General features: G+C 64.2%; 337 protein-coding genes, 2 tRNA genes, 2 other RNA genes, 2 pseudogenes and 1 riboswitch (1 of these 344 cut by a window edge). Of the genes and pseudogenes, 132 read left to right on the plus strand and 211 right to left on the minus strand.

Annotated elements, in window-relative coordinates; genetic code table 11:
- The 4 genes in view from CK230_RS01870 to CK230_RS01885 are tightly spaced (each overlapping or abutting the next) and all read left to right on the plus strand, a layout consistent with a single transcriptional unit that may run on beyond the window.
- Positions 1 to 42, plus strand: partial view of an FAD-dependent oxidoreductase gene (locus CK230_RS01870; RefSeq protein WP_095815487.1) — the 3' portion only. The gene continues 2412 nt to the left of window position 1, outside the view; 42 of the gene's 2454 nt are visible here — the last part of the coding sequence; the start codon falls outside the window, past its left edge; the stop codon is at positions 40 to 42.
- The gene (locus tag CK230_RS01875) at positions 39 to 938 is read left to right on the plus strand and encodes a homocysteine S-methyltransferase family protein (RefSeq protein WP_095815488.1); all 900 of its coding nucleotides are present in this window, start codon (positions 39 to 41) and stop codon (positions 936 to 938) included. Before CK230_RS01870 ends, CK230_RS01875 begins: the two co-directional genes overlap by 4 nt.
- Positions 938 to 2119 (plus strand): pyridoxal phosphate-dependent aminotransferase, encoded by a 1182-nt coding sequence (locus CK230_RS01880; RefSeq protein ID WP_095815489.1) that lies wholly within the window; start codon positions 938 to 940, stop codon positions 2117 to 2119. Before CK230_RS01875 ends, CK230_RS01880 begins: the two co-directional genes overlap by 1 nt.
- A complete protein-coding gene (locus tag CK230_RS01885; RefSeq protein ID WP_095815490.1) occupies positions 2116 to 4557 on the plus strand; it encodes an FAD-dependent oxidoreductase in 2442 nt (813 codons plus the stop codon). Before CK230_RS01880 ends, CK230_RS01885 begins: the two co-directional genes overlap by 4 nt.
- A 56-nt stretch (positions 4558 to 4613) precedes the next feature.
- Here CK230_RS01885 and CK230_RS01890 read toward each other — a convergent pair whose 3' ends face one another.
- From CK230_RS01890 to CK230_RS01930, 9 genes are all read right to left on the minus strand, one after another.
- Positions 4614 to 4922: a type II toxin-antitoxin system RelE/ParE family toxin gene (locus CK230_RS01890; protein WP_245429792.1), complete on the minus strand. Its 309-nt coding sequence runs from the start codon at positions 4920 to 4922 to the stop codon at positions 4614 to 4616.
- Entirely contained in the window at positions 4901 to 5134 is a 234-nt protein-coding gene (locus CK230_RS01895) for a hypothetical protein (RefSeq protein ID WP_095815492.1), read from the minus strand. Before CK230_RS01895 ends, CK230_RS01890 begins: the two co-directional genes overlap by 22 nt.
- Positions 5135 to 5212: 78 nt before the next feature.
- The gene (locus CK230_RS01900) at positions 5213 to 5800 is read right to left on the minus strand and encodes an NAD(P)H-dependent oxidoreductase (protein ID WP_095815493.1); all 588 of its coding nucleotides are present in this window, start codon (positions 5798 to 5800) and stop codon (positions 5213 to 5215) included.
- Positions 5800 to 6381, minus strand: coding sequence for an NAD(P)H-dependent oxidoreductase (locus tag CK230_RS01905; protein ID WP_176479982.1), 582 nt, complete (start codon positions 6379 to 6381; stop codon positions 5800 to 5802). The genes CK230_RS01900 and CK230_RS01905 overlap by 1 nt, the downstream gene beginning before the upstream one ends.
- Positions 6381 to 7778 carry an FAD-binding oxidoreductase gene (locus CK230_RS01910; RefSeq protein WP_095815495.1) on the minus strand — a complete coding sequence of 466 codons (1398 nt, stop codon included), beginning with the start codon at positions 7776 to 7778 and terminating at the stop codon, positions 6381 to 6383. The genes CK230_RS01905 and CK230_RS01910 overlap by 1 nt, the downstream gene beginning before the upstream one ends.
- On the minus strand, positions 7778 to 9079 hold the full coding sequence (locus CK230_RS01915) for a cytosine deaminase (RefSeq protein WP_095815496.1): 1302 nt from the start codon (positions 9077 to 9079) through the stop codon (positions 7778 to 7780). The genes CK230_RS01910 and CK230_RS01915 overlap by 1 nt, the downstream gene beginning before the upstream one ends.
- A 438-nt stretch (positions 9080 to 9517) precedes the next feature.
- On the minus strand, positions 9518 to 10369 hold the full coding sequence (locus CK230_RS01920; RefSeq protein WP_095815497.1) for an ABC transporter permease: 852 nt from the start codon (positions 10367 to 10369) through the stop codon (positions 9518 to 9520).
- A complete protein-coding gene (locus CK230_RS01925) occupies positions 10356 to 11174 on the minus strand; it encodes an ABC transporter ATP-binding protein (protein WP_095815498.1) in 819 nt (272 codons plus the stop codon). Before CK230_RS01925 ends, CK230_RS01920 begins: the two co-directional genes overlap by 14 nt.
- Positions 11175 to 11189: 15 nt before the next feature.
- A complete protein-coding gene (locus CK230_RS01930) occupies positions 11190 to 12194 on the minus strand; it encodes an ABC transporter substrate-binding protein (RefSeq protein ID WP_095815499.1) in 1005 nt (334 codons plus the stop codon).
- Positions 12195 to 12446: 252 nt separating this feature from the next.
- Here CK230_RS01930 and CK230_RS01935 point away from each other — a divergent pair, with 252 nt between their 5' ends.
- Together CK230_RS01935 and CK230_RS01940 are read left to right on the plus strand one after the other, a co-directional pair.
- Positions 12447 to 12830 (plus strand): RidA family protein, encoded by a 384-nt coding sequence (locus CK230_RS01935; RefSeq protein ID WP_095815500.1) that lies wholly within the window; start codon positions 12447 to 12449, stop codon positions 12828 to 12830.
- A 68-nt stretch (positions 12831 to 12898) separates the two neighbouring features.
- A complete protein-coding gene (locus tag CK230_RS01940; RefSeq protein WP_176479983.1) occupies positions 12899 to 13696 on the plus strand; it encodes a creatininase family protein in 798 nt (265 codons plus the stop codon).
- 18 nt (positions 13697 to 13714) lie between these two features.
- On the opposite strand, the gene CK230_RS01945 is transcribed toward CK230_RS01940, so the two are convergent.
- Complete coding sequence (locus tag CK230_RS01945; protein WP_095815502.1) at positions 13715 to 14224, minus strand: tyrosine phosphatase family protein; 510 nt, start codon at positions 14222 to 14224, stop codon at positions 13715 to 13717.
- Positions 14221 to 15276 (minus strand): threonine-phosphate decarboxylase CobD, encoded by a 1056-nt coding sequence (cobD, locus tag CK230_RS01950; RefSeq protein ID WP_095815503.1) that lies wholly within the window; start codon positions 15274 to 15276, stop codon positions 14221 to 14223. Before cobD ends, CK230_RS01945 begins: the two co-directional genes overlap by 4 nt.
- On the opposite strand from cobD, the gene cbiB reads away from it, so the two are divergent.
- Complete coding sequence (cbiB, locus tag CK230_RS01955) at positions 15275 to 16282, plus strand: adenosylcobinamide-phosphate synthase CbiB (RefSeq protein ID WP_095815504.1); 1008 nt, start codon at positions 15275 to 15277, stop codon at positions 16280 to 16282. The genes cobD and cbiB overlap by 2 nt on opposite strands.
- 143 nt (positions 16283 to 16425) lie before the next feature.
- Here cbiB and cobO read toward each other — a convergent pair whose 3' ends face one another.
- The 3 genes from cobO to CK230_RS01970 form a co-directional block, all read right to left on the minus strand.
- On the minus strand, positions 16426 to 17055 hold the full coding sequence (cobO, locus tag CK230_RS01960; protein ID WP_095815505.1) for a cob(I)yrinic acid a,c-diamide adenosyltransferase: 630 nt from the start codon (positions 17053 to 17055) through the stop codon (positions 16426 to 16428).
- A 1-nt stretch (position 17056) separates the two neighbouring features.
- Complete coding sequence (cobU, locus tag CK230_RS01965) at positions 17057 to 17602, minus strand: bifunctional adenosylcobinamide kinase/adenosylcobinamide-phosphate guanylyltransferase (RefSeq protein WP_095815506.1); 546 nt, start codon at positions 17600 to 17602, stop codon at positions 17057 to 17059.
- A 133-nt stretch (positions 17603 to 17735) separates the two neighbouring features.
- The gene (locus tag CK230_RS01970; protein WP_095815831.1) at positions 17736 to 18422 is read right to left on the minus strand and encodes a gamma-glutamylcyclotransferase; all 687 of its coding nucleotides are present in this window, start codon (positions 18420 to 18422) and stop codon (positions 17736 to 17738) included.
- 102 nt (positions 18423 to 18524) lie between these two features.
- Here CK230_RS01970 and CK230_RS01975 point away from each other — a divergent pair, with 102 nt between their 5' ends.
- Positions 18525 to 19715, plus strand: coding sequence for an aromatic ring-hydroxylating dioxygenase subunit alpha (locus CK230_RS01975; protein ID WP_095815507.1), 1191 nt, complete (start codon positions 18525 to 18527; stop codon positions 19713 to 19715).
- Here CK230_RS01975 and CK230_RS01980 read toward each other — a convergent pair.
- Complete coding sequence (locus tag CK230_RS01980; RefSeq protein ID WP_095815508.1) at positions 19684 to 20883, minus strand: MFS transporter; 1200 nt, start codon at positions 20881 to 20883, stop codon at positions 19684 to 19686. The genes CK230_RS01975 and CK230_RS01980 overlap by 32 nt on opposite strands.
- A 229-nt stretch (positions 20884 to 21112) precedes the next feature.
- Here CK230_RS01980 and CK230_RS01985 point away from each other — a divergent pair, with 229 nt between their 5' ends.
- Together CK230_RS01985 and CK230_RS01990 are read left to right on the plus strand one after the other, a co-directional pair.
- Complete coding sequence (locus tag CK230_RS01985) at positions 21113 to 22114, plus strand: DUF1624 domain-containing protein (RefSeq protein ID WP_095815509.1); 1002 nt, start codon at positions 21113 to 21115, stop codon at positions 22112 to 22114.
- The gene (locus CK230_RS01990) at positions 22111 to 22590 is read left to right on the plus strand and encodes an isoprenylcysteine carboxylmethyltransferase family protein (protein ID WP_095815510.1); all 480 of its coding nucleotides are present in this window, start codon (positions 22111 to 22113) and stop codon (positions 22588 to 22590) included. The genes CK230_RS01985 and CK230_RS01990 overlap by 4 nt, the downstream gene beginning before the upstream one ends.
- A 238-nt stretch (positions 22591 to 22828) precedes the next feature.
- Here the strand turns inward: CK230_RS01990 and CK230_RS01995 are convergent, their stop codons facing one another.
- Together CK230_RS01995 and mgtE are read right to left on the minus strand one after the other, a co-directional pair.
- On the minus strand, positions 22829 to 23215 hold the full coding sequence (locus CK230_RS01995) for a MerR family DNA-binding transcriptional regulator (RefSeq protein WP_095815511.1): 387 nt from the start codon (positions 23213 to 23215) through the stop codon (positions 22829 to 22831).
- A 280-nt stretch (positions 23216 to 23495) separates the two neighbouring features.
- Positions 23496 to 24914, minus strand: a complete 1419-nt coding sequence (gene mgtE, locus CK230_RS02000) for a magnesium transporter (RefSeq protein WP_095815512.1) — start codon at positions 24912 to 24914, stop codon at positions 23496 to 23498.
- A gap of 359 nt (positions 24915 to 25273) precedes the next feature.
- Here mgtE and CK230_RS02005 point away from each other — a divergent pair, with 359 nt between their 5' ends.
- The 6 genes from CK230_RS02005 to CK230_RS02030 all read left to right on the plus strand — a co-directional run bounded on the left by CK230_RS02005 (position 25274) and on the right by CK230_RS02030 (position 33182).
- Positions 25274 to 25945 carry a response regulator transcription factor gene (locus CK230_RS02005; protein WP_245429793.1) on the plus strand — a complete coding sequence of 224 codons (672 nt, stop codon included), beginning with the start codon at positions 25274 to 25276 and terminating at the stop codon, positions 25943 to 25945.
- A gap of 134 nt (positions 25946 to 26079) precedes the next feature.
- Entirely contained in the window at positions 26080 to 27270 is a 1191-nt protein-coding gene (locus CK230_RS02010; RefSeq protein ID WP_095815513.1) for an aminotransferase class V-fold PLP-dependent enzyme, read from the plus strand.
- 10 nt (positions 27271 to 27280) lie between these two features.
- Positions 27281 to 28240, plus strand: a complete 960-nt coding sequence (locus CK230_RS02015; RefSeq protein WP_095815514.1) for a CoA ester lyase — start codon at positions 27281 to 27283, stop codon at positions 28238 to 28240.
- 21 nt (positions 28241 to 28261) lie between these two features.
- On the plus strand, positions 28262 to 29449 hold the full coding sequence (locus CK230_RS02020; RefSeq protein ID WP_095815515.1) for a malate--CoA ligase subunit beta: 1188 nt from the start codon (positions 28262 to 28264) through the stop codon (positions 29447 to 29449).
- Positions 29450 to 29462: 13 nt separating this feature from the next.
- Positions 29463 to 30362, plus strand: a complete 900-nt coding sequence (gene sucD, locus CK230_RS02025) for a succinate--CoA ligase subunit alpha (RefSeq protein WP_095815516.1) — start codon at positions 29463 to 29465, stop codon at positions 30360 to 30362.
- Positions 30363 to 30497: 135 nt separating this feature from the next.
- Positions 30498 to 33182 carry a phosphoenolpyruvate carboxylase gene (locus CK230_RS02030; RefSeq protein ID WP_095815517.1) on the plus strand — a complete coding sequence of 895 codons (2685 nt, stop codon included), beginning with the start codon at positions 30498 to 30500 and terminating at the stop codon, positions 33180 to 33182.
- A 158-nt stretch (positions 33183 to 33340) separates the two neighbouring features.
- Here CK230_RS02030 and CK230_RS02035 read toward each other — a convergent pair.
- Positions 33341 to 33425 (minus strand) — tRNA-Leu (locus CK230_RS02035).
- A gap of 236 nt (positions 33426 to 33661) precedes the next feature.
- On the opposite strand from CK230_RS02035, the gene lipB reads away from it, so the two are divergent.
- Positions 33662 to 34405 carry a lipoyl(octanoyl) transferase LipB gene (gene lipB / locus CK230_RS02040; protein ID WP_095815518.1) on the plus strand — a complete coding sequence of 248 codons (744 nt, stop codon included), beginning with the start codon at positions 33662 to 33664 and terminating at the stop codon, positions 34403 to 34405.
- A gap of 6 nt (positions 34406 to 34411) precedes the next feature.
- Here lipB and CK230_RS02045 read toward each other — a convergent pair whose 3' ends face one another.
- The 24 genes from CK230_RS02045 to CK230_RS02165 form a co-directional block, all read right to left on the minus strand.
- Complete coding sequence (locus CK230_RS02045) at positions 34412 to 35662, minus strand: SRPBCC family protein (RefSeq protein ID WP_095815519.1); 1251 nt, start codon at positions 35660 to 35662, stop codon at positions 34412 to 34414.
- Positions 35663 to 36283: 621 nt separating this feature from the next.
- The gene (locus CK230_RS02055; protein ID WP_176479984.1) at positions 36284 to 36967 is read right to left on the minus strand and encodes an ABC transporter ATP-binding protein; all 684 of its coding nucleotides are present in this window, start codon (positions 36965 to 36967) and stop codon (positions 36284 to 36286) included.
- Complete coding sequence (locus tag CK230_RS02060; RefSeq protein WP_095815522.1) at positions 36964 to 38250, minus strand: lipoprotein-releasing ABC transporter permease subunit; 1287 nt, start codon at positions 38248 to 38250, stop codon at positions 36964 to 36966. Before CK230_RS02060 ends, CK230_RS02055 begins: the two co-directional genes overlap by 4 nt.
- The gene (gene proS / locus CK230_RS02065) at positions 38247 to 39575 is read right to left on the minus strand and encodes a proline--tRNA ligase (RefSeq protein WP_095815523.1); all 1329 of its coding nucleotides are present in this window, start codon (positions 39573 to 39575) and stop codon (positions 38247 to 38249) included. The genes CK230_RS02060 and proS overlap by 4 nt, the downstream gene beginning before the upstream one ends.
- Positions 39576 to 40149: 574 nt before the next feature.
- Positions 40150 to 40434, minus strand: coding sequence for a DUF1467 family protein (locus tag CK230_RS02070; RefSeq protein ID WP_095815524.1), 285 nt, complete (start codon positions 40432 to 40434; stop codon positions 40150 to 40152).
- Positions 40431 to 40835, minus strand: a complete 405-nt coding sequence (gene mce, locus CK230_RS02075; RefSeq protein WP_095815525.1) for a methylmalonyl-CoA epimerase — start codon at positions 40833 to 40835, stop codon at positions 40431 to 40433. Before mce ends, CK230_RS02070 begins: the two co-directional genes overlap by 4 nt.
- A gap of 133 nt (positions 40836 to 40968) precedes the next feature.
- Positions 40969 to 42639 carry a ribonuclease J gene (locus CK230_RS02080; RefSeq protein ID WP_095815526.1) on the minus strand — a complete coding sequence of 557 codons (1671 nt, stop codon included), beginning with the start codon at positions 42637 to 42639 and terminating at the stop codon, positions 40969 to 40971.
- 97 nt (positions 42640 to 42736) lie between these two features.
- Positions 42737 to 43558 carry a biotin--[acetyl-CoA-carboxylase] ligase gene (locus CK230_RS02085; RefSeq protein ID WP_095815527.1) on the minus strand — a complete coding sequence of 274 codons (822 nt, stop codon included), beginning with the start codon at positions 43556 to 43558 and terminating at the stop codon, positions 42737 to 42739.
- A gap of 4 nt (positions 43559 to 43562) precedes the next feature.
- On the minus strand, positions 43563 to 44999 hold the full coding sequence (gene nuoN, locus CK230_RS02090; protein WP_095815528.1) for an NADH-quinone oxidoreductase subunit NuoN: 1437 nt from the start codon (positions 44997 to 44999) through the stop codon (positions 43563 to 43565).
- Between the two features lie 14 nt (positions 45000 to 45013).
- Positions 45014 to 46522 (minus strand): NADH-quinone oxidoreductase subunit M, encoded by a 1509-nt coding sequence (locus CK230_RS02095; protein ID WP_095815529.1) that lies wholly within the window; start codon positions 46520 to 46522, stop codon positions 45014 to 45016.
- The gene (gene nuoL, locus CK230_RS02100) at positions 46522 to 48495 is read right to left on the minus strand and encodes an NADH-quinone oxidoreductase subunit L (RefSeq protein WP_095815530.1); all 1974 of its coding nucleotides are present in this window, start codon (positions 48493 to 48495) and stop codon (positions 46522 to 46524) included. The genes CK230_RS02095 and nuoL overlap by 1 nt, the downstream gene beginning before the upstream one ends.
- Positions 48496 to 48506: 11 nt before the next feature.
- Positions 48507 to 48815: an NADH-quinone oxidoreductase subunit NuoK gene (gene nuoK, locus CK230_RS02105; protein ID WP_040982022.1), complete on the minus strand. Its 309-nt coding sequence runs from the start codon at positions 48813 to 48815 to the stop codon at positions 48507 to 48509.
- Position 48816: 1 nt separating this feature from the next.
- The gene (locus CK230_RS02110; RefSeq protein ID WP_095815531.1) at positions 48817 to 49437 is read right to left on the minus strand and encodes an NADH-quinone oxidoreductase subunit J; all 621 of its coding nucleotides are present in this window, start codon (positions 49435 to 49437) and stop codon (positions 48817 to 48819) included.
- Positions 49438 to 49564: 127 nt separating this feature from the next.
- Positions 49565 to 50056, minus strand: a complete 492-nt coding sequence (nuoI, locus tag CK230_RS02115) for an NADH-quinone oxidoreductase subunit NuoI (RefSeq protein ID WP_095815532.1) — start codon at positions 50054 to 50056, stop codon at positions 49565 to 49567.
- Positions 50056 to 51099 (minus strand): NADH-quinone oxidoreductase subunit NuoH, encoded by a 1044-nt coding sequence (nuoH, locus tag CK230_RS02120; protein WP_095815533.1) that lies wholly within the window; start codon positions 51097 to 51099, stop codon positions 50056 to 50058. Before nuoH ends, nuoI begins: the two co-directional genes overlap by 1 nt.
- Positions 51100 to 51101: 2 nt before the next feature.
- Positions 51102 to 53183 carry an NADH-quinone oxidoreductase subunit NuoG gene (gene nuoG, locus CK230_RS02125; RefSeq protein WP_095815534.1) on the minus strand — a complete coding sequence of 694 codons (2082 nt, stop codon included), beginning with the start codon at positions 53181 to 53183 and terminating at the stop codon, positions 51102 to 51104.
- A 72-nt stretch (positions 53184 to 53255) separates the two neighbouring features.
- Complete coding sequence (locus tag CK230_RS02130; protein WP_095815535.1) at positions 53256 to 53936, minus strand: NADH-ubiquinone dehydrogenase; 681 nt, start codon at positions 53934 to 53936, stop codon at positions 53256 to 53258.
- A 75-nt stretch (positions 53937 to 54011) separates the two neighbouring features.
- A complete protein-coding gene (gene nuoF / locus CK230_RS02135) occupies positions 54012 to 55316 on the minus strand; it encodes an NADH-quinone oxidoreductase subunit NuoF (RefSeq protein WP_095815536.1) in 1305 nt (434 codons plus the stop codon).
- Positions 55317 to 55326: 10 nt separating this feature from the next.
- Entirely contained in the window at positions 55327 to 56667 is a 1341-nt protein-coding gene (locus CK230_RS02140) for an NADH-quinone oxidoreductase subunit E (RefSeq protein WP_095815537.1), read from the minus strand.
- A complete protein-coding gene (locus CK230_RS02145) occupies positions 56667 to 57857 on the minus strand; it encodes an NADH-quinone oxidoreductase subunit D (RefSeq protein WP_095815538.1) in 1191 nt (396 codons plus the stop codon). The genes CK230_RS02140 and CK230_RS02145 overlap by 1 nt, the downstream gene beginning before the upstream one ends.
- 66 nt (positions 57858 to 57923) lie before the next feature.
- Entirely contained in the window at positions 57924 to 58301 is a 378-nt protein-coding gene (locus tag CK230_RS02150; protein WP_095815539.1) for a four helix bundle protein, read from the minus strand.
- Positions 58302 to 58335: 34 nt separating this feature from the next.
- On the minus strand, positions 58336 to 58938 hold the full coding sequence (locus CK230_RS02155; RefSeq protein ID WP_095815540.1) for an NADH-quinone oxidoreductase subunit C: 603 nt from the start codon (positions 58936 to 58938) through the stop codon (positions 58336 to 58338).
- 4 nt (positions 58939 to 58942) lie between these two features.
- Positions 58943 to 59524: an NADH-quinone oxidoreductase subunit B gene (locus CK230_RS02160; protein ID WP_015317338.1), complete on the minus strand. Its 582-nt coding sequence runs from the start codon at positions 59522 to 59524 to the stop codon at positions 58943 to 58945.
- Positions 59515 to 59880 (minus strand): NADH-quinone oxidoreductase subunit A, encoded by a 366-nt coding sequence (locus CK230_RS02165; RefSeq protein WP_042643187.1) that lies wholly within the window; start codon positions 59878 to 59880, stop codon positions 59515 to 59517. Before CK230_RS02165 ends, CK230_RS02160 begins: the two co-directional genes overlap by 10 nt.
- A gap of 336 nt (positions 59881 to 60216) precedes the next feature.
- On the opposite strand from CK230_RS02165, the gene CK230_RS02170 reads away from it, so the two are divergent.
- A complete protein-coding gene (locus CK230_RS02170; protein ID WP_095815541.1) occupies positions 60217 to 61416 on the plus strand; it encodes a winged helix-turn-helix domain-containing protein in 1200 nt (399 codons plus the stop codon).
- Between the two features lie 104 nt (positions 61417 to 61520).
- On the opposite strand, the gene CK230_RS02175 is transcribed toward CK230_RS02170, so the two are convergent.
- Complete coding sequence (locus tag CK230_RS02175; RefSeq protein ID WP_095815542.1) at positions 61521 to 61739, minus strand: hypothetical protein; 219 nt, start codon at positions 61737 to 61739, stop codon at positions 61521 to 61523.
- Between the two features lie 214 nt (positions 61740 to 61953).
- Positions 61954 to 62159, plus strand: a riboswitch (cobalamin riboswitch).
- A gap of 39 nt (positions 62160 to 62198) precedes the next feature.
- Between CK230_RS02175 and CK230_RS02180 the strand changes: the two genes are divergently transcribed.
- Genes CK230_RS02180 through CK230_RS02210 form a run of 7 tightly spaced genes read left to right on the plus strand, consistent with a single transcriptional unit; the run spans position 62199 to position 71086 of the window.
- Positions 62199 to 62624 (plus strand): DUF1636 family protein, encoded by a 426-nt coding sequence (locus CK230_RS02180; RefSeq protein ID WP_095815543.1) that lies wholly within the window; start codon positions 62199 to 62201, stop codon positions 62622 to 62624.
- Positions 62625 to 62626: 2 nt separating this feature from the next.
- Entirely contained in the window at positions 62627 to 63664 is a 1038-nt protein-coding gene (gene cobW, locus CK230_RS02185; protein WP_095815544.1) for a cobalamin biosynthesis protein CobW, read from the plus strand.
- An 18-nt stretch (positions 63665 to 63682) separates the two neighbouring features.
- Positions 63683 to 67441: a cobaltochelatase subunit CobN gene (locus tag CK230_RS02190; RefSeq protein WP_095815545.1), complete on the plus strand. Its 3759-nt coding sequence runs from the start codon at positions 63683 to 63685 to the stop codon at positions 67439 to 67441.
- Complete coding sequence (gene cobG, locus CK230_RS02195; RefSeq protein WP_095815546.1) at positions 67438 to 68931, plus strand: precorrin-3B synthase; 1494 nt, start codon at positions 67438 to 67440, stop codon at positions 68929 to 68931. Before CK230_RS02190 ends, cobG begins: the two co-directional genes overlap by 4 nt.
- On the plus strand, positions 68932 to 69564 hold the full coding sequence (locus CK230_RS02200) for a precorrin-8X methylmutase (RefSeq protein WP_095815547.1): 633 nt from the start codon (positions 68932 to 68934) through the stop codon (positions 69562 to 69564).
- Positions 69561 to 70325, plus strand: a complete 765-nt coding sequence (locus CK230_RS02205) for a precorrin-2 C(20)-methyltransferase (RefSeq protein ID WP_095815548.1) — start codon at positions 69561 to 69563, stop codon at positions 70323 to 70325. Before CK230_RS02200 ends, CK230_RS02205 begins: the two co-directional genes overlap by 4 nt.
- Positions 70322 to 71086, plus strand: coding sequence for a precorrin-3B C(17)-methyltransferase (locus CK230_RS02210; RefSeq protein WP_095815549.1), 765 nt, complete (start codon positions 70322 to 70324; stop codon positions 71084 to 71086). The genes CK230_RS02205 and CK230_RS02210 overlap by 4 nt, the downstream gene beginning before the upstream one ends.
- Here the strand turns inward: CK230_RS02210 and CK230_RS02215 are convergent.
- Positions 71050 to 71814, minus strand: a complete 765-nt coding sequence (locus CK230_RS02215) for a cobalt-precorrin-6A reductase (RefSeq protein ID WP_095815550.1) — start codon at positions 71812 to 71814, stop codon at positions 71050 to 71052. The two genes, CK230_RS02210 and CK230_RS02215, sit on opposite strands and share 37 nt — an antisense overlap.
- A 154-nt stretch (positions 71815 to 71968) precedes the next feature.
- On the opposite strand from CK230_RS02215, the gene cbiE reads away from it, so the two are divergent.
- From cbiE to cobT, 7 genes are read left to right on the plus strand one after another with little or no spacing between them, the layout of a single operon-like run.
- Positions 71969 to 73198 (plus strand): precorrin-6y C5,15-methyltransferase (decarboxylating) subunit CbiE, encoded by a 1230-nt coding sequence (gene cbiE / locus CK230_RS02220; RefSeq protein ID WP_095815551.1) that lies wholly within the window; start codon positions 71969 to 71971, stop codon positions 73196 to 73198.
- Entirely contained in the window at positions 73195 to 73704 is a 510-nt protein-coding gene (locus CK230_RS33495) for a cobalamin biosynthesis protein (protein ID WP_245429794.1), read from the plus strand. Before cbiE ends, CK230_RS33495 begins: the two co-directional genes overlap by 4 nt.
- A complete protein-coding gene (gene cobM / locus CK230_RS02235) occupies positions 73701 to 74465 on the plus strand; it encodes a precorrin-4 C(11)-methyltransferase (RefSeq protein WP_095815552.1) in 765 nt (254 codons plus the stop codon). Before CK230_RS33495 ends, cobM begins: the two co-directional genes overlap by 4 nt.
- A 14-nt stretch (positions 74466 to 74479) precedes the next feature.
- On the plus strand, positions 74480 to 75277 hold the full coding sequence (gene cobA, locus CK230_RS02240) for a uroporphyrinogen-III C-methyltransferase (protein WP_095815833.1): 798 nt from the start codon (positions 74480 to 74482) through the stop codon (positions 75275 to 75277).
- A complete protein-coding gene (locus tag CK230_RS02245; RefSeq protein WP_095815553.1) occupies positions 75274 to 76590 on the plus strand; it encodes a cobyrinate a,c-diamide synthase in 1317 nt (438 codons plus the stop codon). Before cobA ends, CK230_RS02245 begins: the two co-directional genes overlap by 4 nt.
- Positions 76587 to 77354, plus strand: coding sequence for an adenosylcobinamide-GDP ribazoletransferase (cobS, locus tag CK230_RS02250; protein ID WP_095815554.1), 768 nt, complete (start codon positions 76587 to 76589; stop codon positions 77352 to 77354). Before CK230_RS02245 ends, cobS begins: the two co-directional genes overlap by 4 nt.
- 24 nt (positions 77355 to 77378) lie before the next feature.
- A complete protein-coding gene (gene cobT, locus CK230_RS02255) occupies positions 77379 to 78404 on the plus strand; it encodes a nicotinate-nucleotide--dimethylbenzimidazole phosphoribosyltransferase (protein ID WP_095815555.1) in 1026 nt (341 codons plus the stop codon).
- A 112-nt stretch (positions 78405 to 78516) separates the two neighbouring features.
- Here cobT and CK230_RS02260 read toward each other — a convergent pair whose 3' ends face one another.
- From CK230_RS02260 to CK230_RS02270, 3 genes are all read right to left on the minus strand, one after another.
- Positions 78517 to 79356, minus strand: coding sequence for a hypothetical protein (locus CK230_RS02260; protein WP_095815556.1), 840 nt, complete (start codon positions 79354 to 79356; stop codon positions 78517 to 78519).
- Between the two features lie 302 nt (positions 79357 to 79658).
- Positions 79659 to 79734, minus strand: a tRNA-Lys gene (locus tag CK230_RS02265).
- A gap of 162 nt (positions 79735 to 79896) precedes the next feature.
- A complete protein-coding gene (locus CK230_RS02270) occupies positions 79897 to 80799 on the minus strand; it encodes a PhzF family phenazine biosynthesis protein (protein WP_095815557.1) in 903 nt (300 codons plus the stop codon).
- A 133-nt stretch (positions 80800 to 80932) separates the two neighbouring features.
- Here CK230_RS02270 and CK230_RS02275 point away from each other — a divergent pair, with 133 nt between their 5' ends.
- From CK230_RS02275 to CK230_RS02290, 4 genes are all read left to right on the plus strand, one after another.
- Positions 80933 to 82216: an efflux RND transporter periplasmic adaptor subunit gene (locus CK230_RS02275; protein WP_095815558.1), complete on the plus strand. Its 1284-nt coding sequence runs from the start codon at positions 80933 to 80935 to the stop codon at positions 82214 to 82216.
- A gap of 4 nt (positions 82217 to 82220) precedes the next feature.
- The gene (locus tag CK230_RS02280) at positions 82221 to 82928 is read left to right on the plus strand and encodes an ABC transporter ATP-binding protein (RefSeq protein WP_095815559.1); all 708 of its coding nucleotides are present in this window, start codon (positions 82221 to 82223) and stop codon (positions 82926 to 82928) included.
- The gene (locus CK230_RS02285) at positions 82925 to 84142 is read left to right on the plus strand and encodes an ABC transporter permease (protein WP_095815560.1); all 1218 of its coding nucleotides are present in this window, start codon (positions 82925 to 82927) and stop codon (positions 84140 to 84142) included. Before CK230_RS02280 ends, CK230_RS02285 begins: the two co-directional genes overlap by 4 nt.
- Before the next feature lie 83 nt (positions 84143 to 84225).
- Positions 84226 to 84468 (plus strand): hypothetical protein, encoded by a 243-nt coding sequence (locus tag CK230_RS02290; RefSeq protein ID WP_095815561.1) that lies wholly within the window; start codon positions 84226 to 84228, stop codon positions 84466 to 84468.
- A gap of 33 nt (positions 84469 to 84501) precedes the next feature.
- Here CK230_RS02290 and CK230_RS02295 read toward each other — a convergent pair.
- Positions 84502 to 84977: pseudogene (locus CK230_RS02295) on the minus strand (Lrp/AsnC ligand binding domain-containing protein).
- 148 nt (positions 84978 to 85125) lie between these two features.
- Between CK230_RS02295 and CK230_RS02300 the strand changes: the two are divergent.
- Complete coding sequence (locus tag CK230_RS02300) at positions 85126 to 86199, plus strand: 1-aminocyclopropane-1-carboxylate deaminase (RefSeq protein ID WP_095815834.1); 1074 nt, start codon at positions 85126 to 85128, stop codon at positions 86197 to 86199.
- 4 nt (positions 86200 to 86203) lie between these two features.
- On the opposite strand, the gene CK230_RS02305 is transcribed toward CK230_RS02300, so the two are convergent.
- Positions 86204 to 86929, minus strand: coding sequence for a hypothetical protein (locus CK230_RS02305; RefSeq protein ID WP_095815562.1), 726 nt, complete (start codon positions 86927 to 86929; stop codon positions 86204 to 86206).
- Between the two features lie 5 nt (positions 86930 to 86934).
- Positions 86935 to 88047 carry an endonuclease/exonuclease/phosphatase family protein gene (locus CK230_RS02310; RefSeq protein ID WP_095815835.1) on the minus strand — a complete coding sequence of 371 codons (1113 nt, stop codon included), beginning with the start codon at positions 88045 to 88047 and terminating at the stop codon, positions 86935 to 86937.
- Positions 88048 to 88214: 167 nt separating this feature from the next.
- Here CK230_RS02310 and CK230_RS02315 point away from each other — a divergent pair, with 167 nt between their 5' ends.
- Together CK230_RS02315 and CK230_RS02320 are read left to right on the plus strand one after the other, a co-directional pair.
- The gene (locus tag CK230_RS02315) at positions 88215 to 88820 is read left to right on the plus strand and encodes a BA14K family protein (protein WP_095815563.1); all 606 of its coding nucleotides are present in this window, start codon (positions 88215 to 88217) and stop codon (positions 88818 to 88820) included.
- A 170-nt stretch (positions 88821 to 88990) separates the two neighbouring features.
- Positions 88991 to 89275 (plus strand): PilZ domain-containing protein, encoded by a 285-nt coding sequence (locus tag CK230_RS02320; protein WP_095815564.1) that lies wholly within the window; start codon positions 88991 to 88993, stop codon positions 89273 to 89275.
- A gap of 18 nt (positions 89276 to 89293) precedes the next feature.
- Here the strand turns inward: CK230_RS02320 and CK230_RS02325 are convergent, their stop codons facing one another.
- From CK230_RS02325 to CK230_RS02340, 4 genes are all read right to left on the minus strand, one after another.
- Positions 89294 to 89566 carry a hypothetical protein gene (locus CK230_RS02325; RefSeq protein WP_095815565.1) on the minus strand — a complete coding sequence of 91 codons (273 nt, stop codon included), beginning with the start codon at positions 89564 to 89566 and terminating at the stop codon, positions 89294 to 89296.
- 233 nt (positions 89567 to 89799) lie between these two features.
- Positions 89800 to 90819 carry a ketol-acid reductoisomerase gene (gene ilvC / locus CK230_RS02330; RefSeq protein ID WP_095815566.1) on the minus strand — a complete coding sequence of 340 codons (1020 nt, stop codon included), beginning with the start codon at positions 90817 to 90819 and terminating at the stop codon, positions 89800 to 89802.
- 25 nt (positions 90820 to 90844) lie between these two features.
- Positions 90845 to 91498, minus strand: coding sequence for a TetR/AcrR family transcriptional regulator (locus tag CK230_RS02335; RefSeq protein ID WP_095815567.1), 654 nt, complete (start codon positions 91496 to 91498; stop codon positions 90845 to 90847).
- Positions 91499 to 91626: 128 nt separating this feature from the next.
- Entirely contained in the window at positions 91627 to 92082 is a 456-nt protein-coding gene (locus tag CK230_RS02340) for a MarR family winged helix-turn-helix transcriptional regulator (protein ID WP_095815568.1), read from the minus strand.
- Between the two features lie 96 nt (positions 92083 to 92178).
- On the opposite strand from CK230_RS02340, the gene CK230_RS02345 reads away from it, so the two are divergent.
- Together CK230_RS02345 and CK230_RS02350 are read left to right on the plus strand one after the other, a co-directional pair.
- On the plus strand, positions 92179 to 92484 hold the full coding sequence (locus CK230_RS02345; RefSeq protein WP_095815569.1) for a Rieske (2Fe-2S) protein: 306 nt from the start codon (positions 92179 to 92181) through the stop codon (positions 92482 to 92484).
- 1 nt (position 92485) lies between these two features.
- Positions 92486 to 93205: a glutathione S-transferase family protein gene (locus CK230_RS02350; RefSeq protein ID WP_176479985.1), complete on the plus strand. Its 720-nt coding sequence runs from the start codon at positions 92486 to 92488 to the stop codon at positions 93203 to 93205.
- Here the strand turns inward: CK230_RS02350 and CK230_RS02355 are convergent.
- Positions 93159 to 94388, minus strand: coding sequence for an NAD(P)/FAD-dependent oxidoreductase (locus tag CK230_RS02355; protein ID WP_095815571.1), 1230 nt, complete (start codon positions 94386 to 94388; stop codon positions 93159 to 93161). The genes CK230_RS02350 and CK230_RS02355 overlap by 47 nt on opposite strands.
- A 73-nt stretch (positions 94389 to 94461) precedes the next feature.
- Complete coding sequence (locus CK230_RS02360) at positions 94462 to 94872, minus strand: helix-turn-helix domain-containing protein (RefSeq protein ID WP_095815572.1); 411 nt, start codon at positions 94870 to 94872, stop codon at positions 94462 to 94464.
- A gap of 273 nt (positions 94873 to 95145) precedes the next feature.
- Between CK230_RS02360 and CK230_RS02365 the strand changes: the two genes are divergently transcribed.
- A complete protein-coding gene (locus CK230_RS02365) occupies positions 95146 to 96039 on the plus strand; it encodes an SDR family oxidoreductase (protein ID WP_095815573.1) in 894 nt (297 codons plus the stop codon).
- A gap of 36 nt (positions 96040 to 96075) precedes the next feature.
- Here the strand turns inward: CK230_RS02365 and CK230_RS02370 are convergent, their stop codons facing one another.
- The 4 genes from CK230_RS02370 to CK230_RS02385 all read right to left on the minus strand — a co-directional run bounded on the left by CK230_RS02370 (position 96076) and on the right by CK230_RS02385 (position 101963).
- Positions 96076 to 97116, minus strand: a complete 1041-nt coding sequence (locus tag CK230_RS02370; protein ID WP_095815574.1) for an aldehyde reductase — start codon at positions 97114 to 97116, stop codon at positions 96076 to 96078.
- Between the two features lie 31 nt (positions 97117 to 97147).
- Positions 97148 to 99070 carry a potassium transporter Kup gene (locus tag CK230_RS02375; RefSeq protein WP_095815575.1) on the minus strand — a complete coding sequence of 641 codons (1923 nt, stop codon included), beginning with the start codon at positions 99068 to 99070 and terminating at the stop codon, positions 97148 to 97150.
- A gap of 152 nt (positions 99071 to 99222) precedes the next feature.
- Positions 99223 to 101136 carry a potassium transporter Kup gene (locus CK230_RS02380; protein WP_095815576.1) on the minus strand — a complete coding sequence of 638 codons (1914 nt, stop codon included), beginning with the start codon at positions 101134 to 101136 and terminating at the stop codon, positions 99223 to 99225.
- An 86-nt stretch (positions 101137 to 101222) separates the two neighbouring features.
- A complete protein-coding gene (locus CK230_RS02385; RefSeq protein WP_095815577.1) occupies positions 101223 to 101963 on the minus strand; it encodes a pyridoxine 5'-phosphate synthase in 741 nt (246 codons plus the stop codon).
- A gap of 108 nt (positions 101964 to 102071) precedes the next feature.
- Between CK230_RS02385 and CK230_RS02390 the strand changes: the two genes are divergently transcribed.
- Positions 102072 to 102467: an STAS/SEC14 domain-containing protein gene (locus CK230_RS02390; RefSeq protein ID WP_095815578.1), complete on the plus strand. Its 396-nt coding sequence runs from the start codon at positions 102072 to 102074 to the stop codon at positions 102465 to 102467.
- Positions 102468 to 102479: 12 nt separating this feature from the next.
- Here CK230_RS02390 and CK230_RS02395 read toward each other — a convergent pair whose 3' ends face one another.
- From CK230_RS02395 to CK230_RS02440, 10 genes and pseudogenes are all read right to left on the minus strand, one after another.
- Positions 102480 to 103607, minus strand: coding sequence for an ATP-dependent RecD-like DNA helicase (locus CK230_RS02395; RefSeq protein WP_095815579.1), 1128 nt, complete (start codon positions 103605 to 103607; stop codon positions 102480 to 102482).
- A 134-nt stretch (positions 103608 to 103741) separates the two neighbouring features.
- Positions 103742 to 104092, minus strand: a complete 351-nt coding sequence (locus tag CK230_RS02400) for a nitrile hydratase accessory protein (RefSeq protein ID WP_095815580.1) — start codon at positions 104090 to 104092, stop codon at positions 103742 to 103744.
- Positions 104079 to 104727, minus strand: a pseudogene (gene nthB / locus CK230_RS02405) (nitrile hydratase subunit beta). Before nthB ends, CK230_RS02400 begins: the two are co-directional and overlap by 14 nt.
- A complete protein-coding gene (gene nthA / locus CK230_RS02410; RefSeq protein ID WP_095815581.1) occupies positions 104724 to 105341 on the minus strand; it encodes a nitrile hydratase subunit alpha in 618 nt (205 codons plus the stop codon). Before nthA ends, nthB begins: the two are co-directional and overlap by 4 nt.
- 147 nt (positions 105342 to 105488) lie before the next feature.
- The gene (locus CK230_RS02415) at positions 105489 to 108638 is read right to left on the minus strand and encodes an efflux RND transporter permease subunit (RefSeq protein ID WP_095815582.1); all 3150 of its coding nucleotides are present in this window, start codon (positions 108636 to 108638) and stop codon (positions 105489 to 105491) included.
- Complete coding sequence (locus CK230_RS02420; protein ID WP_095815583.1) at positions 108635 to 109948, minus strand: efflux RND transporter periplasmic adaptor subunit; 1314 nt, start codon at positions 109946 to 109948, stop codon at positions 108635 to 108637. The genes CK230_RS02415 and CK230_RS02420 overlap by 4 nt, the downstream gene beginning before the upstream one ends.
- 357 nt (positions 109949 to 110305) lie before the next feature.
- On the minus strand, positions 110306 to 110902 hold the full coding sequence (locus CK230_RS02425) for a LysE family translocator (RefSeq protein ID WP_095815584.1): 597 nt from the start codon (positions 110900 to 110902) through the stop codon (positions 110306 to 110308).
- Positions 110903 to 110998: 96 nt separating this feature from the next.
- Positions 110999 to 111652, minus strand: coding sequence for a sel1 repeat family protein (locus CK230_RS02430; RefSeq protein WP_141245973.1), 654 nt, complete (start codon positions 111650 to 111652; stop codon positions 110999 to 111001).
- A 26-nt stretch (positions 111653 to 111678) separates the two neighbouring features.
- The gene (gene ilvN, locus CK230_RS02435) at positions 111679 to 112251 is read right to left on the minus strand and encodes an acetolactate synthase small subunit (RefSeq protein ID WP_095815586.1); all 573 of its coding nucleotides are present in this window, start codon (positions 112249 to 112251) and stop codon (positions 111679 to 111681) included.
- A gap of 137 nt (positions 112252 to 112388) precedes the next feature.
- Entirely contained in the window at positions 112389 to 114170 is a 1782-nt protein-coding gene (locus CK230_RS02440) for an acetolactate synthase 3 large subunit (protein ID WP_095815587.1), read from the minus strand.
- A gap of 380 nt (positions 114171 to 114550) precedes the next feature.
- Here CK230_RS02440 and CK230_RS02445 point away from each other — a divergent pair, with 380 nt between their 5' ends.
- Positions 114551 to 116359 carry an NAD(P)/FAD-dependent oxidoreductase gene (locus tag CK230_RS02445; protein ID WP_095815588.1) on the plus strand — a complete coding sequence of 603 codons (1809 nt, stop codon included), beginning with the start codon at positions 114551 to 114553 and terminating at the stop codon, positions 116357 to 116359.
- 51 nt (positions 116360 to 116410) lie between these two features.
- On the opposite strand, the gene CK230_RS02450 is transcribed toward CK230_RS02445, so the two are convergent.
- Positions 116411 to 117571 carry a PcfJ domain-containing protein gene (locus tag CK230_RS02450; protein ID WP_095815589.1) on the minus strand — a complete coding sequence of 387 codons (1161 nt, stop codon included), beginning with the start codon at positions 117569 to 117571 and terminating at the stop codon, positions 116411 to 116413.
- 394 nt (positions 117572 to 117965) lie between these two features.
- Here CK230_RS02450 and CK230_RS32980 point away from each other — a divergent pair, with 394 nt between their 5' ends.
- The gene (locus CK230_RS32980) at positions 117966 to 118124 is read left to right on the plus strand and encodes a hypothetical protein (RefSeq protein ID WP_176479986.1); all 159 of its coding nucleotides are present in this window, start codon (positions 117966 to 117968) and stop codon (positions 118122 to 118124) included.
- A gap of 162 nt (positions 118125 to 118286) precedes the next feature.
- Here the strand turns inward: CK230_RS32980 and CK230_RS02455 are convergent, their stop codons facing one another.
- On the minus strand, positions 118287 to 118877 hold the full coding sequence (locus CK230_RS02455; RefSeq protein WP_095815590.1) for an HD domain-containing protein: 591 nt from the start codon (positions 118875 to 118877) through the stop codon (positions 118287 to 118289).
- The gene (locus CK230_RS02460) at positions 118874 to 120025 is read right to left on the minus strand and encodes a gamma-butyrobetaine dioxygenase (RefSeq protein ID WP_095815591.1); all 1152 of its coding nucleotides are present in this window, start codon (positions 120023 to 120025) and stop codon (positions 118874 to 118876) included. Before CK230_RS02460 ends, CK230_RS02455 begins: the two co-directional genes overlap by 4 nt.
- 109 nt (positions 120026 to 120134) lie before the next feature.
- Between CK230_RS02460 and CK230_RS02465 the strand changes: the two genes are divergently transcribed.
- Entirely contained in the window at positions 120135 to 121019 is an 885-nt protein-coding gene (locus CK230_RS02465; RefSeq protein ID WP_245429795.1) for a LysR family transcriptional regulator, read from the plus strand.
- Here the strand turns inward: CK230_RS02465 and CK230_RS02470 are convergent.
- The 3 genes from CK230_RS02470 to CK230_RS02480 are packed head-to-tail and all read right to left on the minus strand — an operon-like array spanning position 121011 to position 122487.
- The gene (locus tag CK230_RS02470; RefSeq protein WP_095815837.1) at positions 121011 to 121550 is read right to left on the minus strand and encodes a GNAT family N-acetyltransferase; all 540 of its coding nucleotides are present in this window, start codon (positions 121548 to 121550) and stop codon (positions 121011 to 121013) included. The two genes, CK230_RS02465 and CK230_RS02470, sit on opposite strands and share 9 nt — an antisense overlap.
- Positions 121551 to 121606: 56 nt before the next feature.
- Positions 121607 to 121915, minus strand: coding sequence for a hypothetical protein (locus CK230_RS02475; protein WP_095815592.1), 309 nt, complete (start codon positions 121913 to 121915; stop codon positions 121607 to 121609).
- A gap of 5 nt (positions 121916 to 121920) precedes the next feature.
- Positions 121921 to 122487, minus strand: coding sequence for an XRE family transcriptional regulator (locus tag CK230_RS02480; RefSeq protein ID WP_095815593.1), 567 nt, complete (start codon positions 122485 to 122487; stop codon positions 121921 to 121923).
- A 151-nt stretch (positions 122488 to 122638) separates the two neighbouring features.
- Here CK230_RS02480 and CK230_RS02485 point away from each other — a divergent pair, with 151 nt between their 5' ends.
- The gene (locus CK230_RS02485) at positions 122639 to 124474 is read left to right on the plus strand and encodes an ATP-binding protein (protein ID WP_095815594.1); all 1836 of its coding nucleotides are present in this window, start codon (positions 122639 to 122641) and stop codon (positions 124472 to 124474) included.
- Between the two features lie 182 nt (positions 124475 to 124656).
- Here the strand turns inward: CK230_RS02485 and CK230_RS02490 are convergent, their stop codons facing one another.
- Both CK230_RS02490 and miaA read right to left on the minus strand, forming a co-directional pair.
- The gene (locus CK230_RS02490) at positions 124657 to 125448 is read right to left on the minus strand and encodes a GGDEF domain-containing protein (protein WP_095815595.1); all 792 of its coding nucleotides are present in this window, start codon (positions 125446 to 125448) and stop codon (positions 124657 to 124659) included.
- 125 nt (positions 125449 to 125573) lie between these two features.
- Positions 125574 to 126518: a tRNA (adenosine(37)-N6)-dimethylallyltransferase MiaA gene (gene miaA / locus CK230_RS02495; RefSeq protein WP_095815838.1), complete on the minus strand. Its 945-nt coding sequence runs from the start codon at positions 126516 to 126518 to the stop codon at positions 125574 to 125576.
- Between miaA and serB the strand changes: the two genes are divergently transcribed.
- Positions 126508 to 127395, plus strand: coding sequence for a phosphoserine phosphatase SerB (gene serB / locus CK230_RS02500; protein WP_095815596.1), 888 nt, complete (start codon positions 126508 to 126510; stop codon positions 127393 to 127395). The genes miaA and serB overlap by 11 nt on opposite strands.
- Complete coding sequence (locus CK230_RS02505) at positions 127392 to 127964, plus strand: GNAT family N-acetyltransferase (protein ID WP_095815597.1); 573 nt, start codon at positions 127392 to 127394, stop codon at positions 127962 to 127964. The genes serB and CK230_RS02505 overlap by 4 nt, the downstream gene beginning before the upstream one ends.
- Positions 127965 to 128009: 45 nt before the next feature.
- Here the strand turns inward: CK230_RS02505 and CK230_RS02510 are convergent, their stop codons facing one another.
- From CK230_RS02510 to CK230_RS02535, 6 genes are all read right to left on the minus strand, one after another.
- The gene (locus CK230_RS02510; RefSeq protein ID WP_095815839.1) at positions 128010 to 129527 is read right to left on the minus strand and encodes a DegQ family serine endoprotease; all 1518 of its coding nucleotides are present in this window, start codon (positions 129525 to 129527) and stop codon (positions 128010 to 128012) included.
- A 229-nt stretch (positions 129528 to 129756) separates the two neighbouring features.
- On the minus strand, positions 129757 to 129942 hold the full coding sequence (locus CK230_RS02515; RefSeq protein WP_095815598.1) for a DUF2065 domain-containing protein: 186 nt from the start codon (positions 129940 to 129942) through the stop codon (positions 129757 to 129759).
- A gap of 6 nt (positions 129943 to 129948) precedes the next feature.
- The gene (locus tag CK230_RS02520) at positions 129949 to 130920 is read right to left on the minus strand and encodes a protease modulator HflC (protein WP_095815599.1); all 972 of its coding nucleotides are present in this window, start codon (positions 130918 to 130920) and stop codon (positions 129949 to 129951) included.
- Positions 130920 to 132026, minus strand: a complete 1107-nt coding sequence (gene hflK, locus CK230_RS02525) for an FtsH protease activity modulator HflK (RefSeq protein ID WP_095815600.1) — start codon at positions 132024 to 132026, stop codon at positions 130920 to 130922. The genes CK230_RS02520 and hflK overlap by 1 nt, the downstream gene beginning before the upstream one ends.
- Positions 132027 to 132273: 247 nt before the next feature.
- On the minus strand, positions 132274 to 132792 hold the full coding sequence (locus tag CK230_RS02530; RefSeq protein WP_095815601.1) for a dihydrofolate reductase: 519 nt from the start codon (positions 132790 to 132792) through the stop codon (positions 132274 to 132276).
- Positions 132792 to 133808 carry a DUF4424 domain-containing protein gene (locus CK230_RS02535; RefSeq protein ID WP_095815602.1) on the minus strand — a complete coding sequence of 339 codons (1017 nt, stop codon included), beginning with the start codon at positions 133806 to 133808 and terminating at the stop codon, positions 132792 to 132794. Before CK230_RS02535 ends, CK230_RS02530 begins: the two co-directional genes overlap by 1 nt.
- Positions 133809 to 133949: 141 nt before the next feature.
- On the opposite strand from CK230_RS02535, the gene cobF reads away from it, so the two are divergent.
- Positions 133950 to 134711, plus strand: a complete 762-nt coding sequence (gene cobF, locus CK230_RS02540) for a precorrin-6A synthase (deacetylating) (RefSeq protein ID WP_095815603.1) — start codon at positions 133950 to 133952, stop codon at positions 134709 to 134711.
- A gap of 123 nt (positions 134712 to 134834) precedes the next feature.
- Here the strand turns inward: cobF and CK230_RS02545 are convergent, their stop codons facing one another.
- The 4 genes from CK230_RS02545 to modA all read right to left on the minus strand — a co-directional run bounded on the left by CK230_RS02545 (position 134835) and on the right by modA (position 137892).
- Positions 134835 to 135176: a winged helix-turn-helix domain-containing protein gene (locus CK230_RS02545; protein ID WP_042644082.1), complete on the minus strand. Its 342-nt coding sequence runs from the start codon at positions 135174 to 135176 to the stop codon at positions 134835 to 134837.
- Positions 135177 to 135261: 85 nt separating this feature from the next.
- Positions 135262 to 136374 (minus strand): molybdenum ABC transporter ATP-binding protein, encoded by a 1113-nt coding sequence (gene modC, locus CK230_RS02550; protein ID WP_095815604.1) that lies wholly within the window; start codon positions 136372 to 136374, stop codon positions 135262 to 135264.
- The gene (gene modB / locus CK230_RS02555; protein WP_095815605.1) at positions 136371 to 137075 is read right to left on the minus strand and encodes a molybdate ABC transporter permease subunit; all 705 of its coding nucleotides are present in this window, start codon (positions 137073 to 137075) and stop codon (positions 136371 to 136373) included. Before modB ends, modC begins: the two co-directional genes overlap by 4 nt.
- Before the next feature lie 22 nt (positions 137076 to 137097).
- The gene (gene modA, locus CK230_RS02560) at positions 137098 to 137892 is read right to left on the minus strand and encodes a molybdate ABC transporter substrate-binding protein (RefSeq protein ID WP_095815606.1); all 795 of its coding nucleotides are present in this window, start codon (positions 137890 to 137892) and stop codon (positions 137098 to 137100) included.
- 167 nt (positions 137893 to 138059) lie between these two features.
- Between modA and CK230_RS02565 the strand changes: the two genes are divergently transcribed.
- On the plus strand, positions 138060 to 138233 hold the full coding sequence (locus tag CK230_RS02565; protein WP_095815840.1) for a TOBE domain-containing protein: 174 nt from the start codon (positions 138060 to 138062) through the stop codon (positions 138231 to 138233).
- A gap of 167 nt (positions 138234 to 138400) precedes the next feature.
- Here the strand turns inward: CK230_RS02565 and CK230_RS02570 are convergent, their stop codons facing one another.
- Complete coding sequence (locus CK230_RS02570; RefSeq protein ID WP_095815607.1) at positions 138401 to 139195, minus strand: thymidylate synthase; 795 nt, start codon at positions 139193 to 139195, stop codon at positions 138401 to 138403.
- A gap of 142 nt (positions 139196 to 139337) precedes the next feature.
- A complete protein-coding gene (locus CK230_RS02575) occupies positions 139338 to 139649 on the minus strand; it encodes a DUF2853 family protein (RefSeq protein WP_040982174.1) in 312 nt (103 codons plus the stop codon).
- A gap of 168 nt (positions 139650 to 139817) precedes the next feature.
- Between CK230_RS02575 and ssrA the strand changes: the two genes are divergently transcribed.
- Positions 139818 to 140178, plus strand: a transfer-messenger RNA (tmRNA) gene (gene ssrA / locus CK230_RS02580).
- Positions 140179 to 140372: 194 nt separating this feature from the next.
- Here ssrA and CK230_RS02585 read toward each other — a convergent pair.
- Positions 140373 to 141578: a multidrug effflux MFS transporter gene (locus CK230_RS02585; protein WP_095815608.1), complete on the minus strand. Its 1206-nt coding sequence runs from the start codon at positions 141576 to 141578 to the stop codon at positions 140373 to 140375.
- A gap of 186 nt (positions 141579 to 141764) precedes the next feature.
- Between CK230_RS02585 and CK230_RS02590 the strand changes: the two genes are divergently transcribed.
- The 4 genes from CK230_RS02590 to CK230_RS02605 all read left to right on the plus strand — a co-directional run bounded on the left by CK230_RS02590 (position 141765) and on the right by CK230_RS02605 (position 143539).
- Positions 141765 to 142448, plus strand: coding sequence for a TetR/AcrR family transcriptional regulator (locus CK230_RS02590; protein WP_095815609.1), 684 nt, complete (start codon positions 141765 to 141767; stop codon positions 142446 to 142448).
- 116 nt (positions 142449 to 142564) lie between these two features.
- Positions 142565 to 143095 carry an SspB family protein gene (locus CK230_RS02595; protein ID WP_095815841.1) on the plus strand — a complete coding sequence of 177 codons (531 nt, stop codon included), beginning with the start codon at positions 142565 to 142567 and terminating at the stop codon, positions 143093 to 143095.
- Between the two features lie 9 nt (positions 143096 to 143104).
- Positions 143105 to 143302, plus strand: a complete 198-nt coding sequence (locus tag CK230_RS02600; RefSeq protein ID WP_095815610.1) for a DUF4169 family protein — start codon at positions 143105 to 143107, stop codon at positions 143300 to 143302.
- Between the two features lie 9 nt (positions 143303 to 143311).
- Positions 143312 to 143539 carry a ribbon-helix-helix domain-containing protein gene (locus tag CK230_RS02605; protein WP_095815611.1) on the plus strand — a complete coding sequence of 76 codons (228 nt, stop codon included), beginning with the start codon at positions 143312 to 143314 and terminating at the stop codon, positions 143537 to 143539.
- A gap of 45 nt (positions 143540 to 143584) precedes the next feature.
- Here the strand turns inward: CK230_RS02605 and CK230_RS02610 are convergent, their stop codons facing one another.
- Complete coding sequence (locus tag CK230_RS02610) at positions 143585 to 147514, minus strand: AsmA family protein (protein ID WP_095815612.1); 3930 nt, start codon at positions 147512 to 147514, stop codon at positions 143585 to 143587.
- A 193-nt stretch (positions 147515 to 147707) separates the two neighbouring features.
- On the opposite strand from CK230_RS02610, the gene CK230_RS02615 reads away from it, so the two are divergent.
- Positions 147708 to 148691, plus strand: a complete 984-nt coding sequence (locus CK230_RS02615; RefSeq protein WP_095815613.1) for a Dyp-type peroxidase — start codon at positions 147708 to 147710, stop codon at positions 148689 to 148691.
- A 57-nt stretch (positions 148692 to 148748) separates the two neighbouring features.
- On the opposite strand, the gene CK230_RS02620 is transcribed toward CK230_RS02615, so the two are convergent.
- Positions 148749 to 149192: a hypothetical protein gene (locus tag CK230_RS02620; protein ID WP_095815614.1), complete on the minus strand. Its 444-nt coding sequence runs from the start codon at positions 149190 to 149192 to the stop codon at positions 148749 to 148751.
- A 2-nt stretch (positions 149193 to 149194) separates the two neighbouring features.
- Positions 149195 to 150613: an FAD-linked oxidase C-terminal domain-containing protein gene (locus tag CK230_RS02625; RefSeq protein WP_095815842.1), complete on the minus strand. Its 1419-nt coding sequence runs from the start codon at positions 150611 to 150613 to the stop codon at positions 149195 to 149197.
- A 164-nt stretch (positions 150614 to 150777) separates the two neighbouring features.
- Between CK230_RS02625 and CK230_RS02630 the strand changes: the two genes are divergently transcribed.
- Positions 150778 to 151263: a thioesterase family protein gene (locus tag CK230_RS02630; RefSeq protein ID WP_095815843.1), complete on the plus strand. Its 486-nt coding sequence runs from the start codon at positions 150778 to 150780 to the stop codon at positions 151261 to 151263.
- A gap of 146 nt (positions 151264 to 151409) precedes the next feature.
- Positions 151410 to 151607 (plus strand): hypothetical protein, encoded by a 198-nt coding sequence (locus tag CK230_RS02635; RefSeq protein ID WP_095815615.1) that lies wholly within the window; start codon positions 151410 to 151412, stop codon positions 151605 to 151607.
- Between the two features lie 18 nt (positions 151608 to 151625).
- Here CK230_RS02635 and CK230_RS02640 read toward each other — a convergent pair whose 3' ends face one another.
- On the minus strand, positions 151626 to 152102 hold the full coding sequence (locus CK230_RS02640) for an Lrp/AsnC family transcriptional regulator (protein WP_095815616.1): 477 nt from the start codon (positions 152100 to 152102) through the stop codon (positions 151626 to 151628).
- Between the two features lie 88 nt (positions 152103 to 152190).
- On the opposite strand from CK230_RS02640, the gene CK230_RS02645 reads away from it, so the two are divergent.
- Positions 152191 to 153111 (plus strand): DMT family transporter, encoded by a 921-nt coding sequence (locus CK230_RS02645; RefSeq protein ID WP_095815617.1) that lies wholly within the window; start codon positions 152191 to 152193, stop codon positions 153109 to 153111.
- Positions 153112 to 153176: 65 nt separating this feature from the next.
- Here the strand turns inward: CK230_RS02645 and CK230_RS02650 are convergent, their stop codons facing one another.
- Positions 153177 to 154073, minus strand: coding sequence for a dienelactone hydrolase family protein (locus CK230_RS02650; protein ID WP_095815618.1), 897 nt, complete (start codon positions 154071 to 154073; stop codon positions 153177 to 153179).
- 343 nt (positions 154074 to 154416) lie between these two features.
- On the opposite strand from CK230_RS02650, the gene CK230_RS02655 reads away from it, so the two are divergent.
- Entirely contained in the window at positions 154417 to 154851 is a 435-nt protein-coding gene (locus CK230_RS02655; protein ID WP_095815619.1) for a hypothetical protein, read from the plus strand.
- 9 nt (positions 154852 to 154860) lie between these two features.
- On the opposite strand, the gene CK230_RS02660 is transcribed toward CK230_RS02655, so the two are convergent.
- Positions 154861 to 157176 carry a glucose/quinate/shikimate family membrane-bound PQQ-dependent dehydrogenase gene (locus CK230_RS02660; RefSeq protein WP_095815620.1) on the minus strand — a complete coding sequence of 772 codons (2316 nt, stop codon included), beginning with the start codon at positions 157174 to 157176 and terminating at the stop codon, positions 154861 to 154863.
- Between the two features lie 241 nt (positions 157177 to 157417).
- Between CK230_RS02660 and CK230_RS33425 the strand changes: the two genes are divergently transcribed.
- The 3 genes from CK230_RS33425 to CK230_RS02680 all read left to right on the plus strand — a co-directional run bounded on the left by CK230_RS33425 (position 157418) and on the right by CK230_RS02680 (position 161379).
- Positions 157418 to 160057: a UvrD-helicase domain-containing protein gene (locus tag CK230_RS33425; protein WP_210201463.1), complete on the plus strand. Its 2640-nt coding sequence runs from the start codon at positions 157418 to 157420 to the stop codon at positions 160055 to 160057.
- A gap of 33 nt (positions 160058 to 160090) precedes the next feature.
- Entirely contained in the window at positions 160091 to 160621 is a 531-nt protein-coding gene (locus tag CK230_RS02675; protein ID WP_095815621.1) for a type II toxin-antitoxin system antitoxin SocA domain-containing protein, read from the plus strand.
- A gap of 65 nt (positions 160622 to 160686) precedes the next feature.
- Positions 160687 to 161379 carry a hypothetical protein gene (locus CK230_RS02680; protein WP_095815622.1) on the plus strand — a complete coding sequence of 231 codons (693 nt, stop codon included), beginning with the start codon at positions 160687 to 160689 and terminating at the stop codon, positions 161377 to 161379.
- A 13-nt stretch (positions 161380 to 161392) separates the two neighbouring features.
- Here the strand turns inward: CK230_RS02680 and CK230_RS02685 are convergent, their stop codons facing one another.
- The 5 genes from CK230_RS02685 to CK230_RS02705 all read right to left on the minus strand — a co-directional run bounded on the left by CK230_RS02685 (position 161393) and on the right by CK230_RS02705 (position 166346).
- On the minus strand, positions 161393 to 162439 hold the full coding sequence (locus CK230_RS02685) for an ABC transporter permease (protein WP_095815623.1): 1047 nt from the start codon (positions 162437 to 162439) through the stop codon (positions 161393 to 161395).
- Entirely contained in the window at positions 162439 to 163227 is a 789-nt protein-coding gene (locus tag CK230_RS02690) for an ATP-binding cassette domain-containing protein (RefSeq protein ID WP_095815624.1), read from the minus strand. Before CK230_RS02690 ends, CK230_RS02685 begins: the two co-directional genes overlap by 1 nt.
- Before the next feature lie 88 nt (positions 163228 to 163315).
- The gene (locus CK230_RS02695) at positions 163316 to 164323 is read right to left on the minus strand and encodes a substrate-binding domain-containing protein (RefSeq protein ID WP_095815625.1); all 1008 of its coding nucleotides are present in this window, start codon (positions 164321 to 164323) and stop codon (positions 163316 to 163318) included.
- A gap of 83 nt (positions 164324 to 164406) precedes the next feature.
- A complete protein-coding gene (locus CK230_RS02700; protein ID WP_176479987.1) occupies positions 164407 to 165312 on the minus strand; it encodes a sugar phosphate isomerase/epimerase in 906 nt (301 codons plus the stop codon).
- 2 nt (positions 165313 to 165314) lie between these two features.
- Positions 165315 to 166346 (minus strand): Gfo/Idh/MocA family oxidoreductase, encoded by a 1032-nt coding sequence (locus CK230_RS02705; protein ID WP_095815627.1) that lies wholly within the window; start codon positions 166344 to 166346, stop codon positions 165315 to 165317.
- A 197-nt stretch (positions 166347 to 166543) separates the two neighbouring features.
- Here CK230_RS02705 and CK230_RS02710 point away from each other — a divergent pair, with 197 nt between their 5' ends.
- The 3 genes from CK230_RS02710 (at position 166544) to CK230_RS02720 (ending at position 170890) form a co-directional block, all read left to right on the plus strand.
- Complete coding sequence (locus CK230_RS02710) at positions 166544 to 167569, plus strand: LacI family DNA-binding transcriptional regulator (RefSeq protein ID WP_095815628.1); 1026 nt, start codon at positions 166544 to 166546, stop codon at positions 167567 to 167569.
- 286 nt (positions 167570 to 167855) lie between these two features.
- On the plus strand, positions 167856 to 169328 hold the full coding sequence (locus tag CK230_RS02715) for an esterase-like activity of phytase family protein (RefSeq protein WP_095815629.1): 1473 nt from the start codon (positions 167856 to 167858) through the stop codon (positions 169326 to 169328).
- A 92-nt stretch (positions 169329 to 169420) separates the two neighbouring features.
- The gene (locus CK230_RS02720) at positions 169421 to 170890 is read left to right on the plus strand and encodes an MATE family efflux transporter (protein ID WP_095815630.1); all 1470 of its coding nucleotides are present in this window, start codon (positions 169421 to 169423) and stop codon (positions 170888 to 170890) included.
- 6 nt (positions 170891 to 170896) lie between these two features.
- Here the strand turns inward: CK230_RS02720 and CK230_RS02725 are convergent, their stop codons facing one another.
- Complete coding sequence (locus tag CK230_RS02725) at positions 170897 to 172105, minus strand: MFS transporter (RefSeq protein ID WP_095815631.1); 1209 nt, start codon at positions 172103 to 172105, stop codon at positions 170897 to 170899.
- Positions 172106 to 172241: 136 nt separating this feature from the next.
- Here CK230_RS02725 and CK230_RS02730 point away from each other — a divergent pair, with 136 nt between their 5' ends.
- Positions 172242 to 172817 (plus strand): TMEM175 family protein, encoded by a 576-nt coding sequence (locus CK230_RS02730; RefSeq protein WP_095815632.1) that lies wholly within the window; start codon positions 172242 to 172244, stop codon positions 172815 to 172817.
- A gap of 4 nt (positions 172818 to 172821) precedes the next feature.
- Here the strand turns inward: CK230_RS02730 and CK230_RS02735 are convergent, their stop codons facing one another.
- On the minus strand, positions 172822 to 173103 hold the full coding sequence (locus tag CK230_RS02735) for a hypothetical protein (protein WP_095815633.1): 282 nt from the start codon (positions 173101 to 173103) through the stop codon (positions 172822 to 172824).
- 199 nt (positions 173104 to 173302) lie between these two features.
- Here CK230_RS02735 and CK230_RS02740 point away from each other — a divergent pair, with 199 nt between their 5' ends.
- Complete coding sequence (locus CK230_RS02740) at positions 173303 to 174172, plus strand: SDR family NAD(P)-dependent oxidoreductase (RefSeq protein WP_095815634.1); 870 nt, start codon at positions 173303 to 173305, stop codon at positions 174170 to 174172.
- Between the two features lie 7 nt (positions 174173 to 174179).
- Here CK230_RS02740 and CK230_RS02745 read toward each other — a convergent pair whose 3' ends face one another.
- The 3 genes from CK230_RS02745 to CK230_RS02755 form a co-directional block, all read right to left on the minus strand.
- Positions 174180 to 174608, minus strand: a complete 429-nt coding sequence (locus CK230_RS02745) for a low affinity iron permease family protein (RefSeq protein ID WP_176479988.1) — start codon at positions 174606 to 174608, stop codon at positions 174180 to 174182.
- 325 nt (positions 174609 to 174933) lie between these two features.
- Positions 174934 to 175575 (minus strand): DapH/DapD/GlmU-related protein, encoded by a 642-nt coding sequence (locus CK230_RS02750; RefSeq protein WP_095815635.1) that lies wholly within the window; start codon positions 175573 to 175575, stop codon positions 174934 to 174936.
- Between the two features lie 50 nt (positions 175576 to 175625).
- Positions 175626 to 176054, minus strand: a complete 429-nt coding sequence (locus tag CK230_RS02755; RefSeq protein WP_095815845.1) for a CreA family protein — start codon at positions 176052 to 176054, stop codon at positions 175626 to 175628.
- Between the two features lie 254 nt (positions 176055 to 176308).
- On the opposite strand from CK230_RS02755, the gene CK230_RS02760 reads away from it, so the two are divergent.
- Both CK230_RS02760 and CK230_RS02765 read left to right on the plus strand, forming a co-directional pair.
- Positions 176309 to 176893, plus strand: a complete 585-nt coding sequence (locus tag CK230_RS02760; RefSeq protein WP_095815636.1) for an SCO family protein — start codon at positions 176309 to 176311, stop codon at positions 176891 to 176893.
- On the plus strand, positions 176893 to 177765 hold the full coding sequence (locus CK230_RS02765) for a 50S ribosomal protein L11 methyltransferase (protein WP_095815846.1): 873 nt from the start codon (positions 176893 to 176895) through the stop codon (positions 177763 to 177765). The genes CK230_RS02760 and CK230_RS02765 overlap by 1 nt, the downstream gene beginning before the upstream one ends.
- 9 nt (positions 177766 to 177774) lie before the next feature.
- Here the strand turns inward: CK230_RS02765 and CK230_RS32280 are convergent, their stop codons facing one another.
- Entirely contained in the window at positions 177775 to 177960 is a 186-nt protein-coding gene (locus tag CK230_RS32280; protein ID WP_141245974.1) for a hypothetical protein, read from the minus strand.
- 241 nt (positions 177961 to 178201) lie between these two features.
- Here CK230_RS32280 and CK230_RS02770 point away from each other — a divergent pair, with 241 nt between their 5' ends.
- Complete coding sequence (locus tag CK230_RS02770; RefSeq protein ID WP_095815637.1) at positions 178202 to 180046, plus strand: aminopeptidase P family protein; 1845 nt, start codon at positions 178202 to 178204, stop codon at positions 180044 to 180046.
- 217 nt (positions 180047 to 180263) lie between these two features.
- Here CK230_RS02770 and CK230_RS02780 read toward each other — a convergent pair whose 3' ends face one another.
- From CK230_RS02780 to mraZ, 23 genes are all read right to left on the minus strand, one after another.
- On the minus strand, positions 180264 to 180560 hold the full coding sequence (locus tag CK230_RS02780; protein WP_095815638.1) for an AzlD family protein: 297 nt from the start codon (positions 180558 to 180560) through the stop codon (positions 180264 to 180266).
- Complete coding sequence (locus CK230_RS02785; RefSeq protein WP_095815639.1) at positions 180557 to 181285, minus strand: AzlC family ABC transporter permease; 729 nt, start codon at positions 181283 to 181285, stop codon at positions 180557 to 180559. The genes CK230_RS02780 and CK230_RS02785 overlap by 4 nt, the downstream gene beginning before the upstream one ends.
- A 187-nt stretch (positions 181286 to 181472) precedes the next feature.
- Positions 181473 to 182162 carry a TIGR02453 family protein gene (locus CK230_RS02790; RefSeq protein WP_095815640.1) on the minus strand — a complete coding sequence of 230 codons (690 nt, stop codon included), beginning with the start codon at positions 182160 to 182162 and terminating at the stop codon, positions 181473 to 181475.
- Positions 182162 to 184369, minus strand: a complete 2208-nt coding sequence (gene ligA, locus CK230_RS02795; RefSeq protein WP_095815641.1) for an NAD-dependent DNA ligase LigA — start codon at positions 184367 to 184369, stop codon at positions 182162 to 182164. Before ligA ends, CK230_RS02790 begins: the two co-directional genes overlap by 1 nt.
- Before the next feature lie 230 nt (positions 184370 to 184599).
- Complete coding sequence (recN, locus tag CK230_RS02800) at positions 184600 to 186273, minus strand: DNA repair protein RecN (protein ID WP_095815847.1); 1674 nt, start codon at positions 186271 to 186273, stop codon at positions 184600 to 184602.
- Positions 186274 to 186281: 8 nt separating this feature from the next.
- Positions 186282 to 187151 carry an outer membrane protein assembly factor BamD gene (locus tag CK230_RS02805; protein ID WP_095815848.1) on the minus strand — a complete coding sequence of 290 codons (870 nt, stop codon included), beginning with the start codon at positions 187149 to 187151 and terminating at the stop codon, positions 186282 to 186284.
- A gap of 200 nt (positions 187152 to 187351) precedes the next feature.
- Positions 187352 to 188299, minus strand: a complete 948-nt coding sequence (gene lpxC, locus CK230_RS02810) for a UDP-3-O-acyl-N-acetylglucosamine deacetylase (protein WP_095815642.1) — start codon at positions 188297 to 188299, stop codon at positions 187352 to 187354.
- 353 nt (positions 188300 to 188652) lie between these two features.
- Complete coding sequence (ftsZ, locus tag CK230_RS02815) at positions 188653 to 190320, minus strand: cell division protein FtsZ (RefSeq protein ID WP_095815643.1); 1668 nt, start codon at positions 190318 to 190320, stop codon at positions 188653 to 188655.
- 67 nt (positions 190321 to 190387) lie between these two features.
- A complete protein-coding gene (gene ftsA / locus CK230_RS02820) occupies positions 190388 to 191695 on the minus strand; it encodes a cell division protein FtsA (RefSeq protein ID WP_095815644.1) in 1308 nt (435 codons plus the stop codon).
- The gene (locus CK230_RS02825; protein ID WP_095815645.1) at positions 191692 to 192636 is read right to left on the minus strand and encodes a cell division protein FtsQ/DivIB; all 945 of its coding nucleotides are present in this window, start codon (positions 192634 to 192636) and stop codon (positions 191692 to 191694) included. The genes ftsA and CK230_RS02825 overlap by 4 nt, the downstream gene beginning before the upstream one ends.
- Positions 192624 to 193550 (minus strand): D-alanine--D-alanine ligase, encoded by a 927-nt coding sequence (locus CK230_RS02830; protein WP_095815646.1) that lies wholly within the window; start codon positions 193548 to 193550, stop codon positions 192624 to 192626. Before CK230_RS02830 ends, CK230_RS02825 begins: the two co-directional genes overlap by 13 nt.
- Positions 193551 to 193859: 309 nt before the next feature.
- Entirely contained in the window at positions 193860 to 194825 is a 966-nt protein-coding gene (gene murB, locus CK230_RS02835) for a UDP-N-acetylmuramate dehydrogenase (RefSeq protein ID WP_095815647.1), read from the minus strand.
- The gene (gene murC / locus CK230_RS02840) at positions 194822 to 196228 is read right to left on the minus strand and encodes a UDP-N-acetylmuramate--L-alanine ligase (RefSeq protein WP_095815648.1); all 1407 of its coding nucleotides are present in this window, start codon (positions 196226 to 196228) and stop codon (positions 194822 to 194824) included. Before murC ends, murB begins: the two co-directional genes overlap by 4 nt.
- On the minus strand, positions 196225 to 197349 hold the full coding sequence (murG, locus tag CK230_RS02845; protein ID WP_095815649.1) for an undecaprenyldiphospho-muramoylpentapeptide beta-N-acetylglucosaminyltransferase: 1125 nt from the start codon (positions 197347 to 197349) through the stop codon (positions 196225 to 196227). The genes murC and murG overlap by 4 nt, the downstream gene beginning before the upstream one ends.
- A 6-nt stretch (positions 197350 to 197355) precedes the next feature.
- Positions 197356 to 198507, minus strand: coding sequence for a putative lipid II flippase FtsW (ftsW, locus tag CK230_RS02850; RefSeq protein WP_095815650.1), 1152 nt, complete (start codon positions 198505 to 198507; stop codon positions 197356 to 197358).
- On the minus strand, positions 198507 to 199910 hold the full coding sequence (murD, locus tag CK230_RS02855; RefSeq protein ID WP_095815651.1) for a UDP-N-acetylmuramoyl-L-alanine--D-glutamate ligase: 1404 nt from the start codon (positions 199908 to 199910) through the stop codon (positions 198507 to 198509). The genes ftsW and murD overlap by 1 nt, the downstream gene beginning before the upstream one ends.
- Positions 199911 to 199919: 9 nt before the next feature.
- Positions 199920 to 201002, minus strand: a complete 1083-nt coding sequence (gene mraY, locus CK230_RS02860; protein WP_095815652.1) for a phospho-N-acetylmuramoyl-pentapeptide-transferase — start codon at positions 201000 to 201002, stop codon at positions 199920 to 199922.
- 27 nt (positions 201003 to 201029) lie between these two features.
- Complete coding sequence (locus CK230_RS02865) at positions 201030 to 202463, minus strand: UDP-N-acetylmuramoylalanyl-D-glutamyl-2,6-diaminopimelate--D-alanyl-D-alanine ligase (protein WP_095815653.1); 1434 nt, start codon at positions 202461 to 202463, stop codon at positions 201030 to 201032.
- Positions 202460 to 203914: a UDP-N-acetylmuramoyl-L-alanyl-D-glutamate--2,6-diaminopimelate ligase gene (locus CK230_RS02870; protein ID WP_095815654.1), complete on the minus strand. Its 1455-nt coding sequence runs from the start codon at positions 203912 to 203914 to the stop codon at positions 202460 to 202462. The genes CK230_RS02865 and CK230_RS02870 overlap by 4 nt, the downstream gene beginning before the upstream one ends.
- Positions 203915 to 203968: 54 nt before the next feature.
- On the minus strand, positions 203969 to 205693 hold the full coding sequence (locus CK230_RS02875) for a penicillin-binding protein 2 (RefSeq protein WP_095815655.1): 1725 nt from the start codon (positions 205691 to 205693) through the stop codon (positions 203969 to 203971).
- A complete protein-coding gene (locus CK230_RS02880; protein WP_095815656.1) occupies positions 205690 to 206085 on the minus strand; it encodes a hypothetical protein in 396 nt (131 codons plus the stop codon). The genes CK230_RS02875 and CK230_RS02880 overlap by 4 nt, the downstream gene beginning before the upstream one ends.
- Positions 206086 to 206089: 4 nt before the next feature.
- Positions 206090 to 207106 carry a 16S rRNA (cytosine(1402)-N(4))-methyltransferase RsmH gene (gene rsmH / locus CK230_RS02885; protein ID WP_095815657.1) on the minus strand — a complete coding sequence of 339 codons (1017 nt, stop codon included), beginning with the start codon at positions 207104 to 207106 and terminating at the stop codon, positions 206090 to 206092.
- Positions 207103 to 207561: a division/cell wall cluster transcriptional repressor MraZ gene (mraZ, locus tag CK230_RS02890; protein WP_095815658.1), complete on the minus strand. Its 459-nt coding sequence runs from the start codon at positions 207559 to 207561 to the stop codon at positions 207103 to 207105. Before mraZ ends, rsmH begins: the two co-directional genes overlap by 4 nt.
- A 398-nt stretch (positions 207562 to 207959) precedes the next feature.
- Between mraZ and CK230_RS02895 the strand changes: the two genes are divergently transcribed.
- Positions 207960 to 209075, plus strand: a complete 1116-nt coding sequence (locus tag CK230_RS02895) for a cystathionine gamma-lyase (RefSeq protein WP_095815659.1) — start codon at positions 207960 to 207962, stop codon at positions 209073 to 209075.
- Between the two features lie 4 nt (positions 209076 to 209079).
- Here the strand turns inward: CK230_RS02895 and CK230_RS02900 are convergent, their stop codons facing one another.
- The 7 genes from CK230_RS02900 to CK230_RS02930 form a co-directional block, all read right to left on the minus strand.
- Positions 209080 to 209373: a type II toxin-antitoxin system RelE/ParE family toxin gene (locus CK230_RS02900; RefSeq protein ID WP_095815660.1), complete on the minus strand. Its 294-nt coding sequence runs from the start codon at positions 209371 to 209373 to the stop codon at positions 209080 to 209082.
- Positions 209370 to 209654 (minus strand): type II toxin-antitoxin system ParD family antitoxin, encoded by a 285-nt coding sequence (locus CK230_RS02905; RefSeq protein WP_095815661.1) that lies wholly within the window; start codon positions 209652 to 209654, stop codon positions 209370 to 209372. Before CK230_RS02905 ends, CK230_RS02900 begins: the two co-directional genes overlap by 4 nt.
- 159 nt (positions 209655 to 209813) lie before the next feature.
- Positions 209814 to 210209: RNase P RNA component class A (rnpB, locus tag CK230_RS02910), an RNA gene on the minus strand.
- 127 nt (positions 210210 to 210336) lie between these two features.
- Positions 210337 to 211032: a transglycosylase SLT domain-containing protein gene (locus CK230_RS02915; protein ID WP_095815662.1), complete on the minus strand. Its 696-nt coding sequence runs from the start codon at positions 211030 to 211032 to the stop codon at positions 210337 to 210339.
- Between the two features lie 185 nt (positions 211033 to 211217).
- A complete protein-coding gene (locus tag CK230_RS02920) occupies positions 211218 to 211985 on the minus strand; it encodes an N-acetylmuramoyl-L-alanine amidase (protein WP_095815663.1) in 768 nt (255 codons plus the stop codon).
- Positions 211982 to 212701: a DnaJ family molecular chaperone gene (locus CK230_RS02925; protein WP_095815849.1), complete on the minus strand. Its 720-nt coding sequence runs from the start codon at positions 212699 to 212701 to the stop codon at positions 211982 to 211984. Before CK230_RS02925 ends, CK230_RS02920 begins: the two co-directional genes overlap by 4 nt.
- A 132-nt stretch (positions 212702 to 212833) precedes the next feature.
- A complete protein-coding gene (locus tag CK230_RS02930; protein WP_095815664.1) occupies positions 212834 to 213040 on the minus strand; it encodes a hypothetical protein in 207 nt (68 codons plus the stop codon).
- Positions 213041 to 213216: 176 nt separating this feature from the next.
- Here CK230_RS02930 and CK230_RS02935 point away from each other — a divergent pair, with 176 nt between their 5' ends.
- Entirely contained in the window at positions 213217 to 216849 is a 3633-nt protein-coding gene (locus CK230_RS02935; RefSeq protein ID WP_095815665.1) for a hydantoinase B/oxoprolinase family protein, read from the plus strand.
- Positions 216850 to 216875: 26 nt separating this feature from the next.
- Here the strand turns inward: CK230_RS02935 and CK230_RS02940 are convergent, their stop codons facing one another.
- Entirely contained in the window at positions 216876 to 217976 is a 1101-nt protein-coding gene (locus tag CK230_RS02940; protein ID WP_095815666.1) for an acyltransferase, read from the minus strand.
- A gap of 392 nt (positions 217977 to 218368) precedes the next feature.
- Here CK230_RS02940 and CK230_RS02945 point away from each other — a divergent pair, with 392 nt between their 5' ends.
- Together CK230_RS02945 and CK230_RS02950 are read left to right on the plus strand one after the other, a co-directional pair.
- Positions 218369 to 219667, plus strand: coding sequence for a DUF3419 family protein (locus CK230_RS02945; protein WP_095815667.1), 1299 nt, complete (start codon positions 218369 to 218371; stop codon positions 219665 to 219667).
- Complete coding sequence (locus CK230_RS02950) at positions 219664 to 220329, plus strand: class I SAM-dependent methyltransferase (protein WP_095815668.1); 666 nt, start codon at positions 219664 to 219666, stop codon at positions 220327 to 220329. Before CK230_RS02945 ends, CK230_RS02950 begins: the two co-directional genes overlap by 4 nt.
- A 99-nt stretch (positions 220330 to 220428) precedes the next feature.
- On the opposite strand, the gene CK230_RS02955 is transcribed toward CK230_RS02950, so the two are convergent.
- Positions 220429 to 221811, minus strand: a complete 1383-nt coding sequence (locus tag CK230_RS02955) for a serine hydrolase (protein ID WP_095815669.1) — start codon at positions 221809 to 221811, stop codon at positions 220429 to 220431.
- 233 nt (positions 221812 to 222044) lie between these two features.
- On the opposite strand from CK230_RS02955, the gene CK230_RS02960 reads away from it, so the two are divergent.
- Positions 222045 to 222836, plus strand: a complete 792-nt coding sequence (locus tag CK230_RS02960) for a GH25 family lysozyme (protein WP_095815670.1) — start codon at positions 222045 to 222047, stop codon at positions 222834 to 222836.
- A 184-nt stretch (positions 222837 to 223020) separates the two neighbouring features.
- Positions 223021 to 224199: a lytic murein transglycosylase gene (locus CK230_RS02965; protein WP_095815671.1), complete on the plus strand. Its 1179-nt coding sequence runs from the start codon at positions 223021 to 223023 to the stop codon at positions 224197 to 224199.
- 161 nt (positions 224200 to 224360) lie between these two features.
- On the opposite strand, the gene CK230_RS02970 is transcribed toward CK230_RS02965, so the two are convergent.
- Positions 224361 to 225581, minus strand: coding sequence for an alanine racemase (locus tag CK230_RS02970; protein WP_095815672.1), 1221 nt, complete (start codon positions 225579 to 225581; stop codon positions 224361 to 224363).
- Positions 225582 to 225794: 213 nt separating this feature from the next.
- Here CK230_RS02970 and CK230_RS02975 point away from each other — a divergent pair, with 213 nt between their 5' ends.
- On the plus strand, positions 225795 to 226715 hold the full coding sequence (locus CK230_RS02975; RefSeq protein ID WP_095815673.1) for a DMT family transporter: 921 nt from the start codon (positions 225795 to 225797) through the stop codon (positions 226713 to 226715).
- 388 nt (positions 226716 to 227103) lie between these two features.
- Here the strand turns inward: CK230_RS02975 and metF are convergent, their stop codons facing one another.
- Both metF and CK230_RS02985 read right to left on the minus strand, forming a co-directional pair.
- A complete protein-coding gene (gene metF / locus CK230_RS02980; protein WP_095815674.1) occupies positions 227104 to 228024 on the minus strand; it encodes a methylenetetrahydrofolate reductase [NAD(P)H] in 921 nt (306 codons plus the stop codon).
- Positions 228024 to 229031, minus strand: a complete 1008-nt coding sequence (locus tag CK230_RS02985; protein WP_095815675.1) for a metalloregulator ArsR/SmtB family transcription factor — start codon at positions 229029 to 229031, stop codon at positions 228024 to 228026. The genes metF and CK230_RS02985 overlap by 1 nt, the downstream gene beginning before the upstream one ends.
- A 140-nt stretch (positions 229032 to 229171) precedes the next feature.
- Between CK230_RS02985 and tsaA the strand changes: the two genes are divergently transcribed.
- The 4 genes from tsaA to CK230_RS03005 all read left to right on the plus strand — a co-directional run bounded on the left by tsaA (position 229172) and on the right by CK230_RS03005 (position 232101).
- A complete protein-coding gene (tsaA, locus tag CK230_RS02990) occupies positions 229172 to 229678 on the plus strand; it encodes a tRNA (N6-threonylcarbamoyladenosine(37)-N6)-methyltransferase TrmO (protein ID WP_095815676.1) in 507 nt (168 codons plus the stop codon).
- Positions 229675 to 229989, plus strand: coding sequence for a DUF2293 domain-containing protein (locus CK230_RS02995; protein ID WP_095815677.1), 315 nt, complete (start codon positions 229675 to 229677; stop codon positions 229987 to 229989). Before tsaA ends, CK230_RS02995 begins: the two co-directional genes overlap by 4 nt.
- An 85-nt stretch (positions 229990 to 230074) precedes the next feature.
- The gene (locus CK230_RS03000) at positions 230075 to 231034 is read left to right on the plus strand and encodes a D-amino acid aminotransferase (RefSeq protein WP_095815678.1); all 960 of its coding nucleotides are present in this window, start codon (positions 230075 to 230077) and stop codon (positions 231032 to 231034) included.
- 224 nt (positions 231035 to 231258) lie between these two features.
- Positions 231259 to 232101, plus strand: a complete 843-nt coding sequence (locus CK230_RS03005) for an SDR family oxidoreductase (protein WP_095815679.1) — start codon at positions 231259 to 231261, stop codon at positions 232099 to 232101.
- Between the two features lie 46 nt (positions 232102 to 232147).
- On the opposite strand, the gene CK230_RS03010 is transcribed toward CK230_RS03005, so the two are convergent.
- Entirely contained in the window at positions 232148 to 232774 is a 627-nt protein-coding gene (locus CK230_RS03010) for an MOSC domain-containing protein (RefSeq protein ID WP_095815680.1), read from the minus strand.
- 48 nt (positions 232775 to 232822) lie between these two features.
- Between CK230_RS03010 and CK230_RS03015 the strand changes: the two genes are divergently transcribed.
- Positions 232823 to 233521, plus strand: a complete 699-nt coding sequence (locus CK230_RS03015) for an isoprenylcysteine carboxylmethyltransferase family protein (protein WP_245429797.1) — start codon at positions 232823 to 232825, stop codon at positions 233519 to 233521.
- Between the two features lie 6 nt (positions 233522 to 233527).
- Here CK230_RS03015 and CK230_RS03020 read toward each other — a convergent pair whose 3' ends face one another.
- From CK230_RS03020 to CK230_RS03035, 4 genes are all read right to left on the minus strand, one after another.
- A complete protein-coding gene (locus CK230_RS03020; protein ID WP_095815681.1) occupies positions 233528 to 234649 on the minus strand; it encodes a beta-ketoacyl-ACP synthase III in 1122 nt (373 codons plus the stop codon).
- 208 nt (positions 234650 to 234857) lie between these two features.
- The gene (tam, locus tag CK230_RS03025; protein WP_095815682.1) at positions 234858 to 235625 is read right to left on the minus strand and encodes a trans-aconitate 2-methyltransferase; all 768 of its coding nucleotides are present in this window, start codon (positions 235623 to 235625) and stop codon (positions 234858 to 234860) included.
- 38 nt (positions 235626 to 235663) lie between these two features.
- Positions 235664 to 237313: an energy-dependent translational throttle protein EttA gene (gene ettA, locus CK230_RS03030; protein ID WP_095815683.1), complete on the minus strand. Its 1650-nt coding sequence runs from the start codon at positions 237311 to 237313 to the stop codon at positions 235664 to 235666.
- A 282-nt stretch (positions 237314 to 237595) separates the two neighbouring features.
- Positions 237596 to 238600 (minus strand): ribonuclease, encoded by a 1005-nt coding sequence (locus tag CK230_RS03035; RefSeq protein ID WP_095815684.1) that lies wholly within the window; start codon positions 238598 to 238600, stop codon positions 237596 to 237598.
- A 195-nt stretch (positions 238601 to 238795) separates the two neighbouring features.
- Here CK230_RS03035 and CK230_RS03040 point away from each other — a divergent pair, with 195 nt between their 5' ends.
- The 3 genes from CK230_RS03040 to CK230_RS03050 all read left to right on the plus strand — a co-directional run bounded on the left by CK230_RS03040 (position 238796) and on the right by CK230_RS03050 (position 242623).
- Entirely contained in the window at positions 238796 to 239725 is a 930-nt protein-coding gene (locus tag CK230_RS03040; protein ID WP_095815685.1) for an alpha/beta hydrolase, read from the plus strand.
- Between the two features lie 79 nt (positions 239726 to 239804).
- Positions 239805 to 240977: a CaiB/BaiF CoA-transferase family protein gene (locus CK230_RS03045; RefSeq protein ID WP_095815686.1), complete on the plus strand. Its 1173-nt coding sequence runs from the start codon at positions 239805 to 239807 to the stop codon at positions 240975 to 240977.
- A complete protein-coding gene (locus CK230_RS03050; RefSeq protein ID WP_095815687.1) occupies positions 240974 to 242623 on the plus strand; it encodes a thiamine pyrophosphate-binding protein in 1650 nt (549 codons plus the stop codon). Before CK230_RS03045 ends, CK230_RS03050 begins: the two co-directional genes overlap by 4 nt.
- Positions 242624 to 242851: 228 nt before the next feature.
- Here CK230_RS03050 and CK230_RS03060 read toward each other — a convergent pair whose 3' ends face one another.
- The 5 genes from CK230_RS03060 to CK230_RS03085 form a co-directional block, all read right to left on the minus strand.
- Entirely contained in the window at positions 242852 to 243289 is a 438-nt protein-coding gene (locus CK230_RS03060; RefSeq protein ID WP_095815688.1) for a CHRD domain-containing protein, read from the minus strand.
- A 165-nt stretch (positions 243290 to 243454) separates the two neighbouring features.
- Entirely contained in the window at positions 243455 to 244426 is a 972-nt protein-coding gene (locus tag CK230_RS03065) for an ABC transporter substrate-binding protein (RefSeq protein ID WP_095815689.1), read from the minus strand.
- A gap of 39 nt (positions 244427 to 244465) precedes the next feature.
- Positions 244466 to 245620, minus strand: coding sequence for an ABC transporter permease (locus tag CK230_RS03070; RefSeq protein ID WP_095815690.1), 1155 nt, complete (start codon positions 245618 to 245620; stop codon positions 244466 to 244468).
- A complete protein-coding gene (locus CK230_RS03075; RefSeq protein WP_095815691.1) occupies positions 245617 to 246495 on the minus strand; it encodes an ABC transporter permease in 879 nt (292 codons plus the stop codon). Before CK230_RS03075 ends, CK230_RS03070 begins: the two co-directional genes overlap by 4 nt.
- Before the next feature lie 392 nt (positions 246496 to 246887).
- Positions 246888 to 247679 carry an ABC transporter ATP-binding protein gene (locus tag CK230_RS03085; RefSeq protein ID WP_095815693.1) on the minus strand — a complete coding sequence of 264 codons (792 nt, stop codon included), beginning with the start codon at positions 247677 to 247679 and terminating at the stop codon, positions 246888 to 246890.
- Between the two features lie 113 nt (positions 247680 to 247792).
- On the opposite strand from CK230_RS03085, the gene CK230_RS03090 reads away from it, so the two are divergent.
- Positions 247793 to 248203 (plus strand): cupin domain-containing protein, encoded by a 411-nt coding sequence (locus tag CK230_RS03090; RefSeq protein WP_176479989.1) that lies wholly within the window; start codon positions 247793 to 247795, stop codon positions 248201 to 248203.
- A gap of 23 nt (positions 248204 to 248226) precedes the next feature.
- Here the strand turns inward: CK230_RS03090 and CK230_RS03095 are convergent, their stop codons facing one another.
- The 4 genes from CK230_RS03095 to CK230_RS03110 are packed head-to-tail and all read right to left on the minus strand — an operon-like array spanning position 248227 to position 251536.
- Positions 248227 to 248568, minus strand: a complete 342-nt coding sequence (locus CK230_RS03095; protein ID WP_245429798.1) for a hypothetical protein — start codon at positions 248566 to 248568, stop codon at positions 248227 to 248229.
- A 37-nt stretch (positions 248569 to 248605) separates the two neighbouring features.
- Positions 248606 to 250057: a dihydropyrimidinase gene (gene hydA / locus CK230_RS03100; RefSeq protein WP_095815696.1), complete on the minus strand. Its 1452-nt coding sequence runs from the start codon at positions 250055 to 250057 to the stop codon at positions 248606 to 248608.
- Between the two features lie 13 nt (positions 250058 to 250070).
- Positions 250071 to 250289, minus strand: coding sequence for a hypothetical protein (locus CK230_RS03105; protein WP_095815697.1), 219 nt, complete (start codon positions 250287 to 250289; stop codon positions 250071 to 250073).
- Positions 250286 to 251536 (minus strand): Zn-dependent hydrolase, encoded by a 1251-nt coding sequence (locus tag CK230_RS03110; RefSeq protein WP_095815698.1) that lies wholly within the window; start codon positions 251534 to 251536, stop codon positions 250286 to 250288. The genes CK230_RS03105 and CK230_RS03110 overlap by 4 nt, the downstream gene beginning before the upstream one ends.
- Positions 251537 to 251657: 121 nt before the next feature.
- Between CK230_RS03110 and CK230_RS03115 the strand changes: the two genes are divergently transcribed.
- Positions 251658 to 252296 carry a TetR/AcrR family transcriptional regulator gene (locus CK230_RS03115; protein WP_095815699.1) on the plus strand — a complete coding sequence of 213 codons (639 nt, stop codon included), beginning with the start codon at positions 251658 to 251660 and terminating at the stop codon, positions 252294 to 252296.
- A gap of 95 nt (positions 252297 to 252391) precedes the next feature.
- Here CK230_RS03115 and CK230_RS03120 read toward each other — a convergent pair whose 3' ends face one another.
- Complete coding sequence (locus CK230_RS03120) at positions 252392 to 253720, minus strand: aspartate aminotransferase family protein (RefSeq protein WP_095815700.1); 1329 nt, start codon at positions 253718 to 253720, stop codon at positions 252392 to 252394.
- 235 nt (positions 253721 to 253955) lie between these two features.
- Here CK230_RS03120 and CK230_RS03125 point away from each other — a divergent pair, with 235 nt between their 5' ends.
- Entirely contained in the window at positions 253956 to 254585 is a 630-nt protein-coding gene (locus CK230_RS03125; protein ID WP_095815851.1) for a TetR family transcriptional regulator C-terminal domain-containing protein, read from the plus strand.
- A 322-nt stretch (positions 254586 to 254907) separates the two neighbouring features.
- On the opposite strand, the gene CK230_RS03130 is transcribed toward CK230_RS03125, so the two are convergent.
- On the minus strand, positions 254908 to 255780 hold the full coding sequence (locus CK230_RS03130) for a helix-turn-helix transcriptional regulator (protein ID WP_095815701.1): 873 nt from the start codon (positions 255778 to 255780) through the stop codon (positions 254908 to 254910).
- A gap of 103 nt (positions 255781 to 255883) precedes the next feature.
- Here CK230_RS03130 and CK230_RS03135 point away from each other — a divergent pair, with 103 nt between their 5' ends.
- Both CK230_RS03135 and CK230_RS03140 read left to right on the plus strand, forming a co-directional pair.
- Positions 255884 to 256729 carry an SDR family oxidoreductase gene (locus CK230_RS03135; protein ID WP_095815702.1) on the plus strand — a complete coding sequence of 282 codons (846 nt, stop codon included), beginning with the start codon at positions 255884 to 255886 and terminating at the stop codon, positions 256727 to 256729.
- Positions 256726 to 257448, plus strand: coding sequence for an SDR family oxidoreductase (locus tag CK230_RS03140; RefSeq protein ID WP_095815703.1), 723 nt, complete (start codon positions 256726 to 256728; stop codon positions 257446 to 257448). Before CK230_RS03135 ends, CK230_RS03140 begins: the two co-directional genes overlap by 4 nt.
- Positions 257449 to 257700: 252 nt before the next feature.
- On the opposite strand, the gene CK230_RS03150 is transcribed toward CK230_RS03140, so the two are convergent.
- From CK230_RS03150 to CK230_RS03170, 5 genes are all read right to left on the minus strand, one after another.
- Entirely contained in the window at positions 257701 to 258159 is a 459-nt protein-coding gene (locus tag CK230_RS03150; RefSeq protein ID WP_095815705.1) for a carboxymuconolactone decarboxylase family protein, read from the minus strand.
- Positions 258160 to 258197: 38 nt separating this feature from the next.
- Entirely contained in the window at positions 258198 to 258716 is a 519-nt protein-coding gene (locus tag CK230_RS03155) for an Rrf2 family transcriptional regulator (protein ID WP_095815706.1), read from the minus strand.
- Positions 258717 to 259067: 351 nt separating this feature from the next.
- Positions 259068 to 260381 carry an NAD-dependent dihydropyrimidine dehydrogenase subunit PreA gene (preA, locus tag CK230_RS03160; protein ID WP_095815707.1) on the minus strand — a complete coding sequence of 438 codons (1314 nt, stop codon included), beginning with the start codon at positions 260379 to 260381 and terminating at the stop codon, positions 259068 to 259070.
- 2 nt (positions 260382 to 260383) lie between these two features.
- On the minus strand, positions 260384 to 261748 hold the full coding sequence (locus CK230_RS03165) for an NAD(P)-dependent oxidoreductase (RefSeq protein WP_095815708.1): 1365 nt from the start codon (positions 261746 to 261748) through the stop codon (positions 260384 to 260386).
- A 114-nt stretch (positions 261749 to 261862) separates the two neighbouring features.
- Positions 261863 to 262597: a gamma-glutamylcyclotransferase gene (locus CK230_RS03170; protein ID WP_095815709.1), complete on the minus strand. Its 735-nt coding sequence runs from the start codon at positions 262595 to 262597 to the stop codon at positions 261863 to 261865.
- Positions 262598 to 262773: 176 nt separating this feature from the next.
- On the opposite strand from CK230_RS03170, the gene CK230_RS03175 reads away from it, so the two are divergent.
- Positions 262774 to 263550, plus strand: a complete 777-nt coding sequence (locus tag CK230_RS03175) for a VOC family protein (RefSeq protein ID WP_095815710.1) — start codon at positions 262774 to 262776, stop codon at positions 263548 to 263550.
- A gap of 82 nt (positions 263551 to 263632) precedes the next feature.
- Here the strand turns inward: CK230_RS03175 and CK230_RS03180 are convergent, their stop codons facing one another.
- A complete protein-coding gene (locus CK230_RS03180) occupies positions 263633 to 264121 on the minus strand; it encodes a hypothetical protein (RefSeq protein WP_095815711.1) in 489 nt (162 codons plus the stop codon).
- Positions 264122 to 264318: 197 nt separating this feature from the next.
- Here CK230_RS03180 and CK230_RS03185 point away from each other — a divergent pair, with 197 nt between their 5' ends.
- Positions 264319 to 264717 carry a DoxX family protein gene (locus tag CK230_RS03185; RefSeq protein WP_095815712.1) on the plus strand — a complete coding sequence of 133 codons (399 nt, stop codon included), beginning with the start codon at positions 264319 to 264321 and terminating at the stop codon, positions 264715 to 264717.
- 81 nt (positions 264718 to 264798) lie between these two features.
- Here the strand turns inward: CK230_RS03185 and CK230_RS03190 are convergent, their stop codons facing one another.
- A complete protein-coding gene (locus CK230_RS03190; protein ID WP_095815713.1) occupies positions 264799 to 267225 on the minus strand; it encodes an FAD-dependent oxidoreductase in 2427 nt (808 codons plus the stop codon).
- Positions 267226 to 267302: 77 nt separating this feature from the next.
- Positions 267303 to 268841, minus strand: a complete 1539-nt coding sequence (locus CK230_RS03195; protein WP_095815714.1) for a trimethylamine methyltransferase family protein — start codon at positions 268839 to 268841, stop codon at positions 267303 to 267305.
- Between the two features lie 211 nt (positions 268842 to 269052).
- Here CK230_RS03195 and CK230_RS03200 point away from each other — a divergent pair, with 211 nt between their 5' ends.
- A complete protein-coding gene (locus CK230_RS03200) occupies positions 269053 to 269643 on the plus strand; it encodes a transglycosylase SLT domain-containing protein (RefSeq protein ID WP_041012174.1) in 591 nt (196 codons plus the stop codon).
- Positions 269644 to 269656: 13 nt separating this feature from the next.
- On the opposite strand, the gene CK230_RS03205 is transcribed toward CK230_RS03200, so the two are convergent.
- The 6 genes from CK230_RS03205 to CK230_RS03230 all read right to left on the minus strand — a co-directional run bounded on the left by CK230_RS03205 (position 269657) and on the right by CK230_RS03230 (position 284425).
- On the minus strand, positions 269657 to 271990 hold the full coding sequence (locus CK230_RS03205; RefSeq protein WP_095815715.1) for an ABC transporter ATP-binding protein: 2334 nt from the start codon (positions 271988 to 271990) through the stop codon (positions 269657 to 269659).
- A 100-nt stretch (positions 271991 to 272090) separates the two neighbouring features.
- Positions 272091 to 273248, minus strand: coding sequence for an ABC transporter permease (locus tag CK230_RS03210; protein WP_095815716.1), 1158 nt, complete (start codon positions 273246 to 273248; stop codon positions 272091 to 272093).
- Between the two features lie 12 nt (positions 273249 to 273260).
- Complete coding sequence (locus CK230_RS03215) at positions 273261 to 274295, minus strand: ABC transporter permease (protein ID WP_095815717.1); 1035 nt, start codon at positions 274293 to 274295, stop codon at positions 273261 to 273263.
- Between the two features lie 215 nt (positions 274296 to 274510).
- Positions 274511 to 276163, minus strand: a complete 1653-nt coding sequence (locus CK230_RS03220) for an ABC transporter substrate-binding protein (protein ID WP_095815718.1) — start codon at positions 276161 to 276163, stop codon at positions 274511 to 274513.
- Between the two features lie 277 nt (positions 276164 to 276440).
- Complete coding sequence (locus CK230_RS03225) at positions 276441 to 282494, minus strand: translocation/assembly module TamB domain-containing protein (protein ID WP_095815719.1); 6054 nt, start codon at positions 282492 to 282494, stop codon at positions 276441 to 276443.
- A gap of 2 nt (positions 282495 to 282496) precedes the next feature.
- Positions 282497 to 284425: an autotransporter assembly complex family protein gene (locus tag CK230_RS03230; RefSeq protein ID WP_095815720.1), complete on the minus strand. Its 1929-nt coding sequence runs from the start codon at positions 284423 to 284425 to the stop codon at positions 282497 to 282499.
- A 277-nt stretch (positions 284426 to 284702) separates the two neighbouring features.
- Between CK230_RS03230 and CK230_RS03235 the strand changes: the two genes are divergently transcribed.
- The 11 genes from CK230_RS03235 (at position 284703) to CK230_RS03290 (ending at position 301422) form a co-directional block, all read left to right on the plus strand.
- Positions 284703 to 290183 (plus strand): alpha-2-macroglobulin family protein, encoded by a 5481-nt coding sequence (locus CK230_RS03235; protein ID WP_095815721.1) that lies wholly within the window; start codon positions 284703 to 284705, stop codon positions 290181 to 290183.
- 205 nt (positions 290184 to 290388) lie between these two features.
- On the plus strand, positions 290389 to 292479 hold the full coding sequence (gene pbpC / locus CK230_RS03245) for a penicillin-binding protein 1C (RefSeq protein WP_245429799.1): 2091 nt from the start codon (positions 290389 to 290391) through the stop codon (positions 292477 to 292479).
- Positions 292480 to 292666: 187 nt separating this feature from the next.
- A complete protein-coding gene (locus CK230_RS03250) occupies positions 292667 to 293422 on the plus strand; it encodes a M15 family metallopeptidase (RefSeq protein ID WP_245429800.1) in 756 nt (251 codons plus the stop codon).
- 202 nt (positions 293423 to 293624) lie between these two features.
- Positions 293625 to 294653 carry a sulfate ABC transporter substrate-binding protein gene (locus tag CK230_RS03255; RefSeq protein ID WP_095815723.1) on the plus strand — a complete coding sequence of 343 codons (1029 nt, stop codon included), beginning with the start codon at positions 293625 to 293627 and terminating at the stop codon, positions 294651 to 294653.
- Between the two features lie 65 nt (positions 294654 to 294718).
- Positions 294719 to 295570 carry a sulfate ABC transporter permease subunit CysT gene (gene cysT / locus CK230_RS03260; RefSeq protein WP_095815724.1) on the plus strand — a complete coding sequence of 284 codons (852 nt, stop codon included), beginning with the start codon at positions 294719 to 294721 and terminating at the stop codon, positions 295568 to 295570.
- Positions 295563 to 296447 (plus strand): sulfate ABC transporter permease subunit CysW, encoded by an 885-nt coding sequence (gene cysW, locus CK230_RS03265; protein WP_095815725.1) that lies wholly within the window; start codon positions 295563 to 295565, stop codon positions 296445 to 296447. The genes cysT and cysW overlap by 8 nt, the downstream gene beginning before the upstream one ends.
- Positions 296448 to 296515: 68 nt before the next feature.
- Positions 296516 to 297556 (plus strand): sulfate/molybdate ABC transporter ATP-binding protein, encoded by a 1041-nt coding sequence (locus tag CK230_RS03270; protein ID WP_095815726.1) that lies wholly within the window; start codon positions 296516 to 296518, stop codon positions 297554 to 297556.
- 205 nt (positions 297557 to 297761) lie between these two features.
- The gene (locus CK230_RS03275) at positions 297762 to 298748 is read left to right on the plus strand and encodes a sulfate ABC transporter substrate-binding protein (RefSeq protein ID WP_095815727.1); all 987 of its coding nucleotides are present in this window, start codon (positions 297762 to 297764) and stop codon (positions 298746 to 298748) included.
- Positions 298749 to 298999: 251 nt separating this feature from the next.
- Positions 299000 to 299449 (plus strand): Rrf2 family transcriptional regulator, encoded by a 450-nt coding sequence (locus tag CK230_RS03280; RefSeq protein ID WP_027167615.1) that lies wholly within the window; start codon positions 299000 to 299002, stop codon positions 299447 to 299449.
- A 174-nt stretch (positions 299450 to 299623) separates the two neighbouring features.
- On the plus strand, positions 299624 to 300091 hold the full coding sequence (locus tag CK230_RS03285; protein WP_095815728.1) for a hypothetical protein: 468 nt from the start codon (positions 299624 to 299626) through the stop codon (positions 300089 to 300091).
- A gap of 185 nt (positions 300092 to 300276) precedes the next feature.
- Positions 300277 to 301422: a hypothetical protein gene (locus CK230_RS03290; protein WP_095815729.1), complete on the plus strand. Its 1146-nt coding sequence runs from the start codon at positions 300277 to 300279 to the stop codon at positions 301420 to 301422.
- 5 nt (positions 301423 to 301427) lie between these two features.
- Here the strand turns inward: CK230_RS03290 and CK230_RS03295 are convergent, their stop codons facing one another.
- From CK230_RS03295 to CK230_RS03325, 7 genes are all read right to left on the minus strand, one after another.
- Positions 301428 to 301931 carry a gluconokinase gene (locus CK230_RS03295; protein ID WP_245429801.1) on the minus strand — a complete coding sequence of 168 codons (504 nt, stop codon included), beginning with the start codon at positions 301929 to 301931 and terminating at the stop codon, positions 301428 to 301430.
- 35 nt (positions 301932 to 301966) lie between these two features.
- Positions 301967 to 302953: an ABC transporter permease gene (locus tag CK230_RS03300; RefSeq protein ID WP_095815730.1), complete on the minus strand. Its 987-nt coding sequence runs from the start codon at positions 302951 to 302953 to the stop codon at positions 301967 to 301969.
- A complete protein-coding gene (locus CK230_RS03305; RefSeq protein ID WP_095815731.1) occupies positions 302950 to 303930 on the minus strand; it encodes an ABC transporter permease in 981 nt (326 codons plus the stop codon). The genes CK230_RS03300 and CK230_RS03305 overlap by 4 nt, the downstream gene beginning before the upstream one ends.
- Positions 303927 to 305471, minus strand: coding sequence for a sugar ABC transporter ATP-binding protein (locus CK230_RS03310; RefSeq protein WP_095815732.1), 1545 nt, complete (start codon positions 305469 to 305471; stop codon positions 303927 to 303929). The genes CK230_RS03305 and CK230_RS03310 overlap by 4 nt, the downstream gene beginning before the upstream one ends.
- A 75-nt stretch (positions 305472 to 305546) precedes the next feature.
- On the minus strand, positions 305547 to 306671 hold the full coding sequence (locus tag CK230_RS03315) for a sugar ABC transporter substrate-binding protein (protein ID WP_095815733.1): 1125 nt from the start codon (positions 306669 to 306671) through the stop codon (positions 305547 to 305549).
- Between the two features lie 293 nt (positions 306672 to 306964).
- A complete protein-coding gene (locus CK230_RS03320) occupies positions 306965 to 307993 on the minus strand; it encodes a LacI family DNA-binding transcriptional regulator (RefSeq protein ID WP_095815734.1) in 1029 nt (342 codons plus the stop codon).
- A 167-nt stretch (positions 307994 to 308160) separates the two neighbouring features.
- Complete coding sequence (locus CK230_RS03325; protein ID WP_095815735.1) at positions 308161 to 309387, minus strand: MFS transporter; 1227 nt, start codon at positions 309385 to 309387, stop codon at positions 308161 to 308163.
- Between the two features lie 251 nt (positions 309388 to 309638).
- On the opposite strand from CK230_RS03325, the gene CK230_RS03330 reads away from it, so the two are divergent.
- The gene (locus CK230_RS03330) at positions 309639 to 309926 is read left to right on the plus strand and encodes a DUF3175 domain-containing protein (protein WP_095815736.1); all 288 of its coding nucleotides are present in this window, start codon (positions 309639 to 309641) and stop codon (positions 309924 to 309926) included.
- 20 nt (positions 309927 to 309946) lie between these two features.
- On the opposite strand, the gene CK230_RS03335 is transcribed toward CK230_RS03330, so the two are convergent.
- Both CK230_RS03335 and CK230_RS03340 read right to left on the minus strand, forming a co-directional pair.
- On the minus strand, positions 309947 to 310687 hold the full coding sequence (locus CK230_RS03335; protein ID WP_245429802.1) for a FadR/GntR family transcriptional regulator: 741 nt from the start codon (positions 310685 to 310687) through the stop codon (positions 309947 to 309949).
- Between the two features lie 137 nt (positions 310688 to 310824).
- Positions 310825 to 311721: an NAD(P)-dependent oxidoreductase gene (locus CK230_RS03340; protein WP_095815738.1), complete on the minus strand. Its 897-nt coding sequence runs from the start codon at positions 311719 to 311721 to the stop codon at positions 310825 to 310827.
- Positions 311722 to 311766: 45 nt separating this feature from the next.
- On the opposite strand from CK230_RS03340, the gene CK230_RS03345 reads away from it, so the two are divergent.
- On the plus strand, positions 311767 to 312795 hold the full coding sequence (locus CK230_RS03345) for an NAD(P)-dependent oxidoreductase (RefSeq protein ID WP_280952513.1): 1029 nt from the start codon (positions 311767 to 311769) through the stop codon (positions 312793 to 312795).
- 75 nt (positions 312796 to 312870) lie between these two features.
- Here CK230_RS03345 and CK230_RS03350 read toward each other — a convergent pair whose 3' ends face one another.
- Entirely contained in the window at positions 312871 to 313860 is a 990-nt protein-coding gene (locus tag CK230_RS03350; RefSeq protein WP_095815740.1) for a sugar-binding protein, read from the minus strand.
- Between the two features lie 453 nt (positions 313861 to 314313).
- Between CK230_RS03350 and CK230_RS03355 the strand changes: the two genes are divergently transcribed.
- The 11 genes from CK230_RS03355 to CK230_RS03405 all read left to right on the plus strand — a co-directional run bounded on the left by CK230_RS03355 (position 314314) and on the right by CK230_RS03405 (position 324787).
- The gene (locus CK230_RS03355; RefSeq protein WP_095815741.1) at positions 314314 to 315057 is read left to right on the plus strand and encodes an ATP-binding cassette domain-containing protein; all 744 of its coding nucleotides are present in this window, start codon (positions 314314 to 314316) and stop codon (positions 315055 to 315057) included.
- Positions 315058 to 315102: 45 nt separating this feature from the next.
- Positions 315103 to 316101, plus strand: a complete 999-nt coding sequence (locus tag CK230_RS03360; RefSeq protein ID WP_095815742.1) for an ABC transporter permease — start codon at positions 315103 to 315105, stop codon at positions 316099 to 316101.
- 304 nt (positions 316102 to 316405) lie between these two features.
- Positions 316406 to 317233 carry an AraC family transcriptional regulator gene (locus CK230_RS03365; protein WP_095815743.1) on the plus strand — a complete coding sequence of 276 codons (828 nt, stop codon included), beginning with the start codon at positions 316406 to 316408 and terminating at the stop codon, positions 317231 to 317233.
- A gap of 238 nt (positions 317234 to 317471) precedes the next feature.
- On the plus strand, positions 317472 to 317915 hold the full coding sequence (locus CK230_RS03370) for an SRPBCC family protein (RefSeq protein ID WP_095815744.1): 444 nt from the start codon (positions 317472 to 317474) through the stop codon (positions 317913 to 317915).
- 12 nt (positions 317916 to 317927) lie between these two features.
- Positions 317928 to 318722: an FAD binding domain-containing protein gene (locus tag CK230_RS03375; RefSeq protein WP_095815745.1), complete on the plus strand. Its 795-nt coding sequence runs from the start codon at positions 317928 to 317930 to the stop codon at positions 318720 to 318722.
- Positions 318723 to 318780: 58 nt separating this feature from the next.
- Complete coding sequence (locus tag CK230_RS03380; protein WP_095815746.1) at positions 318781 to 319263, plus strand: (2Fe-2S)-binding protein; 483 nt, start codon at positions 318781 to 318783, stop codon at positions 319261 to 319263.
- An 11-nt stretch (positions 319264 to 319274) separates the two neighbouring features.
- Complete coding sequence (locus CK230_RS33960) at positions 319275 to 320642, plus strand: xanthine dehydrogenase family protein molybdopterin-binding subunit (protein WP_095815747.1); 1368 nt, start codon at positions 319275 to 319277, stop codon at positions 320640 to 320642.
- Between the two features lies 1 nt (position 320643).
- Positions 320644 to 321648, plus strand: coding sequence for a molybdopterin cofactor-binding domain-containing protein (locus CK230_RS33965; RefSeq protein ID WP_095815748.1), 1005 nt, complete (start codon positions 320644 to 320646; stop codon positions 321646 to 321648).
- Positions 321649 to 321655: 7 nt separating this feature from the next.
- Positions 321656 to 322537 carry a MoxR family ATPase gene (locus tag CK230_RS03395; RefSeq protein ID WP_095815749.1) on the plus strand — a complete coding sequence of 294 codons (882 nt, stop codon included), beginning with the start codon at positions 321656 to 321658 and terminating at the stop codon, positions 322535 to 322537.
- A gap of 226 nt (positions 322538 to 322763) precedes the next feature.
- Positions 322764 to 323900: a VWA domain-containing protein gene (locus tag CK230_RS03400; protein ID WP_095815750.1), complete on the plus strand. Its 1137-nt coding sequence runs from the start codon at positions 322764 to 322766 to the stop codon at positions 323898 to 323900.
- Entirely contained in the window at positions 323900 to 324787 is an 888-nt protein-coding gene (locus tag CK230_RS03405; RefSeq protein WP_176479991.1) for an amidohydrolase, read from the plus strand. Before CK230_RS03400 ends, CK230_RS03405 begins: the two co-directional genes overlap by 1 nt.
- A gap of 31 nt (positions 324788 to 324818) precedes the next feature.
- Here the strand turns inward: CK230_RS03405 and CK230_RS03410 are convergent, their stop codons facing one another.
- The 8 genes from CK230_RS03410 to CK230_RS32300 form a co-directional block, all read right to left on the minus strand.
- Complete coding sequence (locus CK230_RS03410; protein ID WP_141245975.1) at positions 324819 to 325076, minus strand: hypothetical protein; 258 nt, start codon at positions 325074 to 325076, stop codon at positions 324819 to 324821.
- A gap of 126 nt (positions 325077 to 325202) precedes the next feature.
- Positions 325203 to 325610, minus strand: a complete 408-nt coding sequence (locus CK230_RS03415) for a carboxymuconolactone decarboxylase family protein (RefSeq protein ID WP_095815854.1) — start codon at positions 325608 to 325610, stop codon at positions 325203 to 325205.
- Between the two features lie 223 nt (positions 325611 to 325833).
- Complete coding sequence (locus tag CK230_RS03420) at positions 325834 to 327330, minus strand: sugar ABC transporter ATP-binding protein (protein WP_095815753.1); 1497 nt, start codon at positions 327328 to 327330, stop codon at positions 325834 to 325836.
- Positions 327330 to 328385, minus strand: coding sequence for a hypothetical protein (locus CK230_RS03425; RefSeq protein WP_095815754.1), 1056 nt, complete (start codon positions 328383 to 328385; stop codon positions 327330 to 327332). Before CK230_RS03425 ends, CK230_RS03420 begins: the two co-directional genes overlap by 1 nt.
- Positions 328382 to 330505 (minus strand): SMP-30/gluconolactonase/LRE family protein, encoded by a 2124-nt coding sequence (locus tag CK230_RS03430; protein ID WP_095815755.1) that lies wholly within the window; start codon positions 330503 to 330505, stop codon positions 328382 to 328384. Before CK230_RS03430 ends, CK230_RS03425 begins: the two co-directional genes overlap by 4 nt.
- Positions 330506 to 330586: 81 nt before the next feature.
- Positions 330587 to 331612 (minus strand): sugar ABC transporter substrate-binding protein, encoded by a 1026-nt coding sequence (locus CK230_RS03435; RefSeq protein ID WP_095815756.1) that lies wholly within the window; start codon positions 331610 to 331612, stop codon positions 330587 to 330589.
- A gap of 88 nt (positions 331613 to 331700) precedes the next feature.
- Positions 331701 to 332687 carry an ABC transporter permease gene (locus CK230_RS03440; RefSeq protein ID WP_095815757.1) on the minus strand — a complete coding sequence of 329 codons (987 nt, stop codon included), beginning with the start codon at positions 332685 to 332687 and terminating at the stop codon, positions 331701 to 331703.
- A complete protein-coding gene (locus tag CK230_RS32300; RefSeq protein ID WP_141245976.1) occupies positions 332650 to 333099 on the minus strand; it encodes a hypothetical protein in 450 nt (149 codons plus the stop codon). The genes CK230_RS03440 and CK230_RS32300 overlap by 38 nt, the downstream gene beginning before the upstream one ends.
- A 92-nt stretch (positions 333100 to 333191) precedes the next feature.
- Here CK230_RS32300 and CK230_RS03450 point away from each other — a divergent pair, with 92 nt between their 5' ends.
- Together CK230_RS03450 and hutH are read left to right on the plus strand one after the other, a co-directional pair.
- Positions 333192 to 334193, plus strand: coding sequence for an ornithine cyclodeaminase family protein (locus tag CK230_RS03450; protein ID WP_095815759.1), 1002 nt, complete (start codon positions 333192 to 333194; stop codon positions 334191 to 334193).
- The gene (hutH, locus tag CK230_RS03455; RefSeq protein ID WP_095815760.1) at positions 334190 to 335671 is read left to right on the plus strand and encodes a histidine ammonia-lyase; all 1482 of its coding nucleotides are present in this window, start codon (positions 334190 to 334192) and stop codon (positions 335669 to 335671) included. Before CK230_RS03450 ends, hutH begins: the two co-directional genes overlap by 4 nt.
- Positions 335672 to 335798: 127 nt before the next feature.
- Here hutH and CK230_RS03460 read toward each other — a convergent pair whose 3' ends face one another.
- From CK230_RS03460 to CK230_RS03520, 13 genes are all read right to left on the minus strand, one after another.
- Positions 335799 to 336602: a 3-methyl-2-oxobutanoate hydroxymethyltransferase gene (locus tag CK230_RS03460; protein ID WP_095815761.1), complete on the minus strand. Its 804-nt coding sequence runs from the start codon at positions 336600 to 336602 to the stop codon at positions 335799 to 335801.
- Positions 336603 to 336630: 28 nt separating this feature from the next.
- On the minus strand, positions 336631 to 336945 hold the full coding sequence (locus tag CK230_RS03465) for a MocE family 2Fe-2S type ferredoxin (protein WP_095815762.1): 315 nt from the start codon (positions 336943 to 336945) through the stop codon (positions 336631 to 336633).
- Positions 336946 to 336972: 27 nt separating this feature from the next.
- Entirely contained in the window at positions 336973 to 338070 is a 1098-nt protein-coding gene (locus CK230_RS03470; RefSeq protein ID WP_176479992.1) for a fatty acid desaturase family protein, read from the minus strand.
- A 13-nt stretch (positions 338071 to 338083) separates the two neighbouring features.
- Positions 338084 to 338998 carry a sugar phosphate isomerase/epimerase gene (locus tag CK230_RS03475; protein ID WP_095815764.1) on the minus strand — a complete coding sequence of 305 codons (915 nt, stop codon included), beginning with the start codon at positions 338996 to 338998 and terminating at the stop codon, positions 338084 to 338086.
- A 51-nt stretch (positions 338999 to 339049) separates the two neighbouring features.
- Positions 339050 to 340138 carry a Gfo/Idh/MocA family oxidoreductase gene (locus CK230_RS03480; RefSeq protein WP_095815765.1) on the minus strand — a complete coding sequence of 363 codons (1089 nt, stop codon included), beginning with the start codon at positions 340136 to 340138 and terminating at the stop codon, positions 339050 to 339052.
- An 83-nt stretch (positions 340139 to 340221) separates the two neighbouring features.
- Positions 340222 to 341289 (minus strand): ABC transporter ATP-binding protein, encoded by a 1068-nt coding sequence (locus CK230_RS03485; protein WP_095815766.1) that lies wholly within the window; start codon positions 341287 to 341289, stop codon positions 340222 to 340224.
- Positions 341289 to 342077, minus strand: a complete 789-nt coding sequence (locus CK230_RS03490; RefSeq protein ID WP_095815767.1) for an ABC transporter permease — start codon at positions 342075 to 342077, stop codon at positions 341289 to 341291. Before CK230_RS03490 ends, CK230_RS03485 begins: the two co-directional genes overlap by 1 nt.
- The gene (locus CK230_RS03495; protein WP_095815768.1) at positions 342077 to 342946 is read right to left on the minus strand and encodes an ABC transporter permease; all 870 of its coding nucleotides are present in this window, start codon (positions 342944 to 342946) and stop codon (positions 342077 to 342079) included. The genes CK230_RS03490 and CK230_RS03495 overlap by 1 nt, the downstream gene beginning before the upstream one ends.
- Before the next feature lie 27 nt (positions 342947 to 342973).
- Positions 342974 to 344038 carry an ABC transporter substrate-binding protein gene (locus CK230_RS03500; RefSeq protein WP_095815769.1) on the minus strand — a complete coding sequence of 355 codons (1065 nt, stop codon included), beginning with the start codon at positions 344036 to 344038 and terminating at the stop codon, positions 342974 to 342976.
- Positions 344039 to 344077: 39 nt separating this feature from the next.
- Positions 344078 to 345052 carry a PfkB family carbohydrate kinase gene (locus CK230_RS03505; protein WP_095815770.1) on the minus strand — a complete coding sequence of 325 codons (975 nt, stop codon included), beginning with the start codon at positions 345050 to 345052 and terminating at the stop codon, positions 344078 to 344080.
- Positions 345049 to 346095 carry an ADP-ribosylglycohydrolase family protein gene (locus tag CK230_RS03510; RefSeq protein ID WP_095815771.1) on the minus strand — a complete coding sequence of 349 codons (1047 nt, stop codon included), beginning with the start codon at positions 346093 to 346095 and terminating at the stop codon, positions 345049 to 345051. Before CK230_RS03510 ends, CK230_RS03505 begins: the two co-directional genes overlap by 4 nt.
- A gap of 2 nt (positions 346096 to 346097) precedes the next feature.
- The gene (locus CK230_RS03515; protein WP_095815772.1) at positions 346098 to 346823 is read right to left on the minus strand and encodes a GntR family transcriptional regulator; all 726 of its coding nucleotides are present in this window, start codon (positions 346821 to 346823) and stop codon (positions 346098 to 346100) included.
- 361 nt (positions 346824 to 347184) lie between these two features.
- Positions 347185 to 347967 (minus strand): IclR family transcriptional regulator C-terminal domain-containing protein, encoded by a 783-nt coding sequence (locus CK230_RS03520; protein WP_095815773.1) that lies wholly within the window; start codon positions 347965 to 347967, stop codon positions 347185 to 347187.
- Between the two features lie 93 nt (positions 347968 to 348060).
- Between CK230_RS03520 and CK230_RS03525 the strand changes: the two genes are divergently transcribed.
- From CK230_RS03525 to pcaF, 3 genes are read left to right on the plus strand one after another with little or no spacing between them, the layout of a single operon-like run.
- On the plus strand, positions 348061 to 348918 hold the full coding sequence (locus CK230_RS03525) for a CoA transferase subunit A (protein WP_095815774.1): 858 nt from the start codon (positions 348061 to 348063) through the stop codon (positions 348916 to 348918).
- On the plus strand, positions 348915 to 349712 hold the full coding sequence (locus CK230_RS03530; protein ID WP_095815775.1) for a CoA-transferase subunit beta: 798 nt from the start codon (positions 348915 to 348917) through the stop codon (positions 349710 to 349712). The genes CK230_RS03525 and CK230_RS03530 overlap by 4 nt, the downstream gene beginning before the upstream one ends.
- Positions 349713 to 350918, plus strand: a complete 1206-nt coding sequence (gene pcaF, locus CK230_RS03535) for a 3-oxoadipyl-CoA thiolase (RefSeq protein ID WP_095815776.1) — start codon at positions 349713 to 349715, stop codon at positions 350916 to 350918.
- A 13-nt stretch (positions 350919 to 350931) separates the two neighbouring features.
- On the opposite strand, the gene pobA is transcribed toward pcaF, so the two are convergent.
- Genes pobA through pcaD form a run of 6 tightly spaced genes read right to left on the minus strand, consistent with a single transcriptional unit; the run spans position 350932 to position 355730 of the window.
- On the minus strand, positions 350932 to 352104 hold the full coding sequence (pobA, locus tag CK230_RS03540; RefSeq protein WP_095815777.1) for a 4-hydroxybenzoate 3-monooxygenase: 1173 nt from the start codon (positions 352102 to 352104) through the stop codon (positions 350932 to 350934).
- Positions 352104 to 353156: a 3-carboxy-cis,cis-muconate cycloisomerase gene (locus CK230_RS03545; RefSeq protein WP_095815778.1), complete on the minus strand. Its 1053-nt coding sequence runs from the start codon at positions 353154 to 353156 to the stop codon at positions 352104 to 352106. The genes pobA and CK230_RS03545 overlap by 1 nt, the downstream gene beginning before the upstream one ends.
- An 11-nt stretch (positions 353157 to 353167) precedes the next feature.
- Complete coding sequence (pcaG, locus tag CK230_RS03550) at positions 353168 to 353782, minus strand: protocatechuate 3,4-dioxygenase subunit alpha (protein ID WP_095815779.1); 615 nt, start codon at positions 353780 to 353782, stop codon at positions 353168 to 353170.
- Positions 353782 to 354534, minus strand: coding sequence for a protocatechuate 3,4-dioxygenase subunit beta (gene pcaH, locus CK230_RS03555; RefSeq protein ID WP_095815855.1), 753 nt, complete (start codon positions 354532 to 354534; stop codon positions 353782 to 353784). Before pcaH ends, pcaG begins: the two co-directional genes overlap by 1 nt.
- A complete protein-coding gene (gene pcaC, locus CK230_RS03560; protein WP_095815780.1) occupies positions 354527 to 354925 on the minus strand; it encodes a 4-carboxymuconolactone decarboxylase in 399 nt (132 codons plus the stop codon). Before pcaC ends, pcaH begins: the two co-directional genes overlap by 8 nt.
- Positions 354918 to 355730, minus strand: coding sequence for a 3-oxoadipate enol-lactonase (pcaD, locus tag CK230_RS03565; RefSeq protein ID WP_095815856.1), 813 nt, complete (start codon positions 355728 to 355730; stop codon positions 354918 to 354920). The genes pcaC and pcaD overlap by 8 nt, the downstream gene beginning before the upstream one ends.
- 92 nt (positions 355731 to 355822) lie before the next feature.
- Between pcaD and pcaQ the strand changes: the two genes are divergently transcribed.
- From pcaQ to CK230_RS03605, 8 genes are all read left to right on the plus strand, one after another.
- Positions 355823 to 356740 carry a pca operon transcription factor PcaQ gene (pcaQ, locus tag CK230_RS03570; RefSeq protein ID WP_095815781.1) on the plus strand — a complete coding sequence of 306 codons (918 nt, stop codon included), beginning with the start codon at positions 355823 to 355825 and terminating at the stop codon, positions 356738 to 356740.
- Positions 356741 to 356921: 181 nt separating this feature from the next.
- Positions 356922 to 358235, plus strand: a complete 1314-nt coding sequence (locus tag CK230_RS03575) for an ABC transporter substrate-binding protein (RefSeq protein ID WP_095815782.1) — start codon at positions 356922 to 356924, stop codon at positions 358233 to 358235.
- A 28-nt stretch (positions 358236 to 358263) separates the two neighbouring features.
- Positions 358264 to 358995 carry an ABC transporter ATP-binding protein gene (locus CK230_RS03580; RefSeq protein WP_095815783.1) on the plus strand — a complete coding sequence of 244 codons (732 nt, stop codon included), beginning with the start codon at positions 358264 to 358266 and terminating at the stop codon, positions 358993 to 358995.
- Positions 358992 to 359720, plus strand: a complete 729-nt coding sequence (locus CK230_RS03585; RefSeq protein ID WP_095815784.1) for an ABC transporter ATP-binding protein — start codon at positions 358992 to 358994, stop codon at positions 359718 to 359720. The genes CK230_RS03580 and CK230_RS03585 overlap by 4 nt, the downstream gene beginning before the upstream one ends.
- The gene (locus CK230_RS03590) at positions 359717 to 360613 is read left to right on the plus strand and encodes a branched-chain amino acid ABC transporter permease (RefSeq protein ID WP_095815785.1); all 897 of its coding nucleotides are present in this window, start codon (positions 359717 to 359719) and stop codon (positions 360611 to 360613) included. Before CK230_RS03585 ends, CK230_RS03590 begins: the two co-directional genes overlap by 4 nt.
- Positions 360610 to 361671 (plus strand): branched-chain amino acid ABC transporter permease, encoded by a 1062-nt coding sequence (locus tag CK230_RS03595; RefSeq protein ID WP_095815786.1) that lies wholly within the window; start codon positions 360610 to 360612, stop codon positions 361669 to 361671. The genes CK230_RS03590 and CK230_RS03595 overlap by 4 nt, the downstream gene beginning before the upstream one ends.
- 2 nt (positions 361672 to 361673) lie before the next feature.
- Positions 361674 to 362459: a coniferyl-alcohol dehydrogenase gene (locus tag CK230_RS03600; protein ID WP_095815787.1), complete on the plus strand. Its 786-nt coding sequence runs from the start codon at positions 361674 to 361676 to the stop codon at positions 362457 to 362459.
- A 36-nt stretch (positions 362460 to 362495) separates the two neighbouring features.
- On the plus strand, positions 362496 to 363941 hold the full coding sequence (locus tag CK230_RS03605; protein ID WP_095815788.1) for an aldehyde dehydrogenase: 1446 nt from the start codon (positions 362496 to 362498) through the stop codon (positions 363939 to 363941).
- Between the two features lie 169 nt (positions 363942 to 364110).
- On the opposite strand, the gene CK230_RS03610 is transcribed toward CK230_RS03605, so the two are convergent.
- On the minus strand, positions 364111 to 364474 hold a 364-nt coding region (locus tag CK230_RS03610; protein WP_141245977.1), incomplete at its 5' end, for a transposase.

A 364474-nucleotide genomic window follows, 5' to 3' on the forward strand; every position in this document is an offset into this window, starting at 1 on the left:
GAACCGCTCTGGGATCCGAAGAACGAGAGGCTGCGCGCATGACCTCCGTCATCCTCACCGATGGCGGCATGGGCCAGGAGCTGGTTCGCCGCAGCAAATCCGAACCGACGCCGCTTTGGTCGGCCAGGGTGCTGATCGACGAGCCGGATCTGGTGCGCGACCTGCATGTCGAATTCATCCAGGCGGGCGCCCGGGTCATCACCATCAACACCTATGCGGCAACACCGGAGCGCCTGGCGCGCGAGGGCGCGGAGGACCTGTTCCAACCGCTGCAGAAGCGCGGTATCGAACTGGCGAGACAGGCCCGCGATGAAGCGGGTGACACAGCCATAGCCGGTTGCCTGTCGCCTCTGTTCGGCAGCTATGCGCCGGCGCTGACCATATCGTTCGAGGACACGCTCGACATCTATCGCCGCATCGTCGCCGAACAGGCCGATGGCATTGACCTGTTTCTCTGCGAGACGATGGCCTCGGCAGAGGAGGCACGCGCGGCCGTCACCGCGGCGTCGGAAAGCGGCAAGCCCGTATGGGTGTCCTGGACGCTTGCCGACCATGGCGCGCCGCGCCTGCGCAGCGGCGAGACCATCGCCCATGCGGTCGGTGCCCTCGGCGACCTGCCGGTCGCGGCCCGACTGCTCAACTGCTGCCGTCCCGAAGCCATCGCCGCCGCCTTGCCGGAGCTCATCGCACTTGGCGGACCGGTTGGCGCCTATGCCAATGGCTTCACCTCTGTCGAGGCGCTGAAGCATGGCGGCACCGTCGAGGTGCTGCATGCCCGCCACGACCTCGATCCGCAAGCCTATGCCGAACAGGCCCTGGGCTGGGTCGACGCCGGTGCCCATATCGTCGGTGGCTGCTGCGAGGTCGGCCCCGCTCATATCGCCGCCTTGCGCGACCGGCTCGAGCAGGCCGGACATCGGATCTCGGGAGTTCAGTGATGCCAAGACCATCGAAGCGGATTACCGCTATCGTTCCTTCGGGCAAGGACGGCTGGGAGGTCCATTCGGAAGCCTGGGCGCGCAAGCAGGCCGGCGAGGACATTATCATGCTGTCGGTCGGCGACCATGACTTCGACACACCTTCGAAGACGATCGAGGCCTGCGTCAACGCCGTGCGTGGCAGCAACCACCATTACACCCCTCTCCCCGGTCTGCCGCGCCTGCGCAAGGCAATGGCGACGGCGTCCACCGCCTGCACCGGCATCGAGACGGAGCCCGACGAGATCATCGCCACGCAAGGCGGCCAGGCGGCGCTTTATGCCGCCGTGCAAACCGTGCTCGATCCCGGCGACCACGCCATCGTGGTCGCGCCCTATTATGCCACCTATCCCAACACCTTCAGCGCCGCTGGCGCCACGTTCACCGTGGTCGAGACGCCGGCGGAGGACGGTTTCCAGCCCCGCGCCGACATGATCCGGGCCGCGCTGAAGCCCAACACCCGCGCCATTCTGATCAACACGCCGAACAATCCGACCGGTGCGGTCTATTCGCGCGAGCGGCTGGAGGAATTGGCCGATATCTGCAAGGAGCACGATCTCTGGCTGCTCTCCGACGAGGTCTACTGGACGCTCGGCGGCGGCGAACACATCTCGCCGCGCTCGCTTCCCGGCATGGCCGAGCGCACGCTGGTCATCAATTCCATGTCGAAAAGCCATGGCATGACCGGATGGCGCATGGGCTGGCTGACCGGCCCGACAAAGATGATCAGGCTGCTCACTGACCTCAACCTGGTGACGACCTACGGCCTGCCGGCCTTCATCTCGATCGCCTGTGCCGAAGCGCTCGAGAACCACTATGGCGTGAAAGAGATCGCCGAGCGCTATGCGGCGCGCCGCGCCCTGATGCTGGAGGCCGTGCGCGGCATGAACGATGTCACCGTGCACGGCTCGGAAGGTGGCATGTACGTCATGCTCGATATCTCCGCCATCGAGCCCGACGACGAGAAATTCGCCTGGGGCCTGCTCGACAAGGAGAAGGTCGGGGTCATGCCGGGATCGAGCTTCGGCGAAGCCGCCGCCGGGCACATCCGCATCAGTCTCTGCCAGCCCGAGCCCATCCTCAAGGAAGCAGCACTTCGTCTGCGCCGCTTTGCTTCCAACTATCGCCGCGAGGCCGCATGACCAAGACTGTTCCCACAAAAGCCCGCGCCGTCATCATCGGCGGCGGCGTCTCCGGCTGCTCGGTCGCCTATCACCTCGCCAAGCTCGGCTGGACCGACATCGTTCTCTTGGAGCGCAAGCAGCTCACCTCGGGCACCACCTGGCACGCGGCCGGCCTGATCGGCCAGCTGCGCGCCTCTCAGAACATGACACGGCTGGCGAAATACTCCGCCGACCTCTACGTCAAGCTCGAGGCCGAGACCGATGTCGGCACCGGCATGCGCCAGGTCGGCTCGATCACCGTGGCGCTGACGGAGGAGCGCAAGCACGAGATCTACCGGCAGGCATCGCTTGCCCGCGCCTTCGATGTCGACGTGCGCGAGATTTCGCCGCGCGAGGTCAAGGAGATGTATCCGCATCTCAACGTCTCGGATGTGGTGGGCGCGGTGCACCTGCCGCTCGACGGCCAGTGCGATCCGGCCAACATCGCCATGGCGCTGGCCAAGGGCGCGCGCCAGCGGGGTGCTGCGATCATCGAGAACGTCAAGGTCACCAAGGTTCACACCAGGAACGGCCGGGTCTTCGGCGTGTCATGGGCGCAGGACGAGGATCAGGGCACGATCGAGACCGACATCGTCGTCAACTGCGCCGGCATGTGGGCGCGCGAGCTTGGCCGACAGAACGGCGTCACCATTCCGCTGCATGCCTGCGAGCATTTCTATCTCGTCACAGAGCCGATCCCCGGCCTCTCTCGCCTGCCGGTGCTGCGCGTGCCGGACGAGTGCGCCTATTACAAGGAGGACGCCGGCAAGATGATGCTCGGCGCCTTCGAGCCGGTGGCGAAACCCTGGGGCATGGACGGCATCCGCGAGGATTTCTGCTTCGATCAGCTGCCTGAGGACATGGATCATTTCGAGCCGATCCTGGAAATGGGCGTCAACCGCATGCCGATGCTGGGCACCGCCGGCATCCATACCTTCTTCAACGGCCCTGAAAGTTTTACGCCTGACGACCGCTACTATCTCGGCGAAGCGCCGGAGCTTGCCGGCTACTGGATGGCGACCGGCTACAATTCGATCGGCATCGTCTCCTCCGGCGGCGCCGGCATGGCGCTGGCGCAGTGGATTAACGACGGCGAGGCGCCCTTCGATCTCTGGGAGGTCGATATCCGCCGCGCCCAGCCGTTCCAGAAGAACCGCCGCTATCTCAAGGAGCGCGTCTCCGAAACGCTCGGCCTGCTCTACGCCGATCATTTCCCCTACCGCCAGATGGCGACCTCGCGCGGCGTGCGCCGCTCGCCCTTGCACGAGCACCTGAAGGCGCGCGGCGCCGTCTTCGGCGAAGTCGCCGGCTGGGAGCGCGCCAACTGGTTCGCTGGGCCCGGCCAGGAACGCGAATACCGCTATTCCTGGAAGCGGCAGAACTGGTTCGACAACCAGCGCGAAGAACACCTCGCCGTGCGCAAGGGCGTCGGCCTCTTCGACATGACCTCCTTCGGCAAGATCCGTGTCGAGGGCCGCGGTGCTTGTGCCTTTCTGCAACGGCTCTGCGCCAACGACATGGACGTGGCTCCCGGAAAAATCGTCTACACGCAGATGCTCAACGCCAAGGGCGGCATCGAGAGCGACCTCACCGTGACGCGGCTTTCGGAAACCGCCTATTTCCTCGTCGTGCCGGGCGCCACCTTGCAACGCGATCTGGCCTGGCTGAGAAAGCATGTCGCCGACGAGTTCGTCGTCATCACCGACGTGACCGCGGCCGAAGCGGTCATCTGCGTGATGGGACCAGAGTCGCGAAAACTGATCCAGAAGGTCAGCCCGAACGACTTCTCCAACGAAGCCAATCCGTTCGGCACTTTTCAGGAGATCGAGATCGGCATGGGTCTCGCCCGGGCGCATCGCGTCACCTATGTCGGCGAGCTCGGCTGGGAGCTTTATGTCTCGACCGAGCAGGCGGCCCATGTCTTCGAGGCGATCGCCGACGCCGATGTCGGCCTGAAGCTCTGCGGCCTGCACACGTTCGATTCCTGCCGCATCGAAAAGGCCTTCCGCCATTTCGGCCACGACATCACCGACGAGGACAATGTGCTGGAAGCAGGCCTCGGCTTCGCCGTTAAGACGGCCAAGGCCGACTTCATCGGTCGCGACGCGGTGCTCAAGAAGAAGGAAGCCGGCCTGTCACGCCGGCTGGTGCAGTTCCGCCTCAAGGACCCTGAGCCGCTGCTCTTCCACAACGAAGCGATCCTGCGCGACGGCAAGATCGTCGGCCCGATCACCTCGGGTAATTACGGCCACCATCTCGGCGGAGCGATCGGGCTGGGTTACGTGCCCTGTGAGGGTGAGAGCGAGGCGGACGTGCTGGGTTCATCCTACGAGGTGGAGATTGCAGGTGAGCGGTTTGCCGCGGAAGCCTCGCTGAAGCCGATGTATGATCCGAAAGCGGAACGGGTGAGGATGTAGCGATTCCTCTGTCGCTTCGGACAGGACTGCCCGCATGAGTGATTATTGGGACCGTGTTACTTGTCCGGCATGGTTGAGGGATCGCGAGCACCATGACGAATACCGACAATCACGATTTCATCGGCGGAAGGCTCGTAGTAGATCAGATAAGGATAAGGCCTCACGACGATCCGGCGCATCGGCCTTTCGTCCGTAGCGACGCCGCTTAGGGGATGTTCAAGCAATAAATTGATGACCGCATGGAGCCTGGCTTGGATTCGCTTCGCTCCTTTGGGTGACTGCAGTGCGATATCGCCGAGAACCTCATCCAACTCGGCTAACGCCGCCAGCGTATAACGAAGCTTCACAGGCCGTGCTTCGCCCAAACAGCACGGACTTCCTCGTCGGTTGCAAATTCACTGCGCGCGGCCTGCGCCCGGGACGTTGCGAGCGAGGCTTTTTCCTCTCGGCCCAGTTGATGAACAGGTTCGTCCCCCTCATCACCCGCGAGGCGCAAGAGGACACGCGCATACTCGTCCTGCAATTCAGGAGGCAAGGTGCGGACACGTTGGACGGCATGTTCGAAGAGCTTGGTCATGCCTTTAATATGCACTTCATTTCCGCATAAAAAAAGGCAAACCCGTTCGGCGCGATCCCGCAGGGAAGCTGAAACCCCCTAAAACCGCTCCAGCGTCCTTCGAACTTTGACCAAGAACGTCGCCCTGCTCTTCGGCGTCGAGGAATCCATCAGATAGTGCGCCAGGAAGAACGTCTTGCAGCGCGTGGCGCAGAGCGCCCGCATGCCGCGCAGGATCGTCTTGCGGCCCGGCTGGCCGACGACCACGCTCCACCAGGTCGGGGCGCCGCAGGTGGTGATGACGCCGACCTTGGTGACATGCCGCATCAGCGACGTGATCCGTCCTTTGCCGGCCGGCAGCTTGAAGGCGATGTCGGTCGCCCAGACCCGGTCGAACCAGCCCTTCAGCATCGCCGGCAGGCCGTACCACCAGGTCGGGTAGATGAAGAGGATCGCCTCTGCCCACATAAGAAGGTCGAAATGCGGCTTGAGCGCCGGATCTTCCGGCGCGCGGTCGTTGTAGAAGCGCCGCTCCTCGCAGCTCATCACCGGATCGAAATTCTCGGCATAGAGGTCGAGCAAACGCACATCCCAGCCTCGTCGTCTCAGCACCTCGATCGCCGTGTCGCAGATCGCCGCGCAATAGCTTTCCGGCACCGGATGGCAATAGACCACCAGGACGCGCATCAGAAGGCGTCCATCGTGGCCGCGACCTTTGCCATGAACGCGTTGCGCGTCTCGTCGGTCGAAAGGTTCATCGAATAATGCGCGAGATAGGAAACGGGGGCGCCGGGCTTGATGGTCGCCCGCAGCATGCGCTTGACTATCTTGCGCGGCGGATCGCCCATCAGCATGGCGCGAAACCGGCTGCCGCCATAGGTGGTTATGGCCGCCATCTTGCGGATATTGTGCAGCGTCGGCTGCACCTTGCCGTCGACCAGCTTGAACGACACGCCGGGCAGGAAGACGCGGTCGAAAAAACCTTTCAGGATCGCTGGATAGCCGTAGTTCCAGACAGGGAAAGACAGCACCAGCGCCTCGGCCTTGCGCAGCCTTTCGACGTAGCCGGCGACTGCGTCTGCAGGACTGCGCTGGTCGTGATAGCCGAGCCGCTCAGTCCGCGTCAGCCGCGGATCGAAATCCTCGGCGTAGAGATCGCAATCGTCGATCATGTGACCCGCCGCGGTCAAGCGCTCGACGATCGTCCGGTGTAGGCCGGCGTTGAAGCTGGTCTCCACCGGATGCGCGTAGAGCACGAGGATGTTCATCAGCCCGCCTTTTGCAGGCCCTTGAACAGGAAGGGCTTGCCCGAGCGATAATCGTAGGCGGGGTTTTCCCAGGCGATCATCTTGCCCGGGTTGAGCAGCCCTTGCGGATCGGTCTGGCGCTTGAAGGCAAGCTGCACATCGTCTGTTCGCTTCATGCCGCCCTCTTCCAGCGTGTAGCGGTGCGGGTTGAAGATCCAGCAGCCATTGTCCTCATGGATACGGATGATCTCGTCGAGCCGCTCTTGCGTTGTGTAGCGCACCAGCGGCAGGCCGGCGGCACCGATCGCGCCGTCGAAGCGGATGAACTCCAGATGCGCCGGCACCTCGTCGCCGAAGCGCTCGACCATCGCCTTGACGTGGGCGAGATGATTCGGCGACGGATAGCGCGTCTGTAGATAGGTGATGGTCGGATCGACCCGGATGGCCCGCAGCGTCGTGTGGTTCCAGGTCAGTTCATAGGCCGGCGGCAACCCTTTGAGATCGGCCTCCTGGTCGGCCCGGAACACGATCTCGCCGCTGGTGCTGCGCACGAAGGCGACAAAGGCATCCATCGCATGCGGCGCGATCATGCACACCACGATGCTCTGCTCGCGCCGGAAGAATTTCTGGTGCCGCTTGAAATAGTCGTAAGGGATCGGCGCGGCGATCGGCGTGATCAGCTTGGCCAATATCCCGTCCTGGACGGCGAGGTCGTTGCCGAGGCCGGCCGCATCCATGAAATCGTCGAAGCCGACGATGACGTCGATCCAGTCATAGGAGGCGGTCAGCGGCATCTCGACCTCAGTGATGATGCCGTTGGTGCCATAGGCGTGCATGACCTTGAGCACCTCTTCGCCGGTCAGCTCCATGACGCGCGGCTCGGCCTCCATCGTCACGGTCCGCAGCCGGATGACGTTTCCGAGGTCGCGCAACCCGCCCCAGCGGATCGAGCCGACGCCGCCCGAGCCGCCGGCGATGAAGCCGCCGATCGACGCGGTGTTGTAGGTCGAGGGCGACATGCGCAATTCCTGGCTGGAATGCGCACGCGTCGCCTTGTCGATCTCGGCCAGCACCGCGCCCGGCCCGGTCACCACGCGCCCCGGCGCGATCGACTTGATCTCGTTCATCTCCGCGAGGTTGAGCACGACGCCACCCGACAGCGGCATGGCCTGCCCGTAGTTGCCGGTGCCGCTGCCTCGCGGCGTCACCGGAACCCCGTGCCGATGGCAGGCCGCAAGCACGCGGATCACCTCGTCCTCGTTCTTCGGCGTGACGATCAGGTCGCCTTTGACATGATCGAGCTGCGCCTTCAGCACCGGGCTGTACCAGTAGAAGTCGCGGCTCTTCTGCAGGACGATGGCGGGATGGTCGTCGATCTTGATCCCGTCGAGATCGCGCTTCAGCGCTGCGATATCCATCATCCCACCATCAATTCGTCGAGTTCGGCATAGTCCGGCAGTTGGCGTTCGATCGCCATGCCCTCGCGCACCACGATGCGATCCGATTCGGGCCGCGACAGCAATTCGGTCCAGCTCCGTCCCTTGAAGACGATGAAGTCGGCGCTGCCGCCGGCGGCAAGCGTGCCGGCGCCGTCGAGACGCATCACCTCGGCCGGCGTCGCCGCTACCGCCTTCGGCCAGTCGCCGACCGGATGGTCGAAATGCAGGATGCGCGTCGCCATGCGGTAGACTTCCAGCATGTCGAGATCGCCATAGGCGTAGAACGGATCGCGCGTGTTGTCGGAGGCGACAGCGACCTTGATGCCGCGCGCCTTCATCTCGTGCAGCAGCGTCACGCCGCGCCAGCGCGGTGTCGTTTGGTTGTTGCGCCGGTCCTGCAGATAGAGATTGCACATCGGCAGCGACACCACGGCAAGCCGCGCCTTTGCCACCTTGTCCAGCGTGTCGAGCACCTCGAGGTCCGGCTGGCGCGCCAGCGAACAGCAATGGCCGACCAGGATGTTGCCCTCAAAGCCGTTCCACAGCGAGGCCTCGGCGATCTTCTTCAGCGAAACGGCCGCGACGTCATCCGTCTCGTCGGCATGGAAGTCGAGATCGAGCCCATGCTTGATGGCTTCAGCGAAAACCTGGTCGAGCAGTTCCTCGAGATCGGGCACCATATAGGTGACGACGCCGAGCACCCCCTTGGCCGCGGCGACGCGCTTGGCCAGCTGCTCGAACCAGGCTTTGTCGCGCACGCCTTCGATGCCGAGCAGGCAGGCCGCTTGCAACTCTATCCGCCCGCGCCATTTCTCGCGCATCGCCTCGAACACCGGCCAGGAGATTTCCTCCTGCGGCGGCACGCTGTCGAGATGCGTGCGCAAGGCCTTGGTGCCATGCGCGTAGGCCGAGCGCAGCGAGAAATCCATGCGGCGCGCGACATCTTCCGCGCTCCAGCGCGCGGTGCGGTCGGCGCCGGTGGCATTGAGCGCGCCCATGAAGGTGCCGTCCGGATTGGGCTTTCGCGGCCAGATATGGCCTTTGTCGATATGGGTGTGACAGTCGACGAAACACGGCAGCACGATGCGACCGGCAAGGTCGATTGCGTTGTCTTCTGGCTTCGACTTGGCTTGGGCGACAATGCTTGTGATCCTGCCATCGGTGACCACCAGATCGGCCAGCGCGAAACCGTCCGAGTCGAACGGTGCTGCAAAGCCCGGCGTCAGCGACCGGTGAAGCCGAACGTTAGCCAGGCGATAAGAACCAGAGATAGGTATCAAGGCCTGCTCCCAGCTGTCCTACGCAACACCGTTCTGTTGGGTCGGAGACACGCCGAACGGCCGTGCGGAGACATCGCGAACAGTTTTGCACCGCCGCTAAGCTCAAAGGGAACGGCATGGATCCTCGGGTCTGCGCGTCCGCTTCGCTCCCGCTCCGCCCGTGGATGACGAAGAGAAAGGATGCCGCCACCAATCGCAAACGTCTGGGATACCGCGGCTCCTACAAATCTCCAGCATCGGCGATTTGCATATGCCGTCCTGTCCTTCGTCATCCACGGGCGCAGCGGGAGCGAAGCGGACGCGTAGACCCGAGGATCCATTCCGTTACGGTCGCCCAAGAGTGCGGCGGTATAAAACTGTTCGCGATGTCTCCGCACGCCTGTTCGCTGTGTCTCTGGCCCAAGCAGGCCGTCACCGTTCTTAATCACGCCAACCACTCTAGCGCTCCTGCTTCAGCGCGCTCTCGTGCCAGCGGCGCAGGATCAGATGCGACACCAGCGACAGCACCAGGAAAATCAGGATGCCGGTGAGCGAGATCAGGATCAGCGCCGCGAACAGCCGCGGCGCGTTGAGCCGGTAACCGGCCTCGATGATGCGCGAGGCAAGGCCAGACGACTGCCCCTGTGCGCCGGCGACGAATTCAGCGACCACGGCGCCGATCAGCGACAGGCCGCCGGCGATCTTCAACCCGCCGAGGAAATAGGGCATCGCCGCCGGCAGGCGCAGATAGCGCAATTGCTGCCAGCGTGTCGCGCCGTTGAGCTTGAACAGGTCGCGTAGGTTCCGGTCGACGGAGTTCAGCCCGAGCGTGGTGTTGGAGAGGATCGGGAAGAAGGCGACGATCCAGGCGCAGAGCAGCAGTTTGACGGTCTGGTTGTTCACATAGATGTTGATCAACGGAAAGATGGCCACGATCGGCGTCACCTGCAGCACGATGGCGAAGGGGAAGAACGACATCTCCACCCATTTCGACTGTGCGAACAGCACCGCCAGCCCGACGCCGCCAATGACGGCAAGCAGCAGGCTGAGAAAGGTGATCCTGAGCGTTACCAGCAGCGAGGAAAACAACAGGCCGGCATCATTGTGCAGCGTCTGCAGCACCACGCCGGGACGCGGCAGGATATATTGCGGGATCTCGTTCCAGACGCAGATGCGATCCCACAGCCAGATCGCCAGCACCATGATCGCCAGCGGCAGCACCCATTTGCCGATCCGCTCCAGCCGCTCCTGGCGGACGCGGCGCGCCTCCTCGGGATCAAGCTTCAGCCCAGTGTCTTCAATGGCCGTCATGATGGGGTCCGGCGGTTGAGTTGATGGCGTCGACCAGCACGTCCGAGGCCTGGCGGCAAAGCGCGGCGTAGTCGGGTGAGGTCCGGAATACCTCGTCGCGCGGATAGGGCGCGCCGATGGGAAGCTCACCGAAAACACGGCCCGGCCGCGCGGCCATGACAACGACGCGGCTGGAGAGGAACACGCTTTCGAAGACGCTGTGGGTAACGAAGACCACGGTGAAACGCTCGTCCTGCCACAGTTCCAGAAGGTCGTTGTTGAGCTTGAAGCGGGTGATCTCGTCCAGCGCCGCGAAGGGCTCGTCCATCAGAAGGATGCGCGGCTTCGTCACCATGGCGCGCGCGATCGAGACACGCATCTTCATGCCGCCGGAAAGCTCGCGCGGCACCGCGTTCTCGAAGCCGGTGAGATGGACGCGCGACAGCATCTCCATCACCGCCGGCGCCGCCTTGGCCCGCGACACGCCCTTCAGCCTCAGCGGCAGCCAGACATTGTCGAAGACGCTTGCCCAAGGCAACAGCGTCGGCTCCTGGAAGACGAAGCCGATGTTCGAGCGGTCGATCGAGCCGCGCCAGTCGAGCTGCCCGGAGGTCGGCGTCGATAGGCCGGCGATCAGCCTGAGCGCGGTCGACTTGCCGCAGCCGGACGGGCCGAGCAGGCTGAGGAAATCGCCCTCGCGGATGGCGAGATCGACCTTGCTCAGCGCCGTCACGCCGTTGGAAAAGACCTTGCCGACGTCGCGCAGCGAAAGCAGCATCGGGCCCTCGCCCGATGCCGCTTTCTGCGCCACTTTCTCCTGGATCATCTCAGGCAGGCCGCCTTACTTCTTCAACTCCAGCCCGACGCCCTTGTTGACGAAGGCCAGCGTGTAGGCCTTCTTGATGTCGATACCCGGCTGCGCGACCTTGGCCTTGACCATCTTGTCGTAGAAGCTCTGGATGCGCGCGTCGGTCATGGCGCCGATGCCGAGCTTTTCCGTATCGCCGGAATCGACGACGCCGAACTTCTTCAACTGCTCGATCGAGAAGGCGATCTGCTCATCCGTCATGTCCGGATTGTCCTTCTTGATCATGTCGTTGGCGGCTTTGTTGTCGCCGTAGAGATAATTATACCAGCCCTTGGCCGAGCCATCGACGAAGCACTGCACGACCTCCGGCCGCTTGTCGATCGTGTCCTGCATGACTTCGACGGTCGTCGCATAGGTATCCCAGCCGTAATCGGCGAGCAGGAACTGGTTCGGAACGAAGCCGCCGGCCTTCTGCACCGCAAACGGCTCGGACGTGACATAGCCCTGCTGGATCGATTTCTTGTTGGCGATGAACGGCGCCGGATTGAAGGTGTAAGGCACGCGCTTCGCCGCATCGAAACCGAGCTCGGTCACCATCCACTGGAAGAAGGTTTGCGCGCCCTCGTCGCCGAGAATGTACTGGTCGGCGTTTTTCAGGTCTTCCCACTTGTCCAGCCCCTGCCCCGGCTGGGACATGATGACCTGCGGGTCTTTCTGGAAATCGGCGGCGACGACACGCATCGGGATGCCCTGCTGCACGGCGTCGAAGGCCGACAGCAAATTGCCGCCCATGTAGAAATCGATCTTGCCGGCAAGCAGCATCGGCCGGCCGCTGACCTGCGGGCCGCCCTGCATGATGGTGACGTCGAGGCCGCACGCGGCATAGGTGCCGTCGGCAACGGCCTGATAGTAGCCGCCATGCTCCGGCTCGGCCAGCCAGTTGGTGCCGAACGTCACCTTCTCGTTTGCGGCAGCAGCCAGCGTGCCCGCCACCAGCAAGGCGATCGAGCCCGCCAGGATCTTCCCATTTCCGATCATAAACTCACCCTCTGTTGGCTCCGGCGCGCAGCGCGCTGGGCTCGACACCATTGGTTCAAGAAGCAAGACACATGCCACCGCCCGGACCGCCCGCTTGCGCGGCAGTCATTGCCGAGACCGGAAGGGTCATGCTGTACGCGAGGCATCGTGCCTATTTTTTGGACGCCTGTCCATAATCGCTCGGGCGGCATGCACCGCATCTTGAAGCTTTCATGAATCGAGCCTTAGTCTGCCGGCGCACAGGAGAATGCCATGCTGAAATACCTCGCCCCAAAGACCATCAAGCCGCCCTTCGCCCGTTACAGCCACGGCGTTGAAATACCTGCCGGAAAGCGGCTTGTGCTATGCTCCGGTCAACTGGGCATCGGGGCTGACGACCAAGTTCCCGAGGACGCCGGCGCGCAGACCGAGCTCTGCTTCAAGAACATCGCTGCGATTCTGAGCGAAGCCGGGCTGACCTTGAACGACACGGTGCGCATCAACGCCTTCGTCACCGGCCGCGAACATCTGCAGGCCTATATGGACGTCCGCAACCGGCTCTTTTCAGACCCGGCGCCCGCCTCCACGCTGATGATTGTTTCGGGCTTTGCTCGCCCGGAATTCAAGGTCGAGGTGGAGGTGCTCGCGGCAGGCTGACGGTTGCCCATCGACGCCGGGCGATTTAGACCCTGCTGGCTGGTTTTCAGAACTTTCGGGAGACGACATTGACGAAAAGACGAGTGTGGTGGGGCGACTACCGGACGACCGAATATGCCTCGATCGATGCCGAGGCGACCATCGCCGTGCTGCCGGTGGCGGCGATCGAGCAGCACGGCCCGCATCTGCCCGTCTCGACCGACACATCGATCATGACCGGCATGCTGGAAACGGTGATCGCGCGCCTGCCCGACGATCTCGACATCCGCATCCTGCCGGTGCAGGCGGTCGGCAAGTCGAACGAGCACCTGCATGCACCCGGCACCCTCACCCTGCCGGCGACCACGCTGGTGGATGCCTGGACCGAGCTTGGCCTGTCGATCGCGCGCGCCGGGGTCAGAAAGCTGATCATCGTCAATTCGCATGGCGGCAATGAAGAGATCATGGGCATCGTTTCCCGCGAATTGCGCGTGCGCGCCAAAATGCTGTCGGTGAAGACGAGCTGGCAGCGCTTCGGCCGGCCGGCCGGCATGTACACCGAGCTCGAGGACCGTCACGGCATCCATGGCGGCGATGTCGAGACCTCGCTGATGCTGCACTTCCGGCCCGACCTCGTCGACATGGGCAAGGCGGACAATTTCGTCTCAAATGTCGGCCGCGCCGAAAAGGAATTCGCCCTGCTCCGCCACACCGGAACGCACGCCTTTGCCTGGATCGCCAGCGACCTAAACCCAAACGGCGTGGTCGGCGATGCCTCGATCGCCACCGCCGAGAAAGGTCGGCTCACCGCCGAGCATCAGGCCGACGGCTTTATCAGCCTGGTCAAGGATGTTCGTAAGGCGAAGCTGACCGACTGGCTGTCGTAGCGGTGCGTCCGCTGTGATCTAAGCTTCGATCCCCAATTCGAAGGGGACTCCTTCGAACGCGTCGGCACCGCGCCCGATCGCCTCGATCGCCGTAATCATGCGGCCGTCGCGCTGAAGCAGCATGTCGGCAACCGCGATCAGCCGTGGATTGGGCGTCGCTGTCGGTGACAGGAAGCGCAGCGTCTTCGCGAGTTCCATCTCGTCGCGCGTCGGCGCCAGCGCCGCGGCGATGATGTAGGCCGACGCCGTCGAGCGGCTGACGCCGGCATAGCAATGCACGACCAGCGGTTTTGCCCGATCCCAACGATAGGCGAAATCGAGCAAGGCCCGCACGTGCTCCTCACCCGGCATCGTCATGCCTTCCTGCGCCACGGCGATATCGTGCATGACGAGATGCAGATGGTTTTCCGCCAGGATCGAGGCCGGGCGGGTCACCTCCGTGCCTGCGGCAAGCAGCGAAAGCAGCCGCTGTGCACCGGTCCTTGCCACGGTTTCGTCGACCTTCGACAGCGAACAGACATGGATCATTGTCCGATCTCCTTCGGCACATCCTTACGCCGTGCGGCCCAGGCGGCAAGCGCGCTTTCAAGGCGCTGCCATTCTGGCTCGCTGCCCGGCAAGCCAACACGCAGCACTCCAGGCCGCTCGGCGAAATGCCGGACCAGCACGCCCTGCTCGCCGAGCACCGAAAACAGGCTTGGAGCCTCGGCAAACGACAAATAGCGGAACAGGCTGGTGCCGCCGGCGACCGGCACATCGAAGCGGCCAAGCAGCAAGTCGAGCCGCATGGCTTCCTCTGCCAGGCGTTGCCGCATGGTGGCCTGCCATCCCGCATCCAACAGGGCGCGGATGCCATATTCGAGCGCCGGACCGGCCACCGCCCAAGGCCCGAGCTGCGCATCCAGCCGTTCGGCCGTCAGTTGATCCGCCAGCGCAAAGCCGAGCCTCACGCCGGCAAGGCCGAAGAACTTGCCGAACGAGCGCAGCACGACAATGCCGCCCGCCCCGACATCCCCCGCCAGGCTTTGCTCGATCGGGCCGACATCCATGAAGGCCTCGTCGACGACGAGCAGCCCGCCCTTGGCGCGAAGCAGCGCCGCGAGCTCAAGCAGGCGCGGCTTTTCGATCACCTGCCCGTCCGGATTGTTGGGATTGACCAGCACCGCGAGATCCGCGTCGGCCAGTGCGTTGAAATCGCTGACCTCCGCCACCGCATGGCCGGCGATGGCCGCGGCGCGGGCGTGTTCGGCATAGGTCGGGCCGAGCACCAGCGCCTTGCCGGGCCGTAGCAGCGAAGCAACGCGCGGCAGCAGAATCTGTGTGCCGGGCGCCGCCGCCACATGCGACGCCGACGGCGCGCCATAGGCCGTGGCCGCAATTTCGGCCAATTCGCGCAGTTGTGCTGCCTCCGGCAATCGGGACAGGGCGGTGGCGGGCAATTCGAAAAGCGGATAGGAGTGTGGGTTGATACCTGTCGAGAGGTCCACGAAAGGTTGTGGCGCATGAGGAAAAAGCGCGCTTGCCCGGCCAAGGCTGCCGCCATGATCAACCGCCGCGATCGCACCGCTTAGAAGCTTCATGTCTGTCCTGATCGCTTTCCTGTCACTCGCCGTCGAACGGGTCCTCGGCTATCCGGACTGGCTGTTCAATGCCATTGGCCATCCGGTCACCTGGATCGGCAGGCTGATATCCTTTCTCGATCGCAGGCTCAACCGCGCCACCGATTCCGACGAAATACGTCGCCGCCAGGGTGTGGGGGCGTTGCTCATTATATTGCTGGTGCCTGGCCTCATCGGCCTTGCGCTGCATGTCATGCTCTGGCTGATCTTCCCGTCGGGTCTGGTCATTGCCGCCATCCTCGGCTCCACGCTGCTGTCGCAGAAAAGCCTCGCCGAGCATGTCGAGGAGGTCGCCGACGCGCTGGAGACCGGCGGCCTGACGCTCGGCCGCATCGCCGTTTCGCGCATTGTCGGCCGCGACCCCGAAAAGCTCGACAAAGCGGGTGTCGCCCGCGCAGCGATCGAAAGCCTGGCTGAGAACTTCTCCGACGGCATCGTCGCGCCCGCTTTCTGGACTGGCGTCGGTGGTCTCGCCGGCGGCGCTGCCTACAAGGCCGCCAACACCGCCGATTCGATGATCGGCCACCGCACGCCGAAACACGAAGCCTTTGGCCGTGCGGCCGCCCGTTTCGACGATCTGATCAACCTGCCCGCATCGCGGCTGACAGGCCTGCTCATCGTGCTGGCGGCCTTTCTGGTCCCGGGCGCCGACCCACACGGCGCCTGGCAGGTGATGCGGCGCGATGCCAGGAAACACCGCTCGCCCAATGCCGGCTGGCCGGAAGCCGCGATGGCCGGTGCGCTGGGGCTTTCCCTCGCCGGACCGCGCAGCTATGGCGGCGAGGTCGTGGAGGACGCCTTCATGGGCGAAGGCGGCCGCCGCGAGGCCGAAAGCACCGACATCCGCCAGGCGCTGAAGCTCTACCGTGTCGCCGACTGGCTGCTGCTTGGCCTGTTCGCGGTGCTGTCGGCGATCGTGATCTATCTGACCATTTCGATCAGCGGCTCAGATTCGATCAGCCGCTAACGATGGTGTGTTGAGATTCAGGTCAGGCCGAGCCGAAAACGGTGGATTCCGAGAACCGGAGCGGAGCGTACTTAAGTACGTGAGCACCGGAAGCGCAGGAAGCCGGCGTTTGCAGGCCGGCCTCACCTGAATATCAGCACACCTTAGAACTCGATCCCCTGCTGCGCCTTCACGCCCGCCGAGAAATGATGCTTCGTCAGCCCCATTTCGGTGACGAGATCGGCCGCCTCGACAAGCAGCGGCTTGGCGTTGCGGCCTGTGACGATGACATGCAGATCGCCCCGCCGCGCCTTCAGCGCCGCCACCACCTGTTTCAGGTCCAGATAATCGTAGCGCAGCGCTATGTTGAGCTCGTCGAGCACCACGAGGCTGATCGACGGATCAGCCATCAGTTCCAGCGCCTTGGCCCAGGCGGCTTCGGCGGCGGCGATGTCGCGCTTCAAATCCTGGGTCTCCCAGGTGAACCCCTCGCCCATCGCATGCCAGACGACGCGGTCGCCGAAGGCTGCAAAGGCGTCCTTTTCGCCGGTATGCCATTTGCCCTTGATGAACTGAACGACGCCGACCCGCTTGCCGTAGCCAAGCATCCTCAGCGCCAGGCCGAAAGCCGCCGTGGTCTTGCCCTTGCCCGGCCCGGTGTTGACGATCAGCAGGCCTTTCTCGATCGTCTTGCCGGCGACCTCGGCATCCTGCACCGCTTTGCGCTTGGCCATCTTGGCGCGATGGCGCTCGGCGTCCCCCTCGCTAATCGTCTGGTCCTCGATTTCAGCCATGTCACTTCACCTTGAGCGGTAGCCCCGCCACCATCATGAGAACGCTGTCGGCAGCGGCCGCGACCTGCTGGTTGAGCCGGCCCGCGGCGTCGCGGAACCGGCGCGCCAGGGCGTTGTCGGGGACTATGCCGAGCCCGACTTCGTTGGAAACCACGAACCACGGCCCGCGCGGCCGCGACAGCACGTCAGCCAGCCGCCGGCATTCGGCCTCGACATCATGTTCGGCCAGCATGTGATTGGTGAGCCACAAAGTCAGGCAATCGATCAGCACCGGTTCGTGATTCGGCAAAGCCTCGACTGCGCCGACCAGGTCGAGCGGCGCATCGACAGTGACCCAACCTTCGCCGCGCCGCGACCGGTGCAGCGCAATGCGCTCGCGCATCTCGTCATCATAGGCCTGCGCCGTGGCGATGTAGGTCCAGGGCGACGGGTTCGCGGTCGTCAGGTTTTCGGCATGCGAACTCTTGCCTGAGCGCGCGCCGCCCAGGATGAAGGTCAGTCTCCGGTCGGAAGCTCTATTGCCGCTCGCGGCTGTCGCGCCGGTCATTCCTGTCTTGGTCCTCGGATGAAATCTTGCGGCAGCCAATGGGCTGACAGGGCGCGACTTTAGGCAGAAGCGCTCAAACCGGCAAACCAAATTCCGCCACCGCTCGGCGCGATTGCGGCACGGCTCACGACCGCTACGAGCCGGCGATCCGGGCGGCGACCAGCTGCTGCAACCGCCACAGATGCGCGTCATGGATGCCGCGCTGCTCCAGGTTTTTCACTGTGTTGTAGAGATAGTCGGCGCCCGAGCCCCAATGGCCGCAGGAGGTCGCCAGCCTTTCGACAACCGCTTCCTCGCTCAACGGGCCGGCATAGGTGGTGCCCTGCCGGTTGATGACGAAGGCCAGCGCCCGTAGCGGACCGGCATCGCTCGTCAGGTTGAGCAGGCGCGGATGGTAGCTGGTCGGCTTCAGCGTCACCTCTCGCCGCAGGATCTTGTCGAGTTGCTCGCGCCTGTTGCCGTCGCCCAGCCGAAAGGCGACGCCCTTGCACTGCCCGCCGCGGTCCAGCGCCATCATCAGGCCCGGACTTTCCTTGGTACCGCGCCAGCGCGTCATCTTCATGCAGAAGGACCTGCGCCAGCCGCGCAGCAGGGCCACCCGCTCCTCGACATGCTCGATCTCGGGCTTCCAGATCAGGGAACCGTAACCAAACAGCCAAAGCGGTTCGTTGGCGGGAAGCTGCGACTCCAGCGTACGCGTCATCGCGTCATAGTCGGCGTCATCCAGATGCTCGGCATCGGGATCGGGCCCGCTATCCTCGACAACGCGAAAGCAGCGGGCGACTAGCTCCTCGGTAAGCGACATGGTTCTTGGCAGCATGCGCGCGACCATAAGGTTCCTGCGCGACTGAAACAATGCGGCCGCCTCGCGATTGACAACTCCTTAGCCCGGGTGTCGGCTATTCGCAGCCAGGAGTAGCCGATGCAGCCCAATCCGAGCGAACGCGATCCTTACAACGGCCTGACCAGCCTCCACCCGACCTTGCCGTCGGCGGCCTATTGGGACGCCGAAGCATACCGGCGCGATCTGGACGCCATCTGGTACCGAAGCTGGCTGATGGTCTGTCGCGAGGCCGATCTCGCCGAGCCGCTTGCCTTCCGAACGGTGCGCATCGGCAGCCAGGAGATCGTCGTGCTGCGCGACGAGACCGGCGCCTTGCGCGCCTTCCACAACACCTGCCGGCATCGCGGCTCTCAGCTTTGCCAGGAAAACGCTGGGCGGCTGAAGGCCAGGTTGCTCACCTGCCCCTACCACGCATGGTCCTATTCGCTGCGCGGCGATCTCGTGCGGGTGCCGTCGAAATCGCTACCCGACGGCTTCGACAAGGCCGACTATCCGCTCTACCGGGTGGCGCTCTCGGTCTGGCGCGGTTTCGTCTTCATCAACCTTGCCGAAGATGCCAGCGGTTCAGCGGAAGCTGCCTTCGACCGGGCTTCCGGCGATCTTTCCAACTGGCCACTGGAAACGCTCGTCACCGGCCATCGGCTGACCAAGGTGATGAACTGCAACTGGAAGATTTTCTGGGAAAACTTCAACGAATGCCTGCACTGCCCGGGCGTGCACAAGGACCTGTCGCGGCTGGTGCCGATCTATGGTCGCGGCCTGATGGCCAGGCATGACGATCCCGAATGGGCTCGCCATGCCGACAATGACGATCCGGAATTCTCGGGTCGCCTGCGCGCCGGGGCCGAAACCTGGTCGCGGGACGGCCACGTCCATGGCCCGGTCTTCCCGAGCCTGACCCCGGCCGAGCGCGCCGCCGGCCAGACCTACGCCACGTCGCTGCCCTCGATGTTCATCGTCGGCCATGTCGATTATATGCGCACGGTGCAGCTCGCCCCGCTCGGTCCCGAGCGGACCGAGCTCACCGCGGAATGGCTGTTCGCTCCGGATGCGCTGGGAAAGACCGATATCGACAACATCGTCGCCTTCGGCAACCAGGTGCTGGAGGAGGACGCCGCGATCTGCGAGGTCAACCAGAAGGGCCTGCGCTCGATGCGCCACGAGGCCGGCGTGCTGATGCCCGAGGAATACGACCTGCACCGTTTTCACGATTGGGTGCGCGAGCGCCACGCGGCGCTCAAAACGCCTTCGGCAGATAGCGCCAGGTGACGAAGCCGCAGAAGGCGGCCAGGATGCCAAGCGTGACGAACACCGATCCCAGGCCGAAGAAGGTGAGCACAACCGAATAGACGAGCGGCGGCGTCAGCTCGGAGAAATCGAGATAGGTGCGGTAGACGGCCGCCATCTGGGCTTTCTCGTAGGAGCGCACCGAGCGCATGAAGGCTGTCGAGCCGAGCGCGTCGAGGGCGATGGTGAAGAGCGCGCCGCAGAGCAGCAGCGCGGCCGTGAGCAGCGGCGCGGCCTCGCCGATGCCGCCGGCCGCAAACAGCATGGCTGCCATGGCGAAATAGGCGAAGGTCATGACCCGGCGCCCGCCGAAGCGCCTGCCTGCCCTGCCCCAGAAGATCGCCACGAACAACAGCGCATTGCCGGCCGGGACCAGCAGGCCGCCGGCAAGCTTGCCCTCGCCGGTGATCACCATGAACAGCGGGCCATAGACGAAGAACGTCGTCCAGAAGCAGGAGCGGCCGAAGGCGATCAGCCAGGCAAGTCTCAGCCTCGGCTGCTTCACGAAGCGGCCGATATTGGCGAGCGGATTGGCCGGACGCGACTTGCCGGGCCGGATCGACTGATTATCGCTCAGCCGGTAGAACCAGAACAGGCAAAGCAGCGCGAAGGCAAACACCACGACCGCGCCATGCGCGGCATAGATGCCGAAATGGGTGTAGAGGAAGATGCCGAGCGTCGGCCCGCCCGTCCAGGCAAACATCGACCACGCCATGCGCAGCGATTCGGCCTGCATGAAGTCGGTCTTGCGGATGTGATCCATGATGTAGAGGTTGAGCGTGATCGACAGCGCGCTCGCCCCCATGACGCGGCACAGCATGCCGGCAATCTGTCCGGGCAGCGTGTGGGTGACGAAGAAGGCGGAGCCGATCGCCAGCAGCACGCACCCGGCCGTGTAGACCCAGCGCCGCGCGAAGCGGCGGATCAGCATCGGCATGAACAGCGTGACCGAAAGGCCCATCAGCGACACGATGGTGTAGAGGATCGAGACGATCCGCTCATTGTGCAGAATCTCGTAGGCCTGGATCGGGATCACGCTGGAGATGGTGGCGCGGGCGAAGGATTCCACCGCATAAAGCGAGGCGAATGTGCGCGCATCGGCCGGCCGCAGGGCCGGAAGCCAGATCGGATGGCGCACATGGGTGGACATCGGCCCTCCGGGACGTGAATCGCTTTGCCAAATCTGGCCGGACCAGCCGCCGGCAAGTAGCAGGAAACCGACCCCCGGGGGCCGAAAAGCGAAGCCTGCCAAAGGCTTTCCGCCGCTGGCCTAAAGCGGAATTTGATGGCTGCCATGAAACGCATTGATGGCCGTCTGCTTCTGTCGTCGGCTTGAACCGTGATAGTCGTTTGGCACGACTGAATCGGATTGTCAGACGATGAGCCTTCAAACGACGAGCGAACCCGTTCGGGGCGCGCCCAAGCAGGGCCGCATCGCCGCCTTCGACATCATGCGCGGCGTCGCGCTGATTGCGATGGCGAGCTATCACTTCACCTGGGACCTCGAAAACTTCGGCTACACCGCGCCCGCTTTGACCGCATTCGGCTGGTGGAAATTCTATGCGCGCTGCATTGCCTCGACCTTCCTGTTCCTGGTCGGCGTCAGCCTCTTCCTCGCCCATGGCCGCCAGATCCGCTGGCCAGGCTTCTGGAAGCGCTTCGCCATGGTCGCCGTGGCGGCGATCGCCATTTCGGCGGTCACCTATCTCGTCACGCCGGATGGTTTCATCTTCTTCGGCATCCTGCATGAGATCGCGCTGGCGAGCCTGCTCGGCCTCGCCTTTCTCAGGCTGCCCTGGCTGCTGACGGCAATCATTGCCGCCGCCGTCATCGCAGCACCCTATTATCTGCGGTCGGAATTCTTCGACCATCCGGCGCTGTGGTGGGTCGGCCTTTCAGCCACCAACCCGCGTTCCAACGACTATGTGCCGCTCTTTCCCTGGTTCGGCGCCGTGCTTGCGGGCATAGCCGCGGTCAAGCTTGCTTCGGCGTCAGGCCTGCTTGCCCGGCTGGCAGCGTGGACACCCGGCCGCTGGTCGAACCCGTTGACCTTCATCGGCCGTCACAGCCTCGCCTTCTACCTCATCCACCAGCCGCTTCTGTTCGGCTCGGTCTGGCTGTTCTCGCAAGTCATGCCCGCCGCCCCTCAGGACAAGGAAGCCGGCTTCCTGCCAGCCTGCCAGGCACAGTGCGAACAGCAGCGGGACAGCAAGTTCTGTACGAGCTATTGTGGCTGCATGCTGGACACGCTGAAGGGCGAAGGGTCTCTCGACAAGCTCTACGCCAACGACCAGTCCAGCGTCTGGAAATCGCATCTGGCCGACCTGGCGGAAACCTGCACCGCCGCGACCGAGGACCAGATGGAGGGAGGGCAGCAATGACAGGCATCGCAAAGCCCAGACACGGGATCATTCCCTGGCCGCCGGTTATCTATGTCGCAGCGATCGCGGCGAGCATCGTGCTCGGCATGCTCTACCCGCTGCCCTGGATCGGCGACATATTCGGCGATCTCATGTTCGGCGTCGGCTGGGTGGCGCTGTTCGGCGTCGCCATGCTCTGGATCACCGCCATCCGCGCCATGTTCAAGGCCAGGACGACGCTCGACCCCAATGCCGAGCCCGACCACCTGGTGACGTCCGGTCCCTTCGGCATCACCCGCAACCCGATGTATCTCGCCAACACGCTGCTTTTGATCGGCGTCGCCTTCATTACCGGCATCGCCTGGTTCCTGATCTTCGCCTTCCTCGCCGCCTTCGGCACGCAGAAGCTGGCGATCGAGAAGGAGGAAAAGATCCTAGCGGCGAAGTTCGGCAAGAAATACCGCGACTATGCCAAGAGGGTGCGGCGCTGGATTTGAGGTTGAGTGGCCTGGCGATTAGCCTGAGCGTTCGGGACGTCGTCATCCTCGGGCTTGACCCGAGGATCCATGCCGTGACATCCGTCATAGAGCGCAACAGCGCAGAATTCTGCAATCGTTGCAACGCCTTAGCGCCACGGCATGGATCCTAGGGTCTGCGCGCGTCGCTGCGCTCCTTGCTCCGCCCTAGGATGACGAAATTCAGGAGGCTCCAGCCAACCGCCACCAGTACTGATGGCTACGTATTCACCCCCAGCTCAGCCAGCCGCTCCACGCAGGACTCCTCGGCCTGGTCGAGCTCGGCCAGTGTTTCCTCCAGGTCGCGCCGCTTCTGGCGCAGGTCCTCGCGCTTTTCCTCGATACGCCGGATCATCAGCTTGAGCTGGCCGACCTCGCCGGGCGGCTCCTTGTACATCTGAATGATCTCGCGGATCTCGTTGATCGAGAAACCGAGCCTTTTTCCCCGCATGATCTGACGGATGAGATGCCGATCGGATGGACGAAACAGCCGCGTGCGGCCGCGCCTGACGGGCTGCACCAGCCCTTCATCCTCATAGAAACGCAACGTCCGTGTCGACACGTCGAACTCGCGTGTCAGCTCGGTGATCGTATAATATTCCCGCATTCCCGCTCCCAAAGTCCGGACACCGCCGCTCGGAGCGTCGCCCTTCCCGCCGATCAGACCCTTCCGTGCCGGAATCGGCACTTAACCCCAGGGCAACCTCGCACGGCATTTACGTAAAAGTCAATTGAGGTGCCTCGCTGGGGACTATCCAGATTCAGGTCAGGCCGAGACGAAAATGGTGGTTTCCGAGAACCGGAGCGGAGCGTACTTGAAGTACGTGAGCACCGGAAGCGCAGGAAACCGCCGTTTGCAGGCCGGCCTCACCTGAATATGGACAGTCCTAGGGCACGCTAAACCACCATGTCGCCAACCCCAGAAAGGCGAAGAAGCCGACGCAGTCGGTGACCGTGGTGACGAAGACGGCGGAAGCCACCGCCGGATCGATCTTAAAACGGTCGAGCACCAACGGGATCAGGATGCCGGCAAGTGCGGCGGCGAACATGTTGATGATCATCGCCGCCGCAATGATGCCGCCCAGATTGGGGTCGCGGAACCAGAAGCCAGCGACCATGCCGATCAGCACCGCGAACACCACACCATTGATGAAGCCGACGCCGAGTTCCCGGCGGATGATGCGGGCGGCGTTGTAGATGTCGAGGTCCCTGGTCGCCAGCGCGCGCACGGTCACGGTCATGGTCTGCGAGCCGGCATTGCCGCCCATGCCGGCCACGATCGGCATCAGCACGGCAAGCGCCACGATATGCTCGATCGTGCGGTCGAACAGGCCGATCACCGAGGCGGCGAGGAAAGCGGTCAACAGATTGACCAGCAGCCAGGGCACGCGCGAGCGCGAGGTGGCGAGCACGCTGTCGGACAGTTCTTCGTCGCCGACGCCGCCCATGCGCAGAAGGTCCTCTTCCGCCTCCTCCTGGATGACGTCGACCACGTCGTCGATGGTCAGCACGCCGACCAGCCGCCCGTTCTCGTCGACCACGGCGGCGGAGAGCAGATTGTATTGCTCGAACTCGCGGGCCGCCTCTTCCTGGTCCATCGTGGCCGGGATCGCGTGCAAAGTTTCATGCATGACCTCCTCGACCTTGACCGCGCGCTTGGTGCGCAGGATCTGGTCGAGGTCGATGGCGCCGAGCAGCTTGAAGCTCGGATCGATGACGAAGATCTGGCTGAAGCGATCGGGAAGGTTCTTGTCCTCGCGCATGTAGTCGATGGTCTGGCCGATCGTCCAGAACGGCGGCACGGCGACAAACTCGGTCTGCATGCGCCGGCCGGCGGTCTCTTCCGGATAGTCCAGCGCGCGCCGCAACCTGATCCGCTCGGTGAACGGCAGCTGCGACAGGATCTCGTCCTGGTCTTCCTTCTCGAGGTCCTCGAGGATGTAGACCGCGTCGTCGGAATCGAGCTCCTGCACCGCCTGCGCGATCTGCGCGTTGGGCAGGTTGTCGACGATGTCGAGTCGGATCGCCTCGTCGACCTCGGTCAGCGCGGAGAAATCGAAATCGGAGCCGAGCAACTCCACCAGCGCGCGGCGCTGTTCGGGATGCAGCGCCTCCAGCACGTCCCCGAGTTCCGACTGGTGCAGGTCGTCGACTTCGCGCTTGAGCGTGATCGTGTCGCGGTCGGCGATCGCCGCGCCGATCTGGGCAAGGAAGGCGGCGCGCACGGCGCCGTCCTCGCCATAGATGTCGGCGTGGTGCTCCTCGGCGGGCGCGGCGCCGGTCGTCTCTCGGTCCTGGACTTCCACCAGCGCCTCCCGCCAACAGGGATTCGGAAAGGGTTCAAAATCAGGTCTAGCGCATGACTCCAAGAACGGGAAACCGCATTCGGAGAAATCCCAGACCTTTGCGGCAGATAGCGCGGCAATAAGATTCGTCTTGGGAAGATGTCACGCTAGAGCCCGGAATAGCCGAAGAAATATTGCGGCGATCTTGCCACGGAGTCGGTGACTTACTCCATGTCGCGGCTGTGACAATCCCTCCAGCCGACGCGACAGCGCATGTCGCTGGGGAAAGAGCACCCCTTCCCCGTTGAGGCAGAATTGTCATGATGCACGATCCAGCAGGATCTGCGCATCCCCTAACCGATCGAGGACAAGCGCTGCCCTTGAACATCAAGTCCGCAAAGACGAACGAGGTGAATACCGAGCGGCGCGTTCGCGTGGTCGTTGCCGAACGCAATCCGCTCGTTGTCTCGGCGCTGCGTGAAATGCTGGAATGCGATGGCCGCTTCGATCTGCTCAGCGCCGTGCACAGCGGCGCGCAATTCCTGGAACTGGCCGCTGCCACGAAATTCGATGTCGGCGTCATCGGCTGGAAGCTCGCCGACATGGATGGCGCCGACGTGCTGACGGAAGTTCAAAGCCGCCAGCTTGGGGTGCGCATCACCGTTTTCTCCAACGACCACGACATCGGCATCCTGAAGCAATGCGTGCGCCTCGGCGCTCAAGGGTATTGCTTCCAGTTCGACGATCCGCCGGTGATCTTCGAGACGATCCTGGCGGTCGCGCATGGCCGCATCTGCATCCCCTATATCGACATCAACAAGGTCAACGACACGCCTTTGTCCCGGCTTACGGTGCGCGAGCGCGAGTTGCTGGCGGTGCTGTCCGACGGCTGGACCAATTTGCAGATCGCCACGCGTACCGGGATTTCCGAGAACACGGTGAAGTACCACCTGAAGAATCTCTACGATAAGCTCGACGTGCGCAACCGCGCCATGGCCGTCGCGCTCTATTCCAGCGAGAAGCGCCGCACCTCCAAATCGCCTGTCGGGTAGGCCTATCGGGTAGGCCGACCGGGTAGGACCATCCCACCCGCACGGGCCAACAACTTACCCGGCAAGGTGTTGTTGGCGAGCCTGTTCAAAACGAGAATTCCTCCACAATCCCAACGATCGGAGGAGTTTCGCGCATGGCTGGGTTCACCCATCTCTTCATCCCGGGGCCTACCAACATCCCGGAAGAGGTCCGGCAGGCCCTGAACCTGCCGATGGAGGATATGCGCGCCTCCACCTTCCCCAACCTGACGCTGCCGCTGTTCGACGACATCAGACGAGTCTTCAAGAACGAAACCGGCCGCGTCTTCATCTATCCCTCTTCCGGTACGGGCGCCTGGGAGGCGGCGATGACGAATGTGCTCAGCCCTGGCGACAAGGTGCTGATGTCGCGCTTCGGCCAGTTCTCGCATCTGTGGGTCGACATGGCCGAACGCCTCGGCTTCGAGGTCGACGTCATCGACTGCGAATGGGGCACCGGCGTTCCGCTCGAGCTCTATGCCGAGAAGCTTCGCGCCGACAAGGCCCACCGCATCAAGGCCGTATTCTGCACCCAGAACGAGACCGCGACCGGCGTCACCAGCGATGTCGCCGGCTGCCGCGCCGCCCTCGATGCGGTAAACCACCCAGCGCTGCTTTTCGTCGACGGCGTCTCCTCGATCGGCTCCATCGATTTCCGGCAGGAGGAATGGGGCGTCGACTGCGCCGTCAGCGGCTCGCAGAAGGGCTTCATGCTGCCGGCCGGTCTCGGCTTCCTGTCGGTCAGCCAGAAGGCGCTGGCAGCCTCGCGGGTCGCCACGCACCGGCACTGCTACTTCTCCTTCGAGGACATGATCCGCACCAACGACGCCGGCTATTTCCCCTACACGCCGGCGACGCAGCTGCTGCGCGGCCTGCGCGCCTCGCTCGACCTGATTGCCGAGGAAGGGCTGGAAAACATCTTCGCCCGTCACCATCGCCTCGCCGAAGGGGTGCGCAAGGCGGTCGACGCCTGGGGTTTGAAGCTTTGCGCCAAGGCGCCGCAATGGCACTCCGATACGGTGAGCGCCATCCTGGTGCCAGAAGGCATCGACAGCGCCAACGTCGTCAAGCGCGCCTACAACGCCTACCAGACGTCGCTGGGCGGCGGGCTGAACAAGGTTGCCGGCAAGGTCTTCCGCATCGGCCATCTCGGCTGGCTGAACGAAGTGATGGTGCTGGCCTCGCTGTCGGCCGCCGAAATGACGCTGCTCGATTGCGGCGTGCGGCTGGCGCCTGGCTCGGGCGTGGCGGCGGCGATCGAGCACTTCCGCCGCACGGCCGACATGCCGGTCGCCAAGGCGGCGTGAGGAGCGGACCATGAGCCACACCATCAACCACCTGAAGAAGCTCAGACTGCAGCGCAGCGAACTCGCCGTGCCCGGCTCCAGCCCGGAGATGATCGACAAGGCCGCGAACAGCGCCGCCGACTTCGTCTTCCTCGACATCGAGGACGCGGTGGCGCCGCCCGACAAGGAGCGCGCCCGCAAGAACATCATCCAGGCGCTGAACGACATCGACTGGCGCGCCAAGGGCAAGACCGTCTCGGTGCGCATCAACGGCCTCGACACCCATTACATGTACCGCGACGTCGTCGACGTCATGGAACAGGCCGGCGACAGGCTGGACACCATCCTGGTGCCGAAGGTCGGCGTGCCGGCCGACCTCTACATGGTCGAAGCCATGGTCAACCAGATCGAGATGGCCAAGGGTTTCAAGACCCGCGTCGGACTGGAAGCGCTGATCGAGACGGCGCTCGGCATGGCCAATGTCGAGGCGATCGCCGCCACGCCCGGCAGACTGGAAGCGATGCATTTCGGCGTTGCCGACTATGCCGCGAGCAACAAGGCGCGCACCGTCAACATCGGCGGGTTGAACCCCGACTATCCTGGCGACCAGTGGCATTTCGCGCTGTCGCGCATGACGGTCGCCTGCCGCGCCTATGGCCTGCGCGCCATCGACGGTCCGTTCGGCGATTTCTCCGATCCGGAAGGCTACAAGGCGGCCGCCAGGCGCGCCGCCGCGCTCGGCATCGAAGGCAAATGGGCGATCCATCCCTCGCAGATCGCGTTGGCCAACGACGTGTTCTCGCCGCCGGAAAAGGAGGTCACCCGCGCCCGCCGCATTCTCGAGGTGCTGAAGGAAGCGGAAGCGGCCGGCAAGGGTGCAGCCGCGCTCGACGGCAAGATGATCGACGCCGCGTCCGAGCGCATGGCGCGCAACGTGCTGGTGGTCAACGAGGCGATCGAGCGCGCCGGCCAGGCTCACGCCGCGCAGTAGAAAAATTACCGGGAGGACAAGATGGACATCCACGAATACCAGGCCAAGGAACTGCTTGCCCGCCACGGCGTGCATGTGCCGCGCGGCGGCCTCGCCTACAGCCCCGAGCAGGCGACGTACCGTGCCAGGGAGATCGGTGGCTCGAAATGGGTGTTGAAGGCGCAGGTCCATTCCGGCGCGCGCGGCAAGGCCGGCGGGATAAAACTCTGCTCGAATGACGAGGAGATCTCCAACGCGGCGGAAGCCATGCTCGGGCGCAAGCTGGTGACCCACCAGACCGGGCCGCGCGGCAAGCTGATCTCGCGGCTTTATCTGGAGGAAGCCGTCGATATCGCGCAGGAGCTCTATCTCGGCTTCGTGCTCGACCGTAAGGAAGAGCGCGTCATGATCGTGGCCTCGGCCGCCGGCGGGATGGAGATCGAAGATATCTCCGAGAAGAAGCCGGATTCGATCATCCGCGCCACCGTCGATCCCGGTGTCGGCATGCAGGGTTTCCAGGCGCGCGAGATCGCCTTCGGCCTCGGGCTCGAGAGCAACCTGATCGGCAAGGCGACCGAAACCATCCTCGGCTGCTACCAGGTGTTCCGCGACTACGACGCCTCCATGCTGGAGATCAATCCGCTGGTGGTGACGCGTGACGGCAGCCTGGTCGCGCTCGACGCGAAAATGTCGTTCGACGAGAACGCGCTGTTCCGCCGCCCGGAAATCTCCGAGCTGCGCGACAAGAGCCAGGAAGACCCGCGCGAGACTTTTGCCAGCGACCGCGGCCTCTCCTATGTCGGCCTGGACGGCAATATCGGCTGCATCATTAACGGCGCCGGTCTGGCCATGGCAACGATGGACATGATCAAGATCGCCGGCGGCGAGCCGGCCAACTTCCTCGACATCGGCGGCGGCGCCTCGCCCGAGCGCGTGGCAAAATCCTTCCGCGCGGTTCTCGGCGACAAGAATGTCGAGACGATCCTCGTCAACATCTTCGCCGGCATCAACCGCTGCGACTGGGTGGCCGAAGGCGTCATCAAGGCGATCCGCGAGGTTGGCGTCGACGTGCCGCTGGTAGTCCGCCTGTCCGGCACCAAGGTGGAGGAAGGTCGCAAGATCCTGGCCGATTCCGGCGAGGCGGTGATCGTTGCCGACACGCTGGCCGAAGCCGCCGAAAAGGCCGTCGCCGCCTGGCGCGAAGCCACCAAGAACAAGAAAGCAGCCTGAGGGAGGTCGAGAAATGGCAATCCTGCTCAACCGCAGCACGCGCGTGATCGTGCAAGGCTTCACCGGCAAGATCGGCAGCTTCCATGCCGAAGATATGAAGCGCTACGGCACCAAGCTGGTAGGCGGCGTCACCCCCGGCAAGGGCGGCCAGACGCATCTCGGCCTGCCGGTCTTCAACACTGTCAAGGGCGCGGTGCGCGAGACCCGCGCCGAGGCGAGCATCGTCTTCGTGCCGCCGCCCTTCGCCGCCGATTCGATCATGGAGGCGGCGGATGCCGGCATCAAGCTGTGCGTCTGCATCACCGACGGCATCCCTTCGCAGGACATGATGCAGGTGAAGCGCTACATGCGCCGCTACCGCTTCGAGGACCGCATGCGCCTGGTCGGGCCGAACTGCGCCGGCGTCATCACGCCTGGACAGGCGCTGATGGGCATCATGCCGGGCAGCATCTATCTGCCGGGACGCGTCGGCATTGTTGGCCGGTCCGGCACGCTGGGCTATGAGGCCGCCTCGCAGATGAAGGCGCTGGGCATCGGTGTGTCGACCAGCGTCGGCATCGGCGGCGACCCGATCAACGGCTCGTCCTTCAAGGACATCCTGCAGCTCTTCGAGCGCGACGACGACACCGACGCCGTGGTGATGATCGGCGAGATCGGCGGCCCGCAGGAGGCCGAAGCCGCGATCTGGGCGCGCGACAACATGCGCAAGCCGCTCATTGCCTACATCGCCGGGCTTTCGGCGCCGAAAGGCCGCCGCATGGGCCACGCCGGCGCCATCATATCCGCCTTCGGCGAGTCGGCTCAGGAAAAGGTCGAGATCCTCAAGGAAGCCGGCGTCGTCATCGTGCCGACTCCCGCCTCCTTCGGCGAAGTGGTGGCGGATACGCTGGCGCGAACGAAGAAGGCGGCGTGACAGTCGGCCAGGCGAAAGTCGCGGAAAGCGGCATGTGAAGCCGGCCGGCGATCTTCGCGATCGCCGGCACCCGAGCGGCTCGCCTTGCGGCAATTCGAGGCAAGCTGCGCAGCAATTTCTATCCGGACAGCGGCTTTGGAACAGAGCAAACGCATAAAATTTCGCGAGGACGAGCGCAGCCTGCTGTTGCGCCTGCTGCTCCAGGTCGCAAGCGCGCGCGAGCCCGAGATCGCCGCGGTCCTGAGCGGACGCAGGTCGCTTGTCTCCCTCGCCCCGGAACAGCGCATCCCGGCGCTTCAGGCGAGCGGCGTCTGGTTCCAGTTGCTGACGATTGCCGATGAACTGATGGCCATGCGGGCGCGGCGCGAACTCGAACAGGGCGCGGGCGTCAACGACGTGCCCGGGTCGTTCGCCAGCGTCATCGCTGAGATGGCGGTCAACGGCCACTCGGCGGCGGAAGCCCAGGCGGCGCTCGACCAGCTTTGCATCGGCCCGACCATGACCGCGCATCCGACCGAAGCCAAGCGCGTCACCGTGCTGGAGATCCATCGCCGCATCTATCGCAAGCTGACCGAGCTCGACCAGCCGCGCTGGGCGCCGCGCGAACGCGACCTCCTGGTCGCCGACCTGGAAAGCGAGATCGAGCTTCTATGGATGACCGGCGAGTTGCGGCTGGAGCGCCCGACGGTCGAGCGCGAGATCGCCTGGGGCCTGCATTTCTTCCGCGAAGTCATCTTCGAGGCAACGCCGCAGCTCTATGGCAAGCTTCAGGACGCCTTCGAACGCCACTATCCGGGCGAGCCGATCAGGATTCCCTCCTTGATGCGCTATGCCTCGTGGATCGGCGGCGACCGCGACGGCAACCCGAATGTGACGGCCGAAGTCACCGCTCACGCCATGGCCGAATACCGCGACACCGCCATCGGCTGGTACCTGGCGCAGGTGCAGCGGCTGGTGTCGGTGCTCAGCGCCAGCTCGAACATCATCGAGCTGCCGGCGAGCTTCAAGCCGGTGCTGCAAACCGCGCTTGAGAAGAGCGGCGATGCGCAAGAGATCGCCGCGCGCAACCCCGACGAACCGCTGCGCCAATTCGCTTCGGCCCTGTTTGCCCGGCTGGTCGCCACGCGCGACGGCAGCAAGGCGGCCTACCTCTCGGCGGATGCGTTTCGCGCCGATCTGAGCGCCCTGTGCTCGGTTCTCGAAGGGATCGGCGGACGCGCCGTGGCCAGGCGCTTCGTCCAGCCACTGCTTTGGCAGGTCGGAAGTTTTGGTTTTCGCACCGTCTCGCTCGACATCCGGCAGAACTCCACGGTCGTCAACCGGGTGCTGGCCGAGGTGTTTGCGCTGACGGATCCGGCCGATCCCGTCGTCCCTGGCACGCCGCAATGGTCGGCGCGCATTCGCGCTGCGCTCACCCAAGGTGAGCGGCTGCAGATCGATGAAGGACGGCTCTCGCCGGAAGCAGCCGAACTGCTTTCGACATTCTCGGTTATCGCCAGGCAAATCTCGGGCTCTGATGCCAACGCGATCGGCTCCTTCGTGCTCAGCATGACCCGCTCGGCCGACGATCTGCTCGCGGTCTACCTGCTGGCGCAATATTGCGGCCTATCGACCGCGCCCGGCAGTGGCGGCACGATCAGGCTGCGGATCGTGCCGTTGTTCGAGACCATCGCCGACCTGCAGGCCGCCCCTGCCATCCTGAGCGGACTGCTCGGCGTTTCGCTGGTGCGGCGCACGGTGCGCGATTTCGGCGCGCGCCAGGAAATCATGCTTGGCTATTCCGATTCCAACAAGGACGGCGGCTTCCTCGCTTCCAATTGGGAACTGGCAAAGGCGCAAAAGCGCCTCGCCGCCATCGGCCGCAAGCACAGCATCAGGATCAGCTTCTTTCACGGTCGCGGCGGCTCCGTCAGCCGTGGCGGGGCGCCGACCGGCCGCGCGATCGCGGCGCAGCCGCAGGGCACTGTCGCCGGAACCATGCGGGTGACCGAGCAGGGCGAGGTCGTGTCGTCGAAATTCGCCAATCGCGGCACCGGCCTCAATCAGCTCGAGGTTCTCGCCGCCGCGGTGCTGGCGCACGGTGTCCGATCGACCGGCGATACTGGGACAAAGGAATCGCCGGAGTTCGACGAAGCGCTGGAAGCGCTGGCCGGCATGTCGCAGGCATCCTATGCCGGGTTGATGGCCGAGCCCGGCTTCCTCGATTATTTCAACCAGGCGAGCCCGGTCGCCGAACTGGCGCTCTTGAAGATGGGCTCCCGGCCGGACCGTCGTTTCGGCGCCAGCGGCATTGCCGACTTGCGCGCCATTCCGTGGGTGTTCGCCTGGAGCCAGAACCGTCACCTGCTGACCGGCTGGTACGGCATCGGCAGTGCGCTCAGCGCCTTCGTCACGGTGCGCGGCGAGGCCGGACGCGAGCTTCTCGCCCGCATGTTCGAGCATTCGCGCTTCTTCCGCCTGATCGTCGACGAGGCCGAAAAGACGCTTTACCAGTCGGACATGGAGATCGCCGGGCTCTATGCCGGCCTGGTGTCTGACAGCGACGCTGCCAGCCGAATCCATGCCCGCATCGCCGCCGAATATGAGCTGACGCGACGCCTGATCGGCGACCTCACCGGAGGTGACCTTTCCGCGCGCTTCCCGATGTTCAAGCGGCGTTTCGACAATCTGCGCCGGCAGATGGACGACATCCACCGCCTGCAGGTCGACCTGCTGGGTGAGGTTCGGGCAAGCAGCGGCCCGGCGGATCGGAAGCGGGCGACCGACGCCTTGCTTGTATCGATCAACTGCATCTCGGCTGGACTGGGCTGGACGGGCTAGGGCTCGGCGCTTTTGATCAGTAACCGACTGGAAAACTTAAAGCAGCGGCGCAGTCCTCAGGACTTGGCGCCGCTTCTGTTTTGGCCCGCAGGACACAGACGACGCGCCGACCGCCCGCTCGCGTGCGAGGTCATCCAAGTAACGTCTTTGGAGGAAAATGGTGCGGTCGAGAAGACTCGAACTTCCACGGGTTGCCCCACAGCGACCTCAACGCTGCGCGTCTACCAATTCCGCCACGACCGCACGTGGTAGGAGCCGGAACCGTCCGGCCCGGGGCCTGTAGCAAATCGTTTCCGGCGAAACAAGTGCGCCATGCGGAATAATCGTCGCTGATTTGCACAACCCTTTGCGGAGCTGGTATCGCACTACCGGAACTGGACGTTTCGGCTGATTGCCGCCATATAAGCGCCAATGCATGCCGCCCAAAAGTGCAACGCGGTTTTTTGGGATTGCGGCATGCATATCGAGATCGAACATCCATGACAGAACGCAGCCAGTTCGCCACGTCGTTCCTGCCTCTTCCCGGTTCGGCGCCGGTCGAATGGGTGATCGAGCCCGGATTGACCGCCTATCCGGATGCGCTTGCCTTCATGGAGGCGCGCGCAGAGGCGATCCGCAGCGGTGCTGCCGGCGAGATGGTCTGGCTGGTCGAGCACCCGCCGCTCTACACCGCCGGAACCAGCGCCCGCAGCGAAGACCTGATCGATCCCGACCGCTTCCCGGTCTTTGCCGCGGGCCGCGGCGGCGAATACACCTATCACGGTCCGGGACAGCGCGTTGCCTATGTCATGCTCGACCTCAAGCGCCGGCGCGAGGATGTGCGCGCCTTCGTCGCGGCACTGGAGCAATGGATCATCGCCACGCTCGCCGCCTTCAATGTGCGCGGCGAGCGGCGCGAGGACCGCGTCGGCGTCTGGGTGGTGCGGCCGGACCGCCCTGCCCTGCCGGACGGCTTAGCCGCCGAGGACAAGATCGCGGCGATAGGCATCCGGCTGCGCCGCTGGGTGAGCTTTCACGGCATCGCCATCAATGTAGAGCCGGACCTCAGCCATTTCGACGGCATCGTGCCTTGCGGCGTCTCGGACCATGGCGTGACCAGCCTGGTCGATCTCGGGCTGCCGGTCACCATGGCCGATCTCGACCTGGCGCTGAAATCAGCCTTTGGGGAGGTGTTTGGTCCCGCAGCCGCACCTGCTGCCGACTTTGCCCGCCAGGCAGGCTAAGCCGCGCTACATCAGCTGGGCTGACGCCCACAGCATACCGTAGCCATGGATGGCAAAGACGGCGAGCAGCGCGCCGGCCATGGCTAGCCGGTCGAAGGTCTTGATAGGCTTCAACTCGTGGCGCGGCTTGACGCCGCTGCCCATGGTGATGAGGCTGAGGATCGAGAACACCGCGCCGGCGATCAACAGGAAGCTCGGCGAGAAACCGGCCCGCCAGCCGAGCGCGAGAAGCGCCGACAAGAGCAGGAAGGACGCCAGCGCGAGCGCTGCCGGGCCGGGGCAGATCTGGCGCAGCACCTGACCGCCGTCGAATTTCCACACCGGCACCAGATTGGCGATGTTGAACAGCGACGCGCAGCCAGCAAGCGTGGCCAAAAGCGCCGCGGCCAGGCGATGTCCTTCGCTGACGGCGAGGCCGCTGGCGGCGATCAGCACCGGCACCAGGAAAGCCGAGAAGCCGGCGCCCATCAGCGCCACGAAGGCCACCTCGAAGCGGCTGTCATAAGGCCTGCCGCCGATGGCAATGCCGCCAAGCAGCGGTATGAAGATCATCCGCGCCCGGCGATGCCCCGTCAGCCGAAAGGCGGCCATATGGCCAAGCTCGTGCAGGGCGACCACCGAGGTCAGGATCGCGGCCAGGGCCAGGCCGCCGATATTGAGGCCGAAGAAGGGCCACAGGATCAGCGCCGAGAGCACGGCGAAGCCGATTTGGCTCAGCGGATGCTCGAACCAGCCGCCCTTGCGATAGGTGCCGGTTGCCGCCCAGACATCGAGCTTGGTGAGCTCGCGGCGCATGGCGAAGAAGCGGAAGACCAGGAAGGCGACGCCGCGATAGCGGTCGGTCTGGGTCAGCGTGACCCGCGTGGCATCGCCCTCTGGTACAAGCGCGACGGTCTCGCGATAGTTCGCCCAGAACGACGGATCGAGCGCCGTATCCTCGATGACGGTCATCGAGAAGCGGGTGCCCTCGCAGACGTCCTCGAACCGCGCCTTGCGTTCGATCGGCCGGCCGTCCCGGCCATCCCAGGACAATCTGATCAGCGCCGTCCCCTCTTGGTCGAGCGGCTCGGCGGAAAGGATTTCGCCGGACCAGCCGGCATCTCTGCCGAACGGCCACAGCGCCTGCCAGAGGCGATTGCGGTCGGCCTTGATGACGCGGCTGACCGTCACCGTGCGCAGCCCGAGCGGCACGGTCATCAAAAGAAAGATCAGTCCGAGATTGCAGGCCACGAGGGTGACCGTGACGATGACCGACACTGAAGCCGCTCCCTAACTTAAGGGAGGAGCCTAACGGTGCGTGGCCAAGAAAGACTTAACAATAATGGGCGGTCCCTTGCCCGTCCCAGTGGCCTCTTGCCCATCCCAGCAGGCCTTTGCCGGTCTCAAACGGGCGGGGTCTTGCTCGGCCCGCAAAGGGCGGGCCCTTGCCCGCCCGAAACAGCGACGGCGAAGCCGCCTGATCACATGGCGCCGATCCAGATCGCCATGGAAACGAGAAAGGTGCTCATGCAAACCAGCGAGACGACATCCTGAACCAGATCAGACATAACTCTCTCCGTTGTTAGTATGTTCGTAATTTGTTCTAATTTTGTTCGAATGTCAACGACCGCCAATGGCCCGCCGGAGCGAATCCGGGCGGCCCGTTCGGGCACGGTTAAGGAAAGGTTAGCGGGCGCGGACATACAGCTGCCAAATACCTGCAGCGGCTAGGCAAATTATCGTTGGCGCAGCGGCCAGGGTGTGCCGAGATTCAGGTCAGGCCGAGTCGAAAACGCAGGTTTTCGAGAACCGGAGCGGAGCGTACTTCAGGTACGTGAGCACCGGAAGCGCAGGAAACCTGCGTTTGCAGGCCGGCCTCACCTGAATACCGGCACAGCCTCAGAGAGGCACGACCTTGCCCTCGGCCAGCGTCACCCGCCGGTCCATGCGCGAGGCCAGCTCGTGGTTGTGCGTGACGATCAGCGCCGCCAGCCCCGATTGCCGGACCAGCGCCTCCAGCGCGTCGAACACATAGGAGGCGGTCGTCGGATCGAGATTGCCGGTCGGCTCGTCGGCCAGGAGCACCAGCGGCGCATTGGCGACCGCGCGGGCGATGGCGACACGCTGCTGCTCGCCGCCGGAAAGCTCGGCCGGCCGGTGCTGCGCGCGCTTGCCGATCTGCATGTAGTCGAGAAGCTGTGCCGCCCGCTCCGACGCCTCCTTGGGAGACAGTCCCTTGATCAGCTGCGGCATCATGATGTTCTCGAGCGCGGAGAATTCCGGCAGCAGATGATGGAATTGGTAGACGAAGCCGATATCGTTGCGCCGGATCGCGGTTCGCTCTTCGTCGGAGAGCCGGCCACAGGCGCGCCCGCCAAGGATCACGTCGCCCGCGTCCGGGCGTTCCAGCAGTCCCGCCGTATGCAGCAAGGTCGACTTGCCGGAACCCGATGGCGCCACCAGCGCCACCATCTCACCGCGCCTGAGCGAAAAATCGGCGCCGTTCAGAATGGTGAGCTTGCGCGGCCCCTGGACATAATGCCGCTCGACGCCCTTCAACTCGATAATGGCCTCGGCCATCACTCGTACCTCAAGGCTTCGACCGGATCGAGCCGGGCGGCCCGCCAGGCCGGAAACACCGTCGCAATGAAGGACAGGCCCAGCGCCATGATGACGACATAGGTCGTCTCGCGCGGGTCCATCTTCGCCGGCAGCTGGCTGAGGAAATAGAGCTCCGGGTTGAACAGGATCCGGCCGGTCATCCAGGAGAAGAACTGGCGGATCGATTCGATGTTGATGCAGATGACTACGCCGAGCAGCACGCCGGCGATCGTGCCGGTGACGCCGATCGCCGCCCCGGTCATCAGAAAGATGCGCAGGATCGCGCCGCGCGAGGCGCCCATCGTGCGCAGGATGGCGATGTCGTGCCCTTTGTCCTTCACCAGCATGATGAGGCCGGAAATGATGTTGAGCGCCGCCACCAGCACGATCAGCGTGAGGATCATGAACATGACGTTGCGCTCGACCTGCAACGCCGAGAAGAAGGTCTCGTTGCGCTGGCGCCAGTCGACGAGGTCGACCGGCCGCTGCGCCGCCTGCTCGACCAGCGGCTTCAGCGCATCGACATTATCCGGATTGTCGACATAGATCTCGATGGTCTGCGCGCGCCCGTCCATGTTGAAATAGAGCTGCGCTTCCGAGAACGGCATGTAGACGATCGAGCTGTCATATTCCGACATGCCGACCTCGAAGATCGCCGCCACCTTGTAGCCCTTCATGCGCGGTGTGGTGCCGAGCGGCGTCACGTCGCCGTCCGGTGAGATCAGCGTGATGGTGTCGCCGAGCACCAGCCCGAGGCTTTCCGCCATGCGCTTGCCGATCGCCACGCCCTCACCGGTGTCGAAACCGTCGAGCGTGCCCTGCTTGATGTTGCTGGAAACGATCGAAATCTTGCTGAGGTCTTCGCCGCGGATGCCGCGCACCAGGGCGCCCGTGCCGCCGCCGACATTGCCTTGCGCCAGCACCTGGCCATCGATCAGCGGAATGGCGTATTTGACACCCGACACACCGTTGATGCGGCTCGCTACCTCAGCGTAATCCTCCAGCGGCGAATCGAGCGGCTGCACGATGAGATGGCCGTTGACGCCGAGGATCCGCGTCAGCAGCTCGGCGCGAAAACCGTTCATCACCGCCATGACGACGATCAGCGTCGCGACGCCGAGCATGATGCCGAGGAAGGAGATCGAGGCGATGACGGAGATCACCGTTTCCTTGCGCCGCGAGCGCAGATAGCGCCAAGCCACCATGCGCTCGAACCCGGAAAAGGCGCCCGCCCCTGACCTGGCCGCTGTCGCCGCCTCGCTCATGCGGCGATACCCAGGCGCTTCTTGGCCTCGGCGATCGGCAGCGTCTCGCGCTCGCCCGACTTGCGGTTCTTGATCTCGACCTCGCCCGCCGCCACGCCGCGCGGACCGACGATCACCTGCCACGGCAGTCCGATCAGGTCGGCGGTGGCGAACTTGCCGCCCGGCCGCTGGTCGGTATCGTCATAGAGCACGTCCTTGCCGGCCGAAGTCAGCGCCCCATAGAGATCGTCGCAGACGCGGTCGCATTCGCCGTCGCCGACCTTCATGTTGATCAGGCCGATGTCGAAGGGCGCCACCGCTTCCGGCCAGATGATGCCGTTCTCGTCATGGCTCGCCTCGATGATCGCCGCGACCAGCCGCGACGGACCGATGCCGTAGGAGCCGCCCGAGGCGTAATGGTCCTTACCGTCGGGCCCGGTCACCTTGGCGTTCATCGGCTTGGAATACTTCTCGCCGAAATGGAAGATGTGGCCGACCTCGATGCCGCGCGCCGAGAGCCGGTCGCCTTCGGCGACTTTCTCCCAGGCTGCCTCGTCATGCATTTCGTCGGTGGCCGCGTAAGGCGTCGTCCATTTCTGCACGATGCCGCCGATCTCGGCATCGTCGGCGAAGTTGGTGTTCGCGCCCGGCACGTCTAGCGAGAGATAGGCGCGGTCGCAGAACACCTGGCTCTCGCCGGTCTCGGCCAGGATGATGAACTCGTGGCTGAGGTCGCCGCCGATCGGGCCGGTGTCGGCGCGCATCGGGATGGCCTGCAGGCCCATGCGTGTGAAGGTTCTGAGATAGGAGACGAACATGCGGTTGTAGGCGGCCTTGGCGCCCTCGAAATCGAGGTCGAAGGAATAAGCGTCCTTCATCAGGAACTCTCTGCTGCGCATGACGCCGAAGCGCGGCCGCACCTCGTCGCGGAACTTCCACTGGATGTGGTAGAGATTGAGCGGCAGGTCCTTGTAGGACTTGACGTAGGCGCGAAAGATCTCGGTGACCATCTCTTCGTTGGTCGGACCGTAGAGCATGTCGCGGTCCTGACGATCCTTGATGCGCAGCATCTCCTTGCCGTAGTCGTTGTAGCGGCCGCTTTCCCGCCACAGATCCGCCGACTGGATGGTCGGCATCAGGATTTCCAGCGCGCCGGCGCGGTTCTGCTCCTCGCGGATGATCTGGCAAACCTTGTCCAGCACGCGCTTGCCCAATGGCAGCCACGAAAAGCTGCCCTGTCCCTGCTGGCGGATCATGCCGGCGCGCAGCATCAGCCGGTGCGAGACGATTTCGGCCTCGCGGGGATTTTCTTTGAGAATGGGCAGGAAATAGCGCGACAAACGCATGGACTGGTCCGTGAATGAAGATGGCGGCGCGGGAATCGGCGCGCCTTAGGCTGCTTGCCCGGGCTTCATAGCCATTTCATGGCCGAATTGAAACCCGAGTGCCTCAAAGTGTCGGGCCTTCTGCGCCCTACCAAAAAAGGGATTTTTGGCGGTAAAGTGCCTCAAATGGCTATTTGATCGATTCACAAGCAAGCCCTGCCGCACTATTGTGCAGTGCAGCACGATATTGCCCGTTTCCGGGCAAAATTCTTCGTGACATTTTCACCTGCCTTGGTCTAGTGTGCGCCGATAACCGAGAGGGCGGAGAAAAATCTGCTCTCCTACGCGGTCAAAGTCTTGGGAGGATGCGATCTAGGCGCGGTAACTCGCTGCCGCCGGACACCGGAAACGGATCGGACGCGTTTAAATTGCAAGGCCTCGTGCCTTGCATTTTTTTTGTGCAATCATCTGCTTAGCACAGCCAGCTGCCAGATAGCGTCAGCCACGGATAATCACCAAAATCGGAAGCCGGCTTCCGATTTCAACCTTCGCGCGCGTATGCTGCTCAATACTTGCGGAGACTGTGTCTTCAGCGTCAGTGATGGGTATTCGGACTAAAGTCCGGCATGATCCGCATGATGTCGTCGAAGCTGAACCCCAGCCCCATCGTCAGGCCGTAGAAAGTGCCCATCACGACCACCGTCACGAGCGTCGCGCGCAGGAAGGCGCGCAGCATATGCGGCCCGCGCGGCGCGCTGGAAACCGTGCCAAGCGTGACATCCTTGTCGTCGTCCTGCGTGCGCAGGCTGAACGGCAGAACGATGAACAGCGCCAGCCACCAGGTGACGAAGAAAAGCGCGACGAGCAGCACCCAGTTCATGCCTGCTCCAGTTCGACGAGCGTGCCGAAGAAATCCTTGGGATGCAGGAACAGCACCGGCTTGCCATGCGCGCCGGTCTTCGGGTTGCCGTCGCCCAGCACGCGCGCGCCGCTCGCCTTCAGATGATCGCGGGCAGCCAGGATATCGTCGACCTCGTAGCAGACATGATGCATGCCGCCTGAAGGATTCTTCTCCAGGAAAGCCGCGATCGGCGAAGCTTCACCCAGCGGCTCCAGCAGCTCGATCTTGGTGTTGCCGACATCGACGAACACCACCGTCACGCCATGCTCCGGCAGCGCCTGCGGCGCGCTCAATCGCGCGCCCAGCGTATCGCGATAGGCGGCTGTCGCCGCGGCGAGATCCGGCACGGCAAGGGCGACATGGTTCAGGCGTCCAAGCATAATGGGCTCCAAAGTGCAGTGAGTAGTGAGTAGTCAGTAGTGAATGGTGAATGGTGAATGGTTGCCTGGCGCACCGAACAGCGGATTTCACTACTCACTACTCACTACTCACTCACTACTCACCACTCACCATTCACCGCGTAACAAACACCGTCACCAGCGGCTTCTTGCCCCAGGCTTCGTTGGCGGCGGCGCGCACGGCGCGACGCACTGCTTCCTGTACCAGGTCGAGGTCTTTTCGGCGCTGGCGCGGAATGGAGTCCACGGCGCCGATTGCCGCATCGAGCATCAGGTCTTCCAGCGTTTCGCCGCTGGCATCCGCCTCGGCCACGCCGATCGCCACCAGGTCGGGGTCGCCGGCAAGCTCATATTTGTCGTCGAGCACGACATTGACCGCGACATGACCGGCGAAGGAGAGCTTTCGGCGGTCGCGTATGCCCATCGCCTGGTCGGTGCCGATCAAGAACCCGTCCTTGTACAGCCGGCCGAACGGCAGCTGGTCGATGATCGTCGCCGGGCCGGGCCAGAGCCTCAGCATGTCGCCGTCGCGCACCTGCGCCACCTGGCCGATGCCCGACATCGACATCAGCGAGCCCTGCGCCACCAGATGCGCCGCCTCGCCATGCACCGGAACGCCGATCTGCGGCCGCACCCATTCATACATCTTGCGCAATTCGCTGCGGCGCGGGTGGCCCGACACATGCACCAGCGCGTCGCCGTCCTCGATGATCTTCATGCCGAGGTCGATCAGCCGGTTCTTGATCTCGAGGATCGCCTTCTCGTTGCCGGGAATGGTGCGCGAGGAAAACACCACCGTGTCGCCGGCCGTCAGCGCCACCGACTTCATCTCGTCGCGCGACATCTTTGCAAGCGCGGCGAGCGGCTCGCCCTGGCTGCCGGTGCAGATGATCACCAGGTTCTCGCGCGGGATATAGCCATAGTCTTCCTCGGCGATGAACTCCGGCAGGCCATCCATATAGCCGAGCTCGCCCGCCACATCGATGACGCGCTTCAGCGAGCGGCCGAGCACCAGGCACTGTCGGCCGGCATCGCGCGCCGCGCGCGCTATCGAGACGATGCGCCCGACATTGGAGGAGAAAGTGGTGACCGCGACGCGGCCCTTGGCCTTCTCGATGACGCCCTTCAGGCCTTCGCCCACCGCCACTTCCGACGGCGACTCCCCTTCCCTCAACGCGTTGGTGGAATCGCAGATCAGCGCCAGCACGCCCTTGTCGCCATAGGTGCGGAACCGCGCCTCGTCGGTCTTCGGACCGATCGTCGGCTCGGGGTCGATCTTCCAGTCGCCGGTATGGATGACGGTGCCGGCCGGCGTGGTGATCGCCAGCGACATCGGCTCGGGAATCGAGTGCGCCACCGGAATGGCCTCGATCTCGAAAGGTCCGATGGTGAATTTCTCGCCGGCCCGGTAGATCGACGCCGGAATCTTCGGAGCGTTCTGCTCGCCCTGCCGCTTGGCTTCCAGCAAGCCTGCGGTGAACGGCGTCATCCAAACCGGCGCTTTGAGCCTCGGCCAAATATCGAGCAGCGCGCCGTAATGGTCCTCATGCGCGTGGGTGATGACGATGCCGCGCAAGCCGTCGATGTTCTCCTCGATGAAGCGCGTATCGGGCAGGATGAGATCGACGCCCGGATGTGCCGAGTCCGGAAAGGTGACGCCGACATCGACGACGATCCATTCGCGCGCATCCGCCGGCCCATAGCCGTAAAGGGCGAAATTCATGCCGATCTCGCCGACGCCGCCCAGCGGCGCGAAAACGAGCTCGGCGTTTTCCTTATTCGCCATGAATCCTTTCCTTCCTGGCCGCTTCGGCCAAGCCGTTAGAACAATTCCGGGAAAAGCGTATCAGGATTTTCCGTCCGGAATTGCGCAAGAACAAAAACTATGCCCTGGCCGAGGCGACCGCGCCGAAATGCACGTCGCCGGCCGCGATCGTCAAAACCGATCCTTCATTGTCGCGGATCACGAAACGGCAGTCCTCGTCAATGGTTTCGAAGACGCCGCGCACCACATTGCCGTCAATTCTGACAGCAACCTCGCCGCCAAGCCCCGCCGCGCGGGCAAGCCAGCGCTTCCGGATGGCATCGAGCCCGCGCCCGTCATCCCAGATCCGGGCATTCTCGCTCCAGGCGTCCGAAAGCGCCAGGAACAGCGTTTCGGCGTCGCAATCGGCGCCGAGCGCGCTCAGCGAGGTCGCTGGATAAGGCAAGTCCTCGGGATAAGCCACGACATTGACGCCGATGCCGATGGCGACGGCGAAACGGCTGCCCTCGAGCATCGCCGATTCCAGCAGGATGCCGGCAAGCTTGGCGCCCGAAGCCAGCACGTCGTTAGGCCATTTCAGCTCGAAGCGGTTGCGACCCTGGCTAGCGCCATCCAAGGCGACCGCGATCCGGCCCTTCGGCACGACGGCATCGAGCGCGTCGGCCAGCGCCAGCCCCGCGACGAAGCCAAGCGTCGCGGCCAGCCGAAGCTCGCCGCCCGGAACCACGAGCAATGTCGCCGCAAGATTGCCTTCCGGCGTCGCCCAGGCGCGGCCACGCCGGCCGCGACCGCTCTCCTGCTTCTTCGACACGACCCAGAGCTTGCCGGGATCGCCGGCGCGCGCGTGTTCCAGCGCCAGCGCGTTGGTGGAGCCGACGCTGTCATGCGCCTCGAGCCGGAACCCCTCCGACGCCGCGGTTGGAGCCAGCCGAAACGCCATCCCGTCAGAAGAACGTCTTGGCGGCAGCTTCGGCATAGCTGCCGATCGGTCCGCCGATCAGCACGTAGAACAGCACGAAGGCGCCGCTGACGCCGAGCACGAGACGCAGCTCGCTGGCCATCGGAACGAAGCCGCCGACAGGCTCGTCGAACCACATGATCTTGATGATGCGCAGGTAATAGTAGGCGCCCACCACCGAGGCCAGCACGCCGATGATCGCCAGCGCGTAGAGATGCGCGTTGATGGCGGCGAGGAACACGTACCACTTCCCCCAGAAGCCCGCGAGCGGCGGAATGCCGGCCAGCGAGAACATCAGGATGGTGAGGATGGTAGCCATGACCGGGTTGGTCGAGGCAAGCCCGGAAAGATCGCTGATCTGCTCGACATTGCCTTCCTTGCGCCGCATGGCGAGAATGAAGGCGAAGGTGCCGAGCGTCATCACCAGGTAGATCAGCATGTAGATGGCGACGCCGCGCACGCCGGCCTGGCTGTTGGCCGCAAGGCCGACCAGCGCGTAGCCCATATGTCCGATCGAGGAATAGGCCATCAGGCGCTTGATGTTGGTCTGCCCGATGGCGGCGAAAGCGCCGAGCGCCATCGAGGCGATCGAAATGAAGACCACGATCTGCTGCCAATCCGAAGCGATCGGCTTGAAGGCGCCCATGGTGACGCGCACGATTAGCGCCATCGCCGCCATCTTCGGAGCCGCCGCCAGGAAGGCGGTGATTGGGGTCGGCGCGCCTTCATAGACGTCCGGCGTCCACATGTGGAACGGGACGGCCGAGATTTTGAAGGCGAGGCCGGCTAGCACGAACACCAGGCCGAAGACAAGGCCGAGCTGGCGCTCGCCGCTGCCCAGAGCCGTCGCAATCTCCTGGAAGCCGGTGTTGCCGGTATACCCATAGACGAGGCTGATGCCGTAGAGCAGCATGCCCGAGGACAGCGCGCCGAGGACGAAATATTTCAGGCCCGCTTCGGTCGAGCGCAGGTTGTCGCGGTTGATCGCCGCCAGCACATAGATCGCCAGCGATTGCAGCTCGAGCCCGAGATAAAGCCCGATCATGCCGTTGGCCGAGATCATCAGAAGCATGCCGAGCGTGCAGAGCAGGATAAGCACCGGGAATTCGAACTTGTCGAAATGCTCCTGACGCGCAAAGCGCATCGACATGACCAGCGTCACCGCCGAGCCGATCAGCGCCAGTATCTTCATGAAAGCGCCGAAGGCATCCTGCACAAAGGCGCCGCCATAGGCAGCGCCCTGTCCGCCGGAGAAGACGAGCCACAGTCCGGCCACCACCAGAACAAGAACGGCCAAGCCGGTCACGGTCATGGTGTTGTTGGATCGCGAATAGGCTCCGATCATCAGGAGCACCAGCGCGCCGACGGCCAGGATCAGTTCCGGCGTCGAGAGCGAAAGACTGGAGATAAGGTCCGGCGTCATGGTCTATTCCCCAGTCAGTTCGCCGCCGCGGTCTGCGCGGAATTGATGGATGCGGTGACGTTGGTGACGAGCGACTTGACCGATTGGGCAGTCGCGTCGAACACCGGCGCCGGGTAGACGCCAAAGAAGATGACCAGCACCACCAGCGGGTAGATGATCGCCTTTTCGCGCGGCGACAGATCGAGCAGGTTTTTCAGGCTGTCCTTGGTCAGCGCGCCGAAGATGACCCGCCGATAGAGCCATAGCGCGTAAGCCGCCGACAGGATGACGCCGGTGGCGGCGAAGAACGCCACCCAGGTGTTGACCTTGAACACGCCAAGCATGGTCAGGAATTCGCCGATGAAGCCGCTGGTGCCGGGAAGGCCGACATTGGCCATGGTGAAGATCATGAACACGGTGGCGTATTTCGGCATGTTGTTGACCAGACCGCCATAAGCGTCGATCTCGCGCGTGTGCATGCGGTCGTAGATGACGCCGACGCACAGGAATAGCGCACCCGAAACGAGGCCATGGCTGAGCATCTGGTAGATCGCGCCCTGCACGCCCTCCTGATTCATAGCGAAGATGCCCATGGTGACGAAACCCATGTGCGCAACCGACGAATAAGCGATCAGCTTCTTCATGTCCTCCTGCATCAGCGCCACCAGCGAGGTGTAGATGATGGCCACGACTGAGAGCGTGAACACCAGCGGCGCGAACATCGCCGACGCTTCCGGGAACATCGGCAGCGAGAAGCGCAGGAAGCCATACCCGCCCATCTTCAGGAGGATGGCGGCCAGGATCACCGAGCCTGCCGTCGGCGCCTCGACGTGAGCGTCGGGCAGCCATGTATGCACCGGCCACATCGGCATCTTCACCGCGAAGGAGGCGAAGAAGGCCAGCCACAGCCAGGTCTGCATGTTGGCCGGGAAGTGATGCGTCAGAAGCGTGGTGATGTCGGTCGTACCGGACTGGAAGAACATCGCCATGATGGCGAGCAGCATCAGCACCGAGCCGGCGAGCGTGTAGAGGAAGAACTTGAACGAGGCATAGACGCGCCGCTTGCCGCCCCAGACGCCGATGATGATGAACATCGGGATCAGGCCGGCCTCGAAGAAGACGTAGAACAAGACGATGTCGAGCGCGCAGAACACGCCGATCATCAGCGTCTCGAGGATCAGGAAGGCGATCATATAGGCCTTGACCCGCTTCTCGATCGCTTCCCAGGAGGCGAGGATGGAAAGCGGCATCAGGAAGGTCGTCAGGATGACGAACAGCATCGAGATGCCGTCGACGCCCATGTGGTAGGAAATGCCCGAATCCAACCAGGCGTATTTCTCGACGAACTGGAAGCCGGCCTGCGAATTGTCGAAGCCTTTCCAGATGAACAGCGACACCAGGAAGGTGAAAGTGGTCGTCGCAAGCGCGATGCCGCGGATGTTGCGGCGCGCGTTTTCGCTGTCGTCGCTGATCGGCAGAATGAAGAGAACACCAACCAGCGGCAGGAAGGTGACCAGCGACAGGAGGTTGGACCAAGCGGTCATCAGAGCATCATCCAGGTGACGAGAGCGGCCACACCGATCAGCATGGCGAAGGCGTAGTGGTACAGATAGCCGGTCTGCAGCTTGACGACGCGGTTGGTGACATCGATGACGCGCGCCGAGATGCCGTCGGGCCCGAGGCCGTCGATAATCGTGCCGTCACCGGTCTTCCACAGGAACCTGCCGAGGCGCTTGGCCGGCTGCACGAACAGGAAGTCGTAGAGCTCGTCGAAATACCACTTGTTGAGCAGGAAGCCGTAGAGCAGGCGGTGGTTGGCGGCGACGCTTCGCGGCAGTTCCGGCGAGCGGATGTAGAACTTCCAGGCAACCGCAAGCCCGATCACCATGGCGACAAACGGCGCCAGTTCCACCCAGAGCGGCAGCTCGTGGATCTCGTGCAGGATGTGGTTGTCCGTCAGCGTGAACAGCGACGCTTTCCAGAATTCGGCATAGCCCTCGCCGATGAAGGCGCCGTGGAAGATGATGCCCGCGAACAGCGCGCCGGCTGCCAGCACATAGAGCGGCACCAGCATCACCGGCGGCGATTCATGGACATGGTGCATGACTTCGTGGCTGGCGCGCGGCTCGCCGTGGAAGGTCATGAAGATCAGGCGCCAGGAGTAGAAGCTGGTGAAGCAGGCAGCGACCACCAGCAGGATGAAGGCGAAGCCGGCGACCGCATTGTGGCTGGCGAAGGAGGTTTCGATGATGGCGTCCTTCGAGAAGAAGCCGGCAGTGCCGATCACCGTCGCTGGGATCCCCACGCCCGTCAGCGCCAGCGTGCCGACGATCATCATCCAGTAGGTGGCGGGGATCAACTTGCGCAGCCCGCCCATCTTGCGCATATCCTGCTCGTCGGACACGGCATGGATGACCGAACCGGAGCCGAGGAACAGCAGCGCCTTGAAGAAGGCATGCGTGAACAGATGGAAGATCGCCGCGCCATAGGCGCCAACGCCGAGCGCCACGAACATGTAGCCGAGCTGCGAGCAGGTCGAATAGGCGATGACGCGCTTGATGTCGTTCTGGACCAGGCCGACGGTCGCCGCGAAGAAGGCGGTGAAGGCGCCGATGAAGGTGACGACGGTCAGCGCCGTGTGCGACAACTCGAACAGCGGCGACAGCCTCGCCAGCATGAACACGCCGGCGGTCACCATGGTCGCGGCATGGATCAGCGCGGAGACCGGTGTCGGGCCTTCCATGGCGTCCGGCAGCCAGGTGTGCAGCGGCACCTGCGCCGACTTGCCCATGGCGCCCATGAAGAGCAGCAGGCAGACGACGGTCAGCGCCGTCTGCTTGTCGAGCGCATAGCCGAGGAAAGTAAGCACGGCGGCGCCGGGAGGCGCGCCTTCGGCCGGCAGGAACGACGCCGCATTGGCAAACACGGTGCTCAGGTTGACCGAGCCGAACAGCACGAACACGCCGAAGATGCCGAGCGCGAAGCCGAAGTCGCCGACGCGGTTGACGACGAAAGCCTTGATCGCCGCGGCATTGGCCGACGGCTTCTTGTACCAGAAGCCGATCAGTAGATAGGAGGCGAGGCCGACGCCTTCCCAGCCGAAGAACATCTGGATGAGGTTGTCGGCGGTCACCAGCATCAGCATGGCGAAGGTGAAAAGCGACAGATAGGCGAAGAAGCGCGGCCGATTCGGATCGTGGTGCATGTAGCCGATCGAATAGATGTGAACCAGCGCCGAAACGGTGTTGACGACGACCAGCATCACCACCGTCAGCGTGTCGACCCTGAGCGCCCAGGAGGCGTCGATGCCGCCCGACTGGATCCAGCGCAGCACCGGCACGGTGAAAACCTCGCCGTGGCCGAAGCCGACGGTGAAGAAGGCGACCCAGGACAGGATAGCCGCGATCACCAGGAAGCCGGAGGTAATGTATTCGGAAGCCTTGGCGCCGAGTGAATTGCCGAACAGGCCGACAATCAGGAAGCCGAGCAGCGGAAGGAAGACGATAGCCTGATACATGATGGTTCCCGTCAACCCTTCATCGCGCTCACGTCTTCGACCGCGATGGAGCCGCGGTTGCGGAAGAAGACGACAAGAATGGCAAGACCGATCGCGGCTTCGGCGGCTGCGACCGTCAGCACGAACAGGGCGAACACCTGTCCGACGAGATCATGCAGCGCCGCCGAGAAAGCGACGAAGTTGATGTTGACCGCAAGCAGGATGAGCTCGACCGACATCAGGATGACGATGATGTTGCGGCGGTTCAGGAAGATGCCGAACACGCCGAGCGTGAACAGGATCGCCGATACGGTCAGGTAATGTGCAATGCCGACGACCATCTCAGATGCCCTCGCCCGTTTTAACCTTGCGGATTTCCATGCCCGTCGCCGGCGTGCGGGCGACCTGCGCGGCGATCGACTGCCGCTTGACGCCTTCCTTGTGGCGCAGCGTCAGCACGATGGCGCCGATCATGGCGACCAAGAGCACCAGGCCGGAAATCTGGAAATAATAGAGGTAGTCCGTATAGAGGATGTCGCCGAGCGCGGCCGTATTGGACCGCGTGGCAAGATCCGGCGTGGCCTTGGCGACCGTCGAGGCAAGCTGCGGCGCAAATGTGTAGCCACCGAGCACGATGATCAGCTCCGCCGCCAGGATCAACCCGACCATCGCGCCGATCGGCGCATATTGCAGCGCGCCCTGCTTCATCTCGGCGAAGTCGACGTCGAGCATCATGACGACGAATAGGAACAGCACCATCACCGCGCCGACATAGACCACGAGCAGGATCATCGCCAGGAACTCGGCGCCGGTCAGCATGAACAGGCCGGCGGCGTTGAAGAAGGTGAGGATCAGGAACAGCACGGAGTGCACGGGGTTGCGCGACGAAATGACCATGAAGGCCGACGCCACGGCGATAAAGGCGAAGAGGTAGAAAAAAGCCGCCTCTAATCCAGTCAGCATGGGATTCCCCGGGTTCCTGTCGGATTGGACATTCGCCCTCTCCGTTGTCTCTGGCTTGGTTCCGCCTCCGGTACCGAAGCCGCGTGTTCCTTAGACGAGGGCCCTCGCCCCGTCCATGCGTCAAATGTCAGCGATACGCCGAGTCCAGCGCGATGTTGCGCGCCAGCTCCCGCTCCCAGCGATCGCCGTTCGCGAGCAGCTTTTCCTTGTTGTAGTAGAGCTCCTCGCGCGTCTCGGTCGCGAATTCGAAATTCGGCCCTTCGACGATGGCGTCGACCGGGCAAGCTTCCTGGCAGAAGCCGCAATAGATGCACTTCACCATGTCGATGTCGTAGCGCACCGTGCGGCGCGTGCCGTCATTGCGGCGCGGGCCGGCCTCGATGGTGATCGCCTGCGCCGGGCAGATCGCTTCGCACAGCTTGCAGGCGATGCAGCGTTCCTCGCCGTTTGGATAGCGGCGCAGCGCATGCTCGCCACGGAAGCGCGGGCTGATCGGCCCCTTCTCGTGCGGATAGTTGATCGTTTCCTTCGGCGCGAAGAACTGACGCATCGACAGGAAGAAGGCGCTGACGAAATCCTTCAGCAGCAGCGATTTTGCGGCCTGGGCCAGAGCGGACATCACGCAAACCCCGTGATCTTGAGGAAGGCCGCGGTGGCCACGACCATGAACAGCGAGATTGGCAGGAACACTTTCCAGCCCAGCCGCATCAGCTGGTCGTAGCGGTAGCGCGGCACAAAAGCCTTCACCATCGAGAACATAAAGAACATCAGGCAGATCTTCAGCACGAACCAGATCACGCCCGGGACCCAGGTGAAGGGCGCGAAATTGAACGGCGGCAGCCAGCCGCCGAGGAACAGAATGGTCGCCAGCGCGCACATCAGGACGACGGCGACATACTCGCCGAGGAAGAAGAGCAGGAAGGGCGTCGACGAATATTCAACCATGTGGCCGGCGACGAGTTCCGATTCCGCCTCCACCAGGTCGAAAGGCGGGCGGTTCGTCTCGGCGAGCGCCGAGATGAAGAACACCACGAACATCGGCAGCAGCGACAGCCAATGCCAGTCGAGGAAGGTGTTGGGTAGGCCGAGCCGCGTGCCGAGACCATCCTGCTGCGACATGACGATGTCGGAGAGATTGAGCGAGCCGACGGTGAGCAGCACGGTGACGATGACGAAGCCGATCGAGACTTCGTAGGACACCATCTGCGCGGCCGAACGCAGCGCGCCGAGGAACGGATATTTGGAATTCGACGCCCAGCCGCCCATGATCACGCCATAGACCTCGAGCGAGGAGATGGCGAAGACATAGAGAATGCCGACATTGATGTTGGCGATCGCCCAGCCCTCATTGACCGGAATGACCGCCCAGGCCGAAATCGCCAGCACCGCCGACACCAGCGGCGCCAGAAGGAACACGCCCTTGTTGGCGCCCGATGGGATCACCGGCTCCTTGAAGACGAATTTCAGAAGGTCGGCGAAGGCCTGCAGCGTTCCCCACGGACCGACGACGTTCGGCCCGCGGCGCAATTGCACCGCTGCCCAGATCTTGCGGTCGGCATAGAGCAGGTAGGCGACGCCGATCAGAAGCACGACGATCAGCACGACCGACTTTAAGAGGATTAGCAGCGCCGGCAGCACGTAAATCGAGAGGAAAGTATCCATGCTTATTCCGCCGCCTGCTTGAAGCCGCTCTTGGCCAGCGCCGAGCATTCAGCCATCACGGCCGACGCCCGCGCGATCGGGTTGGTGAGATAGAAGTCCTTCACCGGCGAGGTGAAGGTTCCCTTGTTCAGCCGGCCACCGAGCTTCGCCACCTTGGCGATGTCGTCACCGCTGCCCGCCTGCACCTGGTCGATGCGGGCGAGATGCGGGAATTCCCCATAGAGCTTGGCGCGCAACTGCGCCAGCGAATCGAAGGGCAGCTTCTTGCCGACCACATCCGAAAGCGCCCGCAGGATCGCCCAGTCCTCGCGCGCCTCGCCGGGAGCGAAACCGGCGCGGTTGGTCTGCTGCACGCGGCCTTCCGTGTTGACATAGGTGCCCGACTTTTCGGTGTAGGCGGCTGCCGGCAGGATGACGTTGGCGCGGTGCGCGCCGGCATCGCCATGCGTGCCGATATAGACGACGAACGCGCCCCCGGTCCTGGCCATGTCGATCTCGTCGGCGCCGAGCAGGAAGAGCACGTCGGTGTCGCCCAGCATGCCGGCGACGTTCTTGCCGCCCTCGCCCGGCACGAAGCCGACATCGAGGCCGCCGACGCGTGCCGCCGCATTGTGCAGCACCGCAAAGCCGTTCCATTCGGCGGTGACCGCGTTGACGGCGGTTGCGAGCTTTGCCGCCTGGCCGAGCACCGCAGTACCATCCGTGCGCGCCAGCGCGCCCTGGCCGACGATGATCAGCGGATGCGTGGCCTTGCTCAGCACCTCGAAGAACTTGCCGTTGCCGTCGGCAAGACTCTTCAAGGATTCCGGACCGGCGCCGATGAGCTCGTAATCGTAGCGTGTGTCGCCGATCTCGCCGATGACGCCGACCGGCAGATTGCCGACGCGCCAGCGCTTGCGGATGCGGGCGTTGAGCACAGAAGCCTCGAAGCGCGGATTGGCGCCGATGATCAGCACCGCATCGGCCTGCTCGATGCCTTCGATGGTCGGGTTGAAGATATAGCTGGCGCGGCCGAGCGACGGATCGAGCGCGGCGCCATCCTGGCGGCAGTCGATGTTCTTGGAGCCGAGCGCGCTCGTCAGAAGCTTCAGCGCATAGATCTCCTCGACCGCGGCGAGATCGCCGGCGATGGCGCCGATCCGCTCCGGCGCCGTCTTGCCGACCTCATCCTTGATCGCCGCGAAGGCTTCCGCCCAGCTTGCCGGAACGAGCTTGCCGTTCTTGCGAACATATGGCCGGTCGAGGCGCTGCGTGCGCAGGCCGTCCCAGATGAAACGGGTCTTGTCGGAGATCCACTCCTCGTTCACCTGTTCGTTGACGCGCGGCAGAATGCGCATCACTTCACGGCCTCGGGAGTCGACGCGGATCGCCGAGCCGACGGCGTCCATGACGTCGATCGATTCCGTCTTGGTCAGCTCCCACGGCCGCGCCTGGAAGGCGAACGGCTTGGAGGTCAGCGCGCCGACCGGGCAAAGGTCGATGACATTGCCCTGCAACTCCGACGTCATCGCCTGTTCGAGATAGGTGGTGATCTCGGCATCCTCGCCACGGCCGATCAGGCCGAGCTCGGAAATGCCGGCGACTTCGGTGGTGAAGCGGACGCAGCGCGTGCAGTGGATGCAGCGGTTCATCACCGTCTTGACCAGCGGGCCGATATATTTGTCTTCGACCGCGCGCTTGTTCTCGTGATAGCGCGAGGAATCGACGCCGAAGGCCATCGCCTGGTCTTGCAGGTCGCACTCGCCGCCCTGGTCGCAGATCGGGCAATCGAGCGGATGATTGATCAGCAGGAACTCCATCACGCCTTCGCGGGCCTTCTTGACCATCGGCGTGTTGGTAAAGATTTCCGGCGGCTCGCCATTCGGGCCGGGGCGCAGGTCGCGCACGCCCATGGCGCAGGACGCCTGCGGCTTGGGCGGGCCGCCTTTCACCTCGATCAGGCACATGCGGCAATTGCCGGCGATCGACAGCCGCTCATGGAAGCAGAAGCGCGGCACTTCCGCGCCGGCGTCCTCGGCCGCCTGCAGCAGCGTGTAATGGTCGGGTACCGTGATCTCTTTCCCGTCGACCTTCAGCTTTGCCATTCGCCTCAAACCTCTGCGGATGTCCGCAATCCATCTTCCGGGCGCGGTTTGCACCGCGCCCGGCTTTTCAAATCACTTCGCGGCGAGCGCCGCCGCCTGCGCAGTCCAGTCGTCGCGGCCTATGCGGCCAGCAAGCGACAGATAATCTTCCACCCAGGCGATCTCTTGCGACGTCCAGGCCGCGATCTGCTCATAGGTCCAGATCCCGAGACCGTTGAGCACCTTCTCAAGTTTCGGTCCGATACCCGAAATCGCCTTCAGGTCCGACGGCTTCGCCGGCTTGTCGACGGCCCTCGGTTGCCTGAAATCCTCGGGCATCAACCCGGTCGCTGCCGGTTGGGCGACAATATCGGCCCCAGTCGCGTCGAGCGCCTTCTCGGTCGCGTTTGCCGTGATGTCGGTCACGTCCCGGGCAAAGGTCTGCGCCTCGGCGATCAGCGTCTCGGTCGCCTTGCGCGCCTTGGACGCGTTGGCGGCCGCTTCGCTCTGCGCCTCGAGATCGTCGAGGAAGGGTTGGAACATGCGCTGCGACGCTTCCAGCGCGCCGGTGAAGGCGCCCATCCACATGCCAACGGCATGGTTGGCAAAACCGATGCCGAGCGCCGACATCGCCGCCGCGCCCGCGACCGGATGCGCCAGAAGGTTGACGGCGCTGGCCATCTCCGTCGGCATCATCTTGGTCAGGTCCTGGTTCATCTTCTCGAGCTGGTCCAAATCAGGCATGAACGGATAGGGTATCGAATACGGCGCCATAGAAATCTCCTGGTCGTTTCTTCGTATGCCCCGCCCCTGCTTTCCGTCTCGGGCTTGCGCCCGTATTTCGAAGTCTTATTCCGCCGCCACCATCACCGGCTCGACCCGGTGCGCGTTGCGCGAAAACTCGTCGATACGGCGTTCCACCTCGCCGCGGAAATGCCGCATCAGGCCCTGGATCGGCCAGGCCGCCGCGTCCCCCAGCGCGCAGATCGTGTGTCCCTCGACCTGTTTGGTGACGTCGAGCAGCATGTCGATCTCGCGCTTCTGCGCTTCGCCGCGCACCAGCCGCTCCATCACCCGCCACATCCAGCCGGTGCCTTCGCGGCACGGCGTGCACTGGCCGCAGCTTTCATGCTTGTAGAAGTAGGAGAGCCTGGCGATCGCCTTCACGACATCGGTCGACTTGTCCATGACGATGACGGCCGCCGTGCCGAGGCCGGATTTGAGGTCGCGCAGCGCGTCGAAATCCATCGGCGCGTCCATGATCTGCTCGGCCGGCACCAGCGGCACCGAAGCGCCACCCGGAATGACCGCGAGCAGATTGTCCCAGCCGCCGCGGATACCGCCGCAATGCGTCTCGATCAGTTCCCGGAACGGGATCGACATCGCTTCTTCGAAGGTGCACGGATTGTTGACGTGGCCGGAGACGCAGAACAGCTTGGTGCCGGCATTGTTCGGCCGGCCGAAGGACGAGAACCAGGCGGCACCCCGACGCAGGATGGTCGGCGCCACAGCGATCGATTCGACGTTGTTGACGGTCGTCGGGCAACCATAAAGGCCGACATTTGCCGGGAATGGCGGCTTCAGCCTGGGCTGGCCCTTCTTGCCTTCCAGGCTTTCGAGCAGCGCCGTCTCCTCGCCGCAGATATAGGCGCCGGCGCCGTGATGCATATAGACGTCGAAATCGTAGCCCGAGGTGTTGCCCTTGCCGATCAGCTTGGCCGCGTAAGCCTCGTCGATGGCGCGCTGCAGCGCCTCGCGCTCGCGGATGAACTCGCCGCGCACATAGATGTAGGCGGCGACCGCGCCCATGGCGAAGCCGGCGACCAGCGCGCCTTCGACCAGCGTGTGCGGGTCGTTGCGCAGTATGTCGCGGTCCTTGCAGGTACCGGGCTCTGATTCGTCGGCATTGATGACCAGATAACTCGGACGGCCGTCGCTCTGCTTGGGCATGAACGACCATTTCAGCCCGGTCGGGAAGCCTGCGCCGCCGCGGCCACGCAGGCCGGACGCCTTCATCTCGTTGACGATCCAGTCACGCCCCTTGGCGATGAGGCCGGGCGTATCGTCCCAAATGCCGCGCGACTGCGCGCCGGCCAGCGACGTGTCGAACAGGCCGTAGATGTTGGTGAAGATGCGGTCTTTGTCCTGAAGCATTTGTCGTCCCTCAGACCGGCTTCTTGCCGAAGACGCGGATGTATTCGGCGACGCCGCCCTTGGCGAGCGCCTTGGCCTGCTTCACCCAGTCGTCACGTTCGATGCGGCCGCGGAAATTGAGATAGCCGTCGACCCATTCACGCTCGGCCTTCTTCCAGGCGGCGACCTGCGCGAAGGTGTAGATGCCCAGCGTATGCAGGGTCGTTTCAATCTTCGGCCCGACGCCGGAGATCAGCTTGAGATCGTCGACCGTCGCCGGGCGCTCGATGCCGGCCGGCCGGTTCTTGTCCTCGAGCGAAGGTTTTGCCGTCTTGGCGACCGGCTGCTTGGTTTCCGGCGCCTTGAAGGCGGCGGCCGGTTCGGCCTTGTTCTTCGGCCCGCTGCGCGGCTTGGAGACCGCCTCGACTTCCGGAGAAGCCTGATTGGCATTGGCCGCCGAATGGCGCGGCGCCCGGACGCTGGCCGCCTTCTCGGTGGCCGGAGCGACCTTGACCGGCGACGGCGTCGCCAAGGCCGGGCTGGTCTCGGACGCATCGGTCTTCGGCTTGCCGGATTTAGACGGCGCAATCGGGCCGGAAGCTGGCGGCGCGGCGGGTGCCGGAGCCGCGGGCGCGGTGGAAACAGGTGCCGCCTGCGAGACGACATTGGCGGCGGCCGCAGCCGGCGCTGCCGCAGCGGCATCCTTGGCCGCCTTCGCGGCAGCCTTGGCTTCCTTGTCGCGCGTCGACTTCAGGATCGCCTTTTCGCTGGTCAGCGTCTTCAAACCGCCGGCCGGCTCGGAGCCGTGGCGGCCGTTCTGCGGACCGGGCTTCACCTCGGCGCCCTTGCCGACATCGTAGAGATCGATGATCTCGGCCAGGCGCTCCGGCGTCAGGTCTTCAAACGTGTCCTTGAAGATCATGACCATTGGCGCGTTAACGCAGGCGCCGAGGCATTCGACCTCCTCCCACGACAGCGTGCCCTTGTCGTTGGTGTGGAACTGGTCGTGATGGATTTTTGACCGGCACACATCCATCAGCGCTTCCGAACCGCGCAGCATGCAGGGCGTGGTGCCGCAGACCTGGATATGGGCGCGCGTGCCGACCGGATTGAGCTGGTACTGCGTGTAGAAGGTCGCGACCTCGAGGCCGCGGATGCGCGGCATGCCGAGCATGTCGGAGATCGTCTCGATCGCCGCCTTGGTGACCCAGCCTTCCTGCTCCTGCGCGATCATCAGCAACGGGATGATGGCCGACTGTTCGCGTCCCTTTGGGTATTTGGCGATCCACTGCTGAACCGCAGCCTCATTCGCCTTGCTGAAGGCGAAGGAAGCTGGCTGGACGCTGGCATCTGCGAGGCGGCGGACTGACATTAGCGATCGACCTCACCAAACACGATGTCGAGGGAGCCAAGCACGGCGGTGACGTCGGCCAACATGTGGCCGCGGCACAGGAAGTCCATGGCTTGCAGATGCGCGAAACCGGGCGCGCGCAGCTTGCAGCGGTAGGGTTTGTTGGTGCCGTCGGAGACCAGATAGACGCCGAACTCGCCCTTCGGCGCCTCGACGGCCACATAGACCTCGCCGGCCGGCACGCGGTAGCCCTCGGTGTAGAGCTTGAAGTGATGGATTAGCGCTTCCATCGAGCGCTTCATCGCCGCGCGCTTCGGCGGCACCACCTTGCCGTCCAGGTTCGACACCGGGCCGGCGCCTTCCTTGCCGAGCAACAGATCGACGCACTGGCGCATGATCTTGGCCGACTGGCGCATCTCTTCCATGCGCACCAGATACCGGTCGTAGCAGTCGCCGTTCTTGCCGATCGGGATGTCGAAATCCATCTCGGAATAGCATTCGTAAGGCTGCGATTTGCGCAGGTCCCAGGCGGCGCCCGAGCCGCGCACCATCACGCCCGAAAAGCCCCAGGCCCAGGCATCGGCCAGCGACACCGTGCCGATATCGACATTGCGCTGCTTGAAGATGCGGTTGCCGGTCAAGAGCGCGTCGAGATCGTCGATCGACTTCAGGAACGGGTCGATCCACTTGCCGATGTCCTCGACCAGCTTCTGCGGCAGGTCCTGGTGGACGCCGCCCGGGCGGAAATAGGCCGCATGCATGCGCGAACCGCTAGCGCGCTCGTAGAACACCATCAGCTTTTCGCGTTCGACGAAGCCCCAAAGCGGCGGCGTCAGCGCGCCGACATCCATCGCCTGCGTCGTCACATTCAAGATGTGCGACATGATGCGGCCCATCTCGGAATAGAGCACGCGTATCAACTGGCCGCGCTTCGGCACCTCGATGCCGAGCAGTCGCTCGGCAGCCAAAGCGAAGGCATGTTCCTGATTCATCGGCGCGCAATAGTCGAGCCGGTCGAGATAAGGCACGGCCTGCAGGTAGGTCTTGGCCTCGATCAGCTTCTCGGTACCGCGGTGCAGCAGGCCGATATGCGGATCGACGCGATCGACAACCTCGCCGTCGAGCTCCAGCACCAGGCGCAAAACGCCATGCGCCGCAGGATGCTGCGGACCGAAGTTGATGTTGAAGTTGCGGACGGAGGTTTCAGCCATCGTGGCGCCTCTGGCGAAGAGTCAGTAGTGAGTAGTGAGTAGTGATCATCAATCTCAATGCCTGCTTCATTCCGCCTGCTTGGCCTGCACGGTTCTGATCAGAGATCGCGTCATTTTTCCAATCTCTTCGCACCACAGTAGCAGTTCAGTCTCGTTGTCTCTTTCCAGCATACCGATCCGGCACGCCAGCAATATGTGCGTTTCCAGTTCCTTCAATGAACCCTGCGCCATGCGCAGAAATTGAACGAACGAACCTCTATTCTCACGACCGTACCCTTCAGCGATGTTCGCGGCGATCGAAACCGCCGAGCGGCGCATCTGGGAGGTCATTCCATAGATCTCGTCTCTCGGAAAACCTTTGGTGATGCGATAACAATCCTCGGCAAGTACCATTGCCGATTGCCACACCACCAAGTCACGATAAGATTCGATCCGCTTTCCCAATTCCTTCCCTACTGACTACTCACTACTTCCCTACTCACTGCTTCGCCTTCTCATCCCCCGGCAGGACGTAATCCGTCCCTTCCCATGGCGAGAGAAAATCGAAGTTTCTGAATTCCTGCTTGAGCTCGACCGGCTCGTAGATGACCCGCTTGGCCTCGTCGTCGTAGCGCACCTCCACGAAGCCGGTCAGCGGGAAATCCTTGCGCAGCGGGTGACCCTCGAAGCCGTAGTCAGTCAGGATGCGGCGCAGATCCGGATGGCCGCTGAACAGCACGCCGTAAAGGTCGTAGGTCTCGCGTTCGAACCAGTCGGCGCCGGGATAGACGGCGGTCAGCGACGGCACCAGCGTCTCCTCGTCGGCCTGGACCTTGAGGCGGATGCGAACATTCTGCTTCGGCGACAGAAGGTGATAGACGACGTCGAAACGCCTGGCGCGCGAGGGGTAGTCGGCGCCGCAAATGTCGATGATCGAGATGAACTGGCAGCGCGGATCGTCACGCAGGAACGTCGCCACCTCGATCAGATTGCCCGGCTCGACGGGAACCGTCAGCTCGCCATAGGCAAGCACGGCTTCGCCGATGCGGCCGGAGAGCTTCTCGCCGAGATAGGTGGAGAGTTCGTTCAACGCCAGGGTCATAGGCTCACCGTTCGATCGTGCCGGTGCGGCGGATCTTCTTCTGCAGAAGGAGAATGCCGTAGAGCAGCGCTTCGGCGCTCGGCGGGCAGCCGGGCACATAGATGTCGACCGGCACGACGCGGTCGCAGCCGCGCACCACCGAGTAGGAATAGTGGTAGTAGCCGCCGCCATTGGCGCAGGAGCCCATCGAGATGACGTAGCGCGGCTCCGGCATCTGGTCGTAGACCTTGCGCAGCGCCGGCGCCATCTTGTTGGTCAGCGTGCCGGCGACGATCATGATGTCGGACTGGCGCGGGGACGCGCGCGGCGCGACGCCGAAACGCTCCGAGTCATAGCGCGGCATCGAGGTGTGGATCATCTCGACCGCGCAGCAGGCGAGGCCGAAGGTCATGAACATCAGCGAGCCGCTGCGCGCCCAGGTGATCAGCGCTTCGGTCGAGGTGACAAGGAAACCCTTGTCGGCCAGCTCATTGTTGATTTCGAGGAAGAAGGGATCGTCCTCCCCCACCGGCCTGCCGGTGTTGGGGTCGATGATGCCCTTGGGCTTCGGCGCGACGAGGGTGCCTGAACTGTCGTTCAATCCCATTCCAGCGCTCCTTTTTTCCATTCATAGGCAAAGCCGATCGTCAGCACCGCCAGAAACACCATCATCGACCAGAAGCCGAGCATGCCGAGCTTGGAGAAGGACACCGCCCATGGGAACAGGAAGGCTACCTCGAGATCGAAGATAATGAACAGGATCGACACCAGGTAGAAGCGGATGTCGAACTTCATGCGAGCGTCGTCGAACGAGTTGAACCCGCATTCATAGGCGGAAAGCTTTTCCGGATCGGGATTGCGGTAGGCCACCAGGAAGGGGGCGATGATGAGCGCCAAACCCACGATCATCGCCACGGCGATGAACAGGACGATAGGCAGATATGAACTCAGGAGTGCGCTCATGCGGCGGCTTTTCCTTCGGCGGGGCAGTTCACGTTGATTACAGCAACGAACTCTAATGCGGAAGCGTGACAGTTTAACCGCTGAACCGTTTTAAGGAGGCCCATGCTGCAACGCGGCGAGGGTTAGCGCAGCGGTTTCGGTGACGCAAGTCAAACCTTGTTCAAATCGCGACCCTGGACGCCTTATCGGAAGAAACTGGTCCGATCCGCTCCTGTTTGATTTCCTTCGCTTTTTACTCCACTTTTCTCTCCTGACATATCTCCCGCCATTTGCCTGCTAGCATGGCCGGAATCACCGGCTAAAAATCCAACGGACGATCGGGGCAAGGACAGCTTGATGAAGGAGAAAATCTCGCTCGCCATGGCCAGGCGTATTGCGCTTGGAGCACAGGGGTTCAACGACCCTCGTCCCGGAGGGGTTCCGGATCGCCGGCACCTTGCGCGCGTGCTTTCGCGGACCGGCCTGTTGCAGATCGATTCCGTCAGCGCCGTGGTGCGCGCTCATTATATGCCGCTCTATTCGCGTCTCGGCCCCTACCCGCTTGCGCTGCTCGACAACGCCGCCGTCAGCCGCAAGCGCGCCGTCTTTGAATACTGGGCGCATGAGGCGTCGTTCCTGCCCGTCGAGACCTACCCTCTGCTGCGCTGGCGTATGCAGCGCGCCGAGCAGGGCGACGAGATGTATCTCGGCCTGGCCAAATGGGGCCGAGAGCGTAAGGAAATGATCGACGAGATATATAAAGAGGTCGCCGATCGCGGGCCGATCGCCGCCTCCGATATCGAAGGCCACAAGGGCAATGGCGGCTGGTGGGGCTGGAGCGAGGCCAAGCATGCCTTCGAATGGCTGTTCTGGGCCGGCCGCATCACCACCGCCTACCGGCGCGGCTTCGAGCGCTACTACGACCTGCCCGAGCGCGTTTTGCCGCAGGCCGTGCTCGACCTGCCCGTGCCCTCGGTGGAGGACGCGCATCGCGAATTGCTGCGCATTTCCGCCCGCGCCCACGGCATCGCCACCTATGGCGACCTGCGAGACTATTTTCGCCTGGCGCCCGGCGACACCAAGGACCGCATCGAGGAACTGGTCGAAGCCGGCGAATTGCTGCCGGTGAAGGTCGAAAGCTGGGACAAGACAGCTTATCGTCATAAAGACGCGCGCATCCCGCGCCGGATCGAGGCGCGCGCCGTGCTTGCCCCCTTCGATCCGGTGGTTTTCGAACGCACGCGCACCGAAAAGCTCTTCAATTTCCGCTATCGGATCGAGATCTACACGCCAGCCGAAAAGCGCCAATACGGCTACTATGTGCTGCCATTCCTGCTCGGCGACCGCATCGTCGCTCGTGTCGATCTGCGCGCCGACCGGCCCGCCAGCATCTTGCGCGTTTACGCGGCCTATGCCGAGGCCGGTGCTCCCGCCGACACCGCCGCCCAGCTTTTCGACGAGTTGAAGCAAATGCAGGGCTGGCTTGGCTTGGAAGCGATCGAAGTGACACCGGCCGGCGACCTCGGACCGGCGCTGGCCGACATCGCGATGCCATAGCAGCACGTTGACAAACAACAAGAACAAAAATAGAACAAAGTTTGCTATGAACCGAGCTTTGGTTTGATGACCCTCAATGGTTCAAGTGTCTGGTAGTAGCAGCTCTAACGCTGTCTTCTACGCTCGATGCAAACGCTGCGTCCCAGTCGAAATGGGTAGAAGTCACCAAACCCGTAATCTACTGCGGCGGCGTAGACGCCGACGCGGCGGCATTTTTGCTGCTGCGCTGGCTGGGCTCCGAACACGGAGAGATCGACGACGACATCAAGCAGTCCTGTGGCCTGCTGACGGTTGGCGATCAATATCTGCTGGACGATCAGCAACCAGAATCGGATAGAAGCCGGGTTATCTTGATGTGGAGCCCGATCTGCCCGAGAGGTTGTTCGCCAACCATGCTTCCGGCTGCCGCTCCGCCCCGTCGCCTCGCGGGAACATATCTTAAACCGACAAGGCCGCCGAAGGGCTGGGAGGGCTGGTAATGGCGCTGACCCACACGACCGTGTCGTAGCCGTGCGTTGACACCGCTGCCCGCAAAAGCCTAAATCCGCCACAGACGGTCTTCTCCCGGCAAAGGGAGGAGCCAAGAGGGAATGCGGTGCGGGCCTAAAAACCCAAATCCGCGGCTGTCCCCGCAACTGTAAGCGACGAGCCCCGGCCGAAAACCACTGGGATGTTCCCGGGAAGGCGGCATCTGAGGCGACGACCCGCGAGCCAGGAGACCTGCCGTCTGAGACTTTAAGTATCCGAATGCCCGGCGGGTTTTCCGGGCAAGGAGCCTGGTTTTGGATCGCAACGGCAGTTTCCCAGCAAACAGTGCGGAGATTTCGTCCGAGCCCGACGCGCTGGCAGGCGTCACCGTCATCGTCTGCTCTTCCTGCCGCGACGAGACCGGTTCCGATGCCCATCCGCGCGCCGGCGCCCTGCTGGCCGAAGACACGCGCCGTGCCGCCTCGAGCGAAAATATTCGCATCCGCACCGTCGAATGCCTCGGCAACTGTAAGCGCCGGCTCAGCGCGGCGCTTTTGCGCGACGGCTGCTGGAGCTATGTCTTCGGCGATCTGGCCGCGACCAGCGGCGCCGACCTCGTCGCCGGCGCAAAGCTCTTCGCCACCTCGACCGATGGCCTCATCCCTTGGCGCGACCGGCCCGATTCCCTCAAGCGCGGCCTGGTTGCCCGCATCCCACCCCTCGACATGCTGAAGGACTGACCATGAACGCTTCCGTTTCCCGCGTGCCTTGCACCGTCGTCACCGGCTTCCTCGGCGCCGGCAAGACGACGCTGATCCGCAACCTGCTCGAGAACGCCAAGGGCAAGCGGCTGGCGATCATCGTCAACGAGTTCGGCGATGTCGGCATCGATGGCGAGATCCTGAAAAGCTGCGGCGTCGACACCTGCCCGGAGGAAAACATCGTCGAGCTCGCCAATGGCTGCATCTGCTGCACCGTCGCCGACGATTTCGTGCCGGCGCTGGACCAGATCCTGTCCCGCACGCCGAAGGTCGACCACATCCTGATCGAGACCTCCGGTCTCGCTTTGCCGAAGCCTCTGGTCCAGGCCTTCCAATGGCCGACGGTGAAGAGCCGCGTCACGGTCGACGGCGTCGTCGCCGTGGTCGACGGGCCGGCGCTGGCCGACGGCCGCGTGGCCTCCGACATGGATGTGCTGCAGGCGCAGCGCGCCGCGGACGACTCGCTCGACCATGACGATCCGGTCGAGGAAGTGTTCGAGGACCAGATCGCCTGCGCAGACCTGATCATCCTGTCGAAGAGCGACCTGATGGATGCGGCAGGCTCTGAGCGCGCCAACGCCGTCATCGGCGAGCATGTGGCGCGCGCCGTGAAAGTCGTGCCGACCGCACAGGGCAAGGTCGACCCGTCTGTGCTGCTCGGCCTCGGCCTCGCCGTCGAGGACGACATCGAGAACCGCAAGACCCATCACGACGACGAGCTCGACCATGAGCACGACGATTTCGATTCCTTCGTCATCGACATCCCGTCGATCGCCAATCCGGACGAGCTTGCAAAACGTGTCGCCCTGGCCGCCGAGCAGGAAAACGTGTTGCGCGTCAAAGGCTTTGTCGAGGTCGGCGGCAAGCCGATGCGGCTTCTGTTGCAGGCTGTCGGCCCGCGCGTCAATCACTACTACGATCGCGCCTGGACCGCTGAGGACGACCGCCGCTCGCGGCTCGTCGTTATCGGCCTCAAGGGGCTGAACCGCCCGGCGATCGAGCGTATTCTCGCCGGCTGAGGCAAAATCCGGACCGCGATGCATATCCTCGCCACCACATCCGCTTCGCTCGACGATCTCGCCGAGCCGATCGACCTCAGGCAGACGCCTGCGGATGTTGTGGCGCTGTCCTTCACCGACAGCGATCTCGCCGGCCTGGCCGCCGCATGGAAGGCCGATGCGGAGCGGCTGCCATCGATGCGGCTTGCGGCGCTGCGCGACCTGCGCCATCCGATGTCGGTGGACCTTTGGATCGACAGCGTCGCCCGCCACGCCAGGGTCGTCCTCGTCCGCATCCTCGGCGGTTACGACTGGTGGCGCTACGGCTGCGACCAACTCGCCGCGGTCGCGCGTGAACGCGGCATAAAACTGGCGCTGCTGCCAGGCGAAAGCCATGACGAGGACCAGCGCCTGATCGAAAGCTCGACCCTGCCGCGCGCCGAGCTCGACGCCCTGCTTGGCTATTTCCGCGAAGGCGGCCCGGCGAATATGAATGCGCTGGTGCAAAGGCTGGCAAGGCTAGCGGGGGCTGAGGCGGCCGTGGCTGAGCCGGTCGGCGTACAGAAGGCTGGGTACTATCAGCCTGGTCTGGGAGTTGTAGCGAAGCCTATCTTACCGAGCGTTGGCGATCCGTCGCCCCCCTCTCTGTCCTGCCGGACATCTCCCCCTCAAGGGGGGAGATCAGCCGTCATCGACCCTGGCGCGTTTTCTTCAAGGGCGTCGAAAGAGCCATCTGCAGCATCCGCGATTGGCGAAACCGTCGACGACAGAGCAATCTCCCCCCTTGAGGGGGAGATGTCCGGCAGGACAGAGAGGGGGGCGACAGAACTCGACGCCGACAAGTTCGGCGTCATCCCCATCCTCTTCTACCGCTCGATGCTGTTGGCGGCAGACGTCGCGCCCATCGATGCTCTCGCGGAAGCGTTGAAGCTGCAACGCCTGATGCCCGTGCCGATCTTCGTCTCCAGCCTCAAGGACCGGGCGTCGCTCGCCTTCGTCGAAACCGCCATCGCCTCGCTGCACCCCGCCGCCATCATCACCGCCACCGCGTTCGCCTCCGGCGCGGAGCCCGGCGCCGAAACCCTGTTCGACCGCGCCGGCGTGCCGGTGTTCCAAGTCATCGTCGCCACGACGCGCCGCGAGGTCTGGGAGAGCAACCAGCGCGGCCTGGCGCCCGCCGATCTTGCCATGCATGTCGTCCTGCCCGAGCTCGACGGCCGCATCCTGGCCGGCGCCATCTCCTTCAAGGGCGAGGTCGAAACCGATCCGGCGCTGGCCTTCCGCGCCTTTGCCAATCGGCCGGAGGCGGATCGCGTCGTTCAGGTCGCCAAGCGCATTGGGGCGTTTATTCGCCTGCAGAGGACGGAGCGGGCTGAGCGCAAGCTTGCGGTCCTGATCCCGGATTACCCAAGCGCGCCCGGACGGACCGGCTACGCCGTTGGGCTGGACGTGCCGTCAAGCGTGCTCGCCATGCTTCATGACCTGAAGGAACAGGGCTATGCGATTGACGGGATTCCGCAATCGCCGCGGGAGTTGTTGGATGCGCTGGAGGTGGGTGGGCACGGCCTTTCTTTGGGTGACTACCTAGCCTATTCGGCCGAACTGCCTGCAACTGCACACGATACGCTGGAGGCAGCATGGGGAGAGGCAGAAGGGATAGGTCTGCGCGAGGCCCCCCTCTCTGTCCTGCCGGACATCTCCCCCTCAAGGGGGGAGATTGGCAGCTCCGCCGCCGGCTCTCCCCTTGCTAGTCCGAAAATTGGCGAAAGCCGTGCGGAAGGAATAATCTCCCCCCTTGCGGGGGAGATGTCCGGTAGGACAGAGAGGGGGGCGACAGAACGCCGACCTCCGCAGGCAAGTCCCGAAACCCACTTCCCCTTCCGCGCCGCCACCTTCGGCAACATCACCGTGGCACTGGCCCCCGATCGCGGCCGTTCCGCCGATCGCCGCGCCGACTACCACGACCCGACGCTCCCTCCGCGCCACGAGCTGATCGCCTTCGGGCTCTGGTTGCAGAAATCGCTCGGCGTGCATGCCATCGTCCATGTCGGCGCGCATGGCACGCTGGAATGGCTGCCGGGCAAGACCGTCGCTCTCTCCGACACCTGTTTCCCCGAGATCGTCACCGGTTCGCTGCCGGTCATCTATCCCTTCATCGTCTCCAATCCCGGTGAGGCTGCACAGGCTAAGCGCCGCATCTCTGCCGTTACGCTCGGCCATCTGCCGCCGCCGCTGACCGGCGCCGGCCTCGATGAGGCGCAACAGAAGCTGGAGCGGCTGGTCGACGAATATGCCCAGGCCGACGGCCTCGACCGCCGCCGCCGCGACCGCCTGGCAAAGCTGATCGTCGAGACGGCGCGCAAAACCGGACTTGCCTCGGAAGCCGGCGTCGCCAAGACCGATCAACCCGACGAAGCGCTGCGCCGCATCGACGCCTGGCTCTGCGATCTGAAGGATTTCGCCGTCAAGGACGGGCTGCATGTCTATGGCCGCGCGCCGGAAGACGAGACAGATCCGCTGCGCCGGCAAAGCGCGGCGGCCGAAAAAGCGAACCTGCTCGCCGCGCTCGACGGCCGCCACATCAAGGCCGGTCCCGCCGGCGCGCCGGCGCGTGGCCGCTCCGACGTGCTGCCGACAGGCCGCAACCTCTTCACCTCCGATCCGCGCACCATGCCGACGCCGACCGCCTATGACCTTGGCCAGGCGGCGGCGGAAGAAGTGGTGCGCAGTTATATGCAGAGCCATGGCGACTGGCCGCATTCGCTGGTCATCGATCTCTGGGGCTCGGCCTCGTTGCGCACCGGCGGCGAGGAGATCGCGCAAGGCCTGGCGCTGATGGGCTGCCGACCGCAATGGGATGCCGCAACGGGGCGCGTCACCGGCATCGAGGTGCTGCCGCCCGCAGCGCTCGGCCGCCCGCGCGTCGACGTCACCTGGCGTATTTCCGGCCTGTTCCGCGACATGTTCCCGACCCAGATCGCGCTGATCGACGCCGCCGCCAACGCGGTCGCCGGCCGCGACGAGGACGATTCGGAAAATCCGCTAGCCGCTGCGACACGCGCTCATGGCAAGGTCAGCCCGCGCATTTTCGGCACCTCGCCCGGCACCTATGGCGCCGGCGTCGAGGAGTTGCTGTCGCGCGGCGAATGGGGCGTGCGCGAGGAGATCGGCCGCGCCTATCTCGATGCCACCTCGCACGCCTATGGCGGTGCCGACGGCGAAGCGATTTCCGCCCCCGGCGCCTTCGAAGGCCGGATCGCGGAGGCGGATCTCCTGGTCCACACCGGCGACGACCCGGGCCGCGATATCCTCGAAGGCTCGGCCGACGTCGCCTTTATCGGCGGCTTTTCGGCCGCCCTTGCCGCGCTCGGCCGGAATGCCGATGTCATCGTGCTCGACACCACCGATCCGAAGAAGCCGAAGCCGCGCTCAGTCGGCGAAGCGGTTTCGCGCGTGGTCCGCGCCCGCGCCGTCAATCCGCGCTTCATCGCCGGCCAGATGCGCCACGGCCCGCGCGGCGCCTCGGAATTCGCCGAAACCGTTGACCGTCTGGTCGGCTTCGCCGAGACCACGCATGCCATTTCCGGCACGCTGATCGAGGCCGTGCATGACGCCTATCTCGGCGATCCGGATGTTCGCGCGTTCCTGCTGCGCGAGAACCCTGCCGCCGCAAAAGTTATTGCCGAGCGCTTCCTCGCCGCGCGGCGACGCGGCCTCTGGCACCCACTCCGCAATTCCATCGACGACGATCTCGCGGCCCTGATCGCCGAGGCCCAGGCGAGCGGGGTGGCGACATGAACGCCTTCTCGCGCCGCGGCGCCTGCCCTGCTCTTAGCGCCCCGATGCAAACCGGCGACGGGCTTTTGGTGCGGCTCAACCCGGTCGCTGGAGGACTTTCGCCGAAGTCGCTGATCGGACTCGGCGAATCCGCCCTGCGCCACGGCAACGGCATCATGGAAGTGACCGCGCGCGGCAGCCTGCAGATCCGAGGCCTGACAGCGGGAAGCGCCCGGCTGCTGGCGGCAGAAGTGGATGCGCTGGGGATTGCGGTGCGCAGCGGCGTGCCGGTTGAGATCGGGCCGCTGGCGGGGATCGATCCGCAAGAGATTGCCGACCCGCGTCCGCTGGCGGAGCGGATCAGGGTGGCGATCGAAGAGGCTGGGCTGACGGCACGGCTGGGGCCGAAAGTGTCGGTGGTTGTCGATGGCGGCGGGCAGCTTACGATGGATGCCGTGACGGCCGATGTGAGGCTCAAGGCGGTGCGCGCTGGCGGGGATACCCTTTGGAGCGTATCGGTTGCCGGCGACGCGCGAAGTGCAAAGCAGCTTGCGACGGTCGATGCGGATGCTGCACGCGACATTGCTGTGGCGGCACTCAGGATGGTCGCCGAAAAAGGCCGCGAGGCGCATACGCGGGATTTGACGGAGCGGCAGTTGGCCTCTCTCGCAGGTTGGCGTTCCTTCGCGCCCCCCTCTGTCCTGCCGGACATCTCCCCCACAAGGGGGGAGATTGAGCCGTCGCCGCCGGTTTCGCCAATCGCCAAGCTCGAGCCGAGCAGCAAGGTTGCAGGCAGGGCGCCATCGGCAGAGCTGCCAATCTCCCCCCTCGTGGGGGAGATGTCCGGCAGGACAGAGGGGGGCGCCGTAGAGCGCCGTCGCTCGCCGGTCGGCCTCTTCGACTTGAGCAACAGCCACGCCCTCGGCATCGCCCTCCCCTACGGCAGCTTGCCCGCTCAAAACCTCATCGACCTGGCAACACAAGCCACTAACCTCGGCGCCACAGAAATCCGCCTCGCCCCTGGCCGCGCCCTGCTCTTCCTCGGCCTCTCCACATACGCCTGCGTCTCACTAGATGCCTCCGCCGCCACCCTCGGCTTCGTCACCTCTCCCACCGACCCCCGCACCCGCATCGCCGCCTGTCCCGGCACGCCGGCCTGCGCCTCCGGCCGCATCGCCACACGCGCCATCGCCGAGACGATCGCTGCTCAACGCCCCGATCTCCTCGACAGCTCGCTGACGCTCCACATTTCCGGCTGCGCCAAGGGCTGCGCGCATCCGGGCACCGCTGCGCTGACATTGGTCGGCGACGAAAACGGAGCCGGACTTGTCGTGGACGGGACGGCAAAGGCCCTTCCTGCCGGATACAGGCCGGGCTATGACGCCGCGCGCGGCATCGCCGACATCCTTGCCGCGCTGCGGGCGCAAAGACATCCGGGCGAGACCGCCGCTGCCTGCCTGGCAAGGCTTGGCGCGGCGAGTGTTGCTGAACTCTATCGACGGAACCAGTGAATGGCCGCCTACGACTATATCCATGACGGGATGGCGATCTACGAGCGCTCTTTCGCCATTATCCGCGCCGAGGCTGACCTGTCGCGCTTCTCCGAAGCCGAGGCCGATGTCGCCATCCGCATGATCCATGCCTGCGGCCAGGTCGAAGCCGCCAGCCATTTCGTCTTCTCGAACGATTTCGTTGATGCGGCCCGCGCGGCGCTTGCCGCCGGCGCGCCGATTTTTTGCGATGCCGAGATGGTCGCGCATGGCGTCACCCGCGCCCGGCTGCCGGCCGGCAACGAGGTGGTCTGCACGCTGCGCGACCCGCGCACGCATGACATCGCCAAGGAAATCGGCAACACCCGCTCGGCCGCGGCGATCGACCTCTGGGGCGAGCGCATGGCCGGATCGGTCGTCGCCATCGGCAATGCTCCCACCGCGCTCTTCTATCTCTTGGAAAGGCTGCGCGACGGCGCGCCGAAGCCGGCCGCGATCATCGGCATGCCGGTCGGCTTCGTCGGTGCTGCAGAATCGAAAGATGCGCTGGCCGAGAATTCCTATGGCGTGCCCTACGCCATCGTGCGCGGCAGGCTGGGCGGCAGCGCCATGACCGCCGCCGCGCTCAATTCCTTGGCGAGGCCGGGCCTGTGAACGCGCCTGTTAAAGAAGGTTTGGCAAAAGGCCGGCTTGTCGGCGTCGGCACCGGCCCCGGCGATCCGGAGCTTCTGACGCTGAAGGCCGCGCGCGCGCTGGCCGAGGCCGATGTCGTCGCCTATTTCGCCAAGCGCGGCAACAACAGCAATGCGCGCGCCATCGTCGAGGCGCGCTTCCGGCCGGATATGATGGAATTGCCGCTGCTCTATCCGGTGACGACGGAGATCGACAAGGATCACGACGACTACCGCGCGCAGATCACTGATTTCTATGAGCAGTCGGCCGAACAGGTCGCCGAGCATCTCGGCGCCGGCAGGATGGTGGCGGTGCTGTCGGAAGGCGATCCGCTCTTCTACGGCTCCTACATGCATCTGCATGTGCGCCTGGCGCACCGCTTCCCGACCGAAGTCATCCCCGGCATCACCGCCATGTCCGGCTGCTGGTCGGCGACAGGTCTGCCGATCGTCCAGGGCGACGACGTGCTGACCGTGCTGCCCGGCACGATGAGCGAGTTCGAGCTGACCCGCCGGCTGGCCGACACCGATGCCGCCGTGATCATGAAGGTCGGCCGCAACCTGCCGAAGATCCGCCGCGCGCTGGAAGCGACCGGCAAGCTGGCCAAGGCCGTCTATGTCGAGCGCGGCACCATGCCGGGCAGCGTCTCGATGCGGCTCGCCGAAAAGCCGGACGACAAGGCCCCCTACTTCGCCATCGTGCTCGTTGCCGGCTGGTCGGCCCGGCCAGGGGCAAAGCCATGAGCGGCCGCCTTACCGTCATCGGGCTCGGCCCCGGCAATGCCGACCAGGTTACGCCGCAGGCTGCGCATGCCGTCGCCGAGGCGACCTTCTTCTATGGCTACAAGCCCTATCTCGACCGGCTGGAACTGCGGCCGGATCAGACCCGCATCGCTTCGGACAACCGCGAAGAGCTCGCCCGCTCCAACGACGCGCTGGCCAAGGCAGCCGAGGGCCACAGCGTCGCCGTCGTTTCCGGCGGCGATCCCGGCGTCTTCGCCATGGCCGCGGCCGTCTGCGAAGCGATCGAAGCAGGGCCCGCCGAATGGCGCGCCATCGACCTCTCGGTCGTTCCGGGCGTTACCGCCATGCTCGCGGTCGCCGCTCGCATCGGCGCGCCGCTCGGCCATGACTTCTGCGCCATCTCGCTCTCGGACAATCTGAAGCCCTGGGACCTGATCGAGCTGCGCCTGCTGGCGGCGGCCGGAGCCGGCTTCGTCATCGCGCTCTACAACCCGATCAGCAAGGCCCGCCCGTGGCAGCTCGGCCGCGCCTTCGAATGTCTGAAGGCGATCCTGCCGGGCACCACGCCGGTGATATTCGGCCGCGCCGCCGGCCGGCCCGACGAGCGCATCGAGGTGTTTTTGCTCGCGGACGCCGATGCGGCAAAGGCCGACATGTCGACCTGCATCATCATCGGCTCGCCCGAGACCCGCATCATCAAGCGCGGCGAACGGCCCGCGCTGGTCTACACGCCGCGTTCGGCGACGGGATCGAAAAGATGATCGACCTTTGCCGCCAGCGCATCGACGGTCTCGGCCGAAGGAACCTTCGGCAGTGCTGGCCGGCGGATTACGATCACTTCGATGCCGAGCGCCCGCGCCGCCGCGATCTTGCCATAGGTCGCCTCCCCGCCGCTGTTCTTGGAGACGACGGCATCGATCCGGTATTTTTTGAGCAACGCTCGCTCATCCACTTCCGGAAACGGTCCGCGCGCCAGCAGGTAGAGCGCATCGGGCACAGCGAGCTTCGGCTCGACCGGATCGACGCTGCGGATCAGGTAACGGTGCTGCGGCGCGGCCTCGAAGGCGCCGGCCTCCTGCCGGCCGATCGCGAGAAAAACGCGGCGCGGCGACGTGCCGAGCGCACTTGCTGTCTCGGCGACACTGTCGACCAGCGTCCAACGATCGTCCGCGACAGGCTCCCAGCCGGGCCGTCTCAAGGCAAGGATCGGCACGCCGGTTCGCTCGGCGGCCTCGGCGGCATTGGCCGAGATGCGCGCAGCATATGGATGCGTGGCGTCGATCAGCAGATCGATATGTTCCTCGTGAAGATAGGCAGCCAGCCCGTCGGCGCCGCCAAAGCCGCCGACACGCACCGGCACGCCTTGCGCGACCGGGCTTTCGGTGCGGCCGGCGAGCGAGAGGGTGACCGCGAAATCCTCGCGACGGACGAGCTTTGCCGCCAGTTGCCGGGCTTCCGTCGTTCCGCCGAGGATCAGAATGTTCTTCATGGGCACCATGATGTGCAGCGCCTGCGCTGCCCCTCACCCTTACCCTCTCCCCGTAAGGACGGGGAGAGGGGGTCGCCAGCGTTACGGCCAACCTCCTTCTCCCCGTCACTATACGGGGAGAAGGTGCCGGCAGGCGGATGAGGGGCGGCGCGGCATGTCAAAAAACAAGCAGCCAACGCAGAAATGGCTCACCATCGTCGGCATCGGCGAGGACGGTGTAGCGGGTCTCGGCGACGAGGCCAAGCAGCGCATCGCACAGGCAGAGGTCGTGTTCGGCGGCAAGCGGCATCTCAGTCTTGTCGCGTCGTTGGCCAAGGGCGAGGCGCGCCCATGGCCGACGCCCTTCGATGCCGATATGCGCGACGTGCTGGCGCTCAAGGGCAAAAAAATCTGCGTGCTCGCGTCCGGCGACCCGTTCTTCCATGGCGTCGGCGTCACGCTGGCCCGCAAAGTCAAGCCGGATGAGTTGTTTGTCCTGCCTGCGCCCTCCTCCCCGTCGCTAGCGGCATCACGCCTCGGCTGGGCGTTGCAGGAGGTGGAGACGATCTCGCTGCACGGCCATTCGATCGACCTGCTCCGCCCCCTGCTCCACCCCGGCGCGCGCATCCTAGCGCTTACCTCCGACGCCGATGCGCCAGCGGCCATCGCCACGCTGCTTGACGAACTCGGTTTCGGCCCGTCGCGGCTGACGGTGCTGGAAGCGCTAGGCGGTGAGGACGAGAAGCGTCGCACGGCCAGCGCCGACGCCTTCGATCTCAAAAACATCAATCCGCTCAACGTGCTGGCGCTTGAAATTGAATCAACGCCGGATGCGCGCGTCCTGCCTTTGACCGTCGGCCTCGCCGATCACCTGTTCGAGCATGATGGCCAGATCACCAAGCGCGAGATCCGTGCCATCACGCTGTCGGCGCTGGCGCCGCGGCGCGGCGAGTTGTTGTGGGACATCGGCGCCGGCTCCGGCTCGATCGGCATCGAATGGATGCTGGCGCATCCTTCACTGCGTGCCATTGCCATCGAGGCCAACAGCGAACGCGCCGCCCGCATCGCCCGCAACGCCGCGCATTGCGGCGCGCCCGGCCTGGTCGTGGTCGAGGGCGCGGCGCCAAGGGCCTTCGCCAAACTGGAAACGCCGGATGCGGTCTTCATCGGCGGCGGCGGCAGCGATGCCGGCGTGCTGGAGAAGGCGATCAAGGCGCTCCGTCCCGGCGGCCGTCTCGTCGCCAATGCGGTGACGCTTGAGATGGAAGCGCTGCTGCTCGACCAGCACAACAGGCGCGGCGGCGACCTGACCCGCATCGCCCTGTCGCGCGCCGCACCTATCGGCTCGATGCAAGCCTGGCGTCCAGCCATGCCGGTCACGCAGTGGAGCTGGACAAAACCATGATGGTCGCGGGCATCGGCAGCCGCAAGGGCGTGAGCGTCGAGGAAGTGCTGGCGGCGATCGAGACCGCGCTCGAAGCGCATGGCCTCGCGATGACGGCGCTTTCGGCGCTGGCGACGACCGAACTCAAACGCAACGAAGAAGCCATTTTCGCTGCCGGCCGTGAACTCAACCTTCCCGTAATAGTGGTTGATGCTTCCGGCTCCGAACCGTCACTCCCCCTCACCCGGCCTCCGCTTCGCTCGGCCGACCTCTCCCCAAGGGGAGAGGAGATGACAGGCGCCGCCGCCAGTCTCTTCTCCCCCAAGGGGAGAAGGTGGCCTGAAGGGCCGGATGAGGTGGCGCCTCTGCTCAGTCATTCGGATCTCTCGCAGAGCCGCGCCGGCACGCCGTCGGTTTCGGAGGCGTCCGCCCTCGCCGTCGCCGGAGCCGGGGCAAGACTGCTCGGGCCTCGCACGGTGGTCGGCCCGGTCACCTGCGCCATAGCCATCAGCGGAGATGCGCCATGACGGTCCATTTCATCGGCGCCGGTCCGGGTGCTGCCGATCTCATCACGCTGCGCGGCGCTCGGCTGCTGGCCAGTTGCCCGGTCTGCCTCCATGCCGGCTCGATCGTCGCGCCGGAACTGCTCGAACATTGCGCGCCCGGCACCAAACTGATCGATACCGCGCCGATGTCGCTCGACGAGATCGAGGCGGAATATGTCGCCGCCCACAAGGCCGGCCAGGATGTCGCGCGCCTGCATTCCGGCGACCTCTCCGTTTGGAGCGCGGTGGCCGAACAGATCAGGCGGTTGGGAAAGCACGGCATCCCATACACGCTGACCCCAGGCGTGCCCTCCTTCGCGGCGGCGGCAGCGGCACTGCGCCGCGAGCTCACTATTCCCGAACTCGCGCAAAGCCTTGTGCTGACCCGCGTTTCCGGCCGCGCCTCGAAAATGCCGCCGGGCGAGACGCTGGCCGGCTTCGGCCGCACCGGCGCCACGCTCGCCATCCATCTTGCCATCCACGCCATCGACCGCATCGTCGCCGATCTGACGCCGCTTTACGGCGCCGAATGCCCGGTCGCGGTCGTCTTCCGCGCCTCCTGGCCGGACGAACGCATCCTGACCGGCACGCTCGGCACCATCGAAGCGCAGCTGGCGGAAAACCCGATGGAGCGCACGGCGATCATCTTCGTCGGCAGCGCGCTCGCAGCGCAGGATTTCGGCGAAAGCTCACTCTACGACGCCCACTACCAGCGGCGTTTTCGCGGACGGGATGGATTGTGAACGGCAGCGCCAACATGAACGGACGGGCTACGGTTGAGCAGACGTTGGCGCGGCTGAACTTCAAGCCGCGCGAGCTGGAGCCCGGCCATGTCTGGCTGGCCGGCGCCGGCCCCGGCGATCCCGGCTGCCTGACGCTGGAAGTGCTGGCAGCGCTCGGGCAATGCGACGCGCTGGTCTATGACGCGCTGGTCTCGCCCGATGTCGTGGCGGTCGCTCAGGGCGCCGAGCTCTTCTACGCCGGAAAACGCGGCGGCCAGCCTTCGATGAAGCAGGCCGATATCAACGCCCTGCTGGTGCGGCTGGCGCGTCAAGGCCGCCGTGTCGTGCGGCTCAAGGGCGGCGATCCCTATATTTTCGGCCGCGGCGGCGAAGAAGCCTTGGCGCTTGCAGGCGAGAAAATTCCGTTCCGGGTGCTTTCCGGCCTGACCTCGGGCCTCAGTGCATTGGCCGCCACCGGCATTCCCGCCACCATGCGGGGCATCAACAAAGCCGTCATTCTCGCCACCGGCCATGCGGCAGGCACGGATGACGATATCGACTGGGCGGCGATCGCCCGCACCGGCCAGCCGGTCGTCGTCTATATGGGCATGGCCAATCTGCCGGTGATCGCGGCAAAGCTGCTCGAGGGCGGCCTCATGCCGACGACGCCCGCCGCGGTGATCGTCGCTGCTACCACCCCGCAGGAGCGCATCGTCGTCGCCACGCTCGAGACCATTGCTGAAGAGGCCGCTGCCGCCGGGCTTGCCTCGCCGGCGCTGATCGTCGTCGGCGGCATCGTCGCCATGCGCGCGGCACTGGCGGGCGGCGCATGACGGCACGCGCGATCATCATCGGCGCGCCGCGCTCCGGCTCGGGCAAGACCAGCGTCACCATCGGCCTGTTGCGCGCGCTTGCGCGGCGCGGCCTGAAAGTGCGCGGCGCGAAGTCCGGACCGGACTATATCGACCCCGGCTTCCACGCCGCCGCGACCGGCCTTTCCGGCGTCAATCTCGACAGCTGGGCAATGTCGCCTCCCCTCCTCAACGCGCTGGCGGCCCAGGCCGCGGACGACGCCGAATACGTTATCCTCGAAAGCGCGATGGGCCTGTTCGACGGCATTCCCGCGGCGCAGGGCCACTCGGGCTCAGCCGCCGATCTTGCGCGGCTCTACGGCCTGCCGGTGCTGCTGGTGCTCGACGTTTCCGGGCAGTCGACCACCGCAGCCGCCGTCGCCAAGGGTTTTGCCACTTACGATCCGGATGTGCGCATGGCCGGCGTCGTGCTCAACCGCCTCGGCAGCGAACGCCACCGCCGGCTGTCCGGCGACGCGATCGAAGCGATCGGCCTGCCCGTGGTCGGCGCAATCCTGCGCGATCCGACGCTCAACCTGCCGGAGCGGCATCTCGGCCTCGTCCAGGCCGGCGAATACGAGAACCTGATGGCACATCTCGACCGGCTGGCCGACATGGTCGAAAAGTCGCTCGACATCGACGCCATCTTGGCGTTGGCCACCCCGCTGGAGCCGGCGGCCGGCGACTTCGGTGACGCGCTGCAGCCGCCCGGGCAGCGCATCGCGCTGGCCGAGGACGCCGCCTTCACCTTCCTCTATCCGCATGTCGCCACGCATTGGCGCAAGGCGGGCGCGGAGATCGTGCCTTTCTCGCCGCTTGCCGACGAAAGGCCCTCGCAGGACTGCGACGTCTGCTGGCTGCCCGGCGGCTATCCCGAGCTGCATGCCGGCAAGCTCGCGGCCGCGACGAACTTCCAGGCGGCAATGGCGCGCTTTGCGGCGGCGAAGCCGGTCCACGGCGAATGCGGCGGCTTCATGGTGCTGGGCGAAATACTGGAAAACGCGGAGGGGACAAGCCACAGGATGCTCGGCCTGCTTGGACATTCGACCAGCTTCGCCAGGCGCAAGATGAATCTCGGCTATCGCCAGGCGCGGCTGCGCGCCGCCTGCCCGTTGGGACCGGAGGGCACGCTGATCCGCGGCCACGAATTCCACTATGCGCAGATGACGGCCACCGGCAATGACGAGCCCTTGGCCGACCTTGCCGATGGCCAGGGCAACCCGCTCGGCGCCTCCGGCTACCGGCGCGGCCATGTCAGCGGCACCTTCTTTCACGCCATAGCGAGGGGCGCATGAGCGGCCCTTCCGCACCTAGGCAGGTGCTTGACGATATCGGCCTCAGCCTCGTCTTCTTCACCCGACTGAGGTTGCCCTCGAGCGATTTCGGCGGCCGCGGCCTGGCGGATGCGATCTGGGCGGCGCCTTTCGCCGGTCTGGCCGTGGCGATCATCGGCGCGCTCGTCTACGCCATCGCCTACAGTCTGGGTCTTGCCAGCGGCCCGGCTGCCGCGCTGACGCTCGCCGCGACGATGCTCGTCACCGGCTGCCTGCATGAGGACGGGCTTTCCGATATCGCCGACGGTTTTGGCGGCGGCAGGACGCGCGACAGGAAACTGGAAATCATGCGCGACAGCCGCATCGGTGCCTATGGCGCCGCAGCCCTCGGCATCTCGCTGCTCATCCGCTGGAGCGCGCTGTCCGAACTCGCCGGTCCCGGCCACATCCTCCTGGCGCTGCTTGCCGCGCATGCCGCCTCGCGCGGCCTGTTCGGCGCCTTCATGCATCTTCTGCCACCGGCTCGCGCCGACGGCCTGTCCGCCAATGCGGGCTCCGTCACTGCCGAGACCGCCATCATCGGTGCGGCGCTCGGCGCGGTGGCGCTGCTGGCGCTCGGCCTCGGCGGCGCCATCGCGGCGCTCATCCTGCTCGGCTTGCTGTTTGCCGCCTTCCGCTCGCTTTGCCTCAGCCAGATCGGCGGCCAGACCGGCGACACGATCGGCGCGCTGCAGCAGCTCGGCGAGATCGCCGTGCTGCTTGCCGCTTCCGTTTGCCTATCCTGATTCTCTCTCGGAGACCTTGCCCCCATGTTCCCCCAATCGACCTCGTTCAAATCCCTCGAAGACCTGCGTGCCGCCTGCCTCGACCTCCCCGCCGGCAGCGACGTTGCCGCCAGCGCCGTGGCAAAACGCCAGGACACTCTGACCAAGCCGCCGGGCAGCCTCGGCCGGCTGGAAACGATCGCCGCCTGGCTGGGCCGCTGGCAGGGCCGCGACATGCCGAAGCTCGATGCGGTGAAAGTCTTTGTCTTCGCCGGCAATCACGGCGTCACCGCGCAGGGCGTCTCGGCCTATCCGTCTGAGGTGACCGTGCAGATGGTGGCGAATTTCGCCGGCGGCGGCGCCGCCATCAACCAGCTTGCCCGCATTGCCGGAGCAAAGCTGGACGTCATTCCCCTCGATCTCGATCATCCGACAGGCGATTTCACACAGGTGCCGGCGATGGACGAAAAGGCCTTCCTCGCCGCCGTCTCGACCGGCTACGACGCGGTAACCAAGGATCTCGATCTCGTCTGCTTCGGCGAGATGGGCATCGGCAACACCACGCCGGCCGCCGCGATCTCGACCGCCCTCTTCGGCGGCGGCGCGGAAAAATGGACCGGACGCGGCACCGGCGTCGACGATGCCGGCATGAAGCGCAAGGTGGTAGCCATCGAAGCAGGACTCAAGCGCCACGCCGATTCGCTGTCCGATCCGCTGAAGATTGCGGCTGCCCTTGGCGGACGCGAGCTCGCCGCCATCTTCGGCGCCACGCTGGCGGCGCGCAAGAACAACGTGCCGGTGCTGCTCGACGGTTTTGTGTGCACCGCCGCCGCGGCACCCCTGGCCCGGCTGCACCCGACCGGCCTCGCCCACACCATCGCCGCCCATGTCTCGGCCGAAGCCGGCCACCGCCGCCTGCTCGAAGCGCTCGGCCTGCCGCCGCTGCTCGATCTCGGCATGCGGCTCGGCGAAGGCTCCGGTGCCTGCCTTGCCGTCAACATCGTTCGCTCGGCGCTGGAATGTCACGCCAGGATGGCGAGCTTCGCCGAGGCCGGTGTTTCGGAGAAGTAGAATAGAAAGGGCGTTTCGCCGTTCGCGTGAAACGATGAAACGCCCAGTCAATCTTCGAAGGGTCTAGGCGCAATGTCACCCGGCTGCGACGCGGGCGATCGCTCGGGCAGGTTCACTGCGACGAGGCGGTGAACCCGCATTGCTTCTGTTCCATCTCGATCTGCTTCGTGATGCGGATGGCGTTCTGCGCATAGGCCTCCGTTACGGAGCCGCTGTTGACGGTCTTGTCCTTCAGCGGGCTCACGGCTGCACAGAGATGGAAAACATGCGGTTCGGAGGACTTCGCGGCTCCGTTTTCCGGCGCGATCCAGTACACGACGTCCTGACCGGCAGGGTGGCTCGCGTCCTTCGTCGCCGCCGTCACCGCGGCGGTGTCCGTGGCGATCTCCTGAGCCTGGGCGGCGACCTCGGGCGAGCAGGCGGTGGTCGGCTGTCCGGCCCTGATCTGGGCCGCGCACGAATTCATGTCCTGGGTGTACTGCTCGACCGACGGGGGCTTCAAGCTGACGCCCGTTATCGCCGCGATCACCGCCAGCACAGCACCGACGCCGCCAGCGACCTTCTTGGTCTGCGGATCCATGTTCTTGTCGGTGAGGATAAGGAAGATCAACGGGAGGAAGGCGATCAGCGTGATGATTGCGCCGAGCTGGTTTTGGAAGAAGAACCTGGCCGTGTCGGATGCCCGAGCCGGGTCGTGCCGGTTGGCAGCCTTCCAAAACAAGTTACCGGCGATTGCGAAAATCGCGATACCGACCAGAATGCCGATCAGCAGCGGCAGGTTGCCCTGGTCGAACTTGTGCTTGTAGAACAAAACGATCCCGGCAATCTCGCCGCCAATGGCGACGATCCACGAGAGCGCTGCGAAAAGGCGGAGGCGCGAGGCAGCGGACTTCTGGCCCTGCGTTGCTTGCCAATCCTTGGTGACGTCTACGGCCGGCTTGTTGTCGGTCATGACCAGTTCCCCTGAAAATCGACACTTTTGCAGGGCGGCGTCAATCAAAGGCCAACTCGCCCGGCGCAGCATCATTGAACGAACGTCTCGTCGTCTGCCTTCGCGACGCAGCGAAAATGCGAGCGCCACGACAGGCCACATCCCCATCCATATTGCGCATGAGCGAAAGCGTCCATACCCCCGGAGCAGACTCCAACATGGCGGTAGCTCTGCTCTTCCTGGCTCCGGCTGGGACCCGATGTCAGGATCCGCAAGACGATGTCTTTCGGCAGGCGTAAAGCGCTAGGAAAACAAGAGATTGATGGTGGGTGTGCACAGGATCGAACTGTGGACCCGCTGATTAAGAGTCAGCTGCTCTACCAACTGAGCTACACACCCACACCGCCGGAAAACTCAGCGTCGGCGGCGCATATAGCCGCCGATTCCAACGATGTCCACCCCCTCTTGGATCATTTCCCGACAAATCGCTGAAGCATGATCCGGAAAAGTGGATACCGGTTTTCGGAAAAGATCATGCTCGCTCAAAAGAGGCCGCACCCGTCAAACGGAAAGCTTGCCCTCGGCCACTTTCACGGCATGGCCGCCAATGCGCGCGGAGGCCAGTTTTCCGCCATCGACATTGAGTTCGAGGCGGATGCGCGAGGGCCGGCCCATTTCCAGCCCCTGCTCGATCCAGAGCTGCGATATGCCGTCGGTCGGGGCGTCGAAATGCATGATGGCGCCGGCAAAGGCCGCGGCAGCCGAACCGGTCGCCGGGTCTTCATAGGACGGAGTGCCGGGCACGATCATGCGCACGTGGAAGCCGCTGTCGTGATGCACCGTCTCGCGGCAGTAGACATACGGGCTGGCGAAGGCCCATTCGCTCTTGCGCGGCGCCAATTCCGACCATGCCTGGTTGTCGAGCCTGATCTTGGCCGCCTCCTCCAACCCGGCAACCGGAATCGTCACATAAGGCACGCCGGCCGACCAGAACGCGACGCGGTGATTCTCGAAGCCGATCTCATGCGGGGCAAGGCCGAGCGCCGCGCCGATCGCTTCCGGATCGGCCTTGAGCTCCAAGGCTTCCGGCAGTTTCGCCAGATCGAACTCGGCGAAAGTCGAGCCGTCATGCTTGCTCACCGCGCAACGCACCGGCCCGATATTCTCCTCCAAGACGAATATCCCGGCCTCCTCCTCGGCGAGTTCGGCCAGCGCGATCGCCGAGCCGACCGTCGGATGGCCCGCGAAAGGCATCTCATAGTCGGGCGTGAAGATGCGGATGCGCTTGCGATGCTTCGGGTTGTCTGGCGGCAGCACAAACACCGTCTCGGAAAGATTGAACTCGCGCGCGATCGCCTGCATGCCGGCAGTGTCGAGCCCATCACTGTCCAGCACCACTGCAACCGGATTTCCGGCCAGCCTTTCGGTGGTAAACACATCGTAAAGCAAGTAATTGCGCGCCATGGAGAAAACCTTTTGCCTCGCCCCGAATTGCTGCCTCAATCCCAACATGAGGGAAATTTAATTTGAAATTCGATCTTTGAGGCCTGATCTGTGAACGGATAGGGACGTCAATTTTTCAGCATAGGGGTCCGGGGTGGACCAGGTTGTCAATCCGCCAAAGGCGGAATCCGATACTTCCATCGAGGCAGCGCTCGGGCTCGATCGCAAGGGCGTAAACCGCAAACGCCGCCGCTTCTGGCTTTACGCCCTGCTGGCGATAGCGGTCGTCGCGGCCGGCATTGCCGCCTATCAATCGTACGCCGCCGCACCGCCAAGGATTGAGTATACCACCGTGTCTGCGGCGATCGCCGACCTCACCGTCGAGGTTTCCGCCACCGGCACGCTGCAGCCCCTCATCCAGGTCGACATCTCCAGCGAGTTGTCCGGCATCATCCGCTCGGTTGCGGTCAACGAAAACCAGCAGGTCAAGAAGGGTGACGTGCTGGCGACGCTCGATACCGCCAAGCTGGAGGTCCAGATCGAGCGTGCCACCGCCTCCGCCAAGGCGGCAGCCGCAGCTGTCGAGGACGCCAAGGTGACCTTGCAGGAAAACGAGAACGCGGTTGTGCGCGCGAGCGCGCTCACCAAGCGCGGCATGGCGACGGACCAGTCGCTCGAAGCGGCGACCGCGACGCGCGACCGCTCGAAGGCAGCGCTCGACAGCGCCGAGGCCAATCTCGCCATCGCCCAGGCCGACCTCAAGGCGCAGCAGACCGATCTGGCGAAAAGCACCATCTACGCGCCGATCGACGGCATCGTGCTCACACGCTCGGTCGATCCCGGCCAGACGGTCGCTTCCTCGCTGCAGGCGCCGGTGCTGTTCGTCATCGCCGCCGACCTTCGCAACATGGAATTGCAGGCTGCAGTGGACGAAGCCGATATCGGCGCGGTGAAGCCCGGCCAGCACGCCCGCTTCACCGTCGACGCTTTCCCCGACCGTCCCTTCGACGCGGAGATCCGCGACATCTCCTACGCCTCGGTGACCACCGACGGCGTCGTCACTTACAAAGCGCGCCTCGAAGTCGATAATGGCGAGCTTTTGCTCAGGCCCGGCATGACGGCGACGGTCTCGGTCGTTACCCGTCAGGCCAAGGGCGTGCTCACCGTTCCCTCGACCGCGCTCCGCTATCGCCCGATGCAACAGGCGGCGCGCGGTTGGAGCCTGAGCGACCTCTTCACCGGCCGCATGGGCCGCCCCAACCGGCAGCGCGAGCCGACCAAGGCGCCGACCGGCTCGCGCACGCTTTACGTGCTGGAGAATGGAAGGCCGCATCCGGTCAACGTCAAGATCGGTTCGACCGACGGCGAGCTGACCGAAATCACGTCAGGCCTCGATGAGGGCGCGCAAGTGATCACCGGCGCGCAGCAGCGGAGCTGACGACATGTCGGCTCCCCTCCTCATCACCTTCGACAAGGTCTGGAAAAGCTATGGCGAGGGCGAGGCCCGCGTGCATGCGCTGGCCAGCGTCGATCTCGCCATCCGGCGCGGCGAATTCGTCGCCATCATGGGTCCCTCGGGCTCAGGCAAGTCGACGGCGATGAACATCATCGGCTGCCTCGACACGCCGACGGCTGGAACTTACTCCTTCATGGGCGTCGATGCCGGCCGGCTCGACCGCAACCGCCGCGCGCTTTTGCGCAACCTTTATGTCGGCTTCGTCTTCCAGGGCTACAACCTGTTGCCGCGCACCACGGCGGCGGAAAATGTCGAGCTGCCGCTGATCTATCGCGGCGTCGCCGCGCGCAAGCGCCGCGACCTCGCCATGCAGGCGCTGGCCGAGGTCGGGCTCGTCGGGCGCGAGCACCACACCCCGGCCGAGCTGTCGGGCGGCCAGCAGCAGCGCGTGGCGATCGCCCGCGCCATCGTCACCAGGCCGACGTTGCTCGTTGCCGACGAACCGACCGGCAATCTCGACACCGCGCGCACGCATGAGATCATGGAGCTGCTGACAAGGCTCAATGCCGAACTCGGGCTCTCCATCGTCATGGTCACGCACGAGGCCGATGTCGCGGACTATGCCGGCCGCACCATCCGCTTCCTCGACGGCCATGTCGCCTCTGACACCTTGACAGCGGAGGAAGCGGCGTGATCTGGGAGACGGTCCGCCTTTCGCTGCGCTCGATCCGCCGCAACGTGCTGCGCTCCTTCCTGACGCTGCTTGGCATCGTCATCGGCGTCGCCGCCGTCATCGCCATGCTCACCATCGGCTCCGGCACGACGGAGAAGGTCAAGGCCGATATTTCCAAGCTCGGCAGCAATCTGCTCGTTGTTCGCGCCGGCCGGCCTGCCGGCCCCGGCGGTCCGGGAGGTCTCGACCAGGCGGTGCGGCCGCTGGCCGAAAAGGATGTCACGGCGCTCGTCGCGCATCTGAGCGGCGCCCGAGCGATTTCGCCTGCCTCGCAAAAACAGGTCCGCGTCATCTTCGGCACCGAAAGCCTGACATCGGGCGTGACCGGCACGGACAGCGCCTATCTCGACGCCCGCGACTGGAAGCTGGTGTCGGGGCGGCCGTTCAGCGATTCCGAAACGCGCGCCGGCACCGGTGTCTGCCTGATCGGCGAGACGGTGCGCCAGCAATTCTTCGGCGCCGGCGATCCGGAGGGCGAGATCATCCGCGTCAACCGCACCTCCTGCAAGATCATCGGCCTGCTCGAGCCCAAGGGCTATACCGGCTTCGGCCAGGACCAGGACAATGTCGTGCTGATGCCGCTGCACGCCTATCAGCGGCGCATCGCCGGCAACCGCGACATCGACAACATCTACATCGCCGCCGACGACCGCACGCCGACCAGTGAGTTGCAGCCGCGCGTCGAGGACATCTTGCGCGACACGCGCCGCATCACGCCGGACCGCGATGCCGATTTCGCCATCCGCGACATGACCCAGATCGCCGATGCGATGACCAGCGCCACGACCACCATGACCGGCATGCTGGGCGCCGTCGCCGGCGTCAGCCTCCTGGTCGGCGGTATCGGCATCATGAACATCATGCTCGTCTCGGTCACTGAACGCACGCGCGAGATCGGCATCAGGCTGGCGATCGGCGCGCACGAAAAACACATCCTCATCCAGTTCCTGGTCGAGGCAACGGTGCTGGCGCTGCTTGGCGGCATCATCGGGATCCTGATCGGGCTTTCGCTGGCGGGCCTTGCCTCGATGGCGCTGACGATACCTTTCGCGCCAAGCCCGGCCGTCATCCTGCTCGCCGTCGGCTTCTCGGCGCTGATCGGCATGGTGTTCGGCTTCTTCCCGGCGCTGCGCGGCGCCCGCCTCGATCCGATTGACGCGCTCCGGCACGAATAGCACCCGGCATCGCTCGGCTCTGTTGCCGCAAATCCTGCGGTGATAAAGCGGTCTCCTGGGAAACCTTGAAGGGGACAGACCGAATGAGCAGGAAGGCGCGCGTGATCGTCGTGGCAATTGTCGTTGAGGCGTTCCTGGGCGGCATCTGGTGGTATCTGGCCCGCTTCGGTCTGGCCAACCCGGATCGCGTCGCACCCAATTTCCAGGAAGTGGTCGGCCAGACGATGGGCATGGCGATGGGCGCGCTCCTCGGCCTCTGCTTCATCCTGTTCTTCGTCGCGGCGCGTAATGACCGCAAGGCATTGCCGCAAAAGGAACGGCTCTGATCGCCGCGACAGAATGGAGCCGCGAACTGCCTGTCAAAACGGCAGCCGCGCATTCTCCTTGACCTCTTTCATGACGAAGAACGTCCGGGTCTGCCGGACACCGGGCAGCGCGATCAGCTTCTGGCCGTGCAGCTTGTTGAAATCCGCCATGTCGCGCACGCGTATCTTCAACAGATAGTCGAAGTCGCCGGCCACGAGATTGCAGTCCAGAACTTCCTTGAGCTTCAGCACCGCCTCCTCGAAAGCGCCGAAGCTTTCGGGCGTCGAGCGGTCGAGCACGACTCCGACCATGACCAGCGCGCCAAGCCCCACCGCGGCGGGCGCGATCTCCGCCCTCACTCCGGTGATGTAGCCCTCTTCGAACAGGCGTTGCGTGCGCCGATGGCAGGTGGCGGCGCTGACATTCACCCGGGCCGCCAACTCGGCATTGGTCAACCGCCCTCGGCCTGCAGGGCCCGCAGGATCTTGACGTCGATGCGGTCGAAAGCTGAAGTGGAAGATTCTTCCATTTTCCTAACCTGTATAGCTGTTTTATCCAACACCTAGCGCGATCTTTGGCGCTTATATAAAATCTTGAAGGCAAGTTCGGGAGCACTTTTCATGCATTTCGCCCTATCCTGGGCGTGTTGAAAAACGGCTATGGCGGAGGGCAGGTCAATGTCGCTTCTCGAGAAATTTGAACGGTATCCGCTGACCTTCGGACCGACGCCGATCGAGCATCTGCCGCGTCTCAGCGCGGCGCTCGGCGGCAAGGTGCGGGTCTACGCAAAGCGTGACGATTGCAATTCCGGGCTGGCCATGGGCGGCAACAAGCTGCGCAAGCTCGAATATATCGTGCCCGATGCGATCGCGTCGGGCGCCGACACGCTGGTGTCGATCGGCGGCGTCCAATCGAACCACACGCGCATGGTCGCCGCGACGGCCGCCAAGATCGGCATGAAATGCGTGGTGATCCAGGAGAAATGGGTGCCGCACTATGATGCGGTCTACGACCGGGTCGGCAATATCCTGCTGACGCGCCTGATGGGCGCCGACAGCCGGCTCGTCGACGACGGTTTCGACATCGGCATCCGCAAGAGCTGGCAGGATGCGATCCAGTCGGTCAAGGATGCAGGTGGCAAGCCCTACCCTATCCCCGCCGGCGCTTCGGTGCACAAGTTCGGTGGCCTGGGCTATGTCGGCTTTGCCGAGGAGGTGGCGAAGCAGGAAGCCGAACTCGGTTTCAAATTCGACTACATCATCGTCTGTGTCGTGACCGGCTCGACACAGGCCGGCATGATCGTCGGCTTCGCCGCTCAAGATCGCGCCGACCGGGTGATCGGCATCGATGCCTCCGGCACGCCCGACCAGACCCGCGCCCAGGTCCGCCGCATCGTCGACGACACCGCCGCTCTCGTCGGGCTGGGCCGCGCCGTCCGCGAGGACGAAATCGTCATCAATCCCGACTATGCCCATCCCGCCTATGGCGTTCCATCGAACGAAACGAACGACGCGATCCGGCTGGCGGCTCGCACCGAGGCGATGATCACCGATCCGGTCTACGAGGGAAAGTCGATGCAGGGGCTGATCGACCTGACCCGGAAAGGGTTTTTCCCCGAAGGTTCGAGAATTCTCTATGCGCATCTCGGCGGCGCGCCGGCCATCAACGGTTACAGCTATTACTACAAGGACGACGGCGCCCCCGGAGAAGGCGCGTCGCATGACGACGCTCTGCCGCCGCTCTTTCCATGAGGCATTAGCAAACCTCGCCGCTGTCGGCGAAATGCCATTCGATCAGCGGTTTCATATGCCCCATAAGACCATCCGGCAGATCGGCGGCGTTGCGGATTATGACCGGCCCTTCGATCTCCGGCTCAGCTTCGGCGGCGACGAAGGCGCTGATGCGCCGCGCCAGCGCGTCGGCCGTTTCGGCAACATGGTAGCGGCGGAAGATCACCGTGCCACTCGCCGTCGACAGCGCGTGATAGCGCTGTCCGCGTTCAGCCTGCGACAGGTCGAGCCCTGTCTCCTCCCCCACCTCGCGGATCATGTTGAAATCGACATCGACCAGCCCGGCACGGAAGTCGACCGGCTCGAACGAGCCGGCGGCGAAATAGACGCGGCCCGCATTGACCGTGTGCCGGCCCATGCGGATCGCCACAAGCGCATTGTCGCCGGCGACCAGCATGGCGTGCGCATAGGCATGCTCGGCGCCGGAGTTCTCGCGCCGCTTGCGCCATAGCATGAAGGTCGAGAACCTCACCGCGTGGCAGCGGCCGACGAGGCGGCTGTCTCTGTAAGCGAGCTCGGAAAGCAGCACCACCGTGCCATCGAACAGCGCCGGGTTGGCCGCCATTTCCTGCCGCCAGTTCTCGGCGATCGCGTCCGCATTGCTCAGTGCAAAGGGATGCGGGCTGGGATCGAGGCGGACGTCGATCGCATCGACCGGCAGGATGACGTTGCGGGGCAGATCGAAACTCAATGGGGTCACGCCATGTCCAATGTGATCGCCACGGGGCAATGGTCGGACGCTTTCGGCCTGTCCCAGCCGGCGCGCGGGAAACGCTCGACCTCCTGGCCCGCCGGGAAGATGGTGCGCCAGGGCTGGCCGTGGCGGATGATGTCCGGCACGGCGGTCGCGTTCTTCGCCGCCAGGGCTTTCGACAGGAGGATGTAATCGAGCTGGCAGAGATGCCGCTCCTCCGGGCCGCGCGTGTGGTAGAAGCTCCAGCGGTCCATCTCCGGCCGCCGCTCGACGACGTTCTCGCAAAAGCCGCCGGCGGTCAGGACGTTGATCGAGGACAAGGCTTCGTCGACAACCTCGAAACGGTAGCCGTCGAAGCTGTCGCCCTCGATCCTCACACGCTGCCGGTAATCGTTCATGTCGCCGCAGATCGCCCAGCGCTTGTCGGCGGCATGGTCCTTGCCGAAACGCTCCTCGATGATGCGGCGCACGGCCTGCGCCTCGGCCATGCGCAGCGGCATTGTCGCCTCGCGGCCGTCTAGCCCGTTGCGCGGTGAGCCCATCGACTTGAAATGCACGAGATAGAGAGTCAGCGGCACGCCGCCGACAGTGAGGTCGACCTCCAGGCAGTCCCGGCGAAAGATGCGGTCGCTCGCCACATGTCCGAGCGCCGCAAGTTCCGGCGTGAAGAGGCCGAACCGCTCGAACGTGACATAGGCATGGCTCGTCATGCGCACGAACTCGATCGGCTGGCCCTCCAGGGTCTGGTTGCGCATCATCACTGCGACATCGATGCCGCGGGAGTCGTTCCCGGCCGTGGTGTATTTCTGCCGGTAGCCCTGCCCGATCATCTTGAACAGATAGCCATATTCGAACGCCTTGAGCGCCTCGATATTGTCGACCTCCTGCATGCAGATGATGTCCGCGCGGGTGGCCGCGATGGCGAGCGCCGTCAACTGGCGGGTGTCGTCGGACTGGGCGATCGCGCGGGCCTGTTCGAGGACCCGGTATTCGGCCTCGCTCTGGATCTCGAACAGCGCTAGCGTGCGGTCTTCATTGAGCTGGTTGCGATAGCCCGAAAAATCGAACCTGTTCATCAGGTTCTCGACATTGAAAGTGGCGAGCCGCAGCGACATGGCCGTGACCTTTGCCTGCAAGCGAGGGCGAAGACAAGAGCCAGGCTCGATGCTCGTTATGGTTGATGGAACCTTTCCGTTCATCTTCCGTTCAGACAGAAAGTTCCAACAATAACCCCATTCCCCGGGTGCTCTGGGCGTGGGGCCTTTACTCCTTGGAGAGTGAGATGAAACCGCTCTTTTCTTCCTTCAGATCCGGGCTTTTGGCCCTGGGTCTCGCCGCCGGCGTTACAGCGCCGTCGGTCGCAGGCCCGATCCTGCAACCCGATCTCTCGCCCGCCACCAGCGCGGTGGCACCCACGATCGTCCCCGTGCGCGACAGTTGGGCCGGCGGCAACAACTACTCGCCGCAGATGTATGACTGGCGCTGGCGGCGCGGCGGCGAGTGGCGCGGCCGCGATTTCAGACGCGACGGCAACCGGCACTTCTCCCGCAACTGGGACCGCAACTGGGACAGAGACAGGTGGAATGGCGATGGCGACTGGCGCTGGCGGCACCATCACCGCCGGCACTTCCGTGACAGCGACGCCGCGATCCTAGGGCTGGGTCTCGGCCTCGGCTTGGGCAGCTTGGCCTACAACAATTACTACGGTCCCGACTATTACGACCCCTATCCGCGCTACGTTCAGCCGCGGCGCATTTACCGGACCGAGCGGCTTTCCAGGGCCCATGTCCAATGGTGCTACGACCGCTACCGGTCTTATCGGGCCTGGGACAACACGTTCCAGCCCAACTACGGCCCGCGCCGGCAGTGCATTTCGCCCTATATCTGAGCGGCCTGCTTGCACAGAAACGGCGCCCATCGCGGGCGCCGTTTCTATTTTGGCAACCTGTGCTCGCCATCGGCCGATATAACCTTAAATTCATCGGCGGCTGCTATTCATCAATGCGGTGTCCCCCCAATATGACGATTCGCGCGAACGGAGTGCGAGACGTGCTCGCCATGGCCGAAAACGAACACAGAAACCAACACAGGCAACGCGTGCTGAAGGGCGCGGCGATCCTGACCGGCATCAACAATTCCGAAGTGAGATGCACGGTGCGCAACATGCATTCGAACGGCGCGGAGCTGAAAGTGCCGATCGATTCGCGAGTGCCGGACGAATTCCTGCTCTATGTGCCTGTCGACGGCATCGGCTACAGGGCCGTGGTGCGCTGGCGCCGCGAGGACCGCATCGGCGTCGAGTTCACCGGCACCGAGCCCAAGCCACACTGGCACTACGGCTGAAGGGCTGAGCACGCCTTATCAGGCGACGAATTGAACGCCGACCAGTCTCGCCGAGCGCCAGCGCACAAGCGCGGCACGCGCAATGCCATTGACCACCAGCTCGAAGCCCTGCGGCACGCCGGTCGCATCGCCGAAGCTCAGTTGCGCGCCGTGTTCGGACTCGTTGCGCACCGATCCTTCCACCGCTCCGAAGCCGCCGTTGAACCGCAAGGTTGCGCCCCTGAGCACACGCCTGCGCCGCTCCATCCGGCGTTCGCCGGCAAATGCCGCGCCATTATCCGTCGTTTCCATCGCCAGTCTCCTACCAAGTTCTGGGCCATCCGAAGCGAATCGTGTGCCAGCGTAGTCGTACCGGAATGAAACAGCCGGACGAAAAAAGCCGGCGGATCGCTCCACCGGCTTCTCCAAGCAGTATCAAATTTCGAACTGGTTATTCGCCTTGTCGACCAGCTTGTTCTTCGCGATCACCCGCGCTACCGCAGGGCAAAGCCCGAGGACGCGCAAGGGGGAAGAAGTGGATCGCCTTAGTTCTTCGCCTTGTCGACCAGCTTGTTCTTGGCGATCCACGGCATCATCGCGCGCAGCTTCGCACCCACCTCTTCGATCTGGTGGCTGTCGTTGTTGCGGCGGATGCCTTTGAAGCGCGCCAGGCCGGCCCGATATTCCTGCATCCACTCCGAGGTGAACTTGCCGGTCTGGATGTCCTTCAGCACGCGCTTCATTTCAGCCTTGGTGTCGGCGGTGATGATGCGCGGACCCGAGACATACTCGCCCCATTCGGCGGTGTTCGAGATCGAGTAGTTCATGTTGGCGATGCCGCCTTCATAGATCAGGTCGACGATCAGCTTCACCTCGTGCAGGCACTCGAAATAGGCCATTTCCGGCGCGTAGCCGGCTTCCACCAGCGTCTCGAAGCCGGCCCGGATCAGTTCGACCAGGCCGCCGCACAGCACCACCTGCTCGCCGAACAGGTCTGTCTCGCATTCCTCGCGGAAATTGGTCTCGATGATGCCAGAGCGGCCGCCGCCGACGCCGCAGGCATAGGAGAGCGCGAGGTCGAGCGCGTTGCCCGAAGCGTCCTGGTTGACGGCGACCAGGCACGGCACGCCGCCGCCCTTCTGGTATTCGCCGCGCACCGTGTGGCCCGGGCCCTTCGGCGCGATCATGACGACATCGACCGAAGCCTTCGGCTCGATCAGGCCGAAATGCACGTTGAGGCCGTGCGCGAAAGCGATCGCGGCGCCGTCGCGGATGTTCGGAGCGATTTCCGATTTGTAGATGTCGGCCTGCAATTCGTCGGGCGTCGTCATCATCATCAGGTCGGCCCATTTGGCGGCGTCCGCCACGCTCATGACCTTGAGGCCGTCGGCCTCGACCTTCTTTGCGGTCGCCGAGCCGGCCTTCAGGCCGATGGCGATCTCCTTGACGCCGGAATCCTTGAGGTTGAGCGCGTGTGCTCGGCCCTGGCTGCCATAGCCGATGATGGCGACCTTCTTGCCCTTGATGAGATTGAGATCGGCGTCACGATCGTAATAGACACGCATTTTGGTCTTCCTTCCCTTTTGAAGATCAGAGGCTTTTAAGCCGGTTGGTTGCTCCGAAGAGAGCGAGAAACTGTTGCGTCGCGCGGCGGGCATCGCCGCCGATCGTCGCCTCAGTCAATTCCACCCGGTCGCCGAGCAGCAGACGGATCTGCACGTCGCGGCCGACCAGGCCGAAGAAGGTCCGGAACGCCGTCTCGGCGTCCTCGAAATCAAGCAGCCCGGCTTGGCGCCCTGCTTCAAGCACCGGCTTCAGCCGCCTGGCGAGCGCGAAGCGGCCATTCTGCAGCACGACCGCGCCAAGGTCATCCTTGCCGGAGCCGGCATGGCCGACCGCCACGCGGTTGAGCGCGATCGAGGTATCGCTAGAGATCACCTTGAGCCAGTCGGACGCAAAGCGCTCGAGGCTAGCGGTGAGCGAGACGAGATCCAGCTTCTCGCGATCGACAGCGGCGACACGCACCTTGGACGCCTGCCACTGCACCGTCGCCGTCAGCAGCCCGTCGCGATCGCCGAACCATTTGTAGAGTGTTTCCTTGGAACAACTGGCCCGCCGCGCCACCGCGGTCATGGTGAGGTTGTCGCCCTCTTCCACTAGCAGGCGGAGCGCCGCGTCCAGAACGGCCTGCTGGCGCTCCGTCAGGGTTTCGCTTCTATCGATGTCGGCGCCTGCCTGCAGCACGGTCTTTCCCGTTCTTCCGGCCGCCCATGGCGTACCGTACGTTACGGTTCGGCTTATCGCGCATTCCGGTTTCCGATGCAAGGGGGCTGCCGCGAAAAATGACCGGCGGAATTGCCAAGGCTCGTCAGCTAATCGCTGGCCGGCGGATCGCGCAGCCTTCCGAGCAGGCTGGCCAATGTCTTCAGGTCCTGGACTGAAAGCCTGTCGCCCATTCGGTCGGCGATGCAAGCGCCATAGACCGCCCAGATGCAGCGGCGCATCTCCCGGCCGCTTGCCGTGATGCGAACGGTCTGCCCGCGGCCGTCGTCGGAAACGGGCAGCTTTTCGACCAGGCCATCCGCCTCCAGCCGGGCCAGCAGCCGTGAGACTCCGTATTGCGCCAACAGCACGCGATCGATCAGCTCGAACGGCCTGAGCCCGCCCTCGCCCGCTTCGGCAAGCTCGTGCAGCACGTCATACCAGGCGAGCGGCGGCAGGCCGTTTGCTTTCAGCGCATCCTCGGTGCTTTCGACCAGTTGGCGCGAGACGCGCACGAGGCGCGCCCAGGCTGCGATGGCTTCTAGCGATGGCGATTTCTTCGTCATCGGCGCAGCCTAGTGGATAGATGCAATTGCATCAAGCTTGACGATCGATGCATTTGCATTCATATAGATGCAATTGCATCGATAAGGAGTTCTCCGATGAAACATGAAATCTGCAAGATCGCCGATATCCCCCAGACCGGCAGCCTGATCGCGCCCTTTTTCGGCCGTGAGGTCCATGTCTGGCGCAGTGGCGAGCGCATCCGCGCCGCGGCCAATGTCTGCCTGCATTTCGGCGGACCGCTGGACTGCAAGGACGGCACGCTTGTCTGCCAATGGCATGGCGCGAAATTCGACATGGAAAGCGGCGAGCGTCTCGAAGGACCGGCGCCGAAAGGCTCGCGCCTGATGTTTTTGTCGACCCGCGTCGAGGATGGCGCGCTCAACTATGTCTGCGGGGAGTGAAATGACCGCAAGACTGACCCTCGTCAGCCATCATTTGTGCCCCTATGTCCAGCGCGCCGCGATTGCGCTCGCCGAAAAAGGCGTGGCGTTCGAGCGGGTCAACGTCGACCTTGCCGACAAGCCTGATTGGTTCAGAGCCATCTCGCCGCTCGGCAAGGTGCCTCTGCTCCGCGTCCGGTACGGCCACTCGGAGGAGGTGATTTTCGAATCCGCCGTCATCCTCGAATTCCTCGAGGAGACCGAGGCCAATCCCTTGCACCCTGCCGATCCACTCACGCGGGCCAGGCATCGCGCCTGGATCGAATTCGGTTCGGCCGTCCTCAACGCCATAGGCCGCTTCTATTCCGCCGCCGACGAAGCCGCTTTCCTCCATGAAAGCAGAGGTTTGTCCGAAATGTTCGCGCGCCTGGAGGCCGAACTTGCCGCAGGGCAAAGCGGCCCGTGGTTCGCCGGCGTGCGCTTCTCGCTGGTCGATGCCGTCTACGGGCCGATCTTCCGCTATTTCGACACCTTCGACCGCATCGGCGATTTCGGCATTCTCGACGGCAAGCCGCTCGTCCAAGCCTGGCGCGCGGCCTTGAGCGAGCGGCGATCGGTGAAGGAAGTCGTGGGCCTGGACTATCCGCGGCGGCTGCATGCCTTCCTTCGGGCAAAGGGATCCTATCTGTCCGGAATCATCCGGCTGCAGGCCACTGAAACTCCGCAAGCCCGATCCGCCTGAACGGATCGATCACCGTGCCGGCGACCATGGCGGCGAGGAATTGCGGCCCCGGCGGGAACTTCGCCAGCGTCGCCACCATGCGGTCGCGGACAAAGGGCAACGCCGCGGAGTCCGACTGGTAGAACGGCGTCAGCGACAGTGACAGCGCCTGGAAAACCCGCACATGCCAACGGCGTGCGCTGGCATAAGTCGCCAGCGCTTCGTCGACGCTGTCCGCTCGCGCCAGCGCATGGCTGAGCGCGGCAGCGTCGAGCAGCGCCATGTTCGCGCCTTGCCCAAGCTGCGGACTGGTCGAATGGGCGGCATCGCCGATGACGGCAAGTCTTCGGCCGGCCGGCAGCCCCATCGTGTGGTGGCCGTAACGGGCGAGCGAGAGCTGTTCGAAACTGTCGATCTGGCCGGTGAAAGCCTCGCACTCCGGCCACACCGAAACCACTCTCGCCTTCCAGGCTTCGAGCCCCTCGGCCTTTACCCGTTCGGCATCGGTCGGCTTGAGGCTCCAGAAGAAAGCCGCCATGTCTTGCGCGCCGGGCTCCGGCCGGCCGATCGGCAGCACGCCGACCATGATGCTTGCCTTGTCATAGCGCTGTAGCAGCGCGCTCCGATCGAAACCGTCACGCCAGGCGAGCGACGCCCAGAACGCGCCATAGGCGAGCGGCCGCGGCATAGCGGCATCGCCGAGATAGTGCCGCAGTTTCGAGCGCGCGCCGCTGGCGTCGACGATGAGGTCGAACGGTCCAAGCCGCTTGCCGTTGCCGCAGACCAGCGTCGCACGCTCACCTGTCTCCAGCGTCTCGACCTCGACATCGGTCTCGATGGCGATTTCCTCACGCAAGGCGGCGCGGAAAAGCACGCCGAACAGCGCCGCCCGGTGGACCGCGAGGCCGAAACGGCGGCCGCGCCGTGCATCGTAGCGGACTTGGAGCACCGTGCGTCCGGTCTGGGCGTCGGTGCCGTGCAGCCGCTCGATGCGGCTGCCGAGCGAAAGGATATCGTCGAGCAGGCCGAGGTCGGCGAGCACGGTCAGCCCGGTCGGCTGCAGGATCAGGCCGGAGCCGACCGGCTTCGGCGCGTCGAAGCGCTCGAAGATGGTGACCTGGTGCCCCGCCCGCTTGAGATAGAGCGCCGCGGCCAATCCGGCCGGCCCGGCGCCGGCAATCGCGATGTCGTAGGATCTGCTCATTGCCCGCCCAAGCCAAGCCGGCCGGACAATCTCCCAACACAGCAGTCAAATCAAGCTGGCGCTTTGACGCCCGTCAGGCTTGAGCCGCGTCGAAAGCGGCACGTGCCTCGCGCACGGCGTCATGGTTGAGCTCGGCCCATTGGACCAGCATCTGCAGGGGCGCAAACATCGAGCGCCCGAGATCGGTCAGGCTGTATTCCACACTCGGCGGCTTGGTCGGGAATACCTCGCGATGCACATAGCCGTCGCGCTGCAGGTCGTACAGCGTCTGTGTCAGCATACGCTGCGAGATGTCTGGGACCAGCCGGCGCAACTCGCCGAAGCGATAAGGCTTCTCGGCCAGCGCCATGACCAGCAGCGAGTTCCATTTGCCGCTGATTCCCTGGATGACGTCGCGGACCGGACAGTCGGCGAAATTGCCGCCGTTGGTCATCGCCTTATAGACCTCGAGCTTGGCTTTCAGATTGAAGATCTTGCTGTCCATCGCGACACCCACTGATCGAAACTGAAGCATGTCTCCCCAAGGCGGAAACCGGTTTCGGGATAAAGACATGCATAAAACAAAAAACCTAAAGCCGCATGGACCGAATCTGAAAGATCGCAACGCGCCTTAGGTCGGCCGGGGTGGTTCCCTCGCCGTGCCTACCTCCCGAAAAACTGCCTTCTTTACGACTTGAGGTCAATTCCTATTTTAGTGCTGGTCTCTTTTTGAGACTACCACTTGATCCGCCTCCGACACAATTTTAGGGACCCTCACATGACCGAAACCCTCCTCGTCACCGGCGCCTCCGGCCAGCTCGGACGCGCCGTCATCAATCACCTGCTGGATGCGCAGAAGGTGGCGCCGGCGAGCATCATCGCCGCCACCCGCAACCCCGAGAACCTTGCCGACCTTGCAGCGCGCGGCATTGCTGTCAGGGCCGCCGATTTCAACGACAGCGCCTCGCTGGAGGAGGCATTCGAAGGCGCTAACCGAGTGCTGATCATTTCGACGGGCGACCTCGACCTCAAGACTGGCCGCCGCCTGAAGCAGCATGAGACGGCCGTGGCCGCGGCCAAGGCGGCAGGCGTTTCGCATCTGCTCTACACCTCGATGCCCAATCCCGAGCCGGGCTCGCCGGTGCTCTTTGCCGGCGATCACTACGGCACCGAGCAGGCGATCAAGGCGAGCGGCATCCCGTACACCATCTTCCGCAACGGCTGGTATCAGGAGAACCTGTTCATGTCGCTGCCGCACGCCATTTCGTCGGGCAAGTGGTACACGTCGGCCGCCGACGGACGCATCGCCCACGGCGCGCGCGACGATATGGCGGCCGCTATCGCCGCCGGTCTCGCGTCCGGCTCCAAGGAAAGCCGCATCTACACGCTGACCGGCCCGCAGGCCTACACCACGAACGAGATCGCGGCGCTGGTAAGCGAGGTGACCGGCAAGCCGCTGGAGGTCATCCAACTGCCCGACGAGGCGTTGACCGAGGGCGTCAAGGCGGCGGGCATTCCCGAAGACTTCGCCCGCATCATCGTCTCCTTCGATGTCAACACGCGCGCCGGCCGCATAGGCGAGGTGACCGATGCCGTCGAAAAACTCTCGGGCCGCAAGCCGCGGACGCTGAAGCAGTTCCTCGAAGCGAACAAGACGGCCCTGCTCGGTTGAAGCCAGACGCGCCCGAGAGGGCCTCTCAGGCGCGCTTCACTTCGACTTCTTGAGCAATCCAAGCTGGACCAAGCTTTGACCGGTCGCGACAAGCGCCTCTTCCCGCGATCGCGGCGTCCAGCCGAGCAGGCGCATGGCCTTGGCGCCAGTCGCGTTCCTCGGCTTGCCCAGTTCCGTCACGATCTGGGCCGCCTGCCCGTCGAACAGGCCGACGATCCGGACCAGCCAGTCCGGCAGCACTCTGGTCGTGATGCGCGCCCCTGCATTGCCGAGCCGCGCCTTCAGCGTCCGCGCGATTTCCAGCACCGTCATGAAATCGCCGCTGATGGCCAGGAACCGCTCGCCCTTGGCGGCAGGATTGGTCATGGCCCGCAGATGGAGGTCGGCGACGTCGCGCGCATCGACCACGCCGAACACCATGCGGGGCAGTCCGGGCATCTCGCCATCCATCAGCCGCCTGATGAAATCGGTCGACGTCGAATGATCCGGCCCCAGAACCGGCCCGAAGATGCCGACCGGATTAACGACCGCCAACTCCAGTGACCCGCCTTCTCGATCGATGAAATCCCACGCCGCCCGCTCGGCCAGCGTCTTCGACTTCACATAGGCGCTGACCTTCTGCGACAGATCGGTCCAGTTCTCCTCCGTGAACGCACGTCCGGCGACCGGTGTCTGGCCATAGCCGACAGCGGCGAAGGACGAGGTGAGCACCACCCGTTCGACGCCGGCATCGCGCGCGGCGCGCAGCACGCGCAACGCCCCTTCCCTGGCCGGGACGATCAGGTCGTCCTCATGCTTCGGCACGCCCGGCGGAAAAGGCGAAGCGACGTGAAGGACGTACCGGCATCCGGCGACCGCTTCGGGCCAGCCCGTGTCGCTCGTGAGATCGGCATGGGCGAAGGAAAGCGCATCGCCCGGCTCGGCGCCGCCGACCTTCAGCATGGCAAGAACATCGGCCTCGCGCCTGGCCGAGCGCACCGTGCTGCGCACGCGGTGGCCAGCGTTGAGAAGCGCAAGGATGCAATGAGCGCCAAGAAAGCCGGACCCGCCGGTCACAAGCACCAACTCGCCGCTCATGCCCGCCTCCCGACAGCGGCTGTTCAAGCCGTCAAATAGCCACCTGCGTACCGATCTCCACGACGCGTCCGGTGGGGATCTGGAAATATTCCGTCGCGTCCGCCGCCGTGCGCGCCAGGCCGATGAACAGCCTGTCCTGCCAAAGAGGCATGCCGGAATTGGGGGAAGCCTTCAGCGAGCGCCGCGACAGGAAGAAGGACGTCGTCATGATGTCGAACTTCCAGCCCTGCTTGCGACAGATGGCCAGCGCCCGCGGAATGTTGGGCTGCTCCATATAGCCGAAGGTCAGCGTCACGCGCATGAACAGCTCGTTGACCGTCTCCAGCTTGACCCGCTCGCTGTCCGGCACGACCGGCTGCGGCGCCGTCACCACCGACAGGATAACGTTCTTCTCATGCAGCACCTTGTAGTGCTTCAGGCTGTGCATCAGTGCCGTCGGCGCGCTCAGCGGATCGCTGGTGAGGAACACTGCGGTGCCCGATACCAGTTGCGGCTTCTTCTTCAGGAGGTTCGCCGCCAGGAAATCGAGCGGGATCTCGTTGCGGCGCGTCTTGTCGAACAGGTAGCGGCTGCCGCGCACCCAGGTCCACATGCCGAGGATGATGGCGAAGGCTACCGCGAGCGAAGCCCAGCCGCCTTCGAACACCTTGACGATGTTGGAAGCGAAGAAGCCGAGGTCGATCAGCGCGAAAACCACCGTCAGGGCGACAGCCGGCCAGATGTTCCAGTTCCAGATTCGCGTCATGACGATGAACAGCAGCGTCGTCGTCACCAGCATGTTGCCGGTGACCGAGATGCCGTAAGCCGAGGCGAGCTTGCTGGATTCACCGAAACCGACCACCAGCAGCATCACCACCAGCGCGATCAGCATATTGACGCGGGGCATGTAGACCTGGCCGGACTGCTTCTCCGATGTATGCAGGATTTCGAGCCGCGGCAGCATGTTGAGCTGCACCGCCTGCCTCGTGAGCGAATAGGCGCCGGAGATCACCGCCTGGCTGGCGATGACCGTCGCCGCCGCCGCCAGCACAACCATCGGGATCAGCGCCCAGCCTTCGTTCATCTCGAAAAACGGGTGCCCGACCGTGCCGCCCTTGGCGAGCACATAGGCGCCCTGGCCGGCATAGTTCAAAAGCAGGCACGGGAACACGATGGCAAGCCAGGCCAGGACGATCGGTTTGCGGCCGAAATGGCCGAGGTCGGCATAGAGCGCTTCGGCGCCGGTCACGGCCAGGAAGACCGCGCCGATGGTGACAAAAGACACGTCCGGCGAATTGACCAGGAAGGCGACGATGTAATGCGGGCTTATGGCCCACAAGATTTCCGGATCGTCGATGATGTGATTGAGGCCGGACAGGCCGATGGCGAGAAACCACACTGCTGTCACCGGGCCGAACACCAGGCCCACGCCGCCGGTGCCGAACCGCTGGACCGCAAACAGCACCGCAAGGATCAGAAGGGTCAGCGGCACGACATAGGGCTGGAAGGCAGGTGTGACGACATTCATGCCTTCGACCGCCGACAGCACCGAGATGGCGGGCGTGATGACTGCATCGCCGAAGAACAGCGACGCGCCTACGATGCCGATGCCAAGCACGATCGCCGAACGCGCCGGGAAAGTGCCGCGCGCCAGCGCCATCAAGGACAGCACGCCGCCTTCGCCGCGATTGTCGGCGCGCAGGACGAACATGATGTACTTGATCGTCACCGTGATGGTGAGCGACCAGATGATCAGCGACAGCACGCCCAGAATGTCGGCGCGATTGGCGACATCGCCGCCCGAGGAAGCATGCAGCGCTTCGCGAAACGCGTAGATCGGGCTGGTGCCGATGTCGCCATAGACGACGCCGAGCGCACCCAGCATCAGCACCTTGGTGCTGTGCTGCTCGATTTCAGCGTGGCTCGATTGGTCGGCGGGCTCTGCGTCTGCACCACCACCATTGGCAAGGGCCATGGACGACACTCCGATAAAACGCGCGGTGCTCTACGCTTGCTGCAGTGCAATATCAAGTGCCCTTGCGTGAGGGCTCCCATGCCGCCCACGCACGGCTTTCAGTATAAGCGACGGCCGGGCCGGCTCATCCGGCGCGGCGGAGAGTGGTCTCATCAAATGGCGACCTGCGTCCCGATCTCAACCACGCGGCCGGTCGGAATCTGGAAGTACTCCGTGGCATCCGCAGCCGAGCGCGCCAGGCTGATGAACAGCCGGTCCTGCCAGACCGGCATGCCGGAATTGGGTGAAGCCTTCAGCGAGCGCCGCGACAGGAAGAAGGACGTCGTCATGATGTCGAATTTCCAGCCCTGCTTGCGGCAGATGGCCAGCGCCCGCGGAATGTTGGGCTGCTCCATGTACCCAAAGGTCAGCGTCACGCGCATGAACAGCTCGTTGACCGTCTCCATCTTCACGCGCTCGCTGTCGGGCACCACCGGCTGGGGCGCGGTCACCACCGACAGGATGACGTTCTTCTCGTGCAGCACCTTATAGTGCTTGAGGCTGTGCATCAGCGCCGTCGGCGCGCTCAGCGGATCGCTGGTCAGGAAAACTGCCGTGCCTGAGACGAGCTGAGGCTTCTTCTTCAGGAGGTTCGCCGCGAGGAAATCGAGCGGGATCTCGTTGCGGCGCGTCTTGTCGAACAAATAGCGGGTGCCGCGGATCCAGGTCCACATGATCAGCCCCATGATCGAGGCCACAGTGATCGACACCCAGCCGCCCTCGACGACCTTAACGACATTGGCCGAGAAGAAGCCGAGATCGATGACGCCGAAGAGCACCACCAGGGCCAGCGCGGTCGCAACCTGCCATTTCCACAGCCAGCGCATCACCACGAACAAAAGGATCGTCGTCATCAGCATCTCCCCGGTGACCGAAATGCCGTAGGCGGCGGCCAGCGCGCTCGAACTGCCAAAACCGACGACCAGGAGCATCACGCCGAGCGCCACCAGCAGATTGACCCGCGGCATATAGATCTGGCCGCTCTGCATCTCGGATGTGTGCTGCACCTCGATGCGCGGCAGAAGGTTGAGCTGCACCGCCTGCCTGGTCAGCGAGAAGGCGCCGGAAATGACCGCCTGGCTGGCGATGACGGTGGCTGCCGTTGCCAGGCCAACCATCGGCATCAGCGCCCATTCGGGCAGCATCTGGAAGAACGGGTTGGTCGGCTTGCCGCCATGCGAGAGCACGAAGGCGCCTTGGCCGAAATAGTTCAGCAGCAGGCAAGGAAACACAATCGCGAACCAGGCCATCACGATCGGCTTGCGGCCGAAATGGCCGAGGTCGACATAGAGCGCTTCGGCGCCCGTGACCGCCAGGAACACGGCGCCGACGGTGACGAAAGCGCCTGTCGGCGTGGTGGCGAGATAGTAGATCGCGTAATACGGATTGATCGCCAGAAAGACGGATGGATCGTCGACGATGTGGTAGACGCCGGCTGCGCCGATCGCCACGAACCATGTCGCCGTCACCGGCCCGAACACCGCCGCCACCTTGCCGGTGCCGAAGCGCTGCACGGCAAATAGCACCGCCAAGATGATCAGAGTGATCGGCACCACGAAGGCATCGAGCGCCGGCGTGACGACTTCCAGACCTTCGACCGCCGACAGCACCGATATCGCCGGGGTGATGATTGAATCCCCGAAGAACAGCGCGGCGCCGCAAAGGCCAATCACCAGGATGAGCTTGGAACCCGGCGGGTAGGCGCTGCGCGCCAGCGCCATCAGCGACAGCGTGCCGCCCTCGCCCTTGTTGTCGGCCCTGAGCACGAATGCGACATATTTGATCGTGACGATGATCGTTAGCGCCCAGACGATCAGCGACAGCACGCCGAGCACGTCATTGCGGGCAACCGAGCTCGAAGACGCGTGCAGCGCTTCGCGAAACGCATAGATCGGGCTCGTGCCGATATCGCCATAGACGACGCCCAGCGCCCCAAGCATGAGCACCTTGGTGCTGTGCTGCCGCTCGTTTTCGGCATGGCCCGCACGTTCGAGGGATTCTGTTTCGCCGACGTTGGCTAGCACCATGAACCCCATTTCACCGGATTCGCCACGTTCCGAGGTCGCCGCGACGCGCGGGATGCACCGGAATTGCCGAAACTACGCAAGGCGCCCTACCACCCGCAGGCCTTCAGAAACCGCCCCACCGTCCCGGCCATGCCATACTCCAATGCATCGGCTGTCAACCCATGTCCGATCGATACTTCGGCCAATGCCGGGATGCGTCTGGCCAGTGCCGGTAGGTTCTTCACCGTCAGATCGTGGCCGGCATTCACGCCGAGCCTGGCCTTGAACGCGGCGTCGGCGGTTTTTCCCAGCCTTTCCAGTTCTTTCGCCGCCTTTGCGGAATCGGAATGGAAACCTCCATACGGCCCGGTATAGAGCTCGATGCGGTCGGCGCCGGTATCGCGCGCCGCATTCACGCCCGCAGCGTCCGCATCGGAAAACAGCGACACCCTGAATCCGCCCCTCTTCAACCGCTTGACGATCGGAGTGAGGAACGCCGCCTGGGCAATGAAGTTCCAGCCATGGTCGGAAGTTGCCTGCGCCGGGTCGTCCGGCACCAGCGTCACCTGTTCGGGCTGGTTCTTCTCGACAAGGGCCAGGAAATCCTCGGTCGGATAGCCCTCGATGTTGAACTCCGCGCCGGGAAACTCATCGTCGATCAGCGCCCTGATCTCCAGCAGGTCGGAATGCCTTGTGTGCCGCTCGTCGGGCCTCGGATGCACCGTCAGCCCGTGCGCGCCGGCGGCAAGGGCGATGCGGCCAAGTCCGGTGACGCTGGGCCACGGCAGGTCGCGGCGGTTGCGCAGCATGGCGACAGCGTTGAGATTGACCGAGAGCTTGGCGGGCATGAGCTGGGGTCCATTGGATCGGCGGCATCTATACCGCCTTTGGTGGGAACAGATAGGGGGTTTCGCGTGTTCCAGGGGATAGTTGGAGGCTAAGATGAGGATTTGCCAGTGAATTTCCTCGAAGCCGTGCCGGCGGTCCGCCGCATCGAGACGAACCGCGACGCGATTTTCGCCATCGACGTCGTCGGCAATGTCTCGCCGGCCGATGCGGAAAACCTGTTCGGCCTGCTGGAAGCCGCCTACGCGCTGCATCCGAGGGTCGACGTGCTGATCAGGCTGACCGACGAGGAAAGCGTCGACTGGGCCAATATCAAGCAAGACACGCTCCGGCAGGGCGTGGCCGACGCGATGGAACATGTCGTTCGCTGCGCCATCATCGGCGAGCCGGCTTGGGCCTCCCTCGTCGCCGGCGTGTTCCCGAAGACGCTGCCCTTCGAAGTCAGACGCTTCGATGTCGACGATGAGGAAGCCGCCTGGCAGTGGCTTGGCGCAAGGCCGACCTGATGGCCAAAAACGTCAGCGAACGATGGTCAACCGCTCGGCGGCACGGGTAATGGCAGTATAGAGCCAGCGCTGCCGGGTCTCCTTGAAGGCCCACCTCTCGTCGAACAGAACCACGTCGTTCCACTGCGAGCCTTGCGCCTTGTGCACAGTCAGCGCATAGCCATAGTCGAAATCGTCGAAGCGCTTCTTCTGCTGCCAGGGGATTTCGGCGTCCGGATCCTCGAACGCCGCCTTGAGCAGCTTGATCTTGGCGACGCCGCGATCGGGATCGTCCTCTTCCGGCGAGACCAGAAGGTTGATGCCGGGCTTCACCGTCTCGCGCGAGGACGTCATCACCTTCCACAGCGAGCCGTTGAGCAGGCCCTTGGCTGGGTCGTTGCGCAGGCAGACCAGCTTGTCGCCGGCTTGCGGAAAGTCGGCATTGAACCCTTTCAGCTCGCGCAGCCTTTGATTGTAGCGCCGGCGCGTGCGGTTGGTGCCGACCAGCACCTGGTCGGCCTTGAGCACAAGGTCCTGGTTGACTGCTTCCCTGCCGATGACCTGCGCCGTGCCGTAATCGCCATGCATGAATTCCCGGCCTTCGCGCACGTCGAGCGCCAGCCGGATGATCGGGTTGTCGCGCGCCTGGCGGTGGATTTCCGTCAACAACACGTCAGGTTCGTGTTCGGTGAAGAAGCCGCCGCCCGAGATCGGCGGCAACTGCGCCGGATCGCCCAGCACCAGGATCGGTGTGCCGAAGCTTTGCAGGTCGCGGCCGAGCTGTTCGTCGACCATCGAGCATTCGTCGATGACGACGAGCTTGGCGCGCGAAATCGGGCTTTGCCGGTTGAGTGAAAAGGTCGGCGACATCGAGGTCTTGCCGGTCACCTCGTCCGCGACCGATTCCTCGCCTTTCGGCCGGTAGATCAGCGAATGGATGGTGCGGGCGTTGGTCGCCCCTTTGGAACGCAGCACCTGCGCCGCCTTGCCGGTGAAGGCGGCAAACTGGACCTGGCCGTCGACATGCTCGGCGAAATAGCGCGCCAGCGTCGTCTTGCCGGTGCCGGCATAGCCGAACAGCCGAAAGACCTGCGGCCGGCCCTCCTTGAGCCAGCGCCCGACCGCCTTCAGAGCCTCGTCCTGTTGGGGAGAAAATTCCATCAGTGCGACAGACCGGATTCGCAAGCGAAAGACAAGATTGGCCGCTGTATCGACCGTGTCAGTGGCAATCACAAGCGCCTCCGACAAGTAAGGCTATCAGCCGCAAACAAGAACGTAAAGAGAACAAAAATGATCTATCGCCTTGCGCGCGGATCATTCTCCAGCAGGATCGGCTTGCCGTGTGGCGTCGCATGGGCGGCGCGTTCCCAGGCGGCGGCCAGCTCATCCACCTCGCCCTTGCCGGCGATTCCCTTCCGGGACAAAAGCGTTTCCAGCGCCGCCAGCCAACGCTCGTAATAGTCAAGCCCGTCGCTCGCCGCGCCCGGCTTCTTCACCTCGGCCGACAGAGCCTCTGCCCATTCACTCCATGAAAATAGGCCCTTGTCGCGCAGCGCAACGGTCAGAGCGAAGGCTTCGGCCTGCCACGGCTCGGCGAAGACCTGCTCGTCGAAACCCGCCGGCAACTTGGCCTCATGCCGGCTCAAGATAGCTCTCCCAGGCATCGATCGAGACGCTGAGCGTCCGATCGGCGCCCTCGCCCCAGATTTCGGCTCCGTCGAACACCACGGTATAGACCCATTGCGGGTTCTCGCCCCGGCCATGCGCATTGCTGTCCGGAAAGACGAAGCCGTCGCGAACGGCATCGATCGCCGCGCGCGTAGCGCGGCAGGCGCGTATGGCCGGTCGGATTGAAATTCTTCGTCCGCACCCGGTCGCCCGCTCGGAACCGAGCCGGCGTGGCGACCGGCCGGTCGCACGGCCCGCCCTTGGCGAGCACGGCCGGCACGTCGGCCGCCTTCAAAACCCGCTTCGGCGTCGCGGCCGTATCGACCGCCTTGCCGGCAGCAAGGTCGCGCTCGGTAACGAAGCCGTGGCGTTTCAGGAGCGTTTCCAGCGCCTTGATCCAGATCTGGTAGTAGCTCGACGAATAGTAGTCGGCGGGATGCAGCGATTCCCGCGCATGCCGGCTCTCATCGATATTCCACGCACCCATGCCCCCGGCGGTGAGCGTCACGCCCAGCGCCCTTTTTTCCCATGCTGCGTGGAAATAAGGCTCGTCCTTCTCGGGCGCGACCGGCCCGAAACCCATCTGCCCGCCGAGATCCTGCGGCCCGTTCATGCCGGCTCCCCTTCCGGCTCCTTGGCCAGCGCCGTGCCGATCATCGCGTCTCGGCTGACCAGTTCGGCGAGCTGTTCCTCGCTCCAGCCCTCCGTGCCTTTCGGTCGCATCGGCACCACCAGATAGCGAAGCTCGGCGGTGGAATCCCACACGCGGATCTTCTTCTCCGCCGGCAGCGTCAGCCCGAACTCCTCGAGCACGCCGCGCGGATCGATCACCGCCCGCGAGCGGTAAGGCGGCGCCTTGTACCAGACCGGCGGCAGGCCGAGCACCGACCACGGATAGCAGGAGCAAAGCGTGCAGACGACGAGGTTATGCGTCTCCTCGCTGTTGAACACCGCCTGCATATGCTCGCCCTGGCGGCCGGTATAGGAGAGCGATTCGATCGCCGCCGTCGCATCACGCTTCAGCCAGTCGGCATAGGCCGGATCGTTCCAGGCTTTCGCCACCACCCGCGCGCCATTGCGCGGGCCGATCTTCGTCTCGTAGGTGTCGACGATGACGTCGATGGCCGCGGGGTCGATCAGGCCCTTTTGGGTCAGGATCGTCTCCAGCGCGCGCACACGCGCCGCGAACGGATCGAGCTCGTTGTCGTGGTCATGATCATGGGTCATGCCCCCGAGACTAGGATCGGCTGCCGTTGGCCGCAAGCGCGACGCCTTGGGCCAGTGGTGCTGGAGCGAAACTGAGGCTTCGCTCCAGGTTTGTTTTCTGAGGCATGATCTTGTCCGAAAAGTCTGCAACTTTTCGGGATCATGCTGCTACTCGGCCGCCACCTTCTTCGGCTCTGCCTCGCCGTCGAACAGCGAGGGTTGCTCGCCGCCTTCCACCACATGCAGCGTGGGCTGGCTCCGTCTCGAGGAGAAGCTGAGCAGCCAGCCGGAGAAGTTCTCGAAATAGACGTAGATCACCGGCGTGACGAACAGCGTCAGCGCCTGCGAGGCGAGCAGGCCGCCGACCACCGCGACGCCGAGCGGCTGACGCAATTCGGCGCTGGCGCCGGTGCCGAGCGCGATCGGAATTGTGCCCATCAACGCGGCAAGCGTCGTCATCATGATCGGCCGGAAACGCATCAGGCAGGCCTTGTGGATGGACTCCTTGGCCGACATGCCCTGTCGCCTGAGCTCCAGCGCGACGTCGACCATCATGATGCCGTTCTTCTTGACGATGCCGATCAGCATCAGGATGCCGATCACCGCGATGACCGACAGGTCCATGCCGGCAAAGCGCAGCGCCACCACCGCGCCCAGCACCGCCGACGGCAGGCCGGTGAGGATGGTGAGCGGGTGGATGAAGCTCTCATAGAGCATCCCGAGCACGATGTAGATCGTCAGGATAGCGCCGCCGATCAGCAGGCCCTGGTTGGCGAGCGAATCCTGGAAGGTCTTGGCGGTGCCGGCAAAGCTCGTCGAGATCGCCGTCGGCATGCCGATCTGCTCCTTGATCTGATCGATGCGGGTCACCGTGTCGCCGAGCGACACGCCCTGCGGCAGGTTGTAGGAGATCGTCACCGCGGGCAGCTGTCCAAGCTGGTTGACCGTCAGGGCGCCGGCCGTGCGGTCGACACGGGCGAAAGCGCCAAGCGGCACCAGACTGCCGCTCGCCGTCCTCACCTGGATGGCCAGCATATGTTCGGGCGACCACTCGATCTTGGGATCGAGCTCGGTGATGACTTGATAGCTGTCGGCCGAACCGAAGATCGTCGAGACCTGGTCGGTGCCGAAGCCACCATAGAGGGCCGAACGCAGCGTGCTGGTGTCGATGCCGAGCTGAGCGGCCTTGTCGCGGTCGACCACCAGTGATGCCTGCAAGGCGTTGTTCTGCAAATCGCTGGTGACGTCGGTGAAGTTCGTATGGTCGGCCGCCATCGCATCATTCAGCTTCTGCGCCCAGATATCCGTCTGGCCGGTATCGAGCCCCTGGACCACGAGCTGATAGGCGCTGGCCGACGAACGTGAGCCAAGCCTGAGGTTCTGCACCGGCTGCATATAGGTCTCGATACCCGCCACGCCGGCGAGTTGGCGCCTCAGATCCGCAAGCACCTTCTCGATGTTGGGACGCTGGTCCTTGCCCTTGAGCTGGACGAAGAGCTGCCCCTGGTTGAGCGCGTTGTTGCCGCTGCCCGCCGACCACGCCACATGGTCGACATAGGGCGACTTCGAGAACACGCTGGCCACCTGGCCCTGCAGCTTCGCCATGGCGTCGAACGAGATGTCCTGGCGCGCGATGGTGGTCACCGAGATCTGGCCGATGTCCTCCTGCGGGAAGAAGCCCTTCGGCGAAACCTGGATCACCCACACCGACGCCGCGGCAGTGGTGATGAAGACCAGGAAGATCAGGAAGGTGTGGCGCAGGCAGAAGCTCAAGAGCCAGTCATAGGCGCGGGTGACGATGTCATGCCTGCCGGCGCCATGCGCCTCGCGATCCGCCTTCGTCACCGACAACAGCCGCGAGCAGAGCATCGGCGTCAGCGTCAGCGAGACGAACATCGAGGCCAGGATGGCGACGGTCACCACGACGGCGAATTCGTTGAAGATGCGGCCGATGACGCCGCCCATCAGAAGCACGGGAATGAACACCGCCACCAGCGAGATCGAGATCGAGATGATGGTGGAGCCGATCTCGCGCGCGCCCTTCAGCGAGGCGTCAAAGGCCGATAGCCCATCCTCTTCCATGTGGCGGAAGATGTTTTCGAGCATGACAATGGCGTCGTCGACGACGAGGCCTACGGCCAAAGTCAGTCCCATCAGCGAGATGTTGTCGATGGAAAAGCCGAACAGGAACATCGCGCCAAGCGTGGCGATCAGCGAGATCGGCACGGCCACCGCCGGAATGATCGTCGCCGTCACCCTGCGCAGGAACACGAAGATCACCATCACCACGAGCGCGATGGTCAAGAGCAGCGTGAACTGAACGTCGTCGACGGCCTGGCGGATCGAGGTCGAGCGGTCGTTGAGCAGCTTGATCTGGGCGGCGGCCGGCATCTGGTCCTGGAAGGACGGCAGCATCGCCTTGACCTTGTCGACGACATCGACGGTGTTGGCGTCGGGCTGGCGCTGCACGGCCATGATGATCGCGCGGGTACCGTCGTACCAGCTCGCCGTCGTCGTGGTCTGCACGGAATCGACGACGCGCGTCACCTCGCCCAGCCGCACCGGATGGCCGTTCTTGGTGGCGATGATGAGGTTGGAGAAACCGGCGGCGTCGGTAAGCTGCGTGTTGGCGGTGATCGTCAGCTGCTGCTTGTTGTTCTGTAGCACGCCGAGCGGGGTGTTGCTGTTGGCAGAGGCGATCGCCGCCTGCAGCTGGTCGATCGAGATGCCGCGCGCGGCAAGCGCGGTCGGATCGATCTGGATGCGCACCGCGTATTTCTGTTGGCCGAAGATCGACACCTGGGCCACGCCGTCGATGGTCGACAGCGAAGGCGAGATGACGTTCTCGGCGAAGGCGTCGAGATCGGTCAGCGGAACCGTGTCGCTGACCAGCGACATCAGAAGGATCGGCGCATCGGCCGGATTGACCTTGCGATAGCTTGGCGGCGAGGTCATTTCCGGCGGCAGCGATTTTTGCGTGCGCGCGATCGCCGCCTGCACGTCGGCGGCCGCCGCGTCGATATCGCGGTTCAGCACGAACTGGATGGCGATCGAGGTCTGGCCAAGCGAATTGGTGGTCGAGATCGAATCGATGCCGGCGATCGTCGCGAATTGCTTGATCAGCGGCGTGGCCACCGATGTCGCCATGGTCTCCGGCGACGCGCCGGGCAGGCTGGCCGAAACATTGACCACCGGAAATTCGGCGCTGGGCAGCGCTGCCACCGGCAGGAACTTATAGGCAAAAATACCGCCCAGAATGAGGGCGAACGACATCAGCAGCGTGGCGACGGGCCTGCGAATGCAGAATTCGGAGATCATTGGCTCGCCCCGCCGGCCTTGTCTGCCTCCGCGACCTTGGGTGATGCCTGGTCACCGGATCCGGCGGCCTTGCCTTCATGCACCGCTGCGCCATTCTTCAATCGTGTCTGGCCTTCGACGACGACCTTCTCGCCGCTCTTGAGACCATCGCTGATGGCGCTGTTCTGGCCCTCCATCAGCGCCACCTGCACCGGACGCATCTCCACGGTGTTGTCCGGCTTGACGACATAGACGAAGGGACCCTTTTGGCTGGGCTGCACCGCGACCGTCGGCACCGAGGTCATGTGCGGCATTGTGCCGGCGTCGAGCACCACATTCAAATATTGCCCCGGCCACAGCGAAAGATCCGGGTTCGGTATGCTGGCCCGCGTTGCGATGGTGCCGGAGGCGGTGTCGACGCTGGAATCGACGAAGTCGAGCGTGCCCTTGCCGATCGGCGTCGGGTCGCCGTCCTTGGTCAGCGTCACGTTGCCTTGCTGCGGGTCGGCGAGCGCCTTGTGCAGCAGGGCGAGATTGCTTTCCGGCAGCGTGAAATTCACCTGCAGCGGATCCATCTGCGTGATGGTGACAAGCGGCGTCGAGCTGCTCGAGTTGCCGTTGCTGGTGGTGACGAGATCGCCGACCGAGACGTTGACGGCCCCGAGCCGGCCCGAGATCGGCGCGGTGATGGTCGCATAGCTCAATTGCACGGTGTCGGCATCGATCGTCGCCTTATCGGCGTCGATCGTCGCGGCCGCGGCTTTCTGTGCCGCCAGCGCCTGATCGTAGGTCTGCTGGGTGCCGGCCTGCTTGGCGACGAGGTCCTTGGCGCGCTGCAGGTCGGCCTGGGCGCTCACCAGCATCGCCTGGTCCTTGGTGAGCTGCGCCTGATCCTTGGCGAGTTGCGCCTTCAGCGCGCGGTCATCGAGCGAAATGACCAGATCGCCGGCCTTGACCATCTGTCCGTCCTTGACCGCGATCGACACGATCTGGCTGGAAACCCGGGCATTGATGTTGACCACCTCCGGTGACGACACAAAGCCGATGGCATAGCGGCGTATCGGGAAATCGGCGGTGGTCGCGGTGGCGGAGACGATCGAGGCCGAACGCGGCCCGCCGCCTTTCGCATTGTCGCCTTTCGCATTGTCCGAGGCGCCGGCCGCCTTATTGCCGCTCGCCGCCTTGTCCGCAGTCACGCCAGCCTGCTTGCCCGAAATCAGTTGCTGGACCTTGGTCAGCATTGTGGGGGCCAGCGTCGTGGGCGAAAAATAGAGCCCGCCGCCTGCCAGGCAGGCGACCGCCACAACTGCAAAGGCGATTTTTCCGCGCATCGATAAACAAGCCCTCTACCCGACACGCCGATCCCGGTGGTCCATTCTAGCTCGATCCACGGCCTTTCGCCGTAAATTTCGCCGAATAGATAGGACACGGCTTTGGCGGAAAAGGGCCAAAACGCGGCATTACGAAGATTTAATGTGCAGCGCACAAAAGCTGGGCAGCCGGCAAAAGAGGCCGCGAACCGCCCTCCAACCTGTTCGAAAAACTGCCAGATGTGTTGAGATTCAGGTCAGGCCGAGTCGAAAACGGTGGCTTTCGAGAACCGGAGCGGAGCGTACTTTTCGTACGTGAGCACCGGAAGCGCAGAAAGCCAGCGTTTGCAGGCCGGCCTCACCTGAATATCGACACATCTAACGGAGCATCGGCCACAGCGTTGCCGCGAGCAACAGACCCATGGCGATGTTGAACCATTTCAGCCGCACCGGATCTGACAGGAAACCGCGCAGCGCCGTACCGAAGCCGGCCCAAACCGAAACGCTGGGCAGGTTGACGATGGTGAAGGCGATCGAGATCAGCGCCACCGAGACGAATGGATGGTCGGCGTCGGTGTAGACAGCCATCGCGGTGATCGCCATCACCCAGGCCTTGGGATTGACCCACTGGAAGGCAGCGGCCTCGATGAAGCGCATCGGCCGCCCCTCCGCCCCTTTTCCATCGCTAATCGAGCGCGACATGGCGATCTTCCAAGCGAGGTAGAGCAGATAGGCGGCGCCCGCGATTTTCAGCGCCGTATGCAGCGCAGGCAGCGCTGTGAGCACGGCGCCGAGCCCTAAGGCGACGGCCAGCAGCAGGACCAGAAAGCCGATGCTGATGCCCAGCATGTGCGGAACCGTCCGGGCGATGCCGAAATTGGCGCCGGAAGCGAGCAGCATGAGGTTGTTCGGCCCCGGCGTGATCGAAGTCACGAAGGCGTAGACCAACAAAGCGGAAAAAGCTTCAAGAGACATCGCAGGTCACAAAGGTCAACAATACTGACTTAATCTGCAATGAACTCCGAGGCAAAGAGACCACCCGCGAGCAGACGAAACGCTGCCGTTGGCAAGCTAGTGGCCACGTAGAGTTTCCATGTAAGATTTGGCGTATTGGCAGGCCACGAAGCTGGCATCGATCTCGCAGGCCTTCTTGAACGCGGTCATGGCTGCGTCTTCGTCTTTCGCTACACCCTCGCCGTTTTGAAGCGCTGCGCCGTACATGGTGCATCCCCACGCATCGACTTCGCTGCAACTCAACTTGAAGGTCTCATATGTGCAGTGGTTTGCCGCTTTCTCGTTTCCGCGCAAATGGTCCGGCAATCTGCCTAGGCGCATGCCGGCGCCACGATTTGTGCAGCCGGCCGCGCTGCCGGCGGCGCAGGCTTGGGCGAACATCGCCTCGGCTTTCAGTTGCTGGTCCCCGCCGCCATTCTCCTGGATAACCCTGGCCGTCTCGAAACATGCTTCGGGGTTGTGCCCATTGAAGCAAAGCCTGGCGCAGTCCAGCGCGTCCCGCTCACAACGGTCGTAGTTTATTTCCGGCAGCACGACATTGCTGCGCGACACCGACTTGCGCCAGACGTCTGTCGGGCACTGCTGGAAATACGCATCGGGCGTGCCCCTACGGCCGACTTCCCTCAGCAATTTCGACATCACTCGGGGGTCGAACATCGGCTCGTCGCCGAGCGCTGCCGTCGCGGTGGCGACGACGGTCGCGATGGCCACCAGAATTGCCGCCCCCCGCGTCATCGTTACATGCCTTGTGGACCGCGGTTCATCGCGGCGACGCCGGTGCGGCAGATCTCGACCAGGCCGAGCGGCTTCATGATGGCGATGAACTGGTCGAGCTTGGATCCCTTGCCGGTGATCTCGAAGATGAAATGCTCGGTATTGGCGTCGATGACCGAGGCGCGGAAGGCATCCGCAAGCCGAAGCGCCTCGACGCGGGCATCGCCTGTGCCGGCGACCTTGACCAGCGCGAGCTCGCGCTCCAGCGGCCGCTCCTGCCCTAGCTCACGCGAGCGCACGGTCAGGTCCACCACCCGGTGCACCGGCACGATGCGCTCGAGCTGATGCTTGATCTGCTCCATCACATGCGGCGTGCCGCGCGTCACGATTGTGATGCGCGACAGATGCTTCTCGTGCTCGGTCTCGGAAACGGTCAGGCTTTCGATGTTGTAGCCACGGCCGGAGAAAAGGCCGATGACGCGGGCGAGCACGCCCGGTTCGTTGTCGACCAGCACGGAAAGCGTATGGGATTCCGGCTTCTCAGTTTCCTTGGCGATGAAATAAGCCGAACCGGTCGGCTGAAGCTGTGCGTTCATGACGTGAATCTCGATTTCAGACTTTTGAGCTAATTCTCTGTTTGCGCACGGCTTTCTCGCGACAGCCTCGCCTTTGTGGCTGGTGGATGGAGCATGATGTTGCCCGAAAACCGCTTCACACTTTTCGGCATCATGCTCTAGACCAATTCCCTGCCCTTGGCGTCGATGGCGTTGGCCACCGCTTCGTCGGTCGCCTCGTCCGGCAGGAGCATCTCGTTATGCGCCTTGCCGGACGGGATCATCGGGAAGCAGTTGGCCAAGGTCGCCACGCGGCAGTCGAACAGCACCGGCTTCTTCACCGAGATCATGTCGCGGATCGCGTCGTCGAGCTCGTCCGGCTTGTCGCAGCGAATGCCGTGGCCGCCATAGGCCTCCGCCAGCTTGACGAAGTCCGGCATCGCCTCGGTGTAGGAATGCGACAGCCGGTTGCCGTGCAGCAGCTGCTGCCACTGGCGCACCATGCCCATATACTGGTTGTTGAGAATGAAGATCTTGATCGGCGCCTCGTACTGCACCGCCGAGCTCATCTCCTGCATCGTCATCTGCACCGAGGCGTCGCCGGCGATGTCGATGACCAGCGCATCCGGATGCGCGATCTGCACGCCGAGCGCCGCCGGCAGGCCGTAGCCCATCGTTCCCAGGCCGCCCGACGTCATCCAGCGGTTCGGCTTGTCGAAATGATAGTGCTGCGCCGCCCACATCTGGTGCTGGCCGACCTCGGTGGTGATATAGGTGTCCATGTCCTTGGTCAGCGCATAGAGCCGCTGGATCGCATATTGCGGCATGATGACGTCGCTGTTCATCTTGTAGGCGAGCGAATCCCGCGCGCGCCATTTCGCGAGCTGCTCCCACCACGGATAGAGCGCCTTCTTGTCGGTCTTGGCAGTCGCCCGCCACAGCCGCACCAGATCCTCCAGCACACGACCGACATCGCCGAGGATCCCGATATCGGCATGGACGTTCTTGTTGATCGAGGACGGGTCGATATCGATATGGATCTTCTTCGAGTTCGGCGAGAACGCGTTGAGCCGGCCGGTGATGCGGTCGTCGAAGCGCGCGCCGATGCAGATCATCACGTCGCAGTCATGCATCGCCATATTGGCTTCGTAGGTGCCGTGCATGCCGAGCATGCCGACCCAGTTCTTGCCTGACGCCGGATAGGCGCCGAGCCCCATCAGCGTCGAGGTGATCGGGAAGCCGGTGAGGTCGACCAGCTCGCGCAGCAGGTGGCTGGCCTCCGGGCCGGAATTGATGACGCCGCCGCCCGAATAGATGATCGGCTTTTTCGCGCCAGCCATCAGCTCGACGGCAGCCTTCACCTTTTCCAGGTCGCCCTGGACTTTCGGCTGATAGCTGGTGCGCGGCGCCGTCTGCGGCGGCACATAGATGCCCTTGGCGAACTGGACGTCCTTCGGAATGTCGACCACGACCGGGCCGGGGCGGCCGGTCGTCGCCACATGGAACGCTTCATGGATGGTGGCGGCGAGATCGTTGACGTCCTTCACCAGCCAATTGTGCTTGGTGCAGGGCCGCGTGATGCCCACCGTGTCGCATTCCTGGAAGGCATCCGAGCCGATCAGCGAGGTCGGCACCTGGCCGGTGAGGCAGACCAGCGGGATGGAATCCATCAGCGCGTCCTGCAGCGGCGTCACCACGTTGGTGGCGCCGGGGCCGGACGTCACCAAAAGCACGCCGGCCTTGCCGGTCGAGCGCGCATAGCCTTCGGCCGCGTGGCCAGCGCCCTGCTCGTGCCGGACCAGGATGTGCTCGACATCGTCTTGTTGAAAAATCTCATCGTAAATTGGGAGAACCGCGCCGCCCGGATAGCCGAAGACATGCTTGACGCCGTTGTCCTTCAGCGCCTGCACCACCATCTCCGCGCCTGTCATTTCGCGCCGCTCGTTCTGTCCATTGCTCATCGGTCTGGTCCCGTACTGTCGCCGTTTGGGCGTTGCTGGTCGTTTAGTTGGATTTCAGGCAATAAAAAAGGCCCCCGAGGGAGCCTGTGTGATGCGCATGGGAGGTTTTCGCCCGGCGGTTACACCGCCTTGCCCACGCGCCAGCCTACGAGAATGAGTGCCGTTTTCATGGTCGCGGACACTAGAGGCGTGAAAGGCAGCCTGTCAACGGCAAAAATGACGCCTTTGCCCCACTCGCGGGCTCAAGCCATTGAAAACGCGCCAAACTATTGGAGGGCGTGACGCGAAGGAGGTTTTGCCGAAATACTTTGCGCATGCCGGTAGCCACATCCGGCCACAGCGCTCACCCAAAGAAGCGATCACAAGCCCGGAGGAAACTGATGCTCGAGAGAACACCCACCACCAAGGCGCAAGCGCTGCTCGACAGATTCGGCAAGGCGCTGGAAGCCGGCGACATCGACAGCGCCGTCAACTGCTTCCAGGCTGATTGCTACTGGCGCGACCTCGTCACCTTCACCTGGAACCTGAAGACCATGGAAGGCCAGGACCAGGTTCGCGACATGCTGCAGGCAACGCTGGCCAACACCAAGCCGACCGGCTGGGCGGTGGCCAAGGGCGAGGAAGCGAGCGAGGAAGGCGGCGTCATCACCGCCTGGATCACCTTTGAGACGAGCGTCGCGCGCGGCTTTGGCCTTGTGCGGTTCAAGGGCGACCTGATCTGGACCCTGCTCACCACGATGGCCGAGCTGAAAGGACATGAGGAGAAAGCTGGGTTCACCCGTCCGCTCGGCGCCAAGCACGGACACGGCAAGGACCGCACGACGTGGCGCGAGGAGCGCGAGGACGAAATCGCCAAGCTCGGCCATACCAGGCAACCCTATGTCGTCATCATCGGCGGCGGCCAAGGCGGTATCGCGCTCGGTGCCCGGCTGAAGCAGCTCGGCGTGCCGGCCATCATCATCGAGAAGAACGAGCGTCCCGGAGACTCCTGGCGCAAGCGCTACAAGTCGCTCTGCCTGCACGACCCGGTCTGGTACGATCACCTGCCCTATATCGACTTCCCGAAGAACTGGCCTGTCTTCTCGCCAAAGGACAAGATCGGCGACTGGTTGGAGATGTACACCAAGGTGATGGAGCTGAACTACTGGTCCTCCACCACCGCGAAGTCGGCAAGATATGACGAGAAGGCCAAGGAGTGGACCGTCGTCGTCCAACGCGACGGCAAGGAGATCACGATCAAGCCGAAGCAGTTGGTGCTGGCGACCGGCATGTCCGGCAAGGCGAACTGGCCGAAATACAAGGGCCAGGACATCTTCAAGGGCGAGCAGCAGCACTCCTCGACCCATCCCGGCCCGGACAAATACCGGGGCAAGAAGGTCGTGGTCATCGGCTCCAACAATTCGGCGCACGATATCTGCGCGGCGCTGTGGGAAGGCGGCGCCGACGTGACAATGGTGCAGCGCTCGTCGACCCACATCGTCAAGTCCGACACGCTGATGGATATCGGCCTTGGCTCGCTCTACTCAGAGCAAGCGGTGGAGAACGGCATGACGACGCGCAAGGCCGACATGATCTTCGCTTCGCTGCCCTACCGCATCCTGCACGAGTTCCAGATTCCGCTTTACAAGCAGATGAAGGAACGCGACGCGAAGTTCTACGAGGACTTGGAAAAGGCCGGCTTCATGCTCGACTGGGGCGACGACAACTCAGGTCTGTTCATGAAATATCTGCGTCGTGGCTCCGGCTACTACATCGATGTCGGCGCCTGCGACCTCGTCATCGACGGCTCGATCAAGCTGAAGAGCGGGCCGGGTGCGGCGGTGCAGGAGCTCACCGAAACCGGTGTCAAATTCGTCGACGGCACCGAATTGCCGGCCGACCTGGTGATCTATGCCACCGGCTACGGCTCGATGAATGGCTGGGCCGCCGACCTCATCTCGCAAGAGGTGGCGGACAAGGTCGGCAAGGTCTGGGGCCTCGGCTCCGCCACCACCAAGGATCCGGGTCCCTGGGAAGGCGAGCAGCGCAACATGTGGAAGCCGACGCAGCAGGAGGCGCTATGGTTCCATGGCGGCAACCTCCACCAGTCGCGGCACTACTCGCAATATCTGTCGCTGCAGCTGAAGGCCAGGCAGGTCGGGTTGCCTACCCCGGTCTACGGGCTGCAGGAGGTCTATCACAAGGGATAGATGCCACTGTGCAAAAAGACCCGCGCGGCTTCAGCCGCGCGGGTCTTGCGTTCAGGCCCTGAGTGTCACACCCCTCGCCTTGGCCCAGCGCTCGACGATCTTGCGCTCCTCCGGCAAGGCCAGACGGTTGCCAAAACCGCGCACCTGGATCGCGCGGTTTTGCGGATCGAGCTCGATCGTCAGCAGCCGCTCGATTTTGCCGAGCGCGGTGCGCCGCAGCACCCAGATCGAGGCGTTGCCGGCGATGCATTTGGCCGCGTAGGTAGAAACGCAGTGATGCATCGCGCGGCTCTCCGCGACCAAGTCCTCGGCCGTCTTCAACTGCCGAACGAAGAAACGCTCGCCGCGCACCTTCGCGTCCTTGGCCGATGGCTGCCACTCCCAGTCCTCCAGGCGCGAGCCGTCCCAGGCACCGCTCTGCGCCTGCGTTCCGGAGGCACGCTGGTTACGTCCGGCCGCGCGGCGGCGCATGGCCTCGATGCGTTCGATCGCAGCGATGTCGCGATGCCAATCCAACATCTGCCGGCGCAGCGAGAGAAGCGTGCGGCCCTTCAGGCTGTAGGCCGCATCACGTTGATGCATGGCACCGATGTAATCGCATAGATCGTCGATCTCCTCCTTCGAAGCGGGATGTCCGCAGAAGAAGCGCACCACCTCGCGCCAGAAGGCCAGTTCACGACGCGGCGTGCGAGCGATCTTCGTGCGCGCAAGCCGCGCCGCCAACCCCAGGTTATCCGTGTAGGACCGGGCGATCGCCACCCAGAACGCCTCGGCGAAACCAGTGTCGCCGGACGCGTTGAGGAAGCAATGCACCTCCTTGCGCGACAGCCATGCATTGGCGCCGGTCCTGTAGAGCGAGTCGCCACGCGCGACCGTCACATACCAGGACTTGCGAAACGCAATCTCGTTGGCGTCGAGGCCCGTGCTGTCCAGCCAGACGCCCTCAAGCGCGGCCGAAACCGGATAGCGCGCGTAGAGATAGCGCGCCGCGGCCAGCCGCAGTCGCGCACGGTCGCGCGTCTTCAGCTTGGGACGCCACAGCGCGCCGTCGCGGATCGCCATGCCGGCAAAGCCCGAGCGTGCGTCGTCCAGCGCCCGCTCGAAATCCGGAACGGGACGCGTGGCGGCGAAGACCTGCCGCAGCCTTGCATCATATGCTTCAATACGTTGGCGCTCGGCGTCCTGCCTGCGCTGGATCATGGACCTGGCCATGGCCGTTCTTCCCAGTTGGAACCCTGTCCGCCGCACGCATTCCCAGCGTCGGCACGGATCGTGACGATCTGGATTGCGGGATCTTTGACAGGTCTCCTCTCGGGATGACGGGTTATGATGGCGGGCTCTCTAGCCTCGGCGCAAAGATGGCGCAAGCGCCATTCTCTCAACATTTACAATGACCTGCTTGGCTGTTGCAAAGGCGCATCTGAGGCTTTCAGGCAGCCGGCATCGTTCGCGGAAAGCGCTCGGCTCACCCGTCGATTGGTCCCGCACGGTCAGCCGCGCGGAAAAGATAACTGCCCACCGCGGATTGCGGTCGGCGCTGGCATCGTCAGGAAGTTTGAAATCCGCGGTAGCGGGTCAACCGGTCCGTCCGCCGAGAAGGCGCGAAATGCGTGAACAGGATCTCATCGTCGCCTCCATCAAAAGCGTTGTCGGTACCGGGACGGCCGTTGAAAACCAACTGGCCGCATATCGGGCGCGGCTAATACATCTGATCGAGCACGACAGCAAGGCGCCGCCCATGCTCGGCATCGCCGGGTTCGAATGAGGTCTCGACATTTCGCCCATTCGGACTGGACGCCATTGGACCCGGAGCGCGAGCACTTGCGACCTGAAGGCGGTCGCGGCAGCCGTCCGGCAGGTATCCAATCAGGGCGTTTTCGCCGTCGAAGCAAAAACACATGACCGCATCCTTCCCGGTTATGTTCGGCTAGGCCGCCTTTTCCGCCGCGAATTTTCTCACGACGCGCTCCAGCATGGGCACATAGTCGCGAAAGGTGCGCGTCTTCATGTCGGCGACCTTGCCGCCCTCGTCCCAGATGCGCACGCGCACTGCTTCGTCGTGGAAGGGATTGCTGCGGAACTCGGCCACTTCCTCCGCACTCATCGGCCCGCCCTGCAGCGACAGCGTATGCACCGAGGCCGGCGACAGCTTGCTGAAATAGGTCGGGTCGGTAGCGCAAAGGTAGCGCTTGGCCGAAACGTGCAGCCTGACGCATTCGACGATAACCGGCGGGAAGAAAGGCGCGAGCACCTCGCCGCCCGCCTCGTCATGGTGCTTGTCCTCGACGTCGTCGGGCGAATAGGTGCCGAACTCGCTGGTGTAATGGCCGATGTCGTGCAGGAGCGCCGCCGCCACAAGTTCCTCCGGCGCGCCGTCCCGCTCGGCGAGCCACGCGCCCTGCAGCATGTGCTCGGACATCGTGACCGGCTCGCCGAGATAGGATTCGGCGCCGCGGCGCTCGAAAATATCGGCGATGAATTCGACGATGTTTCCTGCGTTCAATTCATTCGGCTTCATTCCGCCGCCTCCTTGAAATCATGCTCGATCGCGGCGAGCGTCGACAGCAGGCCGTCCTTGTCGGCGTAGCAGCCTTGCAGCCAGCGCTTGCCGCTGCCGGAAAACGCCTTGCGTGCATGCATGACGCGCGTGTTGTCGACTATGAAGGATTCTCCCGCCTCGAGCTTGAACGTCACCTCGAAGGCAGGGTCCTCGATCAACTCGGCGAATCTGCGATAGGCCGCGTAGTATTTCTCCATCTCGGCGAAAGGCACATCGACGGCCGGCGCCAGCGAGCGGTTGTTGAAGCGGATGCAGATCAGCTCGCCATCGGGCCCGAGCTCGATCATCGGCCGCTTCGACTGCAGCCGCACGCCCGACGAGCCGGCATATTCGAAGCGCGCCGGATAGGACGAAAGCAGCCGGAAGCCCTCCGGGTTTTCGGCCTGAAACGCGGCTGCCACCGCGAAACCGTCGACGACGCTGGATTCGCCGCCTTCGACCGTGTTCTCGATGCAGGCGAGAATCTGCAGCGTCGGCACCGGGTCGCGGTAGGGATTGTCGGTATGCGCCTGCAGGCCGAGATTGGTGTAGGCGAGATTGTTCGGATTGACCTCGGCCCGCACCTCGAACCAACGCCCGTAATTGGTCTCCCGGATGTAACCGAACAGGTCGGCCACCTTGCACAGCGCGCCGGATTCGGTCGGCAGGCCGTCCATGACGGCGAAACCATAACTGCGCACCGCGGTCAGCCATTGCCGCAGCACATTGCTGTCGGGGCTGGCATCCGCGTAGGCAGCGCGCGGCACGGAGTTCTGCATCGTGGCTTTCGTCCAGCGCTTTATCCCGCTTCCTGTCCAACCAGGCCGCTGGACCTCCCCACGATCGTAGGCATGAGCGCGGAGCCAGCCCGCGGGAAACTCAACGGTCTTGCCTTCAGGGACGAATGTGACCTCCAACACCTCGCCCTTGATCGAGGCGGCGCCGATCCGCGTCTCGGCCGGAATGTCGAGGATGGTGATCAGCCGCTGTCCGTTGCCGGCGCTGCGCGTCCTGTCGTCCAGCGCATTGTCGCGCAGCCACATGGCGTGGAAGCGATTGCGCGCCCCGTCTCTCCAGCCAAGCTCGATCGTTCGTCCCTCGTCGCCTAGCGTCGCTGTCGTCAGCATGTCCCAGAAGCTCCATCCTTACCCGCCGCTGCGGGCACGGATTGCATGCTGACTTCCAAAGAGGCATAATTCAAATTATCGTTTTTTGGGCAATGGCCGCAAATTTATAATGGCTGTAAAAGCTTTCGACACGATGCCTCCTCTCGACTGGCTACGCAGTTTCGAGGCAGCCGCGCGCCTGTCGAACTTCACCGCCGCGGCCGCCGAGCTCGGCCTCACCCAAGCCGCCGTCAGTCAGCACATCCGCTTCCTGGAGGAGCGGCTCAAGACGCGACTGTTCGCGCGCCTGGCGCGCGGCGTGGCGCTGTCGCCAGAAGGCGCGGCCTACCTCCCGCATATCCAGTCGGCATTCGCGACCATCGGCAACAGCACCAACGAGCTGTTCGAGCCGCGCGCCGTGCAGACCGTCAGCATCCGCGTCCCCATCTCCTTCGCGTTGTTGGTGCTGGTCCCAGCTCTTCCGGACCTTGCAAAGGCGCTGCCACGGGTCGGGCTCGATCTGGTGACCATCCATCGGCCGACCGATTACGACCAGCCGGGCTCGGCGCTCGACATACGCTTCGGCAACGGATCCTTTCCCGGGCGCGAAGCCGACCGGCTCACGGTCGAGCGGCTTGTCCCGGTCGCGGCGCCTGCGCTGGCCCACGGTGCGGATTGGACATCGTTGCCGCTCCTCCTGGTGGCCGGCGCGCGCGAAATGTGGGCGGAGTGGTTTGCCGCTGCCGGGCTTGCCGGGCACTCGGGACGCTCGCACCGCTTCGACAGTTTCGTCGCCGCCATGGAAGCCGCGAGGGCCGGCGCCGGAGCGCTGCTCGGCTCGCGGCCGCTGGTCGACGCCGCCCTCGAAAGCAATGCCCTCGTCAGGCTTTCGGATTTCGAGCTGTCGAGCCCATCGGGGCATTTCCTGACAAGACCGTCGTCGTCGCGGTTGTCCGGCGCCGAACAGGATTTTCGCCGCTGGCTTCTGTCGCGTATCGCCAGAAGGTCAGGATAGCGTACGGGCTCCCGCTCCTATCCGCTTCCAATAGATCAGCGTCCCGGTAAGTCCGCCATGCGGCTTCAGCGCAAAGTCCGGGATCTCGCCGGTCAGCGTGAAGCCGAGCTTCTCATAAAGGCCTGCCGCGCCCTCCTCGCTCGCCGTATCCAGGACGAGCAGCGTGCGGCCTTTCTCGACCGCCAGTTCTTCCGCGGCGCGCATCAGACGGGTCGCGACGCCTTTGCCGCGATGGTCCCGGCCGGTCATCAGCTTGGCGATCTCGGCGCGGTGCGGCTGGTTGGGCGGAAAGTCGAGCAGCAGCGTGACGGTGCCTGCAAGCACCCCATCCTGCCATGCGCCCAGCACCGCCCTTTCGCCGCGTGCCGCCGCTGCAAGCGACTTGCGCGAGAAATCCCGCGCAGCGTCCGGCGGCAACGGATGCATGAAGCTCACCGATCCTCCGGCGGCGACAGTCTCGATCAACAGATCGGCGAGCATCGCGACGGTCGCCGCATCGTCGCTCAACACCCGGATTTCAAATGCGTTCATGCTGGTGTTCTCCAAGGTGATGCGGCATCGGGGGAAATGGTCATTCGGGGAAATGGTCATGCGAAATGGCTGATCCGCCTGCGCCGGCCCGCCCGCCGGATTTCGGCGATCCGGTCGGCGTCGTCCTCGCTGAGATGGCGCCCACGCTCCAGGATCTCGAGCGTATATTCCTCATAGGTCAGCCCGAGGCGCTCGGCCCTCTCCAGCCGCATCAGCATGACGGCCCGGCTTGGCGCCTTCCAGGCCTTGTCGTGGGCGACGCGCCAGGCGAGGAAAATGCAGGCGTCGCCCTTGCCCCAGGGCGGTCCTTCATAGTCGTCGAGCGGCGGCCCGCCATTGTGCGAGCTTTTCGGTCGTCGAGGCATCCGGATCAGTCCCTGACCAGCGCCACGAGATACTCCGCCGCAGCCGGTCCGGGAGCGTGAAAGACGCAGTCCGCCGGCGCCCCCAGCGCCAGGCAGTCGCCGGGCTCGAGCCGGTGCACCACATCGCCCTCGGTGAAGTCCAGCCTTCCGTCGATCAGCCAAATCTGCTGCTTGATGAAGGCGTAGGAGGCGGCCGGAAGGCTGACCCTGGCGCCCGCCGGCAGGCTGACCCTGATCAATTCCAGCGGCATCTGCGATGCCGGCGACAGATGCCGCCTTATGTAACCCGTTGCCGGATCCTGCCACACCGGCTGGTCGTCCCTGCGCGAAACGCCGCCGCCTTGCAGCTCGGCCCGTGCGATCAGCGTCGACAGCGTCATGCCGAAGGCGGCCGCAATGCGCACCAGGAGTGCCGCGGTCGGACTGGTCGTGCCGCGTTCGATGGCGCTCAGCATCGCTTTGGACACGTCCGAGCGTCCCGCAAGCTCGGCCAGCGACCAGCCCCTCACCGTCCTTTCGGAACGTATCCGCCTGCCGATCGTGGCGGTAATATCATTCGATATATTATCCATTCGTCCAATATATCGGAATCCAGACGGTGGAAAGAGGCCATTCGATCGAATTGTCGCGACCGGCTTAACACCGTCTACACCATTCGACCTCACCTCAATTTAACCCCGCCTGGATAGGGTCGACGCTCCAGGGAATGGGACCAGGTCAATTATGTTTGTCGAACGCGAAGCCTCCGTTGGCGAACCGATTTCGCAGGAGCGCCGCAATGTCCTGCAAAGCGACAAACGCATTCTCGGCAATGTCGTGCAATGCGACGGCGCGCGCGCCACCATCAGCGCCTACGCCGAGGATGCCGACGGCACGGTCACCGGCCAGTGGACGGTCGGCAAGATGATCTCCATCAATCTCGGCACCACGCGCACGGTCGGCCTCGTCTATGAGATCGGCAAATCGGACCGTGCCTGGAGCAATGAGGGCCAGAACCCGATCGAGGTCAGCATCGAATTGATCGGCGAAGTGCGCGACGGCGCGGAGCCCGGCGCCAAGCCGATCTTCGACCGCGGCATCACCGCCTATCCGCATATCGGCGCCATTGCCCACCGTATCCGCAGCCGCGACCTGCAAGCGGTCTACGATCTGGCGGGACGCCATTCGGTCACCATCGGCACGCTGTCGCAGGATGAATCGATCGATGCCAACATCGCCATCGACGACACGCTGGCGCGCCATTTCGCCATCGTCGGCACCACCGGCGTCGGCAAGTCCACGGCTGTCTCGCTGCTGTTGCGCAAATCGATCGAGGCACGGCCGGACCTGCGCGTGCTCATCCTCGACCCGCACAACGAGTTCGCGGCCTCGCTGCCGGAATATTGCGTCAAGGTCGATTCCAAGACGCTTGACCTGCCATTCTGGATGTTCAGGCTGGAGGAATTCGCCGAAGTGTTGTTTCGCGGCCGCGAGACGGTGCCCGAGGAAGTGGATGTCCTGCGCGACCTGATCCCGGCGGCCAAGAACCTCTATCGCAACCCCAGTTCCGGCACCTATGTCAGGCGCGGCAGCGATGCGCTGACGGCGGATACGCCAGTGCCTTACCGCATCGCCGATCTCATCAAGCAGATCGACGAGCGCATGGGCCTGCTCGAAAGCAAGAACGATCGCCCCATCCTGAAGTCGCTGAAGACGCGCATCGAATCGGCGGCCGCCGATCCGCGTTACCGCTTCATGTTCAATTCCCGCCTGATCGAGGACACGATCCACGAGACGATCGGCAATATTTTCCGCGTCCCCAACCACGGCCGCCCGGTCACCTGCTTCGAAATGGCTGGCATGCCTTCGGAAGTGGTCAACTCGGTCTGCTCGGTGCTGGCGCGCCTGGCCTTCGACCTGGCCTTGTGGAGCGAGGGTCGGCTGAGGCTGCTCCTGCTTTGCGAGGAAGCGCACCGCTATATGCCGGCCGATCCGCGCCTCGGCTTCGCGCCGACCAGGCATGCGCTGTCGCGCATCGCCAAGGAAGGCCGCAAGTATGGCTGCTATCTGGGTGTCGTCACCCAGCGCCCGGGCGAGCTCGACCCGACCATCCTGTCGCAGTGCTCGACCTTCTTCGCCATGCGCCTTGCCAACGAGCAGGACCAGGCAATCATCCGCTCGGCGATCGCCGACTCCTCGGCCTCGACGCTGGCGTTCCTGTCGTCGATGGGGCAGCGCGAAGCCATCGCCTTCGGCGAAGGCGTCGCGACCACCATGCGGCTGAAATTCGAGAAGCTGGCGCAGGAGTTCATTCCCGGCACAGCGAAAGGCGAGCAGATCGAGGCTTCCGTGGACGGCAGCGACGTCGATCTGGCCATGATCGTCGAGCGGCTCCGCAACGTGCCGAAGCCGCAGCAGGCCATGGCCTTCGCCGAGGCCGTGGACTCGGCTCGGCAGGCCGGCGACCCGGACTATAAGAAGCCGGCCACCGCAGCCCCCCGTCCCCAGCCGGACGACGACTTCGACACCCGCTACGGCCTGAAGCCCTCGACCTTCGGCATGCGCCAGCTCAACGACTGAGAGCGCTCCTCCTTCAGACTACCTCCGATTCCTCCTGGGTAAATCCCACCAGGAAATTCGTCAGGCTGAGTCGAATGGAGTCGCTGTCGAGAACCGGAGCGGAGCGGACATAAAGTCCGTGAGCACCGGAAGCGCAGAGAGCGGCTCCAGGCGGCCAGCCTCACGAATTTAGTGGTGGGATTTTAGGCGCAGACGCGGTTGCGGCCCTGCTTCTTCGCCTCATAGAGCTGGCGGTCGGCGCGTCGGTAGAAATCCTCGGCGCTCTCCTTGTGGTCCCAGACGGCAAGGCCGACGCTGGTGGTGACCTTCAGCCGCACATTGCCCGACAGGATCGACAGGTTGGCAATCGCCTTGCGGATACGCTCGGCGAACCTGGCAAGCAGCTCGACATCCATGTTGGGCGTGACGACGGCAAACTCCTCGCCGCCCAGCCGCGCCACCACATCGTGATAGCGCGTCATGCCTCTCAGGCAGGTGGCGACGGCCCGCAGCACTTCGTCACCGACGTCATGGCCATGCGTGTCGTTGACCTGCTTGAAATGATCGAGATCGAGGATCATCAGCCCGACAGGCCTGTCGATGCGGCGAAATTCGTGGAGATATTCGCGCAGCGCATCGTCGAAATAGCGGCGGTTCTGCATGCCGGTCAGACCGTCGGTGAGTGCGGCCTGCTCGAGCGTCTGCGAACGGGCGCTGAGCGAGACCGTCATGGCCCTGAGCTTGCCCTCTTCCCGCACCTGGCCACGGATCAGCGGGTAGATGAAGAAGGTGCCGAAGAACAGCGCGGTCGCCAGCAGCGCGCCGGTGACGAACAGCAATTTGTTGAGATAGACGATTTTGTCGACGCGCGATGCGGCGTCGAGATCCGAGGCGATGTCCTGCAACTGACCATAGGCATGGAATGTCACCAGGCCAGCGGCCAGGATCACGAAAATAAAGACGAAAAATGCGGATTCCGCCTTGTGGAAACGCATCTACTCCCCGCGCCACTGTAACCCTTGAGCTTATGCCATAGCGGACCTTACGGACCGTTAACCCGGACAACCCTGGCGAGAATTAGAACAAAGGATTTTAAGGCGCTGATTGAAAAGGCTTTTGGTCAGTCGTGAACTGCCGCTTCATCGCCCGGCCGCAGCCTGCGCCACTCCGCGCCAAGCTGGTGCCTGAACCAGGTCGACTGGCGCTTGGCATACTGCCGCGTCGCGATCTTGGCCCGCTCGATCGCCTCGGGAAAGCCGGACTGGCCGGCCATCGCCGCCTGCAGCTCGCGCACCCCGATCGCTTTCATCGCCGGCAGGTCCGGGTCGAGGCCGAGCGCCGTAAGCTGCCGCACTTCGTCAAGCGCGCCCTTGTCGAGCATCTGGTCGAAACGCGCCTCGATGCGCCGGACCAGTTGCTCCCGGTCCGGCTCGATGACCAGGAAACGGGCGCTGTCGCGGTCGATCAGCGGCCGGCCGCGCGCCGCCTGCCACTCCAGGATGGAACGTCCCGAAGCATCGAGCACTTCGAGCGCCCGCACGATCCGCTGGCCGTCCGTCGGCCTGAGTTGCATGGCCATGGTTGAATCCTCATGCATCAGCAGGCGATGCAGCCTTTCGGCTCCTTGCTCCTTGAGCTCGTAGCGCCAGCGCTCGCGCACGGCCGGTGGAATGTCCGGCATATCCGAAATGCCTTCGGCCAGGGCCCGGAAATAGAGCCCGGTGCCGCCGACGAAAACAACCGGACGGCCCGACAGCGCGCCGCCTTCTATCAGTCTCGTCACGTCGCGCAGCCAGGCGCCGGTGGAATAGGCCGTGGAGGGATGCACGTGGCCGTAAAGGAAGTGCGGCACGCGTGCCGTTTCGGCGGCCGTCGGCCGCGCGGTCAAGACGTCGAGCACCGAATAGCCCTGCATGGAATCGGTGTTGACGATGACCCCGCCACCGCGCTCGGCAAGATCGAGCGCCAGCGCCGACTTGCCGCTGGCTGTCGGCCCGGCTATCAGGATCGCGTTCTTGACGCGGCCTTCGCCCGCCTGCCTGCCGGAATGTTCAATGCCGCTGATCGCCACTTTAGTGTCCCGTCCAGAAGCCCGCGCCGTGCCGACCTCGCTTGCGAATATGGCCTTGCGGGCCGCCGGTGCAAGCGCCGTCCGTTGGCTGGCCGAGGACGTCGCCTGCGATCTCGTTTTGCCGCAGACGCCGGATATCGGCGAAATGACCGCCAATCTGCGCGCCGCGCTGGCTTCCGAGCCGGTCGATGTCATCGTTCAGCCGGCTGAAGGCAGGCGAAAGAAGATCCTGCTCGCCGACATGGATTCGACCATGATCGACCAGGAATGCATCGACGAGCTCGCCGACGAGATCGGCGTCAAGGACCACGTGGCGGCGATCACCGCGCGCTCGATGAATGGCGAGATCGCCTTCGAGCCGGCCTTGCGCGAACGCGTCGCCTTGCTGAGAGGCCTCGACACCGCCGTGGTCGACCGCATCATCGCCAACCGGCTGACGCTCGCCGCCGGCGGCCGGGCCTTGGTACAGACGATGCGCGCCAACGGCGCCTGGACGGCGCTGGTCTCGGGCGGCTTCGACGTCTTCACCAGCCGCATCGCCGCCATGCTGGGGTTCCAGGAAAACCGGGCCAACCGCCTGATCGAGGAAGACGGCGCATTCACCGGCATGGTGGCCGAGCCGATCCTCGGCCGCGCCGCCAAGGCCGAGGCGCTGCTCGACATCGCGAAGAGGCTCGAGCTGACGACAGAGGACGCCATCGCGGTCGGTGACGGCGCCAACGATCTCGACATGATCCGCCTTGCCGGCACCGGCGTCGCCCTGCACGCCAAGCCGGCGGTGGCCGAGCAGGCCCGGATCCGCATTGATCATGGCGACCTGACCGCGCTGCTTTATCTGCAAGGCTATCGCCGTGAGGAGTTCGCCGAGTGAGACCTATTCGGACCGAACGTTTGATCCTGCGCAACTGGGAGGATCGCGACCGCGAGCTCTTCCACCGCATCAACTCCGACGAGCGCGTCATGGAGTTCTTTCCGTTTCGTCGCACCCGGGCCGAGACCGACGCCAAGATGGAGGAATTCCGCCACTGGATCGAGCAGGATGGCTACGGCTTCGCCGCCGCCGAGATCGCGGCCACCGGCGAATGCATCGGCTTCATCGGTCTTCTGGATACGGATGATGTGCCATCGCTGCCGAACGGCGCGATCGAGATCGGCTGGCGGCTGGTGCCGGAATTCTGGGGCAAGGGCTATGTTACCGAGGCATCGGAAGCCTGGCTCGCCTTCGGCTTCGAAACGCTTGGCGTCGACGAGATCGTGTCATTCGCGGTTGCCGAAAACCATCGCTCGACCGCCGTCATGAAACGGCTCGGCATGCATGCCGATCCGAGTGCCGATTTCGATCATCCAAGTGTCCCCGACAGCCACCCGCATCTCAAGCGCCATGTCATGTACAGGCTGTCGCGCGAGGGCTGGCAGGCAGGAAAAAAGGCGGCTCGCTAGCCGCCCTTTTTATTGAAACTCTGGCGATTGGCCTGTCTTCCGGACTCAATCCATCCGGATTGTCACGAAACGCAGTTCGCCGGTCTTCGAGGCCAGCATCAGGAGCGCGTTCTTGCGGCCCTGTTCCTTCAGCGCGCCGATCCGGTCCATCACGTCCTTCGGCGTGCCGACCGATTCCTGCGCGATCTCGGTGATCACCTCGCCGGGCTGAATGCCGCGCTCGGCCGCCGCCGAATTCTTCGCGACGTCGGTGATCACCACGCCCGACACGTCGGCCGCGATGCCGAACTTCTGCCGCGTCTGGTCGTTGAGCTCGCCGACCGTTATGCCCAGCACCGACGCTGTCGATACCGGAGGCGTTGCCTTGTCGCCACTGCCCTGATCGGTGCTGCCGTTCTCGCCGCTGGCCAATTTCTCGCCATCCTCGAGCCGTCCGAGCGTCACCTTGACCGTCTGCTCGACGCCCTTGCGCACGATGACGACATCGACCGCCTTGCCGACGGGGCTTTCCGCCACGACGCGCGGCAGGTCGCGCATTTCATGGATATCCTTGCCGTCGAACTTGATGATGACGTCGCCGGCCTGGATCGTGCCATTGTCGACCGGCCCGCCCTTGATGACGCCGGCCACCAGCGCCCCCTTGGCGGTCGCCATGCCGAGGCTTTCGGCGATGTCGTCCGTCACCGGCTGGATGCGCACGCCAAGCCAGCCGCGCCGCGTCTCGCCATACTGGCGGAGTTGGTCGACGACGCCGGCGGCAAGCTGCGAGGGGATGGAGAAACCGATGCCGATCGAGCCGCCCGACGGCGAGATGATCGCCGTGTTGATGCCGATGACTTCGCCGTCGGCGTTGAACAGCGGACCGCCGGAATTGCCGCGGTTGATGGCGGCGTCCGTCTGGATAAAGTCGTCATAGGGGCCGGAATTGATGTCGCGGTTGCGCGCCGAGACGATGCCGACCGTCACCGTGCCGCCCAGGCCGAACGGATTGCCGATCGCCATCACCCAGTCGCCGACGCGCATCTTGGTGGAATCGCCGAACTTCACCGCCGTCAGCTTGTGGCCCTTAGGGTCGACCTTCAGCACTGCGACGTCGGTCTTGGTGTCGGTGCCGACGAGCGTCGCCTTCAGCGTGATGCCGTCGGAGAAGTTGACCTCGATATCGTCGGCATCGGCGATGACATGGTTGTTGGTCACCACGATACCCTGCTCGGCGTCGATGACGAAACCGGAGCCGAGCGACTGCACTTTCTGCGCAGTTCCCCCCTTGTCGCCGCCGCGGTTCTTGAAGAAATCGTCGAAGAAATCCTGGAATGGCGAGCCCTCGGGCAGTTGCGGCATCGGCACCGCGCCCGGCCCTTCCGTGCCCTTTACCGTCTGCGAGGTCGAGATGTTGACCACCGCGCCGAGCAGGCGCTCGGCGAGATCGGCGACCGAAGGCGGACCGTCGGAGGCGATCGTCGGCGTGACGAAGGACGGAACGGCTACAATGCCGACCGCGAATGCCGTGACGCCGGCGAAGACCATACGCCGCGCCGCGCGCAACAGGGTGTCGGATATCATCATGGCCTCCGGTGGTTCTGAAAAGGAAAGGCGCATCCGCAAAGGCGCCTGTCGGTTCATGTTGGCAAGAAATACGGCACGTTTGCGGCTATAGCTATCGGCGGAGGATAAATCGTCAATCGCTTCGGCACCAAGGAATTTTCAGTCGAGCAATTCCAGGAAAAGTGCTTGGCGGTTGGGCTCGGCGCCTTCGCCGTAGCCTTCCGTCCGGAATTGAGTCAAACGACAACTAGCCGCGAACCAGCCAGACGATGCCGACGCCGACGGCGATCGCAACCAGCCCGCCGATCCGCAGCACATTTTCCGGCATCGACAGCACCTCGGTGGCGAGTTTCCGGGCCAAAGCCGGAAACCCGCCATAGACCAGCCCTTCGATCACAAGGACCAGGCCGATTGCCGCCAGAAAATCCTGCACCGCCCGCTACTGGGCGGTGCCGGGTTGGGTCGCAGGCGCGGCAGGTGCCGTCGCAGGCGCGGCAGGTGCAGTCGCAGGCGCGGCGGGAGCCGGACCGGGCTTGCTGCCCGGATCGCGGAAGTAGCGGAAGAACTCGGACTCGGGCGAGAGCACCATCGTCGTTCCGGTGTTGTCCAACGCCGTGCCATAGGCGTTCATCGAGCGATAGAAGTCAAAGAAGGCGGGATCGCGCTTATAGGCATCCGCGAAGGTCGCGCTGCGCTGCGCCTCGCCCTCACCACGCAGGATCTCCGATTCCTTCTGCGCCTCGGCGACGATTTCGACGACCTCGCGGTCGGCCCGCGCCCTGATGCGTTGCGCCGCCTCGTTGCCGCGCGCCCTCAGGCGCTCGGCTTCCGCCAGACGCTCAGCCTTCATGCGGTCATAGGTCTGCTGCGAGACCTCGGCCGTCAGGTCGGTCCGGCGGATGCGCACATCCTCGATGTCGAGGCCGAGCGAGGTCGCGTCGGGGCGAAGCTGATCGCGCACCTCGCGCATCATGTTGCCGCGCTCTTCCGAAAGAGCGGCCTCGAAATCGCGCAGGCCGTAGACACGGCGCAGCGCCGCGTCGAGGCGTGTCCTCAGGCGGGCTTCGGCCAGCTCAACCTGACCGGACACCGCCGCGCGGAACGTACGCGGATCCGAGATGCGGTAGGCGATGAAGGCATCGACTTCGTAGAACTTGCCGCCCGAGACCTGGACGCGGATGTTGTCGAGGTCGAAGCGCATCACGCGCTTCTCGACCATCTGCACGCTGTCGGCATCGAAGAAGGCGAACGGCGCCTTGAAGTAGATGCCGGGCTCGTTCTTGACGTCGATGATCTCGCCGAACCTAAGCACGATCGCCTGCTGGCCGGCATTGACCACGAATACCGAGGAATAGAGCAGGAACAAAAGGACCGCCGCGATGACGGCAATGATGGGGAGACGGTTGGCCATCACTGGTTACCTCCCGTCGTGGCGCCGAGCGGCGACGGCGGCGCTTTCGGTTGCAAAGCCGGCAGCGGCAGGTAAGGCAGCACGCCCTGACCGTTGCCCGGCTCGACGACGACCTTGTTCGAGTCCTTCAGGATCCTCTCCATGGTTTCGAGATAAAGGCGCTTGCGCGTGACGTCGGGCGCCTTGGCGTATTCGTTGTAGACGGAGATGAAGCGCTGCGCCTCGCCTTCCGCCTCCTGAACGACCCGGTTCTTGTAGGCGGCCGCGTCTTCGCGGATCTGCGCCGCTTGGCCGCGCGCCTGTCCGAGCTTCTGGTTGGAATACTGGTTGGCCTGCTCGACGAACTTGTCCTCGTCCTGCTCGGCGCGTTGCACTTCATCGAAGGCGTCGGCGACCTCGCGCGGCGGCGCCGCGTCCTCGATCGAGACAGCGTTGACCTGCAGACCGGTCTTGTAGCCGTCCAGCGTGCCCTGGATGATCTCGCGCACCGCGGTTGCGATGCCTTGGCGATCGTCGCGGAAAATATCCTGGGCCGGGCGCCGGCCGACGACTTCGCGCATCGCGCTCTCGGCGACCTGCGCCAGCATGCCGTCGGGATCGGAGACGTCGAACAGGTAGGCTTTAGGATCGGAGACCTGGTAGGCTACCGAGAACTGAACGTTGACGATGTTCTGGTCACCGGAGAGCATCAGCCCGGAGCCGCTGCTCGCACCGCCGCCGATGCTGACCAGCTGCTCGGAGATCTTGGCCGTCTCGACCGTTTCGATCGGCCACCAGTGAAAATGCAGGCCAGGCTGCGACAGCTCGGTCTTCGGCTGGCCGAAGCGCAACTCGACGGCGACCTCGTCCGGCTGCACGGTATAAATCGCCTTGAAGGCCCAAAGCACGAGGATCGCCAGAGCGATGAGCCCGAGCACCGCCGGGCTGGCGCCGCCGCCGCCCGGAAGCGCGCGCCGCAGCCTGTCCTGGCCACGGCGGATGATGTCCTCGAGATCGGGCGGGGAACCCTGCGGTCCGCTTGGCCCTTTCGGTCCCTGCCCCCAGGGTCCCTGATTGCCGCCGCCGCCCCATGGGCCGCCGCCGCCGCTCTTGTCGTTCCAGGGCATGAATGTCCTTTCGCTTCGGTTCCCTCAGGCCTTGCGGCGCAATCCTAACGCAAGACCCAGAAAACCCATATCGGTTTTCGAAAAGGAATCATGCGCCAAAATCAAAGTATTACGGCAACCTCTTGTGCGTCCGGTTGGACGCGGACCGCTGCAACACCGTTCTTCTATAGGGACGCGTCGATCCGCTTTCAACGCGATGGGCCATCGTCCCCATGCGATTTGGATCGATAGCGACCCTTTGTCGTCGTCAACGATCGTCGCGTCGGCGCTCGTAAACCGTATAACGCGTGGCGTGGCTGTCTTTCTCGCCGGCGGGGAAATCCTCGGCGCTGACGATTTGCCAGATGCTCGGGTCGATCGGCGGGAAATGCGCGTCGCCATCGACGCTGGCCAGCACATGCGTCACATGCAGCCGGTTGGCCAGCGGCAAGGCCTGGGCGTAGATCTCGCCGCCACCGACCACGCAGATCTCCTCGGCGCCCGCCATGCAGCGGCCGCGCACCTTGGCCAGCGCGATCGCGTCACCCAGCGAGTGGGCCACCTCGGTGCCTTCGGCGCGCCAGGCCTTGTCGCGCGTCACCACGATGTTGAGCCGCCCGGGCAGCGGCCGGCCGATGCCCTCATAGGTCTTGCGGCCCATGATGATCGGCTTGCCCATCGTGTCGGCCTTGAAGCGCTTGAGATCGGTGGAAAGCCGCCACGGCAGGCCGCCCTCGCGGCCGATCACGCCATTTTCGGCGATGGCGACATAGATTGCGATGTCCATCAGCCGCCGTTCCCGCCATTGTCGGACGGCTCGAGCAGCAGGATGTCGATGTCGCGCTCGGGATAAAAATCCTTCGCGGTGATCTCGAATGTCGTCGGTCCGACCTTTTTGACATTGTCGCCGCAGAAGGAGACGAGGTTTTTGGGGCTGCCCTTGTCGATGGTCAGCTTGAAATTACCGATGGTGCCGGAGGCCCAGTTGCCCCCGGTGGTGAGGATGTAGGCGATCCGGCTCTCGTAATATTTCGGGTAGCCGTCCGGATTCGCCTTGGCCGCCTTGCGCACCGCGCTCTCGAACGTCTGATCCATGCAGTAGCGGGTCTTGTAAGTATCGTATTGCGGGCTCTGGAACTGGCCGTCGGAGAAGAAGCTGACCGAGGACGTGCCACCTACGCTTGGCTTGTAGCGGTGCGAGACATGGACCTCCTTGTTGGCAGGGAAGGTCGAGCGCCACCAATTGGTCGAGCGCAATTGCCAGAAGGGCACATAGGCGGTCTGCATGCCTGAACCATAATCGGCGGTATCCTGGATGATGATGCCGCGGTCTTCCCAGTCCTTGGTGACATCCTTGGGCAGCTTCGCCAGCGCCGCCTTGGCGGCATCGCCGAACGGATAGAGCGGCACGTTTTGGGCCTTGAGGTCGGCAGTGATGTCGATGCCCAGCGCGAACGCCCTCTGCTCGAGCTGAGGCTTCGCGTCGACGCCGTCGATCGTCACTTCGAAGCCGAGGAAATTGTTGCTCTGCGCCTCCGGGATCGCCGGCATCTCGTTGGGATCGCCCTCGATGTCGGGCATCGGGAACGCGACGATGGAGCTGACATCCTTGTCGGTGTTGTTGCGAAAGACATAGTCGACCGTCACCTTCTCCGGCGAGATGAAAAGATCCTCGCTTTGCATGGCGACGGCATCGCTACGCGACAGGATCAGCCCGCCCGTGCCGAGCTCGGCGACGGAATCATTGGCGAAGGCCGGAACAGCCATGATCGCCACCGCCGCGGTCAGTATGGTGCGTAACATGGACCCCTCCTCTGCGCCGCGATACCGGGACAGCCGGATGCGCATTTCCATCTACCCGTTTCAAGGTAGCGTTTCAAAGCCCTTCGTCACAGACTATGGGTACTTCTGGACACCGCGCCGCCGATCGGGCAGGAGATCGCCATGCGCAAGCTTCTCGTCATCGGCATCGGCGCCGGCAATCCCGACCACATGACGGTCCAGGCCATCGACGGCCTGAACCGTGCCGACGTGCTGTTCATCCCCGACAAGGGAGCGAAGAAGAACGATCTCGCCGATTTGCGCCGGCAGATCTGCGACCGCTTCGTCATCAACCCGAAATCGCGCCGGGTCGAGTTCGATGTGCCGGTCCGGGCCGAGCCGACATCGTCCTATCGCGTGACAGTCGACGACTGGCATGAGGCGATAGCAGAGATCTACGAGACCCTGATCCGCGACGAGCTTGCCGAAGACGGCTGCGGCGCCTTGCTGATCTGGGGCGACCCTTCGCTCTATGACAGCGCGTTGCGCATCCTCGAGCGCGTGCGCCTGCGGAACAATGTCGGCTTCGAGCTCGAAGTCATCCCCGGCATCACCGCGATCCAGGCGCTGGCCGCCGCCCACGCGACGGCGCTCAACCGCATCGGCGATTCGATTCTGGTGACGACCGGCCGCCGGCTGACCGAAGAAGGCCTGCCCGAAAATGCCGGCTCGACCATAGTCATGCTCGACGGCAAATGCGCCTTCAACACGCTGGCCGACAAGGACGTCTTCATCCAATGGGGCGCTTATCTCGGCACGCCGGATGAGATCGTCATTTCCGGACGCCTGGGCGATGTCGGCGCCGAGATCGAGAAGGTCCGTGAAGAAGCCCGGCGAAGGAAGGGCTGGATCATGGATACTTATTTGCTGAGAAAGGCGGAGTGAGTAGTCAGTAGTCAGTAGTCAGTAGTGAATGGTGAATGGTGAATGGTGAATGGAAAACTGTGAGGGCACCGAAAGCTTGTGATATTCACTATTCACTATTCACTATTCACTATTCACTATTCACTACCCAGCATCGATCTCAGCCTGTAGCGCTTGCATATGCACGGCGGCGGCCGATGAAGCCGCTCGCTCTATGGCCCGGAAACGACTGACCACCGCCAGACCCACCGATGTCAATTGCGCGCCGCCGCCCTTCTTGCCGCCGGTCTGGGCGGCGACCAACGGCTTGCCGAAGACGCGGTTCATGTCCTCGACCAGATCCCAGGCATGCTTGTAGGACATCTCCATGCCGCGCGCCGCGGCCGAGATCGAGCCGAAGGCGGCGATCTGCTCCAGCAATTCGATCTTGCCCGGGCCGATCCGGCCGTCGGGGTCGAGGTTTATCCGCAAGCTCAGCGATGGCATGTCCTGTCCTCCGCGGTCACGTCGACACTAACCCTTCTCCCGCAATATCGCTATTCCAAATCAACATAGCGATATGGCCCTTTCGTCAACCGTCAGCCTCGGACGGCAGTCCGGCTCCGGTCGTCGCGCTGTCGAAGCTCACCGTCTTGATCACCGCGAAGACCTGCTGGCCGAGCGCCAGACGAAGGGTGTGTTTGGACTGTTCGGTGATCCGCGCCAGCACGATCGCGCCATTGCAGTCGATGGCGATTTCCACCGTCGGCCCGATGCCCGGCCTGACAGCGGTGATCGTTCCCGCCAGAATGTTGAGCGCACTGAGACCCGCCGGCCGCTCGGTCGCGATCATCACGTCGCGGGCGCGGATGCGAATGCGCACTGGAGCGCCCGCTGCCATCGCGAGTTTCGGCACCCGGATTTCGCCGGCCGGTGAGCCCAGCACCGTCATGCCGAAGGCTTCGTCGTGGCGCAGAACCTTGGCGTCGAGCACCGCCCCGCCCTCGCCGCGCTCTTCGGCCGGCAACAGGTCGAGCCGCTGCATGATCTCCTCGGTTGGGCCTGCGGCCGCCACCTTGCCTTGCGAAAGCACCACGACATCGCTGGCCAGCCGCGCCACCTCGGCGACGGAATGGCTGACATAGACGATCGGGATCTTAGTCTCGTCGCGCAGCCGCTCGATATAGGGCAGGATCTCGGCCTTGCGCGCCTCGTCGAGCGAGGCCAGCGGCTCGTCCATCAGAAGCAGTTTTGGGCTGGCAAGCAGGGCACGGCCGATCGCGACGCGCTGCTTTTCGCCGCCTGACAGCTTCGCCGGCCGCCGGTCGAGCAGATGAGCGATGCCGAGCAGCTCGACCACCGCATCCATCTTGGCGTAGCGCTCGGAAGACGGCGTGAACCAGCGGCCGTAGCGCAGATTGCCGGCGACGCTCATATGCGGGAACAGCCGGGCATCCTGGAAAACCATGCCGATCCGCCGCTTGTGCATCGGCACGAAGATGCGCGCTTCGGTGTCGACCAGCACGCGTCCGTCGACGTCGATGCGGCCCTTGTCCGGCCGGATCAGGCCTGCGATCAGGTTGATCAGCGTCGACTTGCCCGAACCGGAAGGCCCGAACAGCGCCGTCAGCCGGCCCGCGCTCTCGAAACGCGCTTCCACGGCGAAGTCGCCGAAGCGATGGCGGATGTCGACCGAGAGCGTCATTCGATGTCCATCCGCCGGCCGACGCGCCGCGCCAACACTTCCGAGGCGATGAGCGCGACCATCGAGATGGCGATCGAGATCAGCGTCAGCCTGAGCGCGCCCTCGTCGCCGCCGGGCACTTGCGTGAAGGTGTAGATCGCCGAAGGCAATGTCTGCGTTTCGTTGGGGATGTTGGAGACGAAGGTGATGGTGGCGCCGAATTCGCCCATCGCCTTGGCGAAGGAAAGGATCGCGCCGGCGATCAGGCCGGGCAGGATCAGCGGCAGCGTGATGGTGACGAACACCCAGAGTGGATTGGCGCCGAGCGTGCCGGCGGCGGCCTCGATTCTGCGGTCGACAGCCTCGATCGACAGCCGGATCGCGCGCACCATCAGCGGAAAGCCCATCACGCCGCAGGCCAATGCCGCGCCCGTCCAGCGGAACGAAAAGACGATGCCGAAATGCTCGGCAAGGAAGACGCCGGCCGGCCCGCGCCGGCCGAAGGTGAGGAGCAGCAGATAGCCGGTCACCACCGGCGGCAGGATCAGCGGCAGATGCACCAGCCCGTTGAGCAGGGTCTTGCCCCAGAAACGCCCGCGCGCGAGCAGCAGCGCAAGCAGAATGCCGGGCGGCAGGCTGGCGATCATCGCCACCGTCGCCACCTTGATCGACAGCCGGACCGCATTCCATTCGTCGGGAGTGAGGTCCAGCAGCCAGTTCATGTCAGTGTTTGCGCGGTCCTTCTCAGTTGCTGGGCGCGAGCACCGTAAAACCCTGCTCCTTGAAGAGCGCGGCAGCTTTGGCCGACTCGACGCATTTCAGGAAGGCAGTCGCATCCTTGTCCTTCGAATCCGCGGTCTGGGCAATCGGGTAGATGATCGGCGGATGCGAATCTTCTGGGAAGGTGCCGACCACCTTGACTCCCTTCTCCGCATGCGCGTCGGTGGCGTAGACGATGCCCAGCGCCGCCTCGCCGGTCGACACCAGCTTCAGTGCTGCACGTACATTCTCGGCCTGCGCGACCTTGCCCTCGACGGACGACCAGACGCCCAGCGATTCCAGCGCCGCCTTGCCATATTTGCCGGCCGGCACGGCCTTGAAATCGCCCATGGCAAGCTTGCCGTCGCCGATCAGCTTGGCGAGGTCGAAGCCCTTCTCGACCTTGGTCTCGACTGTGGAGTCCTTCGGCGCCACCAGCACGATCTGGTTGCCGAGCAGTTTCACCTCGGTATCAGACTTGGTCAGCTTCTTGTCGGAGAGATACTTCATCCAGTCGAGGTCGGCCGACACGAACACGTCGGCCGGCGCGCCGCCTTCGATCTGCTTGGCGAGCGCCGAGCTCGCCGCATAGGAAATCGTCGCGGCTTCGCCGACTTCCGGCTCGCAGGCCTTGTTGACTGCGTCGAGCGCATCCTTGAGGCTCGCCGCGGCAAACACGACCACTTTGCCGTCGGCATGGGCGGCCGGCACCGCGGCCATCAGCATCGCCGTCAGACCGCCGACGGCGATCGCCTTCAATCCAAAACCCTTGCCCGTCATGAAGTCTCTCCCTGGTTTCAAAATCCGTTCCGCCCAAAGCCTCGGACCGATTTATCCGGATGAACATAACAAGGGAAGGCTTTTCACAGGTCGTGGCATTGTGCGCCAGCATGGTCCCTGCCTACGATGAGAACGAAACGGCACAGCAAAACTCGACGGAGAGACGCATGAAGATCAGCGCCCGTAACATCCTCAAGGGGAAGGTCACCGAGATCGTCAAGGGAGCGACCACCTCGCATGTCCGGATCGACATCGGCGGCGGCGTGATCGTCACCGCATCAAAGGGCAAGCAGGCCTATGCGGTGATCAAGGCCTCGGATGTCATGGTCGGCATCGACTGATGCCGCAACTCTAGTGTGGCGCCAGAGGTGTGTTGAGATTCAGGTCAGGCCGAGTCGAAAACGGTGGCTTCCGAGAAACCGGAGCGGAGCGTACTTGAAGTACGTGAGCACCGGAAGCGCAGGAAGCCGCCGTTTGCAGGCCGGGCTCACCTGAATATCAACATACCTCATACCGCAATCGGCGCCTTGATATTCGCGTCGGCGAAGTAATTCTCGAGGCGGAAATCCTCGAAGCGGAAGGCGAACAGGTCCTTCACCTCCGGATTGATCCACATCGTCGGCAAGGCCTTAGGCGTGCGCCGCATCTGCTCGCGCGCCTGTTCGAAATGGTTCGCATAAAGATGCGCGTCGCCAAGCGTATGGACGAAATCGCCGGGCTTCAGCCCGGTGACCTGCGCCACCATCATGGTGAGCAGGGCATAGGAAGCGATGTTGAACGGCACGCCGAGAAAGATGTCGGCCGAGCGCTGGTAAAGCTGGCAGGAGAGCCTGCCTTCCGAGACATAGAACTGGAACAGGCAGTGGCAGGGCGGCAGCGCCATCGCCTCGACTTCGGCCGGATTCCAGGCCGAGACGATCAGGCGGCGCGAGTTGGGATTCCGGCGTATCTCCTTCAAAAGGCCCGCGATCTGGTCGATCGCGCCGCCATGCCCGTCCGGCCACGAGCGCCACTGCTTGCCGTAGATCGGGCCGAGATCGCCGTTCTCGTCGGCCCATTCGTCCCAGATGGTGACGCCATGATCATGGAGATATTTGATGTTGGTGTCGCCGGCCAGGAACCACAGAAGCTCATGGATGATCGACTTCAGATGCAGCTTCTTGGTGGTCGTGACCGGGAAGCCGCGCGAAAGGTCGAAGCGCATCTGATAGCCGAACACCGAGCGCGTGCCGGTGCCGGTACGGTCGCCACGGTCGCTGCCGTTCTCCAGCACATGCTTCAAAAGGTCGAGATATTGGTGCATCGGCTCCGCCTCGATTCGGGTTACAGGCTATCATACCCGACCGACAACCGGTCGAACACCGCAAAGCAGGCGACGGATGCGGATCGCACCCAAAAACCCACGGTGCCGGCACGGTTTCGTGCCGGCCGCCGGGTGGCCGGGCTCAGAGAGAGCCGAGCTTGCCGAGATCCTTGGCAACCAGATAATAGAAGGTCACGCGGCTTTTGGTGTTGTCCGCCTGCATGGCCTTGCAGGTCTTCTCGATCGAGGCGTTGGCCTTTGCGGCATCGGCGACGCCGAGCTTCTTGCCGATCCAGTTCTCCCGGACGCGGTCGAGTTCCTTCGGGTCGGTGCAGGATACCAACGAAGAATCGCGGTTCCTCAGCGCAATGCCCAGATGCTTGACGATCTTATCGACCGCGTCGGCGCTGGCGCCGGCATCGTATTTCTTCACATCCGCAAGATAGTCGGCCATCGAACTTCCCCTCGTCGGCGCCACGGATCCGGTCGATGAGGGTTGTGGCGCGCCGCGCAACCTTTGCGCTAGGTCAGAGACTCCTCACCGGGAGCGAGATTTGATTGAGTGGACGCGCAAGTCAACCCTTGGCTGCACAGTTTGGCATAACCGGATAAGCGCCGGTTTGGCCTTTATTTTTCCCTCATCGCTGCCTATATTCGCTTCGTCGGCTTGACCGACTATGGCGATAAACAGGCGATGAAATAAGCCGTTCGGACCCGGGGGCGGTACCCGGCGCCTCCACCAAAAACCGCTCTGGCTGACGGAGCGGCTTTTGCTGGGGGCGAAATAGGATCGACGAAGGTGTAAAGATCGTACTTTTGCCCGGCATTGTACCACCGTCATCGGGCTAAACTTATAGTTGCCAACGACAACTATGCGGAAGCTCGTCTCGCTGCTTAATGCGGCGCGAACGCTTCAAATCAAGTCCTAGCGGTTCGCACTTCTAGGCGGGGTTCGGAGGTACCTGGCAACAGAAACCTCCACCTTCCCTTTCTTGCTTCCTTCCCACTCAACCGAACGGCCAAGGCTCGTCCGGCGCTGATGAGCGGCAGAGTCTTGCCGCTCATCATCCATGGACAAGCGATGCAAAACGATTGCGATCGATTTTTCGTGCTGACCGGCGGCCTAGATATGAAAAAGGCCGGGCAGGTCCGGCCTTTTTCAATGCTTTGATCCGCCTTATTCCGCCGGCGCCTCGACCGCTTCACGCGCGCGGCCGAGCGTCAGCTTGGCCAGCGTGAACGAGATCACCGCGCAGAGCGTGATGCCGGCCACCATCGGCAGCGGCGTGCCGTCGAAGAAGATACCGGCAACACCCATCGCAAGCGCGCCGATGGCGAAATGCAGCGTGCCCATCAGCGCCGAGGCCGTGCCGGCGATCTCGCCATGCTCTTCCATCGCCAGCACTGAGGTGGTCGGGATGATGAGGCCGAGAAAGCCGTAGCCGATGAAAAGCAGAGCCGCCATCACGTCGAGCCGGTCGACGCCGGAGGCCGTGATCGCAAACAACGCCACCATGACACTGGCATAGCCGGTGACCGCCACCCAGACGACGCGCTTCAACCCGAAGCTGTCGGCCAAGAGCCCCGTCAGCTGCGACATGCCGATGAAGGCAACCGCGTTGATCGAGAAGAACACGCTGTAGACCGACGGCGACAGGCCGTAATGGTCGATCAGGATGAAGGACGAGCTCGACAGATAGACGAAGAAGCTCGCAATGCCGAAGCCGGCGATCGCCACAAGGCCGAGGAAATTGCGGTCTCCCATCAGATAGCGGTAGCCGGCAAGCGCCGTACCGAAGGACGAGCCGGCCCGCTCTTCAACCGGCCGCGTCTCCCTGAGCGAGGTGGCAAGCAGGATGGTGGCCAAGGCGGCCGCGCCCGTGACGGTCCAGAACACGGCGCGCCAACCAAAACTCTCGATGATCTGGCTACCGGTCAGCGGCGCCAGAATCGGCGACACCGAGAACACCAGCATCAGAAGCGACATAAGCTTGGCGGCCTCGTTGCCGGTGTGCAGATCGCGCACGATGGCGCGCGGCACCGCCATGCCGGCGCTGGCGCCGAGGCCCTGCAGGAAGCGGAAGGCGATCAGCCACTCGATGTTGGGCGCCATCGCCGAGCCGACGCCGCCGACCATGAACAGCGCGAGGCCGGCATAAAGCGGCAGCTTGCGCCCGACCATGTCGGATATCGGCCCGACGACGATCTGCCCGAAGCCCATCGACAGGAAGAAGATCAGAAGGCTCATCTGCACGGCGGCGGTGCCGGCATGCAGGTCCTGGCCGATCGAAGGCAGCGCGGGAAGATACATATCGATCGCGAAGGGGCCGATCGCGGACAACAAGCCGAGCACGACCGCGATGCGGAGGAATTTGGGACTCATGATAAGGCTCTTTCCGGATCTGGTTTCCGCCGCAAATAGCGGCGTCTAAACCCAGGACGTTCCATCCGGTGAAAATCCTACGTCCAACGGCAAAATTCTTCGCCCGTCGGCACGGATTTCCCTCTCTTATGTCCACAAATTTAGACAGCCTTGTCCAATTCGTCAATCACCGCTATATAGATTTTCATGAAGCACGGCGTTTCTCCTGACACTTTCCCGCCACGCAGCCACGAAGCCAAGCGCGTGTCGGTGGTGGATGCGGCCGCTTCCGTCTTCTGCCGCGAAGGTTATGCCGGCGCCAATATCGACCTGATCTCGGCCGAAGCCGGCGTTTCACGGCAGACCGTCTACAACCATCATGGCGACAAGGAAAACCTCTTCGTCGCCGTCGTGCGTGACCTGACGGAGCGCTGCAATGCCGGCATCTTCGCCACCATCGCCAGCTTCCCCGACCAGCCAACGGACTTGGAAGCGGACTTGATCGCCTTCGCGGTGCGCATGAACCGCAACTGCATCTGCAACCGCGACGGCCGTTTCCTGCGCAAGCTGATCCAGGCCGAGGGCGAGCGTTATCCGGAACTGTTTGCCGAATGGCGCGAACAGGGCCCTGGCCGCACCTGGTCGGCGCTTGCCGCCCGTTTCGCCCGGCTCGCCTTTGCCGGGCATCTCTCGATCGGCGACCCCGACGTCGCGGCGCGTCAGTTCCTCGCCCTCGTCAACGCCGAGCTTCAAATCACCTTCATGCTGGGCGGCACGCCGACCGAGGAAGAGGTGCTGCGTTCCGCCACCAACGGCGTGCGGACCTTCCTCAGCGCCTTCGCCAGGAAGAAGTTGCCAGCCGGCAAACAGGCGGCGCTCGTTCACGCCTGAGCGATCAAATCGTCGACACCCCTCTTGGCCTCACGGCTTTGCGCCTATATGCGGTTTACGCCGCGCTCAAGCTTGATTACAGCTATGCGGACGATTCAACGGAACCCGACCATCACATGGCCGACGACCACATCCGCTACGACATTCTGGCCCAGGAGGCTCTGCGCGGTGTCATGCGCAAGGTTCTGGCCGAGGTCGCGCGCACTGGCCTTCCGGGCAATCATCATTTCTTCATCACCTTCCTGACCGGCGCGCCGGGCGTGCGCATCTCGTCGAGGCTGCGCGAGCGCTATCCGGAGCAGATGACCATCGTCATCCAGTTCCAGTACTGGGACCTGAAGGTGACGGATGCGGGCTTCGAGGTCGGGCTTTCCTTCTCCGACGTGCCGGAAAAGCTCGAGATCCCCTTCTCCGCCGTGCGCGGCTTCTACGATCCGTCGGTGAATTTCGAGCTCGAATTCGACGTCAAGACCGAGAGCGTCGAAGACGAGGCCGCCGCTCCGGCACCCGAACCGATCGCCGTCGTTCCGGAGAAGAAGGCGGAAACGAAGAAGAAGGCCGCCGAGACCGAAAAGAAGCCGGCCGTCGCCGATACCGGCGGCAAGGGCGCCGACGTCGTCTCGCTCGACGCCTTCCGCAAGAAGTAGTCCGGCGCCATGGGCGAGGTCGTCAATCTCCGCCAGGCCCGCAAGCAGAAAGCGCGCACCGAGAAGGAACGCCTGGCGAGCGAGAACCGGGCACTGCATGGCCGCTCGAAGACGGAGCGCGAGCGCGACCGGCTGACGTCGGAGAACGCCGAGAAATTCGTGGCCGGCCATCGCCGTGAAAAACCCGACGACCCGGGCAAGCGCTGAGCACCTGCAATGGCCGCGGTCGAAAAACGTTCGGTAACGATCCGCGGTCACCGCACCAGCTTTTCCCTGGAGCAGCCCTTCTACGACGACCTCATCGCCATCGCCGCGCAGCGCTCGCTGTCGCTCGCGGCTTTGGTCGCGGAGATCGACGAGACGCGCACCCGCGACGCCAACCTGTCGTCGGCACTGAGGCTCTATGTACTGGCCTGGGCGAAGCGCGGCGGCAGCCTGACTTAGAGCGTTCACCGTTTCGCGGAAACGGCGAACCACTTTATCTGAAGCTCATCCGCCGTCGAGCGACTTCAACAGATTGTCGATCGTGAATGGGTTAACCTTCGGCTTTGCCGGCGCCGGGGTCGAACCGTCATTGACGCCGGGCAGCGACCCGTCGATCTTCCTCGTTTGCTCGGCCGCCTTGCGGGCGGCTTCCAGCTTCGCCTGCTCCGCCCTCTTGCGATCGGCCTCTGCCTGCGCTTTGGCCGCCTGGTCAGCGGCCCGCTGCTCGGCCTCGGCCTTTGCCTGCGCATCGGCCTGGGCTTTAGCGTCCGCTTCGGCCTGCGCCTTGGCGTCGGCTTCCGCCTTCGCCCTCGCCTCTTCGTCGGCCTTGGCTTTTGCCTCGGCTTCCGCCTGTGCCTGCGCTTCCGCTTCGGCTTTCGCCCTGGCTTCCGCCTCGGCCTTCTGACGCGCCTCTTCCTCTTGCCGGCGCAACTCCTCGGCCGCCCTCTCGCGCTCCGTCTGCAGCGCCGCGTAATAGCGCACCTCGCGCCGCAGCCGCTGCTTCTCCAGCAGCGCCGCTTGCATAGCCTCGACCCGCTGCTGCTCCTTCTCCAGCGCGCGCTGCGTCAGGAACTGCGCCAGCGGACCGCTGTCGAACTGGAGCGCGGTCGCCCCAAGCGGGCCGGCCAGGCTGAAATTGACGGCAGGTTCCGAGCCGACCAGTGCCTCGTCGCCGGGGCGATAGGTCAATGTCCCCTTTGCCGTGACCGTGCTCGTGTTGAGATCGGCGGTCACGTCGGCGGACAAGGTCGCGCCGGGATTGTCCAGACTGATCGGCGGCGCCCGCAATGTGCCGTTGGCGACGGTGAAGGCCACATCCGTGTCGCCGGCGGCGAAGCTGCCCTGCCCCGCGATCTCGGGCGCGAAGTCGGCTGTCTTGGCCGCGTCGATGTCGCGCCCGATCGCATCGGCCTCGGCGATGATGGCGGCGAAGCCGTCCGGATTGATGCCGTCCACCTTCAATCCCTTCAGCGCCGCGGTGCCGGATCCGGACAAGGCGGCAATCATGGCGTCGACCGACTTGCCGCTGGTCGACAGCGCCGCCGATAGGTCGCCGCTGCCGCCGATGCCGGCGCCTGGCAGCACGGCGGAAAGATCGCCGCCGGCAAGCCTCATCTGGCCGGAGAGCAGGCCGGTGCCTTCCGTGTTCTTCAGGTCGAACAGGCCGGTCAGATCGCCGCCATAGAGCTTCGCCTTGAGGTCGGAGACGTGGATGCCCTCGCGATCGAGCTTCAGCGAGAACGTGGCGTCATGCGCCGTCGCGAATGGCCCGACGGCCAGCGCCGATGTGTTGAGATCGAGGTCCGCGTTGAAAGGCAGCGTCGACTTCTGGCTGAACGGCGTCGTCGGCCATCCGCCCTTGGCGGGCGCGAAGGACTGATCGCCGAACAGCGAGACCGCCAGCGGATCGAGGTCGAGCTCGTCGAGGGCCAGTGCCCCCGCAAGATGCGGCAGCCCATCCTTGGCATCGATGTTGATGTCGCCGGACACCGCCGCCTTGTTGATCGAACCGGAGAGACCGCTCAACACGAGAAGCCCGTTACCGAAATCGGCATCGGCGCCCAGCGACGCTGACGTCCCGGTCCCCATGCCGGGCAGGCCTACGCCCGTCGTCATCAGCCACGGCTCGATGTCGGCGGCGTCGAGATTGACCTTGCCCTTGGCGGTGGCGCCTTGAGCCGTATCGGCGACGGTTCCGTCGAAGCTCGCCCTGAAGTCGTCGGCGGTCAGGTTGAAGCTGGTGGCGAGACCGCCGGCAATCGAGCCCTTCGCCGTGACGTCGGTGTTGGCATGGCCGAGCATGCCGAGCGGCAGCGCCGGCAGGCCGTAAAGCGCAAGCAGCGTCGTGGCGTTGTCGTTGCGGGCATTGAATGTGATCGATACTGGCGCTTCGAGCAGCTTATCAGCGGTTCCCTTACCGGAAAGCGAAGCCGAAAAGGCCGAACCGCCGGCATTACCCTGGGCGGAGAGCGCGAGCCCCGTGCTGCCGTCGCCATTGTCGGCGGCACTGGTCAAAAGATCGATGCGCGCATCCTGGAACAGTTCTGGATACGCCGCCGCACGGCTGGCCAGGCCTTTGAGCACGGCATTGTCGGGGTAATGCTCGGCCGCGACATCGATCAGCGGCTTCAGGTCCACCGCAACGATGGAGGCGTTGAGCTTGCCGGTCGGGCTTTCAGGAAAATCCTTGACCCGGCCCGTGGCGCTGATCGAGGCGCCGGCGAGACCGCCGATCGACAGCCTATCGATCTCGAGCAGGCCCTCGCGCAGCCGCAGCGCCGTGTCGACCGTATCGGCGCTGAGCCCGACGGCGCTGACCGGACCCGCCTTGATCTGGAAATCGAGATCGCGATCGGAAAAGCGGTTGGCGCCCTTGTCGCTGATGAAGATCGAGGCGAAGGCCGCGAGCCCATCGAGATCCATCTCGCCGCCGGTCAGCCGCATCAGCACCGACGGCTTGGCGCCGTCCGGCCGGCTGGAATCGATGTTGCCGGAAAATTTCGCCTTGCCGAGGATGAGTTCGAGATCGCTGAAGGACTGCCGGTTCTCGCTGAGATCGACCTTGGCCTTGAAGCCCGCCGCGGGCAGCCGGCGGATGGCCTCGTCGACATCCTTCGACAGCCAGGCGGCAAAGCCGGAAGGCTGCCCGACGGCGAGCAGCAGTGAGCCGGTGAAGCCGAAATGGTCCTCGACGCTCAGCATGCCGTCAGCTTCGAGCGTCGTGCGGCCGGGCAGCGTCGCGGCAAGCGACTTGACCGACCAGCCACCCTCGACCGGTTCGGCTGACAGCCGCACGTCGCGCACCGTCGTGTCGCCCGCCACCACTGCCGGCAGCCGCACCTCGAGCGTGCCCGGTATCGTCGGCTTTGGCAGGTGCTGCAGCGTCTGCTCGAAGGCGGCGATGCGCTGGTCGAGCGTGAAGCCCGAACCGGCAGCCCCGCCGACAGCCTCGTCGAACTGCACCTGCGCCCCGCTGGCCTCGACCGCGAAATGCGGCTTCAGGCCGAGATCGACCGATGCCTTGCCGTCGGCGGTATAGGGATTGTCGAGCGGCCCGGTCTCGAAGCGGAACTCGTCGACATTGAGCTTCTGGTGGTCGAGCGCGAACTTGCCATTCAGCCGGAAGCCCGGGTCGGGCTTGCCGGTGCTGATCTTGACCGGCTCGCCGTCCGTGCCGCGCAGCTCGGCCGAGTTCTTGTCCGCGCCCGAGATCTTGAACTGGCCGGAGTAGACCGCCGCGCCCTTGACGATGCCGGCATTGCCGTCGGCCTCGATGATCAGCGGATAGGCATCGGGATCGGCTTTCAGCCTGAGCCGCATCTGGCCGTCCGGCTCCACCTTCCCGGTCGAAGCCGAGACGTCGGCGCGCAGGCCGTCGAAGCGCAGCGTTCCGTCCATGCGCCATGGGCCGGTGAGCGCCTTGGCCGATATGGTCGAGTTGATCTCGGAGATCAGGTGTCGGCGTCCGCCGGCGGCGTGACGCAGTTCAATCTGCCCTTCGGTTATGGTCAGCTTTTCGATCGCGATCTGGCCGGGATCGAACGGTGTCGAGGGCCGGAGCGCCCAATCGACCGTGCCGTTACCGGCAACGTCGATGGTTGCCCTGGGATGCACCAGCCGCATGTCGAAGATCAGCACCTCGCCGCGCAGGAAGGGCGCGAGCTCCGCATCCATGGAGAAGGTCTCGGCTGTCATCGCCGGCTGGCCTGCCGGGCCGCCCGCGACCTCGACATTGGAGAAGGTCACCGAGGGAAACGGCAACAGCCGCGCCGTCGCATCGCCCTTCACCGTCACCTTACGGCCGAGGATGGCGCTCGCCTCGCGCTCGAAATCGCCCCGGTAACCCGTCCAGTCGATGAAATACGGCACAACCAGCGCCGCGCACAGCACCAGCACGAACAGGCCACCGAAGATCACGAACAGGCGGGCGAGCATCTGTTTCCCGGGTTGAAAGTCAGCCGCACTCTACCCGCATCCGCGTGTCGATAAAGAGGCAATTCAGCGTGCGGCGGCGCCAACCTCCGCAGTTGCGCTACGGCTCGCGGTCGGGATATCTCTTTTGCCGATCCCTGCCCTTTCGGCCATGTCCTTGGCCACACAGATCTGAACCCAACATGGAGCGTTCCCGATGTCAGGCAAGAACTGGGATAGAGTGCCAATCGACGCGCAGAGCGTCGACGCTCCACTGTCGACGGCGGCGATTTTCCTTGTCGTCACGGTCGGCAGCGACCAGGCCTCGATTTCAACCGCCGCCTCGGTACTGGGCGAGCTGGACGATCTCGTCAAGAATGTCGGCTTCCGCGACCTGTCGGGCCGGCTGTCCTGCATCGCCGGCATCGGCGCCAGGCTCTGGAACCGTCTGTCGCCGAACCGGCGGCCGCGCGAATTGAAACCCTTCACGCCGATCGAGGGAGCGGCCCATTCGGCGCCCTCGACGCCGGGCGATCTGCTTTTCCACATCCGCGCCGAGCGGCCCGATATGTGCTTCGAGTTCGAGCGCATCCTGCTCAACAGCCTGGGTGGCAGCGTGACCGTCGTCGACGAGGTATCCGGCTTTCGCTATTTCGATGCGCGCGACCTGCTGGGCTTCGTCGACGGCACCGCCAATCCGACCGGCCTCGACCTGCCCGCCTCCGCCTTGGTCGGCGACGAGGACGGCGACTTTGCCGGCGGCAGCTATGTCGTGGTGCAGAAATACCTGCACGACATGGCGGCCTGGAAAGAGACGCCGACGCATGTCCAGGAAGAGATCATCGGCCGCACCAAGATCGACAACATCGAGATCGATGACGACGACAAGCCGCGCAAGTCGCACAAGTCCCTGGCCACGATCGAGGACGACGCCGGCAACGAATACGACATCCTGCGCGACAACATGCCGTTCGGCCGTCCCGGGCAGAACGAGTTCGGCACCTATTTCATCGGCTACACGCGCTATCTGTGGGTGATCGAAAAAATGCTGCAGCGCATGTATGTCGGCGAGCCGCCCGGCGCCTACGACCGGCTGCTCGACTTCTCGACGCCTCACACCGGCACGACCTTCTTCGCGCCGACGCGGCCGATGCTGCAGAAGCTGGTCGAAGGGCCCAAGAATAGCATCGCCGGCGGCTAGGAGATCAGTCGTTCACCGCTTCAAGCAAAGCCTTCAGCACCGCGCCTTTTCGCAGGCTTACCTGGAAATCTCGCGCGATGAATTCCAGGGTCGAATCGTGGAACGTGAGAATGAAATGCCGGCGGCCCGAAAACACTCCGGCATATGGCGTGGGTGAACCCGGTTCGCCTCTTCGAGGGAAGCTATCCAGGACGAATTGACGACTTCGAATGCGGAATAGGGTTGCAGGCCGAGCGCGTAAAGCCGATGCCCCCTCAGGGCCTCGTCGTTTGGCGGGCCGAATTGGAATGCGACATAAGGGTCCACCGTCAGCATCGCGACGGCCTCCCCCTCCGCACCTGCCGAAACCGAGCGCGGATTGGTGCCGTCGAAGGACGCGTCGGGAACATTGGCGATGTAGGCAACCAACAGCCGTTCTTCATCCGCGAAAACATGCGGCAACGGAGCGCCCGCCGACGATGCCGGCAGGTCAAGAGGCAGCAGAGCTTCGGCCGTTGACATTCCTAGTGTCCGGCGCCCGGCAGAATCTTGCCCGGGTTCATGATGTTCAGCGGATCGAGCGCCTGCTTGATCGTGCGCATGACATCGACGCCATGGCCGAGCTCGTGGCGCAGGAAGCCGACCTTGCCCTGGCCGATTCCGTGCTCGCCGGTGCAGGTTCCCTCCATGGCGATGGCGCGCATGTTGAGCCGGGCGACGAATTTTTCGGCCAGCGCAATCTCATCCGGGTTGTCGACATCCATCAGCACCAGCACGTGGAAATTGCCGTCGCCGGCATGGCCGACGATCGGCGCGATCAGTCCCATCTCGGCAATGTCGGCCTCGGTCTCGGTGACGCATTCGGCAAGCCTGGAGATCGGCACGCAGACATCGGTTGACAGCCCCTTGGCGCCGGGGCGCAGCGTCAGCGACGACCAATAGGCGTCGTGCCGTGCCTTCCAGAGCTTTGTCCGCTCTTCCGCGACGCTGGTCCATAGGAACGGCCCACCACCATTCTCGTCGGCGATCATGCCGAAGGTCTCGGCCTGTTCGGCCACACCCGCGTCGCTGCCATGGAATTCGACGAACAGGCACGGACTTTCCGGATAGTCGAGCTTGGAATAATTCTTCATCGCCCGCATCTGCAGCGCGTTGACCAGTTCGATACGGGCCACCGGAATGCCCATCTGGATGGTCGCGATCACCGTGTTGCAGGCCGCCTCCAGGCTCGGAAACGGACAGACGCCGCCCGAGATCGCCTGCGGAATGCCTTGCAGCCGAAGCGTCAGGGACGTGATGACGCCGAGCGTGCCTTCCGAGCCGACCAGAAGCCGGGTCAGGTCGTAGCCGGCCGAGCTCTTCTTCGCCCGCTTGCCGGTCGTCACCGTCTCGCCGTCGGCCATGACGGCGGTGAGCGACAGCACGTTTTCGCGCATCGTGCCGTAGCGCACCGCGTTGGTGCCCGAGGCCCTGGTTGCCGCCATGCCGCCCAGCGACGCGTTGGCGCCGGGATCAATCGGAAAGAACAGCCCGGTGTCGCGCAGATGCCGGTTGAGGTCCTCGCGGGTCACGCCAGGCTCCACCGTGCAGTCGAGGTCCTGCGGATTGACGGCGAGGATCCGATTCATGCGCGAGGTGTCGATGGAAATGCCGCCGCCCGGCGCATTGGTGTGGCCCTCGAGCGAGGAGCCGACACCGAAGGCGATGACCGGAACGCGATGCGTCGCGCAGGCACGCACGATCTCCTGCACCTCCTCGGTCGTTTCGACGAAGGCGACGCCGTCTGGCGCCTGGGTCGGGATATAGGTGGTGGTGTGCGCGTGCTGGCCGCGGATCGCCTCGCCTGTCTGGAAACGTTCGCCGAGGCGCTGCTTGAGGATGCCGAGCACCGCGGCGATGCCTTCCTCGTTTCGTTCGACGGGATTGAGGTCGCTCAAAGCCATGGATTCCTCCGCGAATGGACCAGCGGCCACTCTTGTAAAGCAGCTAGGGATGATGCCTAAAGCAATTCCAGGAAAAGTGTGAAGCGGTTTTCGGTCTGGAATTGCGCCAGAACAACGAGACCTCACCAGCCACGCCCTGTCCAGCGACGATCGAGGAAACCACGATGACCATCCCCGCCCCCTTCATCTCCGACCCGATGGCCATCGAGAAGGACTGGATCGACTATAACGGCCATCTCAACATGGCCTATTACAACGTGCTGTTCGACCGCTGCTCCGACGTCGCCTTCGAGATGATGGGCATGGGGCCGAACTACGCCAAGGAACGGCGCCTCACCATCTACACTGCGGAAGTCCATGTCTGCTACGTGCAGGAGCTGCATCTCGACCACAAGGTGAAGGTCTCGTTTCAGCTCATCGACCATGACGAAAAGCGGCTGAGGGCCTATCAGGAGATCCGCCACGTCGACGGCTGGTTGGCCGCGACCTCCGAGCAGCTGGCGCTGCATGTCGACATGGCCGGACCGAGGGTCGCGCCCTTCCCCGCCGACGTGATGGCCAAGGTGGACGCCATGCGCACCGCCCATGCCGCGCTGCCAATGCCGGAGCGCGCTGGCCGGTCGATCGGCATCAAACGCAAGAGCGCTTGAGGCACCTCACCGCCGGCGTTAACCTTACCAAGGTTTTAACGTGAACAACTCACTTGAGTCCGTTGAACGACTCAGTGGCGCGTTTGAAAACCGCCGTACCGGGTTTGCGAGCGGGCGGCTGGCGGAATGCGGTACGAGGACAGTGCATGAAAACCGACATCAAGGTCGAGGTGGAGCGCCTGGCGGCCGATCCGCGCATCACCGACTATGATTTCTGGCGATCGCTGAAGAACGTCAACAACGAGATCTTTCACATCGCCAACAACAACGAGCCTATCCCCTTCGACATGATCCGCTGGCGCGCGATTCTGACCCAGGCGCGCATGCGGCGCGGCCACGCCTGATTCGTCCCCTCCGCTCCGTCATCTCTGCTTGAGCCCGCCCAGCGGCGAGCGCGGTTCGACCGGTGACGACTGGATGATGGCCGTGTTGGTCATCGCATAGGGAATGATCCGATCGATTACCCGCTCGAGTTCGCTCACCGAGCCGACATGCGCCAGCGCGATGAAACAGTCCTCGCCGGTCACGCGGTCGCATTGGGCGATTTCCGGCAGTTCGCGAATGATGTCCGCCACCACGGAAAGCTGTCCCGGGACCGGCCTGATCCTCAACCAGGCCGACAGTTTCAGCCCGAGCGCGGCCGGGTTGATCCTGACCGTATAAGCCTCGATCACGCCATTCTCCTGCAGCTTGCGGATGCGCTCCGCCACGCTCGGCGCCGACAGCCCGACGGCACGCGCCAGTTCCGCCGTGCTGGTGCGCGCGTCCTTTTCCAGGAGCCGCAGGATCTTCAGGTCCACGGCATCCAGGTCGGCATTTTCATTTCGAAGGTTTTTCAATTTTTTTATCTTCCATTGGAAGTTAGAAAATCAAATAGGCCGCCGATCACACATGTAAGTCGTGCATTTCGCCTGCGATAATGCGCGCATGATCGGACAAACGCAAACTCCAGCTGCAAACCACGTCACCAGCAGGACCGACGCCCCGCGCCCTGTCCTTGCCCTCGGCGGATTGGCCAATGCGCTGCCGCCGCATGTCTGGTTCTGCGTCAGTGCGGTGTTCCACTATCTCGGACCGGCTTTCGCGGTGCTGCTTTTCGATCAGGTCGGCGTGCTCGGCATGGCCTGGCTGCGCATCGCGACCGCCGCTCTCATCTTCGCCCCTTTGACTAGGCCCTGGCGCGTCTTCGCGCGCGCCGACCGCGCTCAGCGACTGCTGTTGCTGGCCTTCGGCGCCTGCCTTGCGGTGATGAACTGCTCGTTCTATCTGGCGCTCGACCGCCTGCCGATCTCGCTGGTGGCGGCGATCGAATTCGTCAGCACGATCGGGGTCGCGCTGGTCGGCCTGCGCAGCCCGCGCAACTTTGCCGCGCTGGCTGTCGCCGTGATCGGCACCTTGCTGCTCATCGACGTGAAATGGTCGAGCGATCCGGCCGGCCTGTTCTGGGCCTTTCTCAACGGCGCTCTCTTCGTCGGCTACATCGTGATCGGCCATCGCATTGCCCAGACCGGCATCGGGATTGCCGGCCTCGGCGCCGGCATGGCGGTCGCATTCTTCATCGTGCTGCCGATCGGCTTCCGCGAAGCGCTGCCCGCCTTCTCATCGCCGCAACTGCTTGTCGCCGCGATCGGCGTCGGCGTCTGCTCCTCGGTCATCCCCTATATCTGCGACCAGCTCGCCATGGCGAGGCTGCCGCGCGCGAGCTTCGCGCTGATGCTGTCGCTCCTTCCGCTCACGGCAACATTGATCGGGGTCATCGTGCTGCGCCAGGTGCCGAGCGTCACCGACTGCATCGGCATTGCGCTGGTCATCGCCGGCGTCGCTTTCCACAAACCGGCATTGGAGTGATCCATCGACGTTGCCATTTGAGGCGTGTCGTTTGCAGGCCTGCCTCACCTGAATATCAGCACGCCTCAGGCCAGCTTTTCCTTCAGGAAAGCAACCGTCCGGCCCCAGGCGAGATCGGCGGCTTTCTTGTCATAGCGCGCGGCCGAGGTGTCGTTGTTGAAGGCGTGGTTGGCGCCCTCATAGACATAGACCTTGTATTCGACATGCGCGGCGTCGAGCGCTTTCTTGTAGGCATCGATGCCGGCATTGGTCCGGCTGTCGAGACCGGCATAGTGAAGGAGCAGCGGCGCCTTGATCTTCGCAGCATCCTCCGCCTTGGGCTGCATGCCGTAATAGGCGACGCCGGCGCTGAGGTCGAGCGCATGGACGGCAAGCTGGTTCACCGCGCCGCCGCCCCAGCAGAAACCGACCGCACCGACCTTGGCGTTACCATCCTTGAGGCTCTTGAGGTACGCGACCGTCGCCACGCCGTCGGCCGCGACCTGTGCGGGATCGAGCTTGGTGAACATGTCGCGCGCCCTGTCCTCGTCGGAAGGCGTGCCACCAAGCGGCGACAGGAAATCCGGCGCCAGCGCGATGAATCCTTCCAGCGCCACGCGCCGGGCGACATCGCGGATATGCGGGTTCAGCCCCCTGTTCTCATGGATGACGATAACGGTGCCGAGTCTGCCCGACTGGTCGGCCGGCTTGACCAGGTAGGCTTTGATCTCGCCGCTCGAGCCAGGATAGGTGATGTCCTCGCCCTTAACGCGGCTGTCGTCCTCGGCGACGATCGCCGCCTTTGCGGAATTGGCCGCCAGCATCGGTGCGATCGCGGCCGCCGCGGCGCCCGAGCCCGCCAGCCTCGTCAACTGCTCCATGAAGCGGCGCCGGTCGAGCGTCAGATGCGTGTATTCGTCATAGGCGTCGATCATCGCCTGCGTGATGATGGGTTGCGTGGGCTTGGCAACGGGTTCGGTCATGGCTGTCCTCGACGTAGTGCATGTCGCCCAAAAGTGCGCAGCGGTTTTGGGACGACGACATGCATCAAGCAACAACCTAAAGCGCGACACGGGAATCCATTTCCGACGTGGCGCGCCTTAGGCGGGTGGTCCGCAAGATAGGGTCGAAAGTTGCACGGTCCAGTCACGCCGGGGTGACGATGCCGCGAGGGAGTCCTGGCGGAGCCGCCCGCCCTGCGCGCCGGGAAGCCAGCTTGATCCATCACATTTTGGTCATTTCCGAAAGGCTTGACGGTGCTGTCACATTAGGAGGCGAATTTGCCGGAGCCGCCTCACCGATACGAATGACGAAAAGGGGAATGCCATGAACGTCCAGGACATCATCAACACCGTTTCCTCGAAGGCCGGCCTCGACGAGCCCACCACCGAGAAGGTTGTCGGCACCATCTTCTCCGTGCTGGAGCACGAAGCGGAAGGCACCAGCGTTTCGTCTTTTTTCGCCCAGATCCCCGGCGCCGACGCGCTGGCGCAGAAATATGACGTGATGGCCGCCGGTGCGGCCAATTCGGGCGGCGGCCTTTTATCGTCGCTGCAAGGGGCGCTTGGAGGCGTGCTCGGCGAAAAGGCCGGCGCGCTGATCAATGGCATAGCGGCGCTCAAAGCGTCCGGCCTCGACATGGCGCAGATCCGGCAGGCCGGCGAGACCTTGATCAAGCAGGCCGAAGCCGCCGCCGGTCCCGACCTGACCAACCAGGTGCTGGACCAGGTGCCCAGCCTACGGGGCCATCTCGGGCTTTGAAGCCCGCCCTCACTTGGGCAGCGTGTAAGCCATGACATAGTCGCCCGGCTTGGTGCCGACCGAGCCGTGCCCGCCGGCGACGATGACGACAAACTGGCGGCCGTCGGCGACCGTATAGGTCATCGGTGTCGACTGTCCGCCCGCCGGCAGCCGCGCCCGCCAGAGCTGCCTGCCGGTGGTGAGGTCGTAGGCGCGCAGATAGTCGTCGACCGCCGCGCCCAGGAAAGCGACGCCGCCCGCCGTGATCATCGGCCCGCCTATGCCAGGAACGCCGACCTTGAGCGGCAGCGGCAGCGGCGTCATGTCGTAGACGGTGCCGTTGCGGTGCTTGTAGGCGATGTTTCCCGTCTTGAGATCGATGCCGGCGACATAGCCCCAGGGCGGCGCCTGGCAGGGAATGCCGAGCGGCGACAGGAACGGTCCCATCACCACTGCGTAAGGCGCGCCCTCGTTGCGGTTCAGCCCCTGCTCGCTGCCCTTGGTGTTGTCGCCCGGCGCCGGCACGTCCGCGCGCGGAACGAGCCTCGAGGTAAAGGCGAGATAGGTCGGCATGCCGAACATCACCTGCCGCACCGGGTCGACCGCGACGCCGCCCCAGTTGAAGACGCCGAAATTGCCGGGATAGATCAGCGAGCCCTGCAATGAGGGCGGCGTGTAACGCCCCTCATAGCGCAGCTTCTTCAATTCGATCCGGCACGCCAGCTGGTCGAATAGGGTGATGCCCCACATGTCGGCGCCGGTCAGCGGCTTCGGATTGAACGACAGGTCGGAGGCCGGCTGCGTCGGCGAGGCATGATCGCCTTCAATCGCCCCGCCAGGCGCCGGCACTTCCTTCACCGGAATGATCGGCTCGCCGGTGCGCCGGTCGAGCACGTAAAGATCGCCCTGCTTGGTCGGCCCGACCAGCGCAGGCACGACGCCGCTCGTCGTGGTGATGTCGACCAGCGACGGCTGCGCCGGCACGTCCATGTCCCACAGATCGTGATGCACGGTCTGCCGCACCCACCGCAATTGCCCGGTGTTGAGGTCGAGCGCGGTGATCGATGAGGAGAATTTCTCGACATTGGCGCTGCGGCCCATGCCGAGCTGGTCCGGCGTCTGGTTGCCGAGCGGCACGTAGAGCAGTCCGAGCTTCTCGTCGGCGCTGGCGGTCGACCACATGTTGGGAGAATTGTGGGTGTAGGTTTGCCCGGCGGGCAGCGGCGTCGTCACCTCCGGATTGCCGGAATCCCAGTTCCACAGCAGCGCGCCTGTGTCGACGTCGAAGGCACGGATGACGCCCGACGGCTCCTCGGTCGAGTAATTGTCGTTGACCGCGCCGCCGACGATGATCTTGCCGGCGGCGATCAGCGGCGCCGATGTCGAATAATAATAGCCCGACTTCGGATAGGGCATGTTGACCATCAGGTTCAGCGTGCCGCCCTCGGCGAAGGACGGACACACCTGCCCATTCGCGGCGTCGAGCGCGACCAGGCGAGCGTCCGACGTCGGCAGGTAGACGCGCTGCGCGCAGGGCTGGCCGGCGGCGATCTTGGCGTCGGCGTAGTAGGACACGCCGCGACAGGTCTGGTGCTGGCGGTTGGGGTCGAGCTTGATCTTCGGATCGTAGCGCCATTTTTCCTTGCCGGTCGCTGCATCGATGGCGATGGCGAAATTATGCGGCGTGCAGATGTAGAGCGCATCGCCGATCTTCAGCGGCGTCACCTGATAGGTCGTCTCGCCGATATCGTCGGGGCCTTTCACGTCACCGGTGCGGTAGGTCCAGGCCGGCTGCAATTTGGCGACATTGTCCGGCGTGATCTGGTCGAGCGGCGAATAGCGCTGGCCGAAAGGCGTGCGGCCATAGAAGTGCCACTCGCCTGCCGGCATGTCGCCACCGAGGTTGGCAGCTGTCGTAATCTTCTCAGTGCCGAGCGTCCCCGCGATATCCTTGGGATCGGCCGTCATCGAATAACCGGCGACCGCCAGCGAGGCGAGCACCGCCAGAATCAGCGGCGCGCGACCGTCCGGACCGCGCAAGCCCCGCCTTGCCCACGGGGTCAAAAGCCACAGGGCAATGAGCACGATGACGCCGCCGCGCGGGCCGAGCTGCCACCAGTCGAAGCCGATCTCCCACACTGCCCAGCACAAAGTGGCGAGCACGAACAGCGCGTAGAGCCAGAGCGATGTCGACCTGCGCCTGAAAAGCAGCCAGGCGGTGATCAGGAACACAAGTCCGGCGATCAAGTAGTACCAACTGCCCCCCAGCACTGCGAGCCAGATGCCGCCGCCGCCGAGAATGAGACCGATGAGGAAGAGGACGAGGGAGGTGATGGTGACAGCCAAGACGGTGCTCCTTCGACTGTTGCGCGCATCAAGCAATTCCAGGAAAAGTGTGAAGCGGTTTTCCGTCCGGAATTGCGTCAAACAAAGATAGAGCCGCCAGGCGACGTCATGCCGTCCCTGCCCTGCCGTTACAGCTTTCCCTTGCCCGCTCCGGCTGTCAAGTTGGTCCGGGACACGCGAAACTAGAACAAAACGTAGACAAGTTCTGGTCTTTCGCTGCCGAATCACTACATTCGGGGCGATGTCGGGCTTTTCCGAAGATATGCCTTTTTTCGATGAACCGAATGCGCGGCCCGCTGCGGCCCCGTCCGGCATAGCTGCGCGCGCCATGGCGGCGCGCAGCGGGCAGAACAGCGCACCCGATTACCTGAAGGGTCTGAACCCCGAGCAGCGTCTCGCCGTCGAAACGACAGAAGGCCCGGTCCTGGTGCTGGCCGGCGCCGGCACCGGCAAGACGCGCGTGCTCACCACCCGCATCGCCCACATTCTTGCCACCGGCAGGGCTTTCCCGTCGCAGATCCTGGCCGTCACCTTTACCAACAAGGCCGCGCGCGAGATGAAGCAGCGCATCGGCCATCTGATCGGCGAAGGCAATGTCGAGGGCATGCCGTGGCTCGGCACCTTCCATTCGATTGGTGTCAAGCTATTACGCCGTCATGCCGAGCTTGCCGGGCTGAAATCCGACTTCACCATCCTCGACACCGACGACGTGGTGCGGCTGATCAAGCAATTAATCCAGGCCGAGGGCCTGGACGACAAGCGGTGGCCGGCCAAGACCTTCGCCCAGATGCTCGACAACTGGAAGAACAAGGGGCTCGGTCCCGACGAGATTGCGGAAGGCGACGCGCGTAGCTTCGGCAACGGCAAAGGCCGCCAGCTCTATAAGGCCTATCAGGAGCGGCTGCAGACGCTGAATTCCTGCGACTTCGGCGATCTGCTCTACCATCCGATCCGCATCTTCCGCGCCTACCCGGACGTGCTGAAGGAATACCACCGCAAGTTCAAATACATACTGGTCGACGAGTACCAGGACACCAACACCGCGCAGTACATGTGGCTGCGGCTGCTGGCGCAGCGCCCCAATGCCGGGCGCGGTGCATCGGCCGAAGGCCGCAAGCCCGACCGGGCGTCGGCCGGTCAGGCCGCCCCCGCGGAGGCCAGCGAGCGGAGCGAGCGCGCGGCCGTGAGCGAGAACAAAGTTAATATTTGCTGCGTCGGCGACGACGACCAGTCGATCTATGGCTGGCGCGGCGCCGAGGTCGATAACATCCTGCGCTTCGACAAGGATTTTCCCGGCGCCACCATCATAAGGCTGGAGCGCAACTATCGCTCCACCGCGCATATCCTGGGCGCTGCCTCCCACCTCATCGCCCACAATGAGGGCCGCTTCGGCAAAACGCTGTTCACCGACCGCAACGATCCCGAGGACGACAAGGTGCATGTCCATGCCGCCTGGGACTCGGAGGAAGAGGCCAGAGCCGTCGGCGACGCGATCGAGGCTTATCAGCGGCAGAAGCACAATCTCAACGACATGGCGATTCTTGTCCGCGCGTCTTTCCAGATGCGCGCCTTCGAAGACCGCTTCATCACGCTCGGCCTCAACTACCGCGTCATCGGCGGCCCGCGCTTCTATGAGCGGCTGGAAATCCGCGACGCATTGGCCTTCTTCCGCGTCGTGGCGAATGGCGGCGACGACCTTGCCTTCGAACGCATCGTCAACGTGCCGAAGCGCGGGCTGGGCGAAGCCACCATCCGTCAAATTCATGATACCGCCCGCGCGATGCGCATTCCGATGCTGGAGGCCGCCGCCACGCTCGCCGAAAGCGACGAGCTGAAGCCGAAGCCGCGCGCAGCACTCCGCGAGGTCGCGGCCAATTTCGAGCGCTGGCAAAAAGCGCTGGAGACCACGCCGCACACCGAGCTCGCAGAGACCATTCTCGAAGAGAGCGGCTACACCGACATGTGGAAGAACGACCGTTCCGCGGACGCGCCGGGGCGGCTGGAGAACCTGAAAGAGCTGATCCGCTCCATGGAGGAGTATGAATCGCTTCGCTCGTTTCTCGAGCATGTCGCGCTCGTCATGGATGCCGAGCAGAATGCCGAGCAGGATGCGGTCTCGATCATGACGCTGCACTCCGCCAAGGGCCTCGAATTCGAGACCGTCTTTCTCCCCGGCTGGGAAGAGGGCCTGTTCCCGCACCAGCGCGCGCTGGATGAAGGCGGCCGCTCCGGCCTGGAGGAAGAACGCCGCCTTGCCTATGTCGGACTGACGCGGGCGAAGAAGAACCTGCACATCTGGTTCGTCTCCAACCGCCAGATCCACGGGCTGTGGCAATCGACCATCCCGTCGCGCTTCGTCGACGAGCTGCCGGAAACCCATATCGACATCGCCGAGGGCGGCAATAGCTACGGCGGCTACGGCAATCCCTATGGCGGCGGCGCTTTTGCATCGGGACGCGGTGGCGGCCGGCAGAACCCCTATGGCGCCTCGCGCTTCGACAATGTCGGGGCGAAGGACCAGGGCAGCTTCTCCAACACCTATGCCACGCCCGGCTGGCAACGCGCCCAGGCCAACCGCACCGAAGCGACCGACCGCAACTGGGGCACCCGCTCCGGCCACCAGGTCGAGCGCATCGGCTATGGCGAGACCGATAGCGGCTACGGCGCAGGCCGCACCTCGGTGAAAGGCCGCACCATCGAGGGCGAGCTGGTCGCCAAATCCGTCGCCGACACGCCGTCCGCCTTCAATGTCGGCGACCGCGTGTTCCACCAGAAATTCGGCAACGGCAACATCGCGGCGATCGAAGGCAATAAGCTCACCATCGACTTCGACAAGGCCGGCCAGAAACGCGTGCTGGACGGGTTTGTCATCGGCGTTTAATATCCCGCAAAACGCTCGACAATAAGTATAAAAATGCGCGAAAAAATCGACGCTAAGGATGGAGAGGACGCTCGAGGCCTTTCAAACCTCGTTCTCGATAATTTCGATCCAGAATACTTTGAAATTTCCAATTTAAAACTAAACAAGATATTGTATTTTATGCATGGATTTTACCTTGCAAGGTTTGGCGCTAAATTAATAAGAAATCACATTGAAGCATGGGACAATGGTCCCGTTGTACGTGTTGTATTCGATGCCTTCAAGCAGAATGGAAGGCAACCGATTAGAAACCGTGCGCTGATTTACGATTATATATTAGATCGCGAGGACGTAGCAAAAGCCCTGGAGAGAACTCCCGAAGAGCGCGATTACCTACTGAGAATTGCACAGTATTACGTGAAATTTACAGCCGGTCAGCTCGTTGAGCTAACCCATCAACCCGGAACGCCGTGGTTTCGGGCGATACAAACTGAGGATGAAGGCAAACGATTTCGAAACCGCATCCCCGACGAGTGGATATCAAATTTTTTTGTGGAAAACTTTGGTATGAAATCCGGAAACTGATTTTCCGATGAACTTACGCTGCGTGAGGGCTATATATTGCGGGAAACTGCGAATCGGGGGCTGAAATGCGCCTAAATATAGAACTGCTCGATATCGTTCAACACTCCCAGCCCGGCTTGTCCGACATCTCGTTGCTACCAACGGTCAAGGCACTCGACGCCCGAGAAGGCGGGTTTATGAGCTACAATCCTTCCTTCAGAGAGTGCTCAAAGATGCCCAGTGGGCTGATGCGAGACGAGCATATTAGGAAGGTAATTTTTGATAGCCGAGACTGGGTGCAACGCTCCATTGTCGAAGTTGCGCTCGCGATGAACCAGTTCCTCGGGTCAGGCGTGGACCGTTGGGTTCCCGTTGGCCGGAAGCCGATAAAGGTCCTGAATGGGCTCTGGGTTAAACCAAGTATTCGAGGAATTCTTATTCGAGATAGGATTGCGGCTCCAACTTTGGTTGTGACTCGGCGCTCAATCGAACTTGGATTTGAAGACGTACTTCCGTTTCTGATGCGGGGCGGGTATGAGTTTCACCTTCGTGACGATCCAAATTTCCACGATTTTGTTGTCCTAGACCTCAGCCGCGGCGAGTCCGGTGCAGCACGGCGGGTACGAGAGTTCAGGCTTTCGGATATAGGCATGATGTCGCTCCCAGAGTTTGAGCACATTCTGTCGACTTACGGCCAAGCCGCGTCATTGTCGAAGTATGGCCTGCAAATCCCGACGGGGACCTCGATGACAGACCTCTTCCGGGCATCCAAGCCATAGGGATCCTGCCCCATCACCTGTACCTTGCCTGGTTCCACTTATGGCCGAGCAGCGACAGGATGATGATCAGCCCGTTGAAGAACTGCACGTAGAAGCCGCTCAGTCCCGCCGCCACCACGCCGGTCTGGATGAATGACACCGTGACTGCGCCGATCGCGCCGCCGACCACCGTGCCGATGCCGCCCCAGGTCGGCGTGCCGCCGACGAACACCGAGGCCAACACGGGCAGCAGATAGCCATCGCCGGCCGTCGGCCACCAGGTGAAGTTGATCATCACCGAGAAGGTGCCGGCGATCGCCGCCCCTATGCCGGTGAAGACGAAGACCTTCACCCGCACGAGCTTGACGTCGATGCCCATCTGCTTGGCGCTGTCCGGATTGTCGCCGACGACCTTGACCTGCGCGCCGAAGCGGTGCCGGTTGTAGAGCAGCGCCGAGAACACGACGAAGGCGATGGCCCAGAAGATCTGCACCGGAATGCCCCAGATCTGGCTGGAGAAGATCTTGTAGGCCGCGCTGTCGGCCAGATTGGTCAGCGCCGTCGACTTGCCCTCGTTGATGATCTGGATCAGACCGCGCAGCAGGAAGTTCATGCCGAGCGTGGCGATCAGTGACGACAGCCCGCCATAGACGACCAGCGACCCGACGAGGAAGCCGAGCAGCGTGCCGGTGACGACCGCCGCCGCGATGCCGAGGAACGGATCGTAGCCCGCCTGCACCACCAGCGCGAAGACCCAGGAGGCGAAACCCATCGTCGCCGGGAACGACAGGTCGATCTCGCCGCAGGTGACGACGAAGACCAGCGGCACCACCACGAACAGCGCGACGGGCAGCGTCGTCAGCACCGAGCTGTAGAGATACCAGGTGCTGAAGACGGTCGGGTTGGCGATGATGAACACCGCCATCATGACGATGAACACCGCGAGCGTGCCGAGCGAAGCGCGGTTGTCGAGCACGAAGCCGCGCAGCCAGTGATTGGACGGATGGCTCCATTCCTTGGCAGCTTGGCCGCTTGTTCTCCTGAGAGGGGTTTGCAGATCGGGTTCCATGGCCTTGCTCATCACGCTCTCTGCTCCGCGCCCTCATGCAGCCCCGGCAGGCCGCCGGGATGCGCCACGTCTTCCATGAAATTGATCAGGTCCTCGGCCGACTTCACCTCGCTGCGGTCGGCCGTCAGCGCCACCTTGCCGCGGTCGAGCACGACGAAACGGTCGGCGATGTCGAAGACATGGTGGATGTTATGGCCGATGAACAGGATCGAGCGGCCGCTCGCCCGCACCTGGCGCACGAAATGGAACACTTTTGCCGTCTCAGTCAGCGACAGCGCCGTCGTCGGCTCGTCGAGGATGATCAGCTCCGCCTGCTTGTAGATGGCGCGCGCGATCGCCACGCCTTGCCGCTCGCCGCCCGAAAGCTGGCCGACGATCGACTGGGGTGTGAACACCTTCGAGGTGAAGCCGATCTCGCGCATCAGCCGGCTCGCCTCCGCGATCTCCTTGTTGACCTTCAGCCAGCCCATGAAGCCGGTGAGCTCGCGGCCCATGAAGATGTTGCGCACGATGGTCTGCTGCACGGCCAATGCCCGGTCCTGGAACACCGTCTCGATGCCGGCGTCGCGCGAGCGCGCTGCGCTCCATCCGCTGACCGGCTTGCCGCGCACCAGGATCTCGCCGCTGGTCGGCTTGACCACGCCGGACAGGATCTTGATCAGCGTCGACTTGCCGGCGCCGTTGTCGCCGATCAGACCGACCACCTCGCCGCGATCGACGCTGAGGTTGACGCCGCCCAAGGCATAGACCTGGCCGTAGGATTTCTTGATGTCGCGCAGTTCGATGATGCGTTCGCCCATGCGATCCTCGCTTGCAATGTCTGTTCTGCCGGCCTCGTCTGCCGGCGGTCCAGCCGGCCGGGTCAAGCCCGGCCGGCTGCCTGGGAGGTCAGCGCAGCGCCTGCTTGGCGAGCTCTGAGACGATCTCGTAGTTCTGCGGCGTGACGAAGCCGGCGCCGGTGTCTACATTCATGGGCGCAAGACCGAGCACCACCTGTTGGCAGAGGCTGAGGATCGGCAGGTAGCCCTGCATGAACGGCTGCTGGTCGGCCGTCAGTTGCACCCAGCCGCCCTTGAAGGCCTCGACAATCTGTGGGCTGGTGTCGAAGCCGAAATTGAAGATGTCGCCGGGCTTCCTGCCCGCCGCCTGCATGTAGGTGGCGACATTGCCGAGCATCTGCCCGCCGGGATAGCCGACCGCCTTGACGCCGGGATTGTTGAGCAGCGCGGCGGTGATCGGCGGGATCGCGAGATTGGGATCGGCTGCCCATTCGGTTTGCGAATTGATCTGAACGACATCGACGCCAGCCTCCTTCAGCGCGGCGACCGTCCCACGCTCGCGCGCGCCGCGGCTCTCATTCTCGAACGGACCGATCATGATCGCCTTGTCGCCGGCTTTCAGCCCGGCCAGCTTGAACGCCTCGGCGCCGAGCGCGCGCCCCTGCTGCTCCTGCTGCGCGCCGACATAACCGCCGCCGAACGCCGCCACCACCGTCGGCACCGGAACGTTCTGGTACATCATCTTGATGCCGTCCTTATGCGCCTGTTCGGCCAGCGGCATGATCGCCGCGTCGCCCGGATGGCCCATCATGGCGATGCCCTGGGGCTTGACGGCGACCGCCTCGCGCAATTGCTGCACCATCTTTTCGACGTCCCAACCGGAAAAGATGTAGTCGACCTTCGGCCCGAGATCGGCCGCTGCCTGCTTGGCGCCATTATAGACGATGGTGCCGAAGGCGTCGCCCTCGGCGCCGCCGACGAAGAAGCGGATGTGCACGTCCTTGCACCATTGGGCGTCAAGCGCCTGCGCCGGCAAGGTGGAAATCGAGGCGCAGAGCGCCGTGGCGGCCGCCACAACGGTCGAGCGCAGAACAGTTCTTCTGGTCGTGATGCTCATGCACGTTCCTCCCTTTTGGTCCCTCGCATCGGAGGGTTTTCAACAGTTGCTCGGATCAGCCGGCTCCTCCCGCCGGCCGGCACTCAAACCGGATTGGGCAGGTAGCCATCCCCTCCCCGGCATTGCTTGAGATATTCCAGCGCCCGGACCTGTCCGGTGATCTCGAGATCGTCGCGATAGACAGGGTCGTGCCAGCCCTCGATGTCGATGGCGCCCTTGTAGCCGGCCAGCCGCAATTCGCTGATCACGCGCGTCCAGTCGCTGTCGCCGAAGCCCGGCGTGCGCATCTGCACGAAGGGCAGGCGGCCGAACACGCCATGCTCGCGGATCACGTCCCAGCGCACGGTGGCGTCCTTGCCATGGACATGGAAGATGCGCGCTGCCCATTTGCGGATCTGCGGGATCGGATCGATCAGGTAGACGAGCTGGTGGCAGGGCTCCCATTCAAGGCCAAGGTTCTCATCCGGCACTTCGTTGAACATCAGCTCCCAGGCGTCCGGGTTGTGGGCGATGTTCCAGTCGCCGCTTGCCCAATTGCCGTCCATGGCGCAGTTCTCGAAGGCGATGCGCACGCCCTTGTCGGCGGCGCGCCTGGCCAGCGGTCCCCAGACCTCGCGGAAACGCGGCAGGCTGTCCGTCAGCTTCTTGCCACGGATGCGCCCGGTGAAGCCGCTGACCGTGGAAGCGCCGAACAGATGGGCGTTGTCGATCACCGTCTCCCAGGCCGCGAGCACGCCGCGATCGACCTCGCCGCTCTCCAGCGGATTGCCGAACACGCCGATCGACGACACGGTCACATCGGCATCGCCGATCGCCTCCTTTATCTGACCGGCCAGCCGAGGCAGATCCTTGCCGCCCAGCGTCTGCCAGAAGAAGGGCTGGATGCTCTCGAAGCCAAGCGGCAGGATCTGCCTGACATAGGCGGCCGGATCGTCGAGATTGGCCCGCACCATCGTGCCGATCCTGATATCGAGAAGCGGGTTCGGCATCGTCATCCTTCCTGGGTCGCGATCGCCACGCGCCGTCCGGTTTCCGCGCTTTCGATCGCGCCGAAGACCATGGCGAGGCTTTTGATGTTGTCGGCGCCGCGGGTCTCCGGCTCGGTGCCGGTTTCGATCGCGCGCATGAAATCCTGGATGATGCCGAGATGTCCGCCGACCCGGTCGGCCGGGTCGAGCGCCGGCACCTCGATGGCTTGCGTCTTATCGATGATGCCGTCGCGGCCGGAGGCAACCACCTCCGCCTTCAGCCCGTCATGGCCGTCCCACAACAGGCTGCCGCGCTCGGCGACGATGCGCCAGCTGCCTTCCCAACTGGTGCGGAAGCCGTCGGCGCACCAGGAACCGGCATAGGTGAAGACCTTGCCTCCGCCGAGGTCGAAGACGGCGCTCGCCGACGAGCCCTGCCGGTACCAGGAACTGGCCGGCTCCCACTCCTGGCAATAAACGCTGGCCGGCTCGCCGGCGACCATGTAGCGCGCGGCGTCGAAGGTGTGGATCGCCATGTCGAGCAGCAGCACGTGGGCCATCTCCTCGCGAAAGCCGCCGAAATGCGGCGCGATGAAGAAATCGGCATGGATGCTGGTCGGCTTGCCGATGGCGCCGGAATCGAGGAAGCGCCTGATCCGCCTGACATTGGCGACATAGCGCCGGTTCTGGACGACCGCATGGACGCGCCCGGCCTGGCGCGCCGCCGCGATGATGGTCCGCGCATTCTCTGGGCTGTCGGCCAGCGGCTTCTCGGTGAGCAGGTGGCAATGATGGGCAAAGGCCGAGAGCGCCACCTCGCGGCGTGCCGCCGGAACCACGACATCGAACACCGCGTCGGGCTTCGTCTCGTCGAGGACGGCGTCGAGGCTGGTGCCGACGACTGCGTTGGTGAGATCGTATTCGCGCGCCCTCGCCTGCGCCCGCTCAGCATCGAGGTCGACAAGCCCGGCAATGGCGAGCCCGTCGATCTGCCTTGCGGCATCGAGCCACTGCCTGCTCATGGCTCCGCACCCGACCAGGACGACCTTCATCATCCAGCGCTCCTCCTCCGCTCGGCCCCTCCAGTCCGAGTGTCACGGCATTTCCGGCATCACCGTAAACGTTTTTCCGTAAACGTTTACGAGAACACACCCGATGACGTAGAATGTCAATCACCCGTTCGCGAAAATCGACATCCACTGCTTGGCCTGAAGGGCGGCCGGTGCTAGCGAAGACGGGGGGAGAACCGGCCTTGGCGTCCAGCATCCACGATCTCGCGCGTCACCTGAACATTTCGATCGGCACCGTGTCTCGCGCGCTGAACGGCCGCGCCGATGTCAATGCGGAGACGCGCCAGCGCGTGCTCGAGGCGGCCAGGACGCTGAACTATTCTCCCAACCAGTCGGGCCGCAGCCTGCGCCAGGGCGCCACCCGGTCGATTGCCTTCATGCTGCAACCGCATCCCGGCGACCAGCAATATGGCGAGCCGTTCTTCATCCCGTTCCTGACCGGTCTGCAGGCACAGCTCGCCGAGCATGACCTGGATCTGATGGTCGTCATGGGTGAGCCCGGCCAATATCAGCCGGAGAGGCTGCGCCGCGTGGTTGAGACGCGCCGGGCCGACGCGGTCGTGTTGGCCAATACGCGGCGGGAAGACGATCGGATCGACTATCTCAGCAAGGCCGGCTTTCCCTTCGCCACGCTTGGCCGAAGTCAATCCGGCGGCGACACCTATCCCTCGCTCGATATCGATTTCGAGAGGGCGGGTGAGGAAGCCGTCGACCGGCTGGTCGCGCGCGGCCACCGCCGCATTGCCGCCATCCGCCCCTCGCTCGATCTCAACTTCGGCTACCTGTTCCTCGACGGCTACCGCAAGGCGCTGAGGCGGCATGGCATCGAAGTCGACCCCGGCCTGATCGCCGACGGATTCATCAACGAGACCGGCGGCTACCAGGTGACTCCGCGCGTGATGCTCTCCAAGGACCGGCCGACAGCCATCATCTTCAACAACGACGCCATGGCGCTCGGTGGCTGCAAGGCACTGGCCGAGATGGGCATCCGGCCGGGCCACGACATCGCGGTGATCGTCATCGTCGACACGCCGCTCTGCCGCTACTTCTCGCCGGCGCTGACCGCCTTCCGACCGTCGCTGGAGCCCATGGGCCGGCGGCTGGCCGAGATGCTGCTCGCCTCCCTTCCCGCCTTCGCCGGCCCCGAAGGCACGCGCATCATCCGCGAGGTCTGGCCGCTGGAGCTGGTCGCAAGAGAGAGCGATTGAGGCGGAGCGCTTTCCCTTCTCCCCTTGTGGGAGAAGGTGGATCGGCGCGCAGCGCCGAGACGGATGAGGGGTGTTCCAGCGGAGTGAGACGTGGCTTTCCCTGGAGCACCCCTCATCCGGCCGCTTCGCGGCCACCTTCTCCCACAAGGGGAGAAGGAGAGACCCACCCTGTCACGCAACCATCACGTTCACGTCCTAGACCGCTCGACGGCAAGGGCTGCCCGCATCGTCGATGCCGCGCCCTTTTGAGCCAATGGCCGCTCTGCTCGTTAAGAAGGGGATTTCCATGAAACATCTCAACCGAACCGTCGCGCTCGGCGCGGCGCTTGCCCTGTTCACCGCCATGACGCCGGCGCTCGCCGACGGCGTCGCCTATGTCAACAAGGGGATCGTCGGCGTCGGCCGAATTCCGGCCAGCCAGAAGGATAAGTTCGGCGAGACGTTCGGCTCGGGTTCCGGCATGGCGATCGACACCAAGGGCTGGTCGCGCGACGGCGCGATCTACAAGGGTTCGCTCTGGCTGCTGCCGGATCGCGGCTACAACGTCGCCGGCACCAGCGACTATCGCGCCCGTCTCAACACGATCGCGATCGAACTGACCCCGACCGTGCCGGGCGCCTCGCCCGTTGCCGGTCAGGAACAGGCGGGCGTCAATGCAACGCTTGCCGACACGATGCTCTTGACCGACGACAAGGGCGCCGACGCCACTGGCCTCGATCCGCTCAACGGCGTGCGCCAAGCCTCCGGCGACATGCTGATCCTGCCGCAGGCCGACAACGGCAAGCTGGCGCTCGACGACGAGGCGGTCGTGCGCCTGCCCGACGGCACCATGTTCATCTCCGACGAGTACGGCCCCAACATCTACCGTTTCTCGGCCGAAGGCCGCTTGATGTCGGCGACGCAACCGCCCGCGGCGCTGGTGCCGATACGCCACGGCAAGCCGAACTTCGCGTCCGACAATCCTGGCCCGGGCGCGGCTGAGCCCGATCCGAAGGATCCCGAGACCGGCCGCCAGAACAACCAGGGCCTCGAAGGCGTGTCGATGACGCCGGACGGCAAGTTCCTGATCGCCGTGCTGCAGTCGGCGACCCGCCAGGACGGCGGCGATTCCGGCTCGACCCGCCAGAACACCCGCGCGCTGGTCTATGACGCTTCCGACCTCGCCCATCTCAAACTGGCGCATGAATATGTCGTGCCGCTACCGGTGTTCAAGGACGCCAAGGGCAAGACCAAGGTGGCCGCGCAAAGCGAGATCGTGGCGCTCTCCGACACCAGCTTCCTGATGCTGGCGCGCGACTCGGGCAACGGCCAGGGCGTGAAGGGCGACGAGTCGGTCTATCGCAAGATCAACATTGTCGACCTCTCCGGCGCGACCGATATCGCCAACGGTCCGTTCGACACGGCCGACAAGCCGGTCGCGCCGAAGGGTGTGCTCGACCCGTCTGTGACGCCGGCCAAGCTCACCTCCTTCATCGACATCAACGACAACGGCGAACTTGGCCGCTTCGGCCTGCACAATGGCGCGCCGAACGACGGGAACAACCTCTCGGAAAAGTGGGAGGCGATGTCGCTGGCGCCTGTCCTCGATCCAAAACTACCCGACGATTATTTCCTGTTCGTCGCCAACGACAACGACTTCCTCACCCAGGACGGCTTCCAGGTCGGCGCGCCTTACAAGGCCGAGGATGGCGCCGACGTCGACACCACCTTCCTGGTCTATCAGGTCACCCTGCCCGGCCTTTCCAGCAACACCCAGTAAGGCACCTGGCCATCCTGACTCGCCCGGAAAAGGGTGCATGTGTCTCAGGCCTGCGATAGCATCGCGGGCCTGACACATTTCCGGTGCCTGCCATGAACAAAAAGCCTGCCCGCCCGCGCGTCGGCGACCTGACCAGCGGGCCGATCCCGCGCACGCTGCTGTTGTTCGCGCTGCCGGTGCTGGGCTCCAACGTGCTGCAGTCACTCAACGGCTCGATCAACGCGGTCTGGGTCGGCCGCTTCCTCGGCGAGGCGGCGCTGACTGCGACCTCAAACGCCAATTTGGTGCTGTTCCTGATCCTCGGCACGGTGTTCGGCATCGGCATGGCGGCGACCATCCTGGTGGCGCAATCGGTCGGCGCCCGCGACCTGCCCGAGGCAAGGCGCATCGTCGGCACCAGCGCCACCTTCTTCTTCCTAGTTTCCGTGCTGTTCGCCGTCTGCGGCTGGATCTGGGTCGATGCTATCCTGACCGGGCTCGGCACGCCGGCCGACGCGCTGCCGCTGGCGCGCAGCTACCTGCGCATCATCTTCGTCGCGGTGCCGATGATGAACCTTCTGTCCTTCGTCATGACCGTGCTGCGCGGCGCCGGCGACTCGCGAACCCCGTTTGTCTTCATGGCGCTGGCGGTCGTGCTTGACGTCGTGCTCAATCCGCTGCTGATCCGCGGTATCGGCCCCTTCCCCGAGCTCGGCATCGCCGGCTCGGCGACCTCGACGCTCATAGGCCAGACGGTCAGCGTCATCGCCATCCTGATCGTGCTTTATGTCCGCAAGCACCCGCTGCGGTTGGCCGGCGCCGATCTCGCTCTGCTCAAACCCGATCCGGCGCTGCTGCGCATCGTCGTCTTCAAGGGCATTCCGATGGGCCTGCAGATGATCGTCATCTCCGCAGCGGCGTTGACCGTGATGGGCATCGTCAACTCCTATGGCTCGCAGGTCGCCGCCGCCTACGGCATCGCAGCCCAACTCTGGACCTATATCCAGATGCCGGCTCTTGCCATCGGCGCAGCCGTCTCCTCCATGGCGGCGCAGAATGTCGGCGCCGGGCGCTGGGACCGCATCGGCAAGGTCGCGGCGTCCGGTTTCGGCTTCAACCTGGTGCTCACCGGCGCGCTGGTGGCGCTGCTCTTCGTCTTCGATCGCCCGGTGCTCAATCTTTTCCTAAGCAATGACAGCGCCGCGATCGACATTGCCGCTCATATCAACAGGGTGGCGTCCTGGTCGTTCATCCTCTTCGGCATCACGATCGTGCTCTTCGCCACTGTGCGCGCCACCGGCGCCGTCATGCCGCCGCTCATCATCCTGATCATCTCGGTGTTGTTCATTCGCACCGGCTTTGCCTATTCCATGCGCAGCGTCATCGGCCAAGAGGCGCTGTGGTGGAGCTTTCCGGCCGGCTCGATCGCCTCGCTGGCGCTGGCCGCCGCTTATTATCGCTTCGGCCGCTGGCGCACGATGCATATGATCGAGGCCCGGCCGGCGGCGGGCGAGCCGCCCGACACCGGCCTCGGCGTGCCGCGCCAGCGTGCCAATCTTGCGCCTGAGACACCGGCCAGTTGAGATCTGCTACCGCACGTATTTGGCGCCGAAGCCAAGCGCCACCAGCGAGAAGACGATGATCATGCCGGCAAAGGCCAGGCTTGCCACCGTGGCGTTGGCCAGGCTCGACAGGATGCCGATGCCAATCACCGGCAGCGCGTTGCCGCAGAAACAGCAGATGAAGAAGGCCGATACCACTTCGGCGCGACGGTCGGCCGGCGCGATTTGGTTCACCACTTGCAGGCCGCCGCGATAGCCGAGCGCCCCCGCCACGCCGCAGACCGCGGTCGCGATGATCATCAGGACCATCGACGCATAGACCTGCGCCGCCACGATCAACGCTGCGGTCGGGATCATCAGCACCAGCGCGGCGAGCATGGTGGAGCGGCTGGTGAGCCATGTGGTGCCGACGATGGTTGCCGCCGCCACGATCGATAGCTCGAAGAACAGTCCGCCGGCTTCGGCGTGATTGGTCGCGTGCAGTTGCTGCGCCAAAATGCTTGGCGCCAGCGCCGCATAGAAGCCGACCAGCGCCATCGCTCCGAAGCCCGTCACCGCCGGCGCGACGAATTGGGCGCGGATATTGCCGGGCACCGAAAGCCGCGGCCGCAGCGACACGTCGGAGAAGCGTCCGGGGCTGGAGACCGTTTCGCGCGTACGCCAAATCAGCAACGTGACCACCGCAAGCAGGACGAGATAGACCGCGAATGTCAGCCTGAGCGGCCACGGCGCATATTGGGCAAGCAGACCCGAGACCAGCGCGCCGACGCCGAGACCGACGAAATTGGTGCTGGTGGCGATGACGGCGGCGCGTGACTTGTCCTGGCCTTCGATCAATTCCGCCAGCCAGGCGGTGCCGGCGCCAGCGCCGACACCGATGCCAAGGCCGCTGAGAATGCGCGCGATGTCGAGCCAGGCGAGGTTTTCCGCGAAGAGGAAAAACAGCGCGCTGACCACGGCAACCGCCATCGCCGCGAGCGCGGCGGGACGGCGGCCGACGACATCCGACACCCGGCCGAAAAACAGCAGCGCCGTCAGATTGCCGACGACGTAGATGGCATAAACCAGCGTCAGCGTAATCTGCGAGAAGCCGAAGGCCTGCTTGTAGATCACGTAAAGCGGCGTCAGCGCGGTGCTGCCGGCAAAAAGCGCGGCGATCATGGCGGCGACGGCGGCCTTCGCAGCGCCCCCGCCAAGCTCATTGTCACGCGTCATGGTTTGAGCGTAGCTGGTCATGGCCACCTCCGGGGGTTGCAACCCCAACGCCTATATAGTGGCGCCGTTCCAGCCACCTAATCTGCTCCTGACAATTCCGGCAGGATGGCCAGGCGCCGCATCCTCCCGTAACGTCTGCCGGCAGCGAGGGAGAATCATGGGCAAGGGACGGGTCGAGGCATTCACCGATGGCGTCGTCGCCATCATCATCACCATCATGGTGCTGGAGCTGAAAGTGCCGCACGGCGAGGATTTCTCGGCCCTGGTACCGCTGTGGCCTGTCTTCTTCTCCTATGTGCTGTCCTTCATCAATGTCGGCATCTACTGGAACAATTTGCACAACATGTTCCACACCGTGCAGCGCGTCGACGGGTGGGTGCTGTGGGCGAACCTCAACATGCTGTTCTGGCTGTCACTGATGCCGGTGACGACGGCTTTCATGGGCGAAAACCATTTCGCGCCGGTGCCCGTCGCGGTCTACGGCGTCGACCTGGCGCTCTGCGCCGTCGGCTTCAACATCCTCTCGGCCGCCCTCCACCGCCTGCATGGCCCGGAAAGTATCTTCGCCAGAGCGTTGGGCAACGACCGCAAGGGAAAGATTTCGTTGGCGCTATACCTCGCGGCCATAGCTTTGACCTTCGTCAACCAGTGGATCGGTGTCGCGATCTATGTGCTGGTAGCGATGATCTGGTTCGTACCGGACAAGCGCTTCGAAAGGCTGCTGGAAAAATAGCTAGTTAGCTTCGCATCGCCTTCAGCTTCTCGGCCGCCGAGGCGGCAAGGTCGGCATATCGCTCCTCCAGCCGCTCGGCCGCCTTGATGATCGGGAAGTCATGGCCGAACTTCTCCAGCGCCAGCCGCAGCTTCTCGGCGAATTCCGCCTGCTTTTCCAGCGCCGCGAACAGTGTTTTCACCTGCGTCTCGCTGATATCGGGATTGGCGAGCATCTTCGGTACCTCGCGGTCCATCTGGTCGCCGTTGACGGTCTGCTCTTTCAGGATTCCGATCCAATCGCTCAAATGCCGAGCTCCTTTTTCCGGACAGCATGCGCGGCAGGCGCGGCAATGGTCAACCCGTTGCGACCTGTAAGTCGTCAACCCGTTGTGGCTATTGCCGTCAACCCACTGCGACTGTTGCGATCGCTGCCGGGCCTGACCGGCCTTGCCTCGGCGGCGGCGAGCGTTAAGTTCGGCCCGACCCGAACAAGGATGGAAAACCATGACCAGCGACGCCGAAATCCAGACCGCCCTGCCAGCTTTCGCCTCGGGCAACGTCGCCGTCATCACCGGCGGCGCCAGCGGCATCGGCCTTGCCGCCGCGAAACGGTTCGCGGCGATGGGCATGAAGGTGGTGCTGGCCGACATAGGCGGCGTGCGCCTCGACCAGGCCAGGCAAGCGGTCGCAGCGATCGCCGGCGACGATGCCGTGCTTCCGGTTCCCACCGACGTCTCCAAGGCCGAAGAGGTCGACCGGCTGGCGGACCTCGCTTACGGCGCCTTCGGTGCGGTGTCGGTGCTGATGAACAATGCCGGCGTCGGCAACAATCCAGGCAAGCCCTGGGAGAACCGCGACGCCTGGAAGCGGTTGCTCGACATCAATTTCTGGGGCGTCGTGCACGGCGTCGAGGCCTTCGCGCCGCGCATGCTCGCCGCCGCCGGGAAGCCGGGCCTGATCATCAACACGGGCTCCAAGCAGGGCATCACCACGCCGCCCGGCAACCTCGCCTACAACGTCTCCAAGGCCGGCGTGAAGACGTTCACCGAAGGGCTGGCGCATGCGCTGCGCAACGAGCCTGGGGCGAAGGTTTCGGCGCATCTGCTGATCCCCGGCTTCACCTATACCGGCCTGACAGAAGGCGCGACGCAAAAGCCTGCCGGCGCCTGGACCGGCGAGCAGGTGATCGACTTCATGCTGGCATCGCTGATCGACGACGACTTCTACATCCTTTGCCCCGACAACGAGGTGGCGCGGCCGACGGATGAAAAACGCATGGCCTGGGCGATTGGCGACATCATCGAGAACCGCCCTGCCCTGTCGCGCTGGCATCCCGATCACAAGGACGCGTTCGCCGCCTTCATGAACCGCTGACGCGCACTCAAGCGGCGGCTTTCTTCTTGGCACCGGTCTTGCCCGAGGCGGCCTTCTTGGCCGCCTCCGCTGTCTTGCGGTCGTGCCGCTTCGCCGCCGCCTCGCATTTGGCGCGGATCTCATCGACTTCGGATTCCGTCAGGTGCTCGATGCCGATGAACTGGTTGTGGGCGCGGCTGACCCTGATCAGCTCGTCGAGCTTGGCTTGGATCGCCGCGCCGTCGCGATTCTGCGTGTTCTGGATCAGGAACACCATCAGGAAGGTGACGATGGTGGTGCCGGTATTGATGACGAGTTGCCAGGTATCCGAAAACCCGAAGATCGGGCCACTTGCCGCCCATACGACCACGATCAGCACACAGATGGCGAAGGTCGGCGGCAGGCCGGCCAGATGCGCCACCCGGTTGGCCATCCAGGTAAAAGCCTTTTCGATCATGCAAATTCCTCGAAAACCGTTGACGCGCAGGCGTTTGCGAAGAAACAAGCAGCAGCCGCCTCGGGTTCCAGGATTTGAATTTTCGTGCCTGCGCGTGGCTGCAATCAGGCACACGCCAGAAGCGCAGCCGCGTGAAAAAACACCTTATCGGTTTGCTTGCGATAGTGGCGGTGCAGGCAAGAGAGCCTGTTCCTTCCGCTTCACGGCGGTTTACCTCCAGCCCCTTTCGCTGCGCCACCCCCGCATGGCGGAAGGGGCAACCACTCCCGACAGAAGCGTAACATCCAGACCGCGTCGTCTGCCTGCTATCGGCGTTCTTTATGTATCAGTGCGTATTGCCTTCCCAGCGATCGAGGAAGGCCTCGATCGGCATGGCCTGCATGTCGGGGATTGCGCTCGCCAGTTTCTCCGGCGCCCAGTCCCACCAGGCCAGGGCCTCGATACGCGCCGCAATTGCCGCTGAGAAGCGTTCCCGCAAGGGCTTCGCCGGAACGCCGGCGACGATCGTGTAGGCCGCGACGTCATGCGTCACAACGGCATTGGCGCCGACGATGGCGCCGTTGCCGATCACGACGCCGGGCATGACGACTGCGCCATGGCCGATCCAGACATCGTGGCCGACGCTGACCGATTTTGCCTGCCGGCGCGCACGGAATTCAGTGTCGACGCCGAGCCAGCGGAAATATTCGTTCGGCCGGTAGCTGACCTTGTGCTGCGTCAGCCGCTCGATCGGATGCTCGAGCGCGTTGATGCGGCTGTTTGCGGCGATCGAGCAGAACTTGCCGATCGTCGTGTAGATCGCCTCGGAATGGCGCTCGAAATAGGAAAAGTCGCCGACGCTCACCTCGCGCAGGATCACCCGCTCGCCGATCGAAGCATAGCGGCCGAGCTTGCACGCCTTCAGCTCCGCGGTCGGATGGATGCGCGGCTCCGGGTCCTTGAGAACGAGGTTTTCAGGGCGGTCCATGCCCGGGCTTTACGCCGGGGCGATTGCTCCCGCAAGCCGGGCAATCGCTTCTATTGCGGCTTGCCCTTCGTCCACACCACGTTCTGGCCGTAAAGCGGCACGGTCGTGACCGACATCTTCGCCGAGCCGTTCTGCACCTGGCGCGAATGCGAAAGATAGATCAGCGTCTCGTTCTTCCTGTCGTAGATGCGGTTCACCACCTGCTTTTTCCAGATCAGGCTGAGGCCCTGCTTGAACACCTCCTCGCCGCCCTCGCTCATGTCGATGTCGCCAATGCTGATAGGCCCCGTCTGGCGGCAGGAGATCGAAGAATCGGAAGGATCCTCGAACCAGTTGCCCTTGTGCAGCCGGTCGATGATGCTGCGGTCGAAATAGGCGACGTGGCAGGTGACGCCGTCGACTTTCGGATCCTTTATGGCGTCGATCATGATGTCGTTGCCGACCCAGTCGACACCGACTTTGCCCACCTCGTCCGCCATGGCCGCGCCGGCGCTGAGGGCAAGACATGCGGCGAACAAGCCGATCAGTTTTCGCAAAGGTTGCCTCCTGGGTTGGCGTTTGCCGATGTGAGGTGGGACAGGATCGTGGCGTTTGCAAGCCGCCCGATACGGGTTTGTGCTCCCGCCCGCATCTTCTGCTTGCGGCAACGCGACATCTTTGCGTGCCCGGCGCCGACCCGTTAAGACTGTCGCCAAAACTGGGTGCCCAAAGCAATCACGACGGACATTCACTGATGATGCGTTCAATCCTGGTCGGCATTCTCGTCCTGATGGCGGCGGGTATCGGCTGGCTGACATTCGACTGGTACCGCGGCCATTATGGCGGCGAGCCCTTCGGCGCGCCATTCACGCTGGTCGACCAGAAAGGCGCGCCGATCACCGAAGCGGCCTTCAGGGGCCACCCGAGCGTCGTGTTCTTCGGCTTCACCCATTGCCCGGAAGTCTGCCCGACGACCCTGTTCGAGCTGGCCGGCTGGCTGAAGGCGATGGGCGACAGCGGCAAGAACCTCAACGCCTATTTCGTCACCGTCGATCCGGAGCGCGATACGCCGCAGACGATGAACACCTATGTCAGCAACTTCTCCGACCGCATCACCGGCATCACCGGCGATCCGGACAAGGTCCACGCGATGGCCAAGGCCTTCGGCATCTATTGGAAGAAGGTCGACACCGGCGACGGCGACTACACGATGGACCATACGGCTTCGGTGCTGCTGCTCAACGCCAGGGGCGATTTCGCCGGCACCATCGCCTATGGCGAGAGCGCCGACACCGCCGTCGCCAAGCTGAAGCGGCTGGCTGCCGGCGGGCGAACATGATGGGCCAGACCAGGCTCCACCTCACCGCCAACAAGATTGAGGCCGACCGCATTTTCGCGGCGCTCGACGCCGCCTTCGAGGACGACGGCCTGCCGATTGCCGTGCTGGAGCTCGACGAGGAAAAAGACGTCCATGAAGTGTCGCTCTATGCCGACGGCGACATCGATCCCGTCGAGGCGCGAGTCAGGGATATCCTCGCCGGTCTCGGCCTGCCGAAGCCCGTCGAACGCGAGACCCTCCCCGACATCGACTGGGTGTCGCGCTCGCTGGAAGGCTTGAAGCCGGTCCGCGCGGGCCGCTTCCTTGTCCACGGCTCGCACGACCGGGCCAAGCGCCACGCCGGTGATCTCGCCATCGAGATCGAGGCAGGCCTTGCCTTCGGCACCGGCCATCACGGCACCACCGCGGGCTGCCTTGAAATGCTGGAGCAGGTGGTGCTGCGCGAACGGCCGCGCAACGCGCTCGACCTTGGAACGGGCAGCGCGGTGCTTGCCATCGCGCTCGCCAAGCTCGCGCATATCCCGGTGCTGGCGACCGACATCGATCCGGTCGCCGTCCGCGTCGCCGCCGCCAACGCCCGCCTCAACCATGTCAAGGCGTTGGTCGAGACCGTGACGGCGCCGGGCTTCCACAACCCGATCTTCGCCAGGCGCGCGCCTTTCGACCTCATCGTCGCCAACATCCTGGCCCGGCCGCTGATGCGTCTCGCGCCCGAAATGGCCAAGCATATCAGGCTCGGCGGCTCACTGGTGCTTTCCGGCATCCTCGACCGGCAGCGCGACGCGGTCATCTCCGCCTATGTCGGCCAAGCCTTCCGCCATGTGCGTACCTTGCATCGCGAGGGCTGGGTGACCATCCACCTCAAGCGCTGAGGCGCTTACTCACACATAAAGCGAGTTTGCCGCCTTCTTCAGCTCTTCGCGATCGTAGCCATTGGCGTTCAGCGTTTCATCGTCGAGACAAAGCAGCGCCCCGTTGACGTAGCGGCTCGCCTCGCGCCGGCGAGCTTCGATCAGCGCGCTCATGGCGTTTTTGAAAAATCCGCGTCTGGCTGGAAGCGTGGACATGACAGTCTCCTTTGCAGGACAACAGGATTCATTCCTCCACACCCGGGAAACTAAGCTCTGCCGACCTGTTTGGAAATCAATGATTCTGCATGGCGTCCATGCGCAAAGACACGGGGGGCGCGCTTGGCTTGCACGCCATCCCTTCAGCATATCTGGATCATATGGTGTCTGGTGACAGATCCGTTTCAATTGGCGCACGAAATGCTCTAGGTTCGCGACAAGCATCCGAGGAGAGGCCACGATGTTCCAGACCTTTGATTCCGTTGGTGATCCGGCTGTCGGCAAGCCGCGCGTGGCCCTGCTGCGGCAGTGGTTGGCCGACAATGGCTTGGATGGCTTCATCGTTCCCCGCGCGGATGAGCACCAGGGCGAATATGTCGCCGACCGCTCGGCGCGGCTGAAATGGCTGACCGGCTTTTCCGGTTCGGCCGGCGTCGCGATCGTGCTGCGCGACCGCGCCTTCATCTTCGTCGACGGCCGCTACACGCTGCAGGTCCGAAACGAGGTCGACCTTTCGATCTTCACCGTCGAAAGCCTCATCGACAATCCGCCGCCGAGCTGGATCAAGGACAATCTCGGCAAGGGCGCGAGGCTCGGCTTCGACCCCTGGCTGCATACGATCGGCGAGGTCAGGGCGCTGAAGGCATCGGCCGAGCAATCCGGCGCGACCTTGGTGCCGCTCGACAGAAACCCCATCGACATCATCTGGAAAGACCAGCCCGAGCCGCCGCGCGCGCCGGTGGAGTTGCAAGAGCTCAATTTTGCCGGTGAGCTCGCCAAGGACAAGCTTGTGCGGCTGGCAAGCGCCATCCAGAAGGACGGCGCCACCCATGCGGTGCTGACCGACCCCTCTTCCATCGCCTGGAGCTTCAACATCCGTGGCGCCGACGTGCCGCATACGCCCCTGGCGCTCGGCTTTGCCATCCTCGCCGCCGACGGCAAGCATCAGCTGTTCATGGACCAGCGCAAATTCCCGCGCCAGGTCGCGGCCTATCTCACCCAGCTTGCCGATCCGCATGATCCGGACGAGTTCGAAGCGGCGATCGTCGATCTGGCAAAGGGCGGAGCCAAAATTGCGCTCGATCCGGTGCTGGCAGCGGACAAGCTGAGAATGCTGACCGAGGACAATGGCGGTACGGTCGTGCTGGCCGCCGATCCGGCCCGCATCCCACGTGCGACGAAAAACCAGGCCGAGATCGCCGGCAGCCGCGCCGCGCATCGCCGTGATGGCGCGGCGATCGCCAAGCTGCTTTGCTGGCTCGACCGCCAAGAGCCGGGCTCGCTGGACGAAATCGCCGTCGTCTCCAAGCTGGAGGAAGTGCGCCGCCAGACCGGCGAGGAAACGCAGATGCCGCTGCGCGACGTCTCCTTCGACACGATTTCCGGCGCCGGCCCGAACGGCGCCATCATGCACTATCGCGTCTCACGCGCCACCAGCCGCAAATTGGAAAGCGGCGAGCTGTTCCTGCTCGATTCCGGCGGCCAGTATCAGGACGGCACCACCGACATCACCCGCACCGTTCCGATCGGTGAGCCCACCGAGGAGATGCGCGAGCGCTTCACCCTCGTGCTGAAGGGCATGATCGGCATCTCGTCGCTGCGTTTCCCCGCCGGCACGCGCGGCTCGGAAATCGACGCGATTGCCCGCGTGGCACTGTGGAAGTGTGGTTGCGACTTCGCCCATGGCACCGGCCACGGCGTCGGCTCCTACCTTGCCGTGCATGAAGGCCCGCAGCGTATCGCCCGCACCGGCACTGAAAAGCTGCTTGCCGGCATGATGCTGTCCAACGAGCCGGGCTACTACAAGGAAGGCGCCTACGGCATCCGCATCGAGAACCTGATCCTGGTGACGCCGGCGGAACAGATCGAAGGCGGCGACATCGCAATGCACGGCTTCGAGACGCTGACATTGGCGCCGATCGACAAGCGCCTCATCCGCACCGATCTTCTGACGCGCGATGAGTTGCACTGGCTCGACCAATATCATGCATGGGTGCTGTCCGAGATCGGCCCGATGGTCGATGGCGAGACGCTGGCCTGGCTGGAGAAGGCGACCGCGCCGCTGCCGCACGACGCGAAGATTTGATCCTTCGATAGGTCGGCGCTGCCCCTCATTGCTCTGCCGGGCATTTCTCCCCGTATAGTGACGGGGAGAAAAATGCTCCCGCTGGCGGTTTCGCAAACTACCAGCATCGCGGAATGGGCGCCGGCGTTGCGGCCAGCCCCTTCTCCCGGTCACTATACGGGGAGAAGGTGCCGGCAGGCGGATGAGGGGCGGCGCCGGCGATTCAGGATGAAATGGGCTACCCCACGAACTGCCGCGCTAGGATCAGCACCGCCGCGCCTGCCAAAAACATCGACATCAACCCGCCGCGCAGCGAGACCAAAGCGGTGACCACCAGCGCCGCCCATTCGGCGGGCCCGGCGCCAAGAACCGCCGGCGCGACCAGCGTCGTCAGCACCGCGGCCGGCACGGCGTTCAGCCCAGCCTCGACGCGCGGGTGGATATTCTCGAAGCGCGAGATGACGAGGTGGCCGCCGACCCGGGTCAGATAGGTGGCGATCGCGCCGGCGAGGATGATCCAGAAGGTCGTGCTCATGGCCGCTCCCCTATTCCGCTGTGATGCGGCGGCAGGACCACGGCCAGCAGCACGCCGGCGATCGCGCCGATCGAGACGTGCCAGGGAGACCCGACCGTCTTATAGGCGATGATCGATGCGGCCGCGCTTGCGGCGACGACGGGCAGCCAGAGCGGCCGCTTGCGGAAACCGAGGACAAGGCCGAGGAAGTAGATCGGCAGCAGGAAATCGATGCCCAGCGCGTGGGTATCGGGAATGAGCTTGCCGAACACCGCGCCCAACCCGCTTTCGATGACCCAGAACAGGTAGACCGGCAGGCCAAGCCCAAGATACCAGACGAACCCGACCGGCTTGCCCGACACGGCCCTCGCCTCCGCCACGGCAAATTGCGGGTCGGTCAGGATGAAGTAGCCCAACGCCTGCTGCAGCAGTGGCCAATGCGCGATGCGCCGGCCGATGCCGGCCGAATAGAGCACGTGGCGAAAATTCACCGCGAAGATCGACAGCACGATCAGCCATGGCGCGACATGCTGGCCGAACAATTCGATGCCGACCATCTGGCTGGCGCCGCCATAGATCATCGCGCTCATCAGAAAGGCTTCGAGGACGGAGAAACCATTGTCGACGGCCAACGCGCCGAACAGCACCGCGAACGGCGCCGAGGCGACGACGACCGGCATCGACAGCCGCACGCCATCCCAGAAATCGCTGGCGGGCCTGCCCTCAGAGATTGCTTCCGCCGTCATCAGCCGCTCCTAATGCATGTCGCCCAGAAATGCCCAGAGGTTCTGGGACAACATGCATGAAAACAAAGACTTGAAGCGCGCCGCCCGAATCCGTTCCAGCGCGACGCGCCTCAAGTACGGCCTGATGTAGGGAGCGTCGCCGTCAATGTCACACCAATTCGCTTGACCCGACGATCAGCGGAACTGATCACTTTACGGCCGTCCCCTGGATCGCCTTGCCCCAGTCGAGCAGCGGCCTGGCGCCAAGCGTGAAGTCGACGAGATCGTCGACCAGCGCCGGCGAATGGATCGTCGCCGGATCGATGTCGTGCCGGACCACGAAATGCCGGCTCCGTACCGCCTGGGCGAGATCCTCGTCGGCGACGTCCTCGAAACCGCGCGGCGCGCGCTTCAGGCGGTCCTCCGCATCGAGCTCCAGACCTGCCTTCTTGAGCGACGAAACCATGGCGCGGAACGTGGCCGGCTTGGTCACGATCGCCTTGCGCATCGCCTGCAGCAGCTCCGGCGCCGGTTGCCACCAGGCGACGCCGGCGAAGCAACGCTCCAGCCCGATATGCACATAGAAGACGCCTTGTGACATCTTGCTGCCGTCCGGCGACAGGATCGCCGACAGATGCCGGTTGTAGGGCCGCTTGTCCTTGGCGAAGCGCACGTCGCGATTGATGCGGAACAGCGATTTCTTGCGGTCGCCGCGCAAGCCGAGCTTGGCCGCCTCGAAGCGCTCGCTGAGCGTCTCGACGAGATCGCAAAACGGTCCATGCAGCTCGCTGTCGAAGAGGTCGCGGTTCTCCTGGAACCATTCCCGGCTCTGGTGGAAATCGAGCGCCTTCAGGAACGGGATGGCCTTCAGCCCGAACCCCTTGAACGCGCCGGCCATCAGCCGGCCCTGCCGATGCGCTGCAGCCAGGTATCCTCGTCGATCACCTCGATGCCGAGATCGCTTGCAACTTTCAGCTTCGAGCCGGCGCCGGGACCTGCCACCACCAGGTCGGTCTTGGCCGAAACCGAGCCCGCCACCTTGGCGCCGAGCCGCTCCGCCATCGCCTTGGCTTCCGAGCGCGTCATCTTTTCCAGCGAGCCGGTGAACACCACCGTCTTGCCGGAGACTTCGCTGCCGGCCGAGATTTCCATGACATAGGGTTTCGGGTGGACCTGCGCGAGCAAGGCCTCCAGCACGTCGTCATTACGCTCATTGCCGAAGAAGTCGCGCAGCGCGTTGATCACCGTGTCGCCGATGCCGTTGATCGACGGGAAGACGGTATGCGGATCCTCCGCCTTTGCCGTCTCCTTGCCCACGCGGATCAGCTCCTCGATGGTCGAGAACTGACGGGCAAGCACGGCCGCCGTCGTTTCGCCGATGTGGCGGATGCCGAGCGCGAAGATGAAGCGGTCGAGCTCCGGCTCGCGGCGCGCGTCGATGGCGGCGAAGAGCTTGTCGAGGCCCTCATAGTTGCGCTCCTCGACGCTGCGCACATTCTTGCGTGTCTTGCCCGAGGCTTCCTCGCGCAGCCGCGCCTGCTCCTCGCGCCGCTCGGCCAGCGCCTTGGTGACCGCCGGGCGGCGATCCTTCAGCGTGAAGATGTCGGCCGCGGTCTTGACCAGCCCCGCATTGAAGAAGAGGTCGATGTTTTCCGCGCCAAGGCCCTCGATGTCGAGCGCACCCCGCGACACGAAATGGCGCAGCCTTTCCACCGCCTGGGCGGCGCAGATCAGCTCGCCGGTGCAGCGCCGGCGCGAATCCTCCTTGCCCGTCTTCTCGTTGATCTCGCGCGTCGCCGGCGAGCCGCAGACCGGGCAGGTATGCGGGAATTCGTAAGGCACGGCATTGGCCGGCCGCTTGTCGATGACGACGCTGACGATCTGCGGGATGACGTCCCCTGCCCGCTGGATGACCACCGTGTCGCCGATGCGCACGTCGATGCCGTCGCGGATCGGCTGGCCGTTGCTGTCGAAGCCCTTGATATAGTCCTCGTTGTGCAGCGTGACGTTCTCGACCACCACGCCGCCGACGGTCACCGGCGCCAGCCGCGCCACCGGCGCCAGCGTGCCGGTGCGGCCGACCTGGATGTCGATCTTCTCGACCGTGGTCATTGCCTGCTCGGCCGGGAATTTGTGGGCGACCGCCCAGCGCGGTTCGCCGGTCACGAAACCCCAGCGGCGCTGCAGCTCCAGCTGGTCGACCTTGTAGACGACGCCGTCTATGTCGTAGCCGAGCGAGGAACGCTGTTCCTCGATCCGGTGGTAGTGGGCGACGAGTTCGTCCTTGGACTTCGCCCGGACCATCAGCGGGCTGACCTTAAAACCCCATTCGGCGAATTTCTGCACCGCGTCGAACTGCGTCGGAGCCGGATCCGCTGTCGTATAGCCCCAGGCATAGGCGAAAAATTTGAGGTTGCGGCTGGCGGTGACCGACGGATCCTTCTGGCGGAGCGATCCGGCCGCCGTGTTGCGCGGATTGACGTAGTCCTGGCCGCCGACCGCGGCCGAGCGCTGTTTCAAAGCTTCGAACTCGGCATAGGTCATGTAGACCTCGCCGCGGATTTCGATGACCTCCGGCCAGCCCGAGCCCTGCAGCTTCTTCGGGATGTCGGCAATGGTCTTCAGGTTGGCGGTGATGTCCTCGCCGACCGCGCCGTCGCCGCGCGTCGCGCCCTGCACGAACACGCCGTTCTCATAGCGCAGCGAGGCCGACAGGCCGTCGATCTTCGGCTCGGCGGTGAAGGCGATGTCGAGGTCCTTGTCGCGGTCGAAGAAGCGCCTTCCGCGTTCGATGAAATCGGCGACATCCTGATCGGTATAGGCCTTGGCGAGGCTGAGCATCGGCACCGCGTGCCGGACCTTGGCAAAGCCCTCCGCCGGCGCGGCACCGACCCTGAGCGACGGCGAATCCTCGCGCACGAGATCAGGAAAGCGCTCCTCGATCGCGAGATTGCGCCGCGCCAAGGCGTCATATTCAGCGTCCGAGATCGTCGGGGCGTCTTCGGTGTGGTAGCGCCGGTCGTGCTCGGCGATCTCCGCCGCGAGCCGCTTCAGCTCCTCCGCGGCTTCGCCTTCGCTCAGCGATTCGACTGGTTTTTCCGACATGAAAGGCGGTCCTCGAATTATGGCGGGCCACTATAAATCAGGATTCGCTGGCATGAAGTCGCCTTGCGCAAAAATCATTCCCGAACAGCAGGATGCAGCCATCTGCTGACTCAGCTTGCAAGGCCGGAGAATCAAACTCCAAGGATGTGTTGAGATTCAGGTCAGGCCGAGCACCGGAAGCGCAGGAAACCGCCGTTCGCAGACCGGCCTCACCTGAATATCAGCACATCCTAAGCGGCGGCCGTATTCTCGCGCAGCAACCTCTCCGCAGCGGCGCGCGCCTCGTCGGTGATGACGGCGCCCGCCAGCATGCGCGCGATCTCCTCCTGACGCGCCGCGCGGTCCATTTCGGCGATGCCGGTGGCGACACGGTCCTTGCCGCCGGATTTGGAGATCAGGAAATGCGTAGCCGCCCGCGCGGCCACCTGCGGCGCATGCGTGACCGAAAGCACCTGCACGCGCTTCGACAGCCGCGCCAGCCGCTGGCCGATGGCGTCGGCCACCGCGCCGCCGACGCCGGTGTCGATTTCGTCGAAGACCAGGGTGGGCGCCGACCCGCGATCGGCCAGCGCCACTTTCAGCGCCAAAAGAAACCGCGAGAGCTCGCCGCCGGAGGCGACCTTCATCATCGGCCCCGGCCTGGTGCCCGGATTGGTGCGCACCCAGAATTCGACCTGGTCGACGCCTTCTTCCATGCGGCTTTCGGCATCGCTTCCGATCTCGACGATGAACTCGGCCCGCTCGAGCTTCAGCGCCGGCAGCTCCGCCATCACCGCCTTGGTCAGGCCCGACGCCGCCGCCTGGCGCAGCGAGGAAAGCTGCGCCGCGGAAATATCGTAGGCCTCGCGCCCCGCGGCGGCCTGCTTTTCCAGCGCATGCAACCGCTCCTCGCCAGCATCGAGATCAGCAAGGTCGGCCACCATCGTGTCGCGCAGTTGCGCCAGGTCGTCCACCGCGACATTGTGCTTGCGCGAGGCCGCGCGCAGCGCAAACAGCCGCTCCTCCGCCTTGTCCAGGCGCTGCGGGTCATATTCGGTGGCGCGAAGCGCGGCTTCCACGCCGGACTGCGCCGCATCGAGCGAGATCATCGCCTCGTCCAGCGATTTCACCACATCGTCGAGCAGGCCCGGCGCCTCGCCCGACTTGCGCTGCAGCCGGCGCAACAGGCTGGCGAGTTGCGGCAGGGGCGAGGACGGTCCCGACAGCACATCCTGCGCGTCATGGATTTCGGCGGCGATCTTTTCCACCCGCATCATCTGCGCGCGCAGTTCCGCAAGCTCCGTCTCCTCGCCCGGCTGCGGATCGAGCTTGGCAAGCTCGGTGACGGAAGCGCGCAGATAATCGGCCTCGCGCGCCGCCGCCTCGACCTTGGCGCGATGCCGGGAAAGCTCGTGCTCGCAGTTTTGCCAGTAGCGCCAGGCTTCGCCCGTGCCGCGCACGGCGCCCAGATGGCCGCCGAAACTGTCCAGCAGTTCGCGATGCGCGCCAGGGTCGACCAGCGCGCGCTCGTCATGCTGGCCATGAATCTCGACCAATGCGCGGCCGACATCGCGCATCAGCGTGACGCTGGAGGGCTGGTCGTTGACAAAGACGCGGGTGCGGCCGTCGGCCGTCTGCACGCGGCGCAGGATGATGTCGCCGTCATCCTCGATGTCGTTTTCGGCAAGCAGCGCGCGCGCCGGATGGTTGCGCGGCACGTCGAACACCGCGATGACCTGGCCCTGCGCCGCGCCATGGCGCACGAGCGAGGCGTCGCCGCGCGCGCCGAGCGCCAGCGACAAGGCATCGAGCAGGATGGATTTGCCGGCGCCGGTTTCGCCGGTCAGCACAGAAAGCCCGGGCAGGAAGTCGATGTCCAGCTTCTCGATCAGGACGATATCGCGGATCGACAGTCTGGACAGCATCGCAAGCTTCAGGCGCCGGTGATCATCTTCCCAGCCTTGGAGATCCACGATCCGGCATTCTCGCGCGGCTCAAGCCCGTTGCTCTGCAGGAGCTTGTAGGAATCCTTGTACCACTGGCTGTCCGGATAGTTGGTGCCGAGCACCGCCGCGGCCGTCTGCGCTTCCGAGGTCAGGCCCATCGCATAATAGGATTCGGTCAGGCGCGCGAGCGCCTCCTCGACATGGCGGGTGTTGGAATAGGTTTCGACCACCGTGCGGAAGCGCTTCACGGCGGCGATGTATTCGCGGCGCTCGAGATAGTAGCGGCCGACCTGCATCTCCTTGCCGGCAAGCTGGTCGTTGGCAAAGCGGATCTTGTCCTTGGCGTCGGTGACATATTCGGAGTCCGGCCAACGCGTCACCAGATCCTGCATGGTCTGGATGGTCTGGCGCGCTTCCTTCTGGTCCTGGGTGACATCCTTGATCTGCCGGTAGTAGCTCAAGCCGATGATATATTGGGCGTAGGGCGCGTCATCGGTCGTCGGATAAAGCGTCAGATAACGCTTCGCGGTGCCGATCGCCTCATCGTATTTGCCGGCGCGATAATCGGCGAAAGCGCCCATCACCATCGATTTGCGGGCGAATTCCGAATAGGGATGCTGGCGGTCGACGGCATCGAATTTCTTGCTCGCCTCGTCGAGGCGGCCGGCATTCATGTTGGCCAGGCCCTGGTTGTAGAGGACGTCGGCCGGCTCGGTCTGATCGACATAGGTCGCCAGGTTGACGTCCTTCTCCGAGGACATGCAGGCCGACAGAACGAGCGCGGGAGCAACCACCGACAGCGCCAGCAAAACACCCCGACGCGGCGCTACCGATTGACCAACTCGCGAAAAAAACATGTTTGGATTCCGCCCCTTCGGCGTCGTTTCGGTCCGGGCCGAAGCCATAAACCATTATCCCCTTGCCCGGCAACGCTATGTCCGGCCAATCGCACATTTTTGTGGCGGCCCGGCGCTGCGTCCGAGGTTGTGCAATTTCAGCGATTCGTGATGCAATCGCGCAACACAGCCTCACTACAACGCCAGAAAACGGTTAAAAATCAGATCACCCAAGGCGCGTAGACCGGCCGGCTGACGGCAATCATCTCTGCAACGCGGCCGCGCTCGCGGCGCCTCGTCTCGACGATCTCGAAGGACGAGTGGTCGGAAAGCAGCCTGCGCAACGCGGACGCGTTCATCCGGTGGCCGCCGCGATAGGAACGGAAACAGCCGATGAAGCGCGCGCCGGCCAGCGCCAGGTCGCCCATCGCATCGAGCGTCTTGTGACGGGCGAACTCGTTGGGATAGCGCAGCCCGCCGACATTGATGACGCGGTTGTCGTCGCCGATGACCAGCGAGTTTTCCAGCGACGAGCCGAGCGCGTAGCCGGCGGCCCAAAGCCTCTCGACGTCCTTCATGAAGCCGAAGGTGCGGGCACGCGCGATGTCGCGGCGGAAGATGTCGGGATTGATGTCGGAGGCGAATTGCTGGCGGCCGATCGCCGGGCTTTCGAAATCGATCTCGACCTCGAACCGCGTGCCGTCATAGGGACGGAATTCCGCCCAGGATGCGCCGGCTTCCACGCGCACCGGCTTGACGACGCGGATATAGCGGCGCTTCACCGCCAGCGTCTCCATGCCGGCCTGGTCGAAGGCTTCGATGAACGCCATCGCGCTGCCGTCGAGTATCGGAACTTCCGAACCGTCGATCTCGATGATGAGATTGTCGATGCCGAGGCCGAACACCGTCGCCATCAGGTGCTCGACGGTGCCGATATGCGCGCCGGCCGGATCGCCGAGCATGGTGCAAAGATCGGTGGCGCCGACTTCCGCGACCAGGGCGCGGAGCTCATGGGTTTCGCCGCCGTTCGAAAGATGGAAGACAATACCCGTATCGGCGTCGGCCGGCAGGAAATGAACGGTGACGGTCTTGCCGCTATGGACGCCGATGCCAGCCAGCGTCGCACGCGATTTCACTGTCGTCTGATAGTCGTGCAAGAGTAACCCCATAGCCCCAAATGCCTGCGTCCGCTCATCGGCCTTGGGTATCTTGCAGCCAGATGAACTGTCTGGCGCTCGCATGGAATGCGGCAAAATAAGCAAGAGCATGCGGCTCTGTGTGATCGGCAGGCAGGGCTACTCCCCGAATCCCGGCAAACCGACTTTAGTCCGTGGCGAAGATAATGGCCCGCCCTGGAGACTCCAAATCACGGTTTCTTACCCCGTGTAACCACGGGATTGCGTCAAAAATGGTCGATAAGCCATTGTTTTTCTTGAATTTTACAAAAGCAACAGGCAGACGATTTCTCGTCTGCCTGTTAACAACCGTTATATATCGTTAACGATCGGCGGTACGCCGTCGCTCAGTTGGCCTGGCGGCGCAGGAAGGCCGGGATTTCCAGCTGGTCGTCTTCCTGGACCGTGCGGGCCTGCGGCGTCAGCCGGCCCTGGTCGTCGAGCTGGCCGCGGCGCGGCGCGTAGAGCTGCGGATCCTGGCTGGCGAGGCGGCGCATCTCGGGCGCTGCCTGGCGCAGCTTCGGTTCGCGCGGCTGCGCCGGCTGGAGCCGGGCCGGCTCTTCCTCGCGGCGGGTCAGGCCGTTGGTCAAGCGCTTGATCAGCCCCATCGGACCGCTGTTCTCATGGTCCGCGGGGCGGGTCTTGGCTTCGACCTCAGCCCTTACCACCGGCGGAAAATCCTCCACCCGCGGCATGCGCTGCGGCGCGGCGGCCACCGGCTGCGGCATCTCGCGCTGCGGCGCGGGCTGCTGCATGACCTGCGGCTGCATCACCGGCTGCGGCTGCGGTTGCGGCTGGGCCGGCGGGGCCTGGAAGATCTTGCTCTGCGGCCGGAAGTCGTCGACCGGGGCGGGGCGCGGCTGCGCCATCGCGGCTGCGTTTGCCTCGGCAAGCTGGATCGCCTCGGCGACCGGATCGACCGCGCGCGGCTCATAGGCCTGCGGCTGGACCGGAGCGGGACGGATTTCAGCGACCGGAGCCGCCGCCGGGCGGGCGGCCGGCTTCTGCGGCGCGCGAATCGAGATCGGCGCCGCGGCGATTTCGGCGGCCGACTTGTCGATGCCGGTGGCGACGACCGACACGCGGATCACGCCCTCCAGTTCCTCGTCGAAGGTAGCGCCCAGGATAATGTTGGCGTCCTGGTCGACCTCCTCGCGGATGCGGGTCGCGGCCTCGTCCACCTCGAAAAGCGTGAGGTCGCGGCCGCCGGTGATCGATATCAGCAGGCCCTTGGCGCCCTTCATCGAGGTCTCGTCGAGCAGCGGGTTGGCGATCGCGGCTTCGGCGGCGGCCATCGCGCGGCCCTCGCCCGAAGCTTCGCCGGTGCCCATCATCGCCTTGCCCATCTCGCGCATCACCGAGCGCACGTCGGCGAAGTCGAGATTGATCAGGCCTTCCTTGACCATCAGGTCGGTGATGCAGGCGACGCCCGAATAGAGCACCTGGTCGGCCATGGCGAAGGCATCGGCGAAGGTGGTCTTGTCATTGGCCAGCCGGAACAGGTTCTGGTTGGGGATGACGATCAGGGTGTCGACGCATTTCTGCAGTTCCTCGATGCCCATGTCGGCCGTCTTCATGCGGCGCTGGCCCTCGAAGTGGAACGGCTTGGTGACGACGCCCACGGTGAGGATGCCCTTCTCGCGCGCCGCGCGGGCAACGACCGGAGCGGCGCCCGTGCCGGTGCCGCCGCCCATGCCGGCGGTGACGAAGCACATATGGGTGTTGGACAGATGATCGATGATCTCGTCGATGCACTCTTCCGCCGCCGCGCGGCCGACTTCCGGCTGAGAGCCGGCGCCGAGGCCTTCGGTGACATGCGCGCCGAGCTGGATCAGCCGCTCGGCCTTCGACATCGTCAGCGCCTGTGCGTCGGTGTTGGCCACCACGAACTCGACGCCGCGCAAGCCGGCGGTGATCATGTTGTTGACGGCATTGCCGCCGCCGCCGCCGACACCGAAAACGGTGATGCGGGGCTTAAGCTCGGTGATGTCCGGCTTTTGCAGATTGATGGTCATTGTCTCCGTCCTTTGCCTTTCCCGCCGCCTCGCCGCTGCGGCCGCCTATGGGGCTGTCCCCGTCAAATTAAAAACTGTCTCTCAACCACTGACTCATGCGATGCAGTCTTCCGCCCGTTCCGGTCATCCTGAAACCGGAAAGTCCTTTCGCCGAATGGCTCTCGAAGCTCGCCATCTGCGGGTAGATCATCAATCCGACCGGGGTCGAGAATGCCGGCCCCTTGGCCGCCTCCGGCAGGCCCGCCACTCCAAGCGGACGGCCGATGCGCACATTGCGTCCGAGAATGCGGCGCGCCGCTTCCGGCAGACCGGAGAGCTGACTGGCGCCGCCGGTGAGCACGACGCGTTTTCCCACAGCATTGCCGTAGCCGGACTTGTTCAGCCGGTCGCGCAAAAGCTCGAGCGTCTCGTCGATGCGCGCGCGGATGATGCGCGTCATCACCGAGCGCGGTATCTGCGACGGCACATCGCCTTCCTCGCCGATCGGCTGGATCGAGACGAGGTCGCGGTCGTCGGCGCTTCCGGGCAGCGCCGAGCCATGCATCACCTTCAGCCGCTCCGCGGCATCGAGCGAAGTCGACAGGCCCTTGGCCATGTCGAGCGTCACATGGTTGCCGCCGATGGCGATGGCGTCGCCATGGATGAACTTGCCTTCCGAGAAGACCGAGATGGTCGTCGTGCCGCCGCCCATGTCGATGCAGGCGGCGCCCATTTCGAGTTCGTCGTCGACCAGCGAGGCAAGCCCGCTGGCATAGGGCGTCGCCACCATGCGCTCGACCGACAGATGCGAGCGGTTGATGCAAAGCTCGAGATTGCGCATCGGCGCCGCGTCGCCCGTCAGCACATGCATGTCGACGCCAAGCGCATCGCCCACCATGCCGCGTGGGTCGCGCATGCCGCGCTCACCATCGAGCGAGAAGCCGACAGGCAGCGAATGGATCACCTCGCGCTCGGCCCTGAGCGCGTGCTTGGCGCCGGCGGCGAGCACGCGCTTGATATCGACTTCCTCGACCTGATGACCACCGAGATTGATGGTCGCCGAAAAGGCTTCGCTCTTCAGGCGACCCGCCGTCATGTTGACGATAAGGGAATCGACCGTGAGCCCCGCCATACGCTCGGCCGCGTCCACAGCAAGGCGGATGGCATGCTCGGCGCGGTCGAGGTCGACCACGACGCCTGACTTCACGCCCTGCGATTTCTGATGGCCGATGCCGATCACCTGGATGCGGTGGGAACGTCCGCGCAGCAGCTTGCCGTCTTCGTTCGGCTTGAGCTTCGCCACCACGCAGCAAACTTTGCTGGAGCCGACATCGAGCACCGTGAGTGTGCCCGACCGGCGCGAAGATTGATCGGCACCGCCGCCAAGCCAACTCATATCTTCGTCCCCGCCTTGCGCTTGGCCAGGTTCTTCGGCTTGTCGCTGAGCGCGGCCTCGCGCTGCGTCGCGGCTTCCGGCGAAAGCTCCACGACCAGCCGGTCGGGGAGCCGCATGTCGACGGCGGCGATGTCGCGCGTCAAAAGCCCGTTGTCATGGTCGATCTTGACGAGCTCGGCGATCGCCTGGTCCTCGTCGTCTTCCGGCAGCTTGATCGTGATGCCGTTCTCGAGCCTCAGGTCCCAGCGCCGTTCGCCGACCCGGATATAGCCTTTGACCCGCGCCGCAAGCTCGGGATAGCGCTCGATCTTGGTGAGAAACGCCGGCGCCATCGCCGGCGCGCCGGTGCCGATGATCAGCGGCAGCTGTGCCTGCTTGCCGCCCGAGAACGGCGCGATCACTTCGCCCGACTTTTCGACGACCGAAACCGATGCACCCTGCTGCCAGAGCGCGAAGGGCTCGCGCTCCTCGATGCGCACTTCCAGCGTATGAGGGTAGATCTTGCGCACCGCCGCGCCCTCGACCCAGGGCAGCGTCGCGATGCGCTCGCGCGCAGCCTCGGCATCGAAGCCGATCAGCGATGTCCAGCCGTCAAGGCCGAGCCGGTCGAGCACGTCGATCTCGGACGTCTGACGGTTGCCGACCACCTTGATCTGATCGACGGCAAAGCCGGTGCGGGCCGTAATGCCCTGCACGACGCTGTCGGAGTAGCCGCCAAGAAAAGCGCCATAGGCGCTGCTCGACGCGATGAGCACGGCGGAAAGGATCGCTGCCGAAAAGCGCGGCGCCTCGTACTCGCCGCCACACAGGCGCGCCAGCACACGCACCGGCCGGCGAAGCTGACGCGGCAAGACGAAACGGTCGAATGACAGCGGCACGCCGAACAGCGCGGGACCAGCCGCGTTGCCGCCATTACCCTGTCCCCACCTCAACGCAGACACGAAGCGTCCTCCACCATCCAACTCAACAAATCGCCGAACGAGTGTCCCGCTTGCGCGGCGATTTCGGGCACCAGAGACGTCGGCGTCATGCCCGGCTGAGTGTTGACCTCGAGCCAGACAACCTCGCCGTTTTCGGAGTGACGGTCGTCGTAACGGAAGTCCGATCGGGAGACGCCCCGGCAACCAATGGCAAGATGAGCCTTGAGGGCCAGTGTCTGTATTTTTTGGTAAATATTCGGTGAAATTTTAGCAGGGATTTCGTGTTTTGATCCGCCGGGAACGTATTTTGAGTCGTAGTCGTAGAAGGAATGCCCGGTCGGGATGATCTCGCAGACGCCGAGCGCCACATCGCCCATCACCGCGCAGGTCAATTCGCGTCCATGGATGTAGCGCTCGACCATGACGGTCTCGCCATATTGCCACTCGGTCGAGCCGATCAGCTGCGGCGGATGCGACTGCCCCTCATGTACGATGACGACGCCGAAGCTCGACCCCTCATTGACCGGCTTGACCACATAAGGCGGCTTCATCGGGTGCTTGTTCTGGACAGCGAAGCGGTTGACCACCTTGGATTCCGCGACCGGAATGCCGGCCGCCTTGGCAACCTTCTTGGCCTGCTCCTTGTTCATGGCCAGCGCCGAAGCGAGCACGCCCGAATGGGTGTAGGGAATTGCGAGATATTCGAGAATTCCCTGGATGGTCCCGTCCTCGCCGAACGGGCCATGCAGCGCGTTGAAGGCAACGTCAGGCTTGAGCTCGGCAAGCACAGACCCGACATCGCGCGAAACATCGACGCGGGTGACCTGATAGCCTTCAGTCTCAAGCGCATCCGCACACGCCTTCCCCGAGGACAGAGACACGGGCCGCTCCGAGGAAAATCCCCCCAGGAGAACAGCCACATGCTTCTTCTTCATTCCCGTCACCCCTCTCACGCCGGGCCTGCAACCATTATTCCCGCACCGCATCCCCAAGCATTGAGTCCGAGTCTTCCGGCGGGTTGCCCCCCAGACGGAAAACGCGGCTGAACGCGTCGAACGACTCAAATCAGGAAACGCTTCAGGGCAGAGAATCAGAGAGTTGATTCGCTGGCAAGTGCCTATGATTCCGAGAGATTCACTTTCCGCGAAAACAGTCGAGAAAAGTGTGTTGTTGAGTCTTCGCAGCAACGGTTGACGCCGCCGCGAGGCGCGGAAGTTCAAGCATCACATGAACTTCAACAGGCGCTAAAGGAGCTGCCCGAGGAACTCCTGCACCTCATGTCCGGGCCGGAAATTGCCGAGGCGCTTGATTTCCCAGTGCAGCCGGATGCCGGAATTCTCGAGCACGCGCGCGCGCACCGTCTCGCCAAGATATTCCAGGTCATAGCCGGTCGCGGTGCCCGTGTTGATCATGAAGTTGCAATGCATCGGCGACATCTGCGCGCCGCCGATCATCAGCCCGCGGCAGCCGGCCTTGTCGATTTCCTTCCAGGCAGAGGTGCCTTCCGGATTCTTGAAGGTCGAGCCGCCGGTTTTCTCGCGGATCGGCTGCACCGTCTCGCGATGGTTCTGCACGGCATCCATCGCCGCCTTGATCGCCGCCTTGTCTTCCGCAAACCCTTCGAAGACGGCTGAGGTGAAGATCAACCCGGCAGGCGCGGACGAGTTGCGGTAGCCATAACCCATATCGGCATTGCTGAGCGTGTGGAGATTGCCCTTGCGGTCCAGCGCCGTCACCTCGACGACGCGCTCCCGGGTCTCGACGCCGTTGGCGCCCGCATTCATCCTGAGCGCGCCGCCAACGGCGCCGGGGATGCCGTGGTAGAAATGGAAGCCGCCGATGCCGGCTTCATAGGCCACCGCTGCGAGGCGCTTGTCGGGCGTAGCAGCGCCCGCCTTGATGCCGATCGACGAAACAACTTCGGCCTCACCAAAACCCTTGGCCGAAAGCCTGACGACGAAACCGGGAATGCCACCGTCACGCACCAGGAGGTTCGAGCCGACGCCGACCACCATGACCGGCACTTCTTCCGGCACCGCGCGCAGGAAGGCCGCCAGGTCTTCCTCGTCGGCCGGTTGGAAAAGCGCCTCCGCCAGGCCGCCGGCGCGGAACCAGGTGATCTTGTCCATTTCGGCGTTCGGCGTGATGCGGCCGCGCAGGCCTGAAAGCTTGTCGCCGAGCTTGTTGATGAGATCCTGGCCGCGCATCATGAGGGCGTCCCGCCAAGTTCCTTGGGCAGCGCGTAAGCCCATTGCGTGATGTTGCCAGCGCCAAGGAAGACGATGAAATCGCCGGGCTTGGCAAGCTCGCGAATGGCGGGCGCGATCGCCGCCGGGCCATCGATATAGCGCGCGTCGCGATGGCCGCCGGAACGGATGCGCGCAACCAGCGCATCGGACGTCACGCCGTCGATAGGCTCCTCGCCGGCCGCATAGACCGGCGCTACCATCACCGTATCCGCGTCGTTGAAGCAGACGGAGAATTCGTTGAACAGATCGTGCAGCCGGGTGAAGCGATGCGGTTGCGCGATGGCAATCACGCGCCCTTTGGTGGCGCTGCGCGCGGCCTTCAGCACCGCCGCGATCTCGACCGGGTGGTGGCCGTAATCGTCGAACACCTCGACGCCGTTCCACGAGCCAGTGTGCGTGAAGCGCCGCTTGACGCCGGCGAAGGACGACAGACCTTTCTTGATCGCGTCATCCGACAGGCCGAGTTCGTGCGCGACCGCGATCGCCGCCGTCGCGTTGGAGACGTTATGCTTGCCCGGCATGGGCAGGCGCAGGCCGGTTATCGTCGCGGTGCCGCGCCCCTTGCGGTCGCGGATCACCACGTCGAACTCCGAGATCGCGCCCAGCATGCGATGGTTGGTGAAGCGAACATCGGCCTGCGCGTTCTCGCCATAGGTGATGACGCGCCGATCCTCGATGCGGCCGACCAGCGCCTGCACTTCCGGATGGTCGGTGCACATCACGCCGAAGCCGTAGAACGGCACGTTCTCGACGAACTGGCGGAACGCCTCGCGCACCTTGTCGAAGCTACCATAGTGGTCAAGATGTTCGGGATCGATGTTGGTGACGACGGCAATATCGGCCGGCAGTTTGAGGAAAGTGCCGTCGCTCTCATCCGCCTCGACCACCATCCACTCGCCGTCACCCATGCGCGCGTTGGTGCCGTAGGCATTGATGATGCCGCCATTGATGACGGTCGGATCGAGCCCGCCGGCCTCGAGCAGCGTCGCCACCATCGAGGTGGTCGTCGTCTTGCCGTGCGTGCCGCCGATGGCGACCGCCTGGCGGAAGCGCATCAGTTCAGCCAGCATCTCGGCCCGGCGCACGATCGGCAAAAGCTTCTCCCGCGCAGCCTTCAGCTCGGGGTTGGATTTCTTGATCGCGGTCGAAACGACGACGACTTCGGCATCGCCGAGATTCTCGGCCTTGTGGCCGACGAAGCATTCGATGCCCTTGTCGCGCAGCCGCTGCACATTGGCGCCGTCGGCCTGGTCGGAACCCTGCACCTTGTAGCCGAGATTGTGCAGCACCTCGGCGATGCCGCTCATGCCGATGCCGCCAATGCCGATGAAATGCACAAGGCCGATCGTCTGCGGCATCTTCATGCGCGCGTCCTCCTATAATCCGAAACCGTTTTGCCGGACGCAATAGCCTCTGTCAGATCGGCGAGCAACCGCGCCGCGTTCGGTTTCCCGGCCGAACGGGCGGCGGCGGCCATGGCCACCAACCGATCCGGGTCCTGCATAAGCCCGCCGACCAGTTGCGCAATCCGCTCCGCCGACAGCGTCGACTGCGGATGGAGCTCGGCGCCGCCGGCGGCGGCAAGGGCGGCTGCATTCGCCGCCTGGTCGTGGTCGAGCGCGTGCGGATAAGGAACCAGCAGCGCCGGTCGGCCGATGACCGCTATCTCCGAAACCGTGGAGGCGCCGGAGCGCGACATCACCAGATGCGCCGCCGCCATGCGCGCCGCCATGTCGGTAAAGAAGGGCGAGACCTGGACGTCGACGCCGAGTTCGGCATAAGCCGCCTTCACCCGCGCCACATCTTCTGCGCGCGCCTGCTGGGTAATCACCAGGCGCTTGCGCAGGTCTTGCGGCAACAGCGCGACCGCCGCGGGAACCGCATCGGAAAAGAACTGCGCGCCCTGGCTGCCGCCGAACACCAGCAAGCGGAACGGCTCGCCCTCGTTCGATCCCGTATAGGGCGTTTTCGCTGCCTCGAGCACCTGCGGCCTGACCGGATTGCCGGTGGTCACCGTCTTTGCGCCGTCGGCGCTCGCGCCTTCCGGCAGGAAGCCGCCGGCAATCGCGTCGACGCGGCCGGCAAGCGCCTTGTTGGCGCGGCCCATGACGGCGTTCTGCTCGTGGATCAGCGTCGGCACCTTGCGCCTTGTCGCCGCATAGAGCGGCGGCAGCGTCGGATAGCCGCCGAAGCCGACGACCGCCTCCGGCTTGATCCGGGCGATGATCCGGCTTGCTTCGCGCACGCCCTGCCAGATCTTCCAGAACGCCGAGATCACGGCGACCGGATTTTTCGAGCCCAGCGTCGCCGATGGGATGGCGTGGATGTCGGTTGCCGGAAACTGTCCGGAATAGCGCTCGGCGCGCCGGTCGGTGGCAAGATGCACCTTCCAGCCGCGTTCGATCAGCTCATGCGCTAGCGCCTCTGCCGGAAACAGGTGTCCGCCCGTTCCGCCGGCTGCAAGCAGGATGACACCCTTCGCCATCCTGCCTCATTCCGCCGGGATTGCGCGCTGCGCGAGGACGAAGCCCATCTGCTTGCGCTTTTCCGGACGCTTGCGCGTCAATGCCAGCACCATGCCCATCGAGACGGCGATGGCGATCTGCGAGGAGCCGCCATAGGAGATGAAGGGCAGCGTCATGCCCTTGGCGGGCATCAGTTGCAGGTTCACGCACATGTTGATGGCCGACTGCAATCCGAAGATGGTGACGAGACCGCCCACCGCGTAGCGGGTGAAATCGTCGTGCTCCTTGAGCGCGATGCTCAAGCCGCGCAGCACGATGAAGGCGAAGATCGACATGATGAAGAAGCACATGATCAGGCCGAACTCCTCGCCCGCGACCGAGAACACGAAGTCGGTATGAGCGTCCGGAACAATGCGCTTGACAGTTCCCTCACCCGGCCCAACGCCGAACCAGCTGCCGTTGATCAGTGCCTCGCGGCCCATATCGACCTGAAACGTATCGCCCTCGCCTGTCAGGAACTTGTTGATGCGCAGGGCAACGTGCGGAAACACCGTATAAGCGGCGAACAGGCCAGTCGCACCAGTGACGCCGAGGGCCATGATCCACAGCCACGGCAGCCCGGCCATGAAGAACATAACGCCCCAAGTGCCGGTGACCAGCATGGTCTGGCCAAGATCGGGCTGAGCGACCAGAAGAGAAACCACAAGCACCAGAAGGAGGAGAGCGAACAGGTTGCCGGGGATGTCGAGCTGGCGCTTATGCTCGGCAAACAGCCACGCGCAGATGATGACGAAGGCCGGCTTGAGGAACTCGGACGGCTGGATGGACAGGCCGGCAAGCGACACCCAGCGCCTCGCGCCCTTCACCTCGACGCCGACGTAGAGCACCGCCACCATCAGCACCAGCATGATGCAGATCAGCACCAGCGACATGCGTCTTATCTGCCTCGCCTGCAGGAAGGAGACCGCCAGCATCACGACAAGCGCCGGGATGGTGAAGATGATCTGCCTGGTGGCGAAGTGAAAGCTGCTGAGGCCGATGCGTTCGGCCACCGCCGGGCTGGCGGCGAACGACAACACGATGCCCAGTCCCATCAGCGACAGGAACGCCGCCAGGAACCAGCGATCGATGGTCCACCACCAGGTGGCGACAGGACTTTTGTCGAGACGGCTTTGCATCAACGTGGCCCTCCGATGGGTTTCACACCATCAATAGCAGTCGCAGCTTGCCTGAAGGCTTCGCCGCGAACTTCGAAATTCTTAAACTGGTCGAAGCTGGCGCAGGCCGGTGAAAGCAGCACCACTGCCTCGCCGCCGGTGTCGCTCGCGGCGTCGCGGGCGGCGTGCTCAACCGCTGCCCTCAGCGTTCCCGATATCTCGTAGGGCACGGCTTCCCCGAGCGTCGCCGCAAAGGCGGGCGCGGCCTCGCCGATCAGATAGGCCTTGGCGATGCGCGGGAAGAAGCCGCGCAACGGCTCGATGCCGCCTTCCTTGGGCAGACCGCCGGCGATCCAGTAGATACGATTGGCAAAACTCGACAGCGCGGGAGCAGCCGCATCGGCATTGGTCGCCTTGGAATCGTTGACGAACAGCACATGGTCCTTGCGGCCGACCTGCTCCATGCGGTGCGCCAGTCCGGGGAAGCTCTCGAGCCCAGCCTGGATCTCGCCGAGCTCGAGCCCGACCTTGAGGCAGGCGGCGACGGCGGCCAGCGCGTTCTGGGCATTGTGCTGGCCACGCAGCGAGCCGATGCCCTCGAGGAAGGCGACGCGGCTGTAGCGGCCATGCACGGCTTCCATCAGATTGGTGCCGTCGGCGAAATAGCCGTCGGTCAGCGGCAGGCGCTTGGAAATGCGGACGACCTGCCGCCCTGCCCGCTCCAGCCGGTCGGCGATCTGGGCGCACCAGGAATCGTCGACGCCGACGATCGCGGTGTCTGAGCCGGCGACCAGCGTTTCCTTGATCGAGGCGTAATGCGCCATCGTGCCGTGCCGGTCGAGATGGTCGGGCGTCAGGTTGAGCAGTATGCCGGCGGTCGGGTTGATCGAGGGCGCGAGATCGATCTGGTAGGACGAGCACTCCACCACATAGTGCCGCTTCGGCTCGGGCGGATCGAGCGTCATGATGGCGCGGCCGATATTGCCGCCCATCTGCGTGTCGCGCCCCGCCGACTGCAGGATATGCGCCGTCAGCGCCGTCGTCGTCGACTTGCCGTTGGTGCCCGTGATCGCGATGAAGGGTGCTGCCGGCGCGCGGTTAGTGCGCTCGCGGCAGAACAGCTCGATATCGCCTATCACCTCGACGCCGGCGCCGCGCGCGAGCTCCACCGTCCAATGCGGCTTCGGATGCGTCAGCGGCACCCCCGGCGACAGCACGAAGGCGGCGAAGCGCGGCCAGTCGGCGGCGCGCAGATCACCCGTCGCGATGCCCGCGGCCGCTGCCCTGGCGACGCTTTCAGGATTGTCGTCCCAGGCCAGCACCTCCGCGCCGCCCGCGATCAGCGCATGCGCGGTGGCGATTCCGGAGCCGCCAAGCCCGAAGAGCGAAACGCGTTTGCCTGAAAAGGAAGCGGCGGGAATCAAGCGGGCATCCTATCTGAGCTTGAGGGTGGAGAGGCCGACCAGCGCCAGGATGACGGCAATGATCCAGAAGCGGATCACCACCTGGCTTTCGGTCCAGCCGAGCTTTTCGAAATGATGATGGATCGGCGCCATCAGGAAGACGCGCTTGCCGGTCATCTTGAAATAGCCGACCTGGATGATGACCGAGAAAATCTCGACCACGAACAGGCCGCCGACGATGACCAGCACGATCTCGTGCTTGGTTGCGACGGCGATCGTGCCGATCAGGCCGCCCATCGCCAGCGAGCCGGTGTCGCCCATGAAGATCGCCGCCGGCGGGGCATTGAACCAGAGGAAGCCGAGACCGGCGCCGATCACCGCGCCGAGCACGACGGCAAGCTCGCCGGTGCCGGGCACGAAATGGATCTGCAGATATTCGGCGAACACCGCGTTGCCCGAGAGATAGGCGATGACGCCGAAGGACGCCGCCGCGATCATGATCGGCACGATGGCGAGGCCATCGAGGCCGTCGGTCAAGTTCACCGCATTGCCGGCGCCGACGATAACGAAGCACGAGAACGGGACGAAGAACCAACCGAGGTTGATCAGGAATTCCTTGGCGAAAGGGAAGGTCAGCGACGATGAGAACGGCGCCTGGCCGTTATGCATGATCACCCACGCGGCGATCGCCGCGACGACGAATTCGATCGCCAGCCTCGCCTTGCCGGAGAAGCCCAGATGCGACTGCTTGGTGACCTTGAGATAGTCGTCGTAAAAGCCGATCGAGCCGAAGCCCACGGTGACCAGCAGCACAACCCAGACATAGATCGAGGAAAGATTTGCCCATAAAAGCGACGAACCGATGATGCCGGACAGGATCATCAGCCCGCCCATGGTCGGCGTTCCAGCCTTCTTGAAATGCGTCTGCGGGCCGTCGGCGCGGATCGGCTGGCCCTTGCCTTGCCGCAGGCGCAGCGAATTGATGATCGTCGGCCCGAAGATGAAGACGATCAGCGCCGAGGTGATCAGCGCGCCGCCGGTGCGAAAAGTGATGTAGCGGAAGACGTTGAAGAACGAGATCTTGTCCGCGAAATCGACGAGCAGTGTGAACATGGTCCTTCCGTCCCCCCGGAACCCGACCTAGGCCGGCTTAATGTTTGTGGCTTCCGCCGGAAATTTGCCGAGCAATGCCTCGACCAGCTTTGAAAACCCGATGCCCTTAGACGACTTGACCATCACCACGTCGCCGGGCCTGAGCGCGGAGATCACGATCGGCTTCAGCTCGTCGGCGCCTGCCCGATACTCCGTCTGGACCTCGGGGGGCAGAACCTTGGCCAATGCTTGCATTTCCGGCCCGCCTAGAAAGACGTTGCGCGTGCCCGTGCCGACGATCAGTTCGGCCAGTGCCGCATGGAGCTTCGCCGAATGGCTGCCAAGCTCCAGCATGTCGCCCAGCACCGCGATGCGCCGACCCTCGCCCGAGACGGGCGTAGCGTTGAGCAGCGCCATGGCGGCGGCCATCGACGCCGGATTGGCGTTGTAGCTCTCGTCGATCAGCGTGATCGGCCCGTTTGGATGGTGCAGGACATGGCGCCGGCCACGCCCGCGTTCGGCCGACAGGTCGGCAAGCGCCGCCGCGACCCTGTCGAGATCGGCGCCGACCAGTTGCGCGGCGCCAAGCACCGCCAGAACGTTCTGCACGATATGGCGGCCGGGCGCCCCGACACGGGCCGTCAGGTCCCTTTTGCCGACCTTGACGGCGATGTCGGAATGGTCGGCATGAAGCTCGCAGCCGACTAGGCGGAAGGCCGAGCGGACATTTTCGCCGAAGCCGAAGACATGCTCGACGCCTGCGTCTTTCGCCATTTTCCCGAGCAGCTTCCAGCGTGGATCGTCGCGGTTGAGCAGCGCGGCGCCGCCGGGCTCGATCCCCTCGAAGATCTCGGCCTTGGCCATGGCGATCTCGTCGAGATTCTTGAAGAAGCCGAGATGGGCGGCGGCAATCATCGTCACGATGGCGACGTGCGGCCTGACCATCTTGACAAGGGGCCTGATCTCGCCGGGATGGTTCATGCCGATCTCGAAGACCGCGTAGTCGCAGTCCTGCGGCATGCGCGCGAGCGTCAGCGGCACGCCCCAATGATTGTTGAACGACTGCGCCGAGGCATGCACCTTGCCGACCGCCGACAGCACATGGAGCAGCGCTTCCTTGGTGGTCGTCTTGCCGGCCGAGCCGGTGACGGCAATGACCTTCGCCTTCGAACGCGCGCGAGCCGCGACGCCGAGCTTCTCGAGGGCCGCAAGCACGTCCTGCACGACGATCATCGGCGCCGTCAGCCGGCCGAGCGAGGGCAGCTTGCCCTCGGCGACGACCAGCACGGCCGCTCCCGCTTTCACCGCCGCGGTCGCGAAATCATGGCCGTCCATCACCTCGCCCTTGATGGCGAAGAAGGCGTTTCCCGGCTCCAGGCTGCGGCTGTCGATCGAAATACCGGTGATGCGTTGCGGCAGCGAGCCGATCGGCCTGCCTTCCATGGCTTCGACCAGCGCTTCCGACGTCCACAGCAGGTTCATGCGGCGCGCTCCTTCAGCGCATCGCGAACTTCCTCATGATCGGAGAAGTGAAAGGTTTCGCTGCCGATGGTCTGGCCTTCCTCATGCCCCTTGCCGGCGACGATGAGCGTATCGCCGGCGCGCAGCATCGCCACCGCCTCATGGATCGCCTTGCGGCGGTCGCCGATCTCGATGGCGCCGGGTGCGGCGGCAAGGATCGCCGCGCGGATGGTTTCTGGCACCTCGCTGCGCGGATTGTCGTCGGTGACGATGACGACATCGGCGAGCCGGGTCGCGATCTCGCCCATGATCGGCCTCTTTCCCCGATCGCGGTCGCCGCCGCAGCCGAACACCACGACGACGCGGCCCGTGGTGAAAGGCCGCACCGAGGTCAGTACATTTTCCAGCGCGTCGGGCTTGTGCGCGTAGTCGACATAGACAGGGGCGCCGGCGGCAGTGGCGCCGACGAGGTCGAGCCGGCCCGGCGCGCCTTTCAATTTCTCCAATGCCGCCAAGGCTTTGGCCGCCGGCGTTCCAGTCGAAATGGCAAGGCCGGCCGAGACCAGCGCATTGGCGATCTGGAAATCGCCTGCCAAGGGCAGGTCGACCTCGTGCAGCATGCCGTCGGCCACGATTTCGGCGCGCTGGCGATGGCGCTCATGCTCGACCCGCTTCAGCGTCAGGAAATCGCCATGGCGACCGACGGTCAGGACCTTGAGGCCCGCCGCCTTTGCAGCATGAACCGTCGGCTCCGACCACGGGTCGTCGGCGAAGACGATCGCCGGGGCGCCTTTCGGCAGCAGCGTGTCGAACAGGCGCAGCTTGGCGCGGTGATAGTCCTCGACCGTCGGATGGTAGTCCATGTGGTCGCGGCCGAGATTGGTGAAGGCGCCGGCCACAAGCTTCACGCCATCGAGACGACGCTGGTCGAGGCCGTGGCTCGAGGCTTCCATCGAGGCATGGGTCACGCCGGCATCCGCGAGTTCCTTGAGCAACCGGTGCAGCGCTACCGGATCGGGCGTCGTCAGCGAGCCATATTCGTTGCGGCCGGGCGCCACCACGCCGGTCGTGCCGATCGAGGCGGCGGCAAAACCCGCCTGCTCCCAGATCTGGCGGGTGAAAGCAGCGACGGATGTCTTGCCGGCGGTGCCGGTGACGGCGACCATGGTCTCAGGCTGGCGGCCGAAGAAGCGTGCGGCGGCGAGCGCCAGCGCATGGCGCGGATCATCGACCGCAAGAACCGGGATCGACAGGCCGGAAACGGCCGCGCCCTTGCCGGCGACGATCGCGACAGCACCCCGGCCGGCGGCATCGGCGGCATAGGCCGAGCCATCGGCCTTGCTGCCGGCGAGCGCGAAGAAGACCACGCCCGTCTTGACCGAGCGGGAATCGGAGGAAAGTCCGGTCACCTCCAGATCGCCGGAAGCTGTTCCCTCGACAGGCAGGATACCGGCTAGATCTTTTAGATGCATTGAGTCCCGTTCACCGCAACAAAATAGCGCGCAGTTGCCGGCGCGCCCCAAGAATCACTGATACGAAACCAGCGTTGCACCATTTTCATGGCTGAAATCTGGCTTCACGCCAAGCATGGCCGCCGAGCGCCTGATGATATTGCCGGCGATAACCCCCGCATTGTTGGCGGCAACGTCCGTCATGCCGGGCTTTTCCGGATGCGGGGCGTCGGCGATGGTGAACACCAGAAATTGCGGATCGTCCATCGGGAAAGCGGCGACGAAGGTATTGAAGTTCAATTCCTTGGAGTAACGGCCGTTGATGACCTTCTCGGCCGTTCCGGTCTTGCCGCCGACACGATAGCCGGGGGCTCTGGCGTTTCTGGCCGAACCCTTCTCGGCATTGAGCGTATAGAGGTAGCGCATGCCTTCGACCGTCTTGTCGCTGACCACCTTCTTGGCCACCGCCATGGCCTCCTGTTCGCTGCGGACCAGGAAAGTCGGCTCGATCAGATAACCCTGCATCAGCGCCGCGCAGCCGACAGCGGCCTGCAGCGGCGTCGTCGACACGCCATGACCGAAGGCGATGGTGAACGAATTGACTTGTTTCCAGACCTTAGGCTCGGTCGGGCGCGCGACCTCCGGCAGTTCGGTCTGCATCCTTTCCAGAATGCCTAGGCGGTGCAGGAATTCGCGGTGCCCCTCGATGCCGACGAGTTCGGCCTCCCTGGCTGAGCCGATGTTGGACGAATAGAGGAACACCTCCGGCAGCGACAGCACGCGGTTCTTGCCGTGGAAATCGTGAATGGCCTGATGGCCGACCCGGATCGGATGCGACGCGTCGAAGCGGCTGTTCATCGTCGCCTTGCCGGAATCGAGCGCCATCGCCGAGGTGAAGCTCTTGAACGTGGAGCCCATCTCGTAGAGGCCTGCCGACATGCGGTTCAGCCGGTCTTTGTCCTGGGCATTGTAGGGATTGTTGGGGTCGAAGTCCGGCACCGAGGCCATCGCCATCACTTCGCCCGTCTTGATGTTCAGCACGACGGCGCCGGCGCCCATGGCGCGATAGCGCTCCAGGCCGGCGGCGATCTCGTCGCGCACTACATGCTGGACGCGCAGATCAATCGAAAGCCTGATAGGCTTGAGGTCCTTGGGGATGGCAAGGCCCGACGCCTGCAGGTCGCTCAGCCCCTGCTCGTCGATATACTTCTCCATGCCGGAGATGCCCTGGTTGTCGATATTGGTCAGGCCGACGACATAGGACGAGGTCTCGCCGCTCGGATAGAAGCGGCGCTTTTCGGTGCGGAAGCCGAGGCCGGGAACGCCCAACGCCATGATGTCGGCCTGCTGCTTCGGCGTCAGCTGGCGCTGCAGCCAGACGAAGCCGGCGCCGCTCTTGAGCTTGCGATAGGTCTGCTCGTAGTCGATCTCCGGCAGCACGGTCGACAATTTCTCGATCGCTTCGTCGGCATCGACGATGCGCCGCGGCTCGGCAAACAGCGAGGCTGTCTTGATGTCGGTCGCTAGCACTTCGCCGTTGCGGTCGACGATATCGGGACGCGACGCGGTGACCCTGCTCTGCGGGCCGTCCGACAGGTCCGGATTCTGCAGGCCGAGATAGACAAGCCGGCCGGCAATCGTCGAATAGAGGGTGAAGAACACCGCCATCGTCATGACGATGCGGGTCCTGGCCTTGCCGCCCGTCGCCTTGCGCGCGGCGTCGACGACGATCGAGCCGTCCTCGGTGCTCTTCTTCCGACGCTTCAGCAGGTCACCGATCCTTGGAAACCTGCTGATCATTGCACCGTGCTCCCCGTGACGACCGGATCCTTGTCGCCCGCAGGTCCATTGCCGGAATTGTCGGCCATGCCGCCAAGCCGTTGCGAGGAGAGGTCCTCGATGGTCAGCGGTTTCACCGGAATGTCGTCAAGGCCGCCAATCTGGCGGGCGCCGACCGGTTCGAGCCCGAGCTGGCTTTTGTAGACGTCGGCAAGCTTCTGCAGCCGCGATGGCTGGGTAAGCAGGCTCCAATCCGCCTTGAGGAGATCGATCGTGTCTTCCTCGTAGCGGATCTGCGCCTGGATCTTCTGCACGGCCGCCAGTTGCTCCTCGGCCTCGCGCTTGGTCTTGTAGGTCAGGGCCGCGGCCGAGACCATGACGGCGATCAGGACTATGTCGCTGGTACGAAACACGTGCTCACCTCTCTCCCGGCCGTTCGACGGCGGGAAGCTTTGGAAGGCCGAAAATCGAAAAATCGCCCGCGCGCGCCGGCGCTTCGGTGCGGATCGCCGCGCGCAGCCTAGCCGAGCGCGCTCGCGGGTTGGTCGCAATCTCGGCCTCCGCCGGCGTCACACCGCCGCCGGCCTTGCGGAAAGTCGCGGCGCGCTGGGGCGCGTCTGGCATGTGTCGCGAGCCGCTGGCGGCTTCGGAACGGTCGGCAATGAAGCGCTTGACGATGCGGTCTTCCAGGGAGTGGAAGGTCACGACCGCAAGCCGGCCACCGGGCTTCAGCGCCCGCTCGGCTGCCAGCAGCGCCCTTGCAAGCTCGCCAAGCTCATCATTGACGAAGATGCGCAACGCCTGGAAGACGCGGGTGGCCGGATGGATCTTGTCCTTCGGGCCTCGTCCGATATGCGTTTCGATGGCGTCGGCGAGTTCGAGCGTGCGCTCGAAAGGTTTCTTCTCGCGCCGGCTCTCGATCATGCGCGCGATGCGGCCGGCATGGCGCTCCTCGCCGAGAAAGCCGAAGATGCGGGCAAGGTCGCCGGCCTTGAAGGTGTTGACGACATCGGCGGCGGAAAGCCCCGACTGCGCCATGCGCATGTCGAGCGGCCCATCGGCGCGAAACGAAAAGCCGCGCTCCGCCTGGTCGAGCTGCATGGACGAAACGCCGATGTCGAGCACCACGCCGTCGGCGCCTTCGACATGTTCGTCCAGCGTCGAGAACGGCGCTTGAACGAGCCTCAGCCTGCCGCCGGCCTGCCGCTCCAGCGCCCTGCCCGCCGCAATTGCGTCCGGGTCGCGGTCGATGGCAACGACGGAGGCGCCGCGATCGAGGATCGCGCTGGTGTAGCCACCGGCGCCGAATGTCCCGTCGACGATCGTCTCGCCGGCCTTCGGCGCAAGCGCGTCGAGCACCTCGGCAAGGAGGACCGGAATGTGGCGGGCCGGTCCGCCAACGGCGTGAGGATCATCGCCGTGGCCTGCCATCATTCCGATCGCTCCCCAGGCTTCGTCCCCTGCCGAAGCTGCAAAAGCCTGGCGCGCGCCTGCGCCCCATAGGCGGAAAGCCGTCCCGGCTCCCAGATCTGAAAGAAATTGCCGCGGCCGACAAAGGCCACCTCGTTCGAGATGCCCGTATGTTCGCGGATGAAGTCGGTCATGGTGATGCGGCCGTCCTGGTCGAGCTTCAGGAATGTCCCATCGCCGTGGCAGAAGAAGGACATGTCGTCCGCCGTCTGCAGAAAGGGATCCTCCAGCGCGATCCGCTGCTCGTAGCGGTCGAGCAGGTCGAGTCCGCCGACATCCATGGCCGGCAGGTCCAGGCAACGCAGCGCGTAAAGCTCCGAATAGCCGCGTTTTTGAACCACCGCACGGAAATGCGCCGGAACGGAGACCCGCCCCTTCGCATCGATCCTGTTCACCGCGTTTGACAGAAATCGGTCCAATGAACGCTACAGCCGCTTCCGCCGCCGCACCCCTTCCCATGTTGTTCTCCGCGCCCTCGCCGCAATCGCGGCAAATCGCTTCATTCACCGGGGCGAAAACCGGCAAACGCGCAGCCGCCGCGGCTGCCCGATTGGCGTACGCTTCACCCTGACGCGGAACGAAAGCTTGATGATGTGAACGGGATATCATGGGGTACTATGGGCGTCAACGGGAACAGGCATCACAAATCTGCGCCACAACCAGAAAGCGCAGGCTGAAGGCACGTCTCGTCTTTATCCTCCATTAAGCCTAACGAAGCGTTTAGAGCCCTCTGGCCCAAAAGGACGCTGCTTGCCGCGAACAGCCGGCACGCCTAGCGTCGTGGGCAACTGCCATTCAGCCGGAGGGATGTAGCCTGATGTCCGAAACAGCGGAGTCCCGCGCCGCGGCGCTTGCCCATTTGCGCAGCCGCGATTTCGCCAAGGGCGACCCGATCCCTTTGCCGCTGACCATGGCATCGATCTTCCACACGGCGGGCGCTGAAGCCGGCTTCGATCAGTATGGCCGCTACGACAATCCGACCTGGCGCGCCGTCGAGCACGCGCTTGGCCACCTCGAAGACGCGCAATGCGTCGCTTTCCCGTCCGGAATGGGCGCGATCTCGTCGGTGTTTTTCGCGCTGCTGAAATCAGGCGACCGCGTGCTTCTGCCGTCAGACGGCTATCACGCCACGCGCGCCATGGCCGAGCGCTTCCTCAATCCCCTCGGTATTGCCTGCGACACCAGGCCGACGCCGACCTTCCTCGACGGCGGCTTCGAAGGTTACCGGCTGGTTTTTGCAGAGACGCCGTCCAATCCCCGGCTGGACATCTGCGATATCGCGGCGGTGGCCGGAGCCGTCCACCGGCAGGATGGGCTGCTGGTCGTCGACAACACGACGATGACGCCCTTCGGCCAGCGACCGCTCGACCTCGGCGCCGACATCGTCGTCTCCGCCGACACCAAGGCTGTGAACGGTCATTCCGATGTGCTCTTCGGCCATGTCGCGAGCCGCGATGCCGACCTCATCGCCAAGGTGACCGACTGGCGCAGCCTGGTCGGCGGCATCCCCGGTCCCTTCGAGGCCTGGCTTGTGCATCGCGGGTTGGAAACGCTGGAAGTGCGTTTCGACCGGATGTGTTCCACAGCCGAAACGATCGCCCGGCGGCTGAAGGATCACCGCGCGGTCAGCGGCCTGCGCTATCCCGGCCTCGAGGGCGATGCCTCGCACAATCTGGCCCGTGCCCAGATGGATCGCTTCGGCTTCCTCATCTCGTTCGAACTGACCTCGGAACAGAAGGCCGAGGCGTTCATCGACAATTGCGCGCTGATTGAATCGGCGACCTCTTTCGGCGGCGTGCACACGTCGGCTGAACGGCGCTCGAAGCGCGGCGACGCCGTGCCGCCGGGTTTCGTGCGCCTGTCGATCGGTTGCGAGCCGGTCGAGGAACTCTGGCAGGCGATTGAGGCGTCGTTGGACAAAGCCGGCAGCTGAGTGGCTAGGGTCCCAGATCCTCTGTCTCGATCCTGCGCCGGCCGTGCAGCACGCGCAGAATTTCGATCGCATCGTCGCCAATTCGATAAAACGTAAGGTATTCCCCGACAACAACGTGGCGAATGCCCGGCAGGATGTCGTCGCGCGGTGCGCCTGATCGGGGATGGAGAGTTAGCAAGTCCCATCGCCGCTGGAGAGTTTCCACAAAACGGATTGCGGCATTAGGATTGTGGGCGGCGATATAGTCGCCGATAGCTTCGAGGTCGACCAGTGCCTGTGGAAGCAGGCGGTACTTCACTCGTCAGCGCCTTTGGCTTCCGCCATCTTCGCATATCTGGCGCGCAATCGCTCCATTAAGGGGGGGCCGTCCAGCGCCGGTCCGCTATCGATCCCCTCCTGCACCAGTTCCCGCAATTCCTCGATAGTATATCCGAGCAGATCGCGGCGCTCCTTCCACTGCCTGAGTGCATCGCGGATGACTTCACTGGCTGATGCGTATTCGCCGGCGGCGACGACATCGTCGACAGCCTGCGCCAGTTCCGGCGAAAGCGTGATGCTGCGTTTGTCGACCTGGCCCATGACGTGCTCCTGTCCTTCTTGGAAGGTACGATTTAATCGCACCAGCTTCAAGGACGCGTTTTGACCGCGTCGAGGAGGCTGTTTTGCAGAAATGCTTGAATCGGAGGTCTCGCCCGTCGGCGTAACCTCCTGATCCCGTTTAGCTATCACGACGAGAAAAATGCCAGCTGGCCTGTAAGCCGGGTTCTGTATGGCCCTCGCCTTGCGGCGAGAACGTGGCGGCCATTCATCTTGGGCGCACGTTGCCACGCGCCTCACGCAACCTACCCGGACGGTGGGCCGGAAACAGCCCTCGAAGGTTTCCCCTCGCACCGCCCCTATTCGGTTTTGCTCCCGGTGGGGTTTGCCCTGCCGCTCCTGTTGCCAGTCGCGCGGTGGGCTCTTACCCCACCCTTTCACCCTTGCCACGGCAATGCCGCGGCGGTTTGCTTTCTGTGGCACTTTCCCTGGGGTCGCCCCCGCCGGCCGTTAGCCGGCACCGTGTCTCCATGGAGCCCGGACTTTCCTCACCCGCAACCTTTCGGTTCCCGCGGGTGCGGCCGCCCGGCCAGCTGGCAAGCGCGTATAAAGGGATTCCCGCCTGAAAACGCAAACAAAAAAGCGCCTCGTCCCAAATACGGCGGTTTGGGGCAACGACCCGCATAAAGCGCACGCGTTGCCCAAATCCACTTCGACGATGCGCTCAGGCCGGCGAGCCCAGCGCCACCATCTGCACCTTCACCTTGCTGCAATAGGCGGCGGAGACAGGGTTCATCCGCGTCGCGCCATGACCCGCATTGTATTTCAGGATCGTGCCGCAGGTGGTGCCGCCGCCAAGATCCCGCGCCATGGCAAGGTACTTCATGCCGTATTTGATGTTGGTGTCGGGATCGAACAATCCCTTGGCCGAACCGGTATAACCCATCATCCGCGCCGTCGCCGGCTTGATCTGCATCAGGCCGATCTCGCCGGCGCCGCCGACCATGTTCGGCCGATAGTTGCTTTCGATCTTGATGACGGCCTTGGCCAGGGACACCGGTACGCCATAGCTCGCGGCATAGCGGGCAATGATCGAGGAATACTGGCCGTCGCCGGCTGCAGAGGGCGTCGCCACCGCGATCTTGCTGGGGTGGATCGAAGCAGTCGTGGTGAGATCGATAGCCTTTCTGCCGGGCCTGGCGCGTTTGGCCGTCGATTTTGTCACCCGGGTTGCGGCGGCCTTCTGAACCCTTGCCGGAGCAGCCCGCGCGGTATTTGGTGTTTTGGCGCTCGCCTTTGGCGCTACGGCCGCGAAGCCGTTGTCTGACCTGGGGCTCAGCGGGGCACTGTTGGCCTGGTTGAACGCAAAACTTATCACTCCGGCAGCAACGGCTGCCGCTAAAACGGTCAATCTCTGCATGTAGTCCTGTTCTGTTAGAACCGCGCGAAGATCTTCACGCGGCTGCGCCAATTCAACATCGGATCGTCCGGGGGGATAGACGCCCGACAACTTGCGGGAGAGGCATTTGGCGGCGGAATTGGCGGCAAAGAAGGCGACGCAATTCACTTTGAATGACAGATTGTAATCTAAGGATCCCGGCGCGACTATTTGACGGGAGTTACCTTTACGGAAGCCAGGAGCCTCTGCAGCGTGCGGATCGTCGAATTGTCCGCCACGCCGTCTACCAGCCGTCGGCGGAAATGCCGCTGGAACGCGGCCACCCCGATTTCTGTCTGCCGGTCATAGACACCCGATATCTCGACGCCATAGCCATAGAGCGCCAGCATCGATTGCAACGCCTCGACCTCGGAGCCGGCATCGCCGGCCTTCAGCGCAGCGCCCGCCTTTATCGGCGCCGCCGGCACAAGGTGACCGACACCGGCCGCGAACAGCGCCTTCCAAGGGAATTTCTCGCCCGGATCGACCTTGCGGCCTGGCGCCACGTCCGAATGTGCGAGCACCCTTGCCGCGGGAATGGAATGGCGCCCCGCGATACCCGCGCACAACTCGATCACGGCGCCGATCTGCCGCCGCGGGAAGGCCTTGTAGCCCAGCGTGTGCCCGGGATTGACGATCTCGATGCCGACCGAGCAGGAGTTGATGTCGGTTCGCCCGAGCCAGGAACTCTTGCCGGCATGCCAGGCGCGATCGCTCTCGCGCACCATTTGCACGATACGGCCGTCCTCGTGAACGAGGTAGTGCGAGGACACCTCGCTCGCCGGATCGCATAGCCACGCCTCGGCGCCGGCGCCGCTTGCCATGCCGGTATAGTGCAGCACGATCATGTCGGGCCGGAGCGTCTCGCGGCGTGGGCCGAAATTCGGCGAGACCCGGACCTCCGCACTTGGCTGGTCGGGCAGAAAACCGCTCATGCGTGCCTGAGGCCCCGCTCGATCATCTCATAGGCGGCATTGATCGCGGCGACCCTGCTCGTGGCGATCTTGATGAATTCCTGCGGCAGGCCGCGCGCGATCAACCTGTCCGGGTGATTGTCGGAGATCAGCTTGCGATAGCGTTTCCTGATCTCCTCGAATGGCTTGCCGCGTTCGATGCCCAGAACGACGTAGGGATCGGCGGCGCCGAGATTGACATGCCGCGACAAGATCGCCTCGTAATGCGCCTCGTCGATGCGAAAAATCTCGGCGATCCGATGCAGGAACTGGCCTTCCCGCTCATGGATGAGCCCGTCCGCCTTGGCGATATGGAACAACCCGTCGAGTATGTCTTCCAGCATCATACAGTTGGCATGGCCGGACCCGCAGAGCTGCGCCATGCGCTGGGCATAGGTCTCGAAGCCGGCAACGTCCTGCTTGGCGATGTTGTAAAGCCGCGCCACGTTGCGCGTCTCGCTCGGCGGCACCTCGAAGATTTCCTGGAAGGCGCGCACCTCGTCCTGGGTGACGATGCCGTCGGCCTTGGCCATCTTGGCCGACAGCGCGATCATCGCCACCGAGAAGGCCACGCGCCGGCGCAGGTCCGGATCGCCGGAAAACACAGTGCGCACGGCTTCCACGACATCCGCGACGCCCGAGGACGCCGACGACGAAACACGAGCGATGAAGTCGCCGAGGCGGTCCCAAATCGACATGCCGGCTTCATAAAGCGAACCGGGCGGTTCTATCAAGCCTGGACATTGCCGCAGGTGATCGGCGACTTTGGGATCGATGGGACAAAAGAAAGGCCGGCAATGCCGGCCTTCCTCGAATCTATCGGTCGGCTCTTACTGCGCAGGCGCGGCAGGAGCCGGATTTGTTGCCGGAGCCGGTTCAGCAGGCTTCGAAGCGTCGGGCGAAGCAGGCTTCATCGGCTGCTCGTTGGCCGGCGGATTCGTACTCTGGGTGGTAGTGTTGTCGGTGCCATTGTCGCTACAAGCCGCGACCCCCAGCAGGGCGAGCGCCGAAACAGACGCCAGAATGAGCTTCTTCATGGTATCTCTCCTTCAACAGACGCTCACGTTTCGGTGAGCAGTCGCATAGGAAATGCACCAGCGGGCTCGCCGGTTTCGTAACGTTGCATTTCGATGTGTAACATCAACTTGCAATTGCTGGCGCCGAAATCCCGAACTAACAGAACATACGCTCGAAGACATGATGGGTAGAGAGAATGCCGGCAGTCGCGGAAACGCAGAAATGGGATTTTTGGATCGACCGCGGCGGCACTTTCACCGATATCATCGGCCGTGATCCGCAAGGCCGGCTGCACCCACGAAAACTTCTGTCCGAGAATCCCGAGGCTTATGCGGACGCCGCCATCCAGGGCATCCGCGACCTGTTGGGTTTGAAAGCCGGCGCTGCCATTTGGGCCGACGCGATCGGCGACGTCAAAATGGGCACGACCGTTGCCACCAATGCGCTGCTCGAGCGCAAGGGCGACCGCGTGCTGCTGCTGATCAGCAAGGGTTTTCGCGACGCATTGCGCATCGCCTATCAGGCGAGGCCGGACATCTTCGCCAAGGAGATCATCCTGCCTGAGCAACTCTATGAGCGGGTGATCGAGGTCGATGAACGCGTGCGCGCCGACGGCAGCGTCGAACGTCTGCTCGACATCGCCGCCTGCCGCCCGGCGATCGAACAGGCGAAGGCCGACGGAATCGAAGCGGTCGCCATCGTCTTCATGCATGCCTGGAAATACCCTGATCACGAAAAAGCCGTGGCAAAAGTCTGCCGCAAGATCGGCTTCAGCCAGATATCAGTCTCTCACGAGGTCTCGCCGCTCATCAAGCTGGTCGGCCGCGGCGACACCACCGTGGTTGATGCCTACCTGTCGCCGATCCTGTCGCGCTATGTGCAGCGTGTGGCGGGAGAACTGGGCGCCGGGCCGCGGCTGATGTTCATGATGTCGTCGGGCGGCCTGACCGCCGCCGACATGTTCCAGGGCAAGGACGCGCTGCTTTCCGGGCCGGCTGGCGGCGTCGTCGGCATGGTCGAGACGGCGAAGCTCGCCGGCTTCGACAAAGTCATCGGCTTCGATATGGGAGGCACCTCGACCGACGTCGCCCATTATGACGGCGAATATGAGCGCGCCTTCGACACCGAAGTCGCCGGCGTGCGCATCCGCGCGCCGATGATGCGCATCCACACGGTCGCCGCTGGCGGAGGCTCGATCTTGCATTATGAAGCAGGCCGCTTCCGCGTCGGCCCGGATTCCGCCGGCGCCAATCCCGGCCCGGCCGCCTATCGGCGCGGCGGGCCGCTTGCCGTCACCGACGCCAATGTCATGCTGGGCAAATTGCAGCCCGATTTCTTCCCGGCGATCTTCGGCGCCGGCCAGGACCAGCCGCTCGACGCCGGCACGGTTCGCGAGAAATTCGCGGCGCTTGCCGCCCAGATCGGCGACGGCCGCTCGCCCGAGGCAGTCGCCGAAGGCTTTGTCACCATCGCCGTCGAAAACATGGCCAACGCCATCAAGAAGATCTCGGTGCAGCGCGGCTACGATGTCACGGAATATCTGCTCAACTGTTTCGGCGGCGCCGGCGGCCAGCATGCCTGCTTGGTCGCCGACGCTCTCGGCATGGAAGCCGTTCTCATCCATCCCTTTTCCGGCCTGCTTTCGGCTTACGGCATCGGCCTCTCGTCGGTCTTCGCCTCGCGCCAGCAGGGCCTGCTGCAGCCGCTTGCCGACGAATCCCGAGTGGCGATCGAGGCGCTCATCGCGGCCTTGCGCGCCGACGTCATCGCCGAACTCGGCGAGCAAGGCATTGCCGAGGACGTCGTTTCAACGAGGCCTGTCCTGCATATCCGCTATGACGGCACCGACACGGCACTGGCTGTGATTTTCGAACACGGCTCGATCCTCCGCGCCAGAAGCGACTTCGAGGCCGCGCACAAGGCGCAGTTCGGATTCGTCTATGAAGACAAGCCGATCGTCGTCGAGACCGTCGCCGTCGAAGGCATGGAAGCCGCTCGACGGGACAAGGCTGAAGCCTTCGCCTCTGCCGGACTGGCAGGAGTCGAGCCCAAGCCTTCGGAAAGCCGGCGCATCTATACCGAGGGCCGGTGGCACGAGGCCGGCGTCTACCGCCGTGAAAACCTGCGGCCATCCAACACGGTCGCCGGACCCGCGCTGATCATCGAGCCGAACCAGACTATCGTCGTCGAGCCCGGCTGGCACGCCGAAATCACCAGTCTCGACCACGTCGTGATCCGCCGCACGGAAAGAAAGGCACGTGCCGCGGCACTCGGCACCGAGGCCGATCCGGTGATGCTGGAGGTCTTCAACAACCTCTTCATGTCGATCGCCGAACAGATGGGCGTGACGCTGCAGAACACCGCCTATTCGGTCAACATCAAGGAGCGGCTCGATTTCTCCTGCGCCGTGTTCGACCGCCATGGCGCGCTGGTCGCCAATGCGCCGCACATGCCGGTGCATCTGGGCTCCATGGACCGTTCGGTCGAAACCATCATCCGTCTGAATTCCGGCGATATCCATCCGGGCGACGTCTTCGCGCTCAACGCGCCGTACAATGGTGGCACGCATCTGCCCGACATCACAGTGGTGACGCCTGTCTTCGACGATGCGCTGAACGAGATCCTGTTCTGGGCGGCCTCGCGCGGCCATCACGCCGATGTCGGCGGCACCGCGCCCGGCTCGATGACGCCTCTTGCGACAACGGTCGATGAGGAAGGCGTGCTGTTCGACAATTTCCGCATTGTCGATCGCGGACGCTTCCGCGAGAAGGAGCTGGAGACGCTGCTTACCGACCATCCCTACCCCGCGCGCAACCCAACTCAGAACATCGCCGACCTCAAGGCGCAGATCGCCGCCAACGAAAAGGGCGTGGCGGAGCTGCGCAAGATGGTCGCGCATTTCGGCCTCGATGTCGTCGAGGCCTATATGGGCCACGTCCAGGACAATGCCGCCGAGAGCGTGCGCCGCGTGATCGAGCGGCTTCCGGACAGCGCGGCGTATGAATACCCCACCGACACTGGCCAGGTGATCAGGGTGAAGATCACCGTCGACCGGCAAAAGCGCGAGGCGACCGTCGATTTCACCGGCACCTCGCCCGTCATGAAGAACAATTTCAACGCGCCGGAGCCGGTGGCCCGCGCCGCCGTGCTCTACGCGTTCCGCGTCATGGTCGAGGACATGATCCCGATGAATGCCGGGTGCCTCAGGCCGATCAACATCGTCATCCCCGACGGCTCGATGCTGAAGCCCACCTACCCTGCCGCCGTCGTCGCCGGTAATGTCGAGACTTCGCAGCATGTCACCAATGCGCTGTTCGGCGCGATGGGCGCCATGGCCAATGCGCAAGGCACGATGAACAACCTCACCTTCGGCAACAGGAAATACCAATATTACGAGACCATCTGCTCCGGCTCGCCGGCCGGCCGGATGAATTCGGCCCGCGGCTTCGCCGGCACATCAGGCGTCCACACCCACATGACCAACTCGCGCCTCACCGACCCCGAGGTGCTGGAACTGCGCTTCCCCGTCGTGCTGGAGGACTTCCACATTCGCGAGGGCTCCGGCGGCAATGGCAAGTGGAACGCCGGCGATGGCACCAGGCGCACCATCCGTTTTCTCGAGAAGATGGAATGCGCGATCCTGTCCTCACATCGAAGCCGGCCGCCCCAGGGGCTCGACGGCGGCGGTGATGGCGAGGCCGGCTCGACCAAGATCAGGCGCAATGACGGCTCGTTCGACGTGCTGAAGGCGTGTGACCAGACCACGCTCGAAGCCGGCGAGGCGGTCATCGTCACCACGCCGACCCCCGGGGCGTTCGGCAAGGCGTGAGCGACGCGCCGACCCGGCGCAATCTGTCAGCCGTCGTGCGCGTTGGCGGCTTTGCAGGCCGCGGCGGCGGATGCGTTTGCGAACGACCCAGGCTTCTCGACACCAAGCAAATGGCCGCCTGGAAATGCGGTGACGGTGGCATTGGCCCAGCCCGCCGCTGATGGCATTCGCCGCTTTATCCAGGCAATCATGGGCTTCTCTATGCGCTCATGAACACGCCAAGACGCCACCAGCGAGACAAGGATGGCGACCACGATGATCACATTCGGCTCAACTGGATAGAAAACCCACATGATCACGAGCGCGGATATCAAAATCGGATGAACAAGGTAGAGCGAATACGAAGCCTCGCCGAGATAGGTCCACACGCTCTGTTGAGCCCTCAAGTGCATGGTGCCGTATACGATAAGGACGGCGGGGATCCCGAGAACGGCTAAGCGTTGGAGGTTTTCTTCGCCGGTCAGAAAGAGCCCGGTATGGCCGTTTGGAATAACCTCCAACCAAGCCATGAAGAAAAGGGCGGCAATGCCCAACGGCAGCATGGCAAAGCCCCACGGCACCTTGCCGACCTTGGCGATCGCCACGCCAGCCATGAATTCGAGAATGATCGGATTGCCAAGAAATTGAAAAACGGGGCCGGCCCAACGAAGCAGAAATGCGCCGACGAAAGTGGACGCAAGGGCATATAGCCATCGCCGGTCGCACAGGACGAGCGCAACCGCGGCATAAAACAGCATCTCGAAGCATAGTGTCCACGCGACGCCGAGCGCAGGTGCCGCCATCTGGTCCGTGGCCGGCCACAGGAACACCGTGGCAAGGATATTGCGCCACCCCAATCCAGGACCAATGGCCATCATCGGCAGCGCCGGAATGCTGCACAACAGGTAGATTGGGACAACCCTGAGCACGCGCGCCTGGATGAACTCGGCGGCTGTTCTGCCAGGGGCCACCGTCGCCATGATGACACCGGAAATGACGAAGAAGATGTCAACGCCGGCCGAGCCCACAAGTGCGTACTGGTAGGGAACTGCTCCGACGCCGGAAATCCGCATCGCGGATTGCACCGCATGCAGAACGAGGACCATCGACGCGGCTGCAAACCGCAGCGTTTGAAGTGGCCAGATCATAATATACTAATGTATCTATAGCTAAACAATAATATCATCATGTATCATGTAAGTTAGCGACAATCCATATCCGCAAATAAAGCCCATATGCGCGCGGAATGTTGTTATAGGCAGAAAACTTCCTATTTTTCCTTTAAACAAATCGAAGAATATCGAGGGGATTTGATCGACAAAGGAAAGTCCCGACGAAGCAATGGCGAGGGCCAAAGCCGGTAGGAGTTTCACAAGTTGCCGCGCCAAGCCGTCAGAAGGAGCAATCCCTCATCAACGGCTTCCAGATGGCTGAATGAAACTATGATGCCGGATTCCTAAGTGACCTCGGGCGAAGGTGCCGGCGGCTTTGCGCCCTACCTGGCGGCAAGTCGACATCAACAGGCTGTCACCTGCCTGTCATGACGCTGCGCTACCCGCTTGCGCCAACGCAAACGGGGAATCACCTTTCCATGTCGGACGTATCCGGAGAACTCGTTTATCGTCGAGGCAAGGAAGTCGGAAAAGCCGTCTACCAGAACCGGGCATTGTCGAAGGACGGCATTTCCGAGCGGCTCTTTGCCTTCCTGTTCTCCGGTCTGGTCTATCCGCAGATCTGGGAAGACCCGGATGTCGACATGGAGGCCATGCAGCTGGGCGCCGGTCACCGCGTCGTCACGATCGCTTCGGGCGGCTGCAACATTCTGGCTTACCTGACCCGCTCGCCGGCCAGAATCGACGCCGTCGATCTCAACGCCGCGCATATCGCGCTCAACCGCATGAAGCTGGAAGCGGTGCGTCATTTGCCTTCGCACGGCGACCTGTTCCGCTTCTTCGGCGCCGCCGACACCAGCCACAATTCCAATGCCTATGATCGCTTCATCGCGCCGCATCTCGATCCGGTCAGCCGCCACTACTGGGAGCGCCGCAACTGGCGCGGCCGCCGCCGCATCTCGGTCTTCGACCGCAACTTCTACCAGACCGGCCTGCTCGGCCTCTTCATCGCCATGGGCCATCGCGTCGGCAAGCTGTTCGGCGTCGACCCGGCCGGCATCATGAAGGCCCAGAACATTGGCGAGCAGCGCCGTTTCTTCAACGAGGAACTGGCGCCGGTCTTCGACAAGAAGCTGCTGCGCTGGGCGACCTCGCGCAAGGCTTCGCTGTTCGGCCTCGGCATCCCGCCGGCGCAGTACGACGCGCTGATCACCGCCGGAGACGGCTCGATGGCGAGCGTCTTGAAGGCGCGGCTGGAAAAGCTCGCTTGCGACTTCCCGCTCAAGAACAATTATTTCGCCTGGCAGGCCTTCGCCCGCCGCTATCCGCAGCCCGGCGAGGCGGCGCTGCCAGCCTATCTGGAACAGCGCAATTACAAGACGATCCGCGACAACATCGATCGCGTCGCCATCCACCATGCCAACCTGATCAAGTTCCTGGCCCCCAAGGACGCGGGCACGGTCGACCGCTTTGTCCTGCTCGACGCGCAGGACTGGATGACCGACGACCTGCTCAACGCGCTCTGGACCGAGATCACGCGCACGGCTTCCGTGGGGGCTCGCGTCATCTTCCGCACCGCGGCCGAGCCCAGCCTGTTGCCCGGCCGCGTTTCCAGCTCGCTGCTCGACCAGTGGACCTACGAAAGCGACGCCTCGCGCGAATTCTCCGCAAAGGACCGCTCGGCGATCTATGGCGGCTTCCACCTTTACGTGAAGCGCGCCGCATGAGCACGACGGAGCTGCCAGCCAGCCATGCCGAGCTGATGGACGGCGTCTACCGCTGGCAGCGCCACATCTACGACCTGACCCGCAAATACTACCTGCTCGGCCGCGACCGGCTGATCGACGGGTTGGACGTGCCGCAAGGCGGCACCGTGCTGGAGCTCGGCTGCGGCACCGGCCGCAACATCGTGCTTGCCGCCCGCCGCTACCCGAACGCTCGCCTCTTCGGTCTCGACATCTCGGCCGAGATGCTGGAGACGGCGGGCGCGGCTATCGCTCGCGAAGGCCTGTCCGGCAAGGTCAATCTGGCGCGCGGCGACGCCACCGATTTCGACGCCAAGGCTCTCTTCGGCATCGAACGCTTCGACCGCGTCTTCGTGTCCTATTCGCTGTCGATGATCCCCGGCTGGGAAAAGACCGTATCGGCCGCGCTTGCCGCGCTTGCCCCCGGCGGCTCGCTGCATGTCGTCGATTTCGGCCAGCAGGAAGGCCTGCCGCGCTGGTTCCGGACGATGCTGCGCGGCTGGCTGCGGAAATTCCATGTTTCTCCGCGCGCCTCGCTGCGCGACCTGCTTGAATCGGAATCCGAGCGCGCCGGCGCAACCTTCCGGTTCAGAACGCTTTATCGCGGTTATGCATATCTCGGCGTGATCGGATCTTCCAAATAGCAAGCGCTACTAGAGCAATTCCAGGAAAAGTGTGAGCGGTTTTCCGTCCGGAATTGCGTAAAAACAAATACAGCCGTTTCTATGAAACGGCGAAACGCACTAATGCAGCGCGTTGACTAGCGCACCCACCATCGCTTGTGGACGATAGCCGAGCTTGGCTGGGGTCAAACCAAGCCGCACCACGACCAACTGCTCCGACGGGATGATGGCCACCGTCTGGCCGTCATGCCCCTCCATCCAAACTGTGTCCTTGGGCAGGCCGGCGGCGGCACCCGCGCCGGGCTTTTCCTCATCGCCCGGTCCCTCGATCCATAGCTGACCCTTGCCGTAGACCTTCGAGGCCGGCGCCGGCTCGCGCATCCAGTCGACGAAACCGGCGGGCAGGATCTGGTTGCCGTTCCAGACGCCGCCCTGCAGCAGGAACTGGCCGAAGCGCGCCCAGTCATGCGCCGTGGCATAGAGATAGGACGAGCCGACGAAAGTGCCCTGCTCGTCGGTCTCGAGCACCGCGCTATGCATGCCGAGCGGCTCGAATAGCGCCGTGCGCGGCCATGCCAGCGCCTTGGCCTTGTCGCCGATCGCGTCCTGCCACAGCCGCGACAGCATCACCGCCGTGCCGCTCGAATAGGAAAACACCTTTCCCACCTCGCCGGTCAGCGGTTGGGCCTCGGCGAAACCAGCCATGTCCGGCTCGAGATAGAGCATTCGCGTCACGTCGGCGACATCGCCATAATCCTCGTTGAACGCCAGCCCGCTCGACATTGCCATCATATCGGCAAGGCTGATGGCGGCGCGGCCATCGGCCTTCCACGCCTTGAACAGACCCTTGTTGTCGATGGCGATCTTGCCATCCTTGACCAGCGTGCCGACGATCGCGGCATTCACCGTCTTGGTCATCGACCAGCCGAGCAACGGCGTCTTGGCCGAAAACCCCTCGCCATAGCGCTCGGCGACGACGCGGCCGTTCTTCACCACCACGATGGCGCGCATGCCGGTGCCGGCCATCGCGGCATCATCGACGATTTTCGCGACCTCGGGATTTTGCGAGGCATCCACGCGCTCGCCATCGGGCCAAAGCGCATCCGCCTGCGCCGGTGCGGAAGCTGCCGCGCGCAGCGACGTTTGTCGCGCCTTGCCGGTGTTGCCATCGGGAACTGAGGCGCAGCCGACGCCGTCGCGCTCGACCGCGACGCTCTTGCCCAGCACCCAGAGCAGGCCGGCCGAAACCAGCCCTCGCTCCTTGTCGACGGAGACCTTCATCAGCCTAAGCAGCGGATGGCCAGGTGCCTGCACGTCGACCGCCAGCACTTGGTTCGGATCGCGCCCGGCGATGAAGACGTTCGAGCAGACGATCTTGGCCGAATAGCCGGAGCCGACGCGGATCAGTTCCGGCGGCGCAAAATAGAGCCAGGCGAAGAGCGCGGCCACCGCCAGGATCACAACGCCAAGCAGCCATTTGATGAATTTCATGACAGCCCGCATCTTTCCCCCGGCTTTTTGGATTCGCAGGCTCGATTTATGTCATCGATTTGCCGCCATTGCTTCCGCAAAATCATCGCGTCGTCGAGCGCCGTCAATGGATTATCAACCATGTTCGGCGATCAACGATGGAGGCGGACGATCTCGTGGGGCGATCGTCCGGAGGGGGCCTGCGAAAGCAACGGCCATCTGCAAAGACCCATCAGCGGCCGGCTGAACCCGGCTCGGGGAATATCATGCGCCGTCTCGCGGCCATCCTGATGCTGACGCTGCTGGGCGCCTGCTCGACCATCGACGATCTTTCGCCGTTGTCGCCATCGTCGCAAACGGTTGCGGCGCGCGCGCCCAAATTCGAGGATTCCAAGCCGCATGAATGGGACAGCGGCGCGCCGTGGAACTATGCCATCCACGGCACGGATGTCTCCAAATACCAGACCTCGGTCGACTGGCCGACAGCGAGAGCCAGCGGCATCTCCTTCGCCTTCATCAAGGCGACGGAGGGTGGCGACCGCTTCGACGACTATTTCAACGAGCATTGGACGCGCACCAGGGCCGCCGGAATTCCGCGCGCCGCCTATCATTTCTTCTATTTCTGCACGCCGGCGGAAGCCCAGGCGCGCTGGTTCATCGCCAATGTCCCGAGGGACCCGTCGGCGATGCCGCCGGTGCTCGACATGGAATGGAACCCGAAATCGCCGACCTGCAGGCTGCGCCCCGATCCGGCCACCGTGCGCAGTGAAATGACCATCTTTCTGCGGATGGTCGAGCGTCACTACGGCAAGAAGCCGATCATCTACACCTCGGTCGACTTCTTCGACGACAACCAATTGGCGACCTTCCGCGGCTACCCCTACTGGCTGCGCTCGGTCGCAGGGCACCCACGTGAGAAATACGGCAGCCATCCGTTCACCTTCTGGCAGTACACCGGCACCGGCATCGTGCCCGGCATGACCGGCAAGTCCGACATCAACGTCTTCAACGGCTCGGAAGCCGCCTGGAAGAAGTGGCTGCGGCAGAACACCCGTTGACATCGGCCCTCCCGCCTGCTTTTCGACACGGCGGGCGGCGAAACATGCAACCGCTGGTAATCCGGAGCGGCGCGCTCGTGCGAGTGCCTGGCGCGGCTCCTGAATTTTGAAATCCCCGCATGCGCCTGTCCGACCCCGGTCCGGGGTCACGATGGGGCCATGCGCTGGTCTCGAAAGGAAAGCGATGCGATTGCGCGTTGAAATCCTGGCGGCGCTCTTTGTCGGCGCGTTTGCATTGCCCGCCGCGGCACAGGACTGCGGTGGCGATTTCGAGGCCTGGAAGCAAAGCGTAGCGGCTGAAGCCAAGGCGGCCGGCGTCGGCGTCGTCGGCCTCGACGCGCTGGAGGACGCCACCATCGACGAGCGGGCGCTGGCGCGCGACCGCGCCCAGGGCGTCTTCACCCAAACGTTCACCGAATTCTCCAACCGGATGATCTCGGCCTTCCGCCTGAAGCAGGGCGCGGCCAACCTGAAGAAATATGCCGAAATCTTCGACCGCGCCGACAAGGAGTTTGGCGTCCAGCCGGCCGTCATCACCGCCTTCTGGGGGCTGGAGACCGACTTCGGCGCCGTGCAGGGCGACTTCCATACGCTGAATGCGCTGGTCACGCTTTCGCATGACTGCCGCCGGCCTCAGCTCTTCCGCCAGCAATTGGTGCCGCTTTTGACGCTCATCGACCGCGGCGTGCTGCCGGCCGACGTCAAGGGCGCCTGGGCCGGCGAGATCGGCCAGACGCAGATCCTGCCGACCGATTATCTGGCGCACGGTGTCGACGGCGACGGCGACGGCAAGGTCGACCTCAGGAACAGCGTGCCGGACGTCATCATGACGACCGCCAGCAAGATCCAGTCGCGCGGCTGGAAGCGCGACCAGCCTTGGGTCCAGGAAGTGCGTGTCCCCGACGACATGCCATGGGACCAGACCGGCCGCACCAACAAGCTGCCGCTGTCGCAGTGGGCCGAGTGGGGCGTCACCGAGCCCAACGGCAACCCGCTCATCGACAACGGGCTGAAGGCCGGCCTGGCGCTGCCGATGGGCCGCAAGGGTCCCGCCTTCCTGACCTATGACAATTTCGATGTCTATCTGGAATGGAACCAGTCCTTCACCTACGCGCTGACCGCGGCCGTCATGGCGACGCGGTTTGCCGGCGCGCCGCAATTCGACCCGCGCACGCCCGAGCAAGGCTTGAGCGGCGACCAGATGAAGGCGCTGCAGACCAAGCTCGAAGCCAAGGGCTACGACGTAGGCACGGTCGACGGGATCCTGGGCACCAACACGCGCGAAGCGATCCGCAAGGAGCAGATGCGGCTTGGCCTGCCGGTGGATGGCTGGCCGACGCCGGAGCTTTTGGCCAAGCTGTGACGTGCTCTCCTTCTCCCCTTGTGGGAGAAGGTGGATCGGCGCGCAGCGCCGAGACGGATGAGGGGTGCTCCAGCGAAGTGAGACGTCGGCGTTCACTGGAGCACCCCTCATCCGTCGCCTTCGGCGACACCTTCTCCCACAACAAGGGGAGAAGGGGGAGCTCAATCCGCCATCGTCTCCAAACTCGCAAAGCCTTGCGGCGCGTCGCCTTCGTCGAACGGCGTCGTCACCTCCACGAAGGTGTCGGGGTAAAAGCCGTTGAAGCGGGTCCTCAGCGACAGCGAGTAGGCGCCGATATGGCCGATCTCGATCCAGTCGCCGGTGTCGACCGTTTCCGGCAGCCAGAACGGACGCGACAGGATGTCGACGGAATCGCAGGTCGCGCCGCAGACCTTGAACGGCACGATGTTTTTCTCGTCGCCATTACGCGTGCGGATCGCCGGATCGGGGATGAAGCGGGCCGGCAGCGTGATCTTGCCTGTCCATGAATCCGACAGCGACGCCCAGATGCCGTCATTGATGTAGAGCCGCTTGCCCTTGCGCAGCAGCACCCGCACGATCAGCGACAGGCAGCGCGCCACGATCACGCGGCCGGGCTCCGCCACCAGCGGCATCTGGTCGAACTGATATTCCTTCAGGTCGCCGGCAAGCCGCGACATCAGCTGGCCGAGCGACGGCATCTCGATGTGCTTGCGGTTGGGATCGTGGCCGTATTCGGCGGGAAAACCGCCGCCGACATCGAGCCCTGCAATGTCGAAGGTCAGGCGGTTGCGCACCCAGTCGGCCGAGGCCAGCGCCCGCTCATAGGTATCGGGATCCTCGATCTGGCTGCCGACATGGAAGCAGAGGCCGACCTTGTAGCCGGTGCGGTTGAGGCGCTCGGCAAGATCGACCGCGTTGGCCGGCCCGGCACCGAATTTCTTCGACAATTCGTAAGCCGCCTGACCCTTGGTCTGGATGCGCACGAAGACGGTGATAGCGCCTGGGTCGATATCGAGCGCCCGCACCACGCGCGTCAGCTTGGTGATCTCGTCCTCATGGTCGAGCGAGATCACCCGGATGCCGTATTTCTCCAGCGCCAGCTTGATGTCCGACTGCGCCTTGACCGGGTGCATGTAGAGCATCTCGGCATCCGCCGAGACCGCGCGCACGGCGGCGAACTCGCCAGGTGAAGCGACGTCGAAAGTGCTGACGCCGGCTTCCACCAGTGTCCTCAGCACGATCTGCTCGCCATTGGTTTTCACCGCATAGGCGGTCTTGCCGGGAAACATGCCCATGAACTGCAAGGCATCCGCCTTCAGCACCTGCGGGCGAAAACAGTAGACCGGATCGTCGGGACGAAGCGCCAGTGCCGCGTCACGGGCATTTTCGAATCGCTGCATTGACGAATCCTCAGGGGCTGGAGCGCGCACAATTAATCCTAGCTAGCCGCCAAAGAAAACAGTTCTATGTCTGGCGATCCGGCGCGGCCCGGCTGCACGTTTTGCCAACGCTAAACCACCGGTCAGGTTTCGGGTGGCCCTTGCCTGCGAACGCATTATCGGTTGGTGAAGTGCAACCGCCGAGATTGCGATCGGCCTGGGGAGGAACAGGACATGTCCACTATAGCCAGCGCCGCGCCGACGCGCGGACCGATGACGCTCAAGGATTGGGCGCAGCTTCTCCTGCTCGGCGCGATCTGGGGCGGCTCGTTCTTCTTTGCCCGCATTGCCGTGTCCGAGATCCATCCGCTGGCGCTGGTGCTCTTTCGTGTCGCCATTGCCGCGGCAGCGCTTCAGCTTTATCTCGCGATCCGCGGTCCTTCCTTCCGCCTCGCCTTCCCGCATGCCGGCCTGTTCTTCCTGCTGGCGCTGACCAACAATGTCGTCCCCTTCTCGCTGATCTTCGCCGGCCAGACGCAGCTCGGCGCCGGCGTCGCCTCGGTGCTCAACGCCACGACGCCGTTCTGGACGCTGGTGCTTGCCAATGCGCTCACAACCGACGAGAAGCTCTCCTGGAACAAGCTGGCCGGTATAGTGCTGGGCATAGCGGGAACGGCGGTGATGATCGGCCCTGGTCTTATTGCCGGCCTCGGCGGGCCGGTCTGGGCCAAGTTCGCGCTGATCGGCGCTTCGGTGTCCTATGCGATCGCCTTGATGATCGCGCGCCGCTTCAAGGGTGTGCCCTCGCCGGTGATTGCCACCGGGCAGCTGACCGCCTCGACCATCATCATGATCCCCATCGTGCTCATTGCCTATGGGCCGACGGGCTTGTTCTCGGCCTCGCCGCCGGTCTGGCCCGCAGTGCTGGGACTGGCGCTGATGTCTACCGCCTTCGCCTATATCCTCTATTTCAACCTCGTCGCCTCAGCCGGCGCCACCAATGCCTCGCTGGTCACCTTGATCGTGCCGGTCAGCGCGGTTCTGCTCGGCTTTCTCTTCCTCGGCGAACGGCTGGCGCTGTTCGAGATCGGCGGCATGACACTGATCGGACTCGGTCTGATCACGATTGACGGGCGGCTGTTCGGTCGATGGTAGCGGTGTCATGCCACACCGCCGCCACAATTTATTCACAACCGCGGAGCGGGCTTTTGCCGAAGAGTTTCAACGGCTAACGGCAAATTCGAAGTCGCAAATTCCACAATCATGTCGCAATGCAGCACGTTTTCCGCTTGCCTGTGGCCCAAATGACCCTAGACTCCTGCCATAGCTCTGAAGAGGAGGCTATGGCATGGGACTGACGAGGCCGATCAACGCTTTGATGATTTGTGCCGCATTCGCATTCATCGGTGCCCTTATCATAGGCGTTCTTCCCTGACCCGCCAAAGCCGGGAAGACCAGACACCGAGGATAGTCCAAGAGTTCGAAAAGGCCGGGTTCTAACCCGGCCTTTTCCATTGCAGCCTGACTTTCCTCGCAGCCTGTCTCATGCCGCGGCCGAACCAGCCGCCGCCTCCGCCTCATGCGAACGGATGCCGATCATGTGGCAGATGGCAAAGACGAGGTCGGCACGGTTCATCGTGTAGAAATGGAAGTCGCCGACGCCGCGCTCGACAAGGTCGAGCACCTGCTCCGCCGCCACGGCCGAGGCCACCAGCGCGTGCGTCTGCGGGTCGTTCTCCAGCCCTTCGAAACGCTCGGCGAGCCATGCCGGCACCAGCGCCCCGCAGCGCGACGAGAAATTGGCGACCTGCGTGAAATTATGCACCGGCAGGATGCCCGGCACGATCGGGATATAGATGCCGGCGCGGCGTGCCCGCTCGACATAGCGCTCGTAGAGGTCGTTGTCGAAGAAGAACTGGGTGATCGCCCGCGTCGCGCCGTTGTCGACCTTACGCTTCAGCATGTCGATGTCGGTGGCGAAATCCGGGCTTTCCGGATGCTTTTCCGGATAGGCCGAGACTGAGATGTCGAAATCGCCGACGCTCTTCAGCGCGCCGACCAGTTCGGCGCCATTGGCGTAGCCGTCGGGATGCGGGCGATAAGCGGTTCCGACGCCTGCGGCCGGATCGCCGCGCAGCGCGACGAAACGGGTGACGCCGAAGTCGACAAATTCCCGGATGACGGCGTCGACTTGGTCACGCGCCGCGTCGACGCAAGTCATATGCGCCGCCGGCGTCAGCGTCGTCTCGTTGAGGATGCGCTTGACCGTGCGCGCCGTGCGCTCGCGGGTCGAGCCGCCGGCGCCATAGGTCACCGAGACGAATTTCGGCTTCAGCGGCTCCAGCCGCGTGACCGTGTCCCACAGCCTTGCTTCCATCTCGTCGTTCTTCGGCGGGAAGAACTCGAATGACACCCTGACCTTGTCGCCGATATCAGGGCGGCGGGAAAAGCGGAACTGGTTCATCAAGCAGTTTCCCTCACTGGCAAGGAATCGTTGGACGGATCGGCGATCTGCAGGCGGCGGTCGCGGCCGAGCCAGAGTTTTACGGTGAGCCTTGCCTCGTTGCCGCCGCGCGGCTCGAATTCCTGGCTGTCCTCCAGGTCGAGGCCGGCCTCCGAGAACCAGTCCGACATCTGCCGGTCGGAGAAGCCGAGCCGCATATGCGCATGCTGGTCGCGCAGGAATTCGAGATCATGCGGCGCGAAGTCGACGACGATCAGCCGACCCGATGGGCGCAGCAGCCGCGCTGCTTCGGCGATGGCGCGGGCGGGATCGTCGAGATAGTGCAGCACCTGGTGGATGGTGACGAGATCGAAGGCGTTGCGCTCGACCGGCGGTGAGAAAATGTCGCCCTGGCGAACCTGCGCATTGGCGATGCCAGCCTTGTCGAGATTGGCGCGCGCCACCGTCAGCATCTCGCGCGACATGTCGATGCCGACGCCGCGCCGGTAGAGCGGCGAAAAGATTTCGAGCAGCCGGCCCGTGCCGGTGCCGAGGTCGAGCATCGACTGGAACGGCCGCTTGCCGACGAGCTTGATGAGCGCCGCCTCCACCGCGCGGTCCGGCGCATGCAGCGAGCGGATATGATCCCAGCTTGCGGCGTTCTCGGAGAAATATTCGGCGGCCCGGTCCTGCCTTTTGCGCTTGACCGCCGCCAGCCGCTCCAGATCGCGCACCACCTGCGGGTCGCCTTCGCTGATGCCTGAGACGAGACGCTGCACGAAATCGCGCGAATTGTCCGTATCGGTCAGCCGGAAGAAGGCCCAGGACCCCTCCTGGTAGCGGCCGATCAGCCCGGCATCGAGCAGCAGCTTCAGATGGCGCGAGACGCGCGGCTGCGACTGGCCGAGGATCTCGGTGAGGTCGGATACAGTGAGATCGCCCCGCGACAGCAGCACAAGGATGCGCAGCCGGCTGGATTCGGCCGCCGCCTTCAATGTATCTACCATTGTGTCGAGCGAGACATGCATGAGCGGGCTCTCGTTGAAAGATATAAAGATATGTTTATGTCGATTTTGAAACCATGGCAAGCGCTATGTCGCTTCCGGACAAGAAAATGGCGCAGCCGTGATCCGCGCCTGGCAGGCGGTTCTTGCGCGGAGTGAAGAGGATGTTCGAGACGCGCGAAGGCGAAACGCTTCTTGCAGCCGATCCGGCGGGATTGCGGCCGGATGGCCATGTCGTCTTTGTCGGCCGCATCGCCTCGCCCTGGGTCAGTCGCGAAGACTGCCCCAAGAACATGCGCGCCGCCCGCGAATCCGGGCGAACCGCGGAAGTTCTGATCGACGAGCCTTATCGCCCGGGCCTGCAAAACCTGGAACGCGCCAGCCACATCGTCATCCTGTCCTGGCTGCATCACGCGCCGCGCAATCTGATCGTGCAGAAACCCCGCCATGCGGCTGAACCGAAAGGCGTTTTCTCGCTGCGCTCCCCTGCCCGGCCGAACCCGGTCGGCCTGCATGTGGCGAAGCTCGTCGCGCTCGACATGGAGGCCGGCCGGATCGAGATCGACGCCATCGATGTGCTCGACGCCACGCCGGTCATCGACATCAAGCCCTACTACGCTTCAACCGACGCCTTCCCCGAAGCGACCATCGCCGGGCGCGACGACAAATGAGCGCCCCCACCGGCCGCCGCCGCGCCATTGCCAAGGCGCTGACCGCGCTTCTTCCCTTGGCGCCCTATGCCGACATGGAAAAGATCCGCGCCGACGCCGGTTCCGTGCACATGAAGACTCTGCCGCCGACGATCGCGGTGTGGCTGGCAACGATCGCCCATATCCGTCACGCCCATACCGACTATGAAAAGCTGCTCGCCGAAGGCTACGACCGGGATTCGGCGCGTTTCTTTGTCATCGAACAGACCAATGTGGTGCTCACCCGCTGGCGCGCCACGAGGCTGCTGGAGGAAGACGACGAGGACGAATGAGGCCAAGCAGCGCTGCCTGCCTGGCTCTACTGCATCCGCAACCGGACGCTAGCCTGCTTCACCGGAACGCCCGAGGAGGAATGAAATGAGCCAGGCCGCCGCGACGCCAGCCGAATCCTTCCCATTTCTCTCCGATCGCCATCTCGACCCGCACGCCTATCCGGACGGCGTCGCCTTCCTCGACGGGCAGTATCTGCCGATGTCGCAGGCCAAGATCTCGGTGCTGGATTGGGGCTTTCTGCATTCGGACGCCACCTACGACACGGTCCATGTCTGGGACGGCCGCTTCTTCCGCCTCGACCTGCATCTCGACCGGTTCTTCGGCGGGCTGGAGAAGCTGCGCATGACGATCCCGTTCGATCGCGATGGCGTTGCGGAGATTCTCCACAATTGCGTCGCGCTCTCCGGCCACCGCGCGGCTTACGTCGAGATGCTGTGCACGCGCGGCGCCTCGCCGACCTTCAGCCGCGACCCGCGCCAGGCGATCAACCGCTTCATGGCTTTCGCTGTTCCCTTCGGCTCGGTCGCCAATGCCGAACAGCTGCGGCAGGGCCTGCATGTTGCGATCAGCGACAAGGTGCGCATCCCGCCGGCCTCGATCGATCCTTCGATCAAGAACTACCACTGGCTCGATCTCGTGCGCGGCCTTTACGATGCCTATGACCGTGGCGCCGACACCGCGCTGATCCTCGACTTCAACGGCAATGTCGCCGAAGGCCCGGGATTCAACGTCTTCAGCGTCAAGGACGGCAAATTATCGACGCCGGCCGTCGGCGTGTTGCCCGGCATCACGCGCCGCACCGTCTTCGACCTGTGCGCCGAAATCGGTCTCGCCGTAACAGCTGAAGCGGTCGGCGTCGCCGCTCTCAAAGGCGCCGACGAGGTCTTCATCACCTCGACCGCCGGCGGCATCATGTCGGTCACCACGATCGACGGCGCGCCTGTCGCCGGCGGCAAGGTCGGTCCGATCACCGAGCGGCTGATGGCGCTGTACTGGAAAAGGCATGAGGACCCGGCCTGGTCGAGCGCGGTGCGCTATCCCTGACGTGCCCGCCAAATAAATCCGGCGGCGCCTCTGGAAAATCGCCGAAAGCGCCGTACATGCAGCAAGCGGAGTAACCTCCGCTTATATCCGGAATACATCGCCCCTAAGGCAATCCCAGGAAAAGCGCATAGCCGTTTTCCGTCCGGAATTGCGCAAAACAAACACTTGGAGTGCCCGCGATCCTGAGAGGCGCTGCACCGCTCCAAGGGCAAGGATCACAGATCATGACTGATAAGGTTTGGTTCATCACCGGATCGTCGAAGGGCTTTGGCCGCGTCTGGGCCGAGGCAGCGCTCGCCCGCGGCGATCGCGTCGCCGCCACCGCCCGCGACGCCGGCACGCTCGCCGATCTCGTCGAGAAATATGGCGACAGGATCGCGGCCATAAAACTCGATGTCACTGACAAGCAAGCCGTCGATGCCGCGGTCGCCGAGGCGCACAAGCGGTTCGGCCGGCTCGACGTTGTCATCAACAATGCCGGCTACGGCCATTTCGGCGCCATCGAGGAAGTCACCGAGCAGGAAGCGCGCGACCAGATTGAGACCAACGTCTTCGGCGCGCTTTGGGTGACGCAGGCGGCGCTGCCCATCATGCGGGCGCAGCGCTCCGGCCACATCATCCAGATCTCGTCGATCGGCGGCGTCAACGCGTTCGCCTCGCTCGGCCTCTACCACGCCTCGAAATGGGCGTTGGAAGCCTTCAGCCAGTCACTCAGCCTCGAGGTCGCGCAGTTCGGTATTCACGTGACCCTGGTCGAGCCGGGCGGTTTCTCCACCGACTGGGCCGGACCTTCGGCGAAGGTCTCGAAGCCGATCGACGCCTATGCGCCGGCACGCGCGGCCATGGCCGAGCGTCGCAGCCGAGCCGTGGCGGGCGACCCCGAAGCGACCGGCCCGGCGATGCTCGCCATCGTCGACGCTGCCGAGCCACCGCTCAGGGTCTTCTTCGGCGACGCCGGCCTGCCGATGATCAAGCAGGAATACGCCAATCGCATCGCCACCTGGGAAAAGTGGGATGATGTTTCGGTGATGGCGCAGGGCGCCAACAAGAACCGCAAGGCGGCCTGACCCCAAAACACTGGGCCATGTCGCCTTACGCGGCATGGCCCTCCCGTCAGCGATAGATCCACTGCTCCGGCACCCGCACGGAAATCTCTTCGCCGGCTCTTATCACGCCCGGCTTTTCCACCCAGGCGACAAGGCCGCGCAGCCGTTTCGCCTCCTTGGGAAAGAGCAGTGCGGTGGCATCGATATCCACGGCGCCGACATGCTCGGCAATCGACCGTCCGGCAAAGCGGCAGGGCTTGTTCTGGCCGTCGATTTTGAGCGTCACGCCGCCCTTGAAGAACATCAGCGAGCCGGCCGGCAGCATCGACAGATGCGGCACGCCTTCGACCATCAGATTGGCGCCGATCCATTCCGGCCTGATCTCATCAAGGCCCATGCGCTGCGCGACAATGTCGAGCTCATCGGCGGCAACGAGCGACAATTGCCGCTCATTGCGCATCTCGGTGCCGCGCGCATACCAGGGCTCGCGCCCGCCGGAACGCCGCGTCGTCCCGCCATGGAAGTCGCCCTCGATGCCGTCGAAGCCAAGCTGCAATTCCTCGACCGCCCGCGTCTCGAAATGATCATGCGGAGCGGCATAGAGCGCGGCTGCCCTTGCCGTCAGCTTGCGGCCGGGCACGATTTCCACCACCGGTTCCGCCACGGGAAAAAGTTCGAGGTTCGTTTCCTGCATGCCGCTGGTCTAAAGGTGCCGAAGAATGCGGTCCAGTCGAAAGCGCTGATGAACCGATCACGCCGCTTGATGGCGATCACGATCTTCTTACCGCAAATCGCTTTCGCCAACCTCTGCGAACCGCAATGCTGCCGCGCCGGCGGCATAGACGACTGCGCGCGCAATCGGGAAGGCTCGATCATGCAGGTTGGACAAGCTGTTGCCGCCCTTTGGCTGTTTTGGCTGATATCGTGGCTTCTTGCCGCGTCCTGGGCCGATCCCCCGCAAAAGCGAGCCGATCGCAAGTCGGAGGCGCGCTATCGTGTCCTTTGGCTGGCCGGCACGGTGCTGCTGTTCGTGCCGGCGCACGGCTATGCCGGCCGGCTGCGGCTCTGGACGCCGACGCTCGCCGAGGCCTGGATCTGCGTTTCTCTGATCGCGCTCGGCATCGCCTTCGCCTGGTGGGCGCGTCTGCATCTTGGCCGGCTGTGGTCGGCCAACGTCACCGCCAAGGCCGATCATCGCGTGATCGATACCGGCCCCTATAGCCTCGTCCGCCACCCGATCTACACCGGCCTGCTGCTGTCGATCCTCGCCACCATGGCCGTCAAGGGCACGGTCTGGGGCGTCGCCGGCGCCGCGCTGCTGCTCGTCGGCGTCGTCGTCAAGGCGAGGCTGGAAGAAAGCTTCCTGCGCGGCGAACTCGGCCCGGCCTATGACGACTATGCCAGGCGCGTGCCGATGCTGGTACCCTTCGCGCCGGCTTAAAGGCAGCTACAGCATTCTCAGCAACGCGCCGCCGATCGAATAGCCGGCGCCGAAGGCGCAGATCAGACCGAAATCGCCGGCCTTCATGTCGGCATGGTTCTCCGACAATGCCACGATCGCGCCGGCGCCGGCGGTGTTGCCGAGCCGCTCCAGCACCATCGGCGCGCGGTCATGGTCGACATCGTGGCCGAAGGACAATTTCAGGATCATCGCATTCATGCGCGCATTGGCCTGATGCAGCCAGAAGCGGCGGATGCCGTCCGGCGTCAGCCCGTGCTCGGCCAGGAACTCGACGATAAATTTCTGGCCGGCGACGGTGACTTCCTTGAACACCTTGTTGCCGACCTGCTTGATGAGATTGCCTTCCAGGTTGATCATGTAGGGATCGTCCTGGGCGGTGCGCGTGTGATAGCCGAGATTGGTGCGGATGTTGTTCGACATCTGCGTCCAGGTGCGCGTGTCGAGCACCTCGAAACGCCCCGGCCGCTTTTCGCCCTGCGCCAACCCCTCGACGACCATGGCGACCGAGGCATCGCCGAAGATGAAATGCGTCTGCCGGTCGCGGAAGTTGAGATGGCCGGTGATGATTTCCGGCGTCGACACCAGGATGCGCTTGTGCGCCCCTGCCCTCACCAGGTTGACGGCGACATGCAGCGCGGCCGCCGCTGAAGAGCAGCCCAGCCCCATATCGAAGCCGGCGCCCTTGGTCCCCAAGGCCTCCTGCATCTCGATGGCGATGGCCGGATAGGGCCGCTGATGATGCGAGGCCGAGCAGATGACCAGATCGATGTCCGAACCGTCGACGCCCGCATGGGCAAGCGCTTTCCTGGCCGAGGCGATGCCGAACTCCGCCTCCAATGACAGCGCGTCGTCCGGCCGCGCCGGAATGCGCGGTGACATGCGGGTCGGATCGAGGATGCCCTCGCGCTCGATGACATGGCGGCTCTTCACGCCCGAGGCATGCACGATGAAGTCGCTATCCGACTTCTGCAAAAGCGGCTCGCCAGTGTCGGCGCGGCGCGCATTCTCGATGTCGACCCAGCTGTTGAAGCTTGCGACCAGCTCTTCATTGGTGATGACGGGTTCAGGGATTTCGGCGCCGATGCCGCTGATGATGACGCGATGCATGTCCAATCCGTCTAGAGCAATTCCAGGAAAGGTGGGAACCGGTTTTCCGTTCGGAATTGCGTTGAACAAATGGCCCCGGGCGTGACGGGCTCTGATGTGGGCGCGGAAATGGCCCGGTGCAACCCTTGTCGCATTTGGCCGGTTTATGCCAGCTTAAATCGACAACCCTTGCTGGCATCGCGGCGAAACGCGCATTGCCGGAATTTGCTCACGCTCGCTTGGCGACGATGAATATCCGCGGAAAGCGCAGCAGCACCTTGCCGTTCGCGGTCTTCGGATAGGCCTTGGCGATCTTGGTGGTATAGCTGTCGAGAAACACCTTCTTTTCATCCGCGTCGAGCGGATCGAGGAACGGCTTCAGTCCTGTCGACTTGACCCATTCGACGATCGCTTCGGCATCGGCCAGCGGATGGTTGTAGATGGTGTGCCAGATATCGAGCCGGTCGGCGAGCGGCGACAGAAGATCGTAGTAGAAGGACACCGGCGGCAGCGGCCCGCGCGCGGCGCCCTCGAGCTTGGCCGCGAACGGCACTTCCACTGCTGTCTCGCGCATCAGCTGGTGCGAGGCTTCGCCGAGATTGTCCGGCATCTGGACGGCCAAAGCGCCGCCCGGCGCCAGAAGCCCCATCAGCCGCTGGAACACCGCCGGATGCTCCGGCAGCCACTGGAAGACGGCGTTGGCGAAGATGACGTCGACGGGATGCTCGGGCTGCCATCCGGCAGCATCCGCCAGCTCGAAATTGACATTGGGCAGCCGTGCCCGCGCCTTCTCGATCATGTCGGGCGAGGTGTCGAAGCCGCTGACCTGGGCGTCCGGCCAGCGCTCGACCAGAAGCTCCGTCGAGTTGCCTGGACCGCAGCCGATATCGACGACGCGGCGCGGAAAATCGACCGGCACCTGCGCCACGAGATCGCGCGCGGGCCGCGTGCGCTCATCTTCGAACTTCAGATATTGGGCGGCGGACCAGTCAGCCATGTTAGAACCTTCGCTCTGTTGCCGCCCTCGGACCGATGCTACCGCGTCAGCCGCTTGTGCGTCATGCGGTGCGGGGTGGCCGCTTCGGCGCCCAGGCGCCGCAGCTTGTCCTTCTCATATTCCTCGAAATTGCCTTCGAACCATTCGACATGCGCGTCGCCCTCGAAGGCCAGCATGTGGGTCGCCATGCGGTCGAGGAACATGCGATCGTGGCTGATGATGACGGCGCAGCCGGCATAGGCTTCCAGCGCGTCTTCCAGCGCGGCCAGTGTTTCGGTGTCGAGGTCGTTGGTCGGTTCGTCGAGCAGCAGAACATTGCCGCCGCCCTTCAGCATCTTGGCCAGGTGGACGCGGTTGCGCTGGCCGCCCGACAGGTTGCCGACCTTCTGCTGCTGGTCGCCGCCGCGGAAATTGAAGGACGAGCAGTAGGCGCGGCTGTTGACCTCGTGCTTGCCGAGCTTGATCACCTCGGCGCCGCCCGAAATCTCTTCCCACACCGTCTTGTTCGGATCGAGCGCGTCGCGGCTCTGGTCGACATAGCCGAGCTTGACCGTCTCGCCGATGCGGATCGAGCCGGAGTCCGGCTTTTCCTGGCCGGTGAAGGTCTTGAACAGCGTCGTCTTGCCGGCGCCGTTCGGGCCGATGACGCCGACAATGCCGCCCGGCGGCAGCCGGAACGACAGGTTCTCGATCAAGAGCTCGTCGCCAAAACCCTTGTTGAGGCCTTCGACCTCGATGACGACATTGCCGAGGCGCTCGCTCGCCGGGATGACGATCTGCGTGTCGGTCGGCTTGCGGTTCTGAGACTGCTCGACCAATTCCTCATAGGCCTTGATGCGCGCCTTCGACTTGGTCTGGCGTGCCTTCGGCGAGGATTGGATCCACTCGCGCTCGCGCCAGATCGACTTCTGGCGGGCGTCGTCCTCGCGGCCTTCCTGGATCAGGCGCTTGGCCTTGGCGTCGAGATATTTGGTGTAGTTGCCCTCGTAGGGGATGCCGCGGCCACGGTCGAGCTCAAGGATCCAGCCGGTGACGTTGTCGAGGAAGTAGCGATCGTGGGTGATGATCAGCACCGAGCCCGGATAGTCGCGCAGATGCTTTTCCAGCCACTGCGTGGTCTCGGCGTCGAGATGGTTGGTCGGTTCGTCGAGCAGCAACAGGTCAGGCTGTTCGAGCAGCAGCCGGCACAGCGCCACGCGGCGGCGCTCACCGCCCGACAGGTTGGTCACCTCGGAATCCGGCGGCGGGCACTGCAGCGCGTCCATCGCCATCTCGACCTGCTGTTCGAGATCCCACAGATTGAGGCGGTCCATCTCGTCCTGGAGCTTGGCCGACTCGTCGGCCGTCTCGTCGGAATAGTTCATCATCAGCTCGTTGTAGCGCTCGATGATGGCGGTCTTCCTGGCGACGCCGTCCATGACGTTTTCACGCACGGTCTTGTTGTTGTCGAGCTGAGGCTCCTGCGCGAGGTAGCCTACGGTGGCGCCCTCGGCCAGCCACGCCTCGCCCTGGAACTCCTTGTCGAGCCCGGCCATGATGCGCAGGATCGTCGACTTGCCCGAGCCGTTGGGGCCAAGGATGCCGATCTTGGCGTCCGGATAGAAGGACAGGTGAACGTTATCGAGCACCTTCTTGGTGCCATAGGCCTTCGACAGGCCTGACATGTGATAGATGAACTGGCGAGCCACGCGCGCTTTCCCTGGAAACTAGTGTCAAGGTGAATGGGGGTTGGGCGCTATGTAGGCGATGAAGCGCCGAACGGCAATCGCTTTCGGCACGCCGGCGGCCAAACGGGTCGCATTCTGCGGTTTGCGCCGCCAGTTCGTCGGTCCAGGTCCGTCAACAGCTTTTCGCTACTCCGCGATCGTGCGAAAGAAGCGGTTAACCATTCGCCTTCAAAACGACGCTAGGTTGGGAAATCGCGACCAATCCGCGATTTCGGGCAAGAACGGCCGACCAAAGAACTCCCGTCACTGGAAACCGATCGCGTCGACCGTGCCTTTCGGACAACCGGCCTTGCCTGTCGGCGCGGACGCCATCAAGAGATCGGCGAGCTTGCTGTCAGGGCCGATCGGGCCTGACAGGCCGAGCGTGATCTCGCCGATCAGGCGCCGGCCGCTCGACGGGTCGACCAGGCAGGAGACGCGCACGCGGTCCCCGGCGCCGGCGCCGAAGGCCGCGTTGAAGGCGCTGCGGATCTCGTCCGAGGTCAGTTGCTTGCCGATGTTCTTGGTGAAGAGATCGCGCACCGCCGAGGCGTTCACCGCCCGCATCAAGTTGAGGGCGTCGGAGAAATACTCCTGCTGGCTTTTGCCGTAGCAGGTGCCGTGCTTGATCCATTCATGCCGCTCCAGCTTGGAGGCGGTGCCCGGCATCACCTGGTCGAGCTCGGCGCGCGTGTTGGCATCGAGCTTTACCGGCGGCAAATCTCCCCAATGCGCCGGATTGTCATTGGCCTTGTCGGCCGCCGGCACCTGGCAATAGAAATTGCCGTTGGGCTGCGGCCACAGCCCATGCAGCGTAAAATGCGAGGCATCGAACTCAGTCGGGTTCTGCGCCTTGCATTCGGGCTTGCTCGCCTTGGTCTCGCAGAAGGCCGGCTGCCAGCTCAGCGCAAAGACATATTCGGGTTTTCCGGAGGCCGACGGCTTCGCCTGACCGCCAGGCGCCGGGGTCGTCGCCGCGCTGCCGCCGCTGACATGGCCGCAGCTGATCTTCACCCAGCGCCGCTCGGGGTCGGCGCCCGGCACCTGGATGAGGTAGTGGGTGGGCTCGTCCTTGTTGCCGGCAAGAAGCTCGTAGCTCTTGCCCGTCTCGGTCGAGATATTGCCGGGGTTCTTGCCGCTCTTGATGGCCTGCGTCGCCGGACAGGCGCTGTCTGCCACGAAAGTTCCGCTCATCTTGACGTCGGCATTAGCCGCGCCGGCGCCGGCCAGAGCCAGCACCATCGAACCCCACAATACCCAAACCCGCATCCCGCTCTCCCGGCGATCATTGAACCGTATTGGATTCGTCACACTAGAACAGGCGACGTGTCAGAATTGCGATCTTTTTCATCGTGCGAAAGAACAATCCCCAGCTGAGCACGCTCTCATCGGCGTGCTCGCAAGCGCGCTCGTCCACTTGACGTCCGTGGCGCCCTCGCCCAACAGTCGCCGAGGGAGCGAGATATGCCATTTGACAAGCAAACCAGGCTGGCCTCACCGACCGGGGCCGAGCTCAACCTTTATGTGAAGCAAGCGGCGAAGCCACGCGCGGTGGTCCAGATCAACCACGGCCTGGCCGAGCATGCGGCGCGCTATGCCCGTTTCGCCGATTACCTCGCGCCGCGCGGCTTCCACGTCTATGCCCATGACCACCGTGGCCATGGCGCGACGAAGGCGCCCGACGCGCCGCTCGGCAAGTTCGCCGACAGCGACGGCATCGCCAAGGTGATCGCCGATGTCGACGCCGTGCACGACCTGATCGCGGCCGAGCACCCGGGCTTGCCGGTGATCGTTTTTGGACATTCGCTCGGCGCCTCGATAGCGCTCAACTTCGTGCTGCGCCATTCGCCACGCGTCCATGCCGCCGCGATCTGGAACGGAAATTTCTCGCAAGGGCTTCTCGGCCATTTGGCGCTGCTCATCCTGGGCTGGGAACGGATGCGGCTGGGCTCCGACGTACCGTCGCGGCTTCTGCCGAAGCTCACCTTCCAGGCCTGGGGCAAGGCAGTGCCCAACCACCGCACCTTGTTCGACTGGCTCTCGCGCGATCCGGTCGAGGTCGACAAATATGTCGCCGACCCGCTCTGCGGCTGGGACGCCTCCATCTCGATGTGGCGCGACGTGGTCAACATGGCGCAGCACGCCGGCAAGGATTCGAGCTTTGCTGGCGTCCGGCGCGACCTCTTCGTCAACCTTGTCGGCGGAGAGAAGGATCCGGCGTCGGACTACGGCAAGGCCGTCCATCATCTCGCAAAGCGCATGCAGGCGATGGGCTTTTCGAATCTGGTTTCAAAGGTTTACCCGGAAACCCGCCATGAAAGCCTGAACGAGATCAACCGCGACGCCGTAATGAACGATTTTGCCGCCTGGGCGGACAGCGTGCTGAAATCCTGACGCGGTGGCCTATCGCATGGGTCGTGACACGGGCCGCCCCGATTGCTAGAGGCTGCGCTTTGTTTAACCACGGTGATCCATGGCCGAACCCCCGCTGAAAGGCATCCGCGTTATCGAACTTGCCCGCATCCTGGCCGGCCCCTGGGCCGGGCAATTGCTGGCCGACCTCGGCGCCGATGTCATCAAGGTCGAAAGCCCGGACGGCGGCGACGACACCCGCAAATGGGGTCCGCCTTTTGTCATGAGCCATGACGGCGAGAACCTTTCGGCCGCCTATTACCATTCCTGCAACCGCGGCAAGCGCTCCATAGCCATCGACTTCTCCAAGCCCGAGGGCGCCGAGACGCTGCGCAAGCTGGTCGCCACCGCCGACGTGCTGATCGAGAACTTCAAGCTCGGCGGCCTGAAGAAATACGGCCTCGACTATGAAAGCCTGAAGGCGATCAACCCGCGTCTCGTCTATTGCTCGATCACCGGCTTCGGCCAGGACGGTCCTTACGCGCCCCGCGCCGGCTACGATTTCATCATCCAGGCCATGGCCGGCATGATGTCGATCACCGGCGAGCCCGGCCGCGAGCCGCAGAAGGCCGGCGTGGCCATCTCCGATCTCTTCACCGGCCTCTATTCGGTGATCGCCATCCAGGCGGCCTTGCGCCATGCGGAAAAGACCGGCGACGGCCAGTACATCGACATGGCGCTCTACGACAGCCAGATCTCGGCGCTCGGCAATCAGAACCTCAACTATCTGGTCTCCGGCAAGTCGCCGGTGCAGATGGGCAATGCCCATATGAACATCGCGCCTTACGAGGTGCTGCCGGTGCGCGACGGCCACATCATCCTTGCGGTCGGCAATGACGGCCAGTTCGGCAAGTTCTGCGCCGCGGTCGGCTTGACCGACCTACCCACCAACCCGGATTTCGCCACCAACCCGGCCCGTGTCGCCAATCGCGCGAGACTGCGCGAGACGATCATAGCGAAGCTGGCTACATTCGACCGCGATCCGCTGCTGGCGAAGCTGGAAGCCGCCGGCGTGCCGGCAAGCCCGATCAACACGATCGGCCAGATGTTCGCCGACCCGCAGACCATCGCGCGCGGGATGCGCCTCGACCTCGACGACGGCCATGGCAACCGCCTGCCCTCGGTGCGCGCACCGATGGTGATGTCGGGCACGCCGCTCGTCTATGAGCGCCCCTCGCCGCGCCTTGGTGAGCACACGCAAGAAATCCTTGCCGAACTGGAGAGAACAGAATGAAGACCGGCGGACAACTGATCGTCGAGGCGCTCGAAGCGAACGGCACCGACCGCATCTTCTGCGTTCCGGGCGAATCCTATCTCGCGGTGCTCGACGCGCTGCATGACTCTTCGATCCGCACCATCGTCTGCCGCCAGGAGGGGGGCGCCGCGATGATGGCCGACTGCCAGGGCCGGCTGACCGGCAAGCCCGGCATCTGCTTCGTCACCCGCGGCCCCGGCGCCACCAACGCCTCGGCCGGCGTCCATATCGCCATGCAGGATTCGGTGCCGATGATCCTGTTCATCGGCCAGGTCGCTAGCCACGCCAAGGAACGCGAGGCTTTTCAAGAGGTCGACTACAAGCGCTTCTTCGGCGACATCGCCAAATGGGTAGTCGAGATCGACGATGCCGCACGCATCCCGGAATTCGTCACCCGCGCCTTCGCGGTGGCGACGTCAGGACGCCCCGGCCCGGTGGTCATCTCGCTGCCGGAGGACATGCTGACCAGCGAGGTCGAGGCTCCGGCAGCGCTGCCGCACACGCCCGTCGAGACGCGTCCCGGCGAAGCTGAGCTCGACGCGCTGCAAATGCTGCTCGCCAACGCCAAGCGGCCGTTCGTCATCCTCGGCGGCACGCGCTGGAACGAGGAGGCAGTGGCGCATATGCGCACCATCGCCGAGACGTGGTCGCTGCCCGTTGGCTGCTCCTTCCGCCGCCAGATGCTGTTCGACCATCTCCATCCCAACTACGCCGGCGATGTCGGCATCGGCATCAATCCAAAGCTCGCAGAGCGGATCAAGCAGGCCGACGTGGTGCTTCTGATCGGCGGCCGCCTGGGCGAGATGCCGTCTTCCGACTACACGCTGCTGAAAAGCCCTTACCCCGACCAGGCGCTGGTGCATGTCCATGCCGATGCCGGCGAGCTCGGCCGCGTCTACCGGCCGACGCTGGCCATCAATGCCTCGCCCGCCGCCTTCGTCGAGGCCTTCGCCAAACGCAAGCCCGCCGCTAGCCCTTCCTGGGCTGCCGAGGCGGAAAAGGCGCACGCCGCCTATCTGGAATGGTCGACGCCGCCGCAGACCGGCCCCGGGGCCGTCCAGATGGGTCCGATCATCGAACATCTGGGCAAGGTCCTGCCGGAGGACGCCATTCTCACCAACGGCGCCGGCAACTACGCCACCTGGGTGCATCGCTTCTACCGCAGCCGCCGCTTCGGCACACAAGCCGCACCGACGTCCGGCTCGATGGGCTACGGTACGCCGGCTGCCGTTGCCGCCAAATCATTGTTCCCGGATCGCACCGTGATTGCCTTCGCCGGCGACGGCTGCTTCCTGATGAACGGTCAGGAGTTCGCGACGGCTGTTCAATACGACCTGCCGATCATCGTCATCGTCGTCAACAACGGCATTTACGGCACCATCCGCATGCATCAGGAGCGGGAGTATCCGAGCCGCGTCGTCGCCACCGAGCTGAAGAATCCGGACTTTGCAGCACTTGCCCGTGCCTATGGCGGCCATGGCGAGACAGTCGAAAAGACCGCCGACTTCGCGCCGGCTTTCGAACGCGCGCTGGCCAGCGGCAAGCCGGCGATCGTCGAGATCAAGCTCGATCCCGAAGCGATCACGCCGACCCGCACGCTGACGCAGATCCGCAACAAGAGCTGAGTGCCTACAAGGCCTAGGCAGAGTTCCTTCGCGCCCCCCTCTGTCCTGCCGGACATCTCCCCCACTTGGGGGGAGATCGGCAGTTCCATCGCCCCGCCACTTTTGAAACGCCGGTGATTGGCGAAAGCCGACGTGACATCTGATCTCCCCCCTTGTGGGGGAGATGTCCGGCAGGACAGAGGGGGGCGCTGTCCCGCCAGCCTTCAAAGTTCAATGCAATTCGCCGTGCTACATCGCCTTCTCGATCTGGCCGCGGATCTCGCCGTCCTTGTTCTTGGCTGTGTGGATGTTGACGTAATATTTGCCGGCCTCCAGATCGGATGCCTGCGCGTCGGTCAGCGTCGCCGATCCCTTGATCGGGCTCTTCAGCTTCTTGAACGGGATGACGGGGTCCGCATTCGCGCCCTTATCCGCCGGGCCGTGGATGTGAGCGGCCACGGCAGGCCCGCTGAGACCGGAATATTTGACGTTCCAGCTCAGCTTCTTGGTTGTCGTATCGAAGGTGAGAGTGGCGGTTCCCTTGCCCTTGGTGGTCACGGGCGGGCTCTGCTGGCTGCCGTCGAGCGTCGCCGTGAACTTCATCGTCTCGGCCATAGCCGGCGATGCGAGAAGGAAGGCGGTCGAAACGGCCAAAGCCGAAAGCATCGGCACGGATAGGATGCGCATGAAGAACCTCCGTTGATTGCAGCATCCTGCGCAGCTCCCCGGCGCGCGGATGCGTCAATCAACGGTTGGGCGGCCCGATGTATCCCGGCACACGATTATTTTACCGCGGCCAAGAAAAAGGGGCGGTCGCCCGCCCCTTTCAATGTCGGTTGTAGAGACCCAAGCTTATTTGATCGCCTTGTCGGTGATCGCGGTCGTGTAGGCGCCGCTCGCCTCCTTGCTGATGATCTTCTGGTCGAGCAGCGCCTTGGCGGTGCGCTCGTAAGCGGCCGGGATCAGCTTGCCGTCGGCGTTGTCGACCAGCTTGGCCACTTCCTTCATCATGAACTTCTGGTGGTTCTCGTCCTGGCCGCCGGCGTCGACGACGATTTCGGCCGCCTCGTCGGTGTTCTCCGTGGCATATTTCCAGCCCTTCATCGAGGCGCGCACGAAGCGAACCATCTTGTCCTCGAAGGCCGGATCCTTGAGCTTGTCCTCGAGCGTGTAGAGCCCGTCTTCCAACAGGTCGTTGCCCATGGCCGAGTAGTTGAAGACGATCAGGTCTTCCGGCTTGTAGCCGGCATCCAGCACCTGACCGTATTCGTTGTAGGTCATGACCGAGATGCAGTCGGCCTGCTTCTGGATCAGCGGCTGCACGTCAAAGCTCTGCTTGAGCACGGTGACGCCATCCGGGCCGCCATCGGTCTTGAGACCGATCTTGTTCATCCAGGCGTAGAAGGGATATTCGTTGCCGAAGAACCAGACGCCGAGCGTATGACCCTTGAAGTCGGCTTCGGTCTTGATCGGCCCGGCCTTGGGGCAGACCAGTTCCATGCCGGCCTTCTTGAACGGCTGGGCGATGTTGACGAGCCCCACGCCCTTGTCGCGGGCCGCCAGCGCGCCACCCATCCAGTCGACGATGACGTCGGCGCCGCCGCCGGCGATCACCTGCTCGGGCGCGATGTCCGGGCCGCCCGGCTTGATTTCGACGTCGAGGCCTTCGGCTTCATAAAAACCCTTGGCCTTGGCGACATAGTAGCCGGCGAACTGGGCCTGCGTGACCCATTTCAATTGCAGTGTCACCTTGTCGGCGGCCATCGCCTGGAAGGCGGCCAGCGACATGGCGCCGGCCAAGGCGGAAATCAGCAGTCTTTTCATGTTTTTACCCTCTGGAGTTAGTGCCCAAACCCACCGCCCCTATCCACCTCGGACAGAGGGATGCCAAAACGTGACGGCTCTCTCGATGAGAGCAACCACGCCATAAAAGACCGAACCCGCCAGTGCTGCAACTGCGATTTCGGCCCACACCATGTCGATGTTCATCCGCCCGACTTCCGTCGAGATGCGGAATCCCATGCCCACGACAGGCGTGCCGAAGAACTCGGCGACGATGGCGCCGATCAGGGCCAGCGTCGAGTTGATCTTCAGCGCATTGAAGATGAAAGGCATTGCCGCCGGCAGCCTGAGCTTGAGCAGCGTCGGCCAGTAACCCGAGGCATAGGTGCGCATCAGGTCGCGTTCCATATGCCCGGAGGCGGCTAGGCCCGCGACAGTGTTCACCAGCATCGGGAAGAAGGTCATGATGATGACGACCGCGGCCTTGGACGGCCAGTCGAAGCCGAACCACATGACCATAATCGGTGCTACGCCGATGATCGGCAGCGCGGAAACCATGTTGCCGATCGGCAGCAGCCCGCGCCTGAGGAACGGCACGCGGTCGGCGAGGATGGCGACGACGAAGCCGGCGAGATTGCCGACGAGATAGCCGATGAGCACCGCCTTGAAGATCGTCTGCCGCACATCCGAGCCCAGGATCGGCAGCGAGTTGGCGATGCGCGCGCCGATGGCGCTGGGCGGCGGCAAGAGGATGAAGGGAATGCCGGCGCCGCGCGTCACCGCTTCCCAGATGATCAGGATCCAGGCGCCGAAGATCGCCGGGATGATCAGCCGCAGCGCGTTCCTTACGACGCTTTGGCCCGGACGCAATGAGGAGAGCAAGGCCACGCAGCGCCAGGCAAGCAGCCAGGCCGCGGTAAGCAGCAGGAAATACGGAGCAAGCGCGGTGCCCTCAAAACCGGCGATACCCTTGATCAGCAGCCAGGCTGCGGCATGGGCGCCTACGAACAGCACGATCGCCTCAGCGATCGGGGTGAGCTTCACGATCGAGACAAGCGCCGCGATCAGCAGCAGCCCGATGATCAGGCCTTTTGCGCCCATATAGGGATAGGCAATTATTGCCGTCGGCTGCGCCAGAGCCGTGGCCTCCGGTTTCGACATCACGCCAAGCGCCAAGGCGGCCAGGCAAAGAAGGATGGCAAGCGCTGCCTGCCAGGATGGCTTCAGCCAGGTCATGCCGGCCTCCCGCCCATGGCGCGGTCGACGAGGCGTCCGGCAATGCCCACCACCATCACCAGCAGCGCCGCGACGATGGAGCCTGCCACCAGCGCCGACCAGATATCGATGGTCTGGCTGTAATAGGCGCCGGCGAGCAGCTTGGCGCCGATGCCAGCGACCGCGCCCGTCGGCAGTTCGCCGACGATGGCGCCGACCAGGCTTGCCGCCACAGCCACCTTCATCGAGGTGAACAGGAACGGCACCGAGGCCGGCACGCGCAGTTTCCAGAAGGTCTGCGAGGCGCTGGCGTTATAGGTGTGCATGAGATCGAGATGCATGAGCTCGGGCGAGCGCAGGCCTTTCACCATGCCGACGGCAACGGGGAAGAACGACAGGTAGGTCGAGATGAGCGCCTTCGGGATCAGTCCGGTGATCCCGATCGCCGCCAGCACCACGATGATCATCGGCGCCACCGCCAGGATCGGAATGGTCTGCGAGGCGATGATCCACGGCATCAGGCTGCGGTCGAGCGTCGACACATGCACGATGCCCACTGCGATGACGATGCCGAGTGCGGTGCCGAAGGCGAAACCGAGCAGCGTCGAGGACAGCGTCACCCAGGCGTTGTAGACGAGGCTGCGGTTCGAGGTGACAGACCGCAGAAAAGTGTTTTCGAAGAAATTCACCGCCACCTGGTGCGGCGCCGGCAGGGTCGGCTTCGGCTGCGACAGCGTCTTGCCGATGAACTCGACCGTGCCGGGCGTCTCATTGCCTCGTTGATCGAGATCGCGCTGGAACGGCGCGTTGAGGATCACGGTAAAGACGTACCAGAGCACGACCACGCCGGCGAGGATGGTGGTGACGGGGATGATTTTGGAACGGAAGCTATCCATGGCGTTGCCCTCGCGGGCCGCGCGCCTTCGTCATCCTAGGGCGGAGCAAGGAGCGAAGCGACGCAGCGCAGACCCTAGGATCCATGCCGTTACCTCGACGCTCCGCAGCGGTGCAGAATATGACTGGCTGCGCTGCGCCCTGGCTGTTACGCATTCTGGACCGCTTACGCCCTTCAACCAGCGTCACGAAATGGATCCTAGGGTCTGCGCTCCGCTTCGCGTCGCTCCGCCCTAGGATGACGAAATCGCGGTCGCCGGTTGCCTTCACGCGCGCGTTGGCGCCTCTGCTCCGCCCTAGGATGACGAAGGCGCGGGGGGCCGTCCCCTCACCCGGCCGCTGCGCGGCCACCCTCTCCCCGGTGGGGAGAGGAGGGCGCATATTCTCATCCGCCTCAATCATCATAGCTGTGCCCGGCCCTCAACCCATCCCGCACGCGCGCGGCGATCGCCAAAAACTCCGGCGTCTCGCGGATGTCGAGCGGCCGCTCCTTCGGCAGCGTCGATTCGATGATGTCGGTGACGCGGCCCGGCCGTGGCGACATCACCACGATGCGGGTCGACAGATACACCGCCTCGGGGATCGAATGGGTGACGAAGCAGATCGTCTTGTTGGTCCGCGCCCAGAGGTCGAGGAGCTGTTCGTTGAGATGGTCGCGCACGATCTCGTCCAGCGCGCCGAACGGCTCGTCCATCAACAAAAGGTCCGCGTCGAAGGCGAGCGCGCGAGCGATCGACGCGCGCTGCTGCATGCCGCCGGAAAGCTGCCAGGGATATTTCTTCTCGAAGCCCGAGAGATTGACAAGTTCCAGCGTGCGCTTGATGCGCTTCGCCTGCTCGGCCTGGCTGAGCCCGATGATCTCCAGCGGCAATCCCACATTGCGCTCGATGGTGCGCCACGGGAACAAGGCGGCCGCCTGGAAGACATAGCCGTAAGCGCGCTTCTCGCGCGCCTGCTCGGGCGTCATGCCGTTGACGGAGATTGTCCCGGATGTCGCTCTTTCCAGATCGGCAATGACGCGCAGCAAGGTCGTCTTGCCGCAGCCGGACGGGCCGATGAAGGAGACGAATTCGCCCTTGCCGATGGTCAGGTCGACATTGGACAGCGCCTGCACCGGACCGTCATTGGTCTGGAAGGTGAGGCCGAGCTTGCTTGCCGAAACGACGGCTGGCGGCTGTTCGGTCATTGGCTGCAGCCTGCCTTTCGCAGCCGCTGCCGCGCCGTCCGCAATCCGGTTGATTTTATGATAGCGTTGCTTTCCACTCGTCCTGTCCCACCCGATCGACGCCGCCCGGAGCCTTGCCGATGTCGCCTAAACCCACCTGTCATCTCGTTCGACCCGAAAGCACCTATCAGGGCAAGCAGGGGCTGAGCTATTTCGCCGGCATCGCCGCCGAGACCGTCGGCTCCTCCGGCATCTGCATGCATCTTCTCACCATGCCGCCCGGCGCGCGCGCCAAGGCGCATATGCATGAAAGCCACGAGACGGCCATCTACGTGCTCTCGGGCGAAGTCCACACCTGGTACGGCGACCGGCTCGAGCACCACATCGTCGTCAAGGCCGGCGACCTCTTCTACATTCCGGCCGGGGTGCCGCATCTGCCCGCCAATCTGAGCGGGGCGCCGTCCTCGGCGGTCATCGCCCGCACCGATCCCAACGAACAGGAAAGCGTCGTCCTGCTGCCGGAACTGGATGGGCTGGTTGCCTGAGATGGAGGAAAAGCCTCTCGCCGTCATTTGCACCGGGAGACTTCGCCCATCACATTGCCGTCTTCGTCGGCCACCACCAGCTTCTTGGCACTCTTCGCGCTGCGCTTGATGGTGAACTTGGTCGGCGCCTGTCCCTCTTCGCCCTCCGCCTCGCATTTCGCCGTCACCACCAGCGATCCGTCGGCCTGGGGCTGCTTGTCGCTGAAGGTGCAGGCGCTGGCCGCCGTGATCAGTTCCTTGTCGGTCAAAAGCAGCATCTTGTCGGCGGCGACCTCCTGGCCGTTCCGGTTGATGCAGCCATATTTGTCGCCATAAGGTTTTGAGAGATCGATGCCGGCGGCCCATGCATGGCCGGCCGAAAGCACAAAGGCTACGCCTAAAAATAGTCCACCGCACCGCATCTCAGACCCCCGTCGCCGGAATGCCGGTACGCTCCACCTTGCGTGGCGCGGAGATCTCCTTCCAGGTCGACAGCGCCCGGTTGACCGCGGCGTTCGGCTCACGGGCGACGAACTCGCCATGCCCGGCCTTGGCCTTGACGTCCGCTTCCTCGATCGACAATTCGCCGCGCGAGAAGACGAATCGCGGCAGCCCGGTCACCTCGAAACCTTCGAAGACATTGTAGTCGATCACCGACTGCTGCTTCTTGGCCGAGATTGTCTTCTTGCGCTTCGGGTCCCACACGATGATGTCGGCGTCGGCGCCTTCGACGATCGCGCCCTTCTTCGGATACATGTTGAGGATCTTGGCGATGTTGGTCGAGGTCACCGCGACGAACTCGTTCATCGTCAACCGCCCGGTATTGACGCCGGTCGTCCACAGGACCGGCAAGCGGTCCTCGAGCCCGCCAGTCCCGTTCGGGATCTTGGTGAAATCGCCGATGCCGTTGCGTTTCTGCTTGGTGGTGAAGGAGCAGTGGTCGGTCGCAACCACCTGCAGCGAGCCGGCCTGCAGGCCGGCCCACAGCGAATCCTGGTGCCACTTGCTGCGGAAGGGCGGGCTCATCACGCGTCGCGCCGCATGGTCCCAGTCCTTGTTGAAATACTCGGTCTCGTCGAGCGTCAGATGCTGAATCAGCGGCTCGCCGAACACCCGCATGCCCTTCTGCCGGGCGCGGCGGATAGCCTCGTGGCTCTGCTCGCACGAGACATGCACGACATAGAGCGGCACGCCGGCCATGTCGGCGATCATGATGGCCCGGTTTGTCGCCTCGCCTTCCACTTCCGGCGGACGCGAATAGGCGTGCCCCTCGGGGCCGTTGTTGCCGGCGGCCAAAAGTTTTTGCGACAGGGCGGCGACCACGTCCCCATTCTCGGCATGCACCAGCGGCAGCGCGCCGAGATCGGCGCAGCGCTGGAACGACGCATACATCTCGTCATCGTCGACCATCAGCGCGCCCTTATAGGCCATGAAGTGCTTGAATGAGGTGATGCCCCGGTCGACCACCGTCGCCATCTCGTCGAACACCTGCTTGCCCCACCAGGTGATGGCCATGTGGAAGGAATAGTCACACGACGCCTTCGAGGTCTTGTTGTCCCACATCTGCAGCGCTTCCAGCAGCGACTGCTGCGGCGCCGGCAGGCAGAAATCGACCACCATCGTCGTGCCACCGGACAGTGCCGCGCGCGTGCCGGATTCGAAATCGTCGGCCGAATAAGTGCCCATGAAGGGCATTTCGAGATGGGTGTGCGGATCGATGCCGCCCGGCATGACATAGCAGCCGGTGGCGTCGAACTCATGATCGCCATGCAGGTTGGAGCCGATGGCGACGATCTTGCCGTGCTGCATCAGCACGTCGGCCTTCCACGTGCGGTCGGCCGTCACGATGGTGCCGTTGCGGATGACTTTGGTCATATCTCTCTCCCAACTATTGGTCCCGCTCGATCGCAATATCGCGATAGACCAAGGCGCCACCCGGGTTCATGTAAATTCCCCAGTCGACGTTTTCGCAGAGAAACGCCGCCGCCTTCTCGATCGTGGAAAATCGAACTGCTTTTCCGCGATTGTTCTCGCTCTTTGGAAAGCATTGATACAGACCATCGACCGGAACAGCCTCTTGCCCGGTGCTCCGCTTGACGATCTTCATTCGACGATTCCCGCCGTCTCCACCACCGCGTGGAACAAGACGTCGGCGCCAGCGCTCGCCCATTCCTTGGTGATCTCTTCGGCCTCGTTGTGGCTGAGCCCGTCGACGCAGGGGCACATCACCATCGCGGTCGGCGCGACGCGGTTGATCCAGCAGGCGTCATGGCCGGCGCCCGAGACGATGTTGCGATGCGAGTAGCCCAGCCTGTCGGCGGCGTCGCGGATCGCCTTGACGCAGTTCTTGTCGAAGGTGACCGGATCGAAATGACCGACCTGTTCGATCTCATATTTGATGTCGAGCGCATCGCAGATCGTGTCGATGCCTTCGCGGATGCGCCCGTCCATGGCGTCGAGCACTTCCTTTTCCGGCGAGCGTATGTCGATGGTGAAGACCGTGCGCCCGGCGATGATGTTGCGCGAGTTCGGATAGGCCTGCATGTGGCCGACCGCGCCGACGGCGTCGGGCTGGTAGTCCATGGCGATCTCGTGCACCAGCTCGATGACCCGCGCCATGCCGAGCCCGGCATTGCGGCGCTTCGGCATCGGCGTCGAGCCGGTATGCGCCTCCTTGCCGGTCAGCGTCACCTGCAGCCATTTCAGGCCCTGGCCGTGGGTGACGACGCCGATGTCGATGCCTTCGTCCTCCAGGATCGGTCCCTGCTCGATATGCAGTTCGAAGAAAGCGTGGATCTTGCGGTCGCCGACCTTCTCGGTGCCCTTCCAGCCGATGCGTTCGAGCTCCTCGCCGAACTTTTTGCCGTCCTTGTCGACATGCTGGTAGACATCGGCCTGGTCGAGCACGCCGGCAAAGACGCCGGAGGCCATCATCGCCGGCGCGAAGCGCGCGCCTTCCTCGTTGGTCCAGTTGGTGACGACGATCGGATGCCTGGTCTTGATGCCGAGATCGTTGAGCGAGCGCACGACTTCCAACCCGCCCAGCACGCCGAGGACGCCGTCATATTTGCCGCCGGTCGGCTGCGTGTCGAGATGGCTGCCGACATAGACGGGCGGCAGGCTGGGATCGGTGCTTTCGCGGCGGGCGAACATCGTGCCCATCTCGTCGACGCCCATTTCGAGCCCGGCGGCATCGCACCAGCGCTTGAACAGATGGCGGCCCTCGCCATCCTCGTCGGTCACGGTCTGGCGATTGTTGCCGCCGGCGATGCCGGGGCCAATCTTCGCCATCTCCATGATGGAATCCCACAAGCGGTCTGAATTGATTCGCAGATTTTCGCCCGGCGCGGCCATTTGCAGTTCCCATTTGCACCAGAGGTCTTGTCGCCTCTTGAGTGGTTTGCATCCTGACCGTATGGTCAGCTTTCAGACTACACAAGCTGACCAAGCGGTCAACGAGAATCTTGGGGAAGACATGGCCGAAACCACCCGCCCCATGCGCAGACAGGACATAAGGCGGGAGAATGAAAAAGCCATTCTGCTCGCCGCCGAAAAGGTGTTCGCGGAAGCCGGGTTCGGCGGCGCCACGATGCAGCTGATCGCCGATCTGGCGGGACTGCCGAAGGCAAACCTCCACTATTATTTCGCCACCAAGGAAGAGCTTTACCGATCCGTCGTCCAGAACATTTTCGAGATCTGGCTGCAGGCGGCCAATTGCTTCGACGCCGCGCGCGGCCCGGTGGACGGCATCAGCGCCTATATCGACGCCAAGATGGAGATATCGCGCCGCCACCCGGACGGTTCGAAAGTCTGGGCGTCGGAAGTGATGCACGGTGCGCCGGTGCTTCAGGACTATATGGAATCGACCCTGCGCGAATGGACCGACGGCCGCGTCGAGATCATCAGGCGCTGGATCGACGAGGGCAAGATGGACCCGGTCGACCCGCGGCATCTGCTCTACATGCTCTGGGCCACGACCCAGCATTACGCCGATTTCGGCCACCAGATCGAGACGCTGAACGGCGGCAAGTCGCTCTCCGACCGGCAATGGCGAGAAGCCAAGGAGAACATCAAACGGGTGATCCTGACCGGCATCGGCGCCCAGCCTGCCTGAATCGCACCACTGTCGAGGTCGGCGCTTCTTAGCCGACCTCGCCCAGCCGCTTCGCGGACACCCCCCTGAACGGGAAGGATGTCCGCACCGGCCAATCAGTCGATCGACCTCAGAACATCGCGCACATGGTCGATCAGCTCGTTGATCTGGCCCTTGGTGATGATCAGCGGCGGCGACAGCGCGATGATGTCGCCGGTGGTGCGGATAAGCGCGCCGCGCTCGAAGGCCTTGACGAAGGCCGAGAACGCCCGCTTGGTCGGGCTGCCGGCGATCGGCGCCAGCTCGATCGCGCCAATCAGGCCGATGTTGCGGATGTCGATGACATGCGGCTCGCCCTTGAGCGAATGCAGCGCGTCTTCCCAGTACGGCGCCAGTTCCTCGCCGCGCGTCAACAGGCCCTCTTCCTTGTAGGTGTCCAGAGTGCCGAGCGCCGCGGCGCAGGCGATCGGATTGCCCGAATAGGTGTAGCCGTGGAAGAACTCGATCATGTGCTCGGGGCCGGTCATGAAGGCGTCGTGGATCTCCTTCTTGACGAACACCGCGCCCATCGGGATGACGCCGTTGGAGACGCCCTTGGCGGTGGTCATGATATCCGGCGTGACACCGAAATAGTCCGCCGCGAAAGGCGCGCCGAGGCGGCCGAAGCCGGTGATCACTTCATCGAAAATCAACAATATGCCGTGCTTCGTGCAGATTTCCCGAAGTTTTTGCAGATAGCCCTTCGGCGGCAGGATGACGCCGGTGGAGCCGGCGACCGGCTCGACGATGACGGCCGCGATGGTCGAGGCGTCATGCAGCGTGACGAGACGCTCGAGCTCGTTGGCGAGTTCCGCGCCATGTTCCGGCACGCCCTTCGAGAAGGCGTTCTTCTCGGGCAGATGCGTGTGCGGCAGGTGGTCGACGCCGCCGAGCAGCGTGCCAAACATCTTGCGGTTGGTGACGATGCCGCCGACCGAGATGCCGCCGAAATTGACGCCGTGATAGCCGCGCTCGCGGCCGATCAGCCGGGTGCGCGAGCCTTCGCCTTTCACGCGGTGATAGGCGATCGCCATCTTGAGCGCGGTCTCCACCGATTCCGATCCGGAATTGGTGAAGAAGACATGGTCCATGCCCTTGGGCGCGATATCGACCAGGCGGTTCGCCAACTCGAACACGATCGGGTGGCCCATCTGGAAGGCCGGCGCGTAATCCAGTTCGGCCGCCTGGTTCTGGATCGCCTCGGTGATCTTCGGCCGGCAATGGCCGGCGTTGACGCACCACAGGCCGGCCGTGCCGTCGAGCACCTTGCGGCCGTCGCTGGTCGTGTAGTGCATGTCCTTGGCGGACACGAACATGCGTGGCGCCTGCTTGAACTGACGGTTTGCCGTGAACGGCATCCAGAATGCGCTGAGATCGTTCGGCGTGACTTTCAGCCGGTTGGACATAGCCAAGACTTCCCCTTGTAACCTGTTTCGGTGCGGCCAACGCTTGGTCTTTGCTGCGTTTTCGTGCTACGCAAATTTTTGACCGGTTGGACAAACGTTAGCGCCGCCAGTCGGCGGTCAGGGGATTACTAGCGGAAATGCGGCATAAAAAGCGCGCTCCACAGCCCAAGGAAAAACTGGTCCAGACAATTGGTCCAGATGGCCAGCGCGGCGGGCCGCAAGGATGACGGACACGATGGAAGGCTCCGCTCCCCGCCGCACCCGCATCCAGCAGGAAAAGCGCGAAGTGATCCTCGAAGCCGCGCTCGAAGTCTTCTCCGCAAACGGCTTTCGCGGCTCGACCATCGACCAGATCGCCGAAGCCGCCGGCATGTCGAAGCCGAACCTTCTCTATTACTTCCGCCGCAAGGAAGACATTCACGAGACGTTGATGCAGCGCCTGCTCGACACCTGGCTGGCGCCTTTGCGCGAGCTGGACGACATCGGCGACCCGCTGACGGAGCTAAGAAGCTATATCCGCAGGAAGCTGGAGATGGCGCGCGACTTCCCGCGCGAAAGCCGGCTCTTCGCCAATGAGATCCTGCAGGGCGCGCCCCGCATCAAGCCGATGCTGGAGGGCGAGCTGAAGACCCTGGTCGACGAGAAAGCCGCCGTCATCAAGGGCTGGATGCGCGCCGGCAAGATCGCCCGCACCGATCCCTGGCATCTGATCTTCTCGATCTGGGCGACGACGCAGCACTATGCCGATTTCGACGTCCAGGTGCGCGCCGTGCTCGGCGCCGACCGCGGCGGCGACGGCCGCTTCGAGGACGCGGCAAGGTTCCTCGAGCAGCTGTTTCTGGATGGGTTGAAGCCGAAGGGATAGCGTCGACAAGATGGCTTAGCGGGTGCGACCCCGCTCGTCATCTGGTTGTTGCCAACCTTGGAGACTGGCCGAGGCGCCTATCACTTCGTCATCCACGGGCGGAGCGGGAGCGAAGCGGACGCGGAGACCCGAGGATCCATTCCGTTACCTTGATCGAAGGGCGCTGCGGCGCAGAATTCTGCACCGCAGAAGCGCATTGAAGTCACGGAATGGATCCTCGGGTCTGCGCTGCGTCGCTACGCTCCTTGCTCCGCCCGTGGATGACGAAGTGATGGGCTTGCCGCTGCCTTTCTCGGACGGCTCCGCCTGGCAGCGATCGACCTCACGCGCTGCGCCGCTCGGTCGGCAGCCCCTCGAGCAGCTTCTTCAGCTTGGCAACCGAATTCTGCTCCGCCAGCGGCGTATAGACGATCAGCCTCATATCCGAGCCGTCGTCGATCGACAGGCTCATATGCTCGAACGTCATCGCGCCGGCGATCGGATGGCGCAGATGCTTCAGCCCGGAAAGCCGGTGCACGACATCGCGCTGCGGCCACCATTCGCGGAATTCGGGGCTCGAGCGCATCATCAGCGCGATCAGCCGCTCGAAATCAGGATCGCCGGTGTATTTCGCGCTCTCGGCGCGGAACGCGGCGAGCGTTGCACGGGCTACTTGCTCCCAGTCGACCAGCAGATGCCGCCGATGCGGATCGGTGAACACCCCGTGGATGATGTTGCGGGCATCGCCCTCTAGCTGGCCGTAGTCGCCGAAGACGGCGACGGCCGCGTCGTTCCAGGCCAGCACGTCCCAGCGCGGGCCGACGACATAGGCGGGCTGCAGCACCAGGCTCTGCAGCATGTGCAGCAGGGGTCCCTCGACCTTTGTCTGCACGATGCGCCGCCGCTCCGGCTGCTGGCGGCCGGCCAGCGTGAACAAATGCCGCTGCTCGGCGTCGTCGAGCCGCAGCGCCTGGCAGAGCGCCGACAGCACCTCGACCGAGGGCCGCACGTCCCTGCCCTGCTCCAGCCAGGTGTACCAGGTCGTGCCGACGCCGGCGATCATCGCCACTTCCTCGCGCCTTAAGCCCGGCGTGCGCCGCCGCGCGCCGCAAGCGATGCCGGCGGCATCGGGCGAAAGCCTCTCGCGGCGCGAACGCAGGAAGGCGCCAAGCTCGCGCCGGCGGTGATCTTCGGGAGAATGGGTCGCGACATCCATGCGCTTATTATAGCAGTATTGATACCAGGATAAAGTTTGAACTGTTTGAGACGCGCGCCGTGTCCCATCTTTCCGTTCAGAGCAGCGCAAGGAGGCTCTGGACATGGAACTCAAGGACAAAACCATTCTCGTCACCGGCTCGACCGATGGCGTCGGCCGTGTGGTCGCCGAAAGGCTCGGCGCCGCCGGCGCCCGCGTGCTGGTGCATGGCCGCGACGAAGGCCGCGGCAAGGCGACGGTCGCCGCGATCGGGGCCAAGGGCGGCAAGGCGGAATTCCTCGCCGCCGACCTCGCTTCGCTTGCCGAAGTACGCCGCCTCGCCGAAGCGGTGCGCGCCAGGACAGACCGGCTCGACATCCTGATCAACAATGCCGGAGTCGGCACCGGCGGCCAAGGCGCCAAGCGGCAGGTCAGCGCCGACGGCTACGAGCTGCGCTTCGCCGTCAACTATCTCGCAGGCTTCCTGCTGACCTCCGAGCTTCTGCCTTTGCTCAAGGCAAGCGCGCCGGCGCGCATCGTCAATGTCGCGTCGGCCGGCCAGCAAGCGATCGACTTCGACGATGTCATGCTGACGCATGGCTATAGCGGCGTGCGCGCCTACTGCCAGAGCAAGCTGGCGCAAATCCTGTTCACCATCGATCTGGCGGAGCAGCTCGACGGCACCGGCGTCAGCGTCAACGCCTTGCACCCGGCCAGCTACATGGACACCACGATGGTCAGGCAGGCCGGCGTCACGCCATGGAGCTCGGTCGAAACCGGCGCCGACGCTATCCTCAACCTGGCGACATCACCGGCGCTCGAAGGGCGCAGCGGCCGCTATTTCGACGGCCAGCGTGAATCGCGCGCCGATGCCCAGGCCTATGACGAAAAGGCTCGTCGCCGATTGCGGACGCTGAGCCTCGAACTGATCGGTCACCCATCACCAGCATCCAGGAAACAGCACTCATGAGCGACACCATCGAACATTGCGTCATCATCGGCGGCTCATCCGGCATTGGGCTCGCAACGGCCAGGCGGCTGGTCGGCCCCGGCATGAAAGTCACGATCACCGGCCGCAACGAGGAAAAACTTAAGGCTGCGTGGAAAAGCCTCGACGGCTCAGCCGACAAGGCAGCGTTCGACGCCACCAAGCCGGATGAAGTCCGGCTGTTCTTCGAGCGCCTCGGGCCGTTCGATCACCTGGTTCTCGCCGCCAGCGGCGGTAAGGGGCTGGGGCCGTTCGCGACGCTCGACCTCGCCGATATAGGCAGCGGTGTCGACGAGAAGATCCGGCCGCAATTGTCCTGCCTGCAGGCGGCCCTGCCGACCTTGAACAAGGCCGGATCCGTCACTTTCATCTCGGCCGTCTCAGCGCAGATCGCAGCACCCGGCGTCGCCGGCATCGGCGCCATCAACGGCATGCTCCTGACCGTCGCGCCGATCCTGGCGGTGGAGCTGAAGCCGCTGCGCGTCAACGTCGTGGCGCCCGGCGTCATCGACACGCCCTGGTGGGATTTTCTTCCCGATCAGCAGCGGCAGGCGGTGTTTGCCGAATATGCCGGCAAGACGCCGGTCGGCCGCATCGGCCGCGCCGAGGATGTCGCCGAAGCGATAGCTTTCCTGGTTTCCAACGGCTTCATGACCGGCCAGGTACTGACCTGCGACGGCGGCCTGCGGTTTGCGGCGTGAGTGGTAGTGGGCGAAAATCCGACGTCAGCGCTGCCCCTCATCTGGCTGCCGCCATCTTCTCCCGTAAACGGGGAGAAGGGATTCGCGTCAGCGATTTCGCCAATCTCCAAGCTTGCAAGAAGGGCGCGGCGCCGCGACCAGCCCTTTCTCCACGTTCACGGGGAGAAATGCCCGGCAGGGCAATGAGGGGCAGCGCCAACATTAGAAAATAGCTCGCCGACAACTGAAACGCCCTCGCGCCGCCCCGTTCGCTCAGGCAGCCTTCGCCTTCTCGACCGGATGAATGGCGTGGAAGGGAATGCAAAGCCGGTTCCAGGTGTTGATCATGCCGAGCGCGACCGAGAGCTTGACCAGTTCCTCTTCCGAGAAATGCTGAAGCGTGCTGGCGTAGAGCTCCTCCGATACGCCACTGTCGGCGATCAGCGTCACGGCTTCGGTCCACGCCAAGGCGGCGCGCTCACGCTCGGAAAACAGCGGCGATTCATTCCAGGCGGCGACGAGATAGAGCCGCGTCTCAGTCTCGCCGTCGCGCCTGGCCTCGCGGCTGTGCATCTCGACGCAATAGGAGCAACCATTGATCTGCGAGGCCCTGAGCTTGATCAGATGCAGCAAGCTCACTTCCAGCCCGCATTCGTCGACGGCCTTGTTGAGCGCCGACACCGCCTTCATGATCTCGGGCGCCTTGGCGAAGAACTGCAATCTCTGTTTCATGATCTTTCCTTCCAGTTTTTTTGAGCGGGGTTAGGGGTTTAGATCCGTTTGGATGAAGCGGATTTCTGCGGCCGCTGGTGGCGCTCGACGAAGGCGCAACTCGCGGCATAGGATCGCGGATCGCCTTCGGCCGCGTACTCCGCCACGATGTCGGACAGCTTTACTTCGGCGAGCGCCGCCCGATAGGCGCGTTCCGCCCTGAGCATTGCCGCATTGATGCCGCAGGGTTTGACATAGGCCGAGGCGTCGATCTTGACCGGGCCGCGCTGGCGGATCTCGCCGCAACGGAAAGCAGGCTCACGCCCCTCTACGGCCAACACAATATCGAGCAGCGTGATGCGTTCCGCCGCTCGCGCCAGCCGATAGCCGCCCGCCGGTCCCGGCACCGATTCAAGAATCCGCGCCGCCGTGAGCTGATTGAGATGCTTCAACAGATAGCTCGGCGACAGCCCGAAACACTCCGCAAGCGCCGCGCCAGGCATGGTGCTGTTGCCATCCACGCTGGCCAGCGTCGCCGCGCAGTGGATGGCCGCCTCAACGCCATCGCCCAGTTTCATCCTACGATCTCCAATTCATGGATATCTTTTATCGTGGATAATTTTTATCTGCAATAGCAAAATGAAAATTGCCCGCCAATTCATCGAGACAATGTGAGAGGACGACGCTTCGCAGGACCTGGGTTCCTCGCACCCCGCGAAGCGGGGGAGAGGTGGCCCGGCGAAGCCGGGACGGAGAGGGGGACGCCCTCTGCGAAGCCAAAACCGGTCAAGGACGAGGCGCAGGGAAAAAAGCAATCAAGGGCCTCGGCGGTGTCCAGCAGCCGCGCCGGCCCCTCTCCGTCCCGGCTTCGCCGGGCCACCTCTCCCCACTCTCGTGGGGCGAGGAACCTAAATCCTGCGAAGGCAACCCTACTCCGCAGCCACCTTGGCCATCGGATTGTTGGGGTGCGTCGTCCAGTTGGCGTAGATCGGCGACACCGGCTTGCCGGTGCGCTGGTCCACGACGCCGGCGGCCAGCGGTTCCATGGTGATGCAGCCCTCGACCGGGCAGACATTGACGCAAAGATTGCAGCCGACGCACTCGGCCTCGATCACCTCGAAATGTCTGGCCCCATTGACCATATTGGTGATCGCCTGGTGCGAGGTGTCCTCGCAGGCGATGTGGCAGCGGCCACATTTGATGCAGGCGTCCTGGTCGATATGCGCCTTGGCGACATAGTTGAGGTTGAGATACTGCCAATCGGTAACGTTGGGCGTGGCGCGGCCGATGATGTCGGAGAGCGAGGCGTGGCCCTTCTCGTCCATCCAGTTTTCCAGCCCCGCGATCATCTCCTGCACGATCTTGAAACCGTAGGTCATCGCCGCCGTGCAGACCTGCACATTCCCGGCGCCGAGCGCCATGAATTCGGCAGCGTCCCGCCAGGTGGTGATGCCGCCGATGCCCGAGATCGGCAGGCCGCGGGTTTCGGGATCGCGCGCGATCTCGGCCACCATGTTCATGGCGATCGGCTTCACCGCCGGACCGCAATAGCCGCCATGCGAGCCCTTGCCGTCGATGGTCGGCTGCGGCGCAAAGGAGTCGAGATCGACGCCGGTGATCGAGTTGATGGTGTTGATCAGCGACACCGCGTCCGTGCCGCCGGCATGCGCCGCCCGCGCGGGCTTGCGGATGTCGGTGATGTTTGGCGTCAGCTTGGTGATGACGGGCATGCGGGTGTACTGTTTGCACCAGCGCACGACCATCTCGATATATTCCGGCACCTGGCCGACCGCCGAGCCCATGCCGCGCTCGCTCATGCCGTGCGGGCAGCCGAAATTGAGCTCGATGCCGTCGGCGCCGGTCTCCTCGACCAGCGGCAGGATCGCCTTCCAGCTTTCCTCGACGCAGGGCACCATGATCGAGGCGATCAGCGCCCGGTCCGGCCAATTCATCTTCACCTGCTTCATCTCGCGCAGGTTGGTCTGCAGGTCGCGGTCGGTGATCAACTCGATGTTGTTCAGGCCAAGCAGCCGGCGGTCGGCGCCCCAGATCGCGCCGTAGCGCGGACCGTTGACGTTGACGACCGGCGGGCCTTCTTCGCCGAGCGTCTTCCACACCACGCCGCCCCAGCCCGCCTTGAAGGCGCGCTCGACATTATAGGCCTTGTCGGTCGGCGGCGCCGAGGCCAACCAGAACGGATTGGGCGACTTGATGCCGATGAAATTGTTGCGGATGTCTGCCATGCTCATGCCCTCCCGTTAGAGGTCAGTGCCCGGTGGATGCTCTCGGCGGCGTCGCGCCCTTGCGCCACCGCCGAGACAGTCAAATCGTCGCCGCCGAAGATGCAATCACCGCCCGCCCAGACTTTCGCCAGCGAGGTGCGGCCCTCGGCATCGACCTTGATGCGGCCGCCTTCGAGCTCGATCGCCTCCGCGCTGCCGTTGAGATGCGCCGGCACAAAACTCTGGCCGATCGCCTTGAACACCTGGTCGGCGACGAGCGTGAGCCTTTCGCCGGTGCCGGCGAGCTTGTCGCCGCTCATCGCGGTGTATTCGAGCTCGATCGCCGACACCTTGCCGTTCTCGGCAATGACGCGCTTCGGCTGCAGCCAGTGGCGGATGGTGACGCCGTTGGCGGCGGCCAGATCCTGCTCGAAGCCGGATGCGTTCATGTGCTCCTGGCCTCGGCGGTAGCAGATCGTCACCTCCTCCGCGCCGAGCAATTTCGACTGCACCGCTGCATCGATCGCCGTCATGCCGCCGCCGATAACGACGACGCGCCGGCCGACCGGCAGGCTGGAGAGGTCGCTTGCCTGGCGAAGCTCGGCGATGAACTCCACCGCATTAGCGACACCGTCGGCGTCCTCGCCGTCGGCGCGCAATGCATTGACCCCGCTGAGGCCGAGACCGAGGAAGACCGCATCGTAGTTGCGCATCAGGTCGGCCAGCTGGAAGTCGCGGCCGAGCGCCTTGCCGTTCTGGATGTCGATGCCGCCGATCGCGGTGACATAGTCGACCTCGGCCTGGGCGAAATCGTCGACGCTCTTATAGGCGGCGATGCCATACTCGTTGAGGCCGCCGGCCTTCGGCCGCGCCTCCAGGATCGTCACATCATGGCCATGACGGGCAAGGCGATGCGCCGCAGCCAGTCCGGCTGGCCCGGCGCCGACCACGGCAATGCTCTTGCCCGTCGCTTCGGCGCGCTTGTAGAACTGCTTGCCCTCGCTCATCGCCACATCGGTGGCATAGCGCTGCAGCCGGCCGATCTGCACCGGCTTGCCTTCGGCCACCTCGCGCACACAGACCTCTTCGCACAGCGTCTCGGTCGGGCAGACGCGGGCGCACATGCCGCCAAGGATGTTCTGGTCGAAAATGGTCTTGGCCGAGCCCAGCGCATTGCCGGTGGCGATCTGCCGAATGAACAGCGGGATGTCGATCGAGGTCGGACACGCATTCATGCACGGCGCGTCATAGCAGAAATAGCAGCGATCGGATTCGACCAGCGCCTCATGGTGGTCGAGCGGCGGGTGCAGGTCGGAAAAATTGTCGGCATATTGCTCGGAAGACAGCCGGCCGCCGGCAATGCCTTCGATGAAATGACCAGTCGCCATTCCAGTTCCCCTTGTTGTCGTTTTGGGGAAGGCTAGCACGTTTTATTTTTTTATCAATTGGTCAATTTTCGGCCAAGCCGCTGAAATGGTTGAGTAAAAACATGACAAATGAAGTCATGTTATGGCCACCTCGGTAACCTCTGCAATGTCGTGGCTTGCGACCCTGTGGCCGTGGATCGACCGTATCTCGTCCGCCACCAGCTCCTGCAGCCGCCACAGATTGCGGTCATGGATGCCGAAGGTCTCAAGGTGGCTGACGGTGTTGTAGAGATATTCGGCGCCGGAGCCGACATGACCGCACGCGCGCGCCAGCACCCAGGCCACCTTCTCCAGCGGCTGCCCGACAGACGTCCCCCTGCCTGTCACGCCGACCCAGAAGCCCAGCGGCCGCACCCAACCTTGCGCCGTCCGCACCGGAACCCATCTGACCGAAGCGACGCTCTCGTGGTCGTCGATCTCGCGTCGCAGCAGCCTCTCGATCTGGGCCGGCTTTTCGCCGTCCGGCAGGCGATAGATGACACCCTCGCAACGCCCGCCGCGTTCCAGAGCCATCATCAGCCCCGGCTGCGCGGCGCTGCCTCGCCAGCGGACCATGTCGAGACAGAAGGAGCGATGCCAGCCATGCGCCGAGGCGCGCTGCCGCTCGACGGACTCGAAAGCCGGTTTCCAGATCAGCGAGCCATAGGCGAAAACCCAGAGCGGTCCCGCGTCGGCTTCGCCGGCAAGACGTTTGGCGAGCGCGCCGAAATCGTCGTCGCTGAGCTGCGTCCACTCTCCGCTTGGACCGGGATCGATCTCCTCGCGATGGCAAAGCGCGACAAGCTCGGGCGTGAGCGACATCTGGCGCATGGAAACAAGCCCCTCTTTGACCGCAGCAAAGTCGAAAAGCGCTGGCTACGCAAGATCAGGGGACGGAGCGCCTTGCCGACCAGGATTTTCGGCCCAGATGTCGGATTTCTGTCGCCAGGATCGTCCTAGGATGGATCGAACCGCGATCGCTGCCTGAACCGGTGAGGAGACCGACCATGCCGAAATCCCCGCAACCTTTCTTCTGGTACGAACTGATGACCACCGACCTCGACGCCGCCGAGGCTTTCTACACGGCCGTGGTCGGCTGGAAGGCCGAGCCCTTCGACAAGGCGCCCGGCATGCCCCGCTACATCGTCGTGAACTCAGCCGTGCGCGGCGTCGGCGGGCTGATGACTATGCCGGAAGAACCCGCCAAGATGGGCATGCCGCCAACCTGGATGGGCTACATCCACACCAAGGATGTCGACGCCTCGACGCAGGCGCTCAAGAATGCCGGCGGTGCGGTGCACCGCGCGCCGGACGACATTCCGGGCGTCGGCCGCTTCGCGGTCGTTGCCGACCCGCAGGGTGCCGCCTTCATGTTCTTGCAGCCCAATCAGCCCGACCAGCCGCCGGTGCCGGCGACCACGCTCGGCCATGTCGGCTGGCATGAGCTCTACACCTCGGACTGGAAGGCAGCCTTCGATTTCTATTCCAGCCAGTTCGGCTGGGAGAGCGCCGGCGAGTTCGACATGGGCGAGATGGGTATCTACAAAACCTTCGGCGCCGGCCCGGAATCCGGCGGCGGCATGATGAACAAGCCGCCGCAGATTCCGGTTCCCGTCTGGCAGTTCTATTTCAACGTCGACGCCATCGATGCCGCCGCCAAGCGCGTCACCGACAATGGCGGCAAGGTCATCATGGGACCGATGGACGTGCCGAGCGGCCAGTGGATCATCCAGTGCCAAGACCCGCAAGGCGCGCATTTCGCCCTGTTGGCGGCGGTTCGGTAGAAGCTGCCAATCTCCCCCCTTGTGGGGGAGATGTCCGGCAGGACAGAGGGGGGCGCTGTCCCGCCAGCGTTATCCATTTGCGTCACTCCGGCGTCAGCACCGCCAGCTTCAGATCGGCCTTTTTCGCGCCGCTGACCTGGATGATCGCGGCGCCGCCCGCGAGCTTGAAGCGCACGCTCTTGCGGATGCCCGGACAGGTCTTCACGCCGCTGAACGCCGCCGATTTGACCGTCTTGCCATCCTGCACGACATCGACCCAGGCCTCATCGGACAGGCTGAGCTGCAGATCGCCTTCCGGCGGCACGGTCACATTTGCCGTCGCGCCGAAGGTGCCGGCTGCCGGCGCATGCTGCGGCGGCACCTCAAAGGGGACCGTATCGACCGCCGCGAGCGTGAGATCCACCGCTTCCCCGACCGTCAGCGTGGCGCCCGATTGGGCTGCGGGCGCCTCCGGAAACAGCGCCTGCTCGCGCTCGACCGGCCATTTGAAGGCATCGCAGCCGGTATCGGCGGCCATGGCGAAGCTGGTGCCAGCAAAGATTGCGATGAGGCCGATGATGACTTTTCTCATGATGAAGGGACTCGCTTGGGTTCGACGCATCACGCAGAGATACAACCATAAGGATAGATTTGCAACCATGGCGAGAAGAAATATCGGGGATTGAAACCGTTTCCACTCACTGATTGTTGATGGCGGGCCATGGGAAGTGAGTGGTCCGCTGCCGGGCGATAATTTATGGCCGGACAGGGGGTAAAATTGGAGTTTAGATGAAGCTTTTCGAAAGCCTTGCTCAATACCGGCCGCAGGCGCTGGGCATATTGCGCATCATGACCGCTCTGCAGTTCATCGAACATGGCTCGCAGAAACTGTTCAACTTCCCGGCCAGCGCCGAGCCGCATGCCCTCACCGGATTGACGACGGCGGCCGGCATTCTCGAATTCTCCGGCGGCATCCTTTTGGCGCTTGGCCTCTTCACCCGCCCGGTCGCCTTCCTTCTCGCAGGCGAAATGGCCATCGCCTATTTCATGGCGCATTTCCCGCGCGACTTCTTCCCGGCCAACAATGGCGGCGACGCGGCCATCCTGTTCTGCTTCGTCTTCCTCTATTTGTTCTTTGCCGGTTCGGGCGCCTTCGCGCTGGATAATCGCGAGAACGCCAAGGCCTGATGGCAGGATGCGCGCCAGGAGGCTTTTTGTTTTGACGCAATTCCGGACGGAAAACCGCTTCGCACTTTTCCTGGAATTGCTCTAGCCGCGCATCCGCTCGAAATTTGCGTCGAACAGCGGCGCCGTCTGGATGCGCGCCGCGTGGCGCTTGCCGAGGATCTCGATCTCGAACCCGTCCGCTCTGTCGGCGATCTCCTTCGGCACATAGCCCATGGCGACCGATTTCTTCGAATTGTGCGCGTAACCACCCGACGTGACCCAGCCTCGCACGACGCCGTCATGCCAGATCGCCTCGTCGCCGATCACATCGGCATCGGTGGCCTCTACGATGAAGCTGCGCAGCCGAAGCTTGCCGCCTTGCTTGCGCTCGGCAAGCGCTGTCTCCTTGCCGATGAAATCGGCGTCCTTGCCATAGGCGACGAAACGGTCGAGCCCGGCCTCGACCGGCCCGTAGATCGGCCGGTATTCGCGCGCCCATGAGCCGTAATTCTTTTCCAGCCTCAGCGCGTTCAGCGCGCGCGAGCCGAACAGGCCGATGCCGAATTCCTCGCCCGCGGTGACCAGCGCCTGGTAGGCGGCGCGCTGATATTCCGGCGCTACCCAGATTTCATAGCCGAGGTCGCCGGTATAGCTGACGCGGCCGACAAGGCACGGCGCCATGCCGATATCCATTCTCGTAACCGCCATGAACGGGAACGCCGCGTTGGAAACATCGGCGCGGGTAACTTTGCCGAGTACCTCCCTTGCCTTTGGCCCGGCAATCGCAAGGCCGGTGAGCTTCTGTCCCAGCGCCTCGATCCGCACCGAGCCATCCTTGGGCGGATGCGCCTCGAACCAGCGCATGTGATATTGCTCGGCGATGCCTGAGCCGGCAATGAACCACTCGCGGTCGTCGATATTGGCTAAAGTGAAATCGCCAATCAGTCTGCCGTCATCCTTGAGCATCGGCGCCAGCGTCATGCGGCCGCGCTTGGGCAGCTTGCAGGCGAAGATGCGGTCAAGCCAGGCCGCAGCGCCCTCGCCCGTCACCTTGTATTTGGCGAAGTTCGAGATTTCAGACAGGCCGACGCCGTTGCGCACCGCCGCGACTTCCCTGCCGACATGGTCGAAGTCGGTCGAACGCCGCCAGGAAAACTCGTCGGTGACGCCTTCCGGCGCATACCAGAGCGGCACTTCGAGCCCGTAGGACACACCCCATTGCGCGCCCCTGGCGCTAAGCGTGTCATAGAGAGGCGTCGTCTTTAGCGGTCGCCCGGCCGGCAGTTCCTCGTTCGGGAAGCGGATCGAAAAACGCCGCGAATAATTCTCGCGCACCTTGGCGTTGGTATAGGCCATCGTCGCCCAGTCGCCATAGCGCGCCACGTCCATCGCCCAGATGTCGGCGCCCGGATCGCCCTCGATCATCCAGTTGGAGAGCGCGAGGCCGACGCCGCCGCCCTGGCTGAAGCCGGCCATGACGCCGCAGGCGACCCAGAAGCCCGGCAGTCCGCGCACGGGGCCGACCAGCGGATTGCCGTCCGGCGCGAAGGTGAAGGGACCGTTGATGATCTGCTTGATGCCGGTCTTCTGGAAGGCCGGGAAATGGCGGAAGCCGACTTCCAGCGACGGCGCTATGCGATCTATGTCCGGCTCCAGCAATTCATGGCCGAAATTCCACGGCGTCTGGAATTCGGACCAGACCTTGTTCGCCTTCTCATAGGTGCCCATCAGCATGCCGCCGCGCTCCTGGCGCAGATAGAGCTCGCCATCGAAGTCGACTGCGTGGATGATCTCGGTGCCGGTCTTCTTGTTCCAGTCGGCGACCTCCGGCATGTCCTCGGTGATGAGGTACATGTGCTCCATCGCCAGCACCGGCAGCTCGAGCCCGACCATGCGGCCGACCTCGCGCGCCCACAGCCCGCCGGCATTGACGACATGCTCGGCAATGACATCGCCCTTGTTGGTGATGACGCGCCACAGCCCGTCGGGGCGGCGCACGATGTCCTCGACCTTGGTGAAGCGCTCGACCTCGGCGCCCAGTTTCCGAGCGGCCTTGGCATAGGCGTGCGTCACCCCCGACGGATCGAGATGGCCGTCCTCCTTGTTGCGCACCGCGCCGACGAACTGGCTGGGATCGATGAGCGGCATCAGTTCGGCCGCTTCCCTCGCCGAGATCACTTCGAGATCGATGCCGAGATAGCGGCCCTTCGACACCACGCCGCGCAGCCAGTCGAGCCGCGCCTCGGTCGCGGCCAGCAGCACGCCGCCGGTGAGATGCACGCCGGTCGCCTGTCCCGAAAGCTCCTCGATCTCCTTGTAGAGCGAGATCGTGTATTTCTGCAGCTTGGCGACGTTGGGATCGCCATTGATGGTGTGCATGCCGCCGGCCGCATGCCAGGTCGAACCGGAAGTCAACTCGTCGCGTTCCAGAAGCACGACATCGGTCCAGCCATGGCGGGCAAGATGAAACAGCACCGAGCATCCGACGACACCGCCGCCGATGACCACGACCTTTGCATGCGACTTCATGGGTTTTCTCTAATATCAGGATGTTAGACGGTTAAGCGGATTCAGGATGGTAGGGCGTTGACTCAAAATGGGAAGCATCACGGCTCGCCTTGCCCGATCGCTTCCTTGCGCCGCGCCGTATAGGCCTCGAGCGCCTCGCGCACCGCCGGATCGATGACCGGCTCGACATACTCCTCCAGCGCCTTCTTCCACAGCCGCGTCGCGCGCGCAGTCGTGTCGAGCCCGCCGGCCTCCTGCCAGGCTTCGTAATTCTGCCAGTTGGAGAGCATCGGCTGGTAGAAAGCGGTGGCGTAGCGCTCCAGCGTGTGCGGCTCGCCGAAGAAATGGCCCCCTGTCGGCACCGCGCCCAGTGCGTCCACCGCCAGTTCCGCCTCGTCGACAACGATCGGCCGCAGGAATTCCATCATGTGCTGGATCATCTCGACGTCGATGATGAGCTTTTCGAACGAAGCCGTCAGCCCGCCCTCCTGCCAGCCGGCCGCATGATAGACCAGATTGCCGTGACCGAGCACCGCGCCCCACAGCGCCATCATCGTCTCATAGGCGCCCTGCGCATCGGCGGCATTGGAGGCCGAGCCCGGCGTGGTGCGGTAGGGTAGGTTATAGCGCCGCGCCAACTGCCCGGACGCAATGTTGGCCTTGGTGTTCTCCGGCGTGCCGAAGGCCGGCGCGCCCGACTTCATGTCGACATTGGAGGTGAAGGCGCCATACATCACCGGCGCGCCGGGACGCACCAGTTGCGTCAGCACGATGCCGAACAGCGCCTCGGCATTCTGCTGCGCGAGCGCGCCGGCAAGCGTCACCGGGCTCATCGCGCCCATCAGCGTGAACGGCGTCACCGCCACCGACTGGCCGTATTCGGCCATCGTTATCAGCCCCTCGGCCATCATCTCGTCGAAACGGCGCGGCGAGTTGACCGAGATGATGGTGGTGACGCCGGGGTCCCGCGCCATCTCATCCAGCGTCAGCCCGCGCGCGATCGCCATCATCTCGATGCCATCGAGCGCCCTGCCCCGGCCGATCGCCGAGACATGGAAACATTTGTCGGTCAGCGTCAGATTGCCGAAATAGGTGTCCATGTGCCTGGTATTCGCCGGCAACTCGATCGGCGCGCAGACCTGGTTGCCCAGCATGTGGATGCAGTTGAAGTGCTGCGCCAGCCGAATAAGATCCTGATAGTCGGGCATGTTGCCCGCGCGACGGCCTCGCTCCATGTCGTGTACATTGGGCGGCCCGGCCACCATCGTGAAGTTGATCGTGCTGCCGCCGAGATGGATGACTCGAGCCGGGTTGCGCGGGGTAAGCGTGTAGCTGCTGCGCGTCGATTTCAACGCCTCTTCGACCATGCCGCGGTCGATGCGCACATTCATCGACCCGTGGTCGATCTTGGCGCCGGCGCGCTCGAACAGCGACAGCGCCCGAGGACTCATCACCTCGATGCCGAAATTCTCCAGTATATGCATCGAGGCCCGGTGGATGGCCTCGATCTGGTCGGCCGAGAGCAGCGCCATCGGCGGGTAAGGATTCTCCACCCGCCGCCGCGGCAATTGCGGGATGGCGGCTGGCCCGCGGTTGCTGGTGCGCTCGGCGCCGCGCTTGCGTCTTGGTTCGCTCATGCGCGCATCAGAGCGCCGGCATCCCACGCGAGCTGTCAGGAATTCGCCATTTGCCGGCGTGATTTTAGCCTAGGCGGCATTTTTCCGAAACCGATGAAAAGGATAACGACATAAATAGTCGCAACATCAACAATCGATTTTTCACGCGGCCACGCCCGCGTTAAGGAAGACGGCAAGACTCCTTTTATGATTTCGGCCTATTCGTCTCCCGATGCGTAGGTCGAGTTTTAGTAAAATTGTCGCTGTCTCCGTGCTGCTGGCGCTTTCGGCCTGCGCGACGGCGCCCAGCCACATCAACAATGTCTGCGCCGTCTTCGACCAGAATGACGGCTGGTTCGACAACTGGCAGTCCGCCGCCGAGCGGACGGAGCAGAAATACGGCATTCCCGTCCCCGTGCTGATGGCGACGGTGCGCAAGGAATCCGGCTTCAAGAGCAATGCCCGTCCGCCGCGCACAAAGCTGCTAGGCTTCATTCCGTGGACGCATGTCTCGAGCGCCACCGGCTACTCGCAGGCGCTCGACGGCACCTGGTCGCAATATCAAAGTGAGACAGGCAACTGGGCGGCGCGCCGCACGCGCTTCGCCGACGCCATCGATTTCGTCGGCTGGTATCACTCCAAGACCGCCGACACCTTCGGTGTCGCCCGTAACGACACCTATAATCTCTATCTGGCCTATTATCTCGGCTGGACCGCCTATGGCCGCGGCAATCGCGGCGACGCCGGCGTGCAAAGCTACGCGCGCGCCACCGACCAGATGGCCCGCGACTACGCAGCGCAGCTAAGGCAATGCGGCAGTTGACCCTTCGCTTGGTCTAGTGCCGCCTTGTCGTGTCCTTCGGCTTTGGAACACCGGTTTCCGAAACCTCGTCGCGCACTTCGTGGCGGCGGGCTCGCATGCCGGCCTCGCCCTGCTCCACGGCATCTCCGATCTCATCGGCTGCAGCGGTGCCTGTTTTGCCACGCGGCCGCTTGGGCGCCGTTCCGGCAAGGCCCGGCCCCGCGACATGCGGCGCGTCATCCGGCACGCCCTCATGCGCCGCGTGCTCCTTGTCGAATTTGATGACCTGCTCCATCTTGGCGAGCACATCGTCCGAAAGCCAGCACAGGCTGGTATGGCCGCCGCCGAGATTCTTCACCGGCGGCACCTTCGTCTCGCATAGATTGTCCGGCACCAGCTTCTTGTAGCCGCAGCGCGTCTGGAACGGGCAGCCGGTCGGCGGGTTCATCGCCGAGGGAATGTCGCCTTCGAGCACGATGTGCTTCTTGACCACGCTGGTGTCGGCGATCGGGATCGCGGACAGCAGCGCCTCGGTATAGGGATGGTAGGGCGGCGAGAAGATCTGGTCGGTCGTGCCCTGCTCGACGATATAGCCGAGATACATGACGACGACGCGGTCGGCGATGTAGCGCACCACCGACAGATCGTGGCTGATGAACAGCATCGTGGTCTTGTTCTTGCGCTGGATGTCCATCAGCAACTCGGTCACCGCCGCCTGCACCGAGACGTCGAGCGCCGAGACCGGCTCGTCGGCCACCACCACCTTGGCGTCGCCGGCAAAGGCGCGCGCGACGCCGATGCGCTGCTTCTGGCCACCCGACAGCTGGCGCGGCTTGCGGGTTTCGAACGCCCTGGGCAGCTTCACCAGGTCAAGCAGCTCCAGCATGCGCTGGCGCCGCTCGGCGACGGTCTTGCCGACATTGAACTTTTCCAGCGTGCGGATGATCTGCGAGCCGACGCTATGGCTTGGGTTCAGCGTGTCGAACGGGTTCTGGAACACCATTTGGATCGACGACACGGTGTCGACGCCGCGGCTCTCGATACCCGTCGACTGGATTTCCTTGTTGGCCAAGGTCACCGTGCCGGAGCTGGCGGTTTCGAGGCCGAGCAGCACCTTGGCCAGCGTCGACTTTCCGCAACCGGACTCGCCGACGATCGCCACCGTCTCGGATTCGCGTGCGGTGAACGAGATCGTCTCGTTGGCCTTGACGACGCGGCCTTCGCTGGAGCCGAACACCTCGCTGCCGCCGACCTTGTAGTATTTCTTGAGGTCCTGGATCTTCAGCACCGGCGCGCCGGGCTCGACCTTTTCATTGACCTTCTTGGCGCCGGGCGGGAGCGCCTCCCAGTCGATCTCGTTGAAGCGCACGCAGCGCGAGAAATGCCCCTCATGGCCCTCGACCGGAACCATCGGGATTTCCGCCGCGTTGCAGACGCCCTCGACGAAATGGTGGCAGCGCGGCCCGAAATTGCAGCCCTTCGGCCGCTCATGCGGCAGCGGCAACTGTCCAGGAATCGAGATCAGCGGCCGCGAGTTCTTGTCGGCGCCGGGCAGCGGGATCGAACGGAACAGCCCTTGCGTATAGGGATGGCGCATCCGGTCGAACACGTCCTTGATCTTGCCGGTCTCGACCGCTTCGCCGGAATACATCACCGTGATCCTGTCGCAGGTCTCCAGGATCAGGCCGAGATTGTGCGACACGAAGATCATCGAGGTGCCGAACTTCTCGCCCAGGCCCTTGACCAGCTCGACGATGCCGGCCTCGACGGTGACGTCGAGCGCGGTGGTCGGCTCGTCGAGCAGCAAGAGCGCCGGCTTCGACAGCAGCGCCATGGCGATGACGATGCGCTGCTGCTGGCCGCCGGAAAGCTGGTGCGGATAGGAGCGCATCATGCGCTCGGGATCGGGCAGCTTCACCGCGCGCACCATCTCCAGCGCCCTGTTGTAGGCCTCCTCCTTCGACACCTTGTCGTGGATCAGCGGCACTTCCATCAGCTGCTGTCCGATCTTCATCGCCGGATTGAGGCTCGCCATCGGCTCCTGATAGATCATGGCGATCTTGTTGCCGCGGATGGCGCGCAGTTCCTCGTCGGACATCTCGCCCATGTCCCGGCCCTGGAACTTGATGCGCCCGCCGACGATCTTCCCGATGTTGGAGAGGTCGCGCATGATGCCGAGCGACACGGTCGACTTGCCGCAGCCGGACTCGCCGACGATGCCCATCGCCTCGCCGGGCATCACCGTGCAGGAAAAATCCATCACCGCCGGAATCTCGCCCTTGCGGGTGAAGAAGGAGATCGAGAGGTTCTCGATCTCGATGATCGGCTGACCGGTCGCCTTGGCTGGATCTCGAACTGCCTCGTTCATGGGTCGCTCCAATCCTTGGTTTCTCGTTTGGGCATGATCCTGTCCGAAAACCGGGTCCCACTTTTCGGGATCATCCCCCGTGGGGCCTCAGCCCCAGTCATCAATCCTTCATCGACTGTTCGCGCAGCGAGTCCGCCAAAAGGTTCAGCCCCAGCACGAACGACATCAGGGCGATCGTCGGCGGCAGCGCCGGGTGGATGAAGGAACGCAGCAGCCGGCTGGCGTCCTTGATCGCGGTGCCCCAGTCGGGGCTTTCCGGGGCAAGGCCCAGGCCGAAATAGCCGAGCGTGCCGAGCAGGATCGTCGTATAGCCGATGCGCAGGCAGGCATCGACGATCAGCGGTCCGCGCGCATTGGGCAGGATCTCCCACAGCATGATGTACCAAGGCGATTCACCGCGCGTCTGCGCCGCCGCCACATAGTCGCGCGTCTTGATGTCCATGGTCAGCCCGCGCACGATGCGGAACACGCCGGGGCTGGAGGCGAACACCACCGCCACGAAGATGTTGAGCTGGTTCGGATCGATGTGGACGATGTGCAGCGGGTCCCTGTCGAAGACCAGGCCGACATAGATCCAGCCACCGAGGACAAGCGTGATACCGAGCAGGATATAGAGCCGGTCCGGCCGGTTCTTGAACCGCGTCCAGAACAGGACGCTGAAGAAGATGATCGGGAACAGGAAGAACAGCCCCGCCATCGCATAGGGGATGGGCGTGTCCATGATGCCCGGTGTCACCAAGAGGTAGAACAACAGGATCACCGGGAAAGCCAGCACCAGATTGGCGAGGAAGGACAAGAGCGTGTCGATCCTGCCGCCGTAATAACCGGCCGGCAGGCCGAGCGTGATGCCGACCATCAGCGCGAAGCCGGTGGCGGCCGGCGCGATGATCAGCACGATCTGGCTGCCATAGACCATGCGCGAAAACACGTCGCGCGCCAGCTTGTCGCCGCCGAAATAATAGATGAGCTTGGACCCCGGCTCGACCGCGCCGGGCAGCGCGTCCTTCATGATCGAGACCTGCGCCAGGGGATCGAAGGGCGAGATGGTCGAGGCGAAGATCGCCGTGAACAGCCAGAACAGGCAGATGAAGACGCCAGCGATGCCGACTCCGCTGTCGAAGAGCTGGCCGTAAAGGCCCAGCCGCTTCTTGTAGGCGAAGCTGACACCCATCACCAGGATCAACGCGATCCACACCGGCCAGAAACGCCAAAGCACGCCGACAACGATGTCGAAGGCATTGATATACTCGGTCTGCATCGGCCCTGCCCCTTATTGAACCCTGATGCGCGGATTGAGGAACGCGTAGCCGACATCGGAGATGAGCTGCGTGATCAAGACGATGAACACCGAAACCAGCGAGCAGCCGAGCAGAAGGTCGATGTCGTTGTTGCCGGCAGCCTCGACCAGCGTGTAGCCAAACCCCTGGTAGCGGAACATCACCTCGACAATGACGACGCCGGTGAGCAGCCAGGGAAACTGCAGCATGATGACGGTAAACGGCGCGATCAAAGCGTTGCGCAGAGCATGCTTGACGACCACGCTGCCGAAGGAGAGGCCCTTGAGGCGGGCAGTGCGGATATATTGCTGCGTCATCACCTCCACCATCGAGGCACGCGTCATGCGCGCGATGTAGCCGATGCCGTAGATAGCCAGCGTGATCACCGGCAGGGTGAAATTGTAGAAGGTGAGGCCCTGGCTCGCCGAGGCCGCAGAGCCGTTCAGCCACCCCAGCCACGAGGCGAAGATGACGGTGAAGATGACGCCCGAGACATATTCAGGCGTCGCCGTCGAGGCGATCGAGGCGACGGAGAGCGTGCGGTCGGTGCGCGAGCCCTCGCGCATGCCGGCAAGGATGCCGATCAGCAGCGAGATCGGCACCATCACCGCGAGCACCCAGAACATCAGCAATCCGGTGGCGCCGAGGGCTGGGAAAAGCTTCGCGCCGACCGTCGTCTTGAACTTGGTCGAGCAACCGAAATCGCCCTGCAGGACGCCCGAGAAGGTCGGCACGACCGGATCGTTGCAGAAAGAGAAGCGCTGCGCCGGCTTTCCGGTCGCCGGATCGGTGATCGGTTGCTTGGGCAGGATGCCCAGCCACTGACCGTAGCGGACGAAGAAATTCTGGCGGTAGCCATGGTTGACCAGCCAGCTTTCCAGCTGTTCGGCGGAGGTGTGCATCTCGGTCTGGCTGATTGCCAGCTTCTTCAGATTGGGACCGAGATTGATCAGGAAGAAGACGATCAGGGTCAGGCACAGCATCGTCAGCGCCATGGTGCCGAGGCGTCTCAGTATGAAAGAAAGCATGGCGGACCCCTGCCGATCGGTTGGGGAGCCTGATGACGGACGGCTCCGCCGCGATGCGGAGCAAGCCAGCAAACAGACCTTCGAATGCGATCAACCCAGTTTATTGCATGACCCCGCTCGATGAGTCCGCAACTTTTTTGCAGCGGCTCTCCGGTTCCGGGTCACGTGAGGAAGGGGACAAAGGGGCCAAACGCCCCTTTGTCCGTTCGCTCGGATCAGGCCTGTTCCAGCCAGACCTTGCCGTAGTCGTGCTCGTAGGTCGGGTGCATCTTGAAGTTCTGCACCGCCTTGGTCGAGTGGCAGTAGAGCTTGCGCCAGTACGGCTGGATGATGATGCCGGAATCCTGCAGGATCTGCTCGATGTCCTTCATCATTTCCTTGCGCTTGGCCGCGTCGGCGACCGCGAGCGCGGCGTTGAGCTTGGTATCCCAGTCGGGATTCGACCAGGCGGTCTCGTTCCAGGCTTCACCAGTGCGATAGCCGATCGCCAGAACCTGCACGCCGAGCGGGCGCATGTTCCAGTTGGTCATCGACAGCGGATACTTCGTCCAGTCGTTCCAGAAGGTCGAGCCCGGCAGCACCGTGCGCTTCACCTTGATGCCGGCGTCGCGCAGCTGGGCGGCGACCGCGTCGCCGGTGTTCTTGTGCCAGTCCTCGTCGACCGTGATCAGCTCGTGCTCGAAATCGGCCTGGCCGGCTTCCGCCATCAGGGCCTTGGCCTTGGCGGCGTCGCGCTTGATCTTCGGCAGCTCGAAATATTCCGGATGGATCGGGCTGACGTGATGGTTCTCGGCGGGCGTGCCGGCATTGCCGTAGCCGAGCTGCAGGACGACGGCGTTGTCGACGCCGAGCTGCAGCGCCTGACGAACCTTCTGGTTGTCATACGGCTTGTTGTTGACATTGGTGCGGCAGACGATGGTCGCAGCCGTCACCACCTCGGATTTCACCAGGTCCATGCCGTCGAGGATCGAGACATAGTCGGCCGTGGTCTCGAAATTGGTGTGCACTTCACCAGCCTCGAAGGCGCTGACCATGGCGCCAGGATCGGTGCCGTAGTCGATGAACTCGATGCCGTCGAGGAACACCTCGCCGTCCCACCACTTGTTGTCTGCGCGGCGCTTGTAGACGACCTTCTGGCCGACGTCGTAGGAAACGAGCTCGAACGGGCCGGTGCCGATCGGGCAGGCTTTGAAATCGCCGCCCTTCTCGTCGAAGCTCTTGTGGACGATCAGGCCCGGATAGTCGCACATGTTCGGGATCAGCGCGATGTCCGGCTTGCCGAGTTTCAGCTTGACGGTCATGTCGTCGACCTTGGTCACGGCGCTCTCGTCGAGCTTGTCGTCCTTGACCAGCGTGCCGAGGCGGCCGGGCATCGAGTTGCCTTCGGCCTTCTTGTCGGCCCAGCGCTTGAGATTGAAGAGGACGTCGTCGGCGGTGAAAGCATCGCCGTTCGACCAGGTCACGCCCTTGCGTACATGCAGCGTGTACTCGGTCGCGTCATCGTTCACGTCCCAGCTCTCGAGCAGATAGGGACGGAACGTGTATTCGGTGGTGTATTTGACCAGCGGCTCGAGCGCCTGACGCTCGGCGTTGGCGATCTCCGACCAGTCGGACTTGCGCGGGTCCTTCGGATCCTTGACCCACAGTGCGACCTTCAGGACGCCGCCCTTCTTGCCCTGCACGTCCTCGGCCCTTGCTGGGGTCGGATCGGCGAGGCCGATCAGGCCGTAGGCCATCGCCGTGGACGCTCCGAAAACGCTGGCGAGCGCCAGGAATTCGCGACGATCCACCTTTCCCGCCTTGGCTTCTTCGGCCATTTTTAGGATGTGATCCGGAACGCGATCACCGTTGCTTGTATAGATTGCCATGACTTGCTCCCATTGTTGGCTTTCCGCCTTTTAACATTCCGCATCCTGACCGCCTTGTCAAAAGACGGTTTGGGCTAGGAACATGTTAGGGAATGTGCATCTTTGGATGCAACCCGGTTCGCGCGATAGCGACAGTCTTGACGCAAATTTGTTATCGCAACGCGGATTTCCCAAAAAATCGGCGCGGGGGATTAAATCAATACATTTTACAAGGATAATGGCCCCATGGCCGTGGCGAGCAGTACGTTCGGTAGGTCAGGAGATGGGCGGCGCAACCTCAATATTCGCGTTCGTAAAAGACACCGCCCTTTGCTTCGCCGGCGTCGTTGGCCTCGCCGCGCAGCTTAACGCCCTTCCCGACATCGAGATCGATCGTCGCCTTGCCGGAGCCTGGCTTGTCGCCCTTCTGTATGGTCACATAGGTGCGGTCGTTGAGGTATTTGCCGGCCGAAACCGCGGTGCCGCCCTTCTCGTCCGTCGTCACGTCGAGATCGTCGATGCCGATCGCGTTGCGCAAATTGTCAAGCAGCGAGGTCGTGCCGCCGGCGCCTGCCAATTGCGCAGCAGCGTCCGCGAGTTGGGCGATTTGCAGAGGCGAAAGGTTAGACATCGAGCGGCCGAAGATTAGCTGTGCCAGCACCTCATCCTCCGGCAGCGCCGGAACAGAGGAGAAGTTGAATTTCGGATTGGTCGCCTCGCCGGAAACCACGATTGTCACGGTGGCGCTGCTTGTCGTCGTGGTCGCCGTGAGATTGAGGTAAGGCACCAGCGATCCCTGGAACCCGACCGTACCCTCCTTGAATGTCAGCCGCTTGGCGAGAATCGTTAGCCGTCCGCGCTGCAGGGTGAAGGTGCCGATCGCCCTCGGCGCCGAAGCCGGGCCTGTCAGCTTCAGCGAGCCGCCGAGTTCGGCATCGACGCCCCTGCCCTGGATGAAAATCTGGTTCGGCGCGTTCACCGTCACGTCGAGCGTCAGGCCGCTGCCGCTGTTGCTGCTGCCGCCGGACGTCACCGGGCGCAGCGCTTTGTCCTGCGCCCGCACGGACGCCGGCGCGTTCTTGTGCTTCACATCCAGCGCCGAGAGCGACCCTGGCAGCTTTTCCGGAACGGTGATGACCGTCCTCGCCAGGTTGATCGTGCCGGCGATCACCGGCGCGGAGACGAGCGGCCCCCTGACGGTCAGGTCGCCGCCAAGATTGGCGGTCACCACCCGGCCGTCGGTATAGCGGCCGTCCGTGAGCTTGATCGACAGGTCGGCCGGGAAGCCCTGCGCCGGCGTGATGCCCACGGTGCCGCTCGCCGACAGGCTGCCGCGCGTCGACAGCGTTCCGGTCAGGTGGTTGATCCTGGCGACGCCGCTCCCGATCGAGACGTCGGCCGCGATGTCGTTCACCGCCAGGCCGGAGCGCGCATCGATGAGGCGCGCGCCGGATGTCGTGACTTTGCCGCTGATAACCGGCGCGGATGCAGGACCACGCACCTGCACATCGACATTGGCGGTGCCGTTGAGCGCCAGCCCTTGCGCGGCGAGCTTTGCGGCCAGGAAGGAGAACGGCACCTTGCCGTTGAAGTCGAGCGCCAGGGTTGGGGTGCCTGCCGTCGTCACCGAGCCGCCGCCCTTGAGGCCGAGGCCTGCTCCGTCGCTGATGTTGGCGTCGAAGCCGAGCTTGTTGCCGGCGAAAGTACCGGACGACGAGACATTCATGCCGCCGAGGCCGGCGCCGCGCGTCTGCGAGGTCTGCACACCGGAAGCATCGATCTTGAAGGCGACCGACGGGCTGGCCGGCGCGCCGGTGACCTTGACCGTGCCCGAGATCGAGCCGGCCGCGTCGAGGCCTGGCGAGAAACTGTTGGCGAGCGAGATCGGCACTCTGGCGAGATTGGCGTTGATGTCGAGCGCCTGCGCGACCTTGCCCGTGACCGTCGCCGTGCCGCCGCCGAGGTTGAGCACCAGCCGGTCGAGCGTCGTCACGCCATTGGCGATGGTCACAGTCGAGGCCTGGGCGATCGCGGCCTTGATGCCCTGCACCGTCGCCTGGCCGGAGGCAAGCTCGATTGTTGTCGTGCCGTTCGCCACTTTCACGCGACCGGCCGCCTTGGCCGGAATGTTCTTGACGGTGGCGCCGCCGGAAAAACCGGTCCAGTCGCCGTCGCGCTTGAGATCGACATCGATGCCGGTGATGGCTGTGCCGCCAGAAGTCACGCTCTCGGCCCGCACCGTGCCTTGAATGACGGGCGCGGCCATGTAGTTCGCAATCTGCGCATCGATGGCAACGTTCCTGGCGGAGAGATCGCCGCGCCTGATCTGCGAGGTGTTCGCCTTGACCGCGACATTCGGGCCGTTGGCTGCCTTCGTAAAGGCGATCGTGCCGCGTACATTGCCCTCGGCCTTTTCCAGCGCCAGCGCGGCCAGTGGCCCGATATCGGGCAGGTCGAGCGAAACGGTGCCTACCGGCACGAAAGCGTCGTCGAGCACGAGATCGCCCGAAATCTTGTTCGGTCCGAGCGACAGCAGAAGCCCGTTGATCGCGCGGCTGCCATTGGTCGTGGCAAGCACCGCGCTGCCTTGCAAGTTCTGCCCGGCGACATTGCCGGTGAGTTGCACGTTGGCTGCCGGATTGGCGGCATCGGCCTTGCCGCTCGCCGTCAGCTTCAACCCGGTTATCTCGCGCGCCGCCACGAGGAGCCGGTCGCTCTCCACTGTCATCGACAGGTCGGGCGCGGTGACCGGGCCCTGCGCGTTGAGGGCAAAGGTGATGGCGCCCTTGGCGTCTTTCGACAGCCCCGAAACGTCGCCCAACGCGCCCCTGATCCCGGCGGCCAACTTGCCGTCGGCAAGGCTCGCCTGCCCATCGGCGCTGAGCGCGCCAGAATTCAGCTTCAGTCCTTCGACATTGACATTGCCATTGGCATCGCGCTTCAGCGCACCGCTCAACTGCGCGGTCTCGCCAAGCATGCCGCGCACCGCCGCCGGCAAGGCGGAAGAAACGACATCGGCCTTGATATTGAGGTCGACGGCGCCGTCGCCCAGCGATATCCGGCCGGCGACCTGGCTGTTGAGCGCATCGCTGGTCAGCGAGCCGCTGTTGACGGCGACGGCATCGGGAGCCAGTCGGCCGTTGACCTTGGCGATCACCTTGCCGGCGATCAGCGGTGCCAGCATGGGATTGTCGAGACCGATCCTATCCACCGAGACCGTGCCGGATACCGGACCCGCCCGCCCCTTGAGGTCGAAGGCGTCCGAATGCAGCGCCAGGGTGAGACCGTCCACCTTCGCCTGGCTGGCGGCAATGGAAGGCAGGATTGCGGACACATCGAGCCGCGCTTGCGTGCTTTCGCCCGCCATCTTAGCCGACAAGGACTGGACTTCGACCTTGATTGGGCTTTCGGCGCTGCCGACCGTCAAAGGCAGGCTGGCCCCGGACGAGGTAAGATCGAGGGAGAAATCGCTGGCGCCATTGGGATTGAGGGTGCCGGCGGCCTTGCCTGAAATCCCTTCGCCCGAGAGCGTGGCGTGATCCAGGGCCACACCGCCCGAAAGCGTATAAGTGCCGGCAGCGTCAAGATCCAGCGCCCCGAGCCCCGCCTGCCGGGTCTGGCTGGTCTCGGCGCCCGCCACCTTCGCGTTGAACTGCACGTCGGGGTTGGACGACGGACCCGTGACATGTGCCGTGCCTTCCACCGTTCCAGCTCCGTCGAGGCCAGGCACGAAATCATTGGCGAGCGCCACCGGGAGGTTGGCGAGATCGGCCGTGAGGTCCAGGGTCTGACCGGCGCTGCCGGAAACCGTCGCCGAACCGCCGCCGAGGTTGAGCGCGAGCTTCTCGATTGTCGTCACGCCGTTGGCGATGGAAAGGCTGGATGGTTCGGCGATGGCCGCCTTGATGCCGCGCACCGTCGCCTCGCCGGACGTGATTTCCACGCTCGTCGTGCCTTTGGCGATCTTCACCCGCCCGGTGGCGGTGGCCGGAATGCCGGACGCCGTGGCGCCGCCGGTAAAGTTTGTCCAATCGCCGTCGCGCTTCAAATCGATGCCGATGTCGCTGATGACGGTGCTGCCGGAGGTCACATTGTCGGCCTTGATCGTGCCCGAGATCGCCGGCCCCTTGAGATAGTTGGCGATCAGCGCGTTGACGGTGATGGCTTTCGCCGCCAGTTCGCCGCGCGCGATCGAGGTGCTCGCCGCATTGATGGTAACGGTCGGCGCCTCGCCCTCCTTGGCAAAGGCGATCGTGCCGTTGATGTCGCCGGTGGCGGTCTGGTTTGCGAGCGCCGCAAGCGGTCCGATGTCGGGAACGGCAAGCGTCAGCGTACCCAGCGGCAGGAACTTGTCGTCGAGCGCGAGATCGCCCGACACCTTGTTGTCGCCGAGCGCCAGGCTGAGCCCCTTGATCGAACGCTTGCCGTCGGCCGTCACCAGCGAAGCCTCGATGTCGAGCGCCTGCCCCTCGGCATTGCCGGTCAACGAGATGTCGGCGGTCGGATTGGCGACATCGGCCTTGCCCTTGGCCGAGAGCTTGATGTCCTTCACCGTGCGGCCGGCCGCCGTCAGGCTGGCGCTGTCGGCCGACACCGTGAAATCCGGCGCAAGGCGCGGTCCGCTTGCGCTCAGCGCGAAATTGATCCCACCCGCGAGCGGCGTGCCGGCGAGCGACGACAGCGGCGAGACATCGCCCAACGTACCCTTGACGCTCGCCTGGAGGTCCGTTCCTTGCATGCTGCCGGTGCCGCTGGCGCTGAGCGAGCCGGAACTGATCTCCAGCGAGTTGGCGGCGAACGCGCCTTGCGGATCGCGCGTGGCAGTGGCCGAGAATTTCACCCGCTCGCCGAGCAGCGAGCTGATCTGCGGCGGCAACGCCTTGGAGACGGCGTCGGCATTCATCTTCAGCGTCATCGACAGGTCGGCCAGCGCCACATTTGCCGTCAGCCCGGCATTGAGCGCATCGCTGCGCAAGGTGCCTTTGTCGATAGACACGGTCTCGCGGCTGATCGTGCCGGAAAGATCGGCGGACAGCTTGCCGGTCACCAGCGGCGCCAGTGTGGCGACGTCGGTCTTCAGCCCGGCGGCGGCGAGCTTGATGCTGACCGGTCCGCTGCGGTTTTCGAAGTCGAAGCCGTCGGAATGGATCGCGCCCGTAATGTTATTGAGCTGGGTGCCGCCGACGGCGACCGACGTGAGGGACGTGCCGATATCGACCATCGGCGCCTTGCCGTCGCCGAAGGCGCGCACCGTGGCCTTTTCGACCGCAACCAGGATTGGAACGGCGCTGTTGCCGACATCGACGGTGACCGGCTTATCCTTGGCGGAGAGCTCGATCGACAGGTCGCTGGCGCCCTTCGGATCGACATTGCCGGTCGCGGCCCCGTGCACGGAGTCGCTCTCTATGGTGGCCTGCTCGATGTCGACCCCACCCGATGCGGTCGCCGTGCCGGCGAGGTCGAAGCTCGTCTTGCCGGCAAACAGCGCCTTTATCTTCTCCGGCAAAAACCCTTCGAACTCGCCGTCGCCCTTGGCCTCGATGCGGTGACCCTTGTCGGTCAGCTGGTGCCGGCCGGTCAGCTGGCTGACGATCCGGCCGTCGACCATGAAGGTGCCGACGCCGCTCCAGTTGGCCAAAGGCCCGCTGCCGGAGACGACGATGTTGACGGGCGGCGCATCCGGCAGCTTGAGCAGATTGGCGATGATGCCGCCGGACGGCTCCGACGCCTTGAGATCGAGGTCGAGCTTGTTGTCGGCCGGCGCGAAATGGATCTTGGCGTCGACATTGCCTTGCTTGCCGTCATGGCGGAAGACGTTCAGCACGCTTTCGATAGCCAGCGGCGACGGATCGGCGTTGAGCGAGCCCTTGGCGGCCAGTTCGGCGATGCCGCTGCCGGCAAGCTCCTGTCCGAGCGCGATCTCCGGCAGGTCGATCTGCTTCACGTCGATCGACACCGGCAGGCTGGACGAGCCGCCCTGAGACGGCTGCTGGCTCGGCTGCGGCAGCCGCGCCAATTCGATGCGCTCGGCGGCGAAGCGGTCGGCATTGAAATTCCGGGAGAGCAGCGCCGTCGGCGACCAGTCGAGCGCCACCTTGCGCGCCACCATCCAGGGGCCGGCACGGTCTTCCAGCACCACGTGGTCGAGCCGAAGCTGACCCGACCAGATGCCTTCGATGCCGCTGACCGTCACCTTGCGGTCCTCGCTCGAAGCCATTCTCGAGATCAGGCCGGCGAGGTTCTGGCGGCCGCCTTCGGTGCCGGTGAGCACGAACAGCGCGCCGACCGCCACCACCAGCAGCAGAAGCAGCGTGTAGATCAAGATGCGGAGGATGCGCCAAAAGATCTTCATCGTTAGAACGCCTGGCCGATGCCGGCATAGATGCCGAAAAGCGGATCGCCCGGATCCCGGTTAAGCGGCACGGCCGCGTCGATGCGCAGCGGGCCGAACGGCGTGATGTAGCGCAGACCGACGCCGGCGCCGACCTTCACATCCGAGAAATCGGGGAATGATTTGATCGAGACCGTGCCGGCATCGACGAAGGGCACGATGCCGATCGTGTCGGTGACGCCGATGCGCATCTCGACCGAGGTTTCGAAGAAGGAGAGACCGCCGATCGGCTGGCCGTCAATGTCCTTCGGGCCGATGCCCTGGTAGGAATAGCCGCGCACCGAGCCGCCGCCGCCGGAATAGAAGCGCCGGTCGGCGGGCACGTTCTGCAGCCCCGTGCCGATGATCGAGCCCAGCGTCGCGCGTTCGGCGAGCACGAACCTGCTTGCCGTGTCGAGCGACTGGTAGGTGTAGCCCTCGCCCTTCAGCTTCAGGAAGGTCGCGCCGTTCAATATGTCGTAGCTCGGCTCGGCATAGGCGAGGAAGCGGAACCCCCTGGTCGGGTTCAGCTTGTTGTCGCGGCTGTCATAGACATATTGCAGCGGCACGCTGGCGATCAGATAGGTGTGTTTGCCGAAAGCGTCGGTGATCCGCGAATAATCAAGGTCGAACTCGGCCGAGACCCGCTGCTTCTTGTCGAGGTCGTAGGAGACGCCCACGTCACCCTTCACCGAGAAATGGTCATAGGCGTCGGGGTGTTCGAACACCGTCTTGACGCCGGTGAAGAATTTCGACGTCGGCCCGAGCACGCCCGGCTTCTCGAACATGACGCCGGCATTATAGTTGAGCGCGGAGATGCTGTTGCTGCCGATGCCGCTGATCGACCCGTCGATGCGCAGCTTCTCGGCCTGGCCGAACAGGTTGCGGTGCCCCCAATAGCCTTCGAGCCCGAGCCCTTCCGTGTTCGAGAAGGTGCCACCTAGGCCGAAGAAGCGCGGCTTGCGCTCGCTCACCTGGACATCGATCGGGATATTGCCATTGGCGTCGAGGCTGTCAGCTTCCTTGATGGTCACGCTGTTGAAGACCTCGAGCCCGAGCAGCCGGTCACGCGCGTCGTCGATCTCCTGCGGCGAATATTGCTGGCCCCGCTTCAGCCCGGTCATGTATTCGGTGAAGTCGCGATCGACCTTTTCCGTGCCCTCGACCGTGGTGTCGCCATAGCCTGCGACCGGGCCGGCGGCCACCGTCAGCGTGACGTCCAGCGTCGAGCTCGCATGCTCGGCGACGATCTCGCGCTCCGTGACCTTGGCCAGCGGCCTGCCCTCTTCCTTCAGCGCCCGCACGATCAGGGCCTCTGCCTTGAGCACCGCGCCGGAGCTTGCGTCGCCGCCGGCGATCAGCCCGAAATCGGCGCTCGCCAGCCCGGCGGCATCGCCCTTCAGCCGGATATTGCCCAGTGTGAATTTCGGCCCCGGCGCGACGTTGACGACGACCGGAATGGGCTGCGGCCCTTTGAACTCGGCATCCGGCGGCAATTCGTCTATCGACTTGCCTTCTATCGTTATGGTGACCACGCCTTCGTAGCGGGCATCGGCGTAGAGCGCGGCGACCAGTTGTTCGCGATCGCCGCGCGCCTTGGCCATCAGGCCTAGCGATCCCGACACCGGATGGTCCTCGTCGTTTTTCAGCGCCGAAGCGTTTTCGAGCTTTTTTACCAGGTCCTTGTCGGCATCCGGCGCATCGATGGTCACCGAATAGCGCAGCGGATCGACGATGTCGGCGTCCTCGTCTTTGGATGAGCCCCAAAGCTTGATGCCGAAAATCTCGAAAGCCGCCGCAGGCCGGATCTCCCCGGCCAGCACGGTCGAGCAGACGAGCGCGAAAAGCAGGGCACGCGGAAGCCCGCGCCCTGGCGCGAACCCTCCTGACATCTGCGTTTCACGCGCCGGCATTAAGACAACCTAGTCGACAAAACTAAAATTGGAATGAAGTTCCGAAACGTTCGTAAAGGGGCCACAATCCAATTGTCTGAAATAGACCGGGCTTGGAATTCACACCTTTTGCAATTTCGCAAGAAAGTGTGATCCGTCTCACAGAGGTTCTGTCGAAATACCGGCCTTTGGCCGGCATGGAAACCGTTCGCGGGCGAAAAACCTGCGGCGCTCCGGCGTTGACAAGCCTGCACGAAGCTTGATCATGCCCGGACGCTGGCGATGTCTGGAGGGTGGTATGGCAATGCGCGCGGCTCGTGGTCTCTCTTTCCTTCTCCTTATCTTTTTCGCCCTGGGCGGGGCGGCCCTTGCGGCCGAAGCCCGGCGAATCGTCACGACCGACAATTCCGACTATTTCGGCTTCGACCTGAGGTCGGAGCAGAATGTCAGCCTCGACCAGTGCAAGACCACATGCCTCGGCGATACCGCCTGCCGCGCCTTCACCTACAACACCAAGGCGAAGTGGTGCTTTCTCAAATCCGACTATAACCAGTTGAAATCCTTCACCGGCGCCGTCGCCGGCAAGGTCGCGAATGTCGATGGCGACCCCGATATTGGCGCTCCGCCGGCCTTGGCCTTCTTTCCGAACTGGATGGCCGACCAGGCCCAGCAGTTCCGCAACCACCTGACCGACCCGGCCTATGACAAGCCGACCGAAGGCCTTGCCGCCCTGCAGGCCGCGGCCGAGCAGGCCTCGCTGACCGGCGACCATCGCCTTGCCATGCAGAAATACCAGGCCGCGATCTCCGTTCTGCCCGATGACGGCCCGCTCTGGCTGGCGCTGGCGCACGAGATACTGGCCGTGGAGCCGGCGTCGAACACCACCGAACCCGCGACGCTCCCGATGAACGCCACCTCGGCGGCCTTCAACGCCTACAAGCTGGTGCGCACGGCAAAGACCCGCGCCGAGGCGCTGGCGCTGCTTGCCGCCGGCCTCGATAAGCGCGACCTCTTCCGTCCGTCGCTTCAGGCCTATGAGGCGAGCCTTGCGCTGGTGAGCTCGCCCGCCGTCCAAGCCGACTATGCCGACCTCAAGGCGCGCAAGGGTTTCCGCGTCGTCGAGCATACCGTCGATGCCGATTCCTCCTCGCCGCGCATCTGCGCCCAGTTCTCCGAGGAACTGGTCAAGACCGGCGTCGACTATGCGCAGTTCGTCACCGTCGACAATGCCGCGCCCAAAGCCGTCGAAGCCAAGGACAAGCAGATCTGCGTCGAAGGCCTGGAGCACGGCCAGCATTACGACGTGACCTTCCGCGCCGGCCTGCCGGCCGCGATCAGCGAGACGCTCGCCGCGCCCGTCGTGCTGTCGATCTACGTCCAGGACCGCGCTCCGTCCGCCCGCTTCACCGGCGACAGCTTCGTGCTGCCGGCCGGCGCGCGTCGCGGCATTCCGGTCGTCACCGTCAACATGAACGCCGCCAAGATGGCGCTCTACCGCATCGGCGATCGTTCGCTGGCGCAGCTTCTGTCCGGCTATCAGTTCCTGCATCAGCTCGACGGCTATGACATTTCCACCATTTCCGACCAGATGGGCGCGCCGGTCTGGTCCGGCACGCTCGACATCGCCAATGATCTCAACAAGGAAGTGACCACCTCTTTCCCGGTCGATGAAGCGATTCCGCAGCGCAAGCCCGGCGTCTATGTGCTGACGGCGCAACCGGTCGACGACAAGAGCGACGATTACGGCTCGCGCGCCACGCAGTGGTTCGTCGTCTCCGATATCGGCCTCTCAACCTATACCGGCCAGGACGGGCTCAACGTCTTTGCCCGTTCGCTGGGCTCGGCCAAGCCGATTTCCGGCGCCGAACTGACCCTGCTTGCCAGGAATAACGAAATCCTCGGCACCGCGACCACGGACGCCGAGGGCCACGCCGTCTTCAATCCGGGCCTTACCCGCGGCGAAAACGGCATGGTGCCGGCGGTGCTGATGGCCAAGCAGGGCGACAACGACTTCGTCTTCCTCGACATGGGCAAGGCCGGCTTCGACCTGTCGGATCGCGGCGTCGAAGGGCGCGCCTCGCCCGGCGCGCTCGACGTCTATGCCTGGACGGAGCGCGGCATCTACCGCGCCGGCGAGGACGTGCATGTCGCGGCGCTCGCCCGCGACGGCGCCGCCAAGGCGGTCGAGAACCTGCCGCTGACCTTCATCTTCACCCGTCCCGACGGTGTCGAGAACCGCCGAGTGGTCAGCAATGGCGAATCCGCCGGCGGCCATGCCGTCGACCTGCCGCTCGAGGCCAACGCCATGCGCGGCACCTGGACGGTGTCGATCTACACCGATCCCAAGCAGTCGCCGGTCGCCAGCCAGATGTTCCTTGTCGAGGATTTCGTGCCGGATCGCATCGAGTTCGACCTGACCGCCGACAAGAAGGAGATCGCCCAGGGCGAGACCGCCAACGCCACCGTCGACGGCCGCTTTCTCTACGGCGCGCCGGCCGCGGGCCTTGCGCTCGAAGGCGAGATGACGCTGTCGACCACCAGCAGTTGGGACAGCTTCAAGGACTTCACCTTCGGCCTCGCCGACGAGCAGTCGAGCGAGCCGACCGTGACGCCGCTGGCGAACCTTCCCGTCGTCGGCGACGACGGCAAGGCGACCTTCCCGATCACCATCGACCAGTTGCCGTCGACCACCAAGCTGGTCAACGCCAAGGTCACGGGGCGCATGCGCGAGGCCGGCGGCCGCGCCGTCGAGCGCTCGCTCGACATCGGCGTTCGCCCGCAGCGCGACGTCATCGGCATCCGCCCGGATTTCGAAGGCGATGAGGTGCCGCAAGGCGGAACCGCCAAGTTCAGCATCATCGCCGTCGATCCGAACGGCAAGCGCGAGGATCTGAAGGGCGCCCAGTGGTCGCTGGTCAAGGTCGAGCGCAATTATCAGTGGTACCGTTCCAACAATTCCTGGAACTACGAGGCAGTGAACCTCACCAAGGCCGTCGCCAATGGCGCGGTGGACCTGAAGGCCGATGGCGAGGCGACGGTGTCGCTGCCCGTCGACTGGGGCCGCTACCGGCTCGAGGTCGAGACCGCCGACCCCGACGGTCCGGCGTCCAGCTATGAGTTCGACGCCGGCTGGTATGTCGCCTCGACCACCACCGAGACCCCCGATGGCCTGGAGATCGCCCTCGACAAGGACAGCTACGCCGCCGGCGAAGTCGCCAAGCTGAAGGTCTCGCCGCATTTTGCCGGCGAACTTCTGGTCACCATCGGCGCCGAAAAGCTGTTGAAGACCGTCACCGCTTCGGTGCCGGCCGGCGGCAGCACCGTCGACATCCCGGTCGGCGACGACTGGGGCGCCGGCGCCTATGTCACGGCGACCTTGTTCCGGCCCGGCGACGCGCAGGAATCGCGCATGCCGGCCCGCGCCATCGGCATCCAGTGGCTGTCGGTCGATCCGGGTTCGAAGAAGCTGGCGGTCTCGCTGACGCCGCCGGAAAAGACCCTGCCGCGCCAGCAGCTGTCGATCCCCGTTGCGGTCAACGGCGCCCAGCCGGGCACAAACGCCTATGTGATGGTGGCTGCCGTCGATGTCGGCATCCTCAACCTCACCAACTACAAGGCGCCCGATCCTGAGGACTGGTTCTTCGGCCAGCGCATGCTGGGCCTGGAGATCCGCGACCTCTATGGCCGCCTGATCGACGGCTCGCTCGGCACCATGGGCAAGATACGGACCGGCGGCGACGGCGCCAACATGCAGGCGCAGGGCAGCCCGCCGACCGAAAAGCTGGTCGCCTTCTTCTCCGGCCCGGTCGAGCTCGACGCCAACGGCAAGGCGCGGATCGACTTCGACATCCCGCAGTTCAACGGCACCGTGCGTGTCATGGCGGTCGCCTGGACCAAGGAAGCCGTAGGCCATGCCCAGACCGACGTCATCGTGCGCGATCCGGTGGTGATCACCGCCGGCCTGCCGCGCTTCCTGGCGCCGGGCGACGCCGCGACCATGCGCCTCGACATAGCCGACACCGACGGCCCGGCCGGCGATTATGCGCTGTCCGTCACCACCACCGGCGATCTTTCCACCGGCGACAAGCCGCTGCCCGAGAAGCTGACGCTCGCCCAGGGCAAGCGCCAGTCGCTCACCTTCCCGCTGGTCGCCAGGACCGCGGGCGACGCCTCCGTCACCGTCAAGCTGGCGCATGCCGACGGCACCCAGGTCGAGCAGACGCTCTATCTGCCGGTGCGGCCGGCGCAGCTTCCGGTCACCAACCGCATGGTGGTCGACCTGAAGCCGCATGGCGGCTCGCTGCGGGTCGACAAGGAACTGCTTGCCGCCAGCGTGCTCGACGGCGCTTCGGTCAGCGTCGGCGTCTCGCAATCGTCCGCGCTCGACGTGCCGTCGCTGTTGATGTCGCTCGATCGCTATCCCTATGGCTGCGCCGAACAGACCACCAGCCGTGCCATGCCGCTGCTGTATGTCAACGACATGGCCAAGAGCATCGGCATGGAAAGCGATCCGGACCTGCATCAACGCATCCAGGACGCCATCTACAAAGTGCTCTCCTATCAGTCGGCAAGCGGCAGCTTCGGCCTCTGGGGCCCGGGTTCGGGCGACCTGTGGCTCGACGCCTATGTCAGCGAGTTCCTGACCCGGGCGCGCGAGGAGAAGTATGATGTTCCCGCGCTGGCGATGAACCAGGCGCTGAACAACCTGCAGAACTCGCTCGGCTACGACCAGGACGTCCAGGACAAGGGCAGCGATATCGCTTACGCGCTCTATGTGCTTGCCCGCAACAAGAAGGCCTCGATCGGCGACCTGCGCTACTACGCCGACACGCAGCTCGAGGCCTTCTCCAGCCCGATGGCGGTCGCGCAACTGGCGGCGAGCCTGGCACTCTACGGCGACACGCAGCGTTCGGAAGCCACGTTCCAGACGGCGCTCAGGCTGGCGCAGGCTGAACCCGACTACGACTGGTACCGCTCGGACTATGGCTCGCGGTTGCGTGACGGCGCGGCGCTGCTGGCCCTGGCGGCGGAATCGAAGCCGGTGCCGAGCATCATGCCGCAACTGATCAAGCTGGTGGGCGTGGCGCGCGCCGATGCCCGCTGGACGAGCACGCAGGACGAATCCTGGATGCTGCTTGCCGCAAGGGCGCTGAAGGAGGGCAATGATTCCATCACGCTTTCCGTCAACGGCGCGCCGCATTCGGGCGGCTATTCCGACCAGGTCGCCGGCAGCGACCTCATCGACAGCCCGCTCACCATCGCCAACACCGGCGCGACGCTGCTGCAGGCAGTGGTGACCGCGGTCGCCGCTCCGGTCGATCCGCTGCCCGCCGGCGGCGACGGCTTCACCATCGGTCGCACCTACTACAAGCTTGACGGCACCGAAGCCAACGTCACGGAGGCCAAGCAGAACGAGCGCTATGTGGTCGTGCTCAAGGTCTATGAGCAGAACAAATGGCCGTCGCGGGTGCTGATCACCGACCTGTTGCCGGCCGGCTTCGAGATCGACAATCCGAGCCTGGTGTCCAGCGCGCAATTGTCGAACTTCTCCTGGCTGGCGCAGACCGACGCCGCGCATCTGGAGTTCCGCGACGACCGCTTCGTCGCCGCCTTCAATCCGAACGAAGGCGACGGCGACCGCAACATCACGCTGGCCTATGTCGTGCGTGCCGTGACGCCCGGCACCTACGCCCATCCGGCGGCAACTGTGGAGGACATGTACCGGCCGCAATATTCGGCCCGCACCGCCACCGGCGTGATGGAGGTGAAGGCGGAGTAAGCGGCATGATAGACATAGCGATGGCGCTGCCCCTCATTGTCCTGCCGGACATTTCTCCCCGTATAGTGACGGGGAGAAAGGGGCTTGCGTCGACGCTTTCGCCAATCGGCAACGTCGCAAGACAGAAGCCGACATCGCAGCCAGCCTCCTTCTCCCCGTCATTATACGGGGAGAAGGTGCCGGCAGGCGGATGAGGGGCAGCGCCATGCTCTCCAAGAAATTTCTCCGTCGAACAGGCATCGCCGCAGCTTCACTCGCGGGGTTTGCGGCGATCGCCGCAGCCACCCTTTGGGAGCTCGACCGCGCCTTCCCGCCGCCGCTGCCGGCAAAGCTGACGGTCTCGACCGAAGTGCAGGACCGCGACGGCCATTTGCTGCGCGCCTTCGCCACGCCGGACGGCTACTGGCGGCTCGAGACCCGCCTCGACCAGGTCGACAAGCAATTCGTCGACATGCTGGTGACGTATGAGGACAAGCGCTTCTGGGACCACAGGGGTGTCGACGTCCTGGCGCTCTGCCGCGCCGCCGGCCAGCTCGTCACCAGCGGCCACATCGTGTCGGGCGGTTCGACCTTGTCGATGCAGCTTGCCCGGCTGATCGAGCCGCGCGACAGCCGCAGCCTCGGCTCCAAGCTCAGGCAGATGCTCAGGGCCATCCAGATCGAGCGGCGTCTGTCCAAGCAGGAAATCCTCGAACGCTACCTGACGCTGGCGCCCTATGGCGGAAATCTCGAGGGCGTGCGCGCCGCCTCGCTCGCCTATTTCGGCAAGGAGCCGAAGCGGCTGACCGTGTCGGAAGCCGCCCTCCTCGTCGCACTGCCGCAACTGCCGGAAAAGCGCCGGCCCGACCGCAACCTCGGCATAGCGCATGCCGCGCGCGACCGGGTGCTGACCCGCATGGTCTCGGCCGGCCTGCTCGGTGAGCGCGAAGCGCAGCGCGCGGCGCTGGACGACGTCTCCGGCCTGCGCAGAAAACTGCCGGCGCTGGCCGCGCACGCCTCCTACGCCATGCTGCCGAGGGCCGTGCCCGGCAAACCGCTGCAGCTCACCATCCGCAAAAGCGTGCAGCAAGGGCTGGAGCAGGTCGCAAGGGATGCCGCCAGGAAGCTCGGCCCGAAACTTTCCGTCGCCATGGTGATGGCCGACGCCCGCACCGGCGACATTCTCGGCGAAGTCGGCTCGGCCAATTTCTTCGACGCCAGCCGCTCCGGCTGGATCGACATGACCAAGGTGTTGCGTTCGCCCGGTTCGACGCTGAAGCCTTTCATCTATGGCCTGGCCTTCGAGCAAGGGCTGGTGGCGCAGGAGATGATCATCGAGGACAGCCCGGCCGATTTCGGCGGCTACCGGCCGAAGAATTTCGACACGGGCTACCAGGGCGACGTCTCGATCCGCCAGGCGCTGCAATTGTCGCTTAACGTGCCGGCGATCCGCGTGCTCGACGCGGTCGGTCCGGCGCGGCTGACGGCGCGGTTCCGCCAGGCCGGCGTCAACCCGATCCTGCCGGTGAACGAGGCGCCGGGCCTGGCGATCGGGCTTGGCGGCGTCGGCGTGACCTTGCGTGACCTGGTGCAGCTCTATACGGGGCTCGCCAATGGCGGCAAGATGCACACGCTGCATGACGGCACCGAGCCGGCCAATGTCGAGCGCACCACAGCCACCATCCTCGACGACCAGGCCGCCTGGCAGATCAACGACATCCTGTCCGGCGTGAAGCCGCCGGAAGGCGCCATGCAGCGCGGCATCGCCTACAAGACCGGCACCTCCTATGGCTATCGCGATGCCTGGTCCGTCGGCTTCGATGGCCGCTACGTCCTGGGTGTGTGGGTCGGCCGCGCCGATGCGAGCCCCGTCCCCGGTCTGTCGGGCTATGTCTCGGCGGCACCGATCCTGTTCGAAGGTTTCGTCCGTTGCGGCCTTGCCAGCGTGCCGTTGCCCGGCCGGCCGCCGGGCGTGTTCAATCCCAAGCGCGAGGAATTGCCGGTGACGCTCGCCCGTTTCGGTGCCGGCTCCGACGGGCTGGTGCAGGCCACCGCCACCGAACCCGCGCCGACCATCATCTTCCCGCCCAATGGCGCCCGCGTGGATCTTGGCACCAACTCCGCCGACGCCACGCCGCTGGTGCTGAAGCTGCAGGGCGGCCGCGCGCCGTTCCGCTGGCTCGCCAACGGCAAGCCGCTCGCCGGCATCGACCGCCGCCGCACCGCGACCTGGCAGCCGGACGGTACCGGCTATTCGACGCTGACCGTCATCGACGCCGCCGGCCGCGCGGCGAGCGTGAAGGTTTTCGTTGAATAGGATGCGGCAAGCGATTCTGCGAGGTGCGCTTTTTAGTCTGACATCCGGTGCGAGGCCCCCCTCTCTGGCCTGCCGGCCATCTCCCCCTCAAGGGGGGAGATTATTCGCTTCGCGGCTTTCGCTAATCATCAACGCAGGAAGGATGGACGCGGCGCCGACACCGCCAATCTCCCCCCTTGAGGGGGAGATGCCCGGCAGGGCAGAGAGGGGGGCCTCGCGCCATACCTTTCCATTAGGAGCTGCTCTAACCGCAACGCTGATCCTCCTATCCGCAACCCCCACCCCGGCCCTTGCCGATCCCCTGCCCGTCGGCTTCCTCAGGCTCACCGATGTCGATCCGACCATCCGCCAGGACATCCGCTACGCCAGCCTTGAAAACTTCCTGCACCGCAAGGTCGACGGCTATGACGCGCCTGTCTGCATCCTGACCGCGCAAGCGGCGAAGGCGCTGTCCAGCGTTCAGAGAACGATGACCGCCAAAGGCCTGACGCTGGTCGTCTTCGACTGCTACCGCCCGGCCCGCGCCGTTACAGATATGGTCAGATGGACAAGAGAAGGCGGCCCGCCGGACCCGCAATGGTATCCGACCGTCCGGCGTGGCGATCTTATCGCCAAGGGCTATGTCGGCGAATTGTCCAGCCATTCGCGCGGCTCGACCGTGGACCTCGCCATCGCCGAGACGGACAACAGCTCTGTAGATCCGGCCTGCGGCGCGCCGGACGTCGGAACACTCGACTTCGGCACCGGTTTTGACTGCTTCGATCCGATGAGCGAGACCGCGCACCGACCTCTTCCCGCCGAAGCGACGGCGAACCGCAAGATGCTGCTTGCCGCCATGCGTGCCGCCGGCTTCCGCAACTATGCGCGCGAATGGTGGCACTTCACGCTGGCCAAAGAGCCTTTTCCAAAACAGCGTTTCGATTTTCCGGTCACGGCCAATTAATGCGCCGGGGCTTGCCCTGACCCTGACCGCTTCTAATTAGGCCGGCTGATGCCGAGCCGAGCCAAAAGCGGAGGAGGAAGTTATTTCTTCAAAGAGCCGAATCTCGGCGAAAAATTGCTTTCATCAGGCGAAAAAGGCAACATTCAATGCATCTAATTTCTATAAACTCGCTAGAGTTCGCTGCAGTTCAACGGAGGCGGGAATGACCAAACCTCATTTCAGGAAACTGCTCGGCGCGCTGGTCGCCACATCTATCCAGTTCGGCACGCTCGGTTTCGCGTTCGCCGATACGACCATCTTGAACGTGTCCTACGATCCGACACGTGAGCTTTACAAGGCCTATGACGAGGCCTTCGCCGCGCACTGGAAAGCCGAGACCGGCGAGACGGTCACCATCCAGCAGTCGCATGGCGGATCGGGCGCCCAGGCCCGCGCGGTGATCGACGGGCTCAATGCCGACGTGGTGACGCTGGCGCTCGAAGGCGACATCAACGCCATCGTGACCAAGTCGAAGAAGATCAATCCCGACTGGCGCAAGAAATTCGAAAACAATTCAGCGCCTTACACCTCGACCATCATCTTCCTGGTGCGCAAGGGCAACCCCAAGGGCATCCACGACTGGAGCGATCTGGTGAAGGACGGCGTCCAGGTGATCACGCCGAACCCGAAAACCTCCGGCGGCGCGCGCTGGAACTATCTCGCGGCCTGGGCCTACGCCAACGCGCATGACGGTAATGACGAGGCTAAGACCAAGGAATTCATCGGCAAGCTGTATGCCAACGCGCCGGTGCTCGACAGCGGCGCACGCGGTTCGACCGTCACCTTTGCTCAGAAGGGCCTGGGCGACGTGCTGATCGGCTGGGAGAACGACGCCTATCTGGCCCTCGACGAATTCGGTGCCGACAATTTCGACATCGTCTACCCGCCGACCTCGATCCTGGCCGAACCGCCTGTCGCCGTCGTCGACGCCAATGTCGACGCCAAAGGCACGCGCAAGGTGGCCGAGGCCTATCTTTCCTGGCTCTATTCGAAGGAAGGCCAGACCATCATCGCCAAGAACCACTATCGCCCGGCCAAGCCCGAACTGGTTCCGGCCGAGGACCTTGCAAAGCTGCCCGCGATCAAGCTCGTCACCATCGACGACCCGCAATTTGGCGGCTGGAAGAAGGCACAGCCTTACCATTTCGGCGACGGTGGTATATTCGACCAGATTTATAAGCCAGCCCAGTGAGAGGCCGAGCCTCGAAAACTAGCGACTGCAATCTGGTTGAGTAAGAAGGGACGATCCAGAACAGCATGACCACAGCACCCGCTCATGCGGGGTGGCGATTCAGACAGCCGAGTGTCATTCCGGGTTTCGGACTGACGCTCGGCTTCTCGCTTGCCTACCTCACGCTCATCATCCTCATCCCGCTCTCCGGGCTGATCTGGCGCTCGGCCGCGCTCGGCTGGACCGATTTCTGGGCTTTGGCCACCGACCGGCGCACCCTCAAGGCGCTTGAAATCAGCTTCGGCACCGCTTTCATCGCCGCGGCAGTCAATGTCGTGTTCGGCACTTTAGTCGCCTGGGTGCTGGTCCGCTATCGTTTCCCCGGCCGCCGCGTCGTCGACGCCATGGTCGACCTACCTTTCGCGCTGCCTACCGCGGTCGCCGGCATCGCGCTGACCACGCTCTATGCACCGACCGGCTGGCTCGGCAAATTGCTGATGCCGCTCGGCCTCAAGGTCGCCTACACCCCGCTCGGCATCATCGTGGCGCTGGTGTTCATCGGCCTGCCCTTCGTCGTGCGCACCGTCCAGCCGATCATGGAAGAGCTCGACAAGGAGGTCGAAGAGGCCGCCGCCACGCTCGGCGCCAGCCGTTTCCAGATCATTACCCGCGTCCTATTTCCGGGGCTGGCGCCAGCCGTCATCACCGGTTTCTCGCTCGCGTTCGCACGCGGTGTCGGCGAATACGGCTCGGTCATCTTCATCGCCGGCAACCTGCCCTACAAATCCGAGATCGCGCCGCTTCTGATCGTCATCCGGCTGGAGGAGTACAACTATCCGGCCGCGACCGCGATCGCCGCGATCATGCTGGCGCTGTCCTTCGCCATGCTGCTCCTCATCAACCTCGTGCAGACATGGAGCCGCAAGCGCTATGGCTGATCCAGAGATCAAGTCCTATGAACCGCACCACGAGAGCCAGTCGGCCGCGGTCACGGAAAGCCGTCCCGTCCGCATCACGCTGACGACCGTCACGCTGGTCTTTCTCGGCATCTTCCTGCTGTTGCCGCTGATCATCGTGTTCAAGGAGGCTTTCGCCAAGGGCGTCGGCGCCTATTTCCAATCGCTCGGCGATGCCGACACGCGCTCCGCCATCCGGCTGACATTGCTGGTGGCGGCAATCTCGGTGCCGCTCAATCTCGTCTTCGGCCTTTCGGCCGCCTGGGCCATCGCCAAGTTCGAGTTCAAGGGCAAGGCGTTCCTGACCACGCTGATCGACCTGCCCTTCTCGGTCTCGCCGGTCATTTCCGGCCTGGTCTATGTGCTTTTGTTCGGCGCTCAAGGTTTGCTCGGCGAATGGCTGAACGCGCATGGCATCCAGATCCTGTTCGCCGTGCCGGGCATCGTTCTGGCCACCGTCTTCGTCACCTTCCCCTTCGTCGCCCGCGAGCTGATCCCGCTGATGCAGGAACAAGGCAATGGCGACGAGGAGGCTGCTCTTTCGCTCGGCGCCAACGGCTGGCAAGCCTTCTGGTATGTGACGCTGCCGAACATCAAATGGGGGCTGCTCTACGGCGTGCTGCTCTGCAATGCCCGCGCCATGGGCGAGTTCGGCGCTGTCTCCGTGGTGTCCGGCCACATACGCGGCCTCACCAACACCATGCCGCTGCATGTCGAGATCCTGTACAATGAGTACAACGCCGTCGGCGCCTTTGCGGTCGCTTCACTGCTCGCCGGCCTGGCGCTGGTGACGCTGGTCTTGAAAACACTTCTCGAGATGCGCTACGGCCCCGAGATCGCCGCGACACGCGGACACTAGGTGCATGTCACCCAAAAGTGCATAGCGGTTTTGGATAATGATATGCATCAGAGAACTGAGGGATTTGCATGGAAGTTCGCGTCGTCAACGTGCGCAAGGAGTTTGAGCGGTTTCCGGCGCTCCACGACGTGTCGCTCGACATCAAATCCGGCGAGCTCATCGCGCTGCTGGGTCCGTCGGGCTCCGGCAAGACGACGCTGCTGCGGCTGATCGCCGGCTTGGAGCGGCCGACCAAGGGAGCGATCTTCTTCGGCGAGGAAGACGCTTCGCAGAAGTCGATCCAGGAACGCAATGTCGGCTTCGTCTTCCAGCATTACGCGCTGTTCCGTCACATGACGGTCGCCGACAATATCGGCTTCGGCCTGAAGGTCCGGCACGGTGCCGCACGGCCGCGGGCGCAGGAAATCCGCCGCCGGGCATTGGAACTGCTCGACCTCGTCCAGCTGTCAGGCCTGGAAAAGCGCTATCCGGCGCAGCTCTCCGGCGGCCAGCGCCAGCGCGTGGCTCTGGCGCGCGCCATGGCGATCGAACCCAAGGTGCTTCTGCTCGACGAACCCTTCGGCGCGCTCGACGCGCAGGTGCGCCGCGAGTTGCGCCGCTGGCTGCGCGAGATCCATGATCGCACCGGCCACACGACCGTCTTCGTCACGCACGACCAGGAAGAGGCACTGGAACTCGCTGACCGCGTCGTCGTCATGAGCCAGGGCCGCATCGAGCAGGTCGGCACCGCCGACGACATCTACGACACGCCGAACTCGCCCTTCGTCTACTCCTTCATCGGCGAGTCGAGCTCGCTGCCGGTCAAGGTGGAGAACGGCGAGGTCTGGATTGCCGACCGGCCGATCGGACTTGAGGCGCCGCATGCGCCGACCGGAGAGGCGGTTCTCTACTTCCGCCCGCACGACGTCGATCTGCTCGACGGCTGCAGCGGCTGCATCGCCGGCACGGTCGCCGCCAGCCGTCGCGTCGCCGGCACAAGACGCGTCGAGCTGGAGATCGGCGGCGAGCGCCAGCGCGTCGAGATCGAGCTTCCGATCGACCATCCCGCTGCGCAGAAGAGCCGCGTGGCGTTCAGGCCACGGCGCTGGAAGCTTTTTCCCACGGCCTGAGCTATCTTTCGCTCTGACTCCTGCTCCGGCGCGACAGCCTGGGGCTGTTCATGAATCAGCTTGGAAGGAAATCCTAGCAAAGAGCTGTTTCGGCGAGATATTTTCCAGACCTTCGCTCGCCTGTCGGAGCGGGTGCCTCGTCGCTTCAGGCTTTCCCGACTATGGTCTCGCCGTAGCTTGATCCATTTCCAAGGAGCCTGTTTTCATGAAGCGTCTGTTGCTTGGCATCGCGGCTGTTGCCGGTCTCGTCCTCGCGTCCTCCCAAGCCTGGTCGGCCGACAAGCTCTTGAATGCATCCTATGACGTCGGCCGCGAACTGTTCGCCGACATCAACAAGGCCTTCGTCGCCAAGCACCCCGGCGTCACCATCGATCAGTCGCATGCCGGGACCTCGGCGCAGGCGCGCGCCATCGCCGAAGGTCTTGCAGCCGATGTCGTCACCTTCAACCAGGTCACCGACGTCGACTTCCTGGTCAAGAAGGGCCTCGTCTCGGCCGATTGGCAGAAGGATTTTCCGGACAACGCCTCGCCCTTTTATTCGCTGCCTTCGTTCCTTGTCCGCGCCGGCAACCCGAAACACATCAAGGACTGGAACGACCTGGTGCGCGACGACGTGCAGGTGATCTTCCCCAACCCGAAGACATCCGGCAATGCGCGCTACACCTATCTCGCCGCAACAGCCTATGCCAAGGAAGCCTTCAAGGGCGACGATGCCAAGGTCAAGGAGTTCATCACCAAGCTCTTCAACAACGTGCCGATCTTCGACACCGGCGGCCGCGCCGCCACCACCACCTTCGTCCAGCGTGAGATCGGCGACGTGCTGATCACCTTCGAGTCCGAGACGCGCGGCATCCGCAAGGAATATGGCGACGACAAGTTCGAGCAGGTCACCCCTTCGGTCAGCCTGCTGGCCGAGTTCCCGGTGGCAATCGTCGACAAGGTTGCCGACGAGCATGGCAGCCGCGATCTCGCCAAGTCCTATCTCGACTTCCTCTACACGCCGGACGGTCAGGAGATTGCCGCCGAGAACGGCTTGCGGACTCGCGACGCGGCTGTCGCCGCCAAGCACAAGGCCGACTTCCCCGACGTCCGCCTGCTGACGGTGAATGAGGTGTTCGGTGGTTGGGACAAGGTCCAGAAAGAGCACTTCGTCGCAGGCGGGCTGCTCGATCAGACCTATGGCAGCCGCTGAAAGGGCTCCACAATCAGGAAGCGCAAGGAGGCCGGCTTTGCCGGCTTTCTTCTTGTAAGCGGGGCTGCATGAGTTCGCAGGGGAAATCCCGGCCCCAACGTGAAAAACGTTACGAAGAATCAACGCGTTTGTGCCTAAGCTGCACCGGCAAATTGTTGGGCCAGAGGGCGTTCGACGGTCAAACTGTCATGATTTGCACACAAACAACCGCCAGATGCAGGGCGATTGGGGTTTGATGAATTGAATCGGGCATGCTGACCAAAAAAGGCAAATACGGCCTCAAGGCCCTCGTGCATCTTTCCAGCCTGCCGGCGGGTCAGCTTGCATTCGTCAACGACATTGCCGTTGCCAACAACATCCCGAAGAAATTCCTGGATGCGATCCTGGGCGAGCTGCGCAATGCCGGCTTCGTCCAGAGCCGCAAGGGCAAGGAAGGCGGCTATCGCCTCGCCCGGCCCGCTTCCGAGATCAAGATCGGCCATGTCGTGCGTGTGCTCGACGGGCCGCTGGCGCCGATCCCTTGCGCCAGCCGCACGCAATATCAGCGTTGCGAGGATTGCGACGAGGCCACCTGCCAGGTCCGCCACATGATGCTGGAAGTGCGCCAGGCTATCGCCGAGGTGCTCGACAACCGCAGCCTCGCCGCCATGCGCGACGCCGACAACGACGATTTCCCGGCCGAGTTGACTTCGCAGATCTAAGCCTCCCTGCCATGCAAGGGTGAGTAGTCCATCAGTTGAAAATGGTGGGCCTTGAATATGTCTCACGCCGGCCATGGAGTGGGGCGGCGCGGCTCGTGACGGCCAGTTAGCGCCGTCTGGACACTAAGCTCTGGGAGTAGCATCCTCTTGTTGGGAGAAGGGGGAAGACTTGCGATGACCAGCAAAGTCACGGCTATCCCAGTTTACACTGCCAAGGACTATCCTCGTATCCGCCAGCTTCCCGGTGCCGATGACATGCCGGCGACTTGGGATGACTGGCATGCAGATTTCGAAGCTTCCAAGGTGGAAAGGCTACACCGTCGCGACTTCACCCACGCCAAAGTCCTCATCAGGCCCGGCAAGTTCAAAGGGTGGCTGGACGACAACTCATTTTCGGCCACCGAGCATGTGCGACAGCTGCATGCTCAGGAGCGCTTGGATTCAAAACGGGCAAGGCAGGAAGGGCGCCGCGAGTTGGAACAAATGCTAATCATCCCACAACGGCAACTGACATCCTTTTATCGGTCGCCACCGCCACGTGTGTCCCACCACGAGCCCGTCACCAAGGGCCCGATCGGCTTGATCTACGCAGCCATAGCCGGTTTGTACCTCGCGTGGCTGGCTCATCATTGGCTTGGTTGAACATAGTCCCCGCGATCTCGCGAAGCGCCGGCCAGGTTGCAGATTTCAAACAGATGCACTACCCAATGCTGCCTTCGGCTGCTTGTCTCCTGTCGACGCAGTAAAGCAGCACGATCCCGAAAAGTTGGAACCGGTTTTCAGACAAGATCATGCTCCATCTAAAGGGTGAAACAGGGCTCTGACGCATGAGGCTGCTTTGGCTTGGCAAATCCCGCAGCGCCGGCCGGCAGCCAACGTCGAACGACATCTATCGCACCGAGATCATCGCCGATGTGCCGGTGCCGGAGCGCAACGAAACCGTTCGCTTCTTCAGCCGCAAGGTAATCCGCCCCGGAAAACTGCGCCGCTTCGCCAATCGGGACCTGCGCGAGAGCCTGCTGGCCTGTTTCTATCTCGGCGTCGCGGCGGTTCTGCCGGTCTCCTGGTGGGAGCCCATCTGCGGCTGGGTGTCGGGGCTCCGGCGCAAGCGCCATTTCCGCAAGGAGTTCGCCCGCTACGACATCGCGGTGAAGGCAGTGCTCGGCAATGCCGCCGACACGCGCGGCATGTTGGAAGCGCAGCTTGCCGCCGTTCACCGCCGACGCCTGACGCTTGCGGCGCATCTCGTGGCCGGGTGGCGCTGGTCGCCGGCGCTCCGGCTGGAAGGCCTCGAAGGACTGCAGCAAGCCGTGCGCAACGGGCGCGGCGTCATCATATGGTGCGACCAGTTCACCGCGCAAACGATCATGGGCAAGCGTGCCCTGCATGAGGCCGGCCTCGATACCCATCAGGTGAGCGCGCGGTACCACGGCTTCTCGCCAAGCGAGTTCGGCTTCCGCGTGATCAACCCGCCATTGATCAAACTCGAGAACCGTTTCCTGAAAAGCCGGATCGTCTTTGAGCGCACCGACGCCTATCAGGTCACAACGCGCATCCAGAAGGTGCTGAAAGCAAACGGCGTGGTGCTGATGACCAACACCGTCTATGCCGGCTCCGCCTTCGCCGAGACCGCCATGGGCGAACGTGGCTGGACCCACCTCGCCTCGGCGCCGGCAAACTTCGCCGCGCGCGCGGGTGCTGCGCTGTTTCACATGGCGACGATCGAGACGATCCCTTTCCGCCAATACCGGGCGATCGTCAGCGAACTGTCCGCGGGCACGCAAGCGCCCGCATTGCCGGCAGGGAACACAGCGGCGAAGAACCTTGCCGTCCAGGCGGGATACATCCTGTCGAAGCGCGACCATATGCTGGAAACGCTCAAACTCTGTCCGGAGCAGATGATGGCCTGGTCAAGCGCCGTGCGGCTGACCGAGCGGCCGACCGAGGCCGCCGTCGGCAATGACGGCGCATGAATACTCTAGCGGGGGATCTCTTTCACGATCCCGGCGACACTCCGCGTTCCGTCGACCGTCACCGCCCGTTCGTCGGCGACGGGCTCTTCCAGCGTGGCGAACTGGCTGTCGACCAGGCTTGCGGGCATGAAATGACCCTTGCGATTGGCGACCCGTCGCCAGGCGGTCTCGCGATCGATCTTCAGGTAGAGGAAGACGACCTCCGGGCAGAAGCGGCTCAGCCGGTCGCGGTAGCTGCGTTTCAGCGCCGAGCAGGCCGCCACCGCTTTCCGCCCGCCGGCGACGGAGCTCGCGATACGCTCGCCGATGGCGTCGAGCCAGCCCTCGCGCAGCGCATCCGTCAGCGGCTCGCCGCGCGCCATGCGCGCCACATTCTCCGGCGGATGCAGCCGGTCTCCTTCGATGAAATCGGCGCTGAGAGCCCTGGCAAGCGCCTCGCCGACGGCCGTCTTGCCGCAGCCGGCAACGCCCATCACGACGATGGCCGGCGCCGTCCGAAGATCGGTCATGCGAAGCTGCGGTCTTGCGCTTGCCCCATCCACGGTCAGCGGCTTGCCGGCGCGCGCCCGTAGAGCAGAAGCATGGAGACGATGACGGCGCCATAGATGATCTGCCGCCCCGCCTCGGGCATCTGCATGACCGAGAGGATGGATTGCAGGAGCGTGATCAGGATCACGCCCGCAACCGTGCCCAGATAGGAGCCGCGCCCGCCGAGGATCGACGTGCCGCCGAGCACGACCGCGGCGATCGACGGCAACAGATAGGCATCGCCCATCGATTGCGCCGCCTTGGACGCATAACCGGCCAAAAGCACGCCGCCAAAAGCCGACAGGCCACCGGAGACGGCGAAGGCGATCAGCACGATACGGCGCGTGTCGATCCCGGAAAGGTAGGCGGCGCGCTCACGATTGCCGATGCCGTAGACGGCGCGGCCGAAGCTGGTGCGGGTCAAAACGAAGACCATCGCGGCGCCGATCAGCGCCCAGATGATGACGGCGTTGGGAACGCCCGGAATGGTGAAGCCGGTTGCCAGATAGCGCATCGCCGCCGTCGCTGAATCCTGTGGCGAGAAACCGCCCGTATAGACAACCATCAACCCTTGCGCCACGGCATTGGTGGCCAAAGTGATGATCATCGAGGGAATGCGCAGATATGCGACGCCGATGCCGTTGACGAGGCCGATCGCGACACCGCACAGGACCCCGAAGGGAATTGCCAAAGCGACGCCGACAGACCCGTAGGCGGCCGCCGCGCAGGCCATCATCGCGCCTGTAGCCACGGACCACGGCACGGACAGATCGATCTGGCCGAGCAGGATCACCAGCATCATGCCGGTGGCGATGACGCCGAGGAAGGACGCGACCTTCAATTGCTGCAGCAGATATTCCGGTGAAAGGAAGCTGCGCGAATAAAGGCTGCCGAGCAGCAGCAGGACCACAATGCAGGCAAAGGCGGTGACGACGGCCGGATCGGCGCGTCGCAGAAATTTGGGCATGCGGCCGGCGATGCCGCCGAGTGTCGTCTCGCTCACAGGAACCACTCCAGCCGGTTGCGCACCCGAAACAGCGCGAAAGCGCCGAGGCTGACCGCGATCAACAGGATAACGCCCTGGAACAACGGCTGCCAGAGCGGATCGAAGTCGAAGACGAACAAGAGGTCGCCGATGGTGCGGAAGGCGAGCGCGCCGAAGATGGCGCCGATGGCGCTGCCCTTGCCGCCGAACAGCGAGACGCCGCCAAGCACGACGGCGGCGATCGAGAACAGCGTATAGGCGTTGCCGCTCGCATAGGCCGCCTCGCCCGTATAGGTGAAGAAGGTCAGGAACAGCCCCCCGATGGCCGCAAGCAGGCCGGCAAGCGTGTATGCCAGGAACTTGCCCCTGCGGATCGGCACGCCCGACATGTAAGCCGCCGTCTCGGATGAACCGGCGGCATAAGCGGCGCGCCCGAGTTCGGAGCGACTGAACGGCACCCAGACGACGAGCACTATGACGAGCAGCGCCACGAGGCTCGCCGGCACCACGCCGAAGAAACGCCCGGTCAGGAAATCCGCAAGATCCTCGTTGACCGAACCGCCCGGAACCGGTCGCAAAAGCAGCGCCAGGCCGAAAAAGACGGCGCCCGTGGCTATGGTGGCGACGATCGGCTGCAGCCGACCGTAGATGACGATAGCGCCGTTGACCGCGCCGCAGAGGAGCCCGGTGCCGAGCACAGCCAACACGCCAAACGCCGTCTCCAGGCCGGTGCCGATCACCAGCCATGAAGCCATGCAGTTGGTGAGCGTGAAGATCATGCCGACCGACAGGTCGATGCCGGCGGTGATCACCACCAATGTCTGCGCCATGGCGACGAAGGCCAGCAGCACGCCCTTGTTGGCGGCCGTCTGCACGACATTGGCGGTGAAGCCGGCCGGATGGTTCGCGCTGTAGATGGCGAACATGACGATGAAGATGCCGAATGCCAGCAGCGTTCCGCGCTGCTCGGCCAGCCAGTAGCGCCAGTCCTTCACGCGCCCGCTCCCTGCCTCGGCCCGGCACCTTCGCCATGGATGTTGAGCGCGCTGGCGATCAGCGCGTGCTCGGTGATCTCGGCGCCGACCAGCTCGCGCTTGACCGCGCCGTCATAGAGCACCAGCACGCGGTCGCAGCAGCCGATCAGCTCGTCATAGTCGGTCGAATAGAACAGGATCGCGGCGCCCGCGTCGGCCAGCTTGCGCATCAGCTGGTAGAGCTCCTGCTTGGTGCCAACATCGATGCCGCGCGTCGGATCGTTGAGCAGGATGATGCGCGGCTGCCGCATCAGCCATTTGGCGATCACAACCTTCTGCTGGTTGCCGCCGGAGAGCGCGCCGACAGGGATGTCGAGACCCGCCGTCTTGATGGCCAGAAGCCCGACCATGTCGTCGATCAGCCGCTGCTCGGCGGCGCGGTCGATGATGCCGCCTTTCGACAGCCTGTCGAGCGCCGCGAAGGACAGGTTCTCGCGCACCGTCATCGGCAGCATCAGCCCTTCGGTCTTGCGATCCTCGGGGATCAGCGCCATGCCGATGCGGCCGTGGCTGGCCGCGGTCGGGCTGGCGATCGAAACGGGCTTGCCGTCGATCAGGATCTCACCTGAAAGGCCACGCAGCACGCCGAAAAAGGCAAGCAGCAATTCGCGCTGCCCCTGCCCGTCGAGACCGCCGAGGCCCACGACTTCTCCTGCCCTGACGCTCAACGAGATATTGTCCAGCCGGTCGGCCCAGGAGAGATTGCGCGCTTCGAGAACCGTCGTCGCGGCCGCAGTTGGACCGGGTTTCGGCGGGAAGATATGACTGTATTCGCGGCCGATCATCAGCTCGACCACTTCATTGTCGCTCTTCGAGCCCGCGGGGTAGCTGGCGACGTTGCGGCCGTTGCGGAACACCGTGCAGTGGTCGGCGAGCTCGGCGATCTCGTTCATGCGGTGCGAGATGTAGAGCAGCGCCAGCCCTTCCGAGCGCAGCCGCTTCAGCACCTCGAACACCTTGGCGACATCCGCCGCCGTCAGCGCCGAGGTCGCCTCGTCGAGGATCAGGATGCGCGGTTTCCGGGCCAGCGCCTTGGCGATCTCCACCATCTGCCGGCGCGACAGCGGCAGATCCTTGACCAGGGCACAGGGATGGATGTCGGAAGCCCCGGCGCGTGCCAGCGCTTCCTCCGCGATGCGCCGCTGCGCCTTGCGGTCGATCATGCCGAAGCGTTTCGGCGGATCGGAAATGACGATGTTGTCGGCGACGCTCAATTCGGGAATGAGCGACAGTTCCTGGAAGATGCAAACGATGCCGGACTGATTGGCTGCTGCCGGCGAGGCGAAGCTCACTTCGCGGCCGTCGAGCGTCATCGTGCCTTCGTCGGGCGCCACGACGCCGGCCATGATCTTGATCAGCGTCGATTTGCCGGCGCCGTTCTCGCCCAGAATGGCGTGGATGCCGCCCGCGGCGACCGTCAGGTCGGCCTTTTCCAGGGCCCGCACGCCGCCATAACGCTTGGAGATGCCTTCCATGCGGAAGAGCGGAGCCGCGCCGTCCATCAGCCCTCCCTGGCCGTTTCGAGTTGAGAACAGGAGGACGGTGCCGCGAGCTCGCCGCGGCACCGTCCGGTCAGACTATTTGTTTTCCTTGGTCTGGCCCATGATTTCCTGCGCGGTGAAATTGATGCCGCAGGTCGGGAAGGAATTGCCGACGAAGAAATTGTCGGACTGGTCCGGGAAGTAGTCCTGGCCGGCCTTGAAGTTCGGATCCTCCACGATAGCCAAAGGCAACTTGACCGATTGCGGCACGACATTGCCCTCGAGCGCCGAGATCGCGGTCTTGATGGCAACCGCCACCTGTGCGGGGCCGGTGCCGGCGGACGAGCATTTCAGTCCATCGGCAGCGTGCGCGGCGCAGAACTTGCGGAAGCCGTTTTCCGTCTCGCCGCCGAAGGGCACGAAAGGATGCTTGGCGTCGATCATCGCCTGCACGATGCCGGTGTCGCCGCCCTGCCCGGTAACGCCGTCGAACGGCCCGCTGGTGGCGATGGCATCGGCCGTGGCCTTTTGCGCCACGCCGTCATCCCACTTGCCGACGACCTCGGTGACATCCCACTTCTTGCCCGACCCATCGAGCACCTCGTGGATGCCGTTGTGGCGATCGGTGTCGACCGAGGTGCCGGCAACGCCGCGCACTTCGAGCACCTTGCCGCCATTTGGCACATGCGCGACCAGCCACTTGCCCCAGAGCTCGCCGAGGCCCTTCTGGTCGACATTGACGTTGATGGCATCCTTGGTGTCGAGGATGTTGTCGAAGGCGACGAGCACGACGCCGGCTTCCTTGGCGCGCTTGATGACTGGCCCGAAGGCGGTCGGATTCTGGGCATTGACGACGATCGCGTCAAAGCCGGAATCGATGAAGTTGTTGATCGCCGAAATCTGCGCCGGCACATCCTCGCCGGTCGACACGACCTTGAATTCCTTGAGCTTCTTGGCGACATCCGGTTGCGCCGCGTAGGCCTTGGCCGTCTGGATCATCTGGATGCGCCAGGTGTTGGCGATATAGCCGTTGGCAAGCGCGATGCGATACGGACCGTCTTTCTTCGGAAACTTGAAAAACTGCGTGTCGGCCGCCCAGGGCGCGAAGCAGTCCGGCTCGGCCGCCGGTCCCTTGACCACTTCAGGTCCGGCGATCGCCGACGAACTCAGCATGACGAATGCAGTGGCGGCAACGACGCCGCCAACGAGTGACTTGATCATCGATATTCCTCCCAGTTGCAGTTCTGCTTGTGATGAATCATGGCGCTACCGGCCGGCATCCTCCACCGAACCGAACGCGCTCACAGGGCCGCCCGCGTCGCCCTGATCCTCCTCTCCCCCTCAGCTTCCTGGCAATTTAGAAAACTATCATATTATACATAGTAAACAAGCTCGGACTGTTGCTTATGTATAATAAACAGCCTCTCGACCTTGCCGGACGTTGATTTTACAGACAAATGGTAGCGCTACCATGATTGGGTGTAAAGCGCGCCTTCGACATTTTTCCGGACTTTTCAACGCGCTGTGCTCTCCCGCCGCACGAGCTCGAAACCGAGATCGAGGATCCGCTGTTTCGGTGGGTTTCCGGCAATCGCCGCAAGCGCCATGGCGACGGATCGGGTGCCGATCTCATAGCGGTGGGTGCGCACGCTGGTGATCGAGGGAAACGACACCTGCATCATGTCGAGGTCGTTGAAGCCGACAATGCCGATCTGCTTCGGCACGTCGATCGAAGCGCGGTGGCATTCGAACAGGACCCCGAGCGCGATATCGTCATTGTTGCAGAACACGCCGTCGAGCGTGGGCATCTTGGCCAGCGCGTCACGGAAAAGCTCGCGCCCGAGGCTCACGCTTGACGGCACCGGCGTCGTGGTGACCAGCCGCGGATCGAACAGCCCCGCTGCCTCCATGGCGGCGCGGTAGCCGGCAAGGCGCCGCTGCGAACGAGGATCCATCCTGGCGCCGATGAAGCCGATCCTGCGGTAGCCGGCCTGCAGAAGGTGCTCGGTGGCCGTCCTGCCGCCGTCGAAATGCGAGAAGCCGACCATCATGTCGACCGGATCCGGCCCGGTCTCCATCACCTGCACCACCGGGCAACCGGCATTCTCTAGCAGTCGTCGCGCGCTGGGCGTCTGGTCGATCCCGGCCACGATGAGCGCCGCCGGGCGCTGCGATCCGAAAACCTGCAGCAGTCGCTCCTCCTCCAGGCCGGAATAATGCGTGTTGCCGATCTGGATGCGGAACGGGCTGTCGGAGAGGCTGTCGTAGATGCCGCGCACCACCTCGGCGAAGACGTTGTTGGTGAGGGATGGCACCAGCACGCCGAACACTTCGGCGCGCGCCGAGGCAAGCGCGCGCGCGTTCGGATCGGGCACGTAGCCGAGTTCGTCGACCGCGGCCTGTATCTGCCGGCGAAGGTCCTCCGATACCCGTCCGGGCTCACGCAGCGCTCGCGATACGGTGATCGCGCCGACGCCCGCCTTGCGTGCCACATCGGCAATCGTCGGACGGCCGCCGCCGCGGCGGGAGCGCGGCCTGGTCAAGGGCGGGCCTCGTGCGGCAAATCCCGCCCGCTGCGCGCCTGCAATGCCATTGACCCTGGTGTCGCCATCTCGCAGGCCTGTACCGCGTTCACTGGCCTTGGCGTCGCGCAGCCGCGATTTGTTGTCAAGCCGAAGCGTCTTGCCGTAAAAGCGCCGGCACGAGCCTGTCAGGCCGCGACGACGACGCTGCGTCTTGCCTTCCAGAACACCAGGACCATCACCAGGATGTTGAGCAGGTTCCAGGCAATCCCGTTGAGGAAGGCGGCCGAGTAGGAACCGGTGAGGTCGTAAATCCAGCCCGACATCCAGCCCCCGATAGCCATGCCGAAAATGGTCGCCATGATGACGATGCCGACCCGTTGGCCAGCCTCTCTGGCAGGCATGTATTCCCGCACAATGATCGCATAGCAGGGCACGATGCCGCCTTGCGACAGGCCAAATACCAGCGAGACGAGATAGAGCGAGGCAAGACCGTCGAAGGGAATGTAAAAGAACAGCGACAGGCATTGCAGAACCGAACCGATAAGCAAGGTCCGCACTCCGCCGATCCGATCGGCGACGAAGCCGGAAGCAAGACGGCTGACGACGCCGGCGGCCATCATGATCGAAAGCATGTCGGCGCCATGCGCGACGCCGTAGCCGAGGTCCAGGCAATAGGCGACGATATGCACCTGCGGCATCGACATCGCCACGCAGCAGCCCAGACCAGCTATCACCAGCAGCATCTGAAGTGCCGCCGGCGACAATGCAATCGGCTGGACCAGGCGCGTGCCTGGCGAGCCTGCCACCACCACCGGGGCACGCCGGCGCAACATCAAAACCAGCGGCACCATCGTCACCAGGCACACGACGCCGATTGCCAGATAGGTGAAGCGCCAGCCCTCCGCCCTCATCAGCGGCGGTATGATCGCCGGCCAGACCGTTCCGGCGAGATAGCTGCCGGACGCAGCCGCAGCCACCGCAACGCCGCGCCGACGATTGAACCAGTGCGAGATGTCGGCGATCAGCGGTCCGAAAATCGCCGATGTTCCCAACCCGATCAGCAAGCCTTGAGCGAAGGTGAACTGCAGGATTGAACTGGAGAGCGACGCCAGCAGGAAGCCGGCAGCCAGCGCCGTTGAGGAAACAAGCGCCGGAATCCAGTAGCCGACACGATCGATGGCGCGCCCGACCAGCACGTTGCCGGCCGCGAAGCCAACCATGGTCGCGGTGTAAGGCATCGACGCCGCGGCGCGATCGACGCCGAACTCGGCCTGGACCGCCGGCAGAACGACGACCACCGCCCACATGCCGACGCCCCCTATGGTCGCCAGCAAGACGGAAATGGCCAACCTCGTCCAGGCATAAGCGCTGTCTATGCCTGGGGACGCTGCATTGCTGGAGATCGTCGTCAAGGCGTTCCCTGTCTGCTGTTCTCGAAGTCGGCGGTTCGGCCTCCACTATCGGCGTATTTGCCGGGCCGAGCAGCGCCACGACCGGTCAATCCGTGGCACCAGAGCCGGGAACCCCTCTCATTTCCTGGAGTTTTGCCTCAGAGCAATTCCAGGAAAAGTGTCTAACGGTTTTCCGTCCGGAATTGCTGGAAACAAAGAGATAGAGCGGTTCGGCGGCAAACCGCTGAACCGCTCTGGCAAGGAGTTTCGCCATGACCGCAAAGAAGAAATGGTCGGCCGATGTGACCGAGCACAGCGATGCGCTGGAGCTCGAGGAGCACGTCTTCGAATCCGACGACGCCAGGAAGATTGCCGCCTCGCTGAAGCGTTCGGCCGAGCACAGCGACCGCCGCAAGGCCGAGCCATTCCAATCCGCCATGTCGATGCTGAATTTCTACATCAACCGCGCCGGCAAGAACCTGCCCGAGGAGCGCAAAAAGGTGCTGGAAAAGGCGAAGGATGAGCTGCGCGTCGCCTTCGGCCGCGAGAAGCAGGGTTAGGATTCAGCGTCCCAACGGACTTAACGCGATTGAATGACTTCGTCGGTGTTGGCCAGCAGCTTGCGGACCGCGCTGCGCGCCGCATCGGGCCTTCTCAGGCGGATATTCCTCTCGATCGCCTCATGCAGCTTCTGGACATGCTGCAGATCGTCCAGCTCGCGCGTCGTGTAGGCGAAGAGGTGGTCGAACGCGGATTCGATCAGCACGCCCAACGGCACCAGGAGGTCGTTGCCCGAGGCCCTCAGGATGGCGAGGTGGAAGCGCGTGTCGGCGCGGGTTCGCTCCTGCAGGTTGGTGGCTTCGCCCATCTCGCGGCAGGCCTGGCTGATCTCGGCCATCTGCTCGTCGCTACGCCGCATCGCCGCGAAGGCCGTCGCCTCCGGCTCGATGATGTGGCGGAATTCCTGCACCGTCTTCAGGAAAACCTCGCGGTCCGGCGACGTCGCGTACCAGGCGAGCACGTCGCGGTCGAGAAGGTTCCAGCGTTCCTTCGGTTCGACCCAGCTGCCGATCTTCGGCCGCGACGCCAGAAGGCTCTTCGCCATCAGCATCTTGATCGCCTCGCGCACTGCCGAGCGGCTGACGTCGAAGGTCTCCGACCATTTCGCTTCATTGGGCAGGATGGTCCCCGGCGGATAGTCGCCGCGCACGATGCGAAGACCGATCTCGCTGGCCAAAGAGGTATGCACGCTGGCACCGGGGATGCGTGGCGCGTCGGCCCGGCGGAAGCCAGCCGGACGTTCCGCGGCCGCCATCTTCATCGGCCTTTTTTCCTTGTTCGGCTTAGCGTCCCGCATAGGTCCACAAAATCCCGTTTTCAGAGCCTGTCAAGCATGGCAAACCCGCTTTGCCACAACCTGCTGAGATGTGCACAGATCAGCCGGCTCTTGGCCTCGCCTTAGGCGGTTTTGACGTATTTGCGCCAGCTGTGCTCAGGCCGGAAGCCGAGCACGTCGCGCGCCTTGCGGTTCGAAAGCAGCGTCTCATATTCGCCGAGTTCGGCCTTGACCGGCACGCCCGGATAAAAGCGCCTCAAAAGCTCCGCCGTCGGCAGGTCCGACGAGCTATCGTCATTGGCCGCGTTGAACACCTGGTAGCCCAGGCCATCCTTCTCGATGGCGCGCAAGGTGATCTGGCCGAGGTCGCGCGCGTCGATGTAGCTCCAGGCGATGCGCTTTCGGAAACCTGGATCGGCAAACCATTTCGGGAACAGCGAATATTCATGCGGCTCGATGACGTTGCCGATGCGCAGCGCATAGATGTCGCCGCCGCTGCGCAGCGCGAAGGCGCGCGCCGTCTTCTCGTTGACGATCTTCGATAGCGCGTAAGAGTCCATCGGGTCGACGTCATAGTCCTCGTCGAGCGGAAAATGCGTGGGGTTGCGCGGCTCATTGGCGAAGACCAGCCCGTAGGTCGTCTCCGAAGAGGCGATGATGACCTTGCGGATGCCGAGCTTCACCGCCGCCTCTATGACGTTGTAAGTGCCCATCGCATTGACGCGGAACACCTCGTTGTCCGGCGTGATCATGATGCGCGGGATCGCCGCGAAATGCACCACGGCGTCGACCGGCTGGGCCCTCAGCGACGGATCGAATTCGTGCAGGCCCATATAGCTCGACAGGGCGTTGAACACCTGCCCGCTGTCGGTGATGTCGGTGATCAGGGTGCGCACCTTCGGATTGTCGAGCGGCTTGGTGTCGATGTTGAGCACCTGGCAGCCATGTTCGACCAGATACTGAACGACATGACGGCCTGCCTTGCCGCTGCCGCCGGTGAACATGATCCGCTTGGTCATTTTGCTCTCCACAAGGCTCGGGAATTATGTGTATTGTCGGACAATATGGCATTCCGCAATCGCCCGCTACCGCGATCCGCGAAAACCTATCGCCCGCCGAGCGCCCATCACCACGAAAGACAGGGAAGAGACGACATGAGCACCACCGCTGCCCGCGAGAACATCGGTTTCATCGGCCTCGGCCTGATGGGGCACGGCATCGCCAAGAACATCGTCGACAAGGGCTATCCGCTCACCTTCCTTGGCCGCAAGAACCGCAAGCCCGCGGAAGATCTTTTGGGACGCGGCGCCAAGGAAGTGGCCACCTCGAAGGAGGTGGCTGCTGCTTCCGACATCGTCTTCATCTGCGTCACCGGCTCGCGCGAGGTGGAGGCAATCATCCGCGGCCCCAGCGGGCTGAAGGAAGGCCTGAAGCAAGGCTCGGTGGTCGTCGACTGCTCGACCTCCGATCCGGTCTCGACCGTGGCCCTCGCCGCCGAACTCAAGGCGCTCGGAGTCGACTATGTCGATGCGCCGCTCAGCCGCACTCCGAAGGAGGCTTGGGAAGGCACGCTCGACGCCATGGTCGGCGCGCCGGACGCGGTGTTCTCCAGGCTCAAGCCGGTGATCGAGACCTGGGCCGGCCGCATCGTCCATATCGGCGACACCGGCGACGGCCACCGCATGAAGCTGCTCAACAACTTCGTCTCGCTGGGCTATGCGGCGATCTATTCGGAGGCTCTGGCGCTGGCGCAGAAGGTCGGCATCTCGCCGGCGCGCTTCGACAGCGTCATCCGCAACGGCCGCATGGATTGCGGCTTCTACCAGACCTTCATGCGCTGGACTTTGGAGGGCGACCGCGACGCGCACAAGTTCACCATCGCCAATGCCTTCAAGGACCTGACCTATCTGGAATCGATGGCGGGCGCGGCCGGCATCGCCAACCCGCTCGGCAACGCCACCAAGAATTCGTTCGCGACGGCGCATGCCGGCGGTCCCGCCGAACAATATGTACCGATGCTCGCCACCCATATCGGCAGGCTCAACGGCATCGACCTGATGCCTTCGAAGGACGGCGTGAAGCAGAAAATCTGAGAGCAATTCCAGGAAAAAAAGGGGCGCCTTGCGGGCGCCCCTTCTTTTCTCGATGGTTGCGGATGCAGCCGGCGCCTACTTCTGGATGCAGGTGTCTGCCGTTTCCTTGGTGCATTCGTCGAGGCCGGTGAAGACCGGATCGTCGACCTTCTTGCCGCCGATGAGATCGAGCATCACCGCCGGCGCCTTGTAGCCCATTTCGAACGGACGCTGCCCAACCAGCGCGGTCACCAGGCCTTCCTTGGCGATCGCCACCTCGTCGCCGATCGTGTCGGCGGCGCCGATGACGAATTCGTTCTTGGCGATCTTGTCGGCCATCGGCTTGAACAGGTCGCGATAGGGCTGCGGGGCGCCGAACAGCGGCCAGCCGCCCATGATGCCGAAGGCGTCGAGCTTCGGATTGGCGGCGAGGATGTCGGTCATCGCCTGCACGCCCTTGGCGCCGTCGTCATTGGTGAACACCGGGCAGCCGGGGGCTTCGGTCCAGCCGCCTTCGCCGGCAAGTGTCGCCAGGCCTTCCTTGCCCGTCAGCGCATCGCGCATGCCTTGCGCGCGGCGCAGGATGTTGTCGGCCGCCGGATTGCCCTCGATGGTGCAGACCGTGCCGCCATTCGGCTTGGCCTTCTTGATATATTCACCGATTTTCTTGCCCATCAGGTAGTTGTCGGTGCCGAGATAGGTCTTGCGAAGGGCGGCGTCTTCCTTGGCAAGGTCGGCGTCGACCGTCATGATCGGGATCGACGGATTGGCGCTCTTGATCGTCTGCGCGATCAGCGGCGCGTTGGACGGCGAGATCGCCATCGCGACCGTGTCGGGCTTGCTCAGCATGTCCTGCACGATCTGCGCCTCGCCGGCTTCGTCCGAGGTCGACGCCGGGCCGGTGTAGAAGCACTCATATTCCGAGCTGGCGTTTTCCTTGTTCCACTTCTCGCAGCCCTGATGGATGGCTTCGAAGAACGGGTTGTCGAGACCTTTTACGACGATGACGAGCTGTTTCTTGGCCAAAGCCGGCCCGGCGCCCAACGCCATGGCGGCGACGGCGGCAAGCAAAAGTGTTTTCCTCATATCAGTCCTCCCTTTAAACAGACGGACACCGCGTGCCCGCCACACCGATCAGACCGGATGTACAGAACGATGCCGAACATCTTCCCAATGCTCGTGTTCCGGGCCGGACTGATAAGCATTTGCCGATCCGTTTGCCCCAAATATTGGCGCAGCCGAATCCTTGATCGTCAAGCCATTTGCCCCGTTCCGCCCTATGCGCGCTCGATGGGCAAATTATTCCTCCAAGGCTAGCTAATATCGGCTTTTCGCCAACGGTCAATTGCTATTTGTCCTACAAAACCGATTTTTTGTCGAGTCTCGAAATTAATCGTCAGACAATTGATTGACGGCTTTGCCGGCTTTTGCCTAAATGCATGTATCGCACCGTTCGTGAGGAGATGGACGGGCGGAACGCAAGCGCTGCTGGCAAGCCGGCAAAACTGCTGCGTCAACAAATGGGGAGGCCTAAGGCTGGTGTCGGTTCTCGAACTCGCCAACATCTCGAAACATTTCGGCGCCATCCAGGCGGTCAACGACGTTTCGTTTTCGCTGGAGGCCGGCGAGGTCGTCGGCCTGATGGGCGACAACGGCGCCGGCAAGTCGACGCTGGTGAAGATGATCGCCGGCAATTTCCGCCCGAGCCATGGCACCATGCATCTGGAGGGCAAGGAGATTGTCATGCACAAGCCGGCCGAGGCCCGCCAGCACGGCATCGAGATCGTCCACCAGGACCTGGCGCTCTGCAACAATCTGACGGCCGCGGCAAACGTCTATCTCGGCCGCGAGCTCCGCCGCGGCGTCGGCCCGTTCCGCATCCTCGACTACGCCGCCATGTACAAGCGCGCCGGCCAGCTCTTTGCCGAGCTGAAATCCGAAACGCGGCCGCGCGACCTGGTCAAGCAGATGTCGGGCGGCCAGCGCCAGGCGGTGGCGATCGCCCGCACCATGCTGTCGCAGGCCAAGATCGTGCTGATGGACGAGCCGACGGCGGCGATCTCGGTCCGGCAGGTGGCCGAGGTGCTGAACCTCATCCGCCACCTGCGCGACCAGGGCATCGCGGTTGTGCTGATCAGCCACCGCATGCCCGACGTGTTCGACGTCGCCGACCGCGTCATCGTCATGCGACGCGGCCGCAAGGTGGCCGACAAGAAGATCGCCTCGAGCTCGCCCGAGGAAGTCACCGGGCTGATCACCGGCGCCATCGAACAGGTTGCGTAGTCGCGTGGAAAACTTGGCGCCCCAGCCCCTCAGGAAAGGTCGATAATGGCAGTCACTCTTGACCAGACGATCGCGCAGAAGCAGCACACTTTCCTGTCGCGGCTCTTGGCCAACCAGACATTCTGGGTGGTGATCGCGGTCGTCCTCGCCTGCCTGTTCCTGTCCTTCGCGACCGATTCCTTCGCCACGTCGAAGAACCTTTTCAACATCACCCGCAACGTCACCTTCGTCGCCATCGTCGCGCTCGGCATGACCTTCGTCATCATCACCGGCGGCATCGACCTGTCGGTCGGCTCGGTGCTTTGCCTGTGCTCGATGGTGCTCGCCGTCACCATGCATGCCGGCTATTCGATCGAGATCGGCATCCTGGCCACGATCGTCACCGCGCTCGCCATCGGCGCCTTCAACGGCGTGCTCATCGCCTATGTCGGCTTTCCGCCTTTCGTGGTGACGCTCGGCATGCTGTCGGTCGCGCGCAGCCTTGCCATGGTCGCCTCGAACAACACCGTGGTCTTCCAGTTCGGGCCGGACCACCAGAAGCTTCTGGCGTTGGGCGGCGGCGCCTGGCTCTTCGGCATCGCCAATCCGGTGCTCTACATGATCATCCTGGCGCTGATCACCGGCTTCATCCTGCGCTGGACAAAGTTCGGCCGGCACATCTTCGCCATCGGCGGCAATGAGCACGCGGCCACGCTGACCGGTGTGCCGGTCAAGCAGATCAAGGTGGCCGTCTATATGATCTCGGCGCTGTCGGCCGGGCTCGCCGGCATCATCCAGACCGGCTGGCTCGGCGCCGTCACCACCAATCTCGGCACCGGCATGGAGCTGCAGGTCATCGCCGCCACCGTCATCGGCGGCGCCAATCTCGCCGGCGGCGTCGGTACCGCGCTCGGCGCCATCGTCGGCGCCGCCCTCATCGAGGTGATCCGCAACAGCCTCGGCCTGCTTGGCATCAACGCCTTCTGGCAAGGCACCTTCATCGGCGGCGCGATCATCCTGGCGGTGCTCTTCGACCGCATCCGCAATTTCAGGCGCAGCGACTAGGCTCCCCCTTCCCCCCTTGTGGGGGAAGGTGTCGCCGAAGGCGACGGATGAGGGGTGTTCCAGGGAAAGCCAGCGTCTCACTCCGCTGGAACACCCCTCATCCGTCTCGGCGCTAGCGCGCCGATCCACCTTCTCCCACAAGGGGAGAAGGAGAAACCGCCCCTATCGCTCAGTCTGAAAATCCATTGTCGGCATCGGGCACAGCTTCCACGGCATTCTGCCCGCCTTGACGCAGCCGCACCCCGGCAGCACTATCCTCCGGCGGGCGAAGGGAGGCCAGTCGTCCGCGGGAGGAACGATACCCATGACGGACGCGATCAGGCTCTACTGGGGCCGGTTCGGACATGTTTCCGTGCTGAATGTCGCCAACGACTTCGTTACCCATGCCCATGGCGAGGCGCATCTCATTATCTGGCTGGAAGGCACGGCCGGCGAAATGACCATAGGCCGCGAGACGGTACGGCTTGGGCCTGGAACCGCGGCCGGCATCAACTCGTTCCAGCCGCACAGCCACGCGCTGTCGCATGACGGCAGGCCCGGCCTGTTCCTCGCCTTCTACATCGATCCCGATTGGGCGCGCCGGCGCCGCGACCTGCCATCCTCGGCGCCGCTGTTCACACAGGCCTCGATCACACTGGAGCCCTGGCTGCACCAGGCGGCGGCGAACCTGCTCGATCACCTCACCGACAATGAAAGCATCGACGACGTCGCCAATTACGAGATCGAGCGTTTCATCGACTCAGTGCTCGACGCCGCGGACGCTTCGTCGCCGCAGATAGCTCGTGCGCGCATCAACACGATGCTCGACTTCCGCGTCCGCAAGGCGATCCAGCTGATGAAGGCCAATGTCTGCGAGCGGATCTCCTTCGATGACGTCGCCCGCAGCGTCGGCCTCTCGCGGCCGCATTTCTTCGCGCTGTTCAAGGAACAGACCAACCTTACGCCGAACGTCTACTGGAACACGCTCCGCATGGAGGAAGCTGTGCGGCAACTGCAGTGGTCGCAGGAGCCGCTGATTTCGGTCGCCTGCAATCTCGGCTTCACCACCCAGGGCAATTTCTCGCGCTTCTTCCGTGACCATGTCGGCGTGCCGCCGACGCTCTACCGCGAAGCCGCAAGAGCGACAGTATAAGGCGCGTTGAGATTCAGGTCAGGCCGAGCCGAAAATGATGGTTTCCGAGAACCGGAGCGGAGCGTACTTTTCGTACGTGAGCACCGGAAGCGCAGGAAGCCGCCATTTGCAGGCCGGTCTCACCTGAATATCAACACGACTTTTTCCGACTGGTTGATACGCGCTCAAGACGCATTGATAAGCGTCAGCCCTTCAGCCGCCTTAGCCTTTCTCTCGATCTTTGCAAGGGAACCAGTCTATGGCGAAAGTCACCATTTCAAGCGTCATCGACGCGCCGGTCGAGCAGGTCTGGGCGCGCATCCGCGACTTCAACGGTTTGCCCGGTTGGCATCCGCGCATGGTGGAAAGCCAAATCGAGGACGGCAAGGACGCCACCACGATCGGCTGCGTGCGCAATTTCAAACTGGTTAGCGGCGCGACATTGCGTGAAAAACTGCTCGACTTCTCCGACGAGAATTTCCTAGTCAGCTACTCCATCCTCGAAACGCCGCAGCCGCTCACCAATCACAAGGCGACCCTGCAATTGCGCCGCGTCACCGACGGCAATCGCACCTATGCGGAATGGACGGCGAGCTTCGATGCAGCGCCGGAAGACGCCGATAAGCTGGCCGAGGGCATGGGCGCCAACGTCTTCCAGGGCGGCTTCAATGCCCTGAAGGCCCATTTCGCGGGCCAGACCTGACCGGAGCGCGCCATGTCGCTTGCGCTGCAGACTTTTTCGACCGTGAAGGACGCCAATGCCGCCTTGCGGGCCGCCGGCACGCGATATCTCGGCGGCGGCACGCTTGTCGTCCGCGCCGCCAATGAAGGCGACGTTTCCGTCTCCAGCCTGGTCCGCGTCACCGATCCTGGCCTGTCACGGATCGCGGTTTCCAGCGGCAAGGCCCGGCTCGGCGCTTCGGTCACCATGGCTGCGATCGCCCGTCATCCAGAGCTTGCCGCGCTCGCGCCGGCCGCGCGCGCCATCGGCGGGCCGGCGATCCGCAACATGGCGACCGTCGGCGGCAATCTGTTCGCCCCTGCCCCTTACGGCGATTTCGCCGTGGCGCTGCTGGCGCTGGACGCGACAGTCGTCACCGAAGACGGCGAGACGCCGATCGAGGCCTTCCTGGCCGGCCGCGACACCAGCCGCGCCATCGTCACCGGTGTCGGCTTTGCATTACCCATGGCGAAGAGTTTCCGTTTCCTGAAAGTGTCGCGCGTCAAGCCGAAGGGTGTGTCGGTGCTGAGCATCGCCGCGCTTCTGGAACTCGCCGCTGACGACACGGTGGCCTCGGCTCGCATCGCGCTGGGTTGCATGGCCGACCGGCCGATACGCGCCACCGCGGCGGAGAAGGCGCTGCTCGGCTGCACGCTCACGCCGCGGGAGATCGCGCCGGCGCTGGCCGCCGCGCCCCAAGGCACTGCGCCAATCACCGACCCGATCGCCAGCGCCTGGTATCGCGCCGAGGTCCTGCCGGTCCATCTCGGGCGACTGTTGCTGAGCTAACCATTCGTGGGGACGCGCGTCTGTTCGGTTCATCCGGGCAGGCGCGCAGGGAGGAAAGATGGCGAAGGTCCCGGTTCAATTCACGCTCAACGGCTCCGAAAAGGCCGAATTCATTGAAAGCGGCACGACGCTGCTCAACGCGCTGCGCGACAAGATCGGCGACACCTCCCCCAAGGGAGGCTGCCACCAGGGCACCTGCGGCGCCTGCTCGGTCATCATCGACGGCGAACTGCGGCTCTCATGCCTCACGCTGGCCGAGACCTGCAACGGCGCCGACATCAAGACCACTGCAGGCCTCGCCGAAGGCGGCGTGCTGCATCCGCTGCAGCGCGCCTTCCTCGATGCCTTCGCCACGCAATGCGGCTTCTGCACGCCGGGCATGATCATGGCGGCAAAAGTGCTGCTCGACCGCACGCCGAATCCCAGCCGCGACGATGTGGTCGAGGCGCTGTCCGGCAACATCTGCCGCTGCACCGGCTATGAGCCGATCATCCAGGCAGTGCTGACGGCCGCCCGTGCCAACTCGCAGAACGCCGCCTGAGGGAACGAGCCATGGAACTGCGCAAGGATTATTTCGCCGATGTCCGCAAGGACGGCCTACACGAGATTGGCCAGCCGCGGCCGCGCCTCGATTCGCCGGGACATGTCACCGGCAAGACCACCTATTTCGCCGACCGCAACTTTCCAGGCATGCTGCATCTGAAGATGGTGCGCAGCCCGCATCATCATGCTCGCATCCGCTCCATCGATACGTCTGAAGCCGAGAAGCATCCAGGCGTCGTGCGCGTGCTGACCGCCAGGGACGTGCCGCACAACGTCTACACCATCCTGATCTTGATCCAGGTCGGTCCCGAGGACGAGACCGTGCTCGCCGACGGCAAGGTGCGCTGGAAGGGCGAGGCCGTGGTGGCGGTGCTGGCCGAGACCGAGCGCGCCGCGCAGGAGGCTGCCGCCAAGGTCAAGGTCGATTACGAGGTGCTTCCCGCGGTCTTCGACATGGAGGAGGCGCTGAAGCCCGGCGCGCCTTTGGTCAACGAATATCACGGCCAGAACTACTATCTCTATGACAGCGGCGAGTGCCGTAAGGTGCGCTTCGGCGATGTCGAGGCGGGCTTTGCCCAGGCCGACCACATCCTCGAGCAATCCTATCAGTCCTCGCCGATCGAGCACGCGCCGACCGAGACGACCGGCTGCGTGGTGGCGCCCGAGGGCAACGACCGTTTCACCTGTTACACCAACACGCAGGCGATGTTCTTCACCCTCGACAATGCCTCGATCATCCTGCAGATGCCGGGGTCGAAACTGCATTTCGTCGGCGGCACGGTCGGCGGCGGTTTTGGCGGCAAGGTTGACGTCATCGTCGAGCCGATCGCCATTCTCGGCGCCAAGCTCACCGGACGCCCGGTCTCCTTCGTCTACAGCCGCGAAGAGGAGATGCAGATCTCCTCGCCGCGCGCGGCCGAGAAGGTCGTCATCAAGGACGGCGCCATGAAGGATGGCCGCATCGTCGCGCGCAAGGTGACCGGCTACACCGACGCCGGCGCCTATTCGCGCCATTCTCCCTATGGCGCGCAGAAGGGCGCCGCGCATTATCCCGGGCCCTACACGATCCCGAATGTCTGGATCGACACCTATTGCGTCTACACCAACCGCACCCCCTCGTCGGCCATGCGCGGCTTCGGCGTCACCATCGGCGACTTCGCGCTGGAGGTGCAGATGGACAAGCTGGCGCGGCTGATCGGCATGGACCCGCTCGAGTTCCGCTTCATCAACGCCTATCGCGACGGCGACATGAAGGCGCATCGCCAGCCGACCGAAGGTGCGGCGCTGATCGAATGTATGCAGGAAGCCTCGCGCGCCGCCAACTGGCCTGTGGCGGAGAAATACATGGCGATGTCCTCCTACAGGAAGGGAGCCTGAGATGGCGATCCGGCGTGGACGCGGCGTCGCCGCGATCAACTATCCGACCGGCATGAACCTCGGCGGCGATCCGACTCAGGCGCTGGTCCATTCGACGCCGACCGGCAATTTCATGGTCACGCTTTCCAGCGTCGATCTCGGCCAGGGCATGAAGCAGATCATGGCGCAGATCTGCGCCGAGACGATCGGCGTGCCGACCGACCGCGTCGTCATCGACACCGCCGACACCGACACCGGCCCGCACTGCATGGGCACCTTCGCCTCGCGCGGCACGCACCGCGCCGGCAATGCCGTCATCCAGGCCGCCAAGGAAGCCCGCCAGGTGATGCTGGAAGTGGCCGCCGAAGAACTCGAGGTGAACGCCTCCGACCTCGAGACCGACGGCCAGGGCAACATCCAGGTGAAGGGCGCGCCGCAGAAATCGATCTCGATCTTCGATGTCGCGCTGTCGGCGCATTTCAAGCGCGGCCGCTCGATCTCGGGCCGCGGCATGTTCCTGATCCCACGCTCCTATCCGGAGAAGGAGACCGGCGCGATGAAGCCGTCGACCTGCTATGCCCATGCCTGCACGGTGGCCGAGGTCGAGGTCGACGACGAGACCGGCGAAGTGACGGTGCTGACGGTGAAGAACGTCTTCGAGATCGGCCGCGCGCTCAACCCGAAGATGGTCGAGCAGCAGCTGGTCGGCGGCTCCTGGATGGGCATCAGCCACGCGCTCTACGAGACGACCGAGCCCTATTATCCAAACCGCGACCATGGCGGCACCGACTTCAACCAGTATCTGATGCCTGGCCCCGGAGATTTGGCGCAGACCGAAATCACCGTGCTGGAGCGCCCTTCCGCCGACGGACCGTTCGGCGCCAAGGGTCCAGGCGAAATGTGCGCCAACCCGCAGATCCCGGCCGTCGCCAATGCCGTCTTCGACGCGGTCGGCGTGCGCATCGACACGCTGCCGATCACGCCCGAGCGCATCCTGCGCGCGCTGAAAGCGCAGGCCGCGGGCTGAGGGGAAGATGGCAAACGCCGACGCCGTTGCGGTCGCGGCTTCCCCGGGGGCGATAGCCGAACGCCTTGCCGCCTCGCGCTATCTGGCTGACGACAGTCTTGCCACCGCGATCTTCCTGGCGATCCGGCTCGGCAAGCCGCTGCTCCTCGAGGGCGCGCCGGGCGTCGGCAAGACCGAGGCCGCCAAGGCGGTCGCCGACCTGCTCGGCCGCGAGCTGGTGCGGTTGCAATGCTATGAAGGCATCGACGCGGGGCATGCGCTTTACGAATGGAACTACCAGCGCCAGCTGCTCGCCATCCGCCATGCCGGCGAGCACGAGATCGACATTTATGACGACCGCTTCCTGATCGCCCGGCCGCTGCTGCAGGTGCTGCGCGCGCCGGTCGAGCGCGTGCTGCTGGTCGACGAGATCGACCGCTCGGACCACGAGTTCGAGGCGCTGCTACTCGAATTCCTCTCCGACTTCCAGATCAGCATTCCGGAGCGCGGCACCATCCGCGCGGCAACGCAGCCCATCGTCATCCTGACCTCCAACCGCACGCGCGAGCTGGCCGAAGCATTGCGCCGGCGCTGCGTCTATCACTGGATCGGCTATCCCGACGCTCGGCGCGAGGCCGAGATCATCATGCTGCGCGCGGGCGATGTCGCCGAGGCGACGGCAAAAGCGGTGGCGAATGCCGTGCAGCAGATCCGCGCACGTCCCCTGGCCAAGCCGCCGGGCATTGCCGAAGCAGTCGAATGGGCGAATGCCGCCACCATCCTCGAAAAGGGCGGCAGTCCGTGGCCGGAGGCCTTCCGCCGGGCCATCGGCGTGCTGATCAAGGACGAGGAGGATTTGTCGTCGATCGCGCCGGAGCTTGGGAGGATTGTCGAGGAGGCGTTGGCGTGATGAGCAATCGCAACACGCTGGCGCGATACTCCAGGGCTAATGCGCAACGCCGGCGGGACAGCGCCCCCCTCTGTCCTGCCGGACATCTCCCCCACAAGGGGGGAGATCACCTGTCACGTCGGCTTTCGCCAATCGCCGACGTCGCGAGAATAAGCGACGCGCCCAAGCTGCCAATCTCCCCCCTTGTGGGGGAGATGTCCGGCAGGACAGAGGGGGGCGCGAAGGAATGAGGCGCCCGGAAAACCTGAGCCCTGCCGCCGCACCCTTCCTCGGCTTCGCCCGTTTGCTCCGGGATCACGCCTTCCCCGTCGCCCCCGAACAAGTCACCAGCTTCATGCAGGCAGTGATACTTCTAGGCCCCCGCTCGATGAACGACATCCGTGAGGCGGCGCTTGCGACGCTTGCCCCCTCGCCCGATCGCCGCGGCGAATTCGAAGCGCATTTCCGCAGCTATTTCTACGGCGACGCCAGGCCTTCGATCGAAGGCGAGGAGGACGACGAAACCCGCGTCAAGGACGATCGCGGCACCCGCGAGGAAGAAAGACAAACCATTCGCCAGGAGAAAGGCGGCGAGCTGTCCTCGGCGCTCGAGCAACTGAGCAGCCGCGGTTTCCAGCGCGACGCCAATGGTCTCGGCCAGTTCCGCCGCAAGCTCGCATCCGCCCTGCCCGCGCGCCGCTCCTTCCGCACGATGCGCACCCGCTCGCGCGGCATACTCGACCTCAGGCGTTCGCTCAGCGAAATCGTCAGCGCCGATGGCGATATTCCGGCGCCGCTGCTGCGCCGCCGGCAGTTTGTGCAGCGCAAGTTGCTCCTGCTCATCGATGTCTCCGGCTCGATGAAGCTGCATACCGCCGACTACCTCAAGCTGGCGCATGCGGCAGTGCAGGGCGCTGACCGAGCCGAAGTCTTCACCTTCGGCACCAGGCTCACCCGCATCACTTCCGCGCTGCGCATCCGCGACCGCGAGCAGGCGCTCGCCCGCGCCGCGGCGCTCGTCGACGATTGGGACGGCGGCACCCGCATGGGCCCAACGCTGCTCGCTTTCCTGTCTGTGCCACGCTTTTCCGCCTTCGCGCGCGGCGCCTGCGTCGTCATCCTGTCCGATGGCCTGGAGCGCGGCGACCATTCCGACCTCGAAACCGCGATGCGGCGGTTCAGCGCCCGCGCCTTCCGGCTGTCGCTGGCAACGCCGCTCGCCGGCGATCCGCGCTTTCGCCCGGCGACGGCCGCACTTCGCGCCATCCTGCCGGTGCTCGACGATCTCATCGACGGCTCGTCGCTCGGGAGTCTCACCGATTTCATCCTGTCGCTCGCCCGCCCCGCCCCGGCTGCCGAGACCATCTGGAAAAGGGTATCGTGATGCAGAAAGCCATCGACGCGCATTTTCATATCTGGCGACAGAAGGACCAGCCCTGGCTGGTCGGCCCGATGGTGCCGCGCATCTTCGGCCCCTACGAGCCGATCCGCCGCGACTATCCGATCACGGAATTCCTCGAGGACCAGAAGGGCTCGGGCGTCGAGAAGGCCGTCTATGTCCAGACCAACTGGGCCAAGGAGGATTTCGAGAAGGAGGTCGCCTTGCTGCAGAAGACCGCAGACGAGACCGGCTGGCCGCATGCCATCGTCGGCTATGCCGACATGACGGTCGACGACGTCCGCCCGCAGATCGACCGGCTGAAAAAATATTCATTGCTGCGCGGCGTGCGTATGCAGTTGCACTGGCACGAGACGCCCGCCTTCCGCTTCGCCGCATCGGCCGACCAGGTGATCGATCCGAAAGTGCGGAAGAACGTGGCGCGGCTGAAGGATTATGGCCTCTCCTTCGACCTGCAGCTTTTTCCCGCTCAGATGAAGGACGGGCTGACGCTCGTCGGCGAAAACCCTGAGACCAACTTCATCCTCACCCATGCCGGCATGCTGACCGGCTTGGAGCCCGAAACCACGGAGGCGTGGAAGGCGGGCCTGCGAACGCTGGCGGCAGTGCCCAATTTCTACGCCAAGCTGTCCGGGCTAGGTACGTTCGTCCACCGCAACGACCCGGAGCTCATCGCCTACATCGTCGACAACGCGATCGATATCCTCGGCAGCGACCGGCTGATGTTCGGCTCCAACTTCCCGATCGAGAAGCTCTGGACCAGCCATGCCGAGCTGATCAAGGCGCACCGCGCGGCGGTGGCTAGGCACGGTGCGAATGCGGAGGCGGACATCTTCTGGAACACGGCGGAGAAAGTTTACCGGCCGGTGTGAAAGCTTTGCTGAGCATCACACCTAGCTGCCTCTATTGCGACGTGCCGGGCGCTTTAGGTCCGTTCTTCTGAAAGTTCGCCAGGGCGTCCAGAAATTCCTGTTCATTCTTCTTGCGAAAACCCTCGGCACCGTAACGTGCGATCAAGTCATCGAGCGATTTCGCGACGCTACTGCTAAAGGTCGGAAGTTGCGCTGGCTTCTTCGGCTTCGTCAACAGCCAGAAACCTACAACGGTCAAAGCCGTGAATAACATCGCCAGAAGAACGTTTCTATTGAATATCGCCTGCATTATCGACTTTCCAGCATTCTCCCCGTAGCTGCTTAGGGTCAATTTCCTAAAACTCGACGATGACGACGCTTACAATTTTAGCCAGAAGACGTAGCTCTTAAATAGCACATCCAGCTAAGCCGCCCATCACTTCACCTCGAACTGCGGGTCGAGCGGTATCTGCATGGCTGTCACCAGATGGTTCGTCTGCCCGGCCAGCCCGATGATCGACACAAGCTCGCCATGCTGCGGGTCGGTCATGCCCTTGGCCCGCGCGGCGGCGGTATGCGAGTGGATGCAGTAGGAACAGCCATTGGCGGTCGAAACGGCGATATAGATCATTTCCTTGGTCAGCGAATCGATGGCGCTCTCGGTGACCATCACCGCCTTCAGTTGCTCCCAGATCCGCTTCAGCGCTGCTGGATCGTTGGCCAGTCCGCGCCAGAAATTGTTGACGAAGTCGGACTTCCGCGTCGCCCGAATATCGTCGAACACGGCCTTCACCGCCGGGATCCTATCGACCTCGGCATCGCTGAGGAGTTTTGTGGTGGCCATGGTGCGGTCCTTTCGTTTGAATCGTCTTATCAGCATATTGAATCACACTCTGAGCCGCTGAACTCAATCCATTTGCCTGATTCACTTTTCCAGCGCCGGCGTCGAGATTCAGGTCAGGCCGAGCCGAAAATGACGGATTCCGAGAACCTGAGCGGAGCGTACTGAAGTACGTGAGCACCGGAAGCGCAGGAAGCCGCCATTTGCAGGCCGGCCTCACCTGAATTTAGTGAACCGCCGCGTACATGATCTTCTCCTCCGTCGCCTCCGCCGGCGAGAACTCTTCCACGATGCGACCCTGCCGGCAGACAAGGATGCGATCCGACAGGTTCATGATCTCCGGCAGGTAGGACGAGATGACGACCACAGCGAGCCCCTCGTCGGCCAGCCGGTTGATGATCTGGTGGATCTCGGCGATGGCGCCGACATCGACGCCGCGCGTCGGCTCGTCGAGGATGACGATGCGCGGCTGCTGCACCAGCCCCTTGCCGATCACCACCTTCTGCTGGTTGCCGCCGGAGAGCTCGACCACGCGGGCATTGTCGTTGATCGCCTTGATGTTGAGCGTCTTGGTCCATTCGGCCGAGAGCTGGCGCATCTCCTGCTGGTTGATCACCCAGGCCCTTTCACGGCCGGCGGCGAGCAGACCGCCGAACAGGTTCTCGGCGATGCCCATCGTCTCGAAAATGCCTTCGCTCTTGCGGTCCTCGGTGACATAGACGATGCCGTCGGCGACAGCCTCCGCCGGCACCAGATAGCGCACTGGCCTGTCGTCGAGCTCGATCGCGCCGCCGCGCAAAAAGTCGCGCTTGTAGATGCCAGACACGATCTTGAAGGTCTCGGTGCGGCCCGAGCCGATCAGCCCGAACACGCCGGTGATCTGGCCTTCGAAGATCGAGAAGGAATTGTTGCGCACGATGTTGCTCATCGAGATGTCCTGCACCGAGAGCACTTTCTTGCCGGCCTTGCGCAGCTTCGCTTCGTTGCGCTGGCGGTAGATCTGTCCCGACAGCGAGCGGCCGACCATGGCGGCGACGATCCTGTCGCGGTCGAAGGCCGACGTCTCGTCGGTGATCACCAGTTCGCCGTCGCGCAGGATGGTGATCCGGTCGGCGATCATCAGCGCCTCTTCCAGCGCATGGCTGATGAAGACGATCGACACGCCCCGCGCCTTCAGCCTGCGGATCAGCGCGAAGAAATGGCGCTTTTCCTCCGGCGTCAGCGTCGCCGTCGGCTCGTCGAAGATGATGATCTCGGCATTGTGGTGGACGGCGCGCGCGATCTCGACCATCTGCCGCTTGGCCGCACCCAGCGTCGCCACCATCGCGTTCGGGTCGACCGGAAAATTCAGCGACTGGAGGAATTGCTGCGCCGAGATGTAAGTGCCGCGCAAGCGGTTGAGGAATCTCTCAGTGCCGAGATAGAGATTCTGCGCCACCGTCATCGACGGCACCAAGCTGGTCTCCTGGAACACCATGGCGATGCCGGCTTCGAGTGCTGTATGTGGCGAGGCATAGGCGGTCTCGACGCCCTTGTGGAACATCTTGCCCGAGGTCGCGTCGACGACGCCGGCGATGATCTTGGTCAGCGTCGACTTGCCGGCGCCGTTCTCGCCAAGCAGCGCGTGGATCTCGCCCTTCCTTAGATCGAACGTGACGTTCTTCACCGCCGGCACGCCGCGATAGGTCTTGGTGACGTTCTCCAGCCGCACGATCGGGTACATCAAAAACCTCCCGCGATCGCATCGAGCGCAAGCACGCAGTCGCCGCCCCTCGAGGCGACGAAGAGGCGGCCGTCCTGCTCGGTCACGCTGCAGATGCCGTGGCGCGTGCCGTTGGCGCGGCTGTGCAGGCTGAACTGCGGCTGCAGGGTTCGGTCGAGCTTCACGACGAGGCCGTAGGAGCGGCTGGGCGACCACGGCTTATGGATGCCCATGGTGCGGATGCCGCCGCATTGCAGCGGCTCGAGGAAGCTGCGGTTGGAGGCCAACGCCGGCGCGATCCAGTGGGCTGGCGGCACCTGGTCGATCATGTCCTCGCGATAGCGCTTCTCCTGCAGCACGAATTCGATCAGCCGGTTGCGCGGCGCGAAGAGCGTGACCCAGGCGCCACCGTCGGCGGCCGGCGACAGCCGCGCAGGATAGCCGGGCAGATGCGTCAATACCGTAGAACGGTTGCCGGTCGTGCCATCGAAGCGGACGAGCTGATGGCGCCAGCTTTCGCTGACCAGCACATCGCTGCCGATCGGATGGAGCCCATAGGGAAAGGCGATATCCCCGGCAATCCTCTGGAAACCGATACCCCCTGGCCCGCACCGCCACAGCGAACCGGACGCGCCCTTCTTCATCAGGTCGGTCGCCCATTGCGACGGCAGGTGCTGTGCCGAACCATTGGCCAGCCACAGCGTGCCGTCACCGGCATAGGCGAGCGCGGTGATGCAGCGGATTTCGGCCGGCAGCGAAACCTCCTTGCCGGCAATCAGCAGCTTGCCGCTTTCCAGCCCGACAGTCAGTTCGCCCGCCGGCGACAGCGCCAGCGCGGTGACGGGAGATTGAAAGGTCTCGATCACGACGGGCTGGGAACCGGCCGCAACCGCAAGGACAGCGTTGCCGCTGGAGACGAGCAGCCGGCCGTCGGCCGTCAGCAGATTGTCCGGTTCGCTCAACTCGGCGAAGGCTGGCGCGTCGTCCAGCCGCGTGTTGGGGCGGAAGGCTCCGTCTAGCGGCGGGATGGTCACCGCCTTGCCGCGAAAGACATCCAGGATCGGATCGAGGATCATGCCTTCGCTCCCCAATAGGAAGCAGGGCTCGTCCAGTTCGGGTCGGCGCCCGAAATCTTGTAGCGCCCGATGCGGTTGTTGAGGATACCGCCGACGAACAGATAGCCCTTATGCTCGCGCATCGAGGTCACCATCGGATGTGCATTGCCGGAAAGATCGCCGAGCGTCTCGACGATACCGCCCTTCTCGTTGAACTTCACCACCCCGCCGGTGTTGATGTTGGGAAACAGCCATTCATCCTGCGGCAGGCGTCGCGTCATGCGCTTGCGCATATCAGGATGGCGCAGCGACAGGTCGAAGCTCGGCGTGCGCATGCCGAGCCAGGCCATCCAGTAATTGCCGTCGGACGCGCGGTTGATGTTGTCGGGATAGCCCGGCATGTCGCGGATGACGCATTCGGCGGTGCCGGCCTTCGGCCCCTCCAGCCAGTAGCGATGCACACGGCAGGCCCAGCTTTCGGCGAAGAACAGCGACTTGCCGTCATGCGCCATGCAGACGCCGTTGGTGTAGCGATAGCCGTCGAGCAGCGTCTTCGTCGAGCCGTCCTTCGGATCATAGACCAGCAGCCGGCCCGTGGCGCGGTTCTCGATCGAGTCCAGCGCCCAGTCATGCGCGTCATAGCGCTTGGTCGAGTCGGTAAAATAGATGCGCCCATCCGGCGCGATATCGCAATCGTTCGGGTCGCGCAGGCGCGCATCGTCGACGATCGAGGTCCAGGAGCGCGCCGTCTCTGCCGACAGACGCTTCACCTCCCGCTCCGGCGAGACTGAATAGAGCCCCATGGCGCCGACGCAGCTGATCAGGTTGCCTTGCTTGTCGAAGGCCAGGCCCAGCGGAAAGCCGCCGATATGGGCAAAGACTTCCGAGCGATTGTAGTCCGGCGCGAAGAAGCGAACGATCTCGCCGTGGCGCGTGCCGCAGTAAAGATGGTCGTCGCGGTCGAGGATGACGTCCTCCGGACCTTCCAGCTCGCCGAGCCCTATATGGTCCGCCGCCGACAGCCGGTTGTCGAGTTCGTAAGGCGTGCCGGAGCCGGACGCGGCCGATTGCGTCTCACCCATCTTGAGATAGACCGGCGCGACATAGACCTCGTTCAGCACCTTGTGGCGGTTCTTCAGCCAGCGGATGTCGATGGTGACGGCGACCGCGAGCAGGATGCCGAGCACCATCTGGTTGGTGCCGGTGCCGTAGCCCAGCCGGATCAACCCGTTGGTCATGGTAAGCACGATGATGGCGCCCATCAGGCCCTTGACCACCGAGCCGCGCCCACCGCCAAGGCTGACGCCGCCGACCACCGCCGCCGTCAGCGCCATAATCTCGAGATTGAGGCCGGTGCCCGGGCCCGCCCCGCTCAACCGGCAGGCGATGAGGAACCCGCCGATCGATGAGCAGAAGCCGGAAAAGACATAAGTCATGAACACGGTGCGGCGCACGCGGATGCCGGCATTGTGCGCCGAGCGGCGAGAGCCGCCCACCGCCAGGACATGCCAGCCCGGTCGCGATCGCGTCAGCGCGATATGCGTGATGACGGCAAGGATGATGGCCAGCCAGACCGACACCGAGAGCCCCCAGAACGTGCCGTCGCCGATGAAGTCGAGCACGTCGGACGAGGCTTGGGAGAGCTGCACATCGGCGGCATAGGTGCTGACCAATATGTCGAACAGCGCCCGCCCGAAGATGAAGGTGACCAGCGTGGTGAGAAAGGCGCGCAGCCTCAGATACCCGACGAGGTAGCCGTTGATGGCGCCGAAGACGAGCCCGGTGGCGAGCGCCGCGGCTAGGGCCAGCCAGATCGACTGCTCGAGGATGAAGAAGACATAGACGGCGGAAAAGCAGGACAGCGCGAAGATCGAGCCGACCGAAAGATCGATGCCGCCGCCCAGCATCACCACGGTCAGGCCGATGACGACGAGCGAGAATTCCCCGAGCTGGCGTGTCGATTCCTGCAGCGAGGTCAGCTTGAAGAAGCCAGGAATGATCGAGCCGAACACGCCGAGCGTCGCCACCAGCGCCAGGAATGGAATGGCATTGTCGGTCCAGCGCTTGGTCAGGATCTCGCCGACCAGATGGTCAGGCACGAGATTGTAGCGCCAGGCCTGGAGGCGTTCACGAAAAGTCATCGGCTCTACTGTCATTAAAAACGGGAAAGAGGTGGCCGGAATGATCCGACCACCTCGTGGATGCCTTTTTGACGGCGCAGCTTATTTCGCCGCGGCTTCCGCCTGCAGCGCCTTCAGGTCCCAGCAGCTGTCGGGCTTGAGGTCGGCCTTCGTCGTCGCCTTCTCCAGCGTGTAGATATAGGTATGCGAGGTGCCAGCCGGCTGGCCGCTCTGCAGCAGGAATTTGATGATGGCGTTCATGTCGCCCGACTGGCGGGCAAGGTCGGTCATCACCACGGCGCCGTAGGTGCCGTCGTTCAGCTTGTCGCAATCGGCCGTCTTCTCGCCGCCGCCGGTGGTGACCAGAAACACCTTGCCGTCGAGCTTGGCGTCGCGGATCGCGGCCGAGGCGCCGGTGGCGTCGCCGTCCCAGAAGTCGATGATCGAGCAGATGTCGGGGTGCTGCTGCAGCATCGTCGTCGTCACGTTGCGCGAGGTTGTCGCGTCCCAATTGGAATCCGGCTTGGCGACGACCTGGAAGTCGGGATGCTTCTCCAGCACCTTCATGATACCGGCATACTGATAGAGGCTGGACGAGTTCGCCTGGTCGCCCTGCACCAGGCCGATCTTCTTGGACGAATTCTCGCCGCAGCCCTTGATCGCTGCTTCGGCCTCGAGCTGGCCGAGCTTGTCCCAGTCGCTGCCGACGAACGCATCGGCCGGGAAGTTGGCGGGATTGTCGACCAGCAGTACATAGGTGCCGGCGGCTTGTGCCTTCTTCATCAGCTTCGAATAGGAGTTGAGGTCGGGCGCGTGGATGATCAGAACATCCGGCCTGGTGTCGGAAGCGATGGCGTCGGTGATCGCCTGCGCGCCGGCATCGACCACCCAGTTCGGATCGCGGGTCTCGAACGTGCCGCCCCAGGCCTCGACCTCCTTCTTCAGGTAGTGCGCCCAGCCCTGCGCCAGGTCGAAGCCCATCGCCAGCGGCACGAGCATGACGCGCTTGCCGTTGAGCGCTTTGGCATAGGCGGCCGGGCCTGGATCGTCGGCGGCAAAGCTCGGCGCCGCGAAGGCGGTCACGGCGAGCGCCGTGGCGGCGGCCATCAATGTTCTGAGTAGTCTCATGTCACACCCTCTGGTTCGGTTTCATTGCCGGGCGATCGTCGCGATCGCTCCGGGGTACCTCAGAGCAAGATGGGCTGGCCCATCTGCCCTAAATATCGCCCTGTTGCGCGGTCTGCTCGTCGCGCGGATTGATGACGCCGTCGACGATGATGGCTCCGAGCAGGATCGCCGCCTTGATCAGGTTCTGGTAGAGCAGCGGAATGTCGATGATGGTCATGGCGTTGAGCAGGATGCCGATCAGCGCCGCTCCCACCAGCACGTTGCGCACCCCTCCCCGCCCGCCCGAAAGCCCGATGCCGCCGATCACCGCCACCAGCACGATGTCGTAGAGCAGCGTCGAATTGACGACGCGCGTGTTGATCGAATGCAGGCTGGCCGCCGTGAGCAGACCGGCGATCAGCGCCACCACCGCCGAAAGCGCGTAGCGCAGCACCAGCATCGGGCGCACCGGAATGCCGATGTTTCGCGCAGCGACCGGGTTGTCGCCGGCGAAATAGATGAAGCGGCCCCATTTGGTGTAGCGCAGGAACAGGAAGACCAGGAACGCCAGCCCGGCAAAAACGAAGACCTCGACCGGGATGTCGAGGAAGCGTACGCCGCCGAGCAGTTCCACCCAATGGCCCTGCGGCACCGGCACGGCATCCTGCGTGATCAGTTGCGAGCGCACATAGCCGAAGACGAAGGAGCCGGTCGCCAAAGTGACGAAGATCGCCGGCACGTCGGCATAGGCGACCAGAAAGCCGTTGAGCAGGCCGATGGCTAAAACGCCGGCCAGCACGTAGGCGAAGGCGAGCCCGTCCGAGGTTCCGGTGTTGAGCAATTGCAGATACCAGGCGACCGACATCGCCATGATCGCGACCGCCGACAGGTCGATGCCGCGCCCTATGATGACGACGGCCATGCCGAGCGCCAGGATGCCCAGCACCGACACCGAGCGGACGATAGCTACCAGATTGTCGGCGGTCAGGAACCCGGGCAGGCCGAGGGCCGCGACAGCAAACAGCAGGATGGCGATGGCAAAGACGATGCCTTCCTGATTAAGGCGCCTCCAGTTCGGCCAGCCGATCGCGTTCATCGCTTTTGTCTTTCGCCCCGATGGCAAGGCCCTGCAGGCCGTCATCCTGCACGAAAGCTAATCGGCCCGACAACGGCTCGTCAAATGAATCCGCGTTCAAGAACCGCGCCTCTCCGACTATTTTCCGAGTGGACGCATCGATTGCCGCAACTGGCGCAATAGACGGAAAATCTTGAGCTTTTTGGTAGTCGGTTGCCCAGATCGCGCGGCCGGTGGAAGAGCCCGTTCGAAGGCCCCGCGGCCGGCGCAATTTGAGTCCGCGAAATGCGCCCGGCGCGACCTCAATTGTTCGTCGTATGGCCCGAAACCTCGCCCCCGGCGTTGGCCGGCAGCGTGCGCCGATATCGGCGCACGCTGGGACGATACCTCGTTGTCCGGGAATGCTGGCCACGGCGCGCTGGTTGAACAGCACAAGCCCGATCCAGTCCAGAGCTTATCCAACAAACTTCCGTGTCCCGGTTTGGCCTGATATGGATGAGCCCCGGGAGTGGCCGAGGAAAACGCATGAAGCCTATCTATATCGACTACCTCAATGCTCTCGACATCGAAGCGCTTGCCATGACCGACGCCGAGATCATCGGCGCCGTCGAAGCCGGGCTCGTCGCGCAGGGCAACGGCCAGACCGTTATCGAGCCGCGTGTCCATCTCGAGCCCGATCCCTCCTTCCACGGCCACTTCAACGTGCTTCGCGGCTATGTGGCGCCGCTCGACGCCGCCGGGGTGAAGATCGTCGGCGACTATGTCGACAACTACATGCACGGCCTGCCGTCGGAATTCGGCATCCTCAATCTTTTCGATCCGCGCACTGGCATGCCGCGCGCCATCCTCGACGCCACCGTCATCACCGACATGCGCACCGGCGCCGTCACCGCCATTGGCGCCAAGCATCTGGCGAAAAAGTCGTCCAAGGTGCTTGCCCATATCGGCGCGCGCGGCACCGCCTATTGGAACGTGCGGCTGCTCGACCATTTTTTCGACTTCGACGAGATCCGCGTCCATTCGCGCCGGCCCGAAAGCCGCGACAGCTTTGCCGCGAAACTGGCCGCCGATCTCGGCAAGCCGGTCCTGGCCGTGGCCGACTGGAAAAGCTGCGTCGAAGGCGCGGACATCGTCGTCGAGGCCTCGCGGCTGCCGGAACCGCAGCCGCTGCTCAAGACCGAATGGATCAAGCGCGGCGCACTGGTCGTGCCCTACGGCACGATGAGCGCCGTCGAGCTGTCGCTCACCGACATCATGCAGAAGATCGTCGTCGACGACTGGGGCCAGTGCAAGGGCGGCAAGTTCGGCTCGCTGCGCGCCCATGTCGAGACGGGCCGGCTGAGCGAGGCGACGCTGCATGCCGAACTCGGCCAGATCGCGGCCGGTCTCAAAGCCGGTCGCCAAAGCGATGGCGAGACGATCCTGTTCTGGCATCGCGGCCTCTCGCTCTCCGACATTGCGCTCGGCAAGGCCATGCTCGCCAAGGCCGGCGAAAACGGCATCGGCCAGAGGCTGCGCTTCGCATGAACCCGCTCGTTCTCACCGGCGCCGGCGTCAGCATCGAGGATGTGGTTGCCGCCGCGCGCAACGCCTGCAAGGTCGAGGTTACGCCTGCCGTCCTGGAAAAGCTCGGCATGGCTCGCCAGGTTCTGGATGCCGCCGCGGCCGGCGGCCAGCAGATCTATGGGCTGAACACCGGGCTTGGCGCCAATCTCGGCACAGCGGTGGAAGGTGATGTTGGCGCCTTCCAGCGTCAGCTTCTCGACGGACGCGGCGCCGCCGTCGGGGAAGGCTTGCCGATACAGACGGTGCGAGCAGTGATGTTTGCCCGCATCGCCATGCTTGCGGCAGGCGGCTCCGGTCTCTCGCCGCATGTGTTCACGGCGCTCGTCGAAGCCCTCAATGCCGGCGTCCATCCGGTCATGCCGTCGCTGGGCTCGATCGGCGCCGGCGACCTGGTGATGATGACGGCGATCGCGCATACGCTGATCGGCGAGGGCGATGCCGACTACCAGAGCCGTCGCATGCCTTCTGCCAAGGCGCTGATGATGGCGCGTCTGGCGCCGGTCAGTCTGGCGCCAAAGGACGGGCTGTCGCTGATCAATGCCTCGGCGGTCTCGGCTGGCGCCGGCGCGCTGGCGCTTGTCGACGCGCTGTCGGCGATGGAACAGCAGCAACAGGCCGGCGCACTCACCATGGAGGCGCTCGGCGCAAACCGTACCATTCTCGACCCGCGCCTGCATGTAGCCCGCCCTGCGGCATGCCAGGCTCTGGCCGCAAAGACGCTGCGCGAGCTGCTCGCGCGCGACCATGAACCGGCGCCGACTACCATTCAGGACCCGCTTTCGATCCGCTGCATGCCCTCGATTCACGGAGCGCTGATCCAGGCGATCGATCACGCCAGGCTGGCGGTAGAAATCGAGCTGAACGCGGCCGCCGACAACCCGCTGGTGCTTGCAGAAGACGCGCTCGTGCTGTCGACCGGCAATTTCCATACCGCGTCGCTGGCGCTCGCCTTCGAAACGCTTGGCCTCGCGATCGCTCAATGCGCGGCAGCATGCGCCGCCCGCTTCATCCAGCTCACCGGCTCCAGCCGCCACGGCCTGCCGAAATATCTGTCGCCGATCGGCGGCGCATCAGCCGGCTTCGTGCCGCTGCAGAAGACCGTCACGGCGATCCTCGCCGGCATCCGCCAGAAGGCCAATCCAGTGATGCTCGACTTCCTGCCGGTATCGGAGGGCGTCGAGGATCACGCCACGCAGACACCGCTCGCCATCGCCAAATGTGCCGAGATGATCACGCTGTGGCGGCGCCTGATCGCCTTGGAACTGATGGCGGCGGCCCAGGCCGTCGACCTGCGCGAAGGTCTGGTGCTGGCCCCGGCGACGGGGGTGATCCATGCGGCGGTCCGCACCCATGTCGCGACACTCAAGGAAGACAGGCCGCTCGGGACGAGCGCCAACACACTCTACGCCGCGCTCGCCGACGGAACCTGGCAGGCCTAGAGCGTTTCACCGTTTCAAGGAAACGGCGAACCGCTCTCTTCCTTCGTTTTAACGCAATTCCGGACAGAAAACCGCTCACACTTTTCCTGGAATTGCTCTGGTATCGCAATACCTTAACGCTGCCTGCTCAAACCTTTGCGTCCATCTTCCTCATGAAGAGGGTGAGCTCGTCCGGATCCATATGCACGATGTGCCTGTCCTCCGGATAGGCGCCGCTGTTGACGTCGGCGACATATTCGGAAAACGCCGCGATGCGCTCCTGCTGCAGCCGGTCATATTCGGCGGCGAAGTTGCGATAGACCTTCGAGTGGCGCGGCATGTGACCGCGATTGGCGCCGAGGATATCCTCGGCGAACAGATATTGCGCGTCGCAGCCCGTGCCGGCGCCCATCGACAGCATGATCAGCGACGTGCGCTCGGCGATCGCCTTTGCCACCTCCACCGGCACCACTTCGATCTCGGCGCCGATTGCGCCGGCAGCTTCCAGCTGCTTGACCGCCTCGAACACCTGCATGGCGGTGTCCGCGGTCTTGCCGACGGCCTTGAAGCCGCCGGTCCAGGTCGCGCGGGAAGGAATGAGGCCGACATGGCCGATCACCGGAATGGCATCGTCGGCCATGCGCTTGATCGTGGCGTAACCGGCGCTGCAATAGACGGCATCGGCACCGGCCTTGTAGAGCCGGAACGACCAGCGCAGGAAATCGTCGGCGGTGCCGATTTCGAAGAAATTCTCGCCCGGCATGGTGAAGAGGCTGGGCGCGGCATCGCGATATTGCGGGTTGAGCACCAGCTCCGGCGGCACCGAGACGATATCCACACCTGCCCGCTCGGCGGCCTCGGCTTCCTCCAGCGTCAGCACACGCAGCATGGTGAGCTGCCGCTTACCCTTCATGGCGCGCAGGTCGGCAACGGTCGGTCTCTTTCGGCTCATCGGTACATCCTGTATTGTCTGGCGGCTTTCAGCCGATATCGATCATCACCTTACCGGCCTCGACCCGGACCGGATAGGTCTTGAGGTTGACGCAGACCGGCGCGCCCTTGGCCTCGCCTGTCTTGTAGTTGAAGCGGCCGTTGTGCTTGGGGCATTCGATGATGTCGTCCATCACCAATCCGTCCGCGAGATGCGCCATTTCATGCGTGCAGAAGCCGTCGGTCGCGAAGAAGTCATCGTCCGGCGATCGGTAGATCGCGAAGCTGCGGCCACCATGGTCGAAGCGGATCACATCCTCCTTGTCCACGTCGTCGACCGCGCATGCTTCGACCCACTCCGCCATCGTCTATCTCCGGGTTTGCCGCAGCGCCTATTCGGCGGCCGCGGCCGTTATGTCGAGATCGTGGAACTCGCCACGATAGGGCTTGGCCGTCGGCGGCAATTCGCGCTTGAGGTAGAAATCCTCGTACTTCAGCTGCCTGAGCAGGACCGGCCAGACCTCGCGATAGGCGTGCCATATCGATGGGTTAGCCACCGGCAGATCGTGCTTGATCAGCTCATGCAGCTTCGGCAGCGCATGGTAGGGCACCATCGGGAACATGTGGTGCTCCACATGGTAGTTCATGTTCCAGTAGATGAACCGGCTGATCGGGTTCATATAGACGGTGCGCGTGTTGAGCCGATGGTCGGTGACGTTGTCGGCGAGCCCGATATGCTGCAAGAGGCCTGTCGTCACCATGTGCCAGGTGCCATAGAGGCGCGGCAGGCCGACCAGCACCAGCGGTATCCATGACCTAAGCGCGATCGCGACAGCGATCGTCGCGGCATCGATCACCATGTGCCAGCGCGCCGCGGTCACCGCTTTGTGCTGCTCCATCTCCGGGATGTAGCTCTTCTCATCGTCCGACAATGTGCCGAAGGCCTGGCGCACCAGCGTCGGCAGTGAATAGCGGAAGTCGAGGATGCCGGTGAAGGCCAAAGCCGCCTTGATGAGGTCCGGCGGTCGCATCACCGCGATCTCGGCATCGCGGCCGACGATGATGGTATCGGTGTGGTGGCGCGCATGGCTCCAGCGCCACTGCACCGGATTGCGCATCAGCATGAACGAGGCGATGTGATAGACGACGTCGTTCATCCAGCGCGTGCGGAAGGCGGTGCCATGGCCGCATTCGTGCCAGCGCGAGTCGCTCGACGAGCCGTAGAGCACGCCATAGACGAACAGGAACGGCACCACCCACCATGTGCCCCAGAACCAGACGATGCCGGCGGCCGAGCCCAGGATCGCGACGATCCAGATGATGGTGTCGCGGATCGCCGGGCCGTCCGAGCGCTGCATCAATTCCTTCATGGTCTTGCGCGGTACATCCGTGTGATACCACTCGGCCGAGGCAAGCCCGGTCTCGATCGCCCTTCGCGTGCTTTCGCCGACAAGGCTGTAGTCGCGCTTGGTGCTGGAGGCCGCCGTCATCATCCCTCCCCGATCAAAGACCGTTCGCGCGGAATTTGCCGTCGAGGAATGTCTTGGCGCGCGGCACATCGTCCTCGGTCAGATGCTCGATGATCACCGGCATGTTCGGGTGCTTCTCGCTGAGCCGCTTGAGATAGAGGTCGTAGTTCAGCGCGCCCAGCCCCGGCGCCGGCAACTCGATCTCGCCGACGCCGCGGAAGGTCAGCCCCTCATGCGCGTCCGCGTCGCCGATATCTGCATGCTTCTCGGTCTTGTCGCTGCCCGAACGCTTCACGTCCTTGGCATGCGCGATCCTGATCTTGTCGGTCAGCGTGTCGAACACCTGGTTCAGCACCTGGTCCATGCGGTCGATATTGTGCGCCTCGAAATAATTGGTCGGATCCATCAAAAGGCCGAGGCCGGGATGGTCGACCTGCGCGAACATTTTCACCGTCTCCTCGACCGAGCCGACGACATTGTTGACATAGGTCTCGAGCAGGAACACCGCGCCGTGGTCGTAAGCCGTCCGGGCGAGGTCGGAGATCACCTTGCGGCATTCCTCGAAGCCTTCCTCGGTCTTGTTCTTGGGGTGATGCACCCAGTCGGACTCGGTGTTGTAGGTGCCGGTCTCCGAGATCACGTAAGGGCTACCGAAGTCGCGCGCGTTGCGGATGATCTCCTTGAGATAGGCAAGCCGCCTTTCCCGCTCTCCCTTGTCCGGATGGATGATGTTGGTGTAGCCGGACACGCAGCAGACCGGCAGGTTGTGGTCGCGAAACGTGTCGCGCACCTTCCGCGCCTTGTCCTTTGTGATCTGCCCGGCCGACAGGTCGATGTCCTTGAAATGCAGGTCGAGCTGCACGGTGTTGAAATCGAGCCCGCGGATGCGCCTTGCCGATTCCTCCAGCCCATAGGGGAAATAGCCTGTGAAGATACCTGCCTGCATCATGAGGTGAAGTCCTCCGGGTAAGCGATTCAGTTGCCGCGTCTTTCGGCTGCCTCAGTCGACGCGGATTTCGGATAACTTGACGGTACGGCCCTCGGCCATCGACCGGTAGCCGGCCTCGACCAAGGCCATGGTTTTGACGTTGTCGGCAACGGACAGTGCCGGCGACGTGCCGGTCTTCAAGGCAAATTGGAGTTGCTCCATGACGCCGATGAAGGCATGCGGAAACCACATCGTCTCCCAGCTTGGGCTGACCCATTTCCCGCCCGTCGCCCCGGTCGAGGCGTAGGTCAGCGTCGAGGCGACGCCCTTCGGCCAGCCGATCGTGCCCTTGGCAACACCCTTGGTGCCGTCGACGCGCCAGTTAATGTGCTGGTCGTCATCGTAGTCCTCCTGACGCGGACCGGACCAGACATCCTCCAGCGATACCGCGAGCATGCCGGAAGGAAAGCGCAGCGTCGACACGGTGATGCCGTCGGTATGCTCGAACTGTGTGCGTGGGTCCTTGCGCGTCAGCGTGGTGATCTCGTCCGGATCGCCGAACAGGAAGCGCAGCACGTCGAGATGATGCACGCTCATATTGGCGAGCGTCAGCCGGTCGTAACCGGCCAGGAAGGTTTGCCAGTGTGGGATCGCGTGCATGTCGATCTCGGCAAAGACGATCTCGCCAAGCGCGCCGCTGTTGATGATCTGCTTCAACACGCGCATCGACTGGTCGTAGCGCATGTTCTGGTTGACCGAGAGGATCTTGCCGGAGGCAGCCGCCTCGTCGCGCAGCCTCACCGCTTCCTCGACCGAGAGCGCCAGCGGCTTCTGCGCCAGGATCGCCTTGATGTGCTTCTGCTTCAGCGCATGCCGGATCAGCGCCGGCTGCTGGTCGGGAGGAAAGGCGAGATCGACGATCTCGACGCGATCGTCCTCGATCAATTGCTCCGGCGTGTCGTGGACAGTCGGGATATGCCAGCGATCCGCCACCTTCGCGGCATTCGCCTTGGTGCGTGAGGCGATCGCCACCACGGGAAAGCCAGCCTGCGCATAGGCGGCAAGATGGCATTCGGCCATGATCATGCCGGCGCCGATGCAGCCGATCCGGTAGTCCTTGACGCGGACCTTTACGTCAGGCTCGAAACCCGTACTCGCCATCCATTCCTCCCGTCGAGGACTGGATATAACGCGATGGTCCGGGCCTCAGCCAAGGCCCGCGCAATCATTTCCCATCAGCGAGATCAGGCGGCCGCGACCAGCACCGTGCTGTCCGGAGACCAGCTAAGCACGACGGGCTCACCTTCGGCCAACCGTTCGGCCCCGGTGTTCTGGACGATCACCTTGAGCGTCTGACCATCGCGGTCGACAAAATAGGTGCTGTTGTTGCCGGCGAAGATGCGCTTCGAGACCTGTCCAGTGAGCATGTTGGCACCGGCTGGATCGGGCTCTGCCGCGCCGGTCGAAATCCGGATGCGCTCGGGCCTAACCGCGCAGCTTGCCTTGGCGCCGGCCGGCACTGATGCGCCTGTCGACGCGGCGATCGTCGTGCCGTCGGGCAGCTTGATCCCGGAGCCGGTGGCATCACCGCGAAAGATGTTGGCGTCGCCGAGGAAGGTCGCGGCGAACTCGCTTTGCGGCCTGTCGTAGATCTCTTCCGGCGGCCCTTCCTGCACCAGCCGGCCGTCGCGCAGGATGCCGATGCGGTCGCTCATCGTCAGCGCCTCTTCCTGGTCATGCGTGACGAAGATGGTGGTGATGCCGATCTCGCGCTGGATGCGCTTCAGCTCGATCTGCATGTCGACGCGCAGCGCCTTGTCGAGCGCGCCGAGAGGCTCGTCGAGCAACAGCACCCGCGGCTTGGTGACGATGGCGCGCGCCAGCGCGACGCGCTGCCGCTGGCCGCCGGAGAGCTGGTGCGGCTTTCGTCCGCCGAGCTTGCCGAGCTGCACCAGGTCCAGCGCGCGCTGCACCTCCGCCGCGATCGTCGCCTTCGGCTCGCCGCGAACCGAAAGTCCGAAAGCGACATTGTCGGCGACGCTCATATTGGGGAACAGCGCATAGTTCTGGAACACCATGCCTATCCGGCGCTTCTCGACCGGCACGCGCTCGACACTTTCGCCGCCGATGGCGATGCGCCCAGCATCCGGAAAATCGAAGCCGGCGATCTGGCGCAGCAGCGTGGTCTTGCCGCTGCCGGACGGCCCGAGCAGCGCATAGAAACCGCCATCGGCGAAATCGATCGAGACGTTATCCAACGCCTTGTGCGCGCCGAAACTGCGGGAGACGTTCGCGACCTGCACGCCAGCCATTATTTCTCTCCGCCGAATTTGAAGAAGCGCGCCGTGAGCAGCATCAACGCCATCGACACGACAATGATGATCGTCGAGACCGCGTTGATCTCGGGCGTGAAGCCTTTGCGGATCGCGGCGTAGATTTCCACCGGCAGCGTCGTCTGGCCGGGCGTCGACAGGAAGTAGGAGACCACGAACTGGTCGAACGACACGGCGAAGGCGAACAGCCCGCCAGCGATCACGCCGGGCATGATCCAGGGCAAGGTCACGCGCATGGTCACCTGCCACTGATTGGCGCCGAGCGAGCGGGCCGCCTCCTCCAGCTCCGGCGCGAAGGTCTGCAGCCGCGCCGAGACGACGACGATGACGTAAGGCAGCGCCAGCGCGACATGGCCGAGCAGGATGGCGATGAGCCCGCGGCCGATGCCGACGCCGAAGAAGAAAATCAGCATCGCCGTGCCGGTGATCAGCCATGGAATGGCGATCGGCGGGAAGAGCAGCGCCTGCAGGACTTTCTTGCCGCGGAACTCGTAGCGATAAAGCGCGAGCGAAGCCATGGAGCCGAGCACGGTCGAGATCAAAGTCGTGATGATCGCGATCTCGATGCTGTTCCAGGTCGCCGCGATCAGCTGGTCGTTCTGCCACAGCGAGGCGTACCAGTCCGTCGTCCATTCGAACGGCAATTGGTAGAAGGGTGAGGCATTGAAGGACATCGCCGCCATGATGATGATCGGCAGATAGAGGAAGCCGAGCAAAAGCACGATGTAGAAACGCCCGAGCCATTCGAGGATGCGCGTCATTGCCATCACGCAGCCCTCCGCAGGACGGGCGCGGCCAGCGCCAGGATGATCAGCACCACGGCCAGCAGGATGAAGGAGAGCGCCGCCCCCAGTGGCCAGTTGAAGACCGCTACGAACTGGTCCTCGATGACGGTGCCGTAGAAAGTGCCTGTGCGGCCGCCGAGGATGCGCGGCTCCATGAAGGAGCCGACCACCGGCACGAAGATCAGCGCGGCGCCCGCGATCAGCCCTGGCATCGACAGCGGGATGATCACCCGCCACAGCACCTGCCGCCGCGAGGCGCCGAGCGAGCGGCCGGCCTCGATCAGCGAGTCGTCGATGGCCTGCAGCGTCAGATAGCAGGTCAGCACCATATAAGGCACATAGGAGTGCACCAGGCCGATGATGACGGCCGGATAGGAATACATGAGATCGATGTTGATCTTGAACGGCAGCACCGCGTTGAGCGCGGTGTCGAGGATGCCGCCTTCGCGCAGCACCATCGCCCAGGAGAAGATGCGCACCAGTCCGTTCGACCAGAAGGGCAGGATGACGAGCAGGAAGATCGCCTCGCGGCTGCGCCCCTTGAGCACCTTGGCCAGCACATAGGCCGCCGGGTAGCCGATGACGATGCACCACAGCGTCACTTCGAGCCCGAGTCGCAGCGAGGCGAACAGAAGCGTCGAATAGAGGCTTTGCGAGAAGAAGGCGGCGTAGTTGCCGAGCGTGAAGGCCCACTCCTTGCCTGCCAGCGGCAGGTCGGTCATGAAGGAGAAGAACACCATGGCCGACAGCGGCAGGAAGATCGCCACCGTCAGCCACAGATAGGCGGGAAGGAGAAGCGGCAGGGCCGGCTTCAGTCCGCGGCGCGAACCGATCGCAAGCTGGTCAGCCATCTGCCTCTCCTCCCCGAAAGACATCGATTACTTCACGTTGACCTTCAGCTCCTGCCACAGCGCCAGATACTTCTCGCGCTGCTCGTCGGTAACCGGCGCCTGGAATTGGATGCGCTTGGCGACCTCGGGGCTGCCCATGACCTTGCGGTTGAAGGCGTCCTCGGGCAGTGCGTCCACCGCCTTAGTGTTGGCCGAAACCGGCGCGCCGACCTTGGTGACCCATTCGACATAGAACTTCGGATCGATCATGTAGTTGATGAAGGCCTCGGCGCCGGCGACGTTTTTCGAGCCGACGGGAATCGAGAAGGCGTCGAGCCAGGCGACGGCACCCTCTTGCGGGATGACGAGGGAGACCGGCAGCTTGAAATGCGTCTTGGCGCGGTCGGCCGAACCGCTCCAATAGGTGCCGATGTCGATCTGATTGGAGGCGAGCATCTGGTTCCAGTCGTTCTCCGAGCTCCAGAAGGTCTTGATCTGCGGCATCAGCGAGGTGAGCTTCGCCTTGACCGCTTCCATATCCTTGATGTCGTTGATGTTCTGGCCCGAAGCGATCGCGCCGAACTGCACCGCCTCGACGGCGTCGTCGCGGATGATGACGCGGCCCTTATGCGCCGGGTCCCACATCTCGGCGATCGACGTCGGCGGCTTGTCGAAGGACTTGTCGTTGATGGCCAGCGCCGTCAGGCCCCACACCCACGGCACGCCATAGACCTTGCCGTCATGGTTGAGCATCGGCGAGCCGGCCTTATCCTTGGCGATGTCGGCATAGTTGGAGAGCTTCGAGACATCGATCGGCTGGATCAGCTTGCCGGCCATCGCCTGGTCGTTGAAGGCGGCGTTGATCATGACGACGTCGTAGAGACCGGGATTGGTCCGGATCTTGGTCAGCATCTCCTGTTCGGAGTTGAAGAAGTCGTTGACCACCTTGAAGCCGGTCGCCTTCTCGAAATTGGCGACCGCCCAGGGCTCGTCGGCGCCATAACCTTTCCAGTTGAGCACATGCACTTCCTCGGCGGCTTGTGCTGCAAACGTGAATGCGGAGACGAAGACGGCGGTGGCCGTCAGAAAAGCGGTCAGTCTGGGCATGCGCATGTTCTGTTCCTCTCATTGTTTGCCCGATTGACGGGCTTGTTAAGTTGCAGTCGCGTCCGCCCGGCCAAGCGCGGTCGTCGCTTCGCCGCGCTCAGCCAGGAATTCCAGGATTTCCATATCGGTCGGCGCCGAAGACCCGCCATGGCGGGTGACCGAAAGCGCAGCGGCAGCGTTGGCATAACGAGCCGCCTCGCAGGGCGACTTGCTTCGCGACAATGCGCTGACGAAGGCGCCGATATGCGTGTCGCCGGCCCCGTTCGTGTCGACCGCCTCCACCTTGAAACCGGGAACCGCGCGAGTTCCGCCGTCGGCCATGCGCACCAGGCAGCCGTGCGCGCCGGCACGGATGACGACACCTTCGGCGCTGAGGCAATGCTCGGCCAGCAACCGGATGGCGACGGTCTGGGCGTCGCCGGCGCCCGCTATTTCGGCTGCTTCATTGGTGTTGCAGCTCAGCCAGCTCGTGCGCGCCAGCACCCTGTCCAGGATCGGGCGCGGAATATCGGTGATCACCGGTGTAGGATCGAAGACGAAAGGAATGCCGGCCGGCAGCGCCTCGATCCAGTCGGCCAGCGCATCGCGGCTCCCGGGATAGCTCAGCGTATAGCCCGAGGTGAAAACCCAGTCGCCCGGAAGGACTTGGACCGGCTTCATCATGTCGAGCGTCAGCCGGCTCTCGGCGCCCGGCCAGGAGACGAAAGTCCGTTCGGCGTCACCGCTGATCATGGCGACGCAATTGCCGCTATCCATCGAGGGCGACGGCGGCGTCAGCGTCTCGATGCCTTCGGCGGCGAAAGCGGCGCGCAGGAAGTCTCCGTCCGGCCCGGTGCCGAGTTGGCCGCCGAACACCACTTTCATGCCAGTGCGGCCTGCCGCCACCATCATGTTGAAGCCGCCGCCGGCGACCCGCGCGTAAGCTGACGCGGTCTTTTCCGTGCCGGCCGCCGGCAACGCATCGATGCGGTAGACGTAATCCACCACCGCACTGCCGACATGGACGAGCCGCCCGCTCATGCGGCGTTCTCCTTGCCCGGGCCGGATTTGGAGTCGCGTGCCGCGACCAGATCCGCAGCCAGCGCTCGGACCTCCACTATGTCGATGCCTTTCAGCTCGGCGATGCGGTCCTGCGGCAAGTTCGACAGGCCGGTGCAGGCGCCGGCCATGCCGGCGGCAATCGCCCCGATCGTGTCGGTGTCGCCGCCGAGATTGGCGGCGATCACGGCAGCCCGCCATGCATCTCCCTGCGCGACCTCGAGCACCGCGAACGCGGCCGGCACCGATTCCTGGCTGGCGACGCCGGTGCCGATCAGGTCGACGATCAGTGTGATGGCTTCCTTCTCCGCCTTGCCGCGGACAAGCTCCTGCGCCCAGAGGATGCGCGCGGCGATGTCGCCGCCGGTGACCCAATGGCCAAGCGTGGCGCCAAGTCTTGCCGCTGCGACCCCGTGACCGGAAGCGGCGCGCCAGTCGCCGCCCGAAATGCCAAGACTGACTGCAGCGGCAACGGCACTGGCGGAAGCTATTGCGATGGATGTGTTGTGCGTGGCCCGGCAGGTTTCCGCCACCTTGGCGACCAGTGCGCCAAGCGGCTCCGGCGGCGTCATGATACCGACCGGCGCGATGCGCATTGCAGCGCCGTTAGTGTCGCCGCCGCGCCCGGCCTCTTCCGCCGGCACGCCGCTGTTGATGGCGTCGATGGCGCGCTTGGTCGATGGTCCGAGCAGGTCATAGCTGCCACGCGCCTTGACGTCGCGCTCCCAGCCGAGCAGCGCGTTGACCCAGCGCGCATGGTCGAAGCGGTCGCCGGACTCGACAAGGATGCGGCCAAGCAGCAGCGCCTGCTCGGTGTCGTCGGTGATCGCGCCGGCCGGCAGCCCCTTCGACACCGGGTGATCGGCGGCGGGCGCGACGAAATCCTCGACATGGCCGTAAAGCTCGGCGATGCGGGCCGGCGACAGAAGCTGCGTCGGCATGCCCAGCGCATCGCCAAGCGCCCCGCCGACCAGCGCGCCCATTGCCCGATCGCCGATTGTTCGATCGCTCTCCTCTCCCGCCATGCTCAGAACTCCAGATGCAGCGCGAAATGCGCGGGGTTGAGCAGGCTGGTGACGAATTCGATGGCGCGCCCGTCGGCGGCGCGCGTCAGCCGGCGCGTGCGCAGGAACGGCGTGCCAGGCGCGCAGGCGAGGATGGCGGCGTCGGCCGCGCTCAGCATCTCGATGTCGACCCATTCCTCGCCGTGGTCGGGCACCAGCCCCGCCCCGCGCAGTGTCTGGTGCAGCGTGCCTTCGCGCAGGCCCCGCAACGGTATGTCTTCCAGTTCCGGCGACAGCGGCAGGCGGCTGCGCTCGATCGAGATGGCGTGGCCGTCATCGGCATTGGTGCGGGCGCGGTCTACGGCGATGAAGGAGGGGCCCTCGACGCCTAGCCTTGCCGCTAGTTCCGCGTCCTCGATGATCTCGAGCCGCAAGGTGCGGGTCTCGGCATTGGCGCCGGCATTGGCGAGCGCGCGCGACCAGCCGATCGCGTCGTCGACCGGCATGCCGTCGAAGGTCACGAAGGAACCGATGCCGACCTTGGTGGTGATGAGGCCCCGGCTGGAGAGTTCTTCCAACCCTTTGCGAACCGTGTTGCGGCTGACGGAGAAGCGCTGAACGAGCTCGTTCTCGCTCTGCAGGCGGTCGCCGAAACCGAGCACGCCGGAGCGTATCTCATGTTCCAGAACCGTTGCGATCTGCTCGGGCTTGCCCGTGCCGGGAGAGAGCTGCATCGCGCCACGGGCCATATCGATACCTGTTCAATGAACCTGTATAACCCTGTTCAATATCGTATCTGAAATGAAGCGTCAACGGCTAGGTCCTTCTTCCGGTCACTACACCGGGCAATCGCGTATGGGCTTATCGGCGAAGGCCAACGCAACGCCGTCATCCTCGGGCTTGTCCCGAGGATCCGCCGTCGCATGCGGATAATAGCGCGACTAGCTCAGAGAGGCCGGTAGATCCTCGGGACAGGCCCGAGGATGACGCCAACTAAGGTATGCCGGTTATCCGAACTCGCATATGCGACTGCCCTAGTCCCTATTATACGGGAGACCCGCCCGGCAGGGCGATCAGGGGGCAGCGCCCGACTTCGGGCGGTCTTGCTGCTCAAACGAAGAAGAACTCTTCCACCCGCTGCTTGGCCTGCCGCAGCACCGGCAGGATGTCGCGCTCCATCGCCTCGACCGAGAAACGCGCCGACTGCGTCGAGACATTGATGGCGGCCACTGTGCGGCCGGCGCGATCGACGATCGGCACCGCGATTGAGCGCAGGCCGAGCTCCAATTCCTCGTCGACGACGGCGAAGCCCTCCGCTCTTGCCTTGTCGATGGCCTTGCCGAGCGCGGCGCGGCCGGTGATCGTCTTCGGCGTTCGCCGCTCGATCGTCGCTTGCGCCAGGAAGGTCTTCAAGTCATCCGCCGACAGGCCGGAAAGCAGCACGCGCCCCATCGACGTGCAATAAGCCGGCAGCCTGGTGCCGACATCGAGCGCGACGCTTAAGATTCGCCGCCCGGGGATGCGCGCGACATAGACGACGTCCTCGCCCGAGAGCACAGCGGCGTTGCAGGCTTCGTCGAATTTCTCGGCCACCTCGCGCATGATGGGCGCGGCGAAGGTCCAGAGCGAGGCGCCGCCGAGCCAGGTCCGTGCAACCGTCAAAAGGCGCGGCGACAGCGAGAACAGCCGGCCGGATTGCGTCGCATAGCCCGTGGCGACCAATGTCAGCAGAAAGCGGCGGGCGCCCGCACGGGTCAGGCCGGCCTCCTCCGCCATCTCGGTCAGCGTCATGCCTTCGGGATGGCGCGCGAGGATTTCCATCACCGCCAGGCCGCGCTCCAGCGAACCGACATGGTCGCGTGAGCCAGCTTCATCGTCCGCCACCGCTTCCATGACATTGACTCCCAACCCGGGTCAGATTAAAAAGTATCACATATCAAACATATGTTCGCAATGCGAACTTTTCTGATTTGTCGGAGTTTGGAAATGGTGAAGTTTCTGCCGCTGAAGGAAGCCGTCGCGGAGAACCTGCACGATGGCAACACAGTGGCCTTCGAAGGCTTCACCCATCTGATCCCCACCGCCGCCGCGCATGAGGCGATCCGCCAGGGTTTTCGCGACCTGACGCTGATCCGCATGACGCCGGACCTGATCTACGACCAGATGATCGGCATGGGCATGGCGAGGAAGATCGTCTTCTCCTATGTCGGCAATCCGGGCGTCGGCCTGCTCAGGCGCGCCCGCGACGCCATCGAGAACGGCTTTCCGCATGCCATCGAGGTCGAAGAGCACAGCCACGCCGGCATGGCCAACGCCTATGAGGCGGGCGCCGCCGGCCTGCCCTGCGCGGTGTTCCGCGGCTATCGCGGCGCCGGTCTCGCCGCGGTCAATCCGAACATCAAATCGGTCACCTGCCCCTTCACTGGCGAGGTGCTGGCCGCCGTCCCGGCGATAAGGCCAGATGCCACCTTCATCCACGCGCAGAAGGCGGACCGGAAAGGCAATGTGCTGGTCGAGGGCATCATCGGCATCCAGAAGGAAGCAGTGCTGGCGGCAAAGCGCGCGGTGGTGACGGTCGAGGAAGTGGTCGACAATTTCGACGACCTCCACCCCAACCTCACCGTGCTGCCGAACTGGACGATCGCGGCGATTTCCGTCGTGCCGGGCGGCTCGCACCCGTCCTACACGCATGGCTATTATGAGCGCGACAACGCCGCCTATCTCGAATGGGACGAGATCGCCGCCGACCGCGACCGCTTCCAGGCGTGGATGCAGAAGAATGTCATCGAGAGCAGCCCCGACGACTTTGCCGGCCGCGTCGGACATCTGAGGAAAGCCGCATGAGCGACACGAAGGGCTTCACCCCCAACGAGATGATGACGATCGCCGCCAGCCGCGCCTTGAAAAGCGACGATGTCTGCTTCGTCGGCATCGGCGCGCCATCGGCCGCCTGCAACGTCGCGCGACTGACGCACGCGCCCGACATCACGCTGATCTATGAGAGCGGCACCATCGGCACCGCGCCCGACGTCTTGCCGCTGTCGATCGGCGACGGCGAGTTGTGCGAGACGGCGGTCACCACCGTTGCGGTGCCGGAGATGTTCCGCTACTGGCTGCAGGGCGGCCGCATCTCGATCGGCTTCCTGGGCGCCGCGCAGCTCGACAGGTTCGGCAACATCAACACCACCGTCATCGGCGACTATGCGCATCCCAAGACCCGCCTGCCCGGCGGCGGCGGCGCGCCGGAGATCGCCACCTCATCGAGGCAGGTCTACATCACCATGGCCCAGTCGAAGCGCGGCATGGTCGAGAAGATCGACTTCTTCACCTCATTCGGCCATGGCGAAGGCGGCGACCACCGCAAACGGCTCGGCATCGACACCGCCGGCCCGACGCTTCTGATCACCGACCTCGCCATCTGGAAGCCGGACCCGGTAACCAAGGAATTCACCGTGGTGTCGCTGCATCCAGGCGTCAGCCGCGAGCAGGTGCAGGAAACTTGTGGCTGGATCGTAAAATTCGCCGAGGCCCTTGACGAGACACCGGCGCCGACGGAACTCGAGCTGAGAACATTGCGCGACCTGCAGGCCCGCACCAAGGCGGCGCATCAAGGGACCGCCAAAGGGAAAGCTGCGTAAATGGCTGAAGCCTATATCTGCGACTACATCCGCACGCCCATCGGCCGCTTCGGCGGTTCGTTGTCCTCCGTGCGCGCCGACGATCTCGGCGCTATCCCGTTGCGAGCGCTCGTGGAGCGCAACAAGGGTCTCGATTGGGCTGCCATCGACGACGTCGTCTATGGCTGCGCCAATCAGGCCGGCGAGGACAACCGCAACGTGGCGCGCATGGCGCTGCTGCTGGCCGGCCTGCCTCAGGACATTCCCGGTTCGACGGTCAACCGCCTGTGCGGTTCGGGCATGGACGCCGTCACCATCGCCGCGCGCGCCATCAAGTCAGGCGAGGCCGAGCTGATGATCGCTGGCGGTGTGGAATCGATGAGCCGCGCGCCCTTCGTCATGCCGAAGGCCGACACGGCCTTCTCGCGCAATGCCGAGATCTACGACACCACCATCGGCTGGCGCTTCGTCAACCCGCTGATGAAGAAGCAGTATGGCGTCGATTCCATGCCGGAGACCGGCGAGAATGTCGCCGAGGATTTCTCCGTCTCACGCGCCGACCAGGACGCCTTCGCCGTCCGCAGCCAGGACAAGGCGGTGGCCGCGCAAGAGAATGGCCGGCTGGCGAAGGAGATCACGCCGGTGACCATCCCGCAGAGGAAGGGCGAGGCAATCGTCGTGTCGAAGGACGAGCATCCACGCGCCGGCACCACCATCGAAGCGCTGGCCAAATTGCCGACGCCGTTCCGCCAGGGCGGCACGGTCACCGCCGGCAATGCCTCCGGCGTTAATGACGGCGCGGCCGCTCTCATCATCGCATCCGAAGCAGCGGCGAAGAAGCACGGCCTGACGCCGATCGCCCGTATTCTCGGCGGCGCCGTCGCAGGCGTCGCGCCGCGCATCATGGGCATCGGACCGGCGCCGGCCACCAACAAGCTTTGCGCCCGCCTCGGCCTGACGCCCGAACAGTTCGACATCATCGAATTGAACGAAGCCTTCGCCTCCCAAGGCATTGCCGTGCTCCGCCAACTCGGAATTTCCGAGAAGGCGGAGCATGTAAACCCGAATGGCGGCGCGATCGCGCTCGGTCATCCGCTCGGCATGTCAGGCGCACGCATCACCGGCACGGCGGCGCTGGAACTCAGCGAGCGCGGCGGCAAGCTGGCTTTGGCCACCATGTGCATCGGCGTCGGCCAAGGCATCGCGATCGCGCTGGAGCGGGTTTGACCGCCCAGGCAGATCAATAAGGCAGACCGACGTAGTTTTCGGCCAGCGCCGTGGAAGCGGCCTTGGAGTGCACGAGATAATCGAGCTCGGCTTCCTGGATACGTTGGCCGAACTCGCCCGTCTCGGGAAAGCGGTGCAGCATCGTCGTCATCCACCAGGAAAAGCGCACCGCTTTCCACACCCGCGCCAGCGCCTTGGCCGAATAGGCGCCGAGCTCGGCCTCTGACCTCTCGCGGTAGAATTCGCGAAGTCCGGCAAAGAGATAGCGCACGTCGCTGGCGGCGAGGTTGAGGCCCTTGGCGCCGGTCGGCGGCACGATATGGGCGGCATCGCCGACCAGGAACAGTTTTCCGAAGCGCATCGGCTCGGCGACGAAGGAGCGCAGCGGCGCGATCGACTTCTCGAAGGACGGCCCGGTGGTGACGGCGGCGGCTATCTGCGCCGGCAGGCGGCTGCGCAGCTCGTCCCAGAAGCGGTCGTCGGACCAGGCCTCGACGCGCTCGTCGGTGGGAACCTGCACATAGTAGCGGCTGCGCTGCGGCGAGCGCATCGAGCAGAGCGCAAAGCCACGCTCGTGATTGGCATAGACCAATTCGTGGTCGGCCGGCGGCACCTCGGCCAGCACGCCCAGCCAGCCGAACGGATACTGCCGCTCGAACGTCTTCAGCGCGCCCTGCGGCACCGATTTGCGGCTGACGCCGTGATAGCCGTCGCAGCCGGCGATGAAGTCGCAATCGATGCGATGCGTGACGCCGCCCTTGTCGTAGGTGACGAAGGGCGACGCGCCGTCGAAATCATGCAGCACGACATTCGACGTTTCGAAGACGGTCTGGAGCTCCGCCCCTTCGCGCTTCTGCATCAGATCCAGCGTCACCTCGGTCTGGCCGTAGACGGTGACGTGCTTGCCGCCGGTGAGCGCCGTCATGTCGATGCGATGCGCGCGGCCGTCGAAGGCGAGCGAGATGCCTTCATGCGGCAGGCCCTGGGCATGCAGCCGGTCGGCCGCGCCCGCTTCGCCGAGCAGGTCGACCGTGCCTTGTTCCAGCACGCCGGCGCGGACGCGGCCAAGCACATGCTCGCGGCTCGATCGTTCGAGAATGATGGTCTCGACCCCGATGCCGGCGAGCAACTGTCCGAGCAGCAGGCCGGATGGTCCCGACCCGATAATGGCGACCTTCGTGCGCATCAGTGACCAAGGCTCTCGATCTGCGCGGTCAGCTCGGCGGCAAGCCTGAGCGCGGCCGCCGTCGCCACGACCATTTGCGGCAGGATCAGCCACTCCAGTGTCCAGGCCGCACCCGAGCGCTCCTGCTCATGCACCAGCGCCTGATGCATGCCGGAAAGCTGCACCGCATTGAAGCGCGCCAGCGCCACCAGCGCTTCCGCCTTCACCGGATTCTGCTTGTGCGGCATGGCCGACGAACCGCCGCCGCCCGACAGTTTGATGTCGGAACCGACTTGCGCCATCAGCGCAACGTCCTGCCCGAGCTTGCCGAGGCTGCCGGTGACGAGCGACAGCCAGCCGGCGAACTCGGCAAGCGCGTCGCGCTGACTATGCCATTGCGGCGCATCGGCAAGATCGAGCTTCGCGGCAAGTGCGGCGCGAACGGCCGCTGCCTTGTCGCCGAGCTTTTCCAGCGTGCCGGCGGCACCGCCGAATTGCAGCGCCAGCAGACGGTCGGACATTTCGGCAAGGCGCTGCTGGTGACGCTCGAGCGGCGCCCTCCAGGATGTAGTCCGATCCGTTACTGTTATCGGGATTGCCGGCTGCATGCGCGTCATCGCCATGAACTGACGTTCTCCGAACTCCAGCTCGAGACCGGTAAGGCGCACGACGTTCTCGCCAAGCAACAGGCCGATATGGTCGCTGGCCTGGCGCAGGCGCAGCACCAGCGAGGTGTCGATGGCGTCCTGGCTGGTGGCGCCGAAATGCACATATGCATCGTGCGGCGCGCCGACTGCAGCTTTGATCTGCCGCACCAGTTCCGGCACTACGACGCCGTCCCTGGCGACACCGGCGCGCAGCTTCGCCGTGTCCGGCCGGAATTCGGCCAAAGCTTGCAAGATCGCCGCCTCGGCATCACGCGGGATGACGCCACACTCGGCCTCCGCCTCAGCCAGCGCCCTCTCGAAATCGAACATCGCGGCAATGTCGGCTTCGACGGAAAAATGCCTGGCCGCCTCCTCGTCGCCGAGCAGGCCGGAAAGCAGCGGATGATCGAAGGGCGAAACGGTCATATTGGTTGCGGTCAGCTGTCGAAGAAGACCGTCTCCTTTTCGCCCTGCAGGTGGACATCGAAGACGTAAGTGTCGCCCTGGCGCTCGGCGATCAGCGTCGGCACGCGCAGGCGATGCTCGATGCGCGCCAGAATCGGATCCTCGGCATTGGCCTTTTCCTCATCCGAAAAATAGAGCCGGGTGTGCAGGCCGATATTGATGCCGCGCGCCACGATCCACAGCGTGATATGCGGGGCCATCAGCCGGCCATCGCGGAACGGCACGCGGCCCGGCTTGATCGTATGGAACCGGCAGACGCCTGTTTCCATGTCGGTCGGCTGCCGGCCCCAGCCCAAAAAGTTGGGATCGGCCGTGCCGCGCAGCTCGGCCGGCGAATTGTAGAGCCCGCCGGCATCGGCCTGCCAGATCTCGACCAGTGCGTCTTTCAGCGGTGTGCCGGTGCCGTCGAGCACGCGGATGCGCAATTCAATGCGCTCGCCCTTGGTCTCGCTGTTGACCATCGTCGAGCCGAGGTCGCCCGCATAGACGCCGCCGATGCCGCAGAAATTCGGCGTCAGCCCGATATGCACATAGGGGCCGGCGGTCTGCGAAGGGCTTTCCTTCAGCCGGTCGAGCGACTGCGCCATCAATTACCCTCCGGCCTGTTCTCGAACAGCGTCGAGCGGCGCCCACGCAGCACGATGTCGAACGTGTAGGCGAGCGCGTCCATCGGGATCGTCGCGTGCATGTCGAGCGCGGCGATCAGCGCCTCGACCGCCGCCTTGTTTGAAATGCCGCCGACGATCGGGCAGCGCCAGATCAGCGGATCGCCCTCGAAATACATCTGCGTGATCAGCCGCTGCGCGAAGCCGTGGCCGAACACAGAAAAATGGATATGCGCCGGCCGCCAGTCATTCGGCCCGTTCGGCCAGGGATAAGGCCCGGGCCTGACCGTGCGAAAGGCGTAGCTGCCATCTTCGCCGGTGATCGTGCGGCCGCAGCCGTCGAAATTCGGATCGAGCGGTGCGAGATAGCCGTCCTTCTTGTGGCGGTAGCGGCCACCGGCATTGGCTTGCCAGAACTCGAGCAGCACGCCCGGCACGCCTTTGCCGCGCTCGTCGAGCACGTGCCCATGGACGATGATGCGCTCACCGATGGCGCTCTCTCCGGCCTTGGCGAAATTGTGGATCAGGTCGTTGTCGAGCTCGCCGAGCATTGCGTGCCCGAACACCGGCCCGGTCAATTCCGACAGCGTGTTGTCGAACGACAAAAGCGCTTTCTGCGGCGAGCGCAGCACTGAGCTCTTGTAGTTCGGCGTGAAGGCCGGCGGATGCCACTGGCGGTCGCGTTGGAAGAAGGCGCCGGTTTCCGGCGAGCGGTTGGAGCCTCGCTCAGCCATGGCCGGCTTCATCCATCTGCGCGAACACCTCCTTGGCGATCTTGAAGGCGCGGTTGGCGGCCGGCACGCCGGCATAGATCGCGACATGCAGGAAGGCCTCGCAGATGTCGTCGCGCGATGCGCCGGTGTTGGCGGTAGCGCGCACATGCATGGCGACTTCCTCGTCATGGCCAAGTGCGGCAAGCAGCGCAAGCGTCACGATCGAGCGCTCGCGCTTCGACCAGCCGGGCCGCGCCCAAACCGTTCCCCAGGCCGCTTCGGTGATCAGTTGCTGGAACGGCCGATCGAAATCGGTCGCCGCGTCCTCGGCGCGGTCGACATGGGGATCACCGAGCACGGAGCGGCGGACCTCGAGACCGGTCCGGTAGCGGTTCTTCGTGACATCATCCATGAGCAGGCTTTCCCTCGGGCAACGAGGCGACGAAATCGCGGATCAAAGTGACGAGCGCTTCGGGCTGCTCGATGCACGGAATGTGTGCAGCGTTGCGGATCACTTCGAAGCGCGCACCTGGGATCAGTCCGGCCAGCGAGCGGACCAGCTCCGGCGGCGTCGAACCATCCTGGTCGCCGACGATGCAGATCGTCGGCACCGCGATGCGCCGCGCGCTGTCGGTGAAATCGGCATCGCGGACCGCTATACAGGTGCCGATATAGCCAGGCAGCGCCTGTCGGGTCAGCATGTTGCGGCAGCCGGCCAGATCGGCCGCGCGCGCGGCGTGGAATTCCGGCGTGAACCACACTTTCATGATGCCGTCGGCGATCGCCTCGATGCCGTCGCGCTCGATGGTTGCGATGCGCGTGTTCCAGCTCTCTGCGGTGCCTATCTTGTGCGCTGTGTCGCTGAGGATCAGCGCCTCTACACTTTTTGGATGGCGGGTATAGAGCCGCTGCGCGATCAGGCCGCCGACCGACAGGCCGTAGAGCACGACCTTCCCGAAACCGAAATGATCGATGAGGCCCAGCAGGTCGTCGACATGGTCGTCGATGGAGCGCACGCCGCCGCCGACATCCGACAGCCCATGGCCGCGCTTGTCGTAGACCAGCATCGGCATTTCGCCCGTCAGTTTCGCGACAACGTCGTCCCAGATGCGGAAGTCGGTGCCCAGTGAATTGATGAAGATGATCGGACGCGACGTGCCGGCCGCCTCGATATGGCGATGATGCAGCGTCACGCCGCCTATGCTGACAAATGGCACGATTTCGATCCTCCGAAGCCACATTGCACGAGCCGTTTGGTTCGGTAAAATGATATTTTGCGGCGTTTCATTAACTCTGAGGTTATCGAACCATGGCCGAAAGCCGGATCCGCTTCCGCCATCTGCAGGCGTTTCTCGAAGTGGCGCGGCAAGGCAGCGTCGCGCGCGCGGCCGACTTCCTGCATGTCAGCGCGCCTGCCGTCACCAAGACCTTGCGTGAGCTGGAAGAAGCGCTCGGCGTCGCCGTGGTCGAGCGTGACGGGCGCGGCATCCGTGTCACCCGTCTCGGCGAGATCTTCCTCGGACACGCCGGCTCGGCGATCTCGGCGCTGAAGCGCGGCGTCGATTCCGTGCGCCAGGACGGCGCCCTCAATCGTGACCCGATCCGTATCGGCGCGCTGCCGACCGTGTCGGCGCGCGTGATGCCGCTCGCCATGAACCTGTTCCTCGAGGAGAACACCGGCGCAGCGCTCAAGATCGTCACCGGCGAAAACGCGGTGCTTCTGGAACAACTGCGCGTCGGCGCGCTCGACCTCGTCGTCGGCCGCCTTGCCGCGCCGGAGCACATGACCGGCTTCTTCTTCGAACACCTCTATTCGGAGCAGGTGCTGTTCGTGGTGCGGGCCGGGCATCCCCTGTCCGAGCCGGGCGCCGACATCTTCGCACGGCTCGACGAGTTCCCCGTCCTGATGCCGACGCGGGAATCCGTCATCCGGCCTTTCGTCGACCGGCTCTTCATCACCAACGGCATGACCGCGCCGGCGACGGAAATCGAAACCGTCTCCGATTCCTTCGGCCGTTCCTTCATGCGCCAGAGCAACGCCGTGTGGATCATCTCGGCCGGCGTCGTAGCCAACGAGATCGCCAGCGGCGCCTTCGTCGCCCTGCCGGTGGATACGGAAGAGACCAAAGGGCCGGTGGGCTTGACCATGCGCACCGACACCGCGCCCTCGCCCGCCTTCACCATCCTCTTGCAGACAATCCGCGAGGCCGCGCGCCACCACGCCTGATGATCGGCCCTGGCAGTTCGAATTCCACTAACCCAGGGGTTAATAAAACACCGTAAAATATCATTTTACCGAACCAAACCGCTAGTGCAATGTGACCTCGGAGGATCGAAAGCCGTGCTGTCCGGAGGCAAACGGAAGACCCGTTTGCCGTCGTGTCGAACGGCCACTGAGGGAGGAGCAGATGTCTCACACTATCGGCAGCAGACCCACTCTATCGGGCATTTCAAGGCGCCAGTTCATCGCCACGTCGGTGGCCGGCGGCGCGGCACTGGCATTTGGCGGCAAGGCCTTCGCGCAAACCGCCGACGCGCTCAAGGTCGGCTTCGTCAGCCCGCGCACCGGCCCGCTTGCCGGCTTCGGCGAGACCGATGGCTATGTGCTCGACCTTGCCCGCAAGGCGCTGGCCAACGGCATCGACCTCGGAGGCAAGAAATACAGCGTCGAGATCCTCGACCAGGACACGCAATCCGACCCGTCCCGCGCCGGCCAGCTCGCCAAGGACCTGATCAACAACCAGGCGATCGACCTGATGCTCGCCGTCTCCACGCCGGAGGTGATCAATCCGGTGGCGGATGCCTGCGAAGCAGCCGGTGTGCCCTGCCTGTCGACGGTCATGCCGTGGGAGGCCTGGTATTTCGGCCGTGGCGCCAAGCCCGGCGCGCCCTCGCCTTTCAAATGGACCTATCATTTCGGCTTCGGCGTCGGTGAATTCTTCAAGACCTATATCTCGCAGTGGAATCTGATCGAGACCAACAAGAAGGTCGGCGTCATGTATCCCAACGACGCCGACGGCAACGCCATCCGCGCCCATCTGGCGCCGCTGCTCGCCAAGCAGGGTTTCACCATCGTCGATCCCGGCGCCTATGAGACCGGCACCACCGACTATTCCTCGCAGATCGCGCTGTTCAAGCAGGAGGGCGTCGAGATCTTCAACTCCTTCCCGATCCCGCCCGATTTCGCCGCCTTCTGGCGCCAGGCAGCGCAGCAGGGCCTGACGAGGCAGATCAAGATCGCCCAGGTGGCCAAGACCGGCCTGTTCCCCTCCGACATCGAGGCGCTCGGCGATCTCGGCACGAAGATTTCCAGCGCCGCCTACTGGCACAAGGCCTTTCCCTACAAGTCGCCGCTGACAGGCGTCTCGGGAACCGAGCTTGCCGATGGCTACGAGGCGGCGAGCGGCAAGCAGTGGACGCAGCAGCTCGGCGCCTCGATGTCGCTGCTCGATGCCGGCTTCGAAGCCCTCAAGGCGAGCTCCAACGCCAAGGACAAGGCGGCGGTCGCCAAGGCGCTGAGCACGCTGAAGACCGAGACCATGATCGGCAAGGTCGACTTCACCAGCGGCCCGGTTGCCAATGTCTCGCCTGGCCCGATCATCGGCACGCAATGGGTCGCCGCCAAGGAAGGCTCGAAGTTCCCGCTCGACTATGTCGTGACCGAAAACGCCACCGATCCGAAGGTGCCGGTCGAGGCCAAGCTCCAGCCGTATAACGGCTGATCCGTCGAGGGACCGCATCGTGAACGCCATGCCCAACGGTGCGATCCTCAGTGCCGCCGGCATCCACAAGCGCTTCGGCGCGCTTGTGGTGCTCGACGACATCGACTTCGCCATGGGCGCCGAAGAGGCGGTGGGCATCGTCGGCCCGAACGGCGCCGGCAAGACGACGCTGCTCAGCGTGCTTTCCGGCGCCTATCCACCAAGCGCTGGAACGATTGCCTTCAAGGGCGATGACGTGACAGCGCTGCCGGCGACGCAGCGCTGCCGGCTGGGCCTCGTCCGAACGCACCAGGTGCCAAAACCCTTCGGCGGCATGACCGCTTTCGAGAATGTCTTCGTCGCCGCTTCGCATGGCGCCGGCCTCGGCCGCGACGAGGCCTATGAGGAATCGCTTGGGTCACTGAAACTCTGCGGCATGCTGGGTGTCGCCAACCGGCGCGCCGAGACGCTTGGCCTGCTCGACCGCAAGCGGCTGGAGCTGGCGCGCGCGCTGGCGGCGAAGCCTACGCTGCTTCTGCTCGACGAGATCGGTGGCGGCCTGACCGATGGCGAGGCCGCCGAGCTCGTCGAGACCATCCGCGAATTGCGCCGCCGCAAGATCGGCATCGTCTGGATCGAGCATATCGTCCACATCCTTCTGCAGGTGGCCGAGCGGCTGATCTGCATGGATGCAGGAAAGATCATCGCCGACGGCGACCCGCGGGCGGTAATGGCCGACCCGCAGGTGATCAGTGCCTATCTCGGCGGAGGCCCGAAATGAGCCTGCTGTCGGTCGAGGATCTGGTCGTCCGGCATGGCCTGCTGCAGGCGGTGCGCGGCGTGAGCTTCGGGATCGAGCGCGGCGAGACGCTGGCGCTGGTCGGCGCCAACGGCGCTGGCAAGACGACGTTGTTGAGGGCGATCGCCGGCGCGCACCAGGCAGCCTCCGGCCGCGTGGTCTTCGACGGCGCCGACCTTTCCGGCGTGCCTTCGCATGAGCGCGTCCGCAAGGGCATCGCGCTGGTGCCCGAAGGCCGTCGGCTCTTCGTGCAGATGACGGTCGAGGAAAATCTCCTGCTCGGACGCGCCGCCGGCCGTCCGGGCGACTGGAGCGTCGAGCGCGTGCTCGAAACCTTCCCCAACCTCAAGCTGCGCCGCCACGCCAAGGCCGGGCATCTCTCCGGCGGCGAGCAGCAGGCGACGGCGATCGGCCGCGCGCTGATGAGCAATCCCGACCTGCTCCTGCTCGACGAGGTCTCGCTCGGCCTGTCGCCGCTTGTCGTCGACCGCGTCTATGCCTCCCTTCAGGGTTTGATCAGCTCCGGCACGACGATCATCCTCGTCGAGCAGGACCTCAACCGCGCCCTCTCGGTCTCCAACAAGGTCATCTGCATGCTGGAGGGCCGGGTCGCGCTTGCAGGCGACAGCAAGAATGTCTCACGTGACGAGGTGACCAAAGCCTATTTCGGCCTGCACCGCAAAGGCGCCGGGGGCGTGCCGGCATGATGAACCAGATCGTCCAGGGCATCCTGCTCGGCGGCTACTACGCGCTGATCGCCTGCGGCCTCTCCTTCATGTTCTCGGTGATGCGCATCATCAACCTGGCGCATGGCAGCCTCGCCGTGCTGTCGGCCTTCGCGCTGTGGCTGCTCGCCTCGCGCTTCCACATCTCGCCTTTCCTGGGCCTCGCCATCGTGTTGCCGCTGATGGCGGTGATCGGCTGGGCCTTGCAGCGCTTCCTGCTCGAGCGCAGCGCGCGCGGCGGCGCGCTGCTGCCGATCCTCACCACCTTCGGCCTCGCCATCGTCATCGACAATGTGCTGTTCGAGCAGTTCGGCGCCGACACCCGCTCGCTGGCGCCCTTCATCGGCAGCCTGTCCTACGATTCCTGGGAATGGCCGGGCAGCATCTATGTCGGCAAGCTCGCGGTGATCATCTTCGTCACCGCGGTCGTCCTGCTCGGCGGACTGCAGCTCTTCCTTACCCGCACCGGGCTCGGCCGCTCGATCCGCGCCACGTCGGAAGACCCCGATACCGCTGGCCTCGTCGGCGTCGATGCGCGCCGCGCCAACGCCTTGGCCGCCGCCATTGCCATGGTCACGGTCGGTCTCGCCGGCGCCTTCCTCGGCATGCGCGCCACCTTCGATCCCTATGCGGGCGCGACGCAATTGCTGTTCGCCTTCGAGGCAGCCGTCATCGGCGGCGCCGGTTCGCTCTGGGGCACGCTGGTCGGCGGCATCGTGCTGGCGCTCGCCCAGACGCTCGGCGCCAAGGTACACCCGCAAGGCTTTCTCATCGGCGGCCATGTCGCCTTCCTGATCGTGCTGTTCATCCGGCTCTACACTTCCGGCCTCGGCCTGCGCGGCTTGCTGCGGTTCTCGACGGGGAAGGTGTCATGAGCGCAGCTTCCCCCGTCATCGAGCGCGGCACTGCCGCCTCGCGCATCGCCGGCTTCGGCGTCGCGATCATCATCCTGCTGCTTGCCCTCGCGCCGCAGTTCCTCTCCGCAGGCGCGGTCGACCGCATGACCGCTTTGTTCATCTATGTCATCCTCGCCGCGATGTGGAATGCGCTCGCCGGCTTCGGCGGGCTGGTCTCGGTCGGCCAGCAGGTATTCTTCGGCCTCGGCGCCTACTTCGCCATCCGTCTCGCCAATGCCGGGCTCAATCCGTTCGTCTCGCTGTTCGTTTCGGCGGTCATCGTCGGCGCCGTGTCGTGGCCGATTTCGCTGTTCATGCTGCGCTTGAGGAACGGCGAGTTCGCCATCGGCATGTGGGTGATAGCGGCACTCACGCACCTTCTCGTCAATCTCGACCGGTTGATCCAAGGCGAGACCGGAACCTCGCTGATCTCGCTCAACGTCTACGACGCGTCGACACGCAGGCTAACCATCTACTGGCTGGCGCTGGCCTCGATGACGGCGCTGCTCGCCGTCCTGTTCGGCCTGCTGCGCGGCAGCACGGGTGCCGCCATCCGCGCTATCCGCGACAATGAGGACGCGGCAGCCTCCATCGGCGTGCGCGTCACCGGCACCAAGCGGCTGCTCTTCGTGCTCGCCGCCTTCGGCATCGGCGTCGCCGGCGCGCTGTGGCTGGCGACCGCGATCACCTTCCAGCCGAAAACTTATTTCAGCGTGCAGTGGACGGCCTACATGATCTTCATGGTGCTGGTCGGCGGCATCGGCACCTTCGAGGGCGCGATCCTCGGCGCGCTGCTGTTCTTTCTCATCGAGACGTGGTTCGGCGGCACCGGCGTCTGGTACCTGATCGGCCTCGGCGCCACGGCGCTGGTCTTCTCGCTGCTCTTGCCGCGTGGCCTGTGGGGGACGCTCGAAGAACGCTTCGGCTGGCGCCTGTTGTCGGTCGGCTACCGCGTCAGGCTGCCTGTCAACGCAAGCGACACGACCGGTGGGACCGCTTCGCCGGCACAGGTAACAACATCGCGGGAGAAAGCGTGAGCATGCTGTTCGGCAAGACGATCCTCATCACCGGCGTCGCGTCGGGCATCGGCGCCCGCACGGCGGAACTGGCGGGCCAACTTGGCGCCGATGTGATCGGCGTCGACATGCGCGAGCCGGCCGATCATCAGGGCATCTTCGTCAAGGCCGACATCTCGTCCAAGGCGGGCGTCGACGATCTTGTCGCGCAACTGCCGCAGCGTCTGGATGCGCTGTGCAACGTCGCCGGCCTCTCCGGCAACACCGGCGCGGCATCGACGCTCGCCGTCAATTTCTACGGCCTGCGCGCGCTCTCGGAGGAGCTGGCGCCGAAACTTCGCGAGGGCGGCGCCATCGTCAACGTCGCTTCGATCGCGGGCTATGGCTGGCGCGCCAATCTCAACCGCGCCGCCTCGATGGTGAGCGTCGAAGGCTTTCCCGATGTCGCCAAGGTGATCGCCGACCACGCGGTCAAGAACGAGGAAGGCTACCCGGTCTCGAAGGAGCTCCTGCTCCTGTGGACCTTCCGCGCCGCGCATCAGGAGCTGTTCAAGAGCCGTGGCATCCGCGTCAACGCGGTGAGCCCGGGCCCGGTGGAGACGCCGATCCTCAAACAGTTCCGTAGCGTGCTGGGCGACGCGAAGGTCGACAGCGACATCGCCCGGGTCGGCCGAGCCGGCGCATCGGGCGACATCGCGCCGGTCGTGCTGTTCCTGTGCTCGGATGGCGCGCGCTGGATCAATGGGGCCAACGTGCCCGTCGACGGCGGCCTTGAAGCATCTATAAACGCCGAAGTGCTCGGCTTCTAATTTTGTAGCGCTCCAGCGGGAGCGAGGGAGAGAACAATGGATATCGGACTTCTGATCGATGGCGACGAGCGAGCGGCAACCGGCAAGGCGTCCTACGAGCGCCTGGACCCCTTCACCGGCAAGCTCGCGACACGCGCCGCCGCCGCGAGCATTGCCGACGCCAATGCCGCCGCCGATGCGGCAGCCGTAGCGTTCGATGCTTGGTCGAAGATCGGTCCCGGCGAGCGCCGGACGCTGCTCTTGAAGGCGGCCGATGTGATGGCTTCGAAGGTTGGCGGGTTCACGAAGTTGATGATGGAAGAGACCGGCGCTACTGCACCCTGGGCCGGCTTCAACGTCATGCTGGCCTCCAACATGCTGCGCGAGGCGGCGGCGATGACCACGCAGATTTCCGGCGAGGTTATTCCGTCCGACAAGCCCGGCACGCTGGCCATGGCGATCCGTCAGCCGGCCGGCGTCTGCCTCGGCATCGCGCCGTGGAACGCGCCGGTCATCCTCGGCACGCGCGCGCTGGCCATGCCGCTCGCCTGTGGCAACACGGTGGTGCTGAAGGCGTCCGAAATGTGCCCGGGCACGCATCGCCTGATCGGCCAGGTACTGGTCGAGGCCGGCCTGCCCAAAGGCGTCGTCAACGTCGTCACCAACGACCCGAAGGACGCGGCGGCAATCGTCGAAGCGCTGATCGCGCATCCGGCGGTCAAGCGCGTCAATTTCACCGGCTCGACCAAGGTCGGCCGCATCATCGCCGAACTCTCCGGACGGCACCTCAAGCCGGCCCTGCTCGAGCTCGGCGGCAAGGCACCGCTCGTCGTGCTCGACGACGCCGACATCGACGCGGCCGTGAATGCCGCTGTTTTCGGCGCCTTCATGCATCAGGGCCAGATCTGCATGTCGACCGAACGTCTTATCGTTGACGAGAAGATCGCCGACGAGTTCGTCGCCAAGCTTGCCGCCCGTGCCTCAAAACTTCCGGCCGGCGATCCGCGCGGCCATGTCGTGCTGGGCTCGCTGATCAGCAGCCAGGCCGCCGACAAGATGGAGGAGCTGATTGCCGACGCGACCGCGAAAGGTGCAAAGCTTGCCGCCGGCGGCAAGCGGACGGGCACAGTCGTGGAAGCAACGCTCCTCGATCACGTGACGCCCGCCATGCGCGTCTACGCGGAAGAATCCTTCGGCCCGGTGAAGCCGGTCATTCGCGTCAAGGGCGAGGAAGAAGCAGTGCGCGTCGCCAACGATACCGAATACGGCCTGTCGTCGGCCGTCTTCAGCCGCGACATTCGCCGCGCCATGGCGGTTGCCGCGCGCATCCAGGCCGGCATTTGCCATATCAACGGCCCGACTGTCGGCGACGAGGCGCAGATGCCGTTCGGCGGCGTCAAGGGTTCGGGCTATGGCCGCTTCGGCGGCAAGGCCTCGATCGCCGAATTCACCGACCTGCGCTGGGTGACGATCGAGGACCCAGGCCAGCACTACCCGTTCTGATTAGCAGCATCTTCCTTCTCCCCTTGCGAGGGCTTTGCACGGGGGAGCGAGTTCTGTTTGTTGGGCTAGTGAGGCGCTTTTTGAAGGCCGGTGGAGCGGTTTTCGGCGGCTTTGCGGGGCATTTGCCGGGCTAGGCGGCCGATCCGCTGGATTGCGGACGCACTCCTCCTCATGCTCGTCTCTCAGCAGGTGGGAAGAGGGCTCCGATCATAGTCCTTAGATTGTAGGCACAGGCCGCCAGCATGCATTGCGTGCGGTTGGCGGCGAGATTGAAGAAGCGCACGCGCCGCATGCCGTAGTGCTCCTTGAACACGGCAAACGGCCGCTCCACCGCCGCCCGTACCTTGGCGATCAGCCGGTTGCGCAGCTTTTGGCGCGGCGGCAGTTCAGGGTGATGCCTGTTGGCCCGCCGCATCAGCCGATCCTTGATGTTGGCTTCGGCGAGCCGATCGTGCCTGGCGTGGGTGTAATAGGCCTGATCGCCATAGGCCGCCTTCTCGTCGCCGCAGATCAGCTCGTCAGCCGGCTCGGTG

Origin of the sequence: Mesorhizobium sp. WSM3859 (assembly GCF_002295065.1) — a bacterium.
GTDB lineage: Bacteria > Pseudomonadota > Alphaproteobacteria > Rhizobiales > Rhizobiaceae > Mesorhizobium.

Excerpts from the sequence above, each read along its gene's own strand:
- CK230_RS02485 (WP_095815594.1), top strand. The coding sequence starts at position 122,639 with ATGTTTGTCGAACGCGAAGCCTCCGTTGGCGAACCGATTTCGCAGGAG.
- cobM (WP_095815552.1), top strand. The coding sequence starts at position 73,701 with ATGACGGTCCATTTCATCGGCGCCGGTCCGGGTGCTGCCGATCTCATC.
- CK230_RS02725 (WP_095815631.1), bottom strand. The coding sequence starts at position 172,105 with ATGACCAGCTACGCTCAAACCATGACGCGTGACAATGAGCTTGGCGGG.
- pcaC (WP_095815780.1), bottom strand. The coding sequence starts at position 354,925 with ATGGATGATGTCACGAAGAACCGCTACCGGACCGGTCTCGAGGTCCGC.
- CK230_RS02830 (WP_095815646.1), bottom strand. The coding sequence starts at position 193,550 with ATGAAGAAGAAGCATGTGGCTGTTCTCCTGGGGGGATTTTCCTCGGAG.
- CK230_RS01875 (WP_095815488.1), top strand. The coding sequence starts at position 39 with ATGACCTCCGTCATCCTCACCGATGGCGGCATGGGCCAGGAGCTGGTT.
- CK230_RS02590 (WP_095815609.1), top strand. The coding sequence starts at position 141,765 with ATGAAGCACGGCGTTTCTCCTGACACTTTCCCGCCACGCAGCCACGAA.
- CK230_RS01945 (WP_095815502.1), bottom strand. The coding sequence starts at position 14,224 with ATGATCCATGTCTGTTCGCTGTCGAAGGTCGACGAAACCGTGGCAAGG.
- CK230_RS02310 (WP_095815835.1), bottom strand. The coding sequence starts at position 88,047 with ATGTCGCTGCGGCTCGCCACTTTCAATGTCGAGAACCTGATGAACAGG.
- CK230_RS02620 (WP_095815614.1), bottom strand. The coding sequence starts at position 149,192 with ATGTCAACGGCCGAAGCTCTGCTGCCTCTTGACCTGCCGGCATCGTCG.
- CK230_RS03195 (WP_095815714.1), bottom strand. The coding sequence starts at position 268,841 with ATGAGCGAACCAAGACGCAAGCGCGGCGCCGAGCGCACCAGCAACCGC.
- CK230_RS03500 (WP_095815769.1), bottom strand. The coding sequence starts at position 344,038 with ATGCGCATGCCCAGACTGACCGCTTTTCTGACGGCCACCGCCGTCTTC.
- CK230_RS02355 (WP_095815571.1), bottom strand. The coding sequence starts at position 94,388 with ATGAGCAGATCCTACGACATCGCGATTGCCGGCGCCGGGCCGGCCGGA.
- CK230_RS02345 (WP_095815569.1), top strand. The coding sequence starts at position 92,179 with ATGAAACATGAAATCTGCAAGATCGCCGATATCCCCCAGACCGGCAGC.
- CK230_RS02770 (WP_095815637.1), top strand. The coding sequence starts at position 178,202 with ATGTTCCAGACCTTTGATTCCGTTGGTGATCCGGCTGTCGGCAAGCCG.
- CK230_RS02445 (WP_095815588.1), top strand. The coding sequence starts at position 114,551 with ATGCTCGAGAGAACACCCACCACCAAGGCGCAAGCGCTGCTCGACAGA.
- CK230_RS03440 (WP_095815757.1), bottom strand. The coding sequence starts at position 332,687 with ATGAACGCGATCGGCTGGCCGAACTGGAGGCGCCTTAATCAGGAAGGC.
- CK230_RS02165 (WP_042643187.1), bottom strand. The coding sequence starts at position 59,880 with ATGAGCGCACTCCTGAGTTCATATCTGCCTATCGTCCTGTTCATCGCC.
- CK230_RS02260 (WP_095815556.1), bottom strand. The coding sequence starts at position 79,356 with ATGACCGACAACAAGCCGGCCGTAGACGTCACCAAGGATTGGCAAGCA.
- CK230_RS02655 (WP_095815619.1), top strand. The coding sequence starts at position 154,417 with ATGAACGTCCAGGACATCATCAACACCGTTTCCTCGAAGGCCGGCCTC.
- CK230_RS02280 (WP_095815559.1), top strand. The coding sequence starts at position 82,221 with ATGTCGGCTCCCCTCCTCATCACCTTCGACAAGGTCTGGAAAAGCTAT.
- CK230_RS03335 (WP_245429802.1), bottom strand. The coding sequence starts at position 310,687 with ATGAAGATGGCGGCCGCGGAACGTCCGGCTGGCTTCCGCCGGGCCGAC.
- CK230_RS01900 (WP_095815493.1), bottom strand. The coding sequence starts at position 5,800 with ATGCGCGTCCTGGTGGTCTATTGCCATCCGGTGCCGGAAAGCTATTGC.
- CK230_RS03545 (WP_095815778.1), bottom strand. The coding sequence starts at position 353,156 with ATGACCGTTTCGCCCTTCGATCATCCGCTGCTTTCCGGCCTGCTCGGC.
- CK230_RS03135 (WP_095815702.1), top strand. The coding sequence starts at position 255,884 with ATGGAACTCAAGGACAAAACCATTCTCGTCACCGGCTCGACCGATGGC.
- CK230_RS03465 (WP_095815762.1), bottom strand. The coding sequence starts at position 336,945 with ATGGCGGAGTGGGTCGAAGCATGCGCGGTCGACGACGTGGACAAGGAG.
- CK230_RS03035 (WP_095815684.1), bottom strand. The coding sequence starts at position 238,600 with ATGCGGGTTTGGGTATTGTGGGGTTCGATGGTGCTGGCTCTGGCCGGC.
- CK230_RS03345 (WP_280952513.1), top strand. The coding sequence starts at position 311,767 with ATGGCATTCCGCAATCGCCCGCTACCGCGATCCGCGAAAACCTATCGC.
- CK230_RS02570 (WP_095815607.1), bottom strand. The coding sequence starts at position 139,195 with ATGCACCAATATCTCGACCTTTTGAAGCATGTGCTGGAGAACGGCAGC.
- CK230_RS03205 (WP_095815715.1), bottom strand. The coding sequence starts at position 271,990 with ATGAACGAGGCAGTTCGAGATCCAGCCAAGGCGACCGGTCAGCCGATC.
- recN (WP_095815847.1), bottom strand. The coding sequence starts at position 186,273 with ATGCTGTCCAGACTGTCGATCCGCGATATCGTCCTGATCGAGAAGCTG.
- CK230_RS02740 (WP_095815634.1), top strand. The coding sequence starts at position 173,303 with ATGACCAGCGACGCCGAAATCCAGACCGCCCTGCCAGCTTTCGCCTCG.
- CK230_RS02245 (WP_095815553.1), top strand. The coding sequence starts at position 75,274 with ATGACGGCACGCGCGATCATCATCGGCGCGCCGCGCTCCGGCTCGGGC.
- CK230_RS02110 (WP_095815531.1), bottom strand. The coding sequence starts at position 49,437 with ATGCTGACTGGATTAGAGGCGGCTTTTTTCTACCTCTTCGCCTTTATC.
- nuoF (WP_095815536.1), bottom strand. The coding sequence starts at position 55,316 with ATGCTTCAGGACAAAGACCGCATCTTCACCAACATCTACGGCCTGTTC.
- CK230_RS02520 (WP_095815599.1), bottom strand. The coding sequence starts at position 130,920 with ATGGCCAACCGTCTCCCCATCATTGCCGTCATCGCGGCGGTCCTTTTG.
- CK230_RS02130 (WP_095815535.1), bottom strand. The coding sequence starts at position 53,936 with ATGGCGCCGTATTCGATACCCTATCCGTTCATGCCTGATTTGGACCAG.
- CK230_RS03120 (WP_095815700.1), bottom strand. The coding sequence starts at position 253,720 with ATGTCCAACCGGCTGAAAGTCACGCCGAACGATCTCAGCGCATTCTGG.
- CK230_RS01980 (WP_095815508.1), bottom strand. The coding sequence starts at position 20,883 with ATGTCCACCCATGTGCGCCATCCGATCTGGCTTCCGGCCCTGCGGCCG.
- CK230_RS02675 (WP_095815621.1), top strand. The coding sequence starts at position 160,091 with ATGCGCGAAAAAATCGACGCTAAGGATGGAGAGGACGCTCGAGGCCTT.
- CK230_RS03315 (WP_095815733.1), bottom strand. The coding sequence starts at position 306,671 with ATGATCAAGTCACTCGTTGGCGGCGTCGTTGCCGCCACTGCATTCGTC.
- CK230_RS02965 (WP_095815671.1), top strand. The coding sequence starts at position 223,021 with ATGCGATTGCGCGTTGAAATCCTGGCGGCGCTCTTTGTCGGCGCGTTT.
- CK230_RS03280 (WP_027167615.1), top strand. The coding sequence starts at position 299,000 with ATGCTGACCAAAAAAGGCAAATACGGCCTCAAGGCCCTCGTGCATCTT.
- cysT (WP_095815724.1), top strand. The coding sequence starts at position 294,719 with ATGACCACAGCACCCGCTCATGCGGGGTGGCGATTCAGACAGCCGAGT.
- CK230_RS03010 (WP_095815680.1), bottom strand. The coding sequence starts at position 232,774 with ATGCAGGAAACGAACCTCGAACTTTTTCCCGTGGCGGAACCGGTGGTG.
- CK230_RS02565 (WP_095815840.1), top strand. The coding sequence starts at position 138,060 with ATGAAGATCAGCGCCCGTAACATCCTCAAGGGGAAGGTCACCGAGATC.
- murB (WP_095815647.1), bottom strand. The coding sequence starts at position 194,825 with ATGATGCGCGGCCAGGATCTCATCAACAAGCTCGGCGACAAGCTTTCA.
- CK230_RS03215 (WP_095815717.1), bottom strand. The coding sequence starts at position 274,295 with ATGCTTTCTTTCATACTGAGACGCCTCGGCACCATGGCGCTGACGATG.
- CK230_RS03460 (WP_095815761.1), bottom strand. The coding sequence starts at position 336,602 with ATGAGCCGAAAGAGACCGACCGTTGCCGACCTGCGCGCCATGAAGGGT.
- CK230_RS03220 (WP_095815718.1), bottom strand. The coding sequence starts at position 276,163 with ATGGCAATCTATACAAGCAACGGTGATCGCGTTCCGGATCACATCCTA.
- lpxC (WP_095815642.1), bottom strand. The coding sequence starts at position 188,299 with ATGGGGTTACTCTTGCACGACTATCAGACGACAGTGAAATCGCGTGCG.
- CK230_RS02960 (WP_095815670.1), top strand. The coding sequence starts at position 222,045 with ATGCGCCGTCTCGCGGCCATCCTGATGCTGACGCTGCTGGGCGCCTGC.
- CK230_RS02465 (WP_245429795.1), top strand. The coding sequence starts at position 120,135 with ATGGCTGTAAAAGCTTTCGACACGATGCCTCCTCTCGACTGGCTACGC.
- CK230_RS02450 (WP_095815589.1), bottom strand. The coding sequence starts at position 117,571 with ATGGCCAGGTCCATGATCCAGCGCAGGCAGGACGCCGAGCGCCAACGT.
- CK230_RS03255 (WP_095815723.1), top strand. The coding sequence starts at position 293,625 with ATGACCAAACCTCATTTCAGGAAACTGCTCGGCGCGCTGGTCGCCACA.
- CK230_RS02625 (WP_095815842.1), bottom strand. The coding sequence starts at position 150,613 with ATGGCTTTGAGCGACCTCAATCCCGTCGAACGAAACGAGGAAGGCATC.
- CK230_RS02785 (WP_095815639.1), bottom strand. The coding sequence starts at position 181,285 with ATGACGGCGGAAGCAATCTCTGAGGGCAGGCCCGCCAGCGATTTCTGG.
- tam (WP_095815682.1), bottom strand. The coding sequence starts at position 235,625 with ATGGCTGACTGGTCCGCCGCCCAATATCTGAAGTTCGAAGATGAGCGC.
- CK230_RS02360 (WP_095815572.1), bottom strand. The coding sequence starts at position 94,872 with ATGGACAGCAAGATCTTCAATCTGAAAGCCAAGCTCGAGGTCTATAAG.
- nuoL (WP_095815530.1), bottom strand. The coding sequence starts at position 48,495 with ATGTATCAGGCTATCGTCTTCCTTCCGCTGCTCGGCTTCCTGATTGTC.
- pbpC (WP_245429799.1), top strand. The coding sequence starts at position 290,389 with ATGCTCTCCAAGAAATTTCTCCGTCGAACAGGCATCGCCGCAGCTTCA.
- CK230_RS03480 (WP_095815765.1), bottom strand. The coding sequence starts at position 340,138 with ATGGCGAGTACGGGTTTCGAGCCTGACGTAAAGGTCCGCGTCAAGGAC.
- CK230_RS02975 (WP_095815673.1), top strand. The coding sequence starts at position 225,795 with ATGTCCACTATAGCCAGCGCCGCGCCGACGCGCGGACCGATGACGCTC.
- ilvC (WP_095815566.1), bottom strand. The coding sequence starts at position 90,819 with ATGCGTGTCTATTACGATCGTGACGCCGATCTCAATCTCATCAAGGGC.
- cobU (WP_095815506.1), bottom strand. The coding sequence starts at position 17,602 with ATGACCGGCGCGACAGCCGCGAGCGGCAATAGAGCTTCCGACCGGAGA.
- CK230_RS03485 (WP_095815766.1), bottom strand. The coding sequence starts at position 341,289 with ATGGCTGGCGTGCAGGTCGCGAACGTCTCCCGCAGTTTCGGCGCGCAC.
- CK230_RS02425 (WP_095815584.1), bottom strand. The coding sequence starts at position 110,902 with ATGTCTCTTGAAGCTTTTTCCGCTTTGTTGGTCTACGCCTTCGTGACT.
- mraY (WP_095815652.1), bottom strand. The coding sequence starts at position 201,002 with ATGTTCACACTGCTCGTCGATTTCGCGGACAAGATCTCGTTCTTCAAC.
- CK230_RS02705 (WP_095815627.1), bottom strand. The coding sequence starts at position 166,346 with ATGATGAAGGTCGTCCTGGTCGGGTGCGGAGCCATGAGCAGGCAGTGG.
- cobA (WP_095815833.1), top strand. The coding sequence starts at position 74,480 with ATGAACGGACGGGCTACGGTTGAGCAGACGTTGGCGCGGCTGAACTTC.
- CK230_RS02010 (WP_095815513.1), top strand. The coding sequence starts at position 26,080 with ATGGCTGGGTTCACCCATCTCTTCATCCCGGGGCCTACCAACATCCCG.
- CK230_RS03380 (WP_095815746.1), top strand. The coding sequence starts at position 318,781 with ATGGCGAAGGTCCCGGTTCAATTCACGCTCAACGGCTCCGAAAAGGCC.
- CK230_RS03350 (WP_095815740.1), bottom strand. The coding sequence starts at position 313,860 with ATGAGGAAAACACTTTTGCTTGCCGCCGTCGCCGCCATGGCGTTGGGC.
- CK230_RS02870 (WP_095815654.1), bottom strand. The coding sequence starts at position 203,914 with ATGCATCTAAAAGATCTAGCCGGTATCCTGCCTGTCGAGGGAACAGCT.
- CK230_RS02690 (WP_095815624.1), bottom strand. The coding sequence starts at position 163,227 with ATGGGCGAACGCATCATCGAACTGCGCGACATCAAGAAATCCTACGGC.
- CK230_RS03310 (WP_095815732.1), bottom strand. The coding sequence starts at position 305,471 with ATGGACGGCGCGGCTCCGCTCTTCCGCATGGAAGGCATCTCCAAGCGT.
- preA (WP_095815707.1), bottom strand. The coding sequence starts at position 260,381 with ATGGCAGACATCCGCAACAATTTCATCGGCATCAAGTCGCCCAATCCG.
- CK230_RS03110 (WP_095815698.1), bottom strand. The coding sequence starts at position 251,536 with ATGGCCGCGCCGGGCGAAAATCTGCGAATCAATTCAGACCGCTTGTGG.
- CK230_RS02300 (WP_095815834.1), top strand. The coding sequence starts at position 85,126 with ATGTCGCTTCTCGAGAAATTTGAACGGTATCCGCTGACCTTCGGACCG.
- CK230_RS03495 (WP_095815768.1), bottom strand. The coding sequence starts at position 342,946 with ATGGCTGACCAGCTTGCGATCGGTTCGCGCCGCGGACTGAAGCCGGCC.
- CK230_RS02060 (WP_095815522.1), bottom strand. The coding sequence starts at position 38,250 with ATGAGCGAGGCGGCGACAGCGGCCAGGTCAGGGGCGGGCGCCTTTTCC.
- cobD (WP_095815503.1), bottom strand. The coding sequence starts at position 15,276 with ATGAAGCTTCTAAGCGGTGCGATCGCGGCGGTTGATCATGGCGGCAGC.
- CK230_RS02015 (WP_095815514.1), top strand. The coding sequence starts at position 27,281 with ATGAGCCACACCATCAACCACCTGAAGAAGCTCAGACTGCAGCGCAGC.
- CK230_RS03450 (WP_095815759.1), top strand. The coding sequence starts at position 333,192 with ATGAAGCCTATCTATATCGACTACCTCAATGCTCTCGACATCGAAGCG.
- cbiB (WP_095815504.1), top strand. The coding sequence starts at position 15,275 with ATGTCTGTCCTGATCGCTTTCCTGTCACTCGCCGTCGAACGGGTCCTC.
- CK230_RS01975 (WP_095815507.1), top strand. The coding sequence starts at position 18,525 with ATGCAGCCCAATCCGAGCGAACGCGATCCTTACAACGGCCTGACCAGC.
- CK230_RS02340 (WP_095815568.1), bottom strand. The coding sequence starts at position 92,082 with ATGACGAAGAAATCGCCATCGCTAGAAGCCATCGCAGCCTGGGCGCGC.
- modC (WP_095815604.1), bottom strand. The coding sequence starts at position 136,374 with ATGACGCTCTCGGTCGACATCCGCCATCGCTTCGGCGACTTCGCCGTG.
- CK230_RS03015 (WP_245429797.1), top strand. The coding sequence starts at position 232,823 with ATGAACCGATCACGCCGCTTGATGGCGATCACGATCTTCTTACCGCAA.
- CK230_RS03085 (WP_095815693.1), bottom strand. The coding sequence starts at position 247,679 with ATGACCGAACAGCCGCCAGCCGTCGTTTCGGCAAGCAAGCTCGGCCTC.
- CK230_RS03330 (WP_095815736.1), top strand. The coding sequence starts at position 309,639 with ATGACCGCAAAGAAGAAATGGTCGGCCGATGTGACCGAGCACAGCGAT.
- CK230_RS02945 (WP_095815667.1), top strand. The coding sequence starts at position 218,369 with ATGACGCTGCGCTACCCGCTTGCGCCAACGCAAACGGGGAATCACCTT.
- ftsZ (WP_095815643.1), bottom strand. The coding sequence starts at position 190,320 with ATGACCATCAATCTGCAAAAGCCGGACATCACCGAGCTTAAGCCCCGC.
- CK230_RS03595 (WP_095815786.1), top strand. The coding sequence starts at position 360,610 with ATGAGCGCAGCTTCCCCCGTCATCGAGCGCGGCACTGCCGCCTCGCGC.
- CK230_RS02780 (WP_095815638.1), bottom strand. The coding sequence starts at position 180,560 with ATGAGCACGACCTTCTGGATCATCCTCGCCGGCGCGATCGCCACCTAT.
- CK230_RS03430 (WP_095815755.1), bottom strand. The coding sequence starts at position 330,505 with ATGACTTTTCGTGAACGCCTCCAGGCCTGGCGCTACAATCTCGTGCCT.
- CK230_RS01905 (WP_176479982.1), bottom strand. The coding sequence starts at position 6,381 with ATGAACATCCTCGTGCTCTACGCGCATCCGGTGGAGACCAGCTTCAAC.
- CK230_RS02545 (WP_042644082.1), bottom strand. The coding sequence starts at position 135,176 with ATGCCATCGCTGAGCTTGCGGATAAACCTCGACCCCGACGGCCGGATC.
- CK230_RS02680 (WP_095815622.1), top strand. The coding sequence starts at position 160,687 with ATGCGCCTAAATATAGAACTGCTCGATATCGTTCAACACTCCCAGCCC.
- CK230_RS02365 (WP_095815573.1), top strand. The coding sequence starts at position 95,146 with ATGACCGAAACCCTCCTCGTCACCGGCGCCTCCGGCCAGCTCGGACGC.
- CK230_RS03340 (WP_095815738.1), bottom strand. The coding sequence starts at position 311,721 with ATGACCAAGCGGATCATGTTCACCGGCGGCAGCGGCAAGGCAGGCCGT.
- cobW (WP_095815544.1), top strand. The coding sequence starts at position 62,627 with ATGAACGCTTCCGTTTCCCGCGTGCCTTGCACCGTCGTCACCGGCTTC.
- CK230_RS03045 (WP_095815686.1), top strand. The coding sequence starts at position 239,805 with ATGGCCGAACCCCCGCTGAAAGGCATCCGCGTTATCGAACTTGCCCGC.
- CK230_RS03505 (WP_095815770.1), bottom strand. The coding sequence starts at position 345,052 with ATGAGCGGGCGGCTCGTCCATGTCGGCAGTGCGGTGGTGGATTACGTC.
- CK230_RS01910 (WP_095815495.1), bottom strand. The coding sequence starts at position 7,778 with ATGGATATCGCAGCGCTGAAGCGCGATCTCGACGGGATCAAGATCGAC.
- CK230_RS02085 (WP_095815527.1), bottom strand. The coding sequence starts at position 43,558 with ATGGCGTTTCGGCTGGCTCCAACCGCGGCGTCGGAGGGGTTCCGGCTC.
- CK230_RS02955 (WP_095815669.1), bottom strand. The coding sequence starts at position 221,811 with ATGCGGGCTGTCATGAAATTCATCAAATGGCTGCTTGGCGTTGTGATC.
- CK230_RS02720 (WP_095815630.1), top strand. The coding sequence starts at position 169,421 with ATGAACAAAAAGCCTGCCCGCCCGCGCGTCGGCGACCTGACCAGCGGG.
- CK230_RS03275 (WP_095815727.1), top strand. The coding sequence starts at position 297,762 with ATGAAGCGTCTGTTGCTTGGCATCGCGGCTGTTGCCGGTCTCGTCCTC.
- pcaG (WP_095815779.1), bottom strand. The coding sequence starts at position 353,782 with ATGGCGCAGTCGCTCGACCGGCTGAAGGAAAGCCCTTCGCAGACCGCC.
- CK230_RS03210 (WP_095815716.1), bottom strand. The coding sequence starts at position 273,248 with ATGCAGACCGAGTATATCAATGCCTTCGACATCGTTGTCGGCGTGCTT.
- CK230_RS01985 (WP_095815509.1), top strand. The coding sequence starts at position 21,113 with ATGAGCCTTCAAACGACGAGCGAACCCGTTCGGGGCGCGCCCAAGCAG.
- CK230_RS03575 (WP_095815782.1), top strand. The coding sequence starts at position 356,922 with ATGTCTCACACTATCGGCAGCAGACCCACTCTATCGGGCATTTCAAGG.
- CK230_RS03420 (WP_095815753.1), bottom strand. The coding sequence starts at position 327,330 with ATGTACCCGATCGTGCGGCTGGAGAACGTCACCAAGACCTATCGCGGC.
- CK230_RS03585 (WP_095815784.1), top strand. The coding sequence starts at position 358,992 with ATGAGCCTGCTGTCGGTCGAGGATCTGGTCGTCCGGCATGGCCTGCTG.
- CK230_RS02685 (WP_095815623.1), bottom strand. The coding sequence starts at position 162,439 with ATGAGCAAGGCCATGGAACCCGATCTGCAAACCCCTCTCAGGAGAACA.
- CK230_RS03415 (WP_095815854.1), bottom strand. The coding sequence starts at position 325,610 with ATGGCCACCACAAAACTCCTCAGCGATGCCGAGGTCGATAGGATCCCG.
- nuoN (WP_095815528.1), bottom strand. The coding sequence starts at position 44,999 with ATGACGCCGGACCTTATCTCCAGTCTTTCGCTCTCGACGCCGGAACTG.
- CK230_RS03370 (WP_095815744.1), top strand. The coding sequence starts at position 317,472 with ATGGCGAAAGTCACCATTTCAAGCGTCATCGACGCGCCGGTCGAGCAG.
- mce (WP_095815525.1), bottom strand. The coding sequence starts at position 40,835 with ATGCTTGGACGCCTGAACCATGTCGCCCTTGCCGTGCCGGATCTCGCC.
- CK230_RS03150 (WP_095815705.1), bottom strand. The coding sequence starts at position 258,159 with ATGAAACAGAGATTGCAGTTCTTCGCCAAGGCGCCCGAGATCATGAAG.
- CK230_RS02215 (WP_095815550.1), bottom strand. The coding sequence starts at position 71,814 with ATGAAGAACATTCTGATCCTCGGCGGAACGACGGAAGCCCGGCAACTG.
- hydA (WP_095815696.1), bottom strand. The coding sequence starts at position 250,057 with ATGACCAAAGTCATCCGCAACGGCACCATCGTGACGGCCGACCGCACG.
- CK230_RS03105 (WP_095815697.1), bottom strand. The coding sequence starts at position 250,289 with ATGAAGATCGTCAAGCGGAGCACCGGGCAAGAGGCTGTTCCGGTCGAT.
- CK230_RS03125 (WP_095815851.1), top strand. The coding sequence starts at position 253,956 with ATGGAAGGCTCCGCTCCCCGCCGCACCCGCATCCAGCAGGAAAAGCGC.
- CK230_RS03425 (WP_095815754.1), bottom strand. The coding sequence starts at position 328,385 with ATGATCCTCGATCCGATCCTGGATGTCTTTCGCGGCAAGGCGGTGACC.
- CK230_RS02510 (WP_095815839.1), bottom strand. The coding sequence starts at position 129,527 with ATGATATCCGACACCCTGTTGCGCGCGGCGCGGCGTATGGTCTTCGCC.
- CK230_RS02380 (WP_095815576.1), bottom strand. The coding sequence starts at position 101,136 with ATGGTGCTAGCCAACGTCGGCGAAACAGAATCCCTCGAACGTGCGGGC.
- CK230_RS03170 (WP_095815709.1), bottom strand. The coding sequence starts at position 262,597 with ATGCGCCAGATGTCGCTCACGCCCGAGCTTGTCGCGCTTTGCCATCGC.
- CK230_RS02715 (WP_095815629.1), top strand. The coding sequence starts at position 167,856 with ATGAAACATCTCAACCGAACCGTCGCGCTCGGCGCGGCGCTTGCCCTG.
- CK230_RS03190 (WP_095815713.1), bottom strand. The coding sequence starts at position 267,225 with ATGAAGTCGCATGCAAAGGTCGTGGTCATCGGCGGCGGTGTCGTCGGA.
- CK230_RS02630 (WP_095815843.1), top strand. The coding sequence starts at position 150,778 with ATGACCATCCCCGCCCCCTTCATCTCCGACCCGATGGCCATCGAGAAG.
- CK230_RS02865 (WP_095815653.1), bottom strand. The coding sequence starts at position 202,463 with ATGAACCTGCTGTGGACGTCGGAAGCGCTGGTCGAAGCCATGGAAGGC.
- CK230_RS02350 (WP_176479985.1), top strand. The coding sequence starts at position 92,486 with ATGACCGCAAGACTGACCCTCGTCAGCCATCATTTGTGCCCCTATGTC.
- ftsA (WP_095815644.1), bottom strand. The coding sequence starts at position 191,695 with ATGAGTTGGCTTGGCGGCGGTGCCGATCAATCTTCGCGCCGGTCGGGC.
- CK230_RS02325 (WP_095815565.1), bottom strand. The coding sequence starts at position 89,566 with ATGGAAACGACGGATAATGGCGCGGCATTTGCCGGCGAACGCCGGATG.
- CK230_RS03075 (WP_095815691.1), bottom strand. The coding sequence starts at position 246,495 with ATGGATAGCTTCCGTTCCAAAATCATCCCCGTCACCACCATCCTCGCC.
- cbiE (WP_095815551.1), top strand. The coding sequence starts at position 71,969 with ATGTCAAAAAACAAGCAGCCAACGCAGAAATGGCTCACCATCGTCGGC.
- CK230_RS02385 (WP_095815577.1), bottom strand. The coding sequence starts at position 101,963 with ATGCCCGCCAAGCTCTCGGTCAATCTCAACGCTGTCGCCATGCTGCGC.
- CK230_RS01895 (WP_095815492.1), bottom strand. The coding sequence starts at position 5,134 with ATGACCAAGCTCTTCGAACATGCCGTCCAACGTGTCCGCACCTTGCCT.
- CK230_RS02595 (WP_095815841.1), top strand. The coding sequence starts at position 142,565 with ATGGCCGACGACCACATCCGCTACGACATTCTGGCCCAGGAGGCTCTG.
- CK230_RS02765 (WP_095815846.1), top strand. The coding sequence starts at position 176,893 with ATGGGCCAGACCAGGCTCCACCTCACCGCCAACAAGATTGAGGCCGAC.
- CK230_RS03270 (WP_095815726.1), top strand. The coding sequence starts at position 296,516 with ATGGAAGTTCGCGTCGTCAACGTGCGCAAGGAGTTTGAGCGGTTTCCG.
- CK230_RS02645 (WP_095815617.1), top strand. The coding sequence starts at position 152,191 with ATGATCGGACAAACGCAAACTCCAGCTGCAAACCACGTCACCAGCAGG.
- CK230_RS03000 (WP_095815678.1), top strand. The coding sequence starts at position 230,075 with ATGAGCCAGGCCGCCGCGACGCCAGCCGAATCCTTCCCATTTCTCTCC.
- modB (WP_095815605.1), bottom strand. The coding sequence starts at position 137,075 with ATGAACTGGCTGCTGGACCTCACTCCCGACGAATGGAATGCGGTCCGG.
- CK230_RS03395 (WP_095815749.1), top strand. The coding sequence starts at position 321,656 with ATGGCAAACGCCGACGCCGTTGCGGTCGCGGCTTCCCCGGGGGCGATA.
- CK230_RS03020 (WP_095815681.1), bottom strand. The coding sequence starts at position 234,649 with ATGCATCGCGTCATCATCAGCGGCATCGGCGCCGAAATCCCTGAACCC.
- CK230_RS03410 (WP_141245975.1), bottom strand. The coding sequence starts at position 325,076 with ATGCAGGCGATATTCAATAGAAACGTTCTTCTGGCGATGTTATTCACG.
- CK230_RS33425 (WP_210201463.1), top strand. The coding sequence starts at position 157,418 with ATGTCGGGCTTTTCCGAAGATATGCCTTTTTTCGATGAACCGAATGCG.
- tsaA (WP_095815676.1), top strand. The coding sequence starts at position 229,172 with ATGTTCGAGACGCGCGAAGGCGAAACGCTTCTTGCAGCCGATCCGGCG.
- nuoI (WP_095815532.1), bottom strand. The coding sequence starts at position 50,056 with ATGTCCGCTCTGGCCCAGGCCGCAAAATCGCTGCTGCTGAAGGATTTC.
- CK230_RS02920 (WP_095815663.1), bottom strand. The coding sequence starts at position 211,985 with ATGAGCGGTTTTCTGCCCGACCAGCCAAGTGCGGAGGTCCGGGTCTCG.
- CK230_RS03070 (WP_095815690.1), bottom strand. The coding sequence starts at position 245,620 with ATGACCTGGCTGAAGCCATCCTGGCAGGCAGCGCTTGCCATCCTTCTT.
- CK230_RS02750 (WP_095815635.1), bottom strand. The coding sequence starts at position 175,575 with ATGGACCGCCCTGAAAACCTCGTTCTCAAGGACCCGGAGCCGCGCATC.
- CK230_RS02440 (WP_095815587.1), bottom strand. The coding sequence starts at position 114,170 with ATGAGCAATGGACAGAACGAGCGGCGCGAAATGACAGGCGCGGAGATG.
- CK230_RS02535 (WP_095815602.1), bottom strand. The coding sequence starts at position 133,808 with ATGTTACGCACCATACTGACCGCGGCGGTGGCGATCATGGCTGTTCCG.
- CK230_RS02460 (WP_095815591.1), bottom strand. The coding sequence starts at position 120,025 with ATGCTGACGACAGCGACGCTAGGCGACGAGGGACGAACGATCGAGCTT.
- pcaH (WP_095815855.1), bottom strand. The coding sequence starts at position 354,534 with ATGGCTGAGCGAGGCTCCAACCGCTCGCCGGAAACCGGCGCCTTCTTC.
- CK230_RS33960 (WP_095815747.1), top strand. The coding sequence starts at position 319,275 with ATGGAACTGCGCAAGGATTATTTCGCCGATGTCCGCAAGGACGGCCTA.
- CK230_RS03285 (WP_095815728.1), top strand. The coding sequence starts at position 299,624 with ATGACCAGCAAAGTCACGGCTATCCCAGTTTACACTGCCAAGGACTAT.
- proS (WP_095815523.1), bottom strand. The coding sequence starts at position 39,575 with ATGCGTTTGTCGCGCTATTTCCTGCCCATTCTCAAAGAAAATCCCCGC.
- CK230_RS01930 (WP_095815499.1), bottom strand. The coding sequence starts at position 12,194 with ATGATCGGAAATGGGAAGATCCTGGCGGGCTCGATCGCCTTGCTGGTG.
- CK230_RS02160 (WP_015317338.1), bottom strand. The coding sequence starts at position 59,524 with ATGGGATTGAACGACAGTTCAGGCACCCTCGTCGCGCCGAAGCCCAAG.
- CK230_RS02730 (WP_095815632.1), top strand. The coding sequence starts at position 172,242 with ATGGGCAAGGGACGGGTCGAGGCATTCACCGATGGCGTCGTCGCCATC.
- CK230_RS32280 (WP_141245974.1), bottom strand. The coding sequence starts at position 177,960 with ATGTCCACGCTTCCAGCCAGACGCGGATTTTTCAAAAACGCCATGAGC.
- pcaQ (WP_095815781.1), top strand. The coding sequence starts at position 355,823 with ATGGCCGAAAGCCGGATCCGCTTCCGCCATCTGCAGGCGTTTCTCGAA.
- CK230_RS02995 (WP_095815677.1), top strand. The coding sequence starts at position 229,675 with ATGAGCGCCCCCACCGGCCGCCGCCGCGCCATTGCCAAGGCGCTGACC.
- CK230_RS02395 (WP_095815579.1), bottom strand. The coding sequence starts at position 103,607 with ATGGAATTTTCTCCCCAACAGGACGAGGCTCTGAAGGCGGTCGGGCGC.
- CK230_RS02585 (WP_095815608.1), bottom strand. The coding sequence starts at position 141,578 with ATGAGTCCCAAATTCCTCCGCATCGCGGTCGTGCTCGGCTTGTTGTCC.
- CK230_RS02615 (WP_095815613.1), top strand. The coding sequence starts at position 147,708 with ATGTCAGGCAAGAACTGGGATAGAGTGCCAATCGACGCGCAGAGCGTC.
- CK230_RS03515 (WP_095815772.1), bottom strand. The coding sequence starts at position 346,823 with ATGGCCCGTGGCGCGATGCAGCTCTCTCCCGGCACGGGCAAGCCCGAG.
- CK230_RS03400 (WP_095815750.1), top strand. The coding sequence starts at position 322,764 with ATGAGGCGCCCGGAAAACCTGAGCCCTGCCGCCGCACCCTTCCTCGGC.
- CK230_RS03435 (WP_095815756.1), bottom strand. The coding sequence starts at position 331,612 with ATGAGACTACTCAGAACATTGATGGCCGCCGCCACGGCGCTCGCCGTG.
- CK230_RS02070 (WP_095815524.1), bottom strand. The coding sequence starts at position 40,434 with ATGAACTGGGTGCTGCTCGTCGCGCTTTTCTTCGTCACCTGGTGGCTG.
- CK230_RS03200 (WP_041012174.1), top strand. The coding sequence starts at position 269,053 with ATGCGTAGGTCGAGTTTTAGTAAAATTGTCGCTGTCTCCGTGCTGCTG.
- CK230_RS03490 (WP_095815767.1), bottom strand. The coding sequence starts at position 342,077 with ATGGCAATGACGCGCATCCTCGAATGGCTCGGGCGTTTCTACATCGTG.
- CK230_RS02320 (WP_095815564.1), top strand. The coding sequence starts at position 88,991 with ATGGCCGAAAACGAACACAGAAACCAACACAGGCAACGCGTGCTGAAG.
- CK230_RS02575 (WP_040982174.1), bottom strand. The coding sequence starts at position 139,649 with ATGGCCGACTATCTTGCGGATGTGAAGAAATACGATGCCGGCGCCAGC.
- CK230_RS02210 (WP_095815549.1), top strand. The coding sequence starts at position 70,322 with ATGAGCGGCCGCCTTACCGTCATCGGGCTCGGCCCCGGCAATGCCGAC.
- CK230_RS02530 (WP_095815601.1), bottom strand. The coding sequence starts at position 132,792 with ATGGACATCGCAATCTATGTCGCCATCGCCGAAAATGGCGTGATCGGC.
- CK230_RS02605 (WP_095815611.1), top strand. The coding sequence starts at position 143,312 with ATGGCCGCGGTCGAAAAACGTTCGGTAACGATCCGCGGTCACCGCACC.
- CK230_RS02895 (WP_095815659.1), top strand. The coding sequence starts at position 207,960 with ATGTCCGAAACAGCGGAGTCCCGCGCCGCGGCGCTTGCCCATTTGCGC.
- CK230_RS02420 (WP_095815583.1), bottom strand. The coding sequence starts at position 109,948 with ATGCGCGGAAAAATCGCCTTTGCAGTTGTGGCGGTCGCCTGCCTGGCA.
- CK230_RS02950 (WP_095815668.1), top strand. The coding sequence starts at position 219,664 with ATGAGCACGACGGAGCTGCCAGCCAGCCATGCCGAGCTGATGGACGGC.
- CK230_RS02790 (WP_095815640.1), bottom strand. The coding sequence starts at position 182,162 with ATGGCCGGCGCGTTCAAGGGGTTCGGGCTGAAGGCCATCCCGTTCCTG.
- CK230_RS03155 (WP_095815706.1), bottom strand. The coding sequence starts at position 258,716 with ATGAAACTGGGCGATGGCGTTGAGGCGGCCATCCACTGCGCGGCGACG.
- CK230_RS02290 (WP_095815561.1), top strand. The coding sequence starts at position 84,226 with ATGAGCAGGAAGGCGCGCGTGATCGTCGTGGCAATTGTCGTTGAGGCG.
- CK230_RS03510 (WP_095815771.1), bottom strand. The coding sequence starts at position 346,095 with ATGGCGGGAGAGGAGAGCGATCGAACAATCGGCGATCGGGCAATGGGC.
- CK230_RS03290 (WP_095815729.1), top strand. The coding sequence starts at position 300,277 with ATGAGGCTGCTTTGGCTTGGCAAATCCCGCAGCGCCGGCCGGCAGCCA.
- CK230_RS03165 (WP_095815708.1), bottom strand. The coding sequence starts at position 261,748 with ATGGCGACTGGTCATTTCATCGAAGGCATTGCCGGCGGCCGGCTGTCT.
- pcaF (WP_095815776.1), top strand. The coding sequence starts at position 349,713 with ATGGCTGAAGCCTATATCTGCGACTACATCCGCACGCCCATCGGCCGC.
- nuoK (WP_040982022.1), bottom strand. The coding sequence starts at position 48,815 with ATGGTCGTCGGCATTGCACATTACCTGACCGTATCGGCGATCCTGTTC.
- CK230_RS02970 (WP_095815672.1), bottom strand. The coding sequence starts at position 225,581 with ATGCAGCGATTCGAAAATGCCCGTGACGCGGCACTGGCGCTTCGTCCC.
- CK230_RS02415 (WP_095815582.1), bottom strand. The coding sequence starts at position 108,638 with ATGATCTCCGAATTCTGCATTCGCAGGCCCGTCGCCACGCTGCTGATG.
- CK230_RS02190 (WP_095815545.1), top strand. The coding sequence starts at position 63,683 with ATGCATATCCTCGCCACCACATCCGCTTCGCTCGACGATCTCGCCGAG.
- CK230_RS03365 (WP_095815743.1), top strand. The coding sequence starts at position 316,406 with ATGACGGACGCGATCAGGCTCTACTGGGGCCGGTTCGGACATGTTTCC.
- cobO (WP_095815505.1), bottom strand. The coding sequence starts at position 17,055 with ATGGCTGAAATCGAGGACCAGACGATTAGCGAGGGGGACGCCGAGCGC.
- nuoG (WP_095815534.1), bottom strand. The coding sequence starts at position 53,183 with ATGGCAAAGCTGAAGGTCGACGGGAAAGAGATCACGGTACCCGACCAT.
- cobS (WP_095815554.1), top strand. The coding sequence starts at position 76,587 with ATGAGCGGCCCTTCCGCACCTAGGCAGGTGCTTGACGATATCGGCCTC.
- CK230_RS03065 (WP_095815689.1), bottom strand. The coding sequence starts at position 244,426 with ATGAAAAGACTGCTGATTTCCGCCTTGGCCGGCGCCATGTCGCTGGCC.
- CK230_RS01885 (WP_095815490.1), top strand. The coding sequence starts at position 2,116 with ATGACCAAGACTGTTCCCACAAAAGCCCGCGCCGTCATCATCGGCGGC.
- modA (WP_095815606.1), bottom strand. The coding sequence starts at position 137,892 with ATGACGGGCAAGGGTTTTGGATTGAAGGCGATCGCCGTCGGCGGTCTG.
- CK230_RS03375 (WP_095815745.1), top strand. The coding sequence starts at position 317,928 with ATGTCGCTTGCGCTGCAGACTTTTTCGACCGTGAAGGACGCCAATGCC.
- CK230_RS01990 (WP_095815510.1), top strand. The coding sequence starts at position 22,111 with ATGACAGGCATCGCAAAGCCCAGACACGGGATCATTCCCTGGCCGCCG.
- CK230_RS03475 (WP_095815764.1), bottom strand. The coding sequence starts at position 338,998 with ATGATGCAGGCAGGTATCTTCACAGGCTATTTCCCCTATGGGCTGGAG.
- cobG (WP_095815546.1), top strand. The coding sequence starts at position 67,438 with ATGAACGCCTTCTCGCGCCGCGGCGCCTGCCCTGCTCTTAGCGCCCCG.
- CK230_RS01880 (WP_095815489.1), top strand. The coding sequence starts at position 938 with ATGCCAAGACCATCGAAGCGGATTACCGCTATCGTTCCTTCGGGCAAG.
- CK230_RS03360 (WP_095815742.1), top strand. The coding sequence starts at position 315,103 with ATGGCAGTCACTCTTGACCAGACGATCGCGCAGAAGCAGCACACTTTC.
- CK230_RS03605 (WP_095815788.1), top strand. The coding sequence starts at position 362,496 with ATGGATATCGGACTTCTGATCGATGGCGACGAGCGAGCGGCAACCGGC.
- hutH (WP_095815760.1), top strand. The coding sequence starts at position 334,190 with ATGAACCCGCTCGTTCTCACCGGCGCCGGCGTCAGCATCGAGGATGTG.
- rsmH (WP_095815657.1), bottom strand. The coding sequence starts at position 207,106 with ATGATGGCAGGCCACGGCGATGATCCTCACGCCGTTGGCGGACCGGCC.
- cobT (WP_095815555.1), top strand. The coding sequence starts at position 77,379 with ATGTTCCCCCAATCGACCTCGTTCAAATCCCTCGAAGACCTGCGTGCC.
- CK230_RS03470 (WP_176479992.1), bottom strand. The coding sequence starts at position 338,070 with ATGACGGCGGCCTCCAGCACCAAGCGCGACTACAGCCTTGTCGGCGAA.
- cobF (WP_095815603.1), top strand. The coding sequence starts at position 133,950 with ATGCGCAAGCTTCTCGTCATCGGCATCGGCGCCGGCAATCCCGACCAC.
- CK230_RS02610 (WP_095815612.1), bottom strand. The coding sequence starts at position 147,514 with ATGCTCGCCCGCCTGTTCGTGATCTTCGGTGGCCTGTTCGTGCTGGTG.
- CK230_RS02875 (WP_095815655.1), bottom strand. The coding sequence starts at position 205,693 with ATGATCAGCAGGTTTCCAAGGATCGGTGACCTGCTGAAGCGTCGGAAG.
- CK230_RS03295 (WP_245429801.1), bottom strand. The coding sequence starts at position 301,931 with ATGACCGATCTTCGGACGGCGCCGGCCATCGTCGTGATGGGCGTTGCC.
- CK230_RS03590 (WP_095815785.1), top strand. The coding sequence starts at position 359,717 with ATGATGAACCAGATCGTCCAGGGCATCCTGCTCGGCGGCTACTACGCG.
- CK230_RS02315 (WP_095815563.1), top strand. The coding sequence starts at position 88,215 with ATGAAACCGCTCTTTTCTTCCTTCAGATCCGGGCTTTTGGCCCTGGGT.
- CK230_RS03530 (WP_095815775.1), top strand. The coding sequence starts at position 348,915 with ATGAGCGACACGAAGGGCTTCACCCCCAACGAGATGATGACGATCGCC.
- CK230_RS02470 (WP_095815837.1), bottom strand. The coding sequence starts at position 121,550 with ATGAACGCATTTGAAATCCGGGTGTTGAGCGACGATGCGGCGACCGTC.
- CK230_RS02600 (WP_095815610.1), top strand. The coding sequence starts at position 143,105 with ATGGGCGAGGTCGTCAATCTCCGCCAGGCCCGCAAGCAGAAAGCGCGC.
- CK230_RS03580 (WP_095815783.1), top strand. The coding sequence starts at position 358,264 with ATGCCCAACGGTGCGATCCTCAGTGCCGCCGGCATCCACAAGCGCTTC.
- CK230_RS02930 (WP_095815664.1), bottom strand. The coding sequence starts at position 213,040 with ATGAAGAAGCTCATTCTGGCGTCTGTTTCGGCGCTCGCCCTGCTGGGG.
- CK230_RS03005 (WP_095815679.1), top strand. The coding sequence starts at position 231,259 with ATGACTGATAAGGTTTGGTTCATCACCGGATCGTCGAAGGGCTTTGGC.
- murG (WP_095815649.1), bottom strand. The coding sequence starts at position 197,349 with ATGGCGAAGGGTGTCATCCTGCTTGCAGCCGGCGGAACGGGCGGACAC.
- CK230_RS03235 (WP_095815721.1), top strand. The coding sequence starts at position 284,703 with ATGGCAATGCGCGCGGCTCGTGGTCTCTCTTTCCTTCTCCTTATCTTT.
- CK230_RS02155 (WP_095815540.1), bottom strand. The coding sequence starts at position 58,938 with ATGACCCTGGCGTTGAACGAACTCTCCACCTATCTCGGCGAGAAGCTC.
- CK230_RS01970 (WP_095815831.1), bottom strand. The coding sequence starts at position 18,422 with ATGCTGCCAAGAACCATGTCGCTTACCGAGGAGCTAGTCGCCCGCTGC.
- CK230_RS02635 (WP_095815615.1), top strand. The coding sequence starts at position 151,410 with ATGAAAACCGACATCAAGGTCGAGGTGGAGCGCCTGGCGGCCGATCCG.
- CK230_RS02925 (WP_095815849.1), bottom strand. The coding sequence starts at position 212,701 with ATGTCGATTTGGGACCGCCTCGGCGACTTCATCGCTCGTGTTTCGTCG.
- CK230_RS02745 (WP_176479988.1), bottom strand. The coding sequence starts at position 174,608 with ATGATCGAAAAGGCTTTTACCTGGATGGCCAACCGGGTGGCGCATCTG.
- CK230_RS32980 (WP_176479986.1), top strand. The coding sequence starts at position 117,966 with ATGCGTGAACAGGATCTCATCGTCGCCTCCATCAAAAGCGTTGTCGGT.
- CK230_RS02905 (WP_095815661.1), bottom strand. The coding sequence starts at position 209,654 with ATGGGCCAGGTCGACAAACGCAGCATCACGCTTTCGCCGGAACTGGCG.
- CK230_RS01925 (WP_095815498.1), bottom strand. The coding sequence starts at position 11,174 with ATGATCCAGGAGAAAGTGGCGCAGAAAGCGGCATCGGGCGAGGGCCCG.
- CK230_RS33495 (WP_245429794.1), top strand. The coding sequence starts at position 73,195 with ATGATGGTCGCGGGCATCGGCAGCCGCAAGGGCGTGAGCGTCGAGGAA.
- CK230_RS03525 (WP_095815774.1), top strand. The coding sequence starts at position 348,061 with ATGGTGAAGTTTCTGCCGCTGAAGGAAGCCGTCGCGGAGAACCTGCAC.
- CK230_RS02020 (WP_095815515.1), top strand. The coding sequence starts at position 28,262 with ATGGACATCCACGAATACCAGGCCAAGGAACTGCTTGCCCGCCACGGC.
- CK230_RS03250 (WP_245429800.1), top strand. The coding sequence starts at position 292,667 with ATGCCCGGCAGGGCAGAGAGGGGGGCCTCGCGCCATACCTTTCCATTA.
- serB (WP_095815596.1), top strand. The coding sequence starts at position 126,508 with ATGCCGCTGATCGCCACTTTAGTGTCCCGTCCAGAAGCCCGCGCCGTG.
- CK230_RS02985 (WP_095815675.1), bottom strand. The coding sequence starts at position 229,031 with ATGCATGTCTCGCTCGACACAATGGTAGATACATTGAAGGCGGCGGCC.
- pobA (WP_095815777.1), bottom strand. The coding sequence starts at position 352,104 with ATGCGCACGAAGGTCGCCATTATCGGGTCGGGACCATCCGGCCTGCTG.
- CK230_RS02095 (WP_095815529.1), bottom strand. The coding sequence starts at position 46,522 with ATGACCGCTTGGTCCAACCTCCTGTCGCTGGTCACCTTCCTGCCGCTG.
- hflK (WP_095815600.1), bottom strand. The coding sequence starts at position 132,026 with ATGCCCTGGAACGACAAGAGCGGCGGCGGCGGCCCATGGGGCGGCGGC.
- CK230_RS02455 (WP_095815590.1), bottom strand. The coding sequence starts at position 118,877 with ATGAAGCCGAATGAATTGAACGCAGGAAACATCGTCGAATTCATCGCC.
- CK230_RS02375 (WP_095815575.1), bottom strand. The coding sequence starts at position 99,070 with ATGGCCCTTGCCAATGGTGGTGGTGCAGACGCAGAGCCCGCCGACCAA.
- CK230_RS02370 (WP_095815574.1), bottom strand. The coding sequence starts at position 97,116 with ATGAGCGGCGAGTTGGTGCTTGTGACCGGCGGGTCCGGCTTTCTTGGC.
- CK230_RS03130 (WP_095815701.1), bottom strand. The coding sequence starts at position 255,780 with ATGGATGTCGCGACCCATTCTCCCGAAGATCACCGCCGGCGCGAGCTT.
- CK230_RS03520 (WP_095815773.1), bottom strand. The coding sequence starts at position 347,967 with ATGGAAGCGGTGGCGGACGATGAAGCTGGCTCACGCGACCATGTCGGT.
- CK230_RS02170 (WP_095815541.1), top strand. The coding sequence starts at position 60,217 with ATGAAGGAGAAAATCTCGCTCGCCATGGCCAGGCGTATTGCGCTTGGA.
- CK230_RS02935 (WP_095815665.1), top strand. The coding sequence starts at position 213,217 with ATGCCGGCAGTCGCGGAAACGCAGAAATGGGATTTTTGGATCGACCGC.
- CK230_RS01920 (WP_095815497.1), bottom strand. The coding sequence starts at position 10,369 with ATGACGGCCATTGAAGACACTGGGCTGAAGCTTGATCCCGAGGAGGCG.
- CK230_RS03225 (WP_095815719.1), bottom strand. The coding sequence starts at position 282,494 with ATGAAGATCTTTTGGCGCATCCTCCGCATCTTGATCTACACGCTGCTT.
- nuoH (WP_095815533.1), bottom strand. The coding sequence starts at position 51,099 with ATGGATACTTTCCTCTCGATTTACGTGCTGCCGGCGCTGCTAATCCTC.
- CK230_RS02490 (WP_095815595.1), bottom strand. The coding sequence starts at position 125,448 with ATGCGTTTCCACAAGGCGGAATCCGCATTTTTCGTCTTTATTTTCGTG.
- CK230_RS01935 (WP_095815500.1), top strand. The coding sequence starts at position 12,447 with ATGCTGAAATACCTCGCCCCAAAGACCATCAAGCCGCCCTTCGCCCGT.
- CK230_RS02270 (WP_095815557.1), bottom strand. The coding sequence starts at position 80,799 with ATGGCGCGCAATTACTTGCTTTACGATGTGTTTACCACCGAAAGGCTG.
- lipB (WP_095815518.1), top strand. The coding sequence starts at position 33,662 with ATGACAGAACGCAGCCAGTTCGCCACGTCGTTCCTGCCTCTTCCCGGT.
- CK230_RS03405 (WP_176479991.1), top strand. The coding sequence starts at position 323,900 with ATGCAGAAAGCCATCGACGCGCATTTTCATATCTGGCGACAGAAGGAC.
- ilvN (WP_095815586.1), bottom strand. The coding sequence starts at position 112,251 with ATGAACGCACAGCTTCAGCCGACCGGTTCGGCTTATTTCATCGCCAAG.
- CK230_RS02805 (WP_095815848.1), bottom strand. The coding sequence starts at position 187,151 with ATGTTTTTTTCGCGAGTTGGTCAATCGGTAGCGCCGCGTCGGGGTGTT.
- CK230_RS02760 (WP_095815636.1), top strand. The coding sequence starts at position 176,309 with ATGATGCGTTCAATCCTGGTCGGCATTCTCGTCCTGATGGCGGCGGGT.
- CK230_RS02475 (WP_095815592.1), bottom strand. The coding sequence starts at position 121,915 with ATGCCTCGACGACCGAAAAGCTCGCACAATGGCGGGCCGCCGCTCGAC.
- CK230_RS02700 (WP_176479987.1), bottom strand. The coding sequence starts at position 165,312 with ATGCCGAACCCGCTTCTCGATATCAGGATCGGCACGATGGTGCGGGCC.
- murC (WP_095815648.1), bottom strand. The coding sequence starts at position 196,228 with ATGAAGATGCCGCAGACGATCGGCCTTGTGCATTTCATCGGCATTGGC.
- CK230_RS03040 (WP_095815685.1), top strand. The coding sequence starts at position 238,796 with ATGCCATTTGACAAGCAAACCAGGCTGGCCTCACCGACCGGGGCCGAG.
- cysW (WP_095815725.1), top strand. The coding sequence starts at position 295,563 with ATGGCTGATCCAGAGATCAAGTCCTATGAACCGCACCACGAGAGCCAG.
- nthA (WP_095815581.1), bottom strand. The coding sequence starts at position 105,341 with ATGACCCATGATCATGACCACGACAACGAGCTCGATCCGTTCGCGGCG.
- CK230_RS02140 (WP_095815537.1), bottom strand. The coding sequence starts at position 56,667 with ATGTCAGTCCGCCGCCTCGCAGATGCCAGCGTCCAGCCAGCTTCCTTC.
- CK230_RS02650 (WP_095815618.1), bottom strand. The coding sequence starts at position 154,073 with ATGACCGAACCCGTTGCCAAGCCCACGCAACCCATCATCACGCAGGCG.
- CK230_RS03175 (WP_095815710.1), top strand. The coding sequence starts at position 262,774 with ATGCCGAAATCCCCGCAACCTTTCTTCTGGTACGAACTGATGACCACC.
- CK230_RS33965 (WP_095815748.1), top strand. The coding sequence starts at position 320,644 with ATGGCGATCCGGCGTGGACGCGGCGTCGCCGCGATCAACTATCCGACC.
- CK230_RS01995 (WP_095815511.1), bottom strand. The coding sequence starts at position 23,215 with ATGCGGGAATATTATACGATCACCGAGCTGACACGCGAGTTCGACGTG.
- CK230_RS02480 (WP_095815593.1), bottom strand. The coding sequence starts at position 122,487 with ATGGATAATATATCGAATGATATTACCGCCACGATCGGCAGGCGGATA.
- ftsW (WP_095815650.1), bottom strand. The coding sequence starts at position 198,507 with ATGCAAAGCCGTCTCGACAAAAGTCCTGTCGCCACCTGGTGGTGGACC.
- CK230_RS03140 (WP_095815703.1), top strand. The coding sequence starts at position 256,726 with ATGAGCGACACCATCGAACATTGCGTCATCATCGGCGGCTCATCCGGC.
- CK230_RS03050 (WP_095815687.1), top strand. The coding sequence starts at position 240,974 with ATGAAGACCGGCGGACAACTGATCGTCGAGGCGCTCGAAGCGAACGGC.
- CK230_RS03600 (WP_095815787.1), top strand. The coding sequence starts at position 361,674 with ATGCTGTTCGGCAAGACGATCCTCATCACCGGCGTCGCGTCGGGCATC.
- CK230_RS02080 (WP_095815526.1), bottom strand. The coding sequence starts at position 42,639 with ATGGCGAATAAGGAAAACGCCGAGCTCGTTTTCGCGCCGCTGGGCGGC.
- ligA (WP_095815641.1), bottom strand. The coding sequence starts at position 184,369 with ATGTCGGAAAAACCAGTCGAATCGCTGAGCGAAGGCGAAGCCGCGGAG.
- CK230_RS03115 (WP_095815699.1), top strand. The coding sequence starts at position 251,658 with ATGGCCGAAACCACCCGCCCCATGCGCAGACAGGACATAAGGCGGGAG.
- CK230_RS02940 (WP_095815666.1), bottom strand. The coding sequence starts at position 217,976 with ATGATCTGGCCACTTCAAACGCTGCGGTTTGCAGCCGCGTCGATGGTC.
- CK230_RS03060 (WP_095815688.1), bottom strand. The coding sequence starts at position 243,289 with ATGCGCATCCTATCCGTGCCGATGCTTTCGGCTTTGGCCGTTTCGACC.
- CK230_RS03230 (WP_095815720.1), bottom strand. The coding sequence starts at position 284,425 with ATGCCGGCGCGTGAAACGCAGATGTCAGGAGGGTTCGCGCCAGGGCGC.
- CK230_RS02915 (WP_095815662.1), bottom strand. The coding sequence starts at position 211,032 with ATGCAGAGATTGACCGTTTTAGCGGCAGCCGTTGCTGCCGGAGTGATA.
- CK230_RS02755 (WP_095815845.1), bottom strand. The coding sequence starts at position 176,054 with ATGGCGGACGAGGTGGGCAAAGTCGGTGTCGACTGGGTCGGCAACGAC.
- CK230_RS03180 (WP_095815711.1), bottom strand. The coding sequence starts at position 264,121 with ATGAGAAAAGTCATCATCGGCCTCATCGCAATCTTTGCTGGCACCAGC.
- sucD (WP_095815516.1), top strand. The coding sequence starts at position 29,463 with ATGGCAATCCTGCTCAACCGCAGCACGCGCGTGATCGTGCAAGGCTTC.
- CK230_RS02145 (WP_095815538.1), bottom strand. The coding sequence starts at position 57,857 with ATGGCTGAAACCTCCGTCCGCAACTTCAACATCAACTTCGGTCCGCAG.
- CK230_RS02200 (WP_095815547.1), top strand. The coding sequence starts at position 68,932 with ATGGCCGCCTACGACTATATCCATGACGGGATGGCGATCTACGAGCGC.
- metF (WP_095815674.1), bottom strand. The coding sequence starts at position 228,024 with ATGAACCAGTTCCGCTTTTCCCGCCGCCCTGATATCGGCGACAAGGTC.
- CK230_RS03185 (WP_095815712.1), top strand. The coding sequence starts at position 264,319 with ATGAAGCTTTTCGAAAGCCTTGCTCAATACCGGCCGCAGGCGCTGGGC.
- CK230_RS02695 (WP_095815625.1), bottom strand. The coding sequence starts at position 164,323 with ATGAGCATCACGACCAGAAGAACTGTTCTGCGCTCGACCGTTGTGGCG.